This is a genomic window from Exiguobacterium sp. H66, from assembly GCF_018618705.1.
Taxonomy (GTDB): domain Bacteria; phylum Bacillota; class Bacilli; order Exiguobacteriales; family Exiguobacteriaceae; genus Exiguobacterium_A; species Exiguobacterium_A oxidotolerans.
The window spans coordinates 171,617-632,989 of the sequence record NZ_JACSMQ010000001.1 but is presented as its reverse complement, the minus strand read 5'-3'; the positions used below and the strand labels follow the sequence as shown (position 1 = coordinate 632,989).

Sequence of the window (461,373 nt, the reverse complement as noted above, 5' to 3'; positions counted from 1 at the left end):
AGGCTATCAGCCCGTGCTGCATTTAGAAAAAGGTCAAATCATGGTCGCTTATGAAAAAACGCAAGCACTCAAAGATCGTGAAAATGAACGGGCGCTCGAGAAAAAATTCAAAAGTTTGTTTTTACCGGATGAAGTACGGGACGCGAACTTCAGTGACTTTGATTTGACGACGACGGATCGAAAACTTGCCTTGCGGGCAGCGTCACAATTTTTGAATACGATTCGTTCGAAAGAGCAGGTCAAAGGACTGTATCTGCACGGGAGTTTCGGTGTCGGGAAAACGTACCTGCTCGCAGCAATCGGGAATGCGCTCAAAAAAGAGCGTGTTGCGACAATTCTTGTCCATGCGCCGGGATTTGTCTCGGAAGCGAAACGCCGAATCCGGTCTGATAGTTTTGATACGTTCCTCGAGAGTTTTCAGACGGTTCCCGTTTTATTGATTGACGACATCGGGGCGGAGTCGATCAGCCCGTGGGTCCGGGACGAACTGTTCGGGATCATCTTGCAGTACCGGATGATGCATCGCTTGCCGACATTGTTCAGTTCGAATTTATCCTATGATGAACTCGAGCTTCATTTCGGGATTACGAATGACCAAGGGGATAAGTTAAAGGCGATGCGATTGATGGAACGCATCCGGACGACGACGAATCCAGTCGAATTTTTAGGTGAAAATCGCCGGCGTTATTAATTTTCCTTGTCAAAGAACTTCATCTTTCGCTATACTTAGTGCACAACCAGTATAGTGAATTGCAAAGATTGAGGATACGAAGGACGAACTGGACCAAACAAGCGAGAGAAGGATGGTGAAAGCTTCTCATGGACTCTACTCGTTTTCTTTACTCCCTCATAGCACAGACGGGGCTAATCCGTTTGCGTCTCACGCCCGTTATCGCGTGTTCGAGCCGGTACATGGAAACATGTTCGGGAACGAGGGTGGTACCACGAGATGAAGACTCGTCCCTTTTTAGAGGGATGGGTCTTTTTTTTATTTAATTTAAGGGGGAAACAGTCATGTCAACTATTGCTCTTACATTTCCAGACGGCGCGGTCAAAGAATTCGCAGCCGGTACAACTGCTGAAGAAGTCGCGGCTTCCATCAGTCCAGGACTCCGTAAAAAGGCATTTGCCGCAAAACTAGACGGTGAAGTCATCGACTACCGACGTCCGATTGAAAAAGACGGTGTCATCGAACTCGTCATGCCCGATTCAGAAGAAGGACTCGATTTGATTCGTCACTCGTCTGCGCACTTGATGGCGCAAGCGATCAAACGTCTTTTCCCGGATGAAACGATTCACCTTGGAATCGGACCGACAATTGAAAACGGCTTTTATTATGACATCGATTTGGAACGTCGTTTGACAGAAGAAGATCTTCCGGTCATCGAAAAGATGATGAATAAAATTGCGGGTGAAAACTTATCGATCGAACGGGAAGTCGTTTCGCGTGATGAAGCTTTAAACATCTATAAGGAACTGAATGACCCGCTTAAAATCGAATTGATTGAGTCGATTCCAGCCGATCAAGATTTGACACTGTATCGCCAAGGCGAGTTCTTCGACTTATGCCGCGGTCCACACGTCCCGGCGACAGCGAAGCTACAAGTCTTCAAATTGATGAGCATCGCAGGTGCTTACTGGCGTGGTGATTCAAAAAATAAAATGCTGCAACGGATTTATGGAACAGCCTGGGCAACAAAAGACCAACTGAAACAACACTTACACTTCTTAGCAGAAGCAAAAGAACGCGATCACCGGAAACTCGGAAAAGAACTTGATTTGTTCTTCACATCGCAAGACGTCGGTCAAGGGTTACCAATGTGGTTACCAAAAGGGGCGGCCATCCGTCGTACTGTCGAACGGTACATCGTCGACAAAGAGCTTGAGCTTGGTTATGAACATGTCTACACACCTGTGCTCGGTTCTGTTGAGTTGTATAAGACGTCAGGTCACTGGGATCACTATCAAGATGACATGTTCCCGAAAATGGAAATGGATAATGAAGAACTTGTCCTTCGTCCGATGAACTGTCCGCACCACATGATGATTTATAAAAATGAGCCACGGTCATACCGTGACTTACCACTCCGTGTCGCAGAACTTGGTGGCATGCACCGCTATGAAATGTCAGGTGCACTGACGGGGCTGCAACGCGTGCGTTACATGGTCCTAAACGACGGGCATACATTCGTCCGTCCGGATCAAATGAAAGATGAGTTTAAAGCCATCGTTCACTTGATTCAAGAAGTCTACGCGGACTTCGGGATTACGGATTATAAATTCCGTCTGTCTTACCGTGACCCGGCAGATAAGGAAAAGTATTTCGACAACGATGCGATTTGGGAAATGGCGCAACGTGAGTTGAAAGAAACGATGGATGAACTCGAACTTGAGTATTTCGAAGCAGAAGGTGAAGCCGCGTTTTATGGTCCAAAACTCGATGTTCAAGTCCGGACAGCACTCGGTAAGGACGAGACACTGTCGACAGTTCAGCTCGACTTCTTGTTACCGGAGCGGTTCGAATTGACGTATAAAGGAAATGACGGACAAGATCATCGTCCGGTCGTCTTGCACCGTGGTGTCGTTTCGACAATGGAACGTTTCGTTGCGTACTTGATCGAAGAATATAAAGGGGCATTCCCGACATGGCTCGCACCGGTCCAAGTCAAATTGATTCCGGTCTCACGGGCACAGGAAGACTATGCACGTGAAATTAAAGCGATGCTTTTGAAAAAAGGGATCCGGATTGAAACGGACTTCCGCGATGAGAAGCTCGGTTACCGCATCCGTGAAGCACAGATGAACAAAATCCCGGTCATGCTTGTACTCGGGGATAAAGAAGTGGAGTCACGGGAAGTCAACATCCGTCGTTATGGCTCGAAAGATTCAAGCAATGCCTCGCTTGAGCAATTCGTTGCTGATTTAGAAGCAGAGATCGCCAACCGTTCGAAGTAATCAATAATAATCTGAATCGGTTAGCACGACACAAGTCAGCTTTCCTGTCCGTCACGGGCACGGGAAAGCTGGCTTTTTCTTGCATCCGGGAGGAATCGCAGCTTACCCCGATGGATTTTGGAGAAATTTTCGAGTCCACCCGTTTTGTATCTACATAGTTTTTGAGAACCGACCGATACATGGATGAGAGGGGTGGAACGGTTGAAGAAATTAATTTTAGTGTGTCTTTGTGCGATGTCGTTTACTTTCATTGCGCCGGACATCGAACGAGTCGAAAGTATGAAAACATACCGGATTACACCTCGGACAGAGCCGATTGATTCTGTTTTACGAAAGTATTCGACGTATAATGAAAAAACTAAACATTATTATACGTTGCGGTCTTATTTAGAAAAAATTGAGGCGGAAGGTGGCGGGACACTGATCTTAGCGAAAGGAACGTATCTGTCGCCGATTCGTGTTGGTGTTCCATCGAATACAACGATTCGTCTAGAAGATGGTGTCATCATTAAAAAGACATTCGATACCGGGACGACGAAAATCGCAGCAACAACAAGTGTCTTCGACCTCATTCCACCATCCGTTTTGCGTCTGAAGACAACGGTCGGAAAATACAACGGTTCGAACCATGTGACGATTGAAGGTCAGGGCAATGCACAAATCGACTTAAGTCATCTCGCTAGAGGCGCAGCCTTTGCGATTGCCCATAACGCGAATCTTTACATCGGTGGACTGACGATTCGTAACCAAAACGGTTCACACGCGATTGAGTTAGATGCAACGAATCATGCTGTGATAGAAAATATGGCATTCATCAATGCGACGATGATTAAAAATACGGGACCCAATGAATCAATTAATTTAGATACACCTGATCCGGTAACACAAGGATTTCGATGGAAGTGGTCTGCGCAGGATCGGACACCGAATCAAAACATTGTGATTCGAAACAATACGTTTAAAAACATAAATGTCGCAGTCGGTACCCACCAATACTCGCAAGACCGTCCACATCAGAATATTCGAATTGAGTACAATACGATTGATGGTACGAAAGATCACGCGATTTCGATGATGAATTGGGAGAAGCCGATCGTTCAAATGAATACAATCCGAAACGTTCATCGAGCAGATGGTAAGGCGATCGCGATTCTCGGACGCGGTGTCGTTGGTGGAATCATCAAAGGTAATAAGATTGAAAATACAGATCGTGCGATCCAAATGCAACCACATCAAAGTAATGGATTTAAACCCGTCTATAATCGATTTACGGATGCTGAAAAGCTGAATCTTCGTAAAAATAAAATCAAAGAAGTCAAAGTAGGGCAAGTCGTACTCTATTCGAAATTGGATGATTTTTCAGTAGAGACATCAGAACGGTTCAATTTTGTCCCGTGAAGCATATAAATTTCGTATTGAAGCGAAACGTGACAAGTGGTTGCTGCAAAAAGAAGAACTGGTCATCCTATGTAAAATTCTTCTGTCAGTAGTGTTTCTATAATTAAAAACAGCCTACTCCCGATTCAGGAGTAGGCTGTTCGTTTATACGGCTTATCATTTTTGCATTTGTTGCAAGAACGGTTTGATGTCGACGTTTAATGCTTCCGATAACTTTTCACCGAGTGACGCATCGGCACGGTAGAAGTTACAGATTGCGAGTAAGACCGTGTTTTCGTGACGTACTTGTTGAAGGTCATTCACAAGGTTATTGAGAAGGGCCATCTGTTCTTCTTCCGTCATACGACGGTAGACTTCACCAGCTTGGCCGAAGTTATTCGTTTTCTCGATTTCGAGACGGCCATGAATGTCATCATGGAGTGGCTGTGTGTCTTCCGTATACTCAGGTGTTTGTTTCGGTTCATCTTGGTAACGGTTTGGTTCGTAGTTGACTGAACTTGTTTGCTGCTTAAACGGCATTGCACCATCACGCTGGTAGTTGTTGACTTGAGCGAACGGGCAGTTGATTGGAAGCTGTTGATAGTTCGGTCCGATCCGGTGACGCTGTGTATCAGAGTAAGAGAATAAACGACCTTGAAGTAATTTATCTTCAGACGGTAACATACCCGGTACAAGGACACCTGGGTTGAAACCGACTGATTCCGTTTCAGCAAAGTAGTTGTCGACGTTTTTGTTTAATGTCATTGTTCCGACGTGTTGGAATGGGATGACATCTTCGAACCAGTCTTTTGTAGCGTCAAGTGGGTCGAAGTCGAAGTTTTCGACATCAGCAGGGTCGAGTACTTGAACGAAGAGGTCCCATTCTGGGAAATCGCCATTTTCGATAGCCTGGAATGTATCGTTAGACGCATGGTTAAAATCTTTTCCTTGAACTTCGGTTGCTTCGTCAGCAGATAAATTATGAACGCCTTCTTTTGGTACCCAACGTAATTTGATGTAGACCGTGTTACCGTGTGCGTTTACCCATTTGAATGAGTGAACAGAAGAACCACGCATTTTACGGTAGCTTGCTGGAATTCCTTCATCTGTGAAGAGGTGCATCAACATATTCGTTGATTCAGGGCGGAGTGTCATGAAATCCCAGTAGCGATCAGGATCTTGGATGTTTGTCCGTGGATCTGGTTTTAATGAATGAACCATATCCGGGAACTTCATTGCATCTCGAATGAAGAAGACCGGTAAGTTGTTACCGACGAAATCCCAGTTTCCTTCTTCCGTATAGAATTTAACAGAGAAGCCGCGTGGGTCACGGAGTGTTTCAGGAGAGTGTGTACCATGAATGACGGTAGAGAAGCGGGCAAAGACAGGGACTTCCGTTCCTTCTTCTTGTAGGAAAGCCGCTTTTGTATATTTTTTCATCGAATTTTTTACTTTAAAGACACCGTGTGCGCCGAAGCCACGTGCGTGTACAACGCGTTCCGGTACGCGCTCACGGTCAAAGTGAGCAATTTTTTCGATTAATTGATAGTCTTCTAATAAAGTAGGTCCGCGACGTCCAGCTGTACGTGAGTTTTGGTTGTCCCCAATCGGCACACCCTGATTCGTCGTTAATTTCTTTTCGTTTTCATTCATTATTTTAACTCCCCCTTATGTAAGATTAAAACAATTATAAAACAATAATCATTCTAAATAAAGAAATAAGCACTATTCAAATAAATAATTTTTAGCACAAGATAAATTTACCCATTCATTTCTAATCAGAAACTTCTTGCTAAACGAACTTAGGATTGCTATTATAATCAAGTATGTGAGCAACGTTCTAATTGAACTGATAAAGCGGCTTGACATCACGGGAAAGTAAGTGCTATGATAGCAAAGTGAAATGACAACAAAGCAGAAGCATCCCGCTTCTCACCATGTACAGGTTGCTGTGCTGGTCCATCATGATGATATGTGATAGTAGAGTGTTCTCTGACTATTGTATTCTTTATGAGTGTGGGCGGGAAAAACTGCCGACGCTTTTTTTATAGCGTTTTATATCATTCATTTTTCGTGCTCTGCACGATGGAGGTGCTAACCATTAGCAAAGATCTGTTAATCAATGAAGGCATCCGCGCTCGAGAAGTTCGTCTTATCGGAGCGGATGGTGCACAACTTGGAGTCCAATCACGCACTGAGGCATTGCGTCTCGCTGAGGAAGCTGACCTTGACCTCGTCATGGTCGCACCACAAGCAACGCCGCCTGTATGTAAAATCATGGACTACGGTAAATACCGTTTCGAGTTGCAAAAGAAGGACAAAGAAACTCGGAAGAATCAGAAAGTGATTCAGATGAAAGAAGTCCGTCTCAGCCCAACAATCGAGGAGAATGACTTCCAAACGAAATTCCGTAATGCGAAGAAATTCTTGGAGAATGGTAACAAAGTGAAAGCGAGTATTCGCTTCCGCGGACGTGCCATCACTCACTCGGAAATCGGTAGACGTGTCCTTGAACGTCTCGCTACGGATTTAAGCGAGTTCGGTGTAGTTGAACAGAGACCGAAGATGGAAGGACGCAGCATGTTCTTAGTGCTTGCTCCAAAGAAAGAAGACTAATCGAATCGAAGTAGGAGGGAATCTCTCATGCCTAAAATGAAATCGCACCGCGGTGCTTCTAAGCGTTTCAAACGTACTGCTTCTGGCAAATTGAAACGTGGTCGTGCTTACACAAGCCACTTATTCGGTAACAAATCAACTAAAGCGAAACGTAAATTACGTAAAGCTAGCATGGTATCATCGGGTGACTTCAAACGCATCCGTCACATGATCGCGAAGTAATTTATTCAATCGTACACAGATTTAGGAGGGAATTTATATGCCACGCGTAAAAGGCGGATATACGACTCGTCAACGTCGTAAAAAACAACTCAAATTAGCTAAGGGCTATTACGGCTCGAAACATACACTCTTCAAGGTAGCGAAACAGCAAGTCATGAAATCTCTCATGTATGCTTACCGTGACCGTCGTCAAAAGAAACGTGACTTCCGTCGCCTCTGGATCACTCGGATCAATGCGGCTGCACGTATCAACGGTCTTTCTTATAGCCGCATGATGCATGGTCTCAAACTTGCGGGTATCGACATCAACCGTAAGATGCTTGCTGACCTCGCAGTTACAGATTCAGCTGCATTTGCTTCACTTGCTGACTCAGCAAAAGCAAAATTGAACGCTTAAGTTCTACAATTCGTCGGGGAATTTAATTCTCCGGCGTTTTTTTTTGAGGAATGCTAAAATAGGTGATAGGCAGAAGTTTATGTCTACGTTTTATTTTTTTGGATAGAAGGAGAATTAAGATGGACTGGTTGACACTTTTTGAGATGCAGGAACAGTTAGATAAACGAATCCAGTCAGAACATAATTTGACCGGGAATCAGTTTGATGAGCGGTTGCTTGCCCTATTAGTAGAGTTAGGCGAACTGGCGAATGAAACACGTTGCTTTAAATTCTGGTCGACAAAGGGACCATCAGCACAAGTTACGATTCTTGAGGAATATGTCGATGGCGTCCATTTCCTCCTATCGCTCGGTCTAGCTCTTGATTATAAGAAAGATCGATTCGTTGAAGGGGATTATTACTTGACTGCGACAGACGCGTTTTTAGATGTTTACAATAAAACAAATGTCTTCGCGATTTCAAGAACAGAACAAAGTTACGATGTTTTAATTGGTGCATACCTAGCATTAGGTGCTACACTTGGTTTTACACAAGAAATGATTTTCAAGGCTTATGTTGCAAAAAACGAGGCGAATCATGTTCGCCAAGACAACGGTTACTGAGGAGGAAATCAGATGAATGAACAATTACATATGTTGAAGCGTCTAACGGACGCAACAGGAGTACCTGGGAACGAGAAAGAAGTGCGCCAACTGATGCGCGAGTATCTAGAACCTCACGCTGAAGCATTCCATCAAGATGGGTTAGGTAGCTTATTCGCGGAACACAAAGGGGCAGAAGATGATGCGCCTCGTATTTTAATTGCCGGTCACATGGATGAAGTTGGATTCATGGTGACGAAGGTGGATGAAAAAGGGTTTCTCCGCTTCCAACCACTCGGTGGTTGGTGGGGACAAGTGCTTCTGGCACAGCGTATGAACATTGTGACATCATCTGGAGAAGTCATTCCAGGCGTAATCGGTGCGAAACCACCTCATGTTTTACCACCGGAAGCGCGCAATAAACCAGTCGATATCAAAGAAATGTTTATTGATATCGGTGCTACTTCAAAAGAAGAGGTCGAAGGTTGGGGAATCCGACCAGGAGATACGGTCGTTCCACATTGCGAATTTACTGTGATGAAAAATGAGAATTTCTTGATGGCAAAAGCTTGGGACAATCGGATTGGCTGCGCGATTGCGATTGAATCCATCAAACGTTTAAAAGAAGAAGGACATCCGAACACGATTTTTGCAGGAGCAACGGTGCAAGAAGAAGTTGGGCTTCGTGGCGCGCAAACGGCTGCGAACTTGATTCATCCATCGATTGCATTTGCTGTTGACACAGGAATTCCAGGTGATACACCAGGAATGACGGATCGCGAAGCATTGTCAAAACTTGGAGAAGGTGTTCAAGTCATCATGTTTGATGCGACGATGATCGCACACCGTGGATTAATCGATTTTGTCACAGGTGTCGCAAAAGAAGAAAACATTAAATATCAATTGGACCTAACACCGGGTGGTGGGACGGATGCTGCGAAATTCCATTTATCGAACACAGGAGTTCCTTCGCTCGCACTGACAGTACCAATCCGTTACTTGCATACGAACGTTTCCATTATGCATAAAGCAGATTTCGAAGCAGCAGTCGATTTAATCGTTGCCGTTACGAAACGTTTAGATACGCAAGCGGTCCAAGCGATTTACGAGGGGTAAACCATGAAACATATTTCTTCTACGAAGAATGAGATCGTCAAACAATGGAAAAAGCTTTTAACAAAAAAAGGACGTCTACAAACGAAACGTTTCCTTATTGAAGGGGAACACTTAGTTGAAGAGGCTGTTCGTGCTGGAATCATCAAAGAATTGATTGTCCGTGAGGATGTTCAAGTTCCGGGTTCTTGGAAGAAAAATGCGGCTGACTTAATCACAATTGACGAATCAGTTGCCAAAGTCTTGTCAGAAACAGAAACGACACAAGGGATTTTCGCAGTTTGTGAGATGAAAGAGCAAACAGAGCGCTTAGAGCGTGGCCGTTACCTGTTACTCGATCGTCTGCAAGACCCGGGTAATGTCGGAACGATGATTCGGACAGCCGATGCGGCTGGATTCGATGGTGTCATCATTGGTCACGGGACAGTTGATGTCTATAACAGCAAAGTCCTCCGCGCAACACAAGGTTCGATTTTCCACTTGCCGGTCATCATGATGTCGCTTGATGAAGCGATTCAAGACTTGCATGAATTAGGGGTGTTCGTTCTCGGAACGGCACTACGCAATGCCAATCCGTATACAGAAGTCGAAAATCTTGGTGCAATCGGACTCATCATCGGGAATGAAGCACAAGGTGTTGCACCAGAATTGCTCGACCAATGTGATGGACGTGCTTACATTCCAATTCGCGGAAAAGCCGAATCACTCAATGCAGCCGTTGCAGCAGGAATTTTACTGTATCATTTTGCTCCGGTCGATTGAATCACTGAAGCGTTCATGCTAAAGTGAGTTACAGTAGAACATTTAATTAGACGTTGATGGAACAGAGTAGGTTAGAGAACGATTCGATCAGGGAGAAGAAGCCTTAGACTGCAAGCTTCTTTACGAATCCGCTAGCTGAATTCACTCCGGAGTCGCACGAGAGATCGTGACGGGAAGCGCCCGTTATCGCGCTACTTGAGGACTTGATGGATTCAAGTCGAACAAGGGTGGTACCACGATTGAATTAAATCGTCCCTTCGGCATTTGCTGAAGGGGCGTTTTTTATTTGAAAAAAAGGAGTGACGAGCATGCGGGAACAATTAGAGGCACTTCGCGACGAAGCGCTACAACTCGTGAATCAAGCCAGTACACAAAAAGAATTAAATGATGTCCGTGTCAAATATCTCGGAAAAAAAGGTCCGATCACAGAAGTATTACGTGGAATGGGAAAATTATCAGCAGAAGAACGTCCGGTCGTCGGTGAAATCGCAAATGCGGTTCGTGGTGTCATCCAAACAGAACTCGAGCAACGTTTAGTAGACGTCAAGCAACAAGAGATGGACGCAAAACTAGCGCTTGAAGCGATTGACGTGACACTTCCGGGTCGACCGAAAAAAGTCGGACAAGCGCATTTATTGCAACAAGTCACGGACGAAATCGAGGACATCTTTGTTGGACTCGGTTATACGATTGCAGAAGGACCTGAAGTCGAACAAGATTTGTTCAACTTCGAAATGTTGAATCTGCCGAAAGATCATCCGGCACGCGATATGCAAGATTCATTTTATATCACGGATGAAATTTTGATGCGGACCCATACGTCACCTGTCCAAGCGCGGACGATGCTCGCTTCGAAAGGTGAACCGATTCGAATTCTTTGCCCAGGGAAAGTCTATCGTCGCGATGAAGACGATGCGACGCACTCACACCAATTCATGCAAGTGGAAGGACTCGTCGTCGGAGAGTCGATTTCAATGGCAGACTTAAAAGGCACGCTCGAAGCATTCGTGAAGCAAATGTTTGGGGAGGCACGTGAAATCCGGTTACGTCCTAGCTTCTTCCCGTTCACAGAACCATCCGTCGAAGTCGACGTCTCGTGTTTTAAATGTGGTGGAAAAGGGTGTAATATCTGTAAACAAACAGGCTGGATTGAAATTTTAGGTGCCGGTATGGTTCATCCGCACGTCCTTGAGATGGCAGAATATGATAGTACGAAAATGTCTGGATTTGCCTTCGGGATGGGGATTGAGCGAATCGCCATGTTGAAATATGGGGTAGATGATATTCGCCACTTCTATACGAATGACGTTCGCTTCAGCGAACAGTTTTAAGGGGGAAAACAGATGTTAGTCTCAAAACAATGGTTACAGCAGTTCGTTGACGTCAGTCAGAAAACCGGTGAGGAACTGGCGGACTTAATTACGAAGAGTGGGATCGAAGTCGAGGGTGTCGAAGTCCGTGACGCCGATTTGAACAATATCGTCGTCGGTCATGTATTAACAAAAGAAAAGCATCCTGAAGCGGATAAGCTAAACGTCACGACGGTTGATATCGGACAAGAAGAACCGGTCCAAATCGTGTGTGGTGCACCAAACATTGAAGCAGGACAAGATGTCATCGTTGCCCGTGTCGGAGCACGCCTTCCGGGCATTAAAATTAAGCGAGCTAAACTGCGTGGAGTCGTTTCGGAAGGCATGATTTGTTCACTTGAAGAACTTGGCTTTGAGAAAAAGTATATTCGTGAAGATGAGCAAGCTGGAATTCATACATTCCGTGAGCCGGTCACACCAGGGCAAGACGTCTTAGAACTACTTGGTCTGCATGACGAAGTATTAGAACTCGGTTTGACACCGAACCGTTCTGATTGCTTGAGCATGTACGGAGTTGCACATGAAGTAGCAGGTATCTTAAATACGACGGCTGTTTTCCCGACAATCGACGTGACGGAAGATGAAGAAAAAACGAAACTTGCTGTCACACTTGAGTCGGAGGAGTGCCCGTTTTATGCGGCGCGTGAAATCCAACATGTCGTCATCGGTGAGTCACCACTTTGGCTCAAAAACCGCTTGATTGCGAACGGGATTCGTCCAATCAACAATGTCGTCGACGTGACGAACTTCGTCTTACTTGAAACAGGACAACCGCTTCATTCATTCGATGCTGAAAAACTTGGGCAGCAAATCGTCGTTCGTCAAGCGAAAGCAGGAGAAGCCTTCCAAACACTTGACGAAGTCGAACGGACACTCGATCCTTCGATGCTCGTCATCACAGATGGCGAAAAGCCCGTAGCGCTTGCAGGTGTCATGGGTGGTGCAAATACAGAAGTCGACGCAACAACGACGTCCATCATTCTCGAATCGGCTTATTTCGCACCGACATCTGTCCGGAAGACGAGTCGTGTCCTTGGATTACGTTCGGACTCCAGTTCACGTTTTGAAAAAGGGGTCGACCCGCGTCGTGTCTTGTTAGCACTTGACCGGGCAGCGGCATTGATTGCTGAACTTGCTGGTGGAACAGTCCTTGCAGGAACGGTCCAAGCAGGTACACTTCAACTCGATGATCACTTAATCGAAGCGAGTGTCTCGTATATCAATCATCGTCTCGGAATGGAAATCGAAGGTACGGTCATGAAAGAGTTATTAGAGCGCCTTGGACTCGAAGTTGAGTTATCAGGAGATGCACTAACAGTCAGTGTACCGACACGTCGCCAAGACTTGATGATTCCGGCTGATATCGCGGAAGAAGTCGCACGACTCTATGGGTATGATGCATTGACATCGAGCTTACCGCAAGAAGCGAGCCGCGGGTTCTTGCCGAAACGGAATCAACATCGCCGTCAAATCCGTCGTCTCTTACAGGGTGCCGGTTTATCGCAAGCCATCACGTACTCACTGACGAGTGAACAACGTGCGATGCAATTCAATGAACAAACAGATCTCCACCCCGTTAAGTTGGCGATGCCGATCAGCGAAGCACGTTCGACACTTCGGACATCATTGATTCCAGGGTTACTCGAAGTCGCGCAACACAATGTCGCACGTCAACATGCCGATCTCGCCTACTACGAACTGGGGAGCGTTTACCTCCAGCGTGATGCGTCACTTGAGACGTTGCCGATCGAACAAGAACTGGTCGCCGGAGTCGCTGTCGGACTAGCGGAACAACACCGTGCGCATGGCACAATGGTCAAAACGGATTTCTTCGTTGTCAAAGGAATCGTCGAAACGTTAGCAGAGGCACTCAATGTCACGTTGACATATGAAGCGGCGGTCATTGATTCGATGCATCCAGGTCGGACGGCACGTGTGTTGATGGACGGTGAAGCGATTGGGTTCGTCGGACAAGTGCATCCAGCACTCTCGAAAGAGCAGTATGGCTTAAAAGAAGTCTACGTCTTTGAACTCGATGCCATGAAACTTCACTCGAAAGAGCCGGTCGTCTATCAAGAGATGTCCCGTTTCCCATCGATGACGCGCGACATCGCGATTGTCCTCAATCAATCGGTCACAGCAAGCGAAGTGGAGCAAGTGATCATGCAAGCAGCAGGTCCGCTTTTACAACATGTCACATTATTTGATGTCTACACGGGCGATAACGTCGGTGAAAACAAAAAATCATTCGCCTTCTCGCTCCGTTATCAAAATAAGGAACGGACTTTGGTCGATGAAGAAGTCACAGCAGCACACGAACATGTCGTATCGGCTTTAACAAAAGCGTTCGACGCAGAACTTCGTGCGTAACCGGTCAATCGAATCACATGAGTTAAAACGAGGATGACGTCACTGTCATTCTCGTTTTTTTGCGTTTCGGTCGTTTCTTCGTTCAAGATACAGTCGAACTACAGCTAGACTACAGATACGTTGCATAAGATGAGCTTAGAAGATTAAAGGAGGAACACGAAAAATGAATTTTTTGAAGCGGGCAGGAAAAAGTATTGTAGCGCGAAAGGGAAAGACGATGATCATGTTGATTATTTTGACGGTAATCGGATCACTCGTACTGTCAGGATTCGCGATTCAGAATGCTGCTAAATCGGCGGGAGAAGAGGCGAGAAAAGAGTTAGGGGCGACAGTGACACTACAAGTCGATCGACAAAAGCAAATGCAGGAACGACAAGCGTCAGGTGAACGTGGACGACCAGAAGAAGTAGCGATTGATACGACGGATGTTGAAGCAATCGAACAACTAGATGAAGTCAAGTCCGTCAACTACCTGGCACAAACGACAGCGACATCAAGTGATCTCACACCGATTGAGAGTGAATCAACGAACTCAGGTGGTGGGCGAGGGGGAGAGATGCCTGAAGGGATGACGATGCCAGATTTCTCTTTAAATGGTGTGACGAACATGGAACTACTTGATACATACACGAACGGTACATTGAAAATCGTGGATGGAGAAGCATTGACTACCGATGCTAAAGAAAAAAGTGTTGTCATCGATGAAAACTTAGCGACTGAAAATGATCTCAAAGTCGGGGATACGTTTAAGCTGACATCGACAACGACCGAAAATTCCGTAACAGTGACGATCATTGGGTTATCGGCATCGACGGAAGCGACATCCGATGCGAATTTCCGAGCGGCAGGCTTCATGGACCCGATGAACCAGATGTACATTGCACATGATACACTCGCGAGCTTCTCGACTGAAGAAGGAACGGTCAGTGTATCGAGTGTCGTCTACGCGCTAGAAGATCCATCTGAAATCAATACGTTCAAAAAAGAAGCGATGGCGGTCTCACCACTCGACTGGGATACGTTCACACTGGATGCGAATGATGCTGCTTATCAAAAAATGGTTGGACCGATTGAACAAGTCGCGTCCTTCTCAAAATCTGTCGTCTATCTTGTTAGTATCGCAGGTGGTTTGATTTTAGCGCTGTTGATTTTATTATCCGTCCGGGAACGTCGAAAAGAAATGGGTATTTTACTGGCGATGGGTGAAAAACGCTCGAAATTAATGGGGCAATTACTAATTGAAACGTTTGCGATTGCGGCAATTGCTTTCCTTGTCACGTATGCGACAGGTGGCATGACATCACAATTCATGACAGATCAGCTTTTGAACCGCGAGGTGACGGAAGCGGCTAGTTCGGTCGCGACGCAGACTGGTTTTGGCGGTCCGGGTGGACGCGGCGGACAACAAGTGTTAGATAGCATTCCACAAATTACAGAGATGACAACGAAGATTGATTGGACGACGTTACTTCAAGTCATCGAAATTGGAAGTCTAATCGTCTTTTTATCTGTCTTGTTACCTTCACTTGCCTTACTACGGATGAATCCAAAAGAAATTCTATTACGGGAGGATTAATACTATGACAACTTTAGAAATGACGAACGTCACCTATGCCTATACATCAGGAAGCAAGCAACAACGGATCTTGAACGATGTCTCGATGCAGTTCGAGGCCGGACGGTTTTATGCAATTCTCGGTGAGTCAGGTTCCGGGAAAACGACGGCTCTCAGTCTGTTGAGTGGACTTGATTCACCGACAGAAGGACAGATTACGTATCAAGGTCGCGATATTCGAAAAATCGGATTGACGACGTATCGTTCACGACATGCTGCGACCGTTTTTCAATCGTTTAATTTATTGACGTATATGAACGCATTGGATAACGTGATTGTCGCACTCGAATTGAGTGGACAACGCATAAAAGGAAAAAAGAAACATGCCCAAAATCTCCTTGAACAGGTTGGAATCGACGAAGCCCATGCGACAAAAAATGTACTGCAGTTGAGTGGTGGTCAACAGCAACGTGTCGCCATCGCACGTGCCCTTGCGACAGAAGCCCCAATCATTCTTGCAGATGAGCCGACGGGAGCGCTCGATGAAAAAACTGCGACGGACATCATTCGGCTATTTCAAGAACTTGCTCACCGTTCTAACCGTTGCATCATCGCGGTGACGCACTCTGCGGAAGTCGCCCGTGCTGCCGATCATATCATTGAATTGAAGAAACAGCGTTTTATAGAGAAGAAACGTGTTACAGAAGGCGAGGTCGTTCCTGCACGTTGATCCGAAAAAGCTCTCGCGTCTTTAGACGAGAGAGTTTTTCCTTGAGCGCTTTAAGAAGCAATATTTTGTTTAGTTGAAAGCAACGTTGATCGACGGAAATAACCGTATAAGAGTCCACTACTGACGACGATGAGGCTACACATCAAAAACATGTTCGAGTAACCCACTTTCGCGGCGATGCCTGACAAAAGAAAAGCACCGATTCCGAACCCGCTATCGTAAGCGAGAAAGAATGTCGAAATCGCCTTGCCTTTTTGTGCGGGAGCCGCATAGGTCAACATGACGGTTTGTAACCCTGGGAAAATCGAAGCGGAACCAATTCCGATGATGAGGGCGGCGAACAATAATCCGGGAAGTGTCGGGAACAGTCCGAGTACTAAAAAACCGACGGCGTATAGAACATACGATGGCACCAATACAGAGGCTGGTCCACGTCGATCAAACCGCTTACCGGCAAAAGGACGAATGGCAACCATGCCGAGTGCAGCAAGACCATAAAAGTAAGAGGCATAAGTGACATGGTCCATCGCATCTGCATACAGCGAAATGAACGCGGATGTACTTGAAATCGCAATACCAGCAAGAACAGTTGCAAGAAGCAAGACAGGACTTGATAAGAATAACGACTGCCGTAAACGAAATGGTGCGGAACTCGTAACGTGACTACTCGTTAATGGTAAACGCCAGATGAAACTAAACGAACAAATCGCAAGCAGGGCAATCGTTACGAAGTACCAGACGAGCGCATCGTGTGCAATCAACGTCAATCCGATGACCGGCCCGAGAACGGAAGCAAGGTTCATCGAGAGGACGAAATAGCCCATTCCTTCTCCTTGACGCGGCTTTGGAATCAAGGTCGTCACACTCAAACTCAGTGAAGAAGAAATCATTCCGAAACTAAAACCATGTAAGATGCGAATGATGAGCAACAGACTGAATGATTCGAGCGGTAAGACGATGAGATATAAGCAACTGACAATCATGAAAAATGTAGCGGACAGCAGTAACATTCGTTTGAGTTCATAACGATCAAGCCAATGTCCGATTAAAGGACGTGAACAAACCGTTGCTAAAATGAATGCCGTTACGACCCAACCGAGCGAACTTTGAGAAACATTGAACTGTTGTGCGGCCAGTAAAGGTAAGGAAGCATTCAATAAATAGAAGGTGATGAACAACAGTAGATTGACGACGAGTGTCGTTACATAGTGACGGTGGAATAAACGATTCAAGAAGATTCCTCCTGTTCGACAGGACGGTGGGTCGCCAGCAGACGGGTCATCAAAATCTCTAAAGAATGTTGTTCTTCTTTTGATAGTTCACCTAGGAACAAGCGATGTGCTGCCTGGACTGCTTCATCGATAGCATCGAAAGCAGCTCTTGCCTGTGGTGTCAATTCAACAAGGCGTTGTCGTCCGACGGATTTCCGAGAGATGAAGCCTAGTTCTTCTAAGCGAACGACCGTTTTCGTGACAGCTGGTTTTTCGATGATTAAGTATTTCGAGAGGGTGATTTGCGACACCGGTTCAAGTAAGGAGACTGCTTTTAACAAGGCCCATTGACCAGTGTGCAAAGAATGTTGGGCAAGGACGGCGTCGATATCTCGTTTGACGAGCCGTGCCACTTTTGAAAGTTGACCAAGAATATCTTCTTGTTGGGATGACATTAAAAAACCTCCTTTAAGTTAACTAGTTAACTTAAAGGAGTATAACGAATGAAGTTAGTGTTTGGCAAGGAGGAAATCTTAAACGATTGATTTGAACCGTGCTGCAAATTGAACCTGATTGGGACTTCCTTGAAGAGTAGCATCGATGTCTAGTCGTTCCATGATTTGATGAACGAGATAAAGTCCGAGCCCGCTGCCACCATGCATACGATTTCGGGATTGCTCAGAGCGTTCGAGAGGATTAAACCAGGCAGCGGTCTCACTCGAATCTTGGGTCGTCGGGAAATTTGTAATGCGCAACGTCAACTCGTCTCCTTGTTCGAACTCGATTTGAATCGTTCCATTAACAGCGGTATAGGAAATCGCATTCATCAAGAGATTATGGAGTGCCCGTTCAAGTAACTGGGCATCGGTTTGAACAGTCAACTCGTTTTCTATGAGGACGATGTCGAGGTTGCGATCGACAATTAACTGATCGAACTGTTGCAATTGATGCTTGATTAATGTGAGCGGGTTAATTGGTGTGAGTTGAAGATTCATTTGCTCAACACGAGCGACTTCTAACAATTCGGCAATGAGTCGCTCCATATCTTCGATGACGTGCCCCGCCCGAGCTAGATAATGATCCCGGTCACGATAGGCACCGAGGTTTAACAGCATTCCTTCAATTTGACCTTTCACAATGGTGATGGGTGTTTTGAGTTCATGTGAGATGGCGAGGAATAATTGACGACGTTCCGCATCGCGCTTACGGTCTTTTTCGGACTCGAACCGCAATTGTTCGTTGGATGTTTGAAGCGACTCCATCGTGACTTCAAGTTTAGTCGCCAATTGGTTAATGTTTCGTGACAAATCACCCAGTTCATCGGCAGAAGTATGATGGGTTCGGACGGAAAAATTCAAGTTCGCCAGTTCTTTTGTTGCTTGATTAATTGTTAAGAGTGGGCGTGAGATGATGCGCGAATACAGATAGGCGGCAAGACCTGCTAGCAGAAGCAAGGGTAAGACGATATAGGGCGCTAATTTTAAAATAACGCTTTTCACTTCATCGATTGGCTGAATCATCTGATCGACATCTAAAATGACAGTTTGGTCTACTAATTGAAGCGGAATTGAATCTTGAATCATTCCAGCAGGAGAAGTATTGGCAGTTCGTCGAACCGGTCCACGTCCAAAACCAGGTGCGTATAACAATTGATCTTCTTCCGTCCATAAGGAAAAACGAATCCCTTTTGCCGTTAACTGATCGAGCAACGGAAGGAGATTTTCGCTCGAGAGATGCGTGCTCTCTTCTTGAAGAGAAGCCATCGTCGCGTGAAATTGCTCTTCCCGATAACTTTGATAATAAGAAGGTAATGTCGCATATAAAAAACCAATCGTCGAAAGAACTGCCACAATCAACAAACTCATCGTCAGGAAAAAAAGTTTTCCCGTGATGCGTGGATGTTTAATTAGTCGCTTCAAGTTTATAGCCGACCCCTTTCACGGTTTGAATGTAAGGTAAATCAATTTTTTTACGTAAATTTTTAATATGTGTATCTAAAAAACGTGTATCTCCTAATGCATCGAATCCCCAAAGTTGTTGAATCAACTGTTCGCGCTCTAAGACTCGTCCAGGATTTTCAAGTAATAAATGAAGGATTTGAAATTCCTTGAGGGTCAACGTCGTTTGAATTCCTGAAATTAAAACGTTATAGCTTGACGGAAATAGGGTAATCTCTCGAAAAGAGAGTTGTTCTTCAGAGTTCGTCTGGATTCGTCTGATGATCGCTTCAATTCTTCGTAGTAAAATCCGAAGTGAGAAGGGTTTGGCGATGTAATCATCGATTCCAAGGTCAAATCCCTTCACTTGATTTTCCTCATCCTGCAAGGCCGTCAAAAAAATAATTGGTGTTTGTGATTGCTTTCGAATGTTGCGTGCGACTTCAAAACCATCAAAATAGGGCATCATGATATCTAAAATGATTAAATCGAATGAATCGGACTGATATAACTTTAATGCCTCCATCCCATTTGTGGCACAGGAAACGTTATATCCACTTGATTCAAGTAATTCCGTAAGCAGTTCACGAATGTCAAATTCATCTTCTGCTATTAATATATGTGTCATAGTTTTCACCTCAACTTTAGTTGTAGCATACTTACCTGAAGTTTAACTGAAGATTACTGGAAGACTGTTTAGAAAATGCTAGAATGGATCAAAATCAAATTCGGATTTTGAACATAGAAGGGAAGCGAACACCATGAATCATCAACACAAATTACTGTCAGACTTGCTTTCGCCTTTCCAGTTAACGACTGAAGAAAACCCAGTGATTACAAGCATTGAAACGGACTCACGCAAAGTGAAGCCGGGGAGCCTGTTCATCTGCATTCGTGGTTATACGGTAGATGGGCATCAATATGTACAAGAAGCAAAAGATAACGGAGCGGTTGCGATTCTTGCTGAAAAACAAGTCGGGGTAGTAGGGATTCCAACGATTCTCTTACCGGATACGAAAAAAGCAGCAGGAAAGATTGCTGATTTTTTTTATGACCATCCGAGTCAAAAGATGAGAGTCTACGGTATTACTGGAACAAATGGGAAAACGACGACGACGCAACTTTCCTACGACTTGTTTCGAGCTGCCGGAAGACGAACGGGAATGATCAGTACGGTAGGTGCTCTGATTGATGGGCAACGTTTTGAGACACCAAATACGACACCGGAAGCTGTCATCTTACATCGTTTATTACACGAAATGGTCAACAATGGCGTAACGGACTGCATGCTCGAAGTATCGTCACATGCGTTAGTTGAGGGACGTGTAGAAGGTGTATCCTTCCACGCAGCGGCGTTCACGAACCTTTCACATGACCACCTGGATTATCATCAATCGATGGAAGAGTATGCGGAAGCGAAAGGCATGTTGTTTCAACAAGTAGCGAGGAATGACGGGAAGGGACTCGTCTTAAATGAGGAAGATGCGGCGAGTCACGTCATGGAGCGGGCCGGGGCAAATGTTCCTGTCACGTGGTATTCGACAAAGATAGAATCGGAAGCATCAATTGTAGTCGAGTGGCGAGAGGAATCTGTAAATGTTCGAATTGACGGAACGACTACTGAAGTCCCGATCGCGCTACTCGGAAACTTTAATGCGGTCAATTTAGCAGCCGCGATCGGATTGATGAAAACAGGCGAGGTCAACATGTATGAATTAATTCGACATATCCCGTCGCTTCGTTTACCCAAAGGGCGACTCGAGCGGCTATCGTTTGAAGGAACGGAAATTTATATCGATTATGCGCACACTCCAGACGGGTTAAGAAAATGTTTAGAAGCGCTATCCGTTTCGAATGAGGCATTATACGTCGTATTAAGTGCAGCAGGTGAACGTGACCGGACGAAACGTCAGGAAATGGGACGAATTGCGGCACAATATTGTGCAGGAATTATCGTCACGGTTCACGATACGAGACGAGAAGATCCAAGACAAATTATTGATGAACTGAGCGTGGATATTTCGTCTGATAAAATCATTTCTTGTCACGTAGATCGAAAAAATGCCTTGCTCGCGGCAGCTGAAATTGCGCTCGAAGGAAAACGCGTTGTGATTGTCGGAAAAGGACACGAAGAAATCGAGCGAATCGGGACTGAAGGTGTCCCGTTCAATGAAACGAAAATTCTTCTCGCGGAGTTAGGGCGTTTGAAAGGAAAAGAGTCAGCCATTTAAAAACCGACCACTCCTTAGGATGATGGTCGGTTTCGTTTTTCAGCTAATTGTGTCGCTTTTTTTGTATTAGCAAAATGAAATTTTGTCCAGTTCTTTAATTGATCTGGACCGTGTTTCAATAAAAGTGATGCAGCGACTTGATCGACCTTTGCACCTGCACCTTTTGGAATTTCTGTACCCGCTTGTTGACTGAGTACATCCATCTCTTTCAAAAAGATCGCGCGTGCGAGGATGGACGCTGCTGCGACAGCGACATGAAGTCCTTCTGCTTTCGTCGAAAAATAGACGTTCTCTTTAACTTGGTTTACTTCACCAGACAAGTGTTTATAATAGGTCGCTTTTTCTGCGAACTGATCGATTAGAATCGCTTTTGGAGTGACTTCGAGCTTTTCGAGCAGACCACCAAGCGCTGAATTGTGTAGAAGTGCCGTCATCTTTCCTTGTGTCATCGTACGCTGCATCCGATTGTAGTCTGGATTATGAAGGATTCGGAATTCGTACGGAATGACGGCATGAAGGTCGCGGGCAATCTTTCGGATTTCGATGTCCGAGACATTTTTGGAATCACGGACACCAAGTTCTTGGACGAGCTCGATTTGTTGTGCATCTACATAGGCGGCAACGACGACGAGCGGACCAAAGAAGTCTCCTTTCCCGACTTCATCACTACCGATGACTGACCAAGTCGAGAAGTCTCTCGGAAGCAGTCCACTCGCAGTGGAAGGGGCTTTCTTTAAGAGCGGGGCTCCGTAACGGGCAGAAATCGCCTCAGCTTCTGTGCCTTGGAACATTACTTTTCCTGAATTATAGATGGTGACGACACAGGTTTTCGTGCGTGCAGCAAAGCGGGCATATGGTGGCGATGTGATACGAGAAGCTTGAAAATCAGAAATAACGACTTCTTGTTTATCCTTTGGTAATTTTAAAACGACGGTTCCCATAAATAGATCATCCTTTCAGACAACAAGCATACCATCCTCTAGACCGATGGTGGACTTCTTTTCCTATTTCAAAAATGATGGTACTATATGAAAGAAGCAAAGTATGAGGAGGACAGAATAATGGCTGATTCAGAAGGGCTGAACCGGACGACGATTCATATCGCAGGTAATGATTATACGATTGTCGGGACGGAGTCGCCAGAACACGTACGTGAAGTGGGTCTCCTCGTCGATACAAAGATTCGGGAAATTCGAGACCAAGCACCACAACTCGACGTTCGTCAAATTGCCGTTTTAGCGGCTCTCAATATTGGTAGTGATTACGTAAAAATCAAAAAGAATTTGGGTGAACTTTAAACTATGATTACCTTTATTATTTTATTATTTCTCGCATTAGGAACGATGACAGGTGTCCGTCGAGGCGTTATCTTGCAAGCAGGACATTTACTGAGTCTGTTGATCTCGTTCATCGTGGCACTCTCGTTTTATGATGAGCTAGCTGCAAAATTTAAATTATGGGTTCCATATCCATCAACACTCGACGATGCTGGAATTGATTTAACGATGTTTTCAATTCCGAGCTCAATTGGGTTAGATGAAGTATTTTATAAAGCATTTTGGTTCATCGTTCTGTTTTTCGGGACAAAAATCATTTTATCAATGATTTTATCGATGTTTGATTCCTTGACGAACATTCCAGTGTTAAAACAAGTGAAAGGTTTACTCGGCGGTATATTTGGATTCATCGAGATGTATATTTTCGTGTTCTTGATTCTATTTTTGGCAGCCTTTGCGCCAGTCCAATCGATTCAAGATGCCATTGCGAATTCGAGCTTGGCGACATTCATGATTCAACATACACCGTTATTAGCGGAATGGCTCATGACGAAAGTCGGTTTGATAAAATAACGCGCTCCCGTTAACTGGGGGCTTTTTTTGAGGGGAGAATTGACGATGCGAACGACTCAAGATGCGATTCGACATTTAGAACGGATTTCCGTTTATCTCGAAGTAAAAGGTGAAAACCCATTTAAAATCAATGCCTTTCGTAAGGCGGCAAGTATATTAGAAGCGGCAGAACACGATTTCATGGACATTGAAGATTTCACAGCGATGAAAGGGATTGGCAAAGGAACAGCGGCGGTCCTTGAAGAATTCCGGACGACAGGCACGAGTACGGCACTCTCGGAACTGGAACAAGAAGTGCCAGAAGGTCTGATTGCGCTACTGAAGATTCCTGGTCTCGGAGGTAAGAAACTCGCAAAATTACATGATGTCGGTGTCATCGATGCAGATTCCTTTGCCGAAAAACTGGAGGATGGTACAGTCGAAGCGATGCCGGGATTCGGGAAAAAGACAGTCGAAAAATACGTGAAGGCACTCGAAACCTTTGAAACACGACCGGAACGTTTACCGTACGGTGTCATGCGAAAAATCGTAAGTGAACTCGAACAGACGCTAACGGCATTTGAAGGAATCATCCGATTCGCAGTTGGCGGAAGTTTCCGGCGGTCTGAAGAGACGTGCAAGGATCTTGATTTTATTTTGTCGACAGATCAAGCAGAAGTCGTCAAAGGACAATTACTCGAGCTTGAGCAAATCGATGAAATCATCGCGGCAGGTGAGACGAAAGTATCGGTCGTCTTAAAACGCGATACGAACTATATCGCAGTCGACTTCCGCTTAGTCGACGACGCAGCATTCGCCTCGACGTTACATCACTTCACAGGGTCGAAAGATCATAATGTTCGGATGCGGCAACTCGCAAAAGAACGTGGTGAGAGTATTTCGGAATACGGTGTCGAGACGAAAGACGGTTTGTTCCAGCCACAAACAGAGGATGAATTATTCGCGCGGTATGACTTGCCGTTCATCCCACCAGAGTTACGTAGCGGGCGCCACGAGTTTGAACAAGATTTGACGCGACTGATTACGGAAAAAGATATCCAAGCGGATGTCCATATGCATACGACGTGGTCGGACGGAACCTTATCAGTCGAAGAACTCGTCGATGCTTGTGCTGCGCGCGGTTACTCGTGGATGGCCATCACGGATCACAGCCAATACATGAAGTTCGTCAACGGATTGACGATAGATCGCTTACGCAAACAACGTGTTGAGATTGAAGCCGCGCGTAAGAAACATCCCGACATGACAATCTTATGTGGTGTCGAGATGGATATCTTGCCGGATGGATCACTTGATTATGAGGATGAGTTCTTGCAGGAAATGGACTACGTCATCGCCTCGATTCATTCGAAGTTTGATCAGACGGAAACTGAAATCATGCAACGGTTAGAAAATGCTTGTCGTAATCCTTATGTCTCACTCATTGCCCATCCGACAGGACGAATCATCGGTCGGCGCGAAGGTTATGCCGTCAATGTTGATCGCCTGATTGAACTGGCGGCAGAGACAGGGACAGCGCTTGAACTGAATGCGAACCCGGCACGTTTTGATTTAACGGCGGCTTCGCTCGCGAAAGCAAAGGCAGCGGGTGTTAAAATGATGATTAATACGGACACACACCGTCCAGAAATGTTAGAAGACATGAAACTTGGAGTCCTCCATGCACGTAAAGCATACTTGGAACCAACAGATGTCATCAATACGTGGACGGCGCAGGAGGCGCGTGCCTTCTTTGATCGAAAACGTTTAGGAGTGGATTAAATGAATGCTAACGCATTACGCGTCTTAGAATATGATAAATTGAAAGACTTACTCATCAAACAAACGGCTAGCTCGCTCGGAGCACAGTTCGTCAAAAATATGCAACCGTCAGAAGATTATGAACAAGTCAAAGCACTCTTAGCCGTGACGACGGAAGCGACGACGGTCTATCGTCTACGCGACCGTTATCCGTTCGGCGGTCTAACGGATGTGCGTAGTGAAGTCAAACGGTCTGAGATCGGTTCAATCCTCTCGACGAGTGAATTGTTGGCTGTAGCAGACGTCGTTTACTCCGGACGCCAAGTGAAAGCTTTTCAAGAACGGCTGCACGAGGACAATCCCGACTTACGATTGCCGGCACTCGACAGCCGAATCGAGCAAATTACGAAGCTCGTCGAAATCGAACAAGGGATTCGTCATGCGATTGATGACCAAGGCGTCGTCCAAGACTCTGCGAGTGACAAACTACGGTCGTTAAGAAGTCAGCTGCGCTCACTCGAAGGACAAGTCCGTTCGAAAATCGACGGTGTCTTACGCAGTAAATCGAAGATGTTGTCGGATGCCATCGTCACGATGCGAAACGACCGTTATTGTGTCCCGGTCAAACAAGAATACCGTCAAGCATTTGGCGGGATTGTCCACGATCAATCAGCGTCTGGAGCAACACTGTTCATCGAACCACAAGCCGTCGTTGCCGCAAATAACGAAATCCAAGAAGCGCGTCTCAAAGAACGTGCCGAAATCGAACGCATTTTAGCCCAGTTATCGGCACTTGTCGGTGCAGTCGGAGATTCGTTACGGATTAATCTCGATGTGTTGGCAGAACTCGATTTCATCATGGCGAAAGCGTTGTATGGTCATCAAATTCGTGCCGTCGAACCACGCTTGAATGAAGAACGGCGAATCGTCTTAAAAGAAGCGCGCCATCCGTTCATTGCGGATGAAGATGTCGTCCCAATCACCGTTTCCTTAGGTGGCGAATTTACATCACTCGTCATCACTGGACCAAACACCGGTGGGAAAACCGTCACGTTGAAAACGATTGGTCTTCTGCAACTGATGGTCCAGTCCGGATTATACGTGCCGGCAGCCGACGAAACGGAACTGAGTGTCTTTGATGCGATTTATGCAGATATCGGTGACGAACAATCGATTGAACAAAATCTCTCGACGTTTAGTTCACACATGACGAACATCGTCTCGATGATGGAGAAGATTGACTTCATGAGCCTCGTCCTATTTGATGAGCTCGGAGCAGGAACTGATCCGACGGAAGGGGCGGCACTCGCGATTGCGATTCTCGATGAAGTCAAGCGTCGCGGAGCACGTGTCGCCGCGACGACTCACTATTCGGAACTGAAGGCTTATGGTTATAATCGTGAAGGTGTCGTCAATGCCTCGATGGAATTTGATGTCGAATCACTCAGCCCGACCTATCGTTTACTGATTGGTGTCCCAGGTCGCTCGAATGCCTTTGAAATTTCGAAACGACTTGGCTTATCGGACATGGTGATTGAGGCAGCGCGTGGTCAAGTCGGAAGCGATGCTCAGTCTGTCGAAACGATGATTGGTCGACTCGAGGAAGCGAAACAACGTGCCGAATCGCTCGAGCAAGAACTACAACAAGAAAAAGAACGACTGACATTAGAGCGCGAACAGTTCGAACAGGAACAAGCTGAAATTTTTGAGGAGAAAAATGAAATTTTAGCGAAAGCAGAAGAAAAAGCGACACGAGCCGTCGAACGCGCTCAAAAAGAGGCGGAGGCTGTTATCAAACGCCTGAAAGAACTCCGTGATGCAGGTGCCGTCAAGGAACATGAATTGATTGAAGCCCGCAAGCAGCTCGAACAAGCAAAACCAACCTTACAAGATCAGCGGATTGCGAAAGTAAAAGCGAAACATGATAAAACGCCGACGTTTGCTAAAGGTGAAGAAGTTAAAGTGACGACCTTCAATCAAAAAGGCTACATCATCAATCAAAACTCGAACGGCGACTACACGGTTCAAGTCGGTATCATGAAAGTCAACGTCAAGCCCGGTGATCTCGCTAAAATCGGAGCAGCCAAACCAACCCAGAAGACAACGAAACGGTCAGGAAGTTCAAGTATCACAAAACAATCGTCTCCGTCAGCCGAACTCGATTTACGCGGTGTACGGGTAGAAGAAGGTCTATCGAAACTGGAACGTTTCATGGATCAGGCGTTATTGTCGAACTATGATCATATCCGTGTCATTCATGGACTCGGGACGGGTGCGATGCGTCAAGGCGTGCAGGAATACTTGCGTGGCAACCGTCACGTGAAGACGTCTCGACTCGGTGGTCAAGGTGAAGGTGGACATGGCGTGACAATCATCGAATTGAAATGAGGAAACGCGAATGAACATCTTTGAAAACGTCTACGTCTATACGACGGCGCTCTATTCAGTTGCGGGTCTCTTAATTATCATGGGTCTTGCACTGTTTGAGTTGACAACACGGTATCGGAACTGGGAACATATCAAGAGTGGAAACATCGCTGTTGCTCTAGCGACAGGCGGAAAAATCATCGGACTCGCAAACATCGTTCATTTCGCTGTCCAAAGTGAAGAACGTGTCGGGGCAATTTTTTTAGAGAGTGCCTTTGGATTTTTATTGTTAATCTCGACCTATTGGATTTTTGAGTTCTTGACACCTAATCTCCCAGTAGACCGAGAAATCGAAAAAGGAAACATCGCAGTCGGTATCATTGCGTGTGCTCTCTCGATTGGGATGTCATTCGTCATCGGTTCTGCGTTAGTGGGGTGAGCTTGTGTTAGAACGGTTAGCAAAAATTATGTTTGGTGTCTCGATTGCTTTTTTAGTCGTCGGATTGTTATGGATCTTTATGAATTAAAAGAACTGGCTTTGCTAAGTGATCATTCCGTACTGAACTTCATTCAGTGCGGAATTTTTATGGAGTGAGGACTACTTTTCATATGAAGGAGGAACATTGAATGAATGTCAGAAAAACAACAACAAATGAAACGAGACGACGTGCATTCGAAGCCATGCAAGCCATCTCGTGGAAGGATATTTTTTGGATTATCGTTGGTTCCGCCATTTTATCATTTGGCGTCAATTACTTTACGATACCGAATGATTTATCTGAAGGTGGATTAATTGGGATTACGGTCATCTTCTATTACCTGTATGGCTGGGATCCGGGACTTGTTTCGCTCCTTGCGAACGCTATTCTCTTCATCATCGGTTATCGTTTCTTAAGTCGAAAAACGATGATTTACTCGGTCATCTCGGTTGCGGTGACATCCTTCGTCCTCTCGACGACGGCATCATTCACGACTTCGTCAGATAATCGTCTGATCGGGACGGTTTACGCAGGGATTTTGATCGGGGTCGGAATCGGTCTTGTTATCCGCGCAGGGGGGACGACAGGTGGTGGTGTCATCATCGCCCGTCTGATGAATAAATATTTGAACCTCGGGATTGCAGTCTCGATGTTTATCATCGATGTCATCGTTGTCGGAGCGTCCGGGTTCTTATTCGGTGAAGAAACGATGCTGTATACATTGATTGCAATCATCATCGGCTCTTATTTGATTGATCTCGTCAGCGAAGGCCTGAATGTTCGAGAAGCGGTCACAATCATTAGTCACCGTCAAGAAGAGATTGCGACTGTGCTGACGGAAACACTCGGAAGAAGTGCGACTGTCATCCATAGTCATGGTCATTTTACGAAACAAAAAAATGACATGCTCTATATGATTGTCGATAAACGCCAACTCGCGCCACTAAAACAAATTGTCGAAGCAGCAGACCCACGAGCTTTCGTCGTCATTCATAAAGTACGTGAAGTCATCGGAGAAGGATTTACGTATCCTTCACGATAAGATGAAGCGAGGTCAGGCTAAAATTAAATGTTCGGTTCCAAGCCTATTGTTCATATGTTGTGAACGGTAGGCTTTTTTTGATGAAGTCCTTAATCATAAGAAAACCCGTCTTCATGAAAAGAGGAATTTTTTAACTTTTTTTAGCCAATAGTAGCCGTAAAGGGGAAATAACACGTATAATAAAAATGAATAGTAATTCAGTCACAGGGAGGGATTTGAATGGATTCAGTATGGTTAAAGGATTATCCAGAGCAAGTACCCGCATCAATCGACTATCGTGAGATTCCGTTGTACCAAGCTTTAGATGAAGCGGCAGATGATTTTCCCGAGCGACGGGCACTGAGTTTTCTTGGGAAACGAATGACTTTCAAGGAAGTACGACAAGAAGCAAGAAGTCTAGCACACGTTTTACAAGAAGCTGGGCTCGAAAAAGGGGACCGTGTCGGTTTAATGTTGCCGAACTGCCCGCAGTATATGCTGAGTTATTATGCCGTATTATACGCCGGTGGAACAGTCGTCCAAGTAAACCCGCTCTATACGGACCGTGAGCTCGAGCAAATTCTAGTCGATTCTTCTGCGAAAATGCTCATCACCCTCGATCTTCTCTACCCGAAGGCGACACGAGTCAAGTCATCGACGCCCTTGACGACGGTCGTGACGACGAGCATCGCAGACTATCTGTCATTTCCAAAAAACAAACTATATCCAATCAAATCACGCAAGGACAACAACATCATCGTCGATACGACGGGATCCATTCCTTTTTTGACACACCGAGAGCACCCTCCGATTGAACCGGTCGAGATTGATCCAAAAGAAGACATTGCTGTTTTACAATATACCGGTGGCACGACAGGAGCACCGAAAGGCGTCATGTTGACGCATTACAATTTAAGCGCGAACGTCGAACAAATTGGGCACTGGTTCTATAAATATTCACGCGGTGATGGGCGTAAATTATTAGCGGTCGTTCCTTATTTCCACGTGTATGGCATGACCTGCAACTTAAACTTTGGTATTTTTAATACGTATGAGCAAATCATCTTACCAAAGTTTGATATTGAACAAGTGCTGAAAACGATTGATAAAGAAAAACCGAACTTGTTCCCGGGTGCACCGACGATGTACGTCGGTTTATTAAATCATCCGAAACTGAAAAAATATGATCTTTCGTCCATCGAGGCTTGTATTTCCGGTTCGGCACCACTTCCGGTCGAAGTCCAGGAGAAATTTGAAAGTGTGACGGGTGGACGGATCGTCGAAGGATATGGTTTGTCAGAGACGAGCCCTGTCACACATACGAACTGCATTTGGGATAAACGCGTTCCAGGATCAGTTGGCATTCCGGTTCCAGACACGATCGCAAAAATCGTTCAAGCCGATGGTGAGACGCTAGCAGCACCAGGTGAGATTGGTGAGATTCTTGTCCGAGGTCCGCAAGTCATGAAGGGATATTGGAAACGTCCGGAAGATACGCAGGCAGTCTTGCGTGATGGGTGGTTGCACACGGGGGACTTAGGATATGTGGGGGAAGACCATTATTTCCGGATTGTCGACCGTAAAAAAGATTTAATCATCGCTTCAGGATTTAATATCTATCCACGTGAAGTCGAAGAAATTTTATATGAACATCCTGCAGTCAAAGAAGCTGTCGTGATCGGTGTACCTGATGCTTATAGAGGTGAGACAGTGAAGGCCTTTATCGTCCTCAAAGATGAAATGAGCGTGACGGAGGAAGAACTTGATCAGTTCTGTCGAAAAAACTTAGCATCGTTCAAAGTACCAAAACGCTACGAATTTAGACAAGAGTTGCCGAAAACATTTGTCGGGAAGATTCTCCGCCGTGTCCTAGTCGAAGAAGAACGGGCAAAACAGCTGGAAGAAAGCAGTTGACAGTAAAGAAAGACATGGTAGAATAAATATGAATGAACCATCATTCATTTTATTTGTTAGGAGATATCTTTATGAAAAGAACAATGTCTAAGAGTGATCGCATCATTGATGCAGCAGTCAAAGTGATTGCAAAGAACGGTTATCATGGCGCGAAAGTAACAGCCATCGCGAAAGAAGCAGGCGTCGCAGACGGGACGATTTATCTTTACTTTAAAAACAAAGAACACCTGTTGATCTCTTTGTTCGAAGCGAAGATGGGGAGTTTCATCGAGTATTCAGAAGCTCAAATCGCGAATCATCAATCAGCGACGAAACAACTCGCTGCATTGATTGAGGCACACTTGGAGCAACTGTCCGTCGATTATGATTTGGCCGTCGTCACACAAATCGAGTTACGGCAGTCAAATCAAGAGATGCGGCAAAAGATTGCGACCGTCCTCAAACCATATCTCCATTTAATTGACCGTGTCATTCACAATGGGATCGCATCAGGCGAGTTCTCAGCCGAACTGGATTATCGGTTGGCGAGACAAATGGTCTTCGGGACGATTGATGAAGTCGTCACGAGTTGGATGGCGAGTGGCTTTAAATATGATTTATTGGAAACGCAACATGGTATTCATCGAATGCTGATCAAAGGGCTGAGTTAAGCCCTTTTCAAGACAAGCTTTTTGTAAGCGGATACAACGGATGATGGTGAATAGAAGTTGACAAGGGGGAGCTAGTGATGGAAATCTATGTGTTGTTAAAACGGACGTTTGATACGGAAGAAGCAATCCAGCTCGAAAACGGTAAGATTGAGGAAGACGGAGCAGAGTTCATCATCAATCCATATGATGAGTATGCGGTCGAGGAAGCGATTCGGGTGCGGGATGCACAAGGGGGAGTCGTAACCGTCTTAACAGTAGGACCGGAAGATGCGGATAAAGAATTACGAACAGCACTTGCAATGGGGGCTGACAAAGCGGTTCGTATTTCGATTGAGGACGATGTAGAAGAAGCGGATCATTTCTCGGTTTCTGAAGTCCTCGCTGGTTATCTGAAGGAACAAGACGTTGACTTAATCATCGCCGGGAACGTAGCGGTTGACGGTGGAAGCGGACAAGTCGCACCACGTGTCGCACAGTTGCTTGACATACCATATGTCACGACGATCACGAAGTTAGAGATCGACGGAACGGATGCTGTCGTCACACGTGACTCGGAAGGGGACACGGAAGTCATCAAAACGTCGTTACCGTTACTCGTCACGGCACAACAAGGGTTAAACGAACCGCGTTACCCTAGTCTTCCTGGAATCATGAAAGCGAAAAAGAAACCACTTGAAGAATTAGATCTCTCAGATCTTGAACTGGACGAAGATGAACTAGCACCACGTCTCGAGACAGTCGAACGCTTTTTACCACCGAACAAAGCCGCTGGTAAAGTGCTCGAAGGGGAGATCTCGACACAAGTCGAAGAACTCGCTGCGCTATTACGAAACGAAGCAAAAGTAGTCTAAGGGGGAATGAACGATATGTCAAAAGCACTTGTACTTGCAGAATCACGTGATGGTAATTTACGAAATGTTTCGTTTGAAGCGATTGCGGCAGCGAAACTTGTAGCAGATGAAGTCGTCGTCGCCTTGATTGGGGAAAACGTAGCAAAAGATGCGGCACAACTCGCGACGCGTGGGGCGAACCAGGTTCTCGTCGTAGAGGACGCACGTCTTCTTCACTATACACCGGACGGTTATGGACAAGTCTTCATGCAACTGATTGACCGTGTGTCACCGGATGTACTCGTCTTCGGTCACACGTCGCTCGGAAAAGATTTGTCACCCAAAATTGCAGCGAAGCTCGAAGCCGGTTTAATCAGTGACGTCACATCAATCGAGGGAAGCGGAGCGGATGCGTTGTTCATCCGACCGATTTACTCAGGGAAAGCCTTTGAAAAGGTAAAAGTCACAGAAGGTAAAACACTGTTTACGGTCCGACCGAATAACATCGAACCGTTAGCGGAAGGCAGTTCGGACGGATCGATTGAAGCAGTAACGGTCGAACTAAAAGATTTACGGACCATCGTTTCTGAAGTCATTCGTAAAGCAACGGGCGGGGTCGATTTATCAGAGGCGAAAATCATCGTTGCGGGTGGACGTGGTGTCAAGAGTGCTGACGGGTTTGCACCGTTACAGGAATTAGCGGATTTACTTGGCGGGGCAGTCGGCGCTTCTCGTGGCGCCTGTGACGCTGATTACTGTGACTATGCGTTACAGATTGGTCAAACGGGGAAAGTCGTTACACCGGATCTCTACATCGCCTGTGGCATTTCCGGAGCGATTCAACACTTGGCAGGCATGTCGAATGCGAAAGTCATCGTCGCCATCAACAAAGATCCGGAAGCGAATATCTTCTCGGTCGCAGATTATGGCATCGTCGGAGATTTGTTTGATGTTGTGCCATTACTGACAGCAGAATTCAAGAAAATGCTCGTTCATTAATTTAAAAAGTGGGGCGGAGGAATCATCCTCTGCTCCTCTTTTTCTGCGCGGTGGGCGGTGTGAAATCGTCGTGAGCAGTTTCTTTTATCGAACGACATCGCTGTGCTATACTCAAATCAGTAAACAGGTTGATTTCACTTTTGCTGTAGCAAACATGAAATGAATCTAAAATTTAGGGGGTAATATTTCATGGCAATCGTACACGCAACTAGCCAATCATTTAAAGAAGATACACAAAAAGGACTCGTCCTCGTTGACTTTTGGGCAACTTGGTGCGGACCTTGCCGTATGCTCGCTCCAGTTCTCGAAGAACTCGATGCAGATATGCAAGACGTAACAATCGTTAAAGTTGATGTCGACGCTAACCCGGAAATTGCTGGTGCGTTCCAAGTACAAAGTATCCCGACACTCGTTCTCTTCAAAGACGGTGAGCCGGTTAATAAAACAATGGGCTTCATGCCTAAAGATGCATTAAAAGAATTCGTTGAATCAAACTAATTCGTTGAATGTTTCATAAAAAAGAGAGTGCCTCCTGAAATACGGAGGCACTCTCTTTTCAGACTGTAAACAACGTGATATCGGAAAATCAAGCGTCTTTTTTCGTTGCTTTCCTCGGGCGAGGCGCAAGCCGTTGCTCCTTGGTCCTCACGGACAACGAGCAGGGTCTTGCCTGCCTCTGAACGTGCGTTGAAAACGCACTTTTCCCGTAGGAGTCAACGAAACGTGACGCTTTTTAGGTCATACCGTGAAGGAAACTCATGCTTACAGATGCTTTAGATTGCAAGCTGTCGCGACCCTGCAGCTTTGCTGTAGCTTCATAAGAGTTTGTCCATACGCCGCAAAAAGAGTGCCTCCTGAACTACGGAGGCACTCTTTTGGTCGTTCGTTTAAACGAGTGGGACGATCCCGCCGAAAGATGTCGCTGACGATTGTCTAACGGCGCATTGTCAAGACATCGGTGAACAAAGCTCGACGAGGTGACCGTCCGGGTCAAGTACATAAGCGACGGTTTGTCCCCACGGTTTAACCGTTGGAGCGAGGATTGAAGGGAATCCTGCTACGGTGATTCGTTCGTATACGCCCTTAACATCATCAGTAACGAATCCGATTTCGAGTGACTGCGGTCCGGTCTTGTCCGGGATGTCGTACGCAATCAGCGTTCGTACATCTTCTTTCGTATTAAAGGCGAGTGTCGTCGTGCCTGTGTCAAATTCGACATAACTTCCATGCTGCGCTTTGATTGGTAGACCTAATATTTCATGATAAAACATCAATGTCTGTTTGGGGTCATCAATGTAAAGGATCGTATAGCCGTAACGAATCATCGGAACCTCCTGACAAAAATTTAATCAACGAGTAACGAAGAAATATCGGAAGCGGGTGTCGGATAAGCGAAACTCGTTTGTTGCAAGGCGGAACTTGGAATCCGGTGTTGCATTGCGAATGAAAAATAGTTCGCAAGTTCAGCGGCGTGAACCCCGATGAAGTGAGCGCCGAGAATTTGATCATCGTCACCAATCAGTACTTTAGCACGCGCGAAGGGATCTTTGATGCGGACATTCGTCTGCCAGGAAGAGGTATCGATCAAGTGACCGCGATAGGATATGTTAGCTTTTTTCAAAGCCGCTTCCGTTTTCCCGACTTGCGTGACGTTCGGTGCAGTAAAGACGACGCTCGGCACCGGTAATAACTCTAGTTTTCGAGAAGGTCCTTCAATCATGTTATGTGCCGCAAGACTCCCTTCGGTTCCTGCGAACGGGGTTAAGGCGGGGTTGCCACTGAGCGCGACATCACCTGCAGCAAAGATGTTTGAAGTAGACGACTGGAGGTATTCATTGACATGGATGCCTTTTTCTTCGTATTCGACACCTGCTTTTTCTAGGTCGAGCTGGTCGACGCTCGCGACACGACCGGTAGCATTTAAGACGACATCGGTTTCGACCGTCGTATCATTTGATAGTTGAAGCGTCGTGCCATGATAGGAGACAGCTTCTGCACTATGCACGATTTTAATCCCGAGTGCTTGAGTCGCTTCGAGCAACACTTCGACAAGTTCCTGTTCAAACTGTTTTAAAGGACGGGACCGTAACACGATCGTGACTTCTGCCCCGGCGATGCGGGCGAGGTGTGCGAACTCGAATGAAATATATCCGCCGCCGATGCAGACAAGGCGCCGCGGGACATCTCGTAATTCTAAAAATTCATTGCTCGTCAAGAAGCGTTCGCTTCCTGGAATCGACAATTCGCGTGGTCGCAAGCCAGTGGCAATCAAAAAGTGTTTCGCTTCGAGTTCAGTGTCATCGACTACGATCCGTTCTTTCGAGAGGAATCGGGGTTCACCGTGGAAATAGTCGATTCCGATTTCGTCATAACGCGCACGTGTTTGTTCCGGGATGGCACGTGTATATTCATTTTTTCGTTCCATCAATTGACGCCAATCGATGGAAATGAGTCCTTTAAGACCATAACCGAGCAATCTCTCGACAGCATCTTTCGTTTCACTGCCAGTCAAAAGAATTTTTTTTGCATCACATCCACGTTGAGCGCATGTTCCACCTGGAGTGAAATTTTCGATTATCGCGACGCGAAGTCCTTTCTCGACGAATTTATAAGCTGCTTGATTCCCAGCAGAGCCTGTTCCAATTATAATGCAATCATATGTACGCATATTTTATCCTCCATGTGTCATAATCGTTGTAAGATGTTTACCCTATAAGGCAAAACTAAAAACGGTGGAAGGAGACATTTTTGTGAGCCATCAAGAACATATCAAGGCGAAACTATCCCTCTTACCTGACGAACCAGGTTGTTATTTGCATAAAAATGAATTTGGAGAAGTCATTTATGTCGGAAAAGCCAAAAATCTAAAGAATCGGGTCCGGTCCTATTTTACAGGAGCGCATGATTTGAAAACAGAACGACTTGTCGCGGATATCCGTGATTTTGAATATATCATCACAGGGAGCGAACTCGAAGCGTTACTCCTCGAGATGACGCTGATTAAAAAACATGATCCGAAATACAACATCATGTTAAAAGATGATAAGTCCTATCCGTACCTAAAAATTACGAATGAAACGTATCCGCGGCTGATTACGACCCGGAAGTTAAAAAAAGATGGAGGACATTATTTCGGACCTTATCCGAATGCGTATGCCGCTAATGAGACGAAGCGTCTGCTTGACCGCCTTTATCCGCTACGTAAGTGTCAGCCGATGCCGAAGAAGCTTTGTCTCTATTACCACATCGGACAATGTCTTGGACCGTGCGAAATTCAGGGTTTAGAGACGGAACAGAAAGAACTCGTCTCAGAAATCCGTCGTTTTTTATCGGGAGAAACAAAAGAGCTCGTCGCATCTTTACAGACGAAGATGGGCGAAGCGGCAGAAGCGATGGAATTTGAACGGGCAGGCGAACTACGTGATCAAATCCGCGCCATCGACTCCATCATGAACAAACAGAACATGATTACGGCAGATTTGACGTCCCGTGACGTTTTTGGAATTTACGTCGACAAAGGGTGGATGTGTGTCCAGGTCTTTTTCTTACGGGGAGGGAAAATGATTGAACGAGATGTGTCTCTGTTCCCGATTTACGGGACACCCGCGGAAGAATTAGAAAGTTTCATCGTTCAGTTCTACGAAAAGAATATCAAACCGAGCGAGATGTATGTTCCGCCACTCGTCAACCAACTGTTATTGAAAGAGGCGATTGGAATTCGCGTTCATGTACCGGTGCGTGGATCGAAGCGGAAGTTACTCGATCTAGCGACGAAGAATGCCGAAAACGCAATTGGAGAACGGTTTGAATTGATTGCGCGTGATGAAAAGAAAACGGTCCAGGCAGTCCAGGAACTGGCTGACGCGATTGATGTTCATCCGTTATCGCGAATTGAAATCATCGATAATGCCAATATCCAAGGGGCGGACGCCGTTTCGGCGCTCGTCGTGTTCGAAGACGGAAAGCCGCTTAAAAAAGAGTATCGTAAATTTAAGATTAAGACGGTCAAGGGACCGGATGATTATGAATCAATGCGCGAAATCGTCCGTCGTCGTTATCGTCGCTTATTGCTAGAAGGGGCACGTCTTCCCGATTTAGTGTTGATTGATGGGGGTCTCGGACAATTGAATGCAGCGCTGGAAGTCATTCAAGACGAGCTCGGTTTGGATTTACCTGTCGGTTCGCTCAAAAAAGATGATAAACACCGGACGAGCCAACTATTATTCGGTGAAGGTGGGCAACTGATTGAACTCCATCCGCGCTCGAGTGCCTTTTATCTTCTCCAGCGCATGCAAGATGAAGTTCACCGTTTTGCAATCACCTTCCACCGATCATTACGTTCGAAAGGGATGACCCGCTCGGTACTCGATGACATACCGGGTGTCGGCCCAAAACGCCGTCAGCAGTTGATTCGCCATTTCGGTTCGATGCGCAGCTTAAAGAAAGCGAACATCGAACAGTTGACGGAAGCCGGTCTACCTGTAAAATTGGCTGAATCGGTCGCGGAATATTTGAGTCAAGAAAATGAAGAATGAAAGTAGGGGACTTCCGATTGACGGAGGTCCCCTACTGGTGTGTATTAGAATCTGAAGATGCGTTGCTCTACGTTAACGAAATTAGTTGTTGATATATTTTTCGTAAAACGCTCCGAAGTCTTTTTGGTTCCAACGGTGGTAATGTCCTTCTAACCAATCAAACGATTCTTGTGATAATGCTTTAAAGGCTTGTGGAACATCCATTTCAGCTTGCCGGATGCCACCGAGAATCGTCACGGAATGATTGAGCGAGTTATTGGCGAACTCGAGCATCTTTTGTCCTTCATATTGCTTTTCAGCAATCGCAAGAAGTGCTTTATAAAGGTCTTTGACATGTTCGAGCTGTTTTTTATCGACGTCGATCGAGTAATGCTTTCCGCCGATTTCGAATTTGATCTCGACATCTAAGTCGACCGTTCCTGCTGTTTCGAACATGACATGACGAATCGGATAATGGGCGTATGGATAGCGATAGAGGACACGCTTTGAACTGACGGCGCTTTCCCCGTCGAGGTGAATCAATGCTAAATTCGTAAAGCAGTACTCATCACTTTTGGATTTGATTAAAAAATAAATTTTTTCGCCGTCCTCATGGAGCACGTAATCGTCGGCGGCGGCTTTATCAAAATCGTCCGGATGAATGACTTGACCGATATCGCTGAATCCTGTTAAGTCTGCTGCTAATTTCTTGAACATCGTAATTCCTCCTCGAATATATGATCGACTACTTTATACGATTACGTGACGAAAAAAGTTTCATGCTAACACGAATCGTCTTAGAGAAACACGTATCAGTTCGAACGATCAAGAGGATCTTTCGGATCGAATTGGATGGTAATATGTACGCACTCTTTCCCCATCTCAGCATATCCTTCAGCGACAAATCCGTTCAACTTGGCAACCTGTTCGGCTAAAAAGCCTGCCTCAAGTTGAAAATAGCCGGTCGGTCGCTCGGCTTTAGTTGATTCCGGTGGTAAAAGTTCAAAAGAAAAAGTCGTCCCCTTTTTTTTCGTAAGGGAGAGGGTACCCCAACCGGCCTCTACGAAAAAAGGAATTAATTCGTCCTCGTCCAACACGGGGAATTGCCGGGCAAGTCGCTTACCTGCCCAGTAGATGACTTGACGATAATCGTTACCGAGTAGATCGCTTAACACGTAATCGCGGATCAGTTCGATGCCGAATGTTGACGCGGTGTTTGGTGTTGATTCCATGATGATTCACTCCTATCTCTGAAACTATTATAGCGAGCTAATTCTCGATGGTCATTGTTTTCCTAAAAAAATTTGCAGTTATTTGCAGTTAAATGCAACGGCTCGGGTTGTCTTATAAAAAGGACAGGAGTAGAATAAGTGATGAAAAGACGAATTTCCTTATGAAAGCGCTTTTCTACCAAAATGCGCCAACGTTTGATTGGCAAACAAAAGGGGGGATTTGGATGGCGAATCATCGTGATTTCGTGAGTCGTAAAATACACTCACTGCTCGGCGTCATTCCAATCGGGTTATTTTTACTTTCTCATCTTACGACGAACTATTTCATCGTTCGAGGGGAGGAAGACTTCAATAAGGCTGCGGAATTCGTGGGGAACGTTCCGTATCGACTGTTTCTAGAAGTGTTTGTCATCTTCATACCCATCATTTTACATGGTGTCTACGGTGTTTACATCGCATTCACAGGTTCCGCGAACACAGGACGTTATACATACTTCCGGAACTGGATGTATGTCTTACAACGCTTCACAGGTGTCTTCCTCGTCGTGTTCATTACATGGCATGTCTGGGAAACGCGGATTGCGGCAGCAATGGGGACGGAAGTTAATGCAAGCATGATGCAAAACATCGTCGATAACGGATTCATGCTCACGTTTTATATCGTCGGGATTCTAGCGACGACATTCCACCTTGCGAACGGACTTTGGACGTTCTGCATCACATGGGGAATCACACAGTCACCAGCGTCTCAACGCGCGATGTCTTATGTGGCGGCCCTCGTATTCATCGGTTTATCGTTTGTAGGCGTACGCTCGATTTTAACGTTTGCAGGCGTGTTGTAAGGAAAGGGGAACTGACAACATGGCGAACAAAAATCTTGTCATCATCGGTGGAGGGCTTGCCGGGTTGATGGCTACGATAAAAGCAGCAGAACAAGGAGTACCAGTAAAGTTATTCTCACTCGTACCCGTTAAACGATCACACTCCGTATGTGCCCAAGGCGGCATCAACGGTGCGGTCAATACAAAAGGGGAGGGTGACTCACCCTACCAGCATTTAGATGATACGGTGTATGGTGGCGACTTCCTCGCGAACCAACCGCCTGTTCAAAAAATGACAGAAGCGGCTCCGAAAATCATTCATATGTTCGACCGGATGGGCGTCATGTTTAACCGGACACCGGAAGGCTTACTCGACTTCCGGCGTTTCGGAGGAACACTCCATCACCGGACGGCTTATGCGGGAGCAACGACAGGACAACAATTACTGTACGCACTTGATGAGCAAGTACGTAAGTTTGAAGCGCAAGGTTTGGTAGAAAAATATGAAGGATGGGAATTCCTTCGCGCAGTCATTGATGAAGAAGGGATTTGTCGTGGTGCGGTGTGTCAAAATCTACGTTCGATGGAAATCGAAGCATTCGCAGCGGATTCGGTCATCTTAGCGACGGGTGGACCCGGTGTCATCTTCGGTAAATCAACGAACTCGGTCATCAATACGGGACAAGCGGCAGCGGCTGTTTACCGGCAAGGTGCGATTTATGCGAACGGTGAGTTCATCCAGATTCACCCGACAGCGATTCCTGGTGACGATAAGCTCCGTCTGATGAGCGAATCGGCACGTGGTGAAGGCGGACGTGTCTGGACGTATAAAGACGGGAAACCGTGGTACTTCCTCGAAGAAAAATATCCGGCATACGGAAACCTCGTCCCGCGTGATATCGCGACACGTGAAATCTTTGATGTCTGTGTCAATCAAAAGCTTGGTGTCAACGGGGAGAACATGGTGTATCTCGATCTCTCACACAAAGACGCAAAAGAGCTTGATGTCAAACTCGGCGGTATCTTAGAAATTTATGAGAAGTTCGTTGGTGACGATCCACGGAAAGTACCGATGAAAATCTTCCCGGCCGTCCATTACTCGATGGGTGGATTATGGGTCGATTACGATCAAATGACGAACATCCCAGGATTGTTCGCGTCTGGTGAGTGTGATTACTCGATGCACGGTGGAAACCGTCTCGGTGCGAACTCACTTCTCTCTGCCGTTTATGGCGGAATGGTTGCGGGTCCAGCAGCGATTGCCTATATGAACGAACTTGAAACTTCTGTCCATGATATGCCGGAAGAGGTCGTTGAAGCGCATAAAATCGCTGAAATCGATCGATTCAATGATATCTTGGCGATGGAAGGGACAGAAAATGCGTATCAAATCCACCGTGAGCTCGGTGAAGTCATGACGGATAACGTAACCGTTGTCCGGTATAACGATAAGCTCGAACAGACGTTGACGAAGATTAAAGAATTACGGGAACGTTTCACGCGGATCTCGGCGACGGATACGGCACGCTGGAGTAACCAGGGCGCATCCTTCATCCGTCAGCTCGATCACATGCTTGATTTAGCGGAAGCGATCACACTCGGTGCCCTTCAACGTGACGAGAGTCGTGGTGCCCACTACAAGCCAGACTTCCCAGAGCGTGATGATGAGCGGTTCTTAAAAACGACGATGGCACGTTATACAAACGGTCATCCTGAAATCTATTACGAAGAAGTCGATACATCACTGATTCCACCACGCAAACGCGACTACAGCAAGAAGTCGAAGAAAGAGGTGAAAGCATAATGGCGACACCACTCGAACAAGAAACAAAACAAAAACCGGTTCAGTTCATCGTGCAACGTCAGGATGGACCAGACGGAAAAGCCTATGATGAAGCTTTCGAAGTCCCGTATCGTCCGAACATGAACGTCATTTCAGCATTGATGGAGATTCGCCGGAATCCTGTCAATGCGGCAGGCGAAAAAACGACACCGATCAACTGGGACATGGGTTGTCTTGAAGAAGTATGCGGGGCGTGTTCGATGGTCATCAACGGGACACCACGTCAATCATGTACAGCGCTCGTCGATAAGCTCGAACAACCGATTCGTTTGCAACCGATGCAGACGTTCCCGATTGTGCGCGACTTACAAGTTGACCGTCAACGGATGTTTGACGCACTCAAAAAAGTAAAAGCATGGGTTCCGATCGATGGGACGTATGACCTTGGTCCAGGACCACGGATGCCAGAGAACAAACGACAATGGGCGTATGAACTTTCAAAATGTATGACGTGTGGCGTTTGTCTTGAAGCATGTCCGAACGTCAATGACCGTTCGAACTTCATCGGACCAGCGTCGATCTCACAAGTTCGTCTCTTCAACTCACACCCGACAGGTGCCTATCATAAAGAAGAGCGCCTGGAAGCATTGATGGAAGATGGCGGCATCATGCAATGCGGTAATGCACAAAACTGTGTTGAGGTCTGCCCGAAAGGGATTCCGCTTACGACATCGATTGCGGCAATGAACCGTCAGACGACATTACACTCGTTCAAAAAATTCTTCGGTAGCGACGAAGGTCGTACAGGAGAAGCGGTTAGCAATTAATTCATAAAAAAGAAGGGGCGCTGCTCCTTCTTTTTATATTCAGGAGGGAATTTACGTGCGTGTACCTAGTTATATCGAAGATTTAGATGGGTGGTTAAGTCAAATGAAACACGGGACGAGACTCGATGTTGCGGTTCGCTTCGCTGAGACGGATGCCTACGGTCATATGAACAATCGAGTCCCGTTCGTCTATTTTGAGGATGTCCGGACGTTGATGCTTGAAGAGACAGGCTACTCGTTAGCAGATGACGGAATCGTCGTCGTCGCGGATGCGCAGTGTAACTACATCCGCCAAGTTTATCCACGGACGCGGCTTGCAGTCTACGCCTATCCTGTTCAAGTCGGAAAAGCCTCGTGTGACGTCCATTACGCGGCATTCGATGACGAAGAGCAACTGATGTTTACAGGACGAACATCGATGGTACAAATCGATCGTGCTGGGAATGCTTTTCCATGGGATGAAGCCTATAAAAATTCCTTGCAGAATCGATTCGAATCCGTTATCATTTGATAATGAGTTCACATATTCGAAAACGACTCACTAGTACGTTATTAGTGGAGGGAGATTTCTTAATCATGGAAAAAACATTCAAAGTCATCGCAGATTCAGGCATTCATGCTCGTCCTGCAACACAACTTGTCAACACAGCTTCAAAATTCCAATCAGATATCAACTTGGAGTACAACGGAAAGACTGTTAACCTTAAGTCGATCATGGGTGTACTTTCACTCGGTATCGCTAAAGATTCAGACATCAAAATCGTTGCAAACGGTGACGATGCTTCTGAAGCAATCACGACTCTTTCAGACATGCTGACAAGCGAAGGTCTTGCTCAGTAATCCTTTTATCTACATTCTCGGACGCCGGTCTTGCACCGTCGTCCTTTTTTGTTACCATAGAGGATAGGAAGGTGAGATATGACGTGAACAAACCAATTGGAGTATTAGATTCTGGGGTCGGCGGCTTGACGGTCGCGCGTGAGCTGATGCGGCAGCTTCCTCATGAACAAATCATATATGTCGGGGATACATTACGCTGTCCCTATGGACCACGACCGGAAGAAGAAATCCGGCAATTTACATGGGAGATGATTGATTATCTTGTCGCGCAGGATGTCAAACTGATTGTCATCGCCTGTAATACAGCGACGGCAGTCGTCCTGAAAGAAGCACGGGAAAAATTGACGATTCCAGTCATTGGCGTCATCGACCCAGGAGCACGGGCGGCAGTCAAGGTAACGCGATCGAAACGAATCGGTGTCATCGGGACGAAGATGACGGTCGAGAGCAACTCCTACGAAAAGGCATTGCGGCACGTCGAGGGCCAAGTCGTCGTCGAGTCACTCGCTTGTCCACCGTTCGTCCCGCTCGTCGAGTCCTCACAGACGACAGGTGCTTACGTCGAACGTGTCGTCGCCAATACATTACGTCCATTGCTTTCGTACGACATGGACACGTTGATTTTAGGGTGTACCCATTATCCGCTGCTCGCAGATGTCATTGGACGAGTCATCGGACCAGACGTCCAATTAATTTCTTCAGGAGACGAGACGGCGCTCGAAGTCGCGGCTCTCCTCGACTACAATGGAATTGCAGCAGGAAATGATTTTATACCGGAACATGTGTATCATGCGACAGGTGACACGCGTTCCTTTGAACGGATCGCGACCGATTGGTTGAGTCAACCAATCCAAGCAAAACGATTAGTACTCGGAACGGAGGAAACGACATGAGAATCGATCAACGAGAATCTACGATGATGCGTGCGATTGCGTTTGAGACGAACGTGAATAAACATGCGGAAGGTTCCATCATGATCGCAGTCGGAGACACGCGGGTCTTGTGTACGGCAACGGTCGAAGAGAAAGTCCCACCCTTTTTACGGGGGAAACGTCATGGCTGGATCAATGCGGAATATGCGATGTTACCACGTGCGACGGCGCAACGGACAGCGCGCGAGTCGGTCCGTGGTAAACAGACAGGTCGGACGATGGAAATCCAGCGTTTGATCAGTCGGGCGTTACGTGCTGTCGTCGACTTAGAAAAACTAGGTGAACGAACGGTCTGGATTGATTGTGATGTCATTCAGGCGGATGGCGGAACGAGAACGGCTGCGATCACAGGCGGTTTTCTTGCCCTCGTCCTCGCAGTAGACGGTCTGATTCAAAGCGGGAAACTGACGGATACACCAATCAAAGAAGGAATCGCAGCCGTCTCGATTGGAAAGGTCGGTCAAGAGTTGCTCCTCGATCTCTGTTATGAAGAGGATGCTGCAGCCGATGTTGATTTGAACTTAGTCATGACCTCTTCCGGGAAAATCGTCGAGATGCAGGCGACAGGTGAAGAGGCGACATTTTCGAAACGTGAAATGCTCGATATGCTCGAACTTGGGGAAAAGGGTATTGAAGAACTCCTGCGTGCCGGTCAAGACGCATTAGGTGCTTCGTGGTGGTATGTTGGAGAAGAAGTGGGGGAAAACCGATGAAAATCATCGTCGCGACCCGCAATGCCGGGAAAGTGAAAGAACTCGAAGCGATGCTCGGGAAACTAGGTTATGACGTATCTTCTCTACTGGATTACGAAGCTGCACCTGAGACGGACGAAACGGGTGTAACTTTTGAAGAAAATGCTGAACTGAAAGCGAAAGAAGCAGCTGCTTACTTCGGTCACGCGGTTCTTGCCGACGACTCGGGACTCGAAGTCGACGCGCTCGACGGGGCGCCTGGTGTCTACTCAGCGCGTTTTGCAGGTCTAGAAAAATCAGATGCAGCGAATAATGCATTGTTGCTCGAGAAATTGGGCAATCGATCAATCGAAGAGCGGACAGCGCGCTTCGTCTGTGCATTGTCACTTGCAAAACCTTCTGGGGAGACGTTGACTGTAAGCGGTACGATGGAAGGTCTCATCGGATTCGAAGCGAAAGGTGAGCATGGTTTCGGTTATGATCCTTTGTTCATCGTCCCATCTCGAAATCAAACGGCCGCCGAGTTAACAAAAGATGAGAAAGCGGCGATTAGTCATCGCGGGAATGCGTTGAAAAAACTTGAATTAGCACTGACTACTTTTTTAGGAGAGTGATCAACGATGAAAGCGTTAATCGTTAGTGATAGCCATGGTCTCGAATCGGAACTTCTGACAATCGTCGAACGCCATCCGGAAGCAGAGGTTGCGTATCATTGTGGAGACTCACAGTTGACACGGATGGACGAATCATTATATCCCTATCGTGTCGTTAAAGGGAATTGTGATTATGGTAACGACTTTGCCGATGAGGTACTTGAGCCTTTTGGCGCAGTCAATCTATTATGTGTCCATGGTCATCGTCAAGACGTGAAATACAGCCTCGATCAATTAGTCCATCATGCGGATCAAAAAGCAGCACAGGTCGTGTTGTATGGTCATTCGCACGTGGCGAAAGCGGAACAAAAGGATGGTAAACTCTTCATCAATCCGGGTTCGATTCGTATGCCGCGACACCGTCCTGAAAAAACGTATGCGATTTTGACGCTTGAAGAAGATGCGTATTCCGTTGATTTTTACGATCTGACAGGTGAACAGATTAATGCTTTACATTTAGAAGGCACGCTTTAAGAAAAGATTTTTTGTAATGTGATTGACACGAAAGAATTGTTTTAGTATAGTTTATTCGTGTTGACACGTCCCAATAGCTCAGCTGGATAGAGCAACGCCCTTCTAAGGCGTCGGTCGGGGGTTCGAATCCCTCTTGGGACGCTATAATTAAAATAGAGACTGCCCTTACGAGGGCGGTCTCTTTTTTTTATTATGATTTTCGATTATAATCAAGGTATCATGAACTTAAAAAGGGGATGTGGACAATGAGGAAACGAATCGGTGGAATCCTCCTTCTGACAGTTGCTCTAGCTGGTTGTAGCGAAATAACGAATACGGTCGACGACGCAAAACAACAAGTCGTCGAAGTGAAAAATAATGTTGATTATGCAGCGGAACTACAAACAATTGCGAAAGATACATCACGTGTCACGTCAGAGCTCTCGGCTAAGCTCGATCAAGCAGCGGAGAAGGCACGCGAATCGGCAAATCCAGAACAAACACTGGATCAACAAATGGAAAAGCTGAAAAATGATGAGACGGTTCAAAAATTAGAGAAAGAGCTCGATCAAATCGACGAACGTCTGTCTAGTCTCGACAGTCCGCCGGCCGAACTAAAGAGTTTGAGTGATAAGTTAAAGCAGTATGTCGATCAATCAGAGTCGATGACACGTCTTCTTGAGACGGACGTCTCGCTTGATACGTTGAATCAGCTTGGAGTCGAACAAGGACAACGACTGCAAGACGCAATATCTAGTTGGACGGAACGACTCGATCCCTTCACAAAATAAGAATGATTGGTAGAGGAGGAGAGCGCATGAGTGAATCCCGTTGGATGGAACGACCACTGGAACAGGAACGGATGCGACTCGCACGGATGACGAGGGTCGAGCGAGATGAACGGATGAAGCGACTCGATGACGTGGCGATGAGTGATGACGACATTTTGTATAGGGTATATACGATGCAAGATGCTTTTTCTGAGAGTAAAGAAGAACGAGAACGCTTCATCAAAATGGCGGAATCGTTTTTGACAGTCGAAGGAGTTGAGCAAGTGCTTGCGCTCTTCCTCTTTGAGCATGGACAGGCATACCCGCTTCGTGTCGCGCTTCGGACAGCCTCACCATACTTACCATACGGTCTAGCAGTTAAGTTGGAGGAAGCGGCATCAATGCTTGGACGGCAAACGGAACCAGACAAGGAAGCACGTTCGGACGAATCGTTTTTAACGCGGAAATCGGTCGGGAAGTCGGAAGCGGAATGGATAAACGTTTTTCAAACAGGAACGTACGAACAACAATTCGAGCAGTTACGTGGACTGACGCTTGAAAAGGCGCCTGAATTGAGACGGTATCTTTGCACCTCTTATGCAATCGGCGAGGACGTAAGACAACAAAGTTTGATCGTCCTTCATACGTTATTATTGCAATTAATGACGGACGACTCATGTTTTCCTTTAACGCTTCGAATCGAACGTTTGCAGCTTGACGTGACATTCGATTCCGCCGAGCAGCTACGTAGACGGTTGGAACAACAGCAGGCGCAACTGCTAGGAGTGCAAGAAGTTTTATTTAGCTTAAGACGGCTCGATCCTTTTCGAGCGCTATTAATGTTGTCCTGGCATCAAATGCTCTACCTCGATCAGGAAGTCGATTTATTCGATATGGACCCGGTCGAGATGATTGAAACGCTTGATGCACTCGCTGGAATGACGTTCGAACGTGATGTGCCCGAAAAAGAACTCGGGGCACTTGCGCGTGACTTATACGATAGTGCTCATCAGATGTTAGAAGAGGGAAAAGCGTACGAGAAGACGGCGATATAGGAAATGCGAGGAATCCATTCGTTCAACAGTGGTAATGCTCGGAATGGATGTGCTATAATGTGACTTGTTGTACACACATGTACGCTAATTGACAATTTTGGAGGGACTCAGCATGACTGCAAAATGGGAAAAACAATCAGGTAGCCTCGGCGTTCTCACGTATGAAGCGCCTGCTGAAGCATTTGATAAAGCGGTAGACCAAGCGTTCAAGAAAGTCGTTAAGACTTTGAACACACCTGGTTTCCGTAAAGGAAAAATGCCACGCACAATGTTTAACAAAATGTACGGTGAAGAAGCACTTTATCAAGATGCTCTTGATATCTTGTATCAAGATACAATCGAAGGTGCTGTCGTCGAATCAGGTATCGAGCCAATCGCGCTTGAAAACATCGACGTTGAAACACTCGAAAAAGGAAAACCAGTTGAGTTTAAAATCACGTTCGTCATCGAACCTGAAGCAACTCTCGGTGAGTACAAAGGTCTTGAGTACACAGCTGTCGAAACTGACGTTACTGACGAAGATGTCGATGCTGAACTCAAAACAATGCAAGAGCGTGGAGCAGAGCTCGTCGTAAAAGAAGACGGCGTCATCGAAAATGGCGACACAGTCGTATTCGACTTCGCAGGTTTTGATGGGGACAACCAATTCGACGGCGGAACTGCTGAAAACTATTCACTCGTCATCGGTTCAGGAAACTTCATTCCAGGATTCGAAGAGCAAATGGTCGGTCTGAAAACTGGTGAGCAAAAAGATATCGACGTTACTTTCCCAGAAGAGTACCATGAAGCATCACTCGCTGGTAAACCAGTCGTATTCAAAGTAACAATCCACGAAGTTAAAGCACAAGAACTCCCTGAATTGACAGATGAGTTCGCTAAAGAAATGGACGAAGAAGTTTCTTCTCTTGATGAGTTGAAAACAAAAATCCGTACACGTCTTGAAAACACACGTAAACAAGAAGCTGATGCTTCAATGCGTGATGAGTTGGTTGAAGCAGCGACTAAAAACGCGACAGTTGATCTTCCTGCAGTTATGGTTGACAACGAAGTTGAGCGTATGGTCCAAGAATTCACACAACGCATTCAATCACAAGGTATCGAACTTGACATGTACTTCCAGTTAACTGGAACGACAGAAGAAGCGATGCGTACTGAAATGAAAGAACAAGCAGAAGAACGTGTTAAAGCACGTCTCGTTCTGAAACAAATTGTTGCAGATGAAAACATCGAAGTGAACGAAGAAGAAGCGCAAGCTGAACTTCAATCGATGTCTGAACTCTACAACATCCCTGCTGATCAACTTGAAACGATGCTCGCACCACAAGGTGGTCTCGACACGCTTAAAGGTGATCTTCAGTTCCGTAAAGCAATCGACGTTCTCGTTGATAATGCTAAAACGAAATAAGTTTTTAAACTTAACTAAACGATTTCAAGACCTATTTCTGGTCTTGAAGTCGTTTTTTTTGTACGATAGGTCAAACAAGGACAAACATTATCAAAATCTTCAAATCAAACTGTAAAACGCTCGTCCAAGATTTGAAAGACTTTCCTTGTTCGTGCTACAATCATTAATAGTAAAACGTGAGATTGGATGCGAAACGTATCTATACAACTTCCACGTTAAAGGGGTGGACCTTTATGTTTAAATTTAACGAAGAGAAAGGTCAGCTAAAATGTTCTTTCTGCGGAAAGACACAAGAGCAAGTGCGCAAACTTGTTGCTGGACCTGGCGTTTACATTTGCGATGAATGTATCGAACTCTGCAATGAAATCGTTGAAGAGGAACTTGGTACAGAAGAAGAAGTCGAACTAAAGAACGTACCAAAACCGCATGAAATTCGTGAGACATTAAATGATTATGTCATCGGTCAAGAGAAAGCCAAAAAGTCTTTGTCTGTCGCAATGTACAATCATTACAAACGAATCAACGCCGGTGGTCGGGCAGATGATGTCGAGCTTTCTAAATCTAACATCGTCATGATTGGACCAACAGGTAGTGGTAAGACACTTCTTGCACAAACAATGGCACGTATCTTAAATGTTCCTTTCGCGATTGCGGATGCGACAAGTTTAACGGAAGCTGGATATGTTGGGGAAGATGTTGAAAACATCCTCTTGAAACTCATTCAAGCTGCTGATTACGATGTCGAGAAAGCAGAAAAAGGAATCATCTATATTGATGAGATTGATAAAATTGCCCGTAAATCTGAAAATCCTTCCATCACACGTGATGTATCAGGGGAAGGGGTGCAACAAGCACTTCTTAAAATCCTAGAAGGAACAGTTGCGAGCGTACCGCCACAAGGTGGACGTAAACATCCACATCAAGAATTCATTCAAATCGATACGACGAATATTCTTTTCATCGTCGGTGGAGCATTTGATGGAATCGACCAATCGATTAAACGTCGTCTTGGTAAAAAAGTCATCGGATTCGGAAATGACTCTGAAAACCGTAACTTTACGCAAAAAGAAATTCTTGCTGCCGCATTACCAGAGGATCTCCAAAAGTTCGGACTAATCCCCGAGTTCATCGGTCGTCTGCCAGTCATGGCGACACTCGAACCACTCGATGAGGATGCACTCGTCCAAATCTTGACGAAACCTAAAAATGCGTTAGTCAAACAATATAAAAAAATGCTTCAACTTGATGATGTCGAACTCGACTTCACAGATGAAGGACTAATTGAAATCGCGAAACTCGCAATCAAACGGAAAACCGGCGCACGTGGTTTACGTTCGATCATCGAGGAAACGATGCTTGAAATCATGTTCGAAATACCATCACGTGAAGATATCGCAAAAGTCATCATTACAGCTGAAACGTTGACTGGTAAGCGTGGTCCAACGCTTGAGTTGAAAGATGGTACAATTGAACAAGGTAAAGAAAAAGAAACGGCGTAACACCGTGACAAATCGGCTCGGAGGCTACTTGTACGCCTTTCCGAGCCTTTTTTGTTTAGGAGGAATTTGATGAAGACAAAACAATATCCACTTTTACCACTTCGTGGCGTCGTCGCCTATCCATTAATCGGCTTGACGATTGATGTTGGTCGACCAGTTTCACTAAAAGCATTACTCGCTTCAAAGGAACATGAAATTGATTTGGTCGTCGTGACGCAACGCGATCCAGAAGCAGAACCATCGGTTGACGGACTGCATACGATCGGAACACTTGTCCAAATCGCGAAGATGAGTGAGCTTGGCAATGATACGGTCCGCGTCCGCGTCATCGGTAAGGAACGTGTTCGGATTGAACAAGTCAGTGAAACGGATGAAGGGTATCAAGCAGTCATCGAACCGATTGAGAAAATTGATATCAAAGGTGCAAAACAAGAGGCGCTCGTCCGCTTGATTAAAGAACAATTCGGTCAACTCGTATCCCGTATCAAAGGCATCGGGACAGACGAACGACGTCGTTTTGAAACGTATGAACGCCTGGATTCTTTGACGGATTACATCACGTCGAAATTGCCGATTGAACTTGCAAAAAAACAAGAATTCCTAGAAGAAAATGATCCGGTCGAGCGGGGCTTGATGTTGCTCGATGTCATGAAGCATGAGTATGAAGTCGTTGAGCTAGAGCGAGAAATGCGGGAACGGACGAAAAAAACGATTGAACAATCCCAACGTGACTATTACCTTCGGGAACAGTTGAAAACGATTCAACAAGAACTCGGAGGGGAAGCAGTTTCTGCTGAAAGTGATGCTGTGAAGTATAAAGAACAGCTAGCGATGCTCGATTTATCAGACACCGCCGTTGCAAACGTTGAAAAAGAAATCAATCGGTTAGCCGTCGTACCGGCGACGAGTCCGGAACATGGTGTCATTCGAAATTACTTGGAATGGTTCTTCTCGCTTCCATGGAATGAGGCGACGGATGATTTCTTGAACGTCGAAGCGGCGTCAGAACAACTCGATGAAGATCACTACGGTCTCGAAAAAGTAAAAGAACGGATTCTCGAGTATTTAGCTGTCCGTCAATTGACGGATTCGTTACGTGGACCGATTCTATGTCTCGCAGGTCCTCCGGGGGTCGGGAAGACTTCACTTGCACGTTCCATCGCGACCGCTCTTGAACGGAAGTTCGTCCGTGTATCGCTTGGTGGTGTACGAGATGAAGCAGAGATCCGCGGCCATCGCCGGACCTATATCGGAGCGATGCCGGGACGAATCATTCGTGGACTGAAACAAGCAGGTACGAACAATCCGGTCTTCCTACTCGACGAAATCGATAAGATGTCGAATGATTTCCGTGGGGATCCATCGTCTGCGATGCTTGAAGTGCTCGATCCTGAGCAAAACAATAGCTTTTCTGATCACTATATCGAAGAGCCGTTCGATTTATCGAACGTGTTATTCATCGCAACGGCGAATGATGTCTCGAACATTCCAGGACCTTTACTTGACCGGATGGAATTGATTCAAATCGGTGGTTATACGGAGCAAGAGAAAGCACAAATTGCGGTCCGTCACTTGCTATCGAAACAAATCAAAGAACACGGCTTGAAAAAGAGTCAATTAACAGTCAAACCGGACGCGCTCGAGGAAGTCGTCCGACGGTATACACGAGAAGCCGGTGTCCGGAACTTGGAACGTGTGTTAGGGTCGCTTTGTCGTAAGGCGGCGAAACAAATCGCGATGGGTGAAAAGAAACGTGTCACGGTGACGAAACGGAATTTACCAGACTTCTTAGGGAAGCCGATCTACCGGTATGGTCAAGGAGAATTAGAAGATACGATTGGCGCGGTGACCGGTTTAGCGTATACTGCATTTGGGGGCGACACACTGACGATTGAAGTCAGTCTTGCGCCAGGTAAAGGAAAATTGCAATTAACGGGTAAACTTGGTGACGTCATGCAAGAGTCGGCTCAGACAGCATACAGCTTCGTACGAGCGAACGCTGAAGCAGTTGGAATTGACCCGAATTTCTATGAAACACAGGATATTCACATCCACGTACCGGAAGGCGCCGTACCGAAAGATGGCCCGTCAGCTGGGATTACGATTGCGACAGCCTTGATTTCTGCTCTGACGAAACGTCCAGTCCGGCGCGACGTCGGAATGACAGGCGAAATCACGTTACGTGGTCGTGTCTTACCAATCGGTGGTCTAAAAGAGAAATCGCTCGCGGCACATCGTGCAGGATTGACGACGATTTTAATGCCACAAGACAATACGCGCGATATCGATGAGATTCCAGAAACCGTTCGAGATGGGATTCGATTCATTCCGGTCGCTACGATGGACCAAGTACTCGAACATGCATTAAAAGGAGAGTAACATGAAAATTTATAAAGCAGATTTTATTACAAGTGGTGTCAATCCGGAGCATTATCCGGAACCACTTCTTCCTGAAGTTGCACTTGCAGGACGGTCGAACGTCGGAAAGTCGTCGTTCATCAACAAGCTCGTCCAGCGGAAGGCACTCGCACGTACTTCATCAAAACCCGGGAAAACACAAACGTTGAACTTCTTCAATATCAATGATGAGCTCATGTTTGTCGATGTACCCGGATACGGCTACGCGAAAGTTTCGAAAACGGAACGGGAAGCCTGGGGAAAAATGATGGAGAAGTATTTCACGACACGTGAAATACTAAAAGGTGTCGTCTTACTCGTTGACATTCGTCATGAACCATCGGCAGATGATGTCATCATGTACGACTTCTTAAAGTACTATGACTTATCCGTCATCGTCGTCGCGACAAAACTTGATAAAATCAAGCGTGGTCAGCGCGATAAACAAATCGCAGCCATCAAGCGGAAACTGCAATTTGATGGTCAAGATACATTCATTCCGTTTTCTTCAGAAACGGGCGAAGGTGTCGATGCGGCATGGGAAGCAATTTATAGTCATCTGTAAGTCATGACACGTAAATCCGTTTCAGCTTGACGCATCGTGTAGCCAAAGTTCACCTCATGTGAACTTTGGCTTTTTTTTGTGTAGGATGAAAACGATGACGGAGTATTCTTTTCTTGATCCAAAAAATCCCTGTAGTAATTTTTTGTTTCCATATATATGCGATGCGATGAATTCAAGTTACAATGATAGAAACAACTTGAACTGCTGGAAGGACGTGTAAAAGTGAAACGGTATAAATGGATTGCCTTCATTGTTGTGTTGTTGATTTTGATGCCATTCGGCTTATGGTTGCTTCAAAAAGAGAAAACCTTAAATGTCGTCCTGTTCGATTATACGGTCGGTAAAGATGAACGTGAACATGCAGGAACGACGTGGTTATTGAATTATTTGAAGATTCGCAATCAATCTAGTGAAGAGTATCAGTATACGGATTACATCAATCGTTACGATGGAACACAAGGCGCGCAGATGTTGAAGCAAGCGAAGAACGCAGACGTGTTGCTTTTTACGGATACATACGGAAAGTCTTATACAGTTGATGAGAAAAGAGAACATCGCGGTGGTTTGACGGCGGAAGACGTTGATTTAGCAACGGATGCGATTTCGAAAGGAAAAACAGTTGTAGCGGAATTCAATACGGCGGCAAGTCCGACCGCCTCTGATCGCTCGAGTGCCTTTCATCAATTATTCGGAACGGCGTGGACGGGGTGGATTGGTCGCTTCTTTCCAGATTTAAGTGAGTTACAAGGACTCGATCAAACCGTCGAAGAAAAGTTGAAAGTACAAGCAAAAGAGAAGGCATACAAGCTGTCCGGACCAGGCTATGTCTTCATCAATGATTCGACAGGAGAAAGTTTTTTTGTAAATGATGATACGCCGTTGCTCTATAAGTGGGATAAAAATCAGCACCGTGCCAAAGATGAAGTACGGTATAACTATTGGTTTGAGATTCTTGAACTGGACGGTGGGGAACAACAAGCACACTTTTCATGGAAACCTTCCAAACAAACGCAAGCCATGTTGCGCGCACGACAGCTTCCGCTTGAATTCCCTGCTTATGTGACACAAGGGAGCGCCCATTATTTTGCAGGTGACTACACGGATGTAGCAGAGATTCCACGCTATTATCGATACCGAGGATTAGATTGGTTCCGCAAACAATTTATTTTAGATGGAGCGAAAAGTGAGTCTGCTTTTTTCTGGAAAGTCTATGCACCGACTCTCAAGCAGATTTTAGAAGACACGAAGCCGGTGGAGCAAGCAACGATTAAAGTAAAGCCGTTACCTACGACGACCGTAAACGATCAAACGTTGCGTACGCGAGCACGCAGTGGGCAAGATACGCTCGAAATGTATCAAGATGGCGAATGGAAACCGTATTTCGTCAAGGGTGTCAACGTTGGACTAGGACGCCCCGGAGCCTTTCCGGGAGAACATGCAATCAGCCGAAACGAGTATGACCGGTGGCTGAAGCAAATGGGCGAACTTGGAATCAATACGATTCGTATTTATACGCTTCATCCTCCAGCCTTTTATGATGCGCTGAAGGCATATAATGCTACTGCGAAGCAGCCGATTTACTTGATGCAAGGAATGTGGGTCGAAGAAAAGCCGTTCGAGGAACTTAAAAACGCATATAATCCTGAGTTTTTAAAAATGACCGATACAGAAGCAAAACGGATGGTCGATGTCATTCACGGCAATGCAGTGGTTAAAGAAGTTGTCGGTCACGCTTCAGGAACATATACATCGGATGTCTCACAGTATGTTTCAGCCTTCGTCTTTGGAATTGAGTGGTTGCCTGAGACAGTCGTTGAAACGAATAAAAAGAATAACGGAATGCGGTTTGAAGGGAAATACATCACGACGACCAAAAATGCGTCTCCATTCGAGTCATGGTTAGCGGGACGAATGGACACAGCGACAGCGCATGAACTAGATCAGTACGAAACGACACGACCAATCGGAGCGACCAATTGGCCGACGACGGATCCACTCGCGCACCCGGAAGAAGTCGAAGAGGAACAAGATCTCGTCTCAATCGATTTTAATCATTTAAAAGCGACGAAAAATTTTGCGGGTGGTCTATTCGCTTCCTATCATATTTATCCGTATTATCCGTCCTTCATCAAAGATGAATTTGGAAAAAAGACGGACGCAGGATCAGAGTCATACAGTCGTTACTTGAAGAAAATGAAAGCATATCACGAGATGCCACTTCTCGTATCGGAATTCGGCATCCCGAGTTCCCGAGGCAAAACACACCTTGGTCCGAACGGGTTTGACCAGGGGCATGTCAGTGAAGAAAAACAAGGTGAGTTAGTCGCCAATCTTTACGAAGACATCGTCAAGGCGAAAACTGCCGGCGGCCTTGTCTTCATCTGGCAAGATGAGTGGTTTAAACGAACTTGGAATACGATGGATTACGATGATGCGGACACACGACCACGCTGGTCGAACGTTCAAACAAGTGAACAGCACTTCGGGATGCTTGGTTTCTTACGCTCAGACATCGTCATCGACGGAAAAATGGATGACTGGGAAGGCTATGCGCCAGTCGCTCAAAACAACGATCAAGCCATCTATATGACATCGGACGAAGCATACCTTTACTTGCGAATCGACCGGAAACAAGTCGAGCCGACGACGATTGCTTTATCAACAAAGCCGAATGACGGCAATCAACAAGTCGGTGATTTGATGCTTGAAGAAGGAGCGGAGTACCGACTGCTGATTGATGAAAAAGCACGGATTGATGTCGACGAACGGTACGATATCTTCCGTTATCATTATGGGCTGAAGATGCCGTTTGAAATGGTTTCGCCTCCGAACGAGGAAAAAAACAGTGGTAAGTTTAATCCGATTTATCAAATGCTTGATTATGCACGGCGTGACCCTGTGACGAAAAAAATCGTCAAGCCTGCCGTGAAGTGGGATACAGGAGTCTTACATGAAGGACCTGCGGACAGCATCTTAACGGATATATCTGATTTAAGTCAACCGAGTATCGAAGTACGAATTCCGTGGATGGTGTTGAATATGCGTGATCCAAGTAAACACGAAATCATCGGGGACTTCTGGAAAGAGGGTCTTGAAGCGAAGATGGTGACAGAAGGAATCGAAGTGACGGGGCAGATCGGAACGACCCGGATACCAGAAGTCGATCGCGGTTTTTACAGTTGGTCAAAATGGACGAATCCTCAACAAAAAGAACAACTGAAGCCTGTTTATGAAACGATGCGCGAAGCATTTAACAAAGGAGTGAATTAAATGCGTCGAGAAGAGATGTGGCGGTTGATCGAAGCAGCAATCGAAACGACAAATGAAGAGACGGTTACGACAAAGGAATACGCGGGAGCGGATGTCGAGCATGCGACGGGAGCAGTCCTCTTCATTCATACGGTCGGCGTGATGCCGGAAACAATCCATGCATTATTGCGTGAAGGAAAATGCATGGAGACCGCTCTTTCATACGCGGATGTCGTCGTCGCGACCGAATCGTTCGTTGAAGAACGAATTCCTGTCGTCTACCTTGGTCAGGCGAACGAAGAGGCATTTTATCTTCTAGACAATGCACGAGAAGTCATACCGATCGATTTATCGAAAGCGTTGTTAATGGATCGTTTGATGCGTTATAAACGCGTTCGGCACGTGAAGGACGTTGTCGTCGTAACAGACGATCTACATTTAAAGCGTATGCTTGAACGGGAATTGTTCGAGCGATTTGAGGACGTGGCATTATATGAACGGACAGAAAGCTTTTTGGAAAAGCATGTGGCTCGTCGTCCGTTTCTTCTCGTATTTTCTTCCGCCTTACCGCGAGCGGATGGACTTGAACTTTTGTTACGTGCCAAACAACAGAGTATCGTTCCGTTTCACTCAATTATGATTTCGATGTATAACCGTGAACGTGATCATGTGTTGGCGATTGAACGGGGTGTTGACGGGATCATGACGTTACCGCTTAAAGTAGAGGAGTTTCGAGCATGGGTGCGCCAAGTTGAAGAGGTGAGGCTATGAACTGGATTCTATCATTCATTTTTATACTTATTCTTCTTCAAGTGGGGGCGTTAATTTATCTCGTGGTACAGAAGCAGCAGCGTGCAAATCAAGAGCAGTCCCGTCAGCAATGGCAAATGCAGTTTCGGGAAGACCTCTATACGTTTGCTATGGGGGAGCGGACGGATATGCCGCTCGTTAAAAAAGGGTACGAGGACTTAGTCGAACTTGAATTATTCGCTTTTACTAACTTAACAGCGACAGAAAGTTATTTAGAACGAATTCATCAGTTCGTCGAGATTAGCTTGTCCGCTTATTACGACAAACAAATTGAACATCGGCGTATCGACCGACGACTCAATGCCTATGAAGCAATTGCCCAGTTTCGTTTGCAATCCGTTGCTGATCATCTTCAGCGGCGTTTGGCAGAAAACGTCGCCAAAGAAGAGCGGGATGTCATCATCCGGACACTCGTTTCAATTTCTCCACGATACGCAATTGCAGCTGCGAAAACGGATCAAGACATGAGTTTTTTTGGAGCCGTTCTTGCAGTGGGGCGAAGTCATGATTTGTCCATTTGGGTAGATGAGTTTGAAGAGTTGACCCGCCCGTTTCAAATGGCGCTTCTGCAATTGATACATGATCGTGATGAAACACAGTATCTTGAACTCGTGCGAAGTAAAACGACGGACGAACATCCGGAAATACGTAAGCGTGCACTTCGCGCATTGACGCGGATCGGTCTTGAAGAAGACTGGACACTGTATGTACCTTACCTGCAGGAGGAGACGAGTTGGGTCGAACAGATGTTAGCGCTTCGCTTTTTAGAAAACGTAGGACAACAAGAGGCATTGCCTTCTATCTTGCCATTCGTGAGTAGTCGCTCGTGGTGGGTCCGGACAGCGGCGTTTGATGCTTTGTTAGCGTGCGGAGGGTTACAACAACTTGCCATAGTGGCCAAAACGCACCCTGACCGTTACGCAAAACAAAAGGCGACAGAGCGTTTAGCGAAGGAGATGAAACAACATGTCATCTGAACTGATTCAATCCATTATCAATGTCCTATCCTGGACCGTCCTCATTTATATGATTCTTGTCATTCTGTTTTATTCGTCCCTTTATCTCATTTCAGCTCAAATGGTTCGAAAGCAACGTTTTCGTCGGAAAGAAAGTTCGTATCTACCACTGATGCGTTCGCTCTATACGCGACCGGTCAGCATCTTAGTCCCTGCCTACAACGAGGAGTATACGATTATCACAAGCGTCCAAGCGTTGCTCGCGCTTGATTACCCGGAGCATGAAGTCATCGTCATCAACGATGGTTCGAGTGACGGGACGATTGAGCAACTGTTTAAAACATATGAATTAGAAAAGGACTTACGTTTTCCCCGAATCTTGATTGGTTCGAAACCGGTCAAGGCGGTCTATCGTTCACGAATTGATGCACGCCTCATCGTCATCGATAAAGAAAACGGTGGGAAAGCGGATGCCTTGAACGCTGGCATCGACTATTCAAGCTATCCGTATTTTTGTTCGCTTGATGCGGATTCGGTATTAGAGCGCGATGCGTTATTAAAAGTCATGAAACCGATCGTTGAATCCGATGAAGAGGTCGTTGCGACATGCGGGTCGATTTTCCTTGTCAATGGTTGCACGATTGAAGGTGGAGAAATCGTTGAAATTCGAACGCCAAAACAACGGATCGTGTTAATGCAGATGATTGAATATTTCCGTGCTTTTTTGTTCGGTCGTCTCGGGCTGAGTCGCTTTAACCTGTTGTTGATCGTGTCCGGTGCCTTTGGTCTTTTCCAAAAAGATATCGTCGTCAAAGCGGGTGGATATAAGGAAGGACTAGTCGGGGAAGACATGGAACTCGTCGTCCGTCTCCACCGGTATATGAAAGAACATAAATTGAATAAGCGCATCGAGTATGTTCCGTCACCCGTTTGCTGGACCCAGGCACCGGAAACGATGGAAGTCCTGCGTTCGCAACGAACACGCTGGCACCGTGGACTTGCCGAGACGTTATGGGCACATAAACGCATGATCGGGAATCCCCGTTACGGATTCGTCGGGAGCGTGTCGATGCTTTATTTCTTCTTGATTGAGCTCCTCGGACCAATCGTCGAATTGATTGGTTACTTCATCATTCCGTTAAACTTACTGGTCGGGACGCTGAACTTTGAATTTGGGATCGTTCTTTTGACAGTCGCCTTATTGTACGGCTCATTGCTGTCGGCAGGAGCTGTCTTGCTCGAGGAGTGGACGATGCACCGCTTTAAAAACGTGAAAGAATTGATTCGACTGTATTTGTGGTCATTGACAGAGTCGTTTTGGTATCGCCCGATTCTTGTATTCTTTAAACTCGGCGGACTGATTCAGTTCATGACGGGACGCGGTCAATGGGGTAAAATGGAACGACAACGACTCGATGAAGTCGCGGCAACAGATGAAAAAATCAAGTAACGATTGAAAACGAAAAATTGTAGGAGGCTTACTCGTGGACTTACTTCGAAACAAATGGTTTAAAGCATTACTTTGGATACTAACGATTTTCTTAGTCATCTGGGTCGGGACGAAAATCTCGTTTTTATTCCAACCGATTAAAGTGATGCTTGCGTTAATTTTCCCACCACTTATCATTGCAGGAATTTTTTATTACTTTACACTTGGAATCGTTGATGCCTTACAAAAACGTGTCAAAAAACGTGGACTTGCCGTCCTGATTGTTTTACTCGCTTTTGTCGGGATTTTGACGCTCATCATTACGTTGATTGGTCCAATCCTCGTCAAACAGGTGACGGAGTTTGTCACGAGCATCCCGAATCTTGTCGTAGAACTACGTGATCAAACGTTGAATCTACGCGATCAATTGATGGACAATCGTTTTATTTCGAATTGGGTTCAACACAATACGGAATTGTTTGACGAGTGGACGAATGAAGCGACGTCATATATCGGAACGCTCTTCAAGTCCGTTTCGGCATCTGTCGGAACCATTTTCGGTGTCATCTCTTCGACGGTTCTAATCGTCGTGCTCGTTCCGTTCATTCTCGTCTACATGCTGCTTGACGGGTACAAGTTTCCTGACTCGGTCGTTAAACTTTTACCGAAAGGCTATGAGGCAGAAACACGTAACATCTTACATGACATGCACGTGACGGTTAAGCACTACGTCAATGGTCAAGTCATCGTCTCACTCTGCGTTGGATTGATGTCGTTAATCGGTTTCTTCATCTCAGATATTCAATACGCTTTGTTACTCGCATTGTTTTGTACGGTGACGAACATCATTCCGTATCTTGGACCATATATCGGGGCTGTTCCTGCCGTCATCGTCGGATTCATCGATGATCCGATCAAGGCGCTTTATGCAATCATCACGATCGTTATCGCACAACAAATTGAATCGAATTTAATTTCTCCGTATGTTCAAGGGAAAACGTTAAAAGTTCATCCGTTGACGATCATCATCGTCTTGCTCGTCGCCGGTAAAATCGCCGGTATCATCGGCGTCATTTTGGCTGTTCCGACATATGCTGTCTCCAAAGTCGTCATCCAGAACATTGCTCGTATTTATCGTTTACGTCAGCAACAGTTCGACTTGCAGACCGAGAACTCAACAATCATTACCGATTCTTCCAAATCCTAACGATAAGCCCTCTGCTGAAACATTCGAGCAGAGGGTTTGTGATTTATCCGAGAGAGGGATAGGATGAAAGAATACTTTTCACAACTTTGACTCATTTTAGTTTATAAATTGATTGGAATCTTTTTTATAATGGTTATAATGTAGAGTAGAGAACAAAAGATAGAGGAGAATGAAATCTTTAGACGTAAGGGGTAGAGCGCATGCATATCGTAGTTGTCGGTTTAAATAATAAGACGGCGCCTGTATCAATACGCGAACAAGTCTCATTTGGGGAACATGAGATGAAGGGAGCGGTCGTGGCGTTACGAGATGAAAAGAGTATTTTCGAGAGCGTCATCGTGTCGACTTGTAACCGGACCGAATTATATGTCGTGACGGATCAACCACACACAGGACGCTACTATACAAAACGTTTTCTTGCGAACTGGTTCGGTTTGACGATGGAAGAACTTGAACCGTATTTATTCATCCATGAAGGATTTGATGCGATGAAGCACTTGTTCCGAGTGACGAGTGGTCTTGATTCGATGATCGTCGGGGAAACGCAAATTTTAGGTCAAGTGAAGACAAGTTTCTTTACAGCGCAAAAATTAGAAACGACGGGAACGGTCTTCAACAAACTATTTAAGGAAGCGGTAACGCTTGCGAAACGTGCTCATGCTGAAACAGGAATCGGGGAGAGTGCCGTTTCTGTCAGTGCTGCTGCCGTGACACTTGCAGAACAATTACTCGGTTCTCTTGAAGATAAATCAATTGTCGTCATCGGTGCCGGGGAAACAGGTGAATTGACGACGTTGAACTTGTATGAGGCCGGTGCGCGAGATATCACGGTCTTTAACCGAACGCTTGCGAAAGCAGAAGAAGTTGCGAATCGTTTCGAAGGGTCTGCACATTCGATTAACGAAATGCAATGTGGTCTTCTTCGCGCTGATATCGTCATTTCTTCTACCGGTGCCAAACGGGCGATCATCAAGCGGGAAGATATCGCCGCTGCTCAACTGTTCCGCAGTGACCGTCCCTTCCTGTTGATCGACATCGCGGTACCACGTGATATCGAACCGACAGCGGGTGACTTACCTGGTGTTCATTTATATGACGTCGATGATTTAACATCAATCGTCCAACAGAACATGGCGGAACGGATGAAAGAAGCGGCTAAAATCGAGTTACGGATTGAAGCTGCCATCGCTGAGTTTGAAGGATGGATGACGACGCTTGGTGTCGTTCCAATCATTACGGAACTGCGCGATCAATCGCTTAAAATTCAGCAAGAGACGATGCAAAGCCTCGAACGGAAACTGCCGGACATGTCGGCCCGTGAAAAAGCCGTCATCGGAAAACACATGAAATCAATTATCAATCAATTATTACGTGAACCGCTCTCATACATTAAAGATGCCGCGGCAAAACCAGATGCAGAACAACGCATTGCACAGTTCATGGACACCTTTGCACTCGATGAAGAACTGTTTGATTCGTCGGTCGAAGACGTCGTGTTACAAGACGAAACTTCTGAACCACGCAAAGCTGTGAATCGGTGAACAAAGCTGTAATTGTGTTACAATAGAAAAGCATGGGGCGGACTTGTGCCGCCCCTTTATTATTGTACAGGGGGATTTTAGCATGCGAAAAATCATAGTAGGTTCACGCAGTTCGAAACTAGCGATGACACAGACGAAATGGGTCATCGAGCAATTGAAACAAGCGGGTGCTCCATATGAATTCGAAATCAAGAACATCATCACTAAAGGGGACCGAATCCTTGATGTGACATTGTCTAAAGTCGGCGGGAAAGGATTGTTCGTCAAGGAAATCGAACAACAGATGCTGGATGAAGAAATCGACTTCGCTGTCCATAGCATGAAAGATCTTCCGTCAGAACTTCCAGCAGGTCTTATCATCGGATCAACACCTGCACGTGTCGATGCACGGGATGCGCTCATCACAACAACAGGCGGCGGACTTGCGACCCTGCCTGAAGGTGCTACGGTCGGGACGAGCAGTTTACGCCGCGGCTCACAATTGCTTAAACTTCGTCCGGATTTGAAGATTGAATCGATTCGCGGAAACATTGATACACGTCTCGAAAAGTTGAAGACAGGACCATTCGACGGGATTTTACTTGCGGCAGCTGGTCTGCAACGGATGGGGTGGTCAGATGAAATCGTCTCGGAATACATTTCGACGGACGAGATGATTCCTGCTGTCGGTCAAGGTATCTTGGCAATCGAATGCCGTGAACAAGACCAGGAAATCCGTGATCTTTTAAATTTAATTCATGATCAAATGACTGAAAAAGTGGCCTTTGCCGAGCGGTCATTCTTATCCGCGATCGAAGGAAGCTGTCACGTCCCGGTTGGTGGTTTTGCGACGATCAACGAAGATTTATCGACGACACTCGTCGGTTTCATCGGTTCAGTCGATGGGACACAAATCTTGCTCGAACGCGAAACTTCGCTTGACCCGATGCAACTCGGTCAACTCGTCGCGGATCGGTTACTCGATGCCGGCGGTCGCGAAATTCTCGCATCGTTGCCGGATGACTTATAAGCGGCTTGTCCTGACCGGGAGTCGGCCACCGAACTCGCAGCAAGTGCAACGTTTAGCGGAACGAGAGATTGAAGTCATTCACGAACCAAGTATCGAGACGGTACCGGTTGCATTCGAATTGCCACCGGCACTTGATTGGTTGGTCCTGACGAGCCCGACAGGCGTCGAACGAATCAAGGCCGATTTACCACGATTACAAAAAACGAAAATTGCAGTAGTTGGGACAAAAACGGCGCAAGCCCTCGAACGAGCGGGGCGAACCGCTGACTTCATCCCATCTGCCTTTACGGGTGATGTTCTCGTCGCCGAGTTACAGCACCAACTATTGCCGAACCAACGGATTTGTTTTGCCCGTGGGAATCGGTCGCGCCAAGAACCACTCGAACACTTAAAACAATTCGTCTCAGCTGACGTCCTCGAAGTCGTGACATATGAAACGAACATCCGACGGATTCCACGAGAACGTTTGTCAGACGCAAATTTTATCGGATTACAAAGTCCATCGGCCGTCGAAGCACTCGCTTCGTTAGCACTTCAAACGTCTGCGACGTATGTCGCGATTGGACCGGTCACGGAACAAGCAGCGCGAGTAGCGGGACTGTATCCTCTGCGCATCGCGAAGACGTTTACGCTCGACGGATTGATTGACTGTATTTTAGAGGAGGAACTGTTATGAACACATTAGAATTCGCACGTCACCGCCGTTTGCGAAATACGGCTTCACTTCGCTCACTCGTACGAGAAAATCATTTGCATAAATCAGATTTGATTTATCCACTGTTTATCGCAGAAGGAGAAGACATTAAGCGGGAAGTTAGTTCGATGCCTGGTGTGTTCAACCTATCGCTTGATCATCTCGAAGCAGAAATCAACGAAATCGTAAAACTCGGTATCGAGTCGGTGATTTTATTTGGTGTCCCACATGATCATTTAAAAGATGAACAAGGCACAGGGGCATTCCATGATCACGGGATCGTTCAAGAAGCAACGCGTCTCGTCAAGAAACTCGCACCGCAATTGACGGTCATCGCGGATACATGTCTCTGTGAATATACATCGACAGGACATTGCGGCATCGTCGCGGACGGTACAGTCGATAATGACGCCTCACTCCCACTGCACGTTCAAACGGCCGTCTCACAAGCGCGTGCCGGTGCAGACATTATTGCACCATCATCGATGATGGACGGTTTTGTCGCTGCAATCCGTCAAGGACTTGATGCGAATGGTTTCAGCCATATTCCGGTCATGAGTTATGGCGTTAAGTACGCTTCTGCCTATTATGGGCCATTCCGTGACGCAGCCAATTCAGCACCAGGTGAAGGCGATCGTAAAGGATATCAAATGGATCCGGCGAACCGCCGTGAAGCATTCCGGGAAGCAACGTCTGACGTAGAACAAGGGGCAGACTTCATGATTGTCAAACCAGCGCTTGCCTTCATGGACATCATTCGGGACGTGCGCGAGCGGATTGATTTACCAATCGTCGCCTACAACGTCTCAGGGGAATATGCCATGGTCAAAGCAGCGGCACTCAACGGTTGGATTGATGAAGAACGAATCGTTATGGAGACGATGCTTGGTTTTAAACGTGCTGGAGCAGATTTAATCATCACGTATTTCGCGAAAGACATCTGTCGTTACTTGGAGGGATCGAAATGAGCTTAACCAATCAGAACTCAAAATCAAAAGCTGCCTTTGAGCGGGCATTACCACTCATGCCGGGTGGCGTGAACAGTCCAGTCCGTGCCTATAAATCAGTTGGTATGACACCAATCTTTGCCGAACGGGCAAGTGGTTCAAAATTATACGATATCGATGGGAAAGAATACATCGATTACGTTTTATCGTGGGGACCGATGATTTTAGGTCACGCCGATCCGATTGTCACGGCGGCGATTCAAGAACAGGCAACACGCGGTTGGAGTTACGGGACACCAACTGAAATCGAGTCAGCGATGGCAGAACTCGTCATCAGTCGTGTCCCGTCCGTCGAGGTCGTCCGGATGGTCAACTCGGGGACGGAAGCAACGATGGCGGCATTACGTCTCGCGCGTGGGTTTACAGGCAAAACGAAAATCTTGAAATTTGAAGGCTGTTACCACGGACACGGGGATTCATTGCTGATTAAAGCCGGTTCAGGCGTCGCGACGCTCGGTCTTCCGGACTCACCGGGAGTGCCGGCACAAATCGCCAGCATGACGCTGACGGTTCCGTATAACGATATGGACGCTGTCCGGACGGCCTTTGAAAAACATGGCGACGATATCGCGGGTGTCATCGTTGAACCGGCAGCAGGGAACATGGGCTTCGTCCCGCCGGCAGCCGGATTCCTCGAAGGGCTTCGTGAAATCACGGAAGCACACGGTACGTTGTTAATTTTCGACGAAGTCATGACCGGTTTCCGCGTCGGCTTCAACTGTGCCCAAGGATACTTCGGTGTCACACCGGACATCACATGTCTCGGTAAAGTCATCGGTGGTGGTATGCCTGTCGGTGCCTACGGCGGACGCCGTGACATCATGGAGCAAATCGCGCCGCAAGGTCCAATCTATCAGGCAGGTACCCTGTCGGGGAATCCGCTTGCGATGGCAGCGGGGCTTGCGACCTTAACTCAATTAAAACCGGAGCACTACGAAGTGTTTGACCAAAAAGCAAATCGTCTAGCAGAAGGCTATTTACAGGCCGCTGCGAAATATAACATTCCGTTGACGACGAACCGGGCCGGCGCAATGTTCGGTGTCTTCTTCACCGATCAACCCGTGACGAATTTCGAACAAGCGAAAACATCGAACCTCGAGATGTTCCGTTCGTACTATCAAAAGATGGCGGCGCGCGGAATCTTCCTCCCACCGTCACAATTCGAGGGACTCTTCTTATCGACCGTCCACTCGGATGATGATATCGAACGGACGATTGAAGCCGTCGAACTGACGTTCAAAGAACTCCAGGTCGAATTTAACCGTTAAGGAGTTCTTGACGGGTGATGGACGTCTCGGATAAAATAAGGAAAGAATAATTTGGAAACAGCGTTGACGGGAAGAGTAGTCAGACAACAGACTGTAAGAGAGAACACATCCACCGGCTGAGAGATGTGACAGTGTGTCCTGACGAAGGTCACCCCACGAGCTGGTATCGTAAGCGTGAGCGAGCGATATCCGGATTCCGCACGTTACGCGGGCTAGAGGGCACTCCCGTTTTCGGGGTGAACTAAGGTGGTACAGCGGAAGAGCAACGGCTTCTTTCGTCCTTAGATGAGGACGAGAGTAGCCGTTTTTATTATGGATAAAAGGAGCGATTTAGATGCAGGAATTATCAATGCCGACGAAATATGATCCGCAGGCGACGGAAGAAAAATGGTACGATTTTTGGTTGGAAGGGGAATATTTCAAAGCCGATCAAGATCCGGAGAAAGCACCGTACACGATCGTCATCCCGCCACCGAACGTGACAGGGAAACTACACCTCGGTCATGCTTGGGATACGACACTGCAAGACATGCTGACACGGATGAAACGGATGCAAGGGTTCGACGTCCTGTACTTACCGGGAATGGACCACGCGGGAATCGCGACGCAAGCAAAAGTTGAACAAAAATTGCGGGCAGAAGGACAATCGCGCTTAGAAATGGGACGTGAGAAATTCCTCGAACAATCATGGGCATGGAAAGAAGAATATGCGTCGACGATTCGTGCGCAATGGGCGAAACTCGGACTTGGTCTGGATTATTCACGCGAGCGCTTTACGCTCGACGAAGGGTTATCTGAAGCGGTTCAGGAAGTATTCGTTAAGCTGTATGAAAAAGGCTTGATTTACCGTGGCGAATACATCGTCAACTGGGACCCGGCGACGAAAACAGCGATTTCCGATATCGAAGTCATTTATAAAGATATCGAAGGTGCGTTCTACCACCTCAGCTATCCGTTGACGGACGGAACAGGTCACGTTGAACTCGCGACGACGCGCCCGGAGACGATGCTTGGGGATACGGCAATCGCCGTTAATCCGAAAGATGAGCGTTACGCTCACCTCGTAGGTAAAACCATCACGCTCCCGATCGTCGAACGAGAAATTCCGATCGTCGCTGACGAATATGTCGATATGGAATTCGGAACAGGTGTCGTTAAAATCACGCCTGCCCATGACCCGAATGACTTTGAAGTCGGGAACCGTCATGACTTACCGCGTGTCCTCGTCATGAACGAAGACGGGACGATGAACGAAAATGCCGGCAAATATGAAGGCATGGATCGCTTCGAGTGCCGCAAACAAATCGTTGAAGATTTGAAAGAATCTGGCGTCTTAATTAAAGTCGAGCCGCACCTGCACTCGGTCGGTCACTCGGAACGGTCGGATGCAGTCGTTGAACCGTACTTGTCACTGCAATGGTTCGTCAAGATGGAGCCACTCGCTGAAAAAGCACTCGCTGAACAACAGGGTGACGATAAAATCAACTTCGTCCCACAACGGTTCGAAAACACCTATGTCCGCTGGATGGAGAACATCCGTGACTGGTGTGTCAGCCGTCAACTCTGGTGGGGACACCGTATTCCAGCCTGGTACCATAAAGAAACAGGTGAAGTCTTTGTTGGGAAAGAAGCACCTGCCGACATCGAAAACTGGGAGCAGGACAACGATGTCCTCGATACGTGGTTCTCGTCAGCGCTCTGGCCGTTCTCGACGATGGGTTGGCCGAATACGGATGCTGCGGACTACCAAAAATACTTCCCGACGTCGACACTCGTTACGGGGTATGACATCATCGCCTTCTGGGTATCGCGGATGATTTTCCAATCGTATGAATTCACAGGCGAACGTCCATTCAACGATGTGTTGATTCACGGTCTGATTCGTGACTCGGACGGACGGAAGATGTCGAAATCACTCGGGAACGGAATCGATCCAATGGACGTCATCGAAAAATATGGTGCCGATTCACTCCGTTGGTTCTTAACGACAGGTTCGACGCCAGGAAACGACCTACGTTTCTACTGGGAAAAAATCGAAGCGACATGGAACTTCTCGAATAAATTGTGGAACGCAAGCCGTTTCGCACTGATGAACATGGATGGTCTGACGTATGAAGAAATCGATCTGACGGGCGAAAAATCATTAGCCGATCAGTGGATTTTGACACGTCTGAACACGACGATTGCTGATGTGACACGATTATCCGATAAGTATGAGTTCGGTGAAGCCGGTCGAGTCCTCTACCACTTCATTTGGGAAGATTTCTGTAACTGGTACATCGAGATGGCGAAGTTACCGCTGAACGGTGAAGATGAGGCCGCTAAATTGACGACGCGTTCGATTCTTGCGTACACGCTCGACCAAATCATGCGTCTGATGCACCCGTTCATGCCGTTCATCACGGAAGAGATTTGGCAACACTTGCCGCATCAAGGGGAAACGATCACGCGTGCGGCTTGGCCGACACGAAATGAGACACTCGACTTCCCGCAAGCAGTGCCGGCATTCGAAGCTGTCCAAAACGTCATCCGGTCGGTCCGCAACATTCGTGCCGAAGTGAACGCACCGATGTCAAAACAAATCCAGTTGATGATTTCGACGAGTGACGACCAAGTACAGCATGACTTAGAGACGAACGTCTCGTATTTGAAAAAGTTTACGAATGCTTCCGAATTACTTGTCGAACGCAGCATGGCAGCACCGGAAAAAGCACTCAGTGCCATCGTGACCGGCGCAGAATTGTTCATTCCATTGGCTGATTTAATCAACATCGAAGAAGAAATCGCCCGCTTGAACAAAGAACTCGTCAAGTATACGAAGGAAGTCGAACGGGTCGAGAAAAAACTCAACAACCCAGGTTTCGTCGGAAAAGCACCGGCACATGTCATCGAAGAAGAACAAGCAAAAGCACAGGATTATAACGAAAAACGTGCGGCAGTCGAAGCGCGAATCAACGAACTATCTCAATAATTTCAACAGTGGCTCAAGTTTCCTTGAGCCACTTTTTTTAAAGGAGCGGGGACAGAGTGGAGACGAGAGAAGACGTATTAGAGTGGTTGTCACGGTTACTGGCATTCGGTATCAAACCGGGATTAAGTCGGATGGAAGCGTTACTGGAAGAACTAAAGATTGATCCGGATGCTGTTCCGACGATCCATGTCGCGGGGACGAACGGGAAAGGGTCGACCGTCGCCTTCTTACGGGAGATGGGAATGGCGGAAGGGTTACACATCGGGACGTTTACATCCCCATACATCATCCAGTTCGAGGAACGGATCATGCTGAACGGAGTGCCGATTGCTGAAGTAGATCTCGTCAAGGCAGCAAATGCAGTGAAGCAAGCGATGACCGAGCTTGAGCCGACGATTGGTACAGTGACGGAATTTGAAGCGTTGACGGCACTTGCTTTCTATCATTTCAATCAAGTTCGGCCAGACTTCGTCATTTACGAGGTCGGACTCGGAGGGCTTTATGACTCGACGAACGTACTGAAGCAACCGATTGCTGCCATCATCACCTCGATTGGTCACGATCATCAAGCGATTCTCGGAGATACGCTCCAAGAGATCGCCCTTCAAAAATTCGGCATCATCAAACAGGGGACATCGGTCATTGCCGGGAAACTGCAAGAGGAATTGACGGTCCCGTTGATGGCCTATTGCGGCGACCGGGCAGCGACGTTGAAGTGGAGTCAGGAAGCTATCGTCTCGTACCGGCTGAACGCGACAGGGACATGGGCGACGTACGAAGGGATTCCCGAAACACGACTTGGACTCGAAGGGCATCATCAAGTCGAAAATGCAGCGAACGCCGTCATCTGTGCAAAGAAACTCGGTTGGTCGAAGATGGCAATTCGTCGTGGTCTCCGAAACGCCAAACATCCGGGACGCTTTGAGACGATTTCGCGCGAGCCGCGCATCATCCTCGACGGCGCTCATAATCCGGAAGGCGTCAAGGCGCTCGTCGACCGCCTAAAACAGGAAACGATGCCAATCGTCATCCTCTGTTCCATTTTGCGGGATAAAGATCGCCTTGCGATGATTAAACAATTTCAGGAAGTGACACCGACGATTATGGAGACGACGTTTGATTTTTCGCGAGCCCGGTCGCTAGAAGAGCTGACTGCGGATGGGGCAAATGTCATAGAACTCGATTCGTTTCTTGCTGAATACGAAGGAACAAATCAAACACTCATCGTAACAGGATCTCTTTACTTCATCAGTGTCGTTCGTGAAAAAATACTGCGACAACGTTTTACAAAAAAGGGAAAACGCTAAAAGTCCTTGTATACTAAGGTTGGGGTAATATAGTCCTATATTTTATGATCTTACGACGAGGAGACGATGGAAGATGAAACGGTGGTTACGTCTGTTTTTAGTCAGTGTACTGATCTTTACGAGTTTTAATTATATACAGGAACCACATACGAAGGCTGCTGCGGCAGATAAGTTGAAAATTCTTGAAATCCGGGATGCATGGTCGACGACGAACCGGATTGATCCAAATACGACAATCACCTCATTGCTCAACGGGCTCGATTCGACCCGCTATGAGATTGAAATGATGACGGTCAAAGAGTTGAACGCTTCTCGTTTTCCGTTAGATGGTGCGTTTGATGCTGTCGTCTTTGATCCATCCGTCTTCACAGGAAACGACCGTTATTCAATGACGATCTCGGATACGAAGAAAGCACATAATACGAGTAAGATTGAGAACGACATCACGAAGTTAAAAGGAAATGAAATCGTCAGTGCCTTCGTCAATAAAGGGCTGCCAGTTTTTCTACATCAAGATGTCTTGACACATACGTCAAGCAATTTTAATGCCATCTTTAAAGATCTTAAATCAAATGCATTGATTCGATATACGGATATTCAGACAGTCGTGACGAAGTTAAAGACTCAAAAGGTCATCCGTCCGCGGCTAGAAGGTGTTTCCGTCAAACAAAACGGTGTGTCATTAACAGGAATCGATAAAGGGAAGTCAGCTGTTCCGAACGTTCCGATCGACTTCATGTACACGACGACGCTCGAGAACACGAATCAGTTAGCGCAACTGTATATCGACTTTGATAGCAATGACCAATTTGAAGAGTCGGAAAAGGTTGATGAGAAGCCGGCTACCAAAACGGGGGCATTGAGCTATAATTTCGATGCCCCGAGTTACACGGGACCTCGGAACTGGATGATCCGTGTGTCGAGTAGCGACGGACTGACCGACTACAAAACAGGTAGTTTCTTAATGAAGGACCAAGTCGCAGAAGCAAAAATCTTACAGGTGACGCGCAGTGGATCGACGGGTTCAATCAATGGCTTCATGAACACCGGTACGTTATTGAAAGAAACCGGGTACTATGATTTTAACGTCGAAGTCATTACGGCAGATACATTTAACAGTACGTACGCATCACGAAACTTAAATACGACGTACGACATGTTAATCTTTGGATTTCAAGATTCGTACGGAGCGGCGTCGCTGAATGATGCGGCCTCGAATGCAATCCTTGATTTCACGAACACCGGGCAAGGACTGATGTTGTCCCACGATACGATTTTCCGTCCAAGTCAGTCAGCGAATCCGGAACTGTTCTGGGAAAAGAAATTTGCCGGACTTGCCGGACAAAAGAACTTCACGAACATGGGGTACGGAGCACAGCGGACGTCAGGGAAGGCGGTCAAACAAAATGACGGTGTCATGACGTCGTATCCGTTTACGTTAGCGGATGAAGTCTCAATCGCAACAACCCATGACCAATACTTTGGTCTTGATTTAGAACAACCCGATTTAATTCCGTGGTACAACATTCGGGAAAATAGTACGGCTGATTCGAATCAGTCAGCCGGACGCACAATCGGCGATGCCCGTAACCATTACTACATGTATACAAAAGGCAATGTGACGTATTCTGGTGCGGGACATACCTCGACGTTCAACCAACAACAGGAAAAAGAACTGTTCTCGAACACGATGTACCGCGCCTTTATCGGGGCGAATCATAAACCGCTCATTAAAAATATCCTGCCAGCCAATCAAGCGAGTTATTTAGACAATGAACCAATCACGGTATCTTATAAGGTTAATGACTATGACTTACGCGATCGGGAATTGAAGACACGAATCTACATCGACAATGAAAAAGTGTATGAAAATAATAAACTAAAAAACAATTCGTTTGTCAGCCAAAGCTTCGATGCTAAGTTGACAGGGAAAACAACCGCGACAATCCGGATCGAAGCAGAGGATCAACGGGGTGCTAAAACGATTGAGACGCGCACCGTCCAAATCGTTCAGCCATCCGCTTCATCTCCGTTCACGTTATCACGGTCAATCGATCCGGCAACGATTCCGCAAGGGGAAACAGCAACGATTACGTATACGGTCAAAACAAGCCCGATGCTTCAAAAAGATGCAATCGGTAACAACGGCTACATCATGGGACAATTTTCAGTAACGATGGAAGATATTTTGTTTACAGAAAACTTCCCGAGTAATGTCGAAGTCGTCTCAGCAACAGGTCTTAACGGTGCGAAAATCGTCAATCAAACATTGACGGGGAATGTACCGGACATCGAATATGATGAAGCGATTGAAGGGCTCCACAAAGGATTATGGATTGCAAAGCCGTCGGAACTGACTTTTACCGTAAAAGTACGAGCGAAGGATGCGGCAGGTGTTCATGTCTTCGATGAAAAAGAGAATACAATTGTTTCAACGAAGACCATTTACCGTGATAAGAAAAATGGCGTCGATAAATCGACTTCACTTGCGAACGATGTCCAGTCGTTCCCGAGACTAGGATATGCCTTATCGACCCGCTTTGCGACGGAAGCTAAAATTCCAGCTGTCCGGATGGATATCAACACGCCGTCTTATAAGGTATTGCCAGAAATCAATCCGGCAGGTAGTCAGTACGGCACATTGAGATGGTCGATTGAAGATACGAGCATTGCGAAGATTAACGATCAAGGCATCATCGAACCGAAGAAAATCGGAACGACGGAAATTAAATTGATTGTCCCCGTCGCGAATGGACGTGAGTTAGTCGCGACTTCGAAGTTGACGATTAACGATGTCTTTGGTGGATTGATCGTCCGTGGTGTACCAAGCGAGTTATACGTCGGACAGACGAAAGCGATGACGGGCGAAGCAGCCATGTTGTCCGGGACGGATGCACCGATTAAATGGCTTGTCACGAACAACGATTTAGTCGAGGCTACCGGTCTGACAACAGATGAGTTATCGCTAACAGGAAAAAAACCAGGCACAATGACCGTTCAAGCCGTTGTTCCGGCATCGAGCGGCAGCACGACCTATTTAGCCCAGTCGCAAGTCTATACGATTGAAGTTAAATTACCGGAACTAGCCGTAACACCGAATAACCTAGAGTTATGGGTCAACACGACACAAGATGTCACGGCGACCTTTACACCGAGTATTCGATTACCGTTCACCGTTTCGACGTCTAGTCCGGCAATCGAACTCATTCAAACGGCGGCTGGTTACACAGTCAAGGGGATAACGGGGACACCGGCTGGTCCAGTCGACGCCTTACTGAAACTTCGAGATTTTACAGCGACACAAGCCATCACGAAAATCATGGTACGTGAAAATCCAACTGATTTGACGGCGAACGATTTAACACTTTCCATGCAGGATGTTCAAAAGCAGCCTGTCTTGAACTGGTTACCCGTGACGGCGACAGAGCGTTTTTATCGGTTGGAAGTGCTTCAAGGAAAAGAGTATGTGAAGATTGATTCATCGGCACAAGTCTTAAAACCGATTCGCCCAGGTGTCGCACGTGTCAAAGTGACGGCATTAAAAGCAGATCAATCGGTCCTTGAAGTCATCAAAACCGGTGCGACGGAGAAACAACCGTTGACGGCGACCTTTAAAGTGACGATTTCTTCTGAAGGTTCGAACACTTCACCAGATACGGATGTCTATTAAGTGACGGGGGAAATGACGTGAAGAAAAAGCAAATCATTAGCGTCGTTCTCCTGTTTCTAATCGGAATTGGAGCAACGGCCTACTTGTTGATCGAACAGCGAAACCAGCAAGCGTTTGAAAAGAGTATCGATACGTCAGATGTTAACGCATTTGCGTCAGTAGTCGAACACGTTTCTTTATCGACGAAAGACCGGAATCAGTACATTCAGCAGTTCCAAGAAGCACTCGACTATGACAAAGCACTCGTTTTGCTGGACGACACGAGTGTTAAAAATCAAGTTAACTGGTTTTATGTCGCCCGGTTCGGACCAGTTTCTGTAGTCAAGCAATGGCTTGATAAGGGGGCTTCCGTCGAGCAAACGAATGAGCAACAACAGACAGTCCTGCATGTTGCGACGAGCGTGAACCAATCTGCGGATGCTTATGCTTTATTGATTAAAGAAGCTACACGAAAAAATATCAATACGCTCGATAAAGCTGGAAATTCGCCTCTCTACTATGCGACGGTCGATCAAAATGAGACTGTGATTAAGCAATTACTGACAGCAGGAGCAAATCCGAACGTCGGAAAGCATCAGCCGATTTATGAAGCAGTCAAACAAGACCGACAGGATATTTATCAGTTGTTGGTAAAACAAGGTGCAGAAGTCAAGAAGACAAAAGTCAAAAAGTTGGCACGAGCGTATGGTGCGACAACATTTCAATGAAAAACCCCTCGACATCCATCAATGTCGAGGGTTTTTTTGCGTCAAGGAGTTGTTCGTTTCGGAGTCTCGACATACATTTTGACAGCCCGACTGAGCGGAAGCATCGACGTCGGATTTTTCAGGACACTCGCATCATATTTCAGGCGGAGACGAGATTGTACCGCGTCAGCAGATTTTTTCGTGTTCATCAAAGTGGTCAACGCGGTGACGTCTGCCGGGTAGTTCGCTTCCGGTAAGTCCAGCGTCCCGCGATACGCATTAACCTCAAGCTGTCCTTTTGTGAAGATTCCACCTTGTAAGTTCATCGTCGACCCGACTGAATAAATGCGATTCAAGGTAGGCGAATCACTGTAAAGAAAGGCATTCATGTCCGGTGCGGTTGTTTTAGGTGCGGAAAACTTATTGACACGATTGATCGTTAACGTTCCTTTGCTGAGTAAAATCAGAGTGTTTTGATTCGTTGAACTCGTGATTCCTTGAATGTTGGCATCATCTAACCGGCTAGAACCGGTCGAGAAGATAGTTGTCGCAAAACTGACGTTACCCCGAATCAATAAATCACCGAGGACGACGATCGGGCGTTTAATCTCAAGCGGTTGCGTAATCGGATTGAGTGAAGAAATCGTCAAGTTGCCGTCGATGATTAACGGTTCGAGCGATTCTTTAACGATATCATCGGTAATCGTCACTGTATTTTGCTCAGTCGGAGCTGGGATGATGATTTGTTTCTTCGTACTCAATTCATTCAAGAATGGTCCTGTCAGCACCGATTTTTCAATTGATTGACTCTTTAAGTAGGTCGGAACGGAGGCGAGTGGTGTGTTACTTGGAATCGTTAAGAAATCATTCAGGGCAAATTCAAAATCGAACGGAACGAGCGTATCTTTCGTTGAAACAAGATCCGTTTTGGTAGTCGGATCAAAGACGGTCGCATCACATGGTAAAAAGTCTGTACATGTTAAAAGCGGTTGAGTTTGCGGCTGGAAAACACGAACTTGTCCATCGATGTACGGATGGGCCAGCTTATCTGTATAGTGACCTGTCTGACCGTTATAGATGAAGTTTGGCGTCGCAGAAACTTTGAGTGCTTCCCGCGAGAAGACGTTCCCTTCGATTCGTGGTGCTCCATTTAAGATGACTTGATTGTCGGACCCGAGCGTATAGTATAGAAAACTAGGAATCGCTGATAAATAGACCCGTTGAGTATAGGTCTTTTTGACCGTCGGTTGATCACCTTTCGTCTCTTCGACGTGAGCGGTCAAATCGAACGCTTTAACGCGGACGTTCGAGGCGGCTTCATTTAACTGAACTTCAACAAGAGGAGCCGACGTCTTCAAGGGGAGTATGATTTCATTCGGGATATCTGCAAATAGCTCTTTTGAGGAACTGGTTGGATTCTCTTGACTGGTTTTTGCGACGAGTTGTTGGAGTGCTGCGATTGCTTGATCGAGTTGATTTTGCGTCGCTGTATCGACTTCAATGTGTGTCCCGCGTATTTCCGTCAATCGTGTCGATTGCAGGCTGACACCAATCGTCGCGATTGCTAAGACCGATAGGACGGTCAATGTCACGAGTACGAACAATAGCGTATAACCTTCTTCAGATTTTTTCATGGGTCGTCCTTTCTGAACTAAAATCCAATCGTACTATTCAAGGTCTGTGTTTCTTCATTATCCGTCGACTGAATTCGGAGCGTCATCGTCAAAATGCCATGGACGACGTATCTGCCCGGGTAGTCACCGGTCGTGATGTCGACGTACTCGGGACTTGAAATCGTAAAGGTCTTTTTGATTTCTGTTTGATCATTGATGTTTTCGAGTGCACCTTCGTAGATGAGTATGTTTTCGTCAAGTCGTTGTGTTGCGAATGTATAGGTGATTGGAGTTGATGTGACTTCATTTTGTTGTTCGACATTGGCGTTGAACGGAATGAAGCCGTCCGTTCGCTCGAGTAGACCGGAATCTAGGTTAAGGCTAGGCAATGTCTTTTTATAGAAAGACAGCTCATTCGCTGTAGTGATGCGAATGGCATCGAAGCCGGTGATTTCATTTAAAATGAGTCCGACCGAACTATCGGCTTCGCTTCTGAGCTCACTGATGATTCCCGTCGCCTGAAAACTCTTTGTACCGGAGATGAAGACGGTCAGGATGACTCCGCTAAAAATAGCAGCGATGACGATGGCAACGAGCAATTCGACGAGGGAAAATCCGTCATTTTGTTGCGGGAAAACTTTGGTTGAGCGTCGCATTCGTAATCGATCCTTTCAATGATGTAATCGGGTCAGGTTGACCGTCGAGATAGACATAGACGTATAAATCGAGGAGGTTCGGATTTTCGATTCCTTCGATTTTATGCGGGGTAACACTGATTTTTACATCGAATGGCATATTATTTATTTCTGCATCATTGAAGATTGAGTCACAAATAGCCGATACACCACATGACGGCGTGTTCGGCGTCGGTATTGTATAGCTACCATTCTGATATGGGGTGCCTTTCGTCTGTTCAAGAAGTGTATCGAATACGAAGGGTCCGTTCTCCGCTTCGACGGCTTCCCGTTCGATATAAGAAGCGGCATTTTTCGCCAGGTAATTCGCAAACGTCAATTCCGTGCTATCACGAGAAGCGGATAAGGATTGGGAAAAAATGCTGATGAGTGAAACTGAAATGATTGAAAGAATCGTGATACTGACTAATACTTCGATTAATGAAAAGCCTTGTTGCTTGTTTTGCATGGATTCACCTCGTATCTGACTCAATATGAATTATCTATTCAAAAATGAAAAACGGTATGTATTCACACATGATGAAAGTTATTGTCAGGATAGGACTTATGTTTCATCATAATATTCATTATAATGGAAATACTAGACACCTGAAATGGTTATTTCATAAGGAAAGGAAACAGATGATGATAAATCCTAAACGTTTTGCAGTACATACGCTTCTTTTAGTCCTCTTGATTGCCTTAATCTATGTTCCTTCGTTTGCGCTGATTTCGTTTACGGGACAAGCAAGCGTCAGTGAAAAGTTTTCTGAAAGTGCGCGGATTGCCTCTGTTCCGGTTAGTGGTATGACACGGGAAGAAGCAAAACCCAAAGTTCAAAAAGCTATCACGACCTGGTCGAACAAAACGCCATTGACGATTGGGACGGGAGAAGAACTTGTTCCTGTTCCGACGACGCTCGTGACGTTTAAAGTGGATGAGGCCGTCGAAGCAGCTTCTTTAAAAAAGGGAGGCGACTTGGACATCACGCTTGACGAACCGGGCGTTCAAGCATTCCTCTCGACGCAACCGGTCGTATACACGCCGGAACAAACGACGGCATTTAAAGCATGGCTGACGAACATGGGACAACAACTTGAAGAAGGCAACTATGATCCGGCTGCCTCGACAACATCTCCATCAACGGAAGAAGTCGTTTCCTCGGTGTCCTTTACAACACGTTCAGTCGCCGAAGAACAGATGGTTGAGGCGATGACGCAAGTCGATTTAAAAGCCGGACAGTTGATGAATACGAAGACATACGGAATGGACGGTGTGGCGGCTTCATATATCGGCAGTAAACTATATGAACTTTTCGCAAAAACACCGTTTGAAATCGTCGAGCGGATGCCGCATGATCAATTGCCTGAGGGAATCACACTCGGCTACGATGTCCGAATTGATGAAAAAACAGATTTTGCCGTACGGAACACACAAGCAGTGAACTACCAGCTTGTCGCAACGAAAAATGGTAGTGACGTGACGCTTGAACTACGGGGAATGCCGTTCAAAGAAACGGTCACAGCAGTGCTTGAAGGTGAAAAATCAATTCCGTACCGGACGATCACCCGCTATTCAGCGACACTATCTGCTGGAACGACAAGTGATACACAGTCCGGATCGGAAGGGACATCGATTGAACTGTACCGCATCATCAAGTCGAACAAAGGCGAAGAGAAAATGCTGGTCGCACTTGATTTTTATGCCGCGACACCGGCAATCGTCACGAAGAGCAGTCAAGCGGAGCAAGCGCCGGTCGTCACACCACCTGCTGAAGATCCACAGGACGAGACGACGGATCAAACCGATGCTGAGTCTGATACGACGGATCAAACGGACCCAGAGTCAGATGTGACAAGTCCAGACGCACCGGCAACTCCTGATACACCGACGTCACCGGATACACCAGATGCTTCGACAGAAGGCGATCCAGCTTCTCCCACCGAAAGTGATACAGCGGAACCAGCAGTCGGCTAAAAATCAATAGAAAATGAGGGATCCTATGAACTGGACAGATTTAGCAATTGAGCTCGGAATCATTATTGGTCTGGCGACGATTATTTGTGGCTTGATGTTTGCGGTTCAAATCCCATTCATCGCGACGGCACGTGCGAAAGTTATTCTCTCGGTGATGGCACTTGTACTAGTGTTAGCACTTTACATGCTCGTCAAATTCGATTGGATGGCGAATCCGTTCGTCATTGCGGGATACATCGTCACACTCCTAATCGTTACAGCGATCACGAGTACGATTGACGAAAAACAACAACAGCGACCGACAGTACTTGATGAAGAAGAAACATGGCACGCGGAAGGGTGACGAACTAAATGGCAATGAAACGGAAACGTCTCGGCGAGATGCTGCTTGAAGAAAGTCTCGTCACGGAAACTCAGATTGAAGAAGCCTTGACGGTCAAACGACCGACTGAAAAATTAGGGGATGCGCTCTTACGATTAGGGCATTTGACGGAGCAACAACTACTCGAAGCGCTCCATCATCAATTGAAGATACCGATCATTCAACTGTATAACTATCCGGTCGACGTGGCTGTCACGAAGCTGATTTCAAAAGATCTTGCTCAGCGCCATACGCTCGTCCCGGTCTACCGGGAAGGCAACCGTTTATTCATTGCGATGGCGGATCCGCTCGATTTGATTGCGATTGATGACCTGCGGCTTCAGACGGGGTTGATGATTGAAGTCGGCATCGCGACACGCGATGAAATCCGCCGGACGATTTTAAAGTATTACGATATCGATTCGTCACTCCGGGAGTTACTCGAATCCGATGAAATGATGGAGTCTGATGCGACGCGGGATGTCGTAACACGCGAAGATGCGCCAATCATTCGTCTCGTCAATCAAATTCTTGAAAACGGGATTTCCCAACGGGCGTCCGATGTCCACATGGATCCGCAGGAAACCTCCTTATCGATTCGGATTCGGATTGACGGGGAGCTGCGGACGGAGAACAACTACCCGAAACAAATTCAGAACATCTTGACGACCCGGATCAAGGTTATGAGTGAACTTGACATTACGGAATCACGCTTGCCGCAAGATGGACGGATCAAGTACATCTATAATGGTCTCGCCTACGATTTCCGTGTCTCGACACTTCCGACCGTTTATGGTGAGAAAGTCGTCATCCGGATTCTCGACAGCTCGAACTCGAATATCTCGATTTCGAAAATCGGATTTAGTGAACGCAATGAATCCCAGTTCCGGGAGATGCTGAAACGACCGAACGGCATCATCTTGATTACTGGACCGACAGGGTCTGGTAAGTCATCAACATTGTATGCGGCTCTAAACGAATTGAATGATGAGAGCCGTAACATCATTACGGTCGAAGATCCGGTCGAGTACCAAGTCGACGGCATCAATCAAGTTCAAGTGAACAGTAAGATCGGCTTGACGTTCGCGAGTGGGTTACGCTCGATCTTACGACAAGATCCGAACGTCGTCATGGTCGGAGAGATCCGTGATATTGAAACGGCGGAAATTTCGATTCGGGCCTCATTGACGGGACACCTTGTCCTGTCGACGTTGCACACGAACTCGGCCATCAGTTCGATCACCCGTCTGATTGACATGGGAGTTGAACCATTCCTTGTCGCGGCGTCGGTTACCGGATTGATTGCGCAACGTCTCGTCCGTCGCGTCTGTCGCGATTGCGGGGAAGTCCAACCCCTTTCAAAACGCGAACAAGAGTTGTTTGCGCAAGAAGGAATCGAAGCGACGACCGTCATGCGCGGACGCGGCTGTTCGTCTTGTAACATGACGGGGTACCGGGGGCGACTCGCGATTCAGGAAGTCGTCATGATCGATGAAGTATTGCGACGGATGATTATGAACCAATCGACGGAAAGCGAAATTACGATGTACGTCAAGTCGCAAGGTCAACGGTTCCTGTTAGCGGATGGACTGACAAAAGTCGCCCAAGGAATTACGACGACGGAAGAAATCTTACGGACGGTGATATCAGAATGAGTACGATGGAACGCGCACAAATCGAAGACATTCTCAGATCGTCAAAAGAAAAAGGGGCTTCTGACGTCCATTTGACGGCAGGGTCTCCCCCCGTCTTTCGCGTCAATGGAACATTGATTGCTTACGGGACGGATAAACTCAAGCCGGTCATCATCGACGGGTTCGTTCAGTCGCTGATTACCGAGGAAATGTACCTGCAGCTTAAACAGGATCGTGACATCGACTTTTCCTTTGGTGTGACGGGTGTCGCCCGTTACCGCGTCAATTGTTTTTATCAACGTGGTGCACTCTCAATGGCTTTTCGAACGATTCCGACTGAAGTGCCGACACTCGAACAATTATCGTTGCCTCCTGTCCTCAAACGGTTTTTAACGAAACCGCATGGCTTGATTCTCGTCACGGGACCGACCGGGTCAGGGAAGTCGACGACACTCGCTGCGATGATCAACGAAATCAATCAGACGATGTATAAACGCATCATTACGCTCGAGGATCCGATTGAATACTTACATAGTCATCATAAAAGTTTGATTGACCAACGTGAAATCGGCATTGATGCCCCACGATTCGCGAGTGGCTTACGTTCTGCACTCCGTCAGGATCCGGATGTGATTTTGCTTGGTGAGATGCGCGACTTAGAGACGATTTCGACGGCAGTCACAGCTGCAGAGACGGGACATCTCGTCTTCGCGACCGTCCATACGTCGACCGCTGCCTCGACAGTCAGTCGGATCATCGATGTTTTTCCATCGGAGCAACAGGATCAAATTCGCGCCCAACTGGCAAATGTCCTGGCGGGTGTCGTCTCGCAACGCTTGATGCCCCGGTCCGATGGTACAGGCAGGGTCGCGGCTCTTGAAATCATGGTCGAGACACCAGCCGTCTCAAACTTGATTCGCACAGGTAAGGAATATCAGATTCAATCCGTTTTGCAGACCGGAAAACAGTATGGGATGCAGACGATGCAAATGGCCTTACAAGACTTAGTTAGTCGGGGACTGATCCCAGCATCAGCCGCGACACCTTACATATCGGGGTGAGCAGATGGCAGTATTCATGTATGAAGGTCGGACGATGGCCGGTAAACGGAAAAAAGGTAAGATTACAGCATTAACGAAACGGGAGGCGGCAGAACGTCTCCGGACAGAACAAATCGCCGTCACATCACTTGAGAAACAAGAATCAAAAGGCTTAAATACCGAGATCACATTCTTAACGGCAAAACCGAAAATCGAACACTTAGTCATGTACGCACGTCAATTTGCGACGCTCGTCCGGTCCGGTGTCTCAATCGTTAAAGCGACCGAAATATTACGGAAACAAACAGAATCGAAGCCGCTCGAGCGGGCACTCGTCGAAGTCGAAGATGATTTACGGAGTGGGATTCAATTTTCGCAAGCGATTGAGAAACATCCGCGCGTCTTTGATACATTCTTCGTCAGTATGGCGATGGCGGGTGAGGCGAGCGGGAATTTAGAAGAAGCCCTTGATAACATCGTCACCCAGCTTCAAAAACAGTACGAGATTAAACGGAAAGTCATTTCGGCATTGATTTATCCGGCCGTCGTTTCAATTGTCGCGATTGGTGTCGTCGTCTTCCTGATGTTGAACGTCGTCCCGACGTTCGCGTCGATTTTCGATCAACTCGGAAGCGAACTTCCGTTAATCACGAAACTTGTTGTTGCCGTATCGGACTTTTTTGTCGCTTACTGGTGGGTCTTGTTGCTTGTTGCCTTCGGATTGCTCGGTCTGCTGTATTTTAATTTAAAAAATGAACGGCAACGGGTCATCTTCGACAGCTTACTGTTAATGTTGCCGGTCTTCGGACCATTGATTCAAAAGTCACAGATTGCTTTGATGACGCGGGGACTCGCTGTGTTACTGAATGCATCGGTCCCGATTCTTGCTTCGCTCGACATTACGGAGCGAATCGTCACGAACCGAATCATCCGTAAAGGAATCGCCGGTGCGAATGAAGCGATGTCGCGCGGGATTCCGATGCACGAACCATTAGAAAAAAACAAATATTTCCCACCTCTCGTGACACAGATGATTGCCATCGGGGAGGAGTCTGGGCGCCTGGACTCCATGCTGACAGAGGTCGCAGACTTTTATGAGACGGAAGTTGAAACAACGACGGATCGCTTGAAGTCAATCATCGAGCCGCTATTGATTGTCGTCCTCGCCGCAATCGTTGGTGTCATCGTCATCGCCGTCGTCGTCCCGATGTTCAAAATCTATTCGGATATCCAGGGCGAATAACAACTGCGAAATCATTTACCTGTTGTCTAAAAAAGACATAATTAACTAAAATTATGGTGCTACTATAATAGTATTCATATGGATAGTATTACCTATACATCGAACTCAGAAAAAAGCACTAGGGAGGAATACTAAAATGTTAGAACGGTTCAAAGAAATTTGGTTAGATGCAAAACAAATGCGCGATGAGCGGGGCTTGACGTTGATCGAGTTACTCGTCGTCGTCGTTATCCTCGGAATTATTGCCGCAATCGCGGTAGTAGCGATTGGCGGATTGATTGAAAACTCACGTAAGGATGCAGTCGTATCCGATGCGAAACAATTAGTAGCGGCGGCGAAGTTGTATACATCTTCAAATCCAATTCAACCTGGTGAAAAGGTTAAATTAGGGATAAATGATGGTGGGAACCCTATCACAACTAAGGATGCAGTTACGACTGGTACTGGAGCTCCTAGAGAAGATTCACTTGGTAAATATATTGATGATATGAAAGATCCATTAAACTCTGACAATGATTATAAATCTTCTTATGTAGTAGTTACTGAGACAAAAGGTAAATACACTTACTCTGTTACGCTACTAAGTGAAAAATCAGCGAACGCTTACTTTACTAATAAAACACCGGCTGAATTGAAACGCTCAGCAATCGTGGTCAACTAAGTATAGTTAATATTTATGCTACCCCCACCTTGGGGGTTTTTTTCTGAAGTTTTTTAAGAAAGGAGCCTAACATGACAATCGTTTTTACAGTCTATTTTTTCATTATTGGCATGTTGATCACGTCGTTTACAAATGTCGTCGGTCTCCGGATTCCGGTGGGGGAATCGATTGTGCGACCACGCTCGCATTGCCCGAATTGTGGTCACGTCCTCGGAGCGCTCGAACTGACGCCGGTCATCGGCTATCTCGCTTTACGCGGAAAATGCCGCGACTGCCAACTGCCGATTTCCGCGAAGTATCCAGCGCTGGAACTGCTTGGTGGCGTGCTTTACGCCTATGCGTTCTATCAATTCGGATGGTCGATGCAATTCGTGTTGACACTTGTCCTGACGAGCCTGTTATTCATCCTCGTCATGTCGGACCTTGCCTACATGCTCGTCCCGAATAAAATATTACTCTTCTTTTTACCGATTAGTCTGATAGTTCGCTACCTTTCTCCATACGAGAACTGGTATAATCCAATTATTGGCGGAATCGTCGGTTTTAGTTTATTGTTTGCAATCTTTCTCGCATCACGCCAAGGGATGGGCGCAGGGGACGTCAAACTGTTTGGTTTACTCGGTATTTTTCTCGGACCACTCGACGTCGTGATTGCCTTATTCGTCTCGGCATTTGTCGGTTCTGTCATTGGACTGACACTGCTCGGATTGAAGCGCGTCGAACGCAAGCAACCGATTCCCTTCGTCCCGTCGATTGCGATCGGGACATTACTCACTTATTATTTCGCGGACGATTGGGTGACGTTATACCTCGATCTGTTCCTATGAGAAAGGACGAACCTACATATGGCGCAAGCTAGGCGTAGAGGTACATATATTTATTTCAACTTCACGGATGTCGCCGTCTTCGGCGCCGTCGTCAAGAACGGTATCATCAAACGACGCGCTGTTGCGTCCCTGCCTGCCGGGACACTCCAAGGTGGATGGTTGCAACCGGAAGCGTCACTTGATTTGATTTTTGACAGCCTGTTGACGAAATTGAAGGTTCCACGAGGTTCGCAAGCTGTCCTTGCCCTCGATGGTTCACTCGTCCTTGCCCGAAAACTTGAAATCCCGGAGTCGGTCGAGACGAATCAAATCCGCGGGTACTTGTTCATGGAGCTTGGTCACAGTATCGTCCTGCCGTTTGAAGAACCGTACTTCGATTACACTCTGCTCGAAGAAGATGGCAAACGGGAAATCATGCTGTATGCGTCACCGAACGAAGCGATTCAACAATACATGCAATTGTTTAAGCAAAAGCACCTGCGGCTTGTCGCAGCTGAACCGCAACCGCTCGCTACGTTTTTCGGAATCGAGTCGCTCTATGAAGTCGAAGACAGTAGCAGCGTCTTGATTTGGAACGTCAATGCGACGAATCATCAACTGATCATCATCGAAGACAAAGTGCCGCGCTTAATCCGTTCCGTCGATACGTTCAGTTCGAATGCCTGGGAAGTTGAGGTGATGGAGGATCGTCTCCATTACCGGTATCGCTTAGATGACGCACAAGTCGAAATGACACTTGACGAAATGCTGCTCGAATTTTCACGTGTGCTCGATTTCTACCGGTTTTCGCTCGCACGCGACCAACGGGAAATCAGCCGTGTCATTCTAGCGGGAGACTTCCCGTTCCAGGAGGAGCTCGTCAAACGGTTCGAAGCGAATTTTGATCTCCGACTCGAACAGCTTCCGGAGCAGCTCGAAGTCGCGCCACAACCGATTCCGCGTGCGTATTTACCGCTGATCGGACTCGCGATTCCACAAAAAACTCGAATCAATCTGTTACCAGAGAACGACGTCATGCCGAAGTTTCCGCTCGTCGCGTCGCTCGTCCTGTTGTTATTTGGCGGAATGATTGGCGGCTACTTGTTCTGGCAAACGGACCAGTTCGCGGACCGGATCGAGACAGCAAACAATCAAGTACAAATCGTTCGTGCCCTTCAGGCGGAATCGGCACAATCAGCGAAACAAGAAATTGCCCAATTGAAGCAGACCGTCGACGGATTAGAGGAGACGCCGCGCCCGGCAGTCCCGACGCTTGAACGGATTACCCGCTACTTACCGGAACGCGGCTACATCTTACAGTTCGCCTATGGTGCCGATCATCTCGTGACGATGAATGCGCAATTCGAAACACTGGAAGAATTGAACGGTTTTTATCGTCAACTCTTGACGGATGACGTCTTTACAGGAGTTTCATTGACAGGTATCACGACAAAGACAATGAACGAAGAGGCAGATGTCGTCACGTCGACAACGATCGATCCGGCGACAGGGGAAGAAATTCCGACGACGACGATTACACCATCGGCTGATGAAAAAACGGAAGAACCGCGTTACATCGGTCAATTCACGTTGTCAGTCTTACCGGCGGAGGTCGTCAAAGGTGAAACGAATGAAGCGAATCCGGATGTACCAAAAGAAGATGGCGAGACGGAGTCGGCAACGCCAGACGGTGAAGTGACACCGGAAGACGGAACAGGCGAAGTCGTCTCGACCGAGATTGAGGAGGTGGAGGATAATTGAAGCGCTATAGTAGTTACCTTCTCCTCGGATTGACGCTCCTGCTCGTAATTGGAGGAGTCGCCTATTTCGGTTATACGACCTATACGACGTACCAAGAATTGAATGAAACGGAAGCGACGCTTGACCGGGAACAGATGGCCCTCGAAATCGCAAAAGCGAATGAGCAAAAAGTCGATGTCGCTGAATCAAGCTTCTTACAGAAAAAAGTGCCTGTCCTCCCGGCGAATGATGACGTCATCGACGCCATCAATGCCTCGAGTCAAATCGCAGGAGTCAAAGTCCAGTCGATTACGTTCAGCCAAACGGATGTTGCACCTGCTCCGGTCGTCGAGTCGACACCGGTCGTCGACGGAGCGATGGCGACAGAGTCTGACATCGATGCAGATGGAGCACAAGCACCCGTCGCGACGACGGCCGCGACACCGCTTCCGGCATCGTTATCCGTCGAAGCACCATCCTATCTCGAACTGATGGCATTCCTTAAACAAATCGAACGGACGGATCGGATTACGATCTTGCGTCAGATTCAATTGACGGGGCCGGATGAACCGGGTGCCGGAAGTGAGACGATTCTTCTTGACGATGAGATGATGGCGTTTACGATTGAAATCGAGACGTATTACCGACCTGATCTAACACAACTCGTTCCAGATAAGAAGACACCACTCAAGGAGACGACCCCGAAATCAGATCCCTTTGTCGATGTCACAGGAAATTAGTTTGGAAACAAGTGCTTCCCTTCACGGGAGAGGCACTTGTTTTTCGTTATACTACTCGTTGAGTGAATTAAGCTAGTTCGAAATCTATCAGAAAGAGCGTGATACTAATGGTAACGCAACCACCCTTGATTCTTGCTTCGGCGTCTCCGCGCCGGACACAGCTTTTGGACCAAATCGGAATACAGCATGAGGTGCGTCCTGCTGACGTCGTCGAAGTAGCGCCCTATCCGATGGCGCCTGCCGAATATGTCGCCTACTTATCCAATAAAAAAGCACGTGCTGTTGCTAAGGCGGATGAAATCATTCTGGCGGCAGATACCGTCGTGTCGATTGACGGTTTGATTTTGGAAAAACCGCTCAATCGCTTAGCCGCAAAGCAGATGTTGCGTCAATTATCTGGTCGGACCCACCATGTCTTGACGGGCGTGACGATTGTGATGAATGATCATGTCGAAACATTTACCGTGACGACAGAAGTCCGTTTTGCCAAATTGTCGCAGGACTGGATTATGCGCTACACGGAGACGGATGAGCCGTATGATAAAGCCGGTGGATACGGCATCCAGGCGGTCGGAGGATTATTCGTCGAAGCGATTGCAGGCGATTATTACAATGTCGTCGGATTACCGATTCATCCGATTGCGAAACGACTCGAAGCATTCGGAATCAAGCCGGAATTTGCGTAACGCCTATTAAAGAGAGGTCGGATGCAGTGATTGAATTGCCGAAGGATATGATTCAACTAAAAGGGCTGACCCGTGCGACGACAGTCGAATTGCTAGCATGTCTCGTCCGAAGTGGAACGAGAAATCAATCGCCGCTTGAAATCGCGGAAGAATTACTTGATCGTCATCCCTCGTTGATTGAGCTTGAGGCAGCGGGAGTCGGAGGACTGGAGAAGTCACCCGGCGTCGGCAAGGCGAAGGCGCTCCAAATCATGGCGGGACTCGAGCTCGGCCGCCGGCTCGTCACAGAACCGAAGTGGGTCCGACCGGTCGTTCGTTCACCGGAGGATGCAGCGGAGCTGTTGTTAGAAGAGATGCGCCTGTATCAACAGGAACATTTCATCTGTCTGTATTTGAACACGAAAAACGAAGTCATTTCCAAAAAAACGCTGTTTATCGGCGGTCTCAATACGTCGATTGTTCACCCGCGCGACATATTTCGGGAAGCGATTCGCTGTTCGGCCGCTAGCTTCATCGCCGTCCATAATCATCCGTCTGGCGACCCGACGCCAAGCCGGGAAGATATCGAGGTGTCGGAACGGATGGTCGAGGCGGGCAGATTGATTGGAATCAGTTGTATCGATCACCTCGTCATCGGTCACGGACAATTTATTAGTATGAAACAACGCGGATTTATGTAAGAATAACGTCTGAGGGGGAAGTGGACTTCCTGACCTCAGGCGTTTTTATGTTTTGAAAAATAGGTGAACTGTAAACAAGCTGTAACGTTTTAGCGCTTTTCTAAGAGTGCTTTTCCGTTATAATTAGTGGAGTTGTATTTTCAGAGAGGGGTTTTTTGAATAATGTTTGGATCATTTAGCCGTGAAATCGGCATTGACTTAGGTACGGCAAACACGCTCGTTTATGTAAAGGGGCAAGGAATCGTTGTACGCGAACCTTCTGTTGTCGCTTTCCGTACCGATACAGGTAAGATTGAAGCAGTCGGGAACGCAGCGAAAAACATGATTGGACGGACACCGGGCAACGTGACGGCACGACGGCCGATGAAAGATGGCGTAATTGCTGATTATGAAACAACTGCGACGATGATCAAGTACTTCATGGATCAAGCGTCAAAGAAAAAAGGATTGTTCTCATCGAAAACGAACGTCATGATTTGTGTGCCAAGCGGCATCACGTCAGTAGAAAAACGTGCCGTTGAAGATGCAGCAAAACTTGCTGGCGCGCGTGAAGCCTACACGATTGAAGAACCATTCGCAGCAGCAATCGGTGCCGGTCTTCCAGTATCTGAACCAACAGGATCAATGGTCGTCGATATCGGTGGCGGAACGACGGAAGTCGCAGTCATCTCGCTTGGCGGCATCGTAACGAGTCAATCGATTCGTGTCGGTGGAGATGAAATGGATGAGTCAATCATTCGTTACATCAAATCGAAGTATAACTTGATGATCGGTGAACGGACGGCCGAGACACTCAAGATGACGATCGGTTACGCACGAATCGATGAAGAGTCAGAAAACGAAACGATGGAAATCCGTGGTCGCGACCTCGTCACAGGTCTTCCGAAACAAATCGAAGTAACGAGTGCAGAAATTTGCGACGCGTTATCCGATACGGTCGATGCGATTTTAGCAGGTGTCAAGCACACGCTTGAACAAACACCGCCGGAACTTTCGGCTGATGTCATGGACCGCGGAATCGTCTTGACAGGTGGCGGTGCGCTCCTTAAAAACCTTGATTCTGTCATCGAAGACGAAACACGTATCTTGACGCTTGTTGCTGAAAACGCACTCGATTGTGTCGCAATCGGTACAGGAAAATCACTTGAGATGATGAATGTCCTTCGTTCGAAATCAGGCATCTCACAAAAAAGATAAGGACGGGATGAGCGATGAAGCGATTTTTAAATAATCGAAAACTGCTCATCACACTCCTTAGTTTTCTCCTTTTGGTGATATTGATCGGTATTTCGTTGCAAGGGCGTAACCAATCCCACTGGTATCAAAGTTTTGTCCGTGATACCGTCGGGGTCGGTCAACGTCTTTTCGCGACACCGATTGGCTGGATTGATGATACGGTCACTTCGATTACAGAAGTGCGTGACGTGTATAAGGAAAATGAGTATTTAAAATCACGTTTAAATGACTATGCGGAAAATTCCGTCAAAGTTCGTGATTTAGAACGTGAGAATAAAGAGTTAAAAGATATGCTCGACCTGGGTGGCTCGATTCGCGACTATACGTTACTTCCAGCTGAAATGATTGGTCGCACACCGTCCGAGTGGCAACGTTTCGTGACCGTGAACATCGGCGAACAAAAAGGGGTCAAGTCCAATATGGCCGTCGTGACGGCAGATGGATTGATTGGACGCGTCATTCAGACGAGTGCCTACACTTCGCTCGTTCAGTTGTTATCTGACACGAGTCGTACGAACAATGTCTCAGCTGTTGCGGACGATACAAAAGGAAAAGGGGTCTTCGGAACGATTGAAGGGTTCGATGAGGAAACAAACTTGTTGAAATTCACGAAAATTCCGAATGACGCGAAGTTAAAAAAAGGGCAGATTGTCGCGACATCCGGTCTCGGAGGAAAATATCCAAGCGGTGTTGTCATCGGCAAAATCGAGGAAGTGAAGTCGGATAAATACGGTGCTTCGAAAATCGCATACGTCAAACCGGCAGCAGACTTCGAACAGTTTGGTCACGTCTTCGTGATTGAACGAGAGGCGGAGGAACCTTTCGCTGAGACCGATAAGGGAGGGGACACTAGTGAATAACGTCAAGTTGTTTTTCGCCGTGTTCCTTCTTTTTATCTTGGAAGGAACGATTTTTGCAGGTCCGCTCGGTGACGGGTCACCGTATGCGGTCCACCTGACTTTGATTGCCTTGATGTTTCTCGGACGCTACGGCAAAATCGAACAGGCACTTGGTTTCGGCTTAGTATTCGGTCTGTTATATGACTTCGTCTATTCCGATATCATCGGTATTTACTTATTTGCGTTATCTGCCATTCCGCTTTTTAGTAGCTTCGTGCTAAAATATGTAAAGGAGAACGTATTGACGATTATCGTCACCTTTACGTTCAGTGCCTTATTATTCGAATTTGATATTTATTTCTTTACGGCTTCGGTCTTAGGTGTCGATGTTCCGTTTAAAGAACTGGCGACACAAATCATTCCGAAGAGTCTCATTGCACAGCTGATCGGGATTATCATTCTGTATTATCCGATGACCCGACTCGTGCAATCCACACTTGACGAGAAAAGAGGATGAGTCATGATTGAACGTAAGCGTTATGTAACGATGAAAGGTCATCGTGGTGGCCTTGCCGTTTATGTAAACGAACGGTGCAGTGTGGATGAATTTCTTGACGACTTAGAATTGACGCTTGCCGATAAATCCGTCGAGAACGGACGCGCCGTACCGATTACGTTCTTCTTTGGGCGACGTTACGTCGACGAAGGTGTCGTGACAGCGGTCGAATCGATTGTCGGACGACATGATTCCTTTTCATTTAACGGGTATGACAGTGAGTGCCTGACGAAAGATGAAGCAAAAGCATTATACGGGGAACGGACCTTCCACTATTTTGGTGGAACTGCTAGGAGCGGTCATGTCCTTGATATTGAAGGGTCCATCGTCGTCATCGGTGACATCAACCCTGGTGCTGTCGTACATGCGACTGGCAGTATCTATTGTCTCGGAGCATTAAGAGGAACGGTTCACGCCGGTAAAGGTGGTAATGATGAAGCAGTCGTCGCTGCAAGTATGCTACAACCGAAGTGGATTTCGATTTCCGACATCGTCCATGATGAACCGGATGATGCACCGGTACCGGCCTTAGAAATGGGTTGTGCGTTTATAGGGGAAGCGGGAATTGAATTTTCTCGACTCCAAACCGTTCCGCTTGCGCGGATGGATCAGTTTGCGATCGATAGTGAAAGAGGGTGACAGACATGGAACAAGTGAAAGAACAGGTACATAGAGATGCCAAAACGAACGTCGGGCGGGCGATTGTCGTCACGTCTGGTAAAGGTGGCGTCGGGAAAACGACGACGACTGCGAACATCGGAACTGCGCTCGCATTGATGGGCCATTCTGTTTGTCTCGTCGATACGGATATTGGATTACGTAATCTCGATATCGTACTTGGTCTCGATAATCGGAGTATCTATAACATCGTCGACGTCGTGACGGGGCAATGTAAGTTGCACCAAGCACTCGTGCGTGATAAACGTTTTGAAGAGATGTATCTGTTGCCTGCTGCCCAGTCTAAGGACAAATCGTCCGTCACGCCGGAACAGGTGAAAGCGATCATTGACACGTTGAAACTTGAATATGAGTTCGTTTTAATCGATTGCCCTGCTGGAATCGAGCAAGGATTCATGAACGCGATTGCGGGAGCGGATGAAGCCGTCATCGTCACGACACCGGAAAAAGCCGCTGTTCAGGATGCAGACCGAATCATCGGCATGCTCGAACGGTCGGAGCGTGAAATCGTCCCGCGTCTCGTCATCAACCGTGTCCGTTCACACATGATGGCATCAGGGGACATGCTCGACATCGATGAAATCATGCGTATCTTGTCGATCGACCTGCTCGGCTTGATCGTCGACGACGAAGAAGTCATCGCGGCCTCGCACCGTGGCGTCCCTGTGACGATGAATCCGGATAATCGGGCCGGACTCGGTTACCGGAACATCACGCGGCGGATTCTAGGAGAGTCAGTTCCATTACTCGACTTAAACGAACAACCGCAAAAAGGGTTCTTCGTGAAATTGAAAAAAATGCTTGGTATGAAATAAGTTAGGGAAAATAGACGAGAAGAGCTATGTTGCTTCTGGTCTATTTTTTTTGGAGGAATTCGTATGAAATGGATTAGTGAACAAACCCCGTCGCTTGAGCGTGTTGCGTTAGTTGAAGGCGGACGGGTCGTCGAGTACCATGAGCGGATGCGAGATGAGATTCGTGTCGGTACGCTGCTCTACGCGAAAGTCGATCGGCTGCATCCGACGCTTGAGGCTGCCTTTTTGATTGCGATCGATGGAACACCGCTTTACTTACCGATTAACGAAACACTGGAAACGTTACGCCGTTACCCGGATGTCCCGACAATCGGTCAGGCTGTCCAAGTCGGTCAGACCGTTCTCGTTCAGGTCGTCAAGGAAGGCACGGCACCGAAACAGCATAAAGTGACGCAAAACATCACCTATGGCGGACGCTATCTCGTCTATTTCCCGTATGGTCGGCGTGTCCGCTTCAGCCGGAAACTCGATCTCGTCACGCAGCAACAATTAGCGGAGCTGATTCAAACAAGTGAGATGGAAGGCATCTTGTACCGGACGGAAGCATCGCAAGCAGAAGTCGGTGTACTTGAGAAAGAACTGTTCCAGTTACGTGCCCGTCACGAACAAATGCTAAAGCAGGATAACTTAGAACAGGATGAATCATTGATTGTCCAGGAAGCGAAACGGCTCCCGTTCATCGAAGAAGCCTGTGTATCGAATCGAATGGAGAAAGAACGATTAGAGCAACTCGGATTACGCGTCGATCGTCCTGTGTTAAAAGGACGGCTCCCGGAGATGGAGCATGTCGACCGCGTCATCGAGAAAGCGCTCGAAAAAGTCGTTTGGCTCGATGGAGGCGCCTATTTATTGATTGAAGAAGTCGAGACGATGACAGTGATTGACGTCAATAGTGGAAAGATGATTTCCGTCAAAGAGCAAAAGCGGACGTTTGACCAAATCAATGAAGCGGCAGCCGGTGAAATCATGCGGCAATTACGCCTGCGCAACATCAGTGGCATGATTGCCGTCGATTTCCTGCGGGGCTCAAGTAAAGGGCAGACGCGTGTGACGCAATTGCTAAAGGAACGCGCCGCCCAAGAAACGAAACAAATCGAAGTCTACGGCTTTACGAAGATGGGCCTTTGCGAATTGACGCGGCAACGGCATGGAAAATCGTTACTCGAGCGTTCCATCGTACAAGGGAAGCCGTCACGGATTGCGATTCACCGACAACTCGAACCGAAGTTGATTGAAATTGCGACCTATGCGGAAGCAGCAGTCGTCCGCGTGCCGACTGGCGGATTAAGTCCGTTGTTGCTACAAGATGCACCGGTCGAGCTGTTGATTGTCGAAGGCGAAACCGGTATCTTATTTACGGGAACGAAGCAGGAATGTGAAGAATTTATCGGTCGTCAGCAAAAACAATAAGAACGTTATTGACAATAGTCAACTTCATTTGGTATTCTGAATAACGTTAGTTCGTTTGGAAGCACCAAATGACTACAACCGCACAGACCGGGTTTTAAAGCATCCGCTGCCCGTGATGGCGAGTCTGAGTTCCTAAGAGGAGGTGCACGTAATGTACGCAATTATTAAAACTGGTGGTAAACAAGTTAAAGTCGAAGCTGGCCAAGAGATCTACGTTGAGAAATTAAACGCAGACGTCGACAGCACAGTAGAATTCGGCGAAGTCTTGATCCTTGGTGGTGACGATGTTAAAGTCGGCGCTCCACTCGTAGAAGGTGCGAAGGTCGTAGCAACGGTCATCAAACACGCTCGCGCGAAAAAGATCACAGTCTTCAAAATGAAAGCTAAAAAGAACTACCGTCGTAAGCAAGGTCACCGTCAACCTTACACGAAGGTCCGCATCGAGAAAATCGAAGCGTAAGCCATGATACGTGTTAAGATTCGACGAGATGAAGCGGATTTGATCCGTTCCATCGAAGTGACAGGACATGCCGAGTTTGCTGAGCCTGGTCTAGATTTAGTCTGTGCCGGCACTTCAAGCGTGATTTTCGGAGCATACAATGCAATCGAGTCACTACTCGGGCAGGTCCTGCTCCTTGAAATGGCAGAACAACAAGAAGGTGGCTACTTTTATGTAGAACCGTACGCTGACTTAGCACCGGATGTCAGTGAACGCACCCAATTGTTACTGGAGGCGACTTTGGTCCAACTCGGAACCATCGCTGAAAGTTACGGTGAGTATATCCAACTTGAACAAATATAGGAGGTGGATTCCACATGTTGAAACTTAATCTTCAGTTCTTCGCATCGAAAAAAGGGGTAGGTTCGACAAAGAACGGTCGTGACTCGCAATCGAAACGCCTTGGGGCGAAACGTGCAGACGGTCAAACTGTTTCTGCTGGTTCAATCCTCTACCGCCAACGCGGTACGAAGATTCACCCAGGTATGAACGTCGGACGTGGTGGCGATGATACACTTTTCGCAACTGCAACTGGTGTCGTTCGTTTCGAACGTCTTGGACGCGACAAAAAACAAGTCAGCGTTTACCCAGCATAAGTGATCGATGAAGCAGACTCTAGCCACTTTCGGGGGTTAGGGTCTGTTTTTTTTAGGAGGGAACGACCGATGAAGGATGAGCAGGTACTTGATCTTTTAAAGACACTTCGTCACGAATGGTTGAATCGATTACAACTCGTTCGTTCGTATAGCGCGATGGGTGACGAGGCGGCGGTTGAATCGATTTGTTCAGTCTATCGCGAGCAAGCGTCACGAGAAGGACGCCTGACGTTGATTGAACTACCGAAAACAGCGCTCACACTTCAACGAGCGGATTGGACAGGCTTGACTGTCGAATATGATGTGATCGAGAAACCGAAGCAGATTGATGACGTACGGCTAGCGAAAATCATCGAGGCTGCGATTGATATGATTGAAGTGGGAGATGGAGAAGTATCCGTGACCTTCCATGAGGGCGTGACCATCGAGGTCTATCGGGATCTACTAGATATGTCGCGCCTTAAGAATCTAGTGACGCCGATGGAAATCGAGTCACAGACAGCCAATGAGTGTGTGATCGAAATTGAAAGTCTTCCTGTAGGGGAAGAGAAGTAATAGGAGGGATCTGACATGTTCGTCGATCAGGTAAATATTTATGTAAAAGCAGGAGATGGTGGACGCGGGCAAGTTGCGTTCCGTCGCGAAAAATATGTTCCAGACGGTGGTCCAGCCGGAGGAGATGGTGGGCACGGTGCTCACGTCGTTCTTGAAGTGGATGAAGGACTTCGTACGTTAATGGACTTCCGTTACAAACGCCATTTTAAAGCCGTTCAAGGTGAAAATGGAATGTCGAAGGGGATGCACGGACGGAAGTCGGAGCACCTCGTCGTTAAAGTACCACCAGGCACGGTCGTCTACGATGATGATACGGATGCAGTCATTGCCGATCTCGTTCATCACGGGCAACAAGCCGTCGTCGCTAAAGGTGGACGTGGTGGACGCGGAAACTCGCGTTTCGCGACACCTGCGAACCCAGCTCCGGAACATGCGGAAAACGGGGAGCCGGGCGAAGAGAAGTACTTGAAACTTGAACTCAAGATGCTCGCTGATGTTGGACTTGTCGGATTCCCGAGTGTCGGGAAATCAACGATGTTATCAATCGTCTCAGCAGCACGTCCGAAAATTGGAGCATATCACTTCACGACAATCACACCGAACATCGGTGTCGTTGAAACGGAAGACAGCCGTAGCTTCATCATGGCCGACTTACCGGGACTCATCGAAGGAGCAAGTGAAGGTGTCGGACTCGGTCACCAATTCCTCCGTCACGTCGAGCGGACGAAAGTCATCGTCCACGTCATCGACATGAGTGGAATGGAAGGGCGCGACCCGGTTGAGGATTACAACATCATCAACAAAGAACTGGCAGACTATAACTTACGTCTGACGGATCGTCCGCAAGTCGTCGTCGCAAACAAGATGGATATGCCGGATGCAGAAGCGAACCTCGAAGCGTTCAAAGAAGCTTTCCCGGACCTCGAAGTCTTTGCAATTTCTGCAGCGACGCGTCAAGGATTGCGTGACCTCTTGTTCCGGATCGCCGATCTCGTCGATGCGACACCAGAATTTGGTCTTGAAGAGCTTGAAGAAAAAGCAGCGACACCACGTGTTGTCTATGGTTACGAAGCACCAGAAGCTGGCTTTACGATTTCGAAAGATGAAGATGATTGCTTCGTCATCCAAGGACCACGGATCGAGAAACTCTTCACGATGACGAACTTCATGCGGGAAGAGTCGATTAAACGATTCGCTCGGACATTACGTCAAATGGGCGTCGATGATGAGCTCCGTAAGTTAGGTGCGATTGATGGGGACGTCGTTCGGATCCGTGACTTCGAATTCGAATTCATCGAGTCTTCGTTCTAAAGATCACGTAAATCATTCATTTAGGAAATGGAGTGTGAAATCATCGTGGACCCACTTCCCGCGATTCCGTTTATCTGGCTGCTCGTGTTATTGGTCATCTCAGCGTTCTTCTCTTCTTCTGAAACTGCTTTATCTAGCGCAAACCGCTTACGGATTTTGCATCAATCAGAAGAAGGCGACCGTCGTGCCTCACAAGCACTGCGCTTGTTCCAACGCTATGAAGAAACGCTGACCGCAATTTTGATTGGCAATACGATTTCGAACCTCGGTGTTGCGATGATTGGGGGATGGCTTGCGATGACGATGTCACCGGAGCCGTTACCACGCGTCGGCATCATTTTCGGAACGTTCTTACTGATTTTGTTATTCGGTGAATTGATTCCGAAATCTTACGCACGGGAACATGCTGAAAAGTACGTCCTCTGGATTAGTCGTCCACTGCGCATGTGCCTGAGTCTCTTCAAACCGGGAGTCTTCTTATTTTTAAAGTTGCGCCACGTTGCACTCGTCCTGATTGGTGCTGATCCGAAAGGACCGCTCGTAACGGAACAAGAACTTCGTGCACTCGTCGACATTAGCGAAGAAGAAGGCGTCATGGATGAAGCAGGGGCTGAGCTTGTCCACCGTGCCGTCGATTTTAAGAACATTACTGTCGAAGAAGCGTTGACACCACGAACAGATATTCAAGCGATTGATATCGATGACAGCTTCGAAGAAATTTTACGTGAGGTACAAAAAGGCGGTTTTTCCCGTCTGCCGGTTTATAAGGACTCGATTGACCATATCATCGGTGTTCTATCCGAACGTGATTTCTTACGCGAGTTCGTCAAAAATGGAACCGTCGACATCCGTGAGTGGATTCGACCGGTATCCTTCGTCGTCCCGCAAACCCATTTGATGGATTTGTTACCTGAACTGAAAGTGAAACAGTCACATATGGCTGTCGTACTTGACGAGTTTGGTGGAACGGCCGGATTAATTACGCTTGAAGATATTTTAGAAGAATTAGTCGGTGAAATTTGGGATGAGCATGATGAATCACTTGAATATACGAAACAGATTGGTGTAAACCGTTTCGAATGTCTCGCAGAGTATGATATTGAAGATTTTTGTGACCAATTCGAATTGACGATGCCGGAAACAGAAGCCCAGTCGCTGGGCGGCTGGATTATGGAACGTGTCGGTCAAATTCCTGAAGTTGGTACAACGATGACATATGAGCGTGTCACGTTCACGGTACTTCATGTTGAAAACCGCCGTGTCCGAAAAATATTAGCAACATTCGCGTCTGAAGTTGCTGAAACGGTCGAAGAACGATCTTGATCGACTTGGAAGAGGTCTGAACACAACACGTTGATTAAAAGCCGATGATAAAAAAGAAGGGATTGCCATCTATCATGGATGTGCAATCCCTTCTTTCAGCGTGTAGACAAAGTGATATCTGAAAATAAAAGTGTCTTTTTTCGTTGCTTTCCTCGGGCGAGGCGCAAGCCGTTGCTCCTTGGTCCTCATGGCCAACGAGCAGGGGCTTGCCTGCCTCTGCAGTGCGTTCCGCGACCCTGCAGCTTTGCTGTAGCGGCGCGGAAGATTGCCGCTTTGAAGACGAGGCGAGACAGGGAAGCACGAACTGTTGCTTCTCGATATCACATTTTTACGTTTCATAAGAGTTTGTCTACAGTCTAAAAGTCGAAGAGGCATATGCAATCATCGCTTAAAAATCAAACGTAATGAAAGACGATTCTGCCCTGTGCGCAAGAAACGCCGATGTTCCCGCTTTTATGCGGAGCCATCGGCGTTTTTTGTACATACTTTTTTCGTTCATGACGGTCAGGTGCATGCATTTTGGTTAGACGTCCAACTCGGAAACTAGGATGCCGAGATGATCTAACTTTTCAATTGCTGCTTCAAGCGCCTCATCACTGTCAGCTTCTAACGTATGGATGTGGACACCATCCGTCAGACTCGATAATGGGGTCGCCTGTGTTTCTTCAAGGCGTTCTATTAAAACGCGGACATCACGCCGACTTTTCAGCATCAACTCGCCCGTGATGAAACCGTAGACCGGATGTTCGACGATGACGTCAAGAACGGTGACGCCTTCGTCGACGATGGCGTCACATTCTTCTTTAAGTTGATCGTATCCATGACGGCAGACGATTTTTCGCCGTTTTCGTGAAGAATCGTTTTCTAGTTCGTTGAGTAAATACCCGCGAGCCGTAGCTACGACTGGATGACCTTTGGCTTTTAATAACGATAAATCCTGAACGATGACTTGTCGGCTTACACCCGCCTGTTTCGCAAGTGCCGTACCGGTGATCGGATGATCACTATCCTCGATAATCTGTAGGAGTAAGTTTCGACGTTCTTCTCCAGATTGTCTTCTTCCCATTGCCACTCCTGCCCTTCTTCAAAAAAATCATGTATCAAGTGTACATAAGAAATCGATACACCGCTCGACTTCCTCTTTTGTCGTATGAAGTCCAAAACTAAGACGAATCAGGCCGTGTGCTGCCGTTTCATCATACTGGATGGCACGAAGCGTAGAATTCGGTCCATTTTCGCCTGCCCGGCAAGCGCTTCCGGCTGAAACAGCAATTCCAGCCCGGTTCAGGGCAAGTAAAACGAATTGTCCATCCATCCGTTTCGTATGAATGGCACAAATCGAAGCCAGTTGATTGGGTGACTCGACGACATGATAACCCGCATGAGGAAGTCTTTTTTGTAGCATACCACGAAATTTCTGACTTGCGGCTTGGAAGCGAGGATTTTCAGATTGATAGTGCTCACAAGCAGTCAGGAAAGCGACGATTCCCGGGATGTCGACCGTTCCGGGGCGAATTCCAAGCTCGTGGTGGGCAGCGTAGTAAGGGCTAAAGAGCGGACGGCGTAAATAGACGGAACCAAGTCCTTTTGGTCCGTAGACTTTATGACTGCTGCACGTATAGGCATCAAACGAGTCGATTGAGAGGGGGTGTTTGAGAAATCCTTGCACACCGTCACAGTGAAATAAGATGCCTCTCGCCTGACAAAATTGAGCGATTTCTTCAACTGGAAAAATGAAGCCTGTGTCCGAGTTGACGTGTTGAATCGAGACAACACCGACTTCATCCGTGCAGACGGTCTTGAAGTACGTCCAGTCAAATGAACCATTTGGAAGCAGTGGTAAGAGAATCGTGTTTGAGGCGAGCCGCTCCAGTGGCAGGAGAACGGAATCGTGTTCGCAAGCAAGTGTCAAGACAGTTGTCTTTTGACTTTGACGAAGGAGGTGCTGTATCGCAATGTAATTCGCTTCCGAGCCACTACCGGTGAAAACGATATTTCCATCAGTTTGACCGAGTAGAGCTAAGAGCTGTGTACGTGCACGTTCGAGAATTTGTGCTGCTCGATTTCCTATGTCATGAAGTGAAGAACTGTTGCCGTAAGCTTGTTCAGCCGCCAATCGATACTGTTCAATTGCACCGGGGTACATCGGGGTCGTTGCCGCGTAATCTAAATAAATCATAAATGAATCGGATCCTTTCGTCTTGTCACTCGACTAAAAATATGCCAAACTTATTGTCAAGACAATAGTAAACTAAAAAAACAGAGGTGTAAAACAAATGTCTTTACATAAACATTTAGTGACCGATGTCTTGATTGTCGGGACAGGGCTTGCAGCAATCACGGTCGCACTCCACTTACCGGACAATCTGCGCGCATTACTCGTCACGAAAGGAACTAGAAGTGAGACGAACTCGATGCGGGCACAAGGGGGGATTGCTTCTTCGGCGCTCGAGGATGATCACGAGGCACATCGCGCAGATACAGTCCGCGCTGCAAAAGGATGGGTGAACCCTGAAGCCGTGGAGTTCGTAACACGCGAAGGAAGGACAGTGATTTCTGAACTCGAAGCACTGGGTGTCATCTTCGACCGTCAAGAGAATGGTGAGTACGCGGTTGGGCGTGAGGGAGCGCACGGTCTTCCGCGGATATTCCATAGCGGGGGTGACCAGACTGGGTGCCGGATGATGGAAACACTATCTGAAAAAATCACGCATCCAGTCCTTGAGCAGACCGTCATCACACAATTGTTAACGTCTGGCGGACGTGTCGTCGGAGCAGCAGGATATCGCGGCGAAGAGCGGATTGAAATTTCAGCACGTGCCGTCGTCTTGGCGACAGGAGGAATCGGCGGCCTTTTGTCGACTTCGACGAATGATACTACGATCACCGGAGACGGATTAGCACTTGCTGCTGCCGTCGGGGCAAACTTGTCTGATTTAGGGTACGTCCAACACCATCCAACGATTTTAGTCCACCATGGAAAATCCGTTGGCTTAATCACAGAAGCGTTGAGAGGTGCGGGAGCATACTTAATGACGCGCGATGGTCACCGTGTGATGGACAATCATCCGGAAGGGGACTTAGCGGCACGGGACGAAGTGGCGGCTATGATCACGGCAGTCCGAAAACAGGAATCGGTTTACCTCAACACGACACCGGTCAGACAGTTGGCGGAACGATTCCCGACATTCGCTCGAAAATGTGAAGAATTGAACATAAATCCGGAGCTTGTCGAGGTGACGACCGGCGTCCACTTTTTAATGGGCGGAATCGAAACGGATCTTGCAGGACGAACATCAGTCGCTGGTTTGTACGCAGTCGGAGAGACGGCATCAATCGGATTACACGGCACGAATCGTCTTGCTTCGAACTCGTTGCTTGAATGTTTTGTGATGGGAAAAGCCGTGGCACGGCAGTTACAGCTCGCACCTCGGAGGGCACTCCCTGCATTCCGACCGGTCTTTGGATGTGAGGATGATGTTTTACAGGAGAAGTTGAGTGAAGTCTTAACGGTGGAACTTAAAGAAGACCGTCTTCAAGCCACCCTTGAGCAATTAATGAGCGAGTCGGTTCAGCAAACGGGGCGGCAGGCGGAACAAAATCGATTACACATCATGACGGGACGTCTCCTCCTCGAAGGAGCATTACGTCGATTAAAAGAGGAGCGACAAACGAATGAACAGATGGCACCTGCAGCAACAACTTGAAGGATTTTTAATCGAGGATATCGGACATCAAGACATCACGAGTGAACTTTGTCTGACTGGACACGAGCAAGGGACGGGACGATTCCTTGCGAAAGAGGATGGCATCTTTTGCGGCGTCGCCGTGTTGCGTGAGCTTGCACGATTGCTAGAGGTGACATTCATTCAACAGGTTGAAGATGGACAAGCAATCAAGCGGGGACAAGTGCTTGCGGAATGGACGGGTGGACTGCGTTCGATTTTAAGCGGAGAACGGGTGGCGCTTAATTTGATTCAACGGACGTCAGGTATTGCGACATTGACACGCAGTGCTGTTGACCGGGCAGACGGACGAATTCGCATCGCGGATACACGCAAGACGACACCAGGTCTACGGATGCTTGAAAAACATGCTGTTCGCGTCGGTGGTGGCTTCAATCACCGGGGGCGTCTAGATGACGCCGTGATGATTAAAGATAACCACATCACGGCAGCAGGGTCGATCACGGAGGCAGTCAAACGGGCAAAACGTGCCGTCGGTCATACGACGCCGATCGAAGTCGAAGTCGAGACAGAAGCGGAAGTCAACGAAGCGGTCAAAGCCGGTGTCGACATCATCATGCTCGACAACCGAACACCTGCAGAAATCAAACAGCTCCGGCAACTGATCCCACCGCATATCACGGTGGAAATTTCCGGCGGTATTACAGTTGAGACGCTGCCAGACTACGCGGATAGCGGAGCAAATGTCATCTCACTCGGGGCGCTGACACATTCAGCGCCGGCACTCGATATCAGTATGAAAATTCAAGGAGGAAAAAAAGATGAGCTTTGATTTATTGGCGAATCAAGGGATTCCCGGACAGTACTTAGAAAAAACAGAGGCAGAATTAATAGCAATCATTGAAGGGGTCAAACACCGGATGGGCAGTCGGTTGTTTTTGCCGGCGCACCATTATCAAAAAGATGAAGTCGTCCAGTTTGCTGACGCAACAGGGGACTCGCTTCAACTGGCGCAAATCGCGAAACAGATGACGGAGGCCGAGTATACCGTTTTTTGTGGTGTCCATTTCATGGCGGAAACAGCCGATATGTTAACAGATGCTGAACATACGGTCGTCTTACCCGATATGCGTGCCGGCTGTTCGATGGCGGACATGGCGAACGGCTATCAAACGGAACGTGCCTATGCCTATCTCGTCAATCGGCTCGGTGACTCGATTTTACCTTTGACCTACGTCAACTCGACAGCAGAAATCAAAGCGTTCGTCGGACGCCATGGGGGAGCGACGGTGACTTCATCGAATGCTGTCAAGATGGTCGAATGGGCGCTTGCGGAACGGGATATTCTGTTTTTCCTGCCGGATCAACATTTAGGACGAAACACAGCGCATGCGCTCGGAATTCCGCTCGAACAGATGGCGGTCTGGGATCCGATCAACGATCAATTAGTATTTGATGGAGAAGACTCGGACATCCGTGTCATTTTATGGAAAGGGCATTGTTCGGTCCACGAAAAGTTCACGGTCGGTCAAATTGAACAGTTCCGGCTGACGGATCCGGCACGTCAGATTCTCGTCCATCCGGAATGCTCGTTTGAGGTCGTCGAAGCAGCAGATTTAAACGGTTCGACAGCGTATATCATCAATCAAGTGAAGCAGGCGGCAGCCGGCACGAAATGGGCGGTCGGAACAGAGATGAATCTCGTCAACCGGTTGGCGAAGGATTTTCCGGAGCAAGATATTGTATCCCTCAATCCATTCATGTGTCCCTGCTTGACGATGAACCGGATTGATTTACCACATCTTGCCTGGTCACTCGAACAAGTCGAGCGTGGCACGCCGGTCAACATCATCAGCGTCGATGCCGAGACGACAGAATATGCCGTCTTGGCACTGGAGCGGATGCTCGACCGATCATAAATCAGACAGCGCCTTGCCGATTAAACTCATCGGTGAGGCGTTTTTTGTCGGAAGAACATTTTGAAGCAAATCGGACTTATATGCTACAATAGCACGAGAGTTTGTAATTGGATGGGAGCGTTCTAAATTGATAGAATTCGTACGCGGCGAGGTCGCTTATGTCTGTGCGGAATTCGTGACGATCGAAGTCGGGGGGATTGGCTACAAAATCGTAGCACCGAACCCGTTTTTTTATCGGACCGGAGACGAACAGGTTATCGTATATACGTATCATTATGTGAGAGAAGATCAAGAAGTATTGTTCGGATTCCGTTCACGACGCGAACGTGCATTGTTCACGAAATTGCTTGGTGTGACAGGAATTGGTCCAAAAGGGGCACTCGCAATCGTCGCGTCAGGAAATGTTGACGCGCTTGTCGAAGCGATTGAACAGGAAAAAGAAAGTTACCTCATCAAGTTCCCGGGCGTTGGTAAAAAGACGGCGAAACAGATGACACTTGATTTAAAAGGGAAATTAGCCGAGCTCGCTCCGGATTATGTACCGAGCGAAGGGCTGTTCGCTCAAAGTAATGCCGAGTTGAACGAAGCATGTGAAGCCTTGACGGCTCTCGGGTACAGTGACCGTGAAGTCGAAAAAGTCAAAAAGGCGCTTCAAGCCGAAGTGCTCTCGACGGATCAATATGTCAAGCGGGCCCTTCAGTTGTTATTGAATGTGAGGTGAGGACAAAATGGAAGAGCGGATTTTATCAGAATCAGCCCATGCAGAAGATCAAGAAGAGTGGAGTCTACGTCCGCAAACACTTGATCAGTACATCGGTCAAGAGAAGGCAAAAGGAAACTTAAGTGTCTTCATCGAAGCGGCGAAGATTCGTCAAGAGACGCTCGATCACGTTCTGCTTTATGGCCCTCCTGGTCTCGGAAAGACGACACTTGCGACGATCATCGCCAATGAGATGGGCGTCGGTGTCAAGACGACAGCAGGACCGGCAATCGAGCGACCGGGTGACTTAGCAGCAATCCTCTCGTCACTCGAACCGGGAGATGTCTTATTCATCGATGAAATTCATCGGCTCAGTCGTTCAATCGAAGAAATTCTGTATCCGGCGATGGAAGATTATTGCCTTGATATCGTGATCGGACAAGGCGAACTGGCCCGCAGCGTCCGGATTGACTTGCCGCCGTTTACGCTCGTCGGTGCGACGACGCGGGCCGGGATGCTGTCTGCCCCGCTCCGTGACCGCTTCGGTGTGACACTGAAACTTGAGTATTACACGATGCCCGAGCTCTCAGCGATCGTCACCCGGACGTCACGTCTATTCGGATTTGAAGCAGACCGGATGGCGGCGGAAGCCATTGCGCTCCGCTCGCGTGGAACACCACGGGTCGCGAACCGACTGTTACGTCGGGTTCGTGATTTTGCCCAGGTCGCCCATCAAACGGAAATCGATGCGACACTCGCGACGAGTGCACTCGACCGGCTCCATGTCGATGCGCTCGGACTGGATGATGTCGATCACCGGTTACTCCGTTCACTCGCTGAACGGTTTGCTGGCGGACCCGTCGGACTCGAAACGATTGCCGCAACGATCGGGGAGGACGCACAGACGATTGAAGACGTCTACGAACCGTACCTGTTACAACAAGGATTTTTACAACGAACCCCACGCGGCCGGGTCTTGACACCGTTCGCGCGGCAACATTTAGGATTGAAAGAAGGAAATTGACCCATGGATGTAAACTTATTTGATTTTCATTTGCCGGAAGAACAGATTGCCCAAGTTCCCTTACTCGACCGGACGAGCTCGAAGCTGATGGTGATTGACCGCGAGACGGGAGCGTTACGTCACGAACGGTTCCATGATATCGTCTCGCACTTCAATGCGGGCGACACGCTCGTCATCAATGATACAAAAGTCTTACCAGCCCGTTTGTTTGGTGTCAAAGAAGAAACCGGTGGAAAAATCGAGCTGTTGTTATTGAAGCAGACGAGTGATGATGTCTGGGAGACGCTCGCAAAACCAGCGAAACGTGTGAAGCCGGGAACGGTGATTACGTTTGGTGACGGCTTACTTAAAGCTGAATGCGTCGAAGCGCTCGACGATGGCGGACGAATTTTGAAGTTCTCGTATGACGGTATCTTTTATGAAGTCCTTGACGAACTCGGGACGATGCCGCTTCCACCGTATATTCACGAGCAACTCGACGATCAAGATCGTTACCAGACGGTGTATGCGCGCGAACGCGGGAGTGCTGCGGCACCGACTGCTGGACTCCACTTCACACCGGAATTGCTGAAAGCATTGACGGATAAAGGCGTTACACTAGCACCGCTCACGTTACATGTCGGTCTCGGTACGTTCCGTCCGGTTTCGGTCGATGACGTCGACAGTCATAAGATGCATAGTGAATATTATGAACTGCCGGAAAGTTCAGCAGCAATTTTACGTGAGACACGAGCGCGCGGCGGACGGATCATCGCGGTCGGAACGACGTCGACGCGGACACTTGAGACAGTTATCCGTGATCATGGTGACTTCGTCGAAGCGACGGGGTGGACGGACATCTTTATTTACCCGGGGCAGGAAGTGAAGGCGATCGATGGTTTGATTACGAATTTCCATTTGCCGAAGTCGACGTTAATCATGCTTGTCTCCGCACTGTCGACCCGGGAACACATTTTACACGCATACGAAGAAGCCGTCGCAAACGGATACCGATTCTTTAGTTTCGGTGACGCGATGTTCTTAACAAGAGAGGAATTAAACCGATGACAAAACACGCAGTAACATACGAACACATTAAGACATGTAAACAATCAGGTGCGCGGTTAGGAATCGTCCACACGCCGCACGGTAGCTTCGAAACACCTGTCTTCATGCCAGTCGGAACGCAAGCGACGGTCAAGACGATGGCACCGGAACAAATCAAGGACATGAACGCAAACATCATTCTCTCGAACACCTATCATCTCTGGGTTCGTCCGGGGCACGACGTCATCAAAGAAGCAGGCGGTCTACACAAGTTCATGAACTGGGATGGCGCGATTTTAACGGATTCTGGTGGTTTCCAGGTCTTCTCACTCGCTGACCTCCGGAACATCACGGAAGAAGGCGTCCACTTCCGGAATCACTTGAACGGGGACAAGCTGTTCCTCTCACCGGAAAAAGCGATGGAGATTCAAAACGCACTCGGTTCAGACATCATGATGGCGTTTGACGAATGTCCGCCGTTCCCGGCGTCACACGAATACATGAAAGCATCGGTCGAACGGACAAGTCGCTGGGCAGAACGTTGCTTGACGGCACATGAACGGCCGCAAGATCAAGCCTTGTTCGGGATCATCCAAGGGGGCGAGTACGAAGACTTACGTCGTCAAAGCGCACGTGACCTTGCGTCACTCGACTTCCCAGGCTATGCCGTCGGTGGTTTGTCTGTCGGAGAACCAAAAGACGTCATGTACCGGGCGCTCGAATTCACGACGCCACTCATGCCGGAAGATAAACCACGTTACTTGATGGGTGTCGGATCACCGGATGCCTTGATTGAAGGGGCGATTCGCGGTATCGATATGTTCGACTGTGTCTTACCGACGCGGATTGCGCGTAACGGAACGTTGATGACATCAAGCGGCCGGCTTGTCGTCCGTAATGCGAAATATGCACGCGATTTCCGTCCGCTCGACGAAAAGTGTGATTGCTATGCATGTAAAAATTACTCACGTGCCTACATCCACCACTTGATTCGTGCCCAGGAAACGTTCGGTTTACATCTCTGTTCGACACATAACCTTCACTTCCTCGTCAAATTGATGGAGGGCGTTCGCCAAGCGATTCGAGAGGACCGTTTACTTGATTTCAAGGATGAGTTTTTCGAAGAATACGGTTATAATTTACCAAACGCAAAGAATTTCTGAGTTATCGTCTGACAAATCAATCGTTTCAAGGTATAATGAACGTGATTTGAATGAAAAGGAGCTGAGTCAGATGCAACAACTAATCACATTCCTCCCGATGATTTTGATCTTCGTGGTGTTCTATTTCTTGTTGATTCGTCCACAGAACAAACGCCAGAAGCAAGTCCGTGAAATGCAAACGCAATTATCACGCGGCGACACGGTCGTTACAATCGGTGGACTCCACGGAGTCGTACAAAAGGTTGATGAAACGACAGTTACATTAAAATCAGGGAATTCCCAATTGACGTTCAATCGTAGTGCAGTCGCGGAAGTTACAAAAAAATCAACGACTGTCATGGACGACGAAACCGTCGAATAAGGCAAGAAAAAGACGCTTTCCGAATTTCGGAGCGTCTTTTCTGTCTTTATATGAGAAAAACGATTGCTATGATTACCAATTCTTATGTAAGCTAGGATAGGATACGAAAGTTGTCTGAAAATATACTGGGGTTTAGAGAAAGGACAATGTAGCATGGTTAAGAAAGGAAAACTAGCCACGTTCTTCATTATCGTCGCCGCATTACTCATCTTGATCGGCACGACGTCGACATGGCTCTTGAAAGACACGAAACTCGGTCTTGATTTAAAGGGCGGGTTCGAAGTGTTGTATGAAGTTCAACCCTTAAAAGAGGGGGATGTCATCGATGATACAGCGATGAGCGCGACGTTGACGGCAATCGAAAACCGTGTCAACGTTCTCGGTGTATCGGAGCCGGACATCCGAATCGAAGGGAAAGACCGGATTCGTGTACAACTCGCGGGTGTCAAAAACCAAAGCGAAGCACGTCAGATTCTATCTTCGACAGCCGAGTTATCATTCCGTGATATCGACGATAAGCTGTTGCTTGACGGATCGGATTTAAAGGCGAAGGGTGCGAAAGTCGGCTATGATCCGAATACGAACGAACCACTCGTCGAATTAACATTGAAATCAAAAGAGAAGTTCTATGAAGTGACACAACAGATTTCGCAAAAACAAGCGCCGGATAATCGTCTCGTTATTTGGCTTGATTATGCGAAAGGTGACACGTACGAAAAAGAGATTCAAAAAGAAAATTCAAAAATTGTATCTGATGCGTCAGTCAATCAGCCAATCAACTCGGATAAAGCAATCATCTCGGGTGGCGATATCGACGCCGAGTACGGAAAACAATTGTCATCCATTTTAAATGCGGGGGCATTACCGGTTAAGCTTGATGAAATCTACTCGACATCAGTGTCGGCGGCATTCGGGAAAGATGCGCTTGATCAAACATTATTTGCATCAATGATCGGTGTTGCGGCAGTCTTCTTATTCATGTTGCTGTTCTACCGTGTATCTGGTTTCGTCTCAATCATCACGTTGTTGTTCTATATTTACCTCGTCATGATCTTCTTCAACGGAATCAATGCCGTCTTGACCTTACCGGGTATCGCGGCACTCGTCCTTGGAGTCGGGATGGCGGTCGATGCGAACATCATCACGGCAGAGCGGATTAAAGATGAGCTACGTAGTGGGAAATCTGTTTTGTCGGCATTCAAAGCCGGGAATCGCCGTTCATTCGGAACGATTTTAGATGCGAACTTAACGACGCTGATCTCAGCAGGTGTCCTCTATTACTTCGGAACGAGTACCGTCAAAGGGTTTGCGATCATGTTGATGGTTTCGATTGCCGTCACGTTCATCACGAACGTCTTCATCTCTCGTTACTTGATGCAACTTCTTGTCAGTAGCCGTTGGTTTGATAAGAAAAAATCATGGTTTGGCGTAAAGGAGAGTGAAATTCGTGAACTTTAATCCTACGAAATTCGATTATGTAAAACATCGCAAAGTCTACTTCACGATCACAATCGCTTTAGTTCTCCTGTCGGTTCTGTTGCTTTCATTCCGAGGCTTGAATCTCGGGATTGACTTCACGGAAGGGACACGGGTCGAAATTTCTTCGGAAAATCAAATCCAGGAAAGTGAAGTCCGGTCCGTCATTGAAGAAGCGGGGATCGACGCAAAAGAAATCGACGGGATTCAGTTCGCGCAAGGCGGTACGCTCGCGAACGTCACGTTCGTCGGTGAGTTCAGTCAAGAACAAGTCGCGGAAATGAACAAAACGATTGAAGCGAAATATGATAAAGCACCAAGTATTTCAACGGTCTCCCCACAAGTGGGTCGTGAGATCGCCCGAAATGCGATGTACGCTGTCTTGCTCGCTTCAATCGGAATTGTCATCTATGTCTCGTTCCGTTTCCAACCGACGTATGGAATCGCGACAGTGCTTGCTTTGCTCCATGATGCCTTGATGATCATCGCGTTCTTCTCACTCTTCCAAATCGAAGTCAACCTGTACTTCATCGCCGCCGTCCTGACGATTATCGGGTACTCGGTCAATGATACGATCGTGACGTTCGACAGGGTGCGTGAAAATTTAGGGCGTGCTGAAAAAGGCGGCAGAACCGTTTCGTTTGATGAATTATGCGACGTCGTCAACGAATCGATTCAGCAAACGATCATCCGTTCAATCAATACGGTCGTGACCGTCATCATGACGGCTGCCGCCCTCTATATTTTCGGAAGTGAAGCGATTCGTGGTTTCAGTCTTGCCTTGCTTGTCGGTTTGTTCATGGGGATGTATTCATCGATCTTCATCGCTGCGCAACTTTGGCTCGTCATGAAAAAACGCACATTAAAACAACCAAAACAAGCTTCATGAAGACAATCCGCGTTGGGTATCCCTGACGCGGGTTTTGTCTTATAATGGGGAAGTTGATTGGAGGGATTGGATGTATCATTCAAAAAAAACATGGCTCGACAAAGCAGTCGATCCGCTAAAAATAGACGAGCTGGTCGCGCAAGCGTCCGTCTCACCGAACGTAGCCCGTCTGCTAGTCCAGCGTGGTCTCGAGACGCCGGCGCAAGCAACGGCCTTTTTAGAAGCAGGGGACATGCCGTTCCATGACCCATTCCTGTTTCAGGATATGGAAAAAGTCGTCGCACGGATTAAAGAAGCTGCCGATCAAGGTGAAATGATCTTAATTTATGGGGATTATGATGTCGATGGTGTCAGTTCGGCTGCGATTTTGTGGCATGCGTTGACTGAAATCGGGGCAATGGCAGAATGTTATATCCCGAACCGGTTCACGGAAGGATACGGACCGAATGAAGCGGCCTTCCGCTGGGCGGTCGAAGAAGGATTCGGATTAATCATCACGGTCGACTGCGGGATTTCAGGTATCAAGGAAGCAGCCGTCTTAAAAGAGCTAGGTGTCGACCTCATCATCACCGATCACCATGAGGCGAAAGAAGTTCTCCCGGACGCCTATGCGATGATTCACCCGGGTGTCGATCGCAACTATCCGTTCTCAAAACTCGCTGGGGCAGGTGTTGCCTTTAAAGTCGCACACGCACTGCTCGAACGTGTCCCGACGGAGTTGCTTGACCTCGCAGTGCTCGGAACGATTGCCGACTTAGTACCGCTCGTCGATGAGAATCGATTGCTTGCGACAAAAGGAATTGAAGCGTTGAATGCAAGTGAGCGTCCCGGCATCTTGGCACTACGCCAAGTCTGTAGTTTGACGGAAGACGAACTGACGGAAGAATCGGTCGGGTTCGCATTCGGTCCCCGGATCAATGCGGCCGGTCGACTCGATTCCGCGATGCCGGCACTTGAGATGCTACTTGCTGAGACACTCGAGGAAGCCGTCGTACTTGCGAACCAGCTCGACCAACAAAATAAACAACGGCAAGATATCGTCAAACAAATCGCGGAAGAAGCGACAGCACTTGTCGAAGAAAAATATCTAGAAGACCGTGTGCTTGTTGTTGACGCGGACAACTGGAACCCGGGTGTCGTCGGCATCGTCGCCTCACGACTTGTCGAGAAATATCACCGTCCGGTCATCATGCTTTGTCATGATGCAGAGAAGGGGACGGCGAAAGGGTCTGGTCGCTCGATTGCAGCCTTCGATTTATTTGCCGAGTTGACGCTATGTGAAGACATCTTACCGCATTTCGGTGGACACCCGGCAGCTGCCGGCATGACACTCTCGTCGGATGACGTCGTCACGTTACGTGAACGCTTGAATGCACAGGCTGCCAAACTACCGGATGAAGCCTTCATCGCGACGATTGAGATCGACTTGCGTCTACGCGTCTCTGACGTTTCAATCGGATTGATTGAGGAAATTGGTCGCTTAGCTCCGTTCGGTATGGGGAATCCGGCACCACGGATCGTCATCGAAGACGCTAAAATTCGGGACATGAAACGGATCGGCCGTGATTTGACCCATTTGAAGGCGCTCTTATCGGATGGAACGTCAGAGTTAGACGGGATTGGTTTCGGTTTCGGTGACACGGTAGACGAAATTTCACTACTCGCTGAAGTCTCATTGATGGGGAGTCTGAACATCAATGAGTGGAATGGTTTTCGGAAGCCGCAATTGATGATTCAAGATTTGGCTGTCGCCGATTATCAGTTATTTGATTACCGCGGTGGGAAAAAACCATTAACGGACATTTTTGAGTTGCCAAAAGAACAGACGACGCTTGTTGCGTTTTCGGACGAGACAAAACAAAAATATGCCGAGCGTCCGCTGAATGGAGCGATTCATGAAAATATTGTGTTCCTCGACTTACCGGAGACGGAAGAAGCATTCTTACCGTACTTGAAACAGGCGGAGCGGATTTATTGTGCGTTTAAGGATGAAGGGTACTACTTCGAGGCGATTCCGTCGCGTGAAGACTTCAAGCATTACTTTAATTACTTCGCAAAATGTCCACGCGAAGAGTTGCGAATCGGACTCGTACGTTTGTCGAAAACAAGAAAATGGTCGAAACGTTCGATTAACTTTATGCATTCAGTGTTTTCGGAACTCGATTTTCTTGTTACAATGGAGGACGGGCTACCGGGTGTGAACCCTGACGCTGAAAAACGAGATTTGACGGAGGCCGCGACGTACAAGCGTCATGAAGAACGTCAACGTCTCGAGCAACAATACATTTATTCGTCACTCGCTCAGTTGAAAGAGCGTTTTGATACTTTAGTGGAAGCGGCGAAGCAGGAGGAAATGACATGGAGTTCAAACAGCATATAAAAGAGGTCGAGAACTGGCCGAAAGAAGGAATCAGCTTTAAAGACATCACATCATTGATGGAAAATGGTCCGGCTTACAAACAATCGGTCGATGCACTCGTCGATTACGCACGCAAGCAAGGGGCAGACGTTATCGCAGGACCGGAAGCACGTGGATTCGTCGTCGGTTGCCCTGCGGCATACGCGATGGAAATCGGTTTTGTGCCCGTTCGTAAAGAAGGCAAGCTCCCTCGTGAGACAGTCCGTGTCGAGTATGGTCTTGAGTACGGCAAAGATGTCTTGACGATGCACCATGATGCAATCAAACCAGGGCAACGTGTTGTCATCCTGGATGATTTGCTTGCGACAGGCGGGACGATTGAAGCAACGATCAAAATGATTGAACAACTTGGTGGTACGGTTGCCGGAATCGGGTTCTTGATTGAATTGGATGGACTTGGTGGACGTGAAAAATTAGCAGGTTACGATATTTTGTCATTGATTCGCTACGAAGACTAATGACAGGAATACTCTCCCGACGAACTTGTCGGGGGGGTATTTCTTTTTATTTTGACATCTTATAAAGATTTCACGATAATAGAAGATATATATTAGGGATTTAGGCGGAAGCAATCCCGGGGACTGGGTGAGGAAAAGGGATGACAAATAAACAAATCGTAAACGTAGAAGACCTTCTCGCTCGATGTGCGGAATACATGACAGAGGCAGAAGTGAACGATATTGAACGTGCCTACCAATTCGCAAAAGACGAGCATGATGGACAATTTCGTCGATCGGGTGAACCTTATATCATTCACCCGGTACAAGTTGCCGGGATTCTTGTCGACATCGGACTCGATGCCACGACGATTGTCGCAGCGCTTCTTCATGACGTCGTAGAAGATACAGACATTACGCTTGAAGAGTTGACGGAACGCTTTGGACCGGACGTCGCGATGCTCGTTGATGGTGTGACGAAACTCGGGAAAATTAAATATAAATCCAAACGTGAAGAATTAGCAGAGAATCACCGGAAGATGTTCATTGCGATGGCAGAAGACATTCGTGTCATCTTGATTAAGCTTGCTGACCGTCTGCATAACATGCGGACCTTGCAACACATGGTCAAAGAAAAGCAAGTTCAAAAAGCGGAAGAAACACTCGAAATTTTCGCGCCGCTTGCACACCGTCTCGGGATTTCGACGATTAAATGGGAGCTTGAAGACATCAGCCTCCGATACATCAATCCACAGCAATACTACCGGATCGTCTCGATGATGAAACAAAAACGAACGGAACGTGAAGCGCTCGTTAATTCCGTCATCGGAGAGGTCAATGAAGTGTTGGATGAAGTACAGATTGCTGCTGAGGTCGACGGTCGTCCGAAACACATTTACTCGATCTATAATAAAATGCAAAACTCGAAAAAAGAGTTCAGTGAAATTTATGATTTAATGGCAGTCCGGATCATCGTGGATTCGATCAAAGATTGTTACGCGGTCCTTGGTATCATTCATACGCAATACAAACCGATGCCGGGTCGATTCAAAGATTACATCGCGATGCCGAAACCGAACATGTACCAGTCGCTGCATACGACCGTCATCGGACCGAAAGGGGAGCCGCTCGAAGTTCAAATTCGGACACGGGACATGCACTTCATCGCCGAGTACGGAATCGCCGCACACTGGGCGTATAAGGAAGGAAAAGAGCAAGAGGCGAAATCGGGCTTCGAAGATAAGATTGCTCATTTCCGTGAGATTCTGGAATTACAAAAAGATACAGCGGACGCGGAAGAGTTCATGGAATCCGTCAAAGTCGATTTCTTTAGTGATATGTTGTACGTCTTTACACCAAAGGGCGACGTCATCGAGCTACCGAAGGGCTCTGTCCCGATCGATTATGCTTACCGGATTCATACGGAGATCGGACACCGGACGATTGGTGCGAAGGTCAACGGACGGATGGTTCCAATCGATTATAAATTGAAAACGGGCGATATCATTGAAATCGTTACGTCGAAGCATAGTTACGGTCCAAGTAAGGACTGGTTAAAAATCTGTGTCTCGAGTCAAGCGAAAAATAAAATCCGTCAATGGTTCAAACGGCAACAGCGCGAAGAAAATGTCCTTAAAGGGCGCGAGTTGATTGAAGCAGAAGTTAAAAAACTTGGTTTTGAACCGAAGGAAGTCATCACGGATAAAACACTCGAAGACGTCACGCGGAAGTTCAACTTCGGTCAAGAAGAAGACATGTACGCCGCAGTCGGTTACCATGGCTTGACGGCTGCCCAAGTCGCTCACAAATTGACGGAAAAGTTACGCAAAGATAAAGAATCTAAAAATCTTGAGTTGAATGACGCCATCAGTGAGATGAAAACATTTGACCGTCCGAAAAAACAAAATCCAGAAGGTGTGCGTGTCAAAGGCATCGACAATATGCTCGTCCGGATGAGTCGCTGTTGTAGCCCGGTTCCCGGGGACGACATCGTCGGTTATATTACGCGCGGACGCGGTGTGTCGATTCACCGTTCGGATTGCCTCAATGTTTTGAATGAACAAAATCCGGAACGCTTGCTCGAAGTCGAGTGGGAGCATGAAGGGAAAACGGTCAAGAGTTACAACGTCGAAATCGAAATCTCGGGGTACGACCGTGCCGGTCTACTCAATGAAGTATTGCAGTCTGTTTCAGCAACAAACACGAACATCGTTGCCGTCAGCGGTAAAGGCGATGACAGCAAACAAGCGAAGATTTCGATGACGATCGCGATCAATAACGTCAATCACTTACAAAAGGTCGTTGACCGGATTAAACAAATCTCAGACGTGTATGCAGTCCATCGCGTCATGATGACGTAAGGAGCGGATAGGATGAGAGTCGTTTTACAACGCGTCAAAGAAGCGAGCGTGACGGTCGAAGGATCAATCATCGGTCAAATCGATCGGGGATTTTTATTGCTCGTCGGTGTCACACATGAGGACACGCTCGATCAAGTCAATTGGTTAGCAGATAAAATTGCCGGGCTACGCGTGTTCGAGGATGAGGAAGAACGGATGAATCGTTCACTCGATGATGTCGACGGGAAGATTTTATCCGTCTCCCAGTTCACCTTATACGGAGACGTCAAAAAAGGGCGGCGTCCGGCATTTACCGAAGCCGCGAAGCCGGATCTTGCAAATGAACTTTATGAAGCTTTCAATACACGACTTCGCTCGAACGGTGTAACGGTCGAAACGGGACAGTTCGGTGCGATGATGGATATTGCCCTCATCAATGACGGACCGGTCACGTTAATTTTAGAAAAGTGACCAAAGTCTTGACAGGACTTCGGGAACGATGCAATATAAATGGTAATAGAACGATTTTAGAACCGATGACGAAGAGGAGTAGTCCAAGACCTCGTCTGCTTAGAGAGTCGCCCCTTGGCTGAAAGGGTGATCAGATGAATTGGGTGAAAGACCCTTCCGAGGTATTTTCCTGAACACTGCAGTAGGGAAAATCGTAAGCAGGCGTTAACTGCACCGAGTGGCTGAATTTTTTCAGCAACCAGGGTGGTACCACGGGATCTTCAAGTTCTCGTCCCTTTGCGGACGAGGACTTTTTTGTATTCATTTTTAAGGAGGAATTAGGATGAAATTACCACGCGGTACGTTTGATATCCTTCCAGGGACGGTTGAACGCTGGCAGTATATCGAAAATCAATTACGTGAGATTAGTAAACGATACAACTATAAAGAAATTCGGACACCAATCTTTGAAGAAACAGAACTCTTCAAACGGGGTGTCGGAGAAACAACCGACATCGTTCAAAAAGAAATGTTCATGCTCGAAAAACGCGGAAAAGATCAATTTACGCTTCGTCCGGAAGGGACGGCAGCGGTCGTACGTTCATTCGTGACGAACAAACTGTACGGAGCACCGAACCAGCCGACGAAATTGTTCTACATCGGACCGATGTTCCGTTATGAACGTCCGCAAGCAGGACGTTTCCGTCAGCTCCACCAGTACGGTGTCGAAGCACTCGGCAGTGAAGAACCGGCAATCGATGCAGAAGTCATCAGTCTCGCAATGAGCATCTATCGGTCATTCGGTCTGAAACAATTAAAACTCGTCATCAACTCGCTTGGTGATAGCGAAAGTCGTGCCGCACACCGCGAAGCACTCGTCAATCACTTCAAGCCGGTCGCACACGAGCTTTGTCAAGATTGTCAAAACCGTTTAGAAGCGAACCCGTTGCGTGTCCTTGACTGTAAAGTCGACCGGAACCACCCGAGTATGGCGACGGCACCATCGATTCTCGATTTCTTGAACGCGTCATCGAAAGATTACTTCGATCAAGTCTTGTCACACCTCGATGCGTTGGGGATTGAATATGTCATCGATCCAACACTCGTCCGTGGTCTTGACTATTATAACCACACGTCATTTGAAATCATGTCCGAGGCAGAAGGTTTCGGTGCGATTACGACGCTTTGCGGCGGGGGACGGTATAACGGTCTCGTCGAACAAATCGGTGGTCCTGCGACGCCGGGGATTGGGTTCGGAATCGGAATCGAGCGCCTCTTGATGGCACTTGAGAATGAACAAGTCCTGCCGGAAATCGACGAAGCGATCGATGTCTTCATCGTCGCCCAAGGCAATGAAGAAGTCGAAAAAACGGCGACACGCCTTCTCCAATTGATGCGTCTCGAAGGACTCACGGCAGATCGTGATTATCTTGGTCGTAAATTTAAGGGGCAATTCAAGGCAGCGGACCGGATGAAGGCGCGGTATACGGTCATACTCGGTGATGAAGAAGTCGAGCGTGGTGCCGCAGCGTTAAAAAACATGGATACAGGCGAACAGACAGATGTTCCCTTGTCGGCGGTCGCAGATACGATCGTCGCAAAATTAAAGGAGGCAGCACAATGATCGGACGCACACATATGAATGGACACGTGACGGAAGATGTCATCGGACAATCCGTCCAGCTAAAAGGATGGGTTCAAAAACGACGTGACCTCGGGGGATTAATTTTCCTCGATCTTCGCGACCGGACAGGAATCGTCCAAGTCGTCTTCCAACCGGAAAACGAACAGGCACACCGCTTAGCAGAATCGATTCGTTCCGAGTACGTGCTTGATATTAAAGGGAAAGTCGTACAACGTGAAAATCCGAACCCGAACATGCCGACGGGGCTCGTTGAAGTCGTTGCGGATGAAGTCGTCATTTTGAACGCTTCAAAAATGACGCCATTCCCAATCAGTGAAGAAGCAGAGCAAACGTCAGAAGATCTTCGTTTGAAGTACCGCTACCTTGATTTACGTCGTCCGTCGCTCCAAGAGACATTCCGCCTCCGTTCGAAAGCGTCGAACATCATGCGGAACTTCCTCGACGAACAAGACTTCCTCGAAGTCGAAACACCGATTTTGACGAAGTCGACACCGGAAGGCGCGCGTGACTATCTCGTACCAAGCCGTGTCCACCCAGGTGAATTCTATGCGTTGCCACAATCACCACAGTTGTTTAAACAGTTACTGATGGTATCTGGTTTCGAACGCTACTTCCAAATCGCACGTTGTTTCCGTGACGAAGACTTACGGGCAGACCGTCAGCCTGAGTTCACGCAAGTCGATATCGAGACGAGCTTCATGGACGTGGAGGACTTGTATGCAATGATGGAGTCAATGATGACGCGTGTCATGAAAGAAACACTCGGAAAAGATATCGTGACACCATTCCCACGGATGCCGTACGCAGAAGCGATGAGCCGCTTCGGTTCGGATAAACCGGATACACGCTTCGGTCTCGAATTGATTGATGTCGCGGAAGCCGTCAAAGGGGCAGGCTTTAAAGTCTTCGATATGGCACTTGAAGCCGGCGGCGAAGTCAAAGCATTGAACGTCAAAGGGGCGGCAGACAACTTCTCGCGGAAAGACATCGATAAATTACAAGAGTTCACGGCAATTTACGGTGCGAAAGGTCTCGCCTGGGTCAAAGTGACTCCGGACGGCTTAAACGGACCAATTGCCAAATTCTTTGACGAAGCAGCGGCTGCCCGTCTTATCGCAGCGACGGAAGCAGAAACAGGCGACTTACTCGTCTTCGTCGCAGCAAAAGCGTCAATCGTTGCCGACAGCCTCGGCGCACTGCGTCAAAAACTGGCGAAAGAACTCGGTTTGATTGACGAAACGGTCTTTAACTTCCTGTGGGTGACGGACTTCCCGCTCGTGACATTCGAAGAAGAAGACGGTCGTTTCTATGCGAACCACCATCCATTCACGATGCCACGCCGCGAAGATCTCGATAAACTCGAAACGGACCCAGGTAACGTCCTTGCCGTCGCCTATGACCTTGTCTTGAACGGATATGAGTTAGGTGGCGGATCGCAACGGATTTATGAGCGCGATATCCAAGAGCGGATGTTCAAATTACTTGGTTTCACGGAAGAAGAGGCGAACGAACAGTTCGGATTCTTGATGGAAGCATTTGAATACGGCACACCACCGCATGCCGGAATTGCACTCGGACTTGACCGCTTGATCATGTTACTCGCGGGACGGACAAACTTACGCGATACGATCGCTTTCCCGAAAACGGCGTCGGCGAGCGACTTATTGACTGCAGCACCGAGCCCGGTCTCGGACGCACAATTAAATGAGTTGTCAATCCGGACGGCTGTCAAACAATAATCATCACAACAGACTTTCTTCCTCTTTTGGAAGGGAGTCTGTTTCTTTTAGTTGAATTGGTTTTGACTAATTCAAGATTCTGATTTCCGTAAGAGTGATTGGAAGAATAGGAGGGGGCAGCAATGGAACGGAGTTTTTTTGAACGATCGCCGCTTGAGGTCGGCAAAGACTTGATTGGAAGTGTCCTGACGGTTGATGACGTCACGATGCGAATCGTCGAGGTCGAAGCGTATCTCGGACCGTACGATCAAGCTGCACATTCTTACAGTGGCCGCCCGACGAAACGGACGGCACCGATGTTCGGTGAAGCGGGGCATCTCTATGTCTACTTCACCTATGGCATGCATCATTGCTTAAATTTCGTCTGTGGAGACGTCGGACAAGGGTATGCCGTTTTACTGCGTGGGGCGGAAATCATCTCAGGTCATGAGATCATCGCCTACCGTCGATTTAATAGATCGTATCACGAACTGACAAAAGCCCAACTCAAAAACTTAGTCAACGGACCGGCGAAGCTTTGTCAGGCCTTCGGGTTAACGACTGCTGAGTCGGGAGAAGATTTGTATCAAGAACGGTTTCGACTCGTTGCGGGTCAAGCCGGACAAATCATCGAGACGACACGAGTCGGGATTCCGAATGCCGGTGAAGCGACACACTATCCGTGGCGGTTTTATGAAGAGGGAAGTCTTGGTGTCAGTAAAAAATGACAACAAAAAAGACGCGAGGGACGATGAAGTCCGTCGCGTCTTGACGTTTTATTTAGGAGTATTCGTCGTTTTTTTAGATTGTTGTTGTTTATAAAACTTATAGACGATTGGTCCAACTGTCGTCGCGAGCGTGATTAACGTTCTTAATTTTCCTTTTTTAGCCATCTGCCTGTCACTCCTTACACCGTTTTGTATTAATTATATTCCACGAAAACAAAAAGCTGAAACCTTTTCGGCATATTGCAGAGTAGGCGAATCACGAAATCCTTGAGATGATGAAACTAGACGAGTGGAGAGGAGACGAGATGATGAGTGGAATCGTATGGTACCGTGCTGATTTACGTGTCGATGATCACGAAGCCTTAGCACAGGCACGGCAGGCACATTCAACGGTCAAAGCTGTTTTTGTTCAACAACCGTTAATTACGAGACGATTTGAACGGGGACATGCTCAACTGAAATTCGAGCGTGAAACGTTACAGACGCTTCAGGAAGAGTTAGAACGACTCGGAATCGAGTTAACGATTTTAACCGGGGACGTCAGCGAACAGTTGGGACGGTTTATGAAGCCGGGAGACGTCGTTTATTTTCATCGAATGACAGGGTATTACGAGTTAATTGATGAGCAGGCAGTGCTTGCACAATTCACGGCACGCATCTATGAAACACAGACGTTGTACCGCCGTGAACAAATCGGTAGCGATAAATTGGCGCATGTCTTTTCGGCCTTTCGAAAGAAAGTCGAGCGGTCGGGTCATTTTGAACAACCAATCGCGCTTGAATACCCTACGGCTGCTATTACGTTACCCGCTTATGACTCAGATGCTGCGTTTCCCTTTGAAGGAGGCGAGATGACGGGGAAAGCAAGATTAAAGGCGTATTTGGAAGGACCCGTTTTTACGTATAAGGAAACACGGAATGGTTTCGGTCGGGATGATTCCTCCAAATTATCGGCCTGGTTAGCGAACGGTTCCTTATCCCCACGCCGGGTCATGGCAGAACTTCAAAACGCGGAAAGACGCCATGGTGCTAATGAATCGACATACTGGTTGTATTTCGAGTTACTTTGGCGCGACTTTTTTCATTTCACGATGCGTGAGACAAAGAACCGATTATTTCTTGCACACGGATTAGGAGAAGGGAGTAAAGTCTGGTCGACGGACGAGTCAATCATTTCGATGTGGATCGAAGGACGAACCGGGCAACCGTTCGTAGATGCCTTCATGCATGAATTTCGAGAAACAGGATGGATGTCGAATCGTGGGCGGCAAATTACTGCGAGTTATTTGATTCATGAGCTTGGACAGGACTGGCGCGTCGGGGCGTCATACTTTGAAAGCCAACTGATCGATTATAACGTCGCTTCAAATTACGGTAACTGGGCTTATATCGCAGGTGTCGGAAACGCGACTCGAATTCCACGCTTCAATCCTACTTTTCAGCAGCAAATGTATGATCCGACAGGCGCCTTCACGAAGCGTTGGACATCACGCTGAGCTGTTAAAAAAATATCATTTTTTTAGAAGCAGATTGAGTTGCAATTCGGTTAGGGGAATGCTATATTAAATGCAACAGATGGGGTTCCTGAGATGTACGAGAGCCGCCTTTTATCTTTGAGCCACTCTTTTTTGATAGGGAGTTTGACGTTCCAACTAGTAGTACATGCCTCGTAACACAGCAGGAGGACGTACGAATAGGAATCGGATAAGACACCCACCTGCACAGCAGGTTCAAAAATAAGGTATCGACACGGCACTTCGGGTCCCATCGTCTTTTTATTAAAATTAAAAAACGTTTTAAAAAAGACACGTCGCATGACGTTTTTTTTTATGATATAATTCCGAGTAAAACAGTATGAGAATTGTGAGGTTAGAGAAATGTTGCATCAATTTTCACGTAATGAATTAGCAATCGGTAAGACGGGACTTGAAGCATTGGCATCAAAGTCTGTCGCTATCTTAGGAATTGGCGGCGTCGGATCGTTTTCAGCAGAAGCACTGGCACGGAGTGGTGTCGGACGATTGATTCTCGTCGATAAAGATGACATCGATATCACGAACGTCAACCGGCAAATCCATGCCTTGCTCCCGACCGTCGGACAGCCGAAAGTCGATGCGATGGCAGATCGTTTGATGTTGATTAATCCCGACATTGAAATCGTCCGTCTGAAGATGTTTTACAATGAAGAAACGTACGAATCCTTTTTTGAACAACAACCGGACTATGTCATCGATGCATCAGATACTGTCTCGTTCAAGATTCATTTAATTAAAGAGTGTAAACGACGAAACATTCCAATCATCTCGAGTATGGGGATGGCAAATAAAATGGATCCGACACGGATTAAGATCGTTGACATCAAAGACACGACATATGATCCGTTAGCGAAAGTCATTCGGACACGTTTACGCAAGGAAGGGATCCATAAAGGGGTTCCTGTCGTCTTCTCGGATGAACCACCTGTCAAAATCATCGAAGAAGTGCGTCAAGTCGTCGGAAATGACGAAGCGGTTATTCGAAAAGCGAAGATGCCCCCAAGTTCGAACGCATTCGTTCCGTCAGTCGGTGGTTTGATTGCAGCAAGTCACGTCATCAATGAGATCGTTCGCGAAGCAGGCGTTACGATCGAACGCGTCCGTTAAAAAAAGCGACCACTTCGGTCGCTTTTTCGCATCTTGAATGGTTACGGCTGTTTTTTCCAAAACTCGAGTCGGGCTTGGAGTTGTTTCTCAAAACCACGTGGGCTCGGCTCGTAAAAGACCGGTTTTGTCCGCGCTAAGTTTTCCGGCCAATAGCTTTGTTTCACGTAAGCATGAGGAAACTGGTGCGGGTATTGATAAGCGACACCATTTCCGAGTGCTTCTGCACCGGGATGATGGGCGTCACGAAGATGCGGTGGGACCGGTCCACCATCCGAACGTCGTACGAGAGCGAGCGCCTTGTCGATTGCTGTGATGACGGTATTTGATTTAGGTGCCGTCGCCAAATACAATACGGTTTCAGCGAGCGGAATCCGTGCTTCCGGAAAACCGACGTATTCACACGCGCGAGCACAAGCGTCGACAATCAACAGGGCTTGTGGATCCGATAGCCCGATGTCTTCTGCGGCATGGACGTACAATCGTCTGACGATGAAGCGAGGACTTTCGCCCGCTTCAATCATGACGGCGAGCCAATATAATGCTGCGTCGGGATCGGATCCACGGATTGATTTAATGAAAGCCGAGATGACATCATAATGGCGGTCGCCGTCTTTATCGTATTTCAATGCTTTTTGCTGAATCGATTCTTCCGCGACGGCGAGGTCAATCGTGATTTCACCGTCGACTTCCGGAGTCGTCAAGACGGCGAGCTCGAGTGCATTTAGCAAGGCGCGATAGTCGCCGTCGGATAGTTTAACGTAATGATCAATCGCTTCTTCTGTAATCGAAATCGGATATTTTCCGAGACCGCGGTCTTTATCGGCTAACGTTCGGTTAAGCACGACACGTAAATCGTCTGCCGTCGGTGGTTCGAACCGAAAGACGGTCGCCCGAGAGAGTAAAGCGGCGTTGACCTCGAAGCTTGGATTTTCCGTCGTCGCTCCGATTAAGGTGATCGTACCTGCTTCAAGAGCAGGGAGCAACGCGTCTTGCTGCATTTTATTAAAACGATGGATTTCATCTAAAAAGAGAATTGTTTTTTGATCATCAAACTGCAAACGAGACTCCGCCGCCTTTAAGACGTCGCGTAATTGATCGAGTTTTGCGGTGACGGCATTCAACTGTTCAAAAGCCGACTTCGTGTAACTCGAGATGACGCGTGCGAGTGTCGTTTTCCCTGTTCCTGGTGGACCATAAAAAATGACCGTCCCGAGCCGATCGGCAAGGATAGCGCGACGTAAGAGGGTCGTCTCTCCAATTAAATGCCGTTGACCAACGATTTCGTCCAGTGACTGAGGACGCATCCGGTTGGCGAGCGGTCCAGCAGGATATTTTGATTCAAATAAATTAGCCATAGGTAGCGTTCCTTCTTTCCACGTGGATTCAGCTCCTACTATACTAGAAAGGATGTTATTTCGCATGATGAAAATCTCGACGAAAGGCCGGTATGGTCTGACAATCATGATCGCACTCGCTAAAGGAGGCGAACAAAAGCCGCTATCCTTAAAGAAAATTGCCCAGATGTATAATCTGTCGGAGCATTATTTGGAACAATTGATTGCCCCGCTCCGAAATGGCGGTCTGGTCAAAAGTGTCCGTGGCGCTTACGGCGGTTATAAGTTAGGGCGTAAAGCGGAAGAAATCACGGCCGGCGATATCATTCGTTTGCTTGAAGGACCACTCGTCGTTGTCGAAGGGGACAATTCTGATGAAGTGACGAAACGAAAGTTATGGGATAAAATCCAAAGTGCAGTCGATCAAGTACTGGATTCGACGACATTAAAGGATTTAGCGGAAGACGATGATACTGGATATATGTTCTATATATGAAAGGTGAGACGAAATGATGTATTTTGATCATGCGGCGACAACGCCGATGCACCCTGATGTACTCCAAACAATGACTCCATATATGCTCGAGCAATTCGGGAATCCGTCGAGCGTTCACGCGTTCGGTCGTTCCGGCCGGGCGGCGATTGACGCGGCACGTCGGACAATCGCGAGTGAACTGAATGCCAAACCGAATGAAATCATCTTCACGGCGGGGGGAACGGAGTCGGATAACTATGCGATTTTGGGTGCCGCGATGAAACATCAAGACAAGGGACAGCATGTCATCACGACACGCTTCGAACACCATGCCGTCCTGCGTGCGTTCGAAGAACTCGAAAAACGTGGGTTTGACGTGACGTATTTAGAAGTGCCGGAGTCGGGCGTCGTCACGGTCGACGCACTCGCGGCAGCGCTTCGCCCGGATACGATTCTTGTTTCGGTCATGTTCGGAAACAATGAAGTCGGGACACTGCAACCAATCAAGGAAATGGGCCAGTTATTAAACAAACAAAACATTCTCTTTCATACGGATGCGGTCCAAGTCTTTGGCAAGCTGAGTCTCGACGTCGAAGCATGTCATATTGACCTATTATCGGCATCAAGTCATAAAATCAATGGACCAAAAGGTGTCGGGATGCTCTACGTCCGAACAGGCGTCCAGTTAGAAGTGCAGTCGTACGGTGGCGAACAAGAACGGAAGCGTCGCGCGGGAACAGAAAACGTCGCTGGAATCGTCGGTTTCGCAAAAGCCGTTCAATTGATCGTAGCAGAACGTGACATACTGAAAGCCCAGTCGGAAGACTTGCGTCGCCTATTACTCAATCGTCTCGAGGCTAGTTCGATTTCCTATGAACAAAATGGGCATCCAGGACTGCCGCATATCGTCAATCTCTATTTCCCGCGTGTCGAGATTGAACCGTTTTTAATCATGCTCGATATGCGCGGAATTGCCGTCTCGAGCGGGAGTGCCTGTACGGCAGGTTCCATTGAACCATCTCACGTGTTGTCCGCGATGTACGGTGAAAATGACCGGACGCGGCAATCGGTCCGAATTAGTTTCGGCCGTGGAAATGATGCCGGGCAAGTCGAACTACTCGCACAAGGATTGATAGATGTCGTAAAATCGTTTCAGAACAAATAAGAGGTGAAAGCAATGAATACAAGAGCAAAAGCGCCAAGTGAGACGACAGTCGTCGTCGGAATGTCTGGCGGCGTCGACTCGTCCGTCACAGCACACTTGCTGAAAGAACAAGGGTACAACGTCATCGGAATCTTCATGAAAAACTGGGATGATACGGATGAAGACGGTTTTTGTACAGCGACGGAAGACTATGAAGATGTGATCGCGGTCGCCAATCAAATCGGCATTCCGTACTATGCAGTCAACTTCGAAAAAGAATACTGGGACAAAGTCTTCACGTATTTCTTGAATGAATATAAACTGGGTCGGACACCGAATCCGGATGTCATGTGTAACAAGGAAATCAAGTTCAAAGCGTTTCTTGATCACGCCATGCGTCTCGGGGCGGATTTTGTCGCGACAGGTCATTACGCGCGTGCGGTCTATGAAGACGGGGAACACAAGTTACTCCGTGGGGTCGATACGAATAAAGACCAAACGTACTTCTTGAACCAACTGTCACAAGACCAAATTGCGAAAGCGATGTTCCCGATCGGTCACATGGAAAAGTCAGAAGTCCGGAAAATCGCGGAAGAAGCGAACTTGGCGACGGCGAAGAAAAAAGATTCGACCGGTATCTGTTTTATCGGGGAACGGAACTTTAAACAATTCCTCAGCCAATACCTCCCGGCACAACCAGGCGAAATGCGGACACTCGACGGAAAAGTCATGGGACGTCACGATGGTTTGATGTATTACACGATGGGACAGCGTCATGGGTTAGGGATTGGTGGAGACGGAGAGCCTTGGTTCGTTGTTGGAAAAAATCTTGCGGATAACGTCTTGTTTGTTGATCAAGGCTTCCATAATGAACTGCTCTACTCGGAAGGATTATATGCGTCGGACATCAGCTGGACGGCACCACTTAAAGTCGGCGATACATTCCGCTGCACGGCGAAGTTCCGCTACCGTCAAGAAGACTCAGGCGTGACTGTCCGCTTGCTTGAAAATGGACGTCTTGATGTTGCCTTTGACGAACGCCAACGGGCAATTACACCAGGACAAGCCGTCGTCTTTTATGATGGTGATGTCTGCTTAGGTGGCGCAACGATTGACGAAGCGTACAAAGCGGGCGAACGTCTTACGTATCTTGCATAAGGGAGAGAACACGATGAATTATAACGAAGTAGGATTCAGACATTTAGAAGCGGGAAATTACGAACTGGCTGCGCAAGCCTTCAACGATGCGATTGAAGAAAACCCGAATGATCCGACGGCATATGTCAACTTGGGAACGTTGCTTCAATCGATGGATGATGCAGACCGGGCATTACGCTTTTATGAAAAGGCGCTGACAATTGACCCGACGTTCGCCAGTGCCCACTATGCAAAAGGGGCATTGTTCTTTGCGGCAGAGCAACTGGTCGAGGCAGAAGATGCCTTACGGCTCGCCTTACTCCATGGACTTGATGATGCCGATCTACACTTCATGCTTGGTCTGACGTATCAAAAGCTCGGCGATCCTGTCCGGGGAATTCCTCGCTTGAAACAAGCGACGGAATTGAACGGGGTGGACGTCGAAATTGCTTTCCAATACGGCCTTGCGCTCGCACAAAACGAACAGATTGAAGAAGCGGCAGAAATTTTCGAGCAAGTCCTGTTGTTAGAAGAAACGCACACGGACGCACGCTATAACTATGCGATTGCCCTTGCATTTCTTGGTCAGCAAGAAGCGTGTTATACGGAGCTCGAGACGGTTCTTGAATATCAACCGAATCATACGCTCGCGCAAGATGCGAAAGCGAAAATGGATTCTTTGTTGAAATAAGGTCAATGAATGGGTCTGACGCATAAGTCAGACCAGCATCAAGCCGTGTGACGGATGTTTCCGTCCTTCAACAATCAAATGGCCGATGATCCCACTTTTCAAGGGACCATCGGCCATTTTTGTGCAATTTTTTATTGTTCAAGAGGGTTTAATCCTTGCCTGTGTCATGCGACCGCTTTAAAGCGCGTTCCGTCTCTGTTCGTTTTGAAGATTGCGTTAGTTTCCGACTTCACGTACGACGCGTTGCGGCGGACCAGAAAAGTCTTCGTACGCCTCGTCCATATTTTTTGTATAGAGCTCAATCACATTTTGTTCAGTATCTTTAAAATAAGCGGAGTATTCTTTATCATTCGAAGTTTCTTGTTCATCCCATTCTCGAATCTTAACGGCAATATCTGCTTCCCGTAAGACGTTCAGAGCGTCCTCGAATCGGTTTTTTTCAATGTAAAAGGCGCAGTGGACGTGAGTCCCTCCTTCATCATAAAGCGAATCCCACTTCGTGACCGGTAGATTTTTCACAGTCCGTTCCTCGAATGTGAAATCTCGTTTGAGCCAGAGTCCAAGTCGCGTGTTTCCGCCAATATAGAGCCATGTCGCCCAAACGCCGTCTTGCGTCGCTTGTTCTTTACTTGGTTCCGCGTCATCTGGTGCCCATTGCTCGACAATCGGTATTCCGAGCGTCCCATGCCAAAAGTTGACAGCGCGTTCCATATCCTCTACTTCAAGTACTAATTCACATAAACCAGCAATTGGTAATCGTCCCACATGCTTCTCCTCCAATTCAATTTTTAGTTCAAGTTCACTTTCCCTGATTTTAAATCGATTAAACGAGTGCTATGATGATGAGAGCGTAGTAAATCGTAGTCTTTTAGAAAGTAGGTGGAGTGATGGAGCACCCTCATCAAGTCGTCGGTCGTGTTAAACGTGTGCTCTTCTCCTCCGAAGAAGAAGCGCATTCCATCGTATTGGTGGCTGTTAAGGAAAAAAACTTTGAATTGAAAGAAACTGAACTCGTCGTGACGGGAACGGGAGTCGGGATTGAACTTGGCGGTACGTATCAGGCGTTTGGCCGTTTAGTGGACCATCCACGGTTTGGTAAACAATTAAAGGCAGAATTAATTCGCCGTTCTGTCCCGATGACGAAGCATGCCGCTGTCCGCTTTTTGACGAATGGATCGTTTACCGGCATTGGTCCGAAAACAGCGAAAAATATCGTCGAGGCACTTGGCGAGGATGCGATTGATGTCATCTTAAAAGATAGCCGTGCCCTCGATCGTGTGCCTGGACTTAAACAAAAACAAGCTGACGTCATCTTCAGTCGACTGGCAACGCTCTATGGCGTTGATCAATTGATGTTGTTTTTGGCACCGTTCGACGTCACGCCGAAACTTGCAGCTAAAATTTATGCGGCGTACGAAGGGGATGCGATGGCGCGGATTCGTGAAAACCCGTATTCCTTGATGTACGAAGTGAGCGGGATCGGTTTTAAGACGGCCGATCAAATTGCCTCCCATCTCGGATTGATTGGTCTTCACCCGGAACGCGTTGCAGCGTCCGTCATGCACATACTTGAGCAAGAGGCAGGGGAAGGACATGCTTTTGCGACAATTGATTCATTGTTGCAGCGGGCACCCCGCCTGCTAGGCGAAGACCCAGGAGAACGACTCGAACAGGCAATCGAGTTGTTGTTGACAGAAGATAAAGTAAAACTCGAAGAAGGCTGTCTGTATCTGCCGACGATTTATTATGCGGAAGTCAGGGCGGCAAAAGAGCTGGCACGCGTCATGGCGAATGGAGCAGAGCAAGAAGTCGATGTCGCGACGATCTTAACGGCAATCGGTCAGCTCGAAGAACGTTTCGGGATGGAATATGCGACGCAACAACGAGAAGCGATTGAACTGGCCGTCAAAGCACCATTGATGGTCTTGACCGGTGGACCGGGAACCGGTAAAACGACGGTCATCAAAGGAATCTTACATGCCTTACAAGAAATCCACGATTGGCCGCTCGAAAAAAGTCAAGTCAAATCAGGTGATGTGTATCCGTACGTTCTCGTCGCACCGACCGGGCGTGCTGCAAAACGATTGTCGGAAGCGACCGATGTTCCGGCGATGACAATTCATCGGCTGTTGAAATACGACGGCTCAAATTTTCAATTGAATGAAGATCAACCAATCACCGGAAAAGTGTTGATCATCGATGAATCATCGATGATTGATATCTACCTCTTGTCGAGTCTCCTTCGCGCCGTACCGAACGGGATGAAAATCTTGTTCGTTGGTGACCGGGATCAACTGCCGTCGGTCGGTCCGGGACAAGTTTTGGCTGATTTAATGGATACGGACGGGATTCCGGTCGTACGACTCAATGTCGTACACCGTCAAGCGGAGGATTCGTCGATTTTACGATTGGCTCATGATTTGAAAAATCGGGTCACATCAGCTGATTTATTGGCACCGTTATCGGACCGCCGTTTTTATTCACTTGCTCCGCAGGAATCATTACGCGGGATTGCCGCCTTCGCTGAAAAAGCGTTAGCAAAAGGCTACTCGAAGTTCGACGTCCAAGTCCTCGCCCCGACATATCGCGGACAAGTCGGGATTGATGAACTCAATCTCGCGCTGCAAAATGTCTACAATCCGGAAGCACCGAAAAAACGGGAAGTGAAGCAAGGGAATCGGCTGTACCGGAGTGGAGATAAGATTCTTCAGCTCGTCAACAATGCGGAAGAAAATGTCTACAATGGTGATATCGGCGAAATCGTCAACATCTTTTTTGCGAAAGAAAACGTCGATAAAGTCGATAAAATTATCGCGCGGTTCGACCAGACGGAAGTCGAATACAATCGCAGTGACTGGGACCAATTCACACATGCCTATGCAATCACGATCCATAAAGCCCAAGGGTCGGAGTTTCCGATCGTTCTGATGCCGGTCTTCTTTACGGGCGCCTTTAAGCATTCGAGAAACTTAATTTATACGGCCGTGACCCGTGCGAAAACAAGTTTGTTGTTATTCGGAGATCCACGCGCCTTTCACAAGGCATCACAAGAAGAAGAACCACGTCGACGGACGCGGTTGATTGAACGTCTGGGTGGTGCGACAAAGACTTGACGGAATACGTTGGATAGGTAATAATCACGTTAGATGAATGGACGCAAAACGTTGATAGAAGATAAGTAGAGTGATGCAATCATGACGAAGAGAGAGATGGATTTGCTGCAACCATCTCCATGATGAATCATTTGAAGCTCCTTCTTGAGTCGAGTGAAAACACTTGCGGTTAATCCCCGTTATTGGATTTTTCGAGGTAACATCCGTAACAGAGGATGTTGCGAACGAGGGTGGTACCACGAGAGCGATGCTTTCGTCCCTTTCCTAGGGGATGATGCATCGTTTTTTTTGCGTTCAGGATGAACTTATTAATTAATTGGGGGTATTTTCGATGAAACCATTAAAACCGTTGACTGGCGCACAAATCCGTCAGATGTATCTCGACTTTTTCCAATCGAAAGGTCACGCTGTGGAACCGAGTGCTTCTCTCGTACCAGTGGAAGATCCAACATTGCTTTGGATTAACTCAGGTGTCGCGACATTAAAAAAATATTTTGATGGACGTGTCATCCCAGACAATCCACGAATCGTCAATGCACAAAAATCGATCCGGACGAACGATATCGAAAACGTCGGTAAAACGGCACGTCATCATACGTTTTTTGAAATGCTCGGTAACTTTTCAGTCGGTGATTACTTCCGTGAAGATGCGATCAAATGGGGCTGGGAACTCTTAACGAGTGACGAGTGGTACGGTCTAGATCCAGAGTACTTGTCTGTTACGATCCATCCGGAAGACGATGCGGCACGCCAAATCTGGCTTGAGCTCGGTGTTCCGGCTGAACGAATCATTCCGCTCGAAGATAACTTCTGGGAAATCGGTGAAGGTCCATCTGGTCCGAACACGGAAATTTTCTTTGATCGTGGTCCAGACTTCGGTGACGACCCGAACGATTCAGAACTCTACCCGGGTGGCGAAAATGAACGTTATCTTGAAATTTGGAACATCGTTTTCAGTCAGTACAACCACGATGGAAACGGGAACTACACAGAACTTCCACGCAAAAACATTGATACAGGAATGGGTCTCGAACGGATGGCAAGTGTCTTACAAAACGTGCCGACGAACTTCGATACGGACTTGTTCATGCCGATCATCCATAAGACGGAAGAAATGAGTGGTAAAAAATACCGTGATGACGCGAAGCTGGATGTAGCATTCAAAGTCATCGCTGATCATATCCGAACAGTTTCGTTTGCGATTGGCGACGGCGCATTGCCATCGAACGAAGGACGCGGGTATGTCCTCCGTCGTTTACTTCGCCGGGCAGTCCGCTATGCGAAGATGCTTGGAATCGAACGTCCGTTCATGTACGAGCTCGTGGATACGGTCGGTGGCGTCATGGTTGACTTTTACCCACAAGTTCCAGAGAAGGCGGACTTCATCAAACGTGTCATCAAGAATGAAGAAGAACGTTTCCATGAAACATTACAAGATGGTCTCGCGATTTTAAATACGGTCGCTCAGACGGCTAAAAATAATGGGGAGCATACGATTAGTGGGGAAGATGCATTCCGTCTTTACGACACGTACGGTTTCCCACTCGAATTGACAGTCGAATATGCAGAAGATCATCAAATGGCAGTTGACGAAGAAGGCTTCAAACGGGCGATGGATGAGCAACGTAAGCGGGCCCGTGCGGCACGTGAAGATGGCGGATCGATGCAACAGCAATCTGAAGTTCTTGCGACATTGACGGTACCAAGCCGGTTCGTCGGTTATACGGATGTGAAGACGGATGCAACGATCGTCGCATTGCTTCATGATGGAGAACATGTCACGGAAGTCGCGGCAGGCGAACAGGCACAAGTCATTTTAGACATCACGCCGTTTTATGCGGAGAGCGGTGGTGAAGTCGCGGATACAGGAACGATTGAAGGAAAAGATTTCGTCTTAGACGTCAAAGACGTACAAAAAGCACCGAACGGTCAAAACTTGCATACGGTCATCGTTCGGACGGGGATTGCACTCGCGGACGCTTCAGTCATCGCAGAAGTCGAAGGCGCAGCACGTAAAGCCATTACGAAAAACCATACAGCAACACACTTGTTGCATAAAGCACTAAAAGATACACTCGGCACGCACGTCAATCAAGCAGGATCACTCGTGTCAGCAGATCGTCTCCGTTTTGACTTCTCTCACTTTGGTGCAGTCACGGCAGATGAACTGAAAACGATTGAACAGGATGTCAATCAGGCAATCTGGGCATCGCTGGCTGTCGATATCGAAGAAATGAACATCGCCGATGCAAAAGCAAAAGGGGCAATGGCACTGTTCGGTGAAAAATATGGTGAAACGGTCCGCGTCGTATCGGCAGGAACGTATTCAATCGAATTATGTGGCGGGATCCACGTCAAGAACACGGCGGAAATCGGTCTTTTCAAAATTGTTTCTGAATCAGGTATCGGTGCTGGTACACGTCGGATTGAAGCGGTCACAGGAGCTGGTGCATATCGTGTCATGAATGCGCATCTTGAGACGCTCGAACAAGCAGCACGTGTCCTGAAGACGAAAACGACGGAAGTTCCGAGTCGAATCGAAGCGTTACAAGTTCAATTACGTGAGACAGAACGCGCAAACGAATCACTCCAAGCAAAACTTTCGAATATCGAAGCAGCATCACTTAAAGATGACGTTGAACTGATCAATGGTGTCCAAGTCCTTTCGAAACGTGTCGATGTGTCTGATATGGATGCATTACGTGGGATGATGGATGAATTGAAAGGTTCACTCGAGTCAGCAATCATCGTCCTCGGCAGTGCGCAAGGCGACAAAGTGAACCTCGTCGCAAGCGTCTCAAAAGACTTGATTGACCAAGGCTATCATGCCGGGAAGCTGATTAAAGAAGTTGCGACACGTTGCGGCGGCGGTGGCGGTGGACGCCCGGATATGGCCCAAGCAGGTGGGAAAGATGCTTCGAAATTAAATGAAGCGTTGGCGTATGCTTCACATTATGCGCAATCACTGGCATAATAGAAAAGTAGTGTAAATGAAAGAGGTGATTAACGTGAGTCAGATGGATCAAACGATGAAATTTAATTTTCCGGAAGACGATAGTAAAGCAGCGACACGGGAAGTGTTGTTGACGGTCTATCACGCTTTGGAAGAGAAAGGATATCATCCAATTAATCAGATCGTCGGATATCTTCTATCTGGGGATCCTGCTTACATTCCTCGTCATAATGATGCACGTAATCTAATCCGTAAGATTGAACGAGATGAATTGCTTGAAGAACTCGTCAAATCCTATCTGTCGGAGAGTGGAGACAAAAAATGAAGCGTGCGATCGGACTCGATGTCGGTTCGAAGACGATTGGAGTCGCGGTGAGTGATTTGATGGGCTGGACGGCGCAAGGCGTCGAGACCGTCAAATGGACAGAACCCGATTATCCTGTCGCCTTCAAGCGACTAGAGGCAATCATTAAAGAGTACGGTGTCGAAATCATCGTCATCGGACATCCGAAAAACATGAACGGTTCGATTGGTCCGCGAGCAGAAGCAAGTGAAGCGTTCGCGCGTGAAATCGAATCAGCGACAGGACTTTCAACAGTTCTCGTCGATGAGCGTCTAACGACGATGCAGGCAGAGCGTATGTTGATCGACGCAGATGTCAGTCGAAAAAAACGAAAACAAGTCATCGATAAGATGGCGGCAGTCATGATCCTACAATCGTATTTGGATCGGGCGAACCGGTAAAGGAGGAAATGAGATGTCTGAAGAAAAGCGCCAGTATCTCTTTCCGGATGAAGACGGTGGCGAACATCTTTTCGAAGAATGGTACCGTTATGTCAGCGAGCGAACAGGGAAAACGTATCTGTTCCTCGAAATGATAGGGAATCCAGAAGATGGCGCAGATGATTTAATCATCTGTGAGATTGATGAGTATGGAGAAGGCGACGATGATTTTGAACTGAGCCTGATCGATGAAAATGATGAGCAGACTTGGGATGAACTCGAGACTGCATTAAAGGAGCGGATGAATGATGCAACAGAATGAACCAACACGTTACGTAATTCCAGATGGTGAAGGTAATGATTTCGAATTTATGGAGCGGTTACGTTATGAGAGCCCACGCTCAAACAAAACGTATATCTTCCTCGAACCAGTCGGTGCTGACTACGACAACGCGGAAGAAGTCGACATCTTCGTTTACGAACTAGACGAGTATGGCGACGGAGACAATGACTTCAATCTTGTTCCGATCGAAGAAGATGACACGGAAACGTGGGATGAAATCGAAGAAGTCTTCAATACATTAGAAGACGAGCTTGAATAACCGACTCGTGTATAAGGTGATGTCGAAGGAGCAATGCTCTTTCGAGGTCACCTTGTTTTAAGAGAAAAAGGAGGAACCGATGGAGAACGAATGGAAGCACAATGCTGAAATCGAAAACAAGCGCCGCCGGACATCACGCCGGATTACGCTCATCATCCTTTCAGTGTTATTCACGATTTTCTTAGTAGCAGGTGCGGCAATCTATATCTTTTTAAAAAATTCACTCGAACCCGTCAACGCGGACGCAACAAAATCCGTTAAAGTCGAAATTCCGTTAGGTGCTGGAACAAGTACGATTTCAAATATCCTAAAGGACAAAGAATTGATTGCAAATGAAACGATTTTCCGCTATTACGTTCGCTATAAGAATGAATCGTCATTCCAAGCGGGAACGTACACGCTGACGCAAGCGATGACACCGGACGAAATCATCAATAAGTTGAAAACCGGTAAAGTCATGAAAGCAGCAGATGTCAAGATGACGATTCCTGAAGGGATTACGATGGATCGGCAAATCGCCGTGATTGCAAAAGCAACGGGCTTTAAGCAAGAGGCTGTTCGTAAAGCACTGACGGATCAAACGTACATCAACAGTTTGATTGAAAAGTATCCGATGTTAACGGATGAAGTGAAACAAAAAGGAGTACTCTACTCCCTTGAAGGTTACTTGTTCCCGGCGACGTATGAATTTGATAAAGGGAAAAACATCAATCAAATTGCTGAGACGATGCTTGACGAGATGGAAAAAATTTATGATGCAAATGCAAATGCGATTAAAGAATCAGGAATGACATTCCATGAAGTCCTCAGTCTTGGATCGATGGTTGAACGTGAAGCGGCAACAGCGAAAGATCGCCGTGAAATCGCTGGCGTTTTCAAAAATCGTCTTGATGATGGTATGAAACTTCAGTCGGATCCAACAGTCTGGTATGGTACGGGGGAAAACACGGCATTAACGACATTGAAGGATCTTGAGAATAACTCGAAATACAATACGTATAAATATGAGGGAATTCCAATCGGTCCGATTTCAACAGTCAGTAAAGACTCCGTCCTTGCCGTACTCAATCCGAATAAAACAAAGTATGTTTATTTCTTTGCTCGGCCACCGAGTGAAAAAAATCCAAAAGGACAGATTCTTTACGAAGAGACGTATGAAGAACATCAACGTAATGTCGTAAAGTATAAACCGGAATGGGTTGAATACGAAGCAAGTAAAGAGCAATGAGCATCGGGTTGGTTTGGGACGAGTATTTTCGTTCCAGGTCAACCTGTTTATGCGGAGAAGGAGTAGTTCGAATGAATGAGTTTACAGCGTATGTCGAAGCAATGATTAAGCCACGTGATTCGCTACTCGAAGAGATGGAAGCATATGCTAAGGAACATCACATCCCAATCATTGAGTTGACGGGGTCAGAAGTGTTATTATCGTTGCTGACGCTACAACAACCAAAGCGAATACTCGAACTAGGGACGGCAATTGGATATAGCGCGATTCGAATGGCACGTGCATTGCCAAACGCACGCATCACGACGGTCGAACGAAATGCAAAACGGTATGAAGAAGCAAAAGCATTCATCGCCCGGTCAGATGTCGCGGACCGAATTGACATCGTTTTTGCAGATGCAGTAGAATTAGCCGAAACCCTTGACCAAGAGTTCGATGCAATCTTCATCGATGCGGCGAAAGGGCAGTATAAAAAATTCTTCAACGGTTATGGGCGGCTTGTGCCAATAGGCGGGATTTTATACACGGATAATCTATTTTTACATGGTGATGTCTTAGAAACAGATCCAAAAACGTTTGATCGAAGACGACGACGACTCGTCCGTCTCGTCAAGGAATTCACAGTCTGGATGATGGAACAAGAACAATACGATACGACGATTTTTCCACTCGGAGACGGTGTTTCCGTAAGTCGAAAAATCAAGTCGGAATGATGGAGGAACAAAATCAATGCAAAAACCGGTTGTAATTGGCGTTGCTGGAGGTACGGGATCAGGAAAGACGACAGTCGCACGCTCACTCGTCGCAGCTTTCCCGAGCGAATCGATCGTCATGATCGAGCAAGATGCTTACTATAAAGATCAAAGTACACTCTCGATGGAAGAAAGATATCAAACAAATTATGACCATCCGTTTGCATTTGATAATGATTTGCTGATTAACCACATCAAATCGTTACGTGAAAACATTGCGGTCGAAAAACCTGTTTATGATTACGTTGCGCATACGCGAGCGGAGGAGACGATCAAACTCGATCCACGTGATGTTATCATCGTCGAAGGAATCTTAGCGCTTGAAGATGAGCGTTTACGGGAATTGATGGATATTAAAGTGTTTGTCGATACGGATGCGGACGTACGGATTTTACGACGGATGCAACGTGATATCAACGAACGTGGTCGATCAATCGACTCGGTCGTCGAGCAGTATACGAATGTCGTCCGTCCGATGCATCTTCAGTTTTGTGAGCCGACAAAACGCTATGCAGATATCATCGTTCCGGAAGGCGGAGAGAATCATGTCGCGATTGATCTCCTCGTAACGAAGATTCGTGCCATACTCGATTATCGAACAGCACTTGATGAAAGAGGATATTGATTCCAAAAAAGATGTGAATATACTATACTAGTGGAATAAAAAGGAGCGTGACAAAAATGGCAGAAAAACAGTATTATATGACGCTTGACGGTAAAGCAAAAATTGAGAACGAGTTAAACGAACTGAAGTCAGTCCGCCGTAAAGAAGTAGTTGAAAATATTAAGATTGCCCGATCTTTCGGAGACTTGTCTGAGAACGCAGAATATGATTCAGCGAAAGAAGAACAAGCGATGGTCGAAGGACGAATTGCACAACTTGAGGAAATGCTACGTAACGTAGCAATTATTTCTGAAGAAGAAAAGGATATTTCGGTCGTTAGTATCGGAACGACGGTCACATTCTTGATTCTTGAAGATGATGAAGAAGAAACGTACACGATTGTCGGAAGTGCAGAAGCGGATCCGTTCACAGGTAAAATCTCGAACGAATCACCAATCGCTAAAAGCTTACTCGGACATAGTGTAGGTGAGAAAGTATCGGTACAGGCTCCAGGTGGAGATTTCGCTGTAAAAATTACATCGATTAAATAAATAAAACGATGAAGCCGGAGCAATCCGGCTTTCTGTATGATGGAGGAATGAGTATGCCAATCGCTATCATTGGAGCAATGGAAGAAGAGGTCAACTTACTTCGGAATGAACTTTCTGAACGAAAAGACACGATGATTGCTAACTATCATTTTTATGAAGGTTTATTGAACAGTGTGCCAGTCGTCATCTTGAAATCAGGCATCGGGAAAGTGAATGCTGCGATTGGGACGACATTGTTACTGGATCATTTTAAACCCAGTGCCGTCATCAATACGGGTTCTGCTGGTGGATTTAAGGCAGGGCTGACTGTCGGTGACGTCGTCGTCTCGACAGAAGTCCGTCATCATGATGTCGACGTGACAGCATTCGGATATGAATATGGACAAGTACCGGGTATGCCAGCTGCTTACGTGGCAGACGAAAAACTTGTCGCGACAGCTGAAGCCGTCATCGAACGGATGGAGTCGATTAATGTCGTTCACGGTCTAATCGTGACAGGAGATTCCTTCATTCATGATACAGAGCGCTCGACACTCATTAAAAAGAACTTCCCGGACGTCGCAGCAGTTGAAATGGAAGCAGCACCGATCGCACAAGTCTGTCATCAATTCGATGTTCCTTTCGTCGTAACACGTTCGATCTCGGATAGTGCAGATGAGGAAGCTTCACTCTCATTTGATGAATTTTTAGAAATTGCGTCGATTAACTCTGCGAAGATGGTCATGGAAGTTGTACGAACGCTAGCAGATTCAGAAGCGTAAGGTGGACGGAGGAGGGCCCTGATTAAAGGGACCCTTCTTTTTTCTTTGACAAAAAAGGATTAACGCTTTATATTAGTACCAGATACTAATACTAAAGGAGCGACCACATGAATATCGGGATTGTAGGACTAGGGACGTCATTACCAGAACGTCGAATTACAAATGATGATTTAGCGAAAACGCTTGATACGAGCGATGAATGGATTCGGACACGAACGGGAATCGGTGCAAGACGGATTGCAACAGACGAAGTCGATGTAACGGATTTAGCGACAGAGGCCGCTAAACAAGCATTGATCGATGCGGACCTAACAGCAGACGATATCGGATTGATTGTCGTCGGGACAGCGACGGGACGTGCCTTTCCTTCAACAGCCTGTATCGTTCAGGAACGGTTAGGGGCGCTAGGCGCGACGGCATTTGATATTAGTGCTGCCTGCAGCGGCTTCATTTTCGCTCTTCAAACAGCATCAAGCATGATGGAGGCAACGAACTCTAAATATGCGCTTGTCATTGGGGCAGAAAAAATGTCGAGCATCGTCGACTGGTCAGACCGGTCGACAGCAATTTTATTTGGGGATGGTGCGGGTGCAGTCGTCCTCGGACCAACAGAACAGCAAGGGTTGAATGCGTTTGAACTCGGAACGGATGGGCGAGGGGCGCATCTGTTGTTTAAAGAGTTGGATGGGCCAATTGAAATGAACGGACGAGAAGTGTTTAAATTTGCCGTTCGAAAATTACCAGAGATTGTCGATAAAGTCATTCAAAAAGCGAACGGATCGTTGGAATCACTTGACTTATTGATTCCGCACCAAGCAAACTTACGGATTATCGACGCGGCACGCGAACGATTAGGCATCGATGAAAAGAAAGTCATCGTCACGATTGATGAACATGCAAATACATCAGCGGCTTCGATACCGTTGGCTTTAGAAGAAGCGCGGCGTCAAGGGCGACTACAGCCGGGAACGACACTTGTTCTCGCAGGATTTGGTGCCGGATTGACTTGGGGAGCTTCTTACATTACTTGGACTAAAGGGGAGAACATATAAGATGACGAGAAAACGAGTAGTAGTTACTGGTATGGGTGCACTAACACCGATTGGAAATGATGTGGATACATTTTGGAATGCATTAAAAGCAGGTGAAAACGGGATTCGTCCGATGGAGCGACTTGATATCGATGAGTATCCAACAAAAGTGACGGGTGAGTTACAAGGGTTTGATATTACGGAATTCATCGAAGCAAAAGAAGCACGCAAGATGGATCGATTTGTTCACTATTCACTGGTTGCAAGCATGGAAGCTGTCAAAGATGCAGGACTTGATGTCAAGTCGAATGCTGAACGTACAGGCGTATGGATTGGTTCAGGGATTGGTGGCGTTGAGACGATTGAAAAACAAGCGAAAATCTATTTTGAGCGCGGACATCGTCGTGTCAGCCCGTTCTTCATTCCAATGATGATTCCGAATATGGCTAGTGGTCAAGTTTCGATTTATACAGGAGCGAAAGGTCCAAATAACTGTTCTGTCACTGCCTGTGCTTCAGGTACGAATGCAATCGGTGAAGCGTTACGCGTAATCGAACGTGGTGATGCGGATGTCATGATTGCCGGTGGGGCGGAAGCACCAATCACGAACTTAGCGTTCGCCGGTTTTTGTGCGAACAAAGCGATGTCGACAAATCATGACCCGAATACAGCGAGTCGTCCATTCGATGAGGGACGCGATGGATTTGTCATGGGAGAAGGGGCAGGCATTCTCGTCCTTGAAGAATACGATCACGCGATTGCTCGTGGAGCAAAAATCTACGCAGAGGTCAGTGGATACGGTCTGACTGCAGATGCGTATCATATTACTGCTCCAGATCCAGATGGTGATGGAGGCGCACGTGCGATGGCGATGGCGATTCAAGATGCGAACATCGAGCCAACTGCTGTTCAATACATCAATGCGCATGGTACGAGTACGCCAATGAATGATGTTTTGGAAACGAAAGCCATTCATACGGTCTTCGGAGAACATGCAGCGAAACTCGCTGTGAACTCGACGAAATCAATGATCGGTCATTTACTCGGTGGTGCGGGTGGCGTCGAAGCGATTGCAACAATCAAGTCGTTGCAAGAACAAACGGTTCACCCGACGATTCATCTCGAACAACCAAGCGAAGGCTGTAATTTAGATTACGTTCGTGAAGGTAGCAGAGCATGGGACGTCGAGTATGCAGTAAGCAATTCGCTTGGTTTTGGTGGGCACAATGCATCACTCGTCTTTAAGCGGTACCAGCAAGCATGATTCTTGAAGGATTGCGCTCTAAACCGCCTGCATGACCGGTTTTCCGTCACAGTATTATCTAAAAAGTGTCATATTTCGTTGACCCCTACGGGAAAAATTGCGTGTTTAACGCACTTTCAGGGGCAGGAAAGACCCTGCTCGTGTCCGTGAGGACCAAGGAGCAACAGCTTGCGCCTCGCCCGAGGAAAGCAACGAAAAAAATGCTTTATCTCTTGATAACACTTTGTCTACAGCCTGGAGCGACCTACTGTCAATAAGACAGTAAGGTCGCTTTTTTGGTTGAATTCTGTTTGAATAATAGAGTCACTTTAAAATAAAAGGGGAAAAATATGTCTAAGCAATTTAAACTGTTTGTTTTAATGTTTTTAGTAATCGGAGTAATCATTAGTGGATTCGTTGTGTTTCAACAAAACACGACAGAGGAAGCCTCTACAAAAAAGCAACAACAGCATATGACAATCATTGAGTCATCGATGCCACGAGTACCGGATATTGCACAGGCAACAGATAATCGTTCACAAACGTTGCTTGCACAATTATATGAAGGACTATTTGTGTTTACTGGCGGTCCATCTGTCCGAAAAGGTCTCGCCCGAACGATGACTGTTTCGGATGACGGCTTGACGTATACGATTGAACTAAAAGAAACAAAGTTCGATGACGGTACACCAGTCGAAGCGCAAGATTTTGTTGATAGTTTTCAACGTGTTGCTTCAAATGAGACAAATTCACCATATGGTTTTTTATTCGAAGTTTTTAAAAATGGACGGCAAGTCAATGATGGCGAACTCCCACCGAATAAACTTGGTGTTAGAGCAGCAGGGAAATCAACGCTAATTATTGAATTAAATCAGCCGGTTTCGGATCTATCACAATTACTGGCCATGTCTGTCTTCTATCCTCAACCTGAAGTAAGCGAATGGTCGGATTTGAATGAAAATGGTCCATTTAAAATGGGTGAGATGAAAAAGGCATCCTACATGCTCGAAAAAAATGATCACTATCATCAAGCGACTGTCGTTCAGCTCGATACCGTCAAAAGTATCACCGCTAAAAGTATGTCAGATCAGGTGACAGCGTATCGAAATGATCAAGCAGACATGTTGCCACTAATTGAAGGATTTGATACGAATCTTTTGATGGGTGACGAGCCTACTTATCAAAAAAGTCGGAGCGGGGTCTTTTATCTAGCCTTTAATATGAACGATTCATTGTTTAAAAGTCGAAATGCCCGCCAAGCCATCTCTTCTACACTGATGAATCAACAAACATTGAACTTGCCACTCGGATTATCAGGGAAACCGACGAATCGTTTTGTAGTAACGGCGAGTGACTGGATTTCTCCGCATCAAGAGCAAACAACGACAAAGTGGAAACAGGCGACTAAGAAAAAAGTGAAGGTTGAATTGTTGAATTTTGATGATCAAAAAGCGTTAGAGCTAGGGAAAACAATTGAAAAAATTCTCGAAAAGCAGCTACCTGGAATCGATATTGTGACTAAAAATGTAGATATCGAAGATAAAATACGCCTTGAACAATCTGGCGATTTTTCCATGACGCTGACAGGCTGGATGCCTGACTACCCAGGTCCTCTCGCCTATTTAAATCAATTCGTATCAGATAATCCATTGAATAAAGTAAATTACAATTCAAAAGAATATGACAAATTGATTAAAGAAACAAGAAATGTAAAGACAGTAAAAGAAAAAACTTCAGGTTATCGAACTGCTGAAAAAAAATTGATTGAAAAAGATGCGGTCATCATTCCACTTTATCAGACAACGGAAAACATGTTGGTAAAAGAAGGGATAAACGGCTTGACAGTGCCAATTTATGGACCTGAATACTTGCTTCGAACAGTAAAGAAATCGAATTGATTAATTAAGGAAGGACATGGGATGCACTCATGTCCTTCTTGTTTTTTTGAAAAAATATTTAGAAAAATCGGATAAAAGCTTTGCAAAATTATCAGAACATTGTAAACTATTTGTAACGGAGAGTTTTGTTCGGCCAAAAAGGACTACTTTTTTTCGGGCAAAAACTTTAGATTACTAGCTTTGGAAATTTTAGGGGGGTCATCGTATCATGAAAAAGAAAAGTTTTGCACTCGCTACCTCAGTAGCGCTCGTATCAAGCGCATTCCTTGCTGCTTGTTCGACGACTGATTCAAATGATTCATCGGGCGATAACGGTTCGGACAAAAAATCAAGTGAGCAGACGCTTAACCTGATCGAAAGCGCGGATATCCCGACGCTTAACCCAACAACTTCTACGGACGCTGTTTCTTTCAACGTCTTGAACAACACGATGGAAGGTCTTTACCGTTTGGATGACAAGCAACAGCCAACACCAGGTATTGCAGAAAGCCATACGGTTTCTGACGACAAATTGACGTACACGTTCAAGCTACGTGATGCTAACTGGTCTGATGGTACACCAATCACTGCAAAAGACTTCGAGTACGCTTGGAAAGAAGTGCTTAACCCAGAAAACGCATCGCAATATGCGTACGTATTCTACAACATCGAAGGTGCTGAAGAATACAACACGAAAAAAGGCGAGCGTGACGCGGTAGGCGTTAAAGCAGTTGATGATAAAACGTTCGAAGTAAAATTAAAATCACCTGCAGATTATTTCCTCGGATTGACTGGATTCGGTCCATTCATGCCGAAATCGGAAGAACTTTCGAAAGAAATCGGTAAGGGCTTCGGTACGACAGCTGACAAATCACTTTACAATGGACCATTCAAGTTAACGGAATGGACACGTGAACAAGGCTGGAAAATGGTTAAAAACGATAACTACTGGGATAAAGATAGCGTCAAATTGGACACGATCAATGTTAAGGTCGTAAAAGAAATTTCGACTGCTGTTAACCTTTACGAAAAAGGGACAATCGACCGTACAGGTCTTTCATCTGAATTCGTAGCTCAGTATCAAGATAATAAAGAATTCCAAACTAAAGGTGAATCAACAATCTTCTACCTTTACTTGAATACGAAAGTTAAAGCACTCGAAAATGAAAAAATTCGCCGTGCAATCGATATGGGATATAACAAAAAAGGCATCACGGATGTCATCCTTGCAAACGGATCACTTCCAGCAAACTATCTTGTACCAAAAGACTTCGCGAAAGATGCTGACGGAAAAGACTTCCGTGAAAAGTATCCAACATTCAACGAGTTCAATGCGGATGAAGCGAAAAAACTTTGGGAAGAGGGCTTAAAAGAAATCGGCAAAGATTCAGTCGAACTTGAGCTTCTTAACTATGATAGTGATGATGCGAAGAAAATCGGTGAATTCTTGAAAGGCGAGCTTGAGAAGAACCTTCCAGGTATGAAAGTCACAATCAAGCAACAACCGTTCAAAAACAAACTTGATCTTGAAAACAAAGGCGACTTCGAGTTCTCATTCGCAGGCTGGGGTCCTGACTATCAAGATCCAATGACGTTCCTCGATCTCTTCTTGACTGATGGACCATATAACCGTGGTGACTGGTCAGATCCAGAGTACGACAAACTCGTCAAAGATGCACAAACACAAACGGATGCAGCAAAACGTTGGTCTGAGCTTCAAGAAGCAGAGAAAATCCTTCTTGATTCTGCGGGAATCTCACCTGTTTATCAACGTGGACGTGCGTTCCTCGTTAAACCATACGTAAAAGGTATTGTCGAGCATAACTTCGGCGCAGACTTCTCTTACAAATGGGCTTCAATCGAAGGTAAATAAAATGTCAAGAGAGCGTCTCTATTGTAGAGATGCTCTCTTTTTTTGACAAAAGGTCCCATACTCTTTACACAAAGAGCACGGGACCTTTTTTAATGAAAGAATTGATTATTTTTTGACTTTAGCACGTTTACGTTGGAGCCCCATGGCTTTTTCTACTTTAGCAAGTTTACGAGAAGCGACGAGGTCAGCTTTTTCACGGCCTTGATCTAAAATGACATCGAGTTCTTCTGAATCGATTAACTCATAATAGCGTTTTTGAATCGGCTCGAGCTCGGCAATGATTGCTTCAGCAACATCTGCTTTGAACACGCCATAATTTGAACCTTCGTATTTCGCTTCGAGCTCGGCGATGGAGATATTAGCGAGTAATGAATAGATTTCGAGTAAGTTTGAGACACCCGGTTTGTTTTCCCGATCGAACTTAACAATTCCTTCCGAATCCGTCACGGCCGACTTAATTTTTTTACGGATACTAGCTGGTTCATCGAGCATCGTGATGTAGCCTTTTGGATTCGTATCTGTTTTAGACATTTTTTTCTCTGGCGTCGTCAAACTCATGATACGAGCACCTGTTTCTGCGATGACTGGCTCAGGCATTTTAAAGGTTTCATAGTACCGGCTATTGAATCGTTGTGCTAAGTCGCGTGTCAACTCGATGTGTTGTTTTTGATCTTCACCGACAGGAACGAGTTCCGCATCATATAAAAGGATGTCAGAGGCCATTAACGTCGGATAGACGAAGAGACCTGCGCCAATCCGCTCTTTTCCTTGTGATTTATCTTTGTATTGCGTCATGCGTTCAAGTTCACCCATACCTGCTAGGCACGTTAACATCCATCCGAGCTGCGCGTGTGCTTTGACTTCTGATTGGACGAAAATCGTCGCTTTTTCTGGGTCGAGACCACTTGCAATATACAGTGCAGCGAGGGCACGTGTATTGTTCATCAACTCGACACGGTCAATCTCGACTGTGATCGAATGGAGATCGACGATACAATAATAGGCATCATGCTCATCTTGTAAGTTGACAAAATGCTTCATCGCCCCAATGTAGTTTCCTAGCGTGACTGTACCGGTTGGTTTAATACCTGAAAAAATCGTTTTCATAATCGTTTCCCTCCGAAAATAGAATAAAAAAAGATGACTCGTCCCTTGAATAATCAAGGGACGAGTCATCGCGTTGCCACCCAAGTTGCTATGATAATAGCCGCTCTAAACTGCTGTAACGGGCAATCCCGTCTGACTCTACTTCACTGTTCAAGTCAGCCACTCCGAAGTCCATTCCATCTGCATCCACTATCCATTCACACCAACCATGGACTCTCTTAAAGTGACGACTCGATGTACTACTCTTCTTCACCGTGTTATTATACATGTAACTTAACAAGATTTTACCATAGACCATTGTCTAGCGTCACGAAAAATTCGTTTAAACGAATGACAAAAGCAATGAGAAAACAATGCACAATAAGCCGCTAGACAAGTATGGCCCTGTCCGGTTTAAAGAACGTTTCCGCTTTTCTTCATACACTTCGTGCTCTTCATCCTCGTCCTCGTGATACTCACCATCGATTTCTCGTAATCTTGCCTCACGTTGTTTTTTGAACCCGGCAGTCAGTCCTCTAAAAAATCCATTTGCAGACATGTTAGAAAATAAACCGATTGCCATTAAGATGAATCCTGAGATAAATAACCCACCCGAAAAGTGATAAAAAAAAGAATGGGTTGAATCCGTGAAACTCGCCCAAATGGTGTAAATAATCGATAAAATTAAAGCGATTAAAATCGGACGAAACAAGTGAAAACGCATAGTAGTCCCCCTTAATATGGATTATGAATCCATTATACGCAATGCCCCCGAAAGTTACGAATTTATTACGGTTATATATCTTAAAACAGCAAATAGTGTGACTATTCACTTGACGTTATTGTTATTCTCACATAAAATCAACTTATCACTTCGTTTGAATTTTCGAAACCAGGTCAATGCATTTTGGGGAATGCATGTGGGTTCGATCCAACGTTATTGATGTCATAACTGTTTATGGCAACTTGAAAATTGAAAAGGAGATGACTCACCGATGAAGAAAAAAACTGTCGGTCTCGCGTTATCAGTCATGCTTGCAGGGAGTGTAGTCCTTGCAGGATGTTCGACGAGCGGAGATAAAGATTCAGGTTCTTCAGACAAGAAAAACTTGCGCTTAACGAGTACGTCCGATATTACGACGGTCGACCCGGCTAAAGCAACGGATTCAGTCGCATTTGATATGATTGGGAACACGATGGAAGGACTCTACCGGTTAGACAAAGAAGGTAAGGCGATTCCTGCACTAGCCGAAAAAACAGATATCTCGAGTGATAACCTCACGTACACGTTTACACTTCGTGAATCGAAATGGTCTGATGGTTCTCCAGTCAAAGCACAAGATTTTGAATTTGCTTGGAAACGTGCAGTTGATCCAGAAACAGGTTCAGGATATGCCTATATCTTTGATACCGTCAAAAATGGTACAGCTGTCTCACAAGGGAAAAAACCAGTTGATGAATTAGGAGTCAAAGCACTTGATGATAAAACGCTTGAAGTAACACTTGAGCGTCCATCGCCGTACTTCTTGTCACTGACGTCATTTGGAACATATACACCGATTAGTGAAGATTTTTATAAAAAGAACGAAAAAGACTTTTCACTTCAACCGGATAAATTGTTATACAACGGACCATTCGTTTGGACATCTTGGAAAACAGATTCAAAACGTGTCTTGACGAAGAATGAAAACTACTGGGATAAAGATGCCGTCAGTCTTGACGAAGTAACGATTCGTGTCGTTAAAGATTCGTCAACGGTTACTAACCTGTATGAATCGAATGACATTGATTATGCTGGCTTAACATCTGAACAAGTTGCTGTTTATGAATCGAAACCTGAATTCAATACGGCATTACGTTCTACGATCGCTTATTTGAAGTTCAATAACGAAGATGCGACGATGAAAGATGTCAATGCCCGCAAAGCGATTGCTCGCGCAATTGATCCTAAAGGCATCACAGAAACGTTACTTGCGAATGGTTCGATTCCAACAACAAGCTTCATTCCAAAAGACTTCATTAAAGATGAAGCTGGAAAAGACTATACGAGTGACATTAACTGGTTCGATCGTGATGGGAACGAAGCAGCTGATCTTTGGAAAAAAGCAAATGGCGATAAGAAAACAACGATTGAACTATTATCGTTCGACAGCGAAGACTCTAAAAAGACAAGTGAGTACATGAAAGGTCAAATTGAAAGAAACTTGCCGAACGTGACAGTTTCAATCAAACAACAGCCATTCAAGAACAAACTCGATTTAGAGTCTAAAGGTGACTACCAAATGTCGTATTCACTTTGGGGTCCTGATTACCAAGATCCAATGTCGAATTTGTCGATCTTTGAATCAACAAATAGTCAAAACGATGTTAATTACGACTCATCAGCATATGATAAGTTGTTGAATGCTGCCAATGAAGAAGCAGATGTTACGAAACGTCTCGACTTGTTCAAGCAAGCGGAAGCCCAATTGATCGAGAAAGATCAAGCAATTGCACCATTGTATCAAGCAGGTGCAGCTTACTTGAGCCGTCCGACAGTTGAAAACTTCAAACGCCAATTGTTTGGTGCGGATTTCCAATACAAATATGTTGATATGAAGTAAAAAAACTGGAGCGTCCCGAATTAGGTTCAGGGAACGCTCCTGTTTTATACTACTTTTTCTGAATGTGTAATCATTTCTAAACGAAATGTGAACTATTTGTAAAAAAGATGTTCTAATTACTTTGTTAGCAAAGTATAATGGAATCAAACGAAAAATTCTGAAATATTGGTTAACTGTGAAAAAGCAGTGATCATGGGGGGCATCATATCAGGTTGGCACAAAAAAGAATTTAAAATTTTACAACAAAATTCTTGAATGTTCCGACAATTTTACGTCATACTGGTTTTATTGATGTTTTCGAAAAAAACAGAAAAATCTTTATAGGGGGTGCCATCTATGGGCCGTTATTTAGCTCAACGCCTTACTTACGGCGTACTGACGTTTTTACTCATCGCTTCATTCACGTTCTTCTTGATGGATCTGTTACCAGGTTCACCGTTCCAAAACCAGGAAAAGCTTTCTCCTGAGCAATTGAATATCCTTCGGGATAAGTACAACTTGAATGATCCACTTCCACAACGCTACGCAGCGTACATGGTTAACTTGTTCCAAGGGGACTTAGGAGTATCATTTAAATATGATAGCCGTCCTGTTACAGATTTAATCATGGAACGGATCGGACCGTCAGCTCAATTAGGAGCACAAGCACTTATACTCGGTGTCTTTGCAGGTCTTTTACTTGGTGTCGTTGCGGCACTACGTCATAACACAGCGATTGATTACGGTGCGATGTTTGCATCAGTACTCGGTATTTCAATACCGTCGTTCGTATTTGCTTCGCTTCTTCAATACTACGTAGGAGTGAAATGGGGCATTTTGCCGGTCGCCTTCTGGGAAAGCCCAGCACATACGATTTTGCCTACAATTTCCTTGTCCTTAGGAGTTACCGCCTCTATCGCTCGTTTTGTTCGAACGGAGATGCTCGAGGTAACAGGACAGGATTATGTCACGCTTGCTAAGGCAAAAGGACTAGATGGACAATCGATCACGTGGAAACACATGGTGCGTAATGCCTTGATTCCAGCAATTACGATTCTTGGACCGATGACTGCTGCCTTAATCACAGGAACACTCGTCATTGAAAGAATCTTTGCTGTACCAGGTCTTGGTGAGTTGTTCGTATCATCAATCACGCTAAATGACTATACAGTCATCATGGGAACAACACTGTTCTTCTCAGCGGTCTTCATCCTTATGATTTTGATCGTCGACTTACTGTACGGTGTCGTTGATCCACGGATTCGTTTGGGGGGTAATGAATAATGGCAGAGCAAAATTCAAATGCAAAAACGGAACAATTCGATTCGTCACTGTTTCAAACGGTTGAGTTCAACGAACAAGCCGGAGAGCGTATCGCCGGAAAAAGTTTAAACTTCTGGCAAGATGCCTGGACGCGTCTTATTCGAAATAAAGCAGCGATTCTTTCGCTCATCATCATTCTTATCATTGCGTTACTTTCAATCTTCGGACCGATGATTTCAGGGCGCGATGCTTACACGCAAACGATCACGCAAGCGAAGCTACCACCAAAAGTAACAGGGCTTGAGTGGGCCGGATTTGATGGTATGGCAACATTAGGTGATAAAGAAATTGATTTTTACGAGCAAAAACAAGTAACAGAAAACTACTGGTTCGGAACGGATCATCTCGGACGTGACTCTTGGTCACGTGTCTGGGAAGGTACACGCGTTTCACTCTTTATTGGTGTCATGGCTGCAATCATCGATGTCATCATCGGTGTCACATATGGTGGACTTTCTGCTTACTATGGCGGTCGTGTTGATAACATCATGCAACGTATTACGGAAATCCTGACCGGGATTCCGAACTTAATCTTAATCATTCTGTTCATCTTGATTCTTGAACCGGGGATCACGACGATCATCTTGGCGATGACCATCACCGGATGGATTGGGATGAGTCGACTCGTTCGAGGACAAATCCTGAAACTTAAGAATCAGGAATTTGTACTCGCAGCACGTACGCTTGGGGCTTCTAGCTCACGTTTAATCTTTAAGCATTTGATTCCAAATACTCTTGGAATTATTATCATCTCACTTATGTTCACGATTCCTAGTGCGATTTTCTTCGAAGCGTTCCTTAGCTTCATTGGACTTGGTCTCGCTCCACCGAAACCGTCCCTTGGTACATTGATCAACGAAGGGTACAAAGAATTGAAGACGTTCCCTTACTTGCTTGTCGTGCCATCGACGGTCATCGTACTCCTAATGATCAGCTTTAACATGTTGGCCGATGGATTACGGGATGCGTTTGATCCACGTCTACGCCGCTAACGGAAATTAGAGAGGAGTTCATCCACAATGGAAACTATTTTATCTGTACGCGACCTAACCGTCGCTTTCCATACGTATGCCGGGACGGTACAAGCCGTCCGTGGCGTATCGTTTGATTTAAAAAAAGGTGAAACACTTGCAATCGTTGGTGAATCTGGTTCAGGAAAGTCGGTTACATCAAAAGCAATCATGCGACTGATTCCGAATCCTCCTGGTGAGATCACGAATGGTGAGATTATTTTCGAAGACCGTGACTTAGTCAAGTTGTCGGACAAGGAAATGCAAAAAGTTCGTGGTCGTGACATCGCAATGATCTTCCAGGATCCGATGACATCACTCAACCCGACGATGACAATTTACAAACAGATTGCAGAAGGTTTGAAACGTCACCAAGGCTTGACAGGGGATGCCGCAAAAAAACGGACGCTCGAATTATTGACGCTCGTAGGGATTCCGAATCCGGAAGCACGTTTAAAACAATATCCACACCAATTATCAGGTGGGATGCGTCAACGGATCGTTATCGCGATTGCATTAGCATGTAACCCGAAAGTTTTGATTGCCGATGAGCCGACGACAGCACTCGACGTTACGATTCAAGCTCAGATTTTAGAGCTCTTAAAAGACATTCAACAAAAAACAGGTACAGCAATCATCTTCATCACGCACGATCTCGGTGTCGTGGCGAACATGGCCGACCGCGTAGCTGTTATGTATGCTGGGAAATTGATTGAAAAAGGTACGGTTGATGAGATTTTCTATGAACCACGCCACCCGTACACATGGGGTCTTCTCGGATCGATGCCACGCCCTTCAGATGACCGTTCGCAGGACTTACCGGCGATTCCAGGTACGCCACCGAACTTGCTTCATCCGCCTACAGGTGATGCATTCGCACCACGTAATCAATATGCGATGAAAATTGATTTCGAGAAAGAACCTCCGTTCTTCCGAATCACTGATACACACGAAGCAGCAACGTGGTTGTTACATCCACAAGCTCCTTACGTAGAACCACCAGCAGCCATCCGTGACCTCGCACTGAAATATCGTCCAGATAGTACATTTGCGAAGTCGCTTTTGAAAGGCGGTCTTAAGTAATGGAAAACCGTAATAAATTACTTGAAGTAAAAAATCTAAAGCAACATTTCAATATTGGACGAGGACGTGTCGTCAAAGCAGTAGACGGGCTTTCATTTGATATTTATGAAGGAGAAGTACTTGGTCTTGTTGGAGAGTCAGGTTGCGGCAAATCGACGACGGGTCGTTCGATTATCGGACTTTACGATGCGACAGACGGGGAAGTCTTGTTCAAAGGTGAGAATGTCCATGCGAAGAAATCACGTAAAGAAAAATTGAAGTTTAACCGTGCGATGCAAATGATTTTCCAAGATCCTTACGCATCTCTAAATCCACGGATGACAGTTGGAGATATCATCGCAGAGGGAATTGATATCCACGGACTTGCGAAATCAAAAGAAGAGCGAGATAACCGTGTCTACGACTTGTTAGAAACAGTAGGTTTGACGAAGGAACACGCGAGTCGTTACCCCCACGAATTCTCTGGTGGTCAGCGTCAACGGATTGGGATTGCACGTGCACTAGCAGTAGAACCGGACTTCATCATTGCCGATGAGCCGATCTCAGCACTTGACGTTTCTATCCAAGCACAGGTCGTCAACTTGATGAAACAATTACAACGTGACCGCAGTTTGACGTATTTATTCATCGCCCACGATCTTTCGATGGTTAAATATATTTCGGACCGGATTGGTGTTATGTATCAAGGTCACCTTGTTGAGTTATGTGATGCGGATCGTTTGTACGAGAACCCAGTTCATGCGTATACGAAATCGCTCTTATCTGCAATCCCGCTACCGGATCCAGAGCACGAACGGACACGTAAACGGATTGTCTATGATCGCCCGACAGGCGGAGCCGTTGGTAAATCGAGTGAAGATTCGAGTATCCCTGCACTTCGTGAAATCGAGCCGGGACATTACGTCTCGATGACGGATGCTGAGCTTGAAGCGTATCAAGCACAACTCGTCTAATAAAAAAGGCATTCCTGAATCGTTCAGGAATGCCTTTTTTTTAGTTTTCGGAAGCGATTCGTGGAAGGTTGCTAAAGCGATGGACAACTGAATCTAATGCATCAAGACGTTTGACGGCTTCATCAAAGGGGATTTTCTCATAATGATGCAAACCACCTGGTTGCTCTTCTAACGTATCGGCATCGTGGACGAGTTGTTGGAGTGGGGTCCGGTTGATTGTACCTGGTGGGAGATACGAATCCGTGTGTAAGAGGACGGCAAGCGAGATTTCTTTTGCACGTGCAGGTTCTTCCCCTAAACGAATTAATAATTTATGGGCACGTTCTGCTCCTTTAATCGCATGAATATCATTTTGACGGTAAAGATCATAATTCCATGTTCCATCCGTATACCATTCATAATGGCCGATATCATGAAGCAGTGCTGCTTTTGTTGCCGAATCAGCATCAAGACCACGCTGTGTCGCGAGTGTCAACGCCCGTTCCGCAACGGAAATCGCATGATTGAGCCCAGAACGCTCTAAATATTTTTGGGCAATCGGGTGTTCGATGATTGTAACTAAAGTAACTGGCATAACTGAAATGCTCCTTTCAACGAGTAAGTATTTCTATATACTCTACGTGAATTTGCAAGTAATTGCAACTCTCTGCTTAAATGAACGCGACAATCTCACACATTTAATTAACCGAAGTAGGAATAGAATTTAGGCAAACGTGGTATACTAATTAATGTAGAAGATGATAATTCAGCTTTCGTTGGTTGCTTGTTCTTTTTTCGGACCGAGTGAGGTGTCGGAGTTATGAAAGAACGTGATAAGAAGAAAAAGTTGAAAAAACGACTTTTGCGGGATATTTTCGAAAAGAAATTAAAAGAAATGAAACTCCCGAAAGCAAAAGAAACGATTTCTCAACCTTTTGATCACACGCCAGCTTGCTGAAGCCACCTTGTGGCTCCAGCGAGTTTTTTTACGAAAAAGTTCTTTCATCTTAAAAAATAGCTAGGTTTTATTTGAAATTCAATGTAAACTGTCAAGTAATAGAATCATCATTAATAATTACGAAAAGGACACGTTCCTTTTTATAGTTCAGACATGATGTAAATCAGGGGGAGGATGTTTTTCAATGGTAACACTCTATACTTCACCAAGCTGTACTTCTTGTCGTAAAGCGCGCGCGTGGCTTGAAGAACATGAAATCCCATTTGTGGAACGAAATATTTTTTCGGAACCATTGTCGCTTGATGAAATCAAACAAATTCTTCGTATGACGGAAGATGGAACAGATGAGATCATCTCGACACGTTCAAAAGTCTTTTCTAAATTAGACGTTTCGGTTGAAAATTTGTCGCTGCAACATCTTTATGATTTAATTCAAGAATATCCTGGATTGTTACGTCGTCCGATTTTGATTGACGAAAAACGACTCCAAGTTGGATATAATGAGGATGAAATTCGCCGTTTCTTACCACGTAAAGTTCGCACTTTCCAATTGATGGAAGCGCAACGCTTGGTAAACGAATAAATTTTAACCAGCGCGCTGCTTCCGTGAGCAGTGTGCTTTTTGTTACCGTCAAAAAAGGTTAAAATAAAGATAACAAAGGAATATACCCTATATGGTTAAAAAGGGGTTCTTTTTGAATCCATGTTATGTGCTCGTTCGTATACTAGATAAGAGCGAGATGAAAGGAGTGGACATATTGAAAATCGAACGCGTCAATGACAACACGGTCAAGTTCTTCATTACGTATACGGATATCGAACGCCGCGGCTTTGCCCGAGACGAGATTTGGTATAACCGTGAGCGTGGAGAACAGTTATTCTGGCAGATGATGGATGAAGCGAATGAAAAAGAGTCCATCTCCTTCGAAGGTCCACTATGGATACAAGTTCAAGCATTTGAAAAAGGTCTTGAAGTGACGGTTACAATCGCTAAGACAACAGTTGATGGCGAACAAGTGGACGAAGAAGAGTTGGATTCATTACTCCGTTCAGCAATGTCTGAGGCAGAAGATAAAGAAACAGAACTCAGCCAAGACGTATTATTTGAAACGACGGATTTTGAGCATGTTATTGCTCTTAGCCAATATGCAGAAGCACCGGTCTTCAAAGATTTGAAAACAGCGCTCTATCAAAAAGATGGTGCCTACTTGCTCCACGTCCATTTTAAAGACGAAGTGGAAGTGGAAGAACAAGAAAACGTGATGAGTTTGATTGCCGAGTACTTGCAATTTAGCGAACAAACGATTCATCCGGTCGCAGAGTATGGTAAAACCATCATTGCCGACGATGTTTTTGCTGTCGTCCGTAAGCACTTTACGAACTAAATACAAATGTTACGTTAAAAGGACTGCTCCTATACAAAAAGGGAGCAGTCCTTTTTTTTTGTTAGCATCACGTCAATGTATATCCACCATCGACGATTAATGATTGGCCATTGATATAACTAGCTTTATCCGACAATAAAAAACAGACGACTTCTGCAATTTCAGCCGGTTGTGCTGCGTTCCCGCGAAGGTGATGTTTCATTGCTAAGTCAAACTTGTCTTTCCCACCGTATAAGGAATGGCTTAATGCTGTATCGACGGGGCCGGGGCAGATCGCATTAAAACGATACTTTCCATGAAACCGGGCCGCGTAAGTTTTCGTAAGGGTGATAAGAGCACTTTTTGAAGACGCATAAGGTAAGAGCATCGCCGGGAATTTGACATGTCCGACGATTGCGCTATTGTTGACGATTGAAGCCCCTTTGGACAATCGTTTGACAGCGAGTTGAATGATTTGTTCAGGTGCATGATAATTGACTTGGAATACTTCTTGTTGGGCATCTGTTACGCGTTCAGGTGCGACAGGTTTTCCAAAAGTTCCGGCATTGTTAAAAATGCCATCGATGGTTGGAAAGTCAGTCGCGGTGTCATCGAAGAACTGCTGAATCTCTGGTGGTTTAGCAAGATCGACCTGGAAAAAATGAATGTTGCCTTGTCCATGTTGTTCGAGTACCGTTCCTTTTTCGGTATTTCTCCCTAAGGCAAGAACGGTATGTCCTTCTTTTGCAAGTTGGAGGGTGGTCGCTTCCCCGATTCCACCAGTCGCGCCCGTTACGATGTAAGTTTTCATTCGAATACTTCCCTTCTGATAATAGAGTCGAAAAACTTGATACAATAGTAAAAAGAAAGAGGAGGGGATTTCATGTTACGACGTGTTCAACTGCTGATGACGTTACTGTTGACCTGTAGCTTACTGGCGTTTTTGTCTTACTACTGGAGTGTCTACATGGTCGGTTGGTTATCAATCGTCATCATCTTGATCGTTTTAAGTGTCTTCATCATCATCTTACTTGAAAATCGAAATCCCGAACGGACTTTAGTCTGGGCGCTTGTCATGATGGCGCTGCCCGTCGTAGGCGTGTTCGTCTATTTCACGTTCGGTCAGAACTATCGCCGTAAAAAAATGTTTCGCTTAAAAGCGATGCTTGATGAAGAGTCATACATTAAATATCGTACCCAATTTGATCATGGTATACACAATCGAGTGTTCAAACATGGATATTATGCAAAGGTTGTCAAACTTATCGATTCCATCAGCCGGCTTCCAATATCGTATAATACACATACGAAGATATTGACTAACGGAGAGGAGAAATTTCCGCTCTTGCTCGCTGAAATCCGTCAAGCGGAGCACCATATTCACTTAGAGTACTATATTGTCCGCGATGATGCGTTAGCCCTCGAGTTACTAGCCGCTTTGATTGAACGTGCTAAGGCTGGGGTCGAGGTTCGTTTCTTATATGACGCAGTCGGTTGTTTCTCTACTGACAAAAGTTACTTTAAAAAGATGATTCAGGCTGGCATTGAAGTGCATGCCTTTTTCCCTGTCGTCCTTCCCTTCATCTCCAGCAAATCCAATTATCGAAACCACCGTAAAATCGTTGTTATTGATGGAACGGTCGCATTTACAGGCGGAATCAATGTCGGAAATGAATACATCGGGAAAGATAAAGCATTCGGATTTTGGCGAGATACGCATCTTGTCGTTCGTGGAGAGGCTGTGTCAGAGCTCCAATTGATATTTTTACAGGATTGGTACTACATGACAGGAGAGCGTCTGTTCACACCTTTCTACATGGAGCCGCTCGAAGTGGTCACGGATGCAACAGGGGGCGTTCAAATCATCGCCAGTGGACCGGACGAACCGCAAGAGACCATGAAGTCGCTTTACTTCGCATTGATTACGGAAGCACGAAGTTCGGTCTACATTGCTTCACCGTACTTGATTCCGGACGAGGACTTGATGACAGCATTAAAAACAGCAGCGATGTCCGGAATCGATGTTCGAATTCTCTTGCCGAGTTTTCCGGATCATAAGGTTGTTTTTTATGCGAGTCGCTCGTATTTCGACGATCTACTCCAAGCAGGCGTTAAAATCTACGAATACAATAAAGGATTCATGCATTCCAAAGTCATTGTCGTCGATGATGCGATTGCAACTATCGGAACGGCGAATATGGATTTAAGAAGTTTTCATCTGAACTTTGAAGTCAATGCCTTCTTGTATGGTACAAATTCCGTTCACGAACTGACCCGGGATTTTTATGATGATTTTTCGCATTCGACTCAAGTTGATCGCCATTACTTCAGTCAGCGCAGTTTTTCGCAACGCTTGATTGAGTCAGTTTCACGTCTATTCTCACCTTTACTCTAAAGGGGTGCTGTCATGTTTGAAGCCGTTGATGAAACAGGTCGCCGAATCAATATCCATATCATACAAGTCGAACAATTAAAGCAAATGACGTTGTATTGTCCTTACTGCCTGAACCGGTTACGGGTCAGGCAGGGACGAAAACGAACGCATTTTGTTCATGTCTCAGCATGTACGGGAGAGTCGAGTGCACATCAAGGTTGGAAAACGACTTTAGCGGAATACTTTCGTAGCTTAGGTTATGACGTCGCTTTAGAACAAGTTCAAGGGCAACGTCGATTTGACTTGTGGATCCCTGCACTCCGGATAGCGGTAGAAATCCAACGATCGAAGATGACCGCGTTGGAGTGGAATCGACGACGAACGATTGATCAACAAAAAGCATATGCTGTGCGCTGGATTGGCTTTCATCCAACAGGCGGATGCATCATTAAGTTAGACGGGTGGATGAAACAAGCATTATTGACGGATGGTTATCTCGACTTAATCGAACAGGGAAAAATTAACCGCTATGGTTTTGCTGTCCCTTTTACGAAACACTTAGTGATTTGTCAACGACTAGAAACTTCTTTCACACAATTTATTAGACCTACCCCCCAAGCATTTCCCCGGAAATTTTCTGCAGAAAAATGGATTCAACTCGTGCGGAAATACCGACTACGTCCTTTCTTCTCGACGATGCCAAATCATCTACTCAAAAATCCGCTTTATCAAGCAGGTCTTCATGTTTTACACCTTCCAGCACACTGTTTTTTACCCATCGAAACACTTCTCGCCTTTCCACTTCATCCTTTTGAACTTCAAATGACACTTTATTTATCGTTACAAGGAAACTACTCGAAAATCCGACTTGAACATGCGTTAGTCTCTTGCCTCGACGCATGCCGGATTTCTCATGAGCCGAATCTGCTTCGACGTGTGGTAGAGGATTGGATGAATTTACTAGCTGTCGCACGCATATGTCAGCAATCTAGTATTGCTACAACTGTAAACCGTTTTAAAGAAGACGCCGTTTTAGCAGGAGCAATTCAGTTGTTTGTCGAAAAAGAAACAGGTATAAATGAAGTAAGGGAGTGATTGAAATGGCAGAACTATTGACACGAAAAGATGTCACGGTAGAAGAAACGTGGAACTTAGAATCAATTTATGAAACGAATGAAGCATGGGAAGAGGATTTTGAATCTGTCAAAGCGATGTTACCTTTGATGATTGATTACAAAGGGCGACTTGGAAAAGATGATACAACGCTTTTTGAAGGTTTACAGTTACGTGATGAAATTTCACGACGTCTGCATAAGCTTTATACATACGCGCATATGCGTTATGACGAAAATACGGCTGATAGCTTCTATCAAGCGATGAATGACCGTGCGCAGACGCTCGCTTCGCAGATTGGAGCTGCACTAGCTTTCATGACACCAGAACTGTTGACGATTCCAGTTGAAACGATTACGGGATTTTTAGATCGCAATCCGGATCTTGCGATGTATCGTCATGCGTTTGATGAACTTAATCGAGAACGCGACCATGTATTAACTGAAGCTGAAGAAGCAATTCTTGCTAAAGCAGGGGAAGTATTAGGGCAATCTGGAACGACGTTCGGTATGTTGAATAATGCTGACTTGAAATTCCCTAAAATCAAAGGGGAAGACGGGCAAGAGGCGGAATTGACACATGGTCGATTCATTACATTCATGGAGTCGAAAGACCGTTCAGTCCGCGAGGCAGCGTTCAAGGCGATGTACGAAACATACGGCAACTATACAAACACGCTCGCGTCGACACTTGCAGGATCAGTCAAAAAAGATAATTTTTATGCGGAAGTGCGACAGTTCAAGTCGGCGCGTGAGTCTGCATTACATGGAAATGCCATTCCGGAGCAAGTGTATGATGGATTAGTAGAAGCGGTCCATGAACATCTCCCATTGTTACATCGTTACGTTGAACTTCGTAAACGTGTACTCGGATTAGAAGAGCTTCATATGTATGACATGTATACACCGCTCGTTAGCGAAGTCGAAATGAAAGTCTCTTACGATGAAGCGAAACAATTGATGGTCGATGGATTGGCACCACTTGGAGATGAGTACAAGCATATCTTAGAAGAAGGTTTGACAGATCGATGGGTCGATGTTCGCGAGACACGTGGTAAGCGCAGTGGTGCCTATTCTTCTGGCGCATATGATACACAACCGTTTATCTTGATGAATTGGCAAGATAACGTCAACAACCTCTTTACATTGGCACATGAATTCGGACATTCTGTTCATAGTTACTATACACGTCAATCACAACCATATGCTTATGGTGACTATTCGATTTTTGTAGCGGAAGTAGCTTCGACGACAAATGAGGCTTTGTTAAATGATTTCTTACTGAAACGTGTTACAGATAAAAAAGAGAAACTTTATTTGTTAAACAATCAATTAGAAACATTCCGTGGTACGTTGTTCCGCCAGACGATGTTCGCAGAATTTGAACATGAAATTCACGAGGCGGCTCGACTCGGTCAATCGTTGACACCAGAATTCCTGACGAAAACGTATTATGCGTTGAACCAAAAATATTTTGGCGACGGAATCGTATTGGATGAAGAAATCGGTCTTGAGTGGGCACGGATTCCTCACTTCTACTACAATTATTATGTCTACCAGTATGCGACAGGTATTTCAGCCGCTGCCGCATTGACGACGCAAATTTTAGAAGAAGGACAACCTGCTGTTGATCGTTACATTAATAATTTCCTTAAAGCAGGATCAAGTGATTATCCGATTGAAGTCTTAAAGGCAGCAGGTGTCGATATGACGACAAAAGCACCAGTAGAAGCAGCATTACGTCAATTTGAACGTGTGTTGGATGAATTCGAAGCATTACTCGGAGAGTGACAACTTTGTGAATTTTTGCACAAAGTAATAGAAAAAAATCCGGGACTCTTATATACTAAGAATGTGAAGAGGGTCACATTCCCCTGATGATTCTCTTTTCCCCCATCCAATGGTCATGTGAATGACAAAAAAAGGTGTTTCCGCAATTGCGGAAACACCTTTTTCTTTTAACTTAAGCATGTGCTGAGTCTTTAAGGTGACGCCATACTTTACCGTCACAATAAGAAAGTGAGACACATTTTTGTTGAAGTGCAAGTTTTTTCAACTCATGTTCAATTTGCGCTTCAGATACATCGTAAATAAAAGCGATTTCTGAAGTTGTTGCTGTTTCATACCGTTTCAAGAAATGTTCGAGCGGTGGCTTTGGTTGCTTCTCAACAGGTTGATCCAATAACTCATTTAAAATGGAGACATAAATGAGGTATTCATAAGCACCTTCAGCTTTAATGGCTTCTTCATCTCCAATGAAAGCGAGGGTAGGGAGGACGCGTACGTCCCATTCTGTCACGAGCTGCGTTTCTTTTTCGAGCATGAGCTGAATCGTATTTGATTCAACATCGCGATGAAATTCTTCCAAGTCGAGACCGAATTCAGTTAAGGCTTCGGCTAAGCGGATTAAAGAAGAACGTGTATAGGCACTTTCGCCTTCTACATTATGCAACATCCGGAGACGTCTCATGAAGCGCATTCCGAATGTCTTACCTTGTAGTTCGATTGCTTTTAAAATCAACAATGGCGACATATCACACGCAGAGCGTGATGGAGCACAAGGAATTGTCGCAATCGTTCTGAGTCGGAAGAGATGACCATACTCTAACTCTAATTTCTTGAGAACGGGTATCAACCGTAAACCATCTGTTTGCGTCACATCTAGAAAATGATAAATTTCTAGGGGTTTCGTCGGTTGTTGAATTGATGGTTCGTCCAATGAACAATAAGAACCGTTACATTGATCGTGTTCCATCCGTTCACCCCCTTCTGTTGTTATCGTTACCCTATTTTAGCAACGAAAAAAATGAAAGAGCAAAGGTTTTGCTTGTACATTTGTACACGATTAGCGTGAAACCGCTTTACGCTCCATGAAACGGACAATTTTATTTTTCGTTTCACGACGTGGAATTTGATGTTTCTCGAGCAGTTGCGTGAAAGCAAGTTGACCTTGTTCGAAGGCTTGCACTTCGAATTCTAGTTCGTAGTCGGTTACGCCTAAATAGTGACTTTGATCCAGTACGAGCAATCCGTCTTTCAATGTTGTTTCAAAACGAGTTGTTTCCAAACGTCCTAAGTGTTCAAGCGATGCTGTTAAGTTGAAGCGACTCAATTGTTCATTCATCGCATCAGATTGAATCAGACCATATTTGAATAATTCCTCTGCCTCTGCTTCCGATAGAGAAACATGTGTTTCAAGTAAACCATCATCTTTCGGTTCTTTTAAGGTCAATACGAGACCTTCTTTTTTCTGACGGATGCGTAGAGCGGCGCCATGCTGACGCAATTCAAACGTAGGTGTATCAAAATAATCATTTGCTTGCCAAATCGTTTCGTCTTGTTTGCCGTAAACTTGCATCAGTTGCTTGTATTCATCTGCTGTTAACAAGTTTTTAAATTCAATTTCCATTTCTTGTCTCATTCCGGTTCACGCCTTTCTAGTTGAATGCTTGAAAATATGATAACATGAATGAAGTAGTGGAACGAATTGAACCAACAATTTAGATTAAAAGTGGTGACGAAAACGATGACAAAAGAAAATTGGGATTTATTTCTCGCACCGTATCAAATCGCGGTTGATGAACTGAAGGTAAAGCTAAAGGCCATTCGAAAACAATTTCAACAACGTGGGGAACATTCACCGATTGAATTTGTCACGGGACGGGTAAAACCTGTGAAGAGTATTATCCAAAAAGCGGAGCGGAAATCGATTGCGATCAGTTCGTTAGAACAAGAGATGCAAGACATCGCCGGCTTACGCATTATGTGTCAATTTGTCGACGACATCATCCACGTACTAGAACTGTTACGATCACGTGGAGACTTTAAGGTGGTCGAAGAGCGAAATTATATCACACAAAAAAAAGAGAGCGGATATCGTTCCTATCATATTATTATTGCCTATCCTGTCCAAACGATTGAAGGTGAGATTCCGACGCTCGTTGAGATTCAGATTCGGACACTTGCGATGAACTTTTGGGCGACGATTGAGCACTCACTCAATTATAAATACCAAGGAAACATTCCGGAGGAGACACGCGAACGACTGCGACGTGCCGCGGAAGCCGCCTTTTTATTGGATGCGGAAATGAGTCAACTGAAAGTAGAGATTCAAGACGCACAGCTCGTCCTACATGAACGAGACGGAAAACAAACTAATAATCCAGTAAGCGAGTAGGAGGATGACCATGCGCTTTGCGATTACAGCACGAGATGATGAACGCTCGCGAATGCTACGCGATCAATTGGAACAAGAGTTGATTGCTCGGGGGAGTGTTCTTGATGCAGCGACTCCGGAAATCATCATTTCAATTGGTGGAGATGGAACGATGCTCCAGGCATTTCATTCTTATTTGAGTCAAGTCGAAGACATCACACTCGTTGGGATTCATACGGGACATCTTGGTTTTTATGCAGATTGGCGCCCGGAAGAAATGGACGAGTTGATTCGTCATATCGCAGATGAAAATTTGGCGACGGTCGAATACCCATTGCTTGAGCTGTCGATTGATTATGCGGACGGTTCACATAATAAGTTGTTGGCGCTAAACGAATGTACGATTAAAAGTTTTAATCAGACACTTGTATGTGACTTGTCGATACGTGGAGACTACTTTGAGACGTTTCGTGGGGATGGGTTGTGTATCTCGACCCCATCCGGTTCGACAGCCTACAACAAGGCGTTAGGTGGTGCAATTGTCCACCCGGCCCTCGAAGCGATTCAAATTACTGAAATGGCTTCCATCAACAATCGTGTATATCGAACAATCGGTTCCCCGATGTTGTTGCCGAAGCACCATGATGTCGAAATACGACCGGTCAATCCGATTGATTTTCAATTGACTTACGATCATTATGCTTCTATTGTTCATCAAAACGTAAAATCGATTCGCTGTCGTGTCTCCGATAAGAAAGTAAAATTTGCCCGTTTTCGTTCCTTCCCGTTTTGGGAGCGGGTCAGAGAATCATTTTTAGCAGAAGGAAGAAGTTAAGTAAAAGAGGTAAGTGATGATGGTATTTGAATTGAAAGAAACAGTGACACATGAACAGGTCGGCTGGAGTGTCGGACATTTTTGTACGACGCGCCTCCGAATTTCCCGAAAAATGCTCGTGTCGATAAAGCATCATGGTGACATTTTGCGAAACGGACAACATGTTAACGTTAACGAGAGTGTCGATCTCGACGACGAAATCCATGTCTCTTTCCCTGAGGAGCACCCAGCAGAAGACATGATTGCGACACAAGGAGAGCTTGATATCTTGTTTGAAGACGAGTGGTTGTTGATTGTCAATAAACCACCGGGGATGGCCTCGATTCCCTCGCGTCTTCACCCGGAACGTTCTTTGGCGAATTTCGTGTTGGGTTACTATAAACAACGACAGATTCCGTATGCGATTCATATCGTCAATCGATTGGACCGGGATACAAGTGGGCTTGTGATTTTTGCCAAACATGCGCTAGCTCATCATCAATTGAGTAAAATGCAACAAATTGGACTGCTCGACCGGCGTTATATTGCATTGATCGAAGGAGAACTCGGTCCACAAACAATCGATTTACCGATTGGTCAGACGGACCATTCGTTCATGGAACGGATGGTCCGTGAAGATGGTCAACGGGCGGTTACCCATATCTTGAAGAGTACGGCAGTTGAAGCATTCATGCGAACGATTTCGCAGTTAGAAATTAAACTGGAAACGGGACGGACACACCAAATTCGTGTTCATCTCGCAGCACTCGGTCATCCGTTAGTCGGAGATACGATGTATCGCGGGACGCCATTGATTCCACGCCAAGCGCTTCATAGTGCAAGCGCACGGTTTCCTCACCCGGGGACGGGAGAAATGGTCATGTTCGAAGCACCGTTACCGAGTGATTTGTTCTTAGAACAATAAAAAAGAGTTGATTCCTGCAAAAGGGAATCAACTCTTTTTTTAATCTTCATCAAACATCGAGACACGTGATTGGGAAGCGATCGCCATAATAAGGCCAAGACCTACTAAGTTGACGATCATCGTCGAACCTCCATAGCTGATGAAGGGGAGCGGGAGGCCGGTGATCGGTAAAACACCCATCGTCATCCCGATGTTTTGAAAGATTTGGAACGTAAACATTGCGACGTAACCTGTCACGATATAGGTTCCGAACGGATCGGCTGTTTCAAGTGCGATTTGAATCAGGCGGTAGATGAACAAAAACAGGATGACTAAGACGACGGCAGCCCCAATAAATCCGTAATGGGCAGAAATCGCAGTGAAAATGAAATCAGTATGCAATTCCGGGACGGAAACCTGGAGTTTTCCATAGCCGACACCAAACATTTGCCCGGAGCCGATCGCATTAATCGATTGGACCAATTGATAAGATAAATCGTCGGCATACTCAAATGGTTGTAACCACGCCATGATTCGGTTCATCGCGTGTCCTGGGAAGAAGGTCGCAAGTAAATCATTCTGGAAATAAAAGAGATAAAAGAAACCGACGATTGAAATTGTAAATAAAATCACCATGCTCAGGAGCCACTTCCAGTTGAGGCCGGATAAGAGCATCGCACAGGCAAGAATAACACATAAAATTAAGCCGATTCCTAAATCGGGTTGGATGATGATTAAAGCGAGTGGAAGTAATGTTACAACAACCATTTTGAGCAGAAGTAAAAAATCACGTTCATGTTGGACGTACCGTGCATTATGTTCCGAAATGACGGCAGCTAATGTGACAATCAAAAAGAACTTCATGAACTCTGCCGGTTGGACCGTTCCGATGACCGGAAGCTGATACCAGCCATACGCCCCTTTAATGTTCGCGACGAGTGGCGTTCCGCGTAAGACGACGAGACCGATCAAAGAAATAATTCCGGCACCATATAAGTACCAATGGAATCGTTTTAACTGTTCATAATCAATGAAGATGACGACAGATAGTGCGATAAATCCGATGATATACCACTGAATCTGTTTCGCCATGAAATTGATTTCACTAATCGCGCCTTGCAAAAAAGGTTGCGCCGTATAGATTGCGATGATACTGATGATCATCAGGCAACCGAGTAAAAAAAGTAACGTGTTATCATATCGTTGTGTAAATGATTTAAAACGGTTCATTTCATCCCTACTTTCTATCTCTTTCTATATTAACGTAATTTATCAAAATCGCAATATCAAGAGGGGTGGTTGACAGAAGCGTTACGTTTTTGTAACCTAGATATAGGTGTTATTACCAGGTACTAATTTTAGGGGGAGTTCAAATGAATATTTATCCTTCACTTGAGGGAAAGACGTATGTCGTAATGGGTGTCATCAATCAACGCTCGATCGCATGGGGAATTGCCCGAGCGCTTGACGCGGCAGGTGCAAGCCTCGCGTTTACGTATGTAGGCGAACGATTTAAAGCACCACTCGAAAAGTTAGGGAAAGAATTATCGCGACCAGCTACTTACTATACATGTGACGTAACGAGTGATAAAGAAATCGAGCAAGTGTTCCAAAGCATCCATGCGGATCACGGACAGATTTCGGGGATTGCCCATTCGATCGCCTTTGCCGATAAAGAAGCATTACGCGGCGAGTTTTCAGGCGTAACGCGTGAACAGTTCGCGCAAGCGCTCGATATTTCTGCATTCAGCTTAACGGCAGTCGTCAAAGCAGCGAAAGACTTTTTCACAGAAGATGCTTCAGTCATCACGTTGACATATCTCGGTGGTGAGAAGATGGTCCCGAACTATAACGTCATGGGTGTCGCGAAAGCTGCGCTCGACGCTAGCGTTCGTTACCTTGCGGCTGAATACGGAAAACAAGGTGTTCGTGTCAATGCAATCTCAGCTGGTCCAGTGCGTACGGTATCAGCAAAAGGTGTCGGCGACTTCAACTCGATTCTCGACAGCATCGAAGAGCGCGCACCACTGCACCGAAACGTTTCGACGGAACAAATCGGTCAAAGTGGCTTGTTCCTGTTGTCACAAATGTCGAGTGGCGTGACAGGTGAAATTCTCCACGTCGACAGTGGTTTCCACATTCTTTAAGTGCTCAACCTATTTGCTGTAGTTCTAAACCGGGGGCAACCCTGGTTTTTTTGTTTTCTAAAAAGCTATTTTGGGAATAAGAAAAGTAGATGAGGAAAATAACGGCTACAGAAATAGGAGGGAAGAGATATGTATCAAGTCGATTTTACAGTCGTTCAATACGTCAATCGGCAGGTTCGTGTTGAACCGGAACGAAAAACAGAACCGATTGCCCGAATCAATCCGATTGAGCGGATTCAGTCACATGATTATGAATTAGAAGAACAAGCGAATGCATATGGAGTTTTACCGGAATTAAAACTTCCCGGCCGTAAGTTCGACCGGGAAGTTTAATGTTAGTGTTGTTTGAAGCGGAATGTTTCATAAACGCTCCAGGCACCATTTTCTAATTCATAGAGAAGTGCCATTTTCGTGACGTCTTCTTGAAAGCGAATATCTTCCATCTTTAGTCGTTCTAGAACGTCGAACAGTTCGACATCAGAAAGATCTTGGCCAATCGTAATATGTGGCAAAAAGTCGTACTTGGGTGTATGTTCGAGTCCATTTGAATGTAGAGCACGATGCAACTGCTCCATTTCGTCCGTCGGCATGACTTTTAAGAACAAGACATTGTTTGTCGGATGGAAAGAGCGTGCCCCTTGAAGATGTAGTGCGAGTGGTTTCGTTTGTTCAGCCACTTTGTTTAATTCAGAAACAATCGATTCTAACTCACTTTCATCAACACTTACGCGTTCACGCATCGTAATATGTGGCGTGATTAAAGCATACTTTGAATCATATCGTTTTCGATACGAATTCGCGAAATCTTGTATGCGCTTCGATGGAAACAGAACTACCCCGATGTTCATCGAAAATCCCCTACTTTCCCCTAAAATGATAACGCTTTACAAAATAATCATGACGGATTATGGGCGCTATGTCAAAGATGTTTGAGAAGAGTCAGGGAATCTGTGTATACTTGTGAAGAACTTTGTCAGAGAGGTGGATTTAGTCATGAAAGAAAAAGCACATTCAAAAGAGGTCAAACAAGCAGCGATTGAAAAGCTTCACGAACGTGGAGTAACGATTCATGCCATTTCTGAAATCGTGTATCAGATGCAGGCACCTTATACGGAGGAGTTGACACTCGAGACATGTCTCAGCTCAGTCGAACGTGTACTCGAAAAACGGGAACTCCAACATGCGATTTTAGTTGGGGCAGAACTTGATATTCTTGCGGAAAAGGGTCTGTTGTCTGAACCATTATTATCCATCATTCGAAGTGATGAAGGATTGTTTGGCGTCGATGAAACGATTGCGATTGGTGCGGTCAATACGTATGGTTCAATCGCGGTCACGACGTTCGGTTACTTAGATAAAGCCAAAATCGGTATTATCAAGGAGCTCGATACGAAAGTCGATGATGGACGTGTCAATACGTTCATGGATGACATCGTCGCGGCGATTGCAGCGAACGCATCCGGACGCCTTGCACACCGTTTACGTGATAAAGAAGACTATTCAGCGGAAGAACTTGAACAACGAAAGGGAACGTACTAATGAAAACCAATCATCGGGCGTTAATCGTCTCAGGAATCGTACTCGTATTGTTTTTAACGATTGCGTTATCGATTCGCCTGACGGGTTATTTTTTGTTTGATGCCCAATTATCGAATGAAATGGCAGAACGTGTTCCAGGTAGCTATGTCTCGTGGTTCACGCGGATTGGATCAGGTGTCGGAGCTGTGACGATTACGAGCATTCTTGCAATCGTCAGTTACCTGATTTGGCGTGATAAAGTCGGTAGCATTTGGTATTTCATTGCTTGTCTCTCCGTCGGGGCGTTAAATCAAGTCGTTAAATTGATTTTCGTCAGAGAACGTCCATCATTAAATGACTTGGTAGGGGGCGTAGGATATAGCTTTCCAAGTGGACATTCATCGATGGCATTTGCCGTTTATGGAGGATTCATCGTACTTGCTTGGCGCTTTTTAAGTCGGACGGGGCGGATTGTCGTCAGCACGATTTGTACGTTGATGTTTCTCGCAATGGGATCTTCACGGATTATTTTGAACGTTCATTATTTTTCTGATGTCCTCGGAGGATTTTTATTCGCGGCCTTCGTCCTCAGCTTATCATATGCATTCGTATCACCGAGACGAAAAAAGGAGATTTACAATTAATGTTGTTACTTGATATTGACAATAGCATTTTGTTCGATGAAGCAACGATGCGGAAGATGAACAAACCGACATTGCTCGTCGAGCGATTGGATGGAAACAAACAGTTCATGACGATGCGGGCGCATCTGCGCCTGAAGCGTCTAGTTGAAATCAATCAAGTGATTCCAGTGACGAGCCGAACGGTGGATCAGTTTAAACATCTTGAATTATTTCAAATCGACGCAAAACCAAAGTGGGCAATTCTTGAGAACGGGAAAACTCTGCTAAAAGAAGGGAAATCAGATAAGCGATATGAAAATTGGCTGCGACAACATCAGCAACCTGCCACGATGTCGTCGATTTTAATCTATCTCGAAGAAGTAGAAGTGACGAACTGGCAAGCTTATCCGGCGATGACCTTATCGGAACGTCTGACTCGTCCCCATGAAGGAATCTCTTCCGTAGAGGATGAATCAGCGTTATTGGAAGAACTATTTCATCGTTATCAAACGTGAATCATTAAAGTAAAAGAAAAAGCATCCGACGTAGTGACGTCGGATGCTTTTTTTTACTATTACGGGTATTCAATTTGGTCGAACCAATAGACACCGATAGTAGCGGCACCTGCATGTGACAAAATAGATGGGCCGAATTGAGTGATTTCGATGGAAACGTCAGATAGTTTAGATTGAATCAGGGCACGAAGTTGTTCAGCTTCTTCTAACGCCAATGTATGTCCGACGTAGAGTCTTTGCTGGTGTAGACCAGAAGCCTGGACTTTTGTCACGACCTCCGTAGCCATTTCCTGAAAAGCTTTCTTCAAAGAGCGAACCTTCTTAAAGGGAACGAGTTTCCCAAGTTCATTGAACGTAACAATCGGCTTGATATTCAGCATGTTCGCAAGTAAAAATTGACTACTTGAAACGCGACCCCCACGCCGCATCGTTTCCATATTCCCGATGATCAAATAAAAGTGAGAACCGTGTTTGAACTTTTCGAGAACAGTCATCACGTTTTCAGGACGCATTCCAGAAGTTGCGAGCTCGATCGCGATCTTAATCATTTCTTGCTGATTGGTCGCCCCTGTATAAGAATCAATGGCATACAAGGGGAAGCCAACAGCCTCTGCAGCTGCGACTGAGCTTGCATATGTTCCGCTTAAGCCACTCGTGATATGAATGGCATACCCGTAATCATATCCTTCGTTCTTTAATCGCTCATACAACTCGACTAACTCTCCAAAGGAAGGCTGAGAAGTCGTAGGGACGGCAGAAGAATGTTGTTTCATTTTTTCATCTAGTTGTTCAATTGAAATGTCGACATACTCACGGTACGATTCACCGTTAATGATGAGTTGGGTCGGCACCACATGGACTCCGATCTGTTCTGCTTCTCCCTCTCGGAAAAAAGCCATACTATCGGTGATCCAAGCAATCTTATCCATTAAAACGACGCCTCCAGTAGAATTCCATTTTTCTCATTATACCACAAGCGTGAAAGCGGAATCATCAGCCTGCTTGTTTTTGGCTGATGGAATTATGAGAAACGTGTCCAATCCATGAACTGATGATGAATGTCGCGATTGCAGGCAATAACCACGCCATGTTTTGGTCGACCAACGGGAAAGCTTTATACATGCTGCTGGCGAATGCAGGTAAAACTTTTAACGACATGAGTGAGCTGAGTAATGAGAGAAGCGCCGTTACGAACAATGTCGCACCGTAGACGATGGCTGGCTTCTTGATAGCTGAACGAATGAACGTCAAGACGATTAAGACGATGACAATCGGATAAAGGAACATCAATACAGGTACAGCAATCGACAGTAATGTCTGCAGTCCGAAAATCGAGATTGCGAATCCTAATACGGCTGTCGTGATACTTGCGACCGGGAAAGACAATCGTTTAAACAATGAAATCAAATATTCTGAAAATGCTGTCACAAGACCGACGGAAGTTGTTAAACAAGCAAGCAAAATCGCTGTTCCTAAAATGACTAAACCAACCGTACCGAACGTACTATCAGCATATTGCTGCAACAAATCAGGACCGCTGACTGAACCGACAGCACCGAAGCTGTTTCGTCCAATGAAACCAAGTCCTGTATAGACGACAGTCAATGAGACTGCGGCAATTAAACCGGCTTTTGTCACGTTTTTTAATTGTGATGTACGATCTTTAATTCCACGTGTGTGAAGCGTGTGTAAGACGATAACTCCGAAGACGAGTGCACCGAGTGCGTCGAGGGTCAAATAGCCTTGAAGAAATCCTTGAACAAACGAGTTCGTAAAACTGTTGTATGCAGGAGCTGGTGCCTCGACGGCAGAAAGTGGATTGACGATACTACTTATACTGAGAATCATAAGTGCCGTCAGTAATAACGGTGTGATGAAGCGACCGATGATATCAAGTAACTTACCCGGTCTTAAAACGAGAAACACGGTTGCCAAGAAAAAGAGTAATGATGAAATGATTAACGTCGTTTGGCTGGGTTCTCCTAAAAAAGGAACGACACCAAGTTCATACGTGACGACCGATGTTCTCGGGATGCCGAAGAATGGACCAATCGCGACGTAAAGTGCGAATGTCAAGAAAGCACCAACAGCTTTCGGCAGTGGATTTGCCAGCGTACTAATTCCGCCGCCAACCCAAGCGACTGCGATTAAGCCCGCTAACGGGAGACCGACGCCTGTTACGATGAAGCCTAGCATGGCAGGTAAGAATTGTGTCCCGGCAAGAGCACCGAGTTCGGGTGGGAAAATTAAGTTACCGGCACCAAAAAACAAAGCGAAAATCATAAATCCTAAAGCGAATAAATCTTTACGGTTCAACATATATTATGCCTCCTGATTCCTCATAATCTTACTCACTATACCATTAGAAATTAGCTGTTATAAATAAATTTTAAAACATTCGTTATTCAAGAATCGAGGAGTCGAAGCAAACGCGTTTTAACCTCTACACTTGTAAAAGAAGATCAACCGCAATGTGGAATTAAAAAAACCTATCCGTTAGATTGGATAGGCGCCATCTGTTTCACTGGACGCCTCATTCGATCCATCGAAAGGAGGGCCCAAAAACTATTTCATCGTCACATGAAATGTTTTCAGTCCCTCGCGTACAGAATAATCAGTCGGTGATTCGAAGTTAAAACTAAAGTGCTCATAATATGGTACTCCTCTCGTTGAATTTGTCTCAGATTATCACGGGATACATGATTAATCAATATTTTCTGACAATTGTTCCAAAAGAAAAAATATTGAGAACGTTATCATGCATATTATTACTAAAAAAGATGCGAAAAGAACCATATTATAACAAAAAAACCGGTCCTTCATTGAAGAAGTGACCGGATGGTTAATATAGATATAACGAGCGACATAAGTTTAACTAGAAGCCATGAAGCGCCCCTTTTTTTGTCGTCTCATTTTGTGGAGGAGCCAGGCGTGAACGACTTCACAAGATTGACGGGGCAACGTTAGCTCGACGAGCGGTTCCTGTTGCTGCCCTCGGATGGTGAATACTCCGGTCTCTTCATCAATCGGTGAGATTGCCATTGAGCTCGCATCATTCAGTGATAATTTAAGTTCGCCAATTGACGCATCCTTCAGTTTCAGGATATGTCCGTTCGTCGCGAATTTAGCGAATGATCCGATTCCGTTCACTTTTAACTGGTCCATAACTAGTTCCTCCTTTGTTAGCTAACACGAACAATCATCATACGTGTAACGAAAAAAACATCTGCAACTTCTAACTTATCCAAAAGGTTAATCTCATTATAACGAAGTCTCTAAAAGAAGCTAGCATTATTTTGTGTGAAAATTCAATTAATTCAAGAGATGTATTGTATGATATTAGATTTCTTGAAATAATACATGAAAGTATAAAAAAATAAGATACAAAAAAAAGCATCCTATCATTTGATGATAGAGATGCTGAAGATCATCGTACCTCAAAATCCCAGGATTTTTTGCGGTGGACGAATTCACCACGTGCGATGATGGACTCTTTTTCAGACTCGAAGTCTTCCTTGAGCACGGCCATGTCTTCGTAACGACCCGCAATATAAAGAGGAATGCTGAGTTGTCTCGTAAAAACAGAGCGTTTTATATTCGCGAAATCAATTAACACACCTTCGCTGAGCAATTGACGAATATGAATCAGGATTTCAGCCGTCAAAGGACGGGGAGATAACCCACGAAGCTCGTGACGAATCTTTCGCTGGATTAAGACTGAGAGAATTTGCTCGATTCGGGACCAATCTTTTAAATATACTGTTGCCTGAAATCCGTCGTGTTCACTGAAATAGGCGAACTCGTTCTCGACCGATGACGCGAACGGGCTCGGCATACCACGCTTCATATGCATGAGGAATAACAGCTCCGCAACTTCAGGATCAGTTAATGTATCTAAGGAATGTGAAGAGCGGATGTCGATCGCGTTCAATGGATGACGAACGACATCATTCGACGCGGAAAATTGCTCGATTTCATGTGCTTCAACGTAATTGAGCGAAGTACGAAACGATTGTTTGACGGCTTTAAAGTCTGCACCTGAGACAAGTAATGGACGTTTTAAATCTAGCGCAATCATGAAATCAGAAAATGTCACACCAGACATCGTTAAACGATGGTTTTCTGCATCTTCATAAAAATAAAGCATTGAACTTGACATAGCCATCTGCTTCCTTTCTTGACTCATCAATACTTACTATTTCAATAGTAGCAAAACTTCAATCGAGCGAAAAGAATAATTCCTTTTGAAAACGGGCATAATAAAGAATAGAAGCATAAAAAGAGGTGATCAAACGATGTGGGGGTTACGAAAACCATTTCCAGAGTTGACGACGGAACGATTTGTTCTAAGGGAACTTGAAAATAAAGATGCACGTGATCTATTTAAGATTCTTTCAGACGAGGACGTCATGTACTATTACGGATCGGATCCGTTAGCGACTGTGTATGAAGCAAAAAACGTCATTAGTTATTTCAAAGAACAGTTTACGCAAGGGAAGGCGATTCGGTGGGCAATTGCTGATTTGCAAACCAACCAATTAATCGGGACAATCGGCTTTCATAATTGGTTAGCGCAGTACCACCGTGCTGAAATCGGTTTTGAGGTCAGTCAAGACTACTGGAAGCAAGGTGTCGCTTCTGAGGCGGCGCGTGCTGTTTTAACACATGGATTCGAAGACTTCGCCCTCCATCGCATCAGTGCCCTTGTTGCACCTGAAAATCTTGCTTCGAATGCACTCGTCCAAAAATTAGGTTTTCAATCGGAAGGATTGCTTGAGGATTATGCCTACAGTCATGGACGTTTTATGGATTTGACAATTTACCGGATGCTTGCATCGGAATGGAAGGGATGAGTTAGTCAATGTCGAAACAAACACTCGTATTGCTACACGGATTTGCTGGAGGAACAGATTATTTTAATCGGGTGGAAGCAAAGCTTCGCTTATCGTTTGATGTCTTGCCGCTGCGACTACCCGGTCATGAAGGAGAGGACGTCGGACCTGACACAGTGGAAGGATTTGCAGAGTGGGTCATGAAGGACTTGGAACGCCGGGAAATTGAAAATCCGATTATCGTTGGTCATTCTTTCGGAGGATATATTACGGCTGCGATTGTCGAAGCTTATGCAGATAAAATTGCCGGTTTCGGTCTCGTCTATTCAACGGCGAAACCAGACGCTACTGAAGCGAAACAAAAACGGAATCAAAACATTAGTCGTGTCGAGGAAATTGGAGTTCGGGCATTCGTTGATGGCATGATTCCCGGTTTATTTGCCGAAGGGGCAGATCCGATGCTAATTTCTGAAGCAAAAGAGATTGGTTACATGATGACAGTCGAAGGTGCAATACGCGCTCTAAGTGCGATGCGCGACCGGAGAGATGTCACGAGCGCATTGAATCAAACTTCAGTTCCTGGTGTGATTGTTCATGGTGAAAAAGATGCCCTTATCTCAAAAGAGAGTGCATTTAGCCCGAATAACTCACGGATCAGCTTTGAATCAACGGACAGTGGTCACATGGGGATGCTCGAAACACCGGATGCGTTCTGTGAGATTATCGAGCGTGTATTTGCTTAAACAACATCAAAGCTCTACGGTTCGAATCGTAGAGCTTTTGCGTTGCAATTTCTTTAAAGTTTCTGAATGATGGAGGGGGAGGGATCGATATGAAAATTGTAGCAATTGAACCAACACCAAGTCCAAACAACATGAAAGTTATCGTTGATGAAACATTTTCTGAAAAGGGACAGACCTTTGAACATGCTTTTGGTGCGCCGGAGCACGTAACGAAACTTTTAGACATTCCTGGAATTAAATCAGTCTATCAAGTGAGTGACTTTCTTGCCGTCGAACGTTTTCCAAAATACGATTGGCGAACACTCGTCATCGAAATTCGCCGAGCTTTTGGTGAGAATTTAAGTGATGTCGAAAATCATGAAACAGATGCCGCATTCGAACCTGTGCATCTCTTTGTTCAATTCATCCTCGGTGTCCCGATGCAAATCAAAGGCGTCAAAGGATTAGAAGAAAAACGACAAGGGTTACCGGAAAGGTTTCGAGATGCTGCACTATTCGTCCAACCTTTTGTCCAAAATGTCATTAGTGATCGACGCTGGGTTGAACAAGCCCCACGGTATGGGGAACTGGACGATAGTCTAGAGGAAGTGGCGCAAGAGCTCGAAATCGCCTATCCTCAAGAGCGGGTTGAACGATTGAAAGTACTCGCTTCGGGTGAAGACGTTACGTTTGATGGACAAGCCCTTAGCTCGAGCGACTGGAAAGAGCGGTTTGCAGCACTGGATGAATTACCGATTGATTTAAGCTGGGTCTCGGCTTATGCGAAGATGCTTCAGGATGAAAAAATGCAAATCAGACGACAAGCAATCGTCAAGCTCGGCATGTTTGAGGAGAATCGTGAAGAATTGCTCGAATATATCACGAATGCTTTACATGACCCTTCAGGAATCGTTCGTCGGACCGCAGGGGATACAGTATCTGATTGGGCACTTCCGGAAGCGGAGCCGATGATGATTGAAGCGTTGACCGATAAAAACAAACTTGTTCGTTGGCGTGCCGCGCGCTTTCTATTCGATGTTGGAACGGAACGGGCAGTATCTCGCTTAAAAGAAGCAGCGCAAGATAAAGAATATGAAGTCGCACTCCAAGCCGAGCTCGCCTTAGCACGAATCGAGAGTGGGGAAGAAGCACTAGGGACAGTCTGGCAACAAATGAACCGTTTGATTGATGAAAGTTCATAAGAACTTGAAAAAACCATGTTTGGCACAATCATTCGACAAAATCGCGCATGTTTTGTCTAGTCATATTTTACCTATAAGACTTATGTCCTGGTAAAAAAAAGAAGAAAAAAACTGTAATGATTTTGAAATGTCTTTGAAATCTGATGATAATCTGCATGTTTCAAAAGAAATGATTTGTTTTTTATATCATCCATTTTATGGGTTAGAAAACTGGCATAAAGTTTTGACATGAATTGTCGAATGACAATTCACCTGCTCTTTTGGACGTTTGGTAAAGTGAAATCAACATAACGGATTCGAGATTAACCGAGTGAGTTGGTTTAACTGAAATCTAACATAACAAAGGAGATGCGGGGACATGATACTTTTTGCAGAAACAGACTTAGCAGTGGGGTATAAAGAACGAACGGCTTCTGGTGTGTACGTTACAATCGAGACAGGTGATAGCCGGACAATCACACTCGTCGCACCGGTCACAGCGACAGATGCGATCTGTGATGAATTATTCGTAACGGGGATGGAACAATTATTCTCAGGTTCAACGGATGTAACAGAAATGCCTGTTGCTTGATCAGCAACTATGAAAGGGAGATGAGGGAAACCTTGTCTCCTTTTTTGTATGATAAAATGGATGGAAAGAGGGAGGAGACGTCATGAAATGGTCTCGAACACGGTTGCTGTTACTTGGATTAGCGCTCATGTTAGTCGGATGTAGTCAAGAAACTAAAAAAGCGGACCTTGCAACAAAAGTGTCGAATCAACCGATTCAAATTGCCGTGTCAGGACAGGCTGTTGGATCGAATACAATAGAGGCAATCGTACGGTTGCACAATCCAAATGACCAAAACGTGAAAATTGCGTATCCTTCATCACAACGTTTTGAATTAATGGTGCGTGATGGACGAAATCACGTGATTTACACGTTTTCGAAAGAACATCTTTTTACACAAGCGATTGAAGAAGAACAGTTTGAACCGTATGAGGAAAAGGAATATGAAGTGACGATTGAATTATCAGATACTAGCGATGCAAAAGAAATCGACGGAATGACTGTTCAACAATTCGAGGGAGCGCGTGACTCGACATCGAAGGTGACATCCGTTATTTCTAAAGAGAAGCTATGATGATAAACTGAAACTATTGAACTACCTCCACCTATGCTTCGCTAAAAGGTGGAGGATTCCTGAGTTATTCAATCTAATGCTCGAAACTTTATCAGGCTAACCCCGTCGTCCCGACGGTTGAACATTAATCTTGCCCGTTTCTTTTGAGCGGATGCCTACTGTGCTTGGTTTTCGCTACTTCGGTCATCCGCAAGGTGGACGTTGAAGATTTTACGTGACAGACGAACTTTCTGTCACAACCCTATACCTTCAGTTTCCAAAGAACGTGACATTTTAATTCTTCCTGATTTTAATTGTCTTCAAACGAAGCGCGTCGGACAATTGACGTGTCGGAAGACACGCCTTGTCCGACGACGTTTCATCCCCCACTTGGACTAGGGCTTCACCCTGAACGTTTAGAAGGGGGGAGTATTCTCGTCTAAATTTCGTAAAAAATAGAGAATGAGGAGTGTGATGTGACAATGCAACAAGACATCATTCAAGCGACAGGAGTCAAGCCAGTCATCGAGGCGCATGAAGAGGTGGCGAACCGGATTCGTTTCTTAAAAGAATACTTACTACACACGGGTGCTAAAGGATTTATCCTTGGTATTTCAGGTGGTCAAGACTCATCTCTTGCCGGACGGCTCTGTCAACTCGCTGTAGAAGAACTGAGAGCAGAAACAGGACGAGATTTTCATTTTTATGCGGTTCGCCTTCCTTATGGACAGCAGCAGGATGAATCGGACGCACAACTTGCCTTATCATTCATTCGACCAGATCACTCGTTACGCGTTGATATCAAGCCGGCAGTAGAAGCGGCAATGGCTTCATTTGAAGTCGCGACAGGAGAAGTCCTATCTGATTTCAGTAAAGGCAATACGAAGGCACGTGAACGGATGAAAGTACAATACGATCTTGGAGCGCACTTTGGTTGTCTCGTCGTCGGAACGGATCATGCAGCTGAATTCGTCACAGGTTTCTATACGAAGCATGGTGACGGGGCTTGTGATTTAACACCGTTGACTGGCTTAAACAAACGACAAGGAAAACAATTGTTACGTTATTTAGATGCACCTGTCGGATTGATCGATAAAGTACCGACAGCTGATCTAGAGGATGACCGACCTGGTTTACCTGACGAACTCGCATTAGGGATGACGTATGATGAGATTGACGACTATCTAGAAGGAAAAAGCATATCAACTGCAAGTCAAACGAAACTAGAGACACAGTATAAACGTGTAGGTCATAAACATCATATGCCGGTTTCTCCATTAGATGACTGGTGGAAATGATATGACGACGCTTGCTTTTTGAGGCAAAGTATCTTTCTAAAACGACATCCTTTAGGGGCTTCGTTTCAGACTGTAGACAAAGTGCTATCAAGAGAAAAAGCGTCTTTATTCGTTGCTTTCCTAGGGCGAGGCGCAAGCCGTTGCTCCTTGGTCCTTACGGACAACGAGCAGGGTCTTGTCTGCCTCTGAAAGTGCGTTAAAAACGCACTTTTTCCCGTAGGAGTCAACGAAACATGACGCTTTTTAGCTAATACCGTGACGGAAAGCCGGGCATGGAGACGTTTTAGAGCGCAATCCGTTTCGAATCGCTTAGAACCGCGAAAAGCAATCGGTCGCGACCCTGCAGCTTTGCTGTAGCGGCGTGACCGATTGCCGCTTTGAAGACGAGGCGAGACAGGGAAGCGCGAACGGATTGCATCTCGATACCATATGTTTACGCTTTTTAATAGTTTGTCTACACGCTGAAACGACATCCTTTAGGGGTGTCGTTTTTTTTGTTTGGAATCGGGAAAAGAATCAAGAAAAGGGAATTGATGCTTAAAAGGAGGTGCGTCGAGTGGAAAAGATTGCAGTCGTCGGTGGTGGGTTAGCTGGTTTATCAGTGGCAGCACTTCTCGCGGTTCAAGGAAAGGAAATTCATCTGTACGATGCCGGTTTACTGGGGGGGAGGGCAACTTCGCAAGTGCTTAAAGGATTTACGTTCAATTATGGAGCGCATGCTGTTTATGGGCGTGACCAATCAGCACTCCGTTCATTAATTAAACAATTGAAGCTTAATGTGACATGGCTCGATTTTTCTTCTTCTAAGGCGAAATATGAGTTTGCTGGACATTTGACTGCGGCTCCTGCGAATGCACTCGGCCTGTTGAAGACAGAACTAGTGGAAGGAACCGATAAGGTGCGTTTCACATGGGCGGTCGTTAAAACACTATTGTCACTCGAACGTGGAGAGTCGGAAGTTTCAATTGGGGACTGGTTGGTCCAAGAAAAGGTCGAAGACGATGTCTCAAGGTTAATGCTCGATTTAGCTTCGAGTAATTTTTTCACTTCCGAACCCGAAAATATTCCGTCATCTGTCTATTTTGCGTATTACCGGAAACTATTTCGTACGCGCAAACCGGTTTCATATATTGCTGGAGGTTGGCAAACCTTAATTGATGAACTCGAACGCGTTTTGACGGACAACGGGGGAGAAATCCATCGGAAAACCAAGATTACAGCGATTGAACAAAGTGGGGGAGGTTATCGATTACGCGATCGCCAAAAAAATGAATGGTCGGCCAAGCGTGTAATTCTCGCGATACCTCCTCGCGAGATGCGTAAAGTTGCATTACCATTGCCGATCCAGCACTTTATTGAACCATACGCGCAGTTTGAACCAGCCGAAGCCCTAGTCTATGATGTCGGAATCAGTCCTTACATTGATACTCCTTTTTCTTATGTATTCGATCGAGACCATCAAGTCTTCGTCACGGATTTGTCACACTATGATGCAAGCATTTCTCCGAAAGAGGGACAAGTCCTACAAGTCGTCGCATATCTTGATCATAAACAGGTCAGTCAAGCGACATATATTGAAGAAAAAGTACAGCACGCCCATGACTTATTAGATCACCACTATCCAGGGTGGCGAGATCGCCTTGTGACAGAGCGGACGATGAAACGCGCAATCGTTCAAGAAATCAAATGGAAGATGGGACAAAGGCCGTTGCCTTGCTTTTTGGAAGCGGATACGTCGATTGCTTTCGTAGGTGATTGGTGTGAAGGAGAAGGTCAGTTATCGGAATTATCTTTTTCAAGTGCTTACGCGGTGTCGAGGGAGTGGCAGTGAAACGGTCAAGCATAGTATCGGCATCGGAATGAAATGAAAAACCCGAGCATTCCTGTTATCGAAATGGAATCGCTCGGGTTTCCTGTGCGTTAATTTTTGTAGTGAGTTCTACGTGACGCATTTGTTTGAACAGATATCTGCAACTTATGCACTTTTTTTATTCGGGTAAAAGGCAACGATCAATAAGAGGGTGAAGGCGATTAAACTCATCATTGGGATTGTCAAAAAACCGAAGTAGTTGACCCATTGAATCAGGCAACCATTCGTACAGAGTGCCTCGCCATCCGGGAGGCGTTCGAGAACAACGTGATAGGCAGCAACTGCCCAACCGATTCCAACATATAGTCGAACGAAAAGAGCATCGACGGGGCGATTCCGAAAGAGTGTAATGATTAAATAAAATGCCGTCGTATACATGAACAAGCGTTGCCACCAACAAAGTGGACAAGGGATGAAACCGCGAACTTCACTGAAGTACAGACTTCCTAAGGTCGCAATCGTTGAGACGATTAACATAAAATGATAGCGTGACATATGTACCTTCCTTCCTAACGTGTTAAACTAATGCCATCTTATATCATGAGGAGTCGAATCTTACATTGCAAGTGTCGGAAATGGAAATGTTGATAACTTTATCGGAAGAGCTGAATATGCGAAGAGCAGCCGAACGTCTTTTCGTCTCGCAGCCGGCACTCAGTCAACGATTGGTTGCGATTGAGCGCAGGTGGGCGACGAAGTTGTTCATTCGTTCTTCCCGTGGATTAAGCATTACGCCCCAAGGAGAAAAAGTCATTGGGCTCGCAAAAGAAATGAATCGAAAAGAATTAGAACTAAAAAGTGAACTGACTGCCGAAGAAGGGGCAGTCTACGGAACCCTTCGGATTGCGGTCGCCTCCATCATGGGTCAATATTGGTTGCCACGCGTGTTGAAACGTTTCGTGGAACGTTACCCGCATGTACGCGTCCAACTCGTAACAGGGTGGTCGAGTGAAATGATGCGGCATATGCTCGAAGAACATTTTCATATCGGCATCATTCGAGGTAATCCGGACTGGAAGGGCGTCAAGGAACGGTTGTTCTCAGACCCGCTCTATCTTGTTGATAGTGAGTTGACGACGCTTGAACAGTTGCGTAAGACGGACCGACCATTCATTCAGTTCAAAAGTGATTCGACGTACTATCAAGAAATACTCGAGTGGTGGCAGGATCGTTTTTCAAGTCCGCCTGCGCGGACGCTCGTCGTCGACCAAATCGAAACTTGTAAACAAATGGCGTTACACGGCATTGGATTCGCGATTTTACCAGAGTCAACGATTCAAGAATCGAGCGAAGTGATGCAGATTCCGTTGAAGACGTCTTCGGGTAAAGTACTGAAACGCGATACATGGATTTTATCGACGGAATCCATGCTTGAGTTAAAACAAGTCCAAGCCTTTTGGGACATCGTAAAAGAAGAAGGGGGAAGTCAGTCAGATGGAATACGCGATTGAAATGCGAAGAGAACTTCATAAAATACCTGAATTAGGATTCAAGGAGTTCAAGACGCAAGCCTTTATTTTAAATCAGATTCGCTCTTATCCTGAAGACCGCGTCAGCTACGATACGTTTGAAACAGGTGTTTTCGTTCGTGTTAAAGGGTTGACCGGAAATCGAACAATCGGTTACCGCGCAGATATCGATGGTTTGCCGATCGAAGAAGCGACGGGTCTTCCTTTTGGTTCGGAGCATCCGGGAATGATGCACGCCTGTGGGCATGACGTCCATGCGTCAATTGCGTTAGGTCTGCTTCGTCGTCTTGTCGAGTTACCGATCATGGATGACGTCGTCTTCTTATTCCAACCGGCAGAAGAAGGTCCGGGTGGAGCGGAACCGATGATTAAAAGTCCATTATTCGAAAAATATCGTCCGAGTGAAATGTATGGTCTCCATGTCGCACCTGAATATCCGGTCGGGACAATTGCGAGTCGTCCTGGCGTATTATTTGCCAGCGCGCGGGAAGTTCACATCACGATTTATGGTCAAAGTGGTCATGCTGCATTTCCACACTTGACGGTCGATACGGTCGTTGCTCAGGCTGCACTCATCATGCAGTTGCAAACAATCGTCAGTCGATCAATCAATCCGATGAATTGTAGTGTCATCACGATTGGCAAGGTCGATGCGGGGATTCGTGAAAATGTTATTGCCGGTCGAGCTGTGCTAGATGGAACGATGCGTGCGTTGAACGGTACTGACATGGAAAAATTAGAAGAACGGGTACGTGACATCGTTCGTGGAATTGAAGCATCATTTGGCGTGAAAATTGATTTGCAATTTGGAAACCGCTATTACGAAGTCGTTAATGATCAAAACGTCGTCGATAAATTTTCTTCATTCGTTAAGATGAATACAAATTATGTTGAATGCGACGCTGCGATGACGGGTGAAGACTTTGGATTCATGTTAAAAGAAGTCCCAGGCATGATGTTTTGGCTTGGAATCGATAATCCAACGTCCGGTTTACATCAGCCGACGTTGAATCCGGATGAAGAGGCGATCCCATTTGTGATTAATTTACTGGATCATTACTTCCGTGAATATGTGTAAACTGAATGAATCGTAAAAAGACTGTAGAAATGCCCTTTACTTTGCCTTAAATCGAAGTAAAGGTTTTTCATTTAGCGAGATCATCTAGTTTTCGAACGTTTTGTGAAGAAAATCACGAATAGATGTGAACAATTTGTTACATCAAACATTTAGAACAGACACAAATGATTATGTTCTCTATGATACGGATATAAACATATATAGAAGTACGTTTAGGAAGAGGGGGGCACACACATGTTCAATGATCCAGTTATGCTCAGTCGATTATTGACAGGGCTCACATTAGCATTTCACATCATTTTTGCAACGATTGGTGTAGGAGTTCCGTTGATGGTACTCGCAGCCGAGTACATTGGAATTAAACGAAAAGATCCAGATTATATTCTTTTAGCACGACGTTGGACGCGCGGTTATATCGTAACGGTAGCGGTCGGAGTCGTTACGGGGACGGCAATCGGATTACAATTATCGCTCTTATGGCCTTCATTAATGCAAGTAGCCGGACAGACGATTGCTTTGCCACTCTTCATGGAAACGTTCGCCTTCTTCTTTGAAGCGATCTTCCTTGGGATTTACTTGTACACATGGGATCGCTTTAAGAATCCATGGTTACACTGGTTAATCGGGATTCCGGTCGTCATCGGGGCAACGGCGTCAGCCTTCTTTATCACGACAGTTAACTCGTTCATGAATTCTCCGGAAGGTTTTAAAATTGTCAACGGAACGTTAACACAAATCGAACCGTTAAAAGCGATGTTCAATACGGCAACGCCAACAAAAGCGACACACGTCATTGTATCTGCTTACTTGACGGTCGCGTTCATCTTAGCAGCAATTGCCGCGTTCCATTTATTGCGTAAGAAAACATTGTCCGCAGCCGAGACGGCGTATCACAAAAAGGCACTTCGTCTGACAGTCATGGCTGGATTGATTTTCGCCTTCTCGACAGCGCTCGTCGGTGATTTTTCAGGAAAGTACCTTGCGAAATATCAACCTGAAAAATTAGCAGCAGCGGAGTGGCATTTTGAAACGACAAATGAAGCAGAACTGATTTTCGGTGGAATTTTGGATGAGCAAGAAGATGGTAGTTATGACATCAAAGGTGCGGTTAAGATTCCATACGCCTTGTCAATTCTTGCAGGTGGAGCACCAGATACAGAAGTCATCGGTCTAAATGAATTTGCGAAAGAAGACCAAGCGCCTTTATTCGTCCACTATTTCTTCGATATCATGGTATCGATTGGGATGTATTTAGCAGCGATTTCCGCCTTGTTCATACTCGCATTCCGACTGAAAAAGTTGAACCCGTATAATAAATGGTTACTGCGCGGTATTTTCATTGGTGGACCACTTGCCATCGTTTCGATTGAAGCAGGTTGGATGTACGCAGAAATCGGACGTCAACCATGGACGCTATATGGTATTATGAGAACGGCTGACGCAGCGACGACATCTACTGCAGTCGGACCGATGCTGATTCTATTCAGCATGTTGTACCTCTTACTTGGTACGATTTGTACAGTCGTATTGCTCCGTATGTTTAAGAATAATCCTGTCGGTAAAGAACTCGCAGACGATCACCATACTCGCGGTGAAGCGATGTTTGCGGACGATAAAGAATAAGGAGGGAACGAGTTGGACATTCAAACACTAGGAATAACCGTACTTTGGACGTTCCTCTATGGATATCTCATCGTTGCCTCAATTGACTTCGGTGCTGGATTTTACGCATTTTACTCGAAATATACAAAACGAGATCATTTGACGAATCGATTGATTTTACGTTACCTTTCGCCCGTTTGGGAAGTGACGAACGTTTTCTTCGTCTTCTTCTTTGTTGGTCTCGTCGGGTTTTTCCCGGACACAGCTTATTACTACGGAACGGCACTTCTCGTGCCTGCATCAATCGTACTCGTTCTGATTGCGATTCGCGGCAGCTTTTATGCCTTTGCGAACTACGGTTCGAACGATAGTATGTTCTATACGTTTCTCTATGGTGCGACGGGGCTCTTGATTCCGGCTGCGATGTCGACGACGTTGACGATTAGTCAAGGTGGCTTTATTCGTAAAACGAATGAAACGGTTGAGTTTTTAGGGACGAAATTGTTTACGAACTTTTATTCCTGGTCAGTCGTAGCACTCGCGATTGTCTCTGTCCTTTATATTAGTGCGATGTTCCTTTTGTTCTACGCAGATAAGGCGCGAGATGTAGGGGCGAGTGACTTGATTCGGAAATGGGCGCTCTTTTGGAGCATTCCAACGATCATCGTCTGTGGACTTGTGTTCTTTGGTTTAAAGAATCAAGCCGCATGGCATTATGAAAACATTTTGAATGGTAACTGGTGGTGGTTCGCAGCAAGTTTTGTGTTCTTCTGTGTTGCAGTCGCACTCGTCTACCTGAAGCGGAATTATGGAATTGCCTTTATTGCTGTCATGGCTCAATACGGAGTTGCATGGTTCGGATACGGCTATACTCATTTACCGTATATCTTATATCCGTACATCGATATCAATAAAGCGGTCGTTAACGAAACAATGGCGACGTCGCTTGTCGTAGTCTTTATCTTCGGACTATTATTATTGATTCCGGCACTCTATCTGATTTTACGATTGTTCCTGTTTGATAACGATTATGTCAGAGGCGAAAAAGTAAAAAAATAGCGAGATCTTAAACGCCTTCACGCACTGTGAAGGCGTTTATAGTATTTTAAGAAGGAATCGGGTACACTACTACTGACGAAGCGAAATCTGAAGGAGAGTTGAACATGAATGGAGAGTTTGCAGTAATTGGTTTGGGGCGTTTTGGTGGTTCGATCGTCCGTGAATTATCGAAGAATGGCTATGACGTTCTAGCGATTGATTCGGATGAAGAACGTGTCAATGAATATATGGGGATTGCGACACACTCCGTCATCGCCGATACGACGGATGAGAACGTATTGAAAAGTCTTGGAATTCGAAACTTTGATCACGTCATCGTTGCGATTGGGGAAAACATTCAAGCTTCGATTTTGACAACGTTGATTTTAAAAGAACTCGGTGTTAAATCGATCACTGTCAAAGCGACGAACGATTACCACGAAAAAGTATTGCGGAAAATCGGTGCTGACTTCATTGTTCACCCGGAACGTGACATGGGGGTTAGGATTGCGAACGGTCTGATGAGTTCGAATATTTTGGATTATCTTGACCTGTCTCAAGAATTCTCAATCGTTGAAATCAAGGTAAGCGATCGCATGGCAAACAAAACGTTGATTGATCTTGATTTACGAAGTAAGTACGGCGCGAACGTCGTCGCCATCAAACGGGGAGAAAATGTCATGATTTCGTTACAAGCTGATGAAGTCATTGAAAAGGGCGACTACCTTGTCGTCATTGGAGAAAACGAAGATTTGGATCGTCTCGAACGAGCCATCCATAAAGTAAAAAGCTGAGGGATCTCCTCAGCTTTTTTTTGTATCCCTTTTAAATTAATTGGAATTTTTTTAAACCGTGCGCGATGCCGTCTTCAAGAATGTGTTTCGTGACGAAGTCGGCGGCGGCTTTTGTTTCGTCTAATCCATTGCCCATCGCGATGCCTGTTCCGACGTAGCGGAGCATCTCGAGATCGTTCAGTGCGTCACCGAAAGCAAACGTATCTTCACGTTTGATATCCGTTAAACGGAGGAATTGTTTAATTCCATCGGCTTTCGACGATCCGGCATTGATGACGTCCATCGCTTGTGGGTGCCAGCGAATGAAATCGAATGCTTGGTAGTTTTGCGTATAAATCGATTCTTCTTCTGCCTGGCAATAGACGAGGGTTTGGAAGATATCGTGCGTCTCGTAAGCTTCTTCACTATAAGCAGGGAGGGGAATATCGAGCGCGCCGAGTGACGTCGCGACGGTCTCGTCTGTTTGACGCGTCGTGAAGCCTTGTTTCTCGCCGAGATAAACAAGTGTGTGCCCATTCTCTTTTGCACGTGATGTTAAATGTTTCAAATCATCGACGGGTTGCGGACGTTTATAGATGACTTCATTTTGATGAACGACGATTTGACCGTTGTAGCCAATGACGGTATCGATGCCGAGTTGCTCACGGACGCCTGACAGCATTGCAGGACCACGCCCGGTCGCGATGGCGACGTAAACGCCGTTTTCCTGTAGTTGTTTGATTGCCTGTTTTGTCGATTCCGGTATGAAATGACCATCGTGAAGCAAGGTTCCATCGATATCGAAAAAGACGACTTTTTGATTTGCCATGGTTTCACCTTCTCTATTTAATTGGCTGAATAGCCGTTTACAAATGAAAGTATAGCATAGCGCCTAGGTTCAAGCAGATATCAGTTGTTGAATAAGGATGAAAAAATGAACCGTTTTCGTGTATACTAATCTAAGGACAAAAAACAATGGACTGATAAGGAGTTGCTAAGTATGATTTTTAAAGTATTTTATCAACCGCTTCGTTCGGAAGCACCAGTAAGAGAACGGACAGAGGTTATGTATGTTGAAGGAGAGAGCATTCGTGACGTGCGAACATCGATTGATCATCTCATCAAAGACATTAATGTTGAATTCATCCGCGAAGTAAGTGGAGAATTCCTAGAGTACGAAAAACAAAGTGTTGACTACAAGGTAGCGACGTTCGCATGAAGTTCGTCAAAAACCACCAAGCAGCCGTATTCGCACTCGGCGGTTTAGGAGAAATCGGGAAGAACACATATGTGGTTCAATTCCAAGATGAAATCATCGTCATTGATGCAGGGGTCATGTTCCCAGAAGATGAATTGCTCGGAATCGATTATGTTATTCCAGATTACACGTATTTAATCAAAAATAAAGATAAAGTCAAAGGTGTGTTCATTACACACGGACACGAAGATCATATCGGCGGACTTCCTTTCTTATTAAAACAAGTGAACTTACCGATTTATGCGGGGAAAATTGCCCTTGGTTTAATCAAGGTCAAATTAGAAGAGCATGGTTTATTACGGACGGCGGAACTTCATGAAATTGATGAGGACTCGATCATCAAGTTCCGGAAGACAAGTATTTCATTCTTCCGGACGACACACTCGATTCCAAATTCGTTCGGTGTCGTCGTAAAAACGCCACAAGGCAATATCGTCCATACGGGGGACTTTAAGTTCGACTTCACACCAGTTGGGGAGCCTGCTGACTTAGCGAAGATGGCAGAACTCGGAAAAGAAGGCGTACTTTGTCTCTTATCTGACTCGACGAATGCTGAAGTTGAAGGATTTACGATGAGTGAACGGGTTGTCGGTGAAACGATTTCGGATGTTTTCCGGAAAGCAGATGGACGAATCATCTTTGCGACGTTCGCCTCGAACATCTATCGTCTCCAACAAGTCGTCAATGCCTCGGTCGAAGCAGGACGGAAAATCGTCGTCTTCGGTCGAAGCATGGACAAGGTCATGATGATTGGACAAGAGCTTGATTTCATCAAGGCACCTAAAGGAACAATCATCGAACCGAATGAAATGAAACGGTATAAATCGAATGAAATTACGATTCTTTGTACAGGTTCGCAAGGAGAGCCGATGGCAGCGTTAAGCCGAATCGCCAATGGGACACACCGTCAGATTTCAATCATTCCCGATGATTTGGTCATCTTCTCGTCTTCACCAATCCCAGGAAACGTTGTTTCGGTCGGGAAAACGATCAACCAGCTGTATAAAGCAGGAGCAGACGTGATGTATGGTAAGCTCAATGATATCCATACGTCAGGTCACGGTAGTCAGCAAGAGCAACTCTTGATGCTGCGCCTACTCAAGCCGAAGTACTTCATGCCGATTCATGGTGAATACCGCATGTTGAAAAAACACATGTCGCTTGCGATGGATGCGGGTGTTCCGGAAGAGAACTGTTTCGTCATGGATAACGGTGAAGTCTTAGCACTCGATGCCAATGCAGCAGCGATCACTGGTAAAATCCAGGCGAATGCGGTATACGTCGATGGAAAAGGTATTGGAGATATTGGAAACATCGTGTTACGCGATCGTCGTATTCTTTCGGAAGAAGGACTTGTCGTCGTCGTCGTCACACTCGACTCGAAAACAAACCGTCTTGTTTCTGGACCGGACATCATTTCTCGTGGATTCGTCTACATGCGTGAATCAGGCAACTTAATTAAAGATGCGGAGCGCTTGTTGAAACGTTCGTTAGAACAATCATTAACGAACCGAAACACGAAGTGGACAGATATCAAACAAGTCATCAACGATACATTAACACCTTATTTAACTGAAAAAACACAACGTCATCCGATGGTCATGCCGATCATTATGGAAGTTTAACGAAAAAAGCCATTTCCTGAATCAGGAAATGGCTTTTTTGTTTCAAGGCTGGGTTCACGTAGCTGGCCCATATTCCTTGAACGGTTCTTTTTTGTCGATCCGATCGTAGAACATGATGCCGTCTAAATGATCATATTCATGCTGGCAAACGATGGCTTTCATACCTTTTAATCTTAATTTTACAGGAATTCCGTTATGATCGATGCCAGTAAGGGTAATACGCATATAGCGTGGCACGTGACCTTCGACTTCACGGTCGACGGATAGGCAGCCTTCACCACCAGTTAAAAACGTCTGTTCGACAGAGTGGCTGATGATTTTCGGATTATAGATTCCGAACTCTAAAAGATCGTCGCCGTCTGGAAGTCGAATCGCGAACATCCGCTTATTGACACCGATTTGAGGAGCAGCAAGACCTATCCCGCTACGCAAATCGTACTTTTCAGCTATTTCATCATCTTGACTGTTAGCAAGAAACTCGCGCATCAAGCGCATCGTTTCTTTATCTTCCTCACTGAGTGGGAAAGTAACTTCCACCGATCGTTCGTGAAGCGTCGGAACTTCTTCGCGTACGATTTCATTCATGGTGATCATGAACAACACCCCTTTCATCTATAAAAATTATAGCACAAGCGAAAGGGGAAATTCATAACTAACACAGTTACAAATAGTTGAATAGTACAGAAGGAGAAACAGAAGGTTTTTGTGAAAGGCGTCACAAATGACGGTCGTAAAAAAAAATAAAACATTTCCTTTGATTTTATAGGCGTTACAGTTTTATACTTGTAACGTAATGAACAAGACATCAAATCGTGTCGAGTCATGTTAATACAGTTTACTCAACTGAATAGGTACACAGATATATGTTCAAGAAAGGTCACACGGGACTTCGATTTTTGAACACTATTGGTATGTGGGCAAATCAGTCAGAGGAATATTTCGCTGAGCACAGTGAAAGGATGAGGTGAAAAGATGAACTTAAACATGTTTAAAAACGTGGAAGAAAACTTTGAAACGTTCCGCATTCTTGACGAGAAAGGTGAAGTCGTCAATAAAGACGCTATGCCGGATCTCTCAGATGAAGAATTAACGGAATTAATGCGTCGTCTCGTATACACACGTATCTGGGACCAACGTGCAATCTCACTCAACCGTCAAGGACGTCTTGGTTTTTATGCTCCAGTAGCAGGACAAGAAGCGTCAATGATCGGAACACAATTCGCACTCGATAAGGATGACTGGATTCTTCCTGGATACCGTGATATTCCACAGATGGTCTTCCATGGCTTCCCACTCTACAAAGCATTCTTGTTCTCACGTGGACACATCACAGGCGGTAAGATTCCTGAAGGTGTGAACGTCTTAATGCCACAAATCATCATCGGCGCACAAATCGTTCAAGCTGCCGGTGTTGCACTCGGTCTTAAGAAAAGTGGTAAAGAGCAAGTAGCAATCACATATACAGGTGATGGCGGTTCTTCACAAGGTGATTTCTACGAAGGAATGAACTTTGCTGGAGCATTCAAAGCCCCTGCAATCTTCGTCGTTCAAAACAACCGTTTCGCAATTTCGACGCCGGTTGAAAAACAATCAATGGCAAAAACAATTGCACAAAAAGCGGTCGCTGCCGGCATCAACGGTATTCAAGTTGACGGTATGGACGTTCTCGCAGTTTACGCTGCAACGAAACAAGCACGTGTCGAAGCACTCAACGGTGTACCGACATTGATCGAAACACTCACGTACCGTTACGGACCACACACACTCGCTGGTGATGATCCGACACGTTACCGTACAAAAGATATGGATGATGAGTATCAAGCTCAAGATCCACTCGTTCGTTTCCGTGCGTTCATGGAAACAAAAGGTCTTTGGAACGAAGACAAAGAAAACGAAGTCATCGAGCAAGCAAAAGCTGATGTGAAAGAAGCACTTGCACAAGCTGACAAAGAACCAAAACAAAAAGTTACTGACTTCATCAACGTGATGGCTGAAAAGTTACCACAAAACCTGCAAGAGCAGCTTGATGAGTATACAGCAAAGGAGTCGAAATAACCCATGGCACAAATGACGATGATCCAAGCGATCACTGACGCAATGCGCGTCGAGATGAAACGCGACGAGCAAGTTCTCTTGTTCGGTGAAGACGTCGGTAAAAACGGTGGGGTATTCCGTGCGACAGAAGGTCTTCAAGATGAATTAGGCGAAGACCGCGTCTTCGATACACCACTCGCCGAGTCAGGTATTGGTGGTCTTGCAGTCGGGTTCAGCTTGACTGGTTTCCGCCCAATCATGGAAATCCAATTCTTCGGTTTCGTTTTCGAAGTGTTCGATTCAGTAGCAGCTCAGCTCGCGCGTCTACGTTACCGTTCAGGTGGTACGTACAGTGCACCAGTTACAATCCGTTCACCATTCGGTGGTGGCGTTAAGACACCAGAACTTCACGCGGATAACTTAGAAGGATTGATGGCTCAGTCACCAGGACTTAAAGTCGTCATCCCGTCAACTCCGTACGATGCAAAAGGTCTTTTGATCGCGTCAATCCGCGATAACGACCCAGTCGTTTTCCTTGAGCACATGAAACTCTACCGTTCATTCCGTGGCGAGGTTCCTGAAGGGGACTACACGGTCGAACTCGGTAAAGCAGACATCAAACGTGAAGGTACAGACGTTACAATCGTCACGTACGGCGCGATGGTCCACGCTTCACTTAAAGCAGCTGAGGAACTTGAAAAAGAAAACATCAGCGTCGAAATCATCGACTTGATGACAATCAGCCCAATCGATATCGATACAATCGTTGCGTCAGTTAAGAAAACGAACCGTGTCGTTGTCGTTCAAGAAGCTCAAAAACAAGCAGGTGTGGCTGCAATGGTCGCAACTGAAATTCAAGAGCGTGCAATTCTTGATCTTGAAGCACCGATTCTTCGTGTAACGGCTCCAGATACAATCTTCCCATTCGCACAAGGTGAAGACGTCTGGATTCCAGACCACAAAGATATCGTTGAAAAAGTAAAAACAGTTTACAATTTCTAAGCGTGATTCGGAAAAAGGAGAGGGGAAATTCTCTCCTTGCTTCCGTTTTAAAGATAACAATTGACTAGAAGAGTGAAATAAAAGGAGGCATATTCAAATGGGTTTATTTGAATTCAAATTGCCGGATATCGGTGAGGGTATTCACGAAGGCGAAATCGTAAAGTGGTTCGTAAAAGCGGGCGACACAGTAAAAGAGGACGACGTTCTTCTTGAAGTTCAAAACGATAAAGCGGTCGTTGAAATCCCGTCACCAGTTGATGGTACAGTCAAAGAAGTAAAAGTAGACGAAGGTGTCGTTGCTGTTGTTGGTGACGTATTAATCTCATTCGACGTCGAAGGTGAAGGTTCAGCTCCTTCTGAAGAAGCAGCTCCTGAACAACCTAAAGCAGAAGAAAACGCAAAAGATGTCCAAGACACGGATCAAAAAGTCGAAGACAAGCCGACTGAAGTTCAAATCCACAAATCAGAACGTGTCATCGCGATGCCTTCTGTCCGTAAATATGCACGTGAAAAAGGCGTCGACATCCGTGAAGTTCAAGGTTCTGGAGACAACGGTCGCGTCGTTAAAGAAGACATCGATGCATTTGCAAACGGTGGTCAATCTTCTACTGCACCAGCTTCAGAAGAAAAAGCATCTGCACAAGCATCTGCTCCTAAAGCTGAAGTGAAACCGTATGTTGCTGCTCAACCTGAGCTTGAAACACGCGAAAAAATCAAAGGTATCCGTAAAGCGATTTCGAAAGCAATGGTCAACTCGAAACATACGGCACCACACGTAACACTTATGGACGAAGTCGATGTAACGAACCTCGTGGCACTCCGCAAAAACTTCAAAGAAGTTGCTGCAGCACAAGGTACGAAATTGACTTACCTTCCGTTCGTCGTTAAAGCATTGACTGCGGCTGCTAAAAAGTACCCGACTATCAACGCTTCAATCGATGATGCTAACGAAGAAATCGTCTACAAAAACTACTTCAACATCGGTATCGCAGCGGATACAGATAACGGACTTGTCGTACCTGTCGTCAAAGACGCAGATCGCAAATCAATCTTCTCGCTCGCTGATGATATCAATGATTTAGCTGGTAAAGCACGTGATGGTAAACTTTCTGGTGAAGAGATGAAAGGCGGATCGATCACAATCACAAACATCGGTTCTGCTGGCGGACAATGGTTCACACCTGTCATCAACCACCCGGAAGTTGCAATCCTCGGTATCGGCCGTATTGCTGAAAAAGCAGTCGTTAAAAACGGTGAAATCGTTGCAGCACCAGTACTTGCACTTTCATTCAGCTTTGACCACCGTCTCATTGATGGTGCAACAGCACAAAACGCGCTTAACCTAGTTAAACGCTTGTTGAACGACCCACAACTTCTCATTATGGAGGGATAAGCAATGGTAGTAGGTGAATTCGCACAAGAAACAGATTTACTCGTAATCGGGGCCGGCCCTGGTGGTTATGTCGCTGCAATCCGTGGCGCACAACTCGGACTTAAAGTAACAGTCGTCGAACGTGAAAACGTCGGTGGTGTTTGCTTGAACGTTGGATGTATCCCGTCAAAAGCGTTAATTACAGCTGGACACAACTTCCAACATGCAAAAGGTTCGGACTCAATGGGGATCACATCTGAGAACGTTGCAGTCGATTTCTCGAAAGTTCAATCTTGGAAACAATCAGTCGTTAACAAATTAACGGGTGGTGTTGGCGGCCTTCTTAAAGGTAACAACATCGAAACAGTCGTAGGGGAAGCATACTTCCAATCTGAAGATACAGTTCGTATCATCAACGAAGATTCTTCAACACCTTACAAATTCAAAAAATGTATCATTGCAACAGGTTCGACTCCAATCGAACTTCCAGCGTTCAAATGGTCTAAACGTGTCCTTTCTTCTACAGGCGCATTGAACCTTCCTGAACTTCCGAAAAAACTCATCGTCATCGGTGGCGGATACATCGGAATGGAGCTTGGTACAGCGTATGCTAACTTCGATACTGAAGTTGTCATCTTAGAAGGAACAAAAGACATCCTTTCTGGTTTTGAGCCGGCAATGACACAAGTCGTCAAGAAAAAGCTCAAACAAAAAGGGAACATCACAATCCACAACGAAGCACTTGCACAAAGTGTGGAAGAGACAGAAGACGGCGTTAAAGTAACGTTCGAAGTGAAAGGTGAAACACAAACAGTTGAAGCGGACTACGTCCTCGTCACTGTGGGTCGTCGCCCGAACACTTCTGATCTCGGTCTTGAGATGGCTGAAGTTAAACTTAGCGAGCGCGGACTTGTCGAAATCGACGATCAGTGCCGTACGTCTAACGAAAACATCTACGCAATCGGGGACATCGTTCCTGGACCACCACTTGCGCACAAAGCATCTTTCGAAGCGAAAATCGCTGCTGAAGCTGCTGCTGGACACCCGGCATACCTCGACTATAGCGCGATTCCTGCGGTTGTCTTCACAGACCCAGAACTCGCAACAGTCGGTTATACAGAAGCACAAGCGAAAGAAGAAGGTCTTGATTACCTCGCTTCTAAATTCCCTTATGCTGCAAACGGTCGTGCCCTTGCACTCAACGAGCCAGACGGCTTCTTGAAAATGATCACACGCAAATCAGACGGTCTCTTGATCGGTGCTCAAATCGCTGGTACAGGCGCATCTGACATGATCGCAGAGATGGGACTCGCAATCGAGTCTGGAATGACTGCTGAAGATATCGCACTCACAATCCACGCACACCCTTCACTTGGTGAAATCGCGATGGAAACTGCTGAAGTTGCAATCGGTAGCCCAATCCACATCATTAAATAAGCTTTAAGCCCTTAAGCGGGGAGCCGACCGCTTAAGGGCTTTTTTTCATTATCATATGCAAGAGGCTAAGGTGTGGTCTTGGTAAAATAAAAAGTACGGGCGGAGGATTTGATATCCTGCGCCCGTACTTTTTTGAGAAGCTGTAACGTCTGCTTTCGTTTGAATCATCGAATGGCATTCGATTGTTGAATGACTTTAATTGTTTCGAGTGAATGATCCTCAAGCCCTTGGACAGGAAGACCCGCTTCGATATTTTCTTTAATATACGCTAAGTTATCCGTCGTAATCATCTCACCTGGAATGAAGATCGGGATGCCCGGCGGATAGACCATCATGAATTCTGCAGAAATCCGTCCTACGGCTTGCGCGAGCGGAATCGTTTCCGTTTCTTCGTAGAAGGCATCGCGTGGACTTAATGCGAGCGCAGGTATGTCCGGCAACATGATAGAATGTGAAGTTGTTTTCGCACCTGTATCACGGTACCGCTCAACGAGCTCAGTCATTCCAGTCAGTAAGGAGTCAATCGTTTCCTCAGAGTCGCCTGAAGTGATGATTAAGAGGATGTTATTCAAATCTGATAGTTCGACTTCAATCCGGTGTTCTTCGCGTAAGAACTCTTCGACGAGGTGACCAGAAATACCGAGTCCTTTGACCGAAATCAATACTTTAGTCGGGTCGAACGCGAATGTCGCACTCGAATGTAAGTCCGATTCACCGAAGACGGCGAGGTAAGGCAACTTAGCGAGACCCATCCGCATCCGTGTCGATAGTTCAAGTGCGCGTCGGTTCATTGCCTCACCATTGATCGCGAGATGGCGCCGTGCGCAATCGAGTGAAGCGAGTAACAGATACGATGTTGAAGTCGTCGTCAACATCGAGAGGACAGTCTGGACTTTATCGGGCGAGACCAGACCTCGGCGGACGTTCAAGACAGAACTTCCTGTGAGTGATCCACCCAGTTTGTGCACACTCGTAGCGGCTAAGTCAGCCCCTGCTTGCATTGCTGATAGCGGCATATCATCGTGGAAGCCGATATGGACGCCGTGTGCTTCGTCAACGAGGACAGGGATCCCTTTCCCATGAGCAAGCTTGACGATGCTCTCAAGGTCGCCTGCGACACCGAAGTACGTCGGGTTGATGACGAGGATCGCCTTCGTATCAGGATGAAGACTGAGGGCACGTTCGACGGCACTTGGTGTGATACCGTGAGCAATTCCAAACATTTCATCAAATTCAGGGTGAATGAAAATCGGGTGCGCTCCAGAAAGAACGATAGCCGACATGATCGATTTATGGACATTTCGCGGAACGAGGATTTTATCGTCCGGACCGACGACGCTCATGATCATTGCCATGATTGCCGTTGACGTTCCTTGGACAGAGAAAAACGTTTCATCTGCATGGAATGCTTGTGCCGCCAATTGATGGGCATCTTTGATAATCGTTTTCGGATGATGTAAATCATCGAGTGGAGCGATGTTGATTAAATCGATATCGAGTGCATTTTGACCGATGAACGATCGAAATGCAGGATCCATTCCTTGCCCATTCTTATGACCAGGAATATGAAATTGAATTGGTTGACGTTTCGCATGCGCGAGTAGCGCATCGAATAAAGGTGTATCGAGCTGTGTTAAGCTTTTTGTTTGCACCAGATTTCCCCCCTTAAAACCGAATAAAAAAACAATCAAACAAGCTAACTATAACAAGTTTTCATAACGTTGCAACTGTTTTATCTTCGATTTCATTGTAAAATAAGAATCGTGAAGAAAGGATGTGTCAGGATGGCTCTTAATTATCCCATCAACCCAGACTGGTCGACGAAGGAAATCGTCACCGTCATTGATTTTTTTAACATCGTCGAAGAAGCTTACGAAAAAGGTGTGTCACGTGAAGAATTTATGCGGACATATAAAGCCTTCAAGAAAATCGTGAATGCGAAGTCGGAAGAAAAACAACTCGATCAATTCTATTTCGAAGAAACAGGTTGCTCCAGTTACCGTGCGGTCCAACAAGCAATCAAACAAGACGAACCGATTTTACGAATGAAAAAATGAAGAATGATTAAGAGAGAAAGGCGAGGATTCCATTCGGAATTCCTTGTCTTTTTTTAGTGTGCATCCTACATATATCCTGAAAGGGAAACCGATTAGTTGTTTAGAATAAAGAAAAATGGGTTATATATTACATACAAGACGATATCGTTAAACTGTAATTTTTAAAAATAGATGCTTTACATCTAAGTTGAATCGTACTATTATAGATTCAATCCACTAATTAGTCGCAATTGTCTGATAATTAAAACGTTCATTTATCTCGCGAAGGAGTGTGGTTACTGTGAAACAAGTAATAGAAGCATACAAGAGAAAAGATGCAGAAAAACGCATTCCGGTATTGCGTCTCGAAATTGATTATGAGCTCGCAACATTGCACGATGCAATCGTAGAAAGTGATGCAGAAGCGGTTGGTGCCAGTAAAGAGCGTCTCGAAAAATACCGCCAAGAAATGGTGTTATTAGAGGCATGATTCAGTAAACGATAAACTAAAAATCAAATAAATTAAATCAATCAACCAGCGAAAATTTTCGCTGGTTTTCTTTTTTTGTTACTATGGAAAAGACAGGAATCATATAAAAGGAGTGAGGCGCATGCAAGGCATAGAGTTACATGCTATCGATTTAATGAAACGAGCGGGTAAATACATCCGTCAGATGATAGACCATGCGTATCATATCGAAGAAAAAACGAATAAAAGTGACTTAGTGACGGAGATTGACAAAAATGTCGAAGATTTATTAATTGAAGGTATCCTGAATCAGTATCCAGATCATCATATATATGGAGAAGAAGGGCGTGCGGCGCGACCTGAAACATTGGGTGGCACGATTTGGTTCGTCGATCCGATTGACGGCACGATGAATTTCATTCGCCAAAAACGCTTATTTGCGATTTCGATTGCCATTATGGTAGAGGGCGAACTTCAGTATGGATTTGTGTATGACGTCATGGCGGATGAGATGTTTCATTGCATTAAAGGACAGGGCGCATTCGAAAATGGAATTCGCTTAGCGCCAATTGAAGAGAAACCGGTTAGTGATGCGATCATCTGCATGAATGCGACGTGGGTGACTGCCAATCGAAGAATTGATGCAGCATTGCTAGCGCCACTCGTAAAAGACGCTGTTGGGGTTCGGGCAGTCGGTGCCGCCTCGCTTGAACTCGCTTGGGTCGCCGCGGGGCGTGTTGACGGCTACATTACGATGCGAAACATGCCATGGGATTACGCAGCTGGACAACTGTTGATTGAGGAGCTTGGAGGGCGCGTCGGGACGATTGAAGGCGACGCGATGACTTTCCAAGAACAAACGAGTGTTCTTGCAGGGAGTCGAACGTTCGTCGCAGACGTATTAACATATGTAAATAAATAAAACGCCCTTGAACTACCTCCACCTACGCTTCGCTTAGAGGTGGAGGATTCCTGAGTTATCCGACCTGACGGTCGAAACCTGATCAGGCTAACCCCGTCGTCCCGACGGTTGAAGAAGCTAAGAGGCGTTCAGCTTCTTGTTTGAGGTTCAGTCCTGCGTTCACATCACGGTCGTGGTGGATGCCGCAACTCGGGCATGTCCATTCACGCAAGCCAAGATGTTTCACGTCTTTGTGTTGATGTCCGCAACTGGAACAAAGTTGACTAGAGGCGAAGGTCTTGCCGACTTTCACGACGGTCTTTCCGTACCATGCCGCCTTGTATCCGAGCATGCGGAAGAACTCCGACCAACTGACCTCAGAGATGGACTTGCTCAACTTGCGATTCTTCTGCATGTTCTTCACTTGCAAGGTCTCGATGCCGATGACGTCGTGGTTTTTGACGATCTCGGTCGACACCTTGTGCAGGAAATCGGTTCGCTTGTTCGCGATCTTCTCGTGGATGCGGGCGACCTTTCGCTTCTGCTTCTGGTAGTTCTTCGCCTCGGAAAGTGTTACTTTCTTGTCCAAGGCCAACCGTTGACGACGAGAAAGCTTGCGTTGCTCGCGCGCCAGCTTTTGCTCAAGCGAACGGAAGTAACGGTCGTTCTTGTATACCGTGCCGTCCGATAGAACGGCGAAGTGCTTCAATCCGACATCGACGCCGACGGATGAGCCCGTCTTCGGCATTTCGTTGCTCTCCTGCTCGACGAGCAGGGAGACGAAGTATTTTCCTGAAGCGTTCCGCCGGATGGTCGCGTTCAAGATGCGTCCGACGACCTGCCTCGAGTTGGCGAAACGCACCCATTTCAACTTCGGGAGTTTTAACTTGTTGCCGACGATCGAGACATCAGGAAGTTGAGACTTACCTTGAATGTTCGTCTTGTACGATTGAACGGGATTGCTCTTCGACTTGAAGCGAGGCCGTTCGTTCTGTTTCTTGAAGAAGCGGTCAAAGGCATCAGCAAGATGTTTGACGCTCGTCTGCACAGACGTGCTATCGACTTCCTTCAGCCAGTCGAACGCCTGCTTCAACGACGGGAGTTCTTTCGAACAAGACCCGAAGGACAGTCCTTTCCCTGTCGCTTTATACGTCTCATCCCACTTCGCTAAGAAGTGGTTGAAGACGAAGCGCGAACAACCGATCGTCTTCGCGATCAGGATTTCCTGCTCTTTTGTCGGATAGATTCTGAATTTGTAGGCCTTGTGAGTCAACATGATGTTCACCTCCTTGCAACGGATATACCTGAAAGAGAAGGGGACGATTCATCTCCCACTTTCACTAGGGCTTCACCCTGATCGTTTAGAAGTGGGCATATTCTCGCCTGATTTTGATAAAGGACGTTTTAGACTGTAGACAAAGTGCTATCGGGAGATACAGCGTCTTTTTCGTTGCTTTCCTCGGGCGAGGCGCAAGCCGTTACTCCTTGATCTTCACGGACAACGAACAGGGTCTTGCCTGCCTCTGAAAGTGCGTTAAACACGAACTTTTTCCCGTATGAGTCACCAAACGCGACGCTTTTTTAGGTAATGCCGTGAAGGAAATCCAGACCTGCAGACGGTTTAGAGCGCAATCCGTCTTGAATCGCTTTTAAAGCGAAAAGCAATCGGTCGTGACCCTGCAGCTTTGCTGTAGCGGCGCGGAAGATTGCCGCTTTGAAGACGAGACGAGACAGGGAAGCGCGAACGGATTGCTTCTCGATATCGCATGCTCATGCTTCATAAGTTTGTCTACACGCTGAAACGCCCATAAAGGACGTTTAAGACTGTCTCCGAAGGCGGGCTTTCAAAACAAAACCGACGCCCATCGAAACAAATACTAGAAGTAGCGAGATGAAGACCATCAGCATGTTTTGTTCAGCGATGAAAATCCCGATCGCTGCCATCGAACCTACTGCTAATACTGCCAACAATAAAAAGACGAACCGCATATCATTTCCCCCTCGTTTTACGTGAGTACGTATTTAGTTTAGCGTGAAACGGGGTCAATGAAAAGGCTTTCGCTATAAGCTTGAATCATAGTCATTGCCAACTGCCACTCAACCTGTGCTATACTCTTAAAGTTGACCGAAAGTAATGTTGGATTATTTAAATGAATAGAAAGAGGTACACACTTATGACAACTTTAGTAAGAACTGATTTACGCAACGTCGCGATCATCGCCCACGTTGACCATGGTAAAACGACACTCGTCGATGAGCTTTTAAAACAATCTGGGACATTCCGTGCGAATGAACTAGTTGAAGAACGCGCAATGGACTCAAATGATATCGAGCGTGAACGCGGAATCACAATCCTCGCGAAAAACACAGCAATCGATTATAAAAATACCCGCATCAACATCGTTGATACACCAGGTCACGCCGATTTCGGTGGAGAAGTTGAACGTATCATGCGTATGGTAGATGGCGTTATCCTCGTCGTCGATGCACGTGAAGGCTGTATGCCACAAACACGTTTCGTATTGAAAAAAGCACTCGAGCAAGGATTACAACCAATCGTCGTCGTCAACAAAATCGACAAGCCGATGGTTCGTCCACTCGAAGTCGTCGATGAAGTCGTCGATCTTTTAATCGATCTTGGCGCAGACGAAGATCAACTCGAATTCCCAGTCGTTTATGCATCGGCAGTCAACGGCTCAAGTTCATTTGAACCTGAACTTGATAAACAAGAAGATACAATTACGAACGTTCTTGATTTGATTCTTGAGCACACACCAGCACCTGTCGATAACAGCATGGATCCACTTCAGTTCCAAGTTACGATGCTTGATTATGACAACTACCTTGGTCGTATCGGAGTTGGTCGTGTCTTCCGTGGAGAAATCAAAGTCGGCGATAGCGTTTCGCTTTCTAAACTTGATGGATCAATCAAAAACTTCCGTGTAACGAAATTATTCGGATACTTCGGCCTTAAACGCGTTGAGATCGAAGCAGCGAAAGCTGGAGACTTGATCGCAATCGCAGGTATGGAAGATATCAACGTCGGTGAAACAGTGTGTCCAACGTCACACGTCGATCCACTTCCATTGCTTCGGATTGATGAGCCAACACTTCAAATGACGTTCATCGTCAACAACTCGCCATTCGCTGGTCGTGAAGGGGATCTCGTTACTTCACGTAAAATCGAAGAGCGTCTTGAAAAAGAACTTGAAACAGATGTTTCGCTTCGTATCGAAAACACAGATTCTCCTGACCGCTGGATTGTTTCAGGTCGTGGTGAGCTTCACCTTGGTATCTTGATCGAAAACATGCGTCGTGAAGGTTACGAAATTCAAGTTTCGAAACCACAGGTAATCATCAAAGTTGAAGATGGCGTTAAAGTCGAGCCGTTTGAGCGCGTCGTCATCGATACTCCTGAAGAGTATACTGGTGGAGTCATGGAATCGATCGGTCTCCGTAAAGGTGAATTGACGAACATGCAAACAATGGATAACGGTCAAACGAAAATGGAATTCATCGTTCCTTCACGCGGTTTGATTGGTTACCGTAACGAATTCTTATCTGCAACACGCGGATACGGCATCATGAACCACACATTCGAAGAGTACCGTCCGTTCATCAACGCAGACATCGGTGGTCGTCGTAGTGGTGTTATGGTTTCGATTGAAACAGGAAAAGCGACTGCTTACGCAATCTCTGCTCTTGAAGACCGTGGAACGATCTTCATCGAGCCAGGCCTTGAAGTATATGAAGGAATGATTATCGGGGAATGTAACCGTGACGTCGATCTCGCTGTTAACGTTGTTAAAGCGAAACAATTGACGAACATGCGTGCATCTGCGAAGGATACGACAAACGTTCTTAAACGTCCACGTGTCTTCTCACTTGAAGAATCATTAACATTCTTGAATGAAGATGAGTACTGTGAAATTACACCGGAATCAGTTCGTCTTCGTAAACAAGTGTTGAACAAGAACGAACGTGAAAAACAAGACAAACGTCGTCGTCTTGGAAAAGACTGAGTTCTTAACAATGTAAGGGGGACTGGCAATGTCTGCACAACCTGCCGTTGCTTCTGATTTCTCGAAATTCGATATTCCTGCCGTCGCCAAGTTTCTTGGCGTCGGGAGTGATCCGAATAACTTAAGTGCGGGTTTCAATGCATTGATGATTACGGTCGTCATTTTGACGCTCGTCGTGTTTAAGCTAGGTTTTGCAAAGGAATTAGCTTGGTGGAAATCGCTGATCGTCTATCTTTTATTAGCTGTCTTTTCAGCGGCTTTAACACTCGTCTTTTGGACGTGGCCGATTCCTGAAGTATTGCTTGCGATGGTCGCCATCCTCGGGATTTATCGTTTCCGGATGTGGCGTGTCAAACGCGATCGAGAACAGACTGCATCTTAAATTCATTTGATTCGTCTAAAAGTCCGTCTTCCTTGTGAAGGCGGACTTTTTGTTTTATCGTTCAATCGGTAAATAAAGGAATAGAAACGAGAAAGTCAGGGGAAAAACCTTTAAGGAGTGATGGAAATGAATAAATGGAGCTGGCTCGCCCCGCTGAGTCTTACGATGTTATTAGTCGGTTGTGCGACTGATTCAAAGACGGAGGAGTCGAGTCAAACAGATGCTAAACAAGAGACTGAAGAGGGAGCCGACATCATTTTCGAGTCCCTGCAGGCACCGTGGAATGTCGAGATGTCAGGGGATACATTTTATATTACAGAACGAGATGGAAAAATCGTCGAAGGAACGCAAGGGGATTATTCGCGAACAGCCCCACGTCTGACGGAAGAAGTCGTGGCGGAAGGGGAAGGTGGACTACTTGGAATGGCCCTTGATCCCGACTTTGAAGAGAATCAGCTCGCTTATGTATACCATACGTATGAACAAGCAGGTGAGCTACGGAATCGTGTCATTTCAATCGAACGGAAGGATGGGGACTGGATAGAAAAAAGCATTTTACTGGATGGCATTCCTGGGTCCTCGATTCATAATGGCGGTCGAATCGAGATTGGTCCGGATGGTTACCTGTACGTCACGGCAGGAGATGCTGCAGTTCCCGAGAATGCACAGAAGCTATCCTCTTTGGCCGGAAAAATTTTACGGATGGACTTAATGGGAGAGCCGGTTGAAGGGAATCTGGAGGGTTACGTCTATAGTTATGGTCATCGTAATCCACAAGGTCTTGTTTTTGTCGGAAATCAGCTTTTTGCGACCGAACATGGTCAAAGCGGACATGATGAAATCAATAAAATTGAACAGAAAAATTATGGATGGCCGTTGATTGAAGGGATGGAAAAACAACAAGGATTAGTCACACCGTGGTATGAAGTAGGAAATCGCTCCGTTGCACCAAGCGGGGTGACGGAACTTGATGGGAAGTTGTATTTCGGTACGTTGGTCGGGCAGAGCCTTCGCTCGATTGAAGAGAGCACGAAGCAAGTCGAACAAGTCGTAACGGATCGTGGACGCATTCGTGACGTCATGACAGATGGAACTGCACTATATTTCCTTACGAACAATACGGACGGCCGTGGAAATCCTGAGAAGAATGATGATGTTTTTGTCCGCTTCGACCCGTAAAGATATGAAAAGCTCCTTCGACATCATCCGGATGTCACAGGAGCTCAAAGTTACTTCAGCATAGAAAGTAAGCCGTCACCATCTTTTTTTAGTAGACGCCCACGTCGGATATAAGTTAAAGTTCCCGGTTGCTTCGCGCGCAATCGTCCGTTGCTCAATACGCTCATTGCATTCATCGCACAAATAGATGCGAACCGGTTTGTTACGTAAGCGTTTTGCTACGAAGGACCAGTCGTCGATCGTTTCGCGTTTATCGCAGATAGTACATTTTACACGCATTTCGAGGTCCTCCTCTTTTTTTACTAGTATACCATATTAAAAGATTATTCAGATGTAAAAAAGGGAATTGAATGACATGACTCGAAACTAAGTCAGTAAGATAAATAGGGGGGTGACACCATGGCAAATAAAATGGAACATCGTCTGAATCTAAAGCAACTCGAAGCGTTATCCGATTTACCACTCGTTTTTTTAATCACGCACGATCAATCGAAAAGTTGGCCCATCACCCATGCAATCAGTTGGGTTTATGCAAAAGATGAACAAACGGTCCGATTTGCGATTGAAGCCGATTCGCATATCGTCAAGACGTTGGCAGAGCATCCTGTTTTCACATTGATTTTCTTTGCCGATCAATCTGCCTATAGCTTGACGTGTACGGAGGTGAAGCGCTGGGATCCGGCAGCCGAAGTGCCATTAAAGCTTGCATTTTACGAAGGAATGGTAGAAGAAGTACGCGATATTTTATTTTACGGAGCCGCTGTATCCAATCGTCCTCGTATCGAGAAAACGTATGACGAAACGGCAGCGTTACGTCTAGATCAACAAATGCATGCGATTCTAAAAGCGTAACATTCATCAAAACTCGACTCTAAAGGGGCGAACGATGGAATGAAAAAAATATACGTGCTCGATACTAATGTCATGCTCCACGATCCATTATCTTTATTTCAATTCCAAGAACATGATGTCGTCATACCGGCAATCGTCTTAGAAGAGCTGGACGGAAAAAAACGAAACATGGATGAAGTCGGGCGAAATGCTCGAGAGACCGCGCGGATTTTGGATCAATTAAGGGAAGCGGGTCATCTTCATGCAGGAGTACCGCTCGGAAATGGCGGCATCCTCCGTGTCGACATCGGTGACACGATCAGTGACGTCTCACCGTTCACACATGAATCGAATGACAATAAGATTCTCGAGTTGGCGTGGTCGATTCATCGGGAACAGCAGGAACTACAGAGTGGACGTGACGTCATTCTCGTCTCAAAAGATATTCTCGTTCGTGTTAAGGCAGATGCGTACGGACTTGTCGCAGAAGATTACTTGACGGATCATATTGCGGATTTGACAGGGTTATATACGGGTTTCATTGAAGCAGTCGTCGACCAGGAATACATCGATGCCTTTTACGAAGACAAACGGCTCTCAGTGGATATCTTGAATGAAAAAGTTTATCCGAATCAATTCGTCATTTTAAAAAGCAATGTATCGAAAGCGTCAGCTTTCGCTGTCGTCGATCAGGAATTGCCTATCATCCGGGCACTTTCGCTTGATATCGATCAAGTATGGGGTGTCGTCCCCCGTAACGTTCAACAGCGCATGGCGTTCGAATTGTTACTTCGGGATGATGTTCCGCTCGTTACACTCGTCGGCAAGGCAGGAACGGGGAAAACATTGCTCGCACTTGCGGCCGGATTATTGCAAGTCGAAGATGAACATCGTTATAAAAAACTAGTCGTCGCTCGTCCTGTCGTTCCGATGGGAAATGACATCGGCTATTTACCGGGTGAGATGGAAGAGAAGCTTCGACCATGGATGCAACCGATTTATGATAATTTGGAGCATTTGTTCAATACGGGTTCGGGTGATGAACTTGGAAATATCCTAGCGGGCATGAAATCGATTCAGCTTGAGGCATTAACTTATATCCGCGGGCGGAGTATGCCGGGACAGTTCATCATCATCGATGAAGCACAAAACCTAACGAAACATGAAGTGAAAACGATTTTGACTCGTGTCGGGGAAAACTCGAAAATTGTTCTCGTCGGGGATCCGCAACAAATTGACCATCCGTATCTCGATGAATATTCAAATGGTCTATCCTATGCAGTTGAACGGTTAAAAGGTGAAAAAATGACAGGGCACGTCAAACTCGTCAAAGGGGAACGGTCGAACCTCGCGCGTCTTGCGGCCGACTTGCTTTAAAAAATAAAACTGCCCTCTTTTCCTTCAGTCGTTAACGTTAGAAGGAAAAGAGGGCAGTTTGCTATTAGATGACAGTGATCCGATTGACCGAACGGACGACTTGATCTTGATAAAGTAAATGAACGGGACCATCGGTTAAGACTTTCCCGTCTTTTGAAAATTGTAAGTAGAGTTGAGGCAGTACCTCGAGTGGGAGTTCGACGGTATCGATTCCTTCAAAACGTAATTGTGAGGCATCGTCTAGTACTTCGGCATTTGTGATGAATGGAAGGAGTGGCATCGCGAACGTCCCGCGGAGTGCGTCATCTTTTTCTTCGCGCGTCATCGGTTTATTGTGATCGGTCCGACTCCCTTCCGTAATCCCCTTGTCCCAAGCAGCCCCCATTTTCGCATAGTATGCTTCAGCGGCATTATGCTCTGTCTCTTGTCCGATTTGTTCGACCGCAATCTTACGATCGTCAAAGATCCAGACGGTTGGATCAATCGTTAATGTGTACCGTACCTTACCTGTGATTGGAAAAATCATCTCTATTCCCCCTAAATGTGTGAATGCTACAAATCCATTATACCGAAACGTTGAATTGTTAGCGAAAGTAAGGTAAAGTTTATCTATAACAGGAACGCGTCATTTGATGAGGAGGGATTGGATTGTCAACTGAAATCGGGACAGTTCATCGCCAGCGCGCTCTTGAGCTACTAGAAGCGGATGCCCATAAAATCCGCCGGTTGATCGAGGTCCAGCTTGCGAATTTAACGATGCCACAATGTCCTCTTTATGAGGAAGTATTGGATACACAAATGTTCGGATTGTCACGCCAAATTGATTTTGCCGTTCGTCTTGAACTGATTGATGCGAGTGAAGGGAAACAATTACTCGAATCACTTGAACAGCAACTATCTGACTTACATGATGCGGAGACGTGCTGATTTTCTACTCAAACGTGAAATGCGGCGTTTGGGTATTTTTTTTTAGAACTAGAAAAGGGACGTGTACATATGCAATCGAAGTTTAAAGAAAGACGAGCATTTTTTGACTTTCGCTTGTTCTTTACGATGTTGATTCTGATGGCAATCAGTACGGTGATGGTTTATAGCGCTAGTGTTTGGAACGGTGGCGATTATGCGAACACTTCGTTTTTCGAGAAACAACTGATGTTTGACGGCTTGGCGATCGTGGCATTTTTATTTGTTGCGCATCTCAATCATGAAGTGCTTCGAGGCCCGATTTTTCGTTTAGTCTTGTATCTCATCACATGGGTGATGTTGATGGCGACGTTGTTTTCTGAACCGTTGAACGGGGCACGGGCGTGGTTGAACTTTGGTATCTTTTTGATTCAACCGATCGAGCTCTGTAAATTCGTCTTAGTCGTCGGATTAGCGAATTATTTTGATCAAAAACAAAAAGGGACGTTGAATGGCGTAATCGGAATCGTTCATCACTTCATCCACCGTCAAATCTCTCCTTCATCTACCGTTAAACGGATGTTACTTAGTTTGTCTGATTGGATTTTAATTCCGATGCTCGTCTTGCTGGCACCTTATGCAATCATCATCCGGATGCAACCCGATGATGGGGGATTGTTCATCTTGTTGTTGATTACGGCAATGATTTGGTTTGCTGTCGGATTACCGAGTGGTTACATCACATTAGGGTTCATCGCAATACCGTTAGTTGGTTTCTATGCGTATAATAATTTTTCAGAGAATCAGCTGAAACGAATCCATGTCATCTTCAACCCGTTCCTCGATGCGGAGGGAAAAGGCTATCAATTGATCAATTCGGTCATTTCAATTGCCCATGGAGGCGTGTTCGGCGTCGGGTTAGGGAACAGTTTTCAGAAATATGGGTATCTACCTGAACCAGAAACCGATTACATCATGTCAATCATTTCGGAAGAACTTGGATTTGTCGGTGTACTTGTCGTCCTTGGATTACTGTTTTTCTTAATGTTTCAAGGTGCGAGAATCGCCCAAAAATGTGTCTCGCTGTATTCAAGCATGATGGCGATTGGTATTTCTTCCATCATCTTCATCCAGACAACGATCAATATCGGTGCCATGTCAGGCTTGTTCCCGGGAACCGGGGTCACGTTACCATTCATCAGTTATGGGGGGTCTTCGTTACTCGTCATGAGTACGATGCTCGGTGTGCTGGCGAATATTTCCATGCAAAATAAACATCGAATAGCGTATCATAAAGAAGTGCAAGATGCACGGACGATGAGCGCAACGAGTTCATTAACAAAAGGGGGAGCATCAGTTGACAAAAATTAAAAAGATTCTTGTAGCAAACCGTGGTGAAATCGCAATCCGAGTATTTCGGGCAGCAACCGAATTAGGCATTCGGACAGTTGCGATTTATTCGAGAGAAGACATGGGATCGCTTCACCGTTATAAAGCAGACGAAGCATATCGGATTGGTGAGGGGAAGAAACCAATCGAAGCGTACCTAGACATTGAAGGTATCATCGCAACTGCTAAAAAAGCAGAGTGTGACGCGATTCACCCAGGGTATGGTTTTCTGTCTGAAAACATTGAACTCGCAAAACGTTGCCGTGAAGAAGGCATCATCTTTATCGGTCCACAAGAAGAACATCTTTATAAATTCGGTGACAAGGTACGAGCGCGTACGACAGCAATCGAAGCCGGCTTACCTGTCATTCCGGGAACGGACGGTCCGATTTCAACGATGGAAGAAGCCTATGCTTTTGCTGAAAAAACAGGTTATCCATTGATGGTTAAAGCTTCTCTTGGTGGAGGAGGACGCGGTATGCGCGTTGTCCGGACAGAGGAAGAACTGCCGGAAATGATTGAGCGTGCGAAATCAGAAGCATTAAAGGCTTTCGGATCAGACGAAATATACATTGAGAAATTAATTGAACGACCGAAACATATCGAAGTCCAAATCATTGGCGATGCCCATGGTAATATCATTCACTTATTCGAACGTGACTGCTCTGTTCAGCGTCGACATCAAAAGGTTGTCGAAGTGGCACCATGTGTCACGCTTTCCGATGCAGGACGTAAGAAAATTTGTGACGCGGCAGTAACGCTAATGAAACACGTCGGGTACGAGAACGCAGGAACAGTCGAGTTCCTAGTGACGCAAGATGAATCGTTCTACTTCATCGAAGTTAACCCGCGTGTCCAGGTCGAGCACACAATCACAGAGATGATTACAGGCGTCGACATCGTACAAACGCAAATTCGGGTGGCAGAAGGTGAGTCGCTCCATAGTGAGCTCGTTGGAATTCCGGTGCAAGAAGAGATTCAGATGCTTGGTTTCGCGATTCAAAGCCGGATTACATCGGAAGATCCAGAAAACGGCTTTTTACCCGATACGGGGAAAATTAAAGCTTACCGCTCACCCGGCGGTTTCGGAGTCCGTCTTGACGGAGGGAATGCATACGTCGGTGCAGAAATCTCACCATACTATGATTCACTGCTCGTTAAAATCTCAACGCACGGCCTGACGTACGATCAAGCTGTCGCGAAGATGAGCCGAAACTTAAGTGAGTTCCGGATTCGTGGAATTAAAACAAACATTCCGTTCCTAAGCAACGTCTTGAAACACCATGCATTCATCAGTGGTGACTACAATACGTCCTTCATCGATGATACGCAAGAATTATTCATCTTCCCGAAACGGCAAGACCGTGGAACAAAGTTATTAACGTATATCGGCGAAGTTTCTGTCAATGGATTCCCTGGTATCGGAAAAATCGACAAACCGTTAGCACGTGACGTTCGGATTCCGAAAGATTTACCAACGACGTATCAAGCGGGCACGAAAGCGTTACTTGATGCAGAAGGGCCGGTTGGTGTTGCGAATTGGTTGAAAGCACAAGAACAGGTCTTGTTGACAGACACGACATTCCGGGATGCACACCAGTCGTTACTTGCGACGCGGATGCGGACGAAAGATTTAGTAGCGATTGCAGAAGCAGAAGCAAAACTCTTGCCGGAATTGTTCTCGGTCGAGGCGTGGGGTGGCGCGACGTTCGATGTAGCATATCGTTTCTTGTCAGAAGATCCTTGGACTCGTTTAATGAAATTACGTGAACAAATGCCAAACGTCTTGATTCAAATGCTATTACGTGGTGCGAATGCAGTCGGTTATAAAAACTATCCGGACAACGTCATTCATGCTTTCGTCAAGGAAGCGGCCCAAGCAGGCGTTGATGTCTTCCGAATCTTTGATAGCTTGAACAATCCGGAATCAATCCAATTAGCAATTGACGCGGTCTTACCGACAGGGAAGATTGCAGAAGCAGCCGTCTGTTATACAGGCGATCTGTTCGATGCGAATCGTCCGAAGTATCACTTGCCGTATTACGTCAAGTTAGCGAAACAATTGGAAGCAAGTGGCGCGCACATCATCGCAATCAAAGATATGGCGGGTCTGTTAAAGCCGGAAGCAGCGTATGCGTTAGTCTCTGCTTTAAAAGATGCTGTCGATTTACCGATCCACCTCCATACACATGATGCGAGTGGGAACGGAATCTACACGTATGCCCGTGCAGTCGATGCCGGTGTTGACGTCGTCGATGTCGCAGCTTCGAGTATGGCCGGCTTAACGAGTCAACCAGCAGGAGGAAGTTTAATCCATGCGCTGAGTGGACACCCACGTCAGCCACTTGTTTCAGCACAGAAATTCGAACAAATTTCAGATTATTGGCAAGATGTGCGTCACTTGTATAAAGCGTTCGAACTCGATATGTTAGCACCGAATCCAACCGTTTACGATCATGAAATGCCGGGCGGTCAATATTCGAATCTTCAACAACAGGCAAAAGCAGTAGGACTCGGAGATCGTTGGTCGGAAGTCAAGAGTATGTACGCCCGCGTCAACATGTTGTTTGGTGACATCGTCAAAGTAACACCGTCGTCTAAAGTAGTGGGAGATATGGCCTTGTTCATGGTCCAACATCACTTGACAGAAGAAGACGTCTTACATCGTGCGAGTGGGCTCGATTTCCCGGATTCAGTCGTCGAACTGATGAAAGGTGAGCTTGGCACACCTCCGGATGGGTTCCCGAAACAAGTGCAAGATGCGATCCTCAAAGGTGTCGCACCATTAACAGAACGTCCAGGGAAAATGATGGAGCCGCTTAACTTTGACGCCATCAAACACGAATTGTTTGAAAAGCTCGAACGACCGATTACTGAATTCGATGCGCTTGCGTACGCGCTTTATCCGAAAGTATTCATGGATTATAGTTCATATATCGCGCGTTATGGAGATGTCTCGGTCCTCGATACGAGTACATTCTTCCACGGCATGCGACTCGGTGAAACGATCGAAGTCGAAATCGAACGTGGTAAAACGTTGTACCTCAAGTTGATTCAAGTCGGACAGCCGAATGATCACGGTGTGCGAATCGTTTACTACGAAATGAATGGTGTTCCGCGTGAAGTCGAAGTCAAGGACATTAGCGTCAAGGAAAGTTCGTCCAGTCGTCCGAAGGCGGACCGGTCGAACCCGAAACAGATTGGTGCATCGATGCCGGGAAGTGTCCTGAAAGTTCTTGTCGAACCAGGAGCACGTGTCCGTAAAGGGGAGCAATTGCTCGTCACGGAGGCGATGAAAATGGAAACGACGATTCAAGCACCGGAAGACGGAGAAATTAAAGCCGTCCATGTCAACGAAGGCGAAGCAATCGCAAGCCAAGATTTATTAATTGAATTCATCTGATTCGTAGCGTGGTGATTCGATAACTTTAAAATAGAATCGATGAAAAACAGGCAGACGCATGGCGGCTAGCCTGTTTTTCTTTTTAAGCAGTATTATCGGAGGAGGAGCTAGGAATGAATATCATCTGTTGGATTAGAAGTGACTTTCGACTTCAGGATAATCAAATGTTGGCGAAAGCGGTAGAATACCTCGAGCAGGACGATCAAGCGACCGTGGAATTTGTTTTTTGGCTTAACCCGGACTATATCGGTTCGTACGAAGCGAGACAACAGTATTTCTTTCAAGCGCTGGAGCACTTTTCGGATAACTGTAAAACAAAGGGCTTGCCGATTCGTTTTATTGAAGGGGACGAAGCGAAGTTCTTAGAGGAAACAGCTATGGCAGACCATTTAATTTTTAACGCCGAATACGTCGAACCGTTTAAAACGCGCGATGATGCGATTATTAAAAAGCGTCAGCGTCAACAGACGGATCGTGTACTCGATCGTCACTTGTTGCATCCGCATGCGGTCAAGAAAAATGATGGTGGCTATTATAAAGTGTTCACACCATATAAAAATGCGTTCTTAAAAAAAGATCTTCCAGAACCAGTCCAAGTAAATCTCGAACGTCTGCAAGCCCAGTATAAAAAACACCAAAATGACAACTCGTTCATTGAGGAGTACTTTAAACAGGCTCAATCCGAGGTTGATTTTCAGGTGGGTGAAGAAAATGCGCAGAACCGTTTACATCAATTCATCTCGAGCGGACTCGAACAGTACGAAGAAAATCGGGATATCCCGTCAATCGACGGAACGAGTCTGATGTCACGTTACCTGCGGACGGGAGAAATCAGCATTCGGACCATTTATACGCAGGTTGAGCAAGCAGCTGCTTCAAAAGGAAAACAAACCTATTTGACGGAATTAATTTGGCGTGAATTTTACTACACGATTTTGATGCACTATCCAGAGTCAAAACGTCTACCGGTAAACGAGCAGTATAATGACATTCAATGGGAAGACGACGAGACGGGGTTTGACGCGTGGAAAAAAGGTGAGACAGGTTATCCCATCGTTGATGCGGCGATGCGTCAGCTGAACACAACGGGCTGGATGCATAACCGGCTCCGGATGATTGTTGCCTCCTTTTTAACAAAAGATTTGTTAGTCGATTGGCAAAAGGGTGAACAATATTTTCAGAAGAAGTTAGTCGACTATGAAGCGGCTTCGAACATCGGGGGATGGCAGTGGGCAGCATCTGTCGGAACAGACGCCGTACCATACTTCCGTGTCTTTAATCCAACGACCCAATCGAAAAAATTTGATGCGTCTGGTGACTTCATTCGTCGATATGTACCAGAGATTAAGGACTTGCCAAATAAATTCATTCATGAACCAACAGACCAGCAACGTGAAGACTATGATTACCCAAAACCAATCGTTGAGCATGATATGGCACGTAAACGGGCGATTGCTCGCTTTAAAAAGTAATAAACTACGAACGCGGTACCGACATAAAAAAGATGGAGCATCACAGTGAAGTGATGCTCCATCTTTTTTTTGACTTGTCTAATATGCTTAACGATCTTGTCTTGTCCGGAACGCGTGATACGTCATGTAAGACAGTACACCAAAGTAACATGTAATCAAGAACGCGTGTAAAAGTGGAACGTAAGTCGCGTGTCCGCCTAAAACGATCCAGGCACCTGTCGCAACTTGGCAACTGATGAAGAACGTAGCAAACGCCATCCCTTTTTGTGTCGTCCGATGCTTTAAGCGAATCGCGACGAAGTGCACATATAACGTATAGAAGAATAATAAGCCAGCCATAATGCGATGAATCATCTGGACCCATGACTCGTATGTCATCGTTGGTTGCGAACAGACGGGCCAACCGACACAGGCATACGTTGCGCCGACATGACGGACATATGCGCCCGTATAGACGACGATCAGTGTGTAAATCAGTAGGCCGTACAGGAGTTTACGTAAGAATGCTGGGACCGTTTCCCTGAATTCTCGTCCTGGACGTTCCATGATTAATAGCGTCAAAATGAGCAAAGAAGCGAAGGAGATAAGCGAAATCCCGAAATGGAGCGCCATGACGAGGTCAGACTGTTGCCAAACAACAGCACCTGCTCCAACGATGGATTGAATCAACATGAAGATAAAAGCAAGAAAGGCAAAAATCTTCGTATCGAGACGCTCTTTGAAAGCGACGAGTGTCCATAAACATAATGCGATGATTAATAGTCCGACGACACCGGTTACGGCGCGGTGGCTGTATTCAATCATCGTTTCTACACTAGGGTTAGTCGGAATGAGCTCTCCGTGACAGAGTGGCCAGTCTGTTCCACAGCCGTTCCCTGAATCAGTCTTTGTGACTGTGCCCCCCATCAACAATACGATCATCATCGTGAATGTGACGAATGCCGAAAAAATCGAAAGCTTTCGATTCAAGACACGGACACCACCTTTCTAAAATATACAATATACAGTCATGCGCATAGCAATAGTATCGCATAAAAAATATCGAAACGCTTGCAATCTTTTAGAAGAACGCTATTCTAATATTAGGTAAATATGGTGAACTGTGAGGTTAATCACATAGATTTCACATTTTGTTCATTATGTCGAAAGTATTTTCATGCGTCACGACCCTGAATATGTGGTATCTTTTATAGAGAAAAGGACGTTTCGTGGCGTGTCTGTGTTATTTCTGTGAAGAAAATACGTGTCTCATGCGTGCAGAGAGGATACAGGCGGTTAGAAGGAGGAAACAACATGGCGAAAGTAAATGGGGAGACGCTTGACATCATGATCGAGCAAACGGATCAACCGACGTTCAAGGACTATGTCACCCTAGCAAAGATGGGAATCGTTCGCGCGAATCTCATCACCGTCTTCGCAGGATATGTCGTGGCAGCATCGTATTTAACCGATGATGTCCTGTTATACCTGTGGCAGACGAAGTTGACATTATTGTGGACACTTCTTGGAAGTGGCCTGGTCATTGCCGGAAGTTGTTACCTCAACAATTACATTGACCGTGACATCGATTATAAGATGGAACGGACGATGGGCAGACCGAGTGTAACCGGCAAGATGGATGGACAGCGCATCTTGGCATTAGGACTTGGAATACTCGCAACGGGAACGGTGCTTTTATTGATCGTCAACCATGTCGCGGCAGTGTTCGGATTGATTGGATCATTCGTTTACGTCGTCATCTATACGATGTGGCTCAAACGGACGCATACGATCAATACGGTCGTAGGGGGTATTTCAGGAGCAGTGCCACCGATCATTGGATTTGCGGCAGTCACTCCAGCACTTCATATCGATGCCTGGATTTTATTTCTCATCATGTTTGTCTGGCAGCCGCCTCACTTCCTTGCACTCGCAATGAGACGGACGGAAGAGTACCGTGCTGCAGGTATTCCGATGTTACCGGTCGTTAATGGTTTTGCCATCACGAAACGACAAATTGTATGGTGGATTGCAGTCTTAGTCCCATCATCACTACTCTTGGCACACTATGGCATCGTCTACACGATCGTCATGGCAGCGTTAAGCGGTTACTGGCTTTACATGGGACTGAAAGGTCTCAAAATCAAAGAAAAACAAGCTGAAATTAAATGGGCATCGAAAATGTTCTTCTACTCGCTCTTTTACTTCACAGCTTGGATCGTGACGGTCGTACTCGTTTCACTCTAAAACGATTTGACATATTCACGTACACCATTTACGAAAGAAAAAAATTGGGGAAAAGAAAGTGGGGATGGTTGTGAAAAAATCAGGAAAAATGCTCTTCCGGCTTCTTCCGATCGGTTTGATGGCATTATTGTTATCAGGTTGTGGAATTCCGGAATTGTCCGCGCTTCAGCCTCGCGGGGAAGGCGCAGAAATGCAACTTGAGATCATCAAGCTCAGCTTATGGGTGATGTTGTTCGTCCTTGCGATCGTAGCGGTCATCTATGTTTACGTACTTATGAAATTCCGTCGTAAATCAGGAGATAACACAGTTCCGAAACAAGTCGAAGGAAATCATACGCTTGAAATCATTTGGACAGTTATTCCAATCCTTCTCTTGGTTGTTCTCGCTGTACCGACAATCAAAACGACGGTTGAATTAGCCGATGCAAAAGAAGCGAAGAAAAACGAACAGATCAACGTTACGGCAAACTTGTACTGGTGGGAGTTCGAATATCCAGACAAAGGTGTTTCGACAGGACAAGAACTTGTCATCCCAGTTGGAAAACGTGTTGCTGTCAACTTGACTTCTAAAGACGTCATTCACTCATTCTGGGTGCCGGCACTTTCTGGTAAAACAGATACAAACCCAGGGCTCGATAACGAGATGTGGTTACAAGCACAAGAAGCGGGCACATACTACGGTAAGTGTGCGGAGCTTTGCGGACCTTCTCACGCATTGATGGACTTTAAAGTCATCGCACTCGAGCAAGATGATTATGATGCATGGTTAAAAGACATGAAAACTGCAAAAGAAGCAGAAACAAAACAACTCGATGCTAAAAATGAAAAAAATTGGACGACGGGCGAACAAGTTTACGCTCAAAACTGCCTCAGCTGTCACGGTGGCGGGAAAGTCGCGCCAAGCTTAACGAACTTTGGTGACCGTCAACGTATCGCAGGATACCTCGATCACGACAAAGAAAACCTCGAAAACTGGATTCGCGATCCGCAAAAAGAAAAACAAGGGACAAAAATGCCTGGTTTCTCTGAAGATCAGATTAGCGATGAAGAATTGAGTGAACTTGCAGACTACCTATTGGACAAAAAGCTCCAATAAAATTAAGGGGGAATCATAGTGGGGACACATACTATGGGTATGCCGAAGAAAAAAAGCGGCATCATGGACTGGCTAACGACAGTCGACCATAAAAAAATTGGGATTCTCTACATCATGTCCGGATTGTTCTTCCTTCTGGTCGGTGGCGTAGAAGCCTTAATGATTCGTTTTCAATTGATTAAACCGATGAACGATTTCGTCAGCGGTGAGTTATTTAACCAGTTGATCACGATGCACGGTACGACGATGATCTTCCTGGCAGCGATGCCGATGTTGATCGGTTATATGAACGCCGCGGTACCGCTTCAAATCGGAGCACGTGACGTTGCGTTCCCGTTTTTGAACGCACTTGGTTTTTGGTTGTTCTTCTTTGGTGGCGTGCTCTTGAACTTATCATGGTTCTTCGGCGCAGCACCGAACGCAGGATGGACAGCTTACGCACCACTCTCAACAGTCCCGGAATCACTCGGTGTTGATTTTTATGCACTCGGGTTACAGATTTCTGGTTTCGGTACACTTATGGGGGGGATTAACTTCCTCGTTACGATCTTGAACATGCGCGCACCAGGTATGAAACTGATGCGGATGCCTTTGTTCACATGGACGGCGTTCGTTGCATCAGCTTTGATCGTCTTCGCATTCCCTCCGCTTACGGTCGGTTTGTTCCTCTTGACGTTTGAACGTCTTTTCGGAGCTCACTTCTTCGACCCGGCAGCCGGTGGTAACATCGTCATTTGGGAACACCTCTTCTGGATCTTCGGGCACCCGGAAGTATATATCTTGATTTTACCGGCATTTGGTATTTTCTCTGAAATCATTCCTACATTCGCACGTAAACGTCTCTTCGGTTACACGACGATGGTCTTTGCGACAATGTTGATCGGTTTCCTCGGATTCATGGTTTGGGTTCACCACATGTTTACAGTGGGTCTCGGACCAGTCGCAAACGCAATCTTCGCTGTTGCGACGATGGCGATCGCTGTACCGACCGGTGTGAAGATCTTCAACTGGCTGTTCACACTTTGGGGCGGTAAATTGACGTTCCCGGTTGCGATGCTTTATTCGGTCGCATTCATCCCATCATTCCTTGTGGGTGGTATGACAGGGGTCATGCTTTCAGTTGCTCCTGCCGATTATCAGTATCACGACAGCTACTTCGTTGTTGCCCACTTCCACTACGTTATCGTTGGTGGGGTCGTCTTCGGTCTCTTTGCGGGTCTTTACTATTGGTTCCCATTGATGTTCGGAAAACAGCTCAACGAATTCTGGGGCAAGATTCAATTCTGGTTGTTCTTCATCGGCTTCCACTTGACGTTCTTCCCACAACACATCCTTGGTCTTACAGGTATGCCACGTCGTGTCTTCACGTACTTACCAAACCAAGGCTGGGAAACAATGAACTTACTATCATCGATTGGTGCAGGCTTCATGGGTGTATCAACAATCGTTCTTGTTGTTTCAATTGCAGCGGCATTGATGTCGAAAGAATATGTGAAACGCGATGTTTGGGGTGACGGTCGTACCCTTGAGTGGACGCTTCCTGTTCCGACTCCAGAGTACAACTTTGCACAAACACCACTCGTCAAAGGACTCGACACGTACTGGCTCGAAAAAATGGCTGGAAATAAAACAGTTTCCGTATCGGAAGAAGTCGGCGATATCCACATGCCGAATAACACGATTTTGCCATTCGTCATGTCAGTCGGCTTGTTCCTTGCAGGTCTTGGATTCATTCTTCGTCTTGACTACGGAACTGTCGGTCTTGTCATCGCCTTGATTGGTCTTGCAACGACACTCTTCGCGATGTTCCTACGTTCTTGGATTGACGATGAAGGATACTACATCCCGAAATCAGTCATCGAAGAAGATCTACGCCTTGAAGCTGAAAAGGAGGCGAAGTAAGATGGGTCATCATTCAGTACCAAACAACCCAGTGACTGGTATTCCAGATCATGTTGAAAAAGCAACACTTGAGGGTAAGAATAAATATGTAGCCTTCTGGTTCTTCCTTGGAGGAGAGACGACATTGTTCGCCTCTCTCTTCGGAACATACATCGGATTGCACAACTCAGGCGCAAAAGAAGGATTACGGAGTTACGACATCTTTGAGATGGAACTCGTCTTCATCATGACGATGCTTCTTCTGACGAGTTCATTGACAAGTGTTCTTGGGATGATGGCGATGAAACGGAATGACGTTGCGAAAATGAAGATGTGGCTCATTATTACGCTCGCTCTCGGTCTAGCATTCCTCGCTGGTGAGATTTATGAGTTTAATCACTATTACCACATCGGTCATACGTTTACGTCAAGCGCATTCGGTTCGGCGTTCTACACACTTGTCGGGTTCCATGGAGCGCACGTCTTGTTCGGTCTTCTCTGGATTTCGACATTGCTCATCCGTAACTGGAAACGCGGCATCACAGTCGTCAATGCACCGAAGTACTATGTTTCAAGTCTTTACTGGCACTTCATTGATGTCGTCTGGGTCTTTATCTTCTCAGTCGTCTACCTCATGGGGATGGTGAAATAAGATGGAAAAACACGAACCACAAGTTACACGTAACCAGTTAGAATTAGAAATGAAAGCTGATCGTAGCCGCGAAATGCAGCTACAATTGATCAGTTTTGGACTGATGATTTTCTTGACGTTGATCGCTTTCGGCGCAGTGATGGCAGAGCTTATGCCACACTGGGCTGCAGGTGGATTCCTCGTCATCATGGCAATCGTCCAAGTCTACCTTCAGTTATATATGTTCATGCATATGAATAACAAAGGGAACACATGGATTAAAGTCATGATGGGACTCGGTATCTTCGTTGCCTTAACAATCGTCGCGACACTTCGTCTTTTAATCTGGTAAAAAATTGTGACCATTCTGCTAACGTTTAGCAGGATGGTCTTTTATTTTGGAATCGTTTTATGAGAAACCTTTACAATGAAATAGGGGAACGGTAATCTTAGTTTGTAGGAAACAGGAACGGGGTGAGAAATATGTTAGGCAATTTAAGGGGTGCTTTATCGCAATTCGATTGGACCGTCTTGTGGAGCCCGTATTACGCGTTACTCTTGATCGGTCTTTACGTATTGTATGCATTCATTACTGAAAAAATTAGACGACCAGACGAGGCAGAAACGACGTTAGCTCAAAAGTTCATGATGCTAGCGGCTTTATTCGTCTACTATATTGGCTTTGGTAGTCCGCTTGATGTGTTAGCGCATATTACGTTCTCTGCGCACATGCTCCAAATGGTTTTCGTCTATATGGTGGCGCCGCCACTGTTGATGCTAGCAATTCCGGGTTGGGCATTTAAGCGATTGTTCGGCGTCCCGTACTTAGGGAAGGCATTACGGTTCTTCACGTTGCCATTGATTGCGCTCGTCGTGTTCAATTCCTTGTTTACGTTTTACCATATGCCGTTCATCTTTGATTACGTCTTGACGAACTATACGGTCCACCGTTTGTTCCACGGGACATTAATCTTCCTCAGCATGACGATGTGGTATCCAATCATCGCACCTGTCAATGAGGAGGATAGTCTATCCGATTTGAAAAAGATGGTCTACATCGTTGCGAACGGCGTGCTGTTGACACCAGCTTGTGCGTTCATGATCTTCAGTCAGAGCTTCCAATACGATGCGTATCAAGACCCAGCGACATTCGCGAAAGTCTTGGCTTACTGTCTGCCGAATAATGATGTGAGCGGCTTGAACATGGAACGCCTATTTGGGACAACAAAAGATTTACTCGAAGATCAACGGTTCGGAGGCGTCTTGATGAAACTTGGACAAGAACTCGTCTACGGGATCTTCTTCGGTTTGACCTTCTTCACGTGGGTGAGACGATCAAAAAGTACTGCTGTCGATGAAGGCATGTCCTTCACGCCAAAAGCGGATTAAGTAAATGGAGGAAGTCTGAAAATGAGTTATTTGCCGTTGATTTGTGTTTCTTTGATTGTTCTCAGTGCAATATTTGTAGCAATCGGTTGGTTTTTGATCGCGCAGACACGCCGGAATATGGGGGCGCATAAAGTCGTGATGAACATTGCGGCAGCGCTCGCGTTACTGTTCTTCATCATGTACGCGCTTCGGACGATCTTACTCGGGAATACTGCTTTCGGGGGACCGGATACGGTTAAACCGTACTACACAGGATTTTTAATCTTTCATATTTTACTCGCCACATCGGGTGGTATCTTAGGCTTAATCGCTTTGTTCTACGCCTATAAACAAAACTTTGCCCGTCACCGTAAAATTGGTCCAAAGGCATCGGTCATTTGGTTTTTGACGGCAATCACGGGAGTCCTTGTCTATTGCCTGTTATACGTTGTGTATGAGCCGGGCGAAACAACAAATGTATTTCGTGCGATTTGGAATCATTAAGGGGGGTTCGCTTTGAAAAAAAATAGTTATTTGACGGTAGCCGCCGTCGTTTTGATTTTAGTCGCCGCTGCAGGGGGGTATTATTATTTCTTTATGAAAGAAAAGCTACCTGTGATTGCTGAACCGACACCATTTGAATTAACGAATGCCGTCAACGGGAAAACATTCGATTCAGAAGATGGTAAAGTAAAAGTATTGACGTTTTTCTACTCGAATTGTCCAGACATTTGTCCTTTGACGTTAAATGACTACCGGAAACTCGAGAAAAAATTACGGGCGGAAAATCTATACGGATCCGATGTCGAACTTGTCGCCGTGACGGTCGACCCTAAAGTTGATACGCCGAAGGTCTTGAAGAAGTATGCGTCTAATTTCGAGGCGAATCCTGAAGGCTGGAAAGTTTTAACGGGGGATGAGGTCGTCATTGATCGTCTGACACGCCAGTTGAACTTCTATTATTCAAAAGCAGAAAGTGGTCTTGTCACACACGGGACACAAATGTTCATTCTCGATCGCGACAATAAGGTGCGTGCGATATCTTCAATGGCGAAGACACCTGACGAGCCGGTCGATCTCGAGGAAGTCATGACATCCGTCAAACAACTTGCGAAGGAGTGATCATTTTGGTTGAAGAATATCAGAATAAAGGTGAAGTGACGGTATCAGTACAAGCAATTGAAGAGTTATTGTTGTGTGCCGTCATCGAATTTGGTGTCGTTTGTACACGGATTAAACGTTTGCCGACGGAAGGGATTTCGTTTAGCTTGAAGGTTACCGCAACGGTGCAACAGTTACCTGCCCTCTATATGGGTTTGCGAGAACAAGTCCGCTTACAACTCGGAGACGGGGTAGTCGACTACCTCCAACTGGTCACAAAATGAGACATATAATGGCCCCTTCCACGTCTGACGGAAGGGGCCATTACTTTTAGGGCTGGACAAGGAGTAGCGGGGACCAGCGCACAACACACGATTTTTTTTGTGACAAACTTTTTAGCGACTGTTCCGTGAAGAATGCCTTGAAGTCTCTCGTGACTCGTCGACTTGAAAAAGCAATCAGACATGGACTCGGCAGCGCAAAGAATCGCCTGAAGAATATTTTTAGATGAAAAAAAACCGCTCCTTTTAACAGGAACGGTCGGATATAACTTATTTTTCGAGTGTTTCGAGTAACCCTGTCAAGCGACGCTCACAATCTTTAACGATCTCAGGTGGGAACTCTTCATCATACTCAACACCATGTGGATAGTAGTGTTTTCCGAGAAGTGGTGTCATCATGCGAACAATCGCGTGGCGATCTTCGATTTCACCTTGAATTGCATAAACTGGAATCCGGAGATAGAAGACCTCTCCTGTTGATTGTTTTTCGTACTTCATGTCATACATCGCACGTTCGTAATCCCATTGTCCTTCACGGACGAAACGGTGGTGGTCCATGATTGTCTCAAGTAAACCAAACTTAATTTCTTTGCCTTCGATGCCGTATTTCTCAAACTTCATGTTTGAATCCCCCTATACCCCAGTTTGCTAGTAGATACTAGTCTTTCCAAACTATCATACCATAATGAATGATTCGATAAAGTAAAAGTTGTGAAGTCAATTTGAAGAATTCATGAACTCTTATATTTTCGTTCGACATATTCTAAAATCGTATCCGGTGCATGAATTCCTAGATGGTTCAGGCCTTCTCCACCAAAGAAAACGTTGAACTCGAGTATATAGATTTTTCCGTCGCGGAAAATCAAATCAAAACCGGCATGATCGATATCGAGCCGTTTCGCGAGTGCGAGTACGAAATCCAGTGCCTCCTGCGGGATATTCTCGAAATCAAGGACCCCACCCTGGGCGACGTTGTTTAAAAATTGCGCACCGCCGACGCGCCAGTAGGCAGCAAGAACTTGATCACCGATGACGACGACACGAAGGTCTTTTTCGTTCGGGATATATTCTTGGACGTAAAACGTCTCATGGTGATCGGTATACTTCTTCCAGTCGATTTCATCCTTAATCAGGTGAACCCCTTGGCCCATCGAACTGCGGACAGTCTTCGCGACGAATGGGAACGAAAATTCATCTAAGACACGCTTCACGGTGAATTCATTTTTTCCGTAAATACCGGTCCGAGGAATATTGTCCGGAATCACGGTTTTAAAAATACGCGTCATCTCGATTTTATCGTGCCCGAGATGGAATGTCGCGGCGGACGGGAAAATCGGTTTTTTCATTCCGTAGATGATGGAGTGGATCTGCCAATATTCGGGGAACAAGACGACGTCCGCTTTGGCGATTTTATCGAGCGAATCAAAATGGTAGTCTGACTTCGCGTGATCGGTTTTAATCCCGATCGTCCGAAACATATTAAATGATAAAAATTGCATACAATTCATTCCTTCCTTCTGAACAAAGTATACACAATTCAGCGTGCTAGGAGCGAGATAAATGTTATGATATGATGGTGAAGTCAAGGAGGAGATTCGTTGTGATTTATTCTGATAAAACGATAGACCTCATCAACGCTGCGGAAGAACTGACATCCGCTCTTTTGCATAGCGAAACAGGTCAAGCATATATAAGTGCCAAACAAGCACGCGCAAATTCAGCACAAGCACAAGACGTCATTCGGGATTTTAATCGAATCAAGGAAGAATACGAGCTTGTTCAACGTTTTGGTCGATATCATCCAGATTACCAAACGATCACGAAAAAAGTACATGAAGTCAAGCGGGCGCTCGATCTGCAAGAAGAGGTCGCGACGTTTAAAAAAGCAGAAAAACAATTAGAGACGTTACTCGGACAAATTAGTCTGAAACTTGCCGGGGAAGTGTCACCTCAAATTAAGGTTCCGACGGGTAATCCATTCTTCGATCAAGGATGTGCAGGTGGATGTTCGACCGGAGGTAGTTGTAGCTGTAGCGGCTAATGCCGAACAAGGGAGGAACGGTGTTGTGATTAAGGATCGAATTGGACTGATCGTCTATGTCAACGCGATGAAAGCATCGCGTCAATTGCGCCGATTTGGAAACGTCTATTTTACATCGAAGCGAGAAAAATATGTTTTTTTATATGTTGATTTGGAACAGTATGAACGTTCGGTCGAAACGATTGCTGCATTGCCTTTCGTCGATTCCGTTCTTCGTTCGGAGCGACCATTCATTACCGAAACATATGCAAATAAAAAAGGTAAACTGCAAGAAGAAGTATAAACGTTGGAGCGATGAGGACATCCTCGTCGCTCTTTTTTGGAGGGAAGGAAAAGTCATGCGAGTCATTTCTGGGGAACGAAAAGGTACTAAAATTAAAGCGGTACCGGGGGATAATACACGACCGACGACCGATAAGGTCAAAGAATCATTATTTAATGTCATCGGACCTTATTTTAACGGGGGACGTGCACTTGATCTCTTCGCGGGGAGCGGTGGCCTTGGAATCGAGGCATTGTCACGTGGATGTGAAAAAGCGGTATTCGTCGATCAGCACTTTAAAGCGGTTCAGACAATTAAAGAAAACTTGATGACGACTCGATTGGCTGAGAGAAGTCGTGTCCTAAAAAAAGATGTCTCCGTTGCTTTGACGGAACTCGCATCAGAAACGCCATTTAAACTAATCTTTCTCGATCCACCCTATGCCAAGGAACGACTCGTCGAACATGTCACGTACATAGAGCAACACGACATGTTGACGGACAATGGCGTCATCGTCTGTGAGCATGGGTCAGAGATTGAATTACCTGATCGGATTGGTCGCCTTGAAGTTGTGAAAAGGATGCGGTACTCAACGGTCATCTCAATCACATTATATGAAATTATCGAACTGGAGGAAGAAGTATGAAACGTATCGCCATCTGTCCGGGGAGCTTTGACCCGATCACGAACGGTCATCTTGATATCATCGAGCGTGCTGCACCCATCTTCGACGAAATCATCGTCGCGGTATTAAATAACTCGTCGAAGCAACCTTTATTTTCGGTTAAAGAACGTATGGAATTGATTTCTGAGGTGACGGAGCACTTACCGCATATCAAAGTAGATTCTTTTAACGGTCTGCTTGTCGACTATGCAGCAGAAGTAGGGGCGACGGCAATCGTACGTGGGCTACGTGCTGTATCCGACTTTGAATATGAGATGCAGGTGGCCTCAATCAATAAGAAGATGAATGACCAGATTGAAACCTTGTTCATGATGACGAGTAACCAATATTCGTTCCTCAGTTCCTCAATCGTCAAAGAAGCTGCAAAGTATGGTGCTTCCGTTGCCGGGCTTGTGCCACCGCCCGTCGAAGAAGCGTTACGTCAAAAGTATGCGAAAGGAGAATTGAAATGAAAGCATGGAAACCTGCGCTCGCTGCCATCGTCGCGGCGATGATCGTCTTCTTTGTTCCATTGCCCTATTTCATCTCGTATCCTGGAGACGCAACATCGACAGAACAAATCATTGACGTATCGGGTGCGGAAAAAGAACCGGGCGATCTAATGATGTTGACCGTTGCGCAACGGCGGGCGACACCGTATTTTCTAGTCGAGAGTTTATTTTTACCTTTTTCTGAAACATCGGATGTAAGTGACTATTTATATGACGGTGAATCTGACGCACAATACGAGAACAGACAACAACTTTACATGGAAGAAGCGCAACATAATGCAATGATTGAAGGATATGAACTGGCTGATAAAGAAGTCGAGGTCGACTTTGAAGGCGTTTATGTCTCTGGCATTATTTCTGGCGGTCCTGCTGACGGGAAGTTACGTGCCGGGGACCAGATTGTTGCCGTTGATGGAGCACCGTTAAAATCAATGAGCAGCTTTATGCAGACAATCAGTTCGAAAAAAGCAGGGACAGATGTGAAAGTGACATTCGAACGGGACAAAAAAACGAAAACAACGACGATCAAGGTCGGGAAACTAGCGAAGAACTCAGAGCAGGTCGGACTCGGTATCTATGAACCGCTTCCGATGTCAGACGTGCAGACGGATCCGAAAGTCGAGTTTAACTTAGAAAATGTTGGTGGGCCTTCGGCCGGGATGATGTTCACGCTTGAGATTTATGATCAATTGACAGATGGTGATTTAGCGAAGGGACATACGATTGCTGGTACTGGAACGATTGAAGAGGGTGGGAAAGTAGGACCGATTGGTGGAGCTTGGCAAAAAGTCGTCGCAGCAGACGAAGCGGAAGCGGAAATCATGTTCGTCCCAGCCGGTTCGAATTATGAAGAAGCAAAACCATCCATCAAAAAACTCGGGACGAAAATGAAACTCGTCCCGATCAAAACAGTTGAGGATGCACTCGATTATTTAGAAAAGTTACCAGAAAAATGAGCAAACCGACGATGTTCCTCTAGTTGGTTATACCGAGCCAAGGGAACGGTATACGCTGCCGTAACTTGGCTCTCTTTTATGAGCCAAGGGTGCGCCTCAAATGTGCTGATGACTCGAATGTGTTGCTTGATTTGCCGGAGCGCTTGTCGTCCTTTGTCATTAAAGGCAAGTGGTCGCACGTAATCGATTTGGTCAAATGCAACCGAATCGATTTCCTCTGTCATCGTCGAGGTCAGTAAATAAATGAGTGTGCGCTGTAAACTTGTCCGCGTATAGCGGCGTGTTTTGACGAAAGTCATGAAGTCGTCGAAAGTCGAGCTGTAGCGGGCGCCTTCGACGAGACGAGGTGCCAGTGACGTATCAATGCCGTTAAATTGCATGAGAACGCCTAGGGGCGTCGATAGAAGCCGGTTCCGGATAAAGGGATAGTAGAGATCAAACGAAGCAAAAGTCGCCCCTTGGAGTACGCTAGCGCTTTCTTTTGGAAGTCCTGTCAATTGGTGCGTTTCATCGTAGTGGGCACGGATTGCTGTCGCGCTCATGATATCGCCGACTGACAGGTCGTGGTAGCCACTTCCGATACGCTTTGTCGTATGTAAGGAGATGTTTGATGCAGCACGGGCATAATAATAACCGAGTGTGTTATTCGGCGTCGTCAAGTCGAGCGTCGTCGTCAATGCGCGGAATGCCTGGCTCGCTGCCATCGCGGAAGATAATCCGTTTGATAAGCCTTCTTTGACGAGTCGCTGGTACGCAGGAGTCTCTTCATTTTTTTCAGATGCTGCTAAAAGGAAAGGGGTGATGTCTCCACATTCACTCCCGAATGACAAAGACGTAGCGCCGATCGTTTCGGCGATCGTGACGCCTCCTTGCGCAAAACGGTCGGCGCGTTGGACGGAAAAATAAAACGGAAGTTCTAAGACAAGGTCGATTTCGCCGCTTGCGACGGCCGCTCGTGCACGTGTCCACTTGTCACTAAAAGCAGGTTCCCCGCGTTGCATGAACGTTCCGCTCATGATGGCGACGATCAAATCGGCATCGGTTTCCTCGCGTGCGATTTTGGCTTGATAGAGGTGTCCGTTATGAAACGGATTGTACTCTGAAATAATTGCTGTCATCTTCATGAAACTTTCTCCTTTGCAAACGGAATTAAGTGCGGTAATATGGATGAAGACGTCCGAAAGTGTTCGTTCTCTAGCGATTTCAGTGTAAAGAAAAAACATTGACAAAACAAGATGTCCTCTCTATAATTCATATTGTTGCAATTGAGGTGATTCGGATGAAATGGTCCCTGATGCAATTGAATAAATTGCGCAATCTGGGTCAACTTCAGGTTAACGAGACGATCGAGCTTCCTGAGCTCATCGCCCTCCATCCGGATATCCGGGCGGTGCAACCTGTGCACATTCGTGCAAATGCATCGTTTACATCGAATCAATTAATATTCAATCTCCGGATTACTGGCGAAATGACGCTTCCGGATGCCCGGACGCTAAATGACGTCGCGTACCCGTTCGAGATTGAATCCATCGAGTCGTTCCTGCTCGAAGTTGATGCTGCTCCGGTTGATTCGGACGATATCAATTTACCGAATGGGAATACGGTCGATCTTCGACCACTCGTGCAAGAATTGATTTTACTTCATGTGCCAGTGCAAGTGCATGGGGATGATGAAGAAAATCAGTTGGTTCAAGGGGAAGGTTGGACGGTTCTTTCAGAAGAATCTCCAGAAGAAGCTGAACCAAAAATTGATCCGCGACTTGCGGGTCTCGCTCAGTTCTTTAAAAAAGATCAGGATTCCTAATTTTTTGATAAAGACGAGTGTATTTTTTCAAGGAGGTGGACAACGATGGCAGTACCATTCCGCAGAACGTCGAAAACACGCAAACGTCTTCGCCGTACTCATTTCAAACTCCGTGTACCAGGTATGGTCGAGTGCCCAAACTGTGGTGAAATGAAACTTTCACACCGTGTTTGTAAAGCATGTGGCTCGTACAAAGGTAAAGAAATCGTCAGCAAGTAAGCTGAATGATCGGTATAAAGACGACCTGTAAAATCGAGAAAATCGGTTTTACAGGTCGTTTTTTTGATATATAAAGGAGTGATTCGACGATGAGCAGAATAGGGATCATCGGAGCCGGTGCTGTTGGGTTATTACTTGCTTCCTACTTAGCAGAGCACCATCAAATTACGTTATATACGAGACAGTTAGGTGACGGGACAAAGCGAATCCTGCGAGACGATCAATGGAGTCCGACCGTAAAGGTTCGACCGATTGCGCATTTCGAGTCACAAGACTTGGTGTTCGTTACGACAAAGTCGTATGATATAAAAAGTGTGATTCCTTATCTAGAACACGAGAAAAATCCAGTCGTTTTTTTACAAAACGGAATGGGACATCTTGATGCAGCACGTGCTCTGCCGCAAGCAATTTTCGGGGTCGTTGAGCATGGCGCGATGAAGACGGGTCCTTACGAAATCCGTCATACGGGAAAAGGGCGCATTCGATATGGGAATCATGTCCTGTCGATGCTGAAGCGAGATGCGTTGCAGTTTGAGCACGTAACGAATATTGAAGCAGTCATGGTGACGAAATTATTCATGAATGCTGTCATCAATCCATTGACAGCCTATTATGGGGTTGAAAATGGACGATTACTCGATGAACCGTATGCATCGAAAGCACGTGCCGTCTTTGCCGAAGTGTGTAGTGTCTTCCCGAACCACCCGATTACGTATGATGAGATCGAACAGATTTTAAAGCGTACGCGTCTCAATCGCTCGTCGATGTTACGGGATGTGGAGCAAGGACGAATGACGGAAATCGATCCAATCGTTGGGTATGTGCTAAAGCAGGCGACGCAACCGACACCGTTGTTAGCTTATTATTTTCAGGAAATTAAGCATCGAGAACAAGAGGGGGATTCGTTGTGACGGTTTTTATCATCTTTCCACTGTTCAGTTTAATTGTCCTTTACTTATTATTTCTGTTGTTGTTTCGGACGCATGCCAAGGCCGTCCGGGTCGCGCTTGATCTCGGGACGTTCATCGTATTGTATGCGATTCATGTTTCGTTAATCGCATTGACGGGGCATAACTACGTGGGTTGGTTGTTGATTGCAGTATTGTCAGTGTTTGCATTAAATGCGTTATGGCAACGGATTCGACAAGTCGACATCGATTATGTCCAAATGATTCGACATAGTTGGCGAATCATCGTCTTGATTGCCCTTCCTGTACATCTCATACTGTTTGGAATTGGAATTCGTCAACTAATGATTGGTTGATCAAGTTAGAAAGAAGGGATTTTGTTTGAAGGTACAATCATTTCAAGCCTTATATGAAGACAACTCGTTGATGCATAGAGCGACGGGTGAAGACTTTTCTAAATATGTAGACCACATCGGAGAAGAAGGGATGCAAGCGCGGAGCCAACGTCTTCGAGAGCGTCAGTATCCTCATCTCAGTCCACTCGTCGACGAGTTGATTCGTCAAAATCCGCAGATGACTGGGACGATTCGACAGCGTCTCGAACGGTTGCGGACGGGTGAGGCACAAGTCGTCATTACTGGGCAGCAAACCGGTATCTTCGGGGGGCCTTTATATGCCATTTACAAACTGTTAACCTGTCTAAAGGTCGCGAAGCAAGCGGAAAATCAATTGGGGTTACCGGTTGTTCCGATCTTTTGGCTCGCGACCGAAGATCATGATTTTGATGAAATCAATCATATCTATGCACCGACGGCAGAATATCAACCGCGAAAATTGACGGTTTCACCGCAAGATACGATTCAGCGTTCCGTTAGTCGGATGACGCTCGATCAAAAAGCGGTCAAACAAGTCTTACGCCAAGCCTTGAGCGTCGACCAAGAAACACAACATACAAAGGAACTTGTTTCGCTGGTGGAGCGGTTGATTGATCAAGAAACGACATATGGCGGTTTTTTCTCAGCGCTACTCGGAGAATTAGTGAATCATGATGTCATCTTTTTTGATGCCGATGCAAAAGCAGTACGCGAACTCGAAATTCCATTCTTTGAGCAGTTGATTCAAGACAACAAAGAAATTCGTCAAGCGTTGTCGACCGGGATTCAGCAAACGACGGACTTACCGGATACCTTCTTGAATGAAGAAGCAGCGCATCTGTTCGTCGAGGACATCGGACGGGATTTATTGTACCCGGGAGAAGACTTTGTAACGAAGCAGGGGAAGACTTACACGGAACTTGAGTTACTGGCGTTGCTGTATGCAAGTCCTGAGCGTTTTTCGAATAGTGTCGTCACACGACCGTTGATGCAGGATTATCTGTTCCCGACCCTCGCCTATATCGGAGGACCTGGTGAGATTGCCTACTGGACACGTCTTCGACCATTGTTCCATCACTTTGATTGGACGATGCCGCTGCTCATTCCACGAATGGGCGCCGTCGTGTTACGAGCGCGGGACGAAAAGCTGCTTCGCCGGTATGACTTGTCGCTAGAACAAGTACTATCGCATGGTGTAGCGATTGAACCGTTCGATACGACGAAGATAAATAGTCAGTTGCATCCGTCGCATATTTTAGGTACTGCACTCATTCAAGAAATTGAACAGGTCGAGCGGGCAACTTCTAAAAATTTATCAGCGACGAAAAAGCTGAATAAACAAATTCAACTCGCAATCGATACGGTCGTTACGCAAGAGCGGCGGAATTACGATCGCCTCATGCGAACAAAACGCTCACTCCAGTATCAACTTCTTCCGAATGGAGCGCCTCAAGAGCGCATGCACTCCATCTTGCCATGGCTCAATCGCTACGGTTTAGATTTAATTCAAAACCTGCGTGTACAATATGAGCAGACAGATGCTGAACAATTGGAAATTTTGCTTTAAACCTGCTGAAATGAGCAGGTTTTTTTGTTTTTTTAGCGAAAGATACCTAAAAGTGAAATAAATCAAGAAAACTGTCTCATTTTCGTAACGTTTTAAATAAGGAATGTGATACATTGAAAAAGAGTAACGTCCATCTTGGACACTGAAAGGTGAGGCAGGGCATGTTTGAACATGAAACGGTATTAAAATGGGAGTCCATTAAAGGGCTAGATATTAAACCTGATGGAGTATATGTAGATTGTACATTAGGTGGAGCAGGACACAGTGAAGAAATCGTGAAGCAATTGACGACAGGTCATCTCTATGCATTTGATCAAGATGACGTCGCGCTTGCCCATGCGGAAGAACGTCTCGCAGCGTATGCCGGTCGCTTTACGCTGATTAAGAGTAACTTCGTTCACTTGCAAGAAAAGCTAAATGAGTTAGGTGTAACTAAAGTAGATGGTATTTTGTTTGATCTCGGTGTATCCTCGCCCCAGCTGGATGAAGGGGAACGTGGTTTTAGTTATAACTTTGATGCGCGTCTCGATATGCGAATGGATCAAACGTCATCGTTATCGGCATATGAAGTCGTTAACGACTGGCCATATAATGATCTCGTTCGGATTTTCTTTACATACGGAGAAGAAAAATTTTCGAAGCAGATTGCACGGAAAATTGAAAAGGCACGTGAAGAAGGTCCAATCACGACGACGTTCGAACTGGTCGAACTCATCAAGGACGCGATTCCAGCGCCTGCCCGTCGAAAGGGTGGGCATCCGGCAAAGCGGACGTTCCAAGCGATTCGGATTGCTGTCAATGATGAATTGAATGTCTTCGATCGAGCGGTGTATCAGGCGATTGATTTGCTGGCTGTTGGGGGTCGTCTTTGTGTCATCACGTTCCATTCACTTGAAGACCGCATGTGTAAACTAGCATTTAAAGAAAAATCATCGTTACCCGAGCTTCCACAAGGATTGCCGATGATTCCAAAAGAGTTTGAACCAGAACTTCGCCTCGTCACACGTAAGCCGATTACAGCAGGAAATGATGAGCTTGATGATAACCGTCGTTCACGTTCTGCTAAGTTACGGATTGTTGAAAAAATGAAGGAAAGTTGAGAGGAGCATTCAGATGGCAGAACCACTTCGTAAACCAGTCCAATCGCTAGAACCTGTTCGTCAGCGCCCAGTTCAAGAACCGACGAAAACGGAAGACATTAATCGTCGCGTCGCCGTCCGTCCGAAGTATCGCCTGTATCCCTTTGAAAAATTCTTATACAGTGCAATGATTGGTGGTCTCGTCTTATTCGGTAGCGCGACGATTGGGGCACACAATGATGCTTACAACGTCAGTCGAGATCTTGCGAAGGAAAATCAAGTGACGCAAGAGATGAAGAAGGAAAATGAACGTCTTCAACTTGAAGTTACGAATTTAAGCTCTCCAGAACGGATCTACAAGATTGCGAAAGAACAAGGTCTTGATATGCGAAAAGGGAACATCAAGGTGATTCCTAAATGAATCCACTTAAAAAGTCCCGTGTGAGAGTAGCCATCATCATGATGATATTTGCTGCTCTCTTTTTTGTGTTTATTGGCCGGTTTCTTTATTTGTCGACAACTAAAAAGTTTCACGGAGAAGATATGATTGCCTACGCGGAAAAGAAACGCTGGGAAGCCGAGTCGACGCTCTCGGCAGAGCGAGGGGAAATTTTTGACCGTCTCGGTTCACCGATTGCGATCAATGTACCCTCTTACCACCTTGTCGCAGTCTACCGGTTAGGTGGCGTTCAAGATCCGGATGCGACAGTCGTTGACTATAAGAAGACGGCGACAGGGCTCGCGCCGATTCTTGGTATGACGGTCAAAGAGCTTGAGACGTATTTGATTGAAAATAAAGACCGCTCGCAAATCGAGTTCGGAAAAAAAGGGAGTGATTTGACGCTTGATCAAAAAGAAAAAATTGATAAGCTCGACCTTCCCGGAATCCGACTGATTGAAGAGCCAAAACGATATTATCCAAACGGTGTTTTTCTATCCGATACGCTCGGATTCGTTCAAAAGATGACAGAGGATAACGGACGCGTCGTCTTAAAAGGACAGATGGGGATCGAAAAACAATATGATGATGCGTTACGGGAGTCAATTGGGTCCCGTGTCTTTGAAAAAGATCGAAGTGGCGGTGAATTGATTCAAGGTGGATCGCGTATTTCAAATGAGCCGAAAGATGGCTCGAACTTATACTTGACGATTGATCACCGGATTCAACAAGCGCTCGAAAAACAAATGCAGAAAATGTATGACGAATACAAACCTAAAAATGCGACAGGTGTCGTCATGGATGCAAAAACGGGTGAAATACTCGCGATGACGGATCGACCATCATTCAATCCGAACTTGCGGGATATGACAGATTTCACGAACTTTGCCGTTTCCTCACGGTTCGAACCGGGTTCGACGATGAAGATCTTTACGCTGGCGGCTGCGATTGATGCCGGTGTCTTTCGGCCGAATGAACCGTATAAGTCAGGTAACTACAACTATAAAGGCACAGTCATCAAGGATTACAATGATGTTGGTTGGGGGACGATTCCAATGATTGAAGGAGTCTATCACTCGTCGAATGTCATGTTCTCGATTTTGACAGCTGAAAAGCTAGGCATCGAGCGGTATAAAGAATACTTTAAGAAGTTTCATTTTGATCAAAAGACGGGTATAGACATCTCGGGAGAAGTAAACAGTCAGTCCGATTTATCAAAACCGTTAAATACGGTCATCACGTCGTGGGGACAATCGACCGCCGTGACCCCGATGCAATTGTTGCAGGGAGCGACGGCAATCGCTGGAAATGGTGAAATGGTCAAACCACACATCATCCAAAAGGCAGATCACGTCGATCAGGCTCCTTACAAAGCAAAAACGGAAGTGGTCGGCAAACCGATTTCGGCTGAAGCGGCGAAGGCGACGCGGGAAGCACTCGATGGCGTCGTCAACAGTAAGCTTGGAACGGGACAAATGTATAAGTTGGATGATTACCGCGTCATCGGTAAAACCGGGACGGCGCAAATTTCAGAGAACGGGAAGTATATCCAAGGAAAGTTCATCCATTCCTTCATCGGAATGGCCCCGAAGGATGATCCTGAACTCATCATGTACATTGCAGTCGATCGTCCATCGAAAAATGAATCATCGGTCTCGGGTCCAAGTATCATGAGTCCAGTTTTCAAAAGCGTCATGAATACAGCACTCCAGTATCGGAGCATCCAACCCGAAACACAAAAAGAGTCAGTCGATGTCAAAGCAAAAATAACACCGAGCTATATTACAAAAACCGCTGCCGAAGCAAAGGCTTTAGCGAAGGAACAAGGTGCCGTTCCGATTATTTTAGGTGACGGGGCACAAGTCGTCTCGCAAATCCCGTCGCGTGGTCAGGAATTCGTCAGTGGTGAACGTGTCCTTCTTAAAACGGATGATACGTTCAAGATGCCTGATTTGACTGGCTGGTCGCAACGAGATGTCAAAAAGCTCGTCAGTTTGTATGATTTGAAGTTAGATGTGATTGGTAAAGGTTTTGTAACCAAACAATCAGCCCGAACTGGTACACTAGTGAAAGAAAATGGAAAGTTGACGGTTGAACTCGCTGAACCAAACGATTAAGGTAAAAGCGGTCCCTAATTTTCTGCAGGAGAACGAGGACGAACAGGAGTCATTCGTTGACTTTTGAATTCGTCCTCTTTTTCTGTAAATGAGTGGAGGAAATGAAATGGTGACGATAACAGAAATCGCAAGTTGGCTCGGATTAGATGTGACAGACGAAAGATCGCTTCGCCACTTTGCGACGGATTCGAGAAGTGAACTGACAGAAGGATTGTACGTTCCGATACAAGGCGCGCGCGTCGACGGACATTCGTTCATCGATGGAGCAATCGACCAAGGAGCCATCGCGACGTTATGGAAAAAAGGAATCCCGCTTCCGGACGCAGACATCGTCGTACTCGAAGTCGAAGACCCGTTAGCCGCGTTGCAACATATTGCAACACGTTACTTGAAACTCGTCTCACCAAAGGTAGTGGCGATTACGGGGTCCAATGGTAAGACATCGACAAAAGATATGGTCGAAAGTGTATTGAAAACGACGTATCGGACGCATAAGACATCAGGTAATTTTAATTCAGACATCGGCATGCCGTTGACGATTTTGATGATGCCTCGTGACACGGAGGTAGCGGTGCTCGAGATGGGAATGAGTGGCTTCGGTGACATCGAGTTCTTATCACAATTAGCAGAACCGGATATCGCACTTGTAACGAATATCGGTGAGTCTCATGCGGAACATGTCGGGGGGCGTGCAGGAATTGCAAAAGCCAAATTAGAAATCACAGCAGGTCTAAAGCCGGATGGTCATCTATTCCTTGACGGAGACGAAGCGTTACTTGCTGGTGTTACAGGTGAGCGGATTGGTTACCACCACGCAAACACATTTGTCATCGAGCAAGCAGAGGCGACCTTCCTCGGAACGACGTTTCAATTTGCCGGAGCAACATTCCGTATTCCGGTTCTTGGAAAACATCAAGTGCGCAACGCGGCTTATGCGATTGCGACAGCACGCGCACTCGGGGTTGCGGACGAGGTGATTCAGGCAGGGCTGGATGAAGTGAAATTGACACCGATGCGGATGGAACGTCTCGTCTATCACAAGACAGCCATTATCAATGATGCTTATAATGCAAGCCCGACATCGATGAATGCGGCAATCGAGACGGTTGCAGAGCTTGACGGTTATCCGACCCGCGTTGTTGTCCTAGGAGACATGTACGAGCTTGGGGACCAAGAGCGTGAATTGCACGCATCGGTCGGTAAGCGGATTACACTTCCAGTCTCACATGCTATTCTTGTAGGAGAGAAGGGACGGTATATCGCGGAAGGCATTACTGATCCGTCGGTAGTGGTCGAATTCGCAGAGACGGTCAATCAGGCGGCTACGTTGCTTCGTCCGTTGTTGGGTGAACAAACGATTGTGTTGCTTAAAGCTTCTCGTGGAGTAGCGCTTGAGCAGATTTTAACGGATTTAAACAAAATTTAATTCTTAAAAGTAGGTGTTTGCAATGATTACATTATTCATCAGTTTAATTGTCGCTTTACTCGTGGTTCTTCTTGTCATGCCAAGAGCGATTCCTTTTTTACACCAGTTGAAATTTGGACAAGAAATTCGAGAAGAAGGACCGCAGTGGCACCAGGTCAAGTCCGGAACGCCAACGATGGGTGGAATCGTCATTTTACTCGCAATGATTGGAAGCTTGATTGCGGCGATGATTACGGGAGACTTAGAAGCGAATCACTTGTCACTCTTGTTCTTGACGCTTGCTTATGGTGCGATCGGATTCATCGATGATTACATCAAAGTCGTCAAAAAACGTAACCTTGGATTGAACTCGAAACAAAAATTAATTGGACAAATTGTTGTTGGATTATTATTTGTATGGTTGAGTGGTGGGTTTACGAGCGAAGCGACTTACTTAGCGATCCCGTTTACGTCAATGACGTTTGATTTCGGCTTGCTTTATCCACTTGTCGCGCTGTTTTGGTTAGTCGGATTCTCGAATGCCGTCAATTTGACGGACGGATTAGATGGTCTCGTATCCTTTACAGCAATCCCGACATTCCTGTTCTTTAGTTTGTATGCGTGGTTCGTTGCAGATGAAGTAGGGGTCGCGTTATTCGCGATGTCAGCAGTCGGTGCATTGATTGGATTCTTATTGTTCAATGCCCACCCTGCGAAAATCTTCATGGGGGATACAGGCTCGCTCGCACTCGGAGCAGCACTCGCCGGGTTATCCATCCTTTTAAAACTTGAATTGCTACTTGTTTTAATTGGAATCGTGTTCGTTGTTGAGACATTATCTGTGATTTTACAGGTGATTTCATTTAAAACGACGGGAAAACGTATCTTTAAGATGAGCCCGATTCATCATCATTTCGAGATGGTCGGTTGGAGTGAATGGCGGATTGTCGGTACGTTTGCTTCGATTAGTTGTATCGTAGCGTTCATTGCCTACTTGCTTGTTTAATTGAAATTTCCGGATGAAGAAAGTGAGCGATTTTAAGATGAAGAAGTCTGATTGGGTCAACAAAAAGGTCTTAGTGCTCGGAACGGCTAAAAGTGGTATCGCAGCGGCTAAGTATTTGGTCGAAGCAGGGGCAGATGTGACGGTGAACGACGGTGGGACACCCTCGGGAACAGATCAAGATACTTTGCTGAAACTCGGTGTCAAAACGACTTTCGGCGAGCATCCGCTCACGTTACTTGAAGGAGTAGAGCTCATCGTCAAAAATCCAGGGATTCCGTATCAGATTCCGCTCTTGCAAGAAGCACTGGTGCGACAGATTCCAATTTGGACGGAAGTCGAGCTCGGCTATCATGCGACGAATGCGCAATGGGTAGCGATTACAGGGTCAAACGGGAAGACGACGACGACGACGCTTGTCCACGAATTATTGAAACAGCAGACGCGTCCGGTACACTTGGCGGGAAACATCGGCTTCCCGGCGATTGAGATTGCGAAAGAAGCGGAAGATGATGCAATCATCGTGATTGAACTTTCGAGTTTTCAACTGATGGGAATGCACGCCTTTAAACCAATGAGTGCGGCTTTCTTAAACTTATCAGCGGCTCATCTTGACTATCATGGTGATCTTGAATCCTACGCGGAAGCGAAAGCACGAATTTTCCGTAACATGGATGCGAATGACCGCCTTGTCGTCAATGCAGACGATGATGTCGTCATGCGCTTAAGTGATCAGGCAAAAGCAGAGCGGTTGCGTTTTTCACGTAAGAGTCCAGCTTATGCTCGTGTCGAGCAGGACATGATTATGGTTGGTGAAACGCCGATCTTACCGGCCGCTGAACTGGCTTTAGGTGGGGGACACAATCTAGAGAACGTCTTAGCAGCATTGACGTTAGTAGAACCATTCAATATTCCGTTACAAGCGGTGCAGGATGTCTTACGGACATTCGGTGGCGTCGCGCATCGTACAGAGTACATTGGCGAATTCAAGGGACGTAAAGTCTACAATGATTCGAAAGCGACGAACAACGTGGCGACGGAAGCAGCACTATCCGGTTTTAAAGCTCCAATCATTTGGTTATGTGGCGGACTAGAACGCGGTGCTGATTTAACACCACTCGTAGAGTCGATGACACAAGTCAAGCATGTCGTCGGTTTGGGCGAGACGGGACCACGTTTTGCGGAACTGGCACGTCAAGAAAAGATTGATGCAACGGTCGTCAGCGATATGGCGCAAGCAGTACAGGCAGCATTTGATGTCTCACAAGCCGGGGATATCATCTTATTATCGCCTGCGTCAGCGAGCTGGGATCAATATAAGACGTATGAAGAACGTGGCGAACATTTTGTTCGCGCCGTCGAATCGATTGGAGGAGATGCTAAATGAGAATCGTCGTATCAGGTGGTGGAACCGGAGGGCATATTTATCCGGCGCTCGCGATGATCCGCGAAATCGAGCGACGGATGCCGTGTGAAGTGCTATACATCGGAACGGAAAATGGGCTAGAAGCAGATATCGTCCGACGCGCAGGAATTCCCTTTGAATCGATTGAGATTTCAGGTATTCGCCGTTCGTTATCATTTGAAAACGTTAAGACGGGAATCCGTTTCTTAAAGAGCGTGACCCGTGTCCGGAAAATGTTGCGAAAGTTCAACCCCGATATCGTCGTCGGGACAGGTGGTTTCGTTTGTGGACCGGTCCTTTATACAGCAGCGAAGATGGGGTATAAAACACTCGTCCATGAGCAAAACAGTTTACCTGGTATTACGAATAAGTTTCTTGCTCGGTACGTCGATCGTGTCGCGTTATCGTTTAAAGGATCAGGTCACCATTTCGGTAAAAACGAAGCGAAAACCGTTTTAATCGGTAATCCCCGGGCTTCCGAAGTAGCTGATTTGCAAGTCGACCCGGTCATTGAGCGGCAACGTTATGGTTTTGAAGAAGGGCGCCCGTTAGTCGTCGTTTACGGTGGAAGTCGTGGAGCGCCAGCAATCAACCAAGCCATCATCGAGATGATGCCGAAGTTCATTCAGATGGATTGGTCGATGTTGTTCGTGACAGGTCAAGTTCATTTTGAAGAGATTAGTCGCCAAATCGGAACGGTCCCGGAGCGGATTCAGTTACGTCCGTTCGTCTATGATTTACCGAATATCTTAAAGGCGAGTCAACTCGTCATTTCACGTTCGGGTGCGAGCACGTTAGCGGAATTGACGACGCTCGGATTACCGAGCATTCTCATTCCGAGTCCATACGTCACAGAAAACCATCAAGAAGTAAATGCCTCGTCCCTCGTCGAAACAGGAGCAAGCTTGCTCGTCCGAGAAGCTGAACTGACAGGAGAAACGTTATTCGATGCTTGTAAAACGGCGATTGCGAATCAAGAAGCGATGTCGCAGGCCGCATTCGCTTTAGGGATGCCGAATGCATCGAGTGATTTAGTGGACGAGTTGAATCGCTTGATTCAACAAAAAAACTAAACAGTTGCAGGAATAGACCGATAAGGAACTGAAATTAATCAAGTAGAGGAGGAATGAACGTGAAGGAGCGACAACCGGTAAAAGATACGGATGCCACTGTCAGTAGTCTAGAAGATAAGATTCCTTATATCCGTGAACAACGCCGGAAGAAAGCAAACCGACGTTTAATCTATGTCCTCATCCTGATCGGTCTATTGATTGCTGTCGTATTTTATCTTCAGTCCAGTTATTCGCGGGTAGCGACACTTGAGATTGACGGTGTCGTCAATGTCAAAGAAGCAGACATCATTCAGGCGTCACGGATGAAGGTGAAGGAGACACATGCTTTCAATGTGTCAGAAGAAGCTGTGCTAGAGCGAATCGAAGATGTACCAGGTATACGGGAAGCAACGATGACACAGAGTTTTCTCCATAACTATCAAGTTAATGTCGTGGAGGAAAAAGAAATTGCTTACGCGAAAGATCAACCCGGAGACCGAATCGTCTTAGCAGATGGAACAATCATCCCCGGAAAGTCGAAGGAAGAATTGTTCGATGCACCGATTTTAACAGGCTTTACAGATCAGTCCCTTGAACGGTTGACGAAGGAACTCGTCAAAATCGAACCAAAAGTTCGGAGTCGGATTTCGGAAATCGTTGCAAACGATAAAACCGATAAAGGGGGATTGAAGTTATTCATGACGGATGGCAATACTGTCTTATTGAGTACTTCAGCTTTTTCTAACTCGTTGAATGAATATGTCAAAGTGATTTCAGCCTTACCAAAAGGAAAAACAGGGACGATCACGATTGACGGGGGAATCTATTTCAAACCATATAAAGTAAAAAAATAGAAAATTCCTAGTTATGAGTCAGTAGATTGACAAACGTTTGTTTTCATTAGTAAATAAGTAGGCGTATCGTCATCAAATCGTAATCTATTAGATGGGTAAGTTAGACAATAACTTCTTTTCGTAGGGTTTTATATAGTGTAGACTTAAACGAGAAGAAGTTTATCTTGTTTCCTGAATATATATAGGGACAATCAGTATGAGTATTATGAAAGTGGAGGTGTCACTCCCATGGAAACGAAAGGTACGATTGCCGCACTAGACATTGGAACATCGGAAGTGAAACTCATCGTCGGTGAACTACTCGGCGGGACACTGAACGTGTTAGCGGAGGGTTCTGCACCATCTGCCGGTGTCAAACGTGGCGTCATCGTCGATATCGACCAAACAGTCAATGCCATTAAACAAGCGGTCGCTGAAGTGGAACGGACACTCGGTGAACCGATTGGTGAAGTATATGTAGCAATTTCTGGAGAACACATTCAAGTCAAGGATTGTCAAGGGATGACTTCAATTAAAGGCGAAGACAATGAAATTACGGATGACGACGTCAAAGACGTCTTACACTCCGCAATGGTCATGCGCATTCCGAACGAATTAAGTGTTGTCGATGTACTACCGAAAACGTTTACGGTCGACCAACAAACAGAAATCACGGATCCACGTGGTATGATTGGCTATCGTCTAGAAGTGACAGGGAAGTTGATCATTGGAGCGAAGACGATCCTACATAGCATTAAACGTTCAATCGAACGGGCTGGTCTAGAGCTTGCAGGATACGTACTTGAAAGCTTAGCTGTTTCAAGAATCGCGGCATCAATCGATGAACTGGAGCTTGGCGTCGGCATCATCGACATTGGACACGAGACGACAACATTGTCGATTTATGAAAAAAACGATCTCGTTTACTCGACGACGTTACCTTATGGTGGCGATCATCTGACACGTGACTTAACGTATAAGATGAATTGTAAGTACCAAGATGCAAAACTTGCGAAGGAAGAATACGGAGTGGCGCTTGAATCGTTAGGGGATCCTGAAGAAAAGGTATCCTACGTAACGATTAATGGGGAGCATCGTTTTGAGCCGCAACCTGAGATCGGTTTCGTTTTAGAGGCACGCCTCGAAGAAATCTTCGAGATGATTCAAAAACGGATGACGCAGGCTGGCCATCCACAAATGAATAGTGGCATCATTCTCTGCGGTGGAAGTTCTTCGCTTCCTGGAATTGATCAGCTAGGGAAACGGATTTTCAACCAAAACGTCAACGTCTACCAACCGGCCAGCTTAGGCATTCGTAATCCGAAGTACGCTGTGGCAGCCGGCATGTTACGCTATGTACTCTCAAGAAGTACGGTTTCGAAATCAGGATTTGATCGTGCGGACGAGAAGGAAGTCGTGGCGCAAAATCGTGAACAAGAACAATTGCTTACGAACCCGACACCGTCTCCAGTACGCGAAGAACGAACGCAACAGGAACAACCTCCAAAAGAGCGTAAATCATTCAGTAGTTTCTTTGAAAAGTTTTTTGGTTAATGACTAAAATACAATGAGTATAAAAAATTAGGGGGCCCCTTTTATGTTGCATTTTGATGAAATGATGGACCAAGTAGCTAAAATTAAGGTCATCGGCGTAGGTGGCGGTGGTTCAAACGCCGTCAACCGAATGATTGAACATGGTGTACAAGGCGTAGAATTCATCGCCGTCAATACAGATGCACAAGCACTCAACATGTCGCAGGCAGATGTGAAGCTCCAACTCGGTGCAAAGCTGACACGCGGTTTAGGTGCAGGTGCGAATCCAGAAATCGGTAAAAAAGCGGCAGAAGAAAGCCGTGAACAGTTGACAGAGATTTTGTCAGGTGCTGATATGGTCTTCGTTACTGCAGGTATGGGTGGCGGGACAGGAACTGGTGCTGCGCCAGTCATCGCTGAAATCTCAAAAGAAATCGGCGCATTGACTGTCGGTGTCGTAACGAAACCGTTCATGTTTGAAGGACGCAAACGGATGCAACACGCTGTATCGGGTGTGCAAAACTTTAAAGAAAAAGTCGATACGTTAATCGTCATTCCGAATGATAAATTACTTGAAATCGTTGATCGTAACACGCCGATGCTCGAAGCATTCAAAGAAGCGGATAATGTGCTTCGTCAAGGGGTTCAAGGGATCACAGACTTAATCGCTGTCCCTGGTTTAATCAACTTAGACTTTGCAGACGTTAAGACAATCATGACTGAAAAAGGATCTGCCTTGATGGGCGTTGGTGTTGCGACAGGCGAACACCGTGCAACGGAAGCTGCGAAGAAAGCCATTTCAAGTCCATTGCTTGAAACATCGATTGAAGGTGCAAAAGGTGTCTTAATGAACATCACAGGTAGTGCGAACCTCAGTCTATATGAAGTAACGGAAGCTGCTCAAATCGTTCAAAGTGCAGCAGATGAAGAAGTAAACTTGATTTTCGGTTCTGTTATCAACGATAACTTAGAAGATGAAATCATCGTTACCGTCATCGCAACAGAATTCGAAAACGAGCCACTCGATTTCGAGATTCCATCTGCTCAAGAAATGATGAAAAACTTACTCAAGAAAAAGCAGGCGACTCCAACTCCTGCTGCGACTGAGGAGCCGAAACCACAAGTCGAAGAGACACCTGTCAGCTCGAATCCAGAACCAGCAAAAGGGTCAGATGTTGAAGAAACGATGGACATTCCATCATTCCTTCGTCGGAACAATCGTTAATCGATTTTTTCCAAGACACGACTGCTAGACAAAGAGGTGTCGCGTAAGCGGCACCTCTTTTTTGAAAGGGATGTGAAATGATGTTTGGTCAATGGATAAAGTGGGATACACCGACCGGTACAGTGCGTGCAGCATTCACTACAAAATTTTCAGCGCCGCATGGTATTGGCAATCTTGGATTGCATGTCAATGACGATCGCGATGGTGTCATTCAAAACCGGCAAGTCATCGCCCGTCAACTTGATTTATCGCTCGAAAATTCAGTTTGGGCAGAACAGGTTCACGGGAACCATGTCGAACAAGTGACGACGCTGGATTCTGGACGAGGGGCACTGGATTATGGAACAACGATCGAGGGTACAGATGGATTGGTGACGACGGATGCAAATGTATTACTCGCCATGTTATTCGCGGATTGTGTACCGCTCGTTTTTTGTGATCCGACGACAGGGATCATTGCGAATACGCATGCCGGATGGCGTGGAACAGTCGCGAATATCGTTGAAGCGACTGTCGCCCGAATGGAAGCGGCGGGGGCAGACCGTTCCTCGATTCAAATGGTCATCGGACCCTCGATTCGTGAATGTTGTTATGAGGTCGACCAACCTGTCCTTGAAGCGATTGACGGGCTTGGTCTTGAAGATACGCCCTACACAATGAAAGAAAACGGAAAAGCGATGCTTTCGCTTCAGCAGACGAATGCTGCATTAGCAGAGCGAAGTGGATTAGGTGACATCATTGATGCAGGAATTTGTACGCACTGCCAAGCAGATGACTATTTCTCTTACCGTCATGGGGACCACCAAGGTCGTTTCGCGAGCTTGATCGTAAAGGAGTCATTACATGTCGATTAATGAAAATGTTCAACTTGTCCAACAAAAGATGCAACAAGCGAGTGAAAAGAGTTTTCAAAAAAAGCAGGTACAACTGATTGGCGTGACGAAATCAGTTTCAAGTCAAGTTGCCTCTGAGCTGTTAGAAGCAGGTATAACGGCGCTAGGTGAAAATCGTCCGGAGGGTTTGTCAGAAAAACAAGCAGCACTTGGGCGTGAAGCCTGTGAGTGGCACTTCATCGGGACACTGCAGTCGCGAAAAGTACGTCAAATCATCGATCAAATCGATGTGCTTCACTCACTCGATCGTTTGCATTTAGCGGAAGAAATCAATAAACGTGCAAAACGTCCTATCGATTGTTTTGTTCAAGTCAATGTCTCGGGTGAAGCTTCGAAACAAGGTATCTCCGCAGAAGACATTCATTCCTTTCTACATGAAATCGGTCAATATCCAAAAGTTCGTGTGATTGGACTCATGACGATGGCACCATTGACAGAAAATCAAGAGGAAGTGCGGTCCGTTTTCCGCGCTTTACGCGTCTTACGAGACGAAGTAGCAGCACGAAACCTGTCTTACGCTCCCTGTACGGAATTATCGATGGGGATGTCGTCTGATTATGAGATTGCGATTGAAGAAGGGGCGACACACGTCAGAATCGGTACGGTCCTCGTCCAACCATAAAACGTAGAAGAAGTTGAAAGGAGAATCGAAATGGGATTCAAATCGAAAATGCAACATCTGTTTCTTGGGAACACAGACGATTTAGACGAACTTGAATATGAAAATGATGCTACAATAAATAAAGGTAGAGGTACTGCAGAGCAAGAGTATGAAGAGTACTACGAGGAATCTACCCCGAGTGTTACTCAAAAGGAGGACCCTGTGCGTCAATCGAATATCGTTCCGATTCATACGAAAAAAGCAAAATCACAAGTCATTTTAAGTGAGCCGCGTGTCTTCAATGAAGCACAAGAAATTGGGGAGCATCTCCGTCAAAATCGTGCGGTCATCGTTAACATGCAACGCATGTCAAAAGATCAATCACGGCAAATGATTAATTTTCTTTCAGGCGTCGTCTTTGCACTCGATGGTACGATTACGACAATCAGTCAAAACACGCTCCTCTGTGTGCCGAACAACGTCGAGCTCGCGGGTAGTATTTCAAATCTACTTGGAGAAGATGATATCAATCATAAGGGGTGGTAAACATGGATTCACAAGTTATGTACGCGATTGGGCGTACATTGGGCACGTTACTTCAATATTATAGCTATGTCATGATTGCTTATATTTTACTTTCATGGTTCCCGAACGCACGAGAGTCAAGATTCGGACAAGTATTAGCGATGTTAGTCGAACCGTTCCTCGCGCCTTTCCGACGGATCATCCCGCCCATCGGAGGTATGCTTGACATCTCACCAATCGTTGCCTTTTTAGTGTTGAACTTAGCACAGTCAGGCATTCGAGCAATCTTCTTCTAATGAGCGTCTATGATCACTATCGCGGACATGAGCGGGAGTTCGTCGATCTTGTCTTAAACTGGATCGATCATGTCGAAGCGACCTATACGTTTAAACTGACAGATTTTCTTGACCCACGCGAACAGCAAATCACACGTGAACTCGTCGGAACGAAATGTGCCCTCTTTTTTGAGGGCGGTTTCGAAGGGGCAGAGCGACAGCGGGCACTAATTGCGCCTGATTACTACGAACTTGATGCGAGCGACTTTGATATTGCCATCTATCGTATTCATTATCCTACAAAATTCGTTGAACTATCGCATCGACAAGTAACAGGTACGCTCTTAAACGTCGGTCTGAAACGCGGCAAGTTCGGTGATGTCGTCATTCAAGATCAAGTCGTTCAGTTCGCAGTCGCAGAAGACGTTGCTTCTTATATCGAAGTCAACGTCGAGCGGGCAGGGAAAACGAAAATTCGTTTATCTCGCGTCGAACTAGAAGACCAATTGAAGATCAAAGAACAGGAATGGCAAGAAGAACTTGGATTCGTCAGTTCGCTCCGCTTTGATACTGTCGTCAGCGAAGTGCTTGGTTTTTCGAGACAAAAAGCACAGAGTTTGATTAAACAAGGGGAAAGTAAAGTGAATTATAAAATCGTCGAAGATCCAAGCTTCATGCTTGAAGAAGGCGATTTGCTTTCGCTCCGTGGAACAGGACGCGTCAAATTGACAGCTATTTTAGGGTCGACGAAACGCGACCGGATTAAATTACAGTACGGATTATTAAAAGGTTAAAAAATGCTGAGGAGGATTTCATCATGCCATTGACGCCACTTGATATTCATAATAAGGAATTTACACGTAAGTTTCGCGGCTATGACGAGGATGAGGTCAACGAATTTCTTGATCAAGTCATCAAGGATTTTGAAATGTTGTTGCGGGAAAACCGTCAACAGCAAGAAGTGATTCAAAACATGCAATCGCGTGTCGATTACTTCAGTTCGATGGAAGAGACGTTAAACAAGTCAATCATCGTTGCCCAAGAAGCAGGAGAAGAAGTCAAGGCCAATGCGACGAAAGAAGCAAGCTTGATTTTAAAACAAGCCGAGCGTGAAGCGGAACAACTGCAAGATTCCGCACAGCGTCGAGCGCAACGGACAGACTTTGAAGTCGAACAGATGCGTAAGAAAATCGAATTGTACCGTAATCGTTTTAAAGTCTTGATCGATGCGCAGATGGAGTTATTGGCAAGCCATGATTGGGACGCGTTTGATAGTTCGACCCGTGGTGCGCTTGACGAGATTCCGGCAGTTGCGTATAATGACGACGATGTCATATAACTTAAATCAATGACAAGGACACGTCTTAATCAGACTGCTGCAAGCGAATCGGGGACTGGTGTGAGCCCGAACAGTAAGTGAGAATGGATATCCCCTTCGAGTGTGAGACTGAACCATTAAGTAAGTCGTACCGATTCGCCCCCGTTATCGGGCTCTTAAGTGGTAGTTCGTACGGTTGAACTACTAGTAGGGTGGTACCGCGAGTTCAAGCCAAGCTCGTCCCTATACCAGGGATGTGTTTGGCTTTTTTTGTATGTTAAATTAAAAGAAGTGAGGGAATGCCAGATGGAGTACAAAGATACATTACTGATGATGAAAACTGAATTTCTAATGCGAGGTAACTTGCCGAAACGTGAGCCGGACATGCAGGCACGTTGGAACGAGATGAACTTATATCAAGCAGTTCAAGAAAAAAATGCTGGAAAACCAACCTTCATCCTTCATGATGGACCACCATACGCAAACGGTGATATCCACATGGGGCACGGATTAAACAAAGTCTTAAAAGATATCGTCGTCCGTTACAAATCGATGAATGGTTTCCGTTCACCGTATGTACCGGGTTGGGATACACACGGTTTACCGATTGAAACAGCACTCCAAAAATCAGGTGTCGACCGGAAGACGATGTCGGTCGCTGAGTTCCGTGAGTTGTGTGCGAAATATGCACTCGAACAAGTCGATCATCAGCGTGAACAGTTTAAGCGTTTAGGTGTTCTCGGTGACTATGATAATCCATACATCACGCTCCAACCGGAATTCGAAGCGGCGCAAATTCGCCTCTTCGGTGACATGGCGAACAAAGGCTATATCTATAAAGGAAAAAAACCAGTCTACTGGTCACCTTCTTCTGAGTCGGCACTAGCAGAAGCGGAAATCGAATACCATGATAAACGTTCTGCTGCCATCTATGTTGCGTTCCCTGTCTTAGAAGGAAACAACATCTTAGAGCCGACGGATCACTTCGTCATCTGGACGACGACGCCGTGGACGATTCCTGCAAACCTCGGAATCTCTGTCAGTGCGGAACTCACGTATGCCCGAATCGAGTACGAAGGAAAAGGTTACATCGTCGCAGAGGCGCTTGTTCCTGAAGTCATCGAGGCACTCGGATGGGAAGACGCGACAGTCGGTCGTGTCTTCAATGGAGCAGATTTCGAATACATGAAAGCTAAACACCCACTCTACGACCGTGAATCACTCGTCATGCTCGGTGATCATGTTACGGCGGAAGCAACCGGCGTCGTGCATACGGCACCTGGACACGGGGAAGATGACTATCGCATCGGACAAGCATACGGACTCGACGTCCTCTGCCCGGTCGATGATAAAGGGGTCATGACGGCGGAAGCACCGGGATTCGAAGGCATGTTCTATGAAGATGCGAATAAAGAAGTCGGTCTTGCGTTAGAAAAAGCGGGCGCATTGTTGAAACTATCGTTCATCAAACACTCGTATCCGCACGACTGGCGGACGAAAAAACCGGTCATCTTCCGGGCAACACCACAATGGTTCGCGTCGATTAAAGACTTCCGTGCGGAAATCCTCGACGAAATCAAAGATGTTCAGTGGGTACCGGCATGGGGAGAAACACGTCTTCACAACATGTTTAAAGATCGTGGCGACTGGGTCATCTCGCGTCAACGTGCATGGGGCGTGCCACTTCCAATCTTCTATGCAGAAGACGGAACAGAAATCGTTACACCGGAAACAATCGACCATATCGCGAACTTGTTCGCAGAGCACGGTTCGAACGTCTGGTATGAACGCGAAGCAATCGACTTATTGCCGGAAGGCTTTACGCACCCGGCAAGTCCGAATGGTCAGTTCAAAAAAGAAACAGACATCATGGATGTCTGGTTCGATTCCGGCTCGTCACATGCCGGTGTGCTGGCAGCGCGTCCAGAACTCGAGCGTCCGGCTGATCTTTACCTCGAAGGTTCAGACCAATACCGTGGCTGGTTCAACTCGTCGCTTTCGACAGCTGTTGCGACAACGGGAAAAGCACCGTATAAAGCAGTCGTCAGTCATGGTTTCGTATTAGACGGTCAAGGACGGAAGATGTCGAAGTCAATCGGGAATACGATTGCCCCAATCCAAATCATGCAACAATTTGGTGCAGAGATTCTTCGTCTGTGGGTTGCGTCAGTCGATTATCAGTCAGATGTCCGGGCATCGATGGACAACTTTAAACAAGTTTCAGAATCATACCGTAAAATCCGGAACACGGTCCGTTTCCTGCTCGGGAACTTGGATCAATTCGATCACACGGCACATCGTGTTGCGTTTGAAGATTTACCGGAAGCAGACCGTTTCATGCGGACGAAGCTCGATCAATTAGTAGGTAAAGTCAAAAAAGCCTATGATGCGTATGATTTCATGGCAGTTTACCAACTGTTGCATAACTTCTGTGTCCTTGACCTGTCTTCGTTCTACCTCGACTACACGAAAGACATCTTGTATATCGAACAAGCAGATGCACCGGCGCGTCGTGCCGTTCAAACGGTCATGTATGATACCGTCGTGACATTGTTACAATTGATGGCACCTGTCTTACCGCATACGGCAGACGAAGCATGGGAATTCGTTCCTGGTGTCGAGACGGCAAGTATCTTCTTGACGGATCTACCGGAAGCAGTCGACGTATCGGAAGAAGGACTTGCACTGATCGCGAAATGGAACGCGTTCCTCGTCTTCCGCGATGATGTCTTGAAGGCGCTTGAAGAAGCACGGGCAGAGAAGCTCGTCGGGAAAACGCTCGAAGCCAAACTCGAGCTCGCACCGAACGAAGCGACGAAGAACTTGCTTGCGACAATCGACCATCTTGAACAACTGCTTCAAGTCTCACACATCGATTTTGTCGACTCGGCAGAACGTAACTATGAGACGACGGCAATCACTGTTTTGAAAGCGGACGGCGAGAAATGTGAACGTTGCTGGACATATTCGACTGAACTTGGTCAAGATCCGGCTCATCCGACACTTTGTCCTCGTTGTACTGCGGTCGTCAATTCTTTATAATGAATAAGGGGAGGGGCGGCTACTGCGACTTCGTAGCTACCCCTCATTATTTTTGATGTGGGGGAAAACAGGATGTGGCTTTACTTAGTGATTGCTGCTTTACTCGTAGGAGTGGATCAATTGACGAAATGGATCGTCGTCCAGCAGATGACGATTGGTCAAGCGATTGAAGTCATTCCAAATTTCTTTTATCTCAATTCATACCGCAACCGTGGAGCGGCATGGGGAATGCTTGAAGGAAAATTCGGCTTCTTCTTCATCGTGACGGTTCTCGTCGTTGTTGGTCTGATTTATTTTCTGTACAAAGAAGGAACAAAAAACAAAGTATTTGCTTGGAGTGTCGCTTTACTACTGAGTGGAGCGATCGGAAATTTCATTGACCGGATGGCGCGTGGGGAAGTCGTTGATTTCTTACACTTTTATCCGTTCGGCTATAATTTTCCGATCTTTAATGTCGCAGACGTCTGCTTGACATTTGGAGTGATTTTGATGCTGATTAGCGTCATGTTCGAAGAGCGTTTGACGAAGAAGGGAACGATTGATTAATGAATGAACAACAAGTATGGACGGTCGAAGCAAAAGGCGCGACAGGGCGAATCGATAAATGGTTGGCTGAACAACAAGAGTGGTCGCGTTCGCAAGTGCAAGACTGGTTAAAGGCGGGGCACGTCGAAGTAGACGGACGCATCGTGAAACCGAACTATAAGATGACGGGAACGGAAAGCATCACCGTGCATATCCCGGAAGCCGTCGAACTCGAAATCTTACCGGAAGACATTCCGCTAGATGTCGTTTACGAAGACAGCGATGTCATCGTCATCAATAAACCAAAAGGCATGGTCGTCCACCCGGCAGCAGGACATGTGTCAGGAACACTCGTTAATGCGTTGCTTCATCACTGTCAAGACCTCTCAGGCATCAATGGGGTCAAACGACCAGGAATCGTTCACCGGATCGATAAAGATACATCGGGTCTCTTGATGGTCGCTAAAAATGATTTAGCCCATGAATCGCTTGCGCAACAATTAAAAGATAAGACGACGGAACGTCTTTATATCGCGCTTGTCCATGGCGAGATCCCCCATGAACTCGGAACGATTGAAGCACCGGTCGGCCGTGATAAAAATGACCGTCAACGGATGACGGTCACGGACAAAAACTCAAAAGCAGCGGTCACGCATTTCCGTGTCCTCGATCGGTATGAAGGCTTTACGGTCGTTGAGTGTAAACTCGAAACAGGACGGACTCACCAAATTCGTGTCCACATGCGCTATATCGGATTCCCGCTCGCAGGTGACCCGAAATATGGACCGCGGAAGACGATGAAGATGAATGGTCAAGCACTCCACGCAGCGGTTCTCGGATTTGAACATCCACGGACCGGCGAATGGTTGACGTTCGAAGCACCACTCCCGGAAGAGATGACGTTTGAGATCAGTCAGTTGAAAAAACTTGAATTAGAGTCTTGACGTTTTTCTGATAAAACGGTAGAGTAACACCTAGAGAGCGATGCGAGACATCAGCCTCACCAAATCGGTCGTCCGCGTGACGATCCTACAAAATTAGAACACCTTTAATCGAGTCCGGAGAGGCTACGAAAGGGAGACACCGTAACGCGTGTAAACACATGGCTTTGCTATGTACACATCTGTCTTCAACAACCTCCTGCCGATTAAGCAGGAGGTTTTTTTATGAAAGGAGAAGCCATGAAACCAGCCATCATTTTAGATGAAGCGGCAATCAGTCGTGCCTTAACACGAATCGCCCATGAAATCATCGAGCGCAACAAAGGGATTGAAGAATTGATGATCGTCGGTATCAAGACGCGGGGCGAAACACTTGCGAGACGCCTTGCCCGGCGGATTGAAGAGATTGAAGGAAAAGCCGTGTTACTCGGTGTCGTCGACATCTCGATGTACCGCGATGATCTCTCGAAGAAAAGCCTCGAGCCGGAAATCAAAGGGTCCGAGATGCCGGAAGACGTCACAGGAAAAATCGTTGTGCTCGTCGATGATGTCCTGTACACGGGACGGACGGTCCGCGCGGCAATGGACGCACTCGTCGATCATGGTCGACCAAGCATGATTCAGTTAGCTGTACTTGTTGACCGAGGTCACCGGGAACTCCCGATTCGACCAGATTTCATCGGCAAGAACGTTCCGACGTCACGCGAAGAACAAGTCGTCGTCGCCTTATCAGAAGTCGACGATGCTGATCAAGTATTCATTAAACGTTAAATCAAAAATACCTTTAACGTGGTCCAGAGAGACCAGAAAGGGAGATGCTCTCATGTCAAAACATAAAGCAATTCTTGAAGTCCGTGAATTACCGAAACATCCTCTTCAATGGCTGATGCTCAGCCTCCAACATGTCTTCGCGATGTTTGGTGCGACCGTGCTCGTTCCGTTACTTACGGGATTAAACACATCTGTCGCACTCGTCGCGAGCGGAGTCGGCACGTTGATTTTCCTCGCCGTCACCCGTTTCAAAGTCCCCACATACCTTGGTTCTAGTTTTGCCTACATCGTCCCGATCATCGCCGTCAGCGAACGCTGGGGTGTCGAAGATGCTCTTGTCGGCGGGATGGTCGCTGGACTTGTCTATGGACTCGTCTCCTTGATCATCACGTACACAGGCGTCTCCTGGTTGATGAAACTGCTTCCGCCGGTCGTCATCGGTCCGGTCATCATGGTCATCGGTCTATCGCTTGCCCCAACGGCTGTCAGCATGGCAATGAACGGAGCGGATGGCACATATAACGGCTTGTTCTTCTTCGTCGCCTTGACGACGCTCGCAGTTACGCTCCTCGCGATGACGTACTTTAAAGGCATGTGGAGTACGGTACCGATTTTGTTCGGCATTCTCGCCGGATACCTCGTCGCAGCAATTAGTGGGATTGTTGATTTCGCACCACTGCGCGAAGCAACATTCTTCCATCTACCTGACTTTACGATTCCGTTCCTCGACTATTCACCGACCTTGAACTGGGCTGCGCTCGCCTTGATCGTCCCGGTCACACTCGTCACGCTGACGGAACATATCGGTGAGCAAAAGGTCACTTCCCGCATCATCGGGCGCGAGACGCTTCTTGATCCGGGAATGCACCGGACAGTGCTTGGAGACGGGATTGCCAAGGCAGTCGCATCGATGCTCGGTGGACCACCTGTCACGACATACGGCGAAAATAACGGTGTCATGGCGATCACGCGTGTCTACAGCGTGTTTGTCCTTGGTGGCGCAGCATTACTTGCGATCAGCTTCGGATTCCTTGGATACGTCGAAGGCTTTATTAAAACGATTCCGACACCCGTCATGGGCGGCATCAGCATCCTCTTGTTCGGGGTCATCGCCTCGAACGGTCTCCGGACGATCGTCGAAAGTAAGGTCGATTTAGCAGATAAACGAAACTTGACGATCACGGCGGTCATCTTGGTCATCGGCATCGGCGGTGCAGCTTTGAAAGTGGGGAACTTCTCGTTAGAAGGAATGGCGCTCGCCACCATCCTCGGAGTTGTCTTGAACTTGATTTTACCGAAGGCGGCACAGGAAGAAGTCGACATCGAAGAAACACCTTTACAACCGAAACGAGCAGCTAACGACTTTTAAGACGTTCCCGAGAGGACGATAAAGTGGAGGCCCTTGTAGATCGCAGATGTTCATCTGCTTTCTTCAGCGCACCTTCACATCAGAAGGTGCGCTTTTTTGCGGCCGAAAAAGGAGTGAACGAGATGAAAACCCAACCAGTGAGTCCCGATTTCGTCAGTCTCGACCAGCTCTCGATTCTAGAAATCGAGCAGTTGATTGAGCGGGCGCTTGAATTGAAACATGGACAACCGTCAAATACCTTTGCGAATAAAACGATTGCCAACCTGTTCTTTGAAAATTCGACACGGACACGTTGTTCATTCGAGATGGCGGAACATCGCTTAGGAATGCATGTCCTGCCGTTTGAGACGACGACATCGTCCGTCCAAAAAGGGGAAACGTTACTCGATACATGTAAAACACTCGAGGCACTCGGGGTCGAAGCACTTGTCATCCGCCATCACGAGACAGGTTATTACCACGCGCTGATTGAGCAGTTGACGATTCCGGTCATCAATGCGGGCGATGGGAGTGGTCAACATCCATCCCAGTCTTTACTCGATTTAATGACGATGTTTGCCGAATTCGGTCATATTCACGGCAAAACGGTTGTCATCTGTGGTGACCTGCGACACAGCCGGGTCGCCCGCTCGAACGCGGACGTGTTGCAACGACTCGGGGCGACCGTCATCGGTTCCGGTCCACCGGAATGGTTTGACGAGACGATGGGGATTGCCTATGTCCCGATTGACGAGGCAATCGGGCAAAGTGACATCATCATGTTACTCCGGGTTCAGCAGGAACGGCACAATCAAGCGATGGAGCTCGAAGAAACGTATCACGAACAATATGGTTTGACACTCGACCGGATGCGCCGGGTCCGACCGGAAGCAATCATCTTACACCCGGCACCCGTCAATCGCGGAATCGAGATTGCGGACGAACTGGTCGAACATACCCAGTCACGAATCTTCGAGCAGATGAAAAATGGTGTGTTCGCCCGAATGGCGATTTTAGAACGTGCGTTTCATCCTAACTCAACTGAAGGAGAGATTTAATATGACACTACGTATCGATCACGCAACATGGTATCAAAACGGACAATTGCAACAATCAAGCATTCGCATCGAGGATGGCTTGATTACGGATCTCGATGCTGCGCCGCGGGCGGACGAGCAAGTCATCGATGCAAGTAACCGCTTGTTAGCACCAGGCTTCGTCGATATTCATGTCCATCTCCGCGAACCGGGTGGCGAACATAAAGAAACGATTGCAACAGGTACGGCCGCAGCCGCAGCCGGCGGATTCACGACAATCTGTCCGATGCCGAATACGCGTCCTGTTCCGGATGACCGCGAGACGTTAGACGCCTTGTTCAAGAAAATCGAAGAAACGGCGTCTGTCCGGGTTTTGCCTTATGCGGCGATTTCAAAAAATCAGCTAGGACAGGAACTCGTCGCGTTTGAAGAATTAACGGATGCCTTTGCGTTTACAGATGACGGCGTCGGCGTTCAAAGTGCCGCCGTCATGCGGGAAGCGATGCGACGCGCAGCGAAATTAGGGAAGGCGGTCGTCGCCCATTGTGAGGACGATACGTTGAAAGCCGGCTGTGTCCATGAAGGTGCGTATAGTGAACGGGAAGGACTGCAGGGGATTCCGTCACTCGCGGAAAGTATCCACATCGCGCGCGACGTCTTAATCGCAGAAGCGACCGGCTGCCATTATCATGTCTGTCATGTCTCGACAAAAGAATCAGTCCGGGTCATTCGTGACGCCAAACGGGCAGGAATCCGTGTCACGGCAGAAGTGACACCGCACCATCTCGTCCTGACGGAAGATGACATCGAGGGGCAGGATCCGAACTTTAAAATGAATCCGCCCCTTCGGAGTAAGGCAGACCGGGCGGCACTGCTCGAAGGGTTACGCGATGGCACGATTGATTGTATCGCAACGGATCATGCGCCGCACGCAGCCGATGAAAAAGCGCTCGGCATCGAGCGGGCACCATTTGGAATTACGGGCTTCGAGACAGCCTTTCCACTACTTTATACGAAACTTGTTCAAACGAACCAGATGACGCTAAGCGACTTAGTCGATGCCTTGACACGCAAGCCGGCCGCCTTGTTCGACTTACCGTATGGTCGCTTGGAAGTCGGGGCACCGGCAGATCTCGTGTTGCTTGATTTAGAGACCGTCCGACCGGTTGAACCAGAACGCTTTTATTCAAAAGGAAAAAATACACCGTTCGCGGGACAGTTACTGACAGGATACCCGGTCATGACACTCGTAGGTGGAAAAATCGTATTCAAGGGGGAAACGGCACATGTCTAAACGGACACTCATTTTAGAGGATGGTATGACGTTCGAAGGGACAGCATTTGGCGCAACACGCGTCACGATGGGGGAGGTCGTCTTCCAGACAGGGATGACGGGATACCAGGAAATGTTATCTGATCCATCCTATTGTGACCAGATGATTGTCTTGACGAATCCCTTGATCGGGAACTATGGCATCAACCGGGAAGATTACGAAACGACGCGACCACTTGCGAAAGCACTCATCGTCCGTGAAGTCTGCCATACTCCGTCGAACTTCCGCTCCCAATCGTCGTTAGCAGAGGCCTTAGAAGAATTCGATATTCCGGGCTTAACCGGCATCGATACACGTCAACTGACGCGCCACTTACGATCAAAAGGCGTCATGCGGGGATTGCTCGTCGATGGTGAATTTAATCTCGCCGACCAATTAGACCGTTTGCACAACATGCCGCTCGCGACGGATCAGGTGCAACGTGCTTCGACGGAACGGGCGTACATCATCCCGGGTGCCGGTCCGCGGATTGTCCTCGTCGACTTTGGTGCAAAGCTCGGCATCGTCCGTGAACTCGTCCGCCGCGGTTGCGAAGTTGTCGTCGTACCGTACAATGTTACGGCGAAGGAAGTCTTGCGTTATAAACCGGACGGCATGATGTTATCGAACGGTCCCGGGAATCCGAAAGACGTTCCAACAGCGATTCCATTGATTCAAGAGTTGACAGGGAAAATCGTCATCTTCGGCATTTGTCTCGGTCATCAATTAATTGCGCTTGCGCACGGCGCCGATACGTTCAAGTTACCGTTCGGTCATCGCGGTGCCAATCACCCGGTTCAAGATCTTCAAACCGGTCACGTCAGCATCACCTCACAAAATCATGGCTACGCCGTCGACGAACAGTCATTGAAGGGATTCGAGTTAATCGTCACACACGTCGCCATCAATGATGGGACGGTCGAAGGTGTCAGACACCGGACGGAACCTGTCTTCTCTGTTCAATATCATCCGGAAGCATCACCCGGTCCAATGGATGCCAATGATTTATTCGATCAGTTTTTAACAGAAATCACGAACCAACAGGAGGTCACTCATGCCTAAACGTCAAGATATCCAGAAGATTCTCGTTATCGGATCAGGTCCAATCGTCATCGGACAAGCAGCAGAGTTTGATTATGCCGGAACACAAGCGTGCCAAGCACTCAAGGAAGAAGGCTACGAAGTCATCCTCGTGAACTCGAACCCCGCAACGATCATGACAGACCCGACTGTCGCTGACCGGGTTTACATCGAACCGCTCCAAGCGGAGTTCGTGTCCCGGATCATCCGCAAGGAACGTCCGGATGCCTTGCTTGCGACACTCGGTGGGCAGACTGGATTGAATCTAGCGGTCGAACTCGATCGACTCGGCGTTTTGGCTGAATATGGTGTCGAACTGCTCGGAACGAAACTGTCTGCGATTGAAGAGGCAGAAGATCGTGATTTGTTCAGAAAATTGATGTTCAGACTGGGACACGGTGTCCCGGAGAGTGAAATCGTTCATACAGTAGAAGAAGCGGAACAATTTTGCGCGAAAATCGGTCTACCGATCATCATTCGACCGGCTTACACGCTCGGTGGTACAGGCGGCGGGATTGCCGAAACGATGGACGAGTTCGTCCGAATCGTCGAGGGCGGTATCAAAGCGAGTCCGGCGAACCAAGTTTTGCTCGAGAAATCGATTGCCGGTATGAAAGAAGTTGAGTTCGAAGTCATGCGTGACGCGACGAACCAAGCGATCATCGTCTGTGCGATGGAAAACTTTGACCCGGTCGGCGTCCATACGGGCGACTCGATTGTCTTTGCTCCAACCCAGACACTGTCCGACCGCGATTATCAAATGATGCGAAATGTTTCACTCGACATCATCCGTGCCCTTGGCATCGAAGGCGGATGTAACATCCAGTTTGCACTTGATCCGCATAGTTTCGACTACTATGTCATCGAAGTGAACCCGCGCGTTTCACGCTCGTCGGCCTTGGCGTCGAAGGCGACAGGCTATCCGATTGCAAAACTTGCGGCAAAAATTGCTGTCGGTTATGCCTTATCGGAACTGAAGAACCCGATCACGGAAACGAGTTTTGCCTCGTTTGAACCAGCACTCGACTACGTCGTCGCGAAGATTCCGCGCTGGCCGTTTGATAAATTCGAATCGGCAGACCGGACGCTCGGGACGCAAATGAAGGCGACAGGCGAAGTCATGGCGATGGGACGGACGATGGAAGAAGCCTTGCTGAAGGCAGTCCGCTCGCTCGAAATCGGGATGTCGGATCTCCGGATGGACCGTTTCCTCGACATGGATGAAGTGACACTCAACCAGTACATCGTCAAAGCAACGGATGAACGGCTATTCGCCCTTTACGCGGGGATCGAGCGTGGTTATTCAGTCGAACAAATTCACGAATGGACGAGCATTGATCGGCTATTTTTAGAAAAGTTACATCATATCTTCCGGATTGAACAGGAGTTGGCACGCGAAGAGCTGACACGCGAGCGTTTATTACACGCAAAACGTTACGGCTTCAGCGATGCGATGATTGGCCGGATCACGAAGAAAAGTGAGACCGTGATTCGCCACACGCGAAATCAAGAACAGATTCATCCCGTCTACAAGATGGTCGATACGTGTGCAGCAGAGTTCGCTTCCGATACACCGTATTACTACGGGACGTATGAAGTCGAAAATGAAGCGGCACCGACGACACGCCCGTCGATTCTCGTACTCGGTTCCGGGCCGATCCGGATTGGACAAGGGGTCGAATTCGACTATGCGACGGTCCACTCGATTCAAGCGATTCGCGAAGCGGGTTATGAAGCGATCATCGTCAACAATAACCCGGAAACGGTCTCGACGGACTTCTCGATTTCGGACCGGCTCTACTTTGAACCACTGACGACGGAAGATGTTCTCGAAGTCATCCGAAATGAACAACCGATCGGCGTCATCGTCCAGTTCGGCGGGCAAACCGCCATCAACTTAGCTGAGTCGCTCGCTGACGAAGGGGTCAAGATTCTCGGAACGGCGTTAGAAGATCTTGATATGGCAGAAGACCGGAAACAATTCGAAGCCGCTTTGACAAAACTTGAGATTCCACAACCGCCCGGAAAAACAGCGGTCACGGTCGAAGAAGCGACGGCAGCGGCAGCGGGTCTCGGCTATCCTGTCCTCGTCCGCCCCTCTTATGTCCTCGGTGGACGTGCAATGGAAATCGTCTACGGGCAACAAGAGCTCGAACATTACATGAAACATGCCGTTATTGCTTCGCCGGAACGACCGGTCCTCGTCGACCGTTACTTGACGGGAATGGAGCTTGAAGTGGATGCGATTTGCGACGGTGAAGATGTCGTCATCCCGGGTATCATGGAGCACATCGAACGCGCGGGAGTACACTCCGGGGACTCGATCGGGGTTTATCCCCCGCAACGTGTCGCGCAAGCAATCAAAGATCAAATCGTTGATTACACGACGCGTATCGCAAAAGCATTCCGCATCAAAGGATTGCTCAACATCCAGTTCGTCTTCGCTGACGGGGAACTCTATGTGCTTGAAGTCAACCCGCGGGCGAGTCGGACTGTACCGTTCATCTCAAAAGTAACGGGATTACCGGTCGCACGTCTCGCGACGAACGTCATCTTAGGTGAGACACTCGCGTCTTACGGACTGACAAGCGGTCTCCTGCCGGAAGAGAAGCTCGTGTCCGTCAAAGTACCGGTCTTCTCATTCGCGAAACTGAAGGAAGTGGATCCGTCACTCGGACCGGAAATGAAGTCGACCGGTGAAGTCATCGGAACGGACCGGACGCTCGAGAAAGCACTGTATAAAGGATTGCTCGCTTCCGGAATGGCGATTCCTGAACATGGTCGTATCTTGATGACGGTCGCTGATCAAGATAAACAAGAAATGCTAGGTCTCGCCAAGCGGTTTGCAGCACTCGGATTCACATTGCTCGCAACAGCCGGAACAGCCAGTTTCTTGACAGAACATGAGTTAGCCGTCCAGGTCGTCGGAAAAATTGGTTCCAATCAAGAATCAATGCTTGATTTAATCGAAAAAGCGGAAGTCGAGTATGTCATCAATACGATGAGTCGGGACTCTCAAGTGACGAAAGATGGGTTCATCATTCGCCGGGCAGCTGCAGAAAACAACGTTGTCTGCCTGACATCGCTCGATACGGCAGAAGCGTTACTCCGAGTCATTGAGAGTCTCTCATTCGAAGCGAGTTCGATTCAAGCATTCACGCACATGAAAAAGGCGGTGACGCGATGATTGAACTACTAACGGTTGTCTCAACGAAGAAGGTCGCAGTTAATGCGACAGAGTTGATTTGTCGGATGCCGGAGGTAAAAAAGATTGAACCAGGTCGCTTCATGCACCTGCGCGTTGGTCCGTTATTACGGCGTCCGATTTCAATCGCGAATGTCGAGGGCGATCTAATCACTTTTTTATTCAAAGAGATTGGTCAAGGAACAAAAGAACTCGCTTCCTTACGGCCTGGAGATCTCGTCGATGCCCTCGGACCACTTGGAAACGGTTTTCCGGTGAACTTGATTGAGCGAACGAGTCGCGTCGTACTCGTTGGTGGGGGAATCGGTGTTCCGCCGCTGTATTATACGATGCGTAAACTCGTCGAACGTGGGGTGACGTGTGAAGCGATTCTAGGGTTTGATACGGCAGACAGTGTGTTTTATGAAGAGGAGTTTAAAAAGCTCGGGCCGACGACGATTACGACGGTCGACGGGACGGCGGGTGTTCAAGGATTTGTGACGGCGGCACTGACACCAGAGCGGTTCGATACGTTACTCGCGTGTGGTCCGGAACCGATGTTACGCTCCTTGCAAGCAGTCCCGATTCAAGATCGTTTCCTGTCGATTGAAAACCGGATGGGTTGTGGGATTGGTGCTTGTTTCGCCTGTGTCTGTAAGACACCGGACGGAAACTACGTCAAGACATGCTCCGATGGTCCTGTCTTTCGGGCGGAAGCGGTGATTTTATGAATCGATTAGCGGTCACGTTACCGGGATTGAATTTGAAAAATCCAATTATGCCAGCATCCGGTTGCTTCGGCTTCGGGGAAGAGTTTGCCAAGTTCTACGATTTATCTGTCCTTGGCGGAATCATGATTAAGGCAGCGACAGGCGAGGAACGGTACGGAAACCCAACCCCACGCGTCGCGGAGAGCGGAATGGGGATGTTGAACGCAATCGGGTTGCAAAACCCGGGCGTCGAAGGCATCATCGAAACGAAGTTACCGTTCTTAAGCCAGTTCGACACGGAAATCATCGCGAATGTCGCCGGATCGACACCGGAAGAATACGAAACGGTCACCCGGTTAATCAGTCAAAATCCGGTCGTCAAAGCAATCGAGTTAAATATTTCTTGTCCGAACGTCAAATCCGGCGGACTGCAGTTCGGAACAGACCCACGGATGGCAGCAGAATTGACGCGACGCGTCAAAGCAGTGTCGGATAAACCCGTCTACGTCAAACTGTCACCGAACGTCACGTCAATCGTCGAGATGGCACAGGCCGTCGAACAGGCAGGAGCGGACGGGCTGACGATGATCAACACGCTAGTCGGGATGCGAATTGATGTCCGGACTGGTCAACCGATTCTTGCAAATCGGATTGGCGGTCTATCTGGCCCCGCCATCAAACCCGTTGCCATCCGGATGATTCATGATGTCGCACAAGTCGTCGAGATTCCGATCATCGGGATGGGCGGCGTCATGGAGGTCGATGATGTGCTAGAAATGATTTATGCCGGTGCGTCGGCTGTAGCGGTCGGGACGGCGAACTTCGTCAATCCGTTCATTTGCCAAGAGTTGATTGCTGCTCTTCCGAAACGAATGGACGAACTCGGGATCGAACATATTTTAGACATTAGGGGGAACGCTTATGGATCAGCTTTACATCGCGCTTGATTTTCCGTCAGGATTACACGTCACTCGATTTTTAGAAAAATTCGGTCCAGTCCGACCTGCCGTCAAAGTCGGCATGGAGCTCTATTACGCCGAAGGGCCGGCGTTCGTCCGACAATTGGTCGAACGGGGACATGCCGTCTTTTTAGACTTGAAGGTCCATGATATCCCGGAAACGGCGCGACGAACACTTCGCGTCATCGGTCAGCTCGGCGTTGAGTTGACGAACGTTCATGCTGCGGGAGGACTCGAAATGATGCGTGCGGCACGGGAAGGATTAGACGAAACAGCTGCGGGCACCCGGTTGATTGCCGTGACACAATTGACGTCGACGGATCAGGCGATGGTCGAACAATTACTGATTCATGAGGAATTGGATACCGTCGTCGTCGCATATGCACAACTAGCCGAACAAGCTGGTTTAGACGGAGTTGTCTGTTCAGCACTCGATGTTGAAAAAATCAAGCCGGGTTGCCGCGATGGATTTCAACTCGTCACACCGGGGATTCGACCGGCAGGGACAGCGGCGCATGATCAAAAACGAATCGCAACGGTTGAATTTGCCCGCGATGCGGGAGCGACGGATCTTGTCATCGGACGCGCCATCACGCAGGCGGATGATCCGGCAGCGATGTACGAAGACTTACTGGCACAATGGAAGGGGATCCGACAATGAATCAATTAGCGACTGCATTACTCGAAATCGAAGCCGTCACACTTTCACCGAGTCAACCGTACACATGGGCGAGCGGACTCCGTTCACCGATCTACTGTGATAATCGTCTGACATTGTCGAGTCCGGATGTCCGTTCGATGATTGCCGATTTATTGGCGCAGCAAGTCAAATCGTTACAAGTCGACGTCATCGCAGGGACGGCGACAGCGGGTATTCCACACGCCGCGCTCGTCGCGGACCGACTCAACTTACCGATGGTCTATGTCCGCGGTAGTGCCAAACAACATGGAAAAGGGAATCAAATCGAAGGGCGCATTAAACCGGGCCAACGCGTCGTTGTCATCGAAGATTTGTTATCGACAGGTAAATCATCGATTGATGCGGCTGAAGCTTTGCAACAGGCAGGGGCGGAAGTCGTGCAGATTCAAGCCATCTTCTCCTATGGCATGAGTCGTTTGCAAGCTAATTTAACGGCAGCGAATCTGAAGGCAACATCGCTACTGAATTTTTCGGAGTTACTCGAAACGGCAGTTGCGACAAGTGCGATCTCGAGAGACGAACAGAAACAACTGCTCGCGTGGTCAATTGATCCAGTTGCTTGGAGTGACCGTTTCACAGCGACGATTTGATTGAGCGAATCAAATACCAGAGTGTAAATAGAGGCTCCTTATCCGGACGGGTAAGGAGCCTTGACGATTTTAGATGAATGTTTTTTGACTTGTCGTATGGGGTGGAAACTTTTTTTGTTACACTAGTTGTAGAACAAAGGAGGTCGCTTCAGATGGTAACGCATTATCGGGATTATGAGAGTTTTAAACGCGTGGCTGTTCCTTTCCTTGAACAGCGCAGTGAGGTCCACCAATTGCCGCTCGGTATCTTGGAACGGGGGGATACGCCACTTTTGATGGCGATCGCTGAAGAAGACGACCGAAAAATCATCATCCTACAAACGATTGAAGAACAGGCGATTTTGGCAGGTGAAGCATTTTCGGATCCAAGCATGCGAAAACTTGCCCGGATTTTTGACTGTAAGGGATATGTCGGAGAACATGCGCTCGTCAAGCCGCTTCTTGCTCCGCATACGAAATACCGTGTGAAGATGGATCAAGGAATGTATGCCTTGCATCACGTGACGCGACCACCGCAACTTGAATACGCTTTTCGTATCGTTGACGAACAGGCTGTCGACCAAGCCGTCTCGTTCGGATGGGACTTCATTTGCGAGACCGGTGCATTAGCCGTGACGGAGCGGAATCGTCTTCAAAATGAACAGACGATCCGTCGTCATCGTTCAAAGCAGACGTTATTTGGTCTGTTCGACGGGAACCGTCTCATATCCATGACGTCAGCTAGTCGACCGACAGCGTCAGGCGTGACCGTCTCTTACGTCTATACGCCGCCGGAACTTAGAGGGCGAGGTCTTGCTTCTGATCTCGTGGCCCGTGTCTGTACCTATTTGCTGGAGCAAGCGTACCCGATGATCACACTCTATACGGACTGGTCGAACCCGACGTCCAATAAAATCTATCAAGCAATCGGTTTTCAACTCGTCGGTCGCTCGTTACAAATCACAAAAACCGATAAATACCGGTAGTCAAGAGTCGGTCTGTTTGTCGTTGACAACGGAACATAAGCTTTTTTCCTGTTTGGTGCGGGCGAAGCGAATGATTTTTTCAACACGGGATGATAACTGTTGTTGCGGTGTTACAGCTATGCATCAAATCATGATAAATATAAAAACGCCGATGCTGCCGTCTGAAAAATGGAAGCATCGGCGTTTCAATTTTGGACGTTGCCTACTTAAAACGTCGCGATGATTTTACCGCGGACGTGTCGTTCTGCCAACCGCTTTAGCCCTTCGACCAGTTGATTGGCTGGGATGATATCGGTGACGAGTGGATCGAGTCCATTCTGTTGCACGAGTAGAAGCAACGCCGATGCCATTTGACCAAGGTTACGGATGGCGCGGTCATTTTGACTCGCGTAAGCAGCGGCAAGCGCGACTTCATGGATCCACGGCGATAGCGTAAACGGTTTGACGATCGACAAATCCGGACCGCCGGCGATATAGGCGAGTTGACCGGAAAAGGCGAGCCGTCCTAAATCGTCCGTCGCTTCAGCTCGTCCGACCGTATTCAAGATTAAATCGACGCCACGTCCATCCGTCCAGTCACGAATCACCTCGGTGACGTTCTCCAGTTTATAATCAATCGCTAAGTCCGCCCCTAGTTGTCTGACCCAGTCATGATTTTCAGTCGACGCGGTCGTCGCGACACGTAAGCCGAGACGTTTCGCGAGCTGGATGCCGAACCCGCCAACACCACCGGCACCGGCATGGATGAGAATCGTCTCTTTATCCGTCGTGTTCATCTTTTGATGGATCGCTTCATAAGCCGTCATCCCGGCGCAGAGAATCGCTGCGGCATCGGTAAAGCTGACGTCTTCCGGAATGAGGGCAAGTGCCCGTGCATCGACTGCAGCGTATTCCGCGAACGCTCCATTTTTTTGAAGGTTCGTATGAATCGCGACACGGTCTCCGACCGACAAATCACCTGCGTCTGAACCGACCTGTTCGACGACTCCGGCTAAATCGACACCGGGAATGTGCGGGAACGTCCAAGCGGGATTGTTCGTCGCTTTGTAATCGACAGGATTCAGGGCGACGGCTTTAACACGAATCAACGCTTCATGTGCTTTAAGTTGCGGCATCTCGACGTCACGGTACTGCCAATTTTCAATAGATGTTCCCTCTTGATTGAGCCACGCCTTCATGATTAATAGGCGCCTTCGGAGTACGTCAATTCATATGAGTGTGAATAGAGTTCGACGAGGTTACCGAACGGATCTTCACAATATACCATGCGGTACGGTTTTTCACCCGGGTAGTATTCACGAATCGGCATCCGTTGTTTGCCGCCGTGAGCCACAATTTTTTCGACCATGCCTTCAATATCCGGGTCTTGAATCGCGTAATGGAAAATACCTGTTTTCCAGAATTCGAAGTTATTTTCCGGTTGTTCATTGTTCGGGAATTCAAAGAGTTCGATCCCGATCCGGTCGCCTGTCGCCATATGCGCGATGCGGAATTTGCCCCATCCTGCTCCAAATACGTCCGTACACATGACGCCGATTGGGGAATCGTCTTCAACGACATCAGATGGTTCCATGATGACGTACCATCCCATAACCTCCGAATAAAATGTAATAGCTGCCTCTAAATCTGGGACCGAAAGTCCGATGTGTGAAAAATTACGTGGGTAAGTCATGTTTGTTGTCTCCTTTGCTTTTTGATTTACGCTAACGGTAACTTACGATACACTCGATTGCATAGTACGCACTTTGAAGTAACTACTTGAAGGAGAGACGAAAAGTAATGACGACAGAACAATTTCCAGTTAATCGAGCGCTCGAAATCATTGGTGGAAAATGGCGCCCACAGTTATATTGCGCGTTAGAGGACGGTCCTAAACGTTTTCTAGAATTGCATCGGTCGATTCCGGGCATCTCAAGGAAGGTGTTGACAGATCAATTAAAGGAACTTGAACGACTTGGCATGGTCGAACGGATTGAATTTGATGAAGCGGTCCTGCATGTCGAATATCGACTGACAGATGCTGCGTTTACGCTTCAACCGGCGATGAAAGGTTTATGTGCTTGGGGAGAGGGGAAAAAATAACTCGTTCCGATTATTTGTTAGGGGAGGTCTTTTAAATGAAAGTGACATATCACGGACAGTCAACGGTAACGATTGAAACGAATGGGCAACACATCGTGATTGACCCGTTTTTTAGTGGGAATGACAAAGCGATGACAAAACCGGAAGACGTCAAAGCAGATTTTATTCTTTTGACCCACGCCCATGCCGATCATATGGCGGATGCGGAAACGATTGCGAAGTCGACGGGCGCGACGATTGTGGCAACACATGAACTAGCGACGTATTTAAGTTTTAAAGGGTTGAATGTTCATCCGATGAATATCGGCGGTCAATTTGAATTTCCATTCGGAAAAGTAAAAATGACGCAAGCCTTCCATTCTTCAAGCATCATTGATGAAGAGAAGCAGACCATCATGTACATGGGAATGCCGGCTGGCTTCTTACTGACGATTGAAGATAAGGTACTGTACCATGCAGGAGATACGGCGTTGTTCGGCGATTTAGCATTGTATGGGGCACATCATGACATTGATCTTGCATTTTTACCAATCGGCGACAATTTCACGATGGGACCGGAAGATGCCTTAATCGCTGCCGATATGTTGCAGGCGAACGCGGTTGTACCGATTCATTACGATACATTCGACTTAATCAAACAAGATGCCAAATCTTTTTGTGATGAGCTTGAAGCGCAAGGGCAGACAGGTCATCCTTTAGCGATTGATGAATCGCTTGAACTGTAAAGCAGATTTTGAAAAATTAGCGCTAACTTAAAAGGAAGAAGGAGAATCATTTCAGCTGATTCTTCTTCTTCCTTTTTTTACCGCCGTTCATTCTTCCGCCCGATGCCAAGACATTTACGATTTTCGTATGATGGAGAGAGGATGTTGACAGGACAATCATAAATTCGGAATAATGGAAGTGAACTGGATGGAGGTAAACGGATGGACGATACAACGAGTAGATCAGAACGAAAACGAAAACAGTCGACGTTTACACGTTTAAAAGCAAAACGACGAAAACAAAATGATTCTTTTGAAAGAATTGGTCAGCGCAAGCCTGTTCGCCGTCCGTGGATACTATATGCTTCGGTCGGATCAGCCCTTATTCTTCTATACGCGGTGACACTCTTACTTACGACAGATTCTTTATCTCGTGGTGAGACATTCAAGACGACGAACCGCTATAAAACATTACAAATCGAAGCACCGAACGCGAGCATCAACTTCGTTAGAAGCACGGATGGGAATGTTCAATTGAAACTGGTCGATAGTGCTTCAAGTAAAAAACGCTTAAAAGTCGGGACGTCAGGAAATACGATTACCGTGACAGGACGTGACGGCTGGCTGGCCCGATTCGGAAATCGCCCGAGCTTGAAAACGGGGGATTATGAGATTGAAGTTGGTTTACCTAGCTATATGAATCGGATTGATGTCGATGCGGCCTCGTTAACAGGGATGGGCGTTTTTGCCAAGGTGATTCAGCTTGACGCGGAGACGATTCGTCTGAACAAAATTAACGCAGATGAAGTGACATTGATTGGGAGCGGATCTGTTGACATCGAGGATTTGAATGCTGTTCATGCTGATATCACAGGAAAAAGTGTCAAACTCGACGAATATGGTGTGAAACTTGATTTAAGCGTCAAGACGATTGATGGAGCGATTCGATTAAATCCTGCAAAAACCGCTGGGACAATTACGGTTGAAACGGATGGAGACGTGAAAGCTGCAAAACGTTACACGAAATTAAAAGACGACAGTGCAGTTATTTATGAGCTGTCGAAACAAGAAAAGCCGGAAGTGACGGTTGAAAGTGAAGTCGGGCAGGTGACGCTCGAGTGAACATCCAATTTCGAATCGGTCTCCGTACCATTAAGACAGGGATCGCCGTCGCGATTGCGCTCAGCTTCTCTTGGTACGTCTTTGACATCTATTCTGGAATGGGAGCCGTCGCAGCAATCGTTGCGATGCAACCGACGATTCACCGCTCCTTTAAAATGTTCTTTAATCGAGTGTTCGGAACGATTTTAGGCCTTGTCTGTGGTCTCGTAGTCGTTGCGACGTTAGGGGCAAACCCCTTGACGATTGGGTTAGCCGTTATCGTGTCGCTCGTCTTCAACTCGATGATTGGTCGGACGGACATGTCGACGTTTGCTGCCTTTGCCATCGTTTTGATGTTTGAAAGCCCGACTGCCGACTATGTCCATTATGCCTTGACGCGGTCCTTATTGACGGTCGTTGGTGTTTTATCGGCGGTCGCCGTCAACTATATCGTCTTCCCACCGCACTATGAAAACCGTTTGATGTTGCTCGTTAAAAAAACGACGCAACAATTAATGGAGGACTGGCGGAGTCTCGTTAAGGACGATGCAAAACTGCTGGCAGTCCGTAAGCAAGTGCTGAAACATGAAGAGATGATGTTGATGCTTCAAGAAGATCAAAAATATCCGCTCGTGACGAGTGGACAAAGTGAACCGTTTATTGAACTGAAGCAGCTCGTCGATTTAGAAGATAAATTACTGTTACTGCTTGAGAGTATCGCCAGTCACCGAGATATCCCGATGACGGATGAACAAGAAAAAATGCTCGGTCAAGAGATCGACTTTTTGTTGAGTCATCATTATGATGTGATTTTTTCGCATGAACGGAAACAATCAATGTTCTCGTTTGATGAAGAAGTGAATGAAGCGAAGGATATCATCAATGGGCATCTCCTTGATTACCGTGAACAGCTCGAAAAAATCAAGTAGATGTTCTCTCCGAGCGGGCGTCTCATAATATTTTCGTAAAAGAAGACGAACACGCCAAAAAAGATGGAACGTCACTTCAAAGTGATGTTCCATCTTTTTTGGCGTGTAAATATCATTTTAGGCGAAGCGCTTGTACGAGACTCGCATCCGGAGTGACGTACAACGTCGTTTGATCCGTATAGATGACGAAACCGGGTTTGGCACCACTTGGCTTCTTGACATGACGGAGTTCCGTGAAATCGACAGGGACTTGACTCGATTCACGTGCTTTTGAATAATAAGCAGCGACGATCGCAGCTTCTTTTAATGTCGTTTCATCCGGTTCATCACTCCGAATGATGACGTGCGAGCCGGGTATGTCTTTCGTATGCAACCAGGTTTCGGAGCGTCGTCCGAATTTGAATGTCGCATAGTCATTTTGTTTGTTATTCTTACCGACGAAGAAGTCGATGCCCGTTGAAGATTGATAAGCTTCAAGTTTTGGGACGAGCGGTTTCTTTTTCTTTTTACTGCGCTCGCGTAAGTAGCCTTCTTCGACGAGTTCTTCGCGCATTTCCCGGATATCATCGGGTGATGCAACCTCGAGTTGGGCGAGTAACGACTCGAAGTAATCGATTTCGAGTTGGTTCTTCGTCAATTGTTTTGCGACTTCAACTTTGGCTGTCTTTAGTTTGTTGTAGCGTTTATAGTAACGCTGTGCATTTTCGTTCGGTGAGAAACGGGGATCGAGTGCAATCGTGATTTCTTTCCCGTCCTCATCATAATAATCGACGACGGTCGCTTCTTTCATCCCGCGTTGTAATTGATACAAGTAGGTCGTCAAGAGCTCACCTTTATGCTTCAGTTCATCCATCTTCTCAGTCGCCGCAAGGTCACGTTCGAGTTTCGTCCGTTTTAAGAGGTTCTTCTCGTATTCACTCTTAATGAAGCGTTCTAAATCCGCGGCCTGTTGTTTGACACGGTCGCGGTTCGATTTTTGATGGAAAAAGGCATCGAGGACGTCACCACTCGTCGTGAACGTTTTTTCATCGACAATCTCGCCATGCTGTAAGGCAACGGGCGAAAACCGTTCTTTCCCACTCGCGAGCCGTTGGAAATAGTACGGTCCTTCCAGTTCGTTCAAGACGGACCGGAGTGCTTCCGCGAGCGAAGTTCGATTGGCAAGCCCTGCACGCAAGACGACTTCTTCAGCGATTTGTGGGGATAGTCCACTGAACAGCCCGAGTAATTGACGGTCAATCTTACCGGCGTTCCAATCGATACGATGTAAGGCTGTTTCAATATCCCCGGTCAATGGATCGACTTTATCCTGTTGCGGGGGGAGTTGATATTGTAGTCCCGGCATGATCGTCCGGAACGTATTTTGACTGAGTGGAAGATGCTTAATCGCATCAAGGATTTTGTCCTGACCATCCGTCAATAGAATGTTCGAGTGACGTCCCATCAATTCGATGTACAATTTTTTGGCTTCTTCGTCACCGAGTTCATTGCGGGAACGGATACGCATCAAAATGACACGGTCCCGTCCTAATTGTTCAATTGATTCGATGAAGCCACCTTCTAGATGCTTCCGGAGCATCATGCAAAACATCGGGGGTTCGCTAGGATTGCTCGTCGATTCGCTCGTCATATGCAAACGTGCATACATTGCGTTCGCAGATGCGAGTAGGGTGACGTTCTTACGATCGGCCCGGATGCTAAAAATTAAATCGAGTGCGTACGGTTGATGAATCTTGTTGATCCGCCCACCGACGAGCATCTGTAGTTCGTTGACGACACGTGTCGTCATCAATCCATCAAAAGCCATGATATTACCTTCTTTCCTGATTTCGTTTCCACTTTCTAAAGGTAACAGAAACGGCTTCGTTATGGTATGATAAAGCAGTCGAGCTAGAAAAAGATTACTTGCGAACTTCCTGTCTATACTGCTAATATGAAACAATGTGAAGTTTGTTAGATGGAGGGGTTCTGAAGTGATTTTCAAAGAGCGTGGCTTATTACTCGTATTATCTGGTCCGAGTGGTGTTGGTAAAGGGACGGTTTGTCGTGCCTTACGTGAAGACGAGGACAATAATTTGCATTATTCGGTGTCATGTACGACACGGAAACCGCGTGAAGGAGAAATTGATGGTGTTCATTATTTCTTCAAAACACGTGATGAGTTCGAGCATATGATTGAAAACAATCAATTACTTGAGCATGCAGAATTTGTTGGGAATTATTACGGTACACCAGTTGACTGGGTGAACAAAATCTTAGATGAAGGCAAAGATGTCATCTTAGAAATCGAAGTACAAGGTGCGATGCAAGTGAAGGAGCACTTCCCAGAAGCGGTCTTCTTGTTCTTGGCGCCTCCGAGTCTTCAAGAATTACGCAATCGTCTCATCGGACGAGGGACTGAATCAGAAGAAGTCATCAAACAACGTCTCCTCGTTGCAAAAGAAGAGATTGAAATGATGGATGCTTATGATTATGTCGTGACGAATGATGAAATTCACAAAGCGTGTGATCGGATTCAAGCAATCGTCACTGCGGAACATTGTAGTCGGGAACGCGTTGCGTCCCTTTATAAAAAAGCCATGGAGGTTAAATAACATGTTATATCCATCAGTAGATAAGCTACAAAAGAAAGTCCCTTCTAAATACACAATCGTGACGGTCGCTGCTAAACGAGCGCGTCAAATTCAAGACGGAAAACGTGTGAAAGTCGCGAATCCGAAATCACATAAGCCAGTCGGAAAAGCCCTTGAAGAGCTCTACTTCGGAGAGGTATTGGTCACGAACCAACCGCAAGACTAATTTTGAAGCAGCCACTCCTCATTGTGGCTGTTTTTTTCAATAAGGAGGAGTTCAATATGCTAACGAATCGTAATATCTTACTCTGCGTCGGAGGTGGAATTGCCTCCTATAAAGCGGCGGCACTCGCCTCAAAACTTGTTCAGGCAGGGGCGAACGTCCAAGTCGCAATGACGAAAAATGCGCAACAATTCGTCGGGAAGACGACGTTTGAGGCATTGACACGGAAGCCGGTCTATGATGATGTCTTCATCGAACATGATGCTTCGAAAATCGCGCATATCGATTTAGCAGATGAGGCGGATTTGATTGTCGTTGCTCCAGCGACAGCGAATTTGATTGCCAAACTCGCGACAGGCATCGCCGACGATTTCATCACGACGACGATTCTCGCTGCGAAGTGTCCTGTCGTCGTCGCACCGGCGATGAACGTCAATATGCTCGAACATCCGGCGACAGTCCGAAATCTCGATCAATTGATGGCAGACGGCGTCCAGGTGATTGCACCAGGAGTCGGTAATCTTGCTTGTGGATGGGTCGGGAAAGGACGTCTTCCGGAGCCTGAGGATTTAGTCGAGACCATCAAAGGGCTCTTCGAGACGAAACCACTTGCCGGGCGTCATGTATTAGTCAGTGCCGGTCCGACAATCGAACGGATTGATCCGGTCCGTTATCTAACAAATGATTCGTCCGGAAAAATGGGTGTGGCGCTAGCAGAAGCAGCACGTGATTTTGGCGCTACGGTGACACTCGTCCATGGACCGATTAAAGGCGAACTGCCGAGCGGGATGACGACAGTGGCGATTGAATCAGGAGACGAGATGCTCCATGAGATGCTTACGCGTTATGCGACACAAGATTTAGTCATCATGGCGGCAGCAGTGGCCGATTATCGTCCAACGGTTCAATATACGAAAAAACAGAAAAAAATCGATGGGCCGTTACGGATTGAACTCGAAGAGACGACGGACATTTTACGGACGTTGGGTGAGCAGAAGACGCATCAAGTGCTTGTCGGGTTCGCGGCTGAGACGGAACAAGTCGAAGTTCACGCTCTGAAAAAGCTAGAGCGAAAGCATGCTGATTTTATTGTCGCAAATGATGTCTCCCGTCCGGATATCGGATTTTCAAGTGACGAAAACCAAGTGACGGTTTTCGGGAAAAATAGTCCCGCTAGACACTACGGTCAACAACTGAAAACGGATTTAGCGAAAGGTTTACTGGAACAATTCGCTGAGGTCTTACGATGATTGCTGAAGTCATCGTCGATGTAGCAGCAGCGACCGTCGACCGACCGTTCGATTATGAAGTACCGGAATTGTGGCAGAATCTTGTCGTTCCCGGCATGCGAGTCGAAGTACCCTTTGGACCGCGTGCGTTATTAGGAATCGTCGTCGCGACAAAGGAAGAAAGCGATTTGACACGGATTAAACCGATTGTCCGTGTTCTTGATGAAGTTCCGACCTATACGGAGGAATTGTTAGAACTTTCCTCGTATCTGTCGGAGACGACACTTTGTTATCAAGCCACGGCGTTACTCGCGATGTTACCCGCGGCGTTAAAGGTCAGTTATGATAAACTGATTTTGACGGAAACTGCTCGATTTTCGAACTGGAACCGTAAAAAAATCAGTCAGTTCCCGAGTGAAGTCCAACAAGAAATCTTACTCGCTGCACGTCAAGGTGAGATTGAGCTTCACCCCGTCGTCAAAGAAAAAAAGACGACGAAAACGGACAAACGGATTCGCCTGCTCGATCCGTCGATTCCGTTGTCGAGTCAAGCAACGAAACAAGTATTGTTGCGGGATTATTTAATCGAACAGAAAGAGACGATGTGGAGTCACGTCATGCATGAGCTCGATTTGACATTAAGCATCGTCCATACGCTAGAACGTAAAGGTGTCCTCAGTGTCGAAACGGTGGACATCCATCGCAATCCCTACGAACATTTGACGCAGGATATCTTTACGCCTGCGATGCTGACAGACGATCAACAGGCGGCGGTCGACGCGATTACGGCGCCGGACGAAACGGCGACCTTTTTACTGCATGGTGTGACCGGCAGTGGAAAAACGGAAGTTTACCTCGAGTCGATTCACGCGATGCTTGAACGGGGACGACAGGCGATTTTGCTTGTGCCCGAAATTAGTCTGACACCGATGATGGTCAAACGATTCAAGCGTCGGTTCGGGGAACGGGTCGCCGTCTTGCATAGCGGGTTGTCGCTCGGTGAGAAGTACGATGAATGGCGCAAGATTGCGCAAGGGGAAGTCGATGTCGTCGTCGGGGCACGCTCCGCCGTGTTTGCACCACTGACGAATGTCGGCATCATCATCTTAGATGAAGAACATGAAACAACGTATAAGCAAGAAGAAAATCCAAGGTACCATACGCGAGATGTCGCCACGTGGCGGGCTGCGTTCCATCATTGTCCGGTCGTCCTCGGAAGTGCGACACCGATTCTTGAGACATACGCCCGGTCACAAAAAGGGGTCTATCAGTATTTACCGCTCAAGGAACGATTCGGTGGCGAGTTACCTCCAGTCGATATCATCGACATGCGTAAAGAACTCGAGCGCGGGAACCGGACACCGTTTAGCTTGCCGTTGATCGAAGGAATCAAACAACGGATTGAGCGGGGCGAACAAACAGTCCTGCTACTCAATCGACGTGGTTATACGACGTTTGTCCTGTGTCGTGATTGTGGAGAGACGTTGCAGTGTCCGCACTGTGCCGTCAACTTGACGTATCATCAACAAGCCGATCGTCTCAAATGCCATTACTGTGGTTTCGAGGCAGCGATGCCAAAAGAATGTCCATCCTGTTCGTCGAAAAAAATTCGACAGTTCGGGACGGGGACGCAAAAGATTGAAGAAGAACTGGCACATTTGATTCCGGAAGCGAAAATCATTCGAATGGATCAAGATACGACGTCGCGTAAAGGCGCACACGAAAAGTTACTCAATGCGTTTGAACGACGCGAGGGAAACATTTTACTCGGGACGCAGATGATTGCGAAAGGGCTAGATTTTCCGAATGTCACACTCGTCGGTGTCATCGCAGCAGATGCGACACTTGGAATTCCTGATTTTCGGGCGAGTGAACGGACGTTCCAGTTGATTACGCAAGTCTCCGGACGCGCCGGTCGCGGTGAACTGGCTGGGCAATCCATCATCCAAACGTACAATCCCGAGCATTACGTCATCCAAACCGCAAAGCAACATGATTATGAAACGTTTTATAAACGTGAGATGCAATTACGTAAACTAGGTGGGCATCCCCCATTTTGGTTTTTAGGACTCATAACGATTTCAGCGGCGCATCCACTAGAAGCACAAGCAGAGGCTGAAGCAATTGCGGCACAACTACGACATCTTGAGTCAGACGACCTCGTCGTCAATGGTCCGCTCGATGCACCGCTCGCCCGACTGAAAAACATGTATCGGCAGCAAGTCATTATAAAACACAAAGGTCAAGAAGAGGTGCGGGAGGCACTCCGCGCGATGCTCGCATTACGCATCAAACAAAAGATCCAAGTAACAGTGGATTTAAATCCATTCGTATTTATGTGAGGTGGCAGTATGTATAAAGTAGTAGAAGTTCCAAATGACGTATTGCGTCAGACGTGTCAACGCGTCACGAAGTTTGATAAAAAGTTAGGCAAGATGATCGATCGAATGTTCGACACGATGTATGAGTATGACGGCGTCGGACTCGCAGCACCACAAATTAATCAGCCGATCCGTGTCGCCGTTGTCCATACCGATGACGAGACAGGTCCGATTGAGTTGATCAACCCGGAAATCATCGAATCAAGTGGATCGCAAATCGATGACGAAGGGTGTTTGAGTATGCCTGGTGTCTTCGGTCCTGTCGAACGATTCGACCACATCGTCGTCAAAACACAAGACCGCCTTGGACGCAGCGTCAAAATCAAAGCGAGTGGCTTTTTCGCGCGTGCAATCCAGCATGAGATGGATCATCTCGACGGCGTGTTGTTCACGGATAAACTCGTTGAGCAGGATGCGGCACCACGTGTCGTTTTCATGGGGACGCCTGAATTTGCAGCGAGTACGCTCCGTGAAGTGATTGATGCTGGGTACAATGTCGTCGGTGTCGTCTCGCAACCGGATAAACCGGTCGGACGCAAACGCGAAATTAAACCGACACCGGTCAAAGAAGTCGCACTTGCCCACGCGATTCCTGTCTTGCAACCGATGAAGATTCGCGAGGATTACCAAGACTTGCTCGACCTGAACCCGGACATCATCATCACGGCAGCTTACGGACAAATCGTTCCGTCTGCCGTACTTGAGGCTCCGAAATATGGCGCAATCAATGTCCACGCGTCCTTGTTACCAAAGTACCGTGGTGGGGCGCCAATTCATCAAGCCATCATCGATGGTGAGAAGGAGACGGGCGTGACAATCATGTATATGGTCGATCGCTTGGACGCGGGAGACATGTTATCAAAAATCATCGTCCCGATCGAAGAACGGGATACGGTCGGTACGATGTTCGAAAAATTGAGTGACGCTGGAGCACGTTTATTGATTGAAACACTCCCACAATTATTTGCCGGGACATTAACACCGGAAGCACAACGGGAAGAGGATGTAACATTTTCTCCGAACATCAGTCGGGAACGGGAACGGCTTGATTTCTCTCGTCCGGGGGAAGAACTTTATAACCAAATCAGAGGAATGAACCCATTCCCGAGTGCCTATACGCTACTTGGTAAAGATCGACTTAAAGTCTATTTCGCTGAGAAGTGTGAAGGGACGGGAACACCTGGCGAAATCATTGCGCTCGAAAATGATGGTCCGGTCATTGCGACGGGCTCGGATATCGCCTTGAAACTCGTCGATCTCCAACCTGCCGGAAAGAAACGGATGGATGGTGCGACCTTCATGCGTGGGATTGGTCAGACGCTCGAAATCGGACAGAAAGTAGGCGAAGACGCATGAATGTACGCGATGCAGCAGTCACGACGTTATTAAAGATTGGGCAAGGTGGTGCTTTTTCGACAATCTCCGTCCACCAAATGCTTGAAAAACGGGCGATTTCAAAAGCCGATGTCGGATTATATACAGAACTCGTTTATGGGACACTCAGCCGTGAGTTGACACTCGACTATATTCTCGATCCGTTGCTCGCGTCACAAAAAAAACTCGATCCCTTCATGCGACCGTTGCTCCGGATGAGTGTCTATCAGTTATTTTATCTAGACCGGATTCCGGATCACGCCGTCATCAACGAAGCGGTCGAAATCGCGAAAACGCGTGGAAAACCGCATATCGCAAAAGTTGTCAACGGTGTCTTACGTAACGTTTTACGTCAAGGGAAACCAGACTTCTCGGCGATTCCTTCAACGAGCAAACGAATCAGCATTGAGACGAGTCACCCGGAGTGGCTTGTCGAGCGCTGGATTGAATTGTTCGGGGAAGACGAGACGTTGAAGATTTGTCAAATCAACAACGAAGCGGCACCCGTCACGGTCCGCGTCAATCGGAATAAAGCGACCGTCGAAGAAGCCGTCGAATTACTCGAAGCCCAAGGTGTCTTTGCTAAACCAGCCGCCGTCGCCCCGGACGGACTTGAAATCATCAGTGGCAGTGTCCAACAAACGGATTTACTCGACCGTGGGTATCTCTCGCTTCAAGATGAGAGTTCGATGCTCGTTGCGCGGGCCGTCGGAGCAGAACCGTCTGACCATGTACTCGACAGTTGTGCAGCACCGGGTGGGAAAGCGATGCATATTGCTGAAGGATTGACGACAGGTTCGTTGACGGCACTTGATTTACACACACATAAAATTAAATTACTAAAAAAACAGGCAGAACGGCTTGAACTCGATACGGTAGAAGCAGAAGCCCTCGACGCACGAAAAGTCGGCGACCGGTTCGATGCAGAATCGTTTGACCGGATTCTCGTTGATGCACCGTGCTCTGGACTCGGTGTCATCCGCCGGAAACCCGACATTAAATGGACAAAGCAACCAGAAAATTTAACACAGTTACCTGTCATTCAGCGACAAATCATCGAGGCAGTTCTTCCACTCGTCAAGCGCGGAGGGACATTCGTCTATTCGACGTGTACGATTGATCCAGTCGAAAATGAACAACAAACGGAATTTATCTTAAGCCAAGGGTTTGTTTTTGATGAGTCGTTCAAAGGGCGAATGCCAAAAAACGTGCAGGCGTTGATTTCAGAACGGGCAGAGCTCAAGTTGCTTCCGACGACGCTTGGGACCGACGGATTTTACATCGCAGCCTTTAAAAAGCAAGGATGACACGCACGCTGAATTTTCTTAAATGCATCAACAGTAGGTGAGATAGAAGAGGAGGACGGTCATGGAGTTAGCTTATCTGACGACGACTGGAAAAGTTCGATTGCAAAACGAGGATACGGTGTTACTCGTTGGTGATGAAAAACAAGGACTTGCCGTCGTCGCTGACGGAATGGGTGGTCACGCGGCAGGTGAGAAGGCAAGCGCGATTGTGCATCAAGTATTTGCTGATGCTTATGCAGACATGCCAAGCCGACCAGCTGAATTATCTTCTTGGATTGAACAGCAAGTGGAAATTGCCAATTCTCAAATCTTACAGTATTCCAAGACAGAAAACTTGGCTGTCGTCGGAACGACGATGGCGTGCGTCTGTTGGTCGGACGAACTCCTTGTTATCGGTCATGTCGGGGATAGTCGAGTCTATGCGATTGAAGAAGGTCAACTGAAGCAACTGACAGATGATCATTCTTATGTCAATATGCTTAAGCAATTAGGTGAACTGTCGGAAGAAGAAGTCGAAAATCATCCACGTCGAAACGTCATCACGCGCTCGATTGGCTCGAACGAACTCGTCGACGTCGACGTCCAAGTCCGGGATGCACCAGGTTATGAAATTGTCCTCGTCTGTAGTGACGGATTAACGGATGAAGTCCCTTATGAAGTAATACAACAGCTGCTACAAGAAGATGCGCCACTCGAGCAAATCGTTGAACGATTAGTTTTTGAGGCGAATGAGCGGGGGGGAGCAGACAACATCACCGTTGCTGCCATCCGTTTCAAAGAAAGAAAGAGGGGCTGAATATGCGATACGGAGATCGATTAAATGACCGCTACCGCATAGAACGGCTAGTTGGAAATGGCGGGATGGCGAATGTCTATCAAGCTTATGATGAAATCTTAAAACGGAATGTCGCAATCAAAATTTTACGGACTGAATTTTCACATGATGAACAATTCATCCGACGTTTTGAGCGCGAAGCTCATGCTGCGACGAGTTTGAACCATCCGAATATCGTTGCCGTCTATGATGTCGGTGAAGAGGATTCGATTTACTATATCGTGATGGAGTTCATCGATGGGATGACGTTGAAAACCTACTGTGAAGGACGACCGCTCGCAATCAATAAAGCGGTTGAAATCATCAGTCAGATTTGTGATGCGATTGATCATGCCCATGCCCATCGCATCATCCACAGGGATATAAAACCACAAAATATGCTCGTCCGAGAGGATGGTACGGTCAAGGTAACGGACTTCGGTATTGCCGTCGCGATGTCGAACGCGACATTGACACATACGATGTCCGTTCTTGGTTCAGTGCATTACTTCTCACCTGAGCAGGCAAAAGGAAAATTTGCCGATGAAAAATCGGATATTTATTCGCTCGGTGCTGTCCTTTATGAACTCGTGACAGGACACGTCCCGTTCGAAGGAGATTCACCCGTTGCCGTGGCATTAAAACACTTGCAAGATACAGCGCGGCGGCCATCCGTCTTGAATCCTGCCGTGCCGCAAGCGCTAGAAAACTGTATCATGCAGGCACTAGCGAAGGCCCCGCACGATCGGCAACAATCCGTTGCTGAATTTCGGGAAGATATGGTGACGGCCTTATCTGTTGAACGAGCAGATGAAGGGGTTCGCGGGGAAGATCCGATGGAGCAAACGATGGTGTTGAGTCCAGTCTCGGCTCCGTCCGGGACTCCGGTCAAGGAAGAAGAAGCTACGGTCGCGACAGTTGTACCGAAGCAAAAGAAAAAAAAGCGATGGTGGATTGTGCTCGTATTCCTCCTCTTACTCGGAGGTGCCGCGACAACGTTCGCGATGTGGCCGGATCCGACAGTCGTTGTGCCGGATGTCGCAAAAGAAGATGCGGACGAGGCTGAAAAACAACTTGAGAAACTCGGTTTTATCGTCGAATCGACTGAGCGATCGAGTGATACGATTGATGAAGGACTTGTCATCAGTCAAGCACCGCGGGCAAAAGTGACCGTTAAAAAAGGTTCGACGGTCAATCTTGTTGTCTCGACGGGCAGTGATCCGGTCGAAGTGCCGGATGTAACGGACGAAACAGAGAAAAAAGCGACCTCGATCTTGAAGGATGCTGGGTTCTCAAAAGTAGATGTCGAAAAAGAAGAGTCGGAAGACATCAAACAAGGCAATGTCATCCGGCAATCGATTTCAGCCGGAACAGAAGTGATTGCAAAAGAACAGACGATTACAATCACGGTATCCGAAGGTTCGTCAGCGTTTGAATTGAAGGATTTGACGAACATGTCGAGTGCTGAAGTAAAAGCGTACTTGGACGCGACAGGTCTCGACGGTACATTCGAACAAGAATTTTCGAGTGAAGTCGAACTGGACCAAGTCATTCGTCAATTTCCGCAAGCGGGTGTCAAAGTCGAGCCGAACGATTCCGTGACGGTCTTTATTTCAAAAGGGGAGGAAGAACAAACCGTGACGGCGACCTTCCCGGAAAAAGTAGCCTACGATGCTGTAGGTGAAGGGGATGAAGAACCGCCGCGGCAAGTCATTCGAATCGAGACGGATGATGCTAAAGGGAAACGTACAGTGATTGAAGAGTCGATTGACAGTGATGAAACATTTGATGTTCCGGTGACGATTGATCCGGGCGAAGAAGGAAAAATCACAATTTATAAAGATGATGTAGTGTATCGCTCGAAAACGATTACCTATAAACAAGCGAAAGCAGAACAATGAGTGTGCTACGAACCGCAAATTGAAGGAGGGCATGGGATGGCAGAAAATCGTATCGAAGAAAATCGGGACGGGACGATCATTCGTCTACAAGGTGGGTTTTATGATGTCATGACGACGCAGGGCGAGGTGCGATCGCGCGCTCGGGGAAACTTCCGAAAACGTGGTATCAGTCCTGTTGTAGGAGATGAGGTCGTATTGCATATCGAAAGCGAAACTGGATACATTTTAGAAGTGAAGGAACGGCAAAATTTCCTGGTTCGTCCACCGGTCGCAAACATCGATCAAGCGTTGCTTGTCGTCTCAGCAGCAGAACCGGACTTTTCAGCCCATTTGCTCGATCGGTTTTTAGTCTTAATCGAAGCAAAAGAGATTCAACCCATTATTATCTTGACGAAGATGGATTTGTTGCAAGGAACAGCAGAAGCAGAAGTCCGGACGGCGATTGCCGGTTACCGACAAATCGGTTATCAGGTGATTGAGACGTCGAGTGAGACGCTAGAAGGGGTAGAGGAAGTCCGTCCGCTACTCAAAGAAAAAACGAGTGTGCTCGCGGGACAGTCGGGAGTCGGAAAAAGTTCATTGTTGAATGCGCTCGATGCGACGCTCGATCTCGAGACGAGTCACATCTCGAAATCGCTCGGACGCGGACGACATACGACGCGTCATGTGACGTTAATTCCGCTTGCAGAGGGCTTGATTGCTGATACGCCAGGGTTTTCGAACCTCGATTTTCCACACGAGATGGAAATCGAAGAATTACGTTGGTGTTTTCCGGAATTCGTCGCACGGCAAGATACGTGCAAATACCGTGGTTGCCTGCATTTAAACGAACCAGGATGTGCTGTCAAAAAATCAGTTGAGGCAGAAGAAATCATGTCCTCACGCTATACGAATTATGGTATGTTTGTAGAGGAAATCAAGAATCGAGCGCGGAGGTATTGAAATGATTAAAATCGCACCATCTATTTTATCAGCAGATTTCGCCAACCTAGAACGAGACGTTAAAGCTGTCGAGGCGGCAGGAGCAGATTACATCCATTTCGACGTCATGGACGGCCAGTTCGTCCCGAACATTTCATTTGGTCTACCCGTCCTCAGTAGTCTTCGTCAAAAGACGGACATGGTCCTTGACGTTCATTTAATGATCGATCGACCAGAAAACTTCGTCGAAGCGTTTGTAGCGGCAGGAGCGGATATCGTCACCTTCCATGTCGAAGCGACGAATCATGTCCATCGTGTCTTGCAACAAATTAAAGGGGCTGGAGCAAAGGCCGGCGTCGTGCTGAATCCACACACGTCACTGTCGACGATTGAACATGTCCTAGAAGAAGTCGACATGGTCTTGTTGATGACGGTCAATCCAGGATTTGGCGGACAAGCTTTCTTGCCGAGCGTCATGACGAAGCTGAAGCAATTAGCGATGATCAAAGCAGAGCGCGGTTTGACGTTCGAAATTGAAATCGATGGTGGTGTCAACGCGGAAACGGCAAAACTGTGTATCGACAATGGGGCAAACGTCCTTGTCGCAGGTTCTGCAATCTACAATGCACCAGACTATGCAGAAGCCATCACTAGTATTCGAAACGCGGCTCACGTATAATAGAGCCAAGACAATTAAATTTTGACCGCAAGGGGTGTCGCGTCAAGCGGCTGAGAGAAGTGAGTAGACTTTAACCCTTCGAACCTGTTCCGTTCAGACGGACGTAGGGATGTGGCGCACGCAGGCAGTACGGCGTCCGTCGTACTGCCTTTTTGTTGTCATCATTATTTTATTTTTAGGAGGAACACAGTATGAAACGATTACAAATGTTAATGGAGATTGCGATTTTCGCGAGTCTCGGTGTTGTATTTGATTTATTGATTCCGTTCAAAATGCCACAAGGCGGATCCATCAGCTTAGCGATGTTACCGATTTTCGTCATGGCCTTTCGTCACGGCGTCGTTGGTGGTGTCATCACGGGTGCGCTCGTCGGAACGATTCAATTGATGTTCGCTCCGCAAGTCTTGACGGTCGTCCAACCGCTGCTTGACTATACGCTTGCATATGGTGTCGTCGGTTTGAGTGGAGTGTTTGCAGGCCAAGTCAAAAAAGCAGCAACAGAAGGTCAAAAAAAGCGTCTCATGACGATTGTCTTGTTTGCGACCTTGTTAGGTGCAGGTCTACGTTACATCTGTCATGTCATCAGTGGAATCGTCTTTTTTGCAGAGTATGCCAAAGGACCTGTCGTTCCATACTCGTTCATTTATAACGCGACGTATATGGCTCCGTCGTATGTTTTATGTGGGGTCGTTGCAGGTATTTTGTTTACGACAGCACCACGTCTTTTACGTTACTCCGCTCGCGGTATTTAAAGATGAGAGTTTTAATCGTTGCGGCAGGACCGGCAGAAGACGTCCCGACGCTCGCACCATTCGTGAAAGACAAGACGATGATTATCGGTGTTGACGGCGGGATTGCGACATTAGTGGAGCAAGGACTTGATTTTGATGTGGCAATTGGTGACTTTGATTCGCTCGGATACGTTCCGGATGGTGGATTGCTTCATCCGGCAGAAAAAGATGAAACGGACTTAGAACTAGCGTTACGTTACGCTACCGAACAGGCTGCAGGTGCTGAACTACTCATCTTTGGTGCGACGGGTGGTCGGCTCGACATGACGCTACAGAACGTCTATTTGTTAAAACAATTCCCGACAGCACGACTCGTGACGAAACGTGAGGATGTCCGGTACTGGAAAACCGGTCAGTACGAACTCGCGTCTGAAGGGTATCATTACCTGTCATTCATTCCCCTTGTCCCGTCGAACTTGACGTTACGCGGCGTCAAATACCCTTTGACGGAGCATCCTGTTCCGGTCGGTGGTTCGCTAACGGTCAGCAATGAGTGGGTTGGTGTTGCGCAAGTGACGGTCGTCGAAGGGGAAGTTCTCGTCCTGCGCACGCACGAAAAATAAAAACGTGATAGACGCGACTCCATCATATCCCGCTGAAGCGATCGGGACATGCGTTCTTCAAGTACACGTCATGACGTCATGAACAAAAAGATAGGTATGGCAAACGCCGATGACTCCGTATGTGAAACGGAATCATCGGCGCTTTGATTTTTTAGCAGCTTATTTAGTTAGCCGCCTGTTTGAGATTAACCCGGTGTATCCAGGGTCCGATAACAAGTTACCGATTGTCGTGAAGTGTCGAACTGGCTGCCTGTTGTTCGCTTTTGGCAGCGATATGTTTCCCTTTGACGAAGAGATGGTAACTCGCCCATGTCAGTAGGAAGAAAGGGACGCCGAGATATAAGGCGACGCGTTGATCGGCTTGAAAACCTAAACTGATTAAGACGAGCAGATTGAGTGAGAATGAGAGGATGTGTAAGACTGGGAAGAACGGTGTTTTGAACTTCAGTTCGTCAAGTGTGTGTCCTGCCTTGATGAATTGGCGTCGGAAAGCGATTTGCGAAGCGGAAATCGAGATCCAACCGACTTGTGCTCCGAGACCGGCGATGGATAATAGCCAGATGAAGACGGTATCTTCTGCGAAGAATGCCGTCAATAAGGATAACATCGCGAACAGCATCGTGAACGTTAAGGCGCGCATCGGCACACCCCGCTGATTGACGATGGCGAGTTTCTTTGAAATCATGCCTTCTTGCGACATCGACCAGAGCATGCGTGTCGCAGCATACAGTCCAGAGTTTCCGACGGATAAGAGTGCCGTCAAAACGACGATGTTCATCAAATCTGCAGCATATGGGATGCCGATTGCGTCAAAGACCATGATGAAGGGACTGCTGATGCCGCTCGCTGACTCATACGGAATTAAAGCTCCGATAATTGTAATCGAGAGGACGAAGAAAATAAACGTCCGCCAAACCGTATTACGAATCGCTTTCGGAATCGATTTTTCTGGCTCACTCGATTCCCCGGCAGCGACACCAATCAATTCTGTTCCTTGGAAAGCGAAGTTGACGGCAATCATCGTCGTCAAGACGCCGAGAGCCCCGTTCGGAAACCAGCCGTTCGCCGTGAAGTTCGCGAACAACGTAGCTGGTCGTTCAGCCGCCATATCAATCCATCCGAACCATGCGGCTCCCCCGAGTCCGATGAAGAACAGGATGGCGAGTACTTTAAGACTTGAAAACCAAAATTCTGCTTCCCCGAATGCTTTCGCAGAGATGGCGTTCAATCCGAATAAGATGACGGTAAATAAGGCGCACCAGATGACGACGGGAACCTGTGGAAACCAGCGATCCATCAGACTACCGGCAGCTGTGATTTCAAGAGCGACGGTTACGGCCCATCCGAGCCAATAAATCCAACCGACGGCAAAACCGATGCCTGGACCGATAAAACGTGTCGTATACGTTTGGAATGAACCGGACACAGGCATGTGGACAGCCATCTCTCCTAGACAGAGCATCGTTAAGTACATGATCGTCCCGCCGACGATGTAACTGAGGACCGCCCCGAGTGGTCCTGCTTGCGAAATCGTCAACCCTGAACCGAGAAATAACCCCGTCCCGATAATACCACCAAGCGAAATCATAAATAGATGTCGGCTTGTCATGGCTCTTTTTAACTGCATGATGAATTCCCCCTTGAGCAATAAAGTAACTGCCAACTTATTGTAAGCGTTTTCAAATGCTGCGACAATTACTTTAGGAGAAAAATAAAAAAGACGACAAAAAAACCGGAAGGGAAGATTCCCGTCCGGTTTTTGCGCCTTATACGCGTTCGACTTTACCTGATTTAAGAGCTCGAGCTGAAACCCAAACCTTTTTAGGTTTACCGTCAACGAGGATACGTACTTTTTGTACGTTGACTCCCCAAGTGCGTTTCGTTTTGTTCAATGCGTGTGAACGGTTGTTTCCCGACTTCGGCGATTTTCCAGTAACGTAGCATTTACGTGCCATGCGTTCCGCCTCCTTTTATGTTGTTTTGCGTTCGTCCTAATAGACACTTTGCTATCTTAGCATGGTGTCAGGACGGTTGCAACATAAAAAAAGTAGCTGACAAGAAAAAAACTTGACAGAGAACCTCAAAATTTAAAATAATGGATGAGGATGATGGTAAAAGTTCATTTGACCGCTACTATTTTTCACTTATTCATTGTATAGTCAGTACGGCGACTTTTCAATAGTAGGTCCTTATAGTAGAATTACGAGAAGAACACAATTAGTTAAAGGGGGCTACTCAGGTGGCAATCGAGATGAAAACGACCTATGGAAAGATTGATGTAGATAATGATGTCGTCGCGCAACTGGCGGGCGGAGCAGCAATGGAATGTTTTGGTGTCGTTGGTATGGCATCACAATCACAAATCAAAGATGGGCTAGCTGAATTATTGAAACGTGAGAATTTTGCACGTGGCGTCATCGTTCGACAATCTTCAGAACAAGTTCACATCGATATGCATATCATTGTGAGTTACGGTACGAAAATTTCTGAAGTCGCGAACAATGTTCAAAGCCGTGTTAAATATACGTTGAACCAAGCGTTAGGGTTAGAAGTGACATCTGTAAATATTTTTGTCCAAGGAGTCCGTTTGACGAATGTCTAAGACGGAAATAGAGGAGGAAACTTTAGTGAGTGTAGATCGTTTAACAGGAGCCCAATTAGTCAAGATGATTCAAAATGGCGCGGCAAATCTCTATCAAAATGCAGATTTCGTCGATTCACTGAACGTATTCCCTGTGCCGGATGGCGATACAGGAACGAACATGAACTTGACGATGACATCTGGATCGAAAGAAGCAACAAACGCAACATCTGATTCTGTCGCAGACGTCGCATCAATATTCGCACGAGGTCTTTTAATGGGGGCACGTGGGAACTCTGGTGTCATCTTAAGTCAATTATTCCGTGGTTTCTCGAAATCGATTGAAGGAAAACAAACAATCGATACGAAGGAATTCGCAGATGCCTTGCAAAAAGGTGTTGATACAGCATACAAGGCCGTCATGAAGCCAGTCGAAGGGACGATTTTAACAGTTGCTCGTGAAACAGCAGTCGCTGCGATCGCACAATCGGAAACAACGACGGACTTACTTGAATTGATGCGCGGGATTGTCGAAGCATCAAAAGTTTCACTTGAAGGAACACCCGATCTTTTACCGGTCTTAAAAGAAGTCGGTGTCGTCGATTCTGGTGGACAGGGACTTGTTTGTATTTATGAAGGGTTCCTTGCGACACTCGAAGGAAAAGAACTTGAAAAACCGCATGCTCCTGTCATGGAAGCACTCGTCGAAGCAGAGCATCATAAATCGGCTCAAAGCTTCATGTCGACAGAGGAAATCCATTACGGTTACTGTACAGAAATCATGGTTCGTTTCCAAGATGATAAGTTAGCGAATGCGCCGTTCAGTGAAGAAGCATTCCGTAACGAATTATCTGAGTTCGGAGATTCACTGCTCGTCGTCGCAGATGAAGAGTTGCTCAAAGTTCATGTCCATGTCGAGACACCAGGTGATGTCATCAACAAAGGACAAAAATTTGGTGAGCTCGTCGCGGTTAAAATCGAAAACATGCGCCAACAACACTCAACGATTTTAGAAGAAGAAGGCGTCAATCACGTAACAGCTCCAGTTGCAACGAAAGCGAAAGCGAAATCTGCACTCGTCACGGTCGCAATGGGCGAAGGGATCAGTGAGCTCTTTAAATCACTCGGTGTCAGCATCGTCATCGAAGGTGGACAGACGATGAATCCATCGACGGAAGATATCGTCAAAGCGATTGAAGACGCGCATGCGGAGCACGTCTATGTGTATCCGAACAACTCGAACATCATCATGGCGGCTGAACAAGCAGCATCTGTTGCATCATGCGGCGTGACGGTCGTGAAATCAAAAACGGTCCCACAAGGACTGGCTGCGACAATCGTATACAACCCGGAAGCGACAGTCGATGAGAACGAGCGTCACATGATGGATGCGATTGGTGCTGTCAAGTCAGGACAAATCACATATGCTGTCCGTGATACGAGTATCGATGGTGTCGAGATTAAAAAAGATGATCACATGGCGATTGCGGAAAAACAAATCGTCGCAACGGATCACTCGAGTCTCGGTGCAGCGAAGAAACTCATCGATACGCTCGTCACGGAAGATGACGAAATCGTAACGATTTTATTCGGAGAAGGCGTAGCCCAAGATGAAGTCGACGAGTTAGTCGCTTACATCGAATCTGTCAATCCGGACGCTGAAGTCGAAGTTCACGACGGAAAGCAACCGCTCTATTCATATATTCTTAGTGTTGAATAAAGAATAAACGTGAAGTTACCTTTTCACGAATCCCACCATCTGCGATAATAGAGGTGGGATTTTGTTTTGTTTAAAAGAGAGGGGGAAATGAAATGAAGTATCGTAGTGTATTTGATATCATCGGTCCTGTCATGGTAGGACCATCGAGTTCCCATACGGCAGGAGCAGCACGAATCGGTTTGATGGCGGGTAAGTTGTTCGGGGAAACGCCAACAGACATTTATATCACGTTTTATGGATCATTTGCCGATACGTACCGGGGGCACGGAACCGACGTAGCGATCATTGGTGGGGTGCTTGGTTATGATACGTTTGATGATCGGATTCCTGAGTCGATTAAAATCGCCGAAGGGAAAGGGATTCGGATTCATTTTGAAACGAGTGAAGCACTGACGGACCATCCGAACACGGCGCGAGTCCATTTGACTGACGGAGAAAATCAATTTGAACTCGTCGGCATTTCAATTGGCGGAGGAACGATTGAAATTACAGAATTGAATGGTGTACCGTTGCGCCTCTCAGGTGGCGGGCCGGCACTTGTCGTCCTGCACCACGACCGTTTCGGGGCGATTGCGGCAGTCACAAGTATTCTCGCAGACTATGAAATTAACATTGGTCACATGGAAGTGTCGCGCCACGAAAAAGGACGTCAAGCCTTGATGGCGATTGAAATCGATGATCGGATGCCTAAAGAAGTGCTTGAAGAAATTAACCGGTTACCACAAGTCGAACGATCCGTCATGATGGGAGAGTGAAGAAATGTTTAAATCAGTAAAAGAACTCGTAGCACTCGCTACGGAAAAGAATGTCCCGATTTCAGAAATCATGATTGAACAAGAAATGACGGTCCGCCACTTAGAGCGTGATGAAGTATACGCAATGATGGAACGGAATTTACAAGTCATGGAAGAAGCTGTCGAACGGTCATTGACAGGCGACGGTGTCGAATCGGTCACCGGTTTGACAGGCGGGGATGCAGTCTTACTGCAACGATATCGGGCGTCAGGGAACGGATTATCGGGAGATCTTTTGTTAGATGCCGTCAGCAAAGCCATCGGAACGAATGAAGTCAACGCGGCAATGGGGAAAATCTGTGCGACACCAACAGCAGGGAGTGCGGGCGTCGTCCCAGGGACGTTGTTCGCCGTCAAAGAACGGCTTCAGCCTTCACGCGAGGAGATGCTCCGATACCTTTTCACATCGGGTGCGTTCGGGTTCGTTGTTGCCAATAATGCGTCCATCTCAGGTGCGGCAGGCGGATGCCAAGCGGAAGTAGGTTCGGCGACAGCAATGGCTGCAGCTGCCATCGTCGAAATGGCAGGAGGCACACCGGATCAATCGGCGCATGCGTTTGCAATTGCTTTAAAAAATATGCTTGGTCTCGTCTGTGACCCAGTCGCTGGACTTGTCGAAGTCCCGTGCGTCAAACGAAATGCGATGGGAGGAGCGAATGCACTCGTCGCAGCAGATATGGCACTGGCTGGCATCACGTCACGTATTCCGTGTGACGAAGTCATCTCGGCAATGTATGAAATCGGTCAAATGATGCCTTCTGCCTTACGTGAAACGGCGAAAGGCGGTCTTGCGAATACACCGACTGGACGCTGGCTCGAGTCGAAGATTTTTGGAGATTTATCGAATGAATCCATCAAGTGAGGTCACGGCACTTAAGGGAGTCGGGCGTGATTTGGCAACTAAGCTTGCAGAAATGGATATCGTAACGATTTCGGACGTGCTGGAGCACGTCCCATTTCGTTACGATGATTTCGTTACGGGGAGTTTGACGGAAGCCATCCATGAAGATAAGGTCAAGTTCACAGGTCAAGTTCAATCAGAACCGCTCGTTCGTTATTACGGAAAAGGTAAGAATCGGCTAACGTTCCGGTTACTTGTCGAAGAACGGTACAGCGTCACGGTGACGATGTTTAACCGTGCCTTCTACAAAGCCCAGTTGAAGTTAGGGGAAGAAGTGACGGTCAGCGGCAAGTGGGATTTGCACCGGATGACGATTTCAGCGACGGAACTTCAATTCGGGGCGATCGAAGGTGAACTGACACCCGTCTATTCCTTAAAAGGTGACATGCGGATGAAGACGTTCCGCCGTGTCGTCGAACTCGCTTTCGCAGCAGTAGAATCAGTCGGGGAGCGGGTGCCCGATTCGATTCGGACGGCGTATCGACTTCTCGACCGGATGACGATGCTGAAGGCGTTACACTTCCCGACGCATCGAAAAGAATTGACGGCGGCGAGAAGAAGTTATGTGTATGAAGAGTGCCTCTATTTTCAGTTAAAGCTTCAGACATTACGACTTGGAAAGCGGCAGGGACAAGGCATTGCTTTACCGTTACATCAAGCAGCCGTCGACGAGTTCATTGCAGGACTGCCATTTCCGTTGACAGGCGCTCAAAAAAGAGTGACAGAAGAAATTTTGAGTGATATGCATCGAGCAGAGCGAATGAATCGGTTGCTGCAAGGAGATGTCGGAAGTGGGAAGACCGTCATCGCGGCGATTGCCCTGTTCGCGACGATTCGTGCGAACAAGCAAGGTGCCTTGATGGTTCCGACTGAAATACTAGCGGAGCAGCATGCTTCGTCACTTGCCCCGTTACTCGAACCATTCGGGATTAAAGTCGGTCTCTTAACGAGTTCTGTCAAAGGAAAGGCTCGTGTGTTATTGCTAGAAGCCTTACGGCAAGGAGAAATCGACATCCTCGTCGGCACCCATGCCTTGATTCAGGATACAGTCGTCTTCAAGGACTTACATTTAGTGATTACGGACGAACAACATCGGTTTGGTGTCGAACAACGGAAGCGCCTCCGAGCAAAAGCAGCGCAAGCAGATGTCCTCTATATGACGGCGACACCGATTCCGCGAACACTTGCGATTTCTGTGTTTGGCGATATGGATGTTTCGATCATCGACGAGATGCCAGCAGGGCGTAAAGAAATTGAAACGTACTGGGCAAAACCAGAACAGATTGAACGTGTCTTTGGTTTTGTTGAGAAGGAATTACTTCTCGGGCGGCAAGCCTATGTCATCACGCCATTGATCGAGGAATCTGAATCGCTTGATGTTCAAAATGCAATGGAATTGCATGCCGTTCTCGTCGAACGTTTCCGCGATCATCAAGTTGGTTTGATGCACGGACGTCTCGGCTCGTCTGAAAAAGACGAGGTCATGCAAGCTTTTAAGGACAATCAGGTCCAAGTCCTCGTCTCGACGACTGTCGTCGAAGTTGGGGTGAACGTCCCGAATGCCTCAATCATCGTCATTTACGATGCAGAACGATTCGGTCTCGCGCAACTGCATCAATTGCGTGGACGTGTCGGACGAGGGGATGCGCAGTCATATTGTATCTTGATTGCTGATCCGTCGTCTGACACCGGGAAAGAGCGAATTAAGACGATGACAGAGACGAACGACGGCTTCAAATTAGCGGAAAAAGACTTAGAACTACGCGGATCGGGTAATTTCTTTGGGACAGAACAAAGTGGATTGCCACGTTTCGTCCTGACAGATCCTGCTCTCGATATTCAAATCATGGAAACAGCCCGGAACGACGCCGTCCGTTTGTTACGTTCGGATGCCTTTTGGCAAACATCGGACTACGACGTGTTACGCCATTATATCGAAGAGCAAGGACTGCTTGATGGAGAAAGAATTGAATAATACTTGAAAGTGAACAACGGGGGATATATACTACTATTAGTACCAGGTGATAATAGTGATTATCCTTCTTGTAGGAGGAACGTACATGCGGGTACCTAAAAAAGAACGGCAAGTAGAACTACAGCATACGATTGAACAAAATCCATTCATCACGGATGAAGCACTTGCGCTTCATTTTAACGTCAGCATTCAGACGATTCGGCTCGATCGAATGGAATTGAAAATCCCTGAATTACGGGAACGGATTAAACACGTCGCGACAGAACGACTCGATGACGTGCGTACTTTGACCGAAAGCGAAGTCATTGGTGATATGATTGACCTGAAACTTGATACATCTGCGATTTCGATTTTAGAAATTTTGCCGGAACACGCTTTTAGCCGGAACGCGATTGCACGCGGGCATATTCTGTTCGCTCAAGCCAATTCGCTCGCCATCGCGTTAATTGATGACGAGTTAGCATTGACGACACGAGCAAACGTGCAATTTACACGATCTGTCCATGTTGGAGAACGCGTCGTCGCGAAAGCGTTCGTCAGTTCCCATCGACAAGATGGACGATCAGACATCAACGTCGAAAGTTATGTCGGTGATGAGTGTGTCTTTATCGGTGAGTTTACGGTGTATCGTAGTAGTAAGGAGGAATCATGATGATTTTAGCAGTAGATGCAATGGGTGGTGACAACGCCCCCCGTGCGATTGTCGAAGGTGTGATCCAGTATTTAGGGGAGCGCCCGAAGGCGGACATTGAAATTCGATTGGTTGGAGATGAATTGAAGTTACGTTCTTACGACATCAAGGATTCCCGTGTGACGATCGTTCACGCGGCGACTGTCATTACTGGAGAAGACGAACCGGTCCGTGCGATTCGACGGAAAAAAGATAGCTCACTCGTTGTGGCTGCAAACCTGGTGAAAACAAAAGAGGCGGATGCCTTGATTTCAGCAGGCAACACGGGAGCACTGATGACTGCCGGATTGTTTGTGATTGGTCGAATCGAAGGGGTTGACCGTCCTGCGCTGGCCCCGACTTTCCCGACAAGAAACGGAAAAGGTGTCGTCATCTTAGATGTCGGTGCTAATCCGGATGCAAAAGCAGAACATTTGCTTGATTATGCCATCATGGGATCAGTCTACGCAGAACAAGTTCGTGGTATCAAACAACCGAAAGTTGGTCTGCTCAATATCGGCTCAGAAGCTGGTAAAGGCAATGCACTGACGAAGGAAACATATCCCTTACTTGAGACTGCCCCTATTCATTTTATTGGGAATGTCGAGGCGAGAGAAGCGATGAGTGGTGATGTGGACGTGATCGTCACAGAAGGATTTGCAGGGAATACGTTGTTGAAAAGTACGGAAGGTGCTGCAAGCATGATTATGGGTGTCATGAAGGAACAGTTCATGAGTTCATTCAGTTCGAAAATCGCGGCGTTAATTTTAAAGCCGAAACTTAAAAAAATGAAGCAATTGCTCGCGTACGAAGAATATGGTGGGGCCGGGTTGTTCGGAATTGCGGCACCTGTCATCAAAGCACACGGCTCGAGCAATGCCTATGCCTTCAGTCGTGCGCTGGCACAGGCTGAAATGATGGTCGAGCAACACGTCGTTGCGAAAATCATTGAAGCGAAGACAAAATAGAGCTAAAGGAGTGAGCGAGATGGGGAAAACGGTATGGATGTTTCCGGGGCAAGGGTCACAAATGCCCGGTATGGGACAGACACTTGTCAGTGAGGAAGAAACTAAACAAACGTTAGTCGATCTCGGAACACGAATCGGCCTAGATTTAACAACGCTGTTAACGACGGGTACAAAAGAAGAACTAAAGGCGACGGAGCTTGCTCAACCCGCAATCGTCGCACATAGTACACTTCTCGCCACTCGTTATGCGGCACTCGGTAACAAACCGGACTATGTCCTTGGGCATAGCGTCGGGGAGTACAGCGCGCTTGTCGCAGCATCGGTCCTTACGCCGAGTGAAGCCGTTTATCTTGTCCATGAACGTGGTAAGTTGATGAACCAGGTTTCAGGTGGAACGATGGCTGCCGTCATCGGATTAAACGATGTCGAAGCGGCACACCATGCCGTCGAATCGATTGCGGCGACAGGTGAAATCGTGCAAATCGCGAACTACAACTGTCCCGGCCAATTTGTCATCTCAGGTCACGTCGCAGCCGTCGAATCGGCGACAGCGAAATTAAAAGAGCTCGGTGCAAAGCGTGTCTTACCACTCGATGTCTCCGGTGCGTTCCACTCCTCTTTAATGACACCGTTCGCACCACGTTTCGAAGATTTCCTTGCTTCTTCACCATTCGAAGCGGCGCAAGCGAAGTTTATCTCAAACGTGGACGGATCGTTTCACGATCAACCGGACGACTTGAAACGTCTACTCGTTCAACAATTGTATTCACCTGTTCGCTTTGAGGCATGTGTCGAGCAATTGATTGAAGAGGGTGTCGATACCTTCATCGAATTCGGACCGTCTTCACCACTTAGTGGGCTTGTCAAACGTATCAAAAAAGGCGTTAAAATCATTAGTATCACGACACTTGAACAACTAGAAGCGGAGGGAATTCGTGGATGAGTAAGGTAGCACTCGTAACAGGCGCTTCCCGGGGGATTGGTGCGGCGATCGCAACACGTCTCGCGGCAGATGGTTTTAAAGTCGTCGTCAACTATGCCGGTAGCACTGAAAAAGCAGAAGCCATCGTCGCGGATATCATCGCTTCTGGTGGTGAGGCAATCGCCATCCAAGCAGACGTTGCGAACGCTGATCAAGTCAAGGCGTTGGTTAAACAGACCGTCGATACATTCGGTCAACTGGATTGTGTCGTCAACAACGCCGGTATCACACGCGACGGTTTGTTGATGCGTATGAAAGAAGCCGATTTTGATGCTGTCGTTGATACGAACCTAAAAGGGGCGTTCCTCGTCACACAAGCGGCGTCACGCCCGTTGATGAAGGCGGGTGGTCGCATCATCAATATCGCTTCGGTCGTCGGCATCACGGGTAATCCGGGGCAAGCGAACTATGTGGCCGCGAAAGCCGGTTTGATTGGGTTGACGAAATCGGTCGCCCGTGAACTCGCAAGTAAAGGGGTCACAGCGAATGCGATTTGCCCAGGATTCATCGAAACAGATATGACCGATGAATTGACGGACGATCAACGGAATCTGTCACTTGGACAAATTCCATTGAAACGGTTTGGGCAAACGCAAGACATCGCAGCACTCGTCAGCTTCATCGCTTCGGATGAAGCCCGTTACATCACAGGGCAAACGCTCGCAGTTGATGGCGGCATGACAATGTAACTGAACACCGGTAGTACTTTGCCAAATCGGCAATCATCTTATATACTCAACTCATGGAGGGATTTCAAATGACAAAAGAACAAATTTTAGTAGACGTACAAGAGGCAATCGCAGAAAAATTAGGTAAAGAGCAAAGTGAAATCACACTCGATAAATCGTTCAAAGACGATCTCGGTGCAGATTCACTTGAAGTAATGGAACTCGTTATGGATCTCGAAGATAAATTCGAAATCACAATCGAAGACGATCAAGCAGAAAACTTGAAGACTGTCGGCGATGTCGTCAGCTACATCGAAACACAAGTCTAATCATTGACGCTGACCCACCGCTCTTTTGCGGTGGGATTTAGCTGTTTAGGAGGAATTATGACGAATCAAAAAGGACGTCGTGTCCGAAAAGGACCTTACGTAAAACGTCGAAAAGATGCGCGGACGTTTGCTCAAATCGAGCAAAAATTCGAAGAGTTACAAACGCGCCTTTCGATTCATTTTTCAAATGTCGAATTGTTGAAGCAAGCGTTTACCCATTCTTCGTTCGTCAATGAACAACGTGAATCGGATGGGGATAACGAACGACTTGAATTTTTAGGGGATGCGGTCTTAGAATTGACGGTCTCAAGATATTTATTTGAACACTACCCGGAACGTTCCGAGGGGGAATTAACAAAACTGCGAGCAGCTATCGTGTGTGAACCATCGCTCGTCCAGTTTGCCAATCATTATGAATTCTCTGACATGATTTTGCTAGGTAAAGGGGAAGAACTGACAGGCGGACGAAATCGGCCAGCATTACTTGCTGACGTATTTGAAGCGTTTATCGGTGCACTTTATCTTGACCAAGGCATTGAAGCAGCAGAGCGATTCCTCGCCGAAGCGGTTTTTCCGAAAGTGGCATCTGGTTTCTTCGAAGAGCAGACAGACTTCAAGAGCCAATTACAAGAAGCGATCCAACGGGTCGGACTCGGACAAATTGAATACGAGATCATCGAAGAGCGTGGTCCCGCACATAGCCGGGAATTCATCTCGCGTGTTCAAGTCCCGGATAAGCTTGAAGGAATCGGGACCGGTCGTTCGAAAAAAGAAGCAGAACAGCAAGCAGCGAAACAAGCCTTGCTTGAGCTGAAAAAACAATTTTAAGTAAAAAAAACCATATAAAAAAAGGCGCCCGATTGGGAACGCCTTTTTTTATATGGTTTCTTACACCGTCTTCAGTGATTTTAGTTCATCGACGATTGCATCGACCTCAGCGAGTGATAACGATTCACGCATCATGACGAACTCATAAATTTCTTTTAAGTCGTCATTTTTTGTGCCGTCGAACTGCTCGGCTTTGATGACGCCTTTATTAATAATATTTAATTTATCCAAGATTGCTTCAATCATTTGTTCAATTGTCATATCGTTGAATTCTCCTCTTCACGTCTTTACCGTTAACATTACCATAAAACCTACCATTTTGTAGACCTTTCGGCTATGGTAAACTAAAAGAAAATTAAAAGAAATTTAAACATACGGGTGGTAAAGATGTACTTAAAACGAATTGAAATCAACGGCTTCAAATCTTTTGCGAGCCGGACAGAACTTGACTTCCTACCGGGAGTGACGGCAGTCGTCGGACCGAACGGTAGTGGGAAGTCGAATATATCGGATGCAGTGCGCTGGGTGCTCGGTGAGCAATCGGCTAAATCATTACGCGGCGCGAAGATGGAAGATGTCATCTTCGCCGGCAGTATGTCAGAACATCGAAAGCAGTTCGCAGAAGTAACGCTTGTCCTCGATAATGAGTCGGGAACGGTTGCGTTACCTTACCAAGAGTTGAGCGTGACGCGACGCGTCAGTCGAAATGGAGACAGTGATTATTTTCTTAATAAAAAACCATGTCGCTTGAAGGATGTCCTCGATCTCTTCATGGATACGGGACTGTCCCGTGATGCCTTCGCAATCATTGGTCAAGGACGTGTCGAACAAGTCATCTCCGGGAAACCGGAAGAGCGGCGGTCCGTCATCGAAGAGGCGGCGGGTGTCTTAAAATACCGGCACCGGAAAAAACAAGCGGAGCGGAAGTTGAGTGACACGGAAACGAATCTCTCACGTGTCGATGATATTTTATTTGAACTCGGTGGACGAATCGAACCGTTACGAGAACAAGCAGCGCTTGCAAAAGAGTATCTGATTGCCCGCGACCGGTTCGACTTTTTAGAACGTGGCATCATTGCAGAAGAAATTCAAAACTATATGGAACAAATTGCCCGATTGACGACGGAAATCGAAACGTTTGAGCGTGAGTTGTCAAATGAACAGGCACGTCTTGAGAAAACGCAAACCTCGAGAGAAGAACAAGAAACAATGCTTGAAAACATTCGCCGGACAGAGACAGAGATGCAGGAACGGTTACGAACCGTCTCGACGACGCTCGTTGAAATTCAAGGTTCGCTGAACTTGGCAAAAGAACGTGAGAAACATGGGACGCAAATGAAAGAGCGTTTAGAACAAGAAGTGGCGACACTTGAAGCGCGCGTTTCCCTAATTGAGGATGAGGCGAAAAAAGCAGTTCGCTTACGAGACGAAACGAAGCAAACATACGAGGAAACTGTCAAACGTCGTGAACAAGCAGATGCCGCATTAACGTATTCGGACCGTGATTTTGAAAAAGAAGCAGAGCAACTACGGTCTGAAGCGTTTGAAGTAGCGAGTCGGCTGGCGGCGACGAATAACGCCTATAACCGAGCAAAACAAGATTTACAGAGTGCGGAAGAGTTACGCCGGACGTTCGCGGAAGGGACAGGGTCGAAACAATCGGCGCAAACAGCTTATGCGGCCGAGGTCGACCGACTAGAAGCGAGCTCTTTAAACGTGCGGCAACAGCTCGATGCCTTAGTGGCGGAAGAGACGCAAGTTGAAACGAAGCAACACGAACAGCGAACGATGATGACGCAAGTCGAACGATCCATCGTCGATCTCCATCGCCGGCGTGATAAAACAGAAGACCGGATTGAATTTTTGGAGTCCGTCAAGGCAGATTACAGTGGTTATTTCGGTGCCGTCAAAACGATTTTGAAACAGCGTGATCACATTTCAGGAATATATGGAGCGGTTGCCGAATTGATTTCCGTACCGGCCCGATATGAAGCGGCGATTGAAACGGCACTTGGTGGAGCGATGCAAAACGTCGTCGTCGATACAGACGCGACGGGGCGGAAATTGATTCAGGAATTACGCCGTCTAAATGCGGGACGGGCGACGTTCATGCCGCTCAGTTCGATTCAACGGCGCGATTTGAATCAATCGGTTCGCAATCAACTATCTGCGATGCAAGGATACATCGGCGTTGCGAGTGAACTCGTGACGACGACCGATGAGCTGACGAAATTAAAACAGAACTTGCTCGGGACGACGCTTGTCGTCGAATCGCTTGAACAAGCGAACGCGATTGCCCGTGCAACGGGACATCGGTATCGGCTCGTGACGCTCGACGGAGATGTCGTCAACGTCGGTGGTTCGATGACAGGGGGGAGCCGAAAAAAAGGGACGCCACTCTTTAGTCAATCACGGGAGTTAGACGAACTCCGCGAAGGGCTGACGCAAGGACAGGCGGTCATTCGTGAACAAGAGCGCCGCCTCGCGGAGATGAAAGTAGTAGATGAACAATTGAACGTTACGCTTGAGACGCTTGCGCAAGAAATGAAAACGACGCGAACGACACTTGAATCACTTCGGGATGAATTGACGGAGGCGAAACATGGTCTCGCAATCACAGCTTCGGAACTGTCCGTCCAAGATGGCCAGTTGCAACGGTTGGCGGAGCAAGAACGGGAAGCGAAGACGACGATTGAACAAGCTGAGCACGATATCGCGAACTTGACGAAGCGGCAACAAGAACTCAGACGTGATCTCGATCAGCTAAAAGAGGCACAGGCCCGTGGTGCTGTGACAATCGAAGACTTGAAACAACAACAAGCAGATGCCTTGCTCGAAGAACGGACAATGATCTTGAAGTTAGATCAAGTCAATCGTGAAGTCGAACGAATCGAAGAATCGTTGAATCATGCGAAACTCGAACGGAGTCATAAGCGGCGTGATTTAAAACATGTGCTCGAAGGGTTTGGTGAAGGTCAAATCGAAGCATTACATGCAGAGCAGGCACAGATGCTTAAAGAACAAACAACGGTTGAACAAGAATTGAAAGCAATCACGGACCAAATCCAACGTGACGGCGAAAGTTTACGACTTCTACGGATCCGTGAAGCGAAGCTGAAAGAGGAGCAACAGTCGGCGAAACAACAAGTCGATCAAGCGCGCCTCAACCACGGCAGAATCAGTACACGTCTTGAAACACGTCAAGAAATGCTCGACGAGATGGGGCTGATTCTCGAATTGATTGAACCGCTGACGATTCCATTCGAAGAGGCGAAAGAGGAAGTACACCTGCTCAAGCGTCAATTAGAAGAAATCGGAGTTGTTAATATCGGTGCGATTGAAGAGTTCGCTGAAGTCGATCAACGGTTTACGTTCCTCTCGACGCAACGTGATGACTTAGTGACGGCGAAAACGGATTTATATGCCGTCATCGATGAGATGGATCGTGAAGTCGTCCGACTCTTTAAAGAGACGTTCACGGCTGTACGTGAACACTTCCGTGAGACATTCCGCGAATTGTTCGGTGGAGGAGAAGCGGACTTGATTCTTGTCGATCCGAGCGACCTCTTGACGAGCGGGATCGACATCGTCGCGAAACCACCGGGTAAAAAACTACAGAACTTGTCACTCTTATCTGGTGGGGAACGCGCGTTGACGGCGATTGCCTTGTTGTTCGCGATTTTGAAGACGCGTCCCGTCCCGTTTTGTGTACTTGATGAGGTCGAAGCAGCTCTTGACGAAGCGAACGTTGCCCGGTTCGGTGAGTTCGTTCATCAGTTGGCGCGTGATACACAATTCATCATCATCACACACCGGAAAGGTACGATGGAGTCAGCGGATGTTTTATACGGCGTGACGATGCAACAAAACGGTATTTCGGAAGTGTTATCCGTTAAACTAGAAGAGGCACGGCGAACATTGACTGAAGAAGTAGAATCAAAGGAGCTAAAACAATGAGTTTTTTTAAGAAACTAAAAGACCGGTTGACGACGTCGACACAAGAAGTCACGTCTAAGTTTACGGAAGGGTTGTCGAAGACGCGTGACGGGCTTGCGAGTGCCGTCAATGATCTCGTCTACCGTTTCCGGGAAGTCGATGAAGAATTTTTTGAAGAGTTAGAAGAAGTGCTGATTCAAGCTGACGTCGGTGTGACGACGACGATGGATTTGGTCGAAAAATTAAAGATTGAAGTCAAACGAAAAAATGTTAAAGATACAAAAGAAGTCCGTGATGTACTCGTCGAAGTCGTCGCCAACATGTTGATTGAAGAAGAAGAAACGGAACTTGATTTAGACCACGACCTCAGTGTCATCTTATTCGTGGGTGTCAACGGCGTCGGAAAAACGACGACGATCGGGAAACTTGCGAATCGCCTGAAAAATGAAGGGAAAACGGTCATGCTCGCAGCAGGGGATACATTCCGAGCAGGCGCCATCGATCAGTTGCAAGTCTGGGGCGAGCGCTCCGGCGTACCGGTCATCCGTCAAGGAGAAGGATCAGATCCTGCTGCCGTCGTCTTCGATGCTGTCCAAGCGGCAAAAGCGCGGAAAGTCGATGTCTTGATTTGTGATACGGCAGGACGTCTGCAAAACAAAGTCAATTTGATGAATGAACTCGAGAAAGTCAAACGGGTCATCGAACGTGAAATTCCAGGCGCACCACACGAAGTCCTGCTTGCGCTCGACGCGACGACCGGACAAAATGCGATGGTGCAAGCCAAAGCGTTCAAACAAGCGACGAATGTCAGCGGCATCGTCTTGACGAAGCTTGACGGGACAGCAAAAGGTGGCATCGTTCTCGCGATTAAGAATGAACTGAATCTCCCCGTGAAGTTCGTCGGATTAGGTGAAAAGATTGACGATCTCCAACCGTTTAATGCCGAGCAATTCGTCCACGGTCTCTTCGGTGACGTATTCGAAGAAAAGCAAACGACGGACGAGGCACCGGAAGAGGAATAAGCTAGGTTTGCTTGTAAAGAAAAAAACTTGACAACACACTGTGAGGGCTGTACTATACTATCTGTAAAGGAATTTCACTTAACAACCGTGGAGGTGCTCGGATGACACTTGATAAAACGAACCGGATGAATTATCTGATTGACTTTTATCAGGAGCTTTTGACGCCGAAACAACGAAATTATATGTCACTCTATTATTTAGATGATTTTTCGTTAGGTGAAATCGCCGATGAGTTTGAAGTCAGCCGACAAGCAGTCTACGACAACATAAAACGTACGGAAGCGATGCTTGAGCAATATGAAGAACGACTTTCCTTGTTTCAAAAATATGAGCAGCGAAAGATTCTTCTTGATGAACTGAAGCAGCTCGACCTTCCAAGCGAGGCACTGGTGACGATTGAATCACTGGAGCAATTAGAGTAGGAGGCATCATCAATGGCATTCGAAGGATTATCGGAACGGCTTCAAGCCAGTCTCGCCAAAATGCGAGGTAAAGGTAAGATTTCTGAAGCGGACGTAAAGGAAATGATGCGTGAGGTCCGCCTCGCGTTATTAGAAGCCGACGTCAACTTCAAAGTAGTGAAACAGTTCGTAAATGATGTGAAGGAGCGCGCCGTCGGTCAAGACGTGATGACGTCTCTAACACCCGGTCAACAAGTCGTCAAAATCGTCCATGACGAATTGACGAAATTGATGGGGGAAGAAGTATCTCCGTTGACGCTCGCTAACCGTCCGCCGACAGTCATTATGATGACTGGTCTTCAAGGGGCAGGTAAGACGACGACAACCGGAAAACTCGCCAATCATTTACGAAAAAAACACAATCGCAGTCCACTGCTCGTCGCAGCGGATATTTACCGTCCGGCTGCGATTAAACAACTTGAGACGCTAGGAAAACAACTTGAATTACCGGTCTTCTCGATGGGAGATCAGGTAAGTCCACAAGAAATCGTAACCGGCGCGCTCGACTATGCAAAAGAGCATCACCACGATATCGTGTTGATCGATACGGCGGGACGCTTACATGTCGATGAGGACCTCATGCAGGAACTTGTCGATGTGAAGGAAATCGCCAAGCCTAACGAAATCTTCCTTGTCGTCGACTCGATGACGGGTCAGGATGCGGTCAATGTCGCACAAAGCTTTAATGAAAAACTCGGCGTGACAGGGGTCGTCCTGACGAAACTCGACGGAGATACTCGAGGCGGAGCAGCACTCTCCATCAAGGCAGTCACCGGAGCACCGATTAAGTTCGTCGGTCTTGGAGAGAAGCTAGACGCAATCGAGCCATTCTACCCAGAGCGGATGGCGTCACGGATTCTCGGTATGGGAGATATGTTAACGCTGATTGAAAAAGCAGAGTTCCAAATGGACGCAACACGCGCCAAGGAGCTCGAAGGCAAAATGCGCGATGCATCGTTCACGTTTGACGATTTCATCGAGCAGTTGCAGCAAGTGAAACAGATGGGTCCTTTGGATGAGTTGTTAGGAATGATTCCGGGTGCCGGTAAAGGAAAGATGAAGGGCTTGAAAAATGCTCAAATCGATGAGAAGCAACTTGTTTATGTCGAAGCGATTATTCAATCGATGACAAAACGGGAGCGGACTGAACCGGAAATCCTCAATGCGAGTCGGCGGAAACGGATTGCGCGCGGCAGTGGTCGTAGCATTCAAGAAGTGAACCGGTTGATCAAGCAATTTGAAGACATGCGGAAGATGATGAAACAATTCTCCGGCCAAATGGGCAAAGGGAAAAAGAAAGGCGGCTTTGGCCTCCCATTCTTCTAAAAGTCTTTTCTCTTTTGCTGTAACGTTGTATACTAGTGAAGTTGTCAATTTGACTAAACCAAAAAACTATTTAATATCTGGAGGGACTTACGAATGGCAGTTAAAATTCGTCTTAAGCGCATGGGCGCAAACAAATCACCTTTCTACCGTGTGGTAGTAGCAGACTCACGTGCACCACGTGATGGTCGTTTCATCGAGCAAATCGGATACTACAACCCGGTTGCTAAACCAGAAGCAGAAGTAAAACTTAACGAAGAGCTCGCTCTTAAATGGCTCGCTGAAGGTGCTAAACCATCAGACACAGTTCGTAACCTCTTCTCAAAAGCTGGTATCATGGAGAAATTCCACAACGCGAAACTCGCGAAGTAAGACATTTGGAGGTGAGCGAAAGCTTACCTCCTTTTTGTTGCAGAAAAATAGAAGAATGACGATTTTAAAGGAAGGAAGTGAAGAAGATGCAATGGTTAGAAGTCGCGAAAATCGCGAATACACACGGTCTAAAGGGAGAATTGAAGTTACTTGCGAGTACCGATTTTCCGGAAGAACGCTTTAAAGTCGGAAATGACGTATTTCTCGAGACGGAGGGGACGTATGTACCGCTGACGGTGAGCAGTTACCGGAAACATAAACAATTCGTCATGGTGACCTTCAAAGGAATGCATCACATCAACGACGTCGAAAAGTATAAAGGGATGAAACTTTTCGTGCAGCCGGAAGTCTTACAAGAGCTCGGAGAAAATGAATATTACTACCACGAAATCATCGGTTGCGACGTCTATGACGGAGATGAGAAAATCGGGGTCGTCTCGGAAATCTTAGAGACCGGAGCAAACGATGTCTGGACGATTAAACGTCCGGGAAAAAAAGACGTCTTGATTCCGTACATCGAACAAGTCGTCGCGTCGATCGATGTGCAAGAAAAGCGGATTCAAATCACACCATTACCTGGATTGATTGAAGGATGAACATCAAAGTCTTGACGCTTTTTCCAGATATGTTCACAGCACTCGATCATTCAATCGTCGGACGGGCACAAGAAGATGCGCGGATACATCTCGAGTACATTAACTTCCGAGACTATTCGACGAATCGACATGGGCGCGTCGATGATTCTCCTTACGGGGGTGGTGCTGGGATGTTGTTGACGCCGCAACCTGTTTTTGACGCTGTTGCGGCCTTGCCGAAAGCGAACCGTCGCATCGTTGCGATGACACCGACAGGACAGCGGTTTAATCAAGCAGTAGCGGAAGAATGGGCGCAGGAATCGGAACTTGTTTTCTTATGTGGACATTATGAAGGATTTGATCAACGGATTCATGACGAACTGGTGACGGATGAAGTGTCGCTTGGAGACTTCGTTTTGACGGGAGGGGAATTAGCTGCGATGACGATGATTGATGCCGTCGTCCGTTTGTTACCTGATGTCCTCGGCAAGTCGGCCAGTCATGAAGACGATTCATTTTCGACCGGATTGCTCGAATACCCCCATTATACCCGTCCTGCCGACTATAACGGATTAAGGGTACCGGACGTCTTATTATCCGGGAATCATGCAAAAATCGAGCAGTGGCGAAGACAGCAAGCCTTGAAGCGGACGCTCGAGCGACGTCCTGATTTACTCGAGACAGCCGAGCTGTCCGCAAGTGATTTAAAGTACCTTCAGTCAATTTCAGGATTGTCAAAAGAATGAAATTGTGATAAGTTAAAACATGTGGCAAAAGCCACCTATTAACGATGTTCCGCTGTTGGATGCAATAAGCAAATGAAGATAAGAACATTGGTGAAAAAAGGAGAAATCATTCATGAACACACAACAATTGTTCCGTGAAATTACACAAGAACAAATCAAGTCAGACGTCCCTTCGTTCCGTCCTGGGGATACAGTCCGTGTACACGTTAAAGTCGTCGAGGGTACGCGTGAGCGGATCCAGCTTTTCGAAGGCGTAGTCATCAAACGTCACGGTGGCGGCATCAGTGAAACTTTCACAGTCCGTAAGATTTCTTACGGAGTTGGCGTAGAGCGTGCTTTCCCGCTCCACTCACCACGTGTTGCACAAGTCGAAGTCGTTCGTTACGGTAAAGTCCGTCGTGCGAAACTTTACTACCTCCGTAACCTTCGTGGTAAAGCGGCGCGTATTAAAGAAGTTCGTCGTTAATCATGTGAAAAAGTGGCTTGTCCTCGGACAAGCTTCTTTTTTTTATCGTTTATGCGTATACTAAGTCTAGGTTAAAGATTTAATCAAAGGAGTGGAACGCGTGAAGGAGTTATTTAGTTGGGTAAAGGCGCTTGTCGTAGCGCTCGTGATTGCGTTCATCATCCGAACGTTTCTATTCGTCCCGGTCATCGTGGACGGCGAGTCGATGATGCCGACACTGCACAATTCAGACCGGATGGTCGTCAATAAGGTTCCCTATTACTTTAATGAACCAGAGCGTGGCGATATCGTCGTCTTCCATGCGACGGAAACACGTGACTATATTAAACGTGTCATCGCTGTCCCAGGCGATACGCTGTACTACAAGGATGATATGCTGTATATCAACGATAAAAAAGTGGAAGAACCATATTTAAAAGAATTTAAAGCGCAAATGAATGGTGTTCCGTTGACGGAAGACTTTACATTAGAAGAACGGACCGGCGAAACGAAAGTACCCGCCGGTAAAGTATTCGTCATGGGGGACAACCGTCAAAACTCAAAAGATAGCCGTGACATCGGGTTCGTCGATGAAGATCAAATCGTCGGAACGACAAATTTCGTCTTTTATCCGTTCGGTGATTTACGATCAGTTGATTAAAAAATCATGGGCGCGTAGTAAGGTGAGTCTAGCAGAAACAGCTCCATCAACCGTGCGTTTGATGGAACAAGGTCAGGAATTGAGTAGTGTCCGCACGACACTACTTCTTTTCTTGGCTTTTTTTGCGTATACTAAGGGATGGATCGTTTCTTGAGAACGAAGTGACGGTAACTGAAGCAGGTCTTACCGCGTCACACAACATGAAGTTAGCAGTCCAGTAATATGATGAGTTGAGGTGGAATATATGACGATACAATGGTTCCCTGGTCACATGGCGAAAGCACGTCGTGAAGTCCAGGAAAAATTAAAATTAATCGACGTCGTCATCGAATTGGTCGATGCACGTCTCCCGATGTCGAGTCGCAATCCGATGGTCGAGCAAATTACGGCAGGAAAACCGCGGTTAATCGTCTTGAACAAAGCCGATATGGCTGATGCGCGTTTGACGGAGCGCTGGATGAAAGCCCTTCGTAAGGATGGAGTCGATGTCATCGCTGTCGATGCGAAACACAATAAGGGTCTCGGACAAATTCATGAAGGTGCATTACGCCTGATGAAAGAAAAACATGATCGCATGCGTGAAAAGGGACGAAATCCGAGTGCGATTCGAGCGTTGATCATCGGCATCCCGAACGTCGGGAAATCAACATTAATCAATCGCCTTGCCGGACGAAACATTGCCATCACGGGTGACCGCCCGGGTGTGACGAAACGTCAGCAATGGATCAAAATGAAGACAGGTGAGATGGAGTTGCTCGATACACCAGGTATTCTCTGGCCGAAATTCGACGATCAGTTGGTTGGCTATCGTCTAGCAGCAACAGGTGCAATCAAAGATGATATCTTAAACATCGATGACATCGCGCTGTTTGCCATCCGTGAGCTCAAATCGCGTTATCCGGAGCAATTGATGGAACGCTATCGCTTAGACGATGTGTCCGGTGAAGCCGTTGATGTACTAGAAGCAATCGGGAACAAACGAGGGTTCAATTCAGGTGGATACGTCGATTTCGAACGGACGAGCGAGATGTTGTTACATGAGCTACGGACGGAAAAAGTCGGACGTGTGACACTTGAAACAGTCGAAGAATGGGCAACAACAGCAGAATAAGACGAGCTTGGAACCTTCTCTAGAAGGTCCAAGCTTTTTTCGAAATAGGAGTGAATGTCAGATGAAGATTCAAGACTTAAGAGAACGTCTCAAAGGGATTTCACGCGAACAATTCGCAGCCATCGAACAGGATCTGATGCATGATGAACGAAAAGGAATTAGGCTGTTATTGAAACAAACAAGCCGTCGCCTCGATCTCGAAGAACAATTGCGCCTCAGTTTTATTGAACGCTCGCAGTTCGAAGAAGCTTACCGGGCACAGGGGTGGGAGAAGATTGCTGGTGTCGATGAGGTCGGGCGAGGTCCGCTTGCTGGACCTGTCGTCGCGGCAGCAGTCATCTTACCAAAAGATTTTTATCACCCCGCGTTGACGGACTCAAAACAAATGTCAAAAAAACAACGGCAACTGGCGTATCAGCATATTCGTAAAGTCGCAGAGGTCGCCATCGGCATCATCGAACCAGCAGAAATTGACCGGATCAATATTTACCAAGCCTCGAAACAGGCGATGTTACAAGCGGTGAATGGCGTGTCTGCCGAGGCATTGCTCGTCGATGCGATGGAGCTTGATCTCAATCTACCTCAAACGTCACTGATTAAAGGGGATGCGCGTAGCATCTCAATCGCAGCGGCGAGCGTCATTGCGAAGGAAACGCGTGATGCGATGATGGAGGACTATGCGAAACAGTATCCGGGATACGGGTTTGAGCAACATGCAGGGTACGGGACAGCACAGCATTTGCAGGCACTCGATACATACGGTGTGACACCGATTCATCGCAAAACGTTTAAACCGGTTCTTGATCGACTCTAGGAGGTGAATGCGCGTGCAAATCGAACATCGGGCTTTACTCCCCTTTAAGGTCATCGACCAAGCCAACATGCCGTTACGTGAAGGGGCGAATGTCGTCGGCAAAGTGCTGAAGCTCCTCCCCGATGGTTTGATGGAGTTACAAGTCGGACAACGGGTTTTAACTGCCGGAACGACGGCCGACTTGAAAGAAGGGATGTCGTACCGGTTCGTCGTGACGAGTACGGAAGGGCAACCCGTACTGAAGATTTTGTCGGAAGCTCCACAAACTGCGGCGAAACAAGTCCTTCCTTCGATGCTTGAGAGTCTCTTGCGACCAGCGTCAGAGGGAGTACCGCAGACGACGCGTACGATTTTGCAACAACTTGGCCAACGCGCGATGGAAGGATCGGGTCAAGTACTCAAACAGACAATTGTTGAGCTCATTCAGTTAGCGCGTACTGCAGAGGCAGATGGGCAAGGGTCCCTTGACCGAAAGACGAGTGATCAAATCTTGACGCAACAACTCGTTCAAGCGACGAATGAACCGGGACGCGGCATCTTTATGTTGCAACTACCACAGTTTGGTCCCTTTGAAGATGTCGATGTGACGATGGAAGCACCGTTCGACAAAAAAGAATTCAACCCGGACCATGCCCGAATCGCTTTTTATCTCAAACTGCCTCAGTTGGGCGAAATTGCGATTGACTTATTAATCACTGATCGAAAGATGGCTGTTTCCGTCTTTCATCCGGATCAACGGATTAGCGCATTCATGGACGCTTATCAACCGATGATGGAACAACGCTTAAAGGAGCAGGGATATGAGTTGATTCGTTTTGAATTGGTCGAACAAACGAAAGAGCGGGTGCCTATCGATTTGACACGTCGGAGTGGAAGGGTGGATTATCAAGCATGAAAAAAGCGATTGCCTTATCTTATGAAGAACAAATGGCAGCTCCAAAAGTCGTCGCCAAAGGTTCCGAAATCGTCGCCGAGCGGATTTTAGAAGAAGCGATCCGACACAACATTCCGATTCGGCAAGATCAAACCTTGATCACATTACTTGATGCGATTGAAGTCTCCGAACAAGTTCCGCCGGAGTTATACGGGGTCATCGCCGAGCTGTTTGCCTTTTTGTATCAGCTCGATCATGAGGGAATCACGAAAAAATAAATGCTTTCGGTCGATAACGATAGACAGCGCTTCCAATTTTAACTACAATGAAAGAGCCGAAACTAAAGGGGTTAAGGGGGATTTTTTCATGAATGTACATGAATATCAGGCAAAAGAGTTACTTCGTTCATACGGTGTACCTGTACCGAACGGAATCGCAGCATTTACGGTCGAAGAGGCTGTGGATGCAGCAGAACAATTGTCAGGCCCAATTAAAGTTGTCAAAGCACAGATTCACGCAGGGGGACGCGGTAAAGCTGGTGGTGTCAAACTAGCAAAATCGCAAGAAGAAGTAAAAGAATTCGCGACGGAGTTACTCGGCAAAACGCTCGTCACGCATCAAACAGGACCAGAAGGTAAAGTCGTTCAACGTCTTCTCGTCGAAGAAGGTTGTGCGATCGATAAGGAATACTATCTCGGGATTGTCCTTGATCGTGTGACAGGTCGTGTCGTCATCATGGGTTCAAGTGAAGGCGGAATGGATATTGAAGAAGTGGCAGAAGCGACTCCTGAAAAAATCATCAAGGAAATCGTTGATCCAGCAGTCGGACTTCAAGCTTTCCAAGCACGTAAATTAGCGTTCGCAATGGGTGTACCCGTTAAACTCGTTAACAAATTCGTTGGTATGGTGACGAAACTCTACACGTTCTTCGTTGAAAAGGATTGCTCAATCGCTGAAATCAATCCACTCGTCACAACAAAAGACGGTGATGTCGTTGCACTTGACGCGAAGTTGAACTTCGATTCGAATGCGTTGTATCGTCATGCGGACATCGTCGCACTCCGTGATGAAACGGAAGAAGATCCACGTGAAGTCGAAGCTTCAAAAAGCGATTTGAACTACATCGCGCTTGATGGGAATATCGGCTGTCTCGTTAATGGCGCAGGTCTTGCGATGGCAACGATGGACATCATCAAACACTTCAGTGGCGATCCGGCCAACTTCCTCGATGTAGGTGGCGGCGCGACGAAAGAGAAAGTAACAGAAGCGTTCAAATTGATTCTCTCAGATGATAACGTCAAAGGAATTTTTGTCAACATCTTCGGCGGCATCATGAAGTGTGATGTCATCGCGGAAGGGATCGTTGCAGCAACAAAAGAAGTCGGCTTAGAGTTACCACTCGTCGTTCGTCTTGAAGGAACAAACGTTGACGCAGGGAAACAAATTCTCAAAGATTCAGGTCTAGCGATTACAGCAGCTACATCAATGGCAGACGGCGCAGAAAAAATCGCTGCGCTCGTGAAGTAAGGGGGAGCTAAGGATGAGTATTTGGGTAAACGAATCAACAAAAGTGATCATTCAAGGAATTACAGGTAATCAAGGGATGTTCCACGGTGAACAAATGATTGATTACGGAACGAACCTCGTCGGTGGTGTCACACCAGGTAAAGGCGGAACAGAAGTGCTCGGTGGCGTGCCTGTCTTTGATACGGTTGCGCAAGCAGTCGCTAAAACAGGGGCAAATGCATCGATTATCTATGTACCACCAGCATTCGCTGCGGATGCAATCATGGAAGCAGCGGATTCAGACATCGCTCTCATCATCTGTATCACAGAAGGAATTCCCGTTCTTGATATGGTAAAAGTAAAACGTTATCTTGACGGAAAACCAGTTCGTTTGATTGGTCCGAACTGTCCTGGCGTTATCACACCAGGTGTCGCGAAACTTGGCATCATGCCTGGTTACATCCACACACCAGGTCATGTCGGAATCGTTTCACGTTCTGGGACATTGACGTATGAAGCGGTGCACCAATTGACGACGGCTGGAATCGGTCAATCGACTGCTGTCGGTATCGGTGGTGATCCTGTCAACGGGACAGACTTCATCGACACGCTCAAAGCGTTCAATGAAGATCCTGAAACAAAAGCGGTCATCATGCTTGGTGAAATCGGTGGTACGGCAGAAGAAGAAGCGGCTGAGTGGGTCAAAGCCAACATGACGAAGCCGGTCATCGGATTCATCGGTGGACAAACTGCTCCTGAGGGCAAACGTATGGGTCATGCGGGTGCCATCATCTCAGGTGGTAAAGGTACGGCATCGGAAAAAATCAAGACACTTCGTGCAAATGGTATCGAAGTCGCAGACTCTCCGGCAGTCATTGGTGAAACGTTAATTCGTGTCATCAAAGATGCTGGTATCTACGATCAATGTGTCACGGGTTCAACGGTCAAATAAAAATGTCGAGAGCTGTCCTGAAGATTCAGGACGGCTTTCTTCTATATAAAAGGAGTGTATGTTAATGGAGCGAGAATGGTACGTCCGATTTGCAGCATGTCGTGTTCCTTATCCGATTGTCGCCTTAGTAGAACAATATGGTATTTTATCGGTCGCTGATCTTCCGACAAATGCCGAGAGTAAAAAGCGATATCAAGCAGCTCTTTCACTCGAACACCTCCCGTCTCAGTTACTTGTCCCGACCGATCCCGAGTTCCCGCAACAGTTACTCCACATACCACGACCGATTTACGGTCTGTATTACGTAGGCGATTCGTCGCTTCTGCGTCATCCTTTAATCAGCATCATCGGTAGCCGAACCCCATCCCCGTCCCATAAAGAACGTCTATCGTTCTTACGCCCGTTTTTTAATTCCCCTTTCGTCACTGTCTCTGGTGGAGCTTACGGGATTGATTCCCTCGTCCATCGCCTTTCCTTGAAGTATGACCAACCAACCATCGCCGTCATGGCAACAGGACTCGATTCTCTTTATCCGAAACAACACGCGGCCCTCTTTGATCGCATCGCACAAGCTGGTTTGTTGCTCTCCGAGTACCCTCCTGAGACCCCCATTCAAAAATTCCAATTTTTAGAACGTAATCGCATCATCGCTGGATTATCATCAGCCCTCGTCATCGTCGAAGCAGCGTTGAAAAGCGGAACGATGAATACAGCAGGACACGCTCTGGACCAAGGAAAAGACGTCTATTGCTTGCCGGGTTGTCCGACTGAAAAAATGTTTTGTGGAACGAATCAATTGATTGCGGAAGGGGCGATTCCGCTCCTGAATCCGGAAGAAGTTTCAAAAAGTATCTTGATGGACGTTGACAAATGGGAATCGAGACTACTATGATAAGTGAGATTAAAATACGAGTACGCCTCTAATAGGGAGCGATTGCAATGGCAAAATATTTAGTAATCGTCGAATCACCTGCAAAGGCAAAAACCATCAAACGTTATCTCGGTTCGAACTATACCGTGAAAGCATCGATGGGGCATGTCATCGATTTGCCAAAAAGCCAAATGGGTGTCGACGTCGAACATGACTATGAACCAAAATATATTACGATTCGTGGTAAAGGTCCGGTCTTGAAAGAATTGAAAACTGCTGCTAAAAAAGCACAAAAAATCTATCTCGCGGCCGACCCTGACCGTGAAGGGGAAGCGATCGCTTGGCATTTAGCGAAAGCCCTCGGTGTCGATGAATCGACAGAGTGTCGGGTCGTCTTCAATGAAATCACAAAAGACGCCATCAAGGATTCGTTCAAGAAACCCCGCAAGATCAACTATGATCTTGTCGACGCGCAACAAGCGCGGCGTATTTTGGACCGTCTTGTTGGGTACAGCATGAGTCCGTTACTTTGGAAGAAAATTAAAAAAGGATTGTCTGCGGGACGTGTTCAATCGGTTGCCGTGAAGATGATTATTGATCGGGAACAAGAAATCAATGCCTTTTTACCAGAAGAGTATTGGACGATTAAACTGGAGCTTGATGCGAACGGTGAAAAACTTGAAGCAAACTTTTATGGCGTCGACGGTAAAAAACGTGAACTCCATTCTGAAGAAGATGTCAACGAGGTGTTGGCAAAACTTTCAGAATCCTTTACGGTCGACTCGGTAACGAAGAAAGAGCGCAAACGTAATCCAGCGTTACCGTTTACAACGAGTTCGCTCCAGCAAGAAGCGGCACGTAAGCTTAATTTCCGGGCGAAGAAAACGATGATGATTGCCCAACAACTCTACGAGGGAATCGAGTTAGGGAAAGAAGGGACAATCGGTTTGATTACGTATATGCGTACCGATTCGACACGAACGTCTGAAACAGCGAACCTCGAAGCGCATGGTTTCATCGAAAATGCGTACGGAAAAGAATACATCGCCAGTGAAAAACGTAAAGAGAAAAAATCGGCCAATTCACAGGATGCGCACGAAGCAGTTCGTCCGACGTCAACGATGCGTGACCCTCAACTCGTTAAATCGTATTTGTCGCGAGACCAGTTCCGACTGTATAAACTCATTTGGGAACGATTCGTCGCCAGTCAAATGGCACCGGCGATTTTAGACACGGTCAAAGTTGATTTGAATTCGAACGATGTCATGTTCCGGGCGAACGGTTCGACGGTCAAATTCCCTGGTTTCATGAAAGTCTACATCGAGGATACAGATGATGAAGCAGTGACGGACGTCAAAGAAGGACTCTTACCACCACTCGAAGACGGTGAAGTCTTGCAACAGGAATCGATTGACCCGAAACAACACTTCACGCAGCCACCGCCACGCTATACAGAGGCACGTTTAGTACGAGCGATGGAAGAACTCGGGATTGGTCGTCCGTCGACATACGCTCCAACACTCGACACGATTCAAAAACGAGGGTACGTGACGCTCGAAGAAAAGAAATTCTTACCGACTGAACTCGGAGAGCTCGTCATTGATATGATTAGTGATTATTTCCAAGAATTCATCACGGTTCAATTCACGGCAGACATGGAAGCGTTGCTTGATGCGATTGAAAAAGGCGACATGCAGTGGACGGAAGTCGTCGATCCGATTTATAAATCATTCGCGAAACGTTTGACGCGGGCGGAAGCAGAAATCGAGAAAATTGAAATCAAAGATGAACCAGCCGGAGAAGATTGCGAAGTATGCGGTCATGCGATGGTCATCAAGATGGGACGGTACGGCAAGTTCATGGCGTGCTCAAACTTCCCGGAATGCCGAAACACGAAGCCGATCCAAGTCGAGATTGGGGTCAAGTGTCCGACATGTGGTACAGGGGACATCGTCGAACGTCGCAGCAAAAAAGGCCGGTTGTTCTATGGGTGTTCAAATTATCCGGAGTGCGAATTCGTCTCATGGGATAAGCCGGTCGAAGAGCCGTGTCCCGTCTGTAGCAGTATGATGGTACAAAAGAAAATCAAGAACGGTGTAAAAGTAGAATGTACATCTTGTGGACATCATGAAACGCGCATCGATCAAGAGCAAGAGGAGGAGTGACCGTTGAAACGAGTAACGGTAATTGGCGCCGGGCTCGCAGGCTCTGAAGCAGCATGGCAGCTTGCGAAGCGAGGCGTCCAAGTAGATTTATATGAAATGCGACCGGTGAAGCAGACCCCTGCCCACCATACCGATCAATTTGCAGAGCTCGTCTGTTCGAATTCCTTACGTGCGAATCAATTGACGAATGCAGTTGGTGTATTAAAAGAAGAGATGCGTCAATTAGACTCTCTCATCATGAAAGCGGCTGATTTAGCGAGTGTCCCTGCAGGGGGCGCACTCGCTGTCGATCGGCATGACTTCGCAGGCTATGTGACAGAAACACTGAAGAATCATCCGAACGTCACGGTCCATCATGAAGAGCTTGAAGCGATTCCGGATGGTCCGACGATCGTTGCAACTGGACCACTTACGAGTGCTGCGTTATCTGAATCACTCAAACAGTTCACGGGAGAAGATTATCTGTATTTCTTCGATGCGGCAGCACCGATTCTCGATGGGGATACGATTGATCGAGACAAGGTCTACCTCAAGTCACGCTACGATAAAGGAGAAGCCGCGTACTTGAACTGTCCGATGACAAAAGAAGAGTTTACGCATTTCCATAATGAGCTGATTGCGGCAGAAGTCGTTCCGCTGAAAGAATTTGAAAAAGAAATTTACTTCGAGGGCTGTATGCCATTTGAAGTACTCGCTTCACGCGGACCAAAAACATTGTTGTTCGGACCAATGAAACCGGTCGGTCTTGAAGACCCGAAAACAGGCGAACGTCCTTACGCAGTCGTTCAGCTTCGTCAAGATAACTCGGCTGGAACACTCTTCAACCTCGTCGGTTTCCAAACGCACTTGAAGTGGGGCGAGCAAAAACGGATCATCCGTTTGATTCCTGGTTTAGAAAATGCCGAAATCGTCCGGTATGGTGTCATGCACCGGAATACGTTCGTCAATTCACCGAACTTATTGCAAGCGACGTATCAAACACGGACACGACATGATTTATTCTTTGCTGGTCAAATGACAGGGGTCGAAGGATATGTCGAGTCAGCAGCATCCGGTTTGACGGCAGGGATCAATGCGGCACGGTTAGTGAATGAAGTAGAACCAATCGCGTTCCCGAAAGAGACGATGATGGGGGCGATGGCGCACTACATCACGACGACGGAAGGAAAGAACTTCCAACCGATGAACGCGAACTTTGGACTTGTTCCCGGGCTCGTCGGTCATCCAGTCCGAATGAAGAAACCTGAGAAATATGCGCTCCTCGCAGAACGAGCGTTAGAAGCCATCAAAGACTTTACCGATATGTAAAGAGGATGGGGGAAAAGCCGCAGAAACAGCGGACTTTTCCCCCATTTCTTAATTTTTCATAAAAGCGTGATAATTTCGTCATTTTTTCGGTTTTTGGTCTATTGTCAGACTACTTGCGGTGTGCTATGCTAAGGTCGATTCGAGAACACATGGTCAGGAGGAGGCTCGGAAATGGGATTAGACTCAGAGTTTGAGCGGCTGCGGAAAGACTTTTTGCGGTACGTGCATATCGAACGTCAACTATCTCCGAATACGGGTCGCTCATATGATCAAACCCTTCGACAATACGCCGCTTTTTGCCTCGATCATCAACTACGATCGATTGAATTGGCAACTGCACGGCGTTATTTGTATGCACTCTACGAGCAACAAGCTTCAAAATCGACAATTGCCCAAAAAGTATCATGCTTGAAGCAATTTGGTCGCTTTTTGACGCGCGACACGGATGCAGTCAACCCGTTTGAAGGATTGAAAGCGCCCAAACGTGCCCAATCGTTACCGACCTTTTTAGTTCCATCTGAATACGAACGATTTTTAGAAGCCTTTCGAACGGAAGATACACTAGGCAACCGAAATGTCGCAATGATTGAACTGCTCTATGCGACCGGGATGCGTGTCAGTGAGTTGGCAGGACTAAATCTTCAAGATTTAGATCAAGACTTAGAGTATGTCCATGTATATGGAAAAGGTCGTAAGGAACGCATCACGCCGATGGGTTCTTTCGCTAGACGGACGTTGCAGGTTTACTTGCAAGAGCGTCGAGGAAAAGATGAAAAGGAACAGGCTGTGTTCGTTTCGAAATCGGGACGACGACTGACGACAGACGGTATTCGTAAAATCTTAAAAAAAGGCGATCATTTGCTTTCGAAACATGTGACGCCGCACGCACTTCGACATAGCTTCGCGACAGACCTGTTAGAGAGAGGGGCGGACCTTCGGGCGGTTCAGGAACTCTTAGGTCATGCCTCTCTATCGACGACGGGACAATATACTCATGTAACGACGGAGCGGTTGCGTCATGTTTATCAGCAAGCGCATCCGCGTGCCTAAGGGAGGAAACGGAATGTTTCATGCAACGACGATTTTTGCGATTCAACATAATGGTCAATCCGCGATGAGTGGAGATGGTCAGGTGACATTTGGTAATCAAGTCATCATGAAGAAAAGTGCAAAGAAAGTAAGACGCCTTTATGGGGGAAAAGTGATTGCAGGATTTGCTGGAAGTGTAGCAGATGCCTTTACGCTGTTTGAGAAGTTTGAAGCGAAGCTAGAGATGTATAATGGTAATCTCCAACGTGCCGCAGTCGAGCTAGCAAAAGAATGGCGCGGCGACAAAATGTTACGTCAACTCGAAGCATTGCTACTCGTCATGGACGGGACACATTTACTGCTCGTTTCCGGAAATGGTGAAGTCATCGAACCGGATGATGGAATTCTTGCAATCGGTTCAGGCGGTAATTACGCGCTTGCTGCTGGTCGAGCATTGGCACGTCACGCTGGACAGATGTCAGCAGAAGAAATCGCACGAGCCGCTCTTGAAACAGCCGGAGAGCTCTGCGTGTTCACGAATGATCAAATTGTTTTAGAGACGATTGGAGGAAGTGCAGATGCATGAATTGACACCAAAACAAATCGTAGCCAAATTAGATGAACACGTCGTTGGACAATCGGATGCGAAACGCGCCGTCGCAATCGCACTTCGTAATCGGTACCGTCGCCAATTACTCGACCCGGCATTACGCGACGAAGTAACACCTAAAAATATTTTGATGATTGGACCGACTGGAGTCGGAAAGACGGAAATCGCAAGACGTCTAGCAAAACTCGTTCGCGCACCATTCGTTAAGATCGAAGCGACGAAATTCACAGAAGTCGGATACGTCGGTCGTGACGTTGAATCAATGGTTCGTGATTTAGTCGAAGCTTCACTCCGTCTTGTCAAAGATGAGAAGAAAGAAGCGTTAAAAGATCGAGCAGAAGCCGTTGCGAACGAACGGATCGTGGATGCGTTAGTCGGAAAAAAATCGACGTCGGGTCTTGGTGGTGGAAGTAATCCATTCGAAATGTTGTTTGGTGGTAATCAAGCACAACCTGAACAAGAAACAGCGAATGATACGGCGGACCGCTCGGTCATTCGTCAACAATTAATCAGTGGTCAACTAGAAGACCGCATGATTGATGTCGACGTCGAAGAGCGCCAAATGGATTTATTTTCGGGACAACAAGGGATGGAAGGCTTATCAAACCTACAAGATATGCTAGGTCAAGTCATGCCGAAGAAAACGAAAAAAAGACAACTGACCGTCAAAGAAGCACGACCGATTTTGACTGCTGAAGAAGCGGAACGTTTACTTGACTTAAACGAAGTCCATGACGAAGCCGTTCGACGTGCGGAGCAAATGGGGATCATCTTCGTCGATGAAATCGATAAAATTGCAACGAAAGGTCAAGATAGCGCCGGCGTTTCACGCGAAGGTGTCCAGCGAGATATCTTACCAATCGTCGAAGGCTCTACCGTCGTGACGAAATACGGCTCGGTCAAAACGGACCATATGTTGTTTATCGCCGCAGGAGCGTTCCATATGGCGAAGCCGTCTGATCTCATTCCAGAGTTACAAGGACGTTTCCCGATTCGAGTCGAGTTGGATAGTTTAACGGAAGAAGACTTCGTCAAGATTTTGACAGAACCGAATCAAGCGTTACTGAAACAATACAAAGCGTTGCTTGGAGCAGAACAGGTCCACGTCACCTTTACCGAGGATGCGATTCGTCAAATCGCGCGGATTGCTGCTCAGGTCAATGATGAAACTGATAATATCGGTGCACGACGTTTATATACAATCATGGAACGGGTGTTAGAGGAACTATCCTTTGAAGCGGCAGATATGCCAGAGTCGGATGTTACGATCACACCACAATATGTAATGGACCGAGTTGGAAAAGTAGCAGATGATCGTGACTTAAGTCAGTTCATCTTATAAGTGGAGGAAGAAAATCATGAATTTATTGGCAAAAACACGAAAGCTTAATACGATGTTACAACAGGAAGCTAGTACACATGTAGACTTTAAAATTATGGCGGAACGGTTAAGTGAAGTCATGGAGTCGAATACATTCATCGTTAGCCGCCGTGGGAAATTACTCGGTATTGCCATCAAGCAACAAATTGAGAATGCACGAATTCGTGGATTCCTCGAAGAACGTCAATTCCCAGAAGACTACACAAAACGTTTATTTAACGTCATGGAAACGACAGCGAATATTACGATTGATAGTGAACATACGGCATTCCCGATTGATAATCGTGATACGTTCGAATCATCAAAAACAACAATCGTTCCAATCATCGGAGGCGGCGAACGCTTAGGGACACTCGTCCTCGGACGAATGGTCGATGATTTCGACGAAGAAGATCTCGTCCTAGCAGAATATGGAGCGACGGTAGTCGGTATGGAGATTCTTCGAGAGAAAGCACATGAAGCTGAGGATAAAGCACGTAAAAAAGCTGTCGTCCAAATGGCAATCAACTCGTTATCATATTCAGAGCTTGAAGCAATCGAGCATATTTTTGAAGAACTCGACGGCAATGAAGGATTACTCGTCGCATCAAAAATTGCAGACCGTGTCGGGATTACACGTTCCGTCATCGTCAATGCACTGCGCAAGCTTGAAAGTGCGGGTGTCATCGAATCGCGTTCACTCGGTATGAAAGGGACGTATATCAAAATCTTAAACGATAATTTCCTTTATGAATTAGAACGGATTAAATCAAACTAAACAACGAAAACTGGAATCAATCAAGAAGACCTAGTAAATACTAGGTCTTCTTTTCTTATATAGGTATTATTTATCATTTTTATAAGAAAAGGTAATAAAAAACAGAAATTTAACATCTCATTACCCTGATTTTCAAAAAACTTCTTTCCAAACATTGACCTATTTGTTTCAATTATTTCAGAAGTGTTACTAATGATTACGAAAAAACTAAATACTCGATATAAAATCAAGTGGAGGTTAAGGCATGAATTGGTTAGGCTCAGATTATTCACTCATGACACAAGCCGTCGATCGGACGGTTGCAGCTCAAAAAGTAATCTCAACGAATATTGCGAATGTGGATACACCCGGATACAAAGCAAAACGCCTCGTTTTTGGTGATGTATTGAATTCAGAGATGAAAATGAGTTTACAACGACATGCGACGATTAATACTTCAGGAACGGTCGTCGAACAAAGCACATCGATGCGAAATGATGGAAATGGCGTCGATATTGACCTTGAGATGTCTGAATTATCACGCAATCAAATTGAATATGAAGCGCTAGTCGAACAATTGAATCGTAAATTCTCTGGTATTCAATCTGTTATTCGAGGAGGGCGATAAAGATGACGATGTTCTCAGGATTTCATACATCCGCTACAGGATTAACAGCGCAGCGGCTCCGACTCGATACGGTATCAGCAAACATCGCCAATGCTCAAACGACACGAGGCGAACTCGTGAATGGAGAATGGCAACCGTATGCACGAAAATTAGCCGTATTAAAAGAAACAGGTAACGGCGTCACAGTCAGTGAAATCCGGAAGGATCAAGAGCCGTTTAAATTAGAGTACAATCCAAACCACCCAGATGCAGACGAACTTGGCTATGTAAAAATGCCGAACGTGGATTTATTGAAGGAAATGGTCGATATGATGGGCGCGACCCGCTCGTATGAAGCAAACGTCACGGCGCTGAATGCGACAAAGGCGATGTTAGTAAAAGCGATGGAAATCGGTAAATAACGAGGAGATGACATCATGGCAATTCAACCTATTCAAGGGATGCAACAAATGGTCTTACCATCACAATCAGTCGCTAAGGCGTCCCCAGGAGATTTTAGCGATGTGCTAAGCCAAGCCATTAACGGCTTGAACGACGCGCAACAAGCATCCTCACAAGCACGTGTGGACCTTGCGACAGGGAAGACAACGGATCTACATAACATCATGATTAAAACAGAAGAAGCATCGCTTTCTATGCAACTCGCCATTGAAGTCCGGAATAAAGGGATTGAGGCATACCAAGAAATGATGCGTATGCAACTGTGACTGCTAAGGAAAGCGTGGGAGATGTTTGATGAACGAACGGCTAAAGGCGCGTTTTAGCGCAATCAACACGACATGGAACGAATGGTCACTCACAAAAAAAGCGACCATCATCGGTATTACCTTAATCATTTTATCAGCTCTTATTGCTGCCATCATTTGGTTGTCGACACCGACAATGACGCCATTGTATTCAAAACTATCACCGCAAGAGGCTGGACAAGTCACTGAAAAATTAAATGAAGATGGCGTTCGTTCGGAAGTTGTGACAGCTTCAGACGGAGTGACGATTCTTGTACCGGAGGCGAATGCGGAAAATTTGAAAGTAGAGTTGGCTACTGCTGGCATACCGAAGTCCGGTCAAATCGATTATTCATTCTTCAGTGAAAATGCCGGGTTTGGTACGACTGACAAGGAAATGAATATTTTAGAGCGCGATACGATGCAGACTGAACTTGAGAACTTGATTACGCAAGTAAACGGGATTGATGCAGCGAAGGTAATGATTACACTTCCTGAAAAAAGCGTCTTTTTATCAGACGCCGAAGAGACGTCAACCGTATCGGTTGTGTTAACGTCAAGCGCTGGGAGTGATTTGAATCAACAGACTGTACAAGGTCTTTACCACCTAATCGCAAAAAGTATTCCTAATTTGAAAGAAGAAAATATTACAATCATGGATCAGTACTTTACGTACTACGAACCGGGCCAGGGAACACAGACGGCTGGGGGCGCAGATCCGATGCAATTAAAGAAAACAACGGAAAATGATTTACGAAAACAAATTCAACAAATGTTATCCGTCGTTCTCGGACCACAAAAAGCGCTCGTGTCAGTCACGGCAGACGTCGATGTCACACAGCGCCAAGAAGAACAAAAACTAGTCGAACCCGTTGACCCTGATAAAATCGAGGGGATTGTAACTTCGGCAGAAAAGGTTGCCGAAGCCTACACGGGTGCAGCGAATGAAGGAACAGCCGGTACTGGTGAAAATGAGACCATCAACTTCCCGGCCGGTACAGGAACGACAGGTGATACGAGTGAGAAAACGCACGATATCATCAATTATGAAGTAAACCGGATTACGAAACAGATTACGGGAGCACCTTATGAAATACGTGATTTAGGTATTCAAGTCATCGTTGAACCACCAAAAGGTCAAGCTCAAATCGATCCGCAACTTCAAACGGACCTTCAAACGATGCTCTACTCGATTATTCGGACGTCCATCACGAAAACGGATGCAAAAGCGACGTTGACGGATGCCGAATTGACGAACAAGGTCGTCGTCATGTCCCGACCGTTCGCTGAAACACCAACACAAAAAGCGACGACTACAGTCACGCCGATGTGGGTTTGGTTCGCGCTTGGTGCAGCAGCACTGATCGTCATCGGCGCCATCTTCATGATGATGCGACGACGTCGTACGACGGAAGTCGAAGAATTAGAAGAATGGACACCAATCGAAACAGAGATTCCAGAACTATCGACAGAAGATACGAGTGGCGGAGCAGTCAAACGGAAACAGCTTGAAAAATTAGCATCCTCAAATCCAGATGAATTTGCGAAGTTATTACGCACATGGTTAGCGGAGGATTGATGAGATGAAGAAACTAGATATGAATAGTCGTGAGAAAGCAGCGATCTTGATGATTTCGTTAGGTCCAGAAGTGGCGGCGAACGTCTACAAACATTTGACTGAGGAAGAAATGGAATGGTTGACACTCCAAATTTCGAGCATGAAACGAATTGATCCTGAAGAAAAACTAGAAGTACTCGAAGAATTTCATGAGTTGGCAACGGCGCAAAACTACATTACGCAAGGTGGTATCGGCTTTGCGAAAAATGTGCTTGAAAAAGCATTAGGTGAAGAAAAAGCGATGGAATTGATTCATCGATTAACTTCGACCTTGCAAGTCCGGCCGTTCGAGTTTGCCCGTAAAGCAGATCCGAAGCAATTATTGAACTTCATTCAAAACGAACATCCACAGACGATTGCACTCGTCTTGGCACATCTCGACCCGGGAAAGTCCGGTCAGATTCTTTCGGAGCTTCCAGCTGAGGCGCAATCGGATGTAGCACGACGAATTGCAACGATGGACCGAATGAACCCGGAAATCATCAGCGAAGTCGAACAGATTCTTGAGCGGAACTTATCTCAAGCCGGTATGCAAGATTATGCGCAGTCTGGTGGTATCGAGGCAGTCGTTCAAGTATTGAACGGTGTCGATCGGACGACGGAACGGACAATCCTCGATACGCTCGAAATTCAGGATCCGGAACTCGCCGAAGAAATCAAAAAACGGATGTTTGTCTTCGAAGATATTGTCACACTCGATGCACGAGCAATCCAACGAATTATCCGCGAAGTTTCAAACGAAGATTTGTTGCTTGCGCTTAAAGTCTCTTCGGACGATGTCAAAGAAATGGTGTACCGAAACATGTCTCAGCGAATGGTCGAATCGTTCAAAGAAGATATGGAATTCATGGGACCCGTCAGATTGCGCGATGTCGAAGAAGCTCAAAGCCGAATCGTCGGAATCATTCGTCGCCTAGAGGATATGGGTGAAATCGTCGTCGCACGTGGTGGAGGAGATGATATCGTTGTCTAACGTCATTAAACGACAAATTGTCATCGAAGGTCATCAGCGCACAATTCTTCATCAAGAAGAGCGAGCGATCGAACGGGATGCCGAGCCGAGTATTTCTTATGAGGCGTTGATGGCAAAAGGTCAAAATGAGCTCGACGAGCAACTTCAGCTGATGCGTCAACAAGAAGAAGCGCGTCGACAGGCTTTTGAACAGGAACGTGAAATGGCTTTACAGGAAGCGAAGGAACAAGGCTATCAAGCGGGTTATGAGCGAGGGCAGCAAGACGGACTAGACGCTTATGCACGAAAACTCGAGGAAACGAATCAATTTGCAATGCGTCTTGAGCAGATGCAGACGGACCGCTTGTTAGCGATGGAAGATGAATTATGTGCATTGTCACTTCAAGTGACCCATCATTTTTTAGAAAAATTACATGATACAGATGAGGAAGCACTCTATCAATCGATTCACCAATTGATTATTCAGTTCCGTGACCGTGAAAAGATCATTGTTTACACGTCTGCAGAAGATTTTGAACGGGTTGTATTACTGGATGAACGTCTACATACGATTTTAGGTGGTGCTGCGACAATCAGCTTACGGATTGATCCGGAACTCGCGCCTCGCGATTTCCGGATCGATTCAGAAAATGGAGCGATTACGGGCGGGCTTACTTCTAGTTATGAGGCATTGATTAACCAGGTGACTGAGGTGCTACAAGATGTATAACGTGAAGCAGTTGCAAGCGGCCGTTCGAGATATTCGGACGGATGACTTAGTCCGGCATTCCGGTAAAGTCGTGCAAGTAATCGGTTTAATGATTGAATCACGAGGACCGACGGCAGTCGCAATCGGGGAACGGTGTTTGATTCAACTGCACCGAGGTCAAGAAATCGAAGCAGAGGTTGTCGGCTTCCGAGAAGGGCACGTCTTATTGATGCCTTACGGTGAAACGACAGCAATTGCACCAGGATCAATCGTCATCGCAACAGGAAAACCACTTCACGTACCCGTCGGTGAGGAACTGATCGGGAAAGTATTAGATGGATTAGGTCGAGCACTTGATGGTGAGGAGTTGACTCACCTCCGGACAACATCAATCGTGCGAAAACCACCGAGTCCACTTGAACGACCACGTATCAATGAAGTGTTGTCGACAGGTATCCGCGCCATTGATGGTCTGTTGACAGTCGGTCAAGGGCAACGCGTCGGTTTGTTTGCCGGGTCTGGTGTCGGGAAATCAACACTGCTCGGAATGATTGCAAAACGTTCGACTGCTGACATCAATGTGATCGCCTTGATTGGAGAGCGAGGGCGGGAAGTGAAAGAGTTCATCGAAGCGGAGTTGGGCGAAGAAGGGATGAAGCGTTCCATCATCGTCGTCGCGACGAGTGACCAACCACCGCTTGTCCGTTTAAAAGGAGCCTATACGGCGACAGCAATCGCAGAATACTTTCGGGATCAAGGTAAGAATGTCGTCTTGATGATGGACTCCGTTACGCGGTTCGCGATGGCGCAACGTGAAATCGGTCTGGCGACAGGAGAACCGCCTGCTTCAAAAGGATACACGCCGAGTGTATTCGCTCTACTACCTCAGTTACTCGAACGAAGCGGAAAGACGACAGCCGGGTCGATTACAGCTTTTTATACCGTACTCGTCGATGGAGACGACATGAACGAACCGATTGCGGATGCAGTCCGCGGGATTTTAGATGGTCACTTTGTCCTTGATCGAAGTTTGGCGAACAAAGGGCAGTATCCGGCGATTCATGTTTTACGTTCGATTAGCCGGGTTATGAATCAAATCACATCGACGGAACATAAAGACAGTGCGATCGTCTTTCGGCAATTGCTCTCGACATACTTAGATGCAGAAGACTTGATCAATATCGGTGCATATAAAAGTGGGACAAACCCTGAAATCGATCGTGCCGTCGAAAAATATCCGGAATTAATCGGCTTTTTGAAGCAACGTGTTGAAGAAGGAAGTCAATTTGAAGAAGCCATGAACCGTTTAATCACGACGATTCGCTAAGGAGGAAAAGGCATGAAAACAATATATGAGCGAATCATTCCTTTAGCCGAGGTGGAGAAAGATCGTGTATCGAAACAAACGGCTGAAAAAAAGAAACGCTACGAGATTGAAGTCGAAAAGTTGTATCACCTGCTCGTTCGTTACGAAACATTTTTGAAGGCACAAAATGAGACGGGTACCGTCGAATTACTCGCTTCTCAATACCGTGAACGTGCGCGTGACGTCGTCAAACAGCAAATCGAACGTCAACAATTATATGTCACTCAAGCAAAAAATCAGTATGAACGCGCACAAGTCGATTTAAAAGAAGCGATGATTGAGGAAAAGAAGTTCACGCGTCTTCAGGCGAATCAACTAGAAGAAGCACGGCAAATCAATGCACTACTCGAACAAAATCAATTAGATGAACTGGCACTGTTACAGTTTGGAAGAGGGCGGACATCATAAGTAATTCAAAATCATCGAAACAATGGATTTTACCGTTGTTGATCATTCCCTTGATCTTAATTTTAGGTACAGCCTATCTCGTGCTCAATTATGCTAACGGTCGTCCGATGCTTGCACTCCCGTTTTCGACAGAGGAAACGTCGAAACAAACGACGGGAACGCCTGGTAAGGAAACGTCTGATTTAGAAAATCGATTAAAAATAGCGAATCAAGAAATTAAAAAATTGCGAAATGAAGCGACGGAACAAGCGGATACCCTCAAAGTGAAAGAACAAGAGATTACGCGATTAATCGCGGAGCGCGATCAATTAAAACAAACGCCTTCCCCGGATAAAACAACCGAGGAAGACAAGAAGACAACAAAAACGGCAAGTGTGACCGATGTTTATGCAGAGATGTCGCCGAAAGAAGCAGCGACAATCTTAAATGAACTCAGTCCGACAGAGGTCGTTCCTATCATCGAGACTATCGATGCGGAACAACAAGCAGCCATCATCGCAAAGATGGATGCGAAAAAGGCTGCGGCATTGACGCAACTACTCGCGACGAAATAGAGGTGAGCGAACACGATGAATTTGACAGATGTGCAACAAAATCAAACAGTCAAAGGTACGTCGAAATCAGTCGGCCAAAGTGCTCCTTCGGCTGAAGGCATGGGGAGCTTTGCTTCTTTGCTACAACTGTTCACGACGCCAGAACCAAGTCTTCTTCCTGAGAACACCGTCCCTAGCACGACGATGCCACAATCAAATGAAGGTCAGCTGGTGAAGATGCTCACAGCACAACCCGAGCAAGCCTTGCTTTTACTGGATCATCCGCAACTAGAAGCACTAGAGCAGGATCCAAAAGGAATGACGGAGCTCGTACAACTCGTAAAAACAATCCAAGAAGGAGATGCGGAACAAGCGACGGCGATGTTGCAACAATTACCGGCGTCCGTCGGTCAATTGATTACGGCGACAATCGTGTCTATTCTTGGTGTTACAAAACCGGTAGCAGGTCAACTGCAACCAGTAGAAGATATGCCCGTCGGAAAAGGTGTTAAGACAGCGGAAGGTGAATTGAAGACGGGGAGGGTCGTGCAGACGGTTCTTCCGGTGATACGACAAGCTGCCATGGCTCAAACCTTACCGGCTTCGATGAAGTTAGGCGAAGGCTTGACGCGTAGTGAGCCGTTGAAAGGAACAGTTGATTCGGAAGGGACGGCGTTACCGCTCGCCTTTTCTTCGACACTGTTCGTGAAAAGCGATCGTACCGTTACGATGCCTCCCCTCGGTCCGCAAAGTAATGTCGATGAACAATTGGCAAAACGAATCGAAGCAGCACTCCAACAAGCCCCGTTCTTAAAAGGAGCAGACGGTTCGACACGAATGTCGATTCGTTTATACCCAGAACAGCTAGGTGAAGTCGTCGTTCAACTCGAGCGAAAAGAAGGTGTGTTGACAGTGAAGTTGTTTGCGGGCACCGAGCAGGCGAAACAACTGATTGAGCAACAGCTAGGTAAATTACAAGGTTCGCTGCAACATCAAGCGCCGCTCGTTAAAGTCGAGACGGGATTACTGGCCTCGACCGTAAAAGAGTTTGATACATCGACACCACAAGAACGGCAAGAGACAGCGCAAGAGGAACAACCGAAACCTCAAGATGAGGAGTTAGAGGAGGAAGAAGATGACTGATTCCATTAATGCGGCATCGTCCTACCAGTTGCCGGATAAAACGACAGCTGTCCCGAATAATTCGATGGACAAAGACATGTTTATGAAAATCTTGATTGCCCAGTTATCGAATCAAGATCCGACTGCACCGATGGAAGATAAAGAGTTCATCTCACAGATGGCACAATTTTCTTCCCTTGAACAAATGCAAGCGATTGGAAAAGGGATGGACACGATGGTCTTGAATCAACATGCGAATTCCTTGCTGACATACAGTAATTTAATCGGGAAATCAGTTAGTTACGAAACAGATGGAACGGTGGAGGATGCGACGGGAACGGCGACGGGCGCGACGGTCAAGGAGACAGCGAATGTTATAAGCGTCAAGCGAGACGGAATTGACGTCATCGCGGAACTCTCGAACGGGAAGCAAGTCAGTGTCTATGAATTAACGGAGATTAAAACAAAGGAGGAAAAATAATGTTACGTTCAATGTATTCAGGAATCAGTGGGTTAAAGAACTTCCAGACAAAGCTTGACGTCGTCGGGAATAACATCGCAAACGTCAATACGTTCGGTTACAAAAAAGGGCGGGTTACCTTTAAAGATCTCGTTAACCAATCAGTCGGTTCAGCTTCAGGAGCAGGTGGCGGTGTCGGTGGTACAAACCCGAAACAAGTCGGACTCGGGGCATCAATGTCGACGGTCGATAACGTCTACAACCAAGGCGCACTTCAAAACACGGGACGGACACTCGATGTCGGGATTTCAGGCGAAGGGTTCTATCAAGTGCTTACAGCAGATGGCGTTCGTTACTCGCGTTCAGGAAACTTTTACACGGACTTGCAAGGGAATATCGTCACGGGAGACGGGAATTACCTCGTCGGACTATCTGATCCGCCACCAGCGAATCCAGGACAGCCACCAGCGAACCAAGCAAATTTACCGGCAAACCAGTACGATGCGCAAGGACAAATTACGACAAAAGTGAATGATGGCTACATGAAACTCCAAATTCCGACTGGCGCGCAAAACTTAGCTATCGGAAAAGATGGATTGGTCACATTCGTTGATGCGACAGGTGCGTTGCAACGCGTCGGTTACGTCTCGATGGCAAACTTTGCGAACCCGGGTGGACTTGAAAAATCAGGGGTGAACCTCTTTTCAGCCTCACAGAACTCAGGGATTCCAGCAACAGGGACGCCAAGCACGAACGGACTTGGGCAACTGACGTCTGGGACGCTCGAAATGTCGAACGTCGACTTATCGGAAGAGTTTACGGAAATGATTATCGCGCAACGTGGATTCCAGGCAAATACACGGATTATTACGACATCCGACCAAATCTTAGAAGAACTCGTTAACTTGAAACGATGATTACACTGACGACGTTACGTCAAGCACCGCTCGTATTGAATGCTATATTAATCGAATCGATTCGATCGACACCAGATACGACGATTCAACTCGTTGGAGGGCAGACATACATCGTCAAAGAATCGTTAGAAGAGGTAAAAGCGGTAACAATCGATTTTTACCGACAAGTCGGACTAGCGGGCTTGAACAGCATTAGGAGGCTCGAAGATGGCAGAAGAAAAGAAGAAGAGTAAGTTAAAAATACCGTTGATCATGGTTATCGTGGCCCTCATGATGATCGGCGCAGGGTATATGCTCACGAAGTATTGGTTAGTCGGAGATGAGACGGAAGCAAAAGTTGAACAACCGACAGGTGCCGAGCTCGAAGAACGAAGTTTTCAAACAGATGACTTGACGACGAACATCGCAGACGAACGGTTTTTGAATGTTCAGTTTACGATTGTCACGGATGATGTGAAAACGAAGGAAGAGTTAGAACTACGTAAGTTTCAAATCAACAACATCATTCTTGGTGATTTAGCATCGATGAAAAAGCAGGACTTGGATTCAAAACAAGATATGGCAAAGCTTGAAGAAAAATTACGTGGTCAATTCAAAAAACTTCTTCAAGAAGGCGATGTTCAACGCGTCTATACGACGAAAAAAATCATCCAGTGAGGTGGCAGCATGAGCGAAGTATTATCACAACATGAAATTGACGCCTTGCTATCAGCCATTTCGAGCGGAGATATGGAAGTCGAGGAGATACGAAGTCAAGAAGAGGAACGGCGTGTCAAAGTATATGATTTCAAACGGGCACTTCGTTTCTCAAAAGATCAAATGCGGAACTTGACTCGAATTCATGAGCAATTCGCACGTGTACTGACAACACACTTTTCAGCGCAGCTGAGAACGTACGTCCAGTTCACGGTCAATACGGTCGAACAGTTGCCATACGATGAATTCATCCATTCCATTCCGAACATGACCTTAATCAATCTAGTTAACCTGAAACCGCTTGATGGTAAAGTTATCTTTGAAGTCAACCCGAACATCGCCTATGCAATGCTCGATCGTCTCCTCGGTGGTCCTGGCGAAGGGATGAATAAGATTGAAAATTTGACTGAAATCGAGACACGCATTTTGACACAATTGTTTAAGCGGGCATTCGTACAATATGGCGAAGCTTGGGAGTCAATCACAGAACTAGAAGCAGAGTATGACGATTTAGAAATCAATCCGCAATTCCTTCAACTCGTTTCGCCGAATGAGACGGTAATCCTCGTCTCGATTTATGTGACGGTTGGAGAAGTCAGTGGGACGCTCAATGTCTGTCTTCCGTTCGTCACACTCGAACCGATCATTCCGAAGCTATCGAGTCATTTTTGGATGCAACAAGAAAAACGTAAAGCGGTCGATAACCAAGAATCTGAACAGATGCAAACTCAGTTGATGGGGTCAATCGTCGATTTAAAAGCTGTGCTCGGCCAAACGGAATTGTCGTTTGGAGAATTGTTACACCTCGAGGTAGGCGACTGCCTGTCCCTGAAGACACGTACATCCGACCCGGTTGAATTGTTTGTTGATGATCGGAAAATGTTCAAAGCGCGACCTGGTCTGAATGGGAAGCATCTCGCTTTACAAGTCATACAACGAATTGAGGAGGAATAACATGAGCGATATGCTTTCGCAAGATGAAATCGATGCGTTATTACGCGGGACCCCGTCGGATGATGAGCCGACTGATACAAGTTCGGACGATGGATTAGAAGAATTAGACGAGATGGAAATTGATGCCTTAGGTGAAGTAGGGAATATTTCACTCGGGAATTCAGCAACAGCGTTATCTGCATTACTCAACCAGAAGGTCGAGATCACGACGCCACATGTGCGGATGATCACGATGGAAGAATTACGCAGTCGCTATCCGATCCCGCACGTTGCTTTGCGCGTCGGGTACACAGAAGGCTTCAAAGGTGAAAACGTCTTAATCTTGACGCAACGTGACGCATCTGTCATCGCGAACTTGATGATGGGCGGCGACGGGATGGTCGAGGAAGACCATGAAATGGAGCCAATCGCCCTTTCTGCCGTTCAAGAAGCGATGAACCAAATGATGGGAGCAGCGGCGACGTCGATGTCAACGGTCTTCTCGATGCGAATCGATATTTCGCCACCAGCCGTTGAAATTTTCGACTTTTCGCAAGAGAAAAGTATTGTCGACAGCTTTTCTTTATGGGAAAGCATGGTCATCATCGAATTCGATTTAAAAATCGGGACGTTGATCGATTCGAAAATCGTTCAGCTTGCACCACTCGAATTTTCAAAGCAGTTGATTCAGAAATTATTCAGCGCAAGTACGACGACGACTGAAGAAGCAAAAGGTGCGACGCATGAACCGGTTCAACCGTCGCCACAAGTAGCACCGCAACAAACGCAACAAACGCAACAAATGCCACAGCAGGAACAACGTTATGAAACGCCTGTTGCACCGAAGAAAGAACCGGTAGGTGTCAGCCCGGTCCAGTTTGGTCAATTTGAAGAAGTGCAACAAGAAGGCGTACCGGGTAACATCGGGATGTTGTATGATGTACCACTGAATGTAACCGTCGAACTCGGCAGAACACGTCGCTCTGTACGCGACATATTGGAATTGACACAAGGTTCAATCATCGAACTCGATAAGTTGGCTGGAGAGCCGGTTGATGTTTTTGTCAACAATACATTGATTGCGACAGGTGAAGTCGTAGTCATTGAAGAAAACTTTGGAGTACGAATTACAGAAATCGTAAATACAAAAGAACGTCTTCGGATGTTCTAAGGAGGAAATAAGATGAGTGCAAAAGTATTGATCGTAGATGATGCAGCTTTCATGCGAATGATGATTAAGGAAATTTTATCGAAGAATGGATATGACGTCGTCGGTGAAGCAGAAAATGGTCGCGAAGCCGTAGCGAAATACAAAGAATTAACACCGGATCTCGTCACGCTCGATATCACGATGCCAGAAATGGACGGCATTTCAGCACTAAAAGAAATCAAAGCCTTTAACCCAGCAGCAAAAGTCATCATGTGTTCGGCAATGGGACAACAGTCGATGGTTATCGATGCGATTCAAGCCGGTGCAAAAGACTTCATCGTTAAACCGTTCCAAGCAGACCGTGTGCTTGAAGCCGTTTCGAAAACTGTTTCGTCATGAAAAGACTGACCTTTTTGACCTGTCTCCTGTTGTTCCTGCTCTCAGCACAAGTTGGGGCAGAAACAGTGGAAGAGAATTTGAATCCATCTAAGAAGAGTGAACCAACAACTCAACAGGTCGATGGGTCGTCGACGATTGTGACGGTCATTAAAGTCATCGTCACGCTCGTGGTCTTAATCGGGGGATTTCTCCTGGCTGTCCGATTAATCAATGATCGGACGCGAGGTGTCCGCCAATCCAATCAACTTTCCCATCTCGGAGGTGTGCCGCTCGGAAAAGATCGATCGGTGCAACTCGTACGCGTCCACGATAAAGTTTACGTCGTCGGTGTCGGGCAAAACATTGAGCTACTCGACACGCTCGAAGCGGATACGGAATGGTCGACTGAAGAGTTGCATGACATGAAACAGTCGACGAGCGAATCGCCTTTCTTGGAGTCGTTCAAGCAACAACTTGATCAATTCCAGAAGAAACGAGGTCGTTCATGACAACGATTGAAAGTCTGATTTCTTTAGACACACCATCAGGAACAGCGACATCAGTTAAGTTACTTGTCTTGTTGACTTTATTATCCTTAGCACCCTCGTTATTGATTTTGATGACATGTTTTACGCGCGTTGTCGTCGTCTTATCCTTTGTACGCTCGGCGCTCGGGACGCAACAGACTCCACCGAACCAGTTGCTAGTCGGTCTTGCCTTATTCATTACATTATTCGTCATGTCACCGGTGCTGACGGAACTCAACACGACGGCACTTCAACCATACATGGGTGAAAAAATTAGTCAGGACGAAGCGTTTGATCGAGCAGGTGGGACGATGAAACGTTTTATGTCAAAACATACACGTACCAATGACTTAGAATTATTTTTGAAGTATGGAAATTACGACAAGCCGGAAAAAGTCGAAGACATTCCGCTTGTCGCGTTAGTTCCTGCTTACGCCATCAGTGAGTTGAAAACGGCTTTTCAGATTGGGTTCATGATTTTCATTCCATTTCTCGTCATCGACATGGTCGTCTCGAGTGTGTTGATGTCGATGGGGATGATGATGTTACCGCCTGTCATGATTGCTTTACCGTTTAAATTATTACTATTCATCCTCGTCGATGGTTGGCATTTAATTGTCGAGTCATTGCTTGTCAGCATGAAGTAGGGAGGAACGATATGACGCAGGAAATGATTATTCAACTAGCGAGTTCGGCCGTCTGGACCTTGTTAAAGGTATCGGCACCGCTCTTGCTCGTCTCACTCGTTGTTGGTCTGCTCGTCAGTATTTTACAAGCGACGACGCAAATTCAAGAGCAGACCCTCTCGTTCGTCCCGAAAATCGTTGCTGTATTTTTAGCACTCGTCTTTTTCGGACCATGGATCATGGAAGAATTAAAAACGTTTACGATTGAAATCTTTAAACAGATTGCTGAGGTTTCAAGGAAATGACGTTATTGTCTTTTGTCAGCGTATTTTTACTCGTATTTGGTCGCATCGTCGGATTTTTGGTCGCGGCACCGTTGTTTTCATCAAAACAATTGCCGGCCCAACATAAATTAGCCTTAGCTGCCGGTCTTGCCTATTTTGCGAGCTATGCCGTCAAAACGACCGTTGAAGTCGATGATTTCAATTTTTTCTTTCGGATGGGTACGGAAGTCATCGTTGGATTATCGCTTGGCTTGTTAGCTAGCTTCCTTTTATTTGCCCCACAAATCGCCGGTTCCATCATCGATTTACAGATGGGACTCGCGATGGCATCAGCTTATGATCCGATGTTCGGTGGTCAGTCACCAATCATTGGCCGGTTTTATTACATGTTGACACTACTCGTGTTACTTGCCTCCGACATGCATTTGATTTTACTCGATGGCATTTACACCAGTTTTCAAATCTTTCCACCCGGCAGTTCGATTGCAGTTTCAGGGGAGGCGGGTATGAGTCTTGTCGTTCGAGTCATTGGTCTGGCGATGTTAACGGCACTTCAAATGGCGATGCCGCTCATCGTGTCCTTGTTCCTGGTCGATCTTGCACTTGGATTTTTAGCAAAGACAGCACCGCAATTCAATATTTTTGCGATTGGTTTTTCAGTCAAATTACTAATGGGCTATGCGATTTTATTTTTACTTGCCGGTTCGACGATTACCGGGATTTCAAAGTTCATTCCGCTACTGCAAGACGTTTTAGCGGATGCCATTCGATTACTGGGAGGTTGAGATGAATACATATCGTTTAAAACTCGACCTCCAGTACTTCGCTGGTGAAAAAACAGAGAAAGCCTCACCGCGTAAGCGGGATGATTCGAGAAAAAAAGGGCAAGTCGCAAAATCTGCTGATTTAACGAGTAGTTTAATGTTATTCGCGATGTTCCTCGTCTTGTTTTTCTTTGGACCGTTTCTCGGCAAACGTTTCGTCTTGGTTTTAGAAAATGGATTGAGTGCAAGGACCGTCCTTGTTGCAGTAGAAGAAGGGCGTGTCGAGCAGATATTAATTGAGATGTTAGGGCAAATGGCGATTCTCGTCGCCCCGTTTTTTTTAACGGCTGTCACCATCGGGATTTTAGGAAACTTCGTCCAGATTGGTGCTTTACTCAGTGCAGAATCGATTCAACCAAAGTTAGATCGAATCAATCCACTCCAAGGGATCAAACGCATCGTCAGTATGAAAGCACTGATCGAATTTTTAAAGTCTGTTTTTAAGTTACTTGTCATCGGGATGACGAGCGGGACGATCTTATGGAACAACAAGGTCGAAATCTCACGCTTGACGTCTGAGCCGATTGGAGATGCGTTAGCCATCATTGGTCATTTGACCTTCTTACTGGGTCTCTCGGTCAGCATCGCGTTGATTGCACTTGCCGTTTTAGATTTTGCCTATCAAAAGTTTGATTTCGAAAAATCGATTCGGATGAGTAAACAGGACTTAAAAGACGAACATAAGAACACGGAGGGTGACCCTCAAATCAAAGGTAAAATCAAACAGCAACAACGGGAGATGGCGATGCGGCGGATGATGCAAGAAATACCGAATGCAGACGTCGTCATTACGAACCCGACCCACTATGCAGTTGCCATTCAATACGATGATGGAAAACACGCGGCACCAATCGTCGTCGCAAAAGGTGTGGATGCTGTCGCATTCCGTATTCGGGAGAAGGCGACAGCAGCTGACATCCCGATCATCGAAAACCGTCCGCTCGCGCGGGCCTTGTTCGCAAAATCAGAGATAGGTATGGCAGTGGATGAATCATTTTATCAGGCACTCGCTGAAACACTCGCCTTTGTCTACCAAATGAAACAAGCAAAATGAAAGGATGAAGCATCATGACTATTTCAACAAGAGATCTTTCCGTACTGCTAGGCGTCATCATGATCGTCTTCATGCTGGTCATTCCACTGCCAGGCTTTTTACTCGACTTTTTAATCATCATCAACATCTTGATTGCTTTGATGGTCTTACTCGTTTCGATGAATGCCAAAGAAGCATTGGAATTTTCAGTTTTCCCAACTTTATTGTTAATCGTCACCCTGTTTCGTCTCGCATTAAATGTCTCGACGACCCGCTCGATTCTCTCGAACGGGAATGGGGGCGAAGTGATTGAAGCATTTGGGAGCTTCGTCGTCGGCGGGAACGCACTCGTCGGGTTCGTCGTCTTCTTGATTCTCGTCTTGATCCAGTTTCTCGTCATTACAAAGGGGTCGGAACGGGTTTCGGAAGTATCGGCCCGATTTACACTGGATGCGATGCCAGGGAAACAGATGGCGATTGATGCCGATTTGAACTCCGGCATGATTGATGAACTCCAGGCACGGACACGCCGGCAAAAAATTCAATCCGAAGCCGACTTTTACGGGGCGATGGATGGGGCGTCAAAGTTTGTAAAAGGAGACGCAATCGCCGGCATCATCATCGTCATCATTAACTTGATTTTCGGGATGGTCATCGGAGTCGTCCAACAAGGGTTACCGATGACAGAATCAATCAACTTATATACGCTCTTGACAGTCGGAGATGGATTAGTCAGTCAGATTCCAGCGCTGTTGATTTCTGTCGCAACCGGGATTATCGTCACACGCTCGACGTCGGACGGCAATCTAGGTGAAGACATCATCGGTCAGTTAACGCGGACGCCATTGCTCGTCATGATTGGTGCAGGCGCGATTTTCCTACTTGGTCTGTTCACGGCGATTCCAGACTACGTGACAATTCCTGTCGCAGCAGCAGCCGGCTTCTTTGCTTGGCAACTGAGACGGACGCCAAAAGCGACCACGGAAGAAGTCGCCGTCGAAGAAGAATCGACGGAAAACCTACGCTCAAGTGAATCGGTCATTTCGCTTTTAAATGTCGATACGATTGAGTTTGAATTCGGTTATGGATTGATTCCACTTGCTGACGAAGCACAAGGTGGCGATTTACTCGACCGTGTCGTCATGATTCGTCGCCAGTTAGCATTGGAACTTGGTTTCGTCCTCCCGACCGTTCGGATTCGCGACCACTTACAACTCCCGCCGAATCATTATCGGATTAAGATTCGCGGCAGTGAGATGGCGACGGGAGAACTCTTGCTCGATCATTATTTAGCAATGAGTCCCGGAGTCGATGATCCTGAAATCCAAGGCATCGAAACGGTCGAACCAGCATTTGGAATGCCGGCGCTTTGGATTGATGAAAAGACGAGAAGTCGGGCAGAAATGTCTGGTTATACGGTCGTCGATCCACCATCGGTCGTCGCAACGCATTTAACGGAGCTGCTTAAAAAACATGCTGCAGACTTGCTGGGACGAGAAGAGACGAAGCAACTCGTTGATCACTTGAAAGAAACACATCCAATTTTAGTCGATGAAGTCACGCCGCAACTCTTAACGATTGGAGAACTGCAAAAAGTCTTCGTTCAATTACTAAAAGAAAAAATATCGATTCGCAATTTGCCATTGATTTTTGAAACACTAGCTGATTATGCGGCCGTGACGAAAGATAGCGAATTGCTTGCTGAATACGTCCGCCAAGCCTTATCACGGCAAATTACGGAACAGGTGCTGCAAGGGGATGTCTTACACGTCGTGACGGTATCGAGTGAAATGGAAATCGATATTCAGTCCGCGATTCAAAAAACAGAGTTCGGAAATTATCTTGCGCTTGACCCGGAAAAAGCGACACGGTTCATCGAGTCGTTTAATGAACTGTCGTCAGAGTTCGAACGTTACGGAGTACAACCGATCATCTTGGCTTCACCAAGCATTCGGATGTTTGTTCGTCAGTTGACGGAGCGCTATTTCCCAGATGTACCTGTCCTGTCATACAACGAATTAATTCCGACGATTGAAGTCAAGAGCATTGGGGTGATTTAACACATGATGGTTAAAAAAATTATTGCAAATTCAGTCAGTGAAGCAATGGAACTTGTCAAACGTGATTTAGGCGAAGAGGCGATTATTTTAAACACACGACATATCAAAGTGGGTGGACTCTTCGGATTGTTTGCACAAAAAAAGGTCGAACTCGTTGCTTCTGTTGACGAACATCCAATCATTCATGAAAAAGATGTCCAGCAACCGGCTCCTAAACGGACCCCGCAGCTTAAGAAAACGATTGAAATGCCAGTCCCGAAAATCATTTCGTTTTCCTCTCGCCGTTTACCGGAAGAGTTAGGGGCATATGAAGCGATTTTGTCCGAACCGGCTTTACAGGCACGGGTGGAGCAATTGCACGACGTTTTGTTATCGACGTATTACAAAACAGACGATCTTGAACAAGTTCAACAAGCGTTCGCCCAAACGATTGAACATGAGTTACAAGTAACGACCGTGACATCACGTTACGTGATGTTGACAGGACCGACAGGGGTCGGCAAGACGACGACAATCGCTAAACTTGCTGCTTACTACCGATTGACGGAAGGTAAGACGGTTGGATTGATTACAACGGATACGTACCGGATTTCGGCAATCGAACAGTTGCAAACCTATGCTGAAATCATCGATGTTCCGCTACATATCGCCTACGATTTAGCAGAGTTTGAACGAGCGAAAGAACAATTAGCAGATTGTGACATCGTTTTGATTGATACAGCTGGACGGAACTTCTTGGACGCAGGTTATATCACACAGCTTGAATCACGTCATGATTTTTCAAATACGGATGTTTTTCTTGTTTTAAGCTTAACGGCAAAATACCGGGACTTAGAGCAGATTAGACGACGTTTTGAACAAGTTCCACTCAACGGGTTTATCTTTACGAAAGCAGATGAAACGACGGAGTTTTGGTCCATCTACGGTCTAGCCGTCGAAGCGAAGCTGCCGGTGCTCTGCATCACGACGGGTCAAGAAGTACCAGAAGATATCACGTGGGTCGATCAATCCGACATGTCTCGAATGATTGTAGAAAGAGGGGGCAGGTGATGCGAGATGATCAAGCGCGTGTTTTACGTTCAAAAGTGTCAGTCAAAGAAACAAAAACGATTGCGATCGTCAGTGGTAAAGGGGGCGTTGGAAAAACGAACGTCGCCGTAAACTTGGGTGTCGCCTTATCGCTTCAAGAAAAACGTGTCCTCATCATCGATCTTGATATCGGGATGGCGAACGTCGGGGTGCTGTTAGGAAAATCATCGAAGACGTCGCTCATGGATTGTGTCAAGCGTCGTGAATCCTTGGCAGATGCAGTGGTTGAAGTTTCACCAACCTTACATTTCATCCATGGTGGAAGTGGTTTTACTGAATTAACGAATTTAACGGATCCGGATGTTGCGTTCATGATGAAAGAATTTCGTTTTTTCTATGAATACGACTTTGTCATCCTCGACCTGGGTGCTGGAGCAACACACCAGACATTCGATTTCATTAGTAGTGCCGATGAAGCCTGGCTCGTTGTTACACCAGAGCCAACATCGATCATGGATGGTTATGCGTTCGTTAAATTGTCGCACCATCATGCAACGGAGTTACCGATCGGGGTCATCGTCAATCGTGCGATGAACGGTGAAGAGGCACTCGAAACATTTGATCGTCTCGAACTGGTCAGTAAACAATTTTTGAACAAACCTTTACGATTCGCTGGGTTTTTACCAGATGACCCAACAGTCGTCAGAGCCGTCAAAGCACAAAAACCGTTCTATCTTTTTGATCGGACGAGTGATGTTAGCTGGCGACTCGATCATATTACCACCGCATTAACAGGTCTTCGCGTGCAGGAACGGAAATTTTTAGATCGATTGGTAAGTCGCTTGAAAAATCGAAACAATCGTGTGCGCTAATCATGAAGGAGGGTATCACCAATGGATTTAAATGAATATTTAGGATTGTTTCTAGACGAATCGATTGAACATTTGCAAGCTATCAATTCAAGTCTGCTCATTTTTGAACAGCGTCTCGATGATGAAGCCGTCATCGATCAGATTTTCCGCTCTGCCCATACATTAAAAGGAATGTCCGGTACGATGGGGTACGATGCCATCGCGGATTTAACACACGAAATGGAGAGTGCGCTTGACTTAGTGCGCTCAAAGACGCAACCTGCTACACCAGAGCTGATTGATGTTTTGTTCATCGCGGCGGAACAACTCGAAACGATGGTTGAGGACATCAGTCAAGGTGGAACCGGAAAGCTCGACGTGAAAGAAACGGTCGTACGATTAAAACGATTCATTCAAGCAGAAGAAACTGCTGTAGAGACGACTGAAGAAGCGACGGCTGTGGCGACGAAACGTAATTTTGAATGTGATGTCTATTCAGAGTCTGTCGTTAAACAATCGATTGCGTCCGGTTACCATGCATACGTCATCACGGTCGAACTATCGGCAGATGTCATTTTAAAAGCGGCGCGTGTCTACATGGTGTTCGACCGTCTTCAAAGTCTAGGCGATGTCATCCTTTCGAATCCGACTTCAGATGAATTAGAGCAAGAACAATTCGAAACAAGTTTCGATGTCTTGTTCGTCACGATGAAATCAGAGGAAGAAGTGACTGAAGGCATCCAGTCAGTGTCGGAAGTGGCACACGTCTCGATTCAGCCTTTTGAAACAACGATAGAAGCCGAAGTTGCGACATCCACGTTAGTTGAACCTAAATCAACAGTCGAGTCAGAAACGAAAGTCGTCAGCGAAACAACAGACGTAACAGCACCAGTCGCCTCGAAAACGATTCGTGTCAACTTGGAACGAATTGACCGTTTGATGAACTTATTCGAAGAATTCATCATTGATCGTGGTCGTTTAGAACGAATTGCTGCCGAAGTCGGTTCATCTGAATTGACGGAAACCGTCGAACGCATTAAACGCGGCACGAATGAATTACAATCGCTGGTCTTGACGTTACGCATGATGCCGATTGAACAGGTCTTCAATCGTTTCCCACGGATGGTCCGATCGGTTTCAAAAGATGTCGGTAAAAATATTAAATTGCATATCACGGGTGCAGAGACGGAGCTTGATCGAACAGTGATTGACGAGATTGGTGATCCCCTCGTTCACTTAATCCGTAATGCCGTCGATCATGGCATTGAAAGCAAGACGGATCGAATTTTGGCCGGGAAACCAGTCGAAGGCAATCTGTCGTTACGTGCTTATCATTCTGGAAACCGGGTCTTCATTGAGATTGAAGATGACGGGGCAGGAATCAACCATGAGCGGGTCACGCGGATTGCGATTGAGAAAGAGTTGCTAACGGAAGAAGAAGCTGCTGTCTTAACACCGGAAGAAGCGTCGATGCTACTATTTGCACCAGGCTTCTCAACGGCAGAAACAGTAACCGACTTGTCGGGACGTGGCGTAGGTCTTGACGTCGTCAAATCGAAGATTGAGTCGCTCGGTGGCGAAGTTTTCGTCGAGACGAAACGTGGCGAAGGGACAATCTTTAGAATCAGTCTTCCATTGACGCTCTCAATCATTTCCGCGATGCTTGTTGAGCTCGGTCAAGAAACGTATGCGATTCCGCTGACGGCAATCATCGAAACGACATCGCTTCGACAAGATGCCATCTTACAAGCGCATCGTGAAAAGGTGTTTGATTTCCGTGGACAACTCGTTCCATTGATTTCGTTGAATGAAGTGTATGGTCTTCCACAAGTAGAAGCAGAAGCCTACTCAGTTGTCGTCGTTCGAAGTGGTGAAAAATTAGCCGGATTGATGGTCACTGAATTAATTGGTCAACAGGAAATCGTCATGAAGCCGCTCGGAAGTTATTTGGAAGGAATTCGCGCGATTTCTGGCGCGACGATTCTTGGGGACGGTCAAGTCGCGTTAATCATCGATAGCAATGCACTGCTACGAAAGTGAGGGAATAGATAATGGAACAAAAATGGGTCGTTTTTCAACTGGAACAAAATGCTTACGGGATTGATGTTCAATCGGTCCGCTCCATCGAACGCGTGATTCCGATTACACGAATCCCGAACGCTGCACCTTACGTAAAAGGCGTCATCAATTTGCGCGGGGTCGTGACACCGGTGATTGACTTACGGACGCGTCTTGGTTTTGAGGAAATCGAAGGAACGGAAGAAACACGAATCATCATCGCGACGCTCGAACATGGAGATGCTGGGTTCATCGTCGATCGGGCGAATGAAGTCGTTGAAGCAATCGATGTCCGGATTGAACCGTTGACTGATCAAAAACAAGAAGAAACCAATTATTTGACAGCAATCGCTAAAGGGGAAGATCAATTGTTCTCCTTACTTGAGCCGAACCGTTTATTCGAGGACATCGTTCATGCTTAATCGGATGGAACAGGACATTTTCAAGGAAGTCGGAAACATCGGGGCAGCGCATGCAGCTACGGCATTATCGACACTTCTTGGACAGCCTGTTGAAATTGAAGTACCGTCAGCAGAACTCGAACACTTTTCGACGATTATTGATCGTGTAGGCGGAGCGGAAGCTTACACTGCTGGAGCCTTACTTCGCTTTACAGGAGATATCAAGGCGTCTCTACTCTTTTTGATGCCGCTCCAAGATGCGGAAAAACTGATTTCTCAGTTGATGCAACAGCCGTTTCAGTTTTTTTCGGAACATCATGCAATCGGTGTTTCCGCTTGGGAAGAAATCGGCAATATCTTAATCGGCGCTTACGCTCGCGCGATTTCTGACTGGCTGGATTTATCCGTTCATGTGACGGTTCCTGCCTCCGCTTTTGATATGGTTGGAGCAATTTTGGAAGTTGCCTTACTTGAGTCGACAAAATTTGGTAACATGGCAGTATACATCGATACGCGTCTTTCAAGTTTAGGCAACGACTTAAACGGTCATTTATTATTATTGCCAGAAGCAGATGCTTTTGCAGCGGTCTTTCAACGATTGGGTGTGGAAGTTGATGGATGAAGTCATTCGGATTGGAATAGCGGAATATGCCGTTAGTCGAAAACCGGTCGTCCTTCGTACTGCAGGATTAGGTTCCTGTGTCGGCGTCATCATTTATGATCAAGAACGTGGTCTATCGAGCATGGCACACGTCATGCTCCCAGACTCGGCAATCAGTCGCGATATCACCGTTGAAGTCGGGAAATTCGCAGATACTGCAGTAACTGAGCTTGTAAAGCGCTTACGACAAGGTGGCGCGATTCGGTTACGGGCAAAGATTGCCGGGGGAGCGCAAATGTTTCAATTCAAATATGAACATGAATCGATGCGTATCGGTGAACGGAACATCGCTGCTGTTAAAGCAGCATTGCAACAAGCGAAAATCCCACTCGTCGCGGAAGATGTTGGTGGAACGAACGGTCGGACGATCGAGTTCCATTCAAGCTCTGGTCGTCTCGTCATTCGGACGGTCAACGTCGGAACGCTGGAAATTTAGAGGAGGAATGGTCATGCGTGAGGAACTACAACAACTTTGGGATAAATGGCTATCGACGCGCGATATAGCGGTAGCTGACCTATTACTTCTGAATTATGAACCTCTAGTTCAATACCACGTTCAACGTCTTAGTGCGACACTTCCGAAAAGTGTCGATCGTGATGAGTTAAAAAGTCTTGGTATGATGGGTCTTTACGACGCACTGCAAAAGTTCGATCAAAATCATAACAATAAATTCGATACATACGCGGCCTTTCGAATTCGTGGAGCCATTTTAGATGGATTAAGAAAAATTGACTGGCTGCCACGCTCTTTGCGTGAAAAATCGAAACGTGTCGAGGCGGCCGTCGAAATTCTCGAGCAGAGCTTACAACGGACGCCGACGCTTGATGAAGTATCGTCCATCGTCGAAATGAGTCCGGACGAAGTCAAGACGGCGCTTGCAGAAAGTTACTTTGCGAATGTCCTCTCGATCGACGAGGCGGTGACGCTCCAAGATGAGGGAAAAGCAATGGCTGTATCGTATCTCGACCCGGAAGCAGCGACGCCGGAAGATACGTTACTGATGCGTGAATTGATTTCGAAGCTTGCAGAAGAAGTCGAGCAACTATCGGAAAAAGAGCAATATGTTGTGTCCCTTTTCTACTTTGAAGAACTGACGTTAACGGAAATCGGAGAAGTGCTAGGATTGTCGACTTCACGGATCTCACAAATCCACTCGAAGGCGTTACGTAAATTAAAGCAAGCGCTAGGAAGTGCCTATTTGTCTGATCGTGTCGCGATGTGAAAGGAACTACTATGACAATTTTTTATATTTTACTGGCGGCGGTCGTTAGTTATGGTCTGTTGCTTCTATTTAAACAACAAGCATTGCTAAAAGATCGTGTGACTGATCTTGAACGTCAAAAACAAGAAACGGAAGAAATCTTGCTTCGCTTCATGGAACAAGTGAACGGATTGGCAGAACGCGAGGAGCAACCGACTGCTGAGGCTGCTCCTACCCAGTCCTCATATGAAACGGTCGTCAGTCCTGATGTAACAGAACTCCCACAGTTCGAACAGGCGCAGGAAGAATCGGCTGAATCCGTTCAGCCAGTACTGACAGATGTGAAAGATCAACTTGCAGCAGGGGCCGATCTGGATCAACTCGCGCGGTCTTTAAATCGAGGAACGGGTGAAGTGGCATTGATTGCGAAACTTTCTTCAAAAACGAAGGTTGCCCGACGGTAAAGTTTATGCTATATTAGTCTACGGTGTTAATTACGCACGCATGTATCGCCGGCTGCGGTGCCTTTAATAGGTTAGCTGGGACAACGATCATCGCGGAGGACATCCAAAACCCAAAAGGAGGAATTCATCATGGCAGTAATCTCGATGAAACAATTGTTAGAAGCTGGTGTACACTTCGGTCACCAAACACGCCGTTGGAACCCAAAAATGGCAAAATACATCTTCACAGAACGTAACGGAATCTACATCATTGACCTACAAAAAACGGTTAAAAAAGTAGACGAAGCTTACAACTTCATCCGTGAAGTAGCGTCTGAAGGCGGAAACGTTCTTTTCGTTGGTACGAAAAAACAAGCTCAAGACACTGTGAAAGAAGAAGCGATCCGTGCTGGTCAATACTTCATCAACGAACGTTGGTTAGGTGGAACACTCACGAACTTCTCTACAATCAAAAAACGGATTAACCGTTTGAAACAACTCGAAAAAATGGAAGAGAACGGTACGTTCGAAGTTCTTCCTAAAAAAGAAGTCATCATTCTTAAAAAAGAAATGACTCGTCTTGAGAAATTCCTCGGCGGTATCAAAGATATGCCAGGCGTTCCAGATGCACTCTTCATCGTTGACCCACGCAAAGAGCGTATCGCGATTGCAGAAGCACACAAACTCAACATCCCAATCGTTGCGATCGTTGATACTAACTGTGATCCAGACGAAATCGACTACGTCATCCCAGCGAACGACGATGCGATCCGTGCAGTCAAATTGCTCACTGGTAAAATGGCTGACGCAATCCTCGAAGTTAAACAAGGCGAAGATAACGTAGCACCTGAAACTACTGAAGAAGTAGTAGCAGACGCTGAGTAATTCGTGATGCCAGGTGATAAAGGGAATTGACCTTTTATCACCTTTTTTTTGAAAATAAGGACGTTATAAGGAGGAATATCGAATGGCTATTACAGCAGCAATGGTAAAAGAACTTCGTGAAAAAACAGGTGCAGGTATGCTCGACTGCAAAAAAGCGCTCGTTGAAACGGATGGGGATATGAACGCGGCAGTTGATTTCTTGCGTGAAAAAGGGATCGCAAAAGCAGCAGCTAAAGGCGATCGTATCGCAGCAGAAGGTTTGACAGCAGTCGCAGTTGACGGAAACAAAGCAGCACTCGTCGAAATCAACTCAGAAACAGACTTCGTTGCAAAAAACGAACGTTTCCAATCACTCGTTCAAAACATCGCGGATGCAGTTCTCCGTAACGGTTCTGAAACGGCTGAAGCAGCTCTTGCTTCTGAATACGAAGCGGGTAAAACAATCGAAACGTATATTTCTGAAGAAGCTTCTACAATCGGAGAGAAAATTTCACTCCGCCGTGTAGCACTCTTCACGAAAGAAGACAACGCAGCGTTCGGTTCTTACCTCCACATGGGTGGACGTATCGGTTCTGTCGTCGTCATCGAAGGAACAACAGACGAAGCAGTTGCAAAAGATGTTTCGATGCACATCGCAGCGGCACGCCCACTTTACGTCGATCGTTCTTCTGTAACAGAAGAAGAAAAAGCACGTGAAGAAAAAGTCTTGACAGAGCAAGCAATCAACGAAGGCAAACCTGCTAACATCGTTGAAAAAATGATTGCTGGACGTATGAACAAGTACTTCGAGGAAATTTGCCTCGTCGACCAAACATTCGTTAAAGACCCAGACTTCAAAGTTGGTAAATACGTAGAATCTAAAGGCGGAAAAGTCGTTTCATTCGTACGCTTCGAAGTTGGAGAAGGTATGGAAAAACGTGAAGAAAACTTCGCTGAAGAAGTTATGAACCAACTTAAAAAATAAGAATCAGGATTTCCTGATGACAAGAGAAGGAACACGTATGCTTCAATCCACTTTCGTGTGGAAGTGGTTCGTGTTCCTTTTTTACGGAATTTAGCAAGGAGGACGTAGTCATGCAACCGAAATATAACCGGATTGTGTTAAAATTGAGCGGAGAAGCGCTCGCAGGTGATCAAGGGTTCGGAATCAACCCCGCAATCGTCAATTCAATTTCTCAACAGATTCGCGAATTGGTAGAATTGAATGTACAAGTTGCCGTTGTTGTAGGTGCAGGTAACATTTGGCGTGGTAAAACAGGGGCAGAACTTGGAATGGACCGGGCAAATGCCGATTATATGGGGATGCTTGCGACGGTCATGAACTCGCTCGCATTACAAGATAGCTTAGAGTCAGTAGGCGTTGAAACGCGCGTTCAGACTTCAATCGAAATGCGACAAGTTGCTGAACCGTACATTCGTCGTCGTGCGATGCGTCACTTAGAAAAAGGTCGGGTCGTCATTTTTGCGGCCGGAACGGGAAATCCGTACTTCTCGACAGATACGACAGCAGCGCTTCGTGCCGCTGAAATTGAAGCTGAAGTCATCTTGATGGCGAAAAACAATGTCGATGGTGTGTATTCGGCCGATCCGAACGTGGATCCGGATGCGAAAAAATTCGAGACATTGTCTTACCTCGATGTATTAAAAGACGGCTTGCAAGTCATGGATTCGACTGCAACGTCACTCTGCATGGATAATGATATTCCGCTCATCGTTTTCTCATTGATGGAAGAAGGAAATATTAAACGCGTCGTCGTTGGCGACGAAATTGGAACACTCGTAAGGGGGAAATAATATGTCACAGCAAATCATGAAACAAGCCGAAGATCGGATGGAAAAAGCGCATCTTTCACTTAAAAAAGAACTTGCGACACTCCGTGCGGGTCGTGCGAACGTTGCAATCCTTGATCCTGTTCATGTCGATTACTACGGTTCACCGACACCACTTAATCAAGTCGCGAACGTGAATACACCGGAAGCGCGCCTCATCTTAATCACACCTTGGGATAAATCGATGGTTACAGAAATCGAAAAAGCAATCCAACGTGCAGATTTAGGATTAGCCCCATCTTCAGATGGTACGGTCATTCGCTTAGCGATTCCGCCACTTACGGAAGATCGCCGAAAAGAACTTGTTAAGCTCGTCAAGAAGTATACGGAAGAAGGAAAAGTTGCATTACGTAACATTCGCCGTGATACGAACGAGCAACTGAAGAAAGAAGAAAAAGATGGAGCGTTAACAGAAGATGACTTACGTGGTTATACGGAAGATGTCCAAACATTGACGGATAAATTCGTCAAAGCGCTTGATCAAACAGCGACGGATAAAGAAAAAGAAATTATGGAAGTATGACGCGAATCGTCGTCATGTTGGGGACTCTTTGTCACACGAAGAGTCCCCTTCTTCTTATAAATGAATGAGGGGAGGAAGAAGTACATGTTTCAATGGTTAAACCAGACAAAAGAAGTGATCGAACAACACGTACCTGATCACATCGCGATCATCATGGATGGAAATGGACGTTGGGCAAAAAAACGAGGACTTCCCCGCATCATGGGGCATCGTGAAGGGATGAAATCAGTTCGCGAAGTCGTCCGCGTCGCTAATGAGTTAGGGGTAAAGAGTCTGACCTTATACGCTTTCTCGACTGAAAACTGGACGCGTCCTGAAGAAGAAGTCAGTTTCTTGATGAAGTTACCGGCTCAATTTTTAGAGTCGGATTTAAAAGACTTGAATGAACGCAATGTCAAAGTAGAAGTCGCTGGTGAAATATCGCGTTTACCCGTCTATACACGGGAGGCAGTTCAACAAGCGAAACAGGATACAGTTGACAATACTGGACTACGGTTAATTTTTGCATTAAATTATGGCGGGCGAGATGAAATCGTTCAAGTCATGCAAAAGATTGCTGAAAAAGTACAAGCCGGACAACTGCTTCCGACTGAGATTACAAATGAGGTCATCGAACACGAATTGATGACGGGTTCCATGACAGATGTCGATCTCGTCATACGAACGAGCGGAGAACAGCGGTTATCGAATTTCTTGTTATGGCAAGCAGCCTATGCGGAGTTTTACTTCACCGATGTCTTGTGGCCGGAATTTCGACGGGAACAATTTTTGACAGCAATCGAGGATTACAATCAACGGACACGCCGATTCGGCGGCGTCTGACTAAACGAGGACATAGCTTATGAAAACGCGTATTATTACAGGGATTTGGGCAGGTGCCATCTTTTTAGGGTTACTTTACTTGGGTGGTCTTCCATTTCTTGCCTTCATGGCAATCTTAACAGTGATCGGTTATACAGAACTCGTCAAGATGAGACAACTGAGCTTTTCGTCGATTCCCGTTCTCTTGTTCGGGATTGGGACATTGCTTCCCTTCATTCGTGTCTATGAATTAACGAGTGAACAAACAGTGGTAAGCGGATTATCTCCACTTGCTTGGGGAATGCTGATTATTTTAGTCGGTCTATTTTGGACTGTATTTTCAAAAAATGTGTTCACGTTTGACGACGTGGCTTTTTTGCTACTAACGAGTGTTTATGTCGGTGTTGGTTTTGCATCGTTCGCGTTCATCCGTTTACTGGATAATGGCCTGACGTTATCGCTGTTAATCATTCTTTTGATTTGGTTCACAGATTCAGGTGCCTATTTTGTCGGGAAACGTTTCGGCAAAACAAAACTATGGCCGGCAATCAGTCCAAATAAGACGATTGAAGGGGCGGCAGGCGGAATTTTACTCGCGGTACTTCTTGGTGTGATTTTTGAAGCGATTACACCGACAATCGGGTATGCGGAAGTCGTTTTATTAGCACTGATCGTAGCTGTCGTCGGTCAACTGGGTGATCTCGTACAATCAGCATACAAACGACATTATGGCGTGAAAGATGCCGGAAGTTTACTTCCGGGGCACGGTGGGATTCTTGATCGTTTTGATAGCATGTTAATCGTCTTTACGGTATTGATCACACTCGGCATCTTCAGTTGAGGAGGAAGTTACATGAAGAAAGTCAGTATTATTGGGGGAACAGGTTCGATCGGGACACAGACGCTGGACGTCATTGCCGCCAATCCTGAACAGTTTCAACTCGTCAGTTTTGCGTTCGGGAAAAATATTGACGTTGCAGTTCCGTGGTTGAATCGTTTACGTCCGATGCTTGTCTCCGTCATGGACGAAGTGACGCGCGGACAGTTGCAAAAGCTACTCGACTATCGTCCGACAATTTTGACGGGCGATCAAGGCTTGATTGACGTCGCAACAATGGAAGAAGCAGATATTGTCATCACGGCAGTCGTCGGTGCAGTCGGTCTCCGTCCGACGCTCGCAGCGATTGAAGCAGGAAAAACGATTGGTCTCGCGAATAAAGAAACCTTGGTTACTGCTGGACATCTTGTCATGAAAAAAGCACGTGAAAAAGGTGTTGCTATCTTACCTGTCGATAGTGAGCATGCAGCGATTTTCCAATGTTTGAATGGAGAACGACGTGAAGATGTCCGTCAAATTATTTTAACGGCATCTGGCGGTAGTTTCCGTGACATGACGCGCGATCAATTGGCGGATGTTACGGTCGAGCAAGCGCTGAATCATCCGAACTGGTCGATGGGGGCGAAAATTACGATTGATTCTGCAACGATGATGAATAAAGGGTTCGAAGTCATTGAAGCCCACTGGTTATTTGATGTTGCGTATGAAGAAATCGATGTCGTCATTCACCGAGAGTCAATCATTCACTCGATGGTCGAGTTCAATGATGGTGCCGTCATGGCACAGCTCGGTATGCCGGATATGCGTGAACCGATTCAATATGCCCTTACATATCCGTCCCGCCTTGAAATCAAAGGGGGAGAACGGTTAAACTTAAAAGAAATCGGACGCTTGAACTTTGCTGAAGCTTCATTTGAACGCTATCCCTTATTACGCCTCGCTTTTGAAGCGGGTAGTGCGGGGGGTTCGATGCCTTCAGTACTTAATGCCGCGAACGAACAAGCCGTTGACCGCTTTTTAAAAGGGGAAATCAGCTTTTTAGAAATCGAAGTGAGTGTTGAAGCTGCGTTACGGGCGCATGAACTGATCAACGATCCGTCTTTGGATCAAATTTTAGAGGCGGATCGCTGGGCACGTGCGTTTGTCGCGTCACTTTCACTCGCTAACTAAGGATGGGATAGCAATGACGACCTTTATTTCGATCGTATTGATGTTCGGTGTACTTGTTGCCGTACATGAATGGGGTCATCTCGTAATGGCGAAGCGCGCTGGAATCCTTTGCCGGGAGTTCGCGATCGGCTTTGGACCGAAAATCTTCTCGTTTTTCAAAAATGAGACATTGTATACAGTGCGCCTCTTGCCAATTGGCGGATATGTTAAGATGGCTGGCGAAGAGCCAGAGTTCGTTGAAGTCAAACCTGGTCAGGCTGTTGGCTTAGGCATGAACGAGGGCCTTGTCGACGTGATCTATTTAGACGCAAGCCATCCGAAGGCAGACCAAGTCGTGACGGTCGAACGGATTGATTTATTGCACAAGTTAGAGCTCGTTGGGTTACAAGACGAAGTCTCGACACGATACGATATTTCAAAAACCGCCTTCCTCGTCGAAGGGCAGACACGAACACAAATTGCGCCGTACGACCGGACATTTGGTTCGAAATCCGTTTTTAAACGGGTACTTGCGATTGCTGCCGGACCAGCGATGAACTTTGTTCTCGCCTTCCTCATCTTATTTGGATTAGCGTTATACAACGGTTCTCCAACGGGTGAAAGTGTCATCGGGACCGTTCAAAAAGATTCGCCGGCGGACCAAGCAGGACTCGTCGAAGGCGACCGGATTGTTTCCGTCAACGGAGACGAGACGACAAAATGGGAAGACCTGCGTGCTGGCTTCCAAGATGAAGCTGGAAAAGAAACGACCGTCGTCTATGAGCGGGATGGTCAAGAAACAACAACACAAATTACGCCGAAAATTCAACAACAAGGCGATCAAAAAGTCGGAATCATCGGTGTGACGAACGAGACGGAAAAGTCGTTCGGGACGGCACTCGAAACGGGTGTAACGGAAACATGGCGGATGTCGACGTTAATTGTCGGCGCAGTCGGTGACTTAGTGACGGGGGTCGTTGGTGTCGATCAACTATCAGGTCCTGTCGGAATCGTCAAGATGACGGACCAGGTAGCGGACAGCGGATTTTCGATGCTCTTGACGTGGACAGCTCTATTGTCCGTCAACTTAGCGGTCTTTAACCTATTACCACTACCCGCGCTTGACGGTGGTCGATTACTCTTCCTCTTCCTCGAAGCGTTACGCGGCAAACCGGTCGACCCGCAAAAAGAAGGGCTCGTGCACTTCGTTGGATTTGCACTGCTCATGCTCTTGATGCTCGTCGTCACATGGAATGACATCCAGAAGTTCTTTTAATCTTTCAATCAAAGGGGTTCACGACTCATTATGAAACAATCGAAAATGTTTATGCCAACATTGCGTGAAGTACCATCAGACGCAGATGCTATTAGCCATCAACTTTTATTACGTGCGGGTTTTGTCCGTCAAAATGCAGCAGGAATTTACTCATACTTGCCACTTGCGAAACGTGTCTTAGCGAAGATTGAGACGATCATTCGTGAAGAGATGGATGCGGCAGGGGCACAAGAGCTATTGATGCCAGCCATTCAACCGGCAGAGCTATGGGAAGAAACCGGGCGCTGGGACATTTACGGACCAGAATTGATGCGTTTGACAGACCGTCATGATCGACGGTTCGCGCTCGGTGCGACACATGAAGAATTAATTACGTCAATCGTTCGGGATGAGTTGAACTCGTACAAAAAATTACCGGTCAATCTGTTTCAGATTCAAATGAAGTATCGTGACGAACGTCGCCCGCGGTTCGGTCTCTTGCGCGGACGTGAGTTCATCATGAAAGATGCGTATTCGTTCCATGCGACACAAGAAAGCCTGGATGACGAATACCAAAACATGTTTGAAACATACAATAAAATCTTTACGCGTGTCGGGTTAGAGTTCCGCCCTGTCGTTGCCGATTCGGGTGCGATTGGTGGAAGTGGCACACATGAATTCCATGCACTTGCAGCAATCGGTGAAGATACGATTGTTTATTCCGATCAGTCGGATTACGCAGCAAACCTTGAGATGGCAGAAGCTGTTGACGCGTACGACGTACAAGGCAAAGCACCGGAAGCACTGGAAACCGTTAATACAGGAGAAGCGAAAACGATTGAAGCGGTAGGCGAGTTCCTGCAGGTACCGGCAACCGAATCAATCAAGACGGTCGTCTTCAAGACGGAACAAGGTCTCGTCATGGCCCTCGTCCGGGGTGATCACGAAGTCAATGACATTAAATTGAAAAACTACCTTGGTGCGCTTGATATCACGATGGCTTCTGATGAGGAAATCGAACAAGCACTGCATTCGAAACCGGGCACGCTCGGTCCGATTGGAGCAGACATGCAGGTCGTGGCGGATTATGCTGTCCGCGCTTTGACGAACGCAGTTTGTGGAGCGAATAAAGCGGAAACGCATTACATCCATGTAAATCCAAGTCGTGATTTCGAAGCGGAATATACAGATTTGCGCTTCGTCGAAGAAGGCGATGCTTCACCAGACGGCGAGGGGCACGTCAAGTTCGCCCGCGGTATCGAAGTCGGACAAGTCTTCAAACTCGGGACACGCTATTCGCAAGGAATGGGTGCGACGTTCCTTGATGAAGGTGGAAAAGCGCAACCCCTTATCATGGGTTGTTACGGCATCGGTGTTTCACGGACACTTTCTGCCGTCGTCGAACAGCATTATGATGAGCGTGGTATCATTTGGCCGAAAGCGATTGCTCCGTATGATGTGCATTTGATTGCCGTCAATGGGAAAAACGCTGAGCAAATGGAAGTGGCAGAAAACGTCTACCGTCAACTGACGGCTGCTGGATTCTCTGTTCTGTTTGACGATCGGAAAGAACGGGCTGGCGTGAAATTCGCAGATGCTGATTTAGTTGGCTTACCTGTTCGAATCAACGTCGGGAAAAAAGCGGCAGACGGAATCGTTGAGCTGAAAGCACGCCGCGGCGGCGAAGCAGAAGAAATTGAACAAGGAAATCTCGTTCAGGCTGTTCGTTCGCTGTATGAAGGTTTAGAATAAGTAATGGGAACGGTCACTTAAAACGTTTAAGTGACTGTTTTCTTGTCTCACACCCATTCGCCCCTTGGGCAATCTGCAAGAGGAGGAGGAGTTGCTGTCACGGTGTGATGCGATAGGACAGCACAATTGCGAGTGGATACACAACAACGCATGTCGCTTTTAATGAGTGATTTAGATTTACCGACAGGAATTACTGAAGAATATTTTACGGGGGCTACCCTTGAGAAGCTCCGTGTCAATAAAAGCAATTCAACGTGGACGTTCCAAATTCGAATTCCGAAGATTTTGCCGCAAAACGTCTATCAGATGTTTTTCAGTCGTTTGACGAGTCGTTATCAACAATTTGCGGAAGTCAAATTAAACCTCGTTTCGGACGATCGTCCGGAAAGCAAACTTTTCATCGACTACTGGCCGTACGTCGTTCAGGATTTAGCGGATGCGTCTGCAGCAATGCGGACCCAGCTCAGTCGTGTTTTGCCAGAGTTTAGGGAAAATAAACTCTTCATCCCTGTTCGGAGTGAACCGGAAGCTGGTTTTTTAAAGAATGATCTGTGTGGAGAGATGCAATTATTATACGGTGCCTATGGATTTCCGAAGTTTGTTTGTGAACCGATTGTCCAGATGGATCAATCGACGCAAGAGGCGTTACGCAATCAAGTCAAACAAGAGGACATCGAGGAAGCGAAACGGATGCTCGAGCTTCAATTCAAACGTGAGCAGTCGCGCGATGATGATGAGGGACCGGTCGACATTCGGATTGGAAAACCGATTCAAGATGAAATCGTGCCGATTAAGACGATTCAAGATGAAGAACGTCGGATTGCGATTCGGGGACTTGTCTTCTCAGCAGAGAGCCGGGAATTACGAAGTGGAAAAACGATCTTTACGTTTAAATTGACCGACTATACCGATTCGCTTGTCGTCAAGATGTTTGCACGAGATGAAACGGACGTCAAAGTCCTATCAGCAATCAAAAAGGGCATGTGGATTCAAGTGGCTGGACGAGTCGAGTTCGACACCTTCCTCCGCGATCTCTGTATGATGATTGCACAATTGTCTGAAGTGAAGGTTGAACTTCCGGGTGACCCTTGGACAGGTGAGAAGCGTGTCGAATTGCACGCGCACTCGCAAATGAGTCAGATGGATGCTGTCATGAACGTGACGAAGTACGTCGAACGTGCTGCTGCTTGGGGACACCCGGCCGTCGCCATCACAGATCACGCGGGAGCGCAAAGCTTCCCGGATGCCTATTATGCCGGAAAGAAAAATGACATTAAGGTATTATATGGAATCGAAGCGAATGTCGTCAATGATGGTGTCCAAGTTGCCTATAACCCGGTCGATCGCAGTCTTGAGGACGCGACGTTCGTCGTCTTTGACGTCGAGACAACCGGATTATCAGCGATGTATAACAAAATCATTGAATTAGCTGCCGTAAAAATTTATGACGGAGACGTGATTGATAAATTCGAAGCATTCGCTGATCCGAAACACTTATTATCTGCGACGACGATCGATTTGACGGGCATCACCGATGACATGGTCCGTGGGAAACCGGATCCGGAACAAGTCGTCAAGGAATTCATGGACTGGGCGGGGGATTCGATTCTTGTCGCCCATAATGCGGCCTTTGACATCGGGTTTTTGAATGCGACGCTTCGTTCTGGTGAACATGACGAATCGACATTGCCCGTTATCGATACGCTTGAACTGGCACGTGTCTTGATGCCGACACTGAAGAATCACCGTTTGAATACGCTCGCGAAACGGTTTGATATCGAACTGACACAACATCACCGTGCGATTTATGATGCGGAAGCAACCGGCTACTTGATGTTGAAGTTATTGCAAATGGCAGATGAGATGTTCAACATGACAACGCACTTGTCGCTCAACCGGGAGATGGGAAAAGACATTTCTCGGACGCGTCCATATCATGCGACCGTCTATGCTAAAAATCGGACGGGGCTAAAAAATCTTTACCAGCTCATCTCGATTGCGCATACGAAACACGTCCATCGTGTCGTTCGGACGCCACGTTCGCAGCTCGTTGCGCACCGGGAAGGTTTAATCATCGGCTCTGCGTGTGACAATGGGGAAGTGTTTGATGCGGCGCTCAATAAATCGGATGAAGATTTAGCGAAGGTCATGCAGTTTTATGATTTCATCGAAATTCAGCCGCCGGCGATGTACGGTCATTTAATCGAGCGGGAAATCGTTCAAAATGAACTCGAACTTCGTGAGTTGATCAAAAAAGTCATCCGGGTCGCAGAGGAAAACGACATCCTGCCGGTCGCGACAGGGAACGTACATTATCTCGATCGCCATGACGCGACGTACCGTGAAGTTTTGATTCGGACGCAAGGTGGGGCAAATATGCTCAACATGCGGAAACAGCTTCCCCCGGCTCATTTCCGGACAACGCAGGAAATGATGGAAGACTTCCGGTTCCTTGCACCGGATCTTGCAGAACGTCTTGTCGTCACGAATAGTCAGAAAGTCGCTGAGATGTTCGAAAACATCGATATCATCCCGAAAGATCTCTTTACTCCTAAAATTGACGGTGCTGATGATGAGGTTCGCAATCTGTCCTACGACATGGCACATAAAATTTATGGGGAAACGTTACCGGAAATCGTCGAAGCCCGACTCGAAAAGGAATTGAAATCAATCATCGGCCATGGTTTTGCCGTCATCTATTTGATTTCGCATAAACTCGTAAAAAAATCGCTTGATGATGGGTACCTTGTCGGATCGCGTGGTTCTGTCGGATCGAGTCTCGTCGCGACGATGACGGAGATCACGGAAGTTAATCCATTACCGCCGCATTACGTCTGTCCGAACTGTCAAGAATCCGAGTTCTTTGATGATGGGTCGGTCGGATCCGGATTCGATTTACCGGATAAGGAATGTAAGACGTGTCAAATTCCATTGACGAAAGACGGACACGACATCCCGTTCGAAACGTTCCTTGGGTTCAAGGGGGATAAAGTACCGGATATCGATTTGAATTTTAGTGGGGAGTACCAGCCGAAAGCCCATGCCTATACGAAAGTCTTGTTCGGGGATGATTATGTCTACCGTGCAGGGACGATCGGGACGATTGCCGAAAAAACGGCCTATGGGTATGTGAAGGGGTATCAGTCGGAAAATGATTTAAATTACCGTAACGCGGAAGTCGACCGGCTCGTCAGCGGGGTGACAGGTGTCAAGCGGACGACAGGACAGCACCCCGGCGGTATCATCGTTGTCCCGGACTACATGGACATCTATGATATCAGTCCGATCCAGTTCCCGGCGGACGATATGGGATCGGAATGGAAAACGACACACTTTGACTTCCACTCGATTCACGATAATCTACTGAAACTTGATATTCTCGGACACGATGACCCGACGATGATTCGGATGCTGCAAGATTTATCCGGTCGTGATCCGAAAACGATTCCCGTCGATGACGCCGAGGTCATGAAAATTTTCAGTTCGACGGAATCGATTGGTGTCACACCGGAACAGATTGATTCGAAAACCGGAACGCTCGGGATTCCAGAGTTCGGGACGAAGTTCGTTCGACAGATGCTTGAAGAAACGAAACCGACGACGTTCTCGGAACTCGTCCAGATTTCCGGTCTGTCGCACGGAACGGACGTTTGGCTCGGGAATGCCAGTGAGTTGATTTATAACGGAACATGTGAACTGAAAGACGTCATCGGCTGCCGGGATGACATCATGGTCTACTTGATTTATGCCGGTCTTGAGCCGTCGCTTGCCTTTAAAATCATGGAATCCGTCCGTAAAGGGAAAGGGCTCTCGATTGAGATGGAAGAAGCGATGATTGAAAACAGTGTACCCCTTTGGTACATCGACTCGTGTAAAAAAATCAAGTACATGTTCCCGAAAGCCCACGCTGCAGCTTACGTTTTGATGGCGGTCCGGATTGCCTATTACAAAGTCCACCATCCGATGTACTACTACGCATCGTACTTCACGGTCCGAGCGGGTGACTTTGACATCGGCGCGATGAACAAAGGAACAGCTGCCGTCCGAAAAGTTTTACAAGATATCAAAGATAAAGGATTCGAGGCGACGGCGAAGGATAAAGGACTCTATACGGTTCTTGAAATTGCGCTTGAGATGATTGAACGCGGCTTTACGTTCCAAAAAGTCGATTTGTATAAGTCGAGCGCCAGTGAATTCTTAATCGAAGGCGATTCGCTGTTACCACCGTTCGACGCCGTGACAGGGCTCGGAACAAATGCGGCAAAACAAATCGTCGAGGCCCGAAAAGGTGGCGAGTTCCTGTCGAAAGAAGATTTACAGAAACGTGCCAAGTTATCGAAAACGATTATCGAAACGCTCGACAATCTTGGTTGTCTCGAAGGTCTTCCGGACGAGAACCAGCTTTCGTTATTTGACCTGTAAAGCCAGGCGGAGACTTGCTTAGAGCGGTTCATTATGCTATATTGAGTGAGGAAATGTTTTTTATACTACGACTTGGAAGGAGTAGGGGGACCTGCTCCTTTCTTGTTTGTTTTTTGAAGGAGGATGAAGATGACGAACGTAACTGAGAAGGTCGAGGCGCTCGCAAAACCAATCGTGGAACGAGAGGGGATGGAGCTTGTCGACGTCGAATTCGTCAAAGAGGGGGCGGATTGGTTCCTACGTGTCTCCATCGATAAGGAAGGTGGCGTTGACCTTGAAGATTGTGTCAACATCAACGAACAGTTATCGGAAGCATTGAATAATGATGATCCGATTGACGAACCCTATTATCTAGATGTTGCCAGTCCAGGTGCAGAACGACCACTCAAAAAAGCGGAAGATTTCGAAAAGGCGATTGGTAAACATATCTACGTCAAAACGAATGATCCGGTTAAAGATGCTACCGAATTTGAAGGAACGTTACTTGCGTATAACGACGAAATGCTTGAAATCGAAGTCCGCGTAAAAACACGAAAATTGAAAATTGAAATACCGGTGACCAAGATCGCGATGGCGCGACTTGCGGTACTGTTCTAAGGAAAGGAAGAGAACGATGGGACCACAGTTACTCGAAGCAATCGAGCAAATTGCAAAAGAAAAAGAAATCGATAAGAACATCATCATCGATGCGTTAGAACAAGCATTGATTTCAGCTTACCGCCGGAACTTCGGTAAAGAGTCGGAGGCAGTCAAGGTTGAGTTCGACCAAAAAACAGGAGAGATTCGTGTCTTTGCACTGAAGGAAGTCGTCGAACGGTTGACACAACCGGAAGAGCAACTTTCGCTAGAAGAAGCGCATGAAATCGATCCGACCTATGAACTAGGAGACTTCCATAAAGTTGAAGTCACACCGGGAGATTTCGGACGTGTCGCGGCACAGACGGCAAAACAAATCGTCACACAAAAAATGCGTGAAGCAGAGCGCGAGCGCATCTACAATCACTTTGCGGATCGTGAAGATGAAATCATGACGGGGATGGTCGAACGCCAAGACGCACGTAACCTCTATGTTAATCTCGAGGGAATCGAAGCGGTTCTATCAACACATGAACAAATGCCGAATGAACGGTTCGGTATTCGGGAATACATCAAAGTATATGTGACGAAAGTCGACCCAATGGTGAAAGGGTCTGGCGCATCGATTCTTGTATCACGGACACACCCTGGCTTACTCAAACGCTTGTTTGAGATTGAAGTGCCGGAAATCGCTGATGGCGAAGTCGAAGTGAAATCTGTTGCGCGTGAAGCCGGAGATCGCTCAAAAATCGCGGTCGCGTCAGATGATATCGACCCGGTTGGTGCGTGTGTCGGTCAAAAAGGGGCACGTGTTCAAAACATCGTCAACGAGTTGAATGGTGAAAAAATTGATATCGTTCGCTATTCCGATGATCCGAAAGAATATGTGGCCAATGCCTTGAGTCCTGCTCAAGTCGTCGGCGTGTATGTCAACGAACCGGCGAAGGCGACAATCGTCGTCGTACCTGATTTCCAATTGTCACTCGCAATCGGGAAACGCGGACAAAATGCACGTCTTGCAGCAAAACTGACGGGATGGAAAATTGACATCAAGAGTGAGTCAGAAGCAGAATCGATGGGTCTTCGTGATGTGTTCCTTAAAGATGAAGCAGTTGACGTGGAAGCGGTCCAAGTCGAAGGCGAGGAATAATTCGTGCAAAAGAAGGTACCTTTACGTAAATGCGTCATCACACAAGAAATGAAAACCAAAAAAGAGCTAATTCGCGTCGTTCGAACACCTGACAGTGAGGTTGTCATCGATCTTAATGGTAAGATGAATGGGCGAGGTGCCTATTTAACGAAAGATGTAGCTGTCATTACTAAGGCGAAAAAGAAGCGAACGCTCGATCATCATTTAAAAGTCAAGACGACAGATGAATTATATGATCAATTGCTTGAGATCGCGGGAGGTATACATGAGTAAATGGGAATCGCTACTTGGTCTCGCGAACCGAGCGCGGAAAGTGACGACTGGAGAAGAACTCGTGCTGAAAGAAGTACGGGGAGGACAAGCGAAGCTTGTCCTCTTAGCAGCAGATGCGGGGGCTGCCACGCGTAAAAAGGTTACGGATAAATGTACAAGTTATCATGTCCCATATCTTGAAGTCGGGGATCGTTCGATTCTTGGCCATGCACTAGGGAAAGATGCGCGTGTTGTCGTGTCAGTCAATGAAGCCGGATTTGCGAAAAAGCTAACTGAACTCCTCTCGAACGACTAATTGGAGGTGGATCCTTTGGGTAAACGTGTATACGAATTCGCTAAGGAACAAAACGTAACAAGTAAGCAGGTCATCGCACAGCTTGAAAAGCTTGAGAAACCCGTCAAGAATCATATGGCAGTATTAGATGAACAGACAGTACAGCAACTCGACAAAGTATTTAATCCCGAGAAACATCGGGCTCAAAAAACGGAGGCTCCAAAACAAGTGAAATCAGACAATAAACCGAACAGACCAGGAACTACTACTAATAAACCAGCAGGCAATCAATCACGTAATACAAAAGGCGGACGTCCAGAATTCGGAAACCGCAACAACCGCGGTGGAAAACGTCGTCCGAACCAGAAAAAAGCAGAACCACGCAAGTTAGAAGTCGCTGACCCGAACTCGAAATCAAGTCAACGGAAAGCAGCACGCCGTGCACAAGAAGAAGCGATGGCAAACGTCGTTCAATACGCGGATAACTTGACGGTCGGTGAACTTGCTGAAAAAATGGCGAAAAAACCAAACGAACTCATCATGAAATTGATGGGCATGGGCGTCATGGCGACAATCAACCAAGATCTCGACGATGAGACGGTTGAATTGTTAGCATCAGACTTCGGTTTCGAAGTTGAAAAATCAGTCCAAGTCGACGAAACGGATTTCGATGCGTATGAACTCGACCTTGATAACTACGAACTCTCGGAACGCCCTCCTGTCGTTACGATCATGGGTCACGTTGACCATGGTAAAACAACACTTCTTGACTCGATCCGTAATACGAAAGTAACAGCGGGCGAAGCAGGTGGGATTACGCAGCACATCGGAGCATATCAAGTTGAAATCGATAACAAAAAAATCACATTCCTCGATACACCAGGTCACGCAGCGTTTACAACGATGCGGGCACGTGGTGCAGATGTGACGGATATCGCAATCATCGTCGTTGCAGCAGATGATGGCGTCATGCCACAGACGGAAGAAGCGATTAGTCACGCTAAAGCAGCAGGCGTACCAATCATCGTTGCCGTCAACAAGATGGATAAAGAAGGAGCGAATCCGGACCGCGTCAAGCAAGAATTGACAGAGTTCGAACTCGTTGCGGAAGATTGGGGCGGCGATACGATTTTCGTACCGGTTTCTGCTCTTAAAGGCGAAGGAATCGATGAGTTACTCGAAATGATTCTTCTCGTCTCAGAAGTTCAAGAATACAAATCAACACCAGAAATGCACGGGCGTGGTACGGTCATCGAGGCGAAACTCGATAAAGGTCGTGGACCGGTTGCGACGTTACTCGTCCAGCACGGGACACTTCGCGTTGGAGATCCAGTCGTCGTCGGTCATACGTTCGGTCGTATCCGGGCAATGGTCAACGATATCGGTCGCCGTGTGAAAGAAGTCGGTCCATCAACACCAATCGAAATTACAGGCTTAAACGATGTACCAAAAGCCGGTGATCAATTCTTCGCGTTTGAAGATGAGAAAAAAGCGCGTCAAATCGGTGAAGCACGTTACCAACGTGAAATCGAAGCACAACGTCGCGATTCGGCGAAAGTCAGCCTCGAAGATCTCTTTGATCGTATCAAAGAAGGCGAAGTCAAGGACTTAAACATCATCATCAAAGGAGACGTTCAAGGTTCAGTCGAAGCCCTCGCTGGTTCACTCAAGAAAATTGATGTCGAAGGCGTTAAAATCAACATCGTTCACTCAGGTGTTGGTGCCATCACAGAAGGTGATGTCATCCTCGCTTCAGCAGCGAACGCGATCATCATCGGTTTCAACGTCCGTCCAGACGGCAACGCGAAATCAATGGCAGATCAAGAAAAAGTTGAGATTCGTCTTCACAAAATCATCTACAATGCGATTGAAGAAATCGAACAAGCGATGAAAGGGTTACTTGACCCTGAATTCGTTGAGAAAATCATTGGACAAGCTGAAGTCCGTGACGTCATCAAAGTTTCGAAAGTCGGAACGATTGCTGGTGGTTACGTGACTGAAGGTAAGCTGACACGTGCAGCAGGTGTTCGTGTCGTCCGTGACAGCATCGTTATTTATGAAGGGAAACTTGATACACTACGTCGCTTTAAAGACGACGTCAAAGAAGTCGCAACCGGCTACGAATGTGGAATCAAGATTGAGAAATATGACGACATCAAAGTAGATGACGTTATCGAAGCCTTCATCATGGAAGAAGTAAAACGGAAGTAACAGAACGGAGAATATCCGAACTGGAGGGAATTCACATGAGTGTACGTTCAAATCGTGTTGCAGAACAAGTTCGTAAAGAGATTACGCAAATGCTCATCAAAGACGTCAATGATCCCCGTGTCAAAGCGATTACCGTAACAGGTGTCGAAGTGACGGGTGATTTACAGCAAGCAACGATTTTTTATTCAGTGCTTGGTGATGAGAAAGTACGCGAAGAGGCACGGATCGGTCTTGAAAAATCAAAAGGATTCATGCGTAAAGAAATTGGGTCACGCATCCGGTTACGCAAAACTCCTGAATTGATGTTCGAGATTGATACATCGGTCGAGTATGGATCGCGGATTGATGAGTTGCTCCGGAACTTGAACAAGGATTGACACATGAACAGGGCAACCACAGGCGTGGTTGCCCTTTTTTTAGGAGATGATGAGAGATGGAACCGATTGGTGTACTACCGTTAGACAAACCAGCGGGTATGACGAGTCACGATTGTGTATTTAAATTGCGCCGTTTGTTTCAAACAAAGAAAGTCGGACATACCGGCACGCTTGATCCTGAAGTCACAGGCGTCTTACCGATTTGTTTAGGACGGGCGACAAAACTTGCGCGGTTCATCACGGATGAAGGAAAACGGTATGTAGCGGAAGTGACGCTTGGTTTTTCGACGACGACAGAAGATGCCCATGGGGAAACGGTCGAGACGACTGGCGTGATGCAAGGGGCAGTGACGGAAGCGCAAATCGATTTAGTTCTCGGGCAATTGACTGGGCAAATCGAACAGACCCCGCCGTACTACTCTGCTGTTAAAGTCAATGGAAGAAAGCTATACGAATATGCACGAAAAGGAATCGAAGTCGAACGACCAACGCGCGTCGTTGAGATTCACGAATTAAAACGAACGTCTCCTTTGACGTTCGATCACAACACGTGCCGCTTTCACATGGAGATTGCCTGCGGAAAAGGAACCTATATCCGGACGCTCGCTGTTCAAATCGGAGAGTTGCTCGGTTATGCAGCGCACATGAGTCACTTGCGACGAACGGCGTCGGGTGCGATTGAAGAGGGTGATACGGTCACACTTGCGATGCTCGAAGGCTGTGAGACGGTCGAGGAGCGGATGGCGTACGTTTTACCAATTGAACAAGTCATTCAAAAGTGGCCACGGATGACTGTTGACGCTGAAACGGCAGCTCGGGTTTTAAACGGAGCAAAGCTTGCAAGCATTCCGGATGAATTCGAACTGTTTACTGTCTATAATGAAGAGGACGTACCGTTAGCGATTTATCGCCGAGACCCTGAAATCAATATGGGGCGTGTCGAGGTCATGTTACAAATCGATTAAGATCGGAGAGATAGGGATGGAAATCATTCATTTAACATATCCGGAAAAACCGGTAGCGGAGTCGGGAGTCATTGCACTTGGATTCTTTGATGGGGTTCACCTAGGGCATCAACATGTCTTGCAAACGGCAATCGAGAAAGGCGAGGAGCTCAATCTCCCTGTCACTGTGATGACGTTTGACCCGCACCCGAAGCAGGTCCTCGGAAAAAGTGACGATCAAATCCGTTACATCACCCCGCTTGATCGAAAGCTCGAGAAGATGGCGGACCTCGGAATCGACCGGGCTTACGTGATTGAGTTCACGATTGCGTTTTCCGAGTTATCCCCGCAAGAGTTCGTCGATACGTACTTGATTGCGGCGGGTGCGAAACATATCGTCGCCGGATTTGACTATTCTTACGGACGATTCGGAGCTGGAAAAATGGCAACACTCGATTTCCATAGTCGCGGTCAATTCACACATACGACTGTCGCTGAACAGCAAGCAGATGATGAAAAAGTCAGTTCGACGCGGATTCGAAAGCTGTTAGCGGCTGGTGAAGTCGAAGCGGCAGCCAGTTTACTCGGGGAACCGTATCAAATTAAAGGGACAGTCATTCATGGAGATGCACGAGGAAGACAAATCGGCTTTCCGACTGCTAATATCCGTCCGGAGTTTGCGTATGTCATTCCGAAACTCGGGGTATACGCGACACATGTCCATTTAGAAGATGGACGGACATTCCCCGCGATGACGAACATCGGACGGAGACCGACCTTTTATGAAACAGGAGAAGTCAGTGTGGAAACCCACTTACTTCAGTTTGACGAAGATTTATACGGTCAAGAATTAAAACTGGAGTGGATCGCCTATTTACGTGACGAACGGGCATTCGACGGGATCGAGAGCTTAAAAGCACAACTCGCTCAAGATAAAATCGAAGCGGCACGTCGTTTAAACGTTTGACAGAAGAATAGCGGTTCGTTATGATAAGTCAGTACGATCACGTACAGCCGATTGACTTGGCATCAGGTCTCACCATCCGATGCTCGGCAATACGGTCATTCAAAAGATGGAGGTGGAGTGACAATGGCACTCACTAAAGAACGTAAAAACGAAATTATCGAAGCTTATGCTACGAAACAAGGCGATACTGGTTCGCCGGAAGTACAAGTTGCTGTTTTAACTGAACAGATCACAACTTTGAACGATCACTTACGTACACACAAAAAGGATCACCACTCACGTCGTGGTCTCTTGAAAATGGTCGGTCGTCGCCGTAACTTGCTCACATACCTTCGTAACAAGGATGTTGCTCGTTACCGTTCATTGATCGAGCGTCTTGGTCTTCGTCGCTAATCCGACTAAAAGGACAAGTGGAAGCAGGAGCATTGTCTCCTGTTTCTTTTTTTTGCCGATTCGTGGACATTTGGCGCAAGAACCTACATAATTAGATTTGAATGAAAAAACGGATAGTAGTGAGAGGAGATTTGTGCATGTCACAAACAAAACAGACGTTTTCGACCGAACTCGGTGGACGTACTTTAACAATTGAAATCGGTCAACTGGCCAAACAAGCGAACGGGGCAGCGATGATTCGCTATGGCGAGACAGCCGTCCTCGCAACAGTCGTGGCGTCGAAGCAACCGAAAGACTTGGATTTCTTCCCATTAACAGTGAACTATGAAGAAAAATTATACGCAGCAGGTAAAATTCCAGGAGGTTTTTTAAAACGTGAAGGCCGTCCTGGAGAAAACGCGATTTTAACATCACGATTAATTGACCGTCCGATTCGTCCACTCTTCCCAGAAGGATTCCGTCATGACATTCAAGTCGCGACGACAGTTCTTTCTTCAGATGCGGACAACTCGTCAGAAGTCGCAGCGATGATTGGTGCTTCGATTGCCCTTTCCATCTCGGATATTCCGTTTGACGGTCCAATCGCTGGTGTGACGATTGGTCGCGTTGATGGAGAGTTCATCATCAACCCAACGGCAAGTCAGTCGGAAGCAAGCGACATCGATTTACAAGTCGCAGGGACAAAACATGCCGTCAACATGGTCGAAGCCGGTGCAAAGGAAGTATCGGAAGAAGCGATGCTCGAAGCAATCTTACTCGGACATGACGTCATCAAAGAATTGATTGCGTTCCAAGAGGAAATCGTTGCTGCCGTCGGGAAAGAGAAATTTGCCTACACGGTGTCATCATTTGATGAAGCACTTGTTGCGCGTCTGAAGACGGAAGCATTAGCAGAAGTCACGACAGCGGTTCAAGTCGAAGAAAAACAAGCGCGTGACGTCGCGATCAACGAAGTCATCTCAAAATATATTGATCTTTACGCAGCCGACGAGTCGGTCACGGAAGCACAACTTGCTGAAGTTTCTGGTGTATTGAATAAGTTCGTCAAAGCGGAAGTTCGTCGTCTCATCACAGAAGATAAAGTACGTCCGGATGGTCGTGGACTTGCTGAAATTCGTCCGCTCGACTCAGAAATTGGTCTCTTGCCACGTGCTCATGGTTCTGGACTCTTTACACGTGGTCAAACACAAGTCTTGTCTGTCGCGACGCTTGGTGTCGCTGGAGACGCACAAATCATCGATGGACTTGGTTTGAAAGAAGAAAAACGTTTCATGCACCATTACAACTTCCCGCCGTTCTCAGTCGGGGAAGCGCGTCCAATGCGTGCACCAGGTCGTCGTGAAATTGGTCACGGAGCACTTGGAGAGCGTGCCTTACAGCCTGTCTTGCCATCAGAAACAGATTTCCCGTATACGATTCGTCTCGTCTCGGAAGTGCTTGAATCAAATGGATCTTCTTCACAAGCCTCAATCTGTGGATCAATCCTCGCGATGATGGATGCCGGTGTCCCGCTTAAAGCACCAGTTGCAGGAATCGCGATGGGATTAATTAAAGAAGGCGAAAATTATTCAATCTTAACAGACATTCAAGGTATGGAAGATCACCTCGGCGACATGGACTTTAAAGTCGCAGGAACAAAAGATGGTGTAACTGCTTTACAAATGGATATGAAGATTGGCGGCATCACGCGTCAAATTCTTGAAGAGGCGCTCGAACAAGCACGCCTTGGCCGTTTACACATTCTTGAACACATGAATTCGATCATTGCAGAACCACGTGTCGAGTTGTCGAAATATGCACCGAAAATCGTTACCCTCAAAATCAATCCGGATAAAATCCGTGATGTGATTGGACCCGGCGGTAAAGTCATCAATGCGATCATCGATGAAACAGGCGTCAAGATTGATATCGACCAAGATGGTACGGTCTTTATCGCATCGACAGATCAAGATGGCATTAATCGTGCACGTCAACTCGTCGAGGACATCGTTCGTGAAGTCGTCATCGGTGAAGAGTTTGATGGGACAGTCCGCCGGATTGAGAAATTCGGAGCGTTCGTTGAGTTGTTCAAAGGAAAAGACGCACTCGTCCACATCTCTGAGCTTGCACTTGATCGTGTCGGTCAAACGGAAGATGTCGTCAAACTCGGCGACAAGCTGAAAGTCCGTGTCACAGAAGTTGATGATAAAGGTCGTGTCAACGCCTCACATAAAATCCTTCTCGTTGAAGGAATGAGCGCGGAAGACCGTGCAGCATACGATGAAAAGAAAAAAACAGAGCGTGACAACCGCCCGCCACGTCGGGATACAGGATCTCGCCCACCACGTGACGGACAACGTCCACCACGTCGTAACTAATGAAAACAAGGTGGCTCAACGGTGCGGATGTCGCAACGAGGGCCACCTTGTTTCCGATTCAGGAGGAAACTATTATGGTCGAACGGATACAGCTACAAAACGGAGTACGAATCATCATCGAACGGATGCCGAGCGCGCGGAGCGTAGCAACAGGAATTTTCATCAAGGCCGGCTCACGAACAGAAACGCTTGAGGAACATGGAATCAGTCATTTAATCGAACATATGGTCTTTAAAGGGACAGAACAGTTCTCGGCGAAAGAGATTGCGGTTTACTTCGACCGACTTGGTGGAAATATTAATGCATTCACAAGTAAGGATCAAACGTGTTATTACGTTAAGACATTAGATGAACATGCAGCGACGGCATTTGATGTCCTAGCGGATATGTTCCTCGACTCGACGTTCGACGAAGAAGAACTCGAAAAAGAGAAACGGGTCGTCATCGAAGAAATCAAGATGTACGAAGATACACCAGATGATCTCGTCCATGAACTGCTCGCGATCGCAGCCTATGGCGAGGACGTCATGGCGCGACCAATCCTTGGGACGGAAGAGAGTGTTCTTAGAATCAATCGGCAGATGATTACGGAATACATGAAACAGGCGTATGCACCGGACCAAATCGTCATCTCGATTGCGGGTCACGTATCGGATGCTTTAGTGGAACAAGTGAAGGAGCGGTTCAGTGTCATGACACCGAGTGAAACCTCGCGTCCGATTCAGCTTCCCGAACTAAAAAATGATGTAATCCGTAAGGAAAAGGATACAGAACAGGTCCATCTTTGTTATAATTTCCGTGCAATCGATTCTACGGACGATCGTTTACCGGGACTTGCATTATTGAATAATGCCTTTGGAGCGACGATGTCTAGCCGCTTGTTCCAATCCATTCGTGAAGAACGGGGACTGGCGTACTCTGTCTTTTCGTACTACACGACATTTGACGACCATGGGACGTTCACGATTTACGTCGGTACTTCACACGAAACACTGAAGGAAGTCGAAGATGTCTTAGAAGCAGAAATCAAACTGTTGCTTGCGAATGGTTTGACGGATAAAGAAGTTGAAGATGGCATCGAGCAACTGAAAGGTTCACTCATTCTCGGGAATGAAGGAACATCAAGTCACATGAACCGAAATGCACGAAATGAACTTCATCTGGAAAAACACCCGACGTTAGAAGAAGTCATCGAAGAGGTGGAGCGCATCACTAAAGAAGATATTCAAGGATTGATCACACATATCTTCGAAGAGCCACCAGCAAAAGCGTATATCTTACCGGAAATGGAAGAAGAAACCGTGTGAGAGAAGCTCTCAACTAAAAAATCATACAGAAAACATGTTGTCGAGAAAGAAGGAATACCCTTGAATTTAGCTGAATTAATCGAAGCCATCCAAATTCAAAAAATTGAACGGATGGTAGATGCGGAAGTCGTCTCTTTGACGACAGATTCACGTGACGTGAAGCCTGGGACATTATTTGTCGCGATTAAAGGATATACAGTAGATGGACACGATTACGCTCGACAAGCTGAATCGAGCGGAGCCATTGCAATCATCGCTGAACACGCGCTCGATGTGACGATTCCTGTCATTCTTGTCAGAAGTACGACGCGGGCAATCGCTGAACTTGCAGGGAAATTCTATGATTATCCTTCCGAAAAAATGCGGATGATTGGCATTACAGGAACAAACGGAAAAACGACGACGACGACGATTGTTCGTGACGTCTTGGCGCGCCTAGGGCGTAAGACAGGAATCATCGGGACTGTCGAAGTGAAGATTGGTGACCGTGTCGTTCCAAGTCGGAATACGACGCCACAAAGCTCGGAACTGCAAGCATTTTTCCATCAGATGTACCAAGAGGGCGTTGAAGACGTCATTATGGAGGTATCGTCGCATGGATTAGAGCTAGGACGTGTCACGGGCGCAGATTTTGATGTGGCAGGATTTACGAACTTAACGCATGATCATCTCGATTTCCATAAGACGTTCGAAAACTACGCCCGCGCAAAAGGGTTATTGTTTGCACAACTCGGACAGCGCCTATCGGATGAAAAGGTAGCCGTCTTGAATGCAGACGATGCGACAAGTGAATTGTTTGAGATGATGACGGGTGCGCGCGTGTTAACATATGGCATTGATCAGCCCGCGGATTTGCAGGCACACAACATTACACAGACACTTCAAGAGACGACATTTACGATGGATTATCAAGAAGAGTCGATTGAATTGACGGTCCAATTCATTGGTCGTTTTAACGTCTATAACTTGTTGCTCGCAACAGGTATCTTATTATCACTCGGCTATCGTTTACCTGAGATTTCGAACGCGATCACTCAGATTCAGCCAGCCCAAGGGCGGATGCAACGTTTACCGATCGACGGGTATAATGTCTATGTCGATTACGCCCATACACCAGATGGAATCGAGCAATGTCTGAAGGCCCTCGTCGATGTCCCGAAAGAGAAGATTATTTTCTTGATTGGAACAGGTGGAAATCGGGATGTGACGAAACGTCCGATGATGGGACAATTGGCATCGACCTATGCCGGGACGGTCATCGTCACGACGGATGATCCGCGCTTTGAGTCTTATGAGTCGATCACATCAGGGATTGCGTCAGGGATGCTTCATGACCAATTCGTCGAAATTGGCGATCGAGTCGAAGCCGTTCGATATGCAGCGAGTCTTGCACGTCCCGATAATATCGTCATTCTCGCAGGAAAAGGGCATGAAAAATATCAAATCATTGGTGACGAAAAAACACCACTCGACGAAGAACAAATCGTCAAAGAGATGATACGCCAATTGGAGGAAAAGCAGTGAATTATCAACCACTTGAATTAACGACAGAACGATTTGAAGCGTTTGTTAAAACACATCCAAAAGGGGACTTATTACAGTTACCGGCATGGGGAGACGTCAAACAGGCGACAGGATGGACCCATCAGCGGATTGCTGTTGGAACGCCGGACGGTCAACCAATCGGTGTCGCTTTACTCTTATTTAAGCAAGTGCCGAAACTACCGTTTACGTTATGTTACGCACCGCGCGGATTTGTCGTCGATTATGCAAATAAAGAAGCCGTCACAGCACTGCGTGATCTCGCGATTAAGGTGGCAAAACAACATAAAGCCATCGCCATCAAATTGGATCCGAACATTGATCGTGATGAAGACCCGACACTGCTGACAGAAATGATGACCCTCGGATTTAAGCATAATGGTTTTGGTGGCGGCTTCGATCATGCGCAACCGCGTTTTACGATGGAGACGAGCCTTGAAGGAACGGAGAAAGAAATCTTTGATCGGTTTCATTCAAAGTTTCGCTACAACGTCCGACTGGCTGAACGAAAAGGAATTGTTTGCTATGAAGCGAGTCGTGAAGAACTGAAAACGTTCGCGAAGTTGATGGTCGAAACGGGCGAACGGGACGGGTTCTCGATCCGTGGTCTTGACTACTTCGAAAATCTCTATGATCATTTGCGTCCGAACGGGGATGCGGCACTCTTTTTAACAAAACTTGATGCGGCGAAGGCACTTGAAAGCACGGAAGCATTATTGTTACAAGCTGATCGCGAATTAGCAAAAATCCACCGACAGCTTGAAAAGGAGACGACGGAGAAAAAAATCAAGAGTCTGCACAATCGTCTCGAACAGACGACAGCACAAATCGACAAGGCTGAGAAATCAAAAACTGAGTTGATGGCAATTGCCGCGAAGCATCCGGACGGCGTCATTCTCTCAGGTGGATTATTGACGCTTGCCGGTCGTCGTTCTTACTATTTATATGGTGCGTCGTCAAATGAGTATCGTGAGTTCATGCCGAATCACTTGATGCAGTGGACGATGATGCAGTATGCCAAAGCGCACGGCGCCGTATCGTATGATTTTGGTGGCGTCAGTGGATCGACGGACCCGGATGATCACTATGCAGGGTTATACGCGTTTAAGTCGGGCTGGGGCAGTACGATGATTGAAAAAATCGGAGAATTTGATTACGTTCTCAACAAACCTCTTTATCTTGTGCTTGAAACAGGTCTACCGATTCTGAAGCGATTACGGAAGAAGTTCCGCCGCTAATGAAGAGAGGGACAATCTTTGCCTGGATCTTGTTTTTATTCGCGATGTTCGCGGTCGGGTTGTTTCTTGCCGCTTCAACAAATCGTTTACCGTCTGTTCTACTAGACCAACCAGATTTAGGAATTGACAGCTGTCCCCGGGATGTAGCAGGGGAGAACCGTTTGATTAATGCTAGTCGCGACAACCTCAAACAGCTCCACCCGGCCGTCGAAGCAGGGGCGGAGGATTTGATTCGAATTAGCCACTCTTGCTACGATATCGATATTCGAATCACGCAAGGTTATCGCACTGAAAAACAACAGGATGCCCTCTATGCACAAGGTCGTTCAACGCCTGGTGACATCGTAACAAATGCGCGTGGCGGGGAATCAATGCATAACTACGGTCTAGCGATTGACTTCGTACAAATGATTGATGGCGGGATTTCATATGACATTGACTACGATGGCAATCAATCAGGCAAGAGTGATTGGCGAGAGGTCGCCGATGTTGGTAAAGCCCTTGGATTTGAGTGGGGTGGCGACTGGAAGCGTTTTGTTGATTATCCGCATTTCGAGATGAATTTCAATTATTCTTTAAGTGAATTGAAGTCCGGTGCACGACCGAGTAAGCAAGAAAAGGCCAATCGAACTGAGGAAATCGAGCACTTGCTTGAATCCTGATGAAGCGTCATACCGGACATGTTCTGATTCGGTATGACGTTTTTTTTTAATTTTCCTAGTCCCGTTGTTGGCAGGAAGGCAAAGTTCGGCTAGAATAGTGATAGTGATAAGTGGACGGCTCACGAAAAGTGAATACAAATAGGAGGTCATGTTGTGTCAAAGAAAAAGACGGAAAAAGTAAGCGTCTTTGCTCTTGGTGGGGCTGGTGAAATCGGTAAGAACATGTACGTCGTCGAACTCGACGAGGACATCTTCGTAATCGATGCTGGCTTGATGTTCCCAGGAGATGAGATGCTTGGAATTGACAAAGTCATTCCAGACATAAGTTATCTGAAGGAAAACAAAGAACGGATTCAAGGGATTTTCATCACGCACGGTCACGAAGACCATATCGGCGCACTCAGTTACGTCTTACGTGACTTGAAAGTGCCTGTATACGGGACACGCCTGACACTCGGATTGATTGAAATCAAATTAAAAGAAGCCGGTTTATTGAAGAAGGCAGATCTTCGTCCAATTGATGCCAAGACGAAATTAACCGTTGCAGGACATTTCATTACGTTCTTCCGCGTCAACCACTCGATACCGGATGCGGTCGGGGTTTGTATCCAAACATCACAAGGAGCCATCGTTCATACGGGGGATTTCAAGTTTGACTACACACCAGTCGACGGGAAACAAGCAGATTTCGGTAAGATTGCAGCAATCGGGCAACGGGGCGTTTTATGTCTTCTATCTGATTCAACGAATGCAGAGCGGCCAGGGATGTCCGGTTCAGAGTCGACGGTCGGGTCCGAATTGAACGACGTCATCTATGAAGCACCAGGTCGTGTTATCGTTGCATCGTTCGCATCGAACGTTCACCGCTTGCAACAAGTATTCGCAGCGGCCGAAGCGAATAACCGGAAAGTTGCAGTCGTCGGACGAAGTATGGTCAACATCGTCGAAGTCGCGCAACGTTTGAACTATTTACGGTTCAAGCAAAAAACATTGATTGAGTTATCAGAAATCAATCGCCTTGATGATAACCAAGTCGTCATCTTGACGACCGGTTCACAAGGCGAGCCGATGGCGGCATTAACACGGATGGCACGCAATGCACATAAACAAGTCAACATCCGTCTTAACGATACAGTCGTCGTCGCAGCGTCACCAATTCCAGGGAACGAGAAATCGGTTTCGAAAACAATCGATCTGTTGTTCCGTGCCGGGGCGAACGTCATTTATAACCAACGTAAAGTTCACGTGTCTGGTCACGGTCACGCAGAAGACTTGAAGTTGATGCTCAACTTAATCAAACCGAAGTTCTTTATTCCGATTCACGGAGAATTCCGGATGCAAAAAGCGCATAGTCGTCTCGCACAGACGGTAGGTGTCAATGCAAACAACATCTTCATTATTGAAAATGGTGATGTGATCGAATTTGAAAAACGTAAAGCACGCATGTCACGTAAAGTGAATGCCGGAAATGTGTTGATTGACGGGATTGGTGTAGGAGATGTCGGGAACATCGTCTTACGTGACCGTCGTCTCTTGTCTCAAGATGGTGTCGTTCTCTGCGTCATCACGATTAGTCGGAAGAACAAAACGATCGTGTCAGGCCCAGAAATCATCTCACGTGGATTCGTCTACATGCGTGAGTCAGAAGATATGATCAATGAGGCTAACCGAATCGTCGCGAAACAACTCCAAGGAAAATTAACGGGAGAACTCGATTGGACTGAAATGAAGTCGTTGATCCGAGATAAGCTGAGTTCTTATCTATATGAACAGACAAAACGTCGTCCAATGATTTTGCCGATCATCATGGAGATTTAACAAGAAGAGCGACTCAGATCGACCAATTCCTGGTCAGCTGAGTCGTTTTTTTATCAGGAGGTAGTATAGATGGCGACGACAAAAAAGAAACCTGTTCGCAAACAAACGACGGCACGGAAACGACCGCCGGCTAAAAAACAACGCCCTCCGATTCAATATCGTACATATGTAGGTGTTTTCGCTGTTTTGTTATTACTAGCCTATCTTCTTGCGTTAGGAGAATTTGGACGAGTCGGTGAGAAGTTCGCCGAGTTCGCTTTTGATACGGTCGGTCAATTCGGCTCGTTGCTTTATGGCTTGTCAGGGAGTTTGCTCCTCTTGTTCCTATCGCAACTCGAGCGACAAAAAAAATGGGCGATCAGTTTACTCGCAGCCGGTCTTTTAATTTGGATTGATTTAATATTAGGAGAGCCGAGGGGTACATTAAATGCTTGGCTCTATCAAGGATCGGCCTATTACATTTCGAGTTTTGGTGCCTTCTTGATTGGGTTGTTTTTAATTGGCACAAGCGTGCACCTGCTTCATCCGTTATTCTTCAGTGAACTGGCGCATGGAATGCTCGAGCGGGTGGAAGCGTTTCGAAATCGTGAGCGATCTTTACCTGAACGCAAGGAGCGTCCTGTCAAAGAGGCTAAAAAACAAAAAGAACGTAAACCACTCGAACGGCAAGCAAAACCAACAACAGCTAAACAGGAGACTACTGTGCCGTCACTTCCGGAAAACGAACCAGAAGATGCAGTGGAGAGTATTCAAGACGTCCCGATCATCGGGTTCGCGGACCATGTCGAACCGCAGGCGGCTGAACTACAAGGTCCGTTGACGATGACTGAAACACCGGACGGATACCAATTGCCTTCTCTTGAATTATTGATGGAACCGACATCAAAAGATTTATCAGGTGAGAACAAACGCCTCAAGGACAATGCAACGAAATTGATTGCGACTTTAAAGTCGTTTGGGATTGGGGCAAAGGTCTTAAAAATTCATTTAGGTCCAAGTGTCACGAAGTATGAAATTGAACCGCATCAAGGAATCAAGCTAAGTCGGATTACGGGACTCGCAGATGACCTGGCGCTCGCGCTCGCTGCGAAGGACATTCGAATCGAAGCACCGATTCCGGGAAAGGCAGCGGTCGGGATTGAGGTGCCGAATCGTGAAGTGGCGATGGTCTCACTTCGGGAAGTCCTCGGAGCAGAAAGCGTTCAAGCCGATCCTGATCGATTACTTGTCGCTCTTGGACGGAGTATCTCGGGAGAGACCGTGACGGCGAAGTTAAACAAAATGCCACACGTGTTAGTCGCAGGATCGACGGGATCCGGGAAGTCAGTCTGTATCAATGGGATGATCGTCTCGATATTGATGCGGGCACGACCGGATGAAGTCCGCTTGATGATGATCGATCCGAAAATGGTTGAGTTGAATGTCTACAATGGCATTCCGCATCTTCTCGCACCCGTCGTCACCGACCCGAAAAAAGCGGCGCAAGCCTTAAAACAAGTCGTTTCAGAGATGGAACGGCGGTATGAAATCTTCAGTCAGAACGGCGCCCGCAACATCGAAGGCTACAATGCATTGATTGATAAGATGAATGCGGAAGAGAAAGTCCATCAACGTCTACCTTACATCGTCGTCATTGTCGATGAGCTAGCAGATTTGATGATGGTCGCTTCAAACGAAGTCGAAGATGCCATCATGCGTCTTGCTCAGATGGCACGGGCAGCAGGAATTCATATGGTCATCGCAACACAACGGCCGAGTGTCGATATCATCACGGGTGTCATCAAAGCGAACATACCGTCTCGGATTGCTTTCAGCGTATCGAGTGGAACGGATTCTCGCACCATCCTCGATACGAGCGGGGCAGATAAGCTACTCGGACGAGGAGACATGCTACTACTTGGAAATGGGATGAATAAACCTGTTCGTGTCCAAGGGGCGTTCTTATCAGACGAAGAGGTTGAAAAAGTCGTCAACCATGTCATCAGTCAACAAAAAGCACAGTACGTGGAAGCGATGATTCCAAAAGATGTTCCTGAGGGTGAATCTGACGTCGACGATCCGTTATATGATGAGGTTGTTCAGTTCATCTTGACGCAAGATACAGCCTCGACGTCAATGATACAGCGGAAGTATCGGATTGGTTATAATCGCGCTGCACGACTGATCGATGCATTAGAAGAGAATGGCCTCGTCGGTCCGTCAGAAGGATCGAAACCACGCCGAGTCATCGGACGTTAAGTAATAACAGAGAACCAGCGTTCACATAATGAGCGTTGGTTTTCTTTACGTGTAAGAAAATATTAAAAAAGTCTAAATGAGAACGATTTCAGGAAAATAGTTGTCAGACGTCTGTTGATTTTATACGCATGTTTTGTCATACTCAGTCATATGAGTTGACCTACCTCTCACAGAGGTAAGTGAGCGACTTTTACACAAATAGATAATGAAAGCGCTCACATAAATGGAAGAGGAGATGAATGACAATGAAGAAAAAACAAGTACTTGTATCAGCAATGACGGTAGCAACAGTGGGACTCGCAGCATGTGGAGGTTCAGATGATAGTGCAAAGGGAAACAAGGACGAGTTTTCTGTCGCAATGGTTGCCGATAAAGGCGGAATCGATGATAAATCGTTTAACCAGTCGGCGTGGGAAGGTCTGCAAGCGTATGGAAAAGAAAACGACCTTCAGAAAAATGAGGGTTACTCGTACCTTCAATCAAAATCGCAACAAGATTACCAACCGAACTTATCGCGTCTTGCACGAGCGGGAGAAGATTTGATTTTTGGGATTGGGAATACGTTTAATGAAGATATCAAAACAGTTGCCGATCAGTTTAAAGATACACAGTTTGCAATCATCGATAACGTCGTCGAAGGAGACAACGTGACATCGATTACGTTTAAAGAAAACGAAGGTGCCTACCTTGCGGGAATCGTTGCCGCGATGGAAACGAAAACAGATCACATCGGCTTTGTCGGTGGAATGAAGATGGATGTAATCGAACGCTTCCGGGCAGGCTTTGAGGCTGGGGCAAAATCCGTTAATCCGAACATCAAAGTTGACGTACAGTACGCAGAAGATTTCGCTGCACCTGAAAAAGGACAAGCAATCGCAGCAGGCATGTATGGTAAAGGGGCAGATATCATTTTCCCGGCAGCCGGTGGAACAGGAAACGGCGTCTTCACAGAAGCGAAAAACCGGAAGAAAAATGGAGAAGAAGTTGCTGTCATCGGTGTCGATCGTGACCAACAAGAAGAAGGCATGCCAGAAGATGTCACGTTGACATCTGTCATCAAACGAGTGGACTTAGCGGTCAAAGATACAGCGAATGAAGCGAAAGCTGGAAAACTCACAGGTGGAGAGACGATTCGTTACGGTTTGAAAGAGCAAGGCGTTGACATCATCGAGTCAGAAAAAATCTCGAAAAAGACACTCGACATGCTCGAACAAGCGAAAGAAAAAGTCATTTCAGGTAAAACAGAAGTACCTGAACAATAAGCGTCAAAGGAAGAGCGGGCATTCTTAGGTAGAACGCCCTATTTTCTTCCAACAATAGATACGATATGAAAAGGGTTACAAAAGCGCCAGAAGTCAGACTTCTAACCTGTTACAAAATGATTGCAGGATTGTGTTCGACGTCATATACTTATCTTGGCTGGAGTTCTCATACGTCAGAAGTCTGAGCACTGGTTACAACTAGATAGAGGATGGAGATGCGTCATGTCGATTAAATTAGATCATCGTTTGCTTTACTTACGAGTGATTGAAAAGATTAAGTCTGACATCGATGACGGCGTTTACAAGGAAGGCGAGAAACTACCTTCAGAGTTTGAACTTTCAAAGCAACTTGGCGTTAGTCGAGCGACTCTTCGGGAGGCTTTACGAATTCTTGAAGATGAGAACATCGTCATCCGTAAACACGGTGTCGGTACGTTTATCAATGCAAGACCACCATTCACGTCGGGGATTGAAGAATTGTACAGTGTGACGGAGATGATTGCGCGCGCTGGGATGATTCCAACGTCTGAAGTCTTATCTTCAGAAATGGTTCAACCGACAGAACGTGACCGAGAACGTTTCCAACTTGGTCCGGATGAACTGGTTTATCGAATCGAACGAATCCGACTTGCAGGAGATGTTCCTGTTGTCTATTGCGTCGATAAGATTCCAAGCCATTATATTAAAAATGAAGAACAGTTTACGTCTTCGACTTCACTGTTCGACGCACTAGAAAAAGAACTAGGTCGTCGGGTCACACATGCGGTGACGCATATCGAACCTCGAATCGATCCGAAAATCGCTGAACAATTACATACGGACCAACCCTTGCTCGCGTTGCGACAAACGCATTATGATGAGCTCGACCGATCCGTTCTTTATTCAGCGAACTATTTCCGTGCGGATAAGTTTGATTTCCATGTCATCCGTAAACGTGTATAATCGATTGTTTTAGGAGTTTTACTGAAAGCGCTTCCGCCAACCTACGTAACGCTCCTCATCACCAGCCTCAGGTGCTTGACGTAGTCAGGAACTTTGTATGACCATATTCGAAAGGGGATTATTTCAGATGAAAAAGAAGTCACTTCTCGCATTAGCAGCAACAGGTTTAGCAATGAGTTCGGTACTCGCAGCATGTGGTAGCAACGATGATTCTAAAGATTCAGGAAGCGGCGAAAAAGACGGCTTCAAAGTAGGTATGGTCACAGATACAGGCGGTGTTGATGATAAATCATTCAACCAATCTGCGTGGGAAGGCATTCAGAAGTTCGGTAAAGATAACGATTTGAAAGAAGGAACTGGTTACAAGTACCTTCAATCAGCAAAACAATCGGATTATCAACCGAACTTACAACAATTAGCACGTGCGAACTACGACTTGATTCTCGGAATCGGGTTCTTGATGGCAGAAGATATCGGTAAAGTAGCGGATCAGTTTGACGACAAGAACTTTGCACTCGTCGATATGGTCGTTGATAAGCCGAACGTCGCGTCAATCGTCTTCAAGGAAAACGAAGGTTCGTTCCTCGTTGGTGTCGTCGCGGGTCTTACTACGAAAACAGATAAAGTCGGATTCGTCGGTGGCGTAAACTCAGACTTAATCAAAAAGTTTGAAAGTGGATTTAAAGCAGGCGTCATGGCTGTCAACCCAGATGCAAAAGTTGAAGTTCAATATGCAGAAGATTTCAATGCTGCTGAAAAAGGACAAGCAATCGCTTCAGGGATGTACGGCAAGAAAGTTGACGTGATTTATCACGCAGCTGGCGGTACAGGACAAGGTGTCTTCACAGAAGCGAAAAACCGTAAGAAAAACGGTGAAGATGTTTGGGTCATCGGTGTTGACCGTGACCAAGTCGAAGAAGGTATGCCAGAAAACGTGACATTGACGTCAATGGTTAAGCGTGTTGATACAGCAGTTGAACAAGTTGCGAAAGATACGAAAGATGGCAACTTCCCAGCAGGTAAAGTCGTAGAATTCGGTCTTAAAGATGGCGGCGTTGATATCGCACCTTCACAAGACAACATTGAAAAAGACGTCTTGACGAAAGTCGAAGACTACAAAAAACAAATCATCGATGGAAAGATCACAGTTCCAGGAACTGACGATGAGTATAAAGAGTACGAAGCATCACTTTAATAAAATGGAAGCGGGGGTCGCTAGCATTGCGGCCTCCCCTTTTAAACTAAACATGGGAGTGGATTTTCTTGGAATACGTCATTGAGATGCTAAACATACGAAAAGAGTTTGGCAGTTTCGTCGCAAATGATAATATCACGCTCCAGCTTCGGAAAGGTGAGATTCACGCTTTACTTGGTGAAAACGGTGCCGGAAAATCGACGCTGATGAACGTCTTATTTGGTTTGTATCAGCCTGAGGCTGGAGAAATTCGTGTACGCGGTGAAAAAGTTAATATTACGAGTCCGAACGTCGCGAATGATCTTGGAATCGGCATGGTGCATCAACACTTCATGCTCGTTCAAAATTTCACCGTCACGGAAAACATCATTTTAGGTGCAGAACCGAAATCGGGTCTTAAAATCGACCGCGCAACTGCCCGGGAGAAAGTACGCCAAATTTCGGAGCAGTATGGTCTTGCGGTAGATCCAGATGCAAAAATTGAAGATATTTCAGTCGGGATGCAACAACGTGTCGAGATTTTAAAGACACTGTATCGTGGAGCTGACATTCTCATCTTCGATGAACCATCGGCTGTATTGACGCCTCAGGAAATCAAAGAATTGATTCAAATCATGAATCGGTTGATTGCTGAAGGTAAGTCGATCATCTTGATCACACATAAATTGAAGGAAATCATGGAAGTCGCAGATCGCTGTACGACGATTCGTCGTGGTAAGTACATTGGTACAGTTGATATCGATGAAACGATGACACAGTCGAGACTCGCTGAAATGATGGTTGGCCGTGAAGTAAACTTTGATGCGGAGTATTCCAAGGCAAATCCACAAGAACTCGTTCTCGATGTAAAAAACCTCGTCGTTAAAGACGGTCGTGGGATTAAAGCAGTCGACGGACTGAACTTAGATGTTCGAGCCGGCGAAATCGTCGGGATTGCAGGGATTGATGGGAATGGTCAAACTGAATTGATTGAAGCAATCACAGGATTAAGAAGAGCCGAAAGCGGAGAAGTATTCTTAAACAACAAATCAATCAAAAACCTGAAGCCGCGGAAAGTGACGGAAGCGGGCATCGGTCATATTCCTCAAGACCGTCATAAACATGGACTCGTTCTTGATTATTCAATCGGTCATAACATGGTCTTACAAACGTACTATCAAAAACCGTATTCAAAAGCAGGCATCATGAACTATAAGCAGGTCATGGAAAAAGCTCAAACGTTAATTGAGAAGTTCGACGTCCGAACTCCAAGTCCTGAAACATTTGCTCGCGCCTTATCGGGCGGGAACCAGCAAAAAGCCATCATCGCGCGTGAAGTCGATCGTTCACCTGACTTATTAATTGCTGCGCAACCAACACGTGGACTCGATGTCGGTGCAATTGAATTCATTCATGAGCAGTTAGTACTTGAACGGGAAAAAGGACGCGCTGTCCTCTTGATTTCGTTTGAACTCGAAGAAATTTTACAAGTCTCAGACCGCATTGCCGTTCTGTATGAAGGACGGACAGTAGCCTTTCTCGATCCTAAGGAAACGAATGAAATTGAACTCGGCTTCCTGATGGCTGGCGGTAAGAAAGAGGAGGTAGGTCGTTCATGAAACTCGAACGTTTTTATGGGATTTTGATTCCAATCTTGTCAATTATCCTCGGGATGGTAGTTGGTGCCATCGTCATGTTGATTGGTGGTTATGACCCAATCGCTGGATTTGATCAACTGTTTTACGGAATCTTTGGTGAACCGTATAGTATCGGAGAAACGTTGCGTGCAGCAGCACCATTGATTTTTGCGGGTCTCGCCGTCGCCTTTGCCTTTCGAACGGGATTATTTAACATCGGGGTTGAAGGTCAAGTTTTAGTCGGTTGGATGGTCGCGGTCTGGATCGGGATTTCTTTCGATCTCCCGACAGCAATCCACTTGCCACTCGCGTTAATCGGAGCGGGTTTAGCGGGGGCACTTTGGGCTGCGGTTCCAGGTATTTTAAAAGCGCGTTTCCATGTCCATGAAGTCATCACGTCAATCATGATGAACTACATCGCGTTGTATGTGACGAATGATATTTTACGTCACGTCATCGGAATCAAAAACGAGCGGACAGATTCAGTCAAAGAAACGGCTTCGTTGGCTTCACCATTCTTGCAAGAGTTAACGGATTTTTCGCGTTTGCACAATGGGATTTTCATTGCCATCGTCGCCGCACTCGTCTTCTGGTTCATTCTTTGGAAGACGACGCTCGGTTACGAGTTACGTGCAGTTGGATTTAATAAAAGTGCTGCAGAGTATGCCGGTATGGGTGTCAACAAGAACATCATTCTCTCATTCGTCATCTCTGGTGTATTCGCTGGATTTGCTGGAGCGATGGAAGGGTTAGGGACATTCCAAAACATGACTCTAAACGCATCCTTTACGGGTGTTGGATTTGACGGAATCGCCGTCGCCTTACTTGGTGCGAACAACCCGATCGGAGTCGTTCTGGCCGCATTATTATTTGCCGGACTCAACATTGGCGGACTGTCGATGCAACAAATCGGGATTCCACCAGAACTGATTAAAATCATCATCGCCTTCATCATCATCTTCGTCGCTTCCGGTTACGCGATCCGTCTCGTCATCGAAAAGCTGACGGTTAAAAGAGCAGAAGGCAAAAAAGTGAAAGGAGCCGATAAATAATGGGCTTTCTAGATGTACTTTATATTATCGTACCGATCGCGCTTGCCTATTCGGCTCCATTGATCATCGCAGCGCTCGGTGGTATTTTCAGTGAACGTTCTGGTGTCGTCAACATCGCGCTTGAAGGCTTGATGGTCATGGGTGCATTCACGGGTGTTGTTTCAGCCCTGACATTATCGAAGATGGGATTCGGCGCTGCTAGTCCATGGATTGCGATGTTAATCGCTATCGTCATCGGAGCAATCTTCGCTTTATTCCTTGCAGTGCCTGCGATTTTGTTCCGTGCCGACCAAACGGTACTTGGTGTCGCGATCAATATCTTAGCAGTTGGTCTTGCGATTTTCTTAGTCCGTGCCTTTTATGGAAAAGGACAAACAGACTCGATTCCGAACCGGATTTCGAAAGAGAATGTGCCGTTCCTATCTGATATTCCTGTTTTAAAAATGTTTTTTGCAAACGTCTACTATACTTCGTACATTGCGATCATCTTAGCAGTTGTGGCATGGTTCGTCGTCTTTAAGACACCATTCGGTCTTCGTCTCCGTTCTGTCGGAGAACATCCGATGGCAGCAGATACGATGGGGATTAACGTCACGAAGATGCGCTTTATCGGAGTCATGATTTCAGGCGGATTCGGTGGTCTTGCGGGTGCAGTTTATGCAACTTCGATTTCATTGAACTTCAGCGTGACGACGATTCTCGGGCAAGGTTTCCTTGCGATCGCCGCGATGATTTTCGGAAAATGGAATCCGCTCGGTGCAATGGCAGCTGCCTTGTTCTTCGGTTTCGCTCAAGCGATTTCGATTATCGGACAACAGTTACCATTACTCGATCAAATTCCTCAAGTCTATCTTTTGATTGCGCCTTACGTCTTAACGATCCTTGCACTTGCTGGTGTCGTCGGTCGCGCCGATGCACCAAAAGCTGTTGGTGTACCGTACATCAAAGGGAAACGATAACGATCATTCAGGTATTCTTGTTAAAAAAAGCTGTACGGATCGACCGATTGGGTCGAACCGTACAGCTTTTTTTGATGTATGGTCATAAAAAAACAGCATGGCGTGAAGCTACCATACTGTCAAATACTTATTCGTATTTTAATGCGTCGCCTTCGAATGATTCGTCTGCCACTTTAATTGAATCAGTTGGGCAACCTTCGAATGCGTCAATCATGTCATCGAACAATGCTTCCGGGATTTCTGCTGTCCCTTTGTTATCGTCTAGAATGACGTATGCTAAGCCCTCGTCATCATAGTCATAGATATCAGGTGCTGCGGCACCACAAGCGCCACAAGCGATACACGTGTCTTTATCGACAATCGTAAATTTAGCCATTTTGTATTTCTCCTCTCTATTCGAAAACATGATTGATCTAGTATTGTTCTCATCTATATGTCATTGTATCGGACTCATGCATTCTTTTCAATGAGGAAGCGGTAGAAGTATTCAAACAAAGTAACAGGATGCGATGGAAATAGTCGGCTAAGGCGCAGTAGGTGCGTTAATCTAAGAAAGAGGTTTGGAAAGGTCAAGCTAATTATGCTATACATATAAACGAATGAAGACGATACTTTAAATATAATCAAACCGATCGAATGTGAGGGGAGTGGATGAAATTGACTGTCATCAATCAAGTTTTGTTAGAAACCATTAGTCGTCTCCGGGGTGAACGGACAGATCGTAGCCTCTTTCATATCCTTCAAGGAAAACGTTCGGCAACATCACTCCAGGATGCACATTTCTATGAATTAGAAACTGTCTTTGGGGTGCTGCCCTTTCGACGAGAAACATTCGATCGGCTACTGCTTGAGCTGGAACAGCAGGGTTTCATTGAACGAGCGGAAACGTTGCGCATCACGGAGCTTGGTGAATCCTCGATCAAAGTACCGTTTTTAATCGATGACATGGGCGGTGAATTGCGTGGATTTCCAATCATTTTATGGAAACGCTTAAGCCTTTTGATTCAAACCGTCGTTTGTCTCGAACAAAAACGATTTTTCGTACCGGTTCAGCAAGACGTCGCGATAAAGGAATGGGTCCGGCGATACGTCAAAGGGATGCCGCAGCGTACGCAGTGGATTGATCAGGTGTACCATGAATTACGAGAGGCGTTGCGTCAGCTGTCGGTAAAAGAAGCGACGCTCATCAGTTACCGCTTGTCGGGGTTGAAAACAGGTTTGTCTTACCCGCAACTTGAAGAGAAACTTGACAGTGACGTCTTGTCGCTCCGCTTGGAATTTATGATGGCTTGGCGAAAATGTTTGCGTCACTTGGATGAAGCAGGACTGATTTTACGTCTTGGTGAAGATATTGATCAATCGAAGATGACACAATCAGCACAGAAAACGTGGGATATGTTACGTAACGGATTTGCTTTGAATGAAATCTCCGAGCGGCGCCGCCTGAAGAAGAGCACGATGGAAGATCACCTCGTCGAAATTGCGATGTACAGTGACGTATTCCCGCGGAGCCAATTCTTATCGGATGCACAATTTAAAGAAGTGATTGAAGTAGCAAATCGAAACGAGACATTTTCGTTGAAACGAATTAAAGGTGAATTGAAGCTTGAGACCGATTATTTTCAAATTCGTATCGCGTTAGCGCGAAAAAGATGGGAGGAGAGATGATGGAGACTGTCTTAAAACGTTATTTTAAGCATGACCGCTTTCGAGCAGGTCAAAAAGACATCATTGCATCCGTTTTAGCAGGTCGCGATACGGTCGCCATCTTGCCGACCGGGGGAGGGAAGTCGATCTGTTATCAACTTCCGTCCTATTTGTTGCCAGAAGGGTTGACCGTCATCCTTTCGCCGCTCTTATCGTTGATTGAAGATCAAGTCATGCAAATCAAAAGTCGCGGTGAACGTTCCGTTGCTAAATTGACGTCGCACGAAACAAAAGACCAAAAAGAGCAGATTTTACGTCACCTGAGTCAACTTCGGTATTTGTATTTGTCACCGGAACAATTGGCGATGCCGAACGTCAAACAACGGCTTCAGCAAACAAACATTAATTTATTCGTCGTGGATGAAGCGCATTGTATTTCACAATGGGGTCATGAGTTTCGCCCCGAGTACGCGAAGCTTGGAATCGTAAAGAAACAACTCGGAAACCCGACTTGTTTAGCTTTGACGGCAACAGCAACGAAACAAGTGGAACAGGATATGTTAAGAGGCTTAGAGCTGTCGGACCCGACGATTATCCGGCATTCCGTCAATCGACCGGAAATTCAATTTATCGTCGAAGACGTTGAGCCTGATCAAAAAGATCATGTGCTGGTAAACTGGTTGACGAAGGTAGAACGTCCGTGTGTCATCTATACGACGACAAGAAACGAAGCAGAGCGTGTCGCACGTCTAATCACGAAGGCGACATACTACCATGCAGGACTCGAAGCAGAGGATCGTCAATTGATCCAACAACAATTCTTACATGATGAGATTGAGTGTCTCGTCTGTACAAGTGCCTTCGGCATGGGGGTCAATAAAGGGAATGTCCGGACCGTCATCCATTACTCGATGCCGGCGACGATTGAAGCCTATATGCAGGAAGTCGGTCGGGCAGGGCGAGACGGAGCGCCGTCGACAGCGCTACTGCTCTATGCAAAAGGGGATCACCGTCTACAGCAGTTTTTAGTCGAAAAGCAGTATGCCCCCGTGCTTTGGATTGACCAATTGTTAGCGGGCATGGCACGTCAGGAACCGCTTGAAACGATGGAACGGCGTTTAGGGTTAGATGTCGAAGATCCGGCGTATCGGTTATTAAAATCGCAACTCAGTGATCGCTGGTCGCGTGAGGACATCATCGCTTGGCAAGAAGAGCGAAAAAAGATACGTTTACGTGAACTTATGCAAATGATAAATTATATTCAAAGTATAACGTGTCGACGAACGTTCATCTTGAATCATTTTGATGAGCAACCGATCGTCCAGGACCGGTGCTGTGATATTTGTGGTAATACGACAAAACGATCACCGCAAAAAAGGCATACGATTGAAATTTTGGATTGGGAACAACGACTAGAAGAGGTCTTTTTTTCATCAGCCGATTCAGTGTAAACTAGTACTATCCTTATTTTTAGAAAAGGTGATGAATTTGAGTAAATACGATCAACGAAAGAACCGACAAGAAGAACCAAAATCAAGCTTACCACCACGTTCTTCACGAATTGAACATGTGCGGAATGAACGGTTAAAGCAACCCTTTGTCAAAAATCCGTTAGCCATCACGCTGACGATTCTTATGATTACAATAATTATCGCCTTCGTTTCCCTCGGTTTCATGATGTAAGGGCACATTGTGAACAGAGATTATTTTCCTTTACGGGTATACTGAAAAGGAGAAGGAAGGAGGCACGGTGCATGGATCGTGGGAAATATAATATCAAAGCAGTCGCTGCATTAGTAGGGCTCAACCCAACGACCATTCGTGCTTGGGAAAGGCGATATCAAGTGCTTGATCCGGACCGGAGTGAATCTGGGCATCGCATCTATAGTGATAGCGATGTCGCGAAGCTCCGCTGGATTGTAGACAAACAAAAAGAAGGACTATCTGTTTCGAAAGCGATTCAACTGTACGAAATGCCTGTCAGTCGCACGGAGCCTCCACTTGATTATGGTGTTGAACTACGTGAACAACTGTTTGAGGCATTAACGACATTTGAGGAACGACATGCCCATGACATCATGAATAAGGCATTCTCGATGTTTAGTTTCGATAAGGTGATTCAAGATATCGTCGGACCGTTGCTGCACGAAATCGGCTCGAAGTGGGAAAATGGTGAAATTACGATTGCGCATGAACATTTTGCGACAGCCTTTTTACGGGCCCGCCTTTCGACATTATCGTTGCAAATGCCGATCAATCCTTTTTTACCGCGCATTTTATGTGTATGTGCGCCAGAAGAAGAACATGAATTGGGATTGTTATTTTTTACGCTATACTTACGCCAATCCGGCTTCGATGTGATTTTTCTTGGAGCAGGAATTCCCGTGTCAGATCTTGTGACGGTGACGAAACAATTAGTACCGCGTGCTGTCGTCCTTTCGTGTACGATTTCTGACCACCTCAGTCTTTTAGATGAAGCGCTTGTCGAACTACGACAGGCTGTACCGAACGTCGAGATTGGTCTAGGTGGTTATGCCGTCGAACAGCTCCCTGAAAAATACGCGGATCATCTCCTCGGGACGGACGATTCCTCCTGGAAAAGTTGGTTAAGTCGACTCACTCCGACAACTGGTGTATAGTGTGATTCATATTGAACGGAGAAGTTGTTTTTCTCCGGCATTGACTGGAGGAGTCTTAGATGAGATTTGAGACATTTAAACAAGGGCATTTACGTGTGTTTATTACGAAGCAGGAACTATCCGTTCACGACGTTCGACCAGAAACACTGGCAGTTGGAAAAGGACAGGACCTATTACGTAACCTGTTAGAAGAAGCAGAATCAAATTTTGGATTTCATGCGGTCGGGACACTCGAATTTTTTGTGACATTCTTTCCGAATGACGGGATGTTGGTCGATGTACGACGAGAAGGTGAATTACCAGAAGAAACGTTTGATGAATTTGATCAAGTAGAAATTCGGATGACCGTCGATATCGTACATCATGTCCTGTATCAACTCGAAGAATTCGAGGACGTCATTCAAGCGAGCCACGGATTGCTTCGCCACGTTCCGATGACGGAAACGGGTGGAGCGCTGTACTACTTCGAAGGACGGTATTACTTGTATTTCGAGGAACGGATGGCAGAGGCGCTTGAACGGACGATTACGACCGTACTGTCTGAATATGGCGTACCAAGTGCGAAAAGTCCGCTCGCGATGGCGGAATACGGAAAAACACTTCAGCGTTCGGATGCAATCAAAATGATCGCCGGGACATTTTCCGTGTAAATGATGATTTTTAACGAATCGGCACATACGACGATTCTTTTTAAGGCCACTGACCGGTTTCTGACGGAAAGTGGTCTTTTTCATGAGGAATCATCAGTTAACACCATTTTGTATTTTTTCGTTGAAAGAGTGATGGTATGATAAACAGTGAACGTAAGATGAAGGAGTGAAGAGTATGAGAGTGGCAGTATTATATGGTGGGATTTCTGGAGAACGTGAGGTTTCGTTAAGTAGCGGGAAGTCCGTGATTCAAGCATTGGAGGGAAAAGGGCACGAAGTCGTTGCCATCGATTTCCATCCGGAACGTGCTGAAGAAATTTTCAATCTGGATGTTGAAGTCGCCGTCATTGCTCTTCATGGAAAATATGGAGAAGATGGTCGTGTCCAAGCATTACTAGAGTTAGCGGATATTCCGTATACTGGATCAGGTGTTTTGGCTTCCGCATTAGCGATGGATAAAGCACGGTCGAAGTTGCACTTTGAGAAGGCTGGCATTCGGATTGCGCGTGATGTCTTGATTGAACGCGGTGACGACATCGCAGATAAGGTCCGGCAGTGGGGCGGTGAATTCCCTTGTGTCGTCAAACCGGCTCAAGAAGGATCGTCAAATGGATTGACGATTGCGATGGACGACGCGATGTTACGAAGCGGAATCGAACTCGCTTTTCAGGCAGACGATGCGGTTTTGATTGAACAATTCATTAAAGGGCGAGAAGTAACCGTACCGGTGCTCGGCCAAAAAGGTGCTGAAAAAGCGTTGCCCGTCATCGAAATCATTCCTAAAAATGAATTTTATGATTATGAATCAAAATATGCAGTCGGTGGATCAGAGCATATCTGTCCTGCTGATTTTGACGAGGTGACGACACAAAAATTACAAGAGTGGGCAGTCCTCGCCCATCAAGTCCTCGGATGTTCGGGCTATTCCCGTTCTGATTTCCTGGTGCCTGAAATCGGTCATCCCGTTATTTTAGAAACCAATACGCTACCTGGTATGACAGCGACAAGTCTATTCCCGGACGGGGCACGGGCAATCGGGATTGATTATCCAGAGCTAGTCGAATCGTTTATCAATCTAGCGATTACACGTCATCAAGCGACTTCGAACAACATAAAGTAAACGAAAAAGAGTAGATGATAGAAAGCGCTTACAAATATAGTAGGAATCCCTTTCATTACACGTCGGAACAAGGTATACTTTATCCGAACAAGGAAACGGCATAGGGGATGCCACTTATGGGGAGGAACGTTGGAATGATCACTGACCAACAACATGCGAATCATCGGAAAAACGTACTTGAAGCAACACAGGAAATCGTAAAAGAAGCTCTTGAGAAGTTGGGTTACCCGGACGAAATGTATGAATTGTTAAAAGAACCGTTGCGAATGTTAACGGTTCGGATTCCAGTTCGGATGGACGATGGGTCAACAAAAATCTTTACCGGCTACCGGGCGCAACACAATGATGCTGTCGGTCCGACGAAAGGTGGAATCCGTTTCCACCCGAACGTAACGGAAGTCGAAGTCAAAGCGTTATCAGTCTGGATGAGCTTGAAGGCAGGAATCGTCGATTTACCATACGGTGGTGGTAAAGGTGGAATCATTTGCGATCCACGAGAGATGAGTTTCCGGGAAATCGAGCGTCTGAGTCGTGGCTATGTCCGTGCAATCAGTCAAATCGTTGGTCCGACAAAAGATATTCCAGCACCTGATGTCTTCACGAACTCACAAATCATGGCCTGGATGATGGATGAGTACAGCCGGATTGATGAATTCAATTCACCGGGCTTCATTACAGGAAAGCCGTTAGTACTCGGTGGTTCCCACGGGCGTGAGACTGCGACAGCTAAAGGGGTCGCCATCATGATTCGGGAAGCTGCTGCGAAAAAAGGGATTACATTAGAAGGAGCCCGCGTCGTCGTTCAAGGGTTTGGTAATGCAGGGAGCTTCTTATCGAAGTTCATGCATGATTTGGGGGCGAAAGTCATTGCGATCAGTGATGCATATGGCGCTCTCCATGATCCGAACGGACTGGATATCCCGTATTTACTTGATCGTCGCGATTCGTTCGGGACGGTGACGACGCTGTTCAAAAATACAATTTCAAATAAAGAACTGCTCGAATTAGAGTGTGACATTCTTGTTCCGGCAGCGATTGAAAATCAAATCACGGAAGATAATGCGCATGACATTAAAGCGCGAATCGTCGTCGAAGCAGCCAACGGTCCGACGACGAATGAAGCGACTAAAATTCTCGCAGATCGTGAAATCTTGATTGTTCCCGATGTCTTGGCTTCAAGTGGTGGCGTAACGGTGTCCTACTTTGAATGGGTTCAAAACAACCAAGGGTATTACTGGACGGAAGAAGAAGTGCATGAAAAGCTTGAAAAAGTACTCGTGAACTCGTTTAATCAAGTGTATCAAACATCGCATACACGAAATGTTGATATGCGCCTCGCTGCCTACATGGTAGGCGTTCGTAAAATGGCGGAAGCCTCACGCTTCCGTGGATGGGTTTAATTTGAAAAAGTTCACTTCTTACAGGAGTGAACTTTTTTCATGTAACTTAAATTCTTTCTTCGTTTGCTCATGTTTGCTAAGATAAAAAAAAAGCACGTGGAAGAGGAGAAAAGATTATGCTGGATTGTCTCATCATTGGTGCAGGACCGTGTGGGTTATCGGCAGCGATCGAGATGCAAGATCGTGGATTAGCTGTCGAAGTCATCGAAAAAGGAAATATCGTCGAAGCGATTTATCAATATCCGACGCATCAAACATTTTTTTCGAGTAGCGAAAAATTAGAAATCGGTGGTGTTCCGTTTATCAACAAGGAACTTAAGCCGAAACGCCAAGATGCACTCGTCTATTACCGTGAAGTCGTTAAACGGAAAGAAATCACGATTCGTCCGTTTGAGACGGTGGAACGAATCAGTAAACGTACGGATGGTGAAGGGTTCGAAGTCGTATCGTCGCGAATGGAGGAGACGGTGACGCGTCAGGCACGGGCACTCGTCTTAGCGACAGGCTATTACGGATTGCCAAATAAAATGGACGTACCAGGTGAGGAATTACCGCACGTTTCTCATTATTTTAAAGAAGGTCATCCTTTCTTCGGACAAGACGTTGTCGTCATTGGTGGAAAAAATTCGAGTGTCGATGCCGCAATTGAACTTGAGAAGGCAGGTGCACATGTCACGCTGTTATACCGTGGTGAAGCGTACAGTCCGTCAATCAAGCCATGGGTCCTCCCGAACTTCGAAGCGCTCGTACGGGCCGAGAAGGTCAAGATGGTGTTTAACGCAACGATCGATTCTATCACACCGACGCACGTCCATTATAAAGAACAAGGAGAAGCGACCTCAATTAAGGCAGATTTTGTTTTTGCGATGACAGGTTACACACCGGACGTTGGTTTGTTCGCGGATGCCGGTATCATGATTGATGGAGAAACGGGAGTTCCGGATTTCAATGAGGAAACGATGGAGTCAAACGTTCCCGGCATTTATATTGCGGGTGTCGTCGCTGCAGGATATGACGCCAACAAAATATTTATCGAAAACGGTCGTTTTCATGGAGAATTGATTGCAACGAGTCTTTCAGATCGACTTGTTCGTGAAACGACGCGATAAGCGCTCTTTTCGATCGCTAAAAAAATAACCGTTTCCCTCCCCGGGAAGCGGTTATTTTTAGTGACAGATCATTCGACTTGAAATGAAGTCTCAAGTTCAGGGTGTGTAGCCTCGATTTCGAGCTCAATCATCAATTTCAAGCGAGCTTTTTGTGAGTTCAGACCATTCGAGAAAATAAGACCAAGTTCTTTTAATTGTTGTCCTCCGCCTGCATATCCGTAGACATCTTGGACGATGCCGTTAAAGCAACGACTGACGATGACGATTGGCATTTGTTCAGTCAGCTGACGAATCGCATCCATCAGACTCGGTGGCACATTTCCTTGCCCGAGTACTTCGAGGACTAGACCATCATAACCAAGTTCACCGACAGCAACTAAAAGGTCGGGGTCCATCCCGGCGTAAACTTTTAGGACGGAGACACGCTTTGTTAGTTTCGTCACCATGTGCGTTGGTTTTAAGACAGGTGTATTGAATAAATAGACATGATCTTTCGTGACCATCCCTAAGTTACCGAAATGAACAGATTTAAAAGTATCGACAGAAGAAGTATGCGTTTTCGTGACGTTGAAAGCAGAGTGGATTTCTCCGTTAAAGACAACGAGAACCCCTTTTCCTCTAGCTGCATCACTGACGGCTACACGCAATGCCGTAATCAAATTGAACTCACCGTCTGAACCGACTTCATTTGATGAACGCATCGCACCTGTCAAGACGATTGGAATTGGAGCACCAATCGTCAACTGTAAGAAATAAGCCGTTTCTTCTAACGTATCCGTTCCGTGCGTGATGACGACGCCATCATACCCTGCCTGCAGTTCTTCTTTGATGAAGTGTGCGAGACGGAGCATGATGTCCGGTGTGATGTGTGGTGAAGGAAGGTTCGCGAAGTGGCGTGTCGTGATGTCCGCGATGTCGGTCGCACGTGGCAATGAAGCATCAAGTGGGTTGATGTCATTCGGCAGAACGTGACCGGAATGATTTTGTGCCATCGCGATCGTGCCTCCGGTATGGACTAATAGTAATTTTTTCATAAAGAGCCTCCTGTCTATTCGTTCGATAGTCAGACACTAAAAGCTGACTATTCATTTTCATCCATAATTGTACCTTTTTTTTTCGGATATACAATGGACTCGGTTTTCTTTTCCAGGAGAAACCTTTATCCTTAAGGAATAGGAAGGGGGCAAAAACGTGTTATCGATCGTTTTCTCAGGAATTGCCCCGGGAATTGCACTACTTACTTATTTTTATCTCCGCCATGAACATGAAGCTGAACCCGTCGGTTATATTTTACGGAGTTTCATTTTTGGCATTTTACTTGTGTTTCCATTGATGTTCATCGACTACGTCGTTCAGACTGAATTTGGGGGAGATGAATCGATTCGTCTGTTTCGAACGGCAATTACGGAAGAATTTGCGAAATGGTTTATCGTTTTTTATACCGTATATATCCATCAACGTTTCAATGATTATTATGATGGTATCATTTACGCAGTCGCCTGTTCGCTCGGCTTTGCGACGCTTGAGAATATTTTATATTTAATGGTCAATGGGACGGTTGAACACATGATATTCAGAGCGTTGCTTCCTGTATCGGGTCATGCACTCTTTGCTGTTCTAATGGGCTTCTTTATGGGGCGTGCAAAATTTTCAATTTACCCGAATCGTTGGCTAAGTCTGTCCTTAATCGTTCCGATGATTGCGCACAGTATGTTTAATTTGTTAATATTGGAAAATGGTGGTATTTCCTTGCTGCCCATTATTTTTATGGTGATTTTATGGGGAGTCGGCCTTTACCAAGTTAAGAGTGCGAATCGCTTGAATCATCGATACAAAAAAAATAGTAATTGAATAGAATGGATTGGGAGAGAGTGACATGATGCAAACAGGTGATTTGATAATGGTACGCAACAGTGAAGATCGACAAGGTCGGACGAAGGTCACGGCTGTGACGAACCGTTTAATCTGGATGGAAGCGCCAAGTGAGGCGGACACGCTAAAGACATTTATTTTATCGGAAGATGAATCGATTCACGTTTACTTTTTTAAAGAAAAGGGACGGTTGTATGGCTTTGAATCGGAAATCGTCGAACGACAAAATGATCCGCTTCGTGGACAACGATATGCAATCAGACGCCCGACCGACCAACAGATTGAGCGTGTTCAACGTCGTCAGTTCGTACGTGTGCCGTTACTTTTGGACGTCGCACTTCATCCGCATAAAACTAAATTCGAACCGTTCACGACGGTCTCGCTTGATTTATCAGCAGGTGGAATATTGATCTTAGCGAATCATTTACCGATTGAACTAAAAGACGAGGTTGAATTGACGTTTTTACTACCGGCCGAACATGGAGGAACCCATACACTTGACGTTTTAGGTGAGTTAGTTCGCGTCGATCGACGCGAAGAACGTTACGAACTCGCCTTTCAATTTACACAAATTCATGATCGAAGTCGTGAGCTCGTCTTACGGCACTGTTATCAGGCGCAAATGAAAAATTCGCGGAGTGGCACGAATTCATTCACCTAAGTCTATTTTTTTGCTATGATAACGGTCGATACTATGAACCGCTTAAAAATGGTTCAAACGGAAGGAACGAAAAACATGACTAAAATTCAAATCGCACTTGACGGACCAGCTGGTGCCGGAAAAAGTACAATTGCTAAACAATTAGCAGCACATCTTGACTACGTCTACATCGACACAGGGGCGATGTATCGGGCCGTAACGCTCGCAGCACTTGAGCAAGGAATCGATCTCGAGGATGGGCAACGGTTAGGTGAGTTAATGACATCACTTGATATCCGTTTAACACCGGGTGAAAACGGGCAACGTGTCTTTATTGGCGAGCGCGAAGTAACAGAGTCGATTCGGTCGAGCGAAGTGACGAACAATGTCTCATTCGTCGCAAAACATGCTCAAGTACGTTCGGCACTCGTCGAGATGCAGCGCCGCTTAGCAGAATCGGGCGGTATTGTCATGGATGGGCGTGACATCGGTACAGTCGTCTTACCAGATGCCGAACTGAAAGTCTTCATGACAGCAACAGTCGAAGAACGTGCGAGTCGCCGGCATCGTGAAAACGTGTCTCGGGGGATGGACAGTGACTTAGAAGCACTTCAAGCAGAAATCGCGTTGCGTGATAAACGTGATAGTGAACGGGAAGTGTCTCCGCTCAGACAAGCAGACGATGCCATTTATCTCGATACAACCGTCATGTCGATCGATCAAGTCGTCCTCCGTCTGACAGAGCTTGCGGAAGGGGTATTAAAATGAGTCGAACGGACTCCGTTTATCGACTAGCGCGATTCGTCGTGCTCGTCATCGCCAAAACTGTATTTCGTCTTCGCGTGACAGGGAGAGAAAATCTTCCGAAGGATGGATCCGTTCTTTTATGTGCGAATCATAGCTCGAACTGGGATCCCGTCTTTCTAGTTAGCGCGATTCCGACGAGTCGCTCGGTTCGTTATATGGCAAAAGAGGAACTGTTTAAAGTCCCTGGATTAAAACAATTGATGACGGCAGCGGGGACGTATCCCGTCGGACGCGGACAGGGCGATCGTCAAGCTTTAAAACGAACGATTGAATTATTGAAAACGGACGAAACCGTCGGAATTTTTCCAGAAGGAACACGGTCTGCTCCAGGTGAGTTCACGGCAGCGCAACCAGGTGTCGGTTTTTTTGCACTCCGATCTCCGGCGCAAATCGTTCCTGTCGCGATCATCGGCAACTATCGCCCGTTTAAGCCGATGCGGGTCGTAATCGGAAAACCAGTCGATATTGAAGATTTACGCGATCAACGCGGTGCCGCGAAAGCGATTTCAGAACGAATTCTCGAAGAAATCAAATCGGTCTACTACAATCATGTGTAAAACCTTGACAAATAGTCAGAATTGTAAGAAGTTAAAAGAAGGATAAACGTATTTTATTACGTTTCTTGTACTCATCGTGAGGAGGTTGTGTTGGAATGGTCGAAGAAATGAAAGATATGCCTGATTTTGAAATTCATCGGGACCAGGTAGTTACTGGGATGGTCGTGAAGATTGAAGACAAGCAAGCACTCATTGATATCGGATATAAGACAGAAGCAATCCTGCCGATTAGCGAAGTCTCAAGTCTCCATTTGGATGACATACGAGGTGTGCTAAAAGTCGGTGATGAATTACAAGTAAAGGTGAAGAAGATTACAGACGAAGAAGTCGTCGTCTCAAAACGTGAGATTGATGCCTTGAAAGCATGGGAAGAAGTCGAAGCGAAATATGAATCGGCTGAAATATTTGAAGTTGTCGTCAAAGACATCGTCAAAGGGGGTCTCGTTGTCGACATCGGCGTACGTGGATTCATTCCAGCTTCACTTGTCGAACGTCACTATGTAGAAGATTTTTCTGACTACATCGGCCGGTCGATCGAAGTCAAGGTCGTTGAGCTCGACCAAGAAAAAAATCGTGTCATTCTTTCACATAAAGCGGTCGTCGAAGGCGAGCTTAATGCGAAGAAAAAAGAGACGCTTGAAAACTTGGAAGTGGGTCAAGTCCTTGAAGGAACTGTCCAACGCTTAACGGATTTTGGTGCATTTGTCGATATCGGTGGTGTTGACGGACTCGTCCACATTTCTGAAATGGCGCATCATCGTGTCGAACGACCGTCTGATATCGTAACGGAAGGGCAACAAGTCGAAGTGAAAGTACTTGGTGTCGACCGCGATACAGAAAAGGTCAAGCTATCAATTAAAGAGACGCAACCAGGTCCATGGCAACAGATGGAAGGGAAAATCGAAGCGGGTGACATCGTCAAAGGACGTGTCCGTCGTCTCGTTCAATTCGGAGCATTCGTCGAACTTGCACCGCAAGTCGAAGGTCTCCTCCATATCTCTCAAATCGCTAATCGCCATATTAGTTCGCCGTCGGAAGTGCTTGAAGAAGGACAAGAAATCGAAGCGAAAGTTCTTGAGGTTCACTTAGATGAACACAAGATCTCCCTTTCGACGCGTGTCTTAGAACAAGAAGAGACGGATGAAGATGACTACTCTCAATATACGGATCAAAATGAAGGGTTTTCGGTAGCGGACCTCGCTGATAAAGACTCGGATGCAAAAGAATAAATTTTGACAAAAAGTGGACACGATTCGTGTCTGCTTTTTTTATGTTTCGGTTAGATGTGGTATAAGCGCGCTTGATTTGATACAATAGAACGGCTATGAAGCGAGAGAAGAGAAAGAAGGTGTTGGGATGGCAATTCCAGTAGTGGCGATCGTAGGTCGCCCAAATATCGGAAAGTCGACGATTTTTAACCGGGTGATTGGAGATCGGGTTTCGATCGTAGAAGACAAGCCAGGTGTTACCCGCGACCGTATATACGGAACTGGAGAATGGCTCAATCGTCATTTTCATTTGATTGATACAGGTGGAATCGAAGTCGGGGATGAGCCCCTACTTCAAATGATGCGTCATCAGGCGGAGCTTGCAATCGATGAAGCGGACGTCATTATTTTCATGGTCAATGGACGCGAAGGGATTACGGCTGCCGATGAAGAAGTCGCCGGCATGTTGTTCCGTTCAAATAAACCAGTGGTTATCGCGGTCAATAAAGTCGATAACTTTGAAATGCGTGATTTAATGTATGAATTTTACTCATTAGGATTCGGCGATTTATATCCGATTTCCGGAACGCATGGTCTAGGACTCGGAGACATGCTTGATCGTGTCCTCGAACTAGCGCCAAACAAAGAAGACATCGAATACGACGAAAATACAATTAAGTTTGCCTTGGTTGGTCGTCCAAACGTCGGGAAGTCGAGTATGACGAACTCGATTCTCGGTGAAGAACGTGTCATCGTCTCAAGTGTCGCTGGTACAACCCGTGATGCAATCGATACACCGTTTACACGTGACGATCAAGAATACGTCATCATCGACACAGCAGGTATGCGTAAACGTGGGAAAGTCTACGAATCGACAGAACGCTTTAGTGTCATGCGTGCCCAAAAAGCCATTGAGCGAGCTGACGTCGTTTGTGTCGTCCTCGACGGTGAAGAAGGTATCATCGAACAAGATAAAAAAGTCGCCGGATATGCCCACGAAGCCGGACGTGCGATTGTCATCGTCGTCAATAAATGGGACGCTGTCGAAAAAGATGATAAAACGATGAAGAAAATGGAAGAAGAAATTCGTGAAGAATTCCGCTTCCTCGACTATGCACCAATCGTTTTCGTCTCTGCGAAGACGAAACGTCGTCTTCAAACATTGCTCCCTGTCATCAATCAAGCGGCGAAAAGTCATGCCCAACGCATTCAGACAAGCGTCTTGAACGATGTTATCGTCGACGCAGTTGCGATGAATCCAGCGCCGACGGATAAGGGTGTTCGTCTACGGATTAACTATGCGACACAAGTGGCATCGCGTCCGCCTACATTTGTCTTGTTCGTCAACGATCCAGAGCTCTTGCATTTCTCATACAAACGGTATCTCGATAACCGAATCCGGGAAGCATTTGATTTTACTGGAACACCGATTCGGATTTTGGCACGTCAAAAACAATAAGGCAGGGTGAAAATCATGATGAAAAAAATTGCAGTCATTGGAGCTGGAAGCTGGGGAACTGCGCTTTCACTCGTTTTAGCAGATAATGGTCATGACGTCATTCTTTATGGCCGTGATCAAAAAAATGTTGATGCCATTAATGAAAATCATGAGAATACACAATTTCTGCCTGGTGTGGCATTGCCTTCTTCTTTACGGGCAACGACGAATTTAGATGATGCTGTAGCAGGTGCTTCGCATATTTTGATTGTGACGCCTTCGTCAGCGATTCGTGGCGTCGCACGCCAGTTAAATGAACGATTAACAGAACCCGTCGTCCTCATTCATGCGTCGAAAGGGATTGAACCGAAGACGCACTTACGATTGTCTCAGTTGATTGAAGAAGAAATCGATCCCGCAAAACGTTCGGCGGTCTGTGTTTTGACAGGACCGTCACACGCCGAAGAGGTTGCATTACGTAAACCGACGACGGTGACGATTGCTTCTGAAGATTTAGAAGAGGCCGGTCGTGTCCAAGAACTCTTCATGAATGAAAACTTCCGGGTGTACTTGAACGCGGATATCATCGGAGCGGAACTTGGTGGCGCCTTGAAGAACATCATTGCCTTAGCTGCAGGAATGACGGACGGTTTAGGGTATGGAGATAATGCGAAAGCAGCATTGATTACGCGTGGAATGGTAGAAATCGCGCGTCTCGGTACATTGCTTGGTGCTAAACCGATGACGTTCACCGGTTTGACGGGGATGGGTGACTTGATCGTGACCTGTACATCAGTCCATAGTCGGAACTGGCGAGCCGGGAATGCCATCGGGCGTGGTGAAAAACTCGAAACCGTATTAGAAAACATGGGGATGGTCGTTGAGGGAGTTCGTGCGACTCAAGCTGCTTACGATTTGGCAGAAACGAAACAGTGCGAGCTTCCAATCACGACGGCACTCTACCATGTCCTTTTCGATGGTCACACACCGGAAGAAGAAGTACGGAAGTTGATGCAACGCCCGCAAAAAAATGAAATTGAACATCTGTTTACGACGAAAGATTAACGGAGTGGGGTGGAAACCTTGAGTCCTGGATTATTAAAAATGTGGATTTCGTTTGGCGGGATCGGGTTATTTGCGATTAGCGTCTTATTCGTCACGATCAGTCGAACGAAATTGACAGGGGTTTGGCAGTTCCTGCTCTCGACCCTTGCCTTCCTATGTTTTATTGTAGCTTCCATTATTATGGTGTTCATCGTCATGGCAGGTCCGAGCGCATGAAGAAGCTAGTCGTTCTTTTCATGTTGGTGCCTGTCATGTTGTTATCGGGATGTCTCTTCCCGGATAGTCAAAAACCTTCGAACCGGATACCTTATCCGCAACAAATCGCAACGGTTCAAGATGCTGTCGACGCGTATCAAAAAGATACCGGTGTCTTACCGATCAAAACAAGAGATGCAGATACGCCTTTGATGGAGCGGTATCAAATTGAACTCGGACGCTTAATTCCTCGTTATATGAGTGATCCTCCACCGAATAGTTTCGAAGGTGGTGGAACGTTCATTTACTTGTTAGTCGATGTGGAAGAGAAACCGACTGTAAAGCTGATGGATTTACTCGTTGCGGAAGAACTCCAAAAGCTACAGGTGCGCATCGATACGTACCGAAAGAAAAATGAAAAGTATCCATTTAAAGGTTCGATTGGTAAAAATCAATTCACACTCGACTATAAAAAGTTGTTCATTAAGGAAGAACCGAAGATTCCGAGTCCTTATTCCGATACGGAGCTGGACATCTATGTCGACGGTCAAGGGCAGTTGTATGTCAACTATCTTCCTGAATTGAAGAAAGCCGTTGAAACTGCGAAGAAAAAACCAAAAGTCGGTCAAGATATTCGTCATTTACTGTATGATGATCAACCTTTTGTCCCGGCATACTCTCAAAGCTATACAATTAACGAAAAAGGCGAACCTACGTTTTCTGAGGAATCGATCGAAGAATCAGAAAATTGAGAGGGATTATGACGAAAATGTTGTAATAGCAACGTCTATAAGGTATGATTAGCCTCGAAGAAGCGATTGGGAGGGGGTGAAAGTAATGAACAAAACTGAACTCATTCAAGCGGTTGTCGAAAAATCAGGTCTTACAAAAAAAGACGTGACTAAAGTTGTTGAATCAACATTCGAATCAATCACTGAGACACTCCAATCTGGAGAAAAAGTCCAATTGATTGGTTTTGGTAACTTCGAAGTCCGTGAACGTGCCGCTCGTAAAGGTCGCAACCCACGTACGAAAGAAGATATCGAAATCCCAGCAAGCAAAGTGCCTGCCTTCAAACCGGGTAAAGCATTGAAAGATGCAGTCAAGTAATTTGGCTACATAGTCGTTCGAGGAATTCCTCGAACGGCTTTTTTTGTGGGTATTCAAAGGCGTGAAAAAGCGATGATTATGGTATATTAAAAAAGAAGAACATCCATCAACGAGATGGCACTGGAGATCGGGGGGTAAAAGCATGGACCAACGAGAGCTATTCATGACAGAAATCATTACTGCGCTCAACAACAAACAGACGACTCAACTAGCTCGACATGTGGATTTCCCTTCCATCGATCGTGAACAGATCAGTTGGTTGATTGATGTCGCTCAAAACGAGACATTGGATTGGCAGGCGCTCGTAAAGGGCGTACATTTTGCGAAGGTTGCACTTGTCTTACATGAACGAGTAGGTGAAACGAAACGAGGATCAAAAGAAAGACAATTGCTCGTATTGGCGGGAGATCTTTTTTCGACTTACTTTTTTGAAGAGTTAGCGTCGCTTCCCCAAACGGCACTCGTGACGTTAGGACGGACCGTACAGCGTGTAAATGAAGCAAAATGTTCGATCCATGAGCGAAATTATACGTCGACAGAAGATTACGTCTTACTCTGGCTGACGGCGGAATTTGGACTCGTTCAAGGTTTGGCGGCAATCAGCGGTCAAGATTGGTTAACACGAGAAGGGCAACGCATCATTCGGAAACAGGCCGAGTTGCTCGATCATGAAGCGCAACAACTACTATTATCACATTTAGAACAAATGGCAGTAGCGTAATATTCTTGAAAGGGTGAACTGCGTGCAGACACAAGAAAAAGAAAAGAAAGTTTATGAAGTGTTTCAATCAATTTCGACAAATTATGATCAGATGAATTCCATCATCAGTTTCCGCTTGCACAAATTATGGCGAAAAGAAACAATGCGCCGGATGGATGTATTTCCGGGGGCGAAATGTCTTGATTTATGTTGCGGAACGGCTGACTGGACAATTCAACTCGCGAAAGCGGCTGGTCCGACCGGTGTCATCAAAGGACTTGATTTCTCTGAAAACATGCTTAAAGTCGGAGTCGATAAAGTCGAGGCGTTAGGGATGAAAAACGTCGAATTGATTCATGGCAATGCGATGGATTTACCTTTTGGTGATCATTCCTTTGACTACGTGACAATTGGGTTTGGACTACGGAATGTTCCGGACTATCTCCAAGTCATCAAAGAGATGCATCGTGTCTTAAAACCAGGTGGAACAGTCGTATGTCTTGAGACGAGTCAACCGACGGCACCAATTTTCCGTGAGGCCTACTCGTTATACTTTGGTAAAATCATGCCACAAGTCGGTCGTTTGTTTGCAAAATCGTTTGATCAATATAACTGGCTTCAAGAATCGACGGAAGTGTTCCTCGATCGTGTTGAATTAAAGCAATTATTTGAGCAGGCTGGCTTCATGCAGGTCGAAGTAAAGGCGTTTGCAGGTGGGGCGGCTGCAATGCACCTCGGGAAGAAGTGGTGAGATGTCACTGCATTCAATTTATCGAGATGTAACGAAAGAAGTGAATTTAGTCGACCGATTCTTAACAAATCATATTGCGTCCGAAGAACCGACGATTGATGCTGCGGGACAACAACTCTTGAAAGCGGGGGGGAAACGGATTCGTCCGGCTTTTGTTTTGCTCGCTTCGAAGTTTGGTCAAGCAGACCGGGATGAACTGGTCCGTGTCGCGGCAAGTCTTGAACTGGTCCACATGGCATCACTCGTGCATGATGATGTCATCGATGATGCCGAACTGAGACGTGGAAAGCCGACCGTCATGCAACGTTTTGATGAAGAAGTTGCATTATACTCGGGTAACTATTTGTTTGGTGAGGCAGTCAAATTGATTGGAGAAATCGGGAAACCGGAACTCGTCCAAGTCATGGTCCATGCGATGCGCGAAATTTGTGAGGGTGAAATCGAACAAATTTATGATCAATACGATTGGAATCAATCGATTAAACGATATATTAAACGAATCGAGCGGAAAACGGCGATCTTGATTGAGGCAAGTTGTCATCTAGGAGCCATCGTCGCGAACTGCTCGGAAGCGGATACGAAAGCATTGCGGCAATTTGGGCGTGACATCGGTCTTGCTTTTCAAATTGCGGATGACTTACTGGATTTCACAGCGAACCGGGTCGAGCTTGGTAAACCGGTCGCAGAAGATTTACGACATGGGCACAAGACGTTGCCAGTTTTCTACGCCTCAGAAAATCCAGCTTTTTTCAAGGAACTCGTCAAAATTCAGGAGATGCCCTCCCACGAAGAAGTCGCGCCACTTCTTGATCGTCTGCAAGCGTCTGACGCACTTGAACGGACACAACAGACCGTCGATCTTTACATTAAGCGAGCGATTCGTCGTTTAGAGCATTTACCGAAGTCTTCTGCAAAGCGTTCACTTGAAGAAGTCGCACGTTACGTTGGAAAGCGAAAAGGATAAGAAACTGTCAAAAATTTCTTGCCGCTCGATCCGTTTACGAGTAAACTTACTATGTAAGCGCTTTTCTAAAAGCATTTCATAGGGGGACTCAAAAATGGAACAAACATTTTTAATGGTAAAACCTGATGGTGTCGAACGCGGATTGATTGGGGAAATCATCGGCCGGATCGAACGAAAAGGATTTGTTGTACGTGAAATGAAAATGATGCAAGCGTCTGAAGAATTGGCGAAAGCACATTATGCAGAGCACGCAGAGAAGCCATTCTTTGGAGAGTTGGTCACTTTCTTAACGTCTGGTCCTGTCGTCGCACTTCGTGTCGAAGGAACGGATGTCGTATCTGTTTCACGTTTGATGATTGGAAAAACAAAACCGACAGAAGCACTACCTGGGACGATTCGGGGAGATTTCGCGAACACGATGAGCGAGAACGTCATCCATGGTTCAGACAGCGTCGAGAGTGCGGAGCGTGAACTTGGACTTTGGTTTCAAGGGCAACCGGTAAACGCATAATGAAACGAACGGCAAACAGACGATTGAGCAATTGCTCAATCGTCTGTTTTTGTATTTTGGAAAGGAAATGGCTTTATGCTACTATAGAGAATAAGATAGGGTCATAAAACGTGTATGACCGATGATAGAGAGGACCAGTGAGGTGTACTATGGACGATTACGAGCTTTTCATCCAACGTTTCTTAAAAAAGTCAGGAATTGATTTAGGACAATATAAAGAAGCACAAATGAAACGACGTTTGACGGCTTTGCGCGATAAAAAAGGACATGATACCTTCGCCTCGTATATGCAGGCAATGGAAAAAAGCGAGACCTTATATGAAGAATTCTTGGACCGGATGACGATCAATGTTAGTGAATTCTTCAGAAATCCGATTCGCTGGCAACAGCTCGAACAAGATATTCTTCCAGTGCTGCAAGCACGTGCGCATGGTCGGATTCGGACATGGAGCGCGGCTTGTTCAACGGGGGAAGAGCCCTATTCGCTCGCGATGATTCTTAATGAGATGATGGACCCTGCCCAATTCACGATTCAAGCGACCGATTTAGATGAGATCGTTCTTGAAAAGGCGAAGCAAGGTCGATACGGCATTTCAGCCTTAAACGAAGTCGTCGAATCAAGAAAAAAACGATATTTCATCGAACAGGATCAACAATATGAGGTCGCTCCAGAAATCAAACGGCTCGTCCGTTTCAGTAAACATAATTTGTTAGGAGATCGCTATGACAGTGGATTTGATTTAATCATCTGTCGTAACGTACTTATTTACTTTACAGAAGAAGCAAAAGCGCACGTCTATCGCTCTTTTGTGGATGCGTTAAAACCGGGCGGCATTTTATTCGTCGGCGGAACGGAACAAATCTTTCAACCGGAACGATTTGGTCTAAAAATGAAGCAAAGCTTCTTTTATGAAAAAATTTAACGACGTGAAGGGATGAAGCGTATGCGCTACATGACAGCTGGAGAATCACACGGAAAAGGACTTTCCGTCATCATCGATGGTGTTCCTTCCGGACTAACAATCGATTTCGAAAAAATTCAATCTGAAATGACACGACGTCAAGGTGGTTATGGACGTGGACGGCGGATGCAAATCGAACAGGATGCGATTGATGTTCGGGGGGGAATTCGTCACGGTTACACGACGGGGGCGCCAATCAGTCTGTTTATTGAAAACAAAGACCATACGCACTGGAAACAAGTCATGCAGGCGGAACCGCTCGAGGAAGCGCTTGAACGTCCGCGGACATTGACACGCCCACGCCCAGGACATGCGGATCTTGTAGGTGGCTTGAAGTACGGTCATCGTGATCTCCGTGATGTCCTCGAACGTTCCTCTGCTCGAGAAACGGCGGCCCGAGTTGCAGTTGGGGCAATCGCGAAACAATTGTTGGCACAGCTCGATGTCGATTTGTTTTCCCATGTACGATCAATCGGTGGCGTTGATGCTGAAGCCGTTGATCCGACGACGCGGCGTGAGTTGATTGAAGCTTCTCCAGTCCGTTGTGCAGATGAAGCAGCGACTGAACAGATGATGCGTGCGATCGATCAAGCTAAAAAAGACGGCGACACACTTGGTGGTGAAGTCGAAGTCGTCGTCACGGGACTTGTTCCGGGGATTGGATCATTTACGCAAAATGACATGAAGTTAGACAGTCGGATCGCCCAAGCTGTCATCAGTGTCAATGCGATGAAAGCGGTTGGATTTGGTGATGGTTTTGATTTGGCGCGTCGTCCCGGTAGTACGGTCCAAGATGAAATCATTCATAGTGAAGCAGGTTACTCCCGCAGAACCAATCACCTAGGCGGAATTGAAGGTGGGATGTCGACAGGAATGCCGATTCGGGTTCAAGTTGCGATGAAGCCGATTCCGACATTGTATCAACCCCTGCAATCGGTCGATATTGAGACGAAAGAGCCGTTCACGGCCCAAATTGAACGCAGTGATGCTTGTGCTGTGCCCGCAGCAGCTGTCGTTCTCGAAGCTGTCGTCGCATTCGAAGTCGCAGCCGCGATTCTCGAAATGTTCGGGAGTTCAACGATGGATCGATTAAAACAAACGATAGCTGATTACAAGGAGGAGGTGCGTCTGTTTTGACGCATCTTTGCATCAAAGCGAGTCGCCCGTATCCGGTTCACATCGAGCCGGGTGCGTTGCGACACCTGGCGGAAGTCGAAGAAGCACAGGTAGCAGATCGCTTTTGGATTATCACCGATCAAACGGTCAGTTCCCTTCATTTAGAGACATTGATCAAACACGTCACGACTCTTTTTCCGAAAACAAACTGGATGACGAGTACTGTCGTACCAGGTGAGAGCAGTAAATCGCTCGAAACGTATGCAGACTTGCTTCAAGAAGGCATTGAACGAGGGGTGACCCGTCGTACGGTCATCCTGGCATTTGGTGGTGGAATGATTGGAGATCTCGCCGGTTTCGTTGCAGCAACGATTCTACGGGGCATTCCGTTCATCCAAATTCCGACGACGTTACTCGCGCATGACTCGAGCGTCGGCGGGAAAGTCGGGCTAAATCTATCGCTCGGTAAAAACCTCGTCGGGGCGTTCTATCAACCGAGTGCCGTTCTCTACGATGTATCTTTTCTGAAAACATTACCGGACCGCGAGTGGAGAAGCGGTTTTTTTGAATTGTTGAAACATGGTCTATTGGCAGCGGAACCGTTTGCTGATCAATTGATGGATTTAAAACTGTCCGATATGAGAGAGTTGCCACTCGAATCCTGGATTGCGAAAGGGATTTCCGTCAAACAACGAATCGTCGAACAAGATGAACAAGAACAAGGCATCCGTGCCTTTTTAAATTATGGGCATACATTTGGTCATGCCGTCGAGTATGCGAGTGAGCGTCTCGCGCACGGTGAGGCAGTCGGAATCGGTTTAGTCTTTGCCAAAATGTTAGAGGGACAAGTCGAAGAAGGAGATCAACTGGCTCAATTGTTGACGCGTTTAGGTGTCGAACTACCAAAAAGGCAATCGTTCGAGGTCTATTTCGACTATATGAAACGGGATAAAAAAAATAATCAGTCGATTCGATTCGTCTTAGCAGAAAACGGGAAATTTAACTTAGAGGAAATTCCGGTGGGACGATTGCTGTCCGCCTATGACATGACTGTGAGGTGCTTGAAATGGGATTAAAGGGAAAGGTAAGAGTACCCGGCGATAAATCAATGACACACCGTGCTTTTTTATTTGGTGGGATTGCAAACGGGACGACGACGATTTCGAATGCACTCGAAGGAGCGGATTGTCTCGCTTCACTGAAGGCGGTTGAGGCACTTGGTGCGAAAATCGAGCGTTCTGAAAAAACGATTCAGATTACAGGGACGACTGCATTAAACGAAGCAAAAATCGATTGTGGGAATTCCGGAACGACGATTCGACTACTAAGCGGTATTTTAGCTGGTAGCGAGGCGGCGTATGAATTGACAGGCGATGATTCGTTAAAAAAACGGCCGATGGATCGGGTGACGATTCCACTCAGTCAGCTTGGTGCGAAAATCGAAGGGAACTACGCTCCGTTACGGATTCAGGGGCAACCGCTCGTCGGAACGACGTATACCTTACCGGTCGCAAGTGCTCAGGTGAAAAGTGCGGTCTTACTAGCGGGGTTATTTGCGACAGGTGAGACAACGGTGATTGAGCCGATTTTATCACGCGATCATACGGAACGGATGTTGCCGCAATTCGGCGTCGATGTGACGATCGATGACTTTGAAGACGGACGGCATATTCGTGTCGAAGGTCCTGTTCAACTTACGGCGACGACGGTCGATATACCGGGCGATCCGTCCTCGGCTGCATTTTGGTGGACGGCGGCGGCGATTGGCGAGGACAGTGTCATCACGACGGAACGCGTACTCATGAACCCGACCCGGATCGGATTTTTACAAGTATTACGACAAATGGGTGCGAGCGTCAAAATTTCGAACCGGCAGGAAGTGGCAGGGGAGGAAGTCGCGAATGTGACGGTAGAATCGACTACCCTGCAGGCGATGACGATTGAAGGAGAACAAATCCCTTCATTGATCGACGAGATTCCGCTCCTCGCTTTACTCGCGACGCAAGCGGAAGGAAAGACGATTATCCGGGATGCAGCGGAGTTACGCGTCAAAGAAACGGACCGGATCGAGACGGTCGTCGCGTCACTACGACGACTCGGAGCGTCGATTGAAGCGACGGCAGACGGGATGACAATTGAAGGCCCGACGTCATTAAAAGGGGCGGAGGTCGACAGTGCCGGTGATCACCGTTTGGCGATGATGTTGACGATTGCTAAGACATTGAACGAAGAAATTCAAGTGAACGGGAATGAAGTAGTTGAAGTCAGCTACCCAACGTTCTATGATGATTTAAAGAAACTGCAAGATAACGGGAACGGATAAGTTCCGAATTGAATTTAGAAAGTGAGGCGTTTGCCTTGAACGAACAGGTATTAAAAGAAATCGTCGAAGGGCTAGAACACGGCCATACGTCGGAAGCGTTAGCTTCACTCGAACAACTTGAAAAGACAGGGACCGATGAGGATCGCTTAGCTGTCGCAGATCTTTACATCGAACTCGGACTCTCGGACCGGGCAGTCGATATCTTATCGCCTCTTTACGTCGATTATGCGGGGAATGCTGGCGTCGCTTTATTGCTTGCCGAATGTTATATCGATCTTGATAGAGAAGAAGAAGCAATCACTGTCCTTGAACAAGTCGATAAGACGGATAGCGAAAATGGACCTCGGACATTAGTTTTGTTAGCGGACCTCTATCAATCACAAGGACTCGACGAAGTCGCGCTCGCGAAATTAAAAGAGGCACGGTCACTTGCGCCGGATGAACCGTTGCTCGCTTACGGACTGGCTGAACTCTATATGACACTTGGAGCGTTTGATCAAGCGGTCCCATTGTTCGCTGAAATTGCAGCTGTTCCGGCATTAAGAGAAGAATTGCCACTGGATGCCCTGTACGCCGAGTCGCTCGCAATGATCGGTGAATTCGAAGAAGCGATTCCCTTATATGAACGTGCAGTCGCGGAACGGTCTGACTTGCATACGCTGTTTGGACTTGCGATGACCGCTCACCGCGTCGGACTACACCAAAAAGCGGTCGAAACGTTCCAACAACTGATTGCCCAAGATCCAGATTATACGTCGGCTTACGTGCCTTACGCCGAGAGTCAAGCAGAACTCGGCTTGACGAAGGAAGCGTTGAATGTCATCAAGCAAGGGATGGAGCGAGACGATTATAATGATGAGCTCCGGACGATGGAAGCTTTATTCCTCTTGAAGTTAGGAGACCGCCAAGGGAGTGTCAACGCCTTACGTGAAGCTCTTGCCCTTAACCCGGAATCCTTGCTCGCTGCGGAACGTTTACTTGCGCTCCTCGCTGAAGATGAGGACCATGAGGCGACGATTGAAACGATTTCAGCAATCGAAGAACACGTCACGGCACCAATCTTGACGTGGTACCGTGCTCGATCACTCTATGCGCTGGAAGATTATACGAATGCGATGAAGCAGTATGCTCAAGTTGAATCTGCATTCGCGGATGATGCCCTCTTCTTGAAAGAATATGGTTTCGCATTGGTTGAAGAAGGACGACGCGAAGAGGGACAAGCATTGTTGCGTCGGGCAGCGATGTTCGCTCCAGAAGATGCTGATCTCGTCGATTATGTCGAACGGATGGATAGTTGATTCGATTGGAGAAGGGAGTAGGATTGAGATGACAGAGAGAAAACAGCGTTTCTTGCGCCGCATCTTGACCTATTACACGTTGAAGCGTCGGGAATCCAAATGGATCCTTGATTATTGGCTTCGTAATGATGCGAAACTGGATCAAGTTCATTTTGTTCAAAATGCGATGTTCGCGCCAAAAGCAATCATCATGACGACATACGGGTTTGACGCTGAACCGTTTCTCTTTAAAAAAGGTGAGGTTAAAACAACTGACCCGGAAAAGGCATATCACGACATCCGATTGACGGACGAACCGATTTATATCGAGTTAAATTTTCAAGGGATGATGATGGATGATGAATACTTGTCCCTACTTGAAGAGAACCCGTTTCGACCGGAGGTCACTGTTGAACCACGATTAGCGGACGAAGCGATGAATTTCATCGCGGCGACGGTCAATCGGCAAGAGGAAGAGCGATTGATTCGTTTGATTGATGAAGCACTTGATGCACGCGATCGGAGTCGTTTTCAATCACTCTCGGAAGAATTGCGGACGATTCGGAGCCAACTCCAATAACTAAAATACACTTTTCAATCTTCATACGCGTTTGTCTGCAGTCATCCTCTTCGGATAAAGAAGAGGATGATTTTTTTTGAGTTTGAAAAAAACCTAAATATGAAGAAAAATAGAATGGAATTTCATAAAACGTTCACATTAAGCGAGCAGTAATAAAAGCGGATATGATACATTAAATGTGACGAAATGTAAGTGAACAGGAAAGGGGGAAATGATTTGCGTTTCAAACCATCCGATGTTCAAAGGACGAGAAACGAACAAGCGTATATCGATACGTTGGTCGTCCCATTGATACCGATCGGATTTGATGAATCGATGCATGCTTTTGCGGAATGTGCTGACATGACACTGACGGTTGCGTCAGAAGTCGAACGGCAACTGTCCGGTCGGGCGATGCTCCTTCCAGCAATGACGTATGTCGGTATACCGTCACTCGATCAATTGAACGGTTGGCGGGAAGCGGCATCTGCCGAGCAATTCCGTTTTGTCACGTTCATTACGGCAGATTTACGCTGGAAAGACACAGCGGTCGACGACATCGTCTATGTTCCACGATTATCGCTCGAGACGATGAGTCGCGACCAGCAAGGTCAGATGGTCGGGAATTTTGTAGGACAAGTTCTCGAACAGTTAGGAAACCGTTGGACCGCGCTATGAAGCGGTTGACGCGATGATTTTATTAAGATACTATTACCATGTGAGAAATTTGTGTGAAGTACAGTGGTCTTGGGGCACGGCGTACATCACAAGGGGGGATCGATATGGCTCAAAACGGGTCTAACGTAACACGTCGTCAATTCTTGACGTATACACTGACTGGAGTCGGTGGCTTTATGGCAGCGACGATGGTCATGCCGATGGTCAACTTCGCAGTTGATCCGGTCCTGAAGAAATCAGGATCAGGCGATAAAGTAAAAGTAATGAAGTTGTCGGACATCACAACAGAACCAAAACGGGTCGACTTCAAGAAGCAAACACAGGATGCTTGGTATGATTTCGAAGAAACATTATCAGCATGGGTCTTCAAAAATGATAAGGGCGAAATTCTCGCACTATCACCGATCTGTAAGCATTTAGGATGCCAAGTCAGTTTCGGAGCAGATCCGACGCACCCAGAGCAATTCTATTGTCCATGTCATTTCGGACGGTACACGAAAGATGGCGTCAACGTACCAGGAACGCCTCCGACGAAGCCGCTTGATGAATATGAAATGCAAGAGAAAGATGGTTTCCTCTACTTAGGTAAACCAGTCGAAAGAGGTGCGTAAGCGATGATGCAAAAAATCTATGATTGGATTGATGAGCGGGTTGATATCACTCCGCTTTGGCGAGATATCGCCGATCATGAAGTTCCAGAACACGTAAACCCTGCCCATAACTTTTCAGCATTCGTTTATTGTTTTGGCGGGTTGACGTTCTTTACAATCGTCATCCAGATTCTTTCAGGGATGTTCTTGACGATGTATTACGTACCAGATATCATCAATGCCCATGCGTCAGTGTACTATCTTCAAAACGAAGTCGCACACGGTCAAATCGTTCGTGGTATGCACCACTGGGGCGCATCAGTCGTCATCGTAATGTTGTTCTTACATACATTACGCGTCTTCTTCACAGGATCATACAAAAAGCCACGTGAATTGAACTGGGTCGTCGGTGTCCTCTTGTTCTTCGTTGTCTTAGCACTTGGTCTAACAGGATACTTGTTGCCTTGGGACATGAAAGCATTGTTCGCGACGAAAGTTACGATTCAAATCGCGGAAAGCATACCGGTCATCGGTGGCATCGCGAAGACGCTCCTCGCGGGTGGAGAAATCGTCGGTGCAAGTACGATTGCTCGATTCTTTGCGATTCACGTCTTCTTCCTTCCTGCGGCATTGTTCGTCTTGCTCGGGGCCCACTTCATGATGATCCGTAAACAAGGGATCTCTGGACCACTTTAAACCGACAATCAACTTAGGCAACCTAAAAGGGGGAGAACACGATGCATCGTGGTAAAGGAATGAAATTCGTCACCGATTCACGGGTGTCGATCAATAACCGGATGCCGAATAAGTCGAAAGACTATTCTGAGTATCCAGGTCGGACGGAAGCGTTCTGGCCAAACTTCTTACTTCGCGAATGGATGGTAGGAGCGGTCTTCTTGATCGGCTTCATGACGCTGACAATCGTTGAAGCAGCACCACTACAAAACATAGCTGACCCGACGAATACGTCGTACATTCCACTTCCGGACTGGTACTTCCTATTCCTCTATCAGCTCTTGAAATATCAATTTGCTGCCGGTCCGTACATTTTGATGGGAACTGTCATTCTTCCAGGTCTTGCTTTTACGGCGTTACTCGTAGCACCGTGGCTCGACCAAGGGATTGAACGTCGCCCGGCAAAACGTCCAGTCGCAGTCAGCATGATGTTACTCGGAATCGTCTCAATCATTTTCTTGACTTGGGAATCTGTTCAAACAACGCACTGGGATACGATCCATAAACAAGGTGAGTTGACGATGAACGAAGGTCCTGAAATCGATACGACGGCGAAAGGGTATGAAATTTACTCGAACCAGTCATGTGTCAACTGTCATGGTAAGAACCTCGAAGGTGGAGCAGCCGCTCCTGCCCTCGTCGGGACACAAAAGACAGAAGATGAAATTTATGAAATCGCAGATAAAGGTGTCGGTGCGATGCCTGCTGGACAGTACAAAGGTTCAGATGCAGATCGTAAAGAACTCGCTAAATTCATCGCTTCTTACGGTGAAGGCGGAGAGAACAATAAATAAGAGAAGAGCCGGGGGAATGATTCCTCCGGCTTTTGTCTATCATGAGGTGAATGAATGTGCCGTTTTTGCAGATTTTAAAACATAAAGCCCTCCTTTGGCCGCTCGGATTAATCAATCTAGCGGGAACGTTATACGGCTATTATTGGTATCAACCGCAACTCGAGACGGCGAAATGGTACTATTATCCGTTCATCCCGGACAGTCCGACGGCGTCGCTATTTTTTACGATCATCGTGTTTTTATGGATCTTCAATCGTCGTTCCCGACTGTTTGAAGCGCTCGCGTTCGTCACGTTGATTAAATACGGTGTCTGGGCCGTCGTCATGAATGCCTTGATGCTTCAAGAACTCGGGACAGGTAACAGTTATTTGACGGCAATGGCACTGATGTTGATGGTCTCGCACGGCGCGATGGCATTCCAGGCACTGCTTTATGTTCCATTCATGACGTTTCGCGTCAAGGAACTTGTCCTTGTCTCGATTTGGGTCATCCATAACGATGTCGTCGACTACGTGCTCGGTCAGTGGCCACGCTATCCGGCACTTGCGGAGCACATCCAGTGGATTGGCTATGGTTCGTTCTGGTTGACGGGATTATGTATTTTGATGGGATATTTCTTTGTCGCACGCGATTCGATTGACAATAAGGTCGCTTGAACGTAAAATAAGGATATAATCTTTTAGGAAAGGACAGATGTTACATGGCTAACTATCTGATTTACCTCGCCATCATCATCATTGTTCCCATCTGGGCACAAATGCGAGTCCGAAAAACGTATAAAAAATACCAAGAAGTTCCGATTCATAGTGGGGTGACAGGCGCTCAAGTCGCTGACTTCATCATGAAACAGAATGGGATTACGGATGTCCGTCTCGAAGCAATCGGCGGAACGATGTCCGATCATTACGATCCGACGAATAAAGTCGTTCGTCTTTCGGAAGATGTGTATCATGGTTCAACGGTTTCTGCCGTTTCGATTGCAGCGCACGAAATCGGGCACGTCATCCAAGATGCGACGGACTATAACATGATGCGTGTCCGTCACCGGATTGCACCGGTTGCGTCAATTACGTCGAATCTGTCATTCCCGTTATTACTCGTTGGTTTCTTCGCTGGGATGACTGGTCTTGCGATGCTTGGTGTCATCTTGATGCTCGGTGCCGTCGTCTTCCAGCTCGTGACGTTGCCGGTTGAGTTCGATGCGTCGAAACGGGCGATGGCTCAGTTAACGGAACACGGAATCATCGATGCGGAAGAAGAGCGTGGCTCACGCCGTGTCTTGAACGCCGCCGCCTGGACTTACGTCGCTGCGACACTCGTCGCTGTCGCCGAATTCCTCCGCCTCGCTTTGATGGTCTTTGCACCGTCTGACGAGTAATTCAAGAGTAACGCGTACAAATTAATAAAAAATAAACACCCGGCTGGTTCGATCTTCTTCTTCAGAATCGAATCATACGGGTGTTTTTTTTGTTTTTACGTTTCCTTGATCGGAACACGATTTTCGTCGAACGTAAATCCTTCGCCGGTTACTTCATACACATCATGGAGTGTGATGAAAGCATGTTGGTCAACTGTTTTGACGAGCGTCTTCAACCGGGTGATTTCATTGCGGGCGACGACGACATACAAGACTTCAAGGTCGCGACCGGAGAATCCACCTTTCGCGAGTAACCGCGTCGTTCCGCGGTTCATCGTCGCGTGAATCCCGTCGGCGATCTCCGTCCGGTGATCACTGATGATCATCGCGGCTTTACCAGCATACGTTCCTTCCTGCATCCAGTCGATGACACGGGCCCCGACGTAGACGGCAAGCAACGTATACATCGCCTGTTTGTAGTCGAGATATGTCAATGAAGCGACGATGACGAAAAAATCAAAAATCATGAACGTCCGACCGATCGACCATCCGAAATACCGCTTCGTCAGTCGGGCGATGATATCGACCCCGCCCGTCGTCCCGCCGTTGTTGAAGATGATGCCGAGGCCGACACCGATGAAGACGCCGGCGAACAACGAAGCGAGCACCATATCATCTTTCAACATGATTTCAAGCGGTGAATAGTTGGCGATTAAGCCGTACCAAAGGGAAAAGCTGAACGTGCCGATCAAGGTATAGATGAACGTCGTCCGCCCGAGCATTTTATAGCTGACGAAAAATAACGGGACGTTTAAGACGAGGTTCGTAATCGACGGGGATAAACCGAACAAGCCCTTTAAAATAAGGGTGATTCCCGTGAATCCACCCTCAGCTAACTCATTTTGAACATTAAAATGATAAATGCCGAACGCAAAGATAAATGATCCGATTAAAATCCAAAAAATATTTCGGAAGCGAATCGGAAATTGAAATGGGGGTGCCATATCAGGTTGCTCCTCTCTAACAAGACTCTTTCTCTAGGGTAACGGTAGACGTTGAAAAAGACTAGCTTTTCTACGGAAATCTCCTTGAAAAGTGGTCGATGTAGTTTTTAAGAGGCGTTTTGTTTACAATTGAATCGAGAAGACAAGCTTAACCTAATTAAAGAGAGAGTGATCTTATATGAAAAAGTCGATTGGAATCCTTTGTTACCCGTCCGTAGGCGGAAGTGGTGTCGTCGCGACGGAACTCGGGATGAAACTTGCGGATCGTGGGCATGATGTCCACTTCATTACATCAAGCATGCCGTTTCGCCTGACGGAATATCGTCCGAATATCACGGTTCACCTCGTAGAAGTCAACCAATATTCTGTATTTAAATATCCGCCTTATGATATTACATTGGCTTCGAAAGTCGCAGAAGTCATCGATGTGTTCGATCTCGACATCATCCATGCCCACTACGCCGTCCCGCATGCCGTCTGTGCAGAGCTCGGACGCAATATGGCGAAGAAGAAAGGCGTCGCTGTCGTGACGACTTTACATGGAACGGACATCACGGTCATCGGTCAAGACTTAGAGATGCAGCCAGCCATCCGTTACGGAATCGAAAGTTCGGATGCTGTGACGGCCGTCTCGGAAAGTCTTGCTCTTGAGACGAACATGACGTTGCATGCCGAGTACGATATTGACGTCATTGCGAACTCGATTGATGAGAGTGTGTATTATCCGATGCGCGATGAACGCCTTAAGCGACATTATGGGATTGAGCCGGGAGAAGTCGTCGTCATACATATTTCGAACTTCCGCCCCGTCAAACGCATCGATGATACGCTCGTCGCATTTGCAATTGCTGCAAATAATCGTGACATGCGGTTATTACTCGTCGGAGATGGTCCGGAGATGGGGCAGACGCGCCGCCGGGCAAAAGAACTCGGGGTCTATGAAAAAATCATCTTCGCCGGAAAACAAGAACATGTCGCCCAGTTGCTCGCAATCAGTGACATCCATTTATTGTTGTCGGAAAAAGAGGCGTTCGGACTCGTCGTCCTTGAAGCGATGGCGGTCGGAGTTCCGAGTGTCGTCTCGAATGCCGGTGGCTTACCAGAAGTGATCCAAGACGGACAAACTGGATTCATCGTTCCGACGTATGACGTCAAGGCAGCGGCGGAACGAATCGGCCAGTTAGCCGATACGCCCGAGTTACGCGAACAGATGGCGGATGCCGGAATCCGCGATACACGGCAACGGTTCGATTCAAATGAAATCGTCCGGAAGTATGAACAGGTCTATGAACGGGTGTGTGCACGATATGAAAATGTCTGAGCTGGCGAATACGATCATTGAAACAATCGAACGTGCAGGTGGCGAAGCGTATGTCGTCGGTGGAGCTGTCCGCGACACGTTACTCGGACGCGCGCCTGGCGATTATGATTTAGCGACGTCACTCTTACCGGACGAGGTCATCCCGTTGTTTCCGGTCGTCATCCCGACCGGACTCGAGCACGGGACGGTGACGATCGTCTTAGAACACGTACCGTTCGAAGTGACGACGTTTCGTTCTGAGTCAACGTATAGCGACCGCCGTAGACCAGACCACGTGACGCTTGGCGTCTCGCTGGAAGAAGATTTGACACGACGTGATTTTACGATCAACGCGATGGCGTTAAAACCAACCGGGCTCGTCGATCTCTTTGGCGGACAATCCGACCTTGCGAGCAAAATCATTCGAACGGTCGGCCGGCCAGAAGAGCGCTTCGAAGAAGATGCCTTACGGATGATTCGTGCCTTTCGCTTCATGAGTCAGCTCGAGTTCTCGTTAGACGGTTTGACGGAGCGGGCCATCGCGAAGCAAGCGGAGACGATTCAACACGTCGCAATCGAACGTGTCGCGATTGAGTTCGAAAAACTACTCCTTGGACCGGGGCGTGCTGCAGCGTTACAAGCGATGTTACGCACAGGACTCGCGACCTATCTTCCACACGTCACTTCAGAAGTGATGGGACGATTAGCACAATCATCATTACAGGGTGTCTCGACAGAAAATGTGTGGACGCTGCTGCTCGACGCCGGGTTTCCGCAAGAACGGTTACGTGTCTTTAAACGTTCGAAAAAACAGGAGCAACGGGCAAAACGACTCGTAGCGCTTGTTCGACTGGAGCAACTAACGGACTGGCAACGGTATACATTGACGGACGAGGAACTGCTCGTCTTAAATCAAATGACAGGTCGGAGTCACGCAGACCGGACAACTTTAGCGATCCGTTCGTTAAAAGATTTACGAGTCGGCGGACGCGACATGATTGCTGCCGGGCTGAAAAAACAAGAAATCAAAGAAGCACTCCACTATTTGGAACAGCATGTCGTAAACGGACACCTTGAAAATCAACGTTCGATTCTGTTAGAGGAAGTGAGCAAATGGAAAAATCAACACGAGACGTAATCTTGCAACGATTGATGCAGACGGATTGGATTTCAGGTCAAGATTTAGCTGACCAGTTAAATATTTCACGTACCGCTATTTGGAAACAAATTGCGTCTTTAAAAGAAGCAGGGTACGCGATTGAATCGAATAAAAAAACCGGGTACCACCTCATCGATCGTGGTGATCATTTAACAGCACTTGCAATCGAACAGTACTTACAGACGAAATTTTTCGGACGTGATATTTTTCATGTCGAGGAGACGGAGACGACGCAACGGATTGCGCATGATTTAGCACAACAGCAGGTCAAAGAAGGGAAACTCGTCGTCTGTGACTACCAGACGAGTGGGCGCGGACAGCTCGGTCGTGTCTGGCACGAGACGAAAGGAAACGGCATTGCGATGAGTTTGATAGTAAGACCAGACGTCCCGCTCGATCAAGCAGGACAATTAACACTCGTGTCTGGCATTGCCCTAGCGACATCTTTACGTGAGTTCGACGTGCCAGTGACAATCAAATGGCCGAATGATTTATTGATTGATGGCCGAAAGGTCGCAGGGATTTTGACGGAAATGCAGACAGAAGCAAACCGGATCAGCTCGGTAATCATTGGAATTGGAATCAATGTCCACCATGACGTCTTTAGTACGGCAATCGCTGATCGGGCGACGTCCCTTAAACTCGCGACCAATCGAACGTTTCGGCGGGCAGAAATCGTTGCATCCTTCTTAAATCAGTTTGAGCAGATGTACGAACGATGGTTGGTCGATGGATTCGGCTCTTTTGTCGAAGCGTGGGAACATCTTGCGGATAAGCTCAATCAACCCGTTACACTACGCTCGCGTCAACAAACCTTGTCTGGTTATTTGCGCGGAATTCGCGCCGATGGAACGCTGATGGTCGAAACGGACCAAGGAATGGAAGCATTCCATTCGGCGGAACTCGTCTACTGGACAGAAAACTAAAATCCCGACGTTTGCAGTTGCCAATTTGAATCATGTATAATAAAGCGAAGGATGATAGCCGTTAGGAGTCATACCGGTAGAAAACTTTTTTTATCGCTAGTACGACCTGCCTTGATCCTATTTCGGACAGGGACAGAAGGACGATGTTGCACTTATTCACGCCTTCTTTCCTATGGGTATTTTTAGGAAGGAAGGCGTTTCCTTTTGTCCTCTCTACACTAACGAAGGAGAGAACACACATGCACACAATGACACCTTTACTAAAAAAACAAGCAACGGGAGAAAAACTCGTTATGTTGACGGCGTATGATTATCCGTCAGCGAAATTAGCAGAAGCAGGAGCCGTCGATCTCTTACTCGTCGGTGATTCACTTGGAAACGTAATTTTAGGATATGATTCGACGATTGCCGTGACGGTTGAGGACATGATTCATCATGCACGGGCGGTCCGCCGTGGGGCACCGAAGACATTCATGGTCGTTGACATGCCATTCGCAAGTTACCACGGTTCGTTCGACCGGACGCTTGATGCTGCGGCACGTATTTTTCAAGAAAGTCAGGCCGATGCCTTAAAACTTGAAGGTGCTGGGGACATCTTGACGACGATTCGTCGCTTGACGGACGCAGGGATGCCTTGTGTCGCACATCTTGGATTGACACCCCAATCAGTTGGCGTACTCGAAGGTTTTAAAGTACAAGGAAAATCGCTTGCAGCAGCGGAACAGTTGATTGCAGACAGTTTAGCAGCGGAACAAGCCGGTGCGAAGATGCTCGTCCTGGAATGTGTCCCGCACCAACTTGCGAAACGAGTCAGCGAATTACTTCAGATTCCTGTCATCGGGATTGGTGCCGGCGTTGATGTCGATGGACAAGTCCTCGTCTACCATGACATCCTGACATATGGTGTCGGACGTCTACCGAAGTTTGTTAAAGCGTATACGGACTGGAATACGTCAGGGACAGCAGCGATTGCTAGCTACGTCGAAGAAGTAAAACAAGGTGTATTCCCATCTATTGAACATACGTTCACGATGGATGAAGAATTGATCGATTCGCTTTATGGAGGCGGTAAAGAATGAAAGTCATTCAAGACATCGACGAACTACGGCAAGAATTAGCAGCCTATGACTCGATTGGTTTTGTACCGACAATGGGGTTTTTGCATGAAGGTCATGGTTCGTTACTCGAACAAGCACGACGTGAAAATGAGATTGTCGTGTTGAGTATTTTTGTCAATCCGACGCAGTTCGGACCAAACGAAGATTTAGAACGGTATCCACGTGACGAACAACGCGATCAACAACTGGCGCGTGCGGCAGGCGTCGATTATGTATTTTATCCGACGAATGAGACAATGTATCCGCTCGATATGGCGCGCGTGACGGTCAGAACGGGCGACGACGTCCTTTGTGGTGCGTCACGACCAGGACATTTCGATGGCGTCTTGACGGTCGTCAGTAAATTATTGAACATCGTCCACCCGACACGTGCCTATTTCGGACTGAAAGATGCTCAGCAGTTAGCCTTAATTGAAGGGTATGTCGCAGATTATTTCGTTCCGGTCGAGATTAAACGGTGTCCGATTATCCGGGAAGCGGACGGTCTCGCAAAGTCCTCACGAAATGTCTATCTGTCTGAGCAAGAACGCAGTCAAGCACCGCGTTTGCAACAAGCTCTACAGCAAGCAAACGCGTTACTTGAAGCAGGCACAGCCGTCGAGGAAGTCGTCGAACGGACGAAAGATGCCTTGCGTCTTGAAGGAACGGCGCTTGATTATGTCGAAGCGGTCGACTATCCGACGCTCGGACCGGTTACATCAGAAACGAAAACGATTTTATTAGCCGTCGCGGTTCAGTTTGAATCAGCGCGCTTGATTGATAATTTACTTTATACGAGAGGAGCATGATTTATGTTACGGACATTCATGCACGCTAAACTACACAAAGCTCGAGTGACGGAGGCGAACCTCCATTACGTCGGTTCCATCACGATTGATGAAGATTTGCTTGATGCGGTCGGAATCTTTGAAAATGAAAAAGTTCAAGTGACGAACAATCAAAACGGTGCCCGAATCGAAACATATGCGATCAAGGGTGAACGTGGCTCCGGTGTCATTTGTTTAAATGGTGCGGCAGCTCGCCATTTCCAAGTTGGAGACGAAGTCATCATCATGGCATATGCACAATTGACGAATGAAGAAATCCTCGTCCACGAGCCGAAGGTGGCTGTTCTCGATGAAACGAATAACATCAAACAGATGCTTTCTCAAGAAATCGCGCATACGATCTTATGAAATTCAGAGACCCGGAACACATTCGGGTCTCTATTTTTGTTAAGATGAATCATGAGAAGTTCGAAACGTAACAGATGGATGGTTAAAGGTGGAGATAAGTCGTGGAGAAGAAGTATGTGGTGATCGACCTAGAGACGACAGGTCATTCGATTAAAGCTGGAGATGAGATGATTGAAATCGGCGTAGCGGTCGTCGAACAAGGGCAAGTGACGGAACGTCTGTCGGCTTTCGTTCGACCGAAAAATCCGATTCCGCCGTTCATCTCGCAATTGACAGGAATATCCGATTCAGATGTAAGGGACGCAGACACATTTGATGTCATTGCACCGCGCGTCCTCTCGATGTTAGATGGTGGAGTGTTTGTCGCGCACAATGTCCAATTCGATTTAACATTTTTAAATGAAGCGCTTGAAGAAGAAGGTTACTTACCGTATACCGGTCCCGTCATCGATACGGTCGAACTGGCACGGATTCTATTACCGACGGCAGAGAGTCACTCCTTATCGCACCTGACGGAAAGTTTACAGTTGACGCATCAAGAAGCTCACCGGGCGGGAAGCGATGCAGAAGCGACGGCAGAATTATTACTCGAACTGTTAAGTCGACTTCGCGAGCTACCGCTTGATACATTAAAACAGTTGCGTCGCTTAGCCCCAAAATTATTCAGTGCGATGGAAGAAGAGATTGATTTTGCGATTCAAGCCGTCGGCATCGAGACAGGCGATCGGTTCGATTCGTTCCGAAAGATTGCGCTGAAAAAACGTCTTGATCCGGAACTGATGCCGAACCGGTCGGAACTCCAGCCATTCGGACCGTTCGTTGATCACTTGAATCAAGAGATCTTTCCGAAGCTGTTCAGGGGCTATGAGCAACGAACCGGTCAACTTGAGATGATGCGCCATGTCTATCAATCACTTGATCAAGAAGTACCATTGCTCGTCGAAGCTGGGACGGGTACCGGAAAATCTCTTGGCTATCTTGTTCCGGCGACACATTATGCGATTGAACACGAGACGCCGATTATCGTCAGTACACATACGATTCAACTGCAAGAGCAACTGTTCGCCCGTGATTTACCGCTGTTGCGTCAACTGTTCGATGCCCCAGTCGACATTACATTGCTCAAAGGGCGGAACAATTATATTGATTTACGTAAATTCGAGTTTTTCCTGAATGAAACAGAAGAACCGTATAATTTTACGTTAGCGAAAGCAACATTGCTCGTTTGGTTGACTGAAACGACGACGGGAGACTTGGAAGAAGTCAGTCTTCCCGGTGGAGCAGCACAAGGGAACATCGCCATCAAACAGTTGATCCAGTCGGATAGCCAGTCGCAACTCGGGCGATTCGATCCGTGGTTTAGCCGTGACTTTTTCCAACATGCCGTCCGTAGAGCGAAGGACGCGACGATCATCGTCACGAACCACGCCTTATTGTTTAGTGATATTCAGTATGAGGCGGGTGTCTTACCGAAAGGCTGCCCGTTGATTTTAGATGAGGCCCATCAAATCGAGGAAGTCGCGAGCCACCATTTCGGACTCGTCTTCGACGGGCATTCATTCGACCGGATTTTTAGACAACTCGGATTCTCCGCGGATAAAAAATTGTTGACGCGTCTCGTCAACCTCTCCGATCAGTTTGATTTGACGGAGATGGTCGAAGCACATAGTGAAGTGATTGATGAGACGATGACGGAGCTAATCGAAGAGGCAGATAACCTGTTAATGATCATCCAAGCCTATGGACTTGATCTCTCTTCCCGGAAAGAGCGACGGGAAGGACGTGTCACGGTCCGCTTCAAACGACTCGATCATTCGATGCGGGCCGTTCAGGAAAGTGCGAAACGGGTCGAATTGGTCTTACGTCGATTACGACAAGCGATTCGGGCGATTCATAAATTATTCCACGATCAACGCGAACACATGAGTTACCGGGAACGGTCCGTCGTCGCGGATCTCAAATCCGTGATCGGTCAAATCGAGGATGTCGAGAATGCGATTTTTGAGACGATGCTCGCGCCTCATGATGAAACAGTATCCTGGATTGAGACGACTGCAAAAAATCGGAAGTTGACACGGATTTATACGCAACCAATCGATATTTCAGAACGATTATACCGGGATGTTTTCTCGAAACGGACGAGCATTTTGACATCCGCGACGTTGACGGTCTCGAACAAGTTTCAATTCATTGAAAAGCGGCTTGGTTTAAGCGAACTCGAGACACGGCGGTTCATTGTCCCGTCACCATTCGGGTACGCGGAAAAAGTCCGGCTGATGGTTCCGACGGACTTGCCGTTACTGCAGGACGTCCCACCTGCGAAATATGCCGAAACGATTGCGGAAGCAATCATCGAAATCGCTGAAGTGACGGAAGGGCGGATGCTCGTTTTGTTCACATCCAATGACATGTTGCGACAAACGCATGATGCGACGAAGCAGGCACTTCCGGCACGATTTACGTTGCTGTCGCAAGGAATCACACAAGGATCCCGGCAGCGCTTGATGAAACAGTTTAAGCAACTCGATGCCTGCATTCTTTTTGGGACTGCGAGTTTTTGGGAAGGGATCGATGTTCCGGGTGACGACTTAAGTTGTCTTGTCATCGTTCGTCTACCCTTCGCACCGCCTGACCAACCCATCGTTCAGGCACGATCGGAACAAATCGAACAACAAGGTAAATCTTCGTTTTTTGAATACAGCTTACCGCAAGCGATCATTCGTTTTAAACAAGGGTTCGGTCGTTTGATTCGAACGACGAATGACCGTGGTGTCGTGTTCGTGTTTGACCGTCGAATTGAGACGACACGTTACGGAAAACGTTTTGTTTCAAGTTTGCCAAATGTGCCTGTTTTATCAAAACCACTTCAAGAATTGACGGCAGAACTCGAATTGTTCTTGAATGATACGGATTGAGTCTATTAAAATAACCATTATCGCATTATAATAGGTTAAGAAAAATGAGGGAGGATATAAGATGGATTCGAAAATCGAGACACTCGCAACGGTCAAGGTCAATCGCCATGACGATACGTACAAAATCGTAGACTTATTGAATCGCACGTTAAAAACGGAGGGCTTAATGTTTGGTTTAGCTCTAGATGAGAAAGACAAGGAGCAGATGGTCTTCACCATCTACCGCACATGAAGTGGAAAATCGCCATCGGTTTGATTTCGGTCGTTCTTTTGATTACGCTAATCGGTACAGGAATCTACCAGTTAACGGTTGGTGAAGCAAAAGGGCGAGAACAAGAAGTCGTCAAGCGGGCAGAAAAACGTTTAACACAAGAAATAGCCCCGGACGCCGTGACATTCGAAAATGTCTTTAACGGAAAAGACCAGTACACCGTCTTCTCGATTAAAAAAGAGGGAGAGGCGTTACGCGCTTTTGTCCCGTCAAAAGGTAAGATTGAGACACGCCCGGTTAAAGACGGCATTAAGGTGGATGAAGTCATTCGTCAAAGTGGAGATCAAGGAAAAATCGTTTCCACGAAATATGGTTTCGAAGATCGCGCCTTAATTGAGATCGTCGCGGAAACCGAGACGGGCTATGAATATTCGTACTATACGTATCAAGAGGGATCTTTCATCAAACGACTACGGATTAACTAAAAGGAGTGTGCGACATGTTATCAAAACGCGTACAACAATTGACGCCTTCTACAACGCTTGCCATCACGGCGAAAGCGAAGGAACTGCGGGCATCCGGTCAAGATATCATCGGTCTTGGGGCTGGTGAACCGGATTTCAACACGCCGGAGTTCATCATTCAAGCGGCGTTTGCGGCAGCAGAAGCAGGCGATACAAAGTATACGCCTTCAGGCGGAACGGTTGCGTTGAAAGACGCGATTATCGAGAAGACACGTCGCGATTTATGGGTATCGTATGATCGCTCGGAAGTCATGGTCGCGTCTGGTGCGAAACATGCTTTATCGACACTCTTCCAAGCCATTCTCGACCCGGAAGATGAAGTCATCGTTCCTGCTCCGTACTGGGTCAGCTACCCTGAGCAAATCAAGTTGAGTGACGGCGTACCGGTCGTTTTAGAGACGACGGAAGCGTCACGTTTCAAGGTGACACGTGAGTTGCTCGAGCAACACATCACACCGAAAACGAAAGCAATCGTCTTGAACTCACCTTCGAACCCGACAGGTATGGTCTACACGAAAGAAGAGTTAGAGATGGTAGCAGAGATGGCGATTCAACATGACATTCTCGTCATCAGCGATGAAATTTATGAGAAATTACTGTATAACGGTGTGACGCACTTATCGATTGCGACACTTCCAGGAATGCGGGAACGGACAATCATCATCAATGGTGTCTCGAAATCGCATGCGATGACGGGCTGGCGGATTGGTTATGCGATCGGACCGAAAGCAATCATCGGCGCAATGACAAACCTTGCGAGCCATTCGACGTCGAACCCGACGTCAATCGCGCAAGCTGCTTCTGTCGCGGCCTACGAAGAAGGGGATGCCCCGGTCGAAGCGATGCGTGTCGTGTTCGAAGAACGGCTCGAACAAATTTACGAACGCTTGATTCAGATTCCTGGTTTGACGTGCTTGAAGCCGGAAGGTGCCTTCTACTTGTTCCCACATGCCTTAGAGGCAGCGAAGATGTGTGGTTATGCAAACGTCGATGACTGGTGTACAGCCGTCTTGTCAGAAGCAAAAGTAGCCTTGATTCCAGGTTCAGGATTTGGTGCTCCGGAATATGTACGTCTATCGTACGCAACAGACCCGAAGCGTGTCCTAGAAGCGCTCGATCGGATTGAAGGATTTATCGCGGCTCGTACAGCCGTTTAACTTAGAGAGGATGTTGACTTTTGAAAGCAATGATTCGAGATGTAGCAAAACATGTGGGAGAGGAAATCACGATTGGCTGTTGGTTAGCGAACAAACGTTCAAGCGGTAAAATCGCCTTCCTTCAGTTACGTGACGGTTCCGGCTTTATGCAAGGTGTCGTCGTCAAAGAAACGGTCGGAGAAGACTTATTCAAAACAGCGAAAGGTCTAACGCAAGAATCATCACTTTGGGTGACGGGAGTCATCAAATCAGATGGTGAGCGGACAGCACTTGGTCATGAGATGGAGATCACTTCAATTGAAATCATCCATGAAGCAATCGACTACCCGATTACACCGAAAGCACACGGAACAGATTTCTTGATGGACAACCGTCACCTTTGGTTGCGGTCAAAACGCCAGCATGCCGTCATGGTCGTTCGAAATGAATTGATCCGTGCGACATATGAGTTCTTTAACCAAGAAGGGTTCATCAAAGTCGACCCACCAATCTTGACGGGCAGTGCACCGGAAGGAACAACCGAATTGTTCCAAACGAAATACTTCGATGAAGATGCGTACTTGTCACAATCGGGTCAACTCTACATGGAAGCGGCAGCGATGGCGCTCGGGAAAGTCTTTTCATTCGGTCCGACATTCCGTGCTGAAAAATCAAAAACACGTCGCCACTTGATTGAGTTTTGGATGATGGAGCCGGAGATGGCGTTCTACGACCATGAGATGAACCTCGAAGTCCAAGAAAACTATGTCTCGCATCTCGTGCAGTCCGCCTTGAAGAACTGTAAAGCGGAACTCGAGTTGCTCGGTCGTGACTTGACGGTTCTTGAAACGATTCAAGCACCATTCCCACGCGTCCGGTATACGGAAGCAATCGATATGTTGAAAGAGCAAGGATTCGATGACATCGAATTCGGAGATGATTTTGGTGCACCACATGAAACAGCAATCGCAAATAGTTTTGCCCGCCCTGTCTTCATCACGCACTGGCCGAAAGCCATCAAACCGTTCTACATGAAAGAAGATCCGGAAAACCCGGGATTCGTTCTTTGTGACGACTTGATTGCACCGGAAGGATACGGCGAAATCGTCGGTGGTTCGCAACGTGAAGAAGATTACGACAAACTGCTTGCTGATATGAAAGAACATAACTTGGATGAGACAGGCGCCTATAAATGGTATCTTGAAACACGCAAGTATGGTTCAGTACCGCACAGTGGCTTTGGTTTAGGACTTGAACGAACTGTCGCTTGGATCACGGGCGTCGAGCACGTTCGGGAGACGATTCCATTCCCACGTCTACTCAACCGGTTGTATCCGTAATTTAGACTGAAATCGACCCATCGTTTAGACGGGTCGATTTCTTGCTTAGACTAAAGAATCGAGGAAGTGTCATGAATCATAATTTAATCCAACTTTTCGAAGAAGGGACCGTCGTGCTTCCGAAACGATTGTTCACGGAAGCGAAGCGGCTTGGAATCAGCTTCGTCGAGTTTACGTTAATCGGTCAACTGTTCGCTTGCCGTGCGGAAGGGATGGAGATGCCTTCACCGGAAGAATTGAGCAATCGTCTCGGGCTGTCCGAGACAGAAACGATTGAGACGACGCTCGGTTTGTTACAGAAGGGGTTGCTGGCGATGGAAAACGTCGCCGGATCGGAACGCTATTCGTTAGTTCCACTCTATGAAAAATTAATGGCACCACCGGAACAAGAGGCGCCGAATTTCGATACGATCAATCCATCTGTCTTCCAACAATTTGAGCGGGAACTCGGAATGATGTCGCCGTTTCAAATGGAACAAATCATTCAGTGGCTGACGATTGAAAACATCGCGGAAGAGCTAGTGCTTGCCGCGCTTCGCGAAGCCGTCTACCATAACGTCCGGAAGATGACCTATATCAATCAAATTTTGCGGACGTGGGAACGCGAGGGTATTAAAACACTCGAAGATCTTGCGACGCGGGGAGGGTGAATCATGTTACGAGTAGCTGAAATCGACCGGATTGAACGGACCCTCGAAGAGATGTTTCCGGACGCTTTTTGTGAACTGATTCATAAAAATCCGTTTGAACTCGTCGTCGCCGTCGCCTTGAGTGCGCAAGCGACGGACGTGCTCGTCAATCAAGTCACGCCGGGATTGTTTGCCGCGTATCCAACGCCAAGCGACCTAGCCACTGCACCGGTCGCTGCCATCGAAGAGAAAATCAAACGACTCGGTCTCTATCGCAATAAAGCGAAAAACATCAAAGCACTCGCGGAACGCCTCATCACGTTGCATGAAGGTGAAGTACCAACGGACCGTGCCGGACTCGAAGCGTTACCCGGCGTCGGGCGAAAAACAGCGAACGTCGTGTTATCGGTTGCATTCGATGTCCCGGCATTCGCAGTCGATACGCATGTCGAACGGGTCTCGAAACGACTCGGTATCTGTCGCTGGAAAGATAATGTCACACAAGTCGAAGCGACGTTGATGAAACGATTCAAGCGGGAACGCTGGTCGAAGCTTCATCATCAATTCATTTTTTTCGGACGGTATCACTGCAAGGCGCAACGTCCGCACTGCCTTGAATGCCCATTACTCGACATGTGTCGGGAAGGAAAAAAACGGACGAAAGGGACAATCATCCCTGTCGATTAACGACGAACCATTTAAATGATGTTTAAAAGCAAAAAAAGGATAGCGCGTTTCCGGAAGAAACCCCGGAAGCGTGCTATCCTTTATTCGTGTGAAATAAAATGTCTCTTGTCCATCATACGCGCGTATGTTTAACCATTCCAAGGCGTATCGGACCATTCCCGACGCTTTTTCGTGATCGGAACTTTTTTGAATCCCCAGTTTCGGAAATCTTGATCGGGACTATCGCGACGAATGTAAATTTTTTCTTTGATTGCTTTAAAGATTCGGTTTTCGTCCCCGTAATGGACAAACCGTGGTTTCACCTCAATCACGCCACGACGTACGCGTGAAAGGGGAAGACAGACGAGGTCAGCAATCTCAAGACCGGATTGGTAGAGGTCGCTATCCTTTTCAGCAAAGATGAAGCCTTTGATTTTTTGACGACTTTTTTCGACGTCAAGGTGGACCGTCCCCGAGTTAAAGATATCGAAGAACGCTTTTTGAATTAATAAGTTTTGATAATCATCACGACTTTCGAGGACGACACGAGCACTCGTCGCTTCCGTTTCCTCTAAAAAAGCGTAAAAAGATTTCATCAAGTGGGCAAATGCGACGACGTAAGGATCTTTTGGTGTCGAATAAAAATCTTGCAGCTTCTGTTTATCGACTTCGACACTGACAATCGTACAGTCGATATCGACTAGGAAGTCAGGTAATGCGACCCAAAAATGACGTAACATATCAATCGTGATCCCGTCTTCTTTGCCGTAAGGATGCTCCGCCTTTAAAATTTCTTTTAAATGGAGTGGAATGTGTGGATCTTCAAACACACTCGACTTAAATTCCATCAAGCGTTTCCGTAAAGGGCTCGGTTCACCCGTTTCGTCCGAATCGATGGCATATTTGTATTCCATCAAGACACCTGTCAAATTAAATTGCGTATTCCCTTTAGGTGTCCCCGTCTCATCGACGAACATGACGTATTTTTTCGCAGTGTTGTTCGACGCTCTAGGAATCATTTTTGATTCATGGCGCGAATTCGATTTAGGTGTTGCCAATCAGATTCCTCCTCGCGCGGTTCTACAGGACCAGTTGTAACTGTCTCCCACACTATACTGTGTACGACAAGTATACCAAGATTTCCTGCTAAAAAAAGTAAAACCTTAAGTGAGAGAAATCACTGCATCAGTTGATCGATATAGCGAACAGACTTAATCGTTTCATTGAAACGTTTTAAACTTGTTTTTGGTTGGAACGCCTGGACTGATAGTTGTTTCAGTTGATCGACGGCACTCTCAACCATCGCCGGGCGTAAATAAGGGCTGTTCTGCGCATTATGTTGCCAATCGGCGATGAGCACATCTGCTTGTTCGACGAACGGAATGACATCCTCGTTGAAGTCATATTCTGTTCCGGCGCGACCTGCTTGATAAATTTTTTCGATTTCTTGAAGTAACGGTTCAATTGTCATTTGTTTTTAACTACTCCTCTCGGCCGATACGATACAATCACATATCATGGTACAATAAACGCGATAGGAGGGGAATCGTTTTGAATTATCCGAACGGTAAAAAATTTCAAAAGCCTCTCGAACCTCATGGAACGACGATAAAAAAAGCACGCTCACAAGCATCGACGTTTTCTAATCGGGGGATGAAGCTTGAAAAATTGATTAATGAAAGCAATACGTTTTACTTGACGCATAATCGGGCAATTATTCACAAGAAGCCAACCCCCCTTCAAATCGTTCAAGTCGATTACCCGAAACGTTCTGCGGCTGTCGTGAAAGAAGCCTATTTCAAACAACCGTCGACGACCGATTATAATGGTGTCTATCGGGGAAAATATATTGATTTTGAAGCGAAGGAAACGAATCATAAAACCTCTTTTCCACTCAAGAACTTCCACCCCCACCAAATCGAACACATGCGACAATGCGTAGCACATGGAGGAATTTGTTTTGTCATCATTCGGTTCAGTATGTATAATGTGCAATATGTGCTTTCAGTCGAGCACGTGTTCCCTTGGTGGGAGCAATTGGAAACGGGTCGTAAATCAATTCCGCTCGACCAAATCGAACAACATGGTATAAAAATCAAGACAGGTGCGTTCCCTGCGATCGATTATCTCGAAGCAGTAGACGAATTATATTTCACTTGAGAAACTTACGGATTGAAGGAGAAGGATAGCATATGGAAAGAAGTCGTGTCGCACGTCGTGAAGAAACGAAGACGTCAACTAAACAATCGAATCGGACGAAACGTCCGAAAAAAAAGAAGTCCGGTGGTTCAGGTGGATCTGGAAAAGGTCCACTTTTTAAAAAGCTATTAATGATTGCAACCGGCTTATTCATCATCATGATGCTTGTCGGAGGTGGGTTTGCTGCGTATGCGATTGCCACTGCTCCGGAACTCGATGAGACGAAACTACGGGATGCGCTCCCACTGAAAATTTATGCGAGCAACAAAGAAGAAATCAAACAGGGTGGAACGAGTCGCGAGTACGTCTCGATTAAAGAAGTTCCTGAAGTCGTCAAAGATGCCTTCATCGCGATTGAAGATCGACGTTTTTACCAACACAAAGGGATTGACTTCCGTCGTCTCGGTGGAGCGATCATCGCGAACATCACCGATGGATTCGGCTCGGAAGGGGCATCAACAATCACGCAACAGGTCATCAAACAATCGTTTTTAAGTTCTGAAAAAACAATCACACGGAAAGTACAGGAACAGTGGTTAGCGATTCGTTTAGAACAAGACTACACGAAAGATCAAATTTTAGAAATGTACTTGAATAAAAACTACTATGGTCAGAATTCGTTCGGGATTCAGACGGCTTCAAAAGCTTATTTCAATAAGACGGTCGATAAATTAGATTATGCAGAAGCAGCGATGCTTGCCGGATTGCCACAGCGTCCGACAGCATATGATCCGATTAAAGGGGACCCGAAGTTAACGAAGGGGCGTCAAACACAAGTATTAGATGCGATGTTGACGACAGGCGTCATCACGCAAAAACAACGTGATCAAGGAGTCGACCAACCGATTTCTAAATTGATTGATCCCGCTCCAAAATCGACGACAGATGCTTCGTACGATAGCGTCATCTTTGATATGGTCTCAAAAGAATTAGAAGATGTCTTTGGTCTTGAAGGAAAAGACATCTATGGCCAAGGACTCAAAATTTATACATCGATTGATAAACCGATGCATGATTATATGAATGAAGCCATTAAAGAAGACAAAGTCGTACAATTACCAGACTATGCCGAAGCCGCGGCCTCTGCCGTCAATACAAAAACGGGTGAAGTCTTAGCCGTCGTCGACGGAAAAAATCCAGGGGAAGACACGGCACGTCGTAACTACGCGAATGAACCGCACCAACCGGGTTCTTCTGCGAAACCATTCTTCGCGTATGGTCCAGCGATTGAAAATGAAAAATGGTCGACAGCAAAACAAATCACGGACCAAGAAACGAAGATTAACGGCAAGACGATTCAAAACTATTACGACGGTTACAAAGGAACAAACACGATTCGAAACTGGTTGAAGATTTCTGCCAATACACCGGCAATCCAAACGTTCCAAGAGATTGGTGGCGATGCGGTCGAATCGTTTGCTGCTAAATCTGGTTTGGCATTAGAAAAAGATGAATCAATTTCTCCAGCGTACGCAATCGGTGGGATGAAACACGGATTCAACACGACTGAGATGGCGGGCGCTTATGCGACACTCGGAAACGGTGGCGATTATGTGGAACCACACATCATCAAGTCAATTGAGTACAGTGATGGATCAAAAATCAAATCACCAATCAAATCGAAAAAAGCGATGGAAGACTATACAGCCTATATGTTGACGGACATGCTTCGTGACGTCCTGAAGCCGGGCGGTACGTTCCCGACGGCTGGACTTTCATTTGATGCAGCAGGAAAAACCGGAACGACGAATGCCTATAAGGATGTTTGGTTCGTTGGTTATACTTCTGATGTCTCCATTAGTGTTTGGACAGGAACGACGACATCTGGAAATAATAACGGGATCGGCCTCGAAGGGCAAACCGAGAGTAGAATGGCACAAAACCTATGGAAAGATTTTGTGACCAAAACACGTGACCGGACACCAGCGCCGTTCGAACAACCAAGCTCGGTCCTCAGTATCGGTGACGAACTGTATGTGAAAGGAACGAAGGAGCCGGTCGTCGAAAAAAAGGCCGTACCAGCTCCGACTGGATTGCAAGCTTCTTACGATGAAGAAGCGCAGTCAGGTGAGCTGACTTGGAATTACAACGATTCAGCGTTGCGGACGAACGGATACGATAGCGTAACATTTGAAGTATCGATGAAAGATCCGGATGGCAATACATCGGTTCTTGGGACGAGTTCAACGAATCGAATTGGTATCAATGGTCTAAAACCAGGACGAACAGAGTTCACACTCGTCGCGAAAGCATCAGGAGAAGAGTCAGGTCCTGTTGCGACGTCAGTCACAGTCGCTGAACCAGAGACTGAGGAACCAGTGACGGATGAACCGACGACGGATGAACCGACGACGGATGAACCGGCGACAGATGAACCGGCAACGGATGAACCGACAACGGATGAACCGGCAACAGATGAACCGGCAACGGACGAACCGACGACGGATGAACCGACGACCGATGAACCAGTGACGGATGAACCGGCAACGGACGAACCGGCAACGGATGAGTCAGTCTCTACACAATCAACGGATGAAAAAGCAAAAGAAAATGATAAGAAAAAACAATCCGATAAAGAAAAGACGGACAAAAAAGAGGATTCCCAAAGCACGGAATAAGAAACAGAGGAATGAATTGAAGGTCAAGACTGAAGTGGCGAACCTGTCGCTACAGTCTTACCTCTTTTTTTTTGTATAATGAGTGAAGAAGGAAGGAAGTGAGTCGATGGAACCGAGACAATCACTCGTTACCTATTTAGAGGAATTAAAAGCTGATCGCGCCTTTATGGAGCGCGTCACATATATGAAGACGATGGAAGCTACAGCAGGGCGGTACTCACCTTTTCCGGAACAGATGCCAAAACGATTACAACAAGCCATCAAAGCACGTGGCATCGATGCCTTATACCGGCATCAAGCATTAGCATTTGATCAAGTCATGGCAGGGAAATCGACGGTCATCGTCACGCCGACGGCTTCCGGGAAAACATATTGCTTTAATTTACCGATTCTCTCGCATCTACTGGAGCATCCGAACGACCGGGCACTGTATCTCTATCCGACGAAAGCCCTCGCACAAGATCAAAACAGTGAACTGCTCGAGTTGATTGATGAGCTCGAAGCACCGATTCGTTGTTTTACGTATGACGGAGATACGTCACCGACGATTCGGACGAAAGTCCGCAAAGCGGGGAACATCGTCATTACAAATCCAGATATGCTTCACTCGGGCATTTTGCCGCATCATACGAAGTGGATTGAACTGTTCGAAAACCTGAAGTATATCGTCATCGATGAGTTGCATACGTACCGTGGCGTCTTCGGGAGTCACGTCGCGAATGTCATCCGACGGTTACGCCGGATTTGTCACTATTACGGGAGTGACCCTGTCTTCATCATGACGAGCGCGACGATTGCCAACCCACAAGAATTGGCGGAACGGCTGATTGAGAAGCAGGTCAGTCTGATCGATGACAATGGTGCTCCAACCGGGCGAAAACATTTCATCGTCTATCAACCACCAATCGTCAATGCCCAACTCGGAATTCGACGTTCGGCGACACTCGAAACCAAACAACTGGCATCCCGATTCATCAAAAAGAAGTTTCAGACGATTGTCTTTGCCCGCTCACGTGTCCGCGTCGAAGTGTTGCTGACATATCTACGCAGTTTGATTCGCCATGAACTCGGTCCGAAATCGATTGAAGGATACCGTGGTGGTTATTTACCGACGGAGCGACGTGATATCGAACGGCGTCTAAGAAAAGGTGAAATCACCGGCATCGTCTCGACGAATGCGTTAGAACTGGGCGTCGATATCGGTCAATTGCAAGTCTGTATCATGAATGGTTATCCCGGAACGATTGCTTCGCTTTGGCAACAGGCCGGGCGTGCCGGAAGACGGCAAGATGATGCGTTAATCATCCTCGTCGCCTCGTCCGGGATGCTCGATCAATATGTGGCAGAACGACCGGAGTTATTTTTAAATCAATCACCAGAGGCGGCACGACTCGATCCCGATAATTTAATCATCGCCGTCGACCATATAAAATGTGCCGCATTCGAACTTCCATTTCGGCAAAGTGAAAGATTCGGCACACTCGAGACGGAAGATATTCTCGAGTATTTAGTCGAAGAACGTGTCCTGCATCAGCGGGGAGAGCGTTTCTATTGGATGAATGATGCGTTTCCGGCACATGAGATCTCGTTACGCTCAAGTGATCAAGAAAACGTCGTCATCGTCGATCAGACGGAAGTCCCGAATCGGGTCATCGGTGAGATGGATACATTTAGTGCGATGACGTTACTTCACGATGAAGCGATTTACTTGCATGGGGCGGATCAATATCAAGTCGAGACACTCGATTTTGAGGAGAAAAAAGCGTTCGTCCGTGCCGTTGATGTCGATTATTATACCGATGCTAATTTTTCAGTCGATTTGTCTGTCCTTGAAGAAGATGAAAGCTATTCGAATGATCTGTTTAGTGTGGCCCGTGGTGATGTCAGTGTTCGTGGGATGGCGACGATGTTCAAAAAAATTAAATTCGGTACCCACGAAAACATCGGGTCTGGTCCGATTCATTTACCTGAACGGGAAATCCATACGACAGGCGTCTGGTTTACGTTGCCTGCTACATCTGCTTCTAGTACGGAGCTCGAACAAGTACTGGAAGGTGTCGCGAACAGCCTACGGCGTGTGGCACCCCTCTATTTAATGTGTGACGCGAGTGATGTTTTCGTCGTGCCGCAAGTCAAGGCGACACACACGCAGAAACCGACCATCTATTTGTATGACCGGTATCCTGGAGGGGTCGGCTTAGCTTCTTCAATCTATAAACAACGGAGCATCATGTTACGGGCAGCACGCGACTCGATTGAGACATGTCCCTGCCTTGACGGTTGCCCGGCCTGTATCGGCATGGTCGGTCTCGCAGACGAAAAGGAGCGGACGATTCAGATGTTGACTGAGATGGAGAGGGAGTTAACATGAAAAATAAATTAAGACGAATGTTAAAACCGACGAATCAGGAGAGCGAACAACGGCAAACGATAGAAAAGATTTCGACGCACGCCGTCGATCCGAAGATTGCGAACGAGCAAGCCGCCTGGGTGGAGAAGGGGGCAGAAATTTTAACGTTCGAAGATGAGTGGATCGTTCGAATCGATCAGCGCTATCCACTGACAGAAAGCCATGGACACCGGACGTTTGGTGCCGGGTACGAATCACTTCAACTACCGCATCCACCACTCGCGCTCGATGTCCCGCTCGAACAGATCATCTTTTTCGATACGGAAACGACCGGTTTACGTGGAACGGGGACAACGATTTTTTTGATGGGGTTCGCCCGTTTTGAACAAGGCGAGCTATTGATGCGGCAATACTTCCTGCCGCATCCACACTATGAAGCAGCTTTTTATCATCACTTTTTGACTGATATCGGAGAAGACGTCCGTTTCGTCACGTATAACGGAAAAAGCTTTGATTGGCCGCAAATCAAGACGCGACATGTCTTCGTCCGTGAACGTGTACCGCGTCTGCCGAAAGTCGGTCACCTGGATTTACTCCATGTCTGTCGGCGAATTTTTAAAGGGTTATCCGATTCGTACCGTCTGACAGCGATGGAAGAGCAAATCGGATTTGAACGAGCGGGTGATTTGCCAGGATTTTTAGCCCCGATGCATTACTTTCAATACGTCGAACATCAAAATCCGTCCATCATGGATGGCGTCCTTGAACATCACCTGCATGACTGTCTGACACTTGTCAGTCTGTACGATGAATGCAATCATCTCGTGACCCATCGAAAAGAGGTATCACCTCAAATTGGGGAAAACATTGCCGTCTGGTTAGCCGATTTAGGCATCAATGAGCAATCGGTCGAGCATTTTCATCAGGCAAACGATCTATCGGCAGAAGGCTGGTTACGGCAAGGACTTCTGTACAAAAAAATGAAACGGCATCAGGAAGCAGTCAACTGCTTTAAAAAGAGTGAGACATTCCGCGGATACATCGAGTTGGCGAAATGGGCGGAGCACATTGCAAAAGAGCCACAGCTTGCTTATGATTATACTGAGCAAGCAAAACAACTGTTAGAAGGACAGGTGTTACTAACAACACGGCGGGAACGTTTGACCGCTGAACTTACACATCGGAGCAATCGGTTACAAAGGAAGTGTCAAGAATGAAAGTCGTTGCCATCACGGGTTATAAGCCAACTGAACTAGGAATTTTTGATCAAAAACATCCTGGTATCCCGGTTATCAAAGCGGCGTACCGCGAACGCTTGATTCGACTCATTGAAGACATGGGGACGACATGGTTCGTAACAAGCGCGACTCCAGGCTGTGAACTGTGGGCCTGTGAAGTCATCTTAGAACTAAAAGCAGACTATCCGGACATTCGTCTCGGGATTTTATTGCCCTTTTTAGAGCAAGAGGCTAAATGGAAGGAACCTGTACAAGCTCAGTATTTAGCGGTACTGAACCAGGCGGACTTCGTCGATGCAATCAGCCAAAAGCCTTATGAGAATCCGAGTCAGCTTCGTAACAAAACGGAATTCATGATTAAAAAAAGCCAAGGTCTGTTATCCGTTTTTGATGAAGAACACGGTGGCTCAGCGAAGTATCTCGTCGAGCGTGCTAGAATAGAGATGGAACGGACCGATTATCAACTGTTCTTAATCACACAAGATGATTTATCGATGATGGAGCAGGAACTGAACTATAATGATCAGTGGGAGTGAAGACGATGTATAAACCCTTATTGACAGCAGATGATATTTACAAAAAAGAATTTAAGACGGGCCTACGCGGTTACGTGATTGAAGAAGTGGATGGATACTTGGATCAAGTCATCAAAGATTACGAAGGATTCGAGCGCGAAATCGAGCGTTTGAAGAAAGAACTAGAAGCAGCAAAAGCGACGGCGCCGAAACCCGAAGAGCGAATCGTTGAGGCGGAAGCCCCAGTGTCTAATCCATCGAATTATGACATGCTACGCCGGATTTCAAATCTTGAAAAAGCTGTTTTTGGACGTCCTCACCAAGAAAATCAATAAGCGTCAAGACATCTACTTAAACAGAAGTGGATGTCTTTTTTTGTTACGAAATTCCCCTGATTTTGAAAGCGCACACCGCTTGTGCAAAAGGATGGTAAACTAACTAATAATACATAGACGTAAGGGGAGACAATATGTTACAGGTGATGGCAACAAAAATGACACCTCTAGAAGAGCGGCGTTTCTTTTCCTTTAAACGTTCAGTTCCAAGTAAGGTGAACGACTTAGAACTCGTCTGTGATCAAGTGCGACATATTTGTCGCTACGATTGGATGTTATTTGAAAACGTCGAGCTCGACCGCCGCATGAAGATTGAATTTGCCTTAATCGGGCCAAAAGGATTGTTTTTAGTCCTTGTCAATCAAGAGGCTGCTGTATTGCTAAGTGATCAAACCTATCACGTCGAAGACGAGCAACGTGTTCAACGGGTTGAACAACGGCACCCAGTAATAGAGGCACAACGCCTCACGAAACATGTCAGATCGCTTTTAAAGGCGGAAGGCGTGTCGATTCCTGTTCACACGATGATAGTATTCAAACAAGCGCCGAAGTTGCGTATGACGCGGGTTAAGTTTCCGATCGGTCAGTCCTTTGCTGCCATCAAGCCATGGATTGCAAGACGACAAGGAACTCCTGTCACGGAGAAAGATCGTAAACAGGTTGCTTTTATACTGGCAAACCATCAAAAATAAGCAACCTCTCAACTTACGGAGAGGCTGCTTATTTTTTAACGTCTTTTTTTAGGTTGAGTGAGAAAACGTTCGACACGGTCGATATCTTCTTTAAGTGCATAAATTGCAACACGATCGGCTAAATCTTTACTGAACCTTCGGAAAAAGATAGAGGTTTTAACACCTCGCTCGAGCCGGACTTCAAAACCGGCATCCGCTAGTAGCTCGTAATCTCGATGAAGCTGTTCGCCTTTTTCTCCAAATTCTTCACCGACGAGGACCCAACGCAAAGACTCTTTTGTGCGACGGGCGACGATGATGATGAACAGAACAACTAGAACGATGATCAAAAAGTATCGTATATTCATAAACTCCATGGATCTTATCACCTCATACCTATCATACGTGCTTACCGGGCATAAAGTAAACGTTCAAGGTAGCGAGAGAAAGGTTTAATCTTCAAGCCTTGCTGACGATAAGCGATGTAGCCGTCTGGACGAATCAAATACAGACCACATTGCTTAATCCCGAACTTCCGTGCGAGTTCTCCCCCCTGGTCGACGACCCCGTCTTCTTTTAGCTCTTGATGAATCGAGACGGTCTCAAACAGGTCCGGATAGGAGTAGGCGAGTTCTTTATAAGGGGTCAGTTCTGATTCATCGGACTGACGCGGTAAAAAGAGCAGCAATAAGAAATTTCGATCAGCGCGACGTAGCAGTAACTCATTTTTTTTCGTCCGCGGATTTACAACTTCGCTGTACGGCATCGGTTCACCCGGTTTCGGTGCAAGTAAGCCAAATCTCCCTTGCGTGACAAACGTATCGGATGGATGATAGTTACTATTCAATTGAGCAATCCGGTTCGTCACGTAATGATGAAGCGGTGTGATTTTTAAACTGTTCCGAATGACTTTTTCTTGCAGAGGTAGTAAAAATGGCACATTGATTTGCAACAATTCAGTCGCAAGGTTCGTCGAACGTAAAATTCCACGTGCCGCTTCCCGCCGTTCCGTACTATAAGAGTCGAGCAACGGGAAACTTGCTTTAAACTCATGTACACACCAAAGCTTCCAGGCTAGATTCATCGCGTCTGCGATTCCCGTATTCATCCCTTGTCCGCCGACAGGCGAGTTGATATGCGCTGCATCACCGATTAAGTAAATCCGGTGGTGACCAAACTTTTCGATGATTCGATTGTGGACACGGAACATGGAATACCAATGGACTTTTTTAAGTTTAAAGGGTACTTTCGCCCGATTTTTAAGAAAGTCTTCAATCGCCGCATGATCCGTCGGTACGACACCGTCCGTTAAATTGCCCGTAATTCGAAATAAGTTTGATTGTAATGGGAACGACTCGATTACTCCATGATCGGAAAAGAAAATATGGACTTCTTCTGACGAAAGCGGCCAGTCGACTTCAATATCAGCAAGCGCCCAAGATTCCTTGAACGACTTGCCACTGAAGGGAAGTCCTAGTTCACGCCGGACGAAGCTGTTCGCACCGTCTGCGCCGACTACGAACGAGGCATCGACTGTCTCGACGACATTGTTTTTTCGAATCGATGCCGTGACGAATGTTGGAAATTGAGCGAAGCCGGTCAACTCGGTATCCCGTTCGACACGATGTCCGTAATCAAGTAGGCGTTGTTCAAGAATCCGTTCCGTTTCACTTTGAGGTAAGAGTGTTACAAATGGGAAAGGTGTATTCAAATCCGTAAAATCAAGTTTTGCTTGCCAAGCTCCATTCACATAGAGATTTCCTTGATTAATCTTAATCGCTTCTGCCATCAGTTCCTCGGCAACACCGAGACGGGCAAACAATTCAAGTGAGCGTGCTTGAATACCGATTGCCTTTGAGACGACAGATGGTCCGCTCGCTCGCTCGATGATCCGGAATGTTAAGCCATACCGTGAGAGCGCGAGTGCAAGTGTCAATCCGGTCGGTCCGGCCCCGATAATCAATACATCTATGTTTTTCTTCACGAATAAGCCCCCCTTATTTTACTTCTTAGCCAAAAGTAGCTACCATTAAACTATACACCTAGCGGCTAACCGCAAGAGAGGATGAGTCGGTTGAACGAACAGTTATTTACAGCAGACCGTTTAGTAGCGAATTTCAAAGAGTATATTCGACAAAATGAGGCATATATGACAAAGACACAAGCATTGAATGCGTATTATAAAGTCGTTTCGGGCTCGATTCTTGCAGACCGAATCGCGAAGAACGCCGATTTGATTGTTCGGATGCGTCACTTAGAGGAAGCGTATCAGAGAGTTTCGCAGGAAGGACGATGAATAATCCCGTATTCGATCAAATCAAAGATGTATTCAAATCGACAAGGGACAGCCTTCCGCGGCAAGCAGCAGCAGTTCTTGTCCCGTTAGTCGAACGCGACGGGGAAATCTGCCTCCTCTTTCAAGTGCGGGCAAAAACGTTACGTTCGCAACCCGGAGAGATTTCTTTTCCGGGTGGACGAATCGATGCCGGAGAACAACCGAAAGAAGCGGCAATCCGGGAAACGCGAGAAGAACTCAATGTGACAGTGGAAGAAATTGAAGTCATCGGGACGTTAGAACCGCTCGTGACACCGAACCGCTCCATCATCTATCCATACGTCGGAATCATACAAGCGAATCAAATCGATCCCTCTCCGGATGAAGTCGATCATATTTTTTATGTCCCGTTAAACGCACTGTTGAACGCGCGTCCGATTGAAGGAGAGATGGAATGGCGAATTCGCCCGGGGAAAGCGGTTCCGACAAGTCGGATGGCGAATCGGGAAGCTTATCTTGATCGGACGTACAAAGTCGTCGAACATTTTTATGAGCATGAAGACTACTTGATTTGGGGATTGACGGCAAAGATTCTTCGCCAAGTGTTGAGTATGATTTCACGATACTAGCTTTTTTGTGAGTTCTTTTATATGATTAGTACTATCTGAACGTGTCAGGAGATGATTGAGATGGAAGAAACAGAAGAGTTATTTGATTATATCGTGGGCGATATGGTCAAAACGAAAGAAGGATGGGTCGCGGAAGTTACGGCTGTATTAACAAATACGGTTGTCGGTGATCTCTCGCATACAAAAAACTTTGAATCACTTGGATTCGAATTTGAAAAACAAGTTCTCCTCAAATCAGAGATTGAATTGTTAGAACGTAAAACAAAATAACACGGGACCCGACAACATATTGTCGGGTTTTTTGTTTGTTTGATTGAACCACCTCCACCTCCGCTTTGCTTAGAGGTGGAGGCTTCCTGAGCTATTCAATCTATCGGTCGAAAATTGATCAGGCTAACCCCGTCGTCCTGACGGTTGAACGTTAATCTTGCCCGAAGACGATTCATCTCCTATTTACACGAGGAGTTCACCCTGAACGTTTAGAAGTGGGAGATGAATCGTTTGATTTTGAATAAATATTCAAAGCGTGGGTGAAAAGTTATAAGCAAATCAGTCATTTGATTGCTGAATCGATGGGATGACCTCAATTTTAAGAATAAATTAACAGAATTTCATGAACAATCGTAATCATTACAAAGACGTTACAAGAATAAAAAGATGACAGAACGGTAACAATCATAGAAATGGCTTGATATCAACGATAAGAGCATATTTTGAAAGCGTGTAACCATTTCGTTACTTTTTGACAGATATATTTCAAATGACCTTTTAGGGTTTTCATCCGCAAATTCATCATGGTAAGGTGTTCGAGCCGTTAAAGGCCGGAAAGGTTGTTTTGAAAGATGAAACTAAAACAGATCGTACTTACAATCATTTTTACTTTTACAGGACTTATTCTTTTACCACATATGCATACGGAAGCCGCACAAATTGGAATCGGGACGGAAAAGAAAATCGTCCAAAATCCGCTCCAGATGAAACGAGAGGCTATTCGATTGGAAAAAGAGAAGCAAGCAGCAAAACGAGCTGAAGAACAGGCGAAACAACGTGCTGCAGAACAGGCGAAACAACGTGCTGCAGAACAGGCAGCGCAACAAGAACGTGAACGCCAGGCGAAAGCCGAGCAGGAAGCAAAGAAAAAAAAGGAAACATTAGAAAAGGCAGAAGCACAGAAAAAACAACAAGCAGAAGACGAAGCGAAACGTAAACAACAGGAAAATCAAAAAGAAGCGGCATCGACTGTCGAACCAAAAAAAGTAGCTGCCAAAAATGAAACTGGTGGGCGCCAAGAGACATTTGAGACGACGGCTTATACGAATGATGCAGCGCTGAATGGTTCATATGATGGAAAAGTTTTAACGGCTTCAGGCTATGATGTTACACATACGATTCATTTTGAAGGCCGACGGATTGTTGCGGTTGATCCAAGCGTCATCCCCCTCGGTACGAAAGTGCATGTTGAAGGATTTGGAGATGCGATTGCTCTCGATACGGGAGGCGTCATCCATGGGAAAATCATGGATTTAATGATGGAAACGGAACAAGAAGCAATCAACTGGGGCCGACGTTCGGTCCAAGTTACGATTTACGAATAAGACTAAAAGAGCCATCTCGACCGAACGTTTCGGTCGAGATGGCTCTTTTTTAATGAAACTGCTAAAAAATCAGGTTTTGGAAACACTGATTAAGGGGAATTTTACAAAGATAATAAAACAATAGGAAACGGAGGGATCGTCTGTGATTGAATTTAAAGAAGTCGGAAAAACTTATGCCGACGGAACAAAAGCGGTCCAAAATTTGAATTTTACAGTGGAAGAAGGCGAAATCTTTTGTTTGATTGGTCCATCTGGTTGTGGCAAGACGACGACGATGAAGATGGTCAACCGATTGATTGATCATACAGCAGGTCAGATATGGATTAATGGAGAGCCGATCATGTCGATTGATGAACATGAACTTCGCCGGAAAATCGGCTATGTTCTGCAACAAATTGCACTTTTTCCCCATATGACGATTGAAGAAAATGTCGCTGTCGTGCCGCAGTTGTTAAAGTGGGACAAGAAAAAAGTTGCGAAGCGCGTCGATACATTATTCGAGTTGACGGGTCTTAATGAAAATTTAAAAAAGAAATATCCAAGTGAACTATCGGGTGGACAACAACAACGCGTCGGCGTCATGCGTGCGCTCGCTGCAGAGCAAGATGTCATTCTGATGGATGAACCATTTTCAGCCCTTGATCCGATTTCTCGAGACCAACTTCAAAATGACTTGATCCGATTGAACGGTGAACTCGGTAAAACGATTTTGTTCGTCACCCATGACATGAATGAAGCGCTGAAGCTCGGCAGTCGCATCTGCTTGATGAACGAGGGCGAAATCGTATTTATCGGAACAAAAGAGGAAGTCTTAGCGAGTGACGATCCCTTCATCAAAGAGTTCATGGGACAAGTCAGGGGGACGATGTGATGAACGGTTTAGTCGAAACGTTTCAAAATCGAAAAGAAGAATTACTGCAGGCATTAATCGAACATATTCAACTTTCGGTCATTTCGTTATTAATCGCATGTTTGATTGCCATTCCTTTAGGCGTTTACTTATCACGAAATAAAAAAATTAGTGAATGGTCGATTGGTGTGACATCCGTCATCCAAACGATTCCTTCGCTCGCACTACTCGGACTGATGATTCCGCTTGTTGGAATCGGAACACTCCCGTCTGTCATTGCACTTGTCCTATATGCTCTTTTACCAATCGTCCGGAACACATTTACGGGATTAGCAGAAGTCGACCCTTCAATTAAAGAAGCGGCCCGTGCCTGCGGAATGACACCGACGCAAAGTTTGTTGAAGGTTGAGTTACCGCTCGCTTTACCGGTCATGATGGCTGGTGTTCGGACAGCGATGGTTCTTATCATCGGGACGGCGACGATTGCTGCCTTGATTGGGGCAGGGGGACTCGGATCGATCATCTTACTCGGAATCGACCGAAATGATAACAATCTCTTATTATTAGGAGCTATTCCGGCAGCCTTACTCGCGTTATTGTTCGATTTTTTATTACGTCAGACGGAAGTCGCCACAAAAAAACGGCAAACGAGCCGGATGGTCGTCGCCCTGGCCTTGATTGCGACACTGATTATCACGCCGTTCGCACTCGGACGGACGGAACAACCTGACTTGGTCGTCGCCGGGAAATTAGGGGTCGAACCAGAAATCTTAATGAACATGTATAAAATCGTCATCGAGGATGAAACGGACTTAAACGTCCAAGTCAAACCGAACTTCGGGAAGACGACGTTCGTCTATAAAGCCTTGCAATCGGGTGATATCGATCTGTACCCGGAATTCACAGGGACGGTCCTTGCTAGCTTAACGAATGAAAAACCGGTCTCAAATGATGCACAAGCGGTTTACGAGCAAGCACGAGATGGATTGGTCAAACAGGACCTCGCGCTGTTACCGCCGATGGACTACAATAACACTTACGCCATCGCAGTTCCGAAAAAAATCGCGGATCGATATGACTTAAAAACGATTTCCGACATCAAGCGGGTTGCGAGTCAATTAACGGCAGGCTTCACGTTAGAGTTTAAAGATCGTCAAGATGGTTACAAAGGGATTCAAGAAAAATATGGCGTCAATTTTAAAGAAGTCGTGACGATGGAACCGAAATTACGATACAAGGCAATCGAATCAGGAGATATCGAAGTCATCGATGCCTATTCGACCGATCCAGAAATCGCGAAATATGACATGGTCGTCTTGAAAGACGATCAACAACTGTTCCCTCCGTATGAAGGGGCACCTCTGTTGCGCCAAGAGACACTTGATGAGTACCCGGAAGTCGGGGAAGCATTAAAGAAATTAGATGGAAAAATCACGGATGAAGAAATGTCTAAAATGAATGAAGAAGTCGCCTATGGTGGTAAAACTGCCAACGAAGTGGCAAATAATTATTTGAAGAAAGAAGGAATCATTCAATGAAACTATTGATGATTAGTAATCCTTCCGCCGGGACGAACCGGAGTGGTCTTCTAGAAGATGTCATTAGTCCACTTGCGGAACAATTCAATGAAATCGTCATTAAGCAAACGAGTCGGGCAGGAGATGCACAGGAGTTTGCAGAAGAAGCGGGAGACTTCGATGCCCTTGTCGTCCTCGGTGGAGATGGGACCGTATTTGAAGTCATTAATGGATTAGCTAAACTGCAGACGCGTCCGATTCTTGGCATCGTGCCAGGGGGAACGTGTAACGATTTTGCACGGACACTCGGTTTACCGATGGTGCCGCGTCTTGCTGCAGAGATGATTGCGACCCAACAAATCGTCGAAGTCGATCTTGGACAAGTCAACGATACGTACTTCCTTAATTTTTTGGGTCTCGGATTAATTGCTGAAGCATCAATTGGCATTGATACAGAAGAAAAAGTCCGACTTGGGAAAATGGGGTATTATCTTTCAACCATCCGCTCAAGCTTGGATGCAAAACCGTTTGCCTACGAACTTGAATTAAATGAAGGGCAAAAAATGACAGGAGAAGCCGTTTTGATTTTAGCAGCGAATGGCGAGTCGCTTGGGGGGATTGAAACGAATCTTTCGAACGGTGCATACAATGATGGGAAACTGGATTTAGTGATTGTCGATGAAGTCAACTTAGCGACAATCCGTGACGTGATCCTTCAAAAAATCGGACTGGCAAACGACCCATCTTTCACGCACATCTTAACGAGTGGTTTTACTTTAAAAACGGATTCTCCGAAAGTCATCGATACGGATGGTGAGAAGGCGCTGAACTCGCCTGTCGAGGTGAAGGTCTTACCGGAATTCTTGAAAATGTACGCTGGACAAAATCGTAAACTGAATCGAACTTAACAAGATAGTATCAGGAGAGACAAAAAAGATTCGAAGAAGAATCAATGTCTCTCCTTTTTTAGTGCATATGATTTTTGTTTTAATACAAACATGCGAATATGCGGTTATGCTTTGACGCTTTAAAGAAAATGTTTGATAAAGGATGACTTCTTGATTTAACTTTTGTACAATAAGGAAGTATTTTTGAAAAAGGAGGTGGAGTACCATGAAAAGCAATGCATGGGCTTCAAAAGTTGGGTTTATCTTAGCAGCAGCAGGATCAGCGATTGGACTCGGTGCGATATGGAAGTTTCCATATACGACAGGAACGAATGGTGGAGGCGCTTTTTTACTACTATTTTTAGTGTTCACCTTGCTCCTCGGTCTCCCGGTATTGATTGCAGAATTTTTAATCGGTCGAACGAGTGGAAAAACGGCGTTGCGCGCTTTCGAAGAGTTGGGTCATAAGAAATTCACCTTTATTGGCGTGTTAGGTGTCATCACCTGTTTCTTACTCTTATCCTTTTACAGCGTCATCGGGGGATGGGTATTAATTTATACGGTTCTTGGTTTTTCCGGAAATTTGACTTCCATGAGTGGGGATCAGTTAGGAGAACTCTTCGGAACGATATCCGCCTCTCCACTCTATGCGATTTTAGGTCAAGTCGTATTCCTCATCATTACGGGATTAATCGTCTTGCGAGGTGTTCAATCGGGAATTGAAAAAATGAGTAAAATCTTGATGCCATTATTATTCCTTTGTTTCATTATATTAGTGAGTCGGTCATTGACCCTTGAAGGTGCAAGTGAAGGGGTTCGTTTCTTCATCGAACCGGATTTCTCAGCGCTGAACCGGACATCGGTCCTGAGTGCGCTCGGACAAGCCTTCTTTTCATTATCGCTCGGCGTCTCCGCAATGTTGACGTATGCCTCGTATATGAAAGAGCGTGGTCAAATCAATCGGTCAGCAGGATGGATCGTCTCTTTAAACATCGTCGTATCACTACTAGCCGGATTCGCGATCTTCCCAGCGGTCTTCGCTTCAGGTCTTGATCCTGCTGAAGGTCCTTCACTCTTATTCATCGTGTTACCAACAGTATTCAGCCAAGTCCAATTTGGAACAGTCTTCTTAACGTTGTTTTTCTTACTCTTTGCTTTCGCGTCGATCACTTCTTCAATCGCGATGCTAGAAGTTGTGGTTTCATCGATTACTGATCGAAAAGAAGATGCGACCGTCCAAAATAAGAAACGTAATACCATTATTACGACAATCCTTGTCGCAATAGTAGGTGTTCCATCAGCACTCTCCTTTGGAGTCGCGAGCGACATCATGTGGTTCGATAAGACAATTTTTGATTGGATGGATTTCCTCGTATCGAATATTTTGATGCCAATCGGTGCACTCTTGATTTCAATATTTGCTGGATTTAAACTTGATCGGGCGATTGTCGAACGTGAGCTAGCGACAGGTCCCCTGTTAAAACGAATGATTCCATTTTGGCGCTTTAGTGTATGCTACTTGAGTCCGCTCGCCATTTTAATCATTCTGATTTGGCCACTCGTATTCTCTTGAATGTTTGATTGAATCAGAATATGATCACGAGCACTAGCTTTCGTTTTGATTAACGGAAGCTAGTTTTTTTTGATGAAAGTGATTTTTGAATAATCGAAAAATCTTATGCGTATATGTTACTCAAGAAAAGTAAAAAGTAAAAAGTAGATGCAATCCATTCAGCATCGTACATCTAGAGACGGATGCGGCCGGTGAAAGATTATGGTGAAATAAAGAGTAGAGAGGACTAACATTTATCGAAAACGGGAAACTTTTTGTTAAGACATCCGTAATGGTAAGATATAAGAAACAGTAGATTCATTCATGACACAAATAGATGGAGTCAATAGAAAGAGGGGATGACATGAAATCTTCTACATGGTGGATTTTCGGATCGATTGGTTTGATGTTCGTATTTCTTCAGATAGCAGATACGTTAAACTTTTCCGGAATCTTCGTAGCACTCGGTTTATGGTTCATTTGGAGCGGTTACCGGGCGAAACCCGGGAAGCGGTACCGGACAGAACGAAAATCAACAGAGATAAAACGACAAAATGTCAAAAAGAAATTGTTACTCGATGATGATGATCAATTTGTCGGAAGCGTCATCTTAAAGCCTGAACAAGCGACGCGCAGATTTGATGAAACGGATGATTTGGAGTTGCAAGTCTTGCAACGGACCGTCGAAGAAGGTTTCGTAAAGTTACAGGCATTCGATGGCATTATCCCATCGATCCGAGACAGCGAAGTACGTTCAGATATGCGAATCGTCTCGCGCGAAGCACATGTTTTATTTGAAGAATTATTTAATGCACCACGTGAAGTAAAAAAAGTACGCGACTTCTTCACGTTTTATCTCGATTCCTTATTATCGATTTCAGAAAAATTCGCAGATTTAGAACGACGTGGGGCTCAAGTGCAATTTGATACACGCGAACAACTGCAAGCGAACTTGAAGATGATTGCTCAAAAATTAAAACAACACCAATCCTTGTTGTTAGAAGGAGATACGGTCGACTTAGAGCGTGAACTTTTAACGATTGAAAAAGTTTTGGCACAAGAATCGGAACAAAGAAAACAGGAGGAGAGTTATAAACATGACCCATTCTGATAACAATTCATGGCAAGAGTGGCCGGACGAATCCAAAACAGAGGAACAGGCACAACCAACGATTTCTGATCCATCAGTTGACCTGAATCTTGCGGAAACACCAAAACACCGGACGCCAGTTCGTCCGGTTGAAGAAATGATTCCAAGTGACGTTCCAGCTGAACAGCGTCAAAAAATCGAACGTTTACTTCAAGTGATTGATTTGAATAAATCCGATGCCGTCATGCAATTCGGAGCACCGGTTCAACGGGAACTCTCGCAATTTTCAGATCAAGTGTTAAGCGAAGTCAAAATGAAAGATGGTGGCGACGCCGGAAAACTGTTGTCGGATTTAATGCAACGTGTCCGTCAAATGGACCCGGATTCGTTACAAGAAAAGAAAAGCTTTTGGTCAAACGTTCCCGTCATCGGACGGGCGAAGAAAAAAGCGGAGACCTACTTCTTACAATATGAAAAGATGAGTGCTTATTTAGAAGAGGTCGTTCATAATTTAGATCGTTCGAAGTTCGGCTTAATGAAAGACATTACGTTACTTGATCAAATGTATCAAAAAAATCGACGTTACTTCGAGGAACTAAATCTTTACATCGCAGCGGGTGAGACGAAGATTGCACACGTCAGAGAAAATGAGATCGAACCGCTTCGGACAGAAGTCGAGGTTTCACGTGACCAGACGAAACTACAAGAATTAAATGATTTGATTCAATTGACGGACCGGTTCGAGAAAAAAATTCACGACTTAAAGTTATCACGTACGATCAGTCTTCAAATGGCACCGCAAATCCGTGTCATTCAGCAGAATAACCAGATTCTTGCTGAAAAAATTGAATCTGCAGTCGTCAATACGATTCCACTTTGGAAAAACCAAGTCGTCCTCTCACTCAGTCTGTCTAGGCAAAAGAGTGCTTTGCAGATGCAAAAGGATGTTACAAGTACGACGAATCAATTGCTCGAACAAAATTCACGTCTCTTAAAAGATTCATCGATTGAAATCGCAGAAGAGAATGAAAAAGGAATCGTATCGGTCGAATCGTTAAAAGTTGCGCATCAAAATTTAATCGAGACGCTTGATGAGACACTGCGGATTCAACAAGATGGGAAGCAGAAACGTCGCGATGCAGAGCATGAGTTAGAGCGGATGGAAAATGAATTAAAACAAAAAGTCATTGAAGTCGCTTCGAAAAGTCGCGAATTACCAAATCAACGATACTAAGGGACACGTTTACGTGTTCCTTCGTATTGTTTAAGGAGTGAACGTTATGGATCCGAAACAAGAGAAATGGGATACGACCTGGTTACTGTTTGCGCAGATGATGGCAGAACGTCATTCGAAATGTGCCTCGAAGTCTGTCGCATGCGTCATCGTCAAGGATGAAAAGCCAATTTCGATTGGAATCAATGGAACACCGAGTCAGCATGTGAACTGCAACGAAATTTTTTTAAAGCAACACGGGGTTTTCTATAAATCAATCAATGAAAATGTGTTGGAATCTGATACTACTATACATAATGGCGAAGTTTTTTATCGTTGTAATAACCAACAAGAACATCATGAATGGTCAAAGCAACATGAAATTCATGCGGAGATTAATGCGTTAGGAAAACTTGCTGCGGATTCGACGAGTGCGCGTCATGCGACGGCTTATGTCACGCATAGTCCGTGTCACGCATGTAGTTTAGCTTTAATCGCTTCAAAAATTGATCGCGTCGTCTATACGACGGGTTATGAATACGGCGATGGATTAAACTTGATGCGCCAAAGCGGGATTGAAGTCGTACATTTGCCATTAACAGAACAATATTTTCTTGAGAAAATTTTAGATAAAGGCTTGTAAACGCTTCCATTGCATTGTATGATGAAATCAAGCATTGCCATGGTAATTATTCACTCTTCCATTCGGGTTGATTTCTAACGAGATCAACCCACTTTTTTTGAAAATCAATTGACAGAACCTCCAATATCTGTGATGATGATTATAGAATATGACGAAGCGGAATGCCGCATTTTCATAATATACACCTTTCAAGGAGCTGGAATGCCAGGTCGTTGAAAAAAAGTCCTGACTCACTCGAGTCAGGACTTTTTTTAATGAGAGTAGGTGACGCGGGTTGACTCTTGTAGTCGACGTGCCCGAATCGAACACTTTTGTGCTGCTGCACCACACAGAACACGTTGTAGCCGTTGGCAAATGATATCGACTTGGGTCTGATGGAGAAAAAGTTTTTGGATGAGACGCGCGAAGATGGCATCGTATGAAGACAATTGTCTTTTGATTGCATTTGGTGTCATACTGTTCAGTTCTGCGGTGCTAAATCCCGCATCACTACTGAAAGCGGACAAGACGAGTAACTTGACGAGGTCGGATTGAACGTCGAGTCCGGCATGCTGTACTTGAATACAACATAAGTGGAGCTCCTGTTCGATTAAAGCCTGTAAAGGTGATTCATCTTTAGCCGTTATGCCATAGGCGACGACGGCCTGCCTCAGTTGAGCACGTGTTGCTGGATCGACTGTATCTCGCGCTGTGCGCATCACGACATCATAACTTGAAGAGAGTGAGCGAAGCATCATGAAAGTCCTCCTTAATTGGAAGTATTGTACATATGCATTCATCATAGCTGATTAAGTAAACGCTTACAATCATTCTTTTGTTTTGTACAGGTGGTGAGCGACTTTGATATGATGGACAATAGAGATGAGAGGAGTGATTCGGAAATGATTCGCTTATTTAAAGCAATTCCAGAGCAACAGATGCCACCTTACCTTGGGGATGAATTTGTGGTTGACGTATCAAATGCGTCAGGCGGCTTTTTGATTGAACGTCACGTTCCGGGAGAACAAATCGAAGAGACACTTTTAGTCGCTTCTGCGGAAATCAGAACGAGTCAGACAGGGCGTGAATGGTTACAGTTTACATTCAATTCATCGAGTGGTTCTTGTAAAGGAAAACAATGGTTGAATCAAGGAACGGCGGAAGAGGCGATGCGTCCTTATCTAGAGACGCGGATCGTCCACGTTACTGCCAAGGTCGAGGAATATCCCGTCGACTCAGGTAATAAGTCGTTGACTGTTCAACGCGTCAAGGCCGTCCATGATGTCGCTGGAACGACATTGTTACCTCAGATGCCGATGGAAGAGTCTGCGAGCGATTATCGGGATCAATTGATTGGCCTAGTCGAGCAAATGCAACAACCTTACCGCCAGATTGCCCTGCGTTGTCTAAACTTGTATTGGGATGATTTTTCGACGAGACCAGCGGCATTGTTCCATCACCATGCCTATATTGGTGGGTTGATGAAGCACACTGCTTGTATGATGACGATCGCGGCAGGAATCTGTCAATCGGAGCGACCTTATTTGACGTTACTCCAGTGTATTCAAGAAGCAGAAGCTGATCATAAAAACGATTTATTTCAAGCTCCTGAGCGAGCGACACGTCAATTTGCCTGGGACGATAGCTTCGATTCTCTTTATCAGGCGGCACGGTCGATTACGCTTCTCGATCAAGAACCGAATCAGGATGAACTCTTGTTAGGTGTCTTGTTGCATGACATCGGAAAGATTTGGGAGTATAATCATCTCGGCGCAACACCAAGTCGCTTCACGGACTTACTGCAAGTCGATGCGGCAGAGGAAACGTTATCCGGTATTGCGATTGATCCGCTTGGAAGTCTAGTCGGACATATGCCATTCGGCTGTTTTGTGTTCGAACGCGCGTTGCGTGACGAGGCACTCCGGATTCCGTTAGACATGCATCATCGGATGATGCATCTCATCTTATCGCATCATGGAAAAAAAGAATGGGGTTCAAGTGTCACACCACAAACAACGGAAGCCTGGTATTTGCATGCGATTGATTTACTGGACGCACGAAAAGAGAAATGGCGAACGGCACAACTGCTGTAAGGAGTGAAAGTTATGCAAGAACGAATTAAAACGACATTGATTACGGGTTTTTTAGGAGCGGGAAAAACGACACTGTTGAATCATATTGTCTCCCATCCAACCGAAAAGGTGGCGCTGCTCGTCAATGAGGTAGGATCAGTCCATATCGATGAAGCTTTGATTGAACGAAGTGACGAAGAGATGATTGAATTGACGAATGGATGCATCTGCTGTTCGATTCGTGGCGATTTACGAGAGGCGTTATTACGGATTGCTAAAAAACGACGCGCAGGTGAGATGGTGTTCAATCGTTTATTGATTGAAACGACAGGAATTGCTGATCCGGGCCCAATCCTCCAAACATTCTACTTTGAACCGGCAATTGAACAACAATATCAACTCTCGAGCGTCATCACGGTCGTCGACGCGTACCATCTCGAACGAGAATTGACGTTTGAAGAGAATGTCAGACAAATTGGATTTGCCGATGTTTTGTTACTGAATAAAGTGGATTTGGTACCGGATGCTGCACGAACCGACATCATCGCCCGGCTCGAAGTCTTGAATCCAACGGCACATATCATTCCGACAGTCGAGTCACGTGTCGAGGTAGCAAATTTATTTGAAACGTTCCATTTTCCAAAAGCGGAAGAAGAACGTTTATTACAACAAGATGATCGCTTCGAACGAGCGGCAGATTCGTTCACGGCATTGACGATTACGGAAGTGCAGCCGTTGAATCGGAATCGTTTCGGCGCCGTTTTGCGTGAAGTACTCGAAGCCTATGCGGAAGATTTATACCGCTATAAAGGAATCATTCATTTCGCGGATACGGATCAAAAGACGATTCTTCAAGGCACCGGAATGATTTACGGAACAGCAGTACGTGGAATGTTCGAGCAAGAGAAACAAACGACGCTAGTTTTCATTGGAAAAAATTTAGATGAACAAGCAATCCGAAAAGGTGTAAAGGCGGCGATTGAACATGGTTGAAATGTATTTTGATGGGGCTGTTCGGCCATCGAATGATGACGCGACGGTAGGAATCTTCTGTAAGAATTCCGCAGGAGAAGTCATCGAACGAACGTTTCGGATTACCGCGGTCAACAATCATGAAGCGGAATTCCAGGCGTTTGCACGAGCGGTCGAATTAGCGGAAGAGTTATTGAACGCAGGAGAAAGTGTCTTTTCGTTCCGGACGGACTCGGAAGCAGTTTCGTTAGCGGTCGAACGCGAGTTCGCCAAGAACAAGTGCATTCAAGTTTATTTTGATCCGGCATTCGAACGGTATTCACAATTACCACTGGCATTCGTCAAGTGGATTCCGCGGTCTGAAAATAAAGCGGACCGCGTGGCACGTGAAGCATTAAATGAGTTTTAATTTAAAAACGACCTGTTTGTCCGAGTAACTCGGTGCAATCAGGTCGTTTTTCTGATATTACAAATCAGGAGCGGCTTTTTCGATTAAGACTTGATCGATGCGACGTCCATCCAAATCAACGACTTCAAAACGATAATCGGCGATCATGACGTGACTGCCACGCTGTGGAAATTCGCCGAGTGTATATAAAATCAGTCCAGCTACCGTATGATACGCATTCTGGACTTCACCCGGGAGTGGTGTCGTCAAACCGAGCGTTCGTTTCAAATCATCGATATGCAACAATCCGTCTGCTAAATAGGAGCCATCACTTCGCATGATCAGCTCTGGTTCTTCCTCGATCGTTGAAATTTCTCCGACGAAGGCTTCCAATATATCAAATAATGTTATCATTCCTAAAAAACCACCGTATTCATCGAGGACAAAGGCAATCGAGACGGTTTCTTTCCGCATCCGCTCGAGTAAGTCTGTTGCTTTAAGCTGTCGAGGGACAATAAGCGGTGTCTGGATGTAGCGTTCAATCGTCAAGGCGGGAGTATCGGATGCTAAGACTTCTTTCGCATCGATATAGCCCACAAAATGATCCAAATCATCGTGTCCGACGGGCAAATTCCGGTGCTTCGCCCGACGTAAATCATTTAAGATTTGTTCAGGTGAATCGTTTAAATCAATCCACTCCGTGACGGTCCGGGGTTCCATTAATTCATAGACGTATTGATCGTGGAACGCAAAGACACGAGAGACTTGTTCGGCTTCCGAATCTGCAAAGATTCCTTCCTGAGCACCACGAATCAACAACTGTTTCACTTCATCTTCTGTCTCATCTTCGCTTTCGAGACGATCGAGGCCAATCAATCGGAAAATGCCACTCGTCGACTTACTCAAAATGTAGATGAACGGACGAAGGAGTGTTGAAAAAAAACGCATCGGTTGGGCGAGCCACATCGTGACACGTTCCGGACTGACGAGAGCAATCCGTTTCGGGACCAATTCACCGATGACAAGTGAAATATACGTGATGATTGTGACGACGAAAATATATCCGAGCGTACTGGCATAGGCTTCAAGCCAAGAAAATTGACCGAGCCAGCGGATGACAGGTTGCGATAAAGCGGCACCGCCAAACGCGCCGTTGACGATTCCAATCAAAGTGATGCCGACTTGGACCGTCGATAGTAAATCCGTCGGACGATCTAAAAAATCAAGTGCGATTTGGGCTGATTTTTTTCCTTCATCCGCATACTGTTGCAGTTTCTGGCGTTTTGAAGACAACAGCGCAAGTTCGGTCATTGCAAAAATCCCGTTTGCGACGATTAAAAGTAAGACAATCGTCAGATTGATAAACCACATACTGCATTCACTCCTTTTCGATTAACAAACTATTCCCCAAACAACGCTCTATCATTCCCATTCAACGTTTTTTCCGTTAAACTGATAAGGTGTAAGATGAAAAAAAGGGGGAAACAACAATGGAATATCGTTTAGAGCGAGACACGATGGGGGAAATTCGTGTTCTGGATTCAAAGGAATGGGGCGCACAAACACAACGGAGTTTAGAGAACTTTAAAATCGGTACAGAAAAGATGCCAATCGAAATTATTCGTGCCTTTGCCGTCTTAAAAAAAGGCGCAGCGTTAGCCAATCGAGACCTCGGTGTACTCGACCGGGAAAAGGCAGACGTGATTGCAGAAGTTTGTGACGAGATCATCGCGGGGCAATTCGATGAGGAGTTTCCACTGGTCGTGTGGCAGACGGGGTCCGGCACACAATCGAACATGAACGTCAACGAAGTGATTGCACGCGTTGGGACACGTAAGTTACAAGAACGTGGCAGCGACTTGACGATTCATCCGAATGATGACGTCAATAAATCACAAAGTTCAAATGATACATATCCGACGGCCATGCACATCGCAGCCAAAACGGTCGTCATTGATGACTTGTTCCCGGCGATTGAAGCCATTCATGCGACGCTTGACGAAAAAGCGAAGGCATTTTCGGACATCGTCAAGATTGGACGGACACATTTACAAGACGCGACACCGATTACACTCGGTCAGGAAATCAGCGGTTGGGTCCGCATGCTCGACTTATCGAAAAAAATGATTACGTTGACGCTTGATCCATTGACGGAACTCGCGATTGGAGGAACGGCTGTCGGGACAGGGATCAATGCGCACCCAGAGTTCGGGGACCGGGCTGCTGAAAAAATGAGTCAAGAGACAGGAAAAGCATTCGTCAGCGCTGAGAACAAATTTCATGCCTTGACGAGCCATGACCAGCTTGTCTTCGCGCATGGTGCCATTAAAGCGCTCGCGATGGACGCGATGAAAATCGCCAATGATGTCCGCTGGCTCGCGTCAGGTCCACGAGCAGGAATTGGTGAAATCACGATTCCTGAAAATGAGCCGGGTAGTTCAATCATGCCAGGGAAAGTCAATCCGACACAGAGTGAAGCGTTGACGATGGTCGCGGCACAAGTGCTTGGAAATGATGCGACGATTGGATTTGCTGCGAGCCAGGGAAACTTTGAGCTGAATGTCTTCAAACCGGTCATTATGTATAATTTCATTCAGTCCGTTCGTCTGTTGACGGACGCGCTCCATTCATTCAACGACCACTGCGCAGTTGGTATCGAGCCGGAACGAGCAGTCATCGATGAAAATGTAGAGCGCTCGCTCATGCTCGTCACAGCCTTAAATCCACACATCGGGTATGAAAATGCAGCGAAGATTGCAAAAGCTGCACATAAGAATGGAACGACGTTAAAAGAAGCGGCATTGGCGACAGGATTATTGACAGAAGAACAATATGACTCCTGGATTGTTCCAGCCGATATGATTAGTCCGAATTTAAAGGCTTAATTTGAAAGTGAGGGTGCCTCCCTCGCTTTCTCTTCACTCGAAGCAACACTGCTTCGGTTGTAGAGAAAGAGGGGGAGGATGTTTTGAGAAATAAACAAATGCAGTTGGAGAAACAAATCAATCAGACGATTCTGATGGTAGAACGTTTATTGCGGATGGAATCCGTCCCGACAGCGGAATTACTAGTGTTCGCCAGTTGGCTTGAGCGGCTCGGTCAACAAGAAAGCATGGAGTTCTTTGCGCGACAAGCGACGCGGCTTGAACAAGAACTTCCTTCAGAAGAAAAGACGATTGGTCATGAGGTGGTAAAACTTCAATTACGACCTGTCATCGACTATTTATCTGCATATGGTCGTAAAAAAATGGTCCGAAAAGAATTAATCGTCTCAATCACGAAACGGTTTCTTGATAATGTCCAGTGGAAAAAGGCGTTAGAAAACGAACGTTACATGACCCGTTTTTTTGGATCAGTCGAAGATATGCTTGAGGTCGGTTACGATTTACCGACGGATGCATTGTTGATTGACTATGAACTTATCCGGGCTTCAAAAAAGGTACAGCTAGATAAGTTAATCAAAAAATTAGAGGCGACGTTCACCCCTTTGATTATTATCGGAGAGGAAAATCAACAGACGCGTCAATATTGTTACCAGCTCGGAGCAGATGATTACTGGGATGAAACGGTGACGCTCATCGAACGACAAATCCGGTTGAAACGGCTACTACATAAGCTGCGAATTGTCTCATCTACGATTCTTGTTGATGAACTGACCGGGGCGTTCAATCGTAAATACTTACAGAATGCTTTTCAACGGCGTGTGTCACGCCTTGCGCGTGACGGTCAATTATTTGCACTGGCAATCTTTGATCTCGATCATTTTAAGCGGATTAACGATTTACACGGACATCCGACAGGGGATCTCGTGCTATCTGAGCTTGCATCTTTAACGAAACAAGCAATTCGCCAAGAGGATGAAATGATTCGATTTGGTGGAGAGGAATTCATGTTGCTCTTTAGTACAGAGCATGTGGAAGCTGCCTGTGTAACGATGGGGAAAGTTCGGGAACGAATCGAACGGCATACATTTCCTAACGGTCTAAAGGTCACTGTTTCAATCGGTGTAACGCTTGTCTCTCAACCATCGTTCGACCTTGAAGAGATGACATCCGAAGCAGATGAAGCACTTTATCAAGCTAAACGAAAAGGACGGAACCGTGTCGTGGCGTACTCGGTCGCAACGGAAAAAGAAAAGATTGAAGGCTTGATAAAAATTGACGGAATGCCTTTGCAGAACTTGAGTCAGCTTGACGTACCGGAGCATCCAAAATATCATTTCCGTGTGTTACCATACGAGGATCCGGCAGAGGCTGTAATGCAACTTAACTTTGTTCCGTTATCTATGATTGCGGAAGCGGATTTCCGTCTGCTCGATCAATGGAAACACGAACGCGAACATACGATTGAAACGATTGTTACTGTCATGGAGGAAAGTACGTTGCTTGGAGAAGCATTACAACGGGGTGTCGTCGATTACTGTCTACTTCCCCTTGAATCGAATCAAATCGAAGAACAGATTCGGCAATGGGTGCTTCGTTTATCATGATGAATAGTGTAAAAAAAACGTCCTCTTCCTTAGTTTAAGGAGGAGGACGTTGGAGTTTACAGACCTAAGTTACTTTATTTAAAGACTGACGATTAAAAGAATCCTGTTATCATTCCTGTTCATAACATTTTATCGAGAATGCGAATGTATTTTCTTTGTTAGCCGGATAAAATGCTTCTTCTAATAAAGTGAAGTGCGAAGGGATGGAGGGATAAAAAACATCCCCGTCGATCTCGGCTTCAATTTCGGTCACGTAGAGACGTTTCGCAACTGGCAAGGTTTGACGGAACAGTTCGCCGCCCCCAATCAAAAAGACTTCTTCTTCTGAATTAATCATGGCAGGGAGTGAATCGAGATTGTACCAAATCGTGACACCGTCTGCTTGAAACTGTTCATCCCGCGTAACGACGATATTTTGTCGCCCGGGTAACGGACGTCCGATTGATTCAAAAGTCTTTCGCCCCATGATGATCGGTTTGCCAAGTGTCACGCGTTTAAAATGAGCGAGGTCAGCTGGAAGATGCCAAGGCATCTCATTGTCACGACCGATGACACGATTTTTCGTATAGGCGACGATATGTGAAATCATACGGCGACGACTCCTTTAATGTGTGGATCAGGATCATACCCTTCGATGATGATATCTTCGAAACGGAAGTCCTCAATTCGAGTCACTTCGCGGGCGAAACGGAGCCGTGGGAGTGGTTTAGGCGTCCGACTCAATTGAAGATTGACTTGATCCATGTGATTGGAGTAGATATGTGCATCTCCTAACGTATGGACAAAATCCCCGACTTCGAGGTTGCAGACATGTGCGACCATATGTGTCAATAAGGCGTATGACGCGATATTAAACGGTACTCCTAAAAAGACGTCTGCCGAACGCTGGTAGAGCTGACAAGAAAGTTTGCCGTCGGCGACGTAGAATTGAAACAAGAGGTGGCACGGCGGTAACGCCATCTCGTCTACTTGTCCCGGATTCCAGGCGCTGACGATGAGGCGGCGAGAATCTGGATTTGTTTTGATTTGCTCGATGACATTTGCGAGTTGATCAACTGTCGTTCCGTCTGGCTTAGGAAAGGAACGCCATTGTGCTCCGTAAACCGGGCCTAGATTCCCGTCTTCGTCTGCCCACTCATTCCAAATTCGAACTCCGTTTTCTTGTAGGTAAGCAATGTTCGTGTTCCCAGAAATGAACCAAATCAATTCATGGATGATTGATTTCATATGTAATTTCTTCGTCGTGACCATCGGAAACCCGTCCTTAAGCGGGAACCGCATTTGATGACCGAAGATGCTCGTCGTCCCGGTTCCCGTCCGATCTTCTTTTTTTGTCCCGTTCGTTAGAATTTCATGGCATAGGTCGTGATATTGTTTCATTTGCAAAACTCCCCCTCTAACTCTCTATTCCCTTATTGTATCTGAAATCAGGAAGATGAGCTAGAGACGTGACGGCGAAAGAGATAGCTGAACAGTCCGAATAGCGGGAGGAAATCGCGCCACATCAACTTTTTTTCATCGCGTGAGCGAATGCGGTATAACATAAAAATTTGTAAAATATAAAACATCACGAGGTCGACGGCCATCGTTCGGACGAACTGATTCGTCATGAAGTAAAGCAAGAAAATCGACCAGTCGGAACGGGCTAACGCAATCCAGATGATGCACGCTGAAAGGACAGCTAACAGAGGAACGGCAATCAATATCCAAGTGCGCCGACGAAACGGAAGAAATGTCTGTCGCGGAATGGCGAGTGCGAGGTAAGGCATCAAAACGAACGATCCGAGGACGAAGGCGCCGATACTTGCTAACATCGGTGAAGGTTTTAAAAATCGTTTTTCGTCTAAGAACATCATAAAGAATGCAAGCGGATAAATGCCTAGCAGTGTAAACAGGCTCAGGGCTGACGTATCAAATTGACTTTGATCAAACCGAAGAAAAGAAAATAAAAAACCGTCCGGAAAAACACGATTGTTTCCGAAGGATAAAATAAAGACGATAGCGACAATCCAAATTAAAAATAAAAAATAACGACGATACACGATGAAACGCCTCCCTTCTCAAATTATTTTCCTCAATCAGTATACTTTAAACATCAAAAGTCTGTGGAAACGGATGTAAAGGTACTGTTTAAAATATTGGAATTCACTTGTTTTAAGTCAAAATGACATGGTACGATGGCGATGAAGTCGTTGGAAGCGCTTAACCGAAATGTGCAAGCGTTTGCCTAAAGCAATCATGGAGGAGTGATGACAAAGTATGGAACAAAAATGGTGGCATGATAGTGTTGTCTATCAAATTTATCCGCGTAGCTTTAATGATTCGAATGGGGATGGAATCGGGGACCTCGTCGGAATCATTGAAAAACTGGATTACTTAAAATTACTCGGGATTGACGTCATCTGGTTGAGCCCGGTCTATGATTCGCCGAATGATGACAATGGATATGATATTCGTGATTATGAAGCGATCATGAATGAGTTCGGGACGATGAATGATTTTGATCAATTGCTTGATCAAGCGCACGCACGTGGAATTAAGATTGTCATGGATTTAGTCGTCAATCATTCTTCAGATGAGCACGCTTGGTTCGCAGAATCACGAAAAAGTAAAGACAATCCGTATCGGGACTATTATATTTGGCGGGCAGCGAATGACGATGGTACATTGCCGAACAATTGGGGCTCAATCTTCTCCGGCCCAGCGTGGGAGTTAGATGAAGCGACGAATGAACATTACTTACACCTCTTCTCGAAGAAACAACCGGATCTGAACTGGGAAAATGAACAAGTGCGTCATGAAATTTATGCGATGATTACGCGCTGGTTAGACCGTGGAATCGATGGGTTCCGAATGGATGTCATCAACTTGATTTCGAAAACTCCA

Annotated in this window: 456 protein-coding genes, 1 tRNA gene, 1 other RNA gene, 2 pseudogenes, 1 riboswitch and 4 other annotated features (2 of these 465 only partly in view); of the genes and pseudogenes, 399 read left to right on the top strand and 61 right to left on the bottom strand. The window is 46.6% G+C overall.

What is annotated here, in order from left to right; translation table 11 throughout:
* The 3 genes from dnaI to KNP88_RS03180 form a co-directional block, all read left to right on the top strand.
* Positions 1-691, top strand: the 3' portion of a protein-coding gene (dnaI, locus tag KNP88_RS03190) for a primosomal protein DnaI (protein ID WP_214766556.1). The gene continues 227 nt to the left of window position 1, outside the view; the window shows 691 of its 918 coding nt (coding positions 228-918); its start codon lies beyond the left edge, outside the window; it ends in the stop codon at positions 689-691.
* A gap of 323 nt (positions 692-1,014) precedes the next feature.
* Positions 1,015-2,955 (top strand): threonine--tRNA ligase, encoded by a 1,941-nt coding sequence (thrS, locus tag KNP88_RS03185; protein ID WP_214892236.1) that lies wholly within the window; start codon positions 1,015-1,017, stop codon positions 2,953-2,955.
* Between the two features lie 201 nt (positions 2,956-3,156).
* Positions 3,157-4,353: a glycoside hydrolase family protein gene (locus KNP88_RS03180; protein WP_251137103.1), complete on the top strand. Its 1,197-nt coding sequence runs from the start codon at positions 3,157-3,159 to the stop codon at positions 4,351-4,353.
* A gap of 156 nt (positions 4,354-4,509) precedes the next feature.
* On the opposite strand, the gene KNP88_RS03175 is transcribed toward KNP88_RS03180, so the two are convergent.
* Positions 4,510-5,985: a catalase gene (locus KNP88_RS03175; RefSeq protein WP_159173490.1), complete on the bottom strand. Its 1,476-nt coding sequence runs from the start codon at positions 5,983-5,985 to the stop codon at positions 4,510-4,512.
* A 432-nt stretch (positions 5,986-6,417) separates the two neighbouring features.
* Between KNP88_RS03175 and infC the strand changes: the two genes are divergently transcribed.
* From infC to KNP88_RS03125, 10 genes are all read left to right on the top strand, one after another.
* Positions 6,418-6,948, top strand: coding sequence for a translation initiation factor IF-3 (gene infC / locus KNP88_RS03170; RefSeq protein WP_029331126.1), 531 nt, complete (start codon positions 6,418-6,420; stop codon positions 6,946-6,948).
* A gap of 27 nt (positions 6,949-6,975) precedes the next feature.
* Entirely contained in the window at positions 6,976-7,170 is a 195-nt protein-coding gene (gene rpmI / locus KNP88_RS03165; protein ID WP_012371058.1) for a 50S ribosomal protein L35, read from the top strand.
* Between the two features lie 37 nt (positions 7,171-7,207).
* A complete protein-coding gene (gene rplT / locus KNP88_RS03160) occupies positions 7,208-7,567 on the top strand; it encodes a 50S ribosomal protein L20 (RefSeq protein ID WP_088837591.1) in 360 nt (119 codons plus the stop codon).
* Positions 7,568-7,686: 119 nt separating this feature from the next.
* Positions 7,687-8,169, top strand: coding sequence for a dUTP diphosphatase (locus tag KNP88_RS03155; RefSeq protein ID WP_029331124.1), 483 nt, complete (start codon positions 7,687-7,689; stop codon positions 8,167-8,169).
* A 12-nt stretch (positions 8,170-8,181) separates the two neighbouring features.
* Complete coding sequence (locus KNP88_RS03150; RefSeq protein ID WP_214892234.1) at positions 8,182-9,264, top strand: M42 family metallopeptidase; 1,083 nt, start codon at positions 8,182-8,184, stop codon at positions 9,262-9,264.
* Positions 9,265-9,267: 3 nt separating this feature from the next.
* A complete protein-coding gene (locus KNP88_RS03145) occupies positions 9,268-10,023 on the top strand; it encodes a TrmH family RNA methyltransferase (protein WP_029331122.1) in 756 nt (251 codons plus the stop codon).
* Between the two features lie 44 nt (positions 10,024-10,067).
* Positions 10,068-10,283, top strand: a binding site (T-box leader).
* A 48-nt stretch (positions 10,284-10,331) separates the two neighbouring features.
* A complete protein-coding gene (gene pheS, locus KNP88_RS03140; protein WP_029331121.1) occupies positions 10,332-11,354 on the top strand; it encodes a phenylalanine--tRNA ligase subunit alpha in 1,023 nt (340 codons plus the stop codon).
* A 12-nt stretch (positions 11,355-11,366) separates the two neighbouring features.
* Entirely contained in the window at positions 11,367-13,763 is a 2,397-nt protein-coding gene (pheT, locus tag KNP88_RS03135) for a phenylalanine--tRNA ligase subunit beta (protein WP_214892232.1), read from the top strand.
* Between the two features lie 163 nt (positions 13,764-13,926).
* Positions 13,927-15,339 carry an ABC transporter permease gene (locus KNP88_RS03130; RefSeq protein ID WP_214845215.1) on the top strand — a complete coding sequence of 471 codons (1,413 nt, stop codon included), beginning with the start codon at positions 13,927-13,929 and terminating at the stop codon, positions 15,337-15,339.
* Between the two features lie 4 nt (positions 15,340-15,343).
* A complete protein-coding gene (locus KNP88_RS03125; protein ID WP_088837586.1) occupies positions 15,344-16,048 on the top strand; it encodes an ABC transporter ATP-binding protein in 705 nt (234 codons plus the stop codon).
* Positions 16,049-16,098: 50 nt separating this feature from the next.
* Here the strand turns inward: KNP88_RS03125 and KNP88_RS03120 are convergent, their stop codons facing one another.
* The 4 genes from KNP88_RS03120 to KNP88_RS03105 all read right to left on the bottom strand — a co-directional run bounded on the left by KNP88_RS03120 (position 16,099) and on the right by KNP88_RS03105 (position 19,824).
* Positions 16,099-17,280 (bottom strand): MFS transporter, encoded by a 1,182-nt coding sequence (locus KNP88_RS03120; protein ID WP_214892230.1) that lies wholly within the window; start codon positions 17,278-17,280, stop codon positions 16,099-16,101.
* Positions 17,277-17,714, bottom strand: a complete 438-nt coding sequence (locus KNP88_RS03115; protein ID WP_088837584.1) for a MarR family winged helix-turn-helix transcriptional regulator — start codon at positions 17,712-17,714, stop codon at positions 17,277-17,279. The genes KNP88_RS03120 and KNP88_RS03115 overlap by 4 nt, the downstream gene beginning before the upstream one ends.
* 78 nt (positions 17,715-17,792) lie before the next feature.
* Entirely contained in the window at positions 17,793-19,178 is a 1,386-nt protein-coding gene (locus KNP88_RS03110) for a sensor histidine kinase (RefSeq protein ID WP_214892227.1), read from the bottom strand.
* The gene (locus KNP88_RS03105) at positions 19,162-19,824 is read right to left on the bottom strand and encodes a response regulator transcription factor (RefSeq protein WP_088837582.1); all 663 of its coding nucleotides are present in this window, start codon (positions 19,822-19,824) and stop codon (positions 19,162-19,164) included. The genes KNP88_RS03110 and KNP88_RS03105 overlap by 17 nt, the downstream gene beginning before the upstream one ends.
* A 133-nt stretch (positions 19,825-19,957) precedes the next feature.
* Between KNP88_RS03105 and KNP88_RS03100 the strand changes: the two genes are divergently transcribed.
* Entirely contained in the window at positions 19,958-21,427 is a 1,470-nt protein-coding gene (locus KNP88_RS03100) for a UDP-N-acetylmuramoyl-L-alanyl-D-glutamate--2,6-diaminopimelate ligase (RefSeq protein WP_214892225.1), read from the top strand.
* A 14-nt stretch (positions 21,428-21,441) separates the two neighbouring features.
* On the opposite strand, the gene rnhC is transcribed toward KNP88_RS03100, so the two are convergent.
* Positions 21,442-22,368: a ribonuclease HIII gene (rnhC, locus tag KNP88_RS03095; RefSeq protein ID WP_214892223.1), complete on the bottom strand. Its 927-nt coding sequence runs from the start codon at positions 22,366-22,368 to the stop codon at positions 21,442-21,444.
* Between the two features lie 120 nt (positions 22,369-22,488).
* On the opposite strand from rnhC, the gene zapA reads away from it, so the two are divergent.
* From zapA to trxA, 11 genes are all read left to right on the top strand, one after another.
* Positions 22,489-22,725, top strand: a complete 237-nt coding sequence (zapA, locus tag KNP88_RS03090) for a cell division protein ZapA (protein WP_012371043.1) — start codon at positions 22,489-22,491, stop codon at positions 22,723-22,725.
* A gap of 3 nt (positions 22,726-22,728) precedes the next feature.
* The gene (locus KNP88_RS03085; protein ID WP_214892221.1) at positions 22,729-23,277 is read left to right on the top strand and encodes a CvpA family protein; all 549 of its coding nucleotides are present in this window, start codon (positions 22,729-22,731) and stop codon (positions 23,275-23,277) included.
* Between the two features lie 45 nt (positions 23,278-23,322).
* Positions 23,323-25,038 (top strand): DNA polymerase/3'-5' exonuclease PolX, encoded by a 1,716-nt coding sequence (gene polX, locus KNP88_RS03080; protein ID WP_214892220.1) that lies wholly within the window; start codon positions 23,323-23,325, stop codon positions 25,036-25,038.
* A complete protein-coding gene (locus tag KNP88_RS03075) occupies positions 25,039-27,405 on the top strand; it encodes an endonuclease MutS2 (protein WP_214768714.1) in 2,367 nt (788 codons plus the stop codon). It abuts the gene before it with no gap.
* A gap of 10 nt (positions 27,406-27,415) precedes the next feature.
* The gene (locus tag KNP88_RS03070) at positions 27,416-27,823 is read left to right on the top strand and encodes a DUF350 domain-containing protein (RefSeq protein ID WP_029331108.1); all 408 of its coding nucleotides are present in this window, start codon (positions 27,416-27,418) and stop codon (positions 27,821-27,823) included.
* Positions 27,824-28,011: 188 nt separating this feature from the next.
* Positions 28,012-28,905 carry a YitT family protein gene (locus KNP88_RS03065; protein ID WP_034800851.1) on the top strand — a complete coding sequence of 298 codons (894 nt, stop codon included), beginning with the start codon at positions 28,012-28,014 and terminating at the stop codon, positions 28,903-28,905.
* A gap of 219 nt (positions 28,906-29,124) precedes the next feature.
* Positions 29,125-30,798: an AMP-binding protein gene (locus KNP88_RS03060; RefSeq protein WP_214892218.1), complete on the top strand. Its 1,674-nt coding sequence runs from the start codon at positions 29,125-29,127 to the stop codon at positions 30,796-30,798.
* A 71-nt stretch (positions 30,799-30,869) separates the two neighbouring features.
* The gene (locus KNP88_RS03055) at positions 30,870-31,448 is read left to right on the top strand and encodes a fatty acid metabolism transcriptional regulator FadR (RefSeq protein WP_051667299.1); all 579 of its coding nucleotides are present in this window, start codon (positions 30,870-30,872) and stop codon (positions 31,446-31,448) included.
* 77 nt (positions 31,449-31,525) lie between these two features.
* On the top strand, positions 31,526-32,299 hold the full coding sequence (locus tag KNP88_RS03050; RefSeq protein WP_214766538.1) for an electron transfer flavoprotein subunit beta/FixA family protein: 774 nt from the start codon (positions 31,526-31,528) through the stop codon (positions 32,297-32,299).
* Positions 32,300-32,314: 15 nt separating this feature from the next.
* A complete protein-coding gene (locus KNP88_RS03045; protein ID WP_214766536.1) occupies positions 32,315-33,277 on the top strand; it encodes an electron transfer flavoprotein subunit alpha/FixB family protein in 963 nt (320 codons plus the stop codon).
* 189 nt (positions 33,278-33,466) lie between these two features.
* Positions 33,467-33,775, top strand: coding sequence for a thioredoxin (gene trxA, locus KNP88_RS03040; RefSeq protein ID WP_029331102.1), 309 nt, complete (start codon positions 33,467-33,469; stop codon positions 33,773-33,775).
* A gap of 449 nt (positions 33,776-34,224) precedes the next feature.
* On the opposite strand, the gene KNP88_RS03035 is transcribed toward trxA, so the two are convergent.
* Both KNP88_RS03035 and KNP88_RS03030 read right to left on the bottom strand, forming a co-directional pair.
* A complete protein-coding gene (locus tag KNP88_RS03035) occupies positions 34,225-34,602 on the bottom strand; it encodes a VOC family protein (protein ID WP_214892216.1) in 378 nt (125 codons plus the stop codon).
* Between the two features lie 20 nt (positions 34,603-34,622).
* Complete coding sequence (locus KNP88_RS03030) at positions 34,623-35,945, bottom strand: dihydrolipoyl dehydrogenase family protein (protein ID WP_214892215.1); 1,323 nt, start codon at positions 35,943-35,945, stop codon at positions 34,623-34,625.
* Positions 35,946-36,027: 82 nt separating this feature from the next.
* On the opposite strand from KNP88_RS03030, the gene uvrC reads away from it, so the two are divergent.
* The gene (uvrC, locus tag KNP88_RS03025) at positions 36,028-37,812 is read left to right on the top strand and encodes an excinuclease ABC subunit UvrC (RefSeq protein WP_214766530.1); all 1,785 of its coding nucleotides are present in this window, start codon (positions 36,028-36,030) and stop codon (positions 37,810-37,812) included.
* Between the two features lie 81 nt (positions 37,813-37,893).
* On the opposite strand, the gene KNP88_RS03020 is transcribed toward uvrC, so the two are convergent.
* Complete coding sequence (locus KNP88_RS03020) at positions 37,894-38,508, bottom strand: PH domain-containing protein (RefSeq protein WP_088837570.1); 615 nt, start codon at positions 38,506-38,508, stop codon at positions 37,894-37,896.
* A 95-nt stretch (positions 38,509-38,603) separates the two neighbouring features.
* The gene (locus tag KNP88_RS03015; RefSeq protein ID WP_214845213.1) at positions 38,604-39,023 is read right to left on the bottom strand and encodes a YslB family protein; all 420 of its coding nucleotides are present in this window, start codon (positions 39,021-39,023) and stop codon (positions 38,604-38,606) included.
* A 224-nt stretch (positions 39,024-39,247) separates the two neighbouring features.
* Between KNP88_RS03015 and KNP88_RS03010 the strand changes: the two genes are divergently transcribed.
* The 30 genes from KNP88_RS03010 to KNP88_RS02865 all read left to right on the top strand — a co-directional run bounded on the left by KNP88_RS03010 (position 39,248) and on the right by KNP88_RS02865 (position 75,540).
* Entirely contained in the window at positions 39,248-39,865 is a 618-nt protein-coding gene (locus KNP88_RS03010) for a succinate dehydrogenase cytochrome b558 subunit (protein WP_029331096.1), read from the top strand.
* Positions 39,866-39,884: 19 nt separating this feature from the next.
* Positions 39,885-41,648 (top strand): succinate dehydrogenase flavoprotein subunit, encoded by a 1,764-nt coding sequence (gene sdhA / locus KNP88_RS03005; RefSeq protein WP_159173051.1) that lies wholly within the window; start codon positions 39,885-39,887, stop codon positions 41,646-41,648.
* Positions 41,648-42,454: a succinate dehydrogenase iron-sulfur subunit gene (gene sdhB, locus KNP88_RS03000; RefSeq protein WP_088837567.1), complete on the top strand. Its 807-nt coding sequence runs from the start codon at positions 41,648-41,650 to the stop codon at positions 42,452-42,454. Before sdhA ends, sdhB begins: the two co-directional genes overlap by 1 nt.
* 55 nt (positions 42,455-42,509) lie before the next feature.
* Positions 42,510-42,965 carry an acyl-CoA thioesterase gene (locus KNP88_RS02995; protein WP_214766524.1) on the top strand — a complete coding sequence of 152 codons (456 nt, stop codon included), beginning with the start codon at positions 42,510-42,512 and terminating at the stop codon, positions 42,963-42,965.
* 65 nt (positions 42,966-43,030) lie between these two features.
* The gene (locus KNP88_RS02990) at positions 43,031-43,294 is read left to right on the top strand and encodes a phosphocarrier protein HPr (protein WP_012371023.1); all 264 of its coding nucleotides are present in this window, start codon (positions 43,031-43,033) and stop codon (positions 43,292-43,294) included.
* A gap of 83 nt (positions 43,295-43,377) precedes the next feature.
* Positions 43,378-44,187 (top strand): glutamate racemase, encoded by an 810-nt coding sequence (gene racE / locus KNP88_RS02985; protein WP_214766522.1) that lies wholly within the window; start codon positions 43,378-43,380, stop codon positions 44,185-44,187.
* The gene (gene rph / locus KNP88_RS02980) at positions 44,184-44,939 is read left to right on the top strand and encodes a ribonuclease PH (RefSeq protein WP_214845212.1); all 756 of its coding nucleotides are present in this window, start codon (positions 44,184-44,186) and stop codon (positions 44,937-44,939) included. The genes racE and rph overlap by 4 nt, the downstream gene beginning before the upstream one ends.
* Positions 44,936-45,532: an XTP/dITP diphosphatase gene (locus KNP88_RS02975; protein ID WP_214845211.1), complete on the top strand. Its 597-nt coding sequence runs from the start codon at positions 44,936-44,938 to the stop codon at positions 45,530-45,532. The genes rph and KNP88_RS02975 overlap by 4 nt, the downstream gene beginning before the upstream one ends.
* Positions 45,533-45,538: 6 nt before the next feature.
* Entirely contained in the window at positions 45,539-46,045 is a 507-nt protein-coding gene (locus KNP88_RS02970; protein WP_088837562.1) for a metallophosphoesterase family protein, read from the top strand.
* Positions 46,046-46,112: 67 nt separating this feature from the next.
* Positions 46,113-46,186 (top strand) — tRNA-Arg (locus KNP88_RS02965).
* A 104-nt stretch (positions 46,187-46,290) separates the two neighbouring features.
* Positions 46,291-46,815, top strand: a complete 525-nt coding sequence (locus tag KNP88_RS02960; protein WP_235195165.1) for a hypothetical protein — start codon at positions 46,291-46,293, stop codon at positions 46,813-46,815.
* Between the two features lie 26 nt (positions 46,816-46,841).
* Positions 46,842-47,849: a hypothetical protein gene (locus KNP88_RS02955; RefSeq protein ID WP_214892214.1), complete on the top strand. Its 1,008-nt coding sequence runs from the start codon at positions 46,842-46,844 to the stop codon at positions 47,847-47,849.
* Positions 47,850-47,961: 112 nt separating this feature from the next.
* Positions 47,962-49,254, top strand: coding sequence for a trigger factor (gene tig / locus KNP88_RS02950; RefSeq protein ID WP_088837559.1), 1,293 nt, complete (start codon positions 47,962-47,964; stop codon positions 49,252-49,254).
* Positions 49,255-49,487: 233 nt separating this feature from the next.
* Positions 49,488-50,753, top strand: coding sequence for an ATP-dependent protease ATP-binding subunit ClpX (clpX, locus tag KNP88_RS02945; RefSeq protein WP_088837558.1), 1,266 nt, complete (start codon positions 49,488-49,490; stop codon positions 50,751-50,753).
* A gap of 69 nt (positions 50,754-50,822) precedes the next feature.
* Positions 50,823-53,132, top strand: a complete 2,310-nt coding sequence (gene lon / locus KNP88_RS02940; RefSeq protein WP_214845205.1) for an endopeptidase La — start codon at positions 50,823-50,825, stop codon at positions 53,130-53,132.
* A gap of 1 nt (position 53,133) precedes the next feature.
* Positions 53,134-53,715: a ribosome biogenesis GTP-binding protein YihA/YsxC gene (yihA, locus tag KNP88_RS02935; protein WP_029331083.1), complete on the top strand. Its 582-nt coding sequence runs from the start codon at positions 53,134-53,136 to the stop codon at positions 53,713-53,715.
* A 222-nt stretch (positions 53,716-53,937) separates the two neighbouring features.
* Positions 53,938-56,985 (top strand): hypothetical protein, encoded by a 3,048-nt coding sequence (locus KNP88_RS02930; protein WP_353048766.1) that lies wholly within the window; start codon positions 53,938-53,940, stop codon positions 56,983-56,985.
* The gene (locus KNP88_RS02925; RefSeq protein ID WP_214892213.1) at positions 56,986-57,735 is read left to right on the top strand and encodes a response regulator; all 750 of its coding nucleotides are present in this window, start codon (positions 56,986-56,988) and stop codon (positions 57,733-57,735) included. It begins immediately after the preceding gene.
* Entirely contained in the window at positions 57,732-58,751 is a 1,020-nt protein-coding gene (locus KNP88_RS02920) for a HEAT repeat domain-containing protein (RefSeq protein WP_214845203.1), read from the top strand. Before KNP88_RS02925 ends, KNP88_RS02920 begins: the two co-directional genes overlap by 4 nt.
* Positions 58,741-60,180: a glycosyltransferase family 2 protein gene (locus KNP88_RS02915; RefSeq protein ID WP_214845202.1), complete on the top strand. Its 1,440-nt coding sequence runs from the start codon at positions 58,741-58,743 to the stop codon at positions 60,178-60,180. Before KNP88_RS02920 ends, KNP88_RS02915 begins: the two co-directional genes overlap by 11 nt.
* A 34-nt stretch (positions 60,181-60,214) precedes the next feature.
* Positions 60,215-61,366, top strand: coding sequence for an AI-2E family transporter (locus KNP88_RS02910; RefSeq protein ID WP_214845201.1), 1,152 nt, complete (start codon positions 60,215-60,217; stop codon positions 61,364-61,366).
* A gap of 200 nt (positions 61,367-61,566) precedes the next feature.
* On the top strand, positions 61,567-62,907 hold the full coding sequence (gene hemA / locus KNP88_RS02905) for a glutamyl-tRNA reductase (protein WP_088837554.1): 1,341 nt from the start codon (positions 61,567-61,569) through the stop codon (positions 62,905-62,907).
* A gap of 82 nt (positions 62,908-62,989) precedes the next feature.
* Complete coding sequence (hemC, locus tag KNP88_RS02900) at positions 62,990-63,916, top strand: hydroxymethylbilane synthase (protein ID WP_088837553.1); 927 nt, start codon at positions 62,990-62,992, stop codon at positions 63,914-63,916.
* Positions 63,906-64,592, top strand: a complete 687-nt coding sequence (locus KNP88_RS02895) for a uroporphyrinogen-III synthase (protein WP_214892212.1) — start codon at positions 63,906-63,908, stop codon at positions 64,590-64,592. Before hemC ends, KNP88_RS02895 begins: the two co-directional genes overlap by 11 nt.
* Positions 64,589-65,578, top strand: coding sequence for a porphobilinogen synthase (hemB, locus tag KNP88_RS02890; RefSeq protein WP_214892211.1), 990 nt, complete (start codon positions 64,589-64,591; stop codon positions 65,576-65,578). Before KNP88_RS02895 ends, hemB begins: the two co-directional genes overlap by 4 nt.
* Positions 65,575-66,885: a glutamate-1-semialdehyde 2,1-aminomutase gene (gene hemL / locus KNP88_RS02885; protein ID WP_214845198.1), complete on the top strand. Its 1,311-nt coding sequence runs from the start codon at positions 65,575-65,577 to the stop codon at positions 66,883-66,885. Before hemB ends, hemL begins: the two co-directional genes overlap by 4 nt.
* A 334-nt stretch (positions 66,886-67,219) precedes the next feature.
* Positions 67,220-69,856, top strand: coding sequence for a valine--tRNA ligase (locus KNP88_RS02880; RefSeq protein ID WP_214892209.1), 2,637 nt, complete (start codon positions 67,220-67,222; stop codon positions 69,854-69,856).
* 56 nt (positions 69,857-69,912) lie between these two features.
* Positions 69,913-71,163, top strand: coding sequence for a bifunctional folylpolyglutamate synthase/dihydrofolate synthase (locus KNP88_RS02875; RefSeq protein WP_214892207.1), 1,251 nt, complete (start codon positions 69,913-69,915; stop codon positions 71,161-71,163).
* Positions 71,164-71,236: 73 nt separating this feature from the next.
* Complete coding sequence (locus KNP88_RS02870; protein ID WP_214892205.1) at positions 71,237-74,833, top strand: DUF5057 domain-containing protein; 3,597 nt, start codon at positions 71,237-71,239, stop codon at positions 74,831-74,833.
* A 17-nt stretch (positions 74,834-74,850) separates the two neighbouring features.
* A complete protein-coding gene (locus tag KNP88_RS02865) occupies positions 74,851-75,540 on the top strand; it encodes an ankyrin repeat domain-containing protein (RefSeq protein WP_214892203.1) in 690 nt (229 codons plus the stop codon).
* Positions 75,541-75,581: 41 nt separating this feature from the next.
* On the opposite strand, the gene KNP88_RS02860 is transcribed toward KNP88_RS02865, so the two are convergent.
* From KNP88_RS02860 to KNP88_RS02850, 3 genes are read right to left on the bottom strand one after another with little or no spacing between them, the layout of a single operon-like run.
* Positions 75,582-77,153, bottom strand: coding sequence for a type IV pilus modification PilV family protein (locus KNP88_RS02860; RefSeq protein WP_214892201.1), 1,572 nt, complete (start codon positions 77,151-77,153; stop codon positions 75,582-75,584).
* Positions 77,154-77,170: 17 nt separating this feature from the next.
* A complete protein-coding gene (locus KNP88_RS02855; RefSeq protein WP_088837546.1) occupies positions 77,171-77,788 on the bottom strand; it encodes a PilW family protein in 618 nt (205 codons plus the stop codon).
* Positions 77,751-78,275: a type IV pilus modification PilV family protein gene (locus KNP88_RS02850; RefSeq protein WP_214807258.1), complete on the bottom strand. Its 525-nt coding sequence runs from the start codon at positions 78,273-78,275 to the stop codon at positions 77,751-77,753. Before KNP88_RS02850 ends, KNP88_RS02855 begins: the two co-directional genes overlap by 38 nt.
* A 173-nt stretch (positions 78,276-78,448) precedes the next feature.
* Here KNP88_RS02850 and KNP88_RS02845 point away from each other — a divergent pair, with 173 nt between their 5' ends.
* The 23 genes from KNP88_RS02845 to KNP88_RS02735 all read left to right on the top strand — a co-directional run bounded on the left by KNP88_RS02845 (position 78,449) and on the right by KNP88_RS02735 (position 99,192).
* Positions 78,449-79,783, top strand: a complete 1,335-nt coding sequence (locus KNP88_RS02845) for a VanW family protein (RefSeq protein WP_251137102.1) — start codon at positions 78,449-78,451, stop codon at positions 79,781-79,783.
* Positions 79,784-79,808: 25 nt separating this feature from the next.
* Complete coding sequence (locus KNP88_RS02840; protein ID WP_214766493.1) at positions 79,809-80,126, top strand: hypothetical protein; 318 nt, start codon at positions 79,809-79,811, stop codon at positions 80,124-80,126.
* A gap of 8 nt (positions 80,127-80,134) precedes the next feature.
* The gene (locus KNP88_RS02835; protein WP_214845184.1) at positions 80,135-81,799 is read left to right on the top strand and encodes a GspE/PulE family protein; all 1,665 of its coding nucleotides are present in this window, start codon (positions 80,135-80,137) and stop codon (positions 81,797-81,799) included.
* Positions 81,796-82,839 carry a type IV pilus twitching motility protein PilT gene (locus KNP88_RS02830; RefSeq protein WP_159173032.1) on the top strand — a complete coding sequence of 348 codons (1,044 nt, stop codon included), beginning with the start codon at positions 81,796-81,798 and terminating at the stop codon, positions 82,837-82,839. The genes KNP88_RS02835 and KNP88_RS02830 overlap by 4 nt, the downstream gene beginning before the upstream one ends.
* A 4-nt stretch (positions 82,840-82,843) precedes the next feature.
* Positions 82,844-84,061: a type II secretion system F family protein gene (locus KNP88_RS02825; RefSeq protein ID WP_088837541.1), complete on the top strand. Its 1,218-nt coding sequence runs from the start codon at positions 82,844-82,846 to the stop codon at positions 84,059-84,061.
* 136 nt (positions 84,062-84,197) lie between these two features.
* On the top strand, positions 84,198-84,722 hold the full coding sequence (locus KNP88_RS02820) for a type II secretion system protein (RefSeq protein ID WP_214892199.1): 525 nt from the start codon (positions 84,198-84,200) through the stop codon (positions 84,720-84,722).
* Positions 84,723-84,793: 71 nt separating this feature from the next.
* Positions 84,794-85,549 carry a prepilin peptidase gene (locus tag KNP88_RS02815; RefSeq protein ID WP_214892198.1) on the top strand — a complete coding sequence of 252 codons (756 nt, stop codon included), beginning with the start codon at positions 84,794-84,796 and terminating at the stop codon, positions 85,547-85,549.
* An 18-nt stretch (positions 85,550-85,567) separates the two neighbouring features.
* Positions 85,568-87,289 carry a type IV pilus biogenesis protein PilM gene (locus KNP88_RS02810; protein ID WP_214892197.1) on the top strand — a complete coding sequence of 574 codons (1,722 nt, stop codon included), beginning with the start codon at positions 85,568-85,570 and terminating at the stop codon, positions 87,287-87,289.
* Positions 87,286-88,008: a hypothetical protein gene (locus tag KNP88_RS02805; protein ID WP_214845176.1), complete on the top strand. Its 723-nt coding sequence runs from the start codon at positions 87,286-87,288 to the stop codon at positions 88,006-88,008. The genes KNP88_RS02810 and KNP88_RS02805 overlap by 4 nt, the downstream gene beginning before the upstream one ends.
* A 107-nt stretch (positions 88,009-88,115) precedes the next feature.
* On the top strand, positions 88,116-88,694 hold the full coding sequence (locus tag KNP88_RS02800) for a Maf family protein (RefSeq protein WP_214892196.1): 579 nt from the start codon (positions 88,116-88,118) through the stop codon (positions 88,692-88,694).
* Positions 88,695-88,741: 47 nt separating this feature from the next.
* Positions 88,742-89,374, top strand: a complete 633-nt coding sequence (radC, locus tag KNP88_RS02795; protein WP_204251439.1) for a RadC family protein — start codon at positions 88,742-88,744, stop codon at positions 89,372-89,374.
* A 162-nt stretch (positions 89,375-89,536) separates the two neighbouring features.
* Positions 89,537-90,571, top strand: coding sequence for a rod shape-determining protein (locus KNP88_RS02790; protein ID WP_029331054.1), 1,035 nt, complete (start codon positions 89,537-89,539; stop codon positions 90,569-90,571).
* 14 nt (positions 90,572-90,585) lie between these two features.
* Positions 90,586-91,470 carry a rod shape-determining protein MreC gene (gene mreC, locus KNP88_RS02785; protein WP_088837534.1) on the top strand — a complete coding sequence of 295 codons (885 nt, stop codon included), beginning with the start codon at positions 90,586-90,588 and terminating at the stop codon, positions 91,468-91,470.
* Entirely contained in the window at positions 91,463-91,966 is a 504-nt protein-coding gene (gene mreD, locus KNP88_RS02780) for a rod shape-determining protein MreD (RefSeq protein ID WP_088837533.1), read from the top strand. Before mreC ends, mreD begins: the two co-directional genes overlap by 8 nt.
* A 3-nt stretch (positions 91,967-91,969) precedes the next feature.
* Positions 91,970-92,644 carry a septum site-determining protein MinC gene (locus tag KNP88_RS02775; RefSeq protein ID WP_159173494.1) on the top strand — a complete coding sequence of 225 codons (675 nt, stop codon included), beginning with the start codon at positions 91,970-91,972 and terminating at the stop codon, positions 92,642-92,644.
* 5 nt (positions 92,645-92,649) lie between these two features.
* Positions 92,650-93,498 (top strand): septum site-determining protein MinD, encoded by an 849-nt coding sequence (gene minD / locus KNP88_RS02770; RefSeq protein ID WP_051667297.1) that lies wholly within the window; start codon positions 92,650-92,652, stop codon positions 93,496-93,498.
* A 63-nt stretch (positions 93,499-93,561) separates the two neighbouring features.
* Positions 93,562-94,908: a ribonuclease E/G gene (locus tag KNP88_RS02765; RefSeq protein ID WP_214892195.1), complete on the top strand. Its 1,347-nt coding sequence runs from the start codon at positions 93,562-93,564 to the stop codon at positions 94,906-94,908.
* A gap of 66 nt (positions 94,909-94,974) precedes the next feature.
* Positions 94,975-95,044 (top strand) — a sequence feature (ribosomal protein L21 leader region).
* Positions 95,045-95,059: 15 nt separating this feature from the next.
* Positions 95,060-95,368 carry a 50S ribosomal protein L21 gene (gene rplU / locus KNP88_RS02760; RefSeq protein ID WP_012370978.1) on the top strand — a complete coding sequence of 103 codons (309 nt, stop codon included), beginning with the start codon at positions 95,060-95,062 and terminating at the stop codon, positions 95,366-95,368.
* Positions 95,369-95,371: 3 nt separating this feature from the next.
* A complete protein-coding gene (locus tag KNP88_RS02755; protein WP_029331048.1) occupies positions 95,372-95,710 on the top strand; it encodes a ribosomal-processing cysteine protease Prp in 339 nt (112 codons plus the stop codon).
* Between the two features lie 14 nt (positions 95,711-95,724).
* A complete protein-coding gene (gene rpmA, locus KNP88_RS02750; RefSeq protein WP_012370976.1) occupies positions 95,725-96,003 on the top strand; it encodes a 50S ribosomal protein L27 in 279 nt (92 codons plus the stop codon).
* 69 nt (positions 96,004-96,072) lie between these two features.
* Positions 96,073-96,558 (top strand): Spo0B domain-containing protein, encoded by a 486-nt coding sequence (locus KNP88_RS02745; protein WP_029331047.1) that lies wholly within the window; start codon positions 96,073-96,075, stop codon positions 96,556-96,558.
* Positions 96,559-96,573: 15 nt separating this feature from the next.
* Positions 96,574-97,869, top strand: a complete 1,296-nt coding sequence (gene obgE / locus KNP88_RS02740; RefSeq protein WP_029331046.1) for a GTPase ObgE — start codon at positions 96,574-96,576, stop codon at positions 97,867-97,869.
* 45 nt (positions 97,870-97,914) lie between these two features.
* On the top strand, positions 97,915-99,192 hold the full coding sequence (locus KNP88_RS02735) for a hemolysin family protein (protein ID WP_088837530.1): 1,278 nt from the start codon (positions 97,915-97,917) through the stop codon (positions 99,190-99,192).
* Between the two features lie 523 nt (positions 99,193-99,715).
* Here the strand turns inward: KNP88_RS02735 and KNP88_RS02730 are convergent.
* Together KNP88_RS02730 and KNP88_RS02725 are read right to left on the bottom strand one after the other, a co-directional pair.
* Positions 99,716-100,258, bottom strand: a complete 543-nt coding sequence (locus KNP88_RS02730) for a transcription repressor NadR (RefSeq protein WP_088837529.1) — start codon at positions 100,256-100,258, stop codon at positions 99,716-99,718.
* A gap of 27 nt (positions 100,259-100,285) precedes the next feature.
* Positions 100,286-101,371 carry a cysteine desulfurase family protein gene (locus KNP88_RS02725; RefSeq protein ID WP_214892194.1) on the bottom strand — a complete coding sequence of 362 codons (1,086 nt, stop codon included), beginning with the start codon at positions 101,369-101,371 and terminating at the stop codon, positions 100,286-100,288.
* A gap of 97 nt (positions 101,372-101,468) precedes the next feature.
* On the opposite strand from KNP88_RS02725, the gene KNP88_RS02720 reads away from it, so the two are divergent.
* From KNP88_RS02720 to KNP88_RS02625, 19 genes and pseudogenes are all read left to right on the top strand, one after another.
* Positions 101,469-102,899 carry an L-aspartate oxidase gene (locus KNP88_RS02720; protein WP_214892192.1) on the top strand — a complete coding sequence of 477 codons (1,431 nt, stop codon included), beginning with the start codon at positions 101,469-101,471 and terminating at the stop codon, positions 102,897-102,899.
* Positions 102,868-103,710 carry a carboxylating nicotinate-nucleotide diphosphorylase gene (gene nadC / locus KNP88_RS02715; protein WP_214892190.1) on the top strand — a complete coding sequence of 281 codons (843 nt, stop codon included), beginning with the start codon at positions 102,868-102,870 and terminating at the stop codon, positions 103,708-103,710. Before KNP88_RS02720 ends, nadC begins: the two co-directional genes overlap by 32 nt.
* Positions 103,700-104,797: a quinolinate synthase NadA gene (nadA, locus tag KNP88_RS02710; protein ID WP_214892188.1), complete on the top strand. Its 1,098-nt coding sequence runs from the start codon at positions 103,700-103,702 to the stop codon at positions 104,795-104,797. The genes nadC and nadA overlap by 11 nt, the downstream gene beginning before the upstream one ends.
* Before the next feature lie 127 nt (positions 104,798-104,924).
* A complete protein-coding gene (gene ruvA / locus KNP88_RS02705; protein ID WP_029331039.1) occupies positions 104,925-105,518 on the top strand; it encodes a Holliday junction branch migration protein RuvA in 594 nt (197 codons plus the stop codon).
* A gap of 7 nt (positions 105,519-105,525) precedes the next feature.
* Positions 105,526-106,521: a Holliday junction branch migration DNA helicase RuvB gene (ruvB, locus tag KNP88_RS02700; RefSeq protein WP_088837524.1), complete on the top strand. Its 996-nt coding sequence runs from the start codon at positions 105,526-105,528 to the stop codon at positions 106,519-106,521.
* Positions 106,522-106,524: 3 nt separating this feature from the next.
* Positions 106,525-107,568 (top strand): tRNA preQ1(34) S-adenosylmethionine ribosyltransferase-isomerase QueA, encoded by a 1,044-nt coding sequence (queA, locus tag KNP88_RS02695; RefSeq protein ID WP_088837523.1) that lies wholly within the window; start codon positions 106,525-106,527, stop codon positions 107,566-107,568.
* On the top strand, positions 107,565-108,710 hold the full coding sequence (gene tgt, locus KNP88_RS02690) for a tRNA guanosine(34) transglycosylase Tgt (protein ID WP_088837522.1): 1,146 nt from the start codon (positions 107,565-107,567) through the stop codon (positions 108,708-108,710). The genes queA and tgt overlap by 4 nt, the downstream gene beginning before the upstream one ends.
* Positions 108,711-108,780: 70 nt before the next feature.
* The gene (gene yajC / locus KNP88_RS02685) at positions 108,781-109,071 is read left to right on the top strand and encodes a preprotein translocase subunit YajC (protein WP_029331035.1); all 291 of its coding nucleotides are present in this window, start codon (positions 108,781-108,783) and stop codon (positions 109,069-109,071) included.
* 153 nt (positions 109,072-109,224) lie between these two features.
* Positions 109,225-111,436, top strand: a pseudogene (secD, locus tag KNP88_RS15585) (protein translocase subunit SecD).
* Positions 111,437-111,506: 70 nt separating this feature from the next.
* Entirely contained in the window at positions 111,507-113,816 is a 2,310-nt protein-coding gene (recJ, locus tag KNP88_RS02670) for a single-stranded-DNA-specific exonuclease RecJ (protein WP_214892185.1), read from the top strand.
* Complete coding sequence (locus KNP88_RS02665; RefSeq protein ID WP_029331033.1) at positions 113,795-114,313, top strand: adenine phosphoribosyltransferase; 519 nt, start codon at positions 113,795-113,797, stop codon at positions 114,311-114,313. The genes recJ and KNP88_RS02665 overlap by 22 nt, the downstream gene beginning before the upstream one ends.
* A gap of 140 nt (positions 114,314-114,453) precedes the next feature.
* Complete coding sequence (locus KNP88_RS02660; RefSeq protein WP_214807267.1) at positions 114,454-116,652, top strand: RelA/SpoT family protein; 2,199 nt, start codon at positions 114,454-114,456, stop codon at positions 116,650-116,652.
* A gap of 12 nt (positions 116,653-116,664) precedes the next feature.
* A complete protein-coding gene (gene dtd, locus KNP88_RS02655) occupies positions 116,665-117,102 on the top strand; it encodes a D-aminoacyl-tRNA deacylase (RefSeq protein WP_214892183.1) in 438 nt (145 codons plus the stop codon).
* 56 nt (positions 117,103-117,158) lie between these two features.
* Positions 117,159-117,381 (top strand) — a binding site (T-box leader).
* A gap of 43 nt (positions 117,382-117,424) precedes the next feature.
* Complete coding sequence (gene hisS / locus KNP88_RS02650) at positions 117,425-118,705, top strand: histidine--tRNA ligase (RefSeq protein ID WP_251137101.1); 1,281 nt, start codon at positions 117,425-117,427, stop codon at positions 118,703-118,705.
* The gene (aspS, locus tag KNP88_RS02645; protein WP_214892181.1) at positions 118,702-120,465 is read left to right on the top strand and encodes an aspartate--tRNA ligase; all 1,764 of its coding nucleotides are present in this window, start codon (positions 118,702-118,704) and stop codon (positions 120,463-120,465) included. Before hisS ends, aspS begins: the two co-directional genes overlap by 4 nt.
* 122 nt (positions 120,466-120,587) lie before the next feature.
* The gene (locus KNP88_RS02640; RefSeq protein WP_088837516.1) at positions 120,588-121,172 is read left to right on the top strand and encodes a DNA-3-methyladenine glycosylase; all 585 of its coding nucleotides are present in this window, start codon (positions 120,588-120,590) and stop codon (positions 121,170-121,172) included.
* 308 nt (positions 121,173-121,480) lie between these two features.
* Complete coding sequence (locus KNP88_RS02635) at positions 121,481-122,668, top strand: DASH family cryptochrome (RefSeq protein WP_214892179.1); 1,188 nt, start codon at positions 121,481-121,483, stop codon at positions 122,666-122,668.
* A gap of 82 nt (positions 122,669-122,750) precedes the next feature.
* Positions 122,751-122,940, top strand: a non-coding RNA gene (gene ssrS, locus KNP88_RS02630) — 6S RNA.
* Positions 122,941-123,049: 109 nt separating this feature from the next.
* Complete coding sequence (locus KNP88_RS02625; RefSeq protein WP_088837514.1) at positions 123,050-123,814, top strand: tRNA threonylcarbamoyladenosine dehydratase; 765 nt, start codon at positions 123,050-123,052, stop codon at positions 123,812-123,814.
* Positions 123,815-123,855: 41 nt separating this feature from the next.
* Here the strand turns inward: KNP88_RS02625 and KNP88_RS02620 are convergent, their stop codons facing one another.
* Positions 123,856-125,169 carry a replication-associated recombination protein A gene (locus tag KNP88_RS02620; protein ID WP_214807270.1) on the bottom strand — a complete coding sequence of 438 codons (1,314 nt, stop codon included), beginning with the start codon at positions 125,167-125,169 and terminating at the stop codon, positions 123,856-123,858.
* A gap of 67 nt (positions 125,170-125,236) precedes the next feature.
* On the opposite strand from KNP88_RS02620, the gene cymR reads away from it, so the two are divergent.
* Genes cymR through KNP88_RS02600 form a run of 4 tightly spaced genes read left to right on the top strand, consistent with a single transcriptional unit; the run spans position 125,237 to position 128,595 of the window.
* Positions 125,237-125,644: a cysteine metabolism transcriptional regulator CymR gene (cymR, locus tag KNP88_RS02615; protein WP_088838504.1), complete on the top strand. Its 408-nt coding sequence runs from the start codon at positions 125,237-125,239 to the stop codon at positions 125,642-125,644.
* Between the two features lie 13 nt (positions 125,645-125,657).
* Positions 125,658-126,788, top strand: coding sequence for a cysteine desulfurase family protein (locus KNP88_RS02610; protein ID WP_214766468.1), 1,131 nt, complete (start codon positions 125,658-125,660; stop codon positions 126,786-126,788).
* A 12-nt stretch (positions 126,789-126,800) separates the two neighbouring features.
* On the top strand, positions 126,801-127,925 hold the full coding sequence (mnmA, locus tag KNP88_RS02605; RefSeq protein WP_029331022.1) for a tRNA 2-thiouridine(34) synthase MnmA: 1,125 nt from the start codon (positions 126,801-126,803) through the stop codon (positions 127,923-127,925).
* A complete protein-coding gene (locus tag KNP88_RS02600; RefSeq protein ID WP_235195163.1) occupies positions 127,879-128,595 on the top strand; it encodes a tetratricopeptide repeat protein in 717 nt (238 codons plus the stop codon). Before mnmA ends, KNP88_RS02600 begins: the two co-directional genes overlap by 47 nt.
* Positions 128,596-128,811: 216 nt before the next feature.
* Here the strand turns inward: KNP88_RS02600 and KNP88_RS02595 are convergent, their stop codons facing one another.
* Positions 128,812-129,360 carry a VOC family protein gene (locus KNP88_RS02595; protein WP_214892177.1) on the bottom strand — a complete coding sequence of 183 codons (549 nt, stop codon included), beginning with the start codon at positions 129,358-129,360 and terminating at the stop codon, positions 128,812-128,814.
* Positions 129,361-129,482: 122 nt separating this feature from the next.
* On the opposite strand from KNP88_RS02595, the gene recD2 reads away from it, so the two are divergent.
* The 15 genes from recD2 (at position 129,483) to KNP88_RS02520 (ending at position 145,906) form a co-directional block, all read left to right on the top strand.
* Positions 129,483-131,708 (top strand): SF1B family DNA helicase RecD2, encoded by a 2,226-nt coding sequence (gene recD2 / locus KNP88_RS02590; RefSeq protein ID WP_088837510.1) that lies wholly within the window; start codon positions 129,483-129,485, stop codon positions 131,706-131,708.
* A 331-nt stretch (positions 131,709-132,039) separates the two neighbouring features.
* A complete protein-coding gene (alaS, locus tag KNP88_RS02585; RefSeq protein ID WP_214766464.1) occupies positions 132,040-134,682 on the top strand; it encodes an alanine--tRNA ligase in 2,643 nt (880 codons plus the stop codon).
* 34 nt (positions 134,683-134,716) lie between these two features.
* Positions 134,717-134,986 carry an IreB family regulatory phosphoprotein gene (locus tag KNP88_RS02580; protein ID WP_029331017.1) on the top strand — a complete coding sequence of 90 codons (270 nt, stop codon included), beginning with the start codon at positions 134,717-134,719 and terminating at the stop codon, positions 134,984-134,986.
* Positions 134,983-135,405, top strand: a complete 423-nt coding sequence (gene ruvX / locus KNP88_RS02575) for a Holliday junction resolvase RuvX (RefSeq protein WP_029331016.1) — start codon at positions 134,983-134,985, stop codon at positions 135,403-135,405. The genes KNP88_RS02580 and ruvX overlap by 4 nt, the downstream gene beginning before the upstream one ends.
* A gap of 13 nt (positions 135,406-135,418) precedes the next feature.
* Positions 135,419-135,706, top strand: coding sequence for a DUF1292 domain-containing protein (locus tag KNP88_RS02570; protein ID WP_029331015.1), 288 nt, complete (start codon positions 135,419-135,421; stop codon positions 135,704-135,706).
* The gene (locus tag KNP88_RS02565) at positions 135,690-135,986 is read left to right on the top strand and encodes a DUF1292 domain-containing protein (protein WP_235195162.1); all 297 of its coding nucleotides are present in this window, start codon (positions 135,690-135,692) and stop codon (positions 135,984-135,986) included. The genes KNP88_RS02570 and KNP88_RS02565 overlap by 17 nt, the downstream gene beginning before the upstream one ends.
* Positions 135,987-136,065: 79 nt before the next feature.
* Positions 136,066-137,214 carry an endolytic transglycosylase MltG gene (mltG, locus tag KNP88_RS02560; protein ID WP_214892175.1) on the top strand — a complete coding sequence of 383 codons (1,149 nt, stop codon included), beginning with the start codon at positions 136,066-136,068 and terminating at the stop codon, positions 137,212-137,214.
* 71 nt (positions 137,215-137,285) lie between these two features.
* Positions 137,286-137,927, top strand: a complete 642-nt coding sequence (locus KNP88_RS02555) for an O-methyltransferase (protein WP_029331012.1) — start codon at positions 137,286-137,288, stop codon at positions 137,925-137,927.
* A 16-nt stretch (positions 137,928-137,943) separates the two neighbouring features.
* Positions 137,944-138,591, top strand: coding sequence for a uridine kinase (udk, locus tag KNP88_RS02550; protein WP_214766460.1), 648 nt, complete (start codon positions 137,944-137,946; stop codon positions 138,589-138,591).
* A 56-nt stretch (positions 138,592-138,647) separates the two neighbouring features.
* A complete protein-coding gene (greA, locus tag KNP88_RS02545) occupies positions 138,648-139,121 on the top strand; it encodes a transcription elongation factor GreA (protein ID WP_088837506.1) in 474 nt (157 codons plus the stop codon).
* Positions 139,122-139,174: 53 nt separating this feature from the next.
* Complete coding sequence (mtnN, locus tag KNP88_RS02540) at positions 139,175-139,882, top strand: 5'-methylthioadenosine/S-adenosylhomocysteine nucleosidase (RefSeq protein WP_029331009.1); 708 nt, start codon at positions 139,175-139,177, stop codon at positions 139,880-139,882.
* Positions 139,883-139,989: 107 nt separating this feature from the next.
* Entirely contained in the window at positions 139,990-140,934 is a 945-nt protein-coding gene (locus tag KNP88_RS02535) for a beta-ketoacyl-ACP synthase III (protein WP_214892173.1), read from the top strand.
* Between the two features lies 1 nt (position 140,935).
* The gene (gene fabF, locus KNP88_RS02530) at positions 140,936-142,177 is read left to right on the top strand and encodes a beta-ketoacyl-ACP synthase II (protein ID WP_088837503.1); all 1,242 of its coding nucleotides are present in this window, start codon (positions 140,936-140,938) and stop codon (positions 142,175-142,177) included.
* A gap of 329 nt (positions 142,178-142,506) precedes the next feature.
* Complete coding sequence (locus tag KNP88_RS02525) at positions 142,507-144,054, top strand: peptide ABC transporter substrate-binding protein (protein ID WP_214892171.1); 1,548 nt, start codon at positions 142,507-142,509, stop codon at positions 144,052-144,054.
* A 208-nt stretch (positions 144,055-144,262) separates the two neighbouring features.
* Positions 144,263-145,906 (top strand): peptide ABC transporter substrate-binding protein, encoded by a 1,644-nt coding sequence (locus tag KNP88_RS02520; RefSeq protein ID WP_214892169.1) that lies wholly within the window; start codon positions 144,263-144,265, stop codon positions 145,904-145,906.
* Positions 145,907-146,011: 105 nt separating this feature from the next.
* Here KNP88_RS02520 and trpS read toward each other — a convergent pair whose 3' ends face one another.
* Together trpS and KNP88_RS02510 are read right to left on the bottom strand one after the other, a co-directional pair.
* Entirely contained in the window at positions 146,012-147,016 is a 1,005-nt protein-coding gene (gene trpS, locus KNP88_RS02515) for a tryptophan--tRNA ligase (protein ID WP_239456910.1), read from the bottom strand.
* Between the two features lie 50 nt (positions 147,017-147,066).
* Positions 147,067-147,275 (bottom strand) — a binding site (T-box leader).
* A gap of 60 nt (positions 147,276-147,335) precedes the next feature.
* Positions 147,336-147,716 (bottom strand): DUF3899 domain-containing protein, encoded by a 381-nt coding sequence (locus KNP88_RS02510; protein ID WP_088837499.1) that lies wholly within the window; start codon positions 147,714-147,716, stop codon positions 147,336-147,338.
* A 271-nt stretch (positions 147,717-147,987) separates the two neighbouring features.
* On the opposite strand from KNP88_RS02510, the gene KNP88_RS02505 reads away from it, so the two are divergent.
* The 5 genes from KNP88_RS02505 (at position 147,988) to KNP88_RS02485 (ending at position 153,943) form a co-directional block, all read left to right on the top strand.
* Entirely contained in the window at positions 147,988-149,595 is a 1,608-nt protein-coding gene (locus KNP88_RS02505; RefSeq protein ID WP_214892167.1) for a peptide ABC transporter substrate-binding protein, read from the top strand.
* A gap of 336 nt (positions 149,596-149,931) precedes the next feature.
* On the top strand, positions 149,932-150,858 hold the full coding sequence (gene opp3b / locus KNP88_RS02500) for an oligopeptide ABC transporter permease (protein ID WP_088837497.1): 927 nt from the start codon (positions 149,932-149,934) through the stop codon (positions 150,856-150,858).
* On the top strand, positions 150,858-151,889 hold the full coding sequence (gene opp3C, locus KNP88_RS02495; protein WP_088837496.1) for an oligopeptide ABC transporter permease: 1,032 nt from the start codon (positions 150,858-150,860) through the stop codon (positions 151,887-151,889). Before opp3b ends, opp3C begins: the two co-directional genes overlap by 1 nt.
* A gap of 27 nt (positions 151,890-151,916) precedes the next feature.
* Entirely contained in the window at positions 151,917-152,990 is a 1,074-nt protein-coding gene (locus KNP88_RS02490; protein ID WP_159173523.1) for an ABC transporter ATP-binding protein, read from the top strand.
* Positions 152,990-153,943 (top strand): ABC transporter ATP-binding protein, encoded by a 954-nt coding sequence (locus KNP88_RS02485; RefSeq protein ID WP_029330998.1) that lies wholly within the window; start codon positions 152,990-152,992, stop codon positions 153,941-153,943. Before KNP88_RS02490 ends, KNP88_RS02485 begins: the two co-directional genes overlap by 1 nt.
* A gap of 40 nt (positions 153,944-153,983) precedes the next feature.
* Here KNP88_RS02485 and KNP88_RS02480 read toward each other — a convergent pair whose 3' ends face one another.
* On the bottom strand, positions 153,984-154,517 hold the full coding sequence (locus KNP88_RS02480; RefSeq protein ID WP_029330997.1) for an HD domain-containing protein: 534 nt from the start codon (positions 154,515-154,517) through the stop codon (positions 153,984-153,986).
* Between the two features lie 225 nt (positions 154,518-154,742).
* On the opposite strand from KNP88_RS02480, the gene KNP88_RS02475 reads away from it, so the two are divergent.
* The 3 genes from KNP88_RS02475 (at position 154,743) to mecA (ending at position 156,265) form a co-directional block, all read left to right on the top strand.
* Positions 154,743-154,880, top strand: a complete 138-nt coding sequence (locus KNP88_RS02475) for a hypothetical protein (RefSeq protein WP_167331086.1) — start codon at positions 154,743-154,745, stop codon at positions 154,878-154,880.
* Positions 154,881-155,064: 184 nt separating this feature from the next.
* Positions 155,065-155,463, top strand: coding sequence for a transcriptional regulator SpxA (gene spxA, locus KNP88_RS02470; RefSeq protein ID WP_029330996.1), 399 nt, complete (start codon positions 155,065-155,067; stop codon positions 155,461-155,463).
* 175 nt (positions 155,464-155,638) lie between these two features.
* Entirely contained in the window at positions 155,639-156,265 is a 627-nt protein-coding gene (mecA, locus tag KNP88_RS02465) for an adaptor protein MecA (RefSeq protein WP_088837494.1), read from the top strand.
* 67 nt (positions 156,266-156,332) lie between these two features.
* Here the strand turns inward: mecA and KNP88_RS02460 are convergent, their stop codons facing one another.
* A complete protein-coding gene (locus tag KNP88_RS02460; protein ID WP_088837493.1) occupies positions 156,333-157,055 on the bottom strand; it encodes an SDR family NAD(P)-dependent oxidoreductase in 723 nt (240 codons plus the stop codon).
* Positions 157,056-157,127: 72 nt separating this feature from the next.
* On the opposite strand from KNP88_RS02460, the gene cls reads away from it, so the two are divergent.
* Genes cls through pepF form a run of 3 tightly spaced genes read left to right on the top strand, consistent with a single transcriptional unit; the run spans position 157,128 to position 161,521 of the window.
* Positions 157,128-158,639, top strand: coding sequence for a cardiolipin synthase (gene cls, locus KNP88_RS02455; RefSeq protein WP_214892165.1), 1,512 nt, complete (start codon positions 157,128-157,130; stop codon positions 158,637-158,639).
* Between the two features lie 12 nt (positions 158,640-158,651).
* Complete coding sequence (locus tag KNP88_RS02450; protein WP_214892163.1) at positions 158,652-159,713, top strand: competence protein CoiA family protein; 1,062 nt, start codon at positions 158,652-158,654, stop codon at positions 159,711-159,713.
* 5 nt (positions 159,714-159,718) lie between these two features.
* Entirely contained in the window at positions 159,719-161,521 is a 1,803-nt protein-coding gene (pepF, locus tag KNP88_RS02445) for an oligoendopeptidase F (protein WP_214892161.1), read from the top strand.
* A 172-nt stretch (positions 161,522-161,693) separates the two neighbouring features.
* Here pepF and KNP88_RS02440 read toward each other — a convergent pair whose 3' ends face one another.
* Both KNP88_RS02440 and KNP88_RS02435 read right to left on the bottom strand, forming a co-directional pair.
* Entirely contained in the window at positions 161,694-162,485 is a 792-nt protein-coding gene (locus KNP88_RS02440) for a DsbA family protein (protein ID WP_088837489.1), read from the bottom strand.
* Between the two features lie 90 nt (positions 162,486-162,575).
* Complete coding sequence (locus KNP88_RS02435; RefSeq protein ID WP_251137100.1) at positions 162,576-163,139, bottom strand: CYTH domain-containing protein; 564 nt, start codon at positions 163,137-163,139, stop codon at positions 162,576-162,578.
* A gap of 117 nt (positions 163,140-163,256) precedes the next feature.
* On the opposite strand from KNP88_RS02435, the gene yjbM reads away from it, so the two are divergent.
* Genes yjbM through KNP88_RS02420 form a run of 3 tightly spaced genes read left to right on the top strand, consistent with a single transcriptional unit; the run spans position 163,257 to position 165,625 of the window.
* On the top strand, positions 163,257-163,907 hold the full coding sequence (gene yjbM / locus KNP88_RS02430; protein ID WP_029330988.1) for a GTP diphosphokinase: 651 nt from the start codon (positions 163,257-163,259) through the stop codon (positions 163,905-163,907).
* A 10-nt stretch (positions 163,908-163,917) separates the two neighbouring features.
* Positions 163,918-164,721, top strand: coding sequence for an NAD kinase (locus tag KNP88_RS02425; protein ID WP_214892157.1), 804 nt, complete (start codon positions 163,918-163,920; stop codon positions 164,719-164,721).
* Between the two features lie 16 nt (positions 164,722-164,737).
* Positions 164,738-165,625: an RluA family pseudouridine synthase gene (locus KNP88_RS02420; protein ID WP_251137099.1), complete on the top strand. Its 888-nt coding sequence runs from the start codon at positions 164,738-164,740 to the stop codon at positions 165,623-165,625.
* A gap of 39 nt (positions 165,626-165,664) precedes the next feature.
* On the opposite strand, the gene KNP88_RS02415 is transcribed toward KNP88_RS02420, so the two are convergent.
* A complete protein-coding gene (locus KNP88_RS02415; protein WP_214768659.1) occupies positions 165,665-166,834 on the bottom strand; it encodes an FtsW/RodA/SpoVE family cell cycle protein in 1,170 nt (389 codons plus the stop codon).
* A gap of 143 nt (positions 166,835-166,977) precedes the next feature.
* Here KNP88_RS02415 and fabI point away from each other — a divergent pair, with 143 nt between their 5' ends.
* Both fabI and KNP88_RS02405 read left to right on the top strand, forming a co-directional pair.
* A complete protein-coding gene (gene fabI / locus KNP88_RS02410) occupies positions 166,978-167,751 on the top strand; it encodes an enoyl-ACP reductase FabI (RefSeq protein WP_088837485.1) in 774 nt (257 codons plus the stop codon).
* A gap of 129 nt (positions 167,752-167,880) precedes the next feature.
* Positions 167,881-168,084: a hypothetical protein gene (locus KNP88_RS02405; RefSeq protein WP_214892155.1), complete on the top strand. Its 204-nt coding sequence runs from the start codon at positions 167,881-167,883 to the stop codon at positions 168,082-168,084.
* A 2-nt stretch (positions 168,085-168,086) separates the two neighbouring features.
* Here KNP88_RS02405 and KNP88_RS02400 read toward each other — a convergent pair whose 3' ends face one another.
* On the bottom strand, positions 168,087-168,599 hold the full coding sequence (locus KNP88_RS02400; protein ID WP_029330982.1) for a YjcG family protein: 513 nt from the start codon (positions 168,597-168,599) through the stop codon (positions 168,087-168,089).
* 145 nt (positions 168,600-168,744) lie between these two features.
* Between KNP88_RS02400 and KNP88_RS02395 the strand changes: the two genes are divergently transcribed.
* Genes KNP88_RS02395 through KNP88_RS02385 form a run of 3 tightly spaced genes read left to right on the top strand, consistent with a single transcriptional unit; the run spans position 168,745 to position 170,407 of the window.
* Positions 168,745-169,290 (top strand): phosphatidylglycerophosphatase A family protein, encoded by a 546-nt coding sequence (locus KNP88_RS02395; RefSeq protein ID WP_088837484.1) that lies wholly within the window; start codon positions 168,745-168,747, stop codon positions 169,288-169,290.
* On the top strand, positions 169,290-169,913 hold the full coding sequence (locus KNP88_RS02390; protein WP_088837483.1) for a phosphatase PAP2 family protein: 624 nt from the start codon (positions 169,290-169,292) through the stop codon (positions 169,911-169,913). The genes KNP88_RS02395 and KNP88_RS02390 overlap by 1 nt, the downstream gene beginning before the upstream one ends.
* On the top strand, positions 169,913-170,407 hold the full coding sequence (locus KNP88_RS02385) for a hypothetical protein (RefSeq protein WP_214892153.1): 495 nt from the start codon (positions 169,913-169,915) through the stop codon (positions 170,405-170,407). The genes KNP88_RS02390 and KNP88_RS02385 overlap by 1 nt, the downstream gene beginning before the upstream one ends.
* 59 nt (positions 170,408-170,466) lie before the next feature.
* Here KNP88_RS02385 and KNP88_RS02380 read toward each other — a convergent pair whose 3' ends face one another.
* From KNP88_RS02380 to KNP88_RS02365, 4 genes are all read right to left on the bottom strand, one after another.
* Positions 170,467-171,336, bottom strand: a complete 870-nt coding sequence (locus KNP88_RS02380) for a DegV family protein (protein ID WP_214892151.1) — start codon at positions 171,334-171,336, stop codon at positions 170,467-170,469.
* 64 nt (positions 171,337-171,400) lie between these two features.
* The gene (gene brnQ / locus KNP88_RS02375) at positions 171,401-172,726 is read right to left on the bottom strand and encodes a branched-chain amino acid transport system II carrier protein (protein ID WP_214892149.1); all 1,326 of its coding nucleotides are present in this window, start codon (positions 172,724-172,726) and stop codon (positions 171,401-171,403) included.
* Between the two features lie 552 nt (positions 172,727-173,278).
* Positions 173,279-173,572: a hypothetical protein gene (locus tag KNP88_RS02370; protein WP_029330976.1), complete on the bottom strand. Its 294-nt coding sequence runs from the start codon at positions 173,570-173,572 to the stop codon at positions 173,279-173,281.
* Between the two features lie 262 nt (positions 173,573-173,834).
* Positions 173,835-174,566 (bottom strand): hypothetical protein, encoded by a 732-nt coding sequence (locus KNP88_RS02365; protein ID WP_214892147.1) that lies wholly within the window; start codon positions 174,564-174,566, stop codon positions 173,835-173,837.
* Between the two features lie 136 nt (positions 174,567-174,702).
* Between KNP88_RS02365 and KNP88_RS02360 the strand changes: the two genes are divergently transcribed.
* From KNP88_RS02360 to nadE, 6 genes are all read left to right on the top strand, one after another.
* Positions 174,703-175,260 (top strand): GNAT family N-acetyltransferase, encoded by a 558-nt coding sequence (locus KNP88_RS02360; RefSeq protein ID WP_029330974.1) that lies wholly within the window; start codon positions 174,703-174,705, stop codon positions 175,258-175,260.
* Positions 175,261-175,268: 8 nt separating this feature from the next.
* Positions 175,269-175,982 carry an alpha/beta fold hydrolase gene (locus tag KNP88_RS02355; protein WP_214892145.1) on the top strand — a complete coding sequence of 238 codons (714 nt, stop codon included), beginning with the start codon at positions 175,269-175,271 and terminating at the stop codon, positions 175,980-175,982.
* 89 nt (positions 175,983-176,071) lie between these two features.
* On the top strand, positions 176,072-177,163 hold the full coding sequence (locus KNP88_RS02350) for a virulence factor (protein ID WP_029330972.1): 1,092 nt from the start codon (positions 176,072-176,074) through the stop codon (positions 177,161-177,163).
* A 358-nt stretch (positions 177,164-177,521) separates the two neighbouring features.
* Complete coding sequence (locus KNP88_RS02345) at positions 177,522-177,734, top strand: hypothetical protein (protein ID WP_029330971.1); 213 nt, start codon at positions 177,522-177,524, stop codon at positions 177,732-177,734.
* Positions 177,735-177,816: 82 nt separating this feature from the next.
* Complete coding sequence (locus KNP88_RS02340) at positions 177,817-178,287, top strand: BsuPI-related putative proteinase inhibitor (RefSeq protein WP_214892143.1); 471 nt, start codon at positions 177,817-177,819, stop codon at positions 178,285-178,287.
* Between the two features lie 461 nt (positions 178,288-178,748).
* Positions 178,749-179,564: an ammonia-dependent NAD(+) synthetase gene (gene nadE, locus KNP88_RS02335; RefSeq protein WP_088837475.1), complete on the top strand. Its 816-nt coding sequence runs from the start codon at positions 178,749-178,751 to the stop codon at positions 179,562-179,564.
* Between the two features lie 283 nt (positions 179,565-179,847).
* Here the strand turns inward: nadE and KNP88_RS15725 are convergent, their stop codons facing one another.
* Positions 179,848-179,982 (bottom strand): hypothetical protein, encoded by a 135-nt coding sequence (locus KNP88_RS15725; protein WP_256442617.1) that lies wholly within the window; start codon positions 179,980-179,982, stop codon positions 179,848-179,850.
* Between the two features lie 138 nt (positions 179,983-180,120).
* Between KNP88_RS15725 and KNP88_RS02330 the strand changes: the two genes are divergently transcribed.
* Positions 180,121-181,395 (top strand): protoporphyrinogen/coproporphyrinogen oxidase, encoded by a 1,275-nt coding sequence (locus tag KNP88_RS02330; protein ID WP_214892141.1) that lies wholly within the window; start codon positions 180,121-180,123, stop codon positions 181,393-181,395.
* 144 nt (positions 181,396-181,539) lie between these two features.
* Here the strand turns inward: KNP88_RS02330 and KNP88_RS02325 are convergent, their stop codons facing one another.
* The gene (locus KNP88_RS02325; RefSeq protein ID WP_214892139.1) at positions 181,540-181,929 is read right to left on the bottom strand and encodes a disulfide bond formation protein B; all 390 of its coding nucleotides are present in this window, start codon (positions 181,927-181,929) and stop codon (positions 181,540-181,542) included.
* A 65-nt stretch (positions 181,930-181,994) separates the two neighbouring features.
* Between KNP88_RS02325 and KNP88_RS02320 the strand changes: the two genes are divergently transcribed.
* The 5 genes from KNP88_RS02320 (at position 181,995) to KNP88_RS02300 (ending at position 187,415) form a co-directional block, all read left to right on the top strand.
* Positions 181,995-182,885 carry a transcriptional regulator CcpC gene (locus tag KNP88_RS02320; RefSeq protein ID WP_029330966.1) on the top strand — a complete coding sequence of 297 codons (891 nt, stop codon included), beginning with the start codon at positions 181,995-181,997 and terminating at the stop codon, positions 182,883-182,885.
* A complete protein-coding gene (locus tag KNP88_RS02315; protein WP_214892137.1) occupies positions 182,869-183,981 on the top strand; it encodes an N-acetyldiaminopimelate deacetylase in 1,113 nt (370 codons plus the stop codon). Before KNP88_RS02320 ends, KNP88_RS02315 begins: the two co-directional genes overlap by 17 nt.
* Before the next feature lie 234 nt (positions 183,982-184,215).
* On the top strand, positions 184,216-185,604 hold the full coding sequence (locus tag KNP88_RS02310) for a cytochrome ubiquinol oxidase subunit I (protein ID WP_029330964.1): 1,389 nt from the start codon (positions 184,216-184,218) through the stop codon (positions 185,602-185,604).
* A 12-nt stretch (positions 185,605-185,616) separates the two neighbouring features.
* Positions 185,617-186,642, top strand: coding sequence for a cytochrome d ubiquinol oxidase subunit II (locus KNP88_RS02305; RefSeq protein ID WP_088837471.1), 1,026 nt, complete (start codon positions 185,617-185,619; stop codon positions 186,640-186,642).
* 104 nt (positions 186,643-186,746) lie between these two features.
* A complete protein-coding gene (locus tag KNP88_RS02300) occupies positions 186,747-187,415 on the top strand; it encodes a potassium channel family protein (protein ID WP_029330962.1) in 669 nt (222 codons plus the stop codon).
* 31 nt (positions 187,416-187,446) lie between these two features.
* Here KNP88_RS02300 and KNP88_RS02295 read toward each other — a convergent pair whose 3' ends face one another.
* A complete protein-coding gene (locus tag KNP88_RS02295) occupies positions 187,447-188,223 on the bottom strand; it encodes a Cof-type HAD-IIB family hydrolase (protein WP_214892135.1) in 777 nt (258 codons plus the stop codon).
* Positions 188,224-188,394: 171 nt separating this feature from the next.
* On the opposite strand from KNP88_RS02295, the gene KNP88_RS02290 reads away from it, so the two are divergent.
* Positions 188,395-188,613 (top strand): DNA-dependent RNA polymerase subunit epsilon, encoded by a 219-nt coding sequence (locus KNP88_RS02290; protein ID WP_088837469.1) that lies wholly within the window; start codon positions 188,395-188,397, stop codon positions 188,611-188,613.
* Positions 188,610-190,277 (top strand): ribonuclease J1, encoded by a 1,668-nt coding sequence (gene rnjA, locus KNP88_RS02285; RefSeq protein WP_088837468.1) that lies wholly within the window; start codon positions 188,610-188,612, stop codon positions 190,275-190,277. The genes KNP88_RS02290 and rnjA overlap by 4 nt, the downstream gene beginning before the upstream one ends.
* A 54-nt stretch (positions 190,278-190,331) precedes the next feature.
* Here the strand turns inward: rnjA and def (KNP88_RS02280) are convergent, their stop codons facing one another.
* Entirely contained in the window at positions 190,332-190,871 is a 540-nt protein-coding gene (def, locus tag KNP88_RS02280) for a peptide deformylase (RefSeq protein ID WP_029330958.1), read from the bottom strand.
* A 378-nt stretch (positions 190,872-191,249) separates the two neighbouring features.
* Between def (KNP88_RS02280) and pdhA the strand changes: the two genes are divergently transcribed.
* From pdhA to lpdA, 4 genes are all read left to right on the top strand, one after another.
* Positions 191,250-192,332, top strand: a complete 1,083-nt coding sequence (gene pdhA, locus KNP88_RS02275) for a pyruvate dehydrogenase (acetyl-transferring) E1 component subunit alpha (protein ID WP_026827895.1) — start codon at positions 191,250-191,252, stop codon at positions 192,330-192,332.
* Positions 192,333-192,335: 3 nt separating this feature from the next.
* Positions 192,336-193,313 carry an alpha-ketoacid dehydrogenase subunit beta gene (locus tag KNP88_RS02270; RefSeq protein ID WP_088837467.1) on the top strand — a complete coding sequence of 326 codons (978 nt, stop codon included), beginning with the start codon at positions 192,336-192,338 and terminating at the stop codon, positions 193,311-193,313.
* Positions 193,314-193,410: 97 nt separating this feature from the next.
* Positions 193,411-194,706, top strand: a complete 1,296-nt coding sequence (locus KNP88_RS02265) for a dihydrolipoamide acetyltransferase family protein (protein WP_029330956.1) — start codon at positions 193,411-193,413, stop codon at positions 194,704-194,706.
* Between the two features lie 3 nt (positions 194,707-194,709).
* Positions 194,710-196,122, top strand: coding sequence for a dihydrolipoyl dehydrogenase (gene lpdA / locus KNP88_RS02260; RefSeq protein ID WP_214810659.1), 1,413 nt, complete (start codon positions 194,710-194,712; stop codon positions 196,120-196,122).
* 164 nt (positions 196,123-196,286) lie between these two features.
* Here lpdA and KNP88_RS02255 read toward each other — a convergent pair whose 3' ends face one another.
* Positions 196,287-197,774 (bottom strand): aminotransferase class I/II-fold pyridoxal phosphate-dependent enzyme, encoded by a 1,488-nt coding sequence (locus tag KNP88_RS02255; RefSeq protein ID WP_214892133.1) that lies wholly within the window; start codon positions 197,772-197,774, stop codon positions 196,287-196,289.
* Between the two features lie 132 nt (positions 197,775-197,906).
* Here KNP88_RS02255 and KNP88_RS02250 point away from each other — a divergent pair, with 132 nt between their 5' ends.
* The 3 genes from KNP88_RS02250 (at position 197,907) to KNP88_RS02240 (ending at position 199,549) form a co-directional block, all read left to right on the top strand.
* On the top strand, positions 197,907-198,179 hold the full coding sequence (locus KNP88_RS02250; RefSeq protein ID WP_029330953.1) for a UPF0223 family protein: 273 nt from the start codon (positions 197,907-197,909) through the stop codon (positions 198,177-198,179).
* Between the two features lie 280 nt (positions 198,180-198,459).
* A complete protein-coding gene (locus KNP88_RS02245; protein WP_029330952.1) occupies positions 198,460-198,648 on the top strand; it encodes a hypothetical protein in 189 nt (62 codons plus the stop codon).
* Positions 198,649-198,769: 121 nt separating this feature from the next.
* Entirely contained in the window at positions 198,770-199,549 is a 780-nt protein-coding gene (locus KNP88_RS02240) for an inositol monophosphatase family protein (RefSeq protein ID WP_088837464.1), read from the top strand.
* 82 nt (positions 199,550-199,631) lie between these two features.
* Here KNP88_RS02240 and tnpB read toward each other — a convergent pair whose 3' ends face one another.
* The 3 genes from tnpB to KNP88_RS02225 form a co-directional block, all read right to left on the bottom strand.
* Positions 199,632-200,804 carry an IS200/IS605 family element RNA-guided endonuclease TnpB gene (tnpB, locus tag KNP88_RS02235; RefSeq protein ID WP_214892130.1) on the bottom strand — a complete coding sequence of 391 codons (1,173 nt, stop codon included), beginning with the start codon at positions 200,802-200,804 and terminating at the stop codon, positions 199,632-199,634.
* 345 nt (positions 200,805-201,149) lie between these two features.
* The gene (locus KNP88_RS02230; RefSeq protein WP_214765251.1) at positions 201,150-201,296 is read right to left on the bottom strand and encodes a hypothetical protein; all 147 of its coding nucleotides are present in this window, start codon (positions 201,294-201,296) and stop codon (positions 201,150-201,152) included.
* Positions 201,297-201,346: 50 nt separating this feature from the next.
* Positions 201,347-201,517 carry a DUF5325 family protein gene (locus tag KNP88_RS02225; protein WP_157898488.1) on the bottom strand — a complete coding sequence of 57 codons (171 nt, stop codon included), beginning with the start codon at positions 201,515-201,517 and terminating at the stop codon, positions 201,347-201,349.
* Positions 201,518-201,702: 185 nt separating this feature from the next.
* Here KNP88_RS02225 and typA point away from each other — a divergent pair, with 185 nt between their 5' ends.
* From typA to KNP88_RS02210, 3 genes are all read left to right on the top strand, one after another.
* Positions 201,703-203,550, top strand: coding sequence for a translational GTPase TypA (gene typA, locus KNP88_RS02220; RefSeq protein WP_029330949.1), 1,848 nt, complete (start codon positions 201,703-201,705; stop codon positions 203,548-203,550).
* Between the two features lie 28 nt (positions 203,551-203,578).
* On the top strand, positions 203,579-203,932 hold the full coding sequence (locus KNP88_RS02215) for a YlaH-like family protein (protein WP_029330948.1): 354 nt from the start codon (positions 203,579-203,581) through the stop codon (positions 203,930-203,932).
* Positions 203,933-204,058: 126 nt separating this feature from the next.
* Entirely contained in the window at positions 204,059-205,111 is a 1,053-nt protein-coding gene (locus KNP88_RS02210; protein WP_214892129.1) for a PQQ-dependent sugar dehydrogenase, read from the top strand.
* Positions 205,112-205,186: 75 nt separating this feature from the next.
* Here KNP88_RS02210 and KNP88_RS02205 read toward each other — a convergent pair whose 3' ends face one another.
* Positions 205,187-205,390: a YlaI family protein gene (locus KNP88_RS02205; RefSeq protein ID WP_214892126.1), complete on the bottom strand. Its 204-nt coding sequence runs from the start codon at positions 205,388-205,390 to the stop codon at positions 205,187-205,189.
* A 120-nt stretch (positions 205,391-205,510) separates the two neighbouring features.
* Between KNP88_RS02205 and KNP88_RS02200 the strand changes: the two genes are divergently transcribed.
* Both KNP88_RS02200 and KNP88_RS02195 read left to right on the top strand, forming a co-directional pair.
* On the top strand, positions 205,511-205,963 hold the full coding sequence (locus tag KNP88_RS02200; protein ID WP_088837460.1) for a PNPOx family protein: 453 nt from the start codon (positions 205,511-205,513) through the stop codon (positions 205,961-205,963).
* A 39-nt stretch (positions 205,964-206,002) separates the two neighbouring features.
* Positions 206,003-207,319, top strand: a complete 1,317-nt coding sequence (locus KNP88_RS02195) for a PhoH family protein (protein WP_029330944.1) — start codon at positions 206,003-206,005, stop codon at positions 207,317-207,319.
* 64 nt (positions 207,320-207,383) lie between these two features.
* Here the strand turns inward: KNP88_RS02195 and KNP88_RS02190 are convergent, their stop codons facing one another.
* Positions 207,384-207,845, bottom strand: coding sequence for a hypothetical protein (locus KNP88_RS02190; protein WP_029330943.1), 462 nt, complete (start codon positions 207,843-207,845; stop codon positions 207,384-207,386).
* Positions 207,846-207,967: 122 nt separating this feature from the next.
* Between KNP88_RS02190 and KNP88_RS02185 the strand changes: the two genes are divergently transcribed.
* The 4 genes from KNP88_RS02185 (at position 207,968) to KNP88_RS02170 (ending at position 214,486) form a co-directional block, all read left to right on the top strand.
* The gene (locus KNP88_RS02185) at positions 207,968-208,246 is read left to right on the top strand and encodes an Fpa/YlaN family protein (protein WP_029330942.1); all 279 of its coding nucleotides are present in this window, start codon (positions 207,968-207,970) and stop codon (positions 208,244-208,246) included.
* Between the two features lie 69 nt (positions 208,247-208,315).
* Entirely contained in the window at positions 208,316-209,593 is a 1,278-nt protein-coding gene (locus KNP88_RS02180) for an FtsW/RodA/SpoVE family cell cycle protein (protein ID WP_029330941.1), read from the top strand.
* The gene (locus tag KNP88_RS02175; protein WP_214845146.1) at positions 209,580-213,014 is read left to right on the top strand and encodes a pyruvate carboxylase; all 3,435 of its coding nucleotides are present in this window, start codon (positions 209,580-209,582) and stop codon (positions 213,012-213,014) included. Before KNP88_RS02180 ends, KNP88_RS02175 begins: the two co-directional genes overlap by 14 nt.
* 113 nt (positions 213,015-213,127) lie before the next feature.
* Positions 213,128-214,486, top strand: a complete 1,359-nt coding sequence (locus KNP88_RS02170) for a cryptochrome/photolyase family protein (protein ID WP_214892124.1) — start codon at positions 213,128-213,130, stop codon at positions 214,484-214,486.
* Positions 214,487-214,573: 87 nt separating this feature from the next.
* Here the strand turns inward: KNP88_RS02170 and KNP88_RS02165 are convergent, their stop codons facing one another.
* Positions 214,574-215,455, bottom strand: coding sequence for a COX15/CtaA family protein (locus KNP88_RS02165; RefSeq protein WP_029330938.1), 882 nt, complete (start codon positions 215,453-215,455; stop codon positions 214,574-214,576).
* Positions 215,456-215,779: 324 nt separating this feature from the next.
* Between KNP88_RS02165 and cyoE the strand changes: the two genes are divergently transcribed.
* The 9 genes from cyoE (at position 215,780) to KNP88_RS02120 (ending at position 223,073) form a co-directional block, all read left to right on the top strand.
* Positions 215,780-216,712, top strand: a complete 933-nt coding sequence (gene cyoE, locus KNP88_RS02160; protein WP_214892123.1) for a heme o synthase — start codon at positions 215,780-215,782, stop codon at positions 216,710-216,712.
* A gap of 64 nt (positions 216,713-216,776) precedes the next feature.
* A complete protein-coding gene (coxB, locus tag KNP88_RS02155; RefSeq protein ID WP_088837453.1) occupies positions 216,777-217,808 on the top strand; it encodes a cytochrome c oxidase subunit II in 1,032 nt (343 codons plus the stop codon).
* Between the two features lie 33 nt (positions 217,809-217,841).
* The gene (ctaD, locus tag KNP88_RS02150) at positions 217,842-219,710 is read left to right on the top strand and encodes a cytochrome c oxidase subunit I (protein WP_201302332.1); all 1,869 of its coding nucleotides are present in this window, start codon (positions 217,842-217,844) and stop codon (positions 219,708-219,710) included.
* A 1-nt stretch (position 219,711) separates the two neighbouring features.
* Positions 219,712-220,341 carry a cytochrome (ubi)quinol oxidase subunit III gene (locus KNP88_RS02145; RefSeq protein ID WP_088837451.1) on the top strand — a complete coding sequence of 210 codons (630 nt, stop codon included), beginning with the start codon at positions 219,712-219,714 and terminating at the stop codon, positions 220,339-220,341.
* A gap of 1 nt (position 220,342) precedes the next feature.
* Positions 220,343-220,672: a cytochrome C oxidase subunit IV family protein gene (locus tag KNP88_RS02140; RefSeq protein ID WP_088837450.1), complete on the top strand. Its 330-nt coding sequence runs from the start codon at positions 220,343-220,345 to the stop codon at positions 220,670-220,672.
* A 131-nt stretch (positions 220,673-220,803) separates the two neighbouring features.
* Entirely contained in the window at positions 220,804-221,709 is a 906-nt protein-coding gene (gene ctaG / locus KNP88_RS02135; RefSeq protein WP_088837449.1) for a cytochrome c oxidase assembly factor CtaG, read from the top strand.
* A gap of 21 nt (positions 221,710-221,730) precedes the next feature.
* Entirely contained in the window at positions 221,731-222,192 is a 462-nt protein-coding gene (locus KNP88_RS02130) for a DUF420 domain-containing protein (protein ID WP_029330931.1), read from the top strand.
* Positions 222,193-222,204: 12 nt separating this feature from the next.
* Positions 222,205-222,810 carry an SCO family protein gene (locus KNP88_RS02125; protein ID WP_088837448.1) on the top strand — a complete coding sequence of 202 codons (606 nt, stop codon included), beginning with the start codon at positions 222,205-222,207 and terminating at the stop codon, positions 222,808-222,810.
* 5 nt (positions 222,811-222,815) lie between these two features.
* A complete protein-coding gene (locus tag KNP88_RS02120; RefSeq protein ID WP_088837447.1) occupies positions 222,816-223,073 on the top strand; it encodes a hypothetical protein in 258 nt (85 codons plus the stop codon).
* A gap of 267 nt (positions 223,074-223,340) precedes the next feature.
* Here the strand turns inward: KNP88_RS02120 and KNP88_RS02115 are convergent, their stop codons facing one another.
* Together KNP88_RS02115 and KNP88_RS02110 are read right to left on the bottom strand one after the other, a co-directional pair.
* Positions 223,341-223,691 (bottom strand): YugN family protein, encoded by a 351-nt coding sequence (locus KNP88_RS02115; RefSeq protein ID WP_029330928.1) that lies wholly within the window; start codon positions 223,689-223,691, stop codon positions 223,341-223,343.
* 110 nt (positions 223,692-223,801) lie between these two features.
* Positions 223,802-224,569 (bottom strand): ATP-grasp domain-containing protein, encoded by a 768-nt coding sequence (locus tag KNP88_RS02110; RefSeq protein ID WP_251132575.1) that lies wholly within the window; start codon positions 224,567-224,569, stop codon positions 223,802-223,804.
* Positions 224,570-224,670: 101 nt separating this feature from the next.
* Here KNP88_RS02110 and KNP88_RS02105 point away from each other — a divergent pair, with 101 nt between their 5' ends.
* From KNP88_RS02105 to KNP88_RS02085, 5 genes are read left to right on the top strand one after another with little or no spacing between them, the layout of a single operon-like run.
* Entirely contained in the window at positions 224,671-225,111 is a 441-nt protein-coding gene (locus KNP88_RS02105) for a YlbF/YmcA family competence regulator (protein ID WP_029330926.1), read from the top strand.
* 25 nt (positions 225,112-225,136) lie between these two features.
* Positions 225,137-225,394: a YlbG family protein gene (locus KNP88_RS02100; RefSeq protein WP_088837445.1), complete on the top strand. Its 258-nt coding sequence runs from the start codon at positions 225,137-225,139 to the stop codon at positions 225,392-225,394.
* 55 nt (positions 225,395-225,449) lie between these two features.
* Entirely contained in the window at positions 225,450-226,019 is a 570-nt protein-coding gene (rsmD, locus tag KNP88_RS02095) for a 16S rRNA (guanine(966)-N(2))-methyltransferase RsmD (RefSeq protein ID WP_214892119.1), read from the top strand.
* A complete protein-coding gene (gene coaD, locus KNP88_RS02090; RefSeq protein WP_088837443.1) occupies positions 226,016-226,510 on the top strand; it encodes a pantetheine-phosphate adenylyltransferase in 495 nt (164 codons plus the stop codon). Before rsmD ends, coaD begins: the two co-directional genes overlap by 4 nt.
* Positions 226,507-227,505: a SepM family pheromone-processing serine protease gene (locus KNP88_RS02085; RefSeq protein ID WP_214892117.1), complete on the top strand. Its 999-nt coding sequence runs from the start codon at positions 226,507-226,509 to the stop codon at positions 227,503-227,505. Before coaD ends, KNP88_RS02085 begins: the two co-directional genes overlap by 4 nt.
* Here the strand turns inward: KNP88_RS02085 and KNP88_RS02080 are convergent.
* Positions 227,478-228,629: a tRNA(Met) cytidine acetate ligase gene (locus tag KNP88_RS02080; RefSeq protein WP_214892115.1), complete on the bottom strand. Its 1,152-nt coding sequence runs from the start codon at positions 228,627-228,629 to the stop codon at positions 227,478-227,480. The genes KNP88_RS02085 and KNP88_RS02080 overlap by 28 nt on opposite strands.
* Before the next feature lie 155 nt (positions 228,630-228,784).
* Here KNP88_RS02080 and KNP88_RS02075 point away from each other — a divergent pair, with 155 nt between their 5' ends.
* The 35 genes from KNP88_RS02075 (at position 228,785) to KNP88_RS01905 (ending at position 265,245) form a co-directional block, all read left to right on the top strand.
* Positions 228,785-229,309, top strand: coding sequence for a YceD family protein (locus KNP88_RS02075; RefSeq protein ID WP_088837440.1), 525 nt, complete (start codon positions 228,785-228,787; stop codon positions 229,307-229,309).
* Between the two features lie 45 nt (positions 229,310-229,354).
* Positions 229,355-229,528 carry a 50S ribosomal protein L32 gene (rpmF, locus tag KNP88_RS02070; RefSeq protein ID WP_012370841.1) on the top strand — a complete coding sequence of 58 codons (174 nt, stop codon included), beginning with the start codon at positions 229,355-229,357 and terminating at the stop codon, positions 229,526-229,528.
* 89 nt (positions 229,529-229,617) lie between these two features.
* Positions 229,618-230,439 carry a ketopantoate reductase family protein gene (locus KNP88_RS02065; protein WP_214892113.1) on the top strand — a complete coding sequence of 274 codons (822 nt, stop codon included), beginning with the start codon at positions 229,618-229,620 and terminating at the stop codon, positions 230,437-230,439.
* On the top strand, positions 230,436-230,792 hold the full coding sequence (locus tag KNP88_RS02060) for a DUF3397 family protein (RefSeq protein ID WP_088837438.1): 357 nt from the start codon (positions 230,436-230,438) through the stop codon (positions 230,790-230,792). Before KNP88_RS02065 ends, KNP88_RS02060 begins: the two co-directional genes overlap by 4 nt.
* Positions 230,793-230,817: 25 nt before the next feature.
* Positions 230,818-232,377, top strand: coding sequence for a bacillithiol biosynthesis cysteine-adding enzyme BshC (gene bshC / locus KNP88_RS02055; protein ID WP_214892111.1), 1,560 nt, complete (start codon positions 230,818-230,820; stop codon positions 232,375-232,377).
* Between the two features lie 161 nt (positions 232,378-232,538).
* Positions 232,539-233,477 (top strand): 16S rRNA (cytosine(1402)-N(4))-methyltransferase RsmH, encoded by a 939-nt coding sequence (rsmH, locus tag KNP88_RS02050; RefSeq protein ID WP_029330916.1) that lies wholly within the window; start codon positions 232,539-232,541, stop codon positions 233,475-233,477.
* Positions 233,478-233,490: 13 nt separating this feature from the next.
* The gene (ftsL, locus tag KNP88_RS02045) at positions 233,491-233,877 is read left to right on the top strand and encodes a cell division protein FtsL (RefSeq protein WP_088837436.1); all 387 of its coding nucleotides are present in this window, start codon (positions 233,491-233,493) and stop codon (positions 233,875-233,877) included.
* Entirely contained in the window at positions 233,874-236,012 is a 2,139-nt protein-coding gene (locus tag KNP88_RS02040) for a penicillin-binding transpeptidase domain-containing protein (protein WP_088837435.1), read from the top strand. Before ftsL ends, KNP88_RS02040 begins: the two co-directional genes overlap by 4 nt.
* Positions 236,013-236,118: 106 nt before the next feature.
* On the top strand, positions 236,119-237,438 hold the full coding sequence (locus KNP88_RS02035) for a UDP-N-acetylmuramoyl-tripeptide--D-alanyl-D-alanine ligase (protein ID WP_214892108.1): 1,320 nt from the start codon (positions 236,119-236,121) through the stop codon (positions 237,436-237,438).
* Between the two features lie 22 nt (positions 237,439-237,460).
* A complete protein-coding gene (mraY, locus tag KNP88_RS02030) occupies positions 237,461-238,423 on the top strand; it encodes a phospho-N-acetylmuramoyl-pentapeptide-transferase (RefSeq protein ID WP_088837433.1) in 963 nt (320 codons plus the stop codon).
* Positions 238,424-238,460: 37 nt separating this feature from the next.
* Entirely contained in the window at positions 238,461-239,807 is a 1,347-nt protein-coding gene (gene murD / locus KNP88_RS02025) for a UDP-N-acetylmuramoyl-L-alanine--D-glutamate ligase (protein ID WP_214765222.1), read from the top strand.
* On the top strand, positions 239,804-240,898 hold the full coding sequence (murG, locus tag KNP88_RS02020) for an undecaprenyldiphospho-muramoylpentapeptide beta-N-acetylglucosaminyltransferase (protein WP_214892106.1): 1,095 nt from the start codon (positions 239,804-239,806) through the stop codon (positions 240,896-240,898). The genes murD and murG overlap by 4 nt, the downstream gene beginning before the upstream one ends.
* A 59-nt stretch (positions 240,899-240,957) precedes the next feature.
* Positions 240,958-241,731, top strand: a complete 774-nt coding sequence (locus KNP88_RS02015) for a cell division protein FtsQ/DivIB (RefSeq protein ID WP_159172376.1) — start codon at positions 240,958-240,960, stop codon at positions 241,729-241,731.
* A gap of 228 nt (positions 241,732-241,959) precedes the next feature.
* Complete coding sequence (gene ftsA / locus KNP88_RS02010) at positions 241,960-243,264, top strand: cell division protein FtsA (RefSeq protein WP_214765220.1); 1,305 nt, start codon at positions 241,960-241,962, stop codon at positions 243,262-243,264.
* Between the two features lie 43 nt (positions 243,265-243,307).
* On the top strand, positions 243,308-244,468 hold the full coding sequence (gene ftsZ, locus KNP88_RS02005; protein WP_029330907.1) for a cell division protein FtsZ: 1,161 nt from the start codon (positions 243,308-243,310) through the stop codon (positions 244,466-244,468).
* Between the two features lie 80 nt (positions 244,469-244,548).
* Positions 244,549-245,322 (top strand): peptidoglycan editing factor PgeF, encoded by a 774-nt coding sequence (gene pgeF / locus KNP88_RS02000; protein ID WP_214801894.1) that lies wholly within the window; start codon positions 244,549-244,551, stop codon positions 245,320-245,322.
* Positions 245,312-245,983, top strand: coding sequence for a YggS family pyridoxal phosphate-dependent enzyme (locus tag KNP88_RS01995; RefSeq protein ID WP_029330905.1), 672 nt, complete (start codon positions 245,312-245,314; stop codon positions 245,981-245,983). Before pgeF ends, KNP88_RS01995 begins: the two co-directional genes overlap by 11 nt.
* 30 nt (positions 245,984-246,013) lie before the next feature.
* Positions 246,014-246,508: a cell division protein SepF gene (locus KNP88_RS01990; RefSeq protein ID WP_029330904.1), complete on the top strand. Its 495-nt coding sequence runs from the start codon at positions 246,014-246,016 to the stop codon at positions 246,506-246,508.
* 2 nt (positions 246,509-246,510) lie between these two features.
* The gene (locus KNP88_RS01985; RefSeq protein ID WP_084157614.1) at positions 246,511-246,783 is read left to right on the top strand and encodes a YggT family protein; all 273 of its coding nucleotides are present in this window, start codon (positions 246,511-246,513) and stop codon (positions 246,781-246,783) included.
* Positions 246,783-247,556 carry a YlmH family RNA-binding protein gene (locus KNP88_RS01980; RefSeq protein ID WP_029330902.1) on the top strand — a complete coding sequence of 258 codons (774 nt, stop codon included), beginning with the start codon at positions 246,783-246,785 and terminating at the stop codon, positions 247,554-247,556. Before KNP88_RS01985 ends, KNP88_RS01980 begins: the two co-directional genes overlap by 1 nt.
* A 23-nt stretch (positions 247,557-247,579) precedes the next feature.
* Complete coding sequence (locus KNP88_RS01975; RefSeq protein ID WP_088837425.1) at positions 247,580-248,101, top strand: DivIVA domain-containing protein; 522 nt, start codon at positions 247,580-247,582, stop codon at positions 248,099-248,101.
* 285 nt (positions 248,102-248,386) lie between these two features.
* Complete coding sequence (ileS, locus tag KNP88_RS01970) at positions 248,387-251,122, top strand: isoleucine--tRNA ligase (protein ID WP_214892103.1); 2,736 nt, start codon at positions 248,387-248,389, stop codon at positions 251,120-251,122.
* A 72-nt stretch (positions 251,123-251,194) separates the two neighbouring features.
* A complete protein-coding gene (gene lspA, locus KNP88_RS01965; RefSeq protein ID WP_088837423.1) occupies positions 251,195-251,668 on the top strand; it encodes a signal peptidase II in 474 nt (157 codons plus the stop codon).
* Complete coding sequence (locus tag KNP88_RS01960) at positions 251,668-252,591, top strand: RluA family pseudouridine synthase (protein WP_088837422.1); 924 nt, start codon at positions 251,668-251,670, stop codon at positions 252,589-252,591. Before lspA ends, KNP88_RS01960 begins: the two co-directional genes overlap by 1 nt.
* A gap of 237 nt (positions 252,592-252,828) precedes the next feature.
* Positions 252,829-253,359: a bifunctional pyr operon transcriptional regulator/uracil phosphoribosyltransferase PyrR gene (gene pyrR / locus KNP88_RS01955; RefSeq protein WP_029330897.1), complete on the top strand. Its 531-nt coding sequence runs from the start codon at positions 252,829-252,831 to the stop codon at positions 253,357-253,359.
* A 52-nt stretch (positions 253,360-253,411) separates the two neighbouring features.
* Entirely contained in the window at positions 253,412-254,728 is a 1,317-nt protein-coding gene (locus KNP88_RS01950) for a uracil-xanthine permease family protein (RefSeq protein WP_214892101.1), read from the top strand.
* A gap of 122 nt (positions 254,729-254,850) precedes the next feature.
* Positions 254,851-255,765, top strand: a complete 915-nt coding sequence (locus tag KNP88_RS01945) for an aspartate carbamoyltransferase catalytic subunit (protein WP_214892099.1) — start codon at positions 254,851-254,853, stop codon at positions 255,763-255,765.
* Position 255,766: 1 nt separating this feature from the next.
* Entirely contained in the window at positions 255,767-257,038 is a 1,272-nt protein-coding gene (locus tag KNP88_RS01940) for a dihydroorotase (RefSeq protein ID WP_214810828.1), read from the top strand.
* Complete coding sequence (locus tag KNP88_RS01935; protein ID WP_214892097.1) at positions 257,031-258,119, top strand: carbamoyl phosphate synthase small subunit; 1,089 nt, start codon at positions 257,031-257,033, stop codon at positions 258,117-258,119. The genes KNP88_RS01940 and KNP88_RS01935 overlap by 8 nt, the downstream gene beginning before the upstream one ends.
* Entirely contained in the window at positions 258,112-261,324 is a 3,213-nt protein-coding gene (carB, locus tag KNP88_RS01930; RefSeq protein ID WP_214892095.1) for a carbamoyl-phosphate synthase large subunit, read from the top strand. Before KNP88_RS01935 ends, carB begins: the two co-directional genes overlap by 8 nt.
* Positions 261,321-262,052, top strand: a complete 732-nt coding sequence (locus KNP88_RS01925) for a dihydroorotate dehydrogenase electron transfer subunit (RefSeq protein ID WP_214892092.1) — start codon at positions 261,321-261,323, stop codon at positions 262,050-262,052. Before carB ends, KNP88_RS01925 begins: the two co-directional genes overlap by 4 nt.
* Positions 262,049-262,978, top strand: coding sequence for a dihydroorotate dehydrogenase (locus tag KNP88_RS01920; RefSeq protein WP_088837415.1), 930 nt, complete (start codon positions 262,049-262,051; stop codon positions 262,976-262,978). Before KNP88_RS01925 ends, KNP88_RS01920 begins: the two co-directional genes overlap by 4 nt.
* Entirely contained in the window at positions 262,953-263,651 is a 699-nt protein-coding gene (gene pyrF, locus KNP88_RS01915) for an orotidine-5'-phosphate decarboxylase (protein WP_214768627.1), read from the top strand. Before KNP88_RS01920 ends, pyrF begins: the two co-directional genes overlap by 26 nt.
* A complete protein-coding gene (gene pyrE / locus KNP88_RS01910) occupies positions 263,648-264,280 on the top strand; it encodes an orotate phosphoribosyltransferase (RefSeq protein ID WP_214765197.1) in 633 nt (210 codons plus the stop codon). The genes pyrF and pyrE overlap by 4 nt, the downstream gene beginning before the upstream one ends.
* A 152-nt stretch (positions 264,281-264,432) precedes the next feature.
* Positions 264,433-265,245 carry a GNAT family N-acetyltransferase gene (locus tag KNP88_RS01905; RefSeq protein WP_214892090.1) on the top strand — a complete coding sequence of 271 codons (813 nt, stop codon included), beginning with the start codon at positions 264,433-264,435 and terminating at the stop codon, positions 265,243-265,245.
* A 206-nt stretch (positions 265,246-265,451) separates the two neighbouring features.
* Here KNP88_RS01905 and KNP88_RS01900 read toward each other — a convergent pair whose 3' ends face one another.
* Positions 265,452-266,423, bottom strand: a complete 972-nt coding sequence (locus tag KNP88_RS01900; protein ID WP_214892088.1) for a zinc-binding dehydrogenase — start codon at positions 266,421-266,423, stop codon at positions 265,452-265,454.
* A gap of 2 nt (positions 266,424-266,425) precedes the next feature.
* Complete coding sequence (locus KNP88_RS01895; protein WP_029330885.1) at positions 266,426-266,917, bottom strand: lactoylglutathione lyase family protein; 492 nt, start codon at positions 266,915-266,917, stop codon at positions 266,426-266,428.
* A 107-nt stretch (positions 266,918-267,024) separates the two neighbouring features.
* Between KNP88_RS01895 and KNP88_RS01890 the strand changes: the two genes are divergently transcribed.
* From KNP88_RS01890 to KNP88_RS01875, 4 genes are all read left to right on the top strand, one after another.
* Positions 267,025-267,327 carry a winged helix-turn-helix transcriptional regulator gene (locus tag KNP88_RS01890; RefSeq protein WP_214892086.1) on the top strand — a complete coding sequence of 101 codons (303 nt, stop codon included), beginning with the start codon at positions 267,025-267,027 and terminating at the stop codon, positions 267,325-267,327.
* 35 nt (positions 267,328-267,362) lie between these two features.
* On the top strand, positions 267,363-268,052 hold the full coding sequence (locus tag KNP88_RS01885; protein ID WP_214892084.1) for a metal-dependent hydrolase: 690 nt from the start codon (positions 267,363-267,365) through the stop codon (positions 268,050-268,052).
* Positions 268,053-268,253: 201 nt separating this feature from the next.
* Positions 268,254-269,153: a DUF4097 family beta strand repeat-containing protein gene (locus tag KNP88_RS01880; protein WP_214892082.1), complete on the top strand. Its 900-nt coding sequence runs from the start codon at positions 268,254-268,256 to the stop codon at positions 269,151-269,153.
* The gene (locus KNP88_RS01875; RefSeq protein WP_214765184.1) at positions 269,150-270,061 is read left to right on the top strand and encodes an FUSC family protein; all 912 of its coding nucleotides are present in this window, start codon (positions 269,150-269,152) and stop codon (positions 270,059-270,061) included. The genes KNP88_RS01880 and KNP88_RS01875 overlap by 4 nt, the downstream gene beginning before the upstream one ends.
* Positions 270,062-270,173: 112 nt before the next feature.
* Here the strand turns inward: KNP88_RS01875 and KNP88_RS01870 are convergent, their stop codons facing one another.
* Entirely contained in the window at positions 270,174-271,868 is a 1,695-nt protein-coding gene (locus tag KNP88_RS01870; RefSeq protein WP_214892080.1) for an Rqc2 family fibronectin-binding protein, read from the bottom strand.
* Between the two features lie 169 nt (positions 271,869-272,037).
* On the opposite strand from KNP88_RS01870, the gene gmk reads away from it, so the two are divergent.
* From gmk to KNP88_RS01810, 13 genes and pseudogenes are all read left to right on the top strand, one after another.
* Positions 272,038-272,655, top strand: coding sequence for a guanylate kinase (gmk, locus tag KNP88_RS01865; protein WP_200872407.1), 618 nt, complete (start codon positions 272,038-272,040; stop codon positions 272,653-272,655).
* Position 272,656: 1 nt separating this feature from the next.
* Entirely contained in the window at positions 272,657-272,860 is a 204-nt protein-coding gene (rpoZ, locus tag KNP88_RS01860) for a DNA-directed RNA polymerase subunit omega (protein ID WP_029330878.1), read from the top strand.
* Positions 272,861-272,916: 56 nt separating this feature from the next.
* The gene (gene coaBC, locus KNP88_RS01855; protein ID WP_214892078.1) at positions 272,917-274,107 is read left to right on the top strand and encodes a bifunctional phosphopantothenoylcysteine decarboxylase/phosphopantothenate--cysteine ligase CoaBC; all 1,191 of its coding nucleotides are present in this window, start codon (positions 272,917-272,919) and stop codon (positions 274,105-274,107) included.
* On the top strand, positions 274,104-276,428 hold the full coding sequence (priA, locus tag KNP88_RS01850; RefSeq protein WP_214892076.1) for a primosomal protein N': 2,325 nt from the start codon (positions 274,104-274,106) through the stop codon (positions 276,426-276,428). The genes coaBC and priA overlap by 4 nt, the downstream gene beginning before the upstream one ends.
* A gap of 9 nt (positions 276,429-276,437) precedes the next feature.
* A pseudogene (gene def / locus KNP88_RS15580) lies at positions 276,438-276,869 on the top strand (peptide deformylase); the annotation flags it as partial.
* A 33-nt stretch (positions 276,870-276,902) separates the two neighbouring features.
* On the top strand, positions 276,903-277,823 hold the full coding sequence (fmt, locus tag KNP88_RS01845; RefSeq protein WP_285801698.1) for a methionyl-tRNA formyltransferase: 921 nt from the start codon (positions 276,903-276,905) through the stop codon (positions 277,821-277,823).
* Positions 277,820-279,148, top strand: a complete 1,329-nt coding sequence (rsmB, locus tag KNP88_RS01840) for a 16S rRNA (cytosine(967)-C(5))-methyltransferase RsmB (protein ID WP_214892072.1) — start codon at positions 277,820-277,822, stop codon at positions 279,146-279,148. The genes fmt and rsmB overlap by 4 nt, the downstream gene beginning before the upstream one ends.
* Before the next feature lie 61 nt (positions 279,149-279,209).
* Entirely contained in the window at positions 279,210-279,944 is a 735-nt protein-coding gene (locus KNP88_RS01835; protein WP_214892070.1) for a Stp1/IreP family PP2C-type Ser/Thr phosphatase, read from the top strand.
* A gap of 2 nt (positions 279,945-279,946) precedes the next feature.
* Complete coding sequence (pknB, locus tag KNP88_RS01830; protein WP_214892068.1) at positions 279,947-281,863, top strand: Stk1 family PASTA domain-containing Ser/Thr kinase; 1,917 nt, start codon at positions 279,947-279,949, stop codon at positions 281,861-281,863.
* Positions 281,864-281,899: 36 nt separating this feature from the next.
* Entirely contained in the window at positions 281,900-282,805 is a 906-nt protein-coding gene (gene rsgA, locus KNP88_RS01825; RefSeq protein WP_214892066.1) for a ribosome small subunit-dependent GTPase A, read from the top strand.
* A 1-nt stretch (position 282,806) separates the two neighbouring features.
* Positions 282,807-283,463, top strand: a complete 657-nt coding sequence (gene rpe, locus KNP88_RS01820) for a ribulose-phosphate 3-epimerase (RefSeq protein WP_029330870.1) — start codon at positions 282,807-282,809, stop codon at positions 283,461-283,463.
* 20 nt (positions 283,464-283,483) lie between these two features.
* A riboswitch (TPP riboswitch) is annotated at positions 283,484-283,590 on the top strand.
* Positions 283,591-283,654: 64 nt separating this feature from the next.
* Entirely contained in the window at positions 283,655-284,215 is a 561-nt protein-coding gene (gene thiT / locus KNP88_RS01815; protein WP_214892064.1) for an energy-coupled thiamine transporter ThiT, read from the top strand.
* 2 nt (positions 284,216-284,217) lie between these two features.
* Positions 284,218-284,817, top strand: coding sequence for a thiamine diphosphokinase (locus tag KNP88_RS01810; RefSeq protein ID WP_214892062.1), 600 nt, complete (start codon positions 284,218-284,220; stop codon positions 284,815-284,817).
* A 217-nt stretch (positions 284,818-285,034) separates the two neighbouring features.
* Here the strand turns inward: KNP88_RS01810 and KNP88_RS01805 are convergent, their stop codons facing one another.
* Positions 285,035-286,444 carry an amino acid permease gene (locus KNP88_RS01805; protein ID WP_214892060.1) on the bottom strand — a complete coding sequence of 470 codons (1,410 nt, stop codon included), beginning with the start codon at positions 286,442-286,444 and terminating at the stop codon, positions 285,035-285,037.
* 139 nt (positions 286,445-286,583) lie between these two features.
* The gene (gene rpmB, locus KNP88_RS01800; RefSeq protein WP_023468758.1) at positions 286,584-286,772 is read right to left on the bottom strand and encodes a 50S ribosomal protein L28; all 189 of its coding nucleotides are present in this window, start codon (positions 286,770-286,772) and stop codon (positions 286,584-286,586) included.
* A 284-nt stretch (positions 286,773-287,056) separates the two neighbouring features.
* Here rpmB and KNP88_RS01795 point away from each other — a divergent pair, with 284 nt between their 5' ends.
* From KNP88_RS01795 to rnc, 11 genes are all read left to right on the top strand, one after another.
* Positions 287,057-287,419 carry an Asp23/Gls24 family envelope stress response protein gene (locus KNP88_RS01795; RefSeq protein ID WP_029330866.1) on the top strand — a complete coding sequence of 121 codons (363 nt, stop codon included), beginning with the start codon at positions 287,057-287,059 and terminating at the stop codon, positions 287,417-287,419.
* 25 nt (positions 287,420-287,444) lie between these two features.
* Positions 287,445-289,118, top strand: coding sequence for a DAK2 domain-containing protein (locus KNP88_RS01790; protein WP_369834716.1), 1,674 nt, complete (start codon positions 287,445-287,447; stop codon positions 289,116-289,118).
* A gap of 92 nt (positions 289,119-289,210) precedes the next feature.
* Positions 289,211-289,873 (top strand): L-serine ammonia-lyase, iron-sulfur-dependent subunit beta, encoded by a 663-nt coding sequence (sdaAB, locus tag KNP88_RS01785; RefSeq protein ID WP_088837393.1) that lies wholly within the window; start codon positions 289,211-289,213, stop codon positions 289,871-289,873.
* A 4-nt stretch (positions 289,874-289,877) separates the two neighbouring features.
* The gene (gene sdaAA / locus KNP88_RS01780) at positions 289,878-290,774 is read left to right on the top strand and encodes an L-serine ammonia-lyase, iron-sulfur-dependent, subunit alpha (protein ID WP_088837392.1); all 897 of its coding nucleotides are present in this window, start codon (positions 289,878-289,880) and stop codon (positions 290,772-290,774) included.
* Complete coding sequence (recG, locus tag KNP88_RS01775; protein WP_088837391.1) at positions 290,758-292,788, top strand: ATP-dependent DNA helicase RecG; 2,031 nt, start codon at positions 290,758-290,760, stop codon at positions 292,786-292,788. The genes sdaAA and recG overlap by 17 nt, the downstream gene beginning before the upstream one ends.
* Positions 292,789-292,873: 85 nt before the next feature.
* Complete coding sequence (gene fapR / locus KNP88_RS01770) at positions 292,874-293,440, top strand: transcription factor FapR (protein WP_029330861.1); 567 nt, start codon at positions 292,874-292,876, stop codon at positions 293,438-293,440.
* Positions 293,440-294,426: a phosphate acyltransferase PlsX gene (gene plsX, locus KNP88_RS01765; RefSeq protein WP_029330860.1), complete on the top strand. Its 987-nt coding sequence runs from the start codon at positions 293,440-293,442 to the stop codon at positions 294,424-294,426. The genes fapR and plsX overlap by 1 nt, the downstream gene beginning before the upstream one ends.
* A 19-nt stretch (positions 294,427-294,445) precedes the next feature.
* Entirely contained in the window at positions 294,446-295,369 is a 924-nt protein-coding gene (fabD, locus tag KNP88_RS01760; protein WP_214892058.1) for an ACP S-malonyltransferase, read from the top strand.
* The gene (gene fabG, locus KNP88_RS01755) at positions 295,366-296,097 is read left to right on the top strand and encodes a 3-oxoacyl-[acyl-carrier-protein] reductase (protein WP_214892056.1); all 732 of its coding nucleotides are present in this window, start codon (positions 295,366-295,368) and stop codon (positions 296,095-296,097) included. The genes fabD and fabG overlap by 4 nt, the downstream gene beginning before the upstream one ends.
* A gap of 68 nt (positions 296,098-296,165) precedes the next feature.
* Positions 296,166-296,405, top strand: a complete 240-nt coding sequence (gene acpP / locus KNP88_RS01750) for an acyl carrier protein (RefSeq protein WP_012370777.1) — start codon at positions 296,166-296,168, stop codon at positions 296,403-296,405.
* 57 nt (positions 296,406-296,462) lie between these two features.
* The gene (rnc, locus tag KNP88_RS01745) at positions 296,463-297,233 is read left to right on the top strand and encodes a ribonuclease III (protein WP_088837388.1); all 771 of its coding nucleotides are present in this window, start codon (positions 296,463-296,465) and stop codon (positions 297,231-297,233) included.
* A 60-nt stretch (positions 297,234-297,293) separates the two neighbouring features.
* On the opposite strand, the gene KNP88_RS01740 is transcribed toward rnc, so the two are convergent.
* Positions 297,294-297,494, bottom strand: a complete 201-nt coding sequence (locus tag KNP88_RS01740) for a DUF1128 family protein (protein ID WP_029330856.1) — start codon at positions 297,492-297,494, stop codon at positions 297,294-297,296.
* A 126-nt stretch (positions 297,495-297,620) separates the two neighbouring features.
* Between KNP88_RS01740 and smc the strand changes: the two genes are divergently transcribed.
* The 85 genes from smc (at position 297,621) to KNP88_RS01310 (ending at position 383,533) form a co-directional block, all read left to right on the top strand.
* Positions 297,621-301,190: a chromosome segregation protein SMC gene (gene smc, locus KNP88_RS01735; protein ID WP_214892054.1), complete on the top strand. Its 3,570-nt coding sequence runs from the start codon at positions 297,621-297,623 to the stop codon at positions 301,188-301,190.
* Positions 301,187-302,191 (top strand): signal recognition particle-docking protein FtsY, encoded by a 1,005-nt coding sequence (ftsY, locus tag KNP88_RS01730; protein WP_088837386.1) that lies wholly within the window; start codon positions 301,187-301,189, stop codon positions 302,189-302,191. The genes smc and ftsY overlap by 4 nt, the downstream gene beginning before the upstream one ends.
* 101 nt (positions 302,192-302,292) lie before the next feature.
* Positions 302,293-302,613 carry a putative DNA-binding protein gene (locus KNP88_RS01725; protein WP_088837385.1) on the top strand — a complete coding sequence of 107 codons (321 nt, stop codon included), beginning with the start codon at positions 302,293-302,295 and terminating at the stop codon, positions 302,611-302,613.
* Between the two features lie 12 nt (positions 302,614-302,625).
* On the top strand, positions 302,626-303,978 hold the full coding sequence (ffh, locus tag KNP88_RS01720) for a signal recognition particle protein (RefSeq protein ID WP_214765163.1): 1,353 nt from the start codon (positions 302,626-302,628) through the stop codon (positions 303,976-303,978).
* A 93-nt stretch (positions 303,979-304,071) separates the two neighbouring features.
* Complete coding sequence (gene rpsP, locus KNP88_RS01715; RefSeq protein ID WP_012370770.1) at positions 304,072-304,347, top strand: 30S ribosomal protein S16; 276 nt, start codon at positions 304,072-304,074, stop codon at positions 304,345-304,347.
* Positions 304,348-304,433: 86 nt separating this feature from the next.
* Positions 304,434-304,943: a ribosome maturation factor RimM gene (gene rimM / locus KNP88_RS01710; RefSeq protein ID WP_029330851.1), complete on the top strand. Its 510-nt coding sequence runs from the start codon at positions 304,434-304,436 to the stop codon at positions 304,941-304,943.
* Positions 304,940-305,668, top strand: coding sequence for a tRNA (guanosine(37)-N1)-methyltransferase TrmD (gene trmD / locus KNP88_RS01705; protein WP_214807322.1), 729 nt, complete (start codon positions 304,940-304,942; stop codon positions 305,666-305,668). The genes rimM and trmD overlap by 4 nt, the downstream gene beginning before the upstream one ends.
* Before the next feature lie 112 nt (positions 305,669-305,780).
* Positions 305,781-306,134, top strand: coding sequence for a 50S ribosomal protein L19 (gene rplS / locus KNP88_RS01700; RefSeq protein WP_088837381.1), 354 nt, complete (start codon positions 305,781-305,783; stop codon positions 306,132-306,134).
* A gap of 100 nt (positions 306,135-306,234) precedes the next feature.
* Entirely contained in the window at positions 306,235-306,774 is a 540-nt protein-coding gene (gene lepB, locus KNP88_RS01695) for a signal peptidase I (protein WP_088837380.1), read from the top strand.
* Between the two features lie 244 nt (positions 306,775-307,018).
* Positions 307,019-307,885, top strand: a complete 867-nt coding sequence (gene ylqF, locus KNP88_RS01690) for a ribosome biogenesis GTPase YlqF (RefSeq protein WP_088837379.1) — start codon at positions 307,019-307,021, stop codon at positions 307,883-307,885.
* A 61-nt stretch (positions 307,886-307,946) separates the two neighbouring features.
* Positions 307,947-308,699: a ribonuclease HII gene (locus KNP88_RS01685; protein WP_088837378.1), complete on the top strand. Its 753-nt coding sequence runs from the start codon at positions 307,947-307,949 to the stop codon at positions 308,697-308,699.
* 13 nt (positions 308,700-308,712) lie between these two features.
* The gene (locus KNP88_RS01680; protein WP_214892052.1) at positions 308,713-309,594 is read left to right on the top strand and encodes a flagellar hook-length control protein FliK; all 882 of its coding nucleotides are present in this window, start codon (positions 308,713-308,715) and stop codon (positions 309,592-309,594) included.
* Positions 309,591-309,851 (top strand): EscU/YscU/HrcU family type III secretion system export apparatus switch protein, encoded by a 261-nt coding sequence (locus KNP88_RS01675; RefSeq protein WP_214892050.1) that lies wholly within the window; start codon positions 309,591-309,593, stop codon positions 309,849-309,851. The genes KNP88_RS01680 and KNP88_RS01675 overlap by 4 nt, the downstream gene beginning before the upstream one ends.
* A gap of 88 nt (positions 309,852-309,939) precedes the next feature.
* The gene (gene sucC / locus KNP88_RS01670) at positions 309,940-311,100 is read left to right on the top strand and encodes an ADP-forming succinate--CoA ligase subunit beta (RefSeq protein ID WP_029330843.1); all 1,161 of its coding nucleotides are present in this window, start codon (positions 309,940-309,942) and stop codon (positions 311,098-311,100) included.
* A 13-nt stretch (positions 311,101-311,113) separates the two neighbouring features.
* Positions 311,114-312,031, top strand: coding sequence for a succinate--CoA ligase subunit alpha (gene sucD / locus KNP88_RS01665; protein ID WP_088837375.1), 918 nt, complete (start codon positions 311,114-311,116; stop codon positions 312,029-312,031).
* Between the two features lie 64 nt (positions 312,032-312,095).
* Positions 312,096-312,923, top strand: a complete 828-nt coding sequence (dprA, locus tag KNP88_RS01660) for a DNA-processing protein DprA (protein WP_214892048.1) — start codon at positions 312,096-312,098, stop codon at positions 312,921-312,923.
* Between the two features lie 47 nt (positions 312,924-312,970).
* Positions 312,971-315,067 carry a type I DNA topoisomerase gene (gene topA / locus KNP88_RS01655; RefSeq protein ID WP_214892046.1) on the top strand — a complete coding sequence of 699 codons (2,097 nt, stop codon included), beginning with the start codon at positions 312,971-312,973 and terminating at the stop codon, positions 315,065-315,067.
* A 3-nt stretch (positions 315,068-315,070) separates the two neighbouring features.
* On the top strand, positions 315,071-316,375 hold the full coding sequence (gene trmFO, locus KNP88_RS01650; RefSeq protein ID WP_088837372.1) for an FADH(2)-oxidizing methylenetetrahydrofolate--tRNA-(uracil(54)-C(5))-methyltransferase TrmFO: 1,305 nt from the start codon (positions 315,071-315,073) through the stop codon (positions 316,373-316,375).
* A gap of 171 nt (positions 316,376-316,546) precedes the next feature.
* Complete coding sequence (locus tag KNP88_RS01645; protein WP_214892044.1) at positions 316,547-317,425, top strand: tyrosine recombinase XerC; 879 nt, start codon at positions 316,547-316,549, stop codon at positions 317,423-317,425.
* A 13-nt stretch (positions 317,426-317,438) separates the two neighbouring features.
* Entirely contained in the window at positions 317,439-317,990 is a 552-nt protein-coding gene (gene hslV / locus KNP88_RS01640; RefSeq protein WP_029330826.1) for an ATP-dependent protease subunit HslV, read from the top strand.
* Positions 317,977-319,356 (top strand): ATP-dependent protease ATPase subunit HslU, encoded by a 1,380-nt coding sequence (hslU, locus tag KNP88_RS01635; protein ID WP_029330824.1) that lies wholly within the window; start codon positions 317,977-317,979, stop codon positions 319,354-319,356. Before hslV ends, hslU begins: the two co-directional genes overlap by 14 nt.
* A 16-nt stretch (positions 319,357-319,372) precedes the next feature.
* On the top strand, positions 319,373-320,152 hold the full coding sequence (gene codY / locus KNP88_RS01630; protein WP_029330822.1) for a GTP-sensing pleiotropic transcriptional regulator CodY: 780 nt from the start codon (positions 319,373-319,375) through the stop codon (positions 320,150-320,152).
* Positions 320,153-320,396: 244 nt separating this feature from the next.
* A complete protein-coding gene (flgB, locus tag KNP88_RS01625) occupies positions 320,397-320,759 on the top strand; it encodes a flagellar basal body rod protein FlgB (protein WP_088837369.1) in 363 nt (120 codons plus the stop codon).
* 2 nt (positions 320,760-320,761) lie between these two features.
* Positions 320,762-321,160 carry a flagellar basal body rod protein FlgC gene (flgC, locus tag KNP88_RS01620; protein WP_029330818.1) on the top strand — a complete coding sequence of 133 codons (399 nt, stop codon included), beginning with the start codon at positions 320,762-320,764 and terminating at the stop codon, positions 321,158-321,160.
* Between the two features lie 15 nt (positions 321,161-321,175).
* Positions 321,176-321,466: a flagellar hook-basal body complex protein FliE gene (gene fliE / locus KNP88_RS01615; protein WP_088837367.1), complete on the top strand. Its 291-nt coding sequence runs from the start codon at positions 321,176-321,178 to the stop codon at positions 321,464-321,466.
* 28 nt (positions 321,467-321,494) lie between these two features.
* A complete protein-coding gene (gene fliF / locus KNP88_RS01610; RefSeq protein ID WP_088837366.1) occupies positions 321,495-323,063 on the top strand; it encodes a flagellar basal-body MS-ring/collar protein FliF in 1,569 nt (522 codons plus the stop codon).
* A gap of 4 nt (positions 323,064-323,067) precedes the next feature.
* Positions 323,068-324,075 (top strand): flagellar motor switch protein FliG, encoded by a 1,008-nt coding sequence (gene fliG / locus KNP88_RS01605; protein WP_029330812.1) that lies wholly within the window; start codon positions 323,068-323,070, stop codon positions 324,073-324,075.
* Positions 324,059-324,784, top strand: a complete 726-nt coding sequence (locus tag KNP88_RS01600; protein WP_029330810.1) for a FliH/SctL family protein — start codon at positions 324,059-324,061, stop codon at positions 324,782-324,784. Before fliG ends, KNP88_RS01600 begins: the two co-directional genes overlap by 17 nt.
* Positions 324,777-326,090 (top strand): flagellar protein export ATPase FliI, encoded by a 1,314-nt coding sequence (gene fliI, locus KNP88_RS01595; protein ID WP_088837364.1) that lies wholly within the window; start codon positions 324,777-324,779, stop codon positions 326,088-326,090. The genes KNP88_RS01600 and fliI overlap by 8 nt, the downstream gene beginning before the upstream one ends.
* Before the next feature lie 12 nt (positions 326,091-326,102).
* Positions 326,103-326,537 (top strand): flagellar export protein FliJ, encoded by a 435-nt coding sequence (locus tag KNP88_RS01590; RefSeq protein WP_214892042.1) that lies wholly within the window; start codon positions 326,103-326,105, stop codon positions 326,535-326,537.
* A 35-nt stretch (positions 326,538-326,572) separates the two neighbouring features.
* Positions 326,573-327,091, top strand: a complete 519-nt coding sequence (locus KNP88_RS01585; RefSeq protein ID WP_251137098.1) for a MotE family protein — start codon at positions 326,573-326,575, stop codon at positions 327,089-327,091.
* Between the two features lie 15 nt (positions 327,092-327,106).
* Complete coding sequence (locus tag KNP88_RS01580; protein ID WP_214892040.1) at positions 327,107-328,213, top strand: flagellar hook-length control protein FliK; 1,107 nt, start codon at positions 327,107-327,109, stop codon at positions 328,211-328,213.
* Positions 328,206-328,673, top strand: a complete 468-nt coding sequence (locus tag KNP88_RS01575; protein ID WP_029330801.1) for a flagellar hook capping FlgD N-terminal domain-containing protein — start codon at positions 328,206-328,208, stop codon at positions 328,671-328,673. Before KNP88_RS01580 ends, KNP88_RS01575 begins: the two co-directional genes overlap by 8 nt.
* Positions 328,673-329,569, top strand: a complete 897-nt coding sequence (gene flgG, locus KNP88_RS01570; protein WP_088837360.1) for a flagellar basal body rod protein FlgG — start codon at positions 328,673-328,675, stop codon at positions 329,567-329,569. Before KNP88_RS01575 ends, flgG begins: the two co-directional genes overlap by 1 nt.
* Positions 329,566-329,802: a flagellar FlbD family protein gene (locus tag KNP88_RS01565; protein ID WP_214892037.1), complete on the top strand. Its 237-nt coding sequence runs from the start codon at positions 329,566-329,568 to the stop codon at positions 329,800-329,802. The genes flgG and KNP88_RS01565 overlap by 4 nt, the downstream gene beginning before the upstream one ends.
* Complete coding sequence (locus KNP88_RS01560) at positions 329,777-330,226, top strand: flagellar basal body-associated FliL family protein (protein ID WP_029330792.1); 450 nt, start codon at positions 329,777-329,779, stop codon at positions 330,224-330,226. The genes KNP88_RS01565 and KNP88_RS01560 overlap by 26 nt, the downstream gene beginning before the upstream one ends.
* A 9-nt stretch (positions 330,227-330,235) precedes the next feature.
* The gene (gene fliM / locus KNP88_RS01555) at positions 330,236-331,219 is read left to right on the top strand and encodes a flagellar motor switch protein FliM (protein ID WP_088837358.1); all 984 of its coding nucleotides are present in this window, start codon (positions 330,236-330,238) and stop codon (positions 331,217-331,219) included.
* Position 331,220: 1 nt separating this feature from the next.
* Positions 331,221-332,369, top strand: a complete 1,149-nt coding sequence (gene fliY / locus KNP88_RS01550; RefSeq protein WP_214892035.1) for a flagellar motor switch phosphatase FliY — start codon at positions 331,221-331,223, stop codon at positions 332,367-332,369.
* A gap of 12 nt (positions 332,370-332,381) precedes the next feature.
* Positions 332,382-332,747, top strand: a complete 366-nt coding sequence (locus KNP88_RS01545; RefSeq protein WP_029330789.1) for a response regulator — start codon at positions 332,382-332,384, stop codon at positions 332,745-332,747.
* A 65-nt stretch (positions 332,748-332,812) separates the two neighbouring features.
* A complete protein-coding gene (locus tag KNP88_RS01540) occupies positions 332,813-333,235 on the top strand; it encodes a flagellar biosynthetic protein FliO (protein ID WP_353048406.1) in 423 nt (140 codons plus the stop codon).
* Entirely contained in the window at positions 333,232-333,900 is a 669-nt protein-coding gene (gene fliP, locus KNP88_RS01535) for a flagellar type III secretion system pore protein FliP (protein ID WP_029330785.1), read from the top strand. The genes KNP88_RS01540 and fliP overlap by 4 nt, the downstream gene beginning before the upstream one ends.
* An 11-nt stretch (positions 333,901-333,911) precedes the next feature.
* Positions 333,912-334,184: a flagellar biosynthesis protein FliQ gene (fliQ, locus tag KNP88_RS01530; RefSeq protein ID WP_012370733.1), complete on the top strand. Its 273-nt coding sequence runs from the start codon at positions 333,912-333,914 to the stop codon at positions 334,182-334,184.
* Positions 334,181-334,948: a flagellar biosynthetic protein FliR gene (gene fliR, locus KNP88_RS01525; RefSeq protein WP_214892033.1), complete on the top strand. Its 768-nt coding sequence runs from the start codon at positions 334,181-334,183 to the stop codon at positions 334,946-334,948. Before fliQ ends, fliR begins: the two co-directional genes overlap by 4 nt.
* A 1-nt stretch (position 334,949) precedes the next feature.
* Positions 334,950-336,041: a flagellar biosynthesis protein FlhB gene (gene flhB / locus KNP88_RS01520; RefSeq protein WP_214892031.1), complete on the top strand. Its 1,092-nt coding sequence runs from the start codon at positions 334,950-334,952 to the stop codon at positions 336,039-336,041.
* 14 nt (positions 336,042-336,055) lie between these two features.
* Complete coding sequence (gene flhA, locus KNP88_RS01515; protein ID WP_029330780.1) at positions 336,056-338,080, top strand: flagellar biosynthesis protein FlhA; 2,025 nt, start codon at positions 336,056-336,058, stop codon at positions 338,078-338,080.
* 3 nt (positions 338,081-338,083) lie between these two features.
* Positions 338,084-339,130: a flagellar biosynthesis protein FlhF gene (locus KNP88_RS01510; protein WP_088837355.1), complete on the top strand. Its 1,047-nt coding sequence runs from the start codon at positions 338,084-338,086 to the stop codon at positions 339,128-339,130.
* Positions 339,130-339,981, top strand: coding sequence for a MinD/ParA family protein (locus tag KNP88_RS01505; RefSeq protein WP_034800809.1), 852 nt, complete (start codon positions 339,130-339,132; stop codon positions 339,979-339,981). Before KNP88_RS01510 ends, KNP88_RS01505 begins: the two co-directional genes overlap by 1 nt.
* Before the next feature lie 21 nt (positions 339,982-340,002).
* The gene (locus KNP88_RS01500) at positions 340,003-342,000 is read left to right on the top strand and encodes a chemotaxis protein CheA (protein ID WP_214765134.1); all 1,998 of its coding nucleotides are present in this window, start codon (positions 340,003-340,005) and stop codon (positions 341,998-342,000) included.
* Positions 342,001-342,011: 11 nt separating this feature from the next.
* Positions 342,012-342,440 carry a chemotaxis protein CheW gene (locus tag KNP88_RS01495; RefSeq protein WP_029330774.1) on the top strand — a complete coding sequence of 143 codons (429 nt, stop codon included), beginning with the start codon at positions 342,012-342,014 and terminating at the stop codon, positions 342,438-342,440.
* The gene (locus KNP88_RS01490) at positions 342,433-343,041 is read left to right on the top strand and encodes a chemotaxis protein CheC (protein WP_029330772.1); all 609 of its coding nucleotides are present in this window, start codon (positions 342,433-342,435) and stop codon (positions 343,039-343,041) included. Before KNP88_RS01495 ends, KNP88_RS01490 begins: the two co-directional genes overlap by 8 nt.
* Positions 343,034-343,516 carry a chemotaxis protein CheD gene (locus KNP88_RS01485; protein ID WP_029330771.1) on the top strand — a complete coding sequence of 161 codons (483 nt, stop codon included), beginning with the start codon at positions 343,034-343,036 and terminating at the stop codon, positions 343,514-343,516. Before KNP88_RS01490 ends, KNP88_RS01485 begins: the two co-directional genes overlap by 8 nt.
* 13 nt (positions 343,517-343,529) lie before the next feature.
* The gene (locus tag KNP88_RS01480; RefSeq protein ID WP_029330769.1) at positions 343,530-344,303 is read left to right on the top strand and encodes a FliA/WhiG family RNA polymerase sigma factor; all 774 of its coding nucleotides are present in this window, start codon (positions 343,530-343,532) and stop codon (positions 344,301-344,303) included.
* An 11-nt stretch (positions 344,304-344,314) separates the two neighbouring features.
* Positions 344,315-344,746 carry a hypothetical protein gene (locus KNP88_RS01475; protein ID WP_214768583.1) on the top strand — a complete coding sequence of 144 codons (432 nt, stop codon included), beginning with the start codon at positions 344,315-344,317 and terminating at the stop codon, positions 344,744-344,746.
* Between the two features lie 129 nt (positions 344,747-344,875).
* Complete coding sequence (rpsB, locus tag KNP88_RS01470) at positions 344,876-345,610, top strand: 30S ribosomal protein S2 (protein ID WP_012370721.1); 735 nt, start codon at positions 344,876-344,878, stop codon at positions 345,608-345,610.
* Between the two features lie 82 nt (positions 345,611-345,692).
* The gene (tsf, locus tag KNP88_RS01465; protein ID WP_214765130.1) at positions 345,693-346,574 is read left to right on the top strand and encodes a translation elongation factor Ts; all 882 of its coding nucleotides are present in this window, start codon (positions 345,693-345,695) and stop codon (positions 346,572-346,574) included.
* A gap of 110 nt (positions 346,575-346,684) precedes the next feature.
* Complete coding sequence (gene pyrH, locus KNP88_RS01460) at positions 346,685-347,404, top strand: UMP kinase (RefSeq protein ID WP_088837351.1); 720 nt, start codon at positions 346,685-346,687, stop codon at positions 347,402-347,404.
* 1 nt (position 347,405) lies between these two features.
* On the top strand, positions 347,406-347,963 hold the full coding sequence (frr, locus tag KNP88_RS01455) for a ribosome recycling factor (protein WP_029330759.1): 558 nt from the start codon (positions 347,406-347,408) through the stop codon (positions 347,961-347,963).
* Positions 347,964-348,047: 84 nt separating this feature from the next.
* Positions 348,048-348,785 carry an undecaprenyl pyrophosphate synthase gene (locus tag KNP88_RS01450; protein WP_029330752.1) on the top strand — a complete coding sequence of 246 codons (738 nt, stop codon included), beginning with the start codon at positions 348,048-348,050 and terminating at the stop codon, positions 348,783-348,785.
* A gap of 19 nt (positions 348,786-348,804) precedes the next feature.
* Positions 348,805-349,605 carry a phosphatidate cytidylyltransferase gene (locus KNP88_RS01445; protein WP_088837350.1) on the top strand — a complete coding sequence of 267 codons (801 nt, stop codon included), beginning with the start codon at positions 348,805-348,807 and terminating at the stop codon, positions 349,603-349,605.
* A 12-nt stretch (positions 349,606-349,617) separates the two neighbouring features.
* Positions 349,618-350,772, top strand: coding sequence for a 1-deoxy-D-xylulose-5-phosphate reductoisomerase (locus tag KNP88_RS01440; protein WP_214765126.1), 1,155 nt, complete (start codon positions 349,618-349,620; stop codon positions 350,770-350,772).
* Between the two features lie 13 nt (positions 350,773-350,785).
* Positions 350,786-352,027 carry an RIP metalloprotease RseP gene (gene rseP / locus KNP88_RS01435; RefSeq protein WP_214892029.1) on the top strand — a complete coding sequence of 414 codons (1,242 nt, stop codon included), beginning with the start codon at positions 350,786-350,788 and terminating at the stop codon, positions 352,025-352,027.
* Positions 352,028-352,057: 30 nt separating this feature from the next.
* Positions 352,058-353,758, top strand: coding sequence for a proline--tRNA ligase (locus KNP88_RS01430; RefSeq protein ID WP_088837347.1), 1,701 nt, complete (start codon positions 352,058-352,060; stop codon positions 353,756-353,758).
* A 150-nt stretch (positions 353,759-353,908) separates the two neighbouring features.
* Complete coding sequence (locus KNP88_RS01425; protein ID WP_483297874.1) at positions 353,909-358,180, top strand: PolC-type DNA polymerase III; 4,272 nt, start codon at positions 353,909-353,911, stop codon at positions 358,178-358,180.
* Positions 358,181-358,309: 129 nt separating this feature from the next.
* Positions 358,310-358,777, top strand: coding sequence for a ribosome maturation factor RimP (gene rimP, locus KNP88_RS01420; RefSeq protein ID WP_088837345.1), 468 nt, complete (start codon positions 358,310-358,312; stop codon positions 358,775-358,777).
* Between the two features lie 16 nt (positions 358,778-358,793).
* Positions 358,794-359,906: a transcription termination factor NusA gene (gene nusA, locus KNP88_RS01415; protein ID WP_029330738.1), complete on the top strand. Its 1,113-nt coding sequence runs from the start codon at positions 358,794-358,796 to the stop codon at positions 359,904-359,906.
* 3 nt (positions 359,907-359,909) lie between these two features.
* Entirely contained in the window at positions 359,910-360,179 is a 270-nt protein-coding gene (rnpM, locus tag KNP88_RS01410; protein WP_029330736.1) for an RNase P modulator RnpM, read from the top strand.
* A complete protein-coding gene (locus KNP88_RS01405; protein ID WP_029330734.1) occupies positions 360,172-360,474 on the top strand; it encodes a YlxQ family RNA-binding protein in 303 nt (100 codons plus the stop codon). The genes rnpM and KNP88_RS01405 overlap by 8 nt, the downstream gene beginning before the upstream one ends.
* A gap of 15 nt (positions 360,475-360,489) precedes the next feature.
* On the top strand, positions 360,490-362,664 hold the full coding sequence (gene infB, locus KNP88_RS01395; protein ID WP_029330732.1) for a translation initiation factor IF-2: 2,175 nt from the start codon (positions 360,490-360,492) through the stop codon (positions 362,662-362,664).
* A gap of 35 nt (positions 362,665-362,699) precedes the next feature.
* Positions 362,700-363,041, top strand: coding sequence for a 30S ribosome-binding factor RbfA (gene rbfA / locus KNP88_RS01390; protein WP_029330730.1), 342 nt, complete (start codon positions 362,700-362,702; stop codon positions 363,039-363,041).
* A 56-nt stretch (positions 363,042-363,097) separates the two neighbouring features.
* Entirely contained in the window at positions 363,098-364,006 is a 909-nt protein-coding gene (gene truB / locus KNP88_RS01385) for a tRNA pseudouridine(55) synthase TruB (protein ID WP_214804429.1), read from the top strand.
* A gap of 16 nt (positions 364,007-364,022) precedes the next feature.
* On the top strand, positions 364,023-364,952 hold the full coding sequence (locus KNP88_RS01380) for a bifunctional riboflavin kinase/FAD synthetase (protein WP_159172422.1): 930 nt from the start codon (positions 364,023-364,025) through the stop codon (positions 364,950-364,952).
* A 123-nt stretch (positions 364,953-365,075) separates the two neighbouring features.
* Positions 365,076-365,345 carry a 30S ribosomal protein S15 gene (rpsO, locus tag KNP88_RS01375; RefSeq protein WP_023468676.1) on the top strand — a complete coding sequence of 90 codons (270 nt, stop codon included), beginning with the start codon at positions 365,076-365,078 and terminating at the stop codon, positions 365,343-365,345.
* A 137-nt stretch (positions 365,346-365,482) separates the two neighbouring features.
* Positions 365,483-367,702: a polyribonucleotide nucleotidyltransferase gene (gene pnp, locus KNP88_RS01370; protein ID WP_214892025.1), complete on the top strand. Its 2,220-nt coding sequence runs from the start codon at positions 365,483-365,485 to the stop codon at positions 367,700-367,702.
* 74 nt (positions 367,703-367,776) lie between these two features.
* Positions 367,777-369,009: a M16 family metallopeptidase gene (locus tag KNP88_RS01365; protein WP_214892023.1), complete on the top strand. Its 1,233-nt coding sequence runs from the start codon at positions 367,777-367,779 to the stop codon at positions 369,007-369,009.
* Positions 369,010-369,069: 60 nt separating this feature from the next.
* Positions 369,070-370,533 (top strand): UDP-N-acetylmuramoyl-L-alanyl-D-glutamate--2,6-diaminopimelate ligase, encoded by a 1,464-nt coding sequence (locus tag KNP88_RS01360; RefSeq protein ID WP_088837340.1) that lies wholly within the window; start codon positions 369,070-369,072, stop codon positions 370,531-370,533.
* Complete coding sequence (locus KNP88_RS01355) at positions 370,530-371,789, top strand: peptidoglycan bridge formation glycyltransferase FemA/FemB family protein (protein ID WP_214892021.1); 1,260 nt, start codon at positions 370,530-370,532, stop codon at positions 371,787-371,789. The genes KNP88_RS01360 and KNP88_RS01355 overlap by 4 nt, the downstream gene beginning before the upstream one ends.
* On the top strand, positions 371,789-372,451 hold the full coding sequence (locus KNP88_RS01350; RefSeq protein ID WP_251135700.1) for a M15 family metallopeptidase: 663 nt from the start codon (positions 371,789-371,791) through the stop codon (positions 372,449-372,451). Before KNP88_RS01355 ends, KNP88_RS01350 begins: the two co-directional genes overlap by 1 nt.
* Positions 372,452-372,604: 153 nt before the next feature.
* Complete coding sequence (locus KNP88_RS01345; protein ID WP_214892019.1) at positions 372,605-374,269, top strand: ribonuclease J; 1,665 nt, start codon at positions 372,605-372,607, stop codon at positions 374,267-374,269.
* Positions 374,270-374,338: 69 nt separating this feature from the next.
* Complete coding sequence (locus KNP88_RS01340) at positions 374,339-376,507, top strand: DNA translocase FtsK (protein ID WP_214804431.1); 2,169 nt, start codon at positions 374,339-374,341, stop codon at positions 376,505-376,507.
* 245 nt (positions 376,508-376,752) lie between these two features.
* Positions 376,753-377,769, top strand: coding sequence for a BMP family lipoprotein (locus tag KNP88_RS01335; RefSeq protein ID WP_214765118.1), 1,017 nt, complete (start codon positions 376,753-376,755; stop codon positions 377,767-377,769).
* 222 nt (positions 377,770-377,991) lie between these two features.
* Positions 377,992-378,711, top strand: a complete 720-nt coding sequence (locus tag KNP88_RS01330; RefSeq protein WP_029330710.1) for a GntR family transcriptional regulator — start codon at positions 377,992-377,994, stop codon at positions 378,709-378,711.
* Positions 378,712-378,838: 127 nt separating this feature from the next.
* Positions 378,839-379,906, top strand: coding sequence for a BMP family lipoprotein (locus KNP88_RS01325; RefSeq protein WP_214892017.1), 1,068 nt, complete (start codon positions 378,839-378,841; stop codon positions 379,904-379,906).
* Positions 379,907-379,974: 68 nt separating this feature from the next.
* A complete protein-coding gene (locus tag KNP88_RS01320) occupies positions 379,975-381,504 on the top strand; it encodes an ABC transporter ATP-binding protein (RefSeq protein WP_088837336.1) in 1,530 nt (509 codons plus the stop codon).
* Complete coding sequence (locus KNP88_RS01315) at positions 381,501-382,574, top strand: ABC transporter permease (RefSeq protein WP_088837335.1); 1,074 nt, start codon at positions 381,501-381,503, stop codon at positions 382,572-382,574. The genes KNP88_RS01320 and KNP88_RS01315 overlap by 4 nt, the downstream gene beginning before the upstream one ends.
* The gene (locus KNP88_RS01310) at positions 382,574-383,533 is read left to right on the top strand and encodes an ABC transporter permease (RefSeq protein ID WP_029330703.1); all 960 of its coding nucleotides are present in this window, start codon (positions 382,574-382,576) and stop codon (positions 383,531-383,533) included. The genes KNP88_RS01315 and KNP88_RS01310 overlap by 1 nt, the downstream gene beginning before the upstream one ends.
* A 127-nt stretch (positions 383,534-383,660) precedes the next feature.
* Here KNP88_RS01310 and KNP88_RS01305 read toward each other — a convergent pair whose 3' ends face one another.
* Positions 383,661-383,909: a ferredoxin gene (locus KNP88_RS01305; RefSeq protein WP_012370689.1), complete on the bottom strand. Its 249-nt coding sequence runs from the start codon at positions 383,907-383,909 to the stop codon at positions 383,661-383,663.
* A 275-nt stretch (positions 383,910-384,184) separates the two neighbouring features.
* Here KNP88_RS01305 and KNP88_RS01300 point away from each other — a divergent pair, with 275 nt between their 5' ends.
* The 8 genes from KNP88_RS01300 to KNP88_RS01265 all read left to right on the top strand — a co-directional run bounded on the left by KNP88_RS01300 (position 384,185) and on the right by KNP88_RS01265 (position 392,098).
* The gene (locus KNP88_RS01300; protein ID WP_214892015.1) at positions 384,185-385,201 is read left to right on the top strand and encodes a YpbB family protein; all 1,017 of its coding nucleotides are present in this window, start codon (positions 384,185-384,187) and stop codon (positions 385,199-385,201) included.
* The gene (locus KNP88_RS01295; RefSeq protein ID WP_251132573.1) at positions 385,201-386,631 is read left to right on the top strand and encodes a RecQ family ATP-dependent DNA helicase; all 1,431 of its coding nucleotides are present in this window, start codon (positions 385,201-385,203) and stop codon (positions 386,629-386,631) included. Before KNP88_RS01300 ends, KNP88_RS01295 begins: the two co-directional genes overlap by 1 nt.
* Before the next feature lie 37 nt (positions 386,632-386,668).
* The gene (locus KNP88_RS01290; protein WP_029330697.1) at positions 386,669-386,863 is read left to right on the top strand and encodes a hypothetical protein; all 195 of its coding nucleotides are present in this window, start codon (positions 386,669-386,671) and stop codon (positions 386,861-386,863) included.
* A gap of 71 nt (positions 386,864-386,934) precedes the next feature.
* Positions 386,935-387,819 (top strand): MerR family transcriptional regulator, encoded by an 885-nt coding sequence (locus KNP88_RS01285; protein WP_214892011.1) that lies wholly within the window; start codon positions 386,935-386,937, stop codon positions 387,817-387,819.
* A gap of 59 nt (positions 387,820-387,878) precedes the next feature.
* A complete protein-coding gene (locus tag KNP88_RS01280) occupies positions 387,879-388,469 on the top strand; it encodes an adaptor protein MecA (protein WP_159172429.1) in 591 nt (196 codons plus the stop codon).
* 175 nt (positions 388,470-388,644) lie between these two features.
* The gene (locus tag KNP88_RS01275) at positions 388,645-389,589 is read left to right on the top strand and encodes a D-alanine--D-alanine ligase (protein ID WP_029330692.1); all 945 of its coding nucleotides are present in this window, start codon (positions 388,645-388,647) and stop codon (positions 389,587-389,589) included.
* Positions 389,590-389,723: 134 nt separating this feature from the next.
* A complete protein-coding gene (locus KNP88_RS01270) occupies positions 389,724-390,989 on the top strand; it encodes a Glu/Leu/Phe/Val family dehydrogenase (protein ID WP_029330690.1) in 1,266 nt (421 codons plus the stop codon).
* A 116-nt stretch (positions 390,990-391,105) separates the two neighbouring features.
* Positions 391,106-392,098 carry a YpdA family putative bacillithiol disulfide reductase gene (locus tag KNP88_RS01265; RefSeq protein WP_214892009.1) on the top strand — a complete coding sequence of 331 codons (993 nt, stop codon included), beginning with the start codon at positions 391,106-391,108 and terminating at the stop codon, positions 392,096-392,098.
* A gap of 68 nt (positions 392,099-392,166) precedes the next feature.
* Here the strand turns inward: KNP88_RS01265 and KNP88_RS01260 are convergent, their stop codons facing one another.
* Entirely contained in the window at positions 392,167-393,132 is a 966-nt protein-coding gene (locus KNP88_RS01260; RefSeq protein WP_088837329.1) for an asparaginase, read from the bottom strand.
* A 157-nt stretch (positions 393,133-393,289) separates the two neighbouring features.
* On the opposite strand from KNP88_RS01260, the gene prsW reads away from it, so the two are divergent.
* The 26 genes from prsW to KNP88_RS01130 all read left to right on the top strand — a co-directional run bounded on the left by prsW (position 393,290) and on the right by KNP88_RS01130 (position 414,328).
* The gene (prsW, locus tag KNP88_RS01255) at positions 393,290-393,949 is read left to right on the top strand and encodes a glutamic-type intramembrane protease PrsW (RefSeq protein ID WP_088837328.1); all 660 of its coding nucleotides are present in this window, start codon (positions 393,290-393,292) and stop codon (positions 393,947-393,949) included.
* A 25-nt stretch (positions 393,950-393,974) separates the two neighbouring features.
* On the top strand, positions 393,975-394,631 hold the full coding sequence (locus tag KNP88_RS01250; RefSeq protein WP_088837327.1) for a flagellar brake protein: 657 nt from the start codon (positions 393,975-393,977) through the stop codon (positions 394,629-394,631).
* Between the two features lie 75 nt (positions 394,632-394,706).
* Positions 394,707-395,378 (top strand): (d)CMP kinase, encoded by a 672-nt coding sequence (cmk, locus tag KNP88_RS01245; RefSeq protein ID WP_214765110.1) that lies wholly within the window; start codon positions 394,707-394,709, stop codon positions 395,376-395,378.
* Complete coding sequence (locus KNP88_RS01240) at positions 395,375-395,974, top strand: lysophospholipid acyltransferase family protein (protein ID WP_088837326.1); 600 nt, start codon at positions 395,375-395,377, stop codon at positions 395,972-395,974. Before cmk ends, KNP88_RS01240 begins: the two co-directional genes overlap by 4 nt.
* Before the next feature lie 95 nt (positions 395,975-396,069).
* Positions 396,070-397,203, top strand: a complete 1,134-nt coding sequence (gene rpsA, locus KNP88_RS01235; RefSeq protein WP_029330677.1) for a 30S ribosomal protein S1 — start codon at positions 396,070-396,072, stop codon at positions 397,201-397,203.
* 127 nt (positions 397,204-397,330) lie between these two features.
* A complete protein-coding gene (der, locus tag KNP88_RS01230) occupies positions 397,331-398,641 on the top strand; it encodes a ribosome biogenesis GTPase Der (RefSeq protein WP_029330675.1) in 1,311 nt (436 codons plus the stop codon).
* Between the two features lie 18 nt (positions 398,642-398,659).
* Entirely contained in the window at positions 398,660-399,685 is a 1,026-nt protein-coding gene (locus tag KNP88_RS01225; RefSeq protein WP_201302334.1) for an NAD(P)H-dependent glycerol-3-phosphate dehydrogenase, read from the top strand.
* An 18-nt stretch (positions 399,686-399,703) separates the two neighbouring features.
* On the top strand, positions 399,704-399,901 hold the full coding sequence (locus KNP88_RS01220; RefSeq protein ID WP_029330666.1) for a DUF2768 domain-containing protein: 198 nt from the start codon (positions 399,704-399,706) through the stop codon (positions 399,899-399,901).
* The gene (locus KNP88_RS01215) at positions 399,898-400,632 is read left to right on the top strand and encodes a hypothetical protein (RefSeq protein ID WP_029330664.1); all 735 of its coding nucleotides are present in this window, start codon (positions 399,898-399,900) and stop codon (positions 400,630-400,632) included. Before KNP88_RS01220 ends, KNP88_RS01215 begins: the two co-directional genes overlap by 4 nt.
* A gap of 85 nt (positions 400,633-400,717) precedes the next feature.
* Entirely contained in the window at positions 400,718-400,990 is a 273-nt protein-coding gene (locus KNP88_RS01210) for an HU family DNA-binding protein (protein WP_012370671.1), read from the top strand.
* Between the two features lie 142 nt (positions 400,991-401,132).
* On the top strand, positions 401,133-401,711 hold the full coding sequence (locus tag KNP88_RS01205) for a heptaprenyl diphosphate synthase component 1 (RefSeq protein WP_029330662.1): 579 nt from the start codon (positions 401,133-401,135) through the stop codon (positions 401,709-401,711).
* A 22-nt stretch (positions 401,712-401,733) separates the two neighbouring features.
* Positions 401,734-402,441, top strand: coding sequence for a demethylmenaquinone methyltransferase (locus KNP88_RS01200; protein ID WP_029330660.1), 708 nt, complete (start codon positions 401,734-401,736; stop codon positions 402,439-402,441).
* A 1-nt stretch (position 402,442) separates the two neighbouring features.
* Positions 402,443-403,405, top strand: coding sequence for a polyprenyl synthetase family protein (locus tag KNP88_RS01195; RefSeq protein WP_088837324.1), 963 nt, complete (start codon positions 402,443-402,445; stop codon positions 403,403-403,405).
* 94 nt (positions 403,406-403,499) lie between these two features.
* Entirely contained in the window at positions 403,500-403,916 is a 417-nt protein-coding gene (ndk, locus tag KNP88_RS01190; protein WP_088837323.1) for a nucleoside-diphosphate kinase, read from the top strand.
* 149 nt (positions 403,917-404,065) lie between these two features.
* A complete protein-coding gene (locus tag KNP88_RS01185; RefSeq protein ID WP_214765107.1) occupies positions 404,066-404,839 on the top strand; it encodes a CheR family methyltransferase in 774 nt (257 codons plus the stop codon).
* A 21-nt stretch (positions 404,840-404,860) separates the two neighbouring features.
* Positions 404,861-406,015 (top strand): chorismate synthase, encoded by a 1,155-nt coding sequence (gene aroC, locus KNP88_RS01180; RefSeq protein ID WP_088837321.1) that lies wholly within the window; start codon positions 404,861-404,863, stop codon positions 406,013-406,015.
* Complete coding sequence (gene aroB / locus KNP88_RS01175; protein WP_214892007.1) at positions 406,012-407,070, top strand: 3-dehydroquinate synthase; 1,059 nt, start codon at positions 406,012-406,014, stop codon at positions 407,068-407,070. The genes aroC and aroB overlap by 4 nt, the downstream gene beginning before the upstream one ends.
* A complete protein-coding gene (gene aroA / locus KNP88_RS01170) occupies positions 407,061-408,317 on the top strand; it encodes a 3-phosphoshikimate 1-carboxyvinyltransferase (protein ID WP_214892005.1) in 1,257 nt (418 codons plus the stop codon). Before aroB ends, aroA begins: the two co-directional genes overlap by 10 nt.
* 35 nt (positions 408,318-408,352) lie before the next feature.
* Positions 408,353-409,615: a tetratricopeptide repeat protein gene (locus KNP88_RS01165; RefSeq protein WP_029330640.1), complete on the top strand. Its 1,263-nt coding sequence runs from the start codon at positions 408,353-408,355 to the stop codon at positions 409,613-409,615.
* Between the two features lie 28 nt (positions 409,616-409,643).
* A complete protein-coding gene (locus KNP88_RS01160) occupies positions 409,644-410,174 on the top strand; it encodes a ReoY family proteolytic degradation factor (RefSeq protein WP_029330637.1) in 531 nt (176 codons plus the stop codon).
* Between the two features lie 216 nt (positions 410,175-410,390).
* A complete protein-coding gene (locus KNP88_RS01155) occupies positions 410,391-410,831 on the top strand; it encodes a DUF2487 family protein (RefSeq protein ID WP_029330635.1) in 441 nt (146 codons plus the stop codon).
* A gap of 104 nt (positions 410,832-410,935) precedes the next feature.
* A complete protein-coding gene (locus KNP88_RS01150; protein ID WP_029330633.1) occupies positions 410,936-411,442 on the top strand; it encodes a ubiquinol-cytochrome c reductase iron-sulfur subunit in 507 nt (168 codons plus the stop codon).
* A gap of 3 nt (positions 411,443-411,445) precedes the next feature.
* Complete coding sequence (gene qcrB, locus KNP88_RS01145; protein WP_012370658.1) at positions 411,446-412,117, top strand: menaquinol-cytochrome c reductase cytochrome b subunit; 672 nt, start codon at positions 411,446-411,448, stop codon at positions 412,115-412,117.
* A 41-nt stretch (positions 412,118-412,158) separates the two neighbouring features.
* Complete coding sequence (locus tag KNP88_RS01140) at positions 412,159-412,950, top strand: menaquinol-cytochrome c reductase cytochrome b/c subunit (protein WP_214804441.1); 792 nt, start codon at positions 412,159-412,161, stop codon at positions 412,948-412,950.
* Positions 412,951-413,000: 50 nt separating this feature from the next.
* Entirely contained in the window at positions 413,001-413,606 is a 606-nt protein-coding gene (locus tag KNP88_RS01135; RefSeq protein ID WP_251132445.1) for a DUF1405 domain-containing protein, read from the top strand.
* A gap of 44 nt (positions 413,607-413,650) precedes the next feature.
* Positions 413,651-414,328: a zinc metallopeptidase gene (locus KNP88_RS01130; RefSeq protein WP_088837317.1), complete on the top strand. Its 678-nt coding sequence runs from the start codon at positions 413,651-413,653 to the stop codon at positions 414,326-414,328.
* A 95-nt stretch (positions 414,329-414,423) separates the two neighbouring features.
* Here KNP88_RS01130 and KNP88_RS01125 read toward each other — a convergent pair whose 3' ends face one another.
* Entirely contained in the window at positions 414,424-415,311 is an 888-nt protein-coding gene (locus tag KNP88_RS01125) for a YitT family protein (protein ID WP_214807344.1), read from the bottom strand.
* 178 nt (positions 415,312-415,489) lie between these two features.
* Here KNP88_RS01125 and bshA point away from each other — a divergent pair, with 178 nt between their 5' ends.
* From bshA to nth, 13 genes are all read left to right on the top strand, one after another.
* Positions 415,490-416,632, top strand: a complete 1,143-nt coding sequence (gene bshA, locus KNP88_RS01120; RefSeq protein WP_088837316.1) for an N-acetyl-alpha-D-glucosaminyl L-malate synthase BshA — start codon at positions 415,490-415,492, stop codon at positions 416,630-416,632.
* On the top strand, positions 416,619-417,749 hold the full coding sequence (locus tag KNP88_RS01115; RefSeq protein ID WP_251137097.1) for a CCA tRNA nucleotidyltransferase: 1,131 nt from the start codon (positions 416,619-416,621) through the stop codon (positions 417,747-417,749). The genes bshA and KNP88_RS01115 overlap by 14 nt, the downstream gene beginning before the upstream one ends.
* On the top strand, positions 417,725-418,696 hold the full coding sequence (locus tag KNP88_RS01110) for a biotin--[acetyl-CoA-carboxylase] ligase (RefSeq protein ID WP_088837315.1): 972 nt from the start codon (positions 417,725-417,727) through the stop codon (positions 418,694-418,696). The genes KNP88_RS01115 and KNP88_RS01110 overlap by 25 nt, the downstream gene beginning before the upstream one ends.
* 239 nt (positions 418,697-418,935) lie before the next feature.
* Positions 418,936-419,775, top strand: coding sequence for a 3-methyl-2-oxobutanoate hydroxymethyltransferase (panB, locus tag KNP88_RS01105; protein WP_029330615.1), 840 nt, complete (start codon positions 418,936-418,938; stop codon positions 419,773-419,775).
* Positions 419,772-420,602 carry a pantoate--beta-alanine ligase gene (gene panC, locus KNP88_RS01100; protein ID WP_214892003.1) on the top strand — a complete coding sequence of 277 codons (831 nt, stop codon included), beginning with the start codon at positions 419,772-419,774 and terminating at the stop codon, positions 420,600-420,602. The genes panB and panC overlap by 4 nt, the downstream gene beginning before the upstream one ends.
* A gap of 3 nt (positions 420,603-420,605) precedes the next feature.
* Positions 420,606-420,989, top strand: a complete 384-nt coding sequence (gene panD / locus KNP88_RS01095) for an aspartate 1-decarboxylase (protein WP_029330611.1) — start codon at positions 420,606-420,608, stop codon at positions 420,987-420,989.
* A 101-nt stretch (positions 420,990-421,090) separates the two neighbouring features.
* Positions 421,091-423,904 carry an ATP-dependent DNA helicase DinG gene (dinG, locus tag KNP88_RS01090; RefSeq protein ID WP_214892000.1) on the top strand — a complete coding sequence of 938 codons (2,814 nt, stop codon included), beginning with the start codon at positions 421,091-421,093 and terminating at the stop codon, positions 423,902-423,904.
* A 61-nt stretch (positions 423,905-423,965) separates the two neighbouring features.
* The gene (locus KNP88_RS01085; protein ID WP_214891998.1) at positions 423,966-424,136 is read left to right on the top strand and encodes a YpmA family protein; all 171 of its coding nucleotides are present in this window, start codon (positions 423,966-423,968) and stop codon (positions 424,134-424,136) included.
* The gene (locus KNP88_RS01080) at positions 424,133-424,600 is read left to right on the top strand and encodes a hypothetical protein (RefSeq protein ID WP_214765099.1); all 468 of its coding nucleotides are present in this window, start codon (positions 424,133-424,135) and stop codon (positions 424,598-424,600) included. Before KNP88_RS01085 ends, KNP88_RS01080 begins: the two co-directional genes overlap by 4 nt.
* A gap of 14 nt (positions 424,601-424,614) precedes the next feature.
* Entirely contained in the window at positions 424,615-425,796 is a 1,182-nt protein-coding gene (locus KNP88_RS01075; protein WP_029330605.1) for a pyridoxal phosphate-dependent aminotransferase, read from the top strand.
* 29 nt (positions 425,797-425,825) lie between these two features.
* Positions 425,826-427,115, top strand: a complete 1,290-nt coding sequence (asnS, locus tag KNP88_RS01070) for an asparagine--tRNA ligase (protein ID WP_152638933.1) — start codon at positions 425,826-425,828, stop codon at positions 427,113-427,115.
* A 71-nt stretch (positions 427,116-427,186) separates the two neighbouring features.
* Positions 427,187-427,765 carry a DnaD domain-containing protein gene (locus tag KNP88_RS01065; RefSeq protein WP_029330601.1) on the top strand — a complete coding sequence of 193 codons (579 nt, stop codon included), beginning with the start codon at positions 427,187-427,189 and terminating at the stop codon, positions 427,763-427,765.
* Between the two features lie 3 nt (positions 427,766-427,768).
* Positions 427,769-428,431, top strand: a complete 663-nt coding sequence (nth, locus tag KNP88_RS01060; protein WP_214891996.1) for an endonuclease III — start codon at positions 427,769-427,771, stop codon at positions 428,429-428,431.
* A gap of 128 nt (positions 428,432-428,559) precedes the next feature.
* Here the strand turns inward: nth and KNP88_RS01055 are convergent, their stop codons facing one another.
* Together KNP88_RS01055 and KNP88_RS01050 are read right to left on the bottom strand one after the other, a co-directional pair.
* On the bottom strand, positions 428,560-429,468 hold the full coding sequence (locus tag KNP88_RS01055) for a DUF3800 domain-containing protein (protein ID WP_239456727.1): 909 nt from the start codon (positions 429,466-429,468) through the stop codon (positions 428,560-428,562).
* 119 nt (positions 429,469-429,587) lie between these two features.
* Positions 429,588-429,881 carry a DUF1798 family protein gene (locus KNP88_RS01050; RefSeq protein ID WP_088837309.1) on the bottom strand — a complete coding sequence of 98 codons (294 nt, stop codon included), beginning with the start codon at positions 429,879-429,881 and terminating at the stop codon, positions 429,588-429,590.
* A 74-nt stretch (positions 429,882-429,955) separates the two neighbouring features.
* Here KNP88_RS01050 and recU point away from each other — a divergent pair, with 74 nt between their 5' ends.
* The 7 genes from recU to KNP88_RS01015 all read left to right on the top strand — a co-directional run bounded on the left by recU (position 429,956) and on the right by KNP88_RS01015 (position 438,357).
* The gene (gene recU / locus KNP88_RS01045) at positions 429,956-430,570 is read left to right on the top strand and encodes a Holliday junction resolvase RecU (protein WP_204251435.1); all 615 of its coding nucleotides are present in this window, start codon (positions 429,956-429,958) and stop codon (positions 430,568-430,570) included.
* A gap of 32 nt (positions 430,571-430,602) precedes the next feature.
* Positions 430,603-433,227, top strand: coding sequence for a transglycosylase domain-containing protein (locus tag KNP88_RS01040; RefSeq protein WP_214891994.1), 2,625 nt, complete (start codon positions 430,603-430,605; stop codon positions 433,225-433,227).
* Positions 433,228-433,333: 106 nt separating this feature from the next.
* Positions 433,334-435,598: a DEAD/DEAH box helicase gene (locus KNP88_RS01035; protein ID WP_214768560.1), complete on the top strand. Its 2,265-nt coding sequence runs from the start codon at positions 433,334-433,336 to the stop codon at positions 435,596-435,598.
* Entirely contained in the window at positions 435,595-436,794 is a 1,200-nt protein-coding gene (locus tag KNP88_RS01030; protein ID WP_214891992.1) for a ribonuclease H-like domain-containing protein, read from the top strand. Before KNP88_RS01035 ends, KNP88_RS01030 begins: the two co-directional genes overlap by 4 nt.
* Positions 436,791-437,351 carry an SLOG family protein gene (locus KNP88_RS01025; RefSeq protein WP_214891989.1) on the top strand — a complete coding sequence of 187 codons (561 nt, stop codon included), beginning with the start codon at positions 436,791-436,793 and terminating at the stop codon, positions 437,349-437,351. Before KNP88_RS01030 ends, KNP88_RS01025 begins: the two co-directional genes overlap by 4 nt.
* Positions 437,352-437,356: 5 nt before the next feature.
* On the top strand, positions 437,357-437,665 hold the full coding sequence (gpsB, locus tag KNP88_RS01020; protein ID WP_088837303.1) for a cell division regulator GpsB: 309 nt from the start codon (positions 437,357-437,359) through the stop codon (positions 437,663-437,665).
* A 134-nt stretch (positions 437,666-437,799) separates the two neighbouring features.
* A complete protein-coding gene (locus KNP88_RS01015; protein WP_159172449.1) occupies positions 437,800-438,357 on the top strand; it encodes a nuclease-related domain-containing protein in 558 nt (185 codons plus the stop codon).
* A 35-nt stretch (positions 438,358-438,392) separates the two neighbouring features.
* Here the strand turns inward: KNP88_RS01015 and KNP88_RS01010 are convergent, their stop codons facing one another.
* A complete protein-coding gene (locus tag KNP88_RS01010; RefSeq protein ID WP_088837301.1) occupies positions 438,393-438,713 on the bottom strand; it encodes a hypothetical protein in 321 nt (106 codons plus the stop codon).
* Positions 438,714-438,745: 32 nt separating this feature from the next.
* Positions 438,746-440,320: an FAD-dependent monooxygenase gene (locus tag KNP88_RS01005; RefSeq protein WP_088837300.1), complete on the bottom strand. Its 1,575-nt coding sequence runs from the start codon at positions 440,318-440,320 to the stop codon at positions 438,746-438,748.
* Between the two features lie 90 nt (positions 440,321-440,410).
* On the opposite strand from KNP88_RS01005, the gene yvfG reads away from it, so the two are divergent.
* The 11 genes from yvfG (at position 440,411) to KNP88_RS00950 (ending at position 450,587) form a co-directional block, all read left to right on the top strand.
* Positions 440,411-440,632, top strand: a complete 222-nt coding sequence (gene yvfG / locus KNP88_RS01000) for a protein YvfG (RefSeq protein WP_029330575.1) — start codon at positions 440,411-440,413, stop codon at positions 440,630-440,632.
* Entirely contained in the window at positions 440,629-441,240 is a 612-nt protein-coding gene (locus KNP88_RS00995; protein WP_088837299.1) for an NUDIX hydrolase, read from the top strand. The genes yvfG and KNP88_RS00995 overlap by 4 nt, the downstream gene beginning before the upstream one ends.
* A gap of 60 nt (positions 441,241-441,300) precedes the next feature.
* The gene (locus tag KNP88_RS00990) at positions 441,301-441,510 is read left to right on the top strand and encodes a hypothetical protein (RefSeq protein ID WP_029330566.1); all 210 of its coding nucleotides are present in this window, start codon (positions 441,301-441,303) and stop codon (positions 441,508-441,510) included.
* A 572-nt stretch (positions 441,511-442,082) separates the two neighbouring features.
* The gene (locus KNP88_RS00985; protein ID WP_214891987.1) at positions 442,083-442,835 is read left to right on the top strand and encodes a 3D domain-containing protein; all 753 of its coding nucleotides are present in this window, start codon (positions 442,083-442,085) and stop codon (positions 442,833-442,835) included.
* Between the two features lie 142 nt (positions 442,836-442,977).
* Positions 442,978-443,706, top strand: coding sequence for an ABC transporter ATP-binding protein (locus KNP88_RS00980; RefSeq protein WP_029330561.1), 729 nt, complete (start codon positions 442,978-442,980; stop codon positions 443,704-443,706).
* A complete protein-coding gene (locus KNP88_RS00975) occupies positions 443,706-445,223 on the top strand; it encodes an ABC transporter permease/substrate-binding protein (protein WP_214804459.1) in 1,518 nt (505 codons plus the stop codon). The genes KNP88_RS00980 and KNP88_RS00975 overlap by 1 nt, the downstream gene beginning before the upstream one ends.
* On the top strand, positions 445,220-446,110 hold the full coding sequence (locus tag KNP88_RS00970) for a diacylglycerol/lipid kinase family protein (RefSeq protein ID WP_214891985.1): 891 nt from the start codon (positions 445,220-445,222) through the stop codon (positions 446,108-446,110). Before KNP88_RS00975 ends, KNP88_RS00970 begins: the two co-directional genes overlap by 4 nt.
* Positions 446,111-446,315: 205 nt before the next feature.
* Complete coding sequence (locus tag KNP88_RS00965; RefSeq protein WP_088837295.1) at positions 446,316-447,662, top strand: sodium-dependent transporter; 1,347 nt, start codon at positions 446,316-446,318, stop codon at positions 447,660-447,662.
* Positions 447,663-448,005: 343 nt separating this feature from the next.
* The gene (locus tag KNP88_RS00960; protein WP_088837294.1) at positions 448,006-448,752 is read left to right on the top strand and encodes a 5-bromo-4-chloroindolyl phosphate hydrolysis family protein; all 747 of its coding nucleotides are present in this window, start codon (positions 448,006-448,008) and stop codon (positions 448,750-448,752) included.
* A complete protein-coding gene (locus KNP88_RS00955; protein WP_214891983.1) occupies positions 448,739-449,965 on the top strand; it encodes a toxic anion resistance protein in 1,227 nt (408 codons plus the stop codon). The genes KNP88_RS00960 and KNP88_RS00955 overlap by 14 nt, the downstream gene beginning before the upstream one ends.
* A gap of 46 nt (positions 449,966-450,011) precedes the next feature.
* Entirely contained in the window at positions 450,012-450,587 is a 576-nt protein-coding gene (locus KNP88_RS00950) for a deoxycytidylate deaminase (RefSeq protein ID WP_088837293.1), read from the top strand.
* 251 nt (positions 450,588-450,838) lie between these two features.
* On the opposite strand, the gene KNP88_RS00945 is transcribed toward KNP88_RS00950, so the two are convergent.
* Positions 450,839-451,324 (bottom strand): hypothetical protein, encoded by a 486-nt coding sequence (locus KNP88_RS00945; protein WP_088837292.1) that lies wholly within the window; start codon positions 451,322-451,324, stop codon positions 450,839-450,841.
* 144 nt (positions 451,325-451,468) lie between these two features.
* Between KNP88_RS00945 and KNP88_RS00940 the strand changes: the two genes are divergently transcribed.
* The 3 genes from KNP88_RS00940 to KNP88_RS00930 are packed head-to-tail and all read left to right on the top strand — an operon-like array spanning position 451,469 to position 454,019.
* Positions 451,469-452,659, top strand: a complete 1,191-nt coding sequence (locus KNP88_RS00940; RefSeq protein WP_214891981.1) for an HD domain-containing protein — start codon at positions 451,469-451,471, stop codon at positions 452,657-452,659.
* A gap of 12 nt (positions 452,660-452,671) precedes the next feature.
* Positions 452,672-453,631 carry a CobW family GTP-binding protein gene (locus KNP88_RS00935; protein WP_214845111.1) on the top strand — a complete coding sequence of 320 codons (960 nt, stop codon included), beginning with the start codon at positions 452,672-452,674 and terminating at the stop codon, positions 453,629-453,631.
* Positions 453,624-454,019 carry a ribonuclease HI family protein gene (locus KNP88_RS00930; protein ID WP_214891979.1) on the top strand — a complete coding sequence of 132 codons (396 nt, stop codon included), beginning with the start codon at positions 453,624-453,626 and terminating at the stop codon, positions 454,017-454,019. The genes KNP88_RS00935 and KNP88_RS00930 overlap by 8 nt, the downstream gene beginning before the upstream one ends.
* A gap of 57 nt (positions 454,020-454,076) precedes the next feature.
* On the opposite strand, the gene KNP88_RS00925 is transcribed toward KNP88_RS00930, so the two are convergent.
* The gene (locus tag KNP88_RS00925; RefSeq protein ID WP_214891977.1) at positions 454,077-455,369 is read right to left on the bottom strand and encodes a hemolysin family protein; all 1,293 of its coding nucleotides are present in this window, start codon (positions 455,367-455,369) and stop codon (positions 454,077-454,079) included.
* A gap of 119 nt (positions 455,370-455,488) precedes the next feature.
* Here KNP88_RS00925 and fumC point away from each other — a divergent pair, with 119 nt between their 5' ends.
* Both fumC and KNP88_RS00915 read left to right on the top strand, forming a co-directional pair.
* Positions 455,489-456,883, top strand: coding sequence for a class II fumarate hydratase (fumC, locus tag KNP88_RS00920; RefSeq protein WP_088837288.1), 1,395 nt, complete (start codon positions 455,489-455,491; stop codon positions 456,881-456,883).
* Between the two features lie 83 nt (positions 456,884-456,966).
* Positions 456,967-458,487: a GGDEF domain-containing protein gene (locus tag KNP88_RS00915; protein WP_214891975.1), complete on the top strand. Its 1,521-nt coding sequence runs from the start codon at positions 456,967-456,969 to the stop codon at positions 458,485-458,487.
* A gap of 109 nt (positions 458,488-458,596) precedes the next feature.
* On the opposite strand, the gene KNP88_RS00910 is transcribed toward KNP88_RS00915, so the two are convergent.
* Genes KNP88_RS00910 through KNP88_RS00900 form a run of 3 tightly spaced genes read right to left on the bottom strand, consistent with a single transcriptional unit; the run spans position 458,597 to position 460,529 of the window.
* Positions 458,597-459,076 (bottom strand): dihydrofolate reductase, encoded by a 480-nt coding sequence (locus KNP88_RS00910; RefSeq protein ID WP_214891973.1) that lies wholly within the window; start codon positions 459,074-459,076, stop codon positions 458,597-458,599.
* Complete coding sequence (locus KNP88_RS00905; RefSeq protein WP_214891971.1) at positions 459,073-459,867, bottom strand: thymidylate synthase; 795 nt, start codon at positions 459,865-459,867, stop codon at positions 459,073-459,075. The genes KNP88_RS00910 and KNP88_RS00905 overlap by 4 nt, the downstream gene beginning before the upstream one ends.
* A gap of 47 nt (positions 459,868-459,914) precedes the next feature.
* Positions 459,915-460,529 carry a hypothetical protein gene (locus KNP88_RS00900; RefSeq protein WP_088837280.1) on the bottom strand — a complete coding sequence of 205 codons (615 nt, stop codon included), beginning with the start codon at positions 460,527-460,529 and terminating at the stop codon, positions 459,915-459,917.
* Between the two features lie 217 nt (positions 460,530-460,746).
* Between KNP88_RS00900 and KNP88_RS00895 the strand changes: the two genes are divergently transcribed.
* On the top strand, positions 460,747-461,373 hold the beginning of the coding sequence (locus KNP88_RS00895; RefSeq protein WP_214891969.1) for a glycoside hydrolase family 13 protein. Its footprint extends 1,041 nt past the window's final position; only the first 627 of its 1,668 coding nucleotides appear in the window; it begins with the start codon at positions 460,747-460,749; its stop codon lies beyond the right edge, outside the window.

Excerpts from the sequence above, each read along its gene's own strand:
- thrS (WP_214892236.1), top strand. The coding sequence starts at position 1,015 with ATGTCAACTATTGCTCTTACATTTCCAGACGGCGCGGTCAAAGAATTC.
- KNP88_RS03175 (WP_159173490.1), bottom strand. The coding sequence starts at position 5,985 with ATGAATGAAAACGAAAAGAAATTAACGACGAATCAGGGTGTGCCGATT.
- infC (WP_029331126.1), top strand. The coding sequence starts at position 6,418 with ATGGAGGTGCTAACCATTAGCAAAGATCTGTTAATCAATGAAGGCATC.
- rpmI (WP_012371058.1), top strand. The coding sequence starts at position 6,976 with ATGCCTAAAATGAAATCGCACCGCGGTGCTTCTAAGCGTTTCAAACGT.
- rplT (WP_088837591.1), top strand. The coding sequence starts at position 7,208 with ATGCCACGCGTAAAAGGCGGATATACGACTCGTCAACGTCGTAAAAAA.
- KNP88_RS03155 (WP_029331124.1), top strand. The coding sequence starts at position 7,687 with ATGGACTGGTTGACACTTTTTGAGATGCAGGAACAGTTAGATAAACGA.
- KNP88_RS03150 (WP_214892234.1), top strand. The coding sequence starts at position 8,182 with ATGAATGAACAATTACATATGTTGAAGCGTCTAACGGACGCAACAGGA.
- KNP88_RS03145 (WP_029331122.1), top strand. The coding sequence starts at position 9,268 with ATGAAACATATTTCTTCTACGAAGAATGAGATCGTCAAACAATGGAAA.
- pheS (WP_029331121.1), top strand. The coding sequence starts at position 10,332 with ATGCGGGAACAATTAGAGGCACTTCGCGACGAAGCGCTACAACTCGTG.
- pheT (WP_214892232.1), top strand. The coding sequence starts at position 11,367 with ATGTTAGTCTCAAAACAATGGTTACAGCAGTTCGTTGACGTCAGTCAG.
- KNP88_RS03130 (WP_214845215.1), top strand. The coding sequence starts at position 13,927 with ATGAATTTTTTGAAGCGGGCAGGAAAAAGTATTGTAGCGCGAAAGGGA.
- KNP88_RS03125 (WP_088837586.1), top strand. The coding sequence starts at position 15,344 with ATGACAACTTTAGAAATGACGAACGTCACCTATGCCTATACATCAGGA.
- KNP88_RS03115 (WP_088837584.1), bottom strand. The coding sequence starts at position 17,714 with ATGTCATCCCAACAAGAAGATATTCTTGGTCAACTTTCAAAAGTGGCA.
- KNP88_RS03105 (WP_088837582.1), bottom strand. The coding sequence starts at position 19,824 with ATGACACATATATTAATAGCAGAAGATGAATTTGACATTCGTGAACTG.
- KNP88_RS03100 (WP_214892225.1), top strand. The coding sequence starts at position 19,958 with ATGAATCATCAACACAAATTACTGTCAGACTTGCTTTCGCCTTTCCAG.
- rnhC (WP_214892223.1), bottom strand. The coding sequence starts at position 22,368 with ATGGGAACCGTCGTTTTAAAATTACCAAAGGATAAACAAGAAGTCGTT.
- zapA (WP_012371043.1), top strand. The coding sequence starts at position 22,489 with ATGGCTGATTCAGAAGGGCTGAACCGGACGACGATTCATATCGCAGGT.
- KNP88_RS03085 (WP_214892221.1), top strand. The coding sequence starts at position 22,729 with ATGATTACCTTTATTATTTTATTATTTCTCGCATTAGGAACGATGACA.
- polX (WP_214892220.1), top strand. The coding sequence starts at position 23,323 with ATGCGAACGACTCAAGATGCGATTCGACATTTAGAACGGATTTCCGTT.
- KNP88_RS03075 (WP_214768714.1), top strand. The coding sequence starts at position 25,039 with ATGAATGCTAACGCATTACGCGTCTTAGAATATGATAAATTGAAAGAC.
- KNP88_RS03070 (WP_029331108.1), top strand. The coding sequence starts at position 27,416 with ATGAACATCTTTGAAAACGTCTACGTCTATACGACGGCGCTCTATTCA.
- KNP88_RS03065 (WP_034800851.1), top strand. The coding sequence starts at position 28,012 with ATGAATGTCAGAAAAACAACAACAAATGAAACGAGACGACGTGCATTC.
- KNP88_RS03060 (WP_214892218.1), top strand. The coding sequence starts at position 29,125 with ATGGATTCAGTATGGTTAAAGGATTATCCAGAGCAAGTACCCGCATCA.
- KNP88_RS03055 (WP_051667299.1), top strand. The coding sequence starts at position 30,870 with ATGAAAAGAACAATGTCTAAGAGTGATCGCATCATTGATGCAGCAGTC.
- KNP88_RS03050 (WP_214766538.1), top strand. The coding sequence starts at position 31,526 with ATGGAAATCTATGTGTTGTTAAAACGGACGTTTGATACGGAAGAAGCA.
- KNP88_RS03045 (WP_214766536.1), top strand. The coding sequence starts at position 32,315 with ATGTCAAAAGCACTTGTACTTGCAGAATCACGTGATGGTAATTTACGA.
- trxA (WP_029331102.1), top strand. The coding sequence starts at position 33,467 with ATGGCAATCGTACACGCAACTAGCCAATCATTTAAAGAAGATACACAA.
- KNP88_RS03035 (WP_214892216.1), bottom strand. The coding sequence starts at position 34,602 with ATGATTCGTTACGGCTATACGATCCTTTACATTGATGACCCCAAACAG.
- KNP88_RS03030 (WP_214892215.1), bottom strand. The coding sequence starts at position 35,945 with ATGCGTACATATGATTGCATTATAATTGGAACAGGCTCTGCTGGGAAT.
- KNP88_RS03020 (WP_088837570.1), bottom strand. The coding sequence starts at position 38,508 with ATGTTCAAGAAATTAGCAGCAGACTTAACAGGATTCAGCGATATCGGT.
- KNP88_RS03015 (WP_214845213.1), bottom strand. The coding sequence starts at position 39,023 with ATGGAATCAACACCAAACACCGCGTCAACATTCGGCATCGAACTGATC.
- KNP88_RS03010 (WP_029331096.1), top strand. The coding sequence starts at position 39,248 with ATGGCGAATCATCGTGATTTCGTGAGTCGTAAAATACACTCACTGCTC.
- sdhA (WP_159173051.1), top strand. The coding sequence starts at position 39,885 with ATGGCGAACAAAAATCTTGTCATCATCGGTGGAGGGCTTGCCGGGTTG.
- sdhB (WP_088837567.1), top strand. The coding sequence starts at position 41,648 with ATGGCGACACCACTCGAACAAGAAACAAAACAAAAACCGGTTCAGTTC.
- KNP88_RS02990 (WP_012371023.1), top strand. The coding sequence starts at position 43,031 with ATGGAAAAAACATTCAAAGTCATCGCAGATTCAGGCATTCATGCTCGT.
- rph (WP_214845212.1), top strand. The coding sequence starts at position 44,184 with ATGAGAATCGATCAACGAGAATCTACGATGATGCGTGCGATTGCGTTT.
- KNP88_RS02975 (WP_214845211.1), top strand. The coding sequence starts at position 44,936 with ATGAAAATCATCGTCGCGACCCGCAATGCCGGGAAAGTGAAAGAACTC.
- KNP88_RS02970 (WP_088837562.1), top strand. The coding sequence starts at position 45,539 with ATGAAAGCGTTAATCGTTAGTGATAGCCATGGTCTCGAATCGGAACTT.
- KNP88_RS02960 (WP_235195165.1), top strand. The coding sequence starts at position 46,291 with ATGAGGAAACGAATCGGTGGAATCCTCCTTCTGACAGTTGCTCTAGCT.
- KNP88_RS02955 (WP_214892214.1), top strand. The coding sequence starts at position 46,842 with ATGAGTGAATCCCGTTGGATGGAACGACCACTGGAACAGGAACGGATG.
- tig (WP_088837559.1), top strand. The coding sequence starts at position 47,962 with ATGACTGCAAAATGGGAAAAACAATCAGGTAGCCTCGGCGTTCTCACG.
- clpX (WP_088837558.1), top strand. The coding sequence starts at position 49,488 with ATGTTTAAATTTAACGAAGAGAAAGGTCAGCTAAAATGTTCTTTCTGC.
- lon (WP_214845205.1), top strand. The coding sequence starts at position 50,823 with ATGAAGACAAAACAATATCCACTTTTACCACTTCGTGGCGTCGTCGCC.
- yihA (WP_029331083.1), top strand. The coding sequence starts at position 53,134 with ATGAAAATTTATAAAGCAGATTTTATTACAAGTGGTGTCAATCCGGAG.
- KNP88_RS02925 (WP_214892213.1), top strand. The coding sequence starts at position 56,986 with ATGCGTCGAGAAGAGATGTGGCGGTTGATCGAAGCAGCAATCGAAACG.
- KNP88_RS02920 (WP_214845203.1), top strand. The coding sequence starts at position 57,732 with ATGAACTGGATTCTATCATTCATTTTTATACTTATTCTTCTTCAAGTG.
- KNP88_RS02915 (WP_214845202.1), top strand. The coding sequence starts at position 58,741 with ATGTCATCTGAACTGATTCAATCCATTATCAATGTCCTATCCTGGACC.
- hemA (WP_088837554.1), top strand. The coding sequence starts at position 61,567 with ATGCATATCGTAGTTGTCGGTTTAAATAATAAGACGGCGCCTGTATCA.
- hemC (WP_088837553.1), top strand. The coding sequence starts at position 62,990 with ATGCGAAAAATCATAGTAGGTTCACGCAGTTCGAAACTAGCGATGACA.
- KNP88_RS02895 (WP_214892212.1), top strand. The coding sequence starts at position 63,906 with ATGACTTATAAGCGGCTTGTCCTGACCGGGAGTCGGCCACCGAACTCG.
- hemB (WP_214892211.1), top strand. The coding sequence starts at position 64,589 with ATGAACACATTAGAATTCGCACGTCACCGCCGTTTGCGAAATACGGCT.
- hemL (WP_214845198.1), top strand. The coding sequence starts at position 65,575 with ATGAGCTTAACCAATCAGAACTCAAAATCAAAAGCTGCCTTTGAGCGG.
- KNP88_RS02880 (WP_214892209.1), top strand. The coding sequence starts at position 67,220 with ATGCAGGAATTATCAATGCCGACGAAATATGATCCGCAGGCGACGGAA.
- KNP88_RS02870 (WP_214892205.1), top strand. The coding sequence starts at position 71,237 with ATGAAACGGTGGTTACGTCTGTTTTTAGTCAGTGTACTGATCTTTACG.
- KNP88_RS02860 (WP_214892201.1), bottom strand. The coding sequence starts at position 77,153 with ATGAAAAAATCTGAAGAAGGTTATACGCTATTGTTCGTACTCGTGACA.
- KNP88_RS02855 (WP_088837546.1), bottom strand. The coding sequence starts at position 77,788 with ATGCGACGCTCAACCAAAGTTTTCCCGCAACAAAATGACGGATTTTCC.
- KNP88_RS02850 (WP_214807258.1), bottom strand. The coding sequence starts at position 78,275 with ATGCAAAACAAGCAACAAGGCTTTTCATTAATCGAAGTATTAGTCAGT.
- KNP88_RS02845 (WP_251137102.1), top strand. The coding sequence starts at position 78,449 with ATGATGATAAATCCTAAACGTTTTGCAGTACATACGCTTCTTTTAGTC.
- KNP88_RS02840 (WP_214766493.1), top strand. The coding sequence starts at position 79,809 with ATGAACTGGACAGATTTAGCAATTGAGCTCGGAATCATTATTGGTCTG.
- KNP88_RS02835 (WP_214845184.1), top strand. The coding sequence starts at position 80,135 with ATGGCAATGAAACGGAAACGTCTCGGCGAGATGCTGCTTGAAGAAAGT.
- KNP88_RS02830 (WP_159173032.1), top strand. The coding sequence starts at position 81,796 with ATGAGTACGATGGAACGCGCACAAATCGAAGACATTCTCAGATCGTCA.
- KNP88_RS02825 (WP_088837541.1), top strand. The coding sequence starts at position 82,844 with ATGGCAGTATTCATGTATGAAGGTCGGACGATGGCCGGTAAACGGAAA.
- KNP88_RS02820 (WP_214892199.1), top strand. The coding sequence starts at position 84,198 with ATGTTAGAACGGTTCAAAGAAATTTGGTTAGATGCAAAACAAATGCGC.
- KNP88_RS02815 (WP_214892198.1), top strand. The coding sequence starts at position 84,794 with ATGACAATCGTTTTTACAGTCTATTTTTTCATTATTGGCATGTTGATC.
- KNP88_RS02810 (WP_214892197.1), top strand. The coding sequence starts at position 85,568 with ATGGCGCAAGCTAGGCGTAGAGGTACATATATTTATTTCAACTTCACG.
- KNP88_RS02800 (WP_214892196.1), top strand. The coding sequence starts at position 88,116 with ATGGTAACGCAACCACCCTTGATTCTTGCTTCGGCGTCTCCGCGCCGG.
- radC (WP_204251439.1), top strand. The coding sequence starts at position 88,742 with ATGATTCAACTAAAAGGGCTGACCCGTGCGACGACAGTCGAATTGCTA.
- KNP88_RS02790 (WP_029331054.1), top strand. The coding sequence starts at position 89,537 with ATGTTTGGATCATTTAGCCGTGAAATCGGCATTGACTTAGGTACGGCA.
- mreC (WP_088837534.1), top strand. The coding sequence starts at position 90,586 with ATGAAGCGATTTTTAAATAATCGAAAACTGCTCATCACACTCCTTAGT.
- KNP88_RS02775 (WP_159173494.1), top strand. The coding sequence starts at position 91,970 with ATGATTGAACGTAAGCGTTATGTAACGATGAAAGGTCATCGTGGTGGC.
- minD (WP_051667297.1), top strand. The coding sequence starts at position 92,650 with ATGGAACAAGTGAAAGAACAGGTACATAGAGATGCCAAAACGAACGTC.
- KNP88_RS02765 (WP_214892195.1), top strand. The coding sequence starts at position 93,562 with ATGAAATGGATTAGTGAACAAACCCCGTCGCTTGAGCGTGTTGCGTTA.
- rplU (WP_012370978.1), top strand. The coding sequence starts at position 95,060 with ATGTACGCAATTATTAAAACTGGTGGTAAACAAGTTAAAGTCGAAGCT.
- KNP88_RS02755 (WP_029331048.1), top strand. The coding sequence starts at position 95,372 with ATGATACGTGTTAAGATTCGACGAGATGAAGCGGATTTGATCCGTTCC.
- rpmA (WP_012370976.1), top strand. The coding sequence starts at position 95,725 with ATGTTGAAACTTAATCTTCAGTTCTTCGCATCGAAAAAAGGGGTAGGT.
- KNP88_RS02745 (WP_029331047.1), top strand. The coding sequence starts at position 96,073 with ATGAAGGATGAGCAGGTACTTGATCTTTTAAAGACACTTCGTCACGAA.
- obgE (WP_029331046.1), top strand. The coding sequence starts at position 96,574 with ATGTTCGTCGATCAGGTAAATATTTATGTAAAAGCAGGAGATGGTGGA.
- KNP88_RS02730 (WP_088837529.1), bottom strand. The coding sequence starts at position 100,258 with ATGGGAAGAAGACAATCTGGAGAAGAACGTCGAAACTTACTCCTACAG.
- KNP88_RS02725 (WP_214892194.1), bottom strand. The coding sequence starts at position 101,371 with ATGATTTATTTAGATTACGCGGCAACGACCCCGATGTACCCCGGTGCA.
- KNP88_RS02720 (WP_214892192.1), top strand. The coding sequence starts at position 101,469 with ATGTCTTTACATAAACATTTAGTGACCGATGTCTTGATTGTCGGGACA.
- nadC (WP_214892190.1), top strand. The coding sequence starts at position 102,868 with ATGAACAGATGGCACCTGCAGCAACAACTTGAAGGATTTTTAATCGAG.
- nadA (WP_214892188.1), top strand. The coding sequence starts at position 103,700 with ATGAGCTTTGATTTATTGGCGAATCAAGGGATTCCCGGACAGTACTTA.
- ruvB (WP_088837524.1), top strand. The coding sequence starts at position 105,526 with ATGGAAGAGCGGATTTTATCAGAATCAGCCCATGCAGAAGATCAAGAA.
- queA (WP_088837523.1), top strand. The coding sequence starts at position 106,525 with ATGGATGTAAACTTATTTGATTTTCATTTGCCGGAAGAACAGATTGCC.
- tgt (WP_088837522.1), top strand. The coding sequence starts at position 107,565 with ATGACAAAACACGCAGTAACATACGAACACATTAAGACATGTAAACAA.
- yajC (WP_029331035.1), top strand. The coding sequence starts at position 108,781 with ATGCAACAACTAATCACATTCCTCCCGATGATTTTGATCTTCGTGGTG.
- recJ (WP_214892185.1), top strand. The coding sequence starts at position 111,507 with ATGTATCATTCAAAAAAAACATGGCTCGACAAAGCAGTCGATCCGCTA.
- KNP88_RS02665 (WP_029331033.1), top strand. The coding sequence starts at position 113,795 with ATGGAGTTCAAACAGCATATAAAAGAGGTCGAGAACTGGCCGAAAGAA.
- KNP88_RS02660 (WP_214807267.1), top strand. The coding sequence starts at position 114,454 with ATGACAAATAAACAAATCGTAAACGTAGAAGACCTTCTCGCTCGATGT.
- dtd (WP_214892183.1), top strand. The coding sequence starts at position 116,665 with ATGAGAGTCGTTTTACAACGCGTCAAAGAAGCGAGCGTGACGGTCGAA.
- hisS (WP_251137101.1), top strand. The coding sequence starts at position 117,425 with ATGAAATTACCACGCGGTACGTTTGATATCCTTCCAGGGACGGTTGAA.
- aspS (WP_214892181.1), top strand. The coding sequence starts at position 118,702 with ATGATCGGACGCACACATATGAATGGACACGTGACGGAAGATGTCATC.
- KNP88_RS02640 (WP_088837516.1), top strand. The coding sequence starts at position 120,588 with ATGGAACGGAGTTTTTTTGAACGATCGCCGCTTGAGGTCGGCAAAGAC.
- KNP88_RS02635 (WP_214892179.1), top strand. The coding sequence starts at position 121,481 with ATGAGTGGAATCGTATGGTACCGTGCTGATTTACGTGTCGATGATCAC.
- KNP88_RS02625 (WP_088837514.1), top strand. The coding sequence starts at position 123,050 with ATGTTGCATCAATTTTCACGTAATGAATTAGCAATCGGTAAGACGGGA.
- KNP88_RS02620 (WP_214807270.1), bottom strand. The coding sequence starts at position 125,169 with ATGGCTAATTTATTTGAATCAAAATATCCTGCTGGACCGCTCGCCAAC.
- cymR (WP_088838504.1), top strand. The coding sequence starts at position 125,237 with ATGAAAATCTCGACGAAAGGCCGGTATGGTCTGACAATCATGATCGCA.
- KNP88_RS02610 (WP_214766468.1), top strand. The coding sequence starts at position 125,658 with ATGATGTATTTTGATCATGCGGCGACAACGCCGATGCACCCTGATGTA.
- mnmA (WP_029331022.1), top strand. The coding sequence starts at position 126,801 with ATGAATACAAGAGCAAAAGCGCCAAGTGAGACGACAGTCGTCGTCGGA.
- recD2 (WP_088837510.1), top strand. The coding sequence starts at position 129,483 with ATGGAGCACCCTCATCAAGTCGTCGGTCGTGTTAAACGTGTGCTCTTC.
- alaS (WP_214766464.1), top strand. The coding sequence starts at position 132,040 with ATGAAACCATTAAAACCGTTGACTGGCGCACAAATCCGTCAGATGTAT.
- ruvX (WP_029331016.1), top strand. The coding sequence starts at position 134,983 with ATGAAGCGTGCGATCGGACTCGATGTCGGTTCGAAGACGATTGGAGTC.
- KNP88_RS02570 (WP_029331015.1), top strand. The coding sequence starts at position 135,419 with ATGTCTGAAGAAAAGCGCCAGTATCTCTTTCCGGATGAAGACGGTGGC.
- KNP88_RS02565 (WP_235195162.1), top strand. The coding sequence starts at position 135,690 with ATGATGCAACAGAATGAACCAACACGTTACGTAATTCCAGATGGTGAA.
- mltG (WP_214892175.1), top strand. The coding sequence starts at position 136,066 with ATGGAGAACGAATGGAAGCACAATGCTGAAATCGAAAACAAGCGCCGC.
- KNP88_RS02555 (WP_029331012.1), top strand. The coding sequence starts at position 137,286 with ATGAATGAGTTTACAGCGTATGTCGAAGCAATGATTAAGCCACGTGAT.
- udk (WP_214766460.1), top strand. The coding sequence starts at position 137,944 with ATGCAAAAACCGGTTGTAATTGGCGTTGCTGGAGGTACGGGATCAGGA.
- greA (WP_088837506.1), top strand. The coding sequence starts at position 138,648 with ATGGCAGAAAAACAGTATTATATGACGCTTGACGGTAAAGCAAAAATT.
- mtnN (WP_029331009.1), top strand. The coding sequence starts at position 139,175 with ATGCCAATCGCTATCATTGGAGCAATGGAAGAAGAGGTCAACTTACTT.
- KNP88_RS02535 (WP_214892173.1), top strand. The coding sequence starts at position 139,990 with ATGAATATCGGGATTGTAGGACTAGGGACGTCATTACCAGAACGTCGA.
- fabF (WP_088837503.1), top strand. The coding sequence starts at position 140,936 with ATGACGAGAAAACGAGTAGTAGTTACTGGTATGGGTGCACTAACACCG.
- KNP88_RS02525 (WP_214892171.1), top strand. The coding sequence starts at position 142,507 with ATGTCTAAGCAATTTAAACTGTTTGTTTTAATGTTTTTAGTAATCGGA.
- KNP88_RS02520 (WP_214892169.1), top strand. The coding sequence starts at position 144,263 with ATGAAAAAGAAAAGTTTTGCACTCGCTACCTCAGTAGCGCTCGTATCA.
- KNP88_RS02510 (WP_088837499.1), bottom strand. The coding sequence starts at position 147,716 with ATGCGTTTTCACTTGTTTCGTCCGATTTTAATCGCTTTAATTTTATCG.
- KNP88_RS02505 (WP_214892167.1), top strand. The coding sequence starts at position 147,988 with ATGAAGAAAAAAACTGTCGGTCTCGCGTTATCAGTCATGCTTGCAGGG.
- opp3b (WP_088837497.1), top strand. The coding sequence starts at position 149,932 with ATGGGCCGTTATTTAGCTCAACGCCTTACTTACGGCGTACTGACGTTT.
- opp3C (WP_088837496.1), top strand. The coding sequence starts at position 150,858 with ATGGCAGAGCAAAATTCAAATGCAAAAACGGAACAATTCGATTCGTCA.
- KNP88_RS02490 (WP_159173523.1), top strand. The coding sequence starts at position 151,917 with ATGGAAACTATTTTATCTGTACGCGACCTAACCGTCGCTTTCCATACG.
- KNP88_RS02485 (WP_029330998.1), top strand. The coding sequence starts at position 152,990 with ATGGAAAACCGTAATAAATTACTTGAAGTAAAAAATCTAAAGCAACAT.
- KNP88_RS02480 (WP_029330997.1), bottom strand. The coding sequence starts at position 154,517 with ATGCCAGTTACTTTAGTTACAATCATCGAACACCCGATTGCCCAAAAA.
- KNP88_RS02475 (WP_167331086.1), top strand. The coding sequence starts at position 154,743 with ATGAAAGAACGTGATAAGAAGAAAAAGTTGAAAAAACGACTTTTGCGG.
- spxA (WP_029330996.1), top strand. The coding sequence starts at position 155,065 with ATGGTAACACTCTATACTTCACCAAGCTGTACTTCTTGTCGTAAAGCG.
- KNP88_RS02460 (WP_088837493.1), bottom strand. The coding sequence starts at position 157,055 with ATGAAAACTTACATCGTAACGGGCGCGACTGGTGGAATCGGGGAAGCG.
- cls (WP_214892165.1), top strand. The coding sequence starts at position 157,128 with ATGTTACGACGTGTTCAACTGCTGATGACGTTACTGTTGACCTGTAGC.
- KNP88_RS02450 (WP_214892163.1), top strand. The coding sequence starts at position 158,652 with ATGTTTGAAGCCGTTGATGAAACAGGTCGCCGAATCAATATCCATATC.
- pepF (WP_214892161.1), top strand. The coding sequence starts at position 159,719 with ATGGCAGAACTATTGACACGAAAAGATGTCACGGTAGAAGAAACGTGG.
- KNP88_RS02440 (WP_088837489.1), bottom strand. The coding sequence starts at position 162,485 with ATGGAACACGATCAATGTAACGGTTCTTATTGTTCATTGGACGAACCA.
- KNP88_RS02435 (WP_251137100.1), bottom strand. The coding sequence starts at position 163,139 with ATGGAAATTGAATTTAAAAACTTGTTAACAGCAGATGAATACAAGCAA.
- yjbM (WP_029330988.1), top strand. The coding sequence starts at position 163,257 with ATGACAAAAGAAAATTGGGATTTATTTCTCGCACCGTATCAAATCGCG.
- KNP88_RS02425 (WP_214892157.1), top strand. The coding sequence starts at position 163,918 with ATGCGCTTTGCGATTACAGCACGAGATGATGAACGCTCGCGAATGCTA.
- KNP88_RS02420 (WP_251137099.1), top strand. The coding sequence starts at position 164,738 with ATGATGGTATTTGAATTGAAAGAAACAGTGACACATGAACAGGTCGGC.
- KNP88_RS02415 (WP_214768659.1), bottom strand. The coding sequence starts at position 166,834 with ATGAACCGTTTTAAATCATTTACACAACGATATGATAACACGTTACTT.
- fabI (WP_088837485.1), top strand. The coding sequence starts at position 166,978 with ATGAATATTTATCCTTCACTTGAGGGAAAGACGTATGTCGTAATGGGT.
- KNP88_RS02405 (WP_214892155.1), top strand. The coding sequence starts at position 167,881 with ATGTATCAAGTCGATTTTACAGTCGTTCAATACGTCAATCGGCAGGTT.
- KNP88_RS02400 (WP_029330982.1), bottom strand. The coding sequence starts at position 168,599 with ATGAACATCGGGGTAGTTCTGTTTCCATCGAAGCGCATACAAGATTTC.
- KNP88_RS02395 (WP_088837484.1), top strand. The coding sequence starts at position 168,745 with ATGAAAGAAAAAGCACATTCAAAAGAGGTCAAACAAGCAGCGATTGAA.
- KNP88_RS02390 (WP_088837483.1), top strand. The coding sequence starts at position 169,290 with ATGAAAACCAATCATCGGGCGTTAATCGTCTCAGGAATCGTACTCGTA.
- KNP88_RS02385 (WP_214892153.1), top strand. The coding sequence starts at position 169,913 with ATGTTGTTACTTGATATTGACAATAGCATTTTGTTCGATGAAGCAACG.
- KNP88_RS02380 (WP_214892151.1), bottom strand. The coding sequence starts at position 171,336 with ATGGATAAGATTGCTTGGATCACCGATAGTATGGCTTTTTTCCGAGAG.
- brnQ (WP_214892149.1), bottom strand. The coding sequence starts at position 172,726 with ATGTTGAACCGTAAAGATTTATTCGCTTTAGGATTTATGATTTTCGCT.
- KNP88_RS02370 (WP_029330976.1), bottom strand. The coding sequence starts at position 173,572 with ATGGACCAGTTAAAAGTGAACGGAATCGGATCATTCGCTAAATTCGCG.
- KNP88_RS02365 (WP_214892147.1), bottom strand. The coding sequence starts at position 174,566 with ATGTCAAGTTCAATGCTTTATTTTTATGAAGATGCAGAAAACCATCGT.
- KNP88_RS02360 (WP_029330974.1), top strand. The coding sequence starts at position 174,703 with ATGTGGGGGTTACGAAAACCATTTCCAGAGTTGACGACGGAACGATTT.
- KNP88_RS02355 (WP_214892145.1), top strand. The coding sequence starts at position 175,269 with ATGTCGAAACAAACACTCGTATTGCTACACGGATTTGCTGGAGGAACA.
- KNP88_RS02350 (WP_029330972.1), top strand. The coding sequence starts at position 176,072 with ATGAAAATTGTAGCAATTGAACCAACACCAAGTCCAAACAACATGAAA.
- KNP88_RS02345 (WP_029330971.1), top strand. The coding sequence starts at position 177,522 with ATGATACTTTTTGCAGAAACAGACTTAGCAGTGGGGTATAAAGAACGA.
- KNP88_RS02340 (WP_214892143.1), top strand. The coding sequence starts at position 177,817 with ATGAAATGGTCTCGAACACGGTTGCTGTTACTTGGATTAGCGCTCATG.
- nadE (WP_088837475.1), top strand. The coding sequence starts at position 178,749 with ATGCAACAAGACATCATTCAAGCGACAGGAGTCAAGCCAGTCATCGAG.
- KNP88_RS15725 (WP_256442617.1), bottom strand. The coding sequence starts at position 179,982 with ATGCAATCCGTTCGCGCTTCCCTGTCTCGCCTCGTCTTCAAAGCGGCA.
- KNP88_RS02325 (WP_214892139.1), bottom strand. The coding sequence starts at position 181,929 with ATGTCACGCTATCATTTTATGTTAATCGTCTCAACGATTGCGACCTTA.
- KNP88_RS02315 (WP_214892137.1), top strand. The coding sequence starts at position 182,869 with ATGGAATACGCGATTGAAATGCGAAGAGAACTTCATAAAATACCTGAA.
- KNP88_RS02310 (WP_029330964.1), top strand. The coding sequence starts at position 184,216 with ATGTTCAATGATCCAGTTATGCTCAGTCGATTATTGACAGGGCTCACA.
- KNP88_RS02300 (WP_029330962.1), top strand. The coding sequence starts at position 186,747 with ATGAATGGAGAGTTTGCAGTAATTGGTTTGGGGCGTTTTGGTGGTTCG.
- KNP88_RS02295 (WP_214892135.1), bottom strand. The coding sequence starts at position 188,223 with ATGGCAAATCAAAAAGTCGTCTTTTTCGATATCGATGGAACCTTGCTT.
- KNP88_RS02290 (WP_088837469.1), top strand. The coding sequence starts at position 188,395 with ATGATTTTTAAAGTATTTTATCAACCGCTTCGTTCGGAAGCACCAGTA.
- rnjA (WP_088837468.1), top strand. The coding sequence starts at position 188,610 with ATGAAGTTCGTCAAAAACCACCAAGCAGCCGTATTCGCACTCGGCGGT.
- def (WP_029330958.1), bottom strand. The coding sequence starts at position 190,871 with ATGATCACCATGAATGAAATCGTACGCGAAGAAGTTCCGACGCTTCAC.
- pdhA (WP_026827895.1), top strand. The coding sequence starts at position 191,250 with ATGAACTTAAACATGTTTAAAAACGTGGAAGAAAACTTTGAAACGTTC.
- KNP88_RS02270 (WP_088837467.1), top strand. The coding sequence starts at position 192,336 with ATGGCACAAATGACGATGATCCAAGCGATCACTGACGCAATGCGCGTC.
- KNP88_RS02265 (WP_029330956.1), top strand. The coding sequence starts at position 193,411 with ATGGGTTTATTTGAATTCAAATTGCCGGATATCGGTGAGGGTATTCAC.
- lpdA (WP_214810659.1), top strand. The coding sequence starts at position 194,710 with ATGGTAGTAGGTGAATTCGCACAAGAAACAGATTTACTCGTAATCGGG.
- KNP88_RS02250 (WP_029330953.1), top strand. The coding sequence starts at position 197,907 with ATGGCTCTTAATTATCCCATCAACCCAGACTGGTCGACGAAGGAAATC.
- KNP88_RS02240 (WP_088837464.1), top strand. The coding sequence starts at position 198,770 with ATGCAAGGCATAGAGTTACATGCTATCGATTTAATGAAACGAGCGGGT.
- tnpB (WP_214892130.1), bottom strand. The coding sequence starts at position 200,804 with ATGTTGACTCACAAGGCCTACAAATTCAGAATCTATCCGACAAAAGAG.
- KNP88_RS02230 (WP_214765251.1), bottom strand. The coding sequence starts at position 201,296 with ATGCGATATCGAGAAGCAATCCGTTCGCGCTTCCCTGTCTCGTCTCGT.
- KNP88_RS02225 (WP_157898488.1), bottom strand. The coding sequence starts at position 201,517 with ATGCGGTTCGTCTTTTTATTGTTGGCAGTATTAGCAGTAGGTTCGATG.
- typA (WP_029330949.1), top strand. The coding sequence starts at position 201,703 with ATGACAACTTTAGTAAGAACTGATTTACGCAACGTCGCGATCATCGCC.
- KNP88_RS02215 (WP_029330948.1), top strand. The coding sequence starts at position 203,579 with ATGTCTGCACAACCTGCCGTTGCTTCTGATTTCTCGAAATTCGATATT.
- KNP88_RS02210 (WP_214892129.1), top strand. The coding sequence starts at position 204,059 with ATGAATAAATGGAGCTGGCTCGCCCCGCTGAGTCTTACGATGTTATTA.
- KNP88_RS02205 (WP_214892126.1), bottom strand. The coding sequence starts at position 205,390 with ATGCGTGTAAAATGTACTATCTGCGATAAACGCGAAACGATCGACGAC.
- KNP88_RS02200 (WP_088837460.1), top strand. The coding sequence starts at position 205,511 with ATGGCAAATAAAATGGAACATCGTCTGAATCTAAAGCAACTCGAAGCG.
- KNP88_RS02195 (WP_029330944.1), top strand. The coding sequence starts at position 206,003 with ATGAAAAAAATATACGTGCTCGATACTAATGTCATGCTCCACGATCCA.
- KNP88_RS02190 (WP_029330943.1), bottom strand. The coding sequence starts at position 207,845 with ATGATTTTTCCAATCACAGGTAAGGTACGGTACACATTAACGATTGAT.
- KNP88_RS02180 (WP_029330941.1), top strand. The coding sequence starts at position 208,316 with ATGCAATCGAAGTTTAAAGAAAGACGAGCATTTTTTGACTTTCGCTTG.
- KNP88_RS02170 (WP_214892124.1), top strand. The coding sequence starts at position 213,128 with ATGAATATCATCTGTTGGATTAGAAGTGACTTTCGACTTCAGGATAAT.
- cyoE (WP_214892123.1), top strand. The coding sequence starts at position 215,780 with ATGGCGAAAGTAAATGGGGAGACGCTTGACATCATGATCGAGCAAACG.
- coxB (WP_088837453.1), top strand. The coding sequence starts at position 216,777 with ATGGTTGTGAAAAAATCAGGAAAAATGCTCTTCCGGCTTCTTCCGATC.
- ctaD (WP_201302332.1), top strand. The coding sequence starts at position 217,842 with ATGGGTATGCCGAAGAAAAAAAGCGGCATCATGGACTGGCTAACGACA.
- KNP88_RS02145 (WP_088837451.1), top strand. The coding sequence starts at position 219,712 with ATGGGTCATCATTCAGTACCAAACAACCCAGTGACTGGTATTCCAGAT.
- KNP88_RS02140 (WP_088837450.1), top strand. The coding sequence starts at position 220,343 with ATGGAAAAACACGAACCACAAGTTACACGTAACCAGTTAGAATTAGAA.
- ctaG (WP_088837449.1), top strand. The coding sequence starts at position 220,804 with ATGTTAGGCAATTTAAGGGGTGCTTTATCGCAATTCGATTGGACCGTC.
- KNP88_RS02130 (WP_029330931.1), top strand. The coding sequence starts at position 221,731 with ATGAGTTATTTGCCGTTGATTTGTGTTTCTTTGATTGTTCTCAGTGCA.
- KNP88_RS02115 (WP_029330928.1), bottom strand. The coding sequence starts at position 223,691 with ATGAAGTTTGAGAAATACGGCATCGAAGGCAAAGAAATTAAGTTTGGT.
- KNP88_RS02110 (WP_251132575.1), bottom strand. The coding sequence starts at position 224,569 with ATGCAATTTTTATCATTTAATATGTTTCGGACGATCGGGATTAAAACC.
- rsmD (WP_214892119.1), top strand. The coding sequence starts at position 225,450 with ATGCGAGTCATTTCTGGGGAACGAAAAGGTACTAAAATTAAAGCGGTA.
- coaD (WP_088837443.1), top strand. The coding sequence starts at position 226,016 with ATGAAACGTATCGCCATCTGTCCGGGGAGCTTTGACCCGATCACGAAC.
- KNP88_RS02085 (WP_214892117.1), top strand. The coding sequence starts at position 226,507 with ATGAAAGCATGGAAACCTGCGCTCGCTGCCATCGTCGCGGCGATGATC.
- KNP88_RS02080 (WP_214892115.1), bottom strand. The coding sequence starts at position 228,629 with ATGAAGATGACAGCAATTATTTCAGAGTACAATCCGTTTCATAACGGA.
- KNP88_RS02075 (WP_088837440.1), top strand. The coding sequence starts at position 228,785 with ATGAAATGGTCCCTGATGCAATTGAATAAATTGCGCAATCTGGGTCAA.
- rpmF (WP_012370841.1), top strand. The coding sequence starts at position 229,355 with ATGGCAGTACCATTCCGCAGAACGTCGAAAACACGCAAACGTCTTCGC.
- KNP88_RS02065 (WP_214892113.1), top strand. The coding sequence starts at position 229,618 with ATGAGCAGAATAGGGATCATCGGAGCCGGTGCTGTTGGGTTATTACTT.
- rsmH (WP_029330916.1), top strand. The coding sequence starts at position 232,539 with ATGTTTGAACATGAAACGGTATTAAAATGGGAGTCCATTAAAGGGCTA.
- ftsL (WP_088837436.1), top strand. The coding sequence starts at position 233,491 with ATGGCAGAACCACTTCGTAAACCAGTCCAATCGCTAGAACCTGTTCGT.
- KNP88_RS02040 (WP_088837435.1), top strand. The coding sequence starts at position 233,874 with ATGAATCCACTTAAAAAGTCCCGTGTGAGAGTAGCCATCATCATGATG.
- KNP88_RS02035 (WP_214892108.1), top strand. The coding sequence starts at position 236,119 with ATGGTGACGATAACAGAAATCGCAAGTTGGCTCGGATTAGATGTGACA.
- mraY (WP_088837433.1), top strand. The coding sequence starts at position 237,461 with ATGATTACATTATTCATCAGTTTAATTGTCGCTTTACTCGTGGTTCTT.
- murD (WP_214765222.1), top strand. The coding sequence starts at position 238,461 with ATGAAGAAGTCTGATTGGGTCAACAAAAAGGTCTTAGTGCTCGGAACG.
- murG (WP_214892106.1), top strand. The coding sequence starts at position 239,804 with ATGAGAATCGTCGTATCAGGTGGTGGAACCGGAGGGCATATTTATCCG.
- ftsA (WP_214765220.1), top strand. The coding sequence starts at position 241,960 with ATGGAAACGAAAGGTACGATTGCCGCACTAGACATTGGAACATCGGAA.
- ftsZ (WP_029330907.1), top strand. The coding sequence starts at position 243,308 with ATGTTGCATTTTGATGAAATGATGGACCAAGTAGCTAAAATTAAGGTC.
- pgeF (WP_214801894.1), top strand. The coding sequence starts at position 244,549 with ATGTTTGGTCAATGGATAAAGTGGGATACACCGACCGGTACAGTGCGT.
- KNP88_RS01995 (WP_029330905.1), top strand. The coding sequence starts at position 245,312 with ATGTCGATTAATGAAAATGTTCAACTTGTCCAACAAAAGATGCAACAA.
- KNP88_RS01990 (WP_029330904.1), top strand. The coding sequence starts at position 246,014 with ATGGGATTCAAATCGAAAATGCAACATCTGTTTCTTGGGAACACAGAC.
- KNP88_RS01985 (WP_084157614.1), top strand. The coding sequence starts at position 246,511 with ATGGATTCACAAGTTATGTACGCGATTGGGCGTACATTGGGCACGTTA.
- KNP88_RS01980 (WP_029330902.1), top strand. The coding sequence starts at position 246,783 with ATGAGCGTCTATGATCACTATCGCGGACATGAGCGGGAGTTCGTCGAT.
- KNP88_RS01975 (WP_088837425.1), top strand. The coding sequence starts at position 247,580 with ATGCCATTGACGCCACTTGATATTCATAATAAGGAATTTACACGTAAG.
- ileS (WP_214892103.1), top strand. The coding sequence starts at position 248,387 with ATGGAGTACAAAGATACATTACTGATGATGAAAACTGAATTTCTAATG.
- lspA (WP_088837423.1), top strand. The coding sequence starts at position 251,195 with ATGTGGCTTTACTTAGTGATTGCTGCTTTACTCGTAGGAGTGGATCAA.
- KNP88_RS01960 (WP_088837422.1), top strand. The coding sequence starts at position 251,668 with ATGAATGAACAACAAGTATGGACGGTCGAAGCAAAAGGCGCGACAGGG.
- pyrR (WP_029330897.1), top strand. The coding sequence starts at position 252,829 with ATGAAACCAGCCATCATTTTAGATGAAGCGGCAATCAGTCGTGCCTTA.
- KNP88_RS01950 (WP_214892101.1), top strand. The coding sequence starts at position 253,412 with ATGTCAAAACATAAAGCAATTCTTGAAGTCCGTGAATTACCGAAACAT.
- KNP88_RS01945 (WP_214892099.1), top strand. The coding sequence starts at position 254,851 with ATGAAAACCCAACCAGTGAGTCCCGATTTCGTCAGTCTCGACCAGCTC.
- KNP88_RS01940 (WP_214810828.1), top strand. The coding sequence starts at position 255,767 with ATGACACTACGTATCGATCACGCAACATGGTATCAAAACGGACAATTG.
- KNP88_RS01935 (WP_214892097.1), top strand. The coding sequence starts at position 257,031 with ATGTCTAAACGGACACTCATTTTAGAGGATGGTATGACGTTCGAAGGG.
- carB (WP_214892095.1), top strand. The coding sequence starts at position 258,112 with ATGCCTAAACGTCAAGATATCCAGAAGATTCTCGTTATCGGATCAGGT.
- KNP88_RS01925 (WP_214892092.1), top strand. The coding sequence starts at position 261,321 with ATGATTGAACTACTAACGGTTGTCTCAACGAAGAAGGTCGCAGTTAAT.
- KNP88_RS01920 (WP_088837415.1), top strand. The coding sequence starts at position 262,049 with ATGAATCGATTAGCGGTCACGTTACCGGGATTGAATTTGAAAAATCCA.
- pyrF (WP_214768627.1), top strand. The coding sequence starts at position 262,953 with ATGGATCAGCTTTACATCGCGCTTGATTTTCCGTCAGGATTACACGTC.
- pyrE (WP_214765197.1), top strand. The coding sequence starts at position 263,648 with ATGAATCAATTAGCGACTGCATTACTCGAAATCGAAGCCGTCACACTT.
- KNP88_RS01905 (WP_214892090.1), top strand. The coding sequence starts at position 264,433 with ATGGTAACGCATTATCGGGATTATGAGAGTTTTAAACGCGTGGCTGTT.
- KNP88_RS01900 (WP_214892088.1), bottom strand. The coding sequence starts at position 266,423 with ATGAAGGCGTGGCTCAATCAAGAGGGAACATCTATTGAAAATTGGCAG.
- KNP88_RS01895 (WP_029330885.1), bottom strand. The coding sequence starts at position 266,917 with ATGACTTACCCACGTAATTTTTCACACATCGGACTTTCGGTCCCAGAT.
- KNP88_RS01890 (WP_214892086.1), top strand. The coding sequence starts at position 267,025 with ATGACGACAGAACAATTTCCAGTTAATCGAGCGCTCGAAATCATTGGT.
- KNP88_RS01885 (WP_214892084.1), top strand. The coding sequence starts at position 267,363 with ATGAAAGTGACATATCACGGACAGTCAACGGTAACGATTGAAACGAAT.
- KNP88_RS01880 (WP_214892082.1), top strand. The coding sequence starts at position 268,254 with ATGGACGATACAACGAGTAGATCAGAACGAAAACGAAAACAGTCGACG.
- KNP88_RS01870 (WP_214892080.1), bottom strand. The coding sequence starts at position 271,868 with ATGGCTTTTGATGGATTGATGACGACACGTGTCGTCAACGAACTACAG.
- rpoZ (WP_029330878.1), top strand. The coding sequence starts at position 272,657 with ATGTTATATCCATCAGTAGATAAGCTACAAAAGAAAGTCCCTTCTAAA.
- coaBC (WP_214892078.1), top strand. The coding sequence starts at position 272,917 with ATGCTAACGAATCGTAATATCTTACTCTGCGTCGGAGGTGGAATTGCC.
- priA (WP_214892076.1), top strand. The coding sequence starts at position 274,104 with ATGATTGCTGAAGTCATCGTCGATGTAGCAGCAGCGACCGTCGACCGA.
- fmt (WP_285801698.1), top strand. The coding sequence starts at position 276,903 with ATGGGGACGCCTGAATTTGCAGCGAGTACGCTCCGTGAAGTGATTGAT.
- rsmB (WP_214892072.1), top strand. The coding sequence starts at position 277,820 with ATGAATGTACGCGATGCAGCAGTCACGACGTTATTAAAGATTGGGCAA.
- KNP88_RS01835 (WP_214892070.1), top strand. The coding sequence starts at position 279,210 with ATGGAGTTAGCTTATCTGACGACGACTGGAAAAGTTCGATTGCAAAAC.
- pknB (WP_214892068.1), top strand. The coding sequence starts at position 279,947 with ATGCGATACGGAGATCGATTAAATGACCGCTACCGCATAGAACGGCTA.
- rsgA (WP_214892066.1), top strand. The coding sequence starts at position 281,900 with ATGGCAGAAAATCGTATCGAAGAAAATCGGGACGGGACGATCATTCGT.
- rpe (WP_029330870.1), top strand. The coding sequence starts at position 282,807 with ATGATTAAAATCGCACCATCTATTTTATCAGCAGATTTCGCCAACCTA.
- thiT (WP_214892064.1), top strand. The coding sequence starts at position 283,655 with ATGAAACGATTACAAATGTTAATGGAGATTGCGATTTTCGCGAGTCTC.
- KNP88_RS01810 (WP_214892062.1), top strand. The coding sequence starts at position 284,218 with ATGAGAGTTTTAATCGTTGCGGCAGGACCGGCAGAAGACGTCCCGACG.
- KNP88_RS01805 (WP_214892060.1), bottom strand. The coding sequence starts at position 286,444 with ATGCAGTTAAAAAGAGCCATGACAAGCCGACATCTATTTATGATTTCG.
- rpmB (WP_023468758.1), bottom strand. The coding sequence starts at position 286,772 with ATGGCACGTAAATGCTACGTTACTGGAAAATCGCCGAAGTCGGGAAAC.
- sdaAB (WP_088837393.1), top strand. The coding sequence starts at position 289,211 with ATGAAGTATCGTAGTGTATTTGATATCATCGGTCCTGTCATGGTAGGA.
- sdaAA (WP_088837392.1), top strand. The coding sequence starts at position 289,878 with ATGTTTAAATCAGTAAAAGAACTCGTAGCACTCGCTACGGAAAAGAAT.
- recG (WP_088837391.1), top strand. The coding sequence starts at position 290,758 with ATGAATCCATCAAGTGAGGTCACGGCACTTAAGGGAGTCGGGCGTGAT.
- fapR (WP_029330861.1), top strand. The coding sequence starts at position 292,874 with ATGCGGGTACCTAAAAAAGAACGGCAAGTAGAACTACAGCATACGATT.
- plsX (WP_029330860.1), top strand. The coding sequence starts at position 293,440 with ATGATTTTAGCAGTAGATGCAATGGGTGGTGACAACGCCCCCCGTGCG.
- fabD (WP_214892058.1), top strand. The coding sequence starts at position 294,446 with ATGGGGAAAACGGTATGGATGTTTCCGGGGCAAGGGTCACAAATGCCC.
- fabG (WP_214892056.1), top strand. The coding sequence starts at position 295,366 with ATGAGTAAGGTAGCACTCGTAACAGGCGCTTCCCGGGGGATTGGTGCG.
- acpP (WP_012370777.1), top strand. The coding sequence starts at position 296,166 with ATGACAAAAGAACAAATTTTAGTAGACGTACAAGAGGCAATCGCAGAA.
- rnc (WP_088837388.1), top strand. The coding sequence starts at position 296,463 with ATGACGAATCAAAAAGGACGTCGTGTCCGAAAAGGACCTTACGTAAAA.
- KNP88_RS01740 (WP_029330856.1), bottom strand. The coding sequence starts at position 297,494 with ATGACAATTGAACAAATGATTGAAGCAATCTTGGATAAATTAAATATT.
- smc (WP_214892054.1), top strand. The coding sequence starts at position 297,621 with ATGTACTTAAAACGAATTGAAATCAACGGCTTCAAATCTTTTGCGAGC.
- ftsY (WP_088837386.1), top strand. The coding sequence starts at position 301,187 with ATGAGTTTTTTTAAGAAACTAAAAGACCGGTTGACGACGTCGACACAA.
- KNP88_RS01725 (WP_088837385.1), top strand. The coding sequence starts at position 302,293 with ATGACACTTGATAAAACGAACCGGATGAATTATCTGATTGACTTTTAT.
- ffh (WP_214765163.1), top strand. The coding sequence starts at position 302,626 with ATGGCATTCGAAGGATTATCGGAACGGCTTCAAGCCAGTCTCGCCAAA.
- rpsP (WP_012370770.1), top strand. The coding sequence starts at position 304,072 with ATGGCAGTTAAAATTCGTCTTAAGCGCATGGGCGCAAACAAATCACCT.
- rimM (WP_029330851.1), top strand. The coding sequence starts at position 304,434 with ATGCAATGGTTAGAAGTCGCGAAAATCGCGAATACACACGGTCTAAAG.
- trmD (WP_214807322.1), top strand. The coding sequence starts at position 304,940 with ATGAACATCAAAGTCTTGACGCTTTTTCCAGATATGTTCACAGCACTC.
- rplS (WP_088837381.1), top strand. The coding sequence starts at position 305,781 with ATGAACACACAACAATTGTTCCGTGAAATTACACAAGAACAAATCAAG.
- ylqF (WP_088837379.1), top strand. The coding sequence starts at position 307,019 with ATGACGATACAATGGTTCCCTGGTCACATGGCGAAAGCACGTCGTGAA.
- KNP88_RS01685 (WP_088837378.1), top strand. The coding sequence starts at position 307,947 with ATGAAGATTCAAGACTTAAGAGAACGTCTCAAAGGGATTTCACGCGAA.
- KNP88_RS01675 (WP_214892050.1), top strand. The coding sequence starts at position 309,591 with ATGAAAAAAGCGATTGCCTTATCTTATGAAGAACAAATGGCAGCTCCA.
- sucC (WP_029330843.1), top strand. The coding sequence starts at position 309,940 with ATGAATGTACATGAATATCAGGCAAAAGAGTTACTTCGTTCATACGGT.
- sucD (WP_088837375.1), top strand. The coding sequence starts at position 311,114 with ATGAGTATTTGGGTAAACGAATCAACAAAAGTGATCATTCAAGGAATT.
- dprA (WP_214892048.1), top strand. The coding sequence starts at position 312,096 with ATGGAGCGAGAATGGTACGTCCGATTTGCAGCATGTCGTGTTCCTTAT.
- topA (WP_214892046.1), top strand. The coding sequence starts at position 312,971 with ATGGCAAAATATTTAGTAATCGTCGAATCACCTGCAAAGGCAAAAACC.
- KNP88_RS01645 (WP_214892044.1), top strand. The coding sequence starts at position 316,547 with ATGGGATTAGACTCAGAGTTTGAGCGGCTGCGGAAAGACTTTTTGCGG.
- hslV (WP_029330826.1), top strand. The coding sequence starts at position 317,439 with ATGTTTCATGCAACGACGATTTTTGCGATTCAACATAATGGTCAATCC.
- codY (WP_029330822.1), top strand. The coding sequence starts at position 319,373 with ATGAATTTATTGGCAAAAACACGAAAGCTTAATACGATGTTACAACAG.
- flgB (WP_088837369.1), top strand. The coding sequence starts at position 320,397 with ATGAATTGGTTAGGCTCAGATTATTCACTCATGACACAAGCCGTCGAT.
- flgC (WP_029330818.1), top strand. The coding sequence starts at position 320,762 with ATGACGATGTTCTCAGGATTTCATACATCCGCTACAGGATTAACAGCG.
- fliE (WP_088837367.1), top strand. The coding sequence starts at position 321,176 with ATGGCAATTCAACCTATTCAAGGGATGCAACAAATGGTCTTACCATCA.
- fliF (WP_088837366.1), top strand. The coding sequence starts at position 321,495 with ATGAACGAACGGCTAAAGGCGCGTTTTAGCGCAATCAACACGACATGG.
- fliG (WP_029330812.1), top strand. The coding sequence starts at position 323,068 with ATGAAGAAACTAGATATGAATAGTCGTGAGAAAGCAGCGATCTTGATG.
- KNP88_RS01600 (WP_029330810.1), top strand. The coding sequence starts at position 324,059 with ATGATATCGTTGTCTAACGTCATTAAACGACAAATTGTCATCGAAGGT.
- fliI (WP_088837364.1), top strand. The coding sequence starts at position 324,777 with ATGTATAACGTGAAGCAGTTGCAAGCGGCCGTTCGAGATATTCGGACG.
- KNP88_RS01590 (WP_214892042.1), top strand. The coding sequence starts at position 326,103 with ATGAAAACAATATATGAGCGAATCATTCCTTTAGCCGAGGTGGAGAAA.
- KNP88_RS01580 (WP_214892040.1), top strand. The coding sequence starts at position 327,107 with ATGAATTTGACAGATGTGCAACAAAATCAAACAGTCAAAGGTACGTCG.
- KNP88_RS01575 (WP_029330801.1), top strand. The coding sequence starts at position 328,206 with ATGACTGATTCCATTAATGCGGCATCGTCCTACCAGTTGCCGGATAAA.
- flgG (WP_088837360.1), top strand. The coding sequence starts at position 328,673 with ATGTTACGTTCAATGTATTCAGGAATCAGTGGGTTAAAGAACTTCCAG.
- KNP88_RS01565 (WP_214892037.1), top strand. The coding sequence starts at position 329,566 with ATGATTACACTGACGACGTTACGTCAAGCACCGCTCGTATTGAATGCT.
- KNP88_RS01560 (WP_029330792.1), top strand. The coding sequence starts at position 329,777 with ATGGCAGAAGAAAAGAAGAAGAGTAAGTTAAAAATACCGTTGATCATG.
- fliM (WP_088837358.1), top strand. The coding sequence starts at position 330,236 with ATGAGCGAAGTATTATCACAACATGAAATTGACGCCTTGCTATCAGCC.
- fliY (WP_214892035.1), top strand. The coding sequence starts at position 331,221 with ATGAGCGATATGCTTTCGCAAGATGAAATCGATGCGTTATTACGCGGG.
- KNP88_RS01545 (WP_029330789.1), top strand. The coding sequence starts at position 332,382 with ATGAGTGCAAAAGTATTGATCGTAGATGATGCAGCTTTCATGCGAATG.
- fliP (WP_029330785.1), top strand. The coding sequence starts at position 333,232 with ATGACAACGATTGAAAGTCTGATTTCTTTAGACACACCATCAGGAACA.
- fliQ (WP_012370733.1), top strand. The coding sequence starts at position 333,912 with ATGACGCAGGAAATGATTATTCAACTAGCGAGTTCGGCCGTCTGGACC.
- fliR (WP_214892033.1), top strand. The coding sequence starts at position 334,181 with ATGACGTTATTGTCTTTTGTCAGCGTATTTTTACTCGTATTTGGTCGC.
- flhB (WP_214892031.1), top strand. The coding sequence starts at position 334,950 with ATGAATACATATCGTTTAAAACTCGACCTCCAGTACTTCGCTGGTGAA.
- flhA (WP_029330780.1), top strand. The coding sequence starts at position 336,056 with ATGACTATTTCAACAAGAGATCTTTCCGTACTGCTAGGCGTCATCATG.
- KNP88_RS01510 (WP_088837355.1), top strand. The coding sequence starts at position 338,084 with ATGATGGTTAAAAAAATTATTGCAAATTCAGTCAGTGAAGCAATGGAA.
- KNP88_RS01505 (WP_034800809.1), top strand. The coding sequence starts at position 339,130 with ATGCGAGATGATCAAGCGCGTGTTTTACGTTCAAAAGTGTCAGTCAAA.
- KNP88_RS01500 (WP_214765134.1), top strand. The coding sequence starts at position 340,003 with ATGGATTTAAATGAATATTTAGGATTGTTTCTAGACGAATCGATTGAA.
- KNP88_RS01495 (WP_029330774.1), top strand. The coding sequence starts at position 342,012 with ATGGAACAAAAATGGGTCGTTTTTCAACTGGAACAAAATGCTTACGGG.
- KNP88_RS01490 (WP_029330772.1), top strand. The coding sequence starts at position 342,433 with ATGCTTAATCGGATGGAACAGGACATTTTCAAGGAAGTCGGAAACATC.
- KNP88_RS01485 (WP_029330771.1), top strand. The coding sequence starts at position 343,034 with ATGGATGAAGTCATTCGGATTGGAATAGCGGAATATGCCGTTAGTCGA.
- KNP88_RS01480 (WP_029330769.1), top strand. The coding sequence starts at position 343,530 with ATGCGTGAGGAACTACAACAACTTTGGGATAAATGGCTATCGACGCGC.
- KNP88_RS01475 (WP_214768583.1), top strand. The coding sequence starts at position 344,315 with ATGACAATTTTTTATATTTTACTGGCGGCGGTCGTTAGTTATGGTCTG.
- rpsB (WP_012370721.1), top strand. The coding sequence starts at position 344,876 with ATGGCAGTAATCTCGATGAAACAATTGTTAGAAGCTGGTGTACACTTC.
- tsf (WP_214765130.1), top strand. The coding sequence starts at position 345,693 with ATGGCTATTACAGCAGCAATGGTAAAAGAACTTCGTGAAAAAACAGGT.
- pyrH (WP_088837351.1), top strand. The coding sequence starts at position 346,685 with ATGCAACCGAAATATAACCGGATTGTGTTAAAATTGAGCGGAGAAGCG.
- frr (WP_029330759.1), top strand. The coding sequence starts at position 347,406 with ATGTCACAGCAAATCATGAAACAAGCCGAAGATCGGATGGAAAAAGCG.
- KNP88_RS01450 (WP_029330752.1), top strand. The coding sequence starts at position 348,048 with ATGTTTCAATGGTTAAACCAGACAAAAGAAGTGATCGAACAACACGTA.
- KNP88_RS01445 (WP_088837350.1), top strand. The coding sequence starts at position 348,805 with ATGAAAACGCGTATTATTACAGGGATTTGGGCAGGTGCCATCTTTTTA.
- KNP88_RS01440 (WP_214765126.1), top strand. The coding sequence starts at position 349,618 with ATGAAGAAAGTCAGTATTATTGGGGGAACAGGTTCGATCGGGACACAG.
- rseP (WP_214892029.1), top strand. The coding sequence starts at position 350,786 with ATGACGACCTTTATTTCGATCGTATTGATGTTCGGTGTACTTGTTGCC.
- KNP88_RS01430 (WP_088837347.1), top strand. The coding sequence starts at position 352,058 with ATGAAACAATCGAAAATGTTTATGCCAACATTGCGTGAAGTACCATCA.
- KNP88_RS01425 (WP_483297874.1), top strand. The coding sequence starts at position 353,909 with ATGTCGCTTTTAATGAGTGATTTAGATTTACCGACAGGAATTACTGAA.
- rimP (WP_088837345.1), top strand. The coding sequence starts at position 358,310 with ATGACGAACGTAACTGAGAAGGTCGAGGCGCTCGCAAAACCAATCGTG.
- nusA (WP_029330738.1), top strand. The coding sequence starts at position 358,794 with ATGGGACCACAGTTACTCGAAGCAATCGAGCAAATTGCAAAAGAAAAA.
- KNP88_RS01405 (WP_029330734.1), top strand. The coding sequence starts at position 360,172 with ATGAGTAAATGGGAATCGCTACTTGGTCTCGCGAACCGAGCGCGGAAA.
- rbfA (WP_029330730.1), top strand. The coding sequence starts at position 362,700 with ATGAGTGTACGTTCAAATCGTGTTGCAGAACAAGTTCGTAAAGAGATT.
- truB (WP_214804429.1), top strand. The coding sequence starts at position 363,098 with ATGGAACCGATTGGTGTACTACCGTTAGACAAACCAGCGGGTATGACG.
- KNP88_RS01380 (WP_159172422.1), top strand. The coding sequence starts at position 364,023 with ATGGAAATCATTCATTTAACATATCCGGAAAAACCGGTAGCGGAGTCG.
- rpsO (WP_023468676.1), top strand. The coding sequence starts at position 365,076 with ATGGCACTCACTAAAGAACGTAAAAACGAAATTATCGAAGCTTATGCT.
- pnp (WP_214892025.1), top strand. The coding sequence starts at position 365,483 with ATGTCACAAACAAAACAGACGTTTTCGACCGAACTCGGTGGACGTACT.
- KNP88_RS01365 (WP_214892023.1), top strand. The coding sequence starts at position 367,777 with ATGGTCGAACGGATACAGCTACAAAACGGAGTACGAATCATCATCGAA.
- KNP88_RS01350 (WP_251135700.1), top strand. The coding sequence starts at position 371,789 with ATGAAGAGAGGGACAATCTTTGCCTGGATCTTGTTTTTATTCGCGATG.
- KNP88_RS01340 (WP_214804431.1), top strand. The coding sequence starts at position 374,339 with ATGGCGACGACAAAAAAGAAACCTGTTCGCAAACAAACGACGGCACGG.
- KNP88_RS01335 (WP_214765118.1), top strand. The coding sequence starts at position 376,753 with ATGAAGAAAAAACAAGTACTTGTATCAGCAATGACGGTAGCAACAGTG.
- KNP88_RS01330 (WP_029330710.1), top strand. The coding sequence starts at position 377,992 with ATGTCGATTAAATTAGATCATCGTTTGCTTTACTTACGAGTGATTGAA.
- KNP88_RS01325 (WP_214892017.1), top strand. The coding sequence starts at position 378,839 with ATGAAAAAGAAGTCACTTCTCGCATTAGCAGCAACAGGTTTAGCAATG.
- KNP88_RS01315 (WP_088837335.1), top strand. The coding sequence starts at position 381,501 with ATGAAACTCGAACGTTTTTATGGGATTTTGATTCCAATCTTGTCAATT.
- KNP88_RS01310 (WP_029330703.1), top strand. The coding sequence starts at position 382,574 with ATGGGCTTTCTAGATGTACTTTATATTATCGTACCGATCGCGCTTGCC.
- KNP88_RS01305 (WP_012370689.1), bottom strand. The coding sequence starts at position 383,909 with ATGGCTAAATTTACGATTGTCGATAAAGACACGTGTATCGCTTGTGGC.
- KNP88_RS01300 (WP_214892015.1), top strand. The coding sequence starts at position 384,185 with ATGAAATTGACTGTCATCAATCAAGTTTTGTTAGAAACCATTAGTCGT.
- KNP88_RS01295 (WP_251132573.1), top strand. The coding sequence starts at position 385,201 with ATGGAGACTGTCTTAAAACGTTATTTTAAGCATGACCGCTTTCGAGCA.
- KNP88_RS01285 (WP_214892011.1), top strand. The coding sequence starts at position 386,935 with ATGGATCGTGGGAAATATAATATCAAAGCAGTCGCTGCATTAGTAGGG.
- KNP88_RS01280 (WP_159172429.1), top strand. The coding sequence starts at position 387,879 with ATGAGATTTGAGACATTTAAACAAGGGCATTTACGTGTGTTTATTACG.
- KNP88_RS01275 (WP_029330692.1), top strand. The coding sequence starts at position 388,645 with ATGAGAGTGGCAGTATTATATGGTGGGATTTCTGGAGAACGTGAGGTT.
- KNP88_RS01270 (WP_029330690.1), top strand. The coding sequence starts at position 389,724 with ATGATCACTGACCAACAACATGCGAATCATCGGAAAAACGTACTTGAA.
- KNP88_RS01265 (WP_214892009.1), top strand. The coding sequence starts at position 391,106 with ATGCTGGATTGTCTCATCATTGGTGCAGGACCGTGTGGGTTATCGGCA.
- KNP88_RS01260 (WP_088837329.1), bottom strand. The coding sequence starts at position 393,132 with ATGAAAAAATTACTATTAGTCCATACCGGAGGCACGATCGCGATGGCA.
- KNP88_RS01250 (WP_088837327.1), top strand. The coding sequence starts at position 393,975 with ATGATGCAAACAGGTGATTTGATAATGGTACGCAACAGTGAAGATCGA.
- cmk (WP_214765110.1), top strand. The coding sequence starts at position 394,707 with ATGACTAAAATTCAAATCGCACTTGACGGACCAGCTGGTGCCGGAAAA.
- KNP88_RS01240 (WP_088837326.1), top strand. The coding sequence starts at position 395,375 with ATGAGTCGAACGGACTCCGTTTATCGACTAGCGCGATTCGTCGTGCTC.
- rpsA (WP_029330677.1), top strand. The coding sequence starts at position 396,070 with ATGGTCGAAGAAATGAAAGATATGCCTGATTTTGAAATTCATCGGGAC.
- der (WP_029330675.1), top strand. The coding sequence starts at position 397,331 with ATGGCAATTCCAGTAGTGGCGATCGTAGGTCGCCCAAATATCGGAAAG.
- KNP88_RS01225 (WP_201302334.1), top strand. The coding sequence starts at position 398,660 with ATGAAAAAAATTGCAGTCATTGGAGCTGGAAGCTGGGGAACTGCGCTT.
- KNP88_RS01215 (WP_029330664.1), top strand. The coding sequence starts at position 399,898 with ATGAAGAAGCTAGTCGTTCTTTTCATGTTGGTGCCTGTCATGTTGTTA.
- KNP88_RS01210 (WP_012370671.1), top strand. The coding sequence starts at position 400,718 with ATGAACAAAACTGAACTCATTCAAGCGGTTGTCGAAAAATCAGGTCTT.
- KNP88_RS01205 (WP_029330662.1), top strand. The coding sequence starts at position 401,133 with ATGGACCAACGAGAGCTATTCATGACAGAAATCATTACTGCGCTCAAC.
- KNP88_RS01195 (WP_088837324.1), top strand. The coding sequence starts at position 402,443 with ATGTCACTGCATTCAATTTATCGAGATGTAACGAAAGAAGTGAATTTA.
- ndk (WP_088837323.1), top strand. The coding sequence starts at position 403,500 with ATGGAACAAACATTTTTAATGGTAAAACCTGATGGTGTCGAACGCGGA.
- KNP88_RS01185 (WP_214765107.1), top strand. The coding sequence starts at position 404,066 with ATGGACGATTACGAGCTTTTCATCCAACGTTTCTTAAAAAAGTCAGGA.
- aroC (WP_088837321.1), top strand. The coding sequence starts at position 404,861 with ATGCGCTACATGACAGCTGGAGAATCACACGGAAAAGGACTTTCCGTC.
- aroA (WP_214892005.1), top strand. The coding sequence starts at position 407,061 with ATGGGATTAAAGGGAAAGGTAAGAGTACCCGGCGATAAATCAATGACA.
- KNP88_RS01160 (WP_029330637.1), top strand. The coding sequence starts at position 409,644 with ATGACAGAGAGAAAACAGCGTTTCTTGCGCCGCATCTTGACCTATTAC.
- KNP88_RS01150 (WP_029330633.1), top strand. The coding sequence starts at position 410,936 with ATGGCTCAAAACGGGTCTAACGTAACACGTCGTCAATTCTTGACGTAT.
- qcrB (WP_012370658.1), top strand. The coding sequence starts at position 411,446 with ATGATGCAAAAAATCTATGATTGGATTGATGAGCGGGTTGATATCACT.
- KNP88_RS01140 (WP_214804441.1), top strand. The coding sequence starts at position 412,159 with ATGCATCGTGGTAAAGGAATGAAATTCGTCACCGATTCACGGGTGTCG.
- KNP88_RS01135 (WP_251132445.1), top strand. The coding sequence starts at position 413,001 with ATGAATGTGCCGTTTTTGCAGATTTTAAAACATAAAGCCCTCCTTTGG.
- KNP88_RS01130 (WP_088837317.1), top strand. The coding sequence starts at position 413,651 with ATGGCTAACTATCTGATTTACCTCGCCATCATCATCATTGTTCCCATC.
- KNP88_RS01125 (WP_214807344.1), bottom strand. The coding sequence starts at position 415,311 with ATGGCACCCCCATTTCAATTTCCGATTCGCTTCCGAAATATTTTTTGG.
- bshA (WP_088837316.1), top strand. The coding sequence starts at position 415,490 with ATGAAAAAGTCGATTGGAATCCTTTGTTACCCGTCCGTAGGCGGAAGT.
- KNP88_RS01115 (WP_251137097.1), top strand. The coding sequence starts at position 416,619 with ATGAAAATGTCTGAGCTGGCGAATACGATCATTGAAACAATCGAACGT.
- KNP88_RS01110 (WP_088837315.1), top strand. The coding sequence starts at position 417,725 with ATGGAAAAATCAACACGAGACGTAATCTTGCAACGATTGATGCAGACG.
- panB (WP_029330615.1), top strand. The coding sequence starts at position 418,936 with ATGCACACAATGACACCTTTACTAAAAAAACAAGCAACGGGAGAAAAA.
- panC (WP_214892003.1), top strand. The coding sequence starts at position 419,772 with ATGAAAGTCATTCAAGACATCGACGAACTACGGCAAGAATTAGCAGCC.
- panD (WP_029330611.1), top strand. The coding sequence starts at position 420,606 with ATGTTACGGACATTCATGCACGCTAAACTACACAAAGCTCGAGTGACG.
- KNP88_RS01085 (WP_214891998.1), top strand. The coding sequence starts at position 423,966 with ATGGATTCGAAAATCGAGACACTCGCAACGGTCAAGGTCAATCGCCAT.
- KNP88_RS01080 (WP_214765099.1), top strand. The coding sequence starts at position 424,133 with ATGAAGTGGAAAATCGCCATCGGTTTGATTTCGGTCGTTCTTTTGATT.
- KNP88_RS01075 (WP_029330605.1), top strand. The coding sequence starts at position 424,615 with ATGTTATCAAAACGCGTACAACAATTGACGCCTTCTACAACGCTTGCC.
- asnS (WP_152638933.1), top strand. The coding sequence starts at position 425,826 with ATGATTCGAGATGTAGCAAAACATGTGGGAGAGGAAATCACGATTGGC.
- KNP88_RS01065 (WP_029330601.1), top strand. The coding sequence starts at position 427,187 with ATGAATCATAATTTAATCCAACTTTTCGAAGAAGGGACCGTCGTGCTT.
- nth (WP_214891996.1), top strand. The coding sequence starts at position 427,769 with ATGTTACGAGTAGCTGAAATCGACCGGATTGAACGGACCCTCGAAGAG.
- KNP88_RS01050 (WP_088837309.1), bottom strand. The coding sequence starts at position 429,881 with ATGACAATTGAACCGTTACTTCAAGAAATCGAAAAAATTTATCAAGCA.
- KNP88_RS01040 (WP_214891994.1), top strand. The coding sequence starts at position 430,603 with ATGGAAAGAAGTCGTGTCGCACGTCGTGAAGAAACGAAGACGTCAACT.
- KNP88_RS01035 (WP_214768560.1), top strand. The coding sequence starts at position 433,334 with ATGGAACCGAGACAATCACTCGTTACCTATTTAGAGGAATTAAAAGCT.
- KNP88_RS01030 (WP_214891992.1), top strand. The coding sequence starts at position 435,595 with ATGAAAAATAAATTAAGACGAATGTTAAAACCGACGAATCAGGAGAGC.
- KNP88_RS01025 (WP_214891989.1), top strand. The coding sequence starts at position 436,791 with ATGAAAGTCGTTGCCATCACGGGTTATAAGCCAACTGAACTAGGAATT.
- gpsB (WP_088837303.1), top strand. The coding sequence starts at position 437,357 with ATGTATAAACCCTTATTGACAGCAGATGATATTTACAAAAAAGAATTT.
- KNP88_RS01015 (WP_159172449.1), top strand. The coding sequence starts at position 437,800 with ATGTTACAGGTGATGGCAACAAAAATGACACCTCTAGAAGAGCGGCGT.
- KNP88_RS01010 (WP_088837301.1), bottom strand. The coding sequence starts at position 438,713 with ATGGAGTTTATGAATATACGATACTTTTTGATCATCGTTCTAGTTGTT.
- KNP88_RS00995 (WP_088837299.1), top strand. The coding sequence starts at position 440,629 with ATGAATAATCCCGTATTCGATCAAATCAAAGATGTATTCAAATCGACA.
- KNP88_RS00990 (WP_029330566.1), top strand. The coding sequence starts at position 441,301 with ATGGAAGAAACAGAAGAGTTATTTGATTATATCGTGGGCGATATGGTC.
- KNP88_RS00985 (WP_214891987.1), top strand. The coding sequence starts at position 442,083 with ATGAAACTAAAACAGATCGTACTTACAATCATTTTTACTTTTACAGGA.
- KNP88_RS00975 (WP_214804459.1), top strand. The coding sequence starts at position 443,706 with ATGAACGGTTTAGTCGAAACGTTTCAAAATCGAAAAGAAGAATTACTG.
- KNP88_RS00970 (WP_214891985.1), top strand. The coding sequence starts at position 445,220 with ATGAAACTATTGATGATTAGTAATCCTTCCGCCGGGACGAACCGGAGT.
- KNP88_RS00965 (WP_088837295.1), top strand. The coding sequence starts at position 446,316 with ATGAAAAGCAATGCATGGGCTTCAAAAGTTGGGTTTATCTTAGCAGCA.
- KNP88_RS00960 (WP_088837294.1), top strand. The coding sequence starts at position 448,006 with ATGAAATCTTCTACATGGTGGATTTTCGGATCGATTGGTTTGATGTTC.
- KNP88_RS00955 (WP_214891983.1), top strand. The coding sequence starts at position 448,739 with ATGACCCATTCTGATAACAATTCATGGCAAGAGTGGCCGGACGAATCC.
- KNP88_RS00950 (WP_088837293.1), top strand. The coding sequence starts at position 450,012 with ATGGATCCGAAACAAGAGAAATGGGATACGACCTGGTTACTGTTTGCG.
- KNP88_RS00945 (WP_088837292.1), bottom strand. The coding sequence starts at position 451,324 with ATGATGCTTCGCTCACTCTCTTCAAGTTATGATGTCGTGATGCGCACA.
- KNP88_RS00940 (WP_214891981.1), top strand. The coding sequence starts at position 451,469 with ATGATTCGCTTATTTAAAGCAATTCCAGAGCAACAGATGCCACCTTAC.
- KNP88_RS00935 (WP_214845111.1), top strand. The coding sequence starts at position 452,672 with ATGCAAGAACGAATTAAAACGACATTGATTACGGGTTTTTTAGGAGCG.
- KNP88_RS00930 (WP_214891979.1), top strand. The coding sequence starts at position 453,624 with ATGGTTGAAATGTATTTTGATGGGGCTGTTCGGCCATCGAATGATGAC.
- KNP88_RS00925 (WP_214891977.1), bottom strand. The coding sequence starts at position 455,369 with ATGTGGTTTATCAATCTGACGATTGTCTTACTTTTAATCGTCGCAAAC.
- fumC (WP_088837288.1), top strand. The coding sequence starts at position 455,489 with ATGGAATATCGTTTAGAGCGAGACACGATGGGGGAAATTCGTGTTCTG.
- KNP88_RS00910 (WP_214891973.1), bottom strand. The coding sequence starts at position 459,076 with ATGATTTCACATATCGTCGCCTATACGAAAAATCGTGTCATCGGTCGT.
- KNP88_RS00905 (WP_214891971.1), bottom strand. The coding sequence starts at position 459,867 with ATGAAACAATATCACGACCTATGCCATGAAATTCTAACGAACGGGACA.